This window comes from Flavobacterium davisii, assembly GCF_019565505.1.
In the GTDB taxonomy this organism is placed as follows: Bacteria; Bacteroidota; Bacteroidia; order Flavobacteriales; family Flavobacteriaceae; genus Flavobacterium; species Flavobacterium davisii.
Genome location: NZ_CP067378.1, coordinates 2,190,438 through 2,651,810, shown reverse-complemented (window position 1 = coordinate 2,651,810; position 461,373 = coordinate 2,190,438). Strand labels below are relative to the sequence as shown.

At 32.1% G+C, this 461,373-nt stretch carries 336 protein-coding genes, 15 tRNA genes, 12 rRNA genes and 77 pseudogenes (2 of these 440 running past the window's edge); 146 read left to right on the top strand and 294 right to left on the bottom strand.

Going from position 1 to position 461,373, the window contains the following annotated elements:
* On the top strand, nt 1-363 hold the end of the coding sequence (murA, locus tag JJC05_RS12600) for a UDP-N-acetylglucosamine 1-carboxyvinyltransferase (protein ID WP_105195828.1). Its footprint begins 948 nt before the window's first position; 363 of the gene's 1,311 nt are visible here — the last part of the coding sequence; the start codon falls outside the window, past its left edge; its stop codon occupies nt 361-363.
* Between the two features lie 220 nt (nt 364-583).
* A complete protein-coding gene (locus JJC05_RS12595) occupies nt 584-1,351 on the top strand; it encodes a sulfite exporter TauE/SafE family protein (RefSeq protein WP_088393443.1) in 768 nt (255 codons plus the stop codon).
* Between the two features lie 102 nt (nt 1,352-1,453).
* On the opposite strand, the gene aroQ is transcribed toward JJC05_RS12595, so the two are convergent.
* Nucleotides 1,454-1,870, bottom strand: coding sequence for a type II 3-dehydroquinate dehydratase (gene aroQ, locus JJC05_RS12590; RefSeq protein WP_105195918.1), 417 nt, complete (start codon nt 1,868-1,870; stop codon nt 1,454-1,456).
* Between the two features lie 71 nt (nt 1,871-1,941).
* Complete coding sequence (locus JJC05_RS12585; RefSeq protein WP_088392121.1) at nt 1,942-2,481, bottom strand: porin family protein; 540 nt, start codon at nt 2,479-2,481, stop codon at nt 1,942-1,944.
* Between the two features lie 196 nt (nt 2,482-2,677).
* Here JJC05_RS12585 and JJC05_RS12580 point away from each other — a divergent pair, with 196 nt between their 5' ends.
* Entirely contained in the window at nt 2,678-3,382 is a 705-nt protein-coding gene (locus JJC05_RS12580; protein WP_127823742.1) for a BT1926 family outer membrane beta-barrel protein, read from the top strand.
* 73 nt (nt 3,383-3,455) lie between these two features.
* Entirely contained in the window at nt 3,456-4,358 is a 903-nt protein-coding gene (gene xerD, locus JJC05_RS12575; RefSeq protein ID WP_127823743.1) for a site-specific tyrosine recombinase XerD, read from the top strand.
* Between the two features lie 62 nt (nt 4,359-4,420).
* Here the strand turns inward: xerD and hisS are convergent, their stop codons facing one another.
* Nucleotides 4,421-5,839, bottom strand: a complete 1,419-nt coding sequence (gene hisS / locus JJC05_RS12570; RefSeq protein WP_235877524.1) for a histidine--tRNA ligase — start codon at nt 5,837-5,839, stop codon at nt 4,421-4,423.
* A gap of 173 nt (nt 5,840-6,012) precedes the next feature.
* Here hisS and JJC05_RS12565 point away from each other — a divergent pair, with 173 nt between their 5' ends.
* Nucleotides 6,013-7,257, top strand: a complete 1,245-nt coding sequence (locus JJC05_RS12565) for an ABC transporter permease (protein WP_105195824.1) — start codon at nt 6,013-6,015, stop codon at nt 7,255-7,257.
* A 13-nt stretch (nt 7,258-7,270) separates the two neighbouring features.
* Here JJC05_RS12565 and prmC read toward each other — a convergent pair whose 3' ends face one another.
* Genes prmC through JJC05_RS18420 form a run of 3 tightly spaced genes read right to left on the bottom strand, consistent with a single transcriptional unit; the run spans nt 7,271 to nt 8,632 of the window.
* Nucleotides 7,271-8,137: a peptide chain release factor N(5)-glutamine methyltransferase gene (gene prmC / locus JJC05_RS12560; protein ID WP_235877523.1), complete on the bottom strand. Its 867-nt coding sequence runs from the start codon at nt 8,135-8,137 to the stop codon at nt 7,271-7,273.
* Between the two features lie 22 nt (nt 8,138-8,159).
* Nucleotides 8,160-8,342: a GNAT family N-acetyltransferase gene (locus JJC05_RS18425; RefSeq protein ID WP_309597331.1), complete on the bottom strand. Its 183-nt coding sequence runs from the start codon at nt 8,340-8,342 to the stop codon at nt 8,160-8,162.
* The gene (locus JJC05_RS18420; RefSeq protein ID WP_309597330.1) at nt 8,339-8,632 is read right to left on the bottom strand and encodes a GNAT family N-acetyltransferase; all 294 of its coding nucleotides are present in this window, start codon (nt 8,630-8,632) and stop codon (nt 8,339-8,341) included. Before JJC05_RS18420 ends, JJC05_RS18425 begins: the two co-directional genes overlap by 4 nt.
* An 85-nt stretch (nt 8,633-8,717) precedes the next feature.
* Here JJC05_RS18420 and ribD point away from each other — a divergent pair.
* The 3 genes and pseudogenes from ribD (at nt 8,718) to JJC05_RS12540 (ending at nt 10,986) form a co-directional block, all read left to right on the top strand.
* Nucleotides 8,718-9,727: pseudogene (gene ribD, locus JJC05_RS12550) on the top strand (bifunctional diaminohydroxyphosphoribosylaminopyrimidine deaminase/5-amino-6-(5-phosphoribosylamino)uracil reductase RibD).
* A complete protein-coding gene (locus JJC05_RS12545; protein ID WP_088392133.1) occupies nt 9,717-10,325 on the top strand; it encodes an HAD family hydrolase in 609 nt (202 codons plus the stop codon). The pseudogene ribD and the gene JJC05_RS12545 overlap by 11 nt, the downstream one beginning before the upstream one ends.
* 53 nt (nt 10,326-10,378) lie before the next feature.
* Nucleotides 10,379-10,986, top strand: a pseudogene (locus JJC05_RS12540) (IMPACT family protein).
* On the opposite strand, the gene JJC05_RS12535 reads toward JJC05_RS12540, so the two are convergent.
* Nucleotides 10,983-11,384, bottom strand: a complete 402-nt coding sequence (locus JJC05_RS12535) for an acyl-CoA thioesterase (RefSeq protein ID WP_105195820.1) — start codon at nt 11,382-11,384, stop codon at nt 10,983-10,985. The pseudogene JJC05_RS12540 and the gene JJC05_RS12535 sit on opposite strands and share 4 nt — an antisense overlap.
* Before the next feature lie 196 nt (nt 11,385-11,580).
* On the opposite strand from JJC05_RS12535, the gene dnaA reads away from it, so the two are divergent.
* The 3 genes and pseudogenes from dnaA to JJC05_RS12520 all read left to right on the top strand — a co-directional run bounded on the left by dnaA (nt 11,581) and on the right by JJC05_RS12520 (nt 14,324).
* Nucleotides 11,581-13,008 carry a chromosomal replication initiator protein DnaA gene (dnaA, locus tag JJC05_RS12530; protein ID WP_235877521.1) on the top strand — a complete coding sequence of 476 codons (1,428 nt, stop codon included), beginning with the start codon at nt 11,581-11,583 and terminating at the stop codon, nt 13,006-13,008.
* Nucleotides 13,008-13,471: pseudogene (locus JJC05_RS12525) on the top strand (low molecular weight protein-tyrosine-phosphatase). Before dnaA ends, JJC05_RS12525 begins: the two are co-directional and overlap by 1 nt.
* 129 nt (nt 13,472-13,600) lie before the next feature.
* Nucleotides 13,601-14,324 (top strand): annotated as a pseudogene (locus JJC05_RS12520) (SAM-dependent methyltransferase).
* Here the strand turns inward: JJC05_RS12520 and JJC05_RS12515 are convergent.
* From JJC05_RS12515 to dapF, 6 genes are all read right to left on the bottom strand, one after another.
* Nucleotides 14,321-14,968: a peptidoglycan-binding protein LysM gene (locus JJC05_RS12515; RefSeq protein ID WP_088392145.1), complete on the bottom strand. Its 648-nt coding sequence runs from the start codon at nt 14,966-14,968 to the stop codon at nt 14,321-14,323. The pseudogene JJC05_RS12520 and the gene JJC05_RS12515 sit on opposite strands and share 4 nt — an antisense overlap.
* Before the next feature lie 366 nt (nt 14,969-15,334).
* Nucleotides 15,335-15,754: an endolytic transglycosylase MltG gene (gene mltG / locus JJC05_RS19150; protein WP_309597329.1), complete on the bottom strand. Its 420-nt coding sequence runs from the start codon at nt 15,752-15,754 to the stop codon at nt 15,335-15,337.
* Complete coding sequence (locus JJC05_RS19145) at nt 15,729-16,097, bottom strand: endolytic transglycosylase MltG (protein WP_309597328.1); 369 nt, start codon at nt 16,095-16,097, stop codon at nt 15,729-15,731. Before JJC05_RS19145 ends, mltG begins: the two co-directional genes overlap by 26 nt.
* Nucleotides 16,076-16,354 carry a hypothetical protein gene (locus JJC05_RS18405; protein ID WP_309597327.1) on the bottom strand — a complete coding sequence of 93 codons (279 nt, stop codon included), beginning with the start codon at nt 16,352-16,354 and terminating at the stop codon, nt 16,076-16,078. The genes JJC05_RS19145 and JJC05_RS18405 overlap by 22 nt, the downstream gene beginning before the upstream one ends.
* 12 nt (nt 16,355-16,366) lie before the next feature.
* Entirely contained in the window at nt 16,367-16,900 is a 534-nt protein-coding gene (locus JJC05_RS12505) for a GNAT family N-acetyltransferase (protein ID WP_088392149.1), read from the bottom strand.
* 85 nt (nt 16,901-16,985) lie between these two features.
* A complete protein-coding gene (dapF, locus tag JJC05_RS12500; protein WP_127823747.1) occupies nt 16,986-17,777 on the bottom strand; it encodes a diaminopimelate epimerase in 792 nt (263 codons plus the stop codon).
* A gap of 211 nt (nt 17,778-17,988) precedes the next feature.
* Here dapF and JJC05_RS12495 point away from each other — a divergent pair.
* From JJC05_RS12495 to JJC05_RS12480, 4 genes and pseudogenes are all read left to right on the top strand, one after another.
* Nucleotides 17,989-19,373: pseudogene (locus tag JJC05_RS12495) on the top strand (S1C family serine protease).
* Nucleotides 19,374-19,502: 129 nt separating this feature from the next.
* A pseudogene (locus JJC05_RS12490) lies at nt 19,503-20,947 on the top strand (glyceraldehyde-3-phosphate dehydrogenase).
* A 170-nt stretch (nt 20,948-21,117) separates the two neighbouring features.
* Nucleotides 21,118-21,930: an alpha/beta hydrolase gene (locus JJC05_RS12485; protein WP_235877517.1), complete on the top strand. Its 813-nt coding sequence runs from the start codon at nt 21,118-21,120 to the stop codon at nt 21,928-21,930.
* 2 nt (nt 21,931-21,932) lie between these two features.
* Nucleotides 21,933-22,466 (top strand): GNAT family N-acetyltransferase, encoded by a 534-nt coding sequence (locus JJC05_RS12480; RefSeq protein WP_105195812.1) that lies wholly within the window; start codon nt 21,933-21,935, stop codon nt 22,464-22,466.
* Between the two features lie 271 nt (nt 22,467-22,737).
* Here JJC05_RS12480 and JJC05_RS12475 read toward each other — a convergent pair whose 3' ends face one another.
* From JJC05_RS12475 to JJC05_RS12395, 18 genes and pseudogenes are all read right to left on the bottom strand, one after another.
* Nucleotides 22,738-23,613, bottom strand: a complete 876-nt coding sequence (locus JJC05_RS12475; RefSeq protein WP_235877516.1) for a heparan-alpha-glucosaminide N-acetyltransferase domain-containing protein — start codon at nt 23,611-23,613, stop codon at nt 22,738-22,740.
* Nucleotides 23,610-24,746 carry a DUF1214 domain-containing protein gene (locus tag JJC05_RS12470; RefSeq protein ID WP_181142851.1) on the bottom strand — a complete coding sequence of 379 codons (1,137 nt, stop codon included), beginning with the start codon at nt 24,744-24,746 and terminating at the stop codon, nt 23,610-23,612. The genes JJC05_RS12475 and JJC05_RS12470 overlap by 4 nt, the downstream gene beginning before the upstream one ends.
* Nucleotides 24,747-25,004: 258 nt before the next feature.
* The gene (locus JJC05_RS12465; protein WP_235877514.1) at nt 25,005-25,436 is read right to left on the bottom strand and encodes a C40 family peptidase; all 432 of its coding nucleotides are present in this window, start codon (nt 25,434-25,436) and stop codon (nt 25,005-25,007) included.
* Nucleotides 25,437-25,507: 71 nt separating this feature from the next.
* Nucleotides 25,508-26,335: a LysM peptidoglycan-binding domain-containing protein gene (locus tag JJC05_RS12460; protein WP_235877512.1), complete on the bottom strand. Its 828-nt coding sequence runs from the start codon at nt 26,333-26,335 to the stop codon at nt 25,508-25,510.
* A gap of 481 nt (nt 26,336-26,816) precedes the next feature.
* Nucleotides 26,817-26,954 (bottom strand): hypothetical protein, encoded by a 138-nt coding sequence (locus JJC05_RS12455; RefSeq protein WP_235877300.1) that lies wholly within the window; start codon nt 26,952-26,954, stop codon nt 26,817-26,819.
* Between the two features lie 17 nt (nt 26,955-26,971).
* On the bottom strand, nt 26,972-27,697 hold the full coding sequence (locus JJC05_RS12450) for a transposase (RefSeq protein ID WP_235877510.1): 726 nt from the start codon (nt 27,695-27,697) through the stop codon (nt 26,972-26,974).
* Nucleotides 27,698-27,756: 59 nt separating this feature from the next.
* Nucleotides 27,757-28,140, bottom strand: coding sequence for an IS110 family transposase (locus JJC05_RS12445; protein ID WP_235877351.1), 384 nt, complete (start codon nt 28,138-28,140; stop codon nt 27,757-27,759).
* Nucleotides 28,141-28,921: 781 nt separating this feature from the next.
* Complete coding sequence (locus JJC05_RS12440; protein ID WP_235877508.1) at nt 28,922-29,425, bottom strand: endonuclease V; 504 nt, start codon at nt 29,423-29,425, stop codon at nt 28,922-28,924.
* Nucleotides 29,426-30,028: 603 nt separating this feature from the next.
* A pseudogene (locus tag JJC05_RS12435) lies at nt 30,029-32,800 on the bottom strand (bifunctional aconitate hydratase 2/2-methylisocitrate dehydratase).
* A 213-nt stretch (nt 32,801-33,013) separates the two neighbouring features.
* Nucleotides 33,014-33,697, bottom strand: coding sequence for a carboxylesterase family protein (locus tag JJC05_RS12430; protein ID WP_088392675.1), 684 nt, complete (start codon nt 33,695-33,697; stop codon nt 33,014-33,016).
* 1 nt (nt 33,698) lies between these two features.
* Nucleotides 33,699-34,652: an AAA family ATPase gene (locus JJC05_RS12425; protein ID WP_088392671.1), complete on the bottom strand. Its 954-nt coding sequence runs from the start codon at nt 34,650-34,652 to the stop codon at nt 33,699-33,701.
* Nucleotides 34,653-34,798: 146 nt separating this feature from the next.
* Nucleotides 34,799-36,439 (bottom strand): SWIM zinc finger family protein, encoded by a 1,641-nt coding sequence (locus JJC05_RS12420; protein WP_235877507.1) that lies wholly within the window; start codon nt 36,437-36,439, stop codon nt 34,799-34,801.
* Nucleotides 36,440-36,542: 103 nt separating this feature from the next.
* A pseudogene (locus JJC05_RS18915) lies at nt 36,543-37,894 on the bottom strand (peptidylprolyl isomerase).
* Nucleotides 37,895-37,914: 20 nt separating this feature from the next.
* Nucleotides 37,915-38,082 (bottom strand): hypothetical protein, encoded by a 168-nt coding sequence (locus JJC05_RS17505; RefSeq protein ID WP_258928901.1) that lies wholly within the window; start codon nt 38,080-38,082, stop codon nt 37,915-37,917.
* A 53-nt stretch (nt 38,083-38,135) separates the two neighbouring features.
* Complete coding sequence (locus JJC05_RS12410) at nt 38,136-39,869, bottom strand: peptidylprolyl isomerase (RefSeq protein WP_258928899.1); 1,734 nt, start codon at nt 39,867-39,869, stop codon at nt 38,136-38,138.
* 142 nt (nt 39,870-40,011) lie between these two features.
* Nucleotides 40,012-41,968 (bottom strand): annotated as a pseudogene (locus tag JJC05_RS12405) (OmpA family protein).
* A gap of 10 nt (nt 41,969-41,978) precedes the next feature.
* Nucleotides 41,979-42,894: pseudogene (locus tag JJC05_RS12400) on the bottom strand (PorP/SprF family type IX secretion system membrane protein).
* Between the two features lie 54 nt (nt 42,895-42,948).
* Nucleotides 42,949-43,827 (bottom strand): T9SS type B sorting domain-containing protein, encoded by an 879-nt coding sequence (locus JJC05_RS12395; RefSeq protein WP_235877505.1) that lies wholly within the window; start codon nt 43,825-43,827, stop codon nt 42,949-42,951.
* 149 nt (nt 43,828-43,976) lie between these two features.
* Here JJC05_RS12395 and JJC05_RS12390 point away from each other — a divergent pair, with 149 nt between their 5' ends.
* The 4 genes from JJC05_RS12390 to JJC05_RS12375 all read left to right on the top strand — a co-directional run bounded on the left by JJC05_RS12390 (nt 43,977) and on the right by JJC05_RS12375 (nt 45,186).
* Nucleotides 43,977-44,192 carry a hypothetical protein gene (locus tag JJC05_RS12390; RefSeq protein ID WP_235877503.1) on the top strand — a complete coding sequence of 72 codons (216 nt, stop codon included), beginning with the start codon at nt 43,977-43,979 and terminating at the stop codon, nt 44,190-44,192.
* A gap of 168 nt (nt 44,193-44,360) precedes the next feature.
* A complete protein-coding gene (locus tag JJC05_RS12385) occupies nt 44,361-44,570 on the top strand; it encodes a hypothetical protein (RefSeq protein WP_235877501.1) in 210 nt (69 codons plus the stop codon).
* A 99-nt stretch (nt 44,571-44,669) separates the two neighbouring features.
* Nucleotides 44,670-44,879 carry a hypothetical protein gene (locus JJC05_RS12380; protein ID WP_235877500.1) on the top strand — a complete coding sequence of 70 codons (210 nt, stop codon included), beginning with the start codon at nt 44,670-44,672 and terminating at the stop codon, nt 44,877-44,879.
* A gap of 19 nt (nt 44,880-44,898) precedes the next feature.
* The gene (locus tag JJC05_RS12375; protein ID WP_235877498.1) at nt 44,899-45,186 is read left to right on the top strand and encodes a hypothetical protein; all 288 of its coding nucleotides are present in this window, start codon (nt 44,899-44,901) and stop codon (nt 45,184-45,186) included.
* Here JJC05_RS12375 and JJC05_RS12370 read toward each other — a convergent pair.
* The 10 genes from JJC05_RS12370 to JJC05_RS12330 form a co-directional block, all read right to left on the bottom strand.
* On the bottom strand, nt 45,172-46,776 hold the full coding sequence (locus tag JJC05_RS12370) for a hypothetical protein (protein ID WP_235877496.1): 1,605 nt from the start codon (nt 46,774-46,776) through the stop codon (nt 45,172-45,174). The two genes, JJC05_RS12375 and JJC05_RS12370, sit on opposite strands and share 15 nt — an antisense overlap.
* Nucleotides 46,679-50,647 carry a beta strand repeat-containing protein gene (locus JJC05_RS12365; protein WP_235877494.1) on the bottom strand — a complete coding sequence of 1,323 codons (3,969 nt, stop codon included), beginning with the start codon at nt 50,645-50,647 and terminating at the stop codon, nt 46,679-46,681. Before JJC05_RS12365 ends, JJC05_RS12370 begins: the two co-directional genes overlap by 98 nt.
* Nucleotides 50,644-51,819, bottom strand: a complete 1,176-nt coding sequence (locus tag JJC05_RS12360; RefSeq protein WP_235877492.1) for a hypothetical protein — start codon at nt 51,817-51,819, stop codon at nt 50,644-50,646. The genes JJC05_RS12365 and JJC05_RS12360 overlap by 4 nt, the downstream gene beginning before the upstream one ends.
* On the bottom strand, nt 51,776-52,129 hold the full coding sequence (locus JJC05_RS12355) for a hypothetical protein (protein WP_235877490.1): 354 nt from the start codon (nt 52,127-52,129) through the stop codon (nt 51,776-51,778). The genes JJC05_RS12360 and JJC05_RS12355 overlap by 44 nt, the downstream gene beginning before the upstream one ends.
* On the bottom strand, nt 52,126-52,983 hold the full coding sequence (locus tag JJC05_RS12350; protein WP_235877488.1) for a hypothetical protein: 858 nt from the start codon (nt 52,981-52,983) through the stop codon (nt 52,126-52,128). The genes JJC05_RS12355 and JJC05_RS12350 overlap by 4 nt, the downstream gene beginning before the upstream one ends.
* The gene (locus JJC05_RS12345; RefSeq protein WP_235877487.1) at nt 52,958-53,908 is read right to left on the bottom strand and encodes a hypothetical protein; all 951 of its coding nucleotides are present in this window, start codon (nt 53,906-53,908) and stop codon (nt 52,958-52,960) included. Before JJC05_RS12345 ends, JJC05_RS12350 begins: the two co-directional genes overlap by 26 nt.
* A gap of 836 nt (nt 53,909-54,744) precedes the next feature.
* Nucleotides 54,745-54,867 carry a hypothetical protein gene (locus JJC05_RS19140; protein WP_508625034.1) on the bottom strand — a complete coding sequence of 41 codons (123 nt, stop codon included), beginning with the start codon at nt 54,865-54,867 and terminating at the stop codon, nt 54,745-54,747.
* 32 nt (nt 54,868-54,899) lie between these two features.
* Nucleotides 54,900-56,573, bottom strand: coding sequence for a DUF8693 domain-containing protein (locus JJC05_RS12340; protein ID WP_235877485.1), 1,674 nt, complete (start codon nt 56,571-56,573; stop codon nt 54,900-54,902).
* Nucleotides 56,574-57,065: 492 nt separating this feature from the next.
* Nucleotides 57,066-57,677: a response regulator transcription factor gene (locus JJC05_RS12335; RefSeq protein ID WP_088390963.1), complete on the bottom strand. Its 612-nt coding sequence runs from the start codon at nt 57,675-57,677 to the stop codon at nt 57,066-57,068.
* Nucleotides 57,677-59,266: a sensor histidine kinase gene (locus JJC05_RS12330; protein WP_235877483.1), complete on the bottom strand. Its 1,590-nt coding sequence runs from the start codon at nt 59,264-59,266 to the stop codon at nt 57,677-57,679. The genes JJC05_RS12335 and JJC05_RS12330 overlap by 1 nt, the downstream gene beginning before the upstream one ends.
* Nucleotides 59,267-59,495: 229 nt before the next feature.
* Between JJC05_RS12330 and JJC05_RS12325 the strand changes: the two are divergent.
* A pseudogene (locus JJC05_RS12325) lies at nt 59,496-61,084 on the top strand (peptide chain release factor 3).
* Nucleotides 61,085-61,565: 481 nt separating this feature from the next.
* On the opposite strand, the gene JJC05_RS12320 reads toward JJC05_RS12325, so the two are convergent.
* The 29 genes and pseudogenes from JJC05_RS12320 to JJC05_RS12190 all read right to left on the bottom strand — a co-directional run bounded on the left by JJC05_RS12320 (nt 61,566) and on the right by JJC05_RS12190 (nt 90,618).
* Complete coding sequence (locus JJC05_RS12320) at nt 61,566-61,880, bottom strand: DUF3467 domain-containing protein (protein ID WP_127823759.1); 315 nt, start codon at nt 61,878-61,880, stop codon at nt 61,566-61,568.
* Nucleotides 61,881-62,225: 345 nt separating this feature from the next.
* A pseudogene (gene rpoC, locus JJC05_RS18390) lies at nt 62,226-66,527 on the bottom strand (DNA-directed RNA polymerase subunit beta').
* Between the two features lie 75 nt (nt 66,528-66,602).
* A pseudogene (rpoB, locus tag JJC05_RS12310) lies at nt 66,603-70,416 on the bottom strand (DNA-directed RNA polymerase subunit beta).
* Between the two features lie 257 nt (nt 70,417-70,673).
* Nucleotides 70,674-71,042 (bottom strand): 50S ribosomal protein L7/L12, encoded by a 369-nt coding sequence (gene rplL, locus JJC05_RS12305; RefSeq protein ID WP_235877481.1) that lies wholly within the window; start codon nt 71,040-71,042, stop codon nt 70,674-70,676.
* 57 nt (nt 71,043-71,099) lie between these two features.
* Nucleotides 71,100-71,603: a 50S ribosomal protein L10 gene (gene rplJ, locus JJC05_RS12300; RefSeq protein ID WP_088390951.1), complete on the bottom strand. Its 504-nt coding sequence runs from the start codon at nt 71,601-71,603 to the stop codon at nt 71,100-71,102.
* 25 nt (nt 71,604-71,628) lie between these two features.
* Nucleotides 71,629-72,319: pseudogene (gene rplA / locus JJC05_RS12295) on the bottom strand (50S ribosomal protein L1).
* Between the two features lie 6 nt (nt 72,320-72,325).
* Nucleotides 72,326-72,766, bottom strand: coding sequence for a 50S ribosomal protein L11 (gene rplK, locus JJC05_RS12290; protein ID WP_060382897.1), 441 nt, complete (start codon nt 72,764-72,766; stop codon nt 72,326-72,328).
* Between the two features lie 62 nt (nt 72,767-72,828).
* The gene (gene nusG / locus JJC05_RS12285) at nt 72,829-73,380 is read right to left on the bottom strand and encodes a transcription termination/antitermination protein NusG (RefSeq protein ID WP_060382898.1); all 552 of its coding nucleotides are present in this window, start codon (nt 73,378-73,380) and stop codon (nt 72,829-72,831) included.
* Between the two features lie 9 nt (nt 73,381-73,389).
* Complete coding sequence (gene secE / locus JJC05_RS12280; RefSeq protein WP_060382899.1) at nt 73,390-73,587, bottom strand: preprotein translocase subunit SecE; 198 nt, start codon at nt 73,585-73,587, stop codon at nt 73,390-73,392.
* 15 nt (nt 73,588-73,602) lie between these two features.
* Nucleotides 73,603-73,674: transfer RNA gene (locus tag JJC05_RS12275), tRNA-Trp, on the bottom strand.
* A gap of 57 nt (nt 73,675-73,731) precedes the next feature.
* Nucleotides 73,732-74,917 (bottom strand): annotated as a pseudogene (tuf, locus tag JJC05_RS12270) (elongation factor Tu).
* A gap of 54 nt (nt 74,918-74,971) precedes the next feature.
* Nucleotides 74,972-75,043: transfer RNA gene (locus tag JJC05_RS12265), tRNA-Thr, on the bottom strand.
* A 78-nt stretch (nt 75,044-75,121) separates the two neighbouring features.
* A tRNA-Tyr gene (locus JJC05_RS12260) sits at nt 75,122-75,202 on the bottom strand.
* Between the two features lie 68 nt (nt 75,203-75,270).
* Nucleotides 75,271-75,344, bottom strand: a tRNA-Thr gene (locus JJC05_RS12255).
* A gap of 97 nt (nt 75,345-75,441) precedes the next feature.
* Complete coding sequence (gene hpf, locus JJC05_RS12250) at nt 75,442-75,744, bottom strand: ribosome hibernation-promoting factor, HPF/YfiA family (RefSeq protein ID WP_235877479.1); 303 nt, start codon at nt 75,742-75,744, stop codon at nt 75,442-75,444.
* A gap of 37 nt (nt 75,745-75,781) precedes the next feature.
* Nucleotides 75,782-76,675 (bottom strand): tyrosine-type recombinase/integrase, encoded by an 894-nt coding sequence (locus tag JJC05_RS12245; protein WP_105195427.1) that lies wholly within the window; start codon nt 76,673-76,675, stop codon nt 75,782-75,784.
* An 89-nt stretch (nt 76,676-76,764) separates the two neighbouring features.
* Nucleotides 76,765-76,959, bottom strand: a complete 195-nt coding sequence (gene rpsU, locus JJC05_RS12240) for a 30S ribosomal protein S21 (protein ID WP_060383871.1) — start codon at nt 76,957-76,959, stop codon at nt 76,765-76,767.
* A gap of 328 nt (nt 76,960-77,287) precedes the next feature.
* A complete protein-coding gene (locus JJC05_RS12235) occupies nt 77,288-78,625 on the bottom strand; it encodes a flavin monoamine oxidase family protein (RefSeq protein WP_235877477.1) in 1,338 nt (445 codons plus the stop codon).
* A gap of 264 nt (nt 78,626-78,889) precedes the next feature.
* Nucleotides 78,890-80,058 (bottom strand): annotated as a pseudogene (locus JJC05_RS12230) (acyl-CoA dehydrogenase family protein).
* A 25-nt stretch (nt 80,059-80,083) separates the two neighbouring features.
* The gene (locus JJC05_RS12225) at nt 80,084-80,710 is read right to left on the bottom strand and encodes a helix-hairpin-helix domain-containing protein (protein WP_309597323.1); all 627 of its coding nucleotides are present in this window, start codon (nt 80,708-80,710) and stop codon (nt 80,084-80,086) included.
* A gap of 2 nt (nt 80,711-80,712) precedes the next feature.
* Nucleotides 80,713-80,976 (bottom strand): hypothetical protein, encoded by a 264-nt coding sequence (locus JJC05_RS18385; RefSeq protein WP_309597322.1) that lies wholly within the window; start codon nt 80,974-80,976, stop codon nt 80,713-80,715.
* A gap of 2 nt (nt 80,977-80,978) precedes the next feature.
* Nucleotides 80,979-81,200: a PspC family transcriptional regulator gene (locus tag JJC05_RS12220; protein WP_088390937.1), complete on the bottom strand. Its 222-nt coding sequence runs from the start codon at nt 81,198-81,200 to the stop codon at nt 80,979-80,981.
* Between the two features lie 46 nt (nt 81,201-81,246).
* Complete coding sequence (locus JJC05_RS18380; RefSeq protein WP_309597506.1) at nt 81,247-81,429, bottom strand: hypothetical protein; 183 nt, start codon at nt 81,427-81,429, stop codon at nt 81,247-81,249.
* 24 nt (nt 81,430-81,453) lie between these two features.
* A pseudogene (locus tag JJC05_RS12215) lies at nt 81,454-82,520 on the bottom strand (DUF2851 family protein); the annotation flags it as partial.
* Nucleotides 82,521-82,717: 197 nt separating this feature from the next.
* A pseudogene (locus JJC05_RS12210) lies at nt 82,718-84,081 on the bottom strand (pyridoxal-phosphate dependent enzyme).
* Nucleotides 84,082-84,217: 136 nt separating this feature from the next.
* Entirely contained in the window at nt 84,218-86,134 is a 1,917-nt protein-coding gene (locus JJC05_RS12205; RefSeq protein ID WP_127823765.1) for a putative porin, read from the bottom strand.
* Between the two features lie 74 nt (nt 86,135-86,208).
* A complete protein-coding gene (locus JJC05_RS12200) occupies nt 86,209-87,621 on the bottom strand; it encodes a RagB/SusD family nutrient uptake outer membrane protein (protein ID WP_235877475.1) in 1,413 nt (470 codons plus the stop codon).
* A 10-nt stretch (nt 87,622-87,631) separates the two neighbouring features.
* Entirely contained in the window at nt 87,632-88,105 is a 474-nt protein-coding gene (locus tag JJC05_RS12195; protein ID WP_235877474.1) for a hypothetical protein, read from the bottom strand.
* A 143-nt stretch (nt 88,106-88,248) separates the two neighbouring features.
* A complete protein-coding gene (locus JJC05_RS12190) occupies nt 88,249-90,618 on the bottom strand; it encodes a SusC/RagA family TonB-linked outer membrane protein (RefSeq protein WP_235877472.1) in 2,370 nt (789 codons plus the stop codon).
* A gap of 203 nt (nt 90,619-90,821) precedes the next feature.
* Between JJC05_RS12190 and rnhB the strand changes: the two genes are divergently transcribed.
* Complete coding sequence (gene rnhB / locus JJC05_RS12185) at nt 90,822-91,481, top strand: ribonuclease HII (RefSeq protein WP_088393031.1); 660 nt, start codon at nt 90,822-90,824, stop codon at nt 91,479-91,481.
* Nucleotides 91,482-91,643: 162 nt separating this feature from the next.
* Here the strand turns inward: rnhB and lipB are convergent, their stop codons facing one another.
* The 3 genes from lipB to JJC05_RS12170 all read right to left on the bottom strand — a co-directional run bounded on the left by lipB (nt 91,644) and on the right by JJC05_RS12170 (nt 93,357).
* Nucleotides 91,644-92,342: a lipoyl(octanoyl) transferase LipB gene (gene lipB, locus JJC05_RS12180; RefSeq protein WP_088393033.1), complete on the bottom strand. Its 699-nt coding sequence runs from the start codon at nt 92,340-92,342 to the stop codon at nt 91,644-91,646.
* A 330-nt stretch (nt 92,343-92,672) separates the two neighbouring features.
* A complete protein-coding gene (locus tag JJC05_RS12175) occupies nt 92,673-92,834 on the bottom strand; it encodes a hypothetical protein (RefSeq protein ID WP_164849154.1) in 162 nt (53 codons plus the stop codon).
* Between the two features lie 367 nt (nt 92,835-93,201).
* Entirely contained in the window at nt 93,202-93,357 is a 156-nt protein-coding gene (locus tag JJC05_RS12170; protein WP_164849155.1) for a hypothetical protein, read from the bottom strand.
* Nucleotides 93,358-93,608: 251 nt separating this feature from the next.
* On the opposite strand from JJC05_RS12170, the gene lysS reads away from it, so the two are divergent.
* Complete coding sequence (gene lysS / locus JJC05_RS12165) at nt 93,609-95,300, top strand: lysine--tRNA ligase (protein ID WP_235877469.1); 1,692 nt, start codon at nt 93,609-93,611, stop codon at nt 95,298-95,300.
* Between the two features lie 172 nt (nt 95,301-95,472).
* Here lysS and JJC05_RS12160 read toward each other — a convergent pair whose 3' ends face one another.
* The 24 genes and pseudogenes from JJC05_RS12160 to JJC05_RS12065 form a co-directional block, all read right to left on the bottom strand.
* A complete protein-coding gene (locus JJC05_RS12160) occupies nt 95,473-96,747 on the bottom strand; it encodes a glycoside hydrolase family 19 protein (protein ID WP_235877467.1) in 1,275 nt (424 codons plus the stop codon).
* Between the two features lie 141 nt (nt 96,748-96,888).
* Nucleotides 96,889-98,460 carry a PepSY-associated transmembrane domain-containing protein gene (locus JJC05_RS12155; RefSeq protein WP_258928866.1) on the bottom strand — a complete coding sequence of 524 codons (1,572 nt, stop codon included), beginning with the start codon at nt 98,458-98,460 and terminating at the stop codon, nt 96,889-96,891.
* 94 nt (nt 98,461-98,554) lie between these two features.
* Nucleotides 98,555-100,696 carry a TonB-dependent receptor gene (locus JJC05_RS12150; RefSeq protein WP_235877465.1) on the bottom strand — a complete coding sequence of 714 codons (2,142 nt, stop codon included), beginning with the start codon at nt 100,694-100,696 and terminating at the stop codon, nt 98,555-98,557.
* 407 nt (nt 100,697-101,103) lie between these two features.
* Nucleotides 101,104-101,502 (bottom strand): hypothetical protein, encoded by a 399-nt coding sequence (locus JJC05_RS12145; protein ID WP_235877463.1) that lies wholly within the window; start codon nt 101,500-101,502, stop codon nt 101,104-101,106.
* A 37-nt stretch (nt 101,503-101,539) separates the two neighbouring features.
* Nucleotides 101,540-102,574 (bottom strand): cytochrome-c peroxidase, encoded by a 1,035-nt coding sequence (locus tag JJC05_RS12140; RefSeq protein ID WP_105196135.1) that lies wholly within the window; start codon nt 102,572-102,574, stop codon nt 101,540-101,542.
* Between the two features lie 159 nt (nt 102,575-102,733).
* Nucleotides 102,734-103,000: a hypothetical protein gene (locus JJC05_RS17485; RefSeq protein WP_258928862.1), complete on the bottom strand. Its 267-nt coding sequence runs from the start codon at nt 102,998-103,000 to the stop codon at nt 102,734-102,736.
* Nucleotides 102,997-103,617 (bottom strand): MbnP family protein, encoded by a 621-nt coding sequence (locus tag JJC05_RS12135; RefSeq protein ID WP_258928860.1) that lies wholly within the window; start codon nt 103,615-103,617, stop codon nt 102,997-102,999. The genes JJC05_RS17485 and JJC05_RS12135 overlap by 4 nt, the downstream gene beginning before the upstream one ends.
* Nucleotides 103,618-103,634: 17 nt before the next feature.
* A pseudogene (locus JJC05_RS19075) lies at nt 103,635-105,623 on the bottom strand (TonB-dependent receptor plug domain-containing protein).
* A gap of 6 nt (nt 105,624-105,629) precedes the next feature.
* Nucleotides 105,630-106,262 (bottom strand): FixH family protein, encoded by a 633-nt coding sequence (locus tag JJC05_RS12125; RefSeq protein ID WP_258928850.1) that lies wholly within the window; start codon nt 106,260-106,262, stop codon nt 105,630-105,632.
* A complete protein-coding gene (locus tag JJC05_RS17470; RefSeq protein WP_258928848.1) occupies nt 106,259-106,534 on the bottom strand; it encodes a hypothetical protein in 276 nt (91 codons plus the stop codon). The genes JJC05_RS12125 and JJC05_RS17470 overlap by 4 nt, the downstream gene beginning before the upstream one ends.
* A gap of 95 nt (nt 106,535-106,629) precedes the next feature.
* Nucleotides 106,630-106,995 (bottom strand): hypothetical protein, encoded by a 366-nt coding sequence (locus JJC05_RS12120; protein WP_240668991.1) that lies wholly within the window; start codon nt 106,993-106,995, stop codon nt 106,630-106,632.
* 208 nt (nt 106,996-107,203) lie between these two features.
* Complete coding sequence (locus tag JJC05_RS12115) at nt 107,204-107,647, bottom strand: CopD family protein (protein WP_374226303.1); 444 nt, start codon at nt 107,645-107,647, stop codon at nt 107,204-107,206.
* A gap of 29 nt (nt 107,648-107,676) precedes the next feature.
* On the bottom strand, nt 107,677-107,892 hold the full coding sequence (locus tag JJC05_RS17465) for a hypothetical protein (RefSeq protein WP_258928845.1): 216 nt from the start codon (nt 107,890-107,892) through the stop codon (nt 107,677-107,679).
* An 8-nt stretch (nt 107,893-107,900) separates the two neighbouring features.
* Nucleotides 107,901-108,443 (bottom strand): ABC transporter permease, encoded by a 543-nt coding sequence (locus JJC05_RS12110; RefSeq protein ID WP_258928843.1) that lies wholly within the window; start codon nt 108,441-108,443, stop codon nt 107,901-107,903.
* 4 nt (nt 108,444-108,447) lie between these two features.
* Nucleotides 108,448-109,179 carry an ABC transporter ATP-binding protein gene (locus JJC05_RS12105; protein WP_105196129.1) on the bottom strand — a complete coding sequence of 244 codons (732 nt, stop codon included), beginning with the start codon at nt 109,177-109,179 and terminating at the stop codon, nt 108,448-108,450.
* Nucleotides 109,176-110,417, bottom strand: a complete 1,242-nt coding sequence (locus tag JJC05_RS12100) for a nitrous oxide reductase family maturation protein NosD (protein WP_258928841.1) — start codon at nt 110,415-110,417, stop codon at nt 109,176-109,178. The genes JJC05_RS12105 and JJC05_RS12100 overlap by 4 nt, the downstream gene beginning before the upstream one ends.
* Entirely contained in the window at nt 110,387-110,704 is a 318-nt protein-coding gene (locus JJC05_RS12095) for a nitrous oxide reductase accessory protein NosL (RefSeq protein WP_235877461.1), read from the bottom strand. The genes JJC05_RS12100 and JJC05_RS12095 overlap by 31 nt, the downstream gene beginning before the upstream one ends.
* A 97-nt stretch (nt 110,705-110,801) precedes the next feature.
* Nucleotides 110,802-110,954, bottom strand: coding sequence for a hypothetical protein (locus tag JJC05_RS17460; RefSeq protein WP_258928838.1), 153 nt, complete (start codon nt 110,952-110,954; stop codon nt 110,802-110,804).
* Nucleotides 110,933-111,385, bottom strand: coding sequence for a hypothetical protein (locus tag JJC05_RS12090; protein ID WP_258928836.1), 453 nt, complete (start codon nt 111,383-111,385; stop codon nt 110,933-110,935). The genes JJC05_RS17460 and JJC05_RS12090 overlap by 22 nt, the downstream gene beginning before the upstream one ends.
* Before the next feature lie 92 nt (nt 111,386-111,477).
* A pseudogene (gene nosZ / locus JJC05_RS12085) lies at nt 111,478-113,450 on the bottom strand (Sec-dependent nitrous-oxide reductase).
* 8 nt (nt 113,451-113,458) lie between these two features.
* Nucleotides 113,459-113,941, bottom strand: a complete 483-nt coding sequence (locus JJC05_RS12080; RefSeq protein WP_105196125.1) for a c-type cytochrome — start codon at nt 113,939-113,941, stop codon at nt 113,459-113,461.
* 149 nt (nt 113,942-114,090) lie between these two features.
* Nucleotides 114,091-115,377 carry a glutamate-1-semialdehyde 2,1-aminomutase gene (gene hemL, locus JJC05_RS12075; RefSeq protein WP_105196124.1) on the bottom strand — a complete coding sequence of 429 codons (1,287 nt, stop codon included), beginning with the start codon at nt 115,375-115,377 and terminating at the stop codon, nt 114,091-114,093.
* Between the two features lie 151 nt (nt 115,378-115,528).
* Complete coding sequence (locus JJC05_RS12070) at nt 115,529-116,470, bottom strand: glucosaminidase domain-containing protein (protein WP_105196123.1); 942 nt, start codon at nt 116,468-116,470, stop codon at nt 115,529-115,531.
* 164 nt (nt 116,471-116,634) lie between these two features.
* Nucleotides 116,635-117,558, bottom strand: a complete 924-nt coding sequence (locus tag JJC05_RS12065) for a 1-aminocyclopropane-1-carboxylate deaminase/D-cysteine desulfhydrase (protein WP_105196122.1) — start codon at nt 117,556-117,558, stop codon at nt 116,635-116,637.
* A 319-nt stretch (nt 117,559-117,877) separates the two neighbouring features.
* On the opposite strand from JJC05_RS12065, the gene JJC05_RS12060 reads away from it, so the two are divergent.
* Nucleotides 117,878-122,299, top strand: coding sequence for a RemA C-terminal-like gliding motility protein (locus JJC05_RS12060; protein ID WP_235877460.1), 4,422 nt, complete (start codon nt 117,878-117,880; stop codon nt 122,297-122,299).
* Here the strand turns inward: JJC05_RS12060 and JJC05_RS12055 are convergent.
* Nucleotides 122,296-122,622 (bottom strand): hypothetical protein, encoded by a 327-nt coding sequence (locus JJC05_RS12055; protein WP_105196120.1) that lies wholly within the window; start codon nt 122,620-122,622, stop codon nt 122,296-122,298. The genes JJC05_RS12060 and JJC05_RS12055 overlap by 4 nt on opposite strands.
* A gap of 27 nt (nt 122,623-122,649) precedes the next feature.
* On the opposite strand from JJC05_RS12055, the gene JJC05_RS12050 reads away from it, so the two are divergent.
* The 6 genes and pseudogenes from JJC05_RS12050 (at nt 122,650) to JJC05_RS12025 (ending at nt 128,381) form a co-directional block, all read left to right on the top strand.
* A complete protein-coding gene (locus JJC05_RS12050) occupies nt 122,650-122,826 on the top strand; it encodes a C1orf53 family protein (protein WP_235877458.1) in 177 nt (58 codons plus the stop codon).
* A 95-nt stretch (nt 122,827-122,921) separates the two neighbouring features.
* Nucleotides 122,922-124,907, top strand: a complete 1,986-nt coding sequence (hutU, locus tag JJC05_RS12045) for a urocanate hydratase (RefSeq protein ID WP_105196119.1) — start codon at nt 122,922-122,924, stop codon at nt 124,905-124,907.
* A gap of 67 nt (nt 124,908-124,974) precedes the next feature.
* Entirely contained in the window at nt 124,975-125,502 is a 528-nt protein-coding gene (locus JJC05_RS12040; protein WP_105196118.1) for a DUF4136 domain-containing protein, read from the top strand.
* A gap of 299 nt (nt 125,503-125,801) precedes the next feature.
* Entirely contained in the window at nt 125,802-126,185 is a 384-nt protein-coding gene (locus JJC05_RS12035; protein WP_127823776.1) for a group III truncated hemoglobin, read from the top strand.
* Between the two features lie 71 nt (nt 126,186-126,256).
* Nucleotides 126,257-128,013: pseudogene (locus JJC05_RS12030) on the top strand (aromatic amino acid hydroxylase).
* Nucleotides 128,014-128,075: 62 nt separating this feature from the next.
* Nucleotides 128,076-128,381 (top strand): rhodanese-like domain-containing protein, encoded by a 306-nt coding sequence (locus JJC05_RS12025; RefSeq protein WP_164849158.1) that lies wholly within the window; start codon nt 128,076-128,078, stop codon nt 128,379-128,381.
* A 911-nt stretch (nt 128,382-129,292) separates the two neighbouring features.
* Here the strand turns inward: JJC05_RS12025 and JJC05_RS12020 are convergent.
* Nucleotides 129,293-129,699 (bottom strand): annotated as a pseudogene (locus tag JJC05_RS12020) (DUF4293 domain-containing protein).
* Between the two features lie 170 nt (nt 129,700-129,869).
* Between JJC05_RS12020 and JJC05_RS18910 the strand changes: the two are divergent.
* The 3 genes and pseudogenes from JJC05_RS18910 to rho form a co-directional block, all read left to right on the top strand.
* A complete protein-coding gene (locus JJC05_RS18910; RefSeq protein WP_374226301.1) occupies nt 129,870-129,974 on the top strand; it encodes a Rho termination factor N-terminal domain-containing protein in 105 nt (34 codons plus the stop codon).
* A 98-nt stretch (nt 129,975-130,072) separates the two neighbouring features.
* Nucleotides 130,073-130,342 carry a hypothetical protein gene (locus JJC05_RS18905; RefSeq protein WP_374226300.1) on the top strand — a complete coding sequence of 90 codons (270 nt, stop codon included), beginning with the start codon at nt 130,073-130,075 and terminating at the stop codon, nt 130,340-130,342.
* A gap of 112 nt (nt 130,343-130,454) precedes the next feature.
* A pseudogene (gene rho / locus JJC05_RS12015) lies at nt 130,455-131,651 on the top strand (transcription termination factor Rho); the annotation flags it as partial.
* Between the two features lie 259 nt (nt 131,652-131,910).
* On the opposite strand, the gene JJC05_RS12010 reads toward rho, so the two are convergent.
* From JJC05_RS12010 to JJC05_RS18375, 3 genes are read right to left on the bottom strand one after another with little or no spacing between them, the layout of a single operon-like run.
* Nucleotides 131,911-132,522 (bottom strand): DUF4230 domain-containing protein, encoded by a 612-nt coding sequence (locus tag JJC05_RS12010; RefSeq protein ID WP_127823778.1) that lies wholly within the window; start codon nt 132,520-132,522, stop codon nt 131,911-131,913.
* 2 nt (nt 132,523-132,524) lie between these two features.
* Entirely contained in the window at nt 132,525-133,250 is a 726-nt protein-coding gene (locus JJC05_RS12005) for a GSCFA domain-containing protein (RefSeq protein ID WP_374226361.1), read from the bottom strand.
* A gap of 25 nt (nt 133,251-133,275) precedes the next feature.
* Nucleotides 133,276-133,473 (bottom strand): GSCFA domain-containing protein, encoded by a 198-nt coding sequence (locus JJC05_RS18375; protein WP_309597320.1) that lies wholly within the window; start codon nt 133,471-133,473, stop codon nt 133,276-133,278.
* Between the two features lie 51 nt (nt 133,474-133,524).
* Between JJC05_RS18375 and JJC05_RS12000 the strand changes: the two genes are divergently transcribed.
* From JJC05_RS12000 to JJC05_RS11985, 5 genes are all read left to right on the top strand, one after another.
* Nucleotides 133,525-135,270, top strand: coding sequence for an ABC transporter ATP-binding protein (locus tag JJC05_RS12000; RefSeq protein WP_105196143.1), 1,746 nt, complete (start codon nt 133,525-133,527; stop codon nt 135,268-135,270).
* 177 nt (nt 135,271-135,447) lie between these two features.
* The gene (locus JJC05_RS17455; RefSeq protein ID WP_258928827.1) at nt 135,448-135,825 is read left to right on the top strand and encodes a class I SAM-dependent methyltransferase; all 378 of its coding nucleotides are present in this window, start codon (nt 135,448-135,450) and stop codon (nt 135,823-135,825) included.
* A 5-nt stretch (nt 135,826-135,830) separates the two neighbouring features.
* Nucleotides 135,831-136,010, top strand: coding sequence for an FkbM family methyltransferase (locus tag JJC05_RS17450; protein ID WP_258928825.1), 180 nt, complete (start codon nt 135,831-135,833; stop codon nt 136,008-136,010).
* Between the two features lie 357 nt (nt 136,011-136,367).
* A complete protein-coding gene (locus tag JJC05_RS11990) occupies nt 136,368-137,831 on the top strand; it encodes a lipopolysaccharide biosynthesis protein (protein WP_235877456.1) in 1,464 nt (487 codons plus the stop codon).
* Between the two features lie 183 nt (nt 137,832-138,014).
* Nucleotides 138,015-138,713, top strand: coding sequence for an RMD1 family protein (locus JJC05_RS11985; RefSeq protein WP_309597482.1), 699 nt, complete (start codon nt 138,015-138,017; stop codon nt 138,711-138,713).
* Nucleotides 138,714-138,848: 135 nt separating this feature from the next.
* On the opposite strand, the gene JJC05_RS17445 is transcribed toward JJC05_RS11985, so the two are convergent.
* Nucleotides 138,849-139,088: a group III truncated hemoglobin gene (locus tag JJC05_RS17445; RefSeq protein WP_258928822.1), complete on the bottom strand. Its 240-nt coding sequence runs from the start codon at nt 139,086-139,088 to the stop codon at nt 138,849-138,851.
* A 121-nt stretch (nt 139,089-139,209) separates the two neighbouring features.
* Between JJC05_RS17445 and era the strand changes: the two genes are divergently transcribed.
* Nucleotides 139,210-140,097: a GTPase Era gene (gene era / locus JJC05_RS11975; protein ID WP_235877454.1), complete on the top strand. Its 888-nt coding sequence runs from the start codon at nt 139,210-139,212 to the stop codon at nt 140,095-140,097.
* A 106-nt stretch (nt 140,098-140,203) separates the two neighbouring features.
* On the opposite strand, the gene JJC05_RS11970 is transcribed toward era, so the two are convergent.
* From JJC05_RS11970 to JJC05_RS11935, 8 genes are all read right to left on the bottom strand, one after another.
* Nucleotides 140,204-140,707 (bottom strand): hypothetical protein, encoded by a 504-nt coding sequence (locus JJC05_RS11970; RefSeq protein ID WP_105196106.1) that lies wholly within the window; start codon nt 140,705-140,707, stop codon nt 140,204-140,206.
* 45 nt (nt 140,708-140,752) lie between these two features.
* Nucleotides 140,753-141,286 (bottom strand): ABC transporter ATP-binding protein, encoded by a 534-nt coding sequence (locus tag JJC05_RS11965; RefSeq protein ID WP_235877453.1) that lies wholly within the window; start codon nt 141,284-141,286, stop codon nt 140,753-140,755.
* Nucleotides 141,287-141,321: 35 nt separating this feature from the next.
* The gene (locus JJC05_RS18370) at nt 141,322-141,513 is read right to left on the bottom strand and encodes an ATP-binding cassette domain-containing protein (protein WP_235877452.1); all 192 of its coding nucleotides are present in this window, start codon (nt 141,511-141,513) and stop codon (nt 141,322-141,324) included.
* A 17-nt stretch (nt 141,514-141,530) separates the two neighbouring features.
* Nucleotides 141,531-142,559 carry a FecCD family ABC transporter permease gene (locus JJC05_RS11955; protein ID WP_105196104.1) on the bottom strand — a complete coding sequence of 343 codons (1,029 nt, stop codon included), beginning with the start codon at nt 142,557-142,559 and terminating at the stop codon, nt 141,531-141,533.
* 115 nt (nt 142,560-142,674) lie between these two features.
* The gene (locus JJC05_RS11950) at nt 142,675-143,547 is read right to left on the bottom strand and encodes a heme/hemin ABC transporter substrate-binding protein (RefSeq protein WP_235877451.1); all 873 of its coding nucleotides are present in this window, start codon (nt 143,545-143,547) and stop codon (nt 142,675-142,677) included.
* Nucleotides 143,548-143,596: 49 nt separating this feature from the next.
* Nucleotides 143,597-145,174, bottom strand: coding sequence for a TonB-dependent receptor (locus tag JJC05_RS11945; protein WP_235877450.1), 1,578 nt, complete (start codon nt 145,172-145,174; stop codon nt 143,597-143,599).
* A gap of 32 nt (nt 145,175-145,206) precedes the next feature.
* Nucleotides 145,207-145,833 (bottom strand): TonB-dependent receptor plug domain-containing protein, encoded by a 627-nt coding sequence (locus JJC05_RS11940; RefSeq protein WP_235877449.1) that lies wholly within the window; start codon nt 145,831-145,833, stop codon nt 145,207-145,209.
* 141 nt (nt 145,834-145,974) lie between these two features.
* Nucleotides 145,975-146,499, bottom strand: a complete 525-nt coding sequence (locus JJC05_RS11935; protein ID WP_235877448.1) for a hypothetical protein — start codon at nt 146,497-146,499, stop codon at nt 145,975-145,977.
* Between the two features lie 119 nt (nt 146,500-146,618).
* On the opposite strand from JJC05_RS11935, the gene der reads away from it, so the two are divergent.
* The 6 genes from der to JJC05_RS11905 all read left to right on the top strand — a co-directional run bounded on the left by der (nt 146,619) and on the right by JJC05_RS11905 (nt 151,190).
* Nucleotides 146,619-147,929, top strand: a complete 1,311-nt coding sequence (gene der, locus JJC05_RS11930; protein ID WP_088389982.1) for a ribosome biogenesis GTPase Der — start codon at nt 146,619-146,621, stop codon at nt 147,927-147,929.
* A gap of 213 nt (nt 147,930-148,142) precedes the next feature.
* Entirely contained in the window at nt 148,143-148,985 is an 843-nt protein-coding gene (locus tag JJC05_RS11925; RefSeq protein WP_235877447.1) for a M43 family zinc metalloprotease, read from the top strand.
* Between the two features lie 14 nt (nt 148,986-148,999).
* Nucleotides 149,000-149,749 (top strand): hypothetical protein, encoded by a 750-nt coding sequence (locus JJC05_RS11920; protein ID WP_235877446.1) that lies wholly within the window; start codon nt 149,000-149,002, stop codon nt 149,747-149,749.
* A 469-nt stretch (nt 149,750-150,218) separates the two neighbouring features.
* Nucleotides 150,219-150,425, top strand: coding sequence for a hypothetical protein (locus JJC05_RS11915; RefSeq protein ID WP_235877445.1), 207 nt, complete (start codon nt 150,219-150,221; stop codon nt 150,423-150,425).
* The gene (locus JJC05_RS11910) at nt 150,371-150,850 is read left to right on the top strand and encodes a GEVED domain-containing protein (protein ID WP_235878878.1); all 480 of its coding nucleotides are present in this window, start codon (nt 150,371-150,373) and stop codon (nt 150,848-150,850) included. Before JJC05_RS11915 ends, JJC05_RS11910 begins: the two co-directional genes overlap by 55 nt.
* A gap of 94 nt (nt 150,851-150,944) precedes the next feature.
* Complete coding sequence (locus tag JJC05_RS11905; protein ID WP_235878877.1) at nt 150,945-151,190, top strand: T9SS type A sorting domain-containing protein; 246 nt, start codon at nt 150,945-150,947, stop codon at nt 151,188-151,190.
* A gap of 159 nt (nt 151,191-151,349) precedes the next feature.
* On the opposite strand, the gene JJC05_RS11900 is transcribed toward JJC05_RS11905, so the two are convergent.
* Nucleotides 151,350-152,894 (bottom strand): hypothetical protein, encoded by a 1,545-nt coding sequence (locus tag JJC05_RS11900; RefSeq protein WP_105196099.1) that lies wholly within the window; start codon nt 152,892-152,894, stop codon nt 151,350-151,352.
* 143 nt (nt 152,895-153,037) lie between these two features.
* Here JJC05_RS11900 and JJC05_RS11895 point away from each other — a divergent pair, with 143 nt between their 5' ends.
* From JJC05_RS11895 to leuB, 4 genes and pseudogenes are all read left to right on the top strand, one after another.
* Nucleotides 153,038-154,132: a 2-isopropylmalate synthase gene (locus JJC05_RS11895; RefSeq protein ID WP_258928812.1), complete on the top strand. Its 1,095-nt coding sequence runs from the start codon at nt 153,038-153,040 to the stop codon at nt 154,130-154,132.
* A gap of 72 nt (nt 154,133-154,204) precedes the next feature.
* A pseudogene (leuC, locus tag JJC05_RS11890) lies at nt 154,205-155,579 on the top strand (3-isopropylmalate dehydratase large subunit).
* 16 nt (nt 155,580-155,595) lie between these two features.
* Nucleotides 155,596-156,206, top strand: a pseudogene (gene leuD, locus JJC05_RS11885) (3-isopropylmalate dehydratase small subunit).
* Between the two features lie 11 nt (nt 156,207-156,217).
* Nucleotides 156,218-157,334: pseudogene (gene leuB / locus JJC05_RS11880) on the top strand (3-isopropylmalate dehydrogenase).
* A gap of 411 nt (nt 157,335-157,745) precedes the next feature.
* On the opposite strand, the pseudogene JJC05_RS11875 reads toward leuB, so the two are convergent.
* From JJC05_RS11875 to JJC05_RS11855, 5 genes and pseudogenes are all read right to left on the bottom strand, one after another.
* Nucleotides 157,746-158,542 (bottom strand): annotated as a pseudogene (locus tag JJC05_RS11875) (TPM domain-containing protein).
* A 1-nt stretch (nt 158,543) separates the two neighbouring features.
* The gene (locus JJC05_RS11870; RefSeq protein ID WP_105196094.1) at nt 158,544-158,981 is read right to left on the bottom strand and encodes a TPM domain-containing protein; all 438 of its coding nucleotides are present in this window, start codon (nt 158,979-158,981) and stop codon (nt 158,544-158,546) included.
* Entirely contained in the window at nt 158,981-159,595 is a 615-nt protein-coding gene (locus tag JJC05_RS11865) for a LemA family protein (RefSeq protein ID WP_105196093.1), read from the bottom strand. Before JJC05_RS11865 ends, JJC05_RS11870 begins: the two co-directional genes overlap by 1 nt.
* Before the next feature lie 255 nt (nt 159,596-159,850).
* Complete coding sequence (locus tag JJC05_RS11860; protein ID WP_127823786.1) at nt 159,851-160,183, bottom strand: MerR family transcriptional regulator; 333 nt, start codon at nt 160,181-160,183, stop codon at nt 159,851-159,853.
* Between the two features lie 61 nt (nt 160,184-160,244).
* The gene (locus JJC05_RS11855) at nt 160,245-161,225 is read right to left on the bottom strand and encodes a M23 family metallopeptidase (protein ID WP_235877444.1); all 981 of its coding nucleotides are present in this window, start codon (nt 161,223-161,225) and stop codon (nt 160,245-160,247) included.
* A 293-nt stretch (nt 161,226-161,518) separates the two neighbouring features.
* On the opposite strand from JJC05_RS11855, the pseudogene alaS reads away from it, so the two are divergent.
* A pseudogene (gene alaS, locus JJC05_RS11850) lies at nt 161,519-164,153 on the top strand (alanine--tRNA ligase).
* A 684-nt stretch (nt 164,154-164,837) separates the two neighbouring features.
* Here alaS and JJC05_RS11845 read toward each other — a convergent pair.
* Complete coding sequence (locus JJC05_RS11845) at nt 164,838-165,407, bottom strand: hypothetical protein (RefSeq protein WP_235877443.1); 570 nt, start codon at nt 165,405-165,407, stop codon at nt 164,838-164,840.
* Between the two features lie 161 nt (nt 165,408-165,568).
* Between JJC05_RS11845 and JJC05_RS11840 the strand changes: the two are divergent.
* From JJC05_RS11840 to JJC05_RS11830, 3 genes and pseudogenes are all read left to right on the top strand, one after another.
* A pseudogene (locus tag JJC05_RS11840) lies at nt 165,569-166,417 on the top strand (glycosyltransferase family 2 protein).
* Nucleotides 166,418-166,532: 115 nt separating this feature from the next.
* On the top strand, nt 166,533-167,282 hold the full coding sequence (locus JJC05_RS11835) for an MlaE family ABC transporter permease (RefSeq protein WP_060383002.1): 750 nt from the start codon (nt 166,533-166,535) through the stop codon (nt 167,280-167,282).
* A gap of 2 nt (nt 167,283-167,284) precedes the next feature.
* A complete protein-coding gene (locus tag JJC05_RS11830; protein WP_105196089.1) occupies nt 167,285-168,052 on the top strand; it encodes an ABC transporter ATP-binding protein in 768 nt (255 codons plus the stop codon).
* 198 nt (nt 168,053-168,250) lie between these two features.
* Here JJC05_RS11830 and JJC05_RS11825 read toward each other — a convergent pair whose 3' ends face one another.
* The 13 genes and pseudogenes from JJC05_RS11825 to porU (JJC05_RS17420) form a co-directional block, all read right to left on the bottom strand.
* Nucleotides 168,251-169,255 (bottom strand): sphingomyelin phosphodiesterase, encoded by a 1,005-nt coding sequence (locus JJC05_RS11825; RefSeq protein ID WP_235877442.1) that lies wholly within the window; start codon nt 169,253-169,255, stop codon nt 168,251-168,253.
* 426 nt (nt 169,256-169,681) lie between these two features.
* The gene (locus tag JJC05_RS11820; protein ID WP_235877441.1) at nt 169,682-170,740 is read right to left on the bottom strand and encodes a mannose-1-phosphate guanylyltransferase; all 1,059 of its coding nucleotides are present in this window, start codon (nt 170,738-170,740) and stop codon (nt 169,682-169,684) included.
* Nucleotides 170,741-170,781: 41 nt separating this feature from the next.
* On the bottom strand, nt 170,782-171,381 hold the full coding sequence (locus JJC05_RS11815) for a SprT-like domain-containing protein (protein WP_105196087.1): 600 nt from the start codon (nt 171,379-171,381) through the stop codon (nt 170,782-170,784).
* A gap of 331 nt (nt 171,382-171,712) precedes the next feature.
* Nucleotides 171,713-172,397, bottom strand: a pseudogene (locus tag JJC05_RS11810) (SDR family NAD(P)-dependent oxidoreductase).
* Nucleotides 172,387-173,328: a M20/M25/M40 family metallo-hydrolase gene (locus JJC05_RS11805; protein WP_235877440.1), complete on the bottom strand. Its 942-nt coding sequence runs from the start codon at nt 173,326-173,328 to the stop codon at nt 172,387-172,389. The pseudogene JJC05_RS11810 and the gene JJC05_RS11805 overlap by 11 nt, the downstream one beginning before the upstream one ends.
* 13 nt (nt 173,329-173,341) lie before the next feature.
* The gene (locus tag JJC05_RS11800) at nt 173,342-174,937 is read right to left on the bottom strand and encodes a S41 family peptidase (protein ID WP_105196084.1); all 1,596 of its coding nucleotides are present in this window, start codon (nt 174,935-174,937) and stop codon (nt 173,342-173,344) included.
* 150 nt (nt 174,938-175,087) lie between these two features.
* A pseudogene (locus JJC05_RS11795) lies at nt 175,088-176,718 on the bottom strand (dihydrolipoyl dehydrogenase family protein).
* Between the two features lie 6 nt (nt 176,719-176,724).
* The gene (gene pdhA, locus JJC05_RS11790; RefSeq protein WP_105196082.1) at nt 176,725-177,723 is read right to left on the bottom strand and encodes a pyruvate dehydrogenase (acetyl-transferring) E1 component subunit alpha; all 999 of its coding nucleotides are present in this window, start codon (nt 177,721-177,723) and stop codon (nt 176,725-176,727) included.
* A 153-nt stretch (nt 177,724-177,876) separates the two neighbouring features.
* Nucleotides 177,877-178,359, bottom strand: coding sequence for a cytidine deaminase (cdd, locus tag JJC05_RS11785; protein WP_127823881.1), 483 nt, complete (start codon nt 178,357-178,359; stop codon nt 177,877-177,879).
* A 74-nt stretch (nt 178,360-178,433) separates the two neighbouring features.
* Nucleotides 178,434-179,625 (bottom strand): annotated as a pseudogene (gene porV, locus JJC05_RS11780) (type IX secretion system outer membrane channel protein PorV).
* A 38-nt stretch (nt 179,626-179,663) separates the two neighbouring features.
* Nucleotides 179,664-181,914, bottom strand: a pseudogene (gene porU / locus JJC05_RS17435) (type IX secretion system sortase PorU).
* A gap of 98 nt (nt 181,915-182,012) precedes the next feature.
* On the bottom strand, nt 182,013-182,261 hold the full coding sequence (locus JJC05_RS17425) for a hypothetical protein (protein WP_258928796.1): 249 nt from the start codon (nt 182,259-182,261) through the stop codon (nt 182,013-182,015).
* 89 nt (nt 182,262-182,350) lie between these two features.
* Entirely contained in the window at nt 182,351-183,484 is a 1,134-nt protein-coding gene (porU, locus tag JJC05_RS17420) for a type IX secretion system sortase PorU, long form (RefSeq protein WP_258928794.1), read from the bottom strand.
* 198 nt (nt 183,485-183,682) lie between these two features.
* Here porU (JJC05_RS17420) and gldJ point away from each other — a divergent pair.
* From gldJ to JJC05_RS11740, 7 genes and pseudogenes are all read left to right on the top strand, one after another.
* Nucleotides 183,683-185,420, top strand: a pseudogene (gene gldJ, locus JJC05_RS11770) (gliding motility lipoprotein GldJ).
* A 65-nt stretch (nt 185,421-185,485) separates the two neighbouring features.
* A pseudogene (locus JJC05_RS11765) lies at nt 185,486-186,768 on the top strand (UDP-N-acetylmuramoyl-tripeptide--D-alanyl-D-alanine ligase).
* Nucleotides 186,769-187,096: 328 nt separating this feature from the next.
* Nucleotides 187,097-187,792, top strand: coding sequence for an outer membrane beta-barrel protein (locus JJC05_RS11760; RefSeq protein ID WP_105196077.1), 696 nt, complete (start codon nt 187,097-187,099; stop codon nt 187,790-187,792).
* A gap of 18 nt (nt 187,793-187,810) precedes the next feature.
* Nucleotides 187,811-188,536 (top strand): porin family protein, encoded by a 726-nt coding sequence (locus tag JJC05_RS11755; protein WP_105196076.1) that lies wholly within the window; start codon nt 187,811-187,813, stop codon nt 188,534-188,536.
* A 124-nt stretch (nt 188,537-188,660) separates the two neighbouring features.
* Nucleotides 188,661-189,845, top strand: coding sequence for a DUF8202 domain-containing protein (locus JJC05_RS11750; RefSeq protein WP_235877439.1), 1,185 nt, complete (start codon nt 188,661-188,663; stop codon nt 189,843-189,845).
* Nucleotides 189,823-190,572, top strand: coding sequence for a T9SS type A sorting domain-containing protein (locus JJC05_RS11745; protein ID WP_235877438.1), 750 nt, complete (start codon nt 189,823-189,825; stop codon nt 190,570-190,572). Before JJC05_RS11750 ends, JJC05_RS11745 begins: the two co-directional genes overlap by 23 nt.
* Before the next feature lie 12 nt (nt 190,573-190,584).
* Nucleotides 190,585-191,052 carry a hypothetical protein gene (locus JJC05_RS11740; RefSeq protein WP_235877437.1) on the top strand — a complete coding sequence of 156 codons (468 nt, stop codon included), beginning with the start codon at nt 190,585-190,587 and terminating at the stop codon, nt 191,050-191,052.
* Between the two features lie 747 nt (nt 191,053-191,799).
* Here JJC05_RS11740 and JJC05_RS11735 read toward each other — a convergent pair.
* Nucleotides 191,800-191,940, bottom strand: coding sequence for a hypothetical protein (locus tag JJC05_RS11735; protein ID WP_235877436.1), 141 nt, complete (start codon nt 191,938-191,940; stop codon nt 191,800-191,802).
* Between JJC05_RS11735 and JJC05_RS11730 the strand changes: the two genes are divergently transcribed.
* The 4 genes from JJC05_RS11730 to JJC05_RS11715 all read left to right on the top strand — a co-directional run bounded on the left by JJC05_RS11730 (nt 191,939) and on the right by JJC05_RS11715 (nt 200,838).
* Nucleotides 191,939-198,061: a SpvB/TcaC N-terminal domain-containing protein gene (locus JJC05_RS11730; protein WP_235877435.1), complete on the top strand. Its 6,123-nt coding sequence runs from the start codon at nt 191,939-191,941 to the stop codon at nt 198,059-198,061. The two genes, JJC05_RS11735 and JJC05_RS11730, sit on opposite strands and share 2 nt — an antisense overlap.
* Nucleotides 198,058-199,257, top strand: a complete 1,200-nt coding sequence (locus tag JJC05_RS11725; protein ID WP_235877434.1) for an RHS repeat domain-containing protein — start codon at nt 198,058-198,060, stop codon at nt 199,255-199,257. The genes JJC05_RS11730 and JJC05_RS11725 overlap by 4 nt, the downstream gene beginning before the upstream one ends.
* Before the next feature lie 110 nt (nt 199,258-199,367).
* Nucleotides 199,368-200,276 carry an RHS repeat-associated core domain-containing protein gene (locus tag JJC05_RS11720; protein WP_235877433.1) on the top strand — a complete coding sequence of 303 codons (909 nt, stop codon included), beginning with the start codon at nt 199,368-199,370 and terminating at the stop codon, nt 200,274-200,276.
* Nucleotides 200,263-200,838, top strand: coding sequence for a hypothetical protein (locus tag JJC05_RS11715; RefSeq protein ID WP_063743225.1), 576 nt, complete (start codon nt 200,263-200,265; stop codon nt 200,836-200,838). Before JJC05_RS11720 ends, JJC05_RS11715 begins: the two co-directional genes overlap by 14 nt.
* Nucleotides 200,839-200,872: 34 nt before the next feature.
* Here the strand turns inward: JJC05_RS11715 and JJC05_RS17415 are convergent, their stop codons facing one another.
* Nucleotides 200,873-201,121 (bottom strand): helix-turn-helix domain-containing protein, encoded by a 249-nt coding sequence (locus tag JJC05_RS17415; RefSeq protein WP_309597481.1) that lies wholly within the window; start codon nt 201,119-201,121, stop codon nt 200,873-200,875.
* 241 nt (nt 201,122-201,362) lie between these two features.
* Between JJC05_RS17415 and JJC05_RS11705 the strand changes: the two genes are divergently transcribed.
* From JJC05_RS11705 to JJC05_RS11675, 7 genes are all read left to right on the top strand, one after another.
* The gene (locus tag JJC05_RS11705; protein WP_235877432.1) at nt 201,363-202,919 is read left to right on the top strand and encodes a CHC2 zinc finger domain-containing protein; all 1,557 of its coding nucleotides are present in this window, start codon (nt 201,363-201,365) and stop codon (nt 202,917-202,919) included.
* 59 nt (nt 202,920-202,978) lie between these two features.
* Nucleotides 202,979-203,662, top strand: coding sequence for a helix-turn-helix domain-containing protein (locus JJC05_RS11700; protein WP_258928787.1), 684 nt, complete (start codon nt 202,979-202,981; stop codon nt 203,660-203,662).
* Between the two features lie 297 nt (nt 203,663-203,959).
* Entirely contained in the window at nt 203,960-204,190 is a 231-nt protein-coding gene (locus tag JJC05_RS11695) for a hypothetical protein (RefSeq protein WP_235877431.1), read from the top strand.
* Between the two features lie 46 nt (nt 204,191-204,236).
* A complete protein-coding gene (locus JJC05_RS11690; protein ID WP_235877430.1) occupies nt 204,237-204,878 on the top strand; it encodes a tyrosine-type recombinase/integrase in 642 nt (213 codons plus the stop codon).
* A complete protein-coding gene (locus JJC05_RS11685) occupies nt 204,875-205,765 on the top strand; it encodes a tyrosine-type recombinase/integrase (RefSeq protein ID WP_060383027.1) in 891 nt (296 codons plus the stop codon). The genes JJC05_RS11690 and JJC05_RS11685 overlap by 4 nt, the downstream gene beginning before the upstream one ends.
* A gap of 716 nt (nt 205,766-206,481) precedes the next feature.
* The gene (locus JJC05_RS11680) at nt 206,482-207,321 is read left to right on the top strand and encodes an RHS repeat-associated core domain-containing protein (protein ID WP_145915567.1); all 840 of its coding nucleotides are present in this window, start codon (nt 206,482-206,484) and stop codon (nt 207,319-207,321) included.
* Nucleotides 207,308-207,883, top strand: a complete 576-nt coding sequence (locus JJC05_RS11675) for a hypothetical protein (protein WP_063743225.1) — start codon at nt 207,308-207,310, stop codon at nt 207,881-207,883. Before JJC05_RS11680 ends, JJC05_RS11675 begins: the two co-directional genes overlap by 14 nt.
* A 34-nt stretch (nt 207,884-207,917) precedes the next feature.
* Here the strand turns inward: JJC05_RS11675 and JJC05_RS17405 are convergent, their stop codons facing one another.
* Nucleotides 207,918-208,166, bottom strand: coding sequence for a helix-turn-helix domain-containing protein (locus tag JJC05_RS17405; protein ID WP_309597481.1), 249 nt, complete (start codon nt 208,164-208,166; stop codon nt 207,918-207,920).
* Between the two features lie 241 nt (nt 208,167-208,407).
* Here JJC05_RS17405 and JJC05_RS17395 point away from each other — a divergent pair, with 241 nt between their 5' ends.
* The 5 genes from JJC05_RS17395 (at nt 208,408) to JJC05_RS11635 (ending at nt 215,948) form a co-directional block, all read left to right on the top strand.
* Nucleotides 208,408-210,708, top strand: a complete 2,301-nt coding sequence (locus JJC05_RS17395) for an MTBMA_p00010-related P-loop-containing protein (RefSeq protein ID WP_063743227.1) — start codon at nt 208,408-208,410, stop codon at nt 210,706-210,708.
* Between the two features lie 296 nt (nt 210,709-211,004).
* A complete protein-coding gene (locus JJC05_RS11650; protein WP_063743228.1) occupies nt 211,005-211,922 on the top strand; it encodes a tyrosine-type recombinase/integrase in 918 nt (305 codons plus the stop codon).
* Entirely contained in the window at nt 211,919-212,809 is an 891-nt protein-coding gene (locus JJC05_RS11645; RefSeq protein WP_060383027.1) for a tyrosine-type recombinase/integrase, read from the top strand. The genes JJC05_RS11650 and JJC05_RS11645 overlap by 4 nt, the downstream gene beginning before the upstream one ends.
* 719 nt (nt 212,810-213,528) lie before the next feature.
* Nucleotides 213,529-215,046 carry a toxin-antitoxin system YwqK family antitoxin gene (locus JJC05_RS17390; RefSeq protein WP_258928762.1) on the top strand — a complete coding sequence of 506 codons (1,518 nt, stop codon included), beginning with the start codon at nt 213,529-213,531 and terminating at the stop codon, nt 215,044-215,046.
* Between the two features lie 161 nt (nt 215,047-215,207).
* The gene (locus tag JJC05_RS11635) at nt 215,208-215,948 is read left to right on the top strand and encodes a toxin-antitoxin system YwqK family antitoxin (RefSeq protein ID WP_258928760.1); all 741 of its coding nucleotides are present in this window, start codon (nt 215,208-215,210) and stop codon (nt 215,946-215,948) included.
* Nucleotides 215,949-216,196: 248 nt separating this feature from the next.
* On the opposite strand, the gene JJC05_RS11630 is transcribed toward JJC05_RS11635, so the two are convergent.
* The 8 genes and pseudogenes from JJC05_RS11630 to JJC05_RS11595 all read right to left on the bottom strand — a co-directional run bounded on the left by JJC05_RS11630 (nt 216,197) and on the right by JJC05_RS11595 (nt 224,894).
* Nucleotides 216,197-216,484, bottom strand: a complete 288-nt coding sequence (locus JJC05_RS11630; RefSeq protein ID WP_235878874.1) for a helix-turn-helix domain-containing protein — start codon at nt 216,482-216,484, stop codon at nt 216,197-216,199.
* 36 nt (nt 216,485-216,520) lie between these two features.
* Complete coding sequence (gene ychF, locus JJC05_RS11625; RefSeq protein ID WP_105195122.1) at nt 216,521-217,615, bottom strand: redox-regulated ATPase YchF; 1,095 nt, start codon at nt 217,613-217,615, stop codon at nt 216,521-216,523.
* A 241-nt stretch (nt 217,616-217,856) separates the two neighbouring features.
* A 5S ribosomal RNA gene (gene rrf, locus JJC05_RS11620) occupies nt 217,857-217,965 on the bottom strand.
* 201 nt (nt 217,966-218,166) lie between these two features.
* A 23S ribosomal RNA gene (locus JJC05_RS11615) occupies nt 218,167-221,042 on the bottom strand.
* A gap of 207 nt (nt 221,043-221,249) precedes the next feature.
* A tRNA-Ala gene (locus tag JJC05_RS11610) sits at nt 221,250-221,323 on the bottom strand.
* 112 nt (nt 221,324-221,435) lie between these two features.
* A tRNA-Ile gene (locus JJC05_RS11605) sits at nt 221,436-221,509 on the bottom strand.
* A 96-nt stretch (nt 221,510-221,605) separates the two neighbouring features.
* Nucleotides 221,606-223,120: ribosomal RNA gene (locus JJC05_RS11600) — 16S ribosomal RNA — on the bottom strand.
* The 16S, 23S and 5S rRNA genes sit together here with 2 tRNA genes alongside, the layout of an rRNA operon.
* A 522-nt stretch (nt 223,121-223,642) precedes the next feature.
* Nucleotides 223,643-224,894: pseudogene (locus JJC05_RS11595) on the bottom strand (ABC transporter permease).
* A gap of 6 nt (nt 224,895-224,900) precedes the next feature.
* On the opposite strand from JJC05_RS11595, the pseudogene JJC05_RS11590 reads away from it, so the two are divergent.
* Nucleotides 224,901-226,149 (top strand): annotated as a pseudogene (locus JJC05_RS11590) (exo-beta-N-acetylmuramidase NamZ family protein).
* A gap of 584 nt (nt 226,150-226,733) precedes the next feature.
* Here the strand turns inward: JJC05_RS11590 and JJC05_RS18365 are convergent.
* Complete coding sequence (locus JJC05_RS18365; RefSeq protein WP_309597319.1) at nt 226,734-227,111, bottom strand: PAS domain-containing protein; 378 nt, start codon at nt 227,109-227,111, stop codon at nt 226,734-226,736.
* 245 nt (nt 227,112-227,356) lie between these two features.
* Entirely contained in the window at nt 227,357-227,851 is a 495-nt protein-coding gene (locus tag JJC05_RS11580) for a YkgJ family cysteine cluster protein (RefSeq protein WP_105197022.1), read from the bottom strand.
* Nucleotides 227,852-227,919: 68 nt separating this feature from the next.
* On the opposite strand from JJC05_RS11580, the gene JJC05_RS11575 reads away from it, so the two are divergent.
* A complete protein-coding gene (locus JJC05_RS11575) occupies nt 227,920-228,624 on the top strand; it encodes a class I SAM-dependent methyltransferase (protein WP_088394407.1) in 705 nt (234 codons plus the stop codon).
* Between the two features lie 839 nt (nt 228,625-229,463).
* Here JJC05_RS11575 and JJC05_RS11570 read toward each other — a convergent pair.
* The 11 genes from JJC05_RS11570 to JJC05_RS11530 all read right to left on the bottom strand — a co-directional run bounded on the left by JJC05_RS11570 (nt 229,464) and on the right by JJC05_RS11530 (nt 236,901).
* The gene (locus tag JJC05_RS11570) at nt 229,464-229,856 is read right to left on the bottom strand and encodes an energy transducer TonB (protein ID WP_088393857.1); all 393 of its coding nucleotides are present in this window, start codon (nt 229,854-229,856) and stop codon (nt 229,464-229,466) included.
* A 164-nt stretch (nt 229,857-230,020) separates the two neighbouring features.
* Entirely contained in the window at nt 230,021-230,653 is a 633-nt protein-coding gene (locus tag JJC05_RS11565; protein ID WP_105195804.1) for a 7-carboxy-7-deazaguanine synthase QueE, read from the bottom strand.
* Nucleotides 230,654-231,003: 350 nt separating this feature from the next.
* Nucleotides 231,004-232,698, bottom strand: a complete 1,695-nt coding sequence (locus JJC05_RS11560) for a tetratricopeptide repeat protein (RefSeq protein WP_235877429.1) — start codon at nt 232,696-232,698, stop codon at nt 231,004-231,006.
* 11 nt (nt 232,699-232,709) lie between these two features.
* Nucleotides 232,710-233,090: a PstS family phosphate ABC transporter substrate-binding protein gene (locus JJC05_RS11555; protein WP_235877428.1), complete on the bottom strand. Its 381-nt coding sequence runs from the start codon at nt 233,088-233,090 to the stop codon at nt 232,710-232,712.
* Nucleotides 233,069-233,620 (bottom strand): substrate-binding domain-containing protein, encoded by a 552-nt coding sequence (locus JJC05_RS11550; RefSeq protein ID WP_235877427.1) that lies wholly within the window; start codon nt 233,618-233,620, stop codon nt 233,069-233,071. The genes JJC05_RS11555 and JJC05_RS11550 overlap by 22 nt, the downstream gene beginning before the upstream one ends.
* 507 nt (nt 233,621-234,127) lie before the next feature.
* A complete protein-coding gene (locus JJC05_RS18360) occupies nt 234,128-234,385 on the bottom strand; it encodes an energy transducer TonB (RefSeq protein WP_309597318.1) in 258 nt (85 codons plus the stop codon).
* Complete coding sequence (locus JJC05_RS18355) at nt 234,382-234,609, bottom strand: hypothetical protein (protein ID WP_309597317.1); 228 nt, start codon at nt 234,607-234,609, stop codon at nt 234,382-234,384. Before JJC05_RS18355 ends, JJC05_RS18360 begins: the two co-directional genes overlap by 4 nt.
* Nucleotides 234,610-234,638: 29 nt before the next feature.
* The gene (locus JJC05_RS18350; protein ID WP_309597316.1) at nt 234,639-234,941 is read right to left on the bottom strand and encodes a hypothetical protein; all 303 of its coding nucleotides are present in this window, start codon (nt 234,939-234,941) and stop codon (nt 234,639-234,641) included.
* 25 nt (nt 234,942-234,966) lie between these two features.
* Nucleotides 234,967-235,515, bottom strand: a complete 549-nt coding sequence (locus JJC05_RS11540) for an ExbD/TolR family protein (RefSeq protein WP_088393869.1) — start codon at nt 235,513-235,515, stop codon at nt 234,967-234,969.
* A 19-nt stretch (nt 235,516-235,534) separates the two neighbouring features.
* Nucleotides 235,535-236,158 carry an ExbD/TolR family protein gene (locus tag JJC05_RS11535; RefSeq protein ID WP_088393871.1) on the bottom strand — a complete coding sequence of 208 codons (624 nt, stop codon included), beginning with the start codon at nt 236,156-236,158 and terminating at the stop codon, nt 235,535-235,537.
* A gap of 32 nt (nt 236,159-236,190) precedes the next feature.
* Nucleotides 236,191-236,901 (bottom strand): MotA/TolQ/ExbB proton channel family protein, encoded by a 711-nt coding sequence (locus tag JJC05_RS11530; protein WP_374226296.1) that lies wholly within the window; start codon nt 236,899-236,901, stop codon nt 236,191-236,193.
* Nucleotides 236,902-237,392: 491 nt separating this feature from the next.
* Between JJC05_RS11530 and JJC05_RS11525 the strand changes: the two genes are divergently transcribed.
* The 3 genes from JJC05_RS11525 to JJC05_RS11515 all read left to right on the top strand — a co-directional run bounded on the left by JJC05_RS11525 (nt 237,393) and on the right by JJC05_RS11515 (nt 239,752).
* Nucleotides 237,393-238,895: a helicase HerA-like domain-containing protein gene (locus JJC05_RS11525; protein ID WP_235877426.1), complete on the top strand. Its 1,503-nt coding sequence runs from the start codon at nt 237,393-237,395 to the stop codon at nt 238,893-238,895.
* A gap of 100 nt (nt 238,896-238,995) precedes the next feature.
* Entirely contained in the window at nt 238,996-239,364 is a 369-nt protein-coding gene (locus JJC05_RS11520; protein ID WP_105195799.1) for a DMT family protein, read from the top strand.
* Between the two features lie 16 nt (nt 239,365-239,380).
* The gene (locus JJC05_RS11515) at nt 239,381-239,752 is read left to right on the top strand and encodes a cupin domain-containing protein (RefSeq protein WP_127823815.1); all 372 of its coding nucleotides are present in this window, start codon (nt 239,381-239,383) and stop codon (nt 239,750-239,752) included.
* Nucleotides 239,753-240,173: 421 nt separating this feature from the next.
* Here the strand turns inward: JJC05_RS11515 and JJC05_RS11510 are convergent, their stop codons facing one another.
* The 11 genes and pseudogenes from JJC05_RS11510 to JJC05_RS11460 form a co-directional block, all read right to left on the bottom strand.
* On the bottom strand, nt 240,174-241,532 hold the full coding sequence (locus JJC05_RS11510; RefSeq protein ID WP_105195797.1) for an FAD-dependent oxidoreductase: 1,359 nt from the start codon (nt 241,530-241,532) through the stop codon (nt 240,174-240,176).
* 101 nt (nt 241,533-241,633) lie between these two features.
* A pseudogene (locus tag JJC05_RS11505) lies at nt 241,634-243,963 on the bottom strand (penicillin acylase family protein).
* Between the two features lie 343 nt (nt 243,964-244,306).
* Nucleotides 244,307-245,393: pseudogene (locus JJC05_RS11500) on the bottom strand (agmatinase family protein).
* A 96-nt stretch (nt 245,394-245,489) separates the two neighbouring features.
* Nucleotides 245,490-245,783 (bottom strand): T9SS type A sorting domain-containing protein, encoded by a 294-nt coding sequence (locus JJC05_RS11495; protein ID WP_235877425.1) that lies wholly within the window; start codon nt 245,781-245,783, stop codon nt 245,490-245,492.
* Nucleotides 245,767-247,545, bottom strand: a complete 1,779-nt coding sequence (locus JJC05_RS11490; RefSeq protein WP_235877424.1) for a M36 family metallopeptidase — start codon at nt 247,543-247,545, stop codon at nt 245,767-245,769. The genes JJC05_RS11495 and JJC05_RS11490 overlap by 17 nt, the downstream gene beginning before the upstream one ends.
* 57 nt (nt 247,546-247,602) lie before the next feature.
* The gene (gene kynU, locus JJC05_RS11485) at nt 247,603-248,874 is read right to left on the bottom strand and encodes a kynureninase (RefSeq protein WP_235877423.1); all 1,272 of its coding nucleotides are present in this window, start codon (nt 248,872-248,874) and stop codon (nt 247,603-247,605) included.
* A 97-nt stretch (nt 248,875-248,971) separates the two neighbouring features.
* Nucleotides 248,972-249,553 (bottom strand): annotated as a pseudogene (locus JJC05_RS11480) (DNA/RNA non-specific endonuclease); the annotation flags it as partial.
* A 29-nt stretch (nt 249,554-249,582) separates the two neighbouring features.
* Complete coding sequence (locus tag JJC05_RS11475) at nt 249,583-249,861, bottom strand: hypothetical protein (protein ID WP_235877422.1); 279 nt, start codon at nt 249,859-249,861, stop codon at nt 249,583-249,585.
* Nucleotides 249,862-250,594: 733 nt separating this feature from the next.
* On the bottom strand, nt 250,595-251,644 hold the full coding sequence (queA, locus tag JJC05_RS11470) for a tRNA preQ1(34) S-adenosylmethionine ribosyltransferase-isomerase QueA (RefSeq protein ID WP_235877421.1): 1,050 nt from the start codon (nt 251,642-251,644) through the stop codon (nt 250,595-250,597).
* 155 nt (nt 251,645-251,799) lie between these two features.
* Nucleotides 251,800-253,278: a LamG-like jellyroll fold domain-containing protein gene (locus tag JJC05_RS11465; protein WP_235877420.1), complete on the bottom strand. Its 1,479-nt coding sequence runs from the start codon at nt 253,276-253,278 to the stop codon at nt 251,800-251,802.
* Complete coding sequence (locus tag JJC05_RS11460; protein WP_235877419.1) at nt 253,220-253,396, bottom strand: hypothetical protein; 177 nt, start codon at nt 253,394-253,396, stop codon at nt 253,220-253,222. Before JJC05_RS11460 ends, JJC05_RS11465 begins: the two co-directional genes overlap by 59 nt.
* A 380-nt stretch (nt 253,397-253,776) precedes the next feature.
* Here JJC05_RS11460 and JJC05_RS11455 point away from each other — a divergent pair, with 380 nt between their 5' ends.
* Nucleotides 253,777-253,914, top strand: a complete 138-nt coding sequence (locus tag JJC05_RS11455; RefSeq protein WP_164849063.1) for a hypothetical protein — start codon at nt 253,777-253,779, stop codon at nt 253,912-253,914.
* 81 nt (nt 253,915-253,995) lie between these two features.
* Here JJC05_RS11455 and JJC05_RS11450 read toward each other — a convergent pair whose 3' ends face one another.
* The 5 genes from JJC05_RS11450 to JJC05_RS11430 form a co-directional block, all read right to left on the bottom strand.
* The gene (locus tag JJC05_RS11450) at nt 253,996-254,142 is read right to left on the bottom strand and encodes a T9SS type A sorting domain-containing protein (RefSeq protein WP_258928746.1); all 147 of its coding nucleotides are present in this window, start codon (nt 254,140-254,142) and stop codon (nt 253,996-253,998) included.
* Nucleotides 254,143-254,191: 49 nt separating this feature from the next.
* Nucleotides 254,192-255,421, bottom strand: a complete 1,230-nt coding sequence (locus JJC05_RS11445) for a hypothetical protein (RefSeq protein ID WP_235877418.1) — start codon at nt 255,419-255,421, stop codon at nt 254,192-254,194.
* 118 nt (nt 255,422-255,539) lie between these two features.
* Nucleotides 255,540-255,953, bottom strand: a complete 414-nt coding sequence (locus JJC05_RS11440) for a hypothetical protein (RefSeq protein ID WP_235877417.1) — start codon at nt 255,951-255,953, stop codon at nt 255,540-255,542.
* A 36-nt stretch (nt 255,954-255,989) separates the two neighbouring features.
* Nucleotides 255,990-256,421: a lipocalin family protein gene (locus tag JJC05_RS11435; protein ID WP_127823822.1), complete on the bottom strand. Its 432-nt coding sequence runs from the start codon at nt 256,419-256,421 to the stop codon at nt 255,990-255,992.
* A gap of 8 nt (nt 256,422-256,429) precedes the next feature.
* The gene (locus JJC05_RS11430; protein WP_235877416.1) at nt 256,430-257,611 is read right to left on the bottom strand and encodes a hypothetical protein; all 1,182 of its coding nucleotides are present in this window, start codon (nt 257,609-257,611) and stop codon (nt 256,430-256,432) included.
* 263 nt (nt 257,612-257,874) lie between these two features.
* Here JJC05_RS11430 and JJC05_RS11425 point away from each other — a divergent pair, with 263 nt between their 5' ends.
* The gene (locus JJC05_RS11425; RefSeq protein ID WP_235877415.1) at nt 257,875-260,628 is read left to right on the top strand and encodes a sensor histidine kinase; all 2,754 of its coding nucleotides are present in this window, start codon (nt 257,875-257,877) and stop codon (nt 260,626-260,628) included.
* 2 nt (nt 260,629-260,630) lie between these two features.
* A complete protein-coding gene (locus JJC05_RS11420; RefSeq protein ID WP_105196479.1) occupies nt 260,631-261,380 on the top strand; it encodes a LytR/AlgR family response regulator transcription factor in 750 nt (249 codons plus the stop codon).
* On the opposite strand, the pseudogene JJC05_RS11415 reads toward JJC05_RS11420, so the two are convergent.
* The 6 genes and pseudogenes from JJC05_RS11415 to JJC05_RS11390 all read right to left on the bottom strand — a co-directional run bounded on the left by JJC05_RS11415 (nt 261,370) and on the right by JJC05_RS11390 (nt 266,844).
* Nucleotides 261,370-262,598 (bottom strand): annotated as a pseudogene (locus tag JJC05_RS11415) (3-phosphoshikimate 1-carboxyvinyltransferase). The gene JJC05_RS11420 and the pseudogene JJC05_RS11415 overlap by 11 nt on opposite strands.
* A 143-nt stretch (nt 262,599-262,741) precedes the next feature.
* A complete protein-coding gene (locus JJC05_RS11410) occupies nt 262,742-263,068 on the bottom strand; it encodes a nucleotide pyrophosphohydrolase (RefSeq protein WP_105196481.1) in 327 nt (108 codons plus the stop codon).
* 145 nt (nt 263,069-263,213) lie between these two features.
* Nucleotides 263,214-263,665, bottom strand: a pseudogene (gene dtd / locus JJC05_RS11405) (D-aminoacyl-tRNA deacylase).
* A 164-nt stretch (nt 263,666-263,829) separates the two neighbouring features.
* Nucleotides 263,830-264,789 carry a ribosome small subunit-dependent GTPase A gene (rsgA, locus tag JJC05_RS11400; RefSeq protein WP_235877414.1) on the bottom strand — a complete coding sequence of 320 codons (960 nt, stop codon included), beginning with the start codon at nt 264,787-264,789 and terminating at the stop codon, nt 263,830-263,832.
* Nucleotides 264,790-264,886: 97 nt separating this feature from the next.
* Complete coding sequence (locus tag JJC05_RS11395) at nt 264,887-265,969, bottom strand: bifunctional 3-deoxy-7-phosphoheptulonate synthase/chorismate mutase type II (RefSeq protein WP_105196484.1); 1,083 nt, start codon at nt 265,967-265,969, stop codon at nt 264,887-264,889.
* Nucleotides 265,969-266,844: a prephenate dehydratase gene (locus tag JJC05_RS11390; RefSeq protein WP_105196485.1), complete on the bottom strand. Its 876-nt coding sequence runs from the start codon at nt 266,842-266,844 to the stop codon at nt 265,969-265,971. Before JJC05_RS11390 ends, JJC05_RS11395 begins: the two co-directional genes overlap by 1 nt.
* A 268-nt stretch (nt 266,845-267,112) precedes the next feature.
* Between JJC05_RS11390 and gldA the strand changes: the two genes are divergently transcribed.
* Nucleotides 267,113-268,006, top strand: a complete 894-nt coding sequence (gene gldA / locus JJC05_RS11385; protein ID WP_105196486.1) for a gliding motility-associated ABC transporter ATP-binding subunit GldA — start codon at nt 267,113-267,115, stop codon at nt 268,004-268,006.
* Nucleotides 268,007-268,187: 181 nt separating this feature from the next.
* Here gldA and rlmN read toward each other — a convergent pair whose 3' ends face one another.
* Nucleotides 268,188-269,231: a dual-specificity RNA methyltransferase RlmN gene (rlmN, locus tag JJC05_RS11380; RefSeq protein ID WP_088391371.1), complete on the bottom strand. Its 1,044-nt coding sequence runs from the start codon at nt 269,229-269,231 to the stop codon at nt 268,188-268,190.
* A 135-nt stretch (nt 269,232-269,366) separates the two neighbouring features.
* On the opposite strand from rlmN, the pseudogene JJC05_RS11375 reads away from it, so the two are divergent.
* Both JJC05_RS11375 and JJC05_RS11370 read left to right on the top strand, forming a co-directional pair.
* A pseudogene (locus tag JJC05_RS11375) lies at nt 269,367-270,252 on the top strand (NAD(P)H-dependent flavin oxidoreductase); the annotation flags it as partial.
* A 291-nt stretch (nt 270,253-270,543) separates the two neighbouring features.
* Nucleotides 270,544-271,185 carry an O-methyltransferase gene (locus JJC05_RS11370; RefSeq protein ID WP_235877413.1) on the top strand — a complete coding sequence of 214 codons (642 nt, stop codon included), beginning with the start codon at nt 270,544-270,546 and terminating at the stop codon, nt 271,183-271,185.
* Between the two features lies 1 nt (nt 271,186).
* Here JJC05_RS11370 and JJC05_RS11365 read toward each other — a convergent pair whose 3' ends face one another.
* The 5 genes and pseudogenes from JJC05_RS11365 to JJC05_RS11345 form a co-directional block, all read right to left on the bottom strand.
* Nucleotides 271,187-271,750, bottom strand: coding sequence for a phosphatase PAP2 family protein (locus JJC05_RS11365; RefSeq protein WP_105196488.1), 564 nt, complete (start codon nt 271,748-271,750; stop codon nt 271,187-271,189).
* Nucleotides 271,750-272,097 (bottom strand): twin-arginine translocase TatA/TatE family subunit, encoded by a 348-nt coding sequence (locus JJC05_RS11360; RefSeq protein WP_105196489.1) that lies wholly within the window; start codon nt 272,095-272,097, stop codon nt 271,750-271,752. Before JJC05_RS11360 ends, JJC05_RS11365 begins: the two co-directional genes overlap by 1 nt.
* Nucleotides 272,098-272,466: 369 nt before the next feature.
* A pseudogene (locus JJC05_RS11355) lies at nt 272,467-274,711 on the bottom strand (M1 family metallopeptidase).
* 155 nt (nt 274,712-274,866) lie between these two features.
* The gene (locus JJC05_RS11350; RefSeq protein WP_105196491.1) at nt 274,867-275,364 is read right to left on the bottom strand and encodes a DUF6702 family protein; all 498 of its coding nucleotides are present in this window, start codon (nt 275,362-275,364) and stop codon (nt 274,867-274,869) included.
* Between the two features lie 579 nt (nt 275,365-275,943).
* Nucleotides 275,944-276,267, bottom strand: coding sequence for a hypothetical protein (locus tag JJC05_RS11345; protein ID WP_235877412.1), 324 nt, complete (start codon nt 276,265-276,267; stop codon nt 275,944-275,946).
* Between the two features lie 249 nt (nt 276,268-276,516).
* On the opposite strand from JJC05_RS11345, the gene pepE reads away from it, so the two are divergent.
* Entirely contained in the window at nt 276,517-277,224 is a 708-nt protein-coding gene (gene pepE / locus JJC05_RS11340) for a dipeptidase PepE (RefSeq protein WP_105196494.1), read from the top strand.
* A 203-nt stretch (nt 277,225-277,427) separates the two neighbouring features.
* On the opposite strand, the gene JJC05_RS11335 is transcribed toward pepE, so the two are convergent.
* Nucleotides 277,428-277,500, bottom strand: a tRNA-Gly gene (locus JJC05_RS11335).
* Nucleotides 277,501-278,149: 649 nt separating this feature from the next.
* Between JJC05_RS11335 and JJC05_RS11330 the strand changes: the two genes are divergently transcribed.
* Complete coding sequence (locus JJC05_RS11330) at nt 278,150-279,802, top strand: L,D-transpeptidase family protein (protein WP_105196495.1); 1,653 nt, start codon at nt 278,150-278,152, stop codon at nt 279,800-279,802.
* Here the strand turns inward: JJC05_RS11330 and JJC05_RS11325 are convergent.
* A complete protein-coding gene (locus tag JJC05_RS11325) occupies nt 279,746-280,384 on the bottom strand; it encodes a murein L,D-transpeptidase catalytic domain family protein (protein ID WP_308726916.1) in 639 nt (212 codons plus the stop codon). The genes JJC05_RS11330 and JJC05_RS11325 overlap by 57 nt on opposite strands.
* Before the next feature lie 557 nt (nt 280,385-280,941).
* Here JJC05_RS11325 and gpmI point away from each other — a divergent pair.
* Nucleotides 280,942-282,459, top strand: a complete 1,518-nt coding sequence (gene gpmI, locus JJC05_RS11320) for a 2,3-bisphosphoglycerate-independent phosphoglycerate mutase (RefSeq protein WP_105196497.1) — start codon at nt 280,942-280,944, stop codon at nt 282,457-282,459.
* Between the two features lie 184 nt (nt 282,460-282,643).
* On the opposite strand, the pseudogene galE reads toward gpmI, so the two are convergent.
* Together galE and JJC05_RS11310 are read right to left on the bottom strand one after the other, a co-directional pair.
* Nucleotides 282,644-283,656, bottom strand: a pseudogene (galE, locus tag JJC05_RS11315) (UDP-glucose 4-epimerase GalE).
* Nucleotides 283,657-283,704: 48 nt separating this feature from the next.
* Nucleotides 283,705-284,834, bottom strand: a pseudogene (locus JJC05_RS11310) (DegT/DnrJ/EryC1/StrS family aminotransferase).
* A 93-nt stretch (nt 284,835-284,927) separates the two neighbouring features.
* Between JJC05_RS11310 and JJC05_RS11305 the strand changes: the two are divergent.
* Both JJC05_RS11305 and JJC05_RS11300 read left to right on the top strand, forming a co-directional pair.
* Nucleotides 284,928-286,160: a 3-deoxy-D-manno-octulosonic acid transferase gene (locus JJC05_RS11305; RefSeq protein WP_105196500.1), complete on the top strand. Its 1,233-nt coding sequence runs from the start codon at nt 284,928-284,930 to the stop codon at nt 286,158-286,160.
* Nucleotides 286,157-286,606, top strand: a complete 450-nt coding sequence (locus JJC05_RS11300; protein ID WP_105196501.1) for a GNAT family N-acetyltransferase — start codon at nt 286,157-286,159, stop codon at nt 286,604-286,606. Before JJC05_RS11305 ends, JJC05_RS11300 begins: the two co-directional genes overlap by 4 nt.
* A gap of 380 nt (nt 286,607-286,986) precedes the next feature.
* Here the strand turns inward: JJC05_RS11300 and JJC05_RS11295 are convergent, their stop codons facing one another.
* From JJC05_RS11295 to JJC05_RS17380, 3 genes are all read right to left on the bottom strand, one after another.
* Nucleotides 286,987-287,706: a LytR/AlgR family response regulator transcription factor gene (locus tag JJC05_RS11295; RefSeq protein WP_105196502.1), complete on the bottom strand. Its 720-nt coding sequence runs from the start codon at nt 287,704-287,706 to the stop codon at nt 286,987-286,989.
* Between the two features lie 117 nt (nt 287,707-287,823).
* Nucleotides 287,824-288,351 (bottom strand): sensor histidine kinase, encoded by a 528-nt coding sequence (locus tag JJC05_RS17385; protein ID WP_258928730.1) that lies wholly within the window; start codon nt 288,349-288,351, stop codon nt 287,824-287,826.
* 17 nt (nt 288,352-288,368) lie between these two features.
* A complete protein-coding gene (locus JJC05_RS17380; protein WP_258928728.1) occupies nt 288,369-288,788 on the bottom strand; it encodes a hypothetical protein in 420 nt (139 codons plus the stop codon).
* Nucleotides 288,789-289,660: 872 nt separating this feature from the next.
* On the opposite strand from JJC05_RS17380, the pseudogene JJC05_RS11285 reads away from it, so the two are divergent.
* Nucleotides 289,661-291,822: pseudogene (locus JJC05_RS11285) on the top strand (S46 family peptidase).
* A 189-nt stretch (nt 291,823-292,011) separates the two neighbouring features.
* Complete coding sequence (locus JJC05_RS11280) at nt 292,012-292,206, top strand: hypothetical protein (protein WP_235877411.1); 195 nt, start codon at nt 292,012-292,014, stop codon at nt 292,204-292,206.
* Nucleotides 292,207-292,316: 110 nt separating this feature from the next.
* Here JJC05_RS11280 and JJC05_RS11275 read toward each other — a convergent pair whose 3' ends face one another.
* From JJC05_RS11275 to JJC05_RS11265, 3 genes are all read right to left on the bottom strand, one after another.
* On the bottom strand, nt 292,317-292,610 hold the full coding sequence (locus tag JJC05_RS11275) for a DUF1508 domain-containing protein (RefSeq protein WP_309597315.1): 294 nt from the start codon (nt 292,608-292,610) through the stop codon (nt 292,317-292,319).
* A gap of 250 nt (nt 292,611-292,860) precedes the next feature.
* Nucleotides 292,861-292,931 (bottom strand) — tRNA-Gln (locus tag JJC05_RS11270).
* A gap of 422 nt (nt 292,932-293,353) precedes the next feature.
* Nucleotides 293,354-293,424, bottom strand: a tRNA-Gln gene (locus JJC05_RS11265).
* A 160-nt stretch (nt 293,425-293,584) separates the two neighbouring features.
* Between JJC05_RS11265 and JJC05_RS11260 the strand changes: the two are divergent.
* Both JJC05_RS11260 and JJC05_RS11255 read left to right on the top strand, forming a co-directional pair.
* Nucleotides 293,585-296,786: pseudogene (locus tag JJC05_RS11260) on the top strand (glycosyltransferase family 117 protein).
* 274 nt (nt 296,787-297,060) lie between these two features.
* Nucleotides 297,061-297,708, top strand: a complete 648-nt coding sequence (locus JJC05_RS11255) for a polysaccharide deacetylase family protein (protein WP_235877410.1) — start codon at nt 297,061-297,063, stop codon at nt 297,706-297,708.
* Nucleotides 297,709-297,712: 4 nt separating this feature from the next.
* Here JJC05_RS11255 and JJC05_RS11250 read toward each other — a convergent pair whose 3' ends face one another.
* The 4 genes and pseudogenes from JJC05_RS11250 to JJC05_RS11240 form a co-directional block, all read right to left on the bottom strand.
* Entirely contained in the window at nt 297,713-298,009 is a 297-nt protein-coding gene (locus tag JJC05_RS11250; protein ID WP_088392425.1) for a thioredoxin family protein, read from the bottom strand.
* Between the two features lie 52 nt (nt 298,010-298,061).
* Nucleotides 298,062-299,295: pseudogene (locus tag JJC05_RS11245) on the bottom strand (metallophosphoesterase).
* A gap of 658 nt (nt 299,296-299,953) precedes the next feature.
* Nucleotides 299,954-300,427: a hypothetical protein gene (locus JJC05_RS17375; protein ID WP_258928725.1), complete on the bottom strand. Its 474-nt coding sequence runs from the start codon at nt 300,425-300,427 to the stop codon at nt 299,954-299,956.
* Complete coding sequence (locus JJC05_RS11240; RefSeq protein WP_258928723.1) at nt 300,388-301,413, bottom strand: phage tail-like protein; 1,026 nt, start codon at nt 301,411-301,413, stop codon at nt 300,388-300,390. The genes JJC05_RS17375 and JJC05_RS11240 overlap by 40 nt, the downstream gene beginning before the upstream one ends.
* Nucleotides 301,414-301,654: 241 nt before the next feature.
* Between JJC05_RS11240 and polA the strand changes: the two are divergent.
* The 13 genes and pseudogenes from polA to JJC05_RS17370 all read left to right on the top strand — a co-directional run bounded on the left by polA (nt 301,655) and on the right by JJC05_RS17370 (nt 314,569).
* A pseudogene (gene polA, locus JJC05_RS11235) lies at nt 301,655-304,486 on the top strand (DNA polymerase I).
* Between the two features lie 630 nt (nt 304,487-305,116).
* Nucleotides 305,117-305,572 (top strand): 50S ribosomal protein L13, encoded by a 456-nt coding sequence (gene rplM / locus JJC05_RS11230; protein ID WP_088392419.1) that lies wholly within the window; start codon nt 305,117-305,119, stop codon nt 305,570-305,572.
* Entirely contained in the window at nt 305,572-305,958 is a 387-nt protein-coding gene (gene rpsI / locus JJC05_RS11225) for a 30S ribosomal protein S9 (RefSeq protein WP_088392417.1), read from the top strand. The genes rplM and rpsI overlap by 1 nt, the downstream gene beginning before the upstream one ends.
* Before the next feature lie 164 nt (nt 305,959-306,122).
* A pseudogene (gene rpsB, locus JJC05_RS11220) lies at nt 306,123-306,880 on the top strand (30S ribosomal protein S2).
* Nucleotides 306,881-307,017: 137 nt separating this feature from the next.
* Nucleotides 307,018-307,841: pseudogene (tsf, locus tag JJC05_RS11215) on the top strand (translation elongation factor Ts).
* A 338-nt stretch (nt 307,842-308,179) separates the two neighbouring features.
* The gene (locus tag JJC05_RS11210) at nt 308,180-308,554 is read left to right on the top strand and encodes a hypothetical protein (RefSeq protein ID WP_235877409.1); all 375 of its coding nucleotides are present in this window, start codon (nt 308,180-308,182) and stop codon (nt 308,552-308,554) included.
* A gap of 428 nt (nt 308,555-308,982) precedes the next feature.
* On the top strand, nt 308,983-309,387 hold the full coding sequence (locus JJC05_RS11205; protein ID WP_235877408.1) for a hypothetical protein: 405 nt from the start codon (nt 308,983-308,985) through the stop codon (nt 309,385-309,387).
* 133 nt (nt 309,388-309,520) lie between these two features.
* A pseudogene (locus JJC05_RS11200) lies at nt 309,521-309,896 on the top strand (hypothetical protein).
* A gap of 1,172 nt (nt 309,897-311,068) precedes the next feature.
* On the top strand, nt 311,069-311,443 hold the full coding sequence (locus JJC05_RS11195; RefSeq protein WP_235877407.1) for a hypothetical protein: 375 nt from the start codon (nt 311,069-311,071) through the stop codon (nt 311,441-311,443).
* Nucleotides 311,444-311,847: 404 nt separating this feature from the next.
* Nucleotides 311,848-312,489 (top strand): hypothetical protein, encoded by a 642-nt coding sequence (locus JJC05_RS11190; protein WP_088390560.1) that lies wholly within the window; start codon nt 311,848-311,850, stop codon nt 312,487-312,489.
* A gap of 124 nt (nt 312,490-312,613) precedes the next feature.
* A complete protein-coding gene (locus JJC05_RS11185) occupies nt 312,614-313,240 on the top strand; it encodes a hypothetical protein (protein WP_235877406.1) in 627 nt (208 codons plus the stop codon).
* Between the two features lie 324 nt (nt 313,241-313,564).
* Nucleotides 313,565-314,287, top strand: coding sequence for an IS1/IS1595 family N-terminal zinc-binding domain-containing protein (locus JJC05_RS11180; RefSeq protein WP_258928716.1), 723 nt, complete (start codon nt 313,565-313,567; stop codon nt 314,285-314,287).
* Nucleotides 314,288-314,362: 75 nt separating this feature from the next.
* Nucleotides 314,363-314,569, top strand: a complete 207-nt coding sequence (locus tag JJC05_RS17370; protein WP_240668935.1) for a hypothetical protein — start codon at nt 314,363-314,365, stop codon at nt 314,567-314,569.
* 265 nt (nt 314,570-314,834) lie between these two features.
* On the opposite strand, the gene JJC05_RS11175 is transcribed toward JJC05_RS17370, so the two are convergent.
* From JJC05_RS11175 to pyrH, 8 genes and pseudogenes are all read right to left on the bottom strand, one after another.
* Entirely contained in the window at nt 314,835-316,688 is a 1,854-nt protein-coding gene (locus tag JJC05_RS11175; protein WP_235877405.1) for a TonB-dependent receptor domain-containing protein, read from the bottom strand.
* A 2-nt stretch (nt 316,689-316,690) separates the two neighbouring features.
* Nucleotides 316,691-317,122, bottom strand: coding sequence for a TonB-dependent receptor (locus JJC05_RS11170; RefSeq protein ID WP_235877404.1), 432 nt, complete (start codon nt 317,120-317,122; stop codon nt 316,691-316,693).
* The gene (locus JJC05_RS11165; protein WP_235877403.1) at nt 317,088-317,270 is read right to left on the bottom strand and encodes a hypothetical protein; all 183 of its coding nucleotides are present in this window, start codon (nt 317,268-317,270) and stop codon (nt 317,088-317,090) included. The genes JJC05_RS11170 and JJC05_RS11165 overlap by 35 nt, the downstream gene beginning before the upstream one ends.
* A gap of 53 nt (nt 317,271-317,323) precedes the next feature.
* Nucleotides 317,324-317,590, bottom strand: a complete 267-nt coding sequence (locus tag JJC05_RS11160) for a hypothetical protein (RefSeq protein ID WP_235877402.1) — start codon at nt 317,588-317,590, stop codon at nt 317,324-317,326.
* Nucleotides 317,591-317,617: 27 nt separating this feature from the next.
* On the bottom strand, nt 317,618-318,607 hold the full coding sequence (locus tag JJC05_RS11155) for a hypothetical protein (protein ID WP_105196342.1): 990 nt from the start codon (nt 318,605-318,607) through the stop codon (nt 317,618-317,620).
* A 131-nt stretch (nt 318,608-318,738) separates the two neighbouring features.
* On the bottom strand, nt 318,739-319,812 hold the full coding sequence (locus JJC05_RS11150) for a Ppx/GppA phosphatase family protein (protein WP_105196343.1): 1,074 nt from the start codon (nt 319,810-319,812) through the stop codon (nt 318,739-318,741).
* Nucleotides 319,813-319,959: 147 nt separating this feature from the next.
* Nucleotides 319,960-320,523: a ribosome recycling factor gene (gene frr, locus JJC05_RS11145; RefSeq protein WP_105196344.1), complete on the bottom strand. Its 564-nt coding sequence runs from the start codon at nt 320,521-320,523 to the stop codon at nt 319,960-319,962.
* Between the two features lie 51 nt (nt 320,524-320,574).
* Nucleotides 320,575-321,281 (bottom strand): annotated as a pseudogene (gene pyrH, locus JJC05_RS11140) (UMP kinase).
* Nucleotides 321,282-321,459: 178 nt separating this feature from the next.
* Here pyrH and JJC05_RS11135 point away from each other — a divergent pair.
* Nucleotides 321,460-322,101, top strand: coding sequence for a PAS domain-containing protein (locus JJC05_RS11135; RefSeq protein ID WP_105196346.1), 642 nt, complete (start codon nt 321,460-321,462; stop codon nt 322,099-322,101).
* 6 nt (nt 322,102-322,107) lie between these two features.
* A pseudogene (locus tag JJC05_RS18900) lies at nt 322,108-323,309 on the top strand (MFS transporter).
* 122 nt (nt 323,310-323,431) lie between these two features.
* Here JJC05_RS18900 and JJC05_RS11125 read toward each other — a convergent pair.
* The 3 genes and pseudogenes from JJC05_RS11125 to JJC05_RS11115 form a co-directional block, all read right to left on the bottom strand.
* Entirely contained in the window at nt 323,432-323,800 is a 369-nt protein-coding gene (locus tag JJC05_RS11125; protein ID WP_105196348.1) for a hypothetical protein, read from the bottom strand.
* A 71-nt stretch (nt 323,801-323,871) separates the two neighbouring features.
* Nucleotides 323,872-324,523, bottom strand: a pseudogene (locus tag JJC05_RS11120) (queuosine precursor transporter).
* 110 nt (nt 324,524-324,633) lie between these two features.
* The gene (locus JJC05_RS11115; protein ID WP_258928704.1) at nt 324,634-325,647 is read right to left on the bottom strand and encodes a Ppx/GppA phosphatase family protein; all 1,014 of its coding nucleotides are present in this window, start codon (nt 325,645-325,647) and stop codon (nt 324,634-324,636) included.
* A gap of 139 nt (nt 325,648-325,786) precedes the next feature.
* Here JJC05_RS11115 and JJC05_RS11105 point away from each other — a divergent pair.
* From JJC05_RS11105 to JJC05_RS11090, 4 genes and pseudogenes are all read left to right on the top strand, one after another.
* Nucleotides 325,787-327,021, top strand: a pseudogene (locus tag JJC05_RS11105) (MFS transporter).
* A 25-nt stretch (nt 327,022-327,046) separates the two neighbouring features.
* Nucleotides 327,047-327,520 carry a GNAT family N-acetyltransferase gene (locus JJC05_RS11100; protein WP_088390584.1) on the top strand — a complete coding sequence of 158 codons (474 nt, stop codon included), beginning with the start codon at nt 327,047-327,049 and terminating at the stop codon, nt 327,518-327,520.
* A 246-nt stretch (nt 327,521-327,766) separates the two neighbouring features.
* On the top strand, nt 327,767-328,087 hold the full coding sequence (locus tag JJC05_RS11095; RefSeq protein ID WP_235877399.1) for a DUF6370 family protein: 321 nt from the start codon (nt 327,767-327,769) through the stop codon (nt 328,085-328,087).
* A 105-nt stretch (nt 328,088-328,192) separates the two neighbouring features.
* Nucleotides 328,193-330,063 (top strand): annotated as a pseudogene (locus JJC05_RS11090) (peptidase U32 family protein).
* A gap of 558 nt (nt 330,064-330,621) precedes the next feature.
* Here JJC05_RS11090 and JJC05_RS11085 read toward each other — a convergent pair.
* A complete protein-coding gene (locus tag JJC05_RS11085; RefSeq protein ID WP_105196350.1) occupies nt 330,622-332,247 on the bottom strand; it encodes a hypothetical protein in 1,626 nt (541 codons plus the stop codon).
* Nucleotides 332,248-332,382: 135 nt separating this feature from the next.
* Between JJC05_RS11085 and fabD the strand changes: the two genes are divergently transcribed.
* Nucleotides 332,383-333,252, top strand: coding sequence for an ACP S-malonyltransferase (fabD, locus tag JJC05_RS11080; protein ID WP_235877398.1), 870 nt, complete (start codon nt 332,383-332,385; stop codon nt 333,250-333,252).
* A gap of 54 nt (nt 333,253-333,306) precedes the next feature.
* On the opposite strand, the gene JJC05_RS11075 is transcribed toward fabD, so the two are convergent.
* The 11 genes from JJC05_RS11075 to JJC05_RS11025 form a co-directional block, all read right to left on the bottom strand.
* Nucleotides 333,307-334,278: a slipin family protein gene (locus JJC05_RS11075; protein ID WP_235877397.1), complete on the bottom strand. Its 972-nt coding sequence runs from the start codon at nt 334,276-334,278 to the stop codon at nt 333,307-333,309.
* 8 nt (nt 334,279-334,286) lie between these two features.
* Complete coding sequence (locus tag JJC05_RS11070; RefSeq protein WP_235877396.1) at nt 334,287-334,607, bottom strand: hypothetical protein; 321 nt, start codon at nt 334,605-334,607, stop codon at nt 334,287-334,289.
* 684 nt (nt 334,608-335,291) lie between these two features.
* On the bottom strand, nt 335,292-335,528 hold the full coding sequence (locus JJC05_RS11065) for a hypothetical protein (protein WP_235877395.1): 237 nt from the start codon (nt 335,526-335,528) through the stop codon (nt 335,292-335,294).
* Nucleotides 335,529-335,657: 129 nt separating this feature from the next.
* Nucleotides 335,658-335,966: an ExbD/TolR family protein gene (locus JJC05_RS11060; protein WP_258928698.1), complete on the bottom strand. Its 309-nt coding sequence runs from the start codon at nt 335,964-335,966 to the stop codon at nt 335,658-335,660.
* Between the two features lie 20 nt (nt 335,967-335,986).
* The gene (locus JJC05_RS11055) at nt 335,987-337,045 is read right to left on the bottom strand and encodes a nucleotidyltransferase domain-containing protein (protein WP_235877394.1); all 1,059 of its coding nucleotides are present in this window, start codon (nt 337,043-337,045) and stop codon (nt 335,987-335,989) included.
* Nucleotides 337,046-337,125: 80 nt separating this feature from the next.
* On the bottom strand, nt 337,126-337,296 hold the full coding sequence (locus JJC05_RS11050; RefSeq protein WP_164849164.1) for a hypothetical protein: 171 nt from the start codon (nt 337,294-337,296) through the stop codon (nt 337,126-337,128).
* 4 nt (nt 337,297-337,300) lie between these two features.
* Nucleotides 337,301-339,217, bottom strand: coding sequence for a UvrD-helicase domain-containing protein (locus JJC05_RS11045; protein ID WP_235877393.1), 1,917 nt, complete (start codon nt 339,215-339,217; stop codon nt 337,301-337,303).
* The gene (locus JJC05_RS11040) at nt 339,217-339,372 is read right to left on the bottom strand and encodes a hypothetical protein (protein ID WP_235877392.1); all 156 of its coding nucleotides are present in this window, start codon (nt 339,370-339,372) and stop codon (nt 339,217-339,219) included. The genes JJC05_RS11045 and JJC05_RS11040 overlap by 1 nt, the downstream gene beginning before the upstream one ends.
* Nucleotides 339,362-341,149 (bottom strand): ATP-dependent nuclease, encoded by a 1,788-nt coding sequence (locus JJC05_RS11035; RefSeq protein ID WP_127823847.1) that lies wholly within the window; start codon nt 341,147-341,149, stop codon nt 339,362-339,364. The genes JJC05_RS11040 and JJC05_RS11035 overlap by 11 nt, the downstream gene beginning before the upstream one ends.
* A 6-nt stretch (nt 341,150-341,155) precedes the next feature.
* A complete protein-coding gene (locus JJC05_RS11030) occupies nt 341,156-341,902 on the bottom strand; it encodes a nucleotidyltransferase domain-containing protein (RefSeq protein ID WP_235877391.1) in 747 nt (248 codons plus the stop codon).
* Between the two features lie 98 nt (nt 341,903-342,000).
* On the bottom strand, nt 342,001-343,425 hold the full coding sequence (locus JJC05_RS11025) for an RtcB family protein (protein ID WP_235877390.1): 1,425 nt from the start codon (nt 343,423-343,425) through the stop codon (nt 342,001-342,003).
* Nucleotides 343,426-343,526: 101 nt separating this feature from the next.
* Between JJC05_RS11025 and JJC05_RS11020 the strand changes: the two genes are divergently transcribed.
* Nucleotides 343,527-344,141 carry an HD domain-containing protein gene (locus JJC05_RS11020; protein WP_088390612.1) on the top strand — a complete coding sequence of 205 codons (615 nt, stop codon included), beginning with the start codon at nt 343,527-343,529 and terminating at the stop codon, nt 344,139-344,141.
* Nucleotides 344,142-344,258: 117 nt separating this feature from the next.
* A pseudogene (locus JJC05_RS11015) lies at nt 344,259-345,280 on the top strand (helix-turn-helix transcriptional regulator).
* A 229-nt stretch (nt 345,281-345,509) separates the two neighbouring features.
* On the opposite strand, the pseudogene JJC05_RS19070 reads toward JJC05_RS11015, so the two are convergent.
* The 4 genes and pseudogenes from JJC05_RS19070 to JJC05_RS11000 form a co-directional block, all read right to left on the bottom strand.
* Nucleotides 345,510-345,622: pseudogene (locus JJC05_RS19070) on the bottom strand (IS982 family transposase); the annotation flags it as partial.
* A gap of 354 nt (nt 345,623-345,976) precedes the next feature.
* On the bottom strand, nt 345,977-346,867 hold the full coding sequence (locus tag JJC05_RS11010; protein WP_235877389.1) for a hypothetical protein: 891 nt from the start codon (nt 346,865-346,867) through the stop codon (nt 345,977-345,979).
* A 134-nt stretch (nt 346,868-347,001) separates the two neighbouring features.
* Entirely contained in the window at nt 347,002-347,391 is a 390-nt protein-coding gene (locus JJC05_RS11005; RefSeq protein WP_235877388.1) for a hypothetical protein, read from the bottom strand.
* 2 nt (nt 347,392-347,393) lie between these two features.
* Nucleotides 347,394-347,675 (bottom strand): hypothetical protein, encoded by a 282-nt coding sequence (locus tag JJC05_RS11000; protein ID WP_235877387.1) that lies wholly within the window; start codon nt 347,673-347,675, stop codon nt 347,394-347,396.
* A gap of 281 nt (nt 347,676-347,956) precedes the next feature.
* On the opposite strand from JJC05_RS11000, the gene JJC05_RS10995 reads away from it, so the two are divergent.
* Nucleotides 347,957-348,106 carry a hypothetical protein gene (locus JJC05_RS10995; RefSeq protein WP_235877386.1) on the top strand — a complete coding sequence of 50 codons (150 nt, stop codon included), beginning with the start codon at nt 347,957-347,959 and terminating at the stop codon, nt 348,104-348,106.
* 21 nt (nt 348,107-348,127) lie between these two features.
* Here the strand turns inward: JJC05_RS10995 and JJC05_RS10990 are convergent, their stop codons facing one another.
* The 15 genes and pseudogenes from JJC05_RS10990 to JJC05_RS10930 all read right to left on the bottom strand — a co-directional run bounded on the left by JJC05_RS10990 (nt 348,128) and on the right by JJC05_RS10930 (nt 359,885).
* A complete protein-coding gene (locus tag JJC05_RS10990) occupies nt 348,128-348,520 on the bottom strand; it encodes a hypothetical protein (RefSeq protein ID WP_105196674.1) in 393 nt (130 codons plus the stop codon).
* On the bottom strand, nt 348,517-348,669 hold the full coding sequence (locus JJC05_RS10985) for a hypothetical protein (RefSeq protein WP_235877385.1): 153 nt from the start codon (nt 348,667-348,669) through the stop codon (nt 348,517-348,519). The genes JJC05_RS10990 and JJC05_RS10985 overlap by 4 nt, the downstream gene beginning before the upstream one ends.
* 110 nt (nt 348,670-348,779) lie before the next feature.
* Complete coding sequence (locus JJC05_RS17355) at nt 348,780-348,905, bottom strand: hypothetical protein (protein WP_258130442.1); 126 nt, start codon at nt 348,903-348,905, stop codon at nt 348,780-348,782.
* Between the two features lie 500 nt (nt 348,906-349,405).
* Entirely contained in the window at nt 349,406-349,642 is a 237-nt protein-coding gene (locus JJC05_RS10980) for a hypothetical protein (RefSeq protein WP_235877384.1), read from the bottom strand.
* A 98-nt stretch (nt 349,643-349,740) separates the two neighbouring features.
* Nucleotides 349,741-350,628 (bottom strand): hypothetical protein, encoded by an 888-nt coding sequence (locus JJC05_RS10975; protein WP_235877383.1) that lies wholly within the window; start codon nt 350,626-350,628, stop codon nt 349,741-349,743.
* Nucleotides 350,629-350,682: 54 nt separating this feature from the next.
* A complete protein-coding gene (locus JJC05_RS10970; RefSeq protein ID WP_235877382.1) occupies nt 350,683-350,982 on the bottom strand; it encodes a peptidase associated/transthyretin-like domain-containing protein in 300 nt (99 codons plus the stop codon).
* Complete coding sequence (locus JJC05_RS10965; RefSeq protein ID WP_235877381.1) at nt 350,979-351,203, bottom strand: hypothetical protein; 225 nt, start codon at nt 351,201-351,203, stop codon at nt 350,979-350,981. The genes JJC05_RS10970 and JJC05_RS10965 overlap by 4 nt, the downstream gene beginning before the upstream one ends.
* Before the next feature lie 137 nt (nt 351,204-351,340).
* The gene (locus tag JJC05_RS10960; protein WP_235877380.1) at nt 351,341-351,712 is read right to left on the bottom strand and encodes a hypothetical protein; all 372 of its coding nucleotides are present in this window, start codon (nt 351,710-351,712) and stop codon (nt 351,341-351,343) included.
* Nucleotides 351,713-351,722: 10 nt separating this feature from the next.
* On the bottom strand, nt 351,723-352,082 hold the full coding sequence (locus JJC05_RS17350) for a hypothetical protein (protein WP_258928685.1): 360 nt from the start codon (nt 352,080-352,082) through the stop codon (nt 351,723-351,725).
* Nucleotides 352,083-352,107: 25 nt separating this feature from the next.
* Nucleotides 352,108-353,211 (bottom strand): hypothetical protein, encoded by a 1,104-nt coding sequence (locus JJC05_RS10955; RefSeq protein ID WP_258928683.1) that lies wholly within the window; start codon nt 353,209-353,211, stop codon nt 352,108-352,110.
* A 2-nt stretch (nt 353,212-353,213) separates the two neighbouring features.
* A complete protein-coding gene (locus JJC05_RS10950; RefSeq protein ID WP_235877379.1) occupies nt 353,214-355,133 on the bottom strand; it encodes a type VI secretion system Vgr family protein in 1,920 nt (639 codons plus the stop codon).
* Between the two features lie 29 nt (nt 355,134-355,162).
* On the bottom strand, nt 355,163-355,552 hold the full coding sequence (tssD, locus tag JJC05_RS10945; RefSeq protein ID WP_088395034.1) for a type VI secretion system tube protein TssD: 390 nt from the start codon (nt 355,550-355,552) through the stop codon (nt 355,163-355,165).
* Nucleotides 355,553-355,961: 409 nt separating this feature from the next.
* Complete coding sequence (tssD, locus tag JJC05_RS10940; RefSeq protein WP_105195469.1) at nt 355,962-356,348, bottom strand: type VI secretion system tube protein TssD; 387 nt, start codon at nt 356,346-356,348, stop codon at nt 355,962-355,964.
* A gap of 1,156 nt (nt 356,349-357,504) precedes the next feature.
* A pseudogene (locus JJC05_RS10935) lies at nt 357,505-358,691 on the bottom strand (pyridoxal phosphate-dependent aminotransferase).
* A 100-nt stretch (nt 358,692-358,791) separates the two neighbouring features.
* A pseudogene (locus tag JJC05_RS10930) lies at nt 358,792-359,885 on the bottom strand (fatty acid desaturase family protein).
* A gap of 106 nt (nt 359,886-359,991) precedes the next feature.
* Here JJC05_RS10930 and rsmG point away from each other — a divergent pair.
* Together rsmG and JJC05_RS10920 are read left to right on the top strand one after the other, a co-directional pair.
* Nucleotides 359,992-360,611: pseudogene (rsmG, locus tag JJC05_RS10925) on the top strand (16S rRNA (guanine(527)-N(7))-methyltransferase RsmG).
* A gap of 559 nt (nt 360,612-361,170) precedes the next feature.
* Nucleotides 361,171-361,575 carry a hypothetical protein gene (locus JJC05_RS10920; RefSeq protein WP_123901372.1) on the top strand — a complete coding sequence of 135 codons (405 nt, stop codon included), beginning with the start codon at nt 361,171-361,173 and terminating at the stop codon, nt 361,573-361,575.
* A gap of 402 nt (nt 361,576-361,977) precedes the next feature.
* Here the strand turns inward: JJC05_RS10920 and JJC05_RS10915 are convergent, their stop codons facing one another.
* From JJC05_RS10915 to JJC05_RS10895, 5 genes and pseudogenes are all read right to left on the bottom strand, one after another.
* Nucleotides 361,978-362,859 carry a transposase gene (locus tag JJC05_RS10915; protein WP_235877378.1) on the bottom strand — a complete coding sequence of 294 codons (882 nt, stop codon included), beginning with the start codon at nt 362,857-362,859 and terminating at the stop codon, nt 361,978-361,980.
* A 59-nt stretch (nt 362,860-362,918) separates the two neighbouring features.
* Entirely contained in the window at nt 362,919-363,302 is a 384-nt protein-coding gene (locus JJC05_RS10910) for an IS110 family transposase (RefSeq protein WP_235877302.1), read from the bottom strand.
* A gap of 658 nt (nt 363,303-363,960) precedes the next feature.
* Nucleotides 363,961-365,430, bottom strand: a complete 1,470-nt coding sequence (gene rpoN, locus JJC05_RS10905; protein ID WP_105195466.1) for an RNA polymerase factor sigma-54 — start codon at nt 365,428-365,430, stop codon at nt 363,961-363,963.
* Nucleotides 365,431-365,503: 73 nt separating this feature from the next.
* Nucleotides 365,504-366,949 (bottom strand): annotated as a pseudogene (gene asnS / locus JJC05_RS10900) (asparagine--tRNA ligase).
* Between the two features lie 622 nt (nt 366,950-367,571).
* Nucleotides 367,572-369,987, bottom strand: a pseudogene (locus JJC05_RS10895) (efflux RND transporter permease subunit).
* Nucleotides 369,988-370,159: 172 nt separating this feature from the next.
* On the opposite strand from JJC05_RS10895, the gene JJC05_RS10890 reads away from it, so the two are divergent.
* Nucleotides 370,160-372,430 carry a cation:proton antiporter gene (locus JJC05_RS10890; RefSeq protein ID WP_088391437.1) on the top strand — a complete coding sequence of 757 codons (2,271 nt, stop codon included), beginning with the start codon at nt 370,160-370,162 and terminating at the stop codon, nt 372,428-372,430.
* Here JJC05_RS10890 and JJC05_RS17345 read toward each other — a convergent pair.
* Entirely contained in the window at nt 372,413-373,645 is a 1,233-nt protein-coding gene (locus JJC05_RS17345; protein ID WP_258928669.1) for a hypothetical protein, read from the bottom strand. The genes JJC05_RS10890 and JJC05_RS17345 overlap by 18 nt on opposite strands.
* A 235-nt stretch (nt 373,646-373,880) precedes the next feature.
* A complete protein-coding gene (locus JJC05_RS17340) occupies nt 373,881-374,555 on the bottom strand; it encodes a DUF5686 family protein (RefSeq protein ID WP_258928666.1) in 675 nt (224 codons plus the stop codon).
* 254 nt (nt 374,556-374,809) lie between these two features.
* Between JJC05_RS17340 and JJC05_RS10880 the strand changes: the two genes are divergently transcribed.
* From JJC05_RS10880 to JJC05_RS10865, 4 genes are read left to right on the top strand one after another with little or no spacing between them, the layout of a single operon-like run.
* The gene (locus JJC05_RS10880) at nt 374,810-375,481 is read left to right on the top strand and encodes a TetR/AcrR family transcriptional regulator (RefSeq protein WP_105195463.1); all 672 of its coding nucleotides are present in this window, start codon (nt 374,810-374,812) and stop codon (nt 375,479-375,481) included.
* Entirely contained in the window at nt 375,478-377,130 is a 1,653-nt protein-coding gene (locus JJC05_RS10875; protein ID WP_105195462.1) for a peptidase domain-containing ABC transporter, read from the top strand. Before JJC05_RS10880 ends, JJC05_RS10875 begins: the two co-directional genes overlap by 4 nt.
* A gap of 3 nt (nt 377,131-377,133) precedes the next feature.
* Nucleotides 377,134-378,486 carry an HlyD family secretion protein gene (locus JJC05_RS10870; RefSeq protein WP_105195461.1) on the top strand — a complete coding sequence of 451 codons (1,353 nt, stop codon included), beginning with the start codon at nt 377,134-377,136 and terminating at the stop codon, nt 378,484-378,486.
* A gap of 40 nt (nt 378,487-378,526) precedes the next feature.
* Nucleotides 378,527-379,861: a TolC family protein gene (locus JJC05_RS10865; protein WP_235877377.1), complete on the top strand. Its 1,335-nt coding sequence runs from the start codon at nt 378,527-378,529 to the stop codon at nt 379,859-379,861.
* Between the two features lie 135 nt (nt 379,862-379,996).
* Here the strand turns inward: JJC05_RS10865 and JJC05_RS10860 are convergent.
* The 6 genes and pseudogenes from JJC05_RS10860 to JJC05_RS10840 all read right to left on the bottom strand — a co-directional run bounded on the left by JJC05_RS10860 (nt 379,997) and on the right by JJC05_RS10840 (nt 389,356).
* Nucleotides 379,997-381,987 (bottom strand): annotated as a pseudogene (locus JJC05_RS10860) (heavy metal translocating P-type ATPase).
* 10 nt (nt 381,988-381,997) lie between these two features.
* Complete coding sequence (locus JJC05_RS10855) at nt 381,998-382,999, bottom strand: efflux RND transporter periplasmic adaptor subunit (protein WP_258929705.1); 1,002 nt, start codon at nt 382,997-382,999, stop codon at nt 381,998-382,000.
* Between the two features lie 211 nt (nt 383,000-383,210).
* Nucleotides 383,211-384,068, bottom strand: a complete 858-nt coding sequence (locus tag JJC05_RS18895) for a TolC family protein (protein WP_374226295.1) — start codon at nt 384,066-384,068, stop codon at nt 383,211-383,213.
* Nucleotides 384,065-387,523, bottom strand: a pseudogene (locus tag JJC05_RS10850) (efflux RND transporter permease subunit). The gene JJC05_RS18895 and the pseudogene JJC05_RS10850 overlap by 4 nt, the downstream one beginning before the upstream one ends.
* A gap of 101 nt (nt 387,524-387,624) precedes the next feature.
* Entirely contained in the window at nt 387,625-387,957 is a 333-nt protein-coding gene (locus JJC05_RS10845) for a DUF6660 family protein (protein WP_088391455.1), read from the bottom strand.
* Nucleotides 387,958-388,081: 124 nt separating this feature from the next.
* Nucleotides 388,082-389,356, bottom strand: coding sequence for an acetyl-CoA hydrolase/transferase family protein (locus tag JJC05_RS10840; protein WP_105195456.1), 1,275 nt, complete (start codon nt 389,354-389,356; stop codon nt 388,082-388,084).
* A 121-nt stretch (nt 389,357-389,477) separates the two neighbouring features.
* Between JJC05_RS10840 and map the strand changes: the two are divergent.
* The 8 genes and pseudogenes from map (at nt 389,478) to pruA (ending at nt 397,883) form a co-directional block, all read left to right on the top strand.
* Nucleotides 389,478-390,301 (top strand): annotated as a pseudogene (map, locus tag JJC05_RS10835) (type I methionyl aminopeptidase).
* A 297-nt stretch (nt 390,302-390,598) separates the two neighbouring features.
* Nucleotides 390,599-391,369 carry a class I SAM-dependent methyltransferase gene (locus JJC05_RS10830; RefSeq protein WP_088393391.1) on the top strand — a complete coding sequence of 257 codons (771 nt, stop codon included), beginning with the start codon at nt 390,599-390,601 and terminating at the stop codon, nt 391,367-391,369.
* Between the two features lie 100 nt (nt 391,370-391,469).
* Complete coding sequence (locus JJC05_RS10825; RefSeq protein WP_235877376.1) at nt 391,470-392,408, top strand: hypothetical protein; 939 nt, start codon at nt 391,470-391,472, stop codon at nt 392,406-392,408.
* A 219-nt stretch (nt 392,409-392,627) separates the two neighbouring features.
* Nucleotides 392,628-393,757, top strand: a pseudogene (locus JJC05_RS10820) (DEAD/DEAH box helicase); the annotation flags it as partial.
* The gene (locus tag JJC05_RS10815; RefSeq protein WP_374226360.1) at nt 393,758-394,348 is read left to right on the top strand and encodes a DEAD/DEAH box helicase; all 591 of its coding nucleotides are present in this window, start codon (nt 393,758-393,760) and stop codon (nt 394,346-394,348) included.
* An 80-nt stretch (nt 394,349-394,428) separates the two neighbouring features.
* The gene (locus JJC05_RS10810; protein WP_105195453.1) at nt 394,429-395,676 is read left to right on the top strand and encodes a type IX secretion system plug protein; all 1,248 of its coding nucleotides are present in this window, start codon (nt 394,429-394,431) and stop codon (nt 395,674-395,676) included.
* A gap of 69 nt (nt 395,677-395,745) precedes the next feature.
* Nucleotides 395,746-396,132 (top strand): Co2+/Mg2+ efflux facilitator ApaG/CorD, encoded by a 387-nt coding sequence (gene apaG / locus JJC05_RS10805; RefSeq protein ID WP_088393385.1) that lies wholly within the window; start codon nt 395,746-395,748, stop codon nt 396,130-396,132.
* A gap of 125 nt (nt 396,133-396,257) precedes the next feature.
* Nucleotides 396,258-397,883, top strand: a complete 1,626-nt coding sequence (gene pruA / locus JJC05_RS10800) for an L-glutamate gamma-semialdehyde dehydrogenase (RefSeq protein ID WP_105195452.1) — start codon at nt 396,258-396,260, stop codon at nt 397,881-397,883.
* Between the two features lie 561 nt (nt 397,884-398,444).
* Here pruA and JJC05_RS10795 read toward each other — a convergent pair.
* The 16 genes from JJC05_RS10795 to JJC05_RS10725 form a co-directional block, all read right to left on the bottom strand.
* A complete protein-coding gene (locus JJC05_RS10795) occupies nt 398,445-398,717 on the bottom strand; it encodes a hypothetical protein (protein WP_235877373.1) in 273 nt (90 codons plus the stop codon).
* A 7-nt stretch (nt 398,718-398,724) separates the two neighbouring features.
* A complete protein-coding gene (locus tag JJC05_RS10790) occupies nt 398,725-400,176 on the bottom strand; it encodes a T6SS effector amidase Tae4 family protein (protein ID WP_235877372.1) in 1,452 nt (483 codons plus the stop codon).
* A 14-nt stretch (nt 400,177-400,190) separates the two neighbouring features.
* Nucleotides 400,191-400,748: a hypothetical protein gene (locus JJC05_RS10785; protein WP_127823870.1), complete on the bottom strand. Its 558-nt coding sequence runs from the start codon at nt 400,746-400,748 to the stop codon at nt 400,191-400,193.
* Nucleotides 400,749-400,759: 11 nt separating this feature from the next.
* Nucleotides 400,760-401,104, bottom strand: a complete 345-nt coding sequence (locus tag JJC05_RS10780) for a hypothetical protein (protein ID WP_235877371.1) — start codon at nt 401,102-401,104, stop codon at nt 400,760-400,762.
* A gap of 535 nt (nt 401,105-401,639) precedes the next feature.
* On the bottom strand, nt 401,640-401,822 hold the full coding sequence (locus JJC05_RS10775) for a hypothetical protein (protein WP_235877370.1): 183 nt from the start codon (nt 401,820-401,822) through the stop codon (nt 401,640-401,642).
* Nucleotides 401,822-403,150, bottom strand: coding sequence for an RHS repeat domain-containing protein (locus JJC05_RS10770; protein WP_235877369.1), 1,329 nt, complete (start codon nt 403,148-403,150; stop codon nt 401,822-401,824). Before JJC05_RS10770 ends, JJC05_RS10775 begins: the two co-directional genes overlap by 1 nt.
* A 160-nt stretch (nt 403,151-403,310) precedes the next feature.
* Complete coding sequence (locus JJC05_RS10765) at nt 403,311-403,838, bottom strand: hypothetical protein (RefSeq protein ID WP_235877368.1); 528 nt, start codon at nt 403,836-403,838, stop codon at nt 403,311-403,313.
* 11 nt (nt 403,839-403,849) lie between these two features.
* Entirely contained in the window at nt 403,850-404,116 is a 267-nt protein-coding gene (locus JJC05_RS10760) for a hypothetical protein (RefSeq protein ID WP_235877367.1), read from the bottom strand.
* An 89-nt stretch (nt 404,117-404,205) separates the two neighbouring features.
* A complete protein-coding gene (locus tag JJC05_RS17335; protein ID WP_258928649.1) occupies nt 404,206-404,331 on the bottom strand; it encodes a hypothetical protein in 126 nt (41 codons plus the stop codon).
* Nucleotides 404,332-404,395: 64 nt separating this feature from the next.
* Nucleotides 404,396-404,884 (bottom strand): hypothetical protein, encoded by a 489-nt coding sequence (locus JJC05_RS10755; protein WP_235877366.1) that lies wholly within the window; start codon nt 404,882-404,884, stop codon nt 404,396-404,398.
* Nucleotides 404,885-404,963: 79 nt separating this feature from the next.
* Nucleotides 404,964-406,502 carry an RHS repeat domain-containing protein gene (locus tag JJC05_RS10750; protein WP_258929701.1) on the bottom strand — a complete coding sequence of 513 codons (1,539 nt, stop codon included), beginning with the start codon at nt 406,500-406,502 and terminating at the stop codon, nt 404,964-404,966.
* A gap of 17 nt (nt 406,503-406,519) precedes the next feature.
* Nucleotides 406,520-409,219: an RHS repeat domain-containing protein gene (locus JJC05_RS10745; RefSeq protein ID WP_235877364.1), complete on the bottom strand. Its 2,700-nt coding sequence runs from the start codon at nt 409,217-409,219 to the stop codon at nt 406,520-406,522.
* A 70-nt stretch (nt 409,220-409,289) separates the two neighbouring features.
* Complete coding sequence (locus tag JJC05_RS10740) at nt 409,290-410,372, bottom strand: FG-GAP repeat domain-containing protein (protein WP_235877363.1); 1,083 nt, start codon at nt 410,370-410,372, stop codon at nt 409,290-409,292.
* 29 nt (nt 410,373-410,401) lie between these two features.
* Nucleotides 410,402-411,817, bottom strand: a complete 1,416-nt coding sequence (locus tag JJC05_RS10735; protein WP_258928645.1) for a SpvB/TcaC N-terminal domain-containing protein — start codon at nt 411,815-411,817, stop codon at nt 410,402-410,404.
* A 154-nt stretch (nt 411,818-411,971) separates the two neighbouring features.
* Nucleotides 411,972-413,249, bottom strand: a complete 1,278-nt coding sequence (locus JJC05_RS17330) for a stathmin family protein (RefSeq protein WP_258928643.1) — start codon at nt 413,247-413,249, stop codon at nt 411,972-411,974.
* A 79-nt stretch (nt 413,250-413,328) separates the two neighbouring features.
* A complete protein-coding gene (locus JJC05_RS10725; protein WP_127823872.1) occupies nt 413,329-413,781 on the bottom strand; it encodes a T9SS type A sorting domain-containing protein in 453 nt (150 codons plus the stop codon).
* A 1,372-nt stretch (nt 413,782-415,153) separates the two neighbouring features.
* Between JJC05_RS10725 and JJC05_RS18340 the strand changes: the two genes are divergently transcribed.
* From JJC05_RS18340 to ilvA, 7 genes and pseudogenes are all read left to right on the top strand, one after another.
* Entirely contained in the window at nt 415,154-415,441 is a 288-nt protein-coding gene (locus JJC05_RS18340; RefSeq protein WP_309597314.1) for an aminotransferase class IV, read from the top strand.
* 184 nt (nt 415,442-415,625) lie between these two features.
* Nucleotides 415,626-416,066 (top strand): aminotransferase class IV, encoded by a 441-nt coding sequence (locus JJC05_RS18335; protein WP_309597479.1) that lies wholly within the window; start codon nt 415,626-415,628, stop codon nt 416,064-416,066.
* A gap of 6 nt (nt 416,067-416,072) precedes the next feature.
* Nucleotides 416,073-417,743, top strand: a pseudogene (ilvD, locus tag JJC05_RS10715) (dihydroxy-acid dehydratase).
* A 30-nt stretch (nt 417,744-417,773) separates the two neighbouring features.
* Nucleotides 417,774-419,521 (top strand): annotated as a pseudogene (ilvB, locus tag JJC05_RS10710) (biosynthetic-type acetolactate synthase large subunit).
* A 10-nt stretch (nt 419,522-419,531) separates the two neighbouring features.
* Nucleotides 419,532-420,113, top strand: coding sequence for an acetolactate synthase small subunit (gene ilvN / locus JJC05_RS10705; RefSeq protein WP_235877361.1), 582 nt, complete (start codon nt 419,532-419,534; stop codon nt 420,111-420,113).
* 25 nt (nt 420,114-420,138) lie between these two features.
* Nucleotides 420,139-421,659, top strand: coding sequence for a ketol-acid reductoisomerase (gene ilvC, locus JJC05_RS10700; protein ID WP_235878865.1), 1,521 nt, complete (start codon nt 420,139-420,141; stop codon nt 421,657-421,659).
* Nucleotides 421,646-422,890 (top strand): annotated as a pseudogene (gene ilvA / locus JJC05_RS10695) (threonine ammonia-lyase IlvA). The gene ilvC and the pseudogene ilvA overlap by 14 nt, the downstream one beginning before the upstream one ends.
* 57 nt (nt 422,891-422,947) lie before the next feature.
* On the opposite strand, the gene JJC05_RS10690 reads toward ilvA, so the two are convergent.
* Both JJC05_RS10690 and JJC05_RS10685 read right to left on the bottom strand, forming a co-directional pair.
* Entirely contained in the window at nt 422,948-424,225 is a 1,278-nt protein-coding gene (locus JJC05_RS10690; protein ID WP_088391650.1) for a S28 family serine protease, read from the bottom strand.
* Nucleotides 424,226-424,362: 137 nt separating this feature from the next.
* Nucleotides 424,363-425,214, bottom strand: a complete 852-nt coding sequence (locus tag JJC05_RS10685; protein WP_105195432.1) for an AraC family transcriptional regulator — start codon at nt 425,212-425,214, stop codon at nt 424,363-424,365.
* Nucleotides 425,215-425,373: 159 nt separating this feature from the next.
* Here JJC05_RS10685 and JJC05_RS10680 point away from each other — a divergent pair, with 159 nt between their 5' ends.
* The 4 genes and pseudogenes from JJC05_RS10680 to JJC05_RS10665 all read left to right on the top strand — a co-directional run bounded on the left by JJC05_RS10680 (nt 425,374) and on the right by JJC05_RS10665 (nt 430,390).
* Nucleotides 425,374-426,309 (top strand): dihydrodipicolinate synthase family protein, encoded by a 936-nt coding sequence (locus JJC05_RS10680; RefSeq protein ID WP_105195431.1) that lies wholly within the window; start codon nt 425,374-425,376, stop codon nt 426,307-426,309.
* 139 nt (nt 426,310-426,448) lie between these two features.
* Nucleotides 426,449-428,045 (top strand): annotated as a pseudogene (locus JJC05_RS10675) (aldehyde dehydrogenase (NADP(+))).
* Nucleotides 428,046-428,048: 3 nt separating this feature from the next.
* A complete protein-coding gene (locus JJC05_RS10670; RefSeq protein WP_235877360.1) occupies nt 428,049-429,059 on the top strand; it encodes a 4-hydroxyproline epimerase in 1,011 nt (336 codons plus the stop codon).
* 92 nt (nt 429,060-429,151) lie between these two features.
* Entirely contained in the window at nt 429,152-430,390 is a 1,239-nt protein-coding gene (locus JJC05_RS10665) for an NAD(P)/FAD-dependent oxidoreductase (RefSeq protein ID WP_235877359.1), read from the top strand.
* A gap of 298 nt (nt 430,391-430,688) precedes the next feature.
* On the opposite strand, the gene rrf (JJC05_RS10660) is transcribed toward JJC05_RS10665, so the two are convergent.
* From rrf (JJC05_RS10660) to JJC05_RS10590, 15 genes are all read right to left on the bottom strand, one after another.
* Nucleotides 430,689-430,797 (bottom strand): 5S ribosomal RNA (gene rrf, locus JJC05_RS10660).
* Nucleotides 430,798-430,998: 201 nt separating this feature from the next.
* Nucleotides 430,999-433,894: ribosomal RNA gene (locus tag JJC05_RS10655) — 23S ribosomal RNA — on the bottom strand.
* Nucleotides 433,895-434,101: 207 nt separating this feature from the next.
* A tRNA-Ala gene (locus JJC05_RS10650) sits at nt 434,102-434,175 on the bottom strand.
* A gap of 112 nt (nt 434,176-434,287) precedes the next feature.
* Nucleotides 434,288-434,361, bottom strand: a tRNA-Ile gene (locus JJC05_RS10645).
* A gap of 96 nt (nt 434,362-434,457) precedes the next feature.
* Nucleotides 434,458-435,972, bottom strand: a 16S ribosomal RNA gene (locus JJC05_RS10640).
* A 335-nt stretch (nt 435,973-436,307) separates the two neighbouring features.
* A 5S ribosomal RNA gene (rrf, locus tag JJC05_RS10635) occupies nt 436,308-436,416 on the bottom strand.
* A gap of 201 nt (nt 436,417-436,617) precedes the next feature.
* Nucleotides 436,618-439,493: ribosomal RNA gene (locus JJC05_RS10630) — 23S ribosomal RNA — on the bottom strand.
* 207 nt (nt 439,494-439,700) lie between these two features.
* Nucleotides 439,701-439,774: transfer RNA gene (locus JJC05_RS10625), tRNA-Ala, on the bottom strand.
* 112 nt (nt 439,775-439,886) lie between these two features.
* Nucleotides 439,887-439,960, bottom strand: a tRNA-Ile gene (locus JJC05_RS10620).
* Nucleotides 439,961-440,056: 96 nt separating this feature from the next.
* A 16S ribosomal RNA gene (locus JJC05_RS10615) occupies nt 440,057-441,571 on the bottom strand.
* A 334-nt stretch (nt 441,572-441,905) separates the two neighbouring features.
* Nucleotides 441,906-442,014, bottom strand: a 5S ribosomal RNA gene (rrf, locus tag JJC05_RS10610).
* Nucleotides 442,015-442,215: 201 nt separating this feature from the next.
* A 23S ribosomal RNA gene (locus JJC05_RS10605) occupies nt 442,216-445,110 on the bottom strand.
* Between the two features lie 207 nt (nt 445,111-445,317).
* A tRNA-Ala gene (locus JJC05_RS10600) sits at nt 445,318-445,391 on the bottom strand.
* Nucleotides 445,392-445,503: 112 nt separating this feature from the next.
* A tRNA-Ile gene (locus tag JJC05_RS10595) sits at nt 445,504-445,577 on the bottom strand.
* Between the two features lie 96 nt (nt 445,578-445,673).
* A 16S ribosomal RNA gene (locus JJC05_RS10590) occupies nt 445,674-447,187 on the bottom strand.
* A 1,173-nt stretch (nt 447,188-448,360) separates the two neighbouring features.
* On the opposite strand from JJC05_RS10590, the gene JJC05_RS10585 reads away from it, so the two are divergent.
* A complete protein-coding gene (locus JJC05_RS10585) occupies nt 448,361-448,759 on the top strand; it encodes a phosphatase PAP2 family protein (protein WP_123901257.1) in 399 nt (132 codons plus the stop codon).
* A 43-nt stretch (nt 448,760-448,802) separates the two neighbouring features.
* On the opposite strand, the gene JJC05_RS10580 is transcribed toward JJC05_RS10585, so the two are convergent.
* The 9 genes and pseudogenes from JJC05_RS10580 to JJC05_RS10540 all read right to left on the bottom strand — a co-directional run bounded on the left by JJC05_RS10580 (nt 448,803) and on the right by JJC05_RS10540 (nt 461,022).
* The gene (locus tag JJC05_RS10580; protein WP_235877358.1) at nt 448,803-449,483 is read right to left on the bottom strand and encodes an outer membrane beta-barrel protein; all 681 of its coding nucleotides are present in this window, start codon (nt 449,481-449,483) and stop codon (nt 448,803-448,805) included.
* 94 nt (nt 449,484-449,577) lie between these two features.
* Nucleotides 449,578-451,380 (bottom strand): annotated as a pseudogene (locus JJC05_RS10575) (cytochrome c oxidase subunit I).
* Between the two features lie 73 nt (nt 451,381-451,453).
* A complete protein-coding gene (locus JJC05_RS10570) occupies nt 451,454-452,590 on the bottom strand; it encodes a cytochrome c oxidase subunit II (RefSeq protein WP_235877357.1) in 1,137 nt (378 codons plus the stop codon).
* A gap of 19 nt (nt 452,591-452,609) precedes the next feature.
* The gene (locus JJC05_RS10565; RefSeq protein WP_105195313.1) at nt 452,610-454,091 is read right to left on the bottom strand and encodes a cation-translocating P-type ATPase; all 1,482 of its coding nucleotides are present in this window, start codon (nt 454,089-454,091) and stop codon (nt 452,610-452,612) included.
* Between the two features lie 19 nt (nt 454,092-454,110).
* On the bottom strand, nt 454,111-454,659 hold the full coding sequence (locus tag JJC05_RS10560; protein WP_088391662.1) for a c-type cytochrome: 549 nt from the start codon (nt 454,657-454,659) through the stop codon (nt 454,111-454,113).
* Between the two features lie 7 nt (nt 454,660-454,666).
* Nucleotides 454,667-455,190 (bottom strand): annotated as a pseudogene (locus tag JJC05_RS10555) (DUF3341 domain-containing protein).
* Between the two features lie 6 nt (nt 455,191-455,196).
* Nucleotides 455,197-456,602 (bottom strand): annotated as a pseudogene (gene nrfD / locus JJC05_RS10550) (NrfD/PsrC family molybdoenzyme membrane anchor subunit).
* Between the two features lie 26 nt (nt 456,603-456,628).
* Nucleotides 456,629-459,654 (bottom strand): annotated as a pseudogene (locus JJC05_RS10545) (TAT-variant-translocated molybdopterin oxidoreductase).
* Nucleotides 459,655-459,687: 33 nt separating this feature from the next.
* On the bottom strand, nt 459,688-461,022 hold the full coding sequence (locus JJC05_RS10540; protein ID WP_105195315.1) for a c-type cytochrome: 1,335 nt from the start codon (nt 461,020-461,022) through the stop codon (nt 459,688-459,690).
* Between the two features lie 216 nt (nt 461,023-461,238).
* Between JJC05_RS10540 and JJC05_RS10535 the strand changes: the two genes are divergently transcribed.
* Nucleotides 461,239-461,373, top strand: partial view of a sporulation protein gene (locus JJC05_RS10535; protein ID WP_105195316.1) — the 5' portion only. Its footprint extends 255 nt past the window's final position; 135 of the gene's 390 nt are visible here — the first part of the coding sequence; its start codon is at nt 461,239-461,241; its stop codon lies off the right edge, out of view.

The window sequence follows — 461,373 nt, the reverse complement described above, 5'->3', positions numbered from 1 at the left end:
GGTTTTACTCCTGACCTTCTAAGTATCATATTAGTTGTAGCCACCCAAGCAAAAGGAGATGTTTTGATTCATCAAAAAATGTTTGAAAGTCGTTTATTCTTTGTTGATAAACTTATTGATATGGGAGCTAAAATAATGCTGTGTGATCCTCATAGAGCTGTTGTTATGGGACATAATTTTCAATCGCAATTAAAAGCAACAACCATGAGTTCTCCTGATATTAGAGCTGGAATTTCTTTATTAATTGCTGCTTTAACAGCTAAAGGCACCAGTACCATTCAAAATATAGAGCAAATTGATCGAGGTTATGAACGTATCGATGAACGCTTAAGAGCTTTAGGCGCAAATATTATTAGAGCATAATTAATATTTAACAAAAAGGCTGTCCAAAAAAACGACATTTCACACCTTTTGTCTATCAAACAGTAAAATTGATTACATGATTTTTTGTTAATGTATATTTTTTACTTTTTTTATTTTCCTAGGAAAACTTTTTAAATAAATGAAAAGGAGTTAAGTGAACCCATTATATCTTTTAGGACAGCCTTATAAAACTAAAATCACAAACTAAACATCTCTTTTTTTGGAAACTTATATTATTATTATACTTTGTATTTCTTCTTTTCTTGCAGGACTTATTGATGCTATTGCAGGAGGAGGAGGACTCATACAGACTCCTATAGCACTTATACTACTTCCTAACCTCCCTATTTCTAACATAATAGGATCTCTAAAAGTACCTGCAATCACAGGAACTTCTATTGCGGCAGTGCATTATCTTAAAAATGTTAGCATGCACTGGAAGTCATTATTAATTATGGCTTTTTTTTCTTGCATTAGTGCATTTTTAGGTTCTTATCTACTTACACTCGTCAGTAATCATTTTATGAAACCATTGCTTTTTTTTATTTTATTTATCTTAGCAATTTACACTTTTATCAAAAAAGACTTTGGTACTCATCAACCTAAAAACATTTCTAAAAATCATTTTCTATACTTTGGTTGTATCATTAGTAGTATTATTGGGTTTTATGATGGCTTTATAGGTCCCGGTACAGGTAGTTTTTTGATTGTTTCTTTTATTGTCATTTTAGGGCTTGATTTTTTACACGCATCTGCACATGCCAAGTTAGTTAATATAGCTTCTAACATTGGCTCATTAAGCTTATTTATTTTAAAAGGCAAAATCATTTGGCTTATAGCAATTCCTATGGCTATTTGCAATGGTTTAGGAGGATGGCTAGGTGCTAAACTAGCTATCAACAAAGGAAATCAATTTATTAGAATTTTCTTTTTAACGGTAGTTATAGGTACTTTAATTCGACTTAGTTATGATATTTTTATAAAGTAATTTATTGTATAAATCCATTGGAAAATTTGAATTTTATTTTTTTCTAAAATTCAAATTATATCATGCCTTTTTTGGAATTCATTTAAGATTCAAACTATCCTCTTATTTAGTAAAACTTTGTAAAGCCAATTGATAACTTTGTAATCCAAAACCTAAAATTACCCCTTTTGCGTTAGGCGAAATATAGGATTGATGACGAAATTCCTCTCTTGAAAAAGTATTCGAAATATGTACTTCTATTACCGGAGTAGTAATTGCCTTTATACAATCACCTATACCTATCGAAGTATGGGTATAAGCTCCTGCATTTAAAATTATTCCATCATAAGTAAAACCAACTTGTTGCATTTTATCTATCAACTCTCCTTCTATATTACTCTGAAAATAAGATAATTCAATAAAAGGAAAAAGCTCTTTTAATTCTATAAAAAAATCTTCGAAAGTTGCACTTCCGTATATTTCTGGCTCTCTACGTCCTAACAAATTAAGATTAGGCCCGTTTATAATACATATTTTCATTTCTTTGATTTTTTGTAAAAATAAAAAAACCATCCTAATATAGAATGGCTTAACTCTTTTTTTATATTCTATCAAAATAATACACCTAAAGAAAGTTGTCCTACACTATTTTTAATATCTGCATTTTTTCCTATTTCTGTTAAACCTAAGACGTATCTTCCTTGAATAAATAAATGATCTGTAAGCTTAACACTTACCCCTGCATTTGCACTAAAATCAAGTGTTTTTACCTCTGTTTGCCAATTTACCTTCTTAGATGCAAGCCAAGAAAACTGGGGACCTAATTCCAGACTCAATGTTTTCCCTAAATCTATTTTAGCCATAAGAGGTAATGAAATATAGCCTAGCTCTGACTTTATTTCTTGCAGTGCATAGTCATAGGAAGCCCCTTGTGTAGAATACAATAATTCTGGCTGTAAGTTAAAACCTCCTAAAACTTTAATTTGAGCAATTAAACCTGCGTGGTAACTGGTTATTGCTTTTGTTTGCAACGTACTGCTTTTAAAATTAGCATAATTTGCACCTGCTTTAACACCTAATCTCATTAATTGCGCCTTTCCTGTAAAGGTCATAAAGAACAAAAGCAATACTAAAAATGATTCCTTTTTCATATATCTATATAATTTAAAATTAAAACTTTCTTTTGTTTAGTTAGGATCTACAAAATATTTAAACAAATCTTATCTAAAAAACAAATTCATATATTAAAACGAAGATTTTGCATTTTTAGTGTAAATTCTGACATTTATAATTTGCATAATGTATCTTTTTTTATCTAAATTCGCAAAAAAAATTAAATTAACTAAAATGAAAAATTTTTTATTGACTGCTGCTGCAGTTTTTACTTTCGGTTTTGCTAATGCGCAAGAATCTTTCAAACCTGTTAAAGGTACTTTAACAACAGAAGTAGGTGTTACAGGAGGTATTTTAAATACTAGATTTGACGCTATTAATGGAGCTGCTAAATTCAGATATTTCATAAAAGATGATTTAGCTGTTAGAGCTGGTTTAGGTTTAGGTAGCAACAAAAAAGAGGAAAACACTATTATAAACCAAAATTCCCCTTTAGAATACACAACAACTAAAGTGGCTAGAACTACAAACAGAGTTATCACATTAGGAGCTGAAAAGCATTTTGCTGGAACAGATCGTTTATCAACTTATGTAGGAGCTGATATCGTTTTTGGTTTTACTGGAGCAGAGGTTAAAACAACACAATCAAACAACAACAATTCTACAACAGTAGTTGGTTCCGTTAACGATCTTGGAATAAGTGGCGTTGGTTCTTCTACTTTTGGTGTTAGAGCTACAGTAGGTGCTGATTATTATTTTACTAAAAAATTATATCTTGGAGTAGAGGTTGGATTAGGTTACAATTCTGGAAAACAAGATGCTGTTGAAACTACAATCGTAAATGGAATCGATACTACAGTAACGAAGTCTGGTGAAGGAAAAGTTTCAAACACATACACTAATGCAATTGGTGGTTTAAAATTAGGTTTCCAATTCTAATTTTTAAAAAAATAAGAAAAATAAAACCTCGGATAATTCCGAGGTTTTATTTTATAAATAATAACTTAGTCTTATGAATTGGCAAACCCTTTTAAAAGATTACCAACATTATTTAAAACTAGAAAGAGCTCTTTCTAAAAATTCCATTGAAAACTACACAATGGATATAGAAAAATTAATACAATACCTCAACTCAAACAATTTAAACCACTCCCCTACAAACATCAAGGAGGAAGTTATTCAAGATTTTATATACCACATTTCTAGCAGTATAAACCCAAGAAGCCAAGCTCGTTTAATTTCTGGATTGAAAAGTTTTTTTGGATATCTTATTTTCGAAAATTACAGACAAGACAATCCCTTAGAACTAATAGAGAGTCCTAAATTAGGAAGAAAATTACCCGACATACTTAGTATTGAAAATATAGATAATTTAATTAATGCTATTGATCTGTCTACTTCTGAAGGTGAACGAAATCGAGCTATATTGGAAACACTTTATTCTTGCGGTCTTCGAGTTTCGGAACTAACTACTTTAAAAATTTCAGATTTATTTTTTGAAGAGGGTTTCATCAAAATAACAGGAAAGGGAAACAAGCAACGTTTTGTTCCAATAAGCGATCTCACTCAGAAATACATAACTATTTATAAAAACCAAATTCGCTGCCACCTCAACATCCAAAAAGGTCATGAAGACACTTTATTTCTTAACAGAAGAGGAAAACAACTAACACGAGCGATGATTTTTACAATCATCAAGGATTTAGCAAAAAAAATAAACCTAAACAAAACAATTAGTCCACACACTTTCAGGCATTCATTTGCTACTCATTTATTAGAAAATGGTGCTGATTTACGTTCTATTCAAATTATGTTAGGACATGAAAGCATCACTACTACAGAAATTTACATGCATCTTGATCGCACTCATCTTAATCTCGTTCTTCACAAATACCACCCTAGAAGTAAATCATAATTTTTTTAAACTAAAAAGAGTGTCTTGTTTACTTTCTTAAACTAAAACACTCTCTTTATTACTTATTGTAAGTCTTTAATTAACTCATCAAAAGAAACTCTTTTTTGTTCACCTGATTGCAGATTTTTTAAATTATATTCGTCTTTGTTCATTTCTTCTTCTCCTACTATAACGGCAAATGGAATACCTCTTTTATCTGCATATTGAAACTGTTTTCCTATTTTTACTGAATCGGGATACAACTCTACTTTTATACCGAGTTGACGTAATTTGGTTATTGTTTTCATTGAATATAAGGCTTCTTCTGAACCAAAATTTAAAAAAATGGCTTTAGAAGTACCTAATACGGCTTCAGGAAACAATCCCAATTCTTCTATTACTAGATAAATCCTATCCAAACCAAATGAAATTCCCACTCCACTCATGTTTTTAAGTCCAAAGATCCCCGTTAAATCATCATATCTTCCTCCTCCTCCTATAGATCCCATGCTCACGCCTTCAGGTGCTGAAACTTCAAATATAGCACCTGTATAATAATTTAACCCTCGTGCAAGAGTAACATCTAAATCTAATTTAGATTCTTGAAGACCTACAGCTAATACATTTTGACAAATAAATTGTAATTCCTCTATACCTTTCATCCCTTCATTAGAATTTTCTAGGAGTTTTGAAAGTTTTTCTATTTTTTCTGTTATTGTTCCTGTAAAATCAAACAATCCTTGTATTTTTTCAATTGCGACTTCCGAAATTCCTTTTTCAAGCATTTCTTTCTTAACTCCGTCTTCTCCTATTTTATCTAATTTATCTAAGGCTACGGTGAAATCAATTAATTTATCAGAAGCACCAATTACCTCTGCTATACCGGATAAAATTTTACGATTATTAACTTTTATAGTTACTCCTTTTAACCCTAAATCTGCAAAAACAGCATCGTACAACTGAACCAATTCTACTTCTTGCCATAAGGAAGTCGACCCAACCACATCTGCATCGCATTGATAAAATTCTCTAAAGCGTCCTTTTTGGGGTCTATCCGCCCTCCAAACAGGCTGTATTTGATAACGCTTAAATGGAAATTCAATTTCATTTTGATGCTGTACTACATAACGCGCAAATGGAACAGTTAGATCGTAACGAAGTGCTTTTTCTGAAATTCTACTAGTAAATTGATTCAATTCAATTAGCTGTTTTGTTGAAATCGTTTCAGCAGAATTTAATTGTAGTTCTTCAATACTAAAAGGTAATTCAATTTTTTTTCTATTAAAAAAATAGTTCCCTGAATTTAAAATTTTAAATATTAAACGATCTCCTTCTTCTCCATATTTCCCCATTAATGTATCTGAGTTTTCAAAAGTAGGCGTTTCTATAGGTTGAAATCCAAAACGTTCAAAATGCTTACGAATCGTCCCAAATATATAATTTCTTTTAGCTACTTCTGAAGGTGAAAAATCACGAGTCCCTTTTGGAATGGATGGTTTCATTATTTTTTATATTAAATTAAAATTATAGTTAGTTTAGCTTGCCTATACGAACAACACTTTAAAATTTTTAAAAACTAAACTATTATCTTCTGCAAATATCTTATTTTTTCAAAGAAAACTAAAATTTTGATTTTAATTGTAACATTTCAGCTCATGAGGATACTTATGTAGATATGATAGCATTAGTAAAAGAAAATATTAAAATTGCTCTAAGTTCTATCCGTACTCAAATTTTACGGACAACATTAACAGTTTTAATCATTGCTATCGGCATTATGGCTCTTGTAGGGATACTTACCGTCGTATCTGCTTTAAGTAACACTATTACTAAAGATTTTGCTTCTATGGGGGCTAATACTTTTTCTATTAGTCAATATAAAGATGATATTAAAAGACATAAAAAAGGCAAGCAGCGCGAAAAAATAAACCCTATCATCACTTATTCACAAGCACAAACATTTAAAGAAAAATATAAATTCCCCCTTACTTATACTTCTATTTCCTTTATTGCTACACCTACAGCAGAGATAAAATATGAAAATAAAAAAACAGATCCAGAAGTAAGTGTATTAGGCGTAGATGAAAACTATATTACAAATACTGGTTTCGAAATTGTAAAAGGAAGAAATTTTTCAGGATTTGATATCATCAACAATCATCCTGTATGTCTATTGGGTGCCGACTTTGAAAAAAAGCTTTTAGCCAATATGAATCCGTTAGATAAAACGATCAGTATACGAGGTGCCAAATTTAAGGTTATTGGTATTTTAAAAGAAAAAGGATCTAGTTTTGGTAATAATCAAGATTTAAGAGTACTCATTCCATTACCTGTAGCCCGATCTCTTTTTAGCTCTCCTAATATCAACTACACGACTAGTGTAATGACTACTCGAAAAGATTTTTTAGAGGTTGCCATAGAAAATGCTATCTTAAAAATGCGTATTATAAGAAAATTAAAACCGATAGAAGACGATAATTTTGGGATCACTAGAAGTGATGATTTAATTCGGAGAATTATTGAAATCACTTCTTATCTTGATATTTCAGCTTGGATTATAGGCATTATAACTTTATTCGGATCCTCTATAGCTCTTATGAATATTATGTTAGTTTCCGTAACAGAAAGAACTCGGGAAATAGGAACTCGAAAAGCTTTAGGTGCTAAAAGGAGCACTATAGCATTTCAATTTTTTATGGAAACACTCATAATTGGGCAATTAGGTGGGATTCTTGGTACACTAAGTGGCATCCTAATCGGCTACGGCTTTGCTACCTTATTAGAATTTGACTTTGTAATTCCTTGGATCGCTATTATTTCTGCATTTATTATATGCTTTATAGTGGCTATCATTTCAGGTTCTTATCCTGCTTTAAAAGCATCAAAACTAGACCCTATAGAAGCGTTACGATATGAATAAAATTCATTTTAAATTAAAAAAATGATGCTTTTTGCCCTAATAACATCCTATCATTTCCATATAAATCTTTACGTAAATTAATATTTTCAAATTGTAACTCTTCCATAAGTACCATCATATCTTTTCCTAAATATTGATTAATTTCAAAAAAAAGGCATCCTTCTTCATTTAAACTTATTAAAGCTAATTGGGCAATTTTTCTATAAAAAATTAATGCGTCTTCATCCTTTACAAATAGTGCCAAATGGGGTTCGTAATTTAATACATTTTTCTTTATTTCTACTTTTTCGGAATTTCGAACATAGGGTGGATTAGAAACTATTATATCAAATGTGCAGTCTAATTTTTCTAGAGTTAATACATCTTGATGAATAAACTCAATTGCTACATTATTTCTTCTAGCATTTCTCCTTGCTACTTCAAGTACTTTCAACGAAACATCCATTGCGTATACTTCAGCCATTGGAATATTTTTTGCTAATGAAATAGCAATACATCCTGTTCCTGTTCCTATATCTAAAATTCTGATTTTCGCATCTTTTTTAACAATTGATACCTTCTGAATGATCCAGTTAACTAATTCTTCTGTTTCAGGTCTAGGGATTAATGTATGTTCATTAACATAAAAAGACATGCCAAAAAAATCAGTTTCTCCCAAAATATATTGTATGGGTTTTTCTTGCTTTAATTGACCTAATACCGTTTCCCATTGCAATAATTGTAAGGCATCTAATTCGAGATAAGGATTCAAAGCAAAATCAATTCTTTTCATACCATGAAAAGCCTCTAACAACAGACAAAAAAAGCTTTCTATTTCTTTTTCATCATACGTTTTTAATAATTCCTCTACAAATTGTATCTTGTATTCTTTCAGCAGCATATTACCTTATCATTTTTCTTTATTATAATTCTTTTAACATCCAAATAGGACAAGCAGAATGCCCCGTACTCCCCATAGGTTTGGACAAATATTTAAATCCTGATTTCAAATATAAATTTTGAGCTTTATCCATAGTAGGTAAAGTTTCTAAATAACATTTTTGAAATCCTATTTCTCTTGCTTTATTGAGACAAACATCCATCATCTGAGCCCCCCACCCTTTTCCTCTAACAGAAGACAAAAAATACATTTTTGCAATTCACATATCTCAAAACTAGCATTTTGCAAAGGGGCTATGCCTGCACAACCTACTATTTTTCCTGAAAGTTCTAATACAAAATAGGCTGATTGTTTCTTTTGATAAGTTTCAAACATAGCATCTAATTGCGGATCTTCGTAAGCAGTGCCTTTTTTAGGCACTTGATATTCATCTAAAACAGTTCGAATTAGAGCCGCAATATCTATATTATCTTCTTTTTTTATTAATCGGATCATATCTCTTTATTTAAAACTAGTTTATGAAAATCTAAAATCCTATTTACTTTTTATATTTCAGGAATCAATTTCTTATTTTTGTGTGGTGAAGATACATCAAAAATATATATCCCGCTGTATAGAATTAGCTAAAAATGGATTAGGGACTACTTATCCTAACCCTTTAGTAGGAAGTGTAATTGTACACAATGACTTAATTATAGGTGAAGGTTGGCATCAGCAATCAGGTGAAGCTCATGCAGAAGTTAACGCTATAAATTCCGTAAGGAATAAAAACTTATTGGTCAACTCTACCATTTATGTGAGTCTTGAACCCTGTAGTCATTTTGGAAAAACCCCTCCATGTGCTGATCTAATAATTAAACATAAAATTCCCAAAGTAATTATAGGCACTCAAGATCCTTTTGCTAAAGTATGCGGAGCTGGTATAAAAAAGCTTAAAGAAGCAGGCTGTGAAGTAATCATAGGTGTACTAGAAAAAGAATGCCAAGAATTAAACAAACGTTTCTTTACTTTTCACCAAAAAAAACGTCCTTATATCATTTTAAAATGGGCAGAAACAGCAGATGGTTTAATCGCACCTCATCATAAGGATATCCAGAAGCCTGTATGGATAAGCAACTCATACAGTAGACAATTAACTCACAAATGGAGAACAGAGGAGCAAGCCATATTAATAGGAACCCAAACGGTTCTTGATGATAATCCCCACCTTACAGCTAGGGACTGGCAAGGAACGAACCCTATAAGAATAGTTTTAGATAAAAAAAGAAAATTTCAAAAGAAAACATTATATTTGATAAATCAGCTCCAACCTTCATTTTAGATGAAACTGTTTTAAATCATAGTAAAAATTCCGTCTCTTCTATAATTGAGTGGCTCTATCAAAATCAAATTCAATCCATCATAATTGAAGGAGGCAGCCGTACATTACAACATTTCATAGATCACAATTATTGGGATGAAGCCCGTGTTTTTAGAGGAACAAACACCTTTTTAAAAGGTATTATAGCTCCTTCTGTATCTAGTAAAAAAGTAAAAAGAAAAAAAATATTGAATGATGAACTTTTAATTTTTTCAAATTATGATCAATAACATTATTTTCGATTTCGGCAATGTTTTTATGAATTTGGATAAAAATGCCTCTCTAGAAGCTCTTAAACAATTAGGGCTTTCAGAATGGGATGAGCATTTTGAGCAGATTAATCAGGAATTTGAAAAGGGCAAAATATCAGAAGTTCTTTTTATGATTGAACTAAAAAAAAGAATACCTAATGCTTCTGTAGAAGATATACGCACTGCTTGGAATGCCGCTATAAAAGATTTTCCTCTTTCTCGACTTGAATTTCTGCAAAAATTATCCCATAAATACAAACTCTATCTTTTAAGTAATATAGACGAAATACACATTGCTAAATTTGAACATCATGTGGGAATGACTTTTGCCAGAGCATTTTATCAATGTTTTGAAAAAGTATATTTTTCTTCCGAAATAGGTTTTCGTAAACCCGAAATAGAAGCTTTTCAATTTATACTAAAAAAACATGAATTAGCCCCAAAAAGAACTTTATTTGTAGATGATGAAAAACAAAATACTGAAATAGCTTCTTCACTAGGTATGCACGTATGGCATTTACAAATAGAGAAAGAAGATATAACAGCCCTACTTTCAAAAAAGGAAATCCCTTTTTAATTCATTTTTATTTTAACTTCAAAAACAATAATTTTGCACTAAAATTATCACTTTTGAATACAGAAGACACTTACATAACTCTTAAAGAAGCTTCTCCTGAAGTTCTATACAAAGAAAAAAACAGTAAATTTTATGGTTATGCTTTTCCTGTTGCTAATGAAGAGGAAATCAAAACATATTTAGAACAACTAAAAAGAAGCATTATGCCGCACGACATTGGTGTTATGCTTGGCAACTAGGCACAATTCAAAAACATTACCGTGCAAACGATGATGGCGAACCCAACAACAGCGCAGGAATGCCTATATACGGTCAGATCCAATCATTTGAACTAACCAATGTACTTGTTATTGTAATTCGTTATTTTGGTGGTATCAAATTAGGTGTTGGAGGATTAGTTTCTGCCTATAGAGAAAGTGCTAAGATGGCATTAGAAGCTTCTTCCTTGGTAGAAAAAACAATTAATATTCAATATAAAATAAATTTCGACTATAAAAACATGAATAAAGTCATGAGAATTATAAAGGAAAAAGATATAAATATTATTGCTCAAAAAATGGAAGAAACTTGTGAACTAATTATTTCGATTCGACAAAAGAATGCCGAAATGATTTTCGGCATTTTTTCCGCTATTTTTGAAGTATCAATAAGTGAACTTTAAGAAAACTTCAACAACTCTTCTAAATACTCTGGAGGCGTTATAGGTTTACCTGATTTAGCATCTACAAAAACTAAGATAGTATTAGCTGTTGTTAATAACTCTTCTGATTCATTATAAATTTCATAATCAAATTCTAGTTTTACAGAAGTCTGACTTTTAAAAATGGTTCTAATAGTCAGTAAATCGTCATAACGCGCTGGTTTTTTATAATTCATACTTAATGACACTAGGGGCAGCATTACTCCTGTTTCTTCCATCCACTTATAGGAAACCCCTAGACTTCTAAGCCATTCAACTCGCCCCATTTCAAAATATTGTGCATAATTACCGTGGTAAACCACCCCCATCTGATCTGTTTCAGCATAACGAACACGCACTTGAATATCCATTTTTTTCATACTATTTATCTTACTTTTTTATGTTTTATTTAAAGTTAAAATTTAGCTCTTACAATAAAATTTCTACAAAATCAAGATCAAAAAAATTTTTTTAAAGAATTTTATCAACCATCTTTGCTATCCCGATTGACCCTAAATCTTGGCCTAAATTTTGTCAAGTAAAACCTTAAAAATTAACACAATAAGAATGCACACAATGAACAAAACTGCGGAATCAGTATGGGCTAATTGTCTTTCATTTATAAAAGATAACATCCAAGAGCAAGCTTATAAAACTTGGTTTGAGCCTATCAAAGCGGTAGAGCTTACTGATAGCGCATTGTACATTCAAGTTCCTTCCAAATTCTTTTACGAATGGCTTGAGGAACATTACGTTAAGTTACTCAAGGTAGCATTACAAAAAGAACTAGGAAAGAGTGCGAAGTTACTATATAAAATTAAAATGGAAAACCCTTATGGGAATAAACTTCCATTTACACAACAAATTCCAAGTGCTGACAAGGCTCCTGTAAAAACACAGGAAATTGACGTACCTGTACAACAAAAAAATCCAGAGTTAAAAAACCCTTTTATCATTCTCGGAATACGCAATATTAAAATTGATTCACAATTAAATTCTAATTATAGTTTTGACAACTTCCTTGAGGGAGACTCCAATCGTCTTGCCAGAAGTGCTGGCATGGCTGTAGCAAATAAACCGGGAGGCACCTCATTTAACCCTTTACTAATTTTTGGCGGTGTTGGATTAGGCAAAACTCACCTTGCACATGCTATAGGTGTAGAAATAAAGGAAAAACATCCTGAGAAAACTGTTTTATACATTTCAGCCGAAATATTTACACAACAGTATATTGACTCTGTCAAAAAAAATACCCGTAATGATTTTATCCACTTCTATCAACTAATTGATGTTTTAATTATTGATGATGTACAATTCTTATCTGGTAAAGCGGGTACACAAGACGTTTTTTTCCACATCTTCAACTACCTTCATCAGAATGGAAAGCAGGTAATTTTAACCTCTGACAAAGCTCCTGTTGATATGCAAGATATCGAACAGCGCTTATTATCCCGTTTCAAATGGGGATTATCAGCCGAGTTAAACCAACCTGATTACGAAACTCGAGTAGCGATTGTAAAAAGTATTTTATTCCGCGATGGTGTTGAAATGCCTGAGGATATAATAGAATATGTAGCTCGAAACATAAAATCAAATGTACGAGAATTAGAAGGAGCTATTATTTCTCTAATTGCACAATCTTCTTTCAACAAAAAAGAAGTAACTATTGATTTAGCAAAACTAGTAGTTGAAAAATTTGTTAAAAACGTAAAAAGGGAAATATCTATTGATTTCATTCAGAAAGTTGTATCCGATTATTTCCAGTTAGACGTTGCCACACTACAATCTACAACTCGTAAACGTCATGTAGTACAGGCTCGTCAATTAGCTATGTTTTTTGCCAAAAAATACACGAAAGCATCTTTAGCAAATATTGGTTCACAAATTGGAGATCGCGACCACGCTACTGTACTACACGCTTGTAAGACAGTTGACAACCTACTCACAACAGACAAACAATTTAAAAAGTTTGTAGATGATATCAATAAAAAACTTTCGTTATAATGTCTAAAAAAATCTTGATGGTCTGTTTGGGGAATATTTGCCGTTCCCCTTTAGCTGAAGGAATATTAAAATCCAAATTACCTAATAGCTACCTCATAGATTCTGCTGGAACTGGCGGATGGCACGCTGGAGAAAAACCTGATAGACGCTCTATACATATTGCTCAAGAAAAAGGAATTGACATCAGCCAACAAAAAGCCCGAAAATTCCAAAAGACTGATTTTGATACTTTTGATTACATTTTCACAATGGATAATCAAAACTACAAAGATATTATCAATCAAGCCACAACAGAAAACCATAGAAGTAAAGTACGCTTAATTTTGGAAGAAATATTTCCGGCGAAAAAGTAGATGTTCCTGACCCATACTACGGTGGAGAAGAAGGTTTCAAAAACGTCTTTAATATGCTAGACCTAGCTTGCAAGAGCATTGCCGACAAGCTACAAAAAAAGAGCCTCTAAAAGCCCTTAAACACCATTACAAAAACAAATAACAGGATTAAAAAACCTATCGCAATACTCCTACCTATTTCTTTTATTCTATCTTTGTCCATAATTAAAATACATTTTCAACAAAAGAATATAAAATCTATGAAACCAGCAACTTTTCTTGGGAAATTATATCTAATTCCAACAACTTTAGGAGACATAAACCCAGAAGATGTTTTACCTCATACCGTTAAGAGAAGTATTGATTTCATAAATCATTACATTGTTGAGAATGAAAAAACAGCTCGTCGCTTTATAAAAGCAATACAGCCAGAAAAAAAACAACCAGATCTTATTATAAACACTCTCAACAAACACACACAAGAATCCGATTATATAACCTTTATCCAACCCTTATTGAACGGTCAAAACATCGGATTAATGAGCGAAGCAGGATGTCTCGGTGTAGCAGATCCCGGTGCTGTCATTGTAAAACTTGCACACGAAAGAGGGATACAGGTAATTCCTTTAGTTGGCCCCAGCTCTATCCTATTGGCATTGATGGCATCAGGTATGAATGGACAAAGTTTTGCATTTAATGGCTATTTACCCATAGATAAAGGAGAGAAAAAACAAGCTTTAAAAGCATTTGAAAAACTATCTTTTGAAAAAAAACAATCGCAACTTTTTATAGAAACACCTTACAGAAATAACAAACTTTTGGAAGATTTGATTCAAATTTTACAACCTAATACAAATTTATGTATTGCTTGCGATATCACATTACCTACTGAATATATCAAAACACTCACTATAAAGGAATGGAAAAAAAAAGGTCGATTTACACAACCGACCTTCTATCTTTATTATCCACAAACATTATTAATTTAAATTATAATGTTGAGCTTTTGCATTTTTATTGGGCTCTACGCAACTGGTATCGTAGCCTGCAAATTCTTTAAGATATTCTGTTACGGAAGTTCCATAACCATCTCTAAATTTACGCCCTCCATTCGTTCGTAAAAATCTTTTTACGGAACCTACACCACCTAAATGAGCTGCTGCTAAAATTCCTGACTCGGTAATCATAATACCTTTAATTTTTGAGCCTGAATAATTAGTTATTTCTCGACGCAACTCCCACTTATTTCTAGCTAAATTAGCTAAAAAGGCTTTTTCTTGCAATTCCTTACTACTCAAAAAATAGGCTTGATCTTTTATACCTAGGGCAGCTAATGTTTCTGAACCAAATTGATATTTTCCTAGATAACCTAACGAATTTACAATATTGTATATTCCTTGTGATTCTCTTGCTCCTACACTTTGAGTAAAACCGACAAACGTTTTACCTGTAAAAGGTACATCAAAAAATCGCTGACCTACTTCTACTTCCATTGATACTGTAGATAATTCTCTTTTTTCAAAAGTATGCAACCAAGGATACATTTCTACTTTAAAGGGCCTAAAACCCGAACTTAAAAGAACGATTGAGGCAAATAATCCAAAACAGAATATTTGTTTTTTTGTCATATAAAAATTTTTCTTTTCAACTAAGCATCATAATAAAATAATATTACTATACTATCATCGCCAAAAAATTAACTTGACAAAGTTACAATTAAAAACAAAATATGCAATTTTTTATCACTAACTTTTTGAATATTAAGCTTAAAGAAAGAAAAACAAAAAATAATCATTTTTTCATTAGTCTTTATTTTTATTCTTAATAAAGGTGAAAATTTTCTTTTTTTATCTATTCCATTATAAAGAGATGTTTCATAAAAAAAGAGTCCTTCAAAAACAACAAACTAAAACCTAAATTTATGACTCTGACTCAAAGAGAATTTTTACACCCAATATTCGCAATTTCATACTTATTATAAATAGATACAGGGGTTATAAACCTAATTTATTTACCCATTCTGCATATTTTTTTGCATTTGCTTGATGCTCTTCATAAGTAACAGCAAAATCATGGTATCCTTTACGATCTACACTGGCACAAAAATATATATAATCATGGCTTTCTGGCGACAAAACAGCATCAACTGCTGAGATATCTGGCATAGCAATGGGACCCGGAGGTAATCCAATATTTTTATAGGTATTATACGGTGAATTTACAAATAACATATCTCCTTTTACTCTCTTGATTACTTGATCAAAATCGTTTGAATTTTTCTTAATAGCGAAAATAATGGTTGGATCGGCTTGTAGAGGCATTTCTAATTTCAATCTATTTAAATAAACACCTGCTACTCTTGGTCGCTCATCTTCTTTTACTGATTCTTTATGCACTATAGAGGCTAATGCCATTACTTGTTCTGGAGTAAGTCCTATTTTTTTTTGCTTTTGCTATACGTTCTGAATTCCAAAAATTATGATACTCTTCCAACATCTTGTCTCTAAATTTTTCAGCCCCAATATTCCATTTTATTTCATAGGTATTGGGAATAAAAATACCTAATACATTATCAGGTGTTAAGTTATTTTTTTTCAAAAAAATGGAATCTTGTATGGCTTTCATAAGACTTAAACTATCTGCTTCAATTTGATCTGCTACACGTGAAACTAACTTTTCAACAACTTCTTGATTATTGAAAGATAGATTTAATGGCATATTATGGCGTAAAGCTGTTACAATCTGAAAGCTTCCCATTCCTTTTTTAGTAAAAAACGACACGGAAAAACATTTTGATCATAAGAACGTTTTTCTGCTACTAATTTAAAATTTTCTATATCTTCTACTTCTTTTGCAAGAATCTTAACCACGTCTCCATACGTAGCCCCTGTTGGTATAAAAACATACTTTTCTTTTTCTGAAAACTGTGTATTGCTTGTAAAAGCTTTAATGTAAACAAAAACGGCTAACACGAGTCCTATTAGTCCTACTCCTAAAAATACTTTTTTGTTCAAAATAATTCGATTTTAATAATTTGGATTGATTAACTGAAAAAGGAGTTCGTCATGATAGCTTCCGTTTTGAAAAACCCAATCTTTTTTAACTCCTATTTTTTGGAATCCAAAATTAGTAAAAAGCTTTAAACTAGCTTCATTAGAACAACCAATATTTGCATACAATTGATGCAATTGTAAATGAAAAAATGAATATTTAATTAAGAGCTCTAGTGCTTCACTACCTACCCTTTTATTTCTATTCTCTATATTTTCTATTACTACGCCTATTCCTGCTCTATGATTTTTAGGATCGTAATCAAACAAATCTATTAAACCAACAGGTTTATATGTTCCTAACTTACATATTACCATACGTAATTGTTTTGCTTGATAAATGTCTTGATGGGCATTTTCTAGATATTGTTTAATCAAAAAACGAGAATATGGAGTTTGTGTGTTACTAACTTCCCAAATGGATTCAGTATTTTCTATTTTATAAATAAATGATAGATCTTCTGGTTCGAGTGCTCGTAAAAAAATATTTTCCCCTTTTAATGTATTCATAAACCTTTCTTTTCAATTACAAAATCCTATACAATTTAACTACTATAATAGTATTTAGCAATACAAACAAGCCAATGTATTTAAGTTACTCTTCATCAAAATCAATTTCTCCTTTAAAAACGAATTGGGCTGGACCAATCAAATGTATATTTTTATATTTATTTATATCTTTTTCAAATGTGATTTGTAATTGCCCTCCTTGAACTTCAATTCCTATTCTATTTGAAGTCGCTTTACCTAAATGAAACATTGCTAATGCTACCGCCGTTGCTCCTGTACCGCAAGACAGGGTTTCATCTTCTACTCCTCGTTCATACGTCCTAATAGCAAAATCATTTTCTCCTTTTTGAATTACAAAATTAACATTACTCCCTTCCTTTCCATACAAGTCGCTATAACGAATTTTTGCCCCTTCCTTTTTAACATCTAATTCTTTTAATTCTTGTACTTCTTGTACATGATGTGGAGAACCCGTATTTAAAAAAACATACCCAGATTGTACTTGTATTGATTGTACATCTATCATTTGAAGTGAAACAAGATTTTCATTTGTAATTTTTGCATGATGTATCCCATCTACTGCAATAAAAGTGGTGGTTTCTTGAATTATCTCCATTTTTCGAGCAAATGCAACAAGACATCTACCACCATTACCACACATTGAACTTTCATTTCCATCTGCATTATAATAAACCATTTTAAAATCTGTCGAATTGTCATTTTCTAACAACATTAATCCGTCAGCTCCTACTCCAAAACGTCTATCACAAATAAATTTAATAAGTTTGGTATTATTTTTGGGAAAAATTAAATCACGATTATCCAAGATAACGAAATCATTTCCTGTTCCTTGGTATTTATAAAATGTAAGTTTCATGTATTAATATTAATTTATAACAGACATAGATTATATAAAAATCAGCGGATTACTCTTAACATAACAAATATCAGAATCCTTTATAAAGCTACCAAAGATACAAAATATTAATAGGAAGTTAAAGATTGTTAAACAGGCGTTAAAGCTAAAAAATCAGAATAAGAAAATTATATTTTTACATTTAAATAAAAACAAGAATAAAGAAGATGTCATGAAAAAATTAAGTAGTTTATTTTTAATTTCAGTACTAAGTGGAGCAACTACATTAGGAGGCTACAAGTTGTTTTTTGAAAACAATTCTATGAGTTCTTCCTTATCTATTGCTCCTGATTATACACGTGCGGTAAGCATGGGGGCTGAAAATATAGATTTTACATCAGCCGCCGAAAGAGCTGTACATACCGTTGTACACGTAAAGAACAAAACGGTTTATAATTTACCCTCGGATCCTTTTATGGAGTTTTTTTATGGACACAAAGGTGGACAACAACAAACTCAGGTTGGCACAGGTTCTGGTGTAATCATTAGTAAAGACGGATACATTATAACAAACAACCACGTAATTCAAAATGCAACAGAACTAGAAGTGACCTTAAACAACAATAAAACATACAAAGCAAAATTAGTTGGTACCGATAGTAAAATGGATATTGCTTTGCTAAAAATCGAAGCAGAGAGCGATTTACCTGCTGCTACTTTTGGCAATTCAGAACAGATAAAAGTGGGCGAATGGGTTTTAGCTGTTGGTAATCCTTATAACCTAACGTCTACGGTTACGGCTGGTATTGTATCTGCTAAAGCCCGTGACTTAAGTAACCAAGGTATCCAATCCTTTATTCAAACCGATGCGGCTGTAAATCCCGGCAATAGTGGAGGCGCATTAGTAAATACGAGAGGCGAACTGGTTGGCATCAACACTATGATTTCATCTCCTACTGGAAGTTATACTGGATATTCTTTTGCTGTACCTTCAAACTTAGCTCGTAAAATCGTAGAGGATTTAATGGAATATGGCAATGTACAAAGAGCTGTTTTGGGTATTGAGGGAAGAGAACTTAATGCTATAGGAGCTAAAGAAATAGGGACTAAAGAAACAGCAGGGGTATATGTAGCTAAAGTTTCAAAAGGAACGGGTGCTGAAAAAGCAGGTATCAAATCAGGTGATGTAATTAAGCAGTTAGATAACAAAACTATTAACTCTTTTGCTGATTTAACAGCCTATATCAATACAAAACGTCCTAATGAAGAAGTCAAAGTAGGTTTTATAAGAGAGGGAAAACTAATGACCAGCATAGTAAAATTAATCAAAAAGGAACTCATAAATTATGACCTAAAAGGTTTAGAACTAGAAGATTTAGATGCCAACGATAAAAAACGTTTTCGCTTAAGTTATGGCGTAAAGATAAAGGAAGTTTCAAATGAAGAATTAGGGGATTATGCGGAACAGCTTAAAGGAGGAATTATATTAAAAGTAGATAACGTTAAGGCTACTGATATAGAAACCGTTACACGAGTAATCGCTAAAAAGAGTGAATCTCAAAAACTCAGATTGAAATGTTAACCAATACAGGAGAACTGTTACGTTTCCTTTTGTAAATATACTTTTCTATTAACTATTGAAAACCAGCGTTAAAACGTTGGTTTTTTTATTAAAAAATTCAAAAAAAAGTTTAGCAAAAGATTTTAAATAAATACTTTTGCATGGTCTAATTTTTATAAAAAGAAATGAGCAATACAACTTATGAAAAAGAGTTAGCATTTCAGGCTGACAGAAGAAAAGCAGCGGTTGAATTTATCAAAATCGTGAGCGATTTATGGTATGACAAATCAATCGAAATGGTTTTATTTAGAAACCAATTATTGGATCGTAATGTAAGCGAAATCATGAATTTACATGATTATGCGGGAGAGTTCGTTCAAAAACCCATTAATATTTTTGACTCAGTAGAAATCTTAAGAGCTATTCACGCATTAGATTTACCTCCTTCACGTTTGGATATTGGCAAATTAACTTACGAGTTTCACTTAGAAGACAATAAGTACAATGATGCTACAAGCTTTGTGGTAGACAAGTTAAAAGAGGCTAAAGCTTCTGACGAAATTAAACCCAAAGATGTTGTCCTTTATGGATTTGGACGTATTGGTCGTTTATTAGCACGCGAACTTTCTTCAAAAATTGGAAAAGGACAACAATTGCGTTTACGTGCCATTGTAACTCGTGACAAGAACGATGCTGTTTTACTAGAAAAACGTGCTTCTTTATTACGTTATGATTCTGTACATGGTGATTTTCAAGGTTCTGTAGAAGCAGATGCTGAAAATGGTACTCTAATCATTAATGGCGCTCCAGTACACATCATTACCGCTAATTCTCCAGAAGAAATAGATTATACAAAGTATGGTATTCAAGATGCCTTAGTAATTGATAACACAGGTGCCTTTACAACGGAGGAAGCTTTAAGTCGTCATTTAACATCAATAGGCGTTGAAAAAGTACTATTAACAGCTCCGGAAAAGGCGTTCCTAATATAGTACATGGAGTAAACCATGAAGCATACAACCCAGATGACGTTAAAATTTGGTCAGCAGCTTCTTGTACAACTAACGCTATTACGCCTGTATTAGCTGCTATTGAGGAAACATTAGGAGTTGTAAAGGGACATATAGAAACAATCCACGCTTACACTAACGACCAAAACTTAGTAGACAACATGCACAAAAAATACCGTCGTGGTCGTTCTGCTGCACTAAACATGGTAATTACAGAAACAGGCGCTGGAAGCGCTGTTGCAAAAGCATTACCTAGTTTAGCTGGAAAATTAACTTCAAACGCAATTCGTGTACCAGTTCCAAATGGATCATTGGTTGTACTAAACCTTGAAGTAGAAAAAACTACAAACCGTGAAGAGTTAAACGGTATTATGAAAAAATACGCATTAGAAGGTAAGTTAGTAGAACAAATAAAATATGAGTTAAACAATGAACTTGTTTCTTCTGATATTGTAGGTACATCTGCTCCTTCTATTTTTGATAGTAACGCTACTATTGTTTCATCTGATGGTAAAAACGTAGTAATGTATGTATGGTATGACAACGAGTATGGCTATAGTCACCAAGTAATCCGTTTAGCAAAATATATTGCTAAAGTAAGACGTTACACTTACTATTAATAGATAAACAAACAAACCAAAGTACATATAAGCCGTTTCCAAAGAAACGGCTTTTTTAATGCCATTTGGCTGATTATTATGATTTTATTTTTTTTTAAATTTGAAAATCTAATCAATCAAAAAATAGAAAATGAAAAAATTTTTTTCCTGAGCTTTTTTTCTACGCCTTAATGGCTCTAGCTCAACAAAACAATTTAACGAAAACCACTAAATCATTTAATTTAGGCATCGTTGATGAAATTACGTCTACTATTTTAAATGAAAAAAGAACGCTTAACATTTACCTACCACAAGGTTATAACGACCAAGAGCATTATCCTGTAATTTATGTTTTGGATGGGAGTGCCGAAGAAGATTTTATTCACATAACAGGTCTAGTACAATACTTTACATTTCCTTGGATTGAGAGAATTCCTAAGTCTATTGTAGTAGGGATTGCTAATAAAGATCGAAAAAGAGATTTTACATCAACTCCTAATCAACAAATCATACGAGATCGTTATCCTACTTCAGGCGGTTCTGATAAATTTATAGCTTTTATAGAAAATGAGTTACAACCTTACCTAAATAAAAACTATAAAATATCTAATGAAAAAACCATTATTGGACAATCATTGGGAGGTCTTTTAGCCACTGAAATCTTATTTAAAAAGCCTCATTTATTTGATAAATATATTATTATTAGTCCTAGTTTATGGTGGAATGATGGAGCTCTTTTAAAATTAAATCCTGATATATTAAACGAAAGTTTCCAACAAAACAAATCAATTTATATAGGAGTTGGCAAAGAGGGACTGAGTCCTATATTTGATAATCACGTAATGGAAGTAGATGCTAATTTACTTTTTGATAAAATAAAATATGGTAAATCGAAAACAGTAAAAGTTGTTTTTGATTATTTACCAGAAGAAGATCATGCAACAGTAACACACCCTGCTGTATTTAATGCTTTTAAACTTTTGCATCCTAAAAAAGACAATTAATAATGAATTTGCAACCACAATTAGAAAATGAAAATATTTTATTAGTTCCTCTAGAAGAAGAAGACCTTGGCGCATTATATCATGTAGCATCAGATCCTCTAATTTGGGAACAACACCCTAAAAAAGATCGTTACCAAATAGACGCGTTCAAAATATTTTTCGAAGAAGCTATTGATTCAAAGGGAGCTTTTAAGATTATTGATAAAAAACAAAATATAATAATAGGTAGCTCACGATATTATGATCTTGACCTAGAGGATAAAAGTATATTAATAGGCTATACTTTTTTGAGTAGAGATTATTGGGGATCTCTATATAATTCTCAAATAAAGAAATTAATGCTAGATTATGCTTTTGAATATTTAGATAAAGTGTATTTTACGGTTGGCGCACTCAACATCCGTTCTCAAAAAGCAATTGAAAAAATTGGCGGTATAAAGAACAAGGAATTTTCTGTATTTTATGACAATCAACCTGACGTTTTGAAATTTCAATATGTAATTGAAAAATCTATTTGGCTTAAAAATATTCTATAATTATTTTTTCAAATAAAATTATGGCATTTATACAACATTTTTAGAATGAAGTATAAATGCCTTTTTTGTAGGTTTTAACCTTGATTACGCATTAAAAATTTATTTTCTTTCTTTCCATTATCATAGTTATCCAATAGGAAGCAAGAAAAACTACAATCATAAGCAAAATAGACTGATATAAATTACATTCTTTTTGTCCTAAAAAGGGATTAATCCTACTATTACAATCCATTGGACAGCATAAAAATTAGTCAAATTTTTACTTAAAAAGCTATAGGTTGATATTTTTTTCAGAAACATATTGAATTAAAATATCACAAACTTTCATCCATATAAGCACAAATCCGATATATAATAGGATTCCACCTATTCTGGTATGCCAATAATCGCCTAAATGATATTTTGGGTTTATATAGCTCATTATTCCTCCCGTTATAAAAAGAACAACTCCCAAATAAAAACTTTTTATTAAAACTTCTTTATCTTCTTTGTACAAGAAATAGTGTCCCATTACATATCCTGTTAAAGGATAAACTAACCATGGAAATAGAGGGAATGATACAGCATCGCCTTTATCGCCCCAAAATAAATCGAATATTCTATCTATAAACAGGTTACCTGTCTGAATACCCCATAGATAAGTTGAACAACTTCCTATAAGCAGTATTAGAATTGCTATATATTTTACAGGCACTTTATATCTACTTAATAAAGTCATAATTAAATAGGATAATCCTGCAAATTGTAGTATATCAATAACTAAAAAGTTATTTAATATGGTTTGAACCATGTCTCCTTCTTTTGAAATCCCCTCAACCGTTTCTGTTTTTACGAATAGAGAAACAATTCCAAAAAAAATAGCTGGGATTAATAATCTAAAAAAATTAAGTTTATATCCTTTCAAAAAAATAGACCCACTTCTTTTTAATCTTGACATAAAATCAAAATTTCTCGAATAGGAAAAAGAAAGCCCCATACTAAACATAAAAACGGGAGCTGCTGGAGATTCGCCTAATAGGGTAATTATTTTTCCGAAATAGGTATCTTTTTCTATTGCTGATAAAGTATGTGTATTAAGAACATGCACACAAACCATAAATACTGCTGCTAGTGCTTTGGCTAAATCAATAAATTTTAATCTTTTCATTTGATGTCTTTTAATTTGATTAATTTAATTTCATAATCTAAACTATCTATTTTATAGTCTTTTTTGTTTTTTAAAAATCTAAAACTTAATATACCTGTATCATATTGTCCCATTTGAATAGAATTAACAATATTTAACTTTTTTCTTGTAACATAAAATTTGTAATTATTATTGGAATCTGGTAAGAGTTCTTCTTTTACTAATTGTACTTTATATAAGTTATAATCTGGAGTAGTATAAAGAGGGGAATAAAACGTCCAAGAGAAGTAATCTGCTAGGGGTTGTTTTTCAACTGTAATTTCTAGTGCTTCATCCTCCTTTAGTTTTACATAAACACCTTCATAGAAAATATCTTTTGAAGGAAATAATGCGTTAGAATTTTTAGGATTTAATCTTACTTCTTGTTTGGATTTGTTAGGAGCTATACTTAATGAATTTGTTAAATCTATTGAATTTTCAACTAAACCTGTAAAAAATTCAGCAAATGATTTATTCGTATTAATGTTCGTATTTTTATTTACTATTTCTTTAGATGAATTAGATAGCTGTCTTTCTATAACAGGGGGCATTTTTGTATCTTTCAGCCTTTTGGTATAATCAGCATAATATTCTCTTAGGATTATTATATAGTCTTCATCATTTATTTTTAGCCAATTTTTTTGCCCTTGGATATTCTCTGGGGATAGATTAATTTCGTAATCACCGTTAGCATTAATTTCCATTGCTTCTGAGGAAATACTTTCTGCTAGTAAATTATACCCTTCTTCTTTCTTGTATACTTGTACACCTATATAAATTGCTTTTCCTAAATTTCCTTTTATTACATAATTATTTTTACTTGTAATAAATGCTGAATAATAATTTGTAGAAGGATTATCACCTGCTACTTTACGATTTTCTCCTATCCAATTTGTAAATTTAGGGGTACTATTGTCGTTATTTTCTAAATAAATATCTTTGCTCAATGAAAGAGCATCTGTTAGGAAAACTAACGATTCCTTTTTAACCGATTTTACTTTGTGTTTTTTAACGAATTTTTCTAATTTGGTTAGCGTATTATCAATCTTTAAATTTTGAGCATTTAGAGCATTTAAACAATTAAGGCTTATAAAAAATAGTACAATTATTCTCATGTAGTTCATTTTATTTATTTAAAAAATTATGATTAACTAATTTAATTTTAAACTTTATAATTCCTTATCTATTTCAATAAAAAATATTAGATGGTTCTATCAATAAATTTGATTTGAATGATGAGGATTTTATAAGAAAATACGGCTCAAAAATGGTTTTATAATATAATAAGAAATACCGTGCTATCTTTATGAAAGTAGCATAATAAAATATTTTTGAAATTAATTTGTAGATTCTGAAAGTTTTATTTTTCTTTCTTATTCATCTAATAAAACGCGATTAATTTGTACAAATCTCTTAGCGTAATAAGGTTCTTTAGTAGATGATATAATAACTCCTTGACTCGTTGACGAATGAATGAATTTAATTTCATCTTCTATAACGTCTGTAACCATTCCTACATGGCCTACTCCTCTACCCCGTGTAGCAAAAAAGATTAAATCGCCTTTTTGTGCTTGATCTCTATCAATACGTACTCCTGCTCTTTGAGCCATTTCTCTTGATGAGCGAGGTAAAGTCATTTCTATATTTTTAAATGTAGCAAACATTAAACCAGAACAATCAAACCCTCCATTACCTGTAGAACCACTACGATAACGCGCCCCTATATTTTCGGATGCTTTAGTTATTAAAAACTCTGCTTTGGACATGTTTTCTTCTGATAAAGGAGCTACTACTGTAATTGGCATTTCTGGTTGTACAGCTTCTGATTCAATAATTAACTCATCTGTATTTTCTTCTTCTATTTGAGGCTTAATTTCTACAATTTTGATTTGCCCTTTTTAGGTGAAGTAGGCATTATTTTTTCTACTTGTTTGGCTACTTCTACTTCTTTTTCTCCTTTTTGAATTTCTTTTTCTTTAGTTGTTACTGCATCTTTTATTGCATTTTGAGATTTTGGTTCTACAGATATCGCAACATTTTCAGGTATTGATTTTGTTTTTATGAGCAATTTATCTCCTATTGCTAGACTATTTTTTATATGAGGATTTAAGGTTTCTAATTCGGTAATAGTCATTCCATATTTTTTTGAAATACCGTATTTTGTTTCTTTTACTTGTACTTCATGTATGACTTCTATCCTATTATTATTTAATTCAGAAGGTGCAGCCGCTTGTTCTTGCATCATCGTGGTTTCTTCCTTCTTCCTTTTTTTATTTTTTTTAGGCTTTTCTTCTGTTAAATTTGCCCAATTTTCTTTTTCTGTTGGTATTTTTATATGTTCTCCTATTTTTAAGCCTTGCGATTCTATGCTAGGATTAATTTCCTTTATTTTTTCTATAGTTGTTTTGTACTTTTTTGAAAGACTGTATAACGTTTCTTTGGTTAACACTTCATGTTCTACTATTTCAACTTGGGAGTCTTTGTCCTTAACTCTAGAAATAGGGATTTCTAAAAGCATATTTAGTTGTAATGTTTTTTTTGCTTTGGGATTTAGTTCTATAATTGCACTTTGTTTTACATTGTATTTTTGTGCAATACTATAAACTGACTCACCACTTACCACTTTGTGTTTGATTTTTTCTTGCCCGAAAACACTAACTGATAGACATAAAAAAGTATATATAATTTTTTTTTGAAAATTCATTATTTAAATTTAAATGTATAGAAGGTCTTACCCTTTTTTATTCGTTTCGCAAGTTACACAATAAAAATGGCTCTTCCTCTAAAATTTAACACTTTTTTAAAAACCAACAACACGGATTTCCTCTTTGAAAGACCTCTTCCGTTTTAACAGAATGTTGTTTAAAAAATTTATTTTATTCTTTTTACTACTTTATTTATAGAGTCTTTTGGTTTACAAATAAAAAGCATGCTTATTTTCAAAATATTAAACCCAGCGACCCTATATTTTATTTTAACCCAGATTACGCATTAGACCCGAGCGTAGCGAATAGACGAAGTAAATCTATTCCATTTTATTTTTCTTCAAATTCAAGCACGTACTCAAATTTTAATCATCAAAATAGTTCACTATTTCTTCTTCTAAAATTTTCCGTGAGCACTTGAATTTATTGAAAAATTTTGTTTCAAAACGAAGTCTAATGCGGAATTCTATCTAACTTAATTTAAGGAATTGATAAAGAAGTAGTTTCGATTCCGTATTTTTTAATCATTTTTTTAATTTGTATCGTTTTTTTATTCTTCATTTCTTGAATATATTGGTCTGTATTTATTGGTATATAATGTTGTTTTTTGACTATCATATTCCAAATTATAACTGCTATTTTTCTTGCTGTTGCTGTAATTGCAGCACCTCTTCCTTTTTAAAAGAAATCCTTTTAAAGAACATAACGAGGTAACCTTCTTTTTTTCTTTCAATTGTATTTGCCGCATTTCTTAATGTCAATGCAAATTTATTTTTCCCTTTTGGAGTTCTGCTACTCAAAACCTTACCTCCACTAATTTTATTATTTGGAGCTAACCTGAGCCAATTCACAAATTGCTTGGAGGTCTTGAATTTATATATATCGGTGCCTATTTCGGCTAAAAAACTAGTAACGGTTCCTGAGCAAACTGATTCTATAGCAAAGAGATCTACTCCAAAAAGTTTTAAACTATATTTCTGTACATCAAATTTGGGTTGGTTTTTCCCTTTATTCTGTTTCTTTACCAATTCGATATCTTCTGATAAAACAATTTCTCTGGTTTGATTTTTCAGCACTTGATCAATACGAGTATCGGTGTTTTTTATTTTATCTTGAATAAGTCTGTAAATATCATAACAATCGGAAAGCTCATGTAGGTATTCATTGTTTATTTTACCTTGCAAAGCGTCGGCTATTTCTTCTTTGCTTTTTTTAACTCGTTTGTCGCAATATTCAGCTAATTTTTCACCTGAAGTTTCACCTGATAGTATCATCTCAATTACTCTTATTCCAGAAACTCCTGTGATGTCACTTATCACAACGTCGAGTCTGAAGTTCATTAAACGTAATGCTTTTTGCATTTTGTTTACAAAGCTTGAACTTTGTTCAATCAAACTAGAACGATGTCTATGAAGTGTTCTTATCTGCAAAGTGCTTTCAGAGGGCAAAAAGAACCTCGTAATAGCCCTAAAGAATGAAGTTTCTGTATCCATTGTGCATCTTTCACATCTGTCTTTGCTTTGAGGTTTTTTGTTTGAGTCCCTTGAACCAAAAGAACTTCAAAACCATTTCCCTGCAAGATCATAAACAAAGATTGCCAATAACTCCCTGTGGACTCCAAAGCAACACTACGAATCTTGTTCTCTTGAAGATAAGCTACCAAAGCGCATAATCCTGATTGATAAACATTAAATTCTCTAATTTGATTTTCATCCTGTCCTATGGCTACAAAATGAGAACGTGACCCAACATCAATTCCTGCAGCATTGGGATTTACAATTTGCATTTTTTCGAAACTTTTCATAAAATATTTTTTTATTAAAATGCGAGGAAATGTAATATCTTTGCTTAAATTATTCTATACGAGATAACATGGTGTTTCATCATTGATTGTCTCAAAGGGCTTCCAAATGGAAGCCTTTTTAATTTCAGCCAAAATCTGGGAGGGGATAAATTCACCATTTTATACATAGGCTTCGCTCGCAAGTACAAGTTAGCTCTCATTTGTCAAAGAACAATACTTTCTTGAAATCTGGGTTTAAATCAGCTAATCATTTCTTAAGCCCCAATTATGCGGTAGAAATTTATTACAAATAAAGAAGGATTTTGAACCTAAAAAAGAGCCTTTTTTGCCCTTAATTAGATTGTCTTAGAAGTTGGCAATCTTGGTATTTATACAATAGGAGAAATAACATAAATATTAGATTTAATGAACGACGTTCATTACAATTTTCAATAATAGTACCTTCATAAATAAATCTAATTTTCACTAAAACAATAAATGAAAAAGAACTTTTAAATAGTATATTATTCCCGTTTGTCTTTTCTATTCAACATTTTCCTATAAAATTTTATTTTCTCATTATTTTACTGATCATACCTGTGCTTTATTTTTAACCTAGCTTTTGATTATATGTAGCAAATAATTATCTTAATCAAAGGGTTTTCTTCTGTATATTTAAATAGAAAATGCTGTTTGTAATAGATTGTCATACTCTTAAGAATATTTGTTAGCTATATCCATTTATTTTATTTTTTCTTATGTAAGGATGTTTTTTCTATATAAATATCAAAGATCTTTTTTTCTAATTTTGATTTTTCGTAATAGTATCTAATTCTTTCAAAATAGATGGAATACGAAAATCACCTTGCATATTTTGTAAATGAGCAACAGCTTCTGTTATTTCCATCCCAATAGCGGAAACATATAAGGGTTTTTTACTTTCTCCTCTATATAGGGGTACTACTGTAGAAGTGTTACTATGAAACGCGTTTTTAGCTACTCCTATAATGGGAATTTTCTTTTCTAACAATTCCCACACGTAACCTCCTAAGCCGTATTTTAGGGAATCATCTACATAAATATGACCGTCTATTATAATGATTTTTATTTTTTCTAATGGTATTTTTTTTAACAATGCTTCAATACATGGTAATTCTCGTTTGTAAAATTCTCTCGGCACGTACTCTGCAACGCCTTCTTTTATATCAATAATAACTTCTTGGGGGTGTATATCTTTCCAATCAAAAAGAACTCCTACACTTTTAGCTATTTCATTTATATAATATACATCTATGGCTAGTATCATATTTCTTTTTTATTAGGTTGATTGCTTATAAAATTAATTTTAATTACTAAATTTTAATTACTAAATTTTAATTACTAAATTTTAATTACTAAATTTTAATTACTAAATTTTAATTACTAAATTTTAATTACTAAATTTTAATTACTAAATTTTAATTACTAAATTTTAATTACTAAATTTTAATTACTAAATTTTAATTACTAAATTTTAATTACTAAATTCTAATAACTTTTTATTGTTATTCTTCTATTTTCAAAAATATTACAACTTTTTTTGCTTGGTTTTTCATAATTAAAACTGAATTACATTTTAAAATTTATTATAAATAAAGTGCCTTTGAATTCACCCCAAATTTCGCATTAGATTCGAGGTGAATTAGCAAAGCAAATTCATTTTATTTTTTTCCGATTCAAACGCGTATTTCAATTTTAATCATCAAAATAGTTTCCTTCTTTTTTCTTCTAAAATTTTCCGTGAGTACTTGAATTTATTTAAAAATTTTGTTTCAAAACGAAGTCTAATGTTGAATCTGGGTTTAAGAAGAAAAGAAAAGGCTGTCTAAAAAAAATTACAGACAGCCTTTTGATTAATTCTAAGAATAGATTATTTTACTAATAGTTTATGAGAAGGAGCAAAATTGGTCAAATTGATTCCTTGAACTGCTTGTTTATATTCTTCAATTGTTGGGGTTCTTCCTAAGATTGTAGATAATACCACTACTGGTGTAGAAGAAAGTAAAGATTCTCCTTTTTTGGCATCGGTATCTTCTACTACTCTTCCTTGGAATAAACGAGTAGATGTTGCCATTACGGTATCACCTTTCGATGCTTTTTCTTGATTCCCCATACATAGATTACAACTTCGGACGCTCTAAATATAACATATTTTCATATTCTGTACGCGCTACTGATTTAGGGTTGTTATCATCAAATTCAAAACCTGAGTATTTTTGTAATACCTCCCAATCGCCTTCTGCTTTTAATTCGTCTACGATATTATATGTTGGTGGTGCTACTACTAATGGTGCATTAAATTTTACTTCTCCTTTTTGTGCTTCTACATTTTTTAACATTTGAGCTAATATTTTCATATCGCCTTTATGTACCATACAAGAACCTATAAATCCTAAGTCAACTGTTTTGGTTCCGCCATAGAAAGACAAAGGACGAATAGTGTCGTGTGTATAACGTTTTGACACATCTTTATTGTTTACATCTGGATCAGCAATCATTGGTTCATTTACTACGTCTAAATCAACCTCTACTTCAGCGTAATATTTAGCATTAGCATCTGGTTTTAATGCAGGTTCTTTTCCTGAGCGAATTTCTTCAATACGTTGATTTGCTTTATCAATTAAACCTTGTAGTACTTTATTTTTGTTATCCATTCCTTTATCAATCATGATTTGGATTCTAGACTTAGCAATTTCTAATGATTCTATTAAGGTTTGATCTTCAGAGATACAGATAGATGCCTTCGCTTTCATTTCTGCTGTCCAATCTGTAAATGTAAAGGCTTGATCTGCTGTTAAAGTTCCTATATGTACTTCAATAATTCTACCTTGGAAAACATTTTCTCCTCCAAATTGGTGTAACATTTGGGCTTGTGTTGCATGAACTACATCACGAAAATCCATATAATTAGCCATATTTCCTTTAAAAGTTACTTTTACTGATTCAGGAATTGGCATAGAGGCTTCTCCTGTAGCTAAAGCTAAAGCTACTGTGCCAGAATCTGCTCCAAACGCTACCCCTTTAGACATACGTGTGTGTGAATCTCCTCCTATAATAATGGCTCTATCATCTACTGTTATATCATTTAATACCTTATGAATAACATCGGTCATTGCATGATATAGGCCTTTAGGGTCGCGTGCTGTAATTAAACCAAAGTCATTCATAAATTTCATCAATTTAGGAATGTTTGTTTGTGCTTTTTTATCCCAAACTGAAGCGGTATGACAACCTGATTGATAAGCTCCATCAACAATAGGAGAAATTACAGTTGCAGCCATTGATTCTAGTTCTTGAGCAGTCATTAAGCCTGTAGTATCTTGCGATCCTACTATATTAACTGTTACACGAACATCTGACCCTGCGTGTAATATTTTTCCCGGTGTGTTACCTACTGCATTTCTATTAAATATTTTTTCTACAGCTGTTAATCCTTGCCCTTCTATAGAAACTTCTTTTGAAGGAGCAAAAACTACGGGTGCTGTTATTCCTAATGTTTTAGCAGCAAAAGTTTGTAATTTTTTACCAAAAACGATGGCATAAGAGCCTCCTGCTTTGATAAATTCCATTTTTTGCGGAGTAAATGATTTTGATAAATCAATTAATTCTTGGTCTCCGTCGTATAATTTTTTTGTTTTTGTATTAATTGTTAAAACGGTTCCTGTTTCAACAGAATAGACTTGCTCTAATACAGGTTCTCCGTTTTCATCACGAACTAATTCACCGTTTTCATTTGTTTTTTTGATCCAATTTTTAAGATCAACACCAATACCTCCTGTTACATCAACTGTAGTTAAAAAAATAGGAGAAATTCCGTTAGTCCCACCTACGATTGGGGCAAAGTTCACAAATGGTACATAAGGGCTTGCTTGTTTACCTGTCCATAATGCTACATTGTTTACACCTGACATACGAGAAGATCCTACTCCCATAGTTCCTTTTTCTGCCACTAACATTACACTTTTATCTGGATGCTGTATTTTCAAGGCTTCTATTTCCTCTTGTGCTTTAGGAGAAATCATACATTTACCGTGTAATTCTCTATCAGAACGTGAATGCGCTTGGTTACCCGGAGAGAGTAAATCCGTTGAGATATCACCCATTCCTGCTACGAAAGTAACTACTTTTATTTCTTGGGCTACTTCTGGTAATTTTGTAAAGAATTCCGCTTTAGCATAACTTTCTAATATATCTACAGCTACTGTATTTCCTTTTTCAAAAGCTATTTTCAAACGATCCATGTCTGCATCGTATAAAAATACTTGTGTTTTTAATACTTCTGCAGCTTGTTTAGCAATTTCGGTATCATTTCCTAATGCCAAATCCAATAATACGGCTATGGAAGGACCTCCTTTCATGTGTGACAGTAATTCAAATGCAAAAGTGGGTGTTATTTCTGGTACTAATTCTTCTCCTAAAATTATTTCTTTTAAGAAATCAGCTTTTACTTTTGCAGCTGGAGTTGTTCGGGTAAAGTATTGTAGATAAAAAAACCTAGAGAATCTTCTCTATCCTGATTTTTCATATCTTTTATCTGTGCTACAATTTCGTTTAATAATTCCGCACTATCAATAGGTTTTGGATGTAATCCTTGACCTTTTCGTTCTTCAATTTCTTTAAGGTATTCTTTATACAATTCCATATCTAATACTATAAATATAAGGTTATCATTTTTGTTGTTCAAATTTACGAAATGTTCAGATTGTCTAAAAATTTTCCAAACAAATATCGCAATCGTTCATTATTTTTTACCAAAATATCAAAATCTGCACTTTATATTTAAAAATAAATAAAAAAAAACAGGTTGTATTTTAACGAAATAGAACCTGTTTTGTTTTTAAAAATATGTTTTTTATTATTTTTTAGCTTTTATATATTTAAATAACCAATCATAAAAGCTGTCTTTATGAAAATAACGTTCTACACTACCATGATTCCCATTGGGCTCTATTGTAAAAGTGGCATCTGCTTCGGGTATACATTTTTTTATAGCTTCGTATACTTTTGAAGATTCTCGTAAAGGTACTACAAAGTCTTTTGCTCCGTGAATGATCCATAAAGGAAGTTGTGCTAGATTAAAACTATCTGCTGTATTTCCTCCTCCACATATAGCAACAGCTGCTGTTAATTCATTGGGGTATTTCCCTGCAAAATGCAGAGTTCCATATCCTCCTAAACTCATTCCACAAACATAAATACGAGTTGCATCTATAGCATAATTTTCTTTTGCATATTGAATAAGTTCTAGTACTTTATCTGGATTCCAAGCTCCTTTAGCTAATTGAGGTGCCATAACTACTGCATCAATCTTACGTCCTCGTTCTATAGCACGAAGGACGCCGTAGCGTTTTACGCGATTCAAATTGGTACCAGAGAGACTTTTTCCGTGTAAGAAAAGTAATAAAGGTAATTTTTCTCCTTCTTGGGGTGCTTGTACCCAAAAAGGATAGGAGGTTTTCCCTTTAACAGCCTCAATTTTTTTAGGTTTCTCTTGAAAGGATAAGAAAAACAGCGCTATTATTATTCCAATCCATCTCATATTAGAATAATTTTTGAATAATACTTTCTTCTGTAATCCCTTCGGCATCTGCTTTATAATTTTTAACAATACGGTGACGTAAAATCCCTATCGCTACAGCTTGTACATCTTCTATATCAGGGCTAAATTTACCTTGTAAGGCCGCATGCGTCTTAGCAGCTAGTATTAAATTTTGTGAAGCACGTGGCCCAGCTCCCCAATCAATATAGTTTTTTACTAAATCGGGTGCTAAAACATTATCCGGACGAGTCTTGGAAACTAAAGTTACCGCATACTCGATCACATTATCTGTAACAGGTATTCTACGAATTAACTGTTGAAATTCAATAATTTCATTTGGTGTAAATAATGGTTTTACGTTTGCTTTAAAATCTGATGTAGTACTTTTAACCACCATTACTTCTTCTGCAAAGGTTGGATAGTTTAACTTGATAGCAAACATGAAACGATCTAATTGTGCTTCTGGTAAGGGATAAGTTCCTTCTTGTTCTATGGGGTTTTGAGTAGCTAATACAAAAAAAGGCAGCTCTAGTTTATAATGATGTCCTGCTACTGTAACTGATTTTTCTTGCATCGCTTCTAAAAGTGCTGCTTGGGTTTTTGGCGGTGTACGATTTATCTCATCTGCTAAGATGATATTAGAAAAAACAGGTCCTTTTATGAATTTAAAAGTGCGATTTTCATCTAAAATTTCGCTTCCTAAAATATCAGATGGCATTAAATCTGGAGTAAACTGAATACGTTTAAAGTCCAATCCTAAAGCTTGCGAAATAGTATTGACCATCAGGGTTTTTGCCAATCCCGGCACTCCTACTAAAAGTGCATGCCCACCAGAAAAAACGCTTAATACAATTTGATTGACTACTTCTTCTTGTCCTACAATTATTTTGGCAATTTCTGCTTTTAATTCTTTTTGTTTTTGAACTAATCGTTCTATAGCTGTTACATCTGACATTCTATGTTATTTTATATTTTTTGATTTTAAAATTGAAAAACATATAAAATCATAACTCTTTCATAAGAAAACTTTTTCTTTTAAAAAGGTTAAAACTAATGTTTTTATTTGATTTAAAAAAATTTGAAACAAAGCTAATTAGTCATCTAATAGTTTTTCCATAATACTTTTAGCACTTCATTAAAACCTCTGAATTGTTTTAGATAAAATTCCAATTGTTTTTCATCGTAATTTTTTGTTATAAATTGAACAATTTCGTTTACCTCTTTTTTCTCGTATAATGATGAATTACGGATATTGCATAATGCTTTTAAGAATTTCATTTCCGACATTTTAAAAGCATCTTCTTTGTATTGATTAAAAATGGTATAACTATTTGTTTTATTTAAAATATCAAAAAGAAAATCTTGTTTCCCTTCATCTTTTTTTAATTGATAATACAACTCAAATGCTTCTAGATTTCCAGAAACTATGGCATTAGTTGCATTTGTCAACAAAGCTTGTCTGTACTTTTTAAAATCTTCTGAAGGAGCATATTTTTTTATTAATTCATAATTATTTAGACTAAAAATATATTTCCCGTGTCGTGCTAGTAATAAGGCCAATTTATCATTTTGCTCTAGTTTGCGATATAGTTCATCTAAAATTTTTACATAAGGAATGTTAAATTCCTCATAATAATAATTATTGGCAATTTGATCTAAGGCGTATTTTTCTACTTTTTCATTTTCGCCTAGTTCTTTTAATGCTTGAATAAGTAAGAGGTTATAGTCGTTTTGAAATTTTACAGGTTTAAAGATTTTTACGTATTTAGCAAACATCCCTTGTTCAATATAAATAGGTAAAACAAATGCTTTTAAATGAAAATTTTCTAAGCTCCAATTTTCTTTTTTTTCCAAAAAGGGTTTTGTTTTTTCTTCCAATTTATTCAAGAAAAAAGCAAGTTTTAACTCGTTTGTTTTTGAAAATTTATAAATCTTATCTGTATAAAAAAAATGGGTATGTTTTTCATCTGTTATTTCAAAGGCTATCAAATCCTCTACTCTTTCACACCATAGGTCAAAATCTTTTAGTAATAAAAGATTTGTAATAAAGGTTTCTTTTATTTTATTAATAAAGGTTCCTATTCGAGTCGTATTTAAATAATAGTCATCATAAAATTGCCAAAGTTCTTTGGCTATATAATTAATATGTTTTAGATTTTCTAGGGTTTGATTTTGTAAAAGAGCATCAGTATAAGGCTTTAGACTTATTTGAAGAGTATCTATAATTTTTTTAACCTCATTAGTTTGTACTGTTTTTCTTTTTCCTATAATGGATTTTATAGATTCATTAATAACAGCTGTAAGCTTTTCTTCTGAAATTTGAATTTCTTCTTTAGAAAATTTATTTTTAAAAACAAAGGCTATTTCTTTATTGGTATTTAACAAATCCGCTATCCAAATTCGCAAATCAAGATCTGAAATAGCTTCTAATAATTGATCTGATTCGGACTGTTTTTTAAGGATTCTTTTTTTTGATGTTTCAGTTGTTTTTGTTTGATTTTTTAAAAAATCAGCTAATGCTACCATATGTATACAAATGGCTCCATCTGAGCAATCACAAGAGGTTGTTTCTATTTGCTTTTTAGAATTTAGTCTTATTTGTACATCGTAACTTTTATCTTTTTGATCTACATAAGCAACAAATAAATTAGGTTCTAATTGATCTAAATCACGAACAGTTAGTTTCTTTATTTCTTTTAATTTTGTATTATTTTCTTTTAAAAAAGCAGTAAGAGTAGACATAGATAATAGTTATAAGAAACTCTTTCTTATAACTATAAATAACAAAAAAAGAGTTAATTCTATAAGGACATAAAATTAACTCTTTTTCTATCAAAATAAAAAATTATTTCTTTAACCAGTTATTTGTAAAGGTACAATCACGGTACTCTCCATTAATTTTGATATAAGTTTCTTTAATTTTATCTGCACTCCATTTCCCAATTTCTTTTAATTGTTTTTCTTTTAGTGCTAATTCTTTTAAACGCAGATAATCTTTTGCGTAATCCGCTGTATGCTCTTCAAAACGATTAGTTACGGTCATAATTTTAAAAAACTTCGCTCCTGTTCTATCTTCGTCTGTTACAGGATACGATATTTCTCCGTCTTTTAGGTTTGCTACTACTCCGTAAATAGAAGGATCCATTTTAGTCAATTCAAAACGAGTATCTTGTGTTTTGGGGTTTATCAAAACGCCTCCATCATTTTTAGTTTCTTTTTCATCAGAAGACTGTCGAGCTGCTTGGGCGAAAGTTAACTCTTTATTTAAAATACGGGATCTAATTTTTTCTATTTTTTCTTTTGCTTCTTTTATGGCTTTATCAGATGCTTTAGGTGCAATGACGATATGGCGTAATTCTAAATCTTGTCCTTTTATTTTTTCTAATTGAATAATATGATAACCGAATTCTGTTTCAAAAGGTTCTGAAATTTCTCCTTCTTGTAAACTGAAGGCTACGTCTTTAAACTCTTTTACAAATTGGGTTTTACGATTCATCTTATAATAACCTCCATTATTTTTAGATCCCGGATCTTCGGAATATAAAACGGCTTTAGTAAAGAAACTTGCGCTATTTTCTAGCACTTCTTTTTTAACGCTTTTAATTGATCGATAATGGCTTGTTTGGATTCTTTAGTTATTTCTGGTTTTATTACAATTTGGGCTAATTCCATTTCTGCTCCAAAAACAGGTAATTCTTCTTTGGGAATTTTTTTATAGAAATCTCGTACTTCTTCGGGAGTAATTGTTACACGATCTACAATTTTCTTTTGCATTTCTGCCGTTAATTTATTTGATTTAATAATATCAAATAATTCTGTTCTCAATTCTTGTTCACTGTTTTTTCTATAGTATTCAACTACTTTTTCAATTGAGCCTAATTGTTGTTTGGCGTAATCTAATTGTTCTTCTAATTTTTGATTTACTTCTGTATCGGTTACATTAATACTATCTTGAACTGCTTGATGTGCATATAGTTTATCTTCTAATAATTTACCTAACATTTGACAACGAGAAATTTCTTTTGTATTAATTCCTTGCTGTTTTAGTTCTATATAGGTTTTATCAATATCTGAATCCAAGATTATATAATCTCCAACTACTCCAACTACACCATCAACTTTTGTTTTTTGAGCAGTAGTCGAAAAAACGGCAATGAATAAAGTTAGAAAAACACTTACTTTTTGAATTAATTTCATTTTTATGGCTTTATTACTTTTTATTTAGATGTTTTTAACTTTTCAAAAACATTATTATTTATATTAACTTTAAATTCTTTTTTGAGTTCTGAAACCCAATTATCTTCAAGATATTGCTGATAATCACTAATAACTTTGCCTTTAGTTTCTTCCAATTCTTTTTGTTTAGCTGGCAAAATTTTTAACACTTTGGTAACGTAAAAATACTCTTTTTCTTTATAAATTTTAGAAATACCTTCTTTTAAAGGGATATTAGCATTATTCCCTTCTTCAATTGTTTCTTTTTAGGTATGACATTAATTACTTCTTTTGTATTTAATTTTTCTTTTAAGAGTTCAATAGAGGCATTTTCTTTTAATAATTTTTGTGCTTTTTTAACAAATTCTTCATTAGTAGAAGATACGGTTATTACTTCTGCTCTATTCTTCCATTGATATTTTAATTTATTTTCTTGAAAATATTTTTTAAGTCCGATTGTATCTTGTTTAGCCTTATTCCAAATTTCCTTTTCCATTAAATCAAATAACAATAAACCATCTCTATACTCTTCTACAATATTAGCAAAATCAGGAAATTCCTTTTCTAAATTTTCATTATAATAAATATTCAACTGATTGTCTATAAAATTAGCATATAACTGATCTACTAGTTTACCAATTGGTTTTATTTTTGATTTTGCTTTTTGCTGTGAATTTAATTCATTTAAAAATGTGGTTCCTGCAATAGATTTATCTACTATTTTTACTAATTCGCCATCAAATTGTTTTTTATCTTCTGGCATTTTCCATTCTGTAGTATAATAGCTGTCTGTTACTGTATTTTTAATTTCTGCTAACATTTTTTCATTGTGTTTTACAGAATATTTTTGACGTAGCTTAGATGTTAATGCGGAAACAATTATTTTAGAACGATCATCTTTTCTTATTTTAGCATCCAATTCACGTTCCATTTCTTCTATTTTTTTAACAGGATGCTTTTCTATAAGTTTTACTATATGCCAACCAAACTGACTTTCAAAAGGTTCTGAATAATCTCCTGTATTTTTTAATTCAAACGCTTTGTTTTCAAAAACATCGGAACTTAATTGACCTGAACTAAACCGAGGTAAAGTACCTCCTTTAGGAGCAGAACTTTTATCTTCTGAATATTGATTAGCCAAAGTGGCAAAATTTTCTCCTTGTTTTAATTTTGCATAAATATCAAAAATTGAATTTCTCGATTTTGTAATATCTAGATCTGTATTACTTTGAGATTTTAGGATCATGATATGAGCCACTGTTACCTCTCCTCTATTTTCTCTTATATCTTGTACTTTTATCAGATGGTATCCAAATTTTGTACGCACAGGCATAGAAACTTCTCCATTTTTTGTATTATAAGCTGCGGATTCAAAAGGATAAACCATACGAAAAGCAGAAAAATATCCTAGATTCCCTTTATTTTCTTTAGCCGAAGGATCTTGAGAGTACTGAATAGCTAATGACTCAAAAGACTCTCCTTTTTGTACTCTACTTTTTATATCCTGAATTTGTTTATAGGCTTTTAAGGTATCTTCAGGAGTTGCATTTTCATCACATAAAATTAAAATATGTGCTGCTTTTATTTCTTTCTTAATTCTAGTATATGCTTCATTTATTAATGCTTTGGTAACTTTAATATCAGAAGTATAATTTTTAGCTAATTGATTTCTATAAGAACGTAATTCATTTTTGTATTGTTCTCCATTTTGCAAACTCAGTTTATTAGCTTTATTAATTTTTAATTTATAAGCTACATATAAATCTAAATAAGCATTTAAATCTTTTTGTGATTCATCCTTAACTAGATCAATATTCTTATTATAAACTCGTAAAAATTCATCAGTATAATAAGGATTTTCATCAATTGTAAACAATATGTCTTTATTTGTATTTTGTGAAAAACTTACAGTAGAAACTGTTAACAATACTGTAGTTAAAAAATTTTTCAGATTCATTATTCTATTGTTATTTATAAATAGCAAAGCAAAAATAAGAATTAGAACACATTAAACAAGTAAAGATAAATCTATTAACAAAAAATTATTAACGAAAAAAGCACCTTTTCCAAGGTGCTTTTTTAATTAAGTTCTGATTATATTACATTTTTACGATAATAAACTCACTTCTTCTGTTTGCTTGATGTTGTTCTTCTGTACAAGAAGATTGGTTCGTTGGTTCACATCCACAATCATTTACTAATTGTGATTCTCCGTAACCACGACCTGTTAATCGTTCTTTGGCTATGCCATTTTTAACCAGCCATGCTACTGTTTCTTTGGCTCTACGGTCTGATAACTTAGCATTATATGAGGCTGTTTGACGACAATCTGTATGTGATCTAACATCTACTTTCATACTAGGATATTGTTTCATCACTTCTAAAATCTTAGCTAATTCTACTGCTGCATCGGAACGTATAAATGATTTATCTAAATCAAAATAAATAATTTTTATTTCAAATATTTTTGCTAAATCAGAGCCTTCTTTTATTTCTCGTACTTTTTTAGCGGTATCAATAGGTAGATTTGTTTTGCCTGTTTTATTTGGAATATTTACTGGTTTTTCTTTGGTTTCATAATCTTCTTTTTCTGCTCTAACATAATATTTTTTACCAGCTGGAACTTTTTTGAAATCATAAAATCCTTTCTCATCTGCAATAACTTTTCCTATTTCATTAAATTTTTCATCATATAATGTTACAGTTGCTCCTCGGAATTACTTCTGAGGTTTCTGAATTAGTAACGACTCCTGATAGCTCGTGTTGAATTTCTAAATTTAATGGTGATTTTTCTATGAAGCTATAAATATCATCTAATCCTTTACCTCCTACTCGATTGGATGAAAAGAAGCCTTTGCCTTTTTCATCTATGATAAAGGCAAAATCATCCATGGGACCATTTACTGGGGATCCTATATTTATTAAATTGGACACCATTCCTTTATCGTCTAGTTGGGTAGCATAAATATCTAGTCCTCCTAATCCTTGCTGACCATCAGTGGCATAATATAACACGCCTTTATCTGTAATAAAAGGAAAGGTTTCTCTTGATTCTGTATTGATGGTATTGCCTAAGTTAACAGGTGTTCCGTAGCTGTTTTCTCCTAAAATAGCAACCTTGAACAAATCAGATTCTCCGTATGTTCCCGGCATATTGGAGGCAAAATATAATGTCTTTTCATCAGGAGATAAGGCAGGATGCGCTACACTGTATTGATCGCTATTAAAGGGTAATTCTACTACATTTACCCACTCTCCTTTTGAATTTAAACTAGCTCGATAGATTTTTAAATTGATGATTTTTTTATCATCTCTTCCTACTTTTCCTTCATTAAAATTATTGCGGGTAAAGTAAACTGTTTTTAAATCTTTTGTAAAAACAGGAGAATCTTCGTGGTACTTTGAATTGATTGCTTTAGAAAAACGAGTAGCTTTAAGAAGGTCGTCTCCTATTTCATTTTTATCGGCAACATACAGATTGGTAAATGATTTACCTGTCCATTTTGCTTTTGTTTTAAATACTCCAATAGTATCTCTTGTTGAGGCAAAAAGAACTTTATCTCCATAAAATGCTGTACCATAATCCGAAGAACTACCGTTAATACTCACTGGTTTTATCTCAAAACGACCTGAATTTTTTGCAATAGTGTTTTTATAATCTTTTTGATTATTAAATATATTCGCTCGGGTATCCTTTGATGTTAATTGATAAAACTGATTCATATACGCATCTGATTTTTTATAATCTTCTAATGATTTAAGCGTTTGTGAATAGCGATAATAGTACTCAGGATCTACCGTTTCACCTAAAGTAAACAGTTCAGTATACCACTTATTTGCATCAACGAATTTAGCATTGTAATAATACGAATCACCTAAGCGTTGAAATAACTCTTTTGATTTGTATCCTTTTTGAGCTACTTTTAAGTAGGTATCAATTGCATCGACGTATGCTAAACCATTATAGTGATTACCGGCTCTTATGATTTTTTTCGCTTGTGCATATCCTCCATGCAAAGACAATCCTAGTACAGTAAATAAAATGATTTTTTTCATAATAATAGTTTTAGAAGAAACGTGGGGCTACCACTTTTTCTACTCGTTTAAACAATTCATAACGTAAAAATACTTCGTGTGAACCAGAATTAAAATTCCCTAATCTGGTAACATCTCGATCATAGGCGTATCCTATTAGCCAAGAGTCGTTAATCTGAAATCCTGCCATGGCACTCCATGCAGCACTCCAACGATAGGCCGCTCCCAATGAAAATTTTTCATTAAACCAAAAATTACCTGATAAATCAACTTGTAATGGAGCTCCGTTTACATATTTTATCATAGTTGTTGGCTTAAACTGCACTTCACTACTTAAACGAAATACATGACCCGCTATTAAGTGTGGGTGCATACGCTCACTTGCTACGTATTGCACGTCATTATCGTAATATTTTTGCTCCAATATAAAGGGAATTGATAAGCCTACATAGGTCTTCTCTGAATACCAAAATGCTCCAGCTCCTACGTTAGGAAAAAAACGATTATCTACATTTTGTCTTATCAAACCATCCGACACATTATGAATGTTAGTTTTGTTAAAATCAACACTAAAGAAATTTGCCGTCCCTTTTATTCCAAAAGACAATTTTGATCCCTCTGAAACTGGAATATTATAACTTAAATCTACCGATATCGCATTTTCATCGGAAGGCCCTATTTTGTCATTTATTACACTTACTCCTAATCCCATTTTATTGTTAATTCCTAAAGGTGTACTTAAGGCTAACGTATTGGTCTTAGGGGCTCCTTCTAAACCTACCCATTGGGAACGGTGCATTATTAAAGCACTAAAACATCCTCTAGTTCCTGCATAACTTCGGATTTACATTAGCAGTGTTGTACATATATTGAGTATACTGTGCTTCTTGTTGAGCAAAAATAACTCCGCTCATTAAAAGTAGTAAATATATAATTTTGTTTTTCATATCATTTTCTTTTTTTAAATACCCTCCGCCTCAAGACGGAGGAATATTAATTCTCTATCTATTGATATATAAATAACCTGCTTTTTCTTTCGTTACACCACTTGTGTTTTCATATTTAAGCATATAATAATATGTCCCTTCTGGCAATTGTGTTGATTTTTCAATCGTAACTCTTCCTGATGATATGCCTCGGAATGCGCGATCGTTATTGTTATAACTTGTTGCCTCGTACACTAATACTCCCCAACGGTTGTAAACTTCTACTGAATTATTAGGAAATTTATCTATTCCGTCTATAAAGAATATTTCATTATCACCATCTCCATTAGGTGTCATGTGGTTGTAAATAACAAGTTCCTCATTGTTTGACGGATTAACCGTTACTGTTACAGTGGCAGTATCGCAAATACCAGGTTTAATTACTAAGCACGCATTATATGTGAAACTGTAAGTACCTGCTGGCGTTCCTATTGGAACTATTACCTCTCCTGTAGCTGCATTTAGATACGGCACTGGAGATTTTGATGGTACAGTAATTATTGGCTGGGCAAAAGTACTTTGGGTTAATACCACATTATTAATTGTTGCAGAACCTTTACTTGTAGCATCATTTACTAAAACATTCCCTACTACAGAACCTGAACCTCCATTTGTTGTAACAAATTTATCATCGTTTGCATCAACCTTAACTGAAACCTCTATAGTAACTGTTTGCGTAACACAATTTGGAACTAAAGCCCCATTCTCACAAACAGTATAAGTAAAAGTATACGTATTATTATCAACTGTATCATCTACTGTAATTGTTCCATTAGAATTAAGTATCATCCCCTGTGGTAATCCTGTTGTTGTGACTGTTACCTGACCTACTCCTGTTCCTATGGTAGATGATAATGGCTTTCCATTAAATGTATCATCACTATAAATAGACACTGTTCCTGTAGTACCTGATACTATTAACTCTTTATCAGGCCCTCCTAAAACTATTGGGTTTTTAACTTCTACTATAGCAATTGCGGTATCGCAGTTTGCTGGTGTGGCTCCTGTTTCACAAATTGTATAAGGAATCCTGTAAGTACCACTTGGGGTACTCCGGCTGGATAGTTACATTACCATCTACATCAATACGAATAGAACCTGTTGTAACAGGGGTTACATCTGTGTTGGCGGTGGTTACTGCAACGCCATTTAATGTATCGAATCCGTTTCCGTTATTCGCTAAAACGCTTCCTGCTGGGGTGCTCGTGGTAGCAGAAGTAGCTACAGTACCTAAGTTATCGTTTTTAGCAACTAATTGATTTTTAACTTCAACAATTACTTCAGCTGTTTTACAGTTTGCTGGTGTAGCTCCTGTTTCACAAATTGTATAAGGAATCGTGTAAGTACCACTTGGGGTACTCGGCTGGATAGTTACATTACCATCTACATCGATACGAATAGAACCTGTTGTAACAGGGGTTACATCTGTGTTGGCAGTGGTTACTGCAACGCCATTTAACGTATCGACTCCGTTTCCATTATTCGCTAAAACGCTTCCTGCTGGGGTACTCGTGGTAGCAGAAGTAGCTACAGTACCTAAGTTATCGTTTTTAGCAACTAATTCATTTTTAACTTCAACAATTACTTCAGCTGTTTTACAGTTTGCTGGTGTAGCTCCTGTTTCACAAATTGTATAAGGAATCGTGTAAGTACCACTTGGGGTACTCGGCTGGATAGTTACATTACCATCTACATCGATACGAATAGAACCTGTTGTAACAGGGGTTACATCTGTATTGGCTGTCGTTACAGCAACACCATTTAATGTATCGGCTCCGTTTCCATTATTATTCGCTAAAACGCTTCCTGCTGGGGTACTCGTGGTAGCAGAAGTAGCTACAGTACCTAAGTTATCGTTTTTAGCAACTAATTCATTTTTAACTTCAACAATTACTTCAGCTGTTTTACAGTTTGCTGGTGTGGCTCCTGTTTCACAAATTGTATAAGGAATCGTGTAAGTACCACTTGGGGTACCCTGGTTGGATAGTTACATTACCATCTACATCGATACGAATAGAACCTGTTGTAACAGGGGTTACATCTGTGTTGGCGGTGGTTACTGCAACGCCATTTAATGTATCGAATCCGCTTCCATTATTCGCTAAAACGCTTCCTGCGGCAGTAGTTGCTGTGGCTGAGGTAGCAATCGTACCTAAATTATCATCTTTAGCTATTAAATCGTTTTTAACTTCTACAGTTATATTGGCTGTTTTACAGTTTACTGGTGCAGCTCCTGTTTCACAAATTGTATAAGGAATCGTGTAAGTACCACTTGGGGTACTCCGGTTGGATAGTTACATTACCATCTACATCGATACGAATAGAACCTGTTGTAACAGGGGTTACATCTGTGTTGGCTGTCGTTACAGCAACACCATTTAATGTATCGAATCCGCTTCCATTATTCGCTAAAACGCTTCCTGCGGCAGTAGTTGCTGTGGCTGAGGTAGCAATCGTACCTAAATTATCATCTTTAGCTATTAAATCGTTTTTAACTTCTACTATAGCAATGGCTCTATCGCAGTTTGCTGGGTTAGCTCCGTTCTCACAGATTTGATACTCTACTTGGTATGTGCCACTTGGTGTGGTAGACCCTACAGTAATCGTACCATCTGTATTTAATGTTAAGCCTACTGGAATGTTTACACCTGTTAGACTTACTTGACCTACTGCTGCACCTATCGTAACGTTTGATCCGTTTAACTTATCGTTTAACGTTACATTTGGGGTATTACCTCCTGAGGCAACAGTTACTTTGGCATCGTCTACTGCATCAATAGTGTTTTTAACTTCTACAGTTATATTGGCTGTTTTACAGTTTACTGGTATGGCTCCTGTTTCACAAATTGTGTAAGGAATCGTGTAAGTACCACTTGGGGTACTCGGCTGGATAGTTACATTGCCATCTACATCGATACGAATAGAACCTGTTGTAACAGGGGTTACATCTGTGTTGGCGGTGGTTACTGCAACGCCATTTAACGTATCGACTCCGTTTCCATTATTCGCTAAAACGCTTCCTGCGGCAGTAGTTGCTGTAGTTGAGGTAGCAATCGTACCTAAATTATCATCTTTAGCTATTAAATCGTTTTTAACTTCTACTATAGCAATGGCTCTATCGCAGTTTGCTGGGTTAGCTCCGTTCTCACAGATTTGATACTCTACTTGGTATGTGCCACTTGGTGTGGTAGACCCTACAGTAATCGTACCATCTGTATTTAGTGTTAAGCCTCCCGGAACGTTTACACCTGTTAGACTTACTTGACCTACTGCTGCACCTATCGTAACGTTTGATCCGTTTAACTTATCGTTTAACGTTACATTTAGGGTATTACCTCCTGAAGCAACAGTTACTTTGGCATCGTCTACTGCATCAATAGTGTTTTTAACTTCTACAGTTATATTGGCTGTTTTACAGTTTACTGGTATGGCTCCTGTTTCACAAATTGTGTAAGGAATCGTGTAAGTACCACTTGGGGTACTCGGTTGGATAGTTACATTACCATCTACATCGATACGAATAGAACCTGTTGTAACAGGGGTTACATCTGTGTTGGCGGTGGTTACTGCAACGCCATTTAACGTATCGACTCCGTTTCCATTATTCGCTAAAACGCTTCCTGCGGCAGTAGTTGCTGTAGTTGAGGTAGCAATCGTACCTAAATTATCATCTTTAGCTATTAAATCGTTTTTAACTTCTACTATAGCAATGGCTCTATCGCAGTTTGCTGGGTTAGCTCCGTTCTCACAGATTTGATACTCTACTTGGTATGTGCCACTTGGTGTGGTAGACCCTACAGTAATCGTACCATCTGTATTTAGTGTTAAGCCTCCTCGGAACATTTACACCTGTTAGACTTACTTGACCTACTGCTGCACCTATCGTAACGTTTGATCCGTTTAACTTATCGTTTAACGTTACATTTAGGGTATTACCTCCTGAAGCAACAGTTACTTTGGCATCGTCTACTGCATCAATAGTGTTTTTAACTTCTACAGTTATATTGGCTGTTTTACAGTTTACTGGTGCAGCTCCTGTTTCACAAATTGTATAAGGAATCGTGTAAGTACCACTTGGGGTACTCGGTTGGATAGTTACATTACCATCTACATCGATACGAATAGAACCTGTTGTAACAGGGGTTACATCTGTGTTGGCTGTCGTTACAGCAACACCATTTAATGTATCGAATCCGCTTCCATTATTCGCTAAAACGCTTCCTGCGGCAGTAGTTGCTGTGGCTGAGGTAGCAATCGTACCTAAATTATCATCTTTAGCTATTAAATCGTTTTTAACTTCTACTATAGCAATGGCTCTATCGCAGTTTGCTGGGTTAGCTCCGTTCTCACAGATTTGATACTCTACTTGGTATGTGCCACTTGGTGTGGTAGACCCTACAGTAATCGTACCATCTGTATTTAATGTTAAGCCTACTGGAATGTTTACACCTGTTAGACTTACTTGACCTACTGCTGCACCTATCGTAACGTTTGATCCGTTTAACTTATCGTTTAACGTTACATTTGGGGTATTACCTCCTGAGGCAACAGTTACTTTGGCATCGTCTACTGCATCAATAGTGTTTTTAACTTCTACAGTTATATTGGCTGTTTTACAGTTTACTGGTATGGCTCCTGTTTCACAAATTGTGTAAGGAATCGTGTAAGTACCACTTGGGGTACTCGGCTGGATAGTTACATTGCCATCTACATCGATACGAATAGAACCTGTTGTAACAGGGGTTACATCTGTGTTGGCGGTGGTTACTGCAACGCCATTTAACGTATCGACTCCGTTTCCATTATTCGCTAAAACGCTTCCTGCGGCAGTAGTTGCTGTAGTTGAGGTAGCAATCGTACCTAAATTATCATCTTTAGCTATTAAATCGTTTTTAACTTCTACTATAGCAATGGCTCTATCGCAGTTTGCTGGGTTAGCTCCGTTCTCACAGATTTGATACTCTACTTGGTATGTGCCACTTGGTGTGGTAGACCCTACAGTAATCGTACCATCTGTATTTAGTGTTAAGCCTCCCGGAACGTTTACACCTGTTAGACTTACTTGACCTACTGCTGCACCTATCGTAACGTTTGATCCGTTTAACTTATCGTTTAACGTTACATTTGGTGTATTACCTCCTGAAATAACAGTTACTTTGGCATCGTCTACTGCATCAATAGTGTTTTTAACTTCTACAGTTATATTGGCTGTTTTACAGTTTACTGGTGTGGCTCCTGTTTCACAAATTGTGTAAGGAATCGTGTAAGTACCACTTGGGGTACTCGGTTGGATAGTTACATTACCATCTACATCAATACGAATAGAACCTGTTGTAACAGGGGTTACATCTGTGTTGGCGGTGGTTACTGCAACGCCATTTAATGTATCGAATCCGCTTCCATTATTCGCTAAAACGCTTCCTGCGGCAGTAGTTGCTGTAGTTGAGGTAGCAATCGTACCTAAATTATCATCTTTAGCTATTAAATCGTTTTTAACTTCTACAGTTATATTGGCTGTTTTACAGTTTACTGGTGCAGCTCCTGTTTCACAAATTGTATAAGGAATCGTGTAAGTACCACTTGGGGTACCTGGTTGGATAGTTACATTACCATCTACATCGATACGAATAGAACCTGTTGTAACAGGGGTTACATCTGTGTTGGCGGTGGTTACTGCAACGCCATTTAATGTATCGAATCCGCTTCCATTATTCGCTAAAACGTTTCCTGCGGCAGTAGTTGCTGTGGCTGAGGTAGCAATCGTACCTAAATTATCATCTTTAGCTATTAAATCGTTTTTAACTTCTACAGTTATATTGGCTGTTTTACAGTTTACTGGTGCAGCTCCTGTTTCACAAATTGTGTAAGGAATCGTGTAAGTACCACTTGGGGTACCCGGTTGGATAGTTACATTACCATCTACATCGATACGAATAGAACCTGTTGTAACAGGGGTTACATCTGTGTTGGCGGTGGTTACTGCAACGCCATTTAACGTATCGACTCCGTTTCCATTATTCGCTAAAACGCTTCCTGCGGCAGTAGTTGCTGTAGTTGAGGTAGCAATCGTACCTAAATTATCATCTTTAGCTATTAAATCGTTTTTAACTTCTACTATAGCAATGGCTCTATCGCAGTTTGCTGGGTTAGCTCCGTTCTCACAGATTTGATACTCTACTTGGTATGTGCCACTTGGTGTGGTAGACCCTACAGTAATCGTACCATCTGTATTTAGTGTTAAGCCTCCCGGAACGTTTACACCTGTTAGACTTACTTGACCTACTGCTGCACCTATCGTAACGTTTGATCCGTTTAACTTATCGTTTAACGTTACATTTAGGGTATTACCTCCTGAAGCAACAGTTACTTTGGCATCGTCTACTGCATCAATAGTGTTTTTAACTTCTACAGTTATATTGGCTGTTTTACAGTTTACTGGTGTGGCTCCTGTTTCACAAATTGTGTAAGGAATCGTGTAAGTACCACTTGGGGTACTCGGCTGGATAGTTACATTGCCATCTACATCGATACGAATAGAACCTGTTGTAACAGGGGTTACATCTGTGTTGGCGGTGGTTACTGCAACGCCATTTAATGTATCGAATCCGCTTCCATTATTCGCTAAAACGCTTCCTGCAGCAGTAGTTGCTGTGGCTGAGGTAGCAATCGTACCTAAATTATCATCTTTAGCTATTAAATCGTTTTTAACTTCTACAGTTATATTGGCTGTTTTACAGTTTACTGGTGTGGCTCCTGTTTCACAAATTGTGTAAGGAATCGTGTAAGTACCACTTGGGGTACTCGGCTGGATAGTTACATTACCATCTACATCGATACGAATAGAACCTGTTGTAACAGGGGTTACATCTGTGTTGGCGGTGGTTACTGCAACGCCATTTAATGTATCGAATCCGCTTCCATTATTCGCTAAAACGCTTCCTGCAGCAGTAGTTGCTGTGGCTGAGGTAGCAATCGTACCTAAATTATCATCTTTAGCTATTAAATCGTTTTTAACTTCTACAGTTATATTGGCTGTTTTACAGTTTACTGGTGTGGCTCCTGTTTCACAAATTGTATAAGGAATCGTGTAAGTACCACTTGGGGTACTCGGCTGGATAGTTACATTGCCATCTACATCGATACGAATAGAACCTGTTGTAACAGGGGTTACATCTGTGTTGGCGGTGGTTACTGCAACGCCATTTAATGTATCAGCTCCGTTTACATTATTCGCTAAAACGCTTCCTGCGGCAGTAGTTGCTGTGGCTGAGGTAGCAATCGTACCTAAATTATCATCTTTAGCTATTAAATCGTTTTTAACTTCTACTATAGCAATGGCTGTTGTACAATTTGAAGGGGTTATATTAGACCCCGTAACTGGATTTGCTTCACATAACTGATATGTAACATTATAAACTCCTGATGGAGTATTGGCCGCTACCGTTATATTTCCTTCTGAATCTACGCTTAATGGACCCGTTGTAACAGGCGTTACATTGGTATTAGCTGAGGTAACCGCTACTCCATTTAATGTATCATTTGTCGTAACATTCCCTGGCACTGTAACTATAGCATTTGTACTCGCAACTGTTATTTTTGGATCATTTACTGCTACAAGAGTGGTCGTAATATTTAATTTTTTTGCGTTAGAAACTTTTTCACCACAAACAAAATTAGATTCTTTTATCACTAACTTGTATTGATAGTTATTCATGCTAACTGGAGGTGCAGTAAGTGTAAGGCTAGCTGTAGTAGCACCGCTATATACCCCCCATTAGAAATATTGGTCCAATTAGTCCCGTTGTCTTGAGATTCTTGCCATTGATAGCTAGTAGTACCAGAACCTGTGGTTACTACTGCTGTAAAAGTAGCATTAGCCCCAAAAGAGATGGTTTTGTCGCTAGGTTGTGTGGTAATTGAAGCAAGAGAGCCTGCTGTGGTAACATTAGTTAAACCTGTACCATTATAGCCCGCTGCTGTAACCGTACCATCAGCATTTACTGCAGGGGTACCTGTACCATATACTCCATCATCTCCACCATCGGCGGTTGCAGTATTATAATACTCATTAGCATCAGAACAACCATCTGCATCTGAATCAAGGTCTAAATAATCTGGTTTACCATCGTTGTCTGTATCTAGGTCTTTACAAGCGAAGAAAATCATTTCAATACCGTCAAAACCAGTTCCTAAACCACCATCTTGAATAAAATTCATCTTAAATGAAGACACATTACTAGTGAGTTGTAGTGATCCCGCAGCTGTACCATCAGCATCATTTAGAGTACTTTCGCCTACCCATCCAGAAGCTGCTAAGGTACCTGAACCACCATCTTTTACCGCATCAGATGTAGCAAAGAAGTCATTGGTTCCATTAGGTAATTTTTCCCATGTAAGTCCATTTTGTAGCGTAATTAATGCACTGTTTTGTTTTTGAGGTGTATCTGCATCTCTACCTCCTAATCGATCAAAATGAATTTCTGGACGTTTTACAACAATAGCATTACCTGAAGCATCTTCAAAACTAACAGTCAGTTCTGTTCCAAAACCTATATTCCCTAATAGAGAAGGTTTTACAGAGAGTGCTCTTGACCAAAAAGATGGTGTATTAAAAGTATCGTTTGCCCAACCATTTCCCGTGCCTGAACCACTACTAACAGGTTTTGATGATTTTACTCTAACAACAACGCCATTTCCTAAATTTTGTGTTGCTTCAGTTGAACTAATGAGAGTCCAAGTACCCGTAGGTGCTGGGATACATAGACCTTCTTGTGTATCGAGAATACCGTCATTGTCATTATCTAAATCTACAGAATCATATATCCCATCATTATCAACATCATTAATAATAACTGTAGCTGTAGCTGTAGTACAATTTGCTGGCACAGCTCCTATTTGACAAACAGTATAAACTACAGAATAAGTCCCCTGGAGCAGTTTTTGGAGCAACTGTTAAATTACCTGACGCATCAACAGACAAAGGACCGTTTGTAATAGGAGTCACAATAGCTGTTGTTAAAGTAGCTGGAACACCGTTTAAAATATCATTTCCTAATACAGATCCTCCTTTATCTACAAAAACCTCATTACTTGCTACTAAAGCATTAGTGAATTTTAAAATTTTTGCGTTAGAAACTTTTTCACCACAAACAAAATTAGATTCTTTTATCACTAACTTGTATTGATAGTTATTCATGCTAACTGGAGGTGCCGTAAGTGTAAGGCTAGCTGTAGTAGCACCGCTATATACCCCCCATTAGAAACATTAGTCCAATTAGTCCCGTTGTCTTGAGATTCTTGCCATTGATATTTAACAGTAGAAACACCTGTTGCTGTTGCAGCAAAAGTAGCATTAGAACCTAAAGCTATAGTTTGATCGTTGGGTTGTGCCGTTATATTTAAGCTAGAAACCGACCCTGCTGAAACAACATTTGTATAAGATCCAGAATAAGATGCTGTAGTTATTGTTCCATTTCCATTTACAACAGGATTTCCTATTCCATACACACCATTATCTCCTCCATCTGCATTGGCTGAATCATAATATTCATTTGCATCAGAACAAGTATCATTATCTGAATCTAAATCTAAATGATTTGCTATACCATCATTATCTGAATCACAAACAAGATAATACGTTTCCACATTATCAATTACCCCATCGGTAGAAATACCAGCGGTAAAATTTTTCAACCAACTTTCATTACCTGAAAGATTCACATTATTAGTCCATGATCTTTGATAATTTGTTCCCGTAAGATTTCCACTTGAATCATAGGCTCTAGTGTTTAATGTTATTGTTAATACATTCTCGGCACTATTCAAAGAAAATGTTACTTTTTGATGATACCACTTATTATTGTTTGGTAAACTTGCAATATCAATGGTGTTATCCCCTGCTGCTACTTGTGTACCCGAAGCAACAAAAGGAGCTGCATCTACCTTGAATAAGGTATTTGCTCTATAGGTGTAAAAACCTCTTAAAGTAGTACCTGTATTTGCCCATAAATTATCTGCAACACCATTACTTATATATGCTCCTCGGTTCATTTCCGGCAGTTCCATTCGCTTGAAAAAAATCATATTCAATAACAAAAGAAGGATATATTGTAAGCTGATTTAAATTCTTTCTAAATTCAAAACTACTCACATCAACAGTTGTTGTTAAAGAAGATGGTGTTTTAGGAGTTCCCGGATCTAATGTATAAAGTCCTCCCGACTGTGTACTTGAAAAAGTAGCTGCATTAAAAACTTTATTTGCATTATTTAAACTTAACGGAAAAGGATTACTTGATCCTGAACCCGGAGCTGCAGCATAATTTCCTGAAGGTGTTACAGGTGAATATGAAGGATATGTAGAAGAATAAGCATTCGTTGTACCTGTTGAATTCATCTGTAAAATCTCACCTAAACTAGTAGAAAAATTATTAGGTTTTTTTCTACCATTTGTATAGGTTCCTGTAATTCCAACACTGCTCATTCCTGAAATAACAGTAGACAATGCACCATTCACACCTGATTCAAAATCAGAAAATATTCTTTCCATTTTAAAACTCGGTAATCCGCATGTTCTCGCTTCAACAACGTCTAATATTCCATCATTATCATCATCTAAATCAATACTATCATCGATACCATCAATATCTGAATCAAGTAATATAAAAAAAGTGCTACGAACTCTTTTCTTACTATCCACATAATACTTATCTTTATTTATCCCGTTGATAGGAAAAGAATTTAACCCTATGAATGGATTTACAAAAGTATTAGTAGGTATTAATAGAGGTTTCCTTGTTTTTAAATTAATATTTTGATTTTCAACAATTAAACTCTTCAAAAAACCCTTTTTCTGAAAACTATATCCGCGTTGCGAATATGATTTTTCAACGGGTAAAAAAAATGACATAATAAAACTCATTAGAAAAATTAAATTTCTAACTTTATGTCCAAATGTTTTTGGTATTTTTTCGACCATATATTAAATTTTTATTTTAAACTTTAGAATAAGGTTTTATAAATATGTTTTTACATATTACACTATTTAAAACTATTATCTTTTTAAAATACAAAAAATCAATTATTTTAAAATTTTAAAAAGATATCATTAAAAGCTATATTGATTTACAATAGACACTTTTACCTTCTATGTAAGGTTAAGAATAACCTACGATACCCGTAATAAACTAAAAAATTAAATTATCAAAATGTCTATCTTACATGATCGTAAGATTATGATTTCTAAATTATGACCCCATTTTTTAGTAAGATAATTCGTTTAAAGGAAGGAATTATCTAAATCATTTATTTTATTTTTCACTCATACTTTGCCATCTTAATTATTACAAACTAAAAATACTAACTAAATTAACATATTTTTTATTATTTTAATTTTATTTTTAAAAAATTAATGTTTTTTTCACCATTATTTTACATTAGAATCAATACATTTAAAACCAAAGAAACTTTTTTTATTTAAAAGAACTTATGCAATGTCAACTTATCTTTTTGACTTTTCTTTAATATGATTCTTTTTTGGAAGTTTTTGTTCTTCTTCTAAGTTTTTATTTTAAGAACTATTAAATACTAAACAAGGTTTTATTTATAAAAATGAATAAAAGCCACTACAAATTACCTCAATTTTGCAACTTCTACTAACTTATAAGTTGTACTTTTTGTACAACTCTTTTTATTTAATATTTTTTTGAAGGATTTTTTTAAGAGCTATTTTTATTTCTTCTATTAAAAAAGACAATTTCTAAAAGAAAAAATGAAGATTCAATCATTTCATTTCCTCTTCATTTTCAACCATCCTTAGTAGATAATAATTTTTTTAGATATTGTATTTTTTAATTTATCTTGTATTTTGACGATATATGTTTGATCTTGTATATAATCAACTCCTATGACATATTTAGATTTCTCATTAGTTTCCAAAGTCGAACATTTAATGTTTCTTCCTGTTAAATCTAACAGACAAATTTTTTTAAATCATGTTCTTTTTTGTTTTCTATAATAACTGATCTTAGTTCTTTATTATAATATACCACTAAATCATCAGCTAACGTAACGTCATCAAGATCTAAAACTTCCGATTCGTTAGTGAAAACGATTTCGTATGTTTCTGAATCTTCTCCTTTTTTGACAGAAAATGGAATAGGTTCTCCATTTAAGTCGTAATATAGATTCTCTTTTTTATTATGTAAATATACTTTTGAATTTGTCATTGCTTCTTCTGAGGCTTTCTGAATTCTAAAAACACAATCTTGATCTGACATACATTTTAAAGGATATTTAGTATTCATATCAAATGGTCTACAATCATGAATAAATGATTCTTGATCAATCATTAGATTTATATCTTTAGTATATCGTGAAGGAGGTCTTGAATCTCCTCTATCAACACCTGTCTGACATCCACTCATTAATACTAATGCTAATTCTTTAGTTGCTACTCCTTCACAAAAAGAAATTTTCAATTTAATATTAGGATTTACTATTTTTTCTTTTGTATAATCAACCCCTGCAATATTGGGTATCATAGGATAGAACTCACTACTATATTTAGCATTACTTTTTCTTTCAAATTGAGAAGTTGTACTTGTCACGTTTTCTTTTACAAACACCCGATGGCTATTCTTTATAGTCAGCTCACCGTTCGCTTTCCCTCGAACCATAAATCCTTGACCTACAGGAGAAAAACGTCTCTTATAATCATGCCCCGGTGCGCTATATATAGTTCCTTTATTACCGGCAGCATCATAGGTATAAAAAACAGCGGGAGTATAAACACTGGTAGTTGCATTATACACTCCGTATCCTCCTCTATATTCTCCTAAATAATGAGAGTTTACTGTTTTATCATGTTCCCAAAATAAAGCCGTACCATCGGAAAAAGGAGTATTAGCGGCATCATTAAGAAACAAATTTAAATCTATTGCACTAGGATAGGGATTACCTGTTAACGTAAGTTTCCCATTTGCTACAGGTACTTTTATATCACCAGAATTAGGTTTTCCTCTAAAGTCATAACGCTGATTACTTCCTGAATTATTTAGCGTTAAACCTGCAACAGGTATCGTGTTATCAGTTCCCATAGTTCCTTTCATCGAAAATCCTTCGCCTGCCTTTATGTCAATAGCATCTCCCTTAAAGACCCATCCACTATAGGCACTTGATTGTTGATAAGTATGTATCCATCTTTTAGAAATTGTGAGTGATCCATTTGCTGAAACCCCATCAAGTCCAGAAGTTATAACTGCATCTGATTTTCCTAATGTAGTAAGTGGTAATTTTAGCCTACTTATCCCAAATTTAGAATTACCTGCTACAGAACTAGGTTCACCTACAGGAGAACACCAGTAATTATACTGGTAGTTATTAACAGTTCCTTCTTGAAAAACTGAAAGATTTCCTAAACCTGTATTAGTCGAAGTTCCAGAAGAGGTTTGCATAAGCTGACCATCTTTTCTTAAAAAGAAGTTCCCTTCTGAACTTGCCAAATTAACATTTCCTTGAACCGTTACAAGAACTCCTTGTACAAAAAAATACTTATTGGAATCTCCTCCTACATATAACTGTGAATAATTTTCACTTACTAAAAAAAATAAAAAATAAAAAAGAAAAATAGTTTTTTTTCTCATAATACACATATTTAAGCACTATAACCCAAAGCATCTAACTAAAAATCATCCTATTTTTTTTCTATAAGAATGATAAAACCATAAAAAAAATGCCATAACAATAAGGACACTTTCACTACACCCTACACTCAAACCTACAGGCGGAGGCCCATCATCAAAAGGAACAGGAGGGCTGTTTCTTAGGTCAACAAAAAGCTTCATACGATTCTTTTTAAACAAATTATATTGTAAAAGTAATTCTTTTTTTTTTTTTCTTTTCTTTTTGGCTAGAAAATTTTCTACATAAAAAAAACCTCTAGAAGCTATCCTATTGAAAATCACATAAAACAAAGTTTTAAAGATCTTCAAAACAGCATATCTAAAGGGTTTACATCATTCGTTTTCTTTTAACTATTAAGAAAAAACAATCGATAAAAACAATTATAGATAAAAAATCTACTAGATCATTTTTTGATTATTTTTTTAAATTTAACAATTACAAGAAACAAAATTCTACAAAATATTTTCTGTAAAATAATTCAACAATTCAACATTATTGTTTAAGTCCAACTTACCTAAAATTCTTTTACGCAAAGTCGAGATAGTAGATTCTTTTATATCTAAATGATAAACCATCTCTTTATTTCCCATACCACTTAACATACATTCTAATATATCCAATTCTCTTTCCGTAAGTGTTTCTAAACGTTTTACTTTTTCCTCGTTCAATGGTGAACTTACAAATCCTCCAGCATTAAAAACGGTTTCTAATATATGTATAAAAGCTGAAGCTTCTGATTGTTTCGTTAAAATAGCGTTTACTTCTTTTTTTAAAACATTAAATTCTTTAAATGACAATCCACTTGTAAAAACAATAATCTTTGCTTGAGCTGATTTTTGTCTAATTTCAGAAATTTTTTGTGTTAAATTTCCATCCGCGTAATTTACATCTAACAATAATACATCGTATTGATTTCGTTCTATTGTATCTAAAACTTGTTGAATTGAATTAGCATAAGAAAATGTTGCTTTTTCAAATGCAGGTGTTACCAATACTTCTATCCCGCGACATACTACTGCATGGTCATCTGCAATTAAGACTTTCTTTTCTCCTTTTATGTTCATTATTTTTTTAAATTCAGATTAAACTTAATTTGACTTCCTTTATTTAATTCGCTCTCAACAGAAATTGTGCCATTACTTGCTTTTATAATATTTTTACACAAATACAATCCTAATCCTAAGCTTAAAGAGTCAACTGATTTATTATTTTTACTCTGATATTCTAAATCAAATATCTTTTCTTTATCTTCTTTTGAAATTCCTATCCCATCATCTTTTACAGTAAAAGAAAAACTCTGAGTATCTTGTTTTTTTTCTAATTTAGCTATAATTTCAATTCTTGTTTTTGCGAACTTAACAGCATTCCCAACAATATTATAAACTAACTGATAAAACTTAGCTTTATCATATTGCACAATCCAATTAGTAGGCAACTCATTTTTAAATATTAACTCAATATTTTTTGAAGAAGCAAAAATCTTTAATGAATTAACAATAGCAGTCGTTTCATCATACATATTAATGGGTTCTAGTTTTAATTCTACATCTCCTTTGTTATTTTTCACTAATTCTACTGCTTGATTGGAAATATGTGTTAATGTATTGGATGTGTAAACTACTGTATCAAAAAACTCTTTTAATTCTGTATTTTCATTTTTATTTCCCATAAATGCTCCATATAAATTAATAATACTTATGGGTGTTTTTATCTCATGAGTTAGTATTGAAATAATACGATTCTTTAAAAACAAATCTTTCGTAATTTGATCTTTAGCTTCCGACAAACTTTTTTTAACTTTAAATACATCTGTTATATACTTTAATAAGACAAATAACATAAATAAAATTAAAACCATGACCGTTATGATTAAATAGAATCGTATCTCCTTATTGATTTTAGCTTGTTCCTCTATTTTCAATGAATTATCATCTAATACTGTATCTATCATAAGTTTTAACTCATCATTTACTTCACGGTAAGTTGAAACTAGTGATTGATTTTTTTGAATTAAACTTTTTTCTCCTTTTTTAATATTAGTTAAACTTCTCCCAATAGCTCCAAATTGTTTATTATAATGTTTTTGTGACTCTAATAAAACATTTTTAAATTGCTGTTTTATATCACCAGAAACTACCTTTTTTCCAAATTTAAGACGTAATATACTATTAATCTGCTCTTTTTGTATATCATTCTGTCCCTTCAAAGCACTGCCTAATCTTGAGAACAAACCTTTTTTCTTTACACTATCTACTTTTTTATCCGTTTCAAACTCTACACTATTTAAAACATCTTCAAATTTGTAATTACTTGGCTTTAAAAATTCATCCAAATTTACCTTTTGAGAAATTGTTGATTGATCGTTTATTATAGAATCTGTTTTTTGTTTTAAATCAATTAAATTTTGATTAAGTCTTACATTTTTTTCAATCTTTCTTTTTAATCGTATACTTTGATCTTGATCTGTAATAAGATCATTCAAGTGTTTTGCCATTAAAACAAGACTCTCATTGTATTTTTTAAGGTCTGGTAATTCCCTAAAAAGAATATATTGATTAAAATAATTTTGAGTCCCTTCAATCAAATCTGAGAGTTTTTGTGCTTTATCCTTAAATTTTCTATCTACTTTATCTTCTCGGGTAATTACCAACAACTGTTTTTCACCTCTGTATTCCAAAAACACTAGATAAAAAAAGAGTATTTGCAATAAAAGTATTATAATAAGGCTTAAGTAAGATTTATTTTGAAGTTTATTCATGTTTATTTATTAATTTTGCAGGCTAAAAGGCTTTTTTAACAAAAAATTACAATTCAGTTTTTTAAAAAAAAGCAAGTTTTTTACATTTATTTAACGCAAAAATACTTAATTTTTTCTTTTAACAATGAGTTTCAACACTGAAATACAACGCCGAAGAACTTTTGGAATCATATCCCACCCTGATGCAGGTAAGACGACTTTAACTGAAAAACTGTTACTTTTTGGAGGTGCAATCCAAGAAGCGGGAGCCGTAAAAAGCAATAAAATAAAAAAAGGTGCTACTTCTGACTTCATGGAAATTGAACGCCAAAGAGGAATTTCTGTGGCTACTTCAGTTTTAGCTTTTAACTATAAAGACAAAAAAATTAACATTCTTGACACGCCCGGTCACAAAGATTTTGCTGAAGACACATTCAGAACTTTAACAGCTGTTGATAGTGTTATTGTTGTAATAGATGTTGCAAAAGGGGTTGAGGAACAAACCGAAAAACTAGTAGAGGTTTGTCGTATGCGTAATATACCGATGATTGTTTTTATTAACAAATTAGATCGTGAAGGTAAAGATGCTTTTGACTTAATGGATGAAGTAGAAAAAAAATTAGGTCTTCACGTTACCCCTCTAAGTTTCCCTATTGGTATGGGATATGATTTTCAAGGAATTTATAACATTTGGGAAAAAAACATCAATTTATTTGAAGGAGATAGCAGAAAAAACATTGAAGAAACGATTGCTTTTGAAGATGTTAATAATCCTGAATTAGAAAAAATAATAGGTGAAAAAGCAGCTCTTAAATTAAGAGAAGAATTGGAACTTATTGAAGAAGTATATCCTCCATTTGACGGTGAAGCTTATTTAAAAGGAGATTTACAACCTGTTTTTTTGGCTCTGCATTAAATAATTTTGGAGTTAGAGAACTTCTTGATTGTTTTATTGAAATTGCTCCTTCTCCTAGACCCAAACATTCAGACACTCGAGAGGTAAAACCAGACGAAAATAAATTTTCAGGATTTGTATTTAAAATACACGCTAATATGGATCCTAAACACAGAGACCGTTTAGCTTTTATCAAAATTGTTTCGGGTACTTTTGAACGTAATAAACCATATTTACATGTACGCCACGGAAAAAATCTTAAATTCTCAAGCCCTAATGCTTTCTTTGCAGAAAAAAAAGAAATTGTTGATATTTCATACCCCGGTGATATTGTAGGATTACATGATACAGGCAACTTTAAAATTGGAGACACTCTTACCGAAGGAGAACAAATGAATTTCAAAGGAATTCCGAGTTTTTCTCCTTTACATTTTCGTTATATTAACAACGCCGACCCATTAAAAGCTAAACAATTAGAAAAAGGTATTGACCAATTAATGGATGAAGGGGTAGCACAGTTATTTACATTAGAAATGAATGGAAGAAAGGTAATTGGTACCGTTGGAGCACTTCAGTACGAAGTGATACAATACAGATTGGAACATGAATATGGTGCTAAATGCAACTATGAAAATTTCCCTGCTTATAAGGCGTGCTGGGTACAACCAGAAGATCCAAAAAGTGAAGAATTTGCCGAATTCAAACGTATCAAACAGAAATTTATGGCTAAAGATAAATACGGACAATTGGTATTCTTAGCTGATTCTGATTTTTCTATTACCATGACACAACAGAAATTCCCTAATGTAAAGTTACTATTTACTTCGGAATTTGAATAAATATAGTTTCGATAAAATAAAGAACAAATATTAAAAGATAAAAAACATTTTCGATAGGTTATTTTATTTGACTAAAAAAGAGGCTGTCCAAAAAAAGTGCAAGTTTTAGGACAGCCTCTTTTGTACTTAAATCATTGCGATATATTTTATAAGTAAATAAGGACTACTGAAAAATCAACTCAACATAAATTGGTGTCTTTTTGCTCAAAATACTCAATTTTTATATTTTTTTAGAAAATTTTAATCCTTATATAACTTGTAAATGATAGCTTAAAATATAATTTCACAATGTGATCCAAAAGTCGGGAACCTTGTCTTTTCGACCAAAGGGAGGCTCGAACGAACTGAATAAATAAACAAACCACATAGTCTGAAATGACTATTGCTATCGCAGTGACAAACTAGCTGGTAATTCACTACTTTTAGGGACAATCGTCTATTGATTTCGAAGAAGTAAAATCAAAATTTCATGGTAACATAATTAAGCCTTTCCTGTTGGGCCAAAATTCAAAGGAATTTGAGGATGCTCACTTTCTTTAATAGCTCCATGCGTGTTTTCAAATCGACGAATATTTTCAATTAAAGCTTGAGTTAAACGTTTAGCGTGTTCAGGAGTTAATATAATTCTAGATTTCACCTTTGCTTTTGGCATACCCGGCATAATATTAACAAAATCAACTACAAACTCTGTATCTGAATGATTTATAATAGCTAGATTAGAATAAAAGCCTTCAGCAATTGCCTCATCTAATTCTATATTTATTTGTCCTTCTTGCTCTTGATCATGATTATTCATATTTCTTTTTTAATGTTATCTATTTTATTAGAACAATGATAGTAAAAAAACCAACTATTCACACTATTATTTTTTGTTTTTAAGAAAATATTTAAAAGACTCTATTTATAAACTTTAAAACTGGCTCATTATTCATTTTACTAAAATAGTAATAAAAAACAATTTTATCTATTAATAACATACTTTGACAGAAACAATCTTTCAAATTAAAATTTATAAGGCTATTTTTTAAAAGTATCCTAATACGAATCTGGGATTATTTTGGTTTCTTCTTTTTTATAGCTTACAAAAAAGCAAAAAGCTGTTCATAACTGAACAGCTTTTAAATTCTATAACCAAATAAATTTAGAAATTATATTCTTCTTTGGTAATCATTAATTCATCATATTCCTCTTTAGAACCTACAATTGTATTATCATAATCTCTCATACCTGTACCGGCTGGAATTCTGTGTCCTACAATTACATTTTCTTTAAGACCTTCTAAAGTATCTATTTTACCAGCTACAGCTGCTTCATTTAACACTTTTGTTGTTTCCCGGAACGAGGCTGCTGAAATAAATGACTTAGTTTGTAACGAGGCTCTTGTAATACCTTGAAGAATTGGAGTAGCGGTTGCCGTTATAACATCACGAGCTACAACTAAATCCTTATCTTCACGTTTTAACAATGAGTTTTCATCACGTAACTGTCTTGGTGTAACAATTTGTCCAGGCTTCAGATTAACAGAATCTCCTGCATCTTCCACTACTTTCATTCCGTACAATTTATCATTTTCTTCGATAAAATCTTTTGTATGAATCAATTGTTCTTCTAAGAACAATGTATCCCCCGGATCATTTACTTGTACTTTACGCATCATCTGACGAATAACCACTTCAAAGTGTTTATCGTTGATTTTTACCCCTTGTAAACGGTATACTTCTTGAATTTCGTTCACTAAGTATTGTTGTACAGCTGAAGGTCCTTTAATTCTTAAGATATCATCTGGTGTAATGGCACCATCTGATAAAGGTATACCTGCTCTTACAAAGTCATTTTCTTGTACTAAGATTTGGTTAGAAAGTTTTACCAAGTATTTCTTTATTTCACCAAATTTAGATTCGATAACAATTTCACGATTACCTCTCTTAATTTTACCAAACGACACAACACCATCTATTTCAGATACTACTGCCGGATTAGAAGGATTACGAGCTTCTAATAACTCTGTAATTCTTGGTAAACCTCCCGTAATATCACCTGCTTTAGAAGAGCGACGAGGGATTTTCACTAATACTTTACCAGATTTAATTTTCTCACCATCCTCTACCATTAAGTGTGCGCCTACTGGTAGGTTGTAAGAACGAATTAGCTCACCATCTTTACCATAAATATGTAACGTTGGTATTAATTTTTTGTTTCTAGCTTCAGAGATTACTTTTTCTTGGAAACCAGTTTGTTCATCAATTTCAACTAAGTATGATTGTCCTTGTTCTAAATCTTCGTAACCTACTTTACCAGTAAATTCTGAGATAATTACTCCATTATAAGGATCCCATTTACAAATTGTATCTCCTTTAGTTACTACTTGACCATCTGTTACGAAAATACTGGATCCGTAAGGGATATTGTGTGTACTTAATAAAATACCTGTATTTTCATCTACTAATTTTAACTCAGTAGAACGAGAAATTACGATATCTACCTCTTCTCCATCTGTATCTTCCCCTTTAACTGTTTTTAAATCTTCGATTTCTAAACGTCCAGGAATTTAGCAATGATACTAGATTCTTCTGAAATACCTCCAGCAACCCCTCCAACGTGGAAGGTACGAAGTGTTAACTGTGTACCGGTTCACCAATAGACTGTGCAGCAATTACACCTACAGCTTCTCCTTTTTGAGTCATTCTACCTGTTGCTAAGTTACGACCGTAACATTTAGCACAGATACCTTTAGTCGCTTCACATGTTAATGGAGAACGTACTTCTACGCTTTCTACTGGAGAAGCTTCAATTTCTTTAACAATAGCTTCTGTAATTTCTACACCAGCAGCAACTAATATTTCAGAAGTTAATGGGTTAACTACGTCTTGTAACGCAACACGTCCTAAAATACGCTCACCTAAACCTTCAACAATTTCTTCATTTTTCTTTAAAGCCGTAACTTCAACACCACGTAATGTACCACAGTCAACCGTATTTACGATTACATCCTGAGCTACATCATGTAAACGACGTGTTAAGTAACCCGCATCGGCCGTTTTTAACGCCGTATCCGCAAGACCCTTACGAGCACCGTGCGTAGAAATGAAGTATTCTAAGATCGATAAACCTTCTTTAAAGTTCGATAAAATCGGGTTTTCAATAATTTCACCACCACCAGCAGTTGATTTTTTAGGCTTAGCCATCAAACCACGCATACCAGTTAACTGACGAATCTGCTCTTTCGAACCACGGGCTCCAGAATCAAGCATCATGTATACTGAGTTGAAACCTTGTTGATCTTCACGAATATTTTTCATTGCCGCCTCAGTTAATTGTGCATTGGCAGATGTCCAAATATCAATTACCTGATTGTAACGCTCGTTATTCGTGATAAGACCCATGTTATAATTCATAGAAATCTCTTCCACTTTTTCTCTTGCGTCAGCAATCAAAGGTTCTTTTTGATCTGGAATTTTGATATCCCCTAAAGAGAATGATAAACCACCTCTAAATGCGAAACCATATCCCATATCTTTCATATTATCTAAGAAAGCAGCAGTTGTAGGAACATCCGTAACAGCTAAAATCTTACCAATAATATCACGTAAGGATTTTTTCGTTAATACCTCATTTATATAACCTGCTTCTTCAGGTACTACTTCATTAAATAATACGCGTCCTGCAGTTGTTTGGATAATTTGATATACTAATTCTCCATTTTCATTAAAATCTTTAGCTCTTACTTTGATTCGAGCATTTAATTCTAAACGTCCTTCATTTAAAGCAATATGTACTTCTTCAGCTGAATAGAATGTCAAACCTTCTCCTTTAATTATTAATTCAGGAGTAGACAAACGTTCTTTAGTCATATAGTACAATCCAAGAACCATGTCCTGAGATGGAACCGTAATAGGTGCACCATTTGCAGGGTTCAAAATATTGTGCGATGCTAACATTAATAGTTGTGCTTCAAGAATAGCTTCAGGTCCTAATGGTAAGTGAACTGCCATCTGGTCACCGTCAAAATCGGCATTAAATGCCGTACATGTTAACGGGTGTAACTGGATTGCTTTACCTTCAATTAGCTTAGGTTGAAACGCTTGGATACCTAATCTGTGAAGCGTAGGAGCACGGTTAAGTAATACTGGATGTCCTTTGATTACATTTTCTAAGATATCCCATACTACAGGCTCTTTTTTATCAATGATTTTCTTCGCAGACTTCACTGTTTTTACAATACCTCTCTCGATCAATTTACGGATAACGAAAGGTTTGTAAAGTTCGGCAGCCATATCTTTTGGAAGACCACACTCATACATTTTCAACTCAGGTCCAACAACAATTACCGAACGAGCAGAATAATCCACACGTTTACCTAATAAGTTTTGACGGAAACGTCCTTGCTTACCTTTTAACGAGTCAGATAATGATTTTAATGGTCTATTCGATTCTGTTTTAACTGCAGAAGCTTTTCTTGTATTGTCAAATAATGAATCTACCGCTTCTTGTAACATACGTTTTTCGTTACGTAAGATTACTTCAGGTGCTTTAATTTCCATTAATCGTTTTAAACGATTATTACGGATAATTACACGACGATATAAGTCATTTAAGTCCGATGTAGCAAAACGACCTCCATCTAGCGGTACCAATGGACGTAATTCAGGTGGAATAACTGGAATTACTTTTAATATCATCCATTCAGGTAAGTTTTCTCTGTTCAGATTTGCTTCACGGAAGGACTCTACAACTTGAAGACGTTTTAATGCTTCTGTTTTTCTTTGTTTCGATGTTTCATTATTAGCCGCATGACGTAGTTGATATGATAATGAATCCAAATCAACTCTTGCCAATAAATCCATAATACACTCAGCCCCCATTTTGGCGATGAATTTATTAGGATCGCTTTCATCTAAATATAAGTTTTCTAACGGAAGCGAATCTAAAATATTTAAATATTCTTCTTCTGTTAAGAACTCCATTGCTTGTAATGATTCACCTTCAGCGTTTTTAGCAATACCGGTTGTATTACTACATAACGTTCGTAATAGATGATCATATCTAATTTCTTAGATGGTAGTCCTAAAATATATCCTATTTTGTTAGGTAATGAACGAAAGTACCATATATGAGCAATAGGCACAACCAAATTGATGTGTCCAACACGGTCACGACGTACTTTCTTTTCTGTAACTTCAACTCCACAACGATCACATACGATACCTTTGTAACGGATTCTTTTATATTTACCACAGGCACACTCATAGTCTTTTACAGGACCAAAAATACGCTCACAAAATAAACCATCGCGCTCAGGTTTGTGTGTACGATAGTTGATAGTTTCAGGTTTTAATACTTCACCACGAGATTCTGCCAAGATAGATTCTGGCGATGCCAAACCAATAGAGATTTGATTGAATCGTTTGATGGTATTTTTATCTTTATTTCTATTTGTTGTCATAATTTTTTGTTTAAAAGTTTTAAAGTTTTAGGCTTCAAATTATATAACTTGAAACCTTTAACTTTGAACTGAATGTTATTCTTCTAAACGAATGTCTAAACCAAGACCTTTTAATTCATGCATTAATACATTGAATGATTCAGGTAATCCTGGTTCTGGCATAGTTTCACCCTTCACGATTGCTTCGTAAGTTTTAGCTCTACCTATTACGTCGTCTGACTTTACTGTTAAGATTTCACGTAAAGTACTTGATGCGCCATACGCTTCAAGTGCCCAAACCTCCATCTCTCCAAAACGCTGACCACCAAATTGTGCTTTACCACCTAATGGTTGTTGCGTGATTAATGAGTAAGGACCAATAGAACGTGCGTGCATCTTATCGTCAACCATGTGACCTAATTTCAACATATAGATAACACCTACTGTAGCACGTTGATGGAAACGCTCTCCAGTACCACCATCATATAAATACGTGTGACCAAATCTTGGAACTCCTGCTTCATCTGTTAGAGCGTTAATTTCGTCAAGAGATGCACCATCAAAAATTGGTGTTGCATACTTTCTTCCTAACTTTTTACCTGCCCAACCTAATACTGTTTCATAAATCTGACCAATGTTCATACGAGATGGTACCCCTAGTGGATTCAATACGATATCTACTGGTGTTCCATCTTCTAAGAATGGCATATCTTCTTGACGAACAATACGCGCCACAATACCTTTATTACCGTGACGACCTGCCATTTTATCACCTACTTTTAACTTACGTTTCTTGGCAATATAAACCTTAGCTAATTTTAGGATACCTGATGGTAACTCATCCCCTACAGTGATTGTAAACTTCTCACGACGTAAAGCACCTTGTAAATCGTTTAACTTAATTTTATAGTTGTGAATTAAGTCGTTAACCATTTCGTTAGTTTCATCATCCGCAACCCACTGCCCTTTTGTCAAATGAGCAAAATCTTCTACAGCTTGTAACATTTTTTTGGTGTATTTCTTACCTTTTGGTAATACTTCTTCACCTAAATCATTCATTACTCCTTGAGATGTTTTACCATCAACGATTAGGAATAACTTATCAATTAAACGGTCTTTTAATTCAACAAATTTTGTTTCATATTCCATTTCAAGAGCTGCTAGTTCGTCTTTTTCTTGAGAACGTTTACGCTTATCTTTTACAACTCTTGCAAATAATTTTTTATCTAAAACTACACCATGTAATGATGGAGAAGCTTTTAGGGAAGCATCTTTCACATCACCCGCTTTATCACCAAAGATAGCTCTTAATAACTTTTCTTCTGGTGTAGGATCTGATTCTCCTTTAGGTGTAATTTTACCAATTAGAATATCGCCTTGGTTTCACCTCGGCACCAATTCTAATCATACCATTTTCATCTAAATCTTTAGTAGCTTCTTCAGATACGTTAGGAATATCATTCGTTAATTCTTCGTTACCTAATTTCGTATCACGAACTTCTAATGAATAATCATCAATATGAATTGATGTAAAGATATCATCACGAACTACTTTTTCTGAAATTACGATTGCATCCTCGAAATTATATCCTTTCCAAGGCATGAAGGCAACTTGTAAGTTTCTACCTAAAGCTAACTCTCCATTTTGGGTCGCATATCCTTCACATAAAACCTGCCCTTTTACTACTTTATCACCTTTTCTTACGATAGGTTTTAAATTAATGGTGGTACTTTGGTTTGTTTTACGGAATTTAATTAACTGATAAGTTTTTTCATCTGGATCGAAACTTACTGCTCTTTCAGCATCTGTTCTTTCGTATTTAATTGTAATTTTATCAGCATCTACATACTCTACTTCTCCATTTCCTTCTGCATTAATTAATACTCTTGAATCAGACGCTACTTGGCGTTCTAAACCTGTTCCTACAATAGGAGATTCAGGACGCAATAATGGTACCGCCTGACGCATCATGTTTGATCCCATCAAAGCACGGTTTGCATCATCATGCTCTAAGAATGGAATTAATGAAGCGGAAATAGATGCTATTTGATTAGGGGCAACGTCTGTATAATGAACTGCATTTGGTTCTACTACAGGGAAATCCCCTTCCTCACGAACAATTACCTTATCCGTAGTTATCACTCCTGTTTCATCCATTTCGATGTTAGCTTGAGCAATTAACTTACCTTCTTCTTCTTCTGCACTTAAATAAATAGGTTCGGACACTAAATCTACTTTACCATTTTCAACTTTACGGTAAGGTGTTTCGATGAATCCCATTCCATTAACTTTTGCATAAACTCCTAATGAAGAAATCAAACCAATGTTTGGTCCTTCAGGTGTTTCAATAGGACATAAACGTCCGTAGTGTGTATAGTGAACGTCACGTACCTCGAAACCTGCACGTTCTCTAGATAAACCACCGGGTCCTAATGCAGATAAACGGCGTTTGTGTGTGATCTCTGCTAATGGATTCGTTTGATCCATGAACTGAGATAACTGATTTGTACCAAAGAAAGAATTAATTACAGAAGACAAGGTCTTTGCATTAATCAAATCGATTGGTGTAAACACCTCGTTATCACGAACGTTCATACGCTCACGAATAGTACGAGCCATACGAGCTAAACCAACACCAAACTGAGCAGATAATTGTTCACCTACTGTACGTACTCGACGGTTAGATAAGTGGTCAATATCATCAATCTCAGCTTTTGAGTTAATTAACTCAATTAAATATTTAACGATAGTAATGATATCCTCTTTAGTAAGCACTTGCTTATCCATAGGAATATCAAGACCTAATTTTTTATTCATTCTATAACGACCTACATCACCTAAGTTGTAACGTTGATCAGAGAAGAATAATTTCTCAATGATCCCACGAGCTGTTTCTTCATCAGGTGGTTCAGCGTTACGTAATTGACGGTAAATGTGCTCTACAGCTTCTTTTTCAGAGTTTGTAGGGTCTTTTTGTAATGTATTATGAATGATTGAATAATCTGCGGTATTTAAATCTTCTTTATGTAATAAGATGGATTTAACATTTGCATCAACAATTTCCTCAACATTATCTTTATCTAAAAGCGTATCACGATCTAAGATAATTTCGTTACGCTCGATAGATACTACCTCACCTGTATCCTCATCTACGAAGTCTTCATGCCATGTATTTAATACACGCGCAGCTAAACGACGACCGATATATTTCTTTAAACCTGATTTAGATACTTTAATTTCCTCCGCTAAGTCGAAAATTTCTAAGATATCTTTATCGCGCTCAAAACCAATAGCACGGAAAAGCGTAGTTACAGGTAATTTTTTCTTTCTATCGATATACGCGTACATCACGCTGTTGATATCAGTAGCAAATTCAATCCAAGATCCTTTGAAAGGGATTACTCTGGCAGAGTATAATTTTGTTCCATTAGCATGGAATGATTGTCCAAAGAATACACCCGGTGAACGGTGTAATTGTGATACAACTACGCGCTCGGCACCATTAATAACAAAAGTACCGCTAGGAGTCATATAAGGTATAGTACCTAAATACACATCCTGAACGATGGTTTCAAAATCTTCGTGTTCTGGATCAGTACAGTATAATTTCAGACGTGCTTTAAGTGGCACACTGTATGTAAGACCTCTGTCTATACATTCTTCAATTGTATAACGAGGAGGATCAACAAAATAATCTAAGAACTCTAATACGAACTGATTACGAGTATCAGTGATTGGAAAGTTTTCCATAAAGGTGTTATACAACCCCTCGTTGCCTCTTTCATCAGATTTCGTTTCTAATTGAAAGAAATCTTTGAACGACTTCACTTGAACATCCAAAAAGTCTGGATAGTTTGGAATGTTTTTTGTCGAGGCAAAATTCAATCTTTCAGTCTGATTTAATATCATCTATGGACAAAATTATGATTAAAAAAAAGTAATTTTATGTTAGTCTATTAACATTTAAAACAATCAATACTTTTTTATTTATAACTCACACCTCTTTTGAAAACAAGTGTATTGATAAACTTTAGTTTCTTTCTTCGTGTTGAGTTAAAATTCGTAAGAATCTATTTAAAAAACAAATAGTTTACTATACGAAAAAATGGTTTAGGCCATTGAGTGCTTTACTCAAGGCCTAAACCTATAATTTATACTATGTATAATTATTTAAGCTCAACTACAGCTCCTGCTTCTTCTAAAGCTTTTTTCAAGCCTTCAGCTTCATCTTTAGAAACACCTTCTTTAACATTTGTTGGAGCAGCATCAACTAAGTCTTTAGCTTCTTTTAATCCTAAACCAGTTAATTCTTTAACTGCTTTAACTACACCTAATTTAGAAGAACCAGCTTCTTTTAATACTACAGTGAATTCTGTTTGCTCTTCAGTAGCAGCATCAGCTCCACCAGCAGCAACTACTACAGCAGCAGCAGCAGGCTCGATTCCGTAATCATCTTTTAAAATTGCAGCTAATTCATTTACTTCTTTAACTGTTAAATTTACTAATTGTTCTGCGAATTGTTTCAAATCTGCCATTTTTTCTATCTTTTTTAAATGATTTGTAAAATTTATATAATTTAATTAGTGCGCTAATTATTCAGCTGTTTCTTCACCTTTTTGCTCTGCATTGTTAAGTAAAGCAGAAATGATGCGTTTAGCTGGAGATTGTAACAACATGATGATATCTCCGATAACTTCTTCTTTCGATTTAAGAGCTGCTAACGATTCTAATTCTTTATCACCAATGTATACTTCCTCATTGATATAAGCTCCTTTTAATAGAGGTTTATCACCTTTTTTACGGAACTCTTTAATTACTTTAGCTGGAGCATTAGCAACGTCAGCAATTAGGATTGAAGTATTTCCTTTTAAAGTAGTTGGTAAATCACCAAATTCTTTATCAGAAGCTTCCATTGCTTTAGCAAGTAAAGTATTTTTAACAACTTCTAATTTGATACCAGCTTTATAACAAGCTTTTCTTAAATTTGAAGTAGTTTCTGCATTTAAACCAGAAATATCTGCTAAATAAACGATATTAGTTCCAGCTAACTGTGCAGTTAAATCTTGAATCGCTAATGATTTTTCTTCTCTAGTCATGATACTAAAATTTTTTAACTACCAATTACACTGCTTTAGGATCTAAAGCAATAGCTGGACTCATAGTACTTGATAAGTGGATAGACTTAATATAAGTACCTTTTGCAGCGGTTGGTTTTAATTTAATTAATGTTTGAATAATTTCGTGAGCGTTCTCCTCGGATTTTCTCAGCATCGAAAGATACTTTTCCGATAGCCGCATGAACGATACCAGTTTTGTCAACTTTAAAGTCAATTTTACCAGATTTCACTTCTTCTACTGCTTTACCTACTTCCATAGTCACAGTACCTGTTTTAGGATTTGGCATTAAACCACGAGGTCCTAAAATACGACCTAATGGACCTAACTTACCCATAACAGCTGGCATAGTGATGATTACATCTACATCAGTCCAACCATCTTTAATTTTTTGTAAGTACTCGTCTAAACCTACGTGGTCAGCACCAGCCGCTTTTGCTTCAGCTTCTTTATCTGGAGTAACTAAAGCTAATACTCTTACATCTTTACCTGTACCGTGTGGTAATGAACACACACCTCTCACCATCTGATTCGCCTTACGAGGGTCTACACCTAACTTAACAGCGATATCAACTGATTCATCAAATTTTGCTGAAGCAACTTCTTTTATTAATGCAGAAGCATCTTTTAAAGAATAAGTTTTATTCTTCTCAATTTTAGAAGCAGCAACTTTTTGCTTTTTCGTTAATTTTGCCATTTTCTCTTAGTTTAAAGGAGAATCTCCAGTTACAGTAATACCCATAGATCTAGCTGTTCCAGCTATCATGCTCATTGCTTTTTCAATTGTGAAAGCATTTAAATCAGGCATTTTGTCTTCAGCGATCGTTTTGATTTGATCCCAAGAAACACTAGCAACTTTTTTACGATTAGGTTGCCCAGATCCAGATTTAATTTTTGCAGCTTCTAACAATTGAATAGCAGCAGGTGGAGTTTTAACAACAAAATCAAACGATTTGTCTTTGTACACAGTAATTTGAACTGGTAATACTTTGCCCGGTTTATCTTGTGTTCTAGCATTGAACTGCTTACAGAACTCCATGATGTTAACCCCAGCAGCTCCCAAAGCAGGTCCAACCGGTGGCGACGGGTTCGCAGCACCTCCCTTAACTTGTAGTTTAACTACTTTACTAACTTCTTTAGCCATTTTAAAAAAAATTAAGCACATCGATCATTGGAAGCGATTGATGTGAATTATATAAATAAATATTATACTTTTTCTACTTGAACGAAGCTTAATTCTAAAGGTGTTTTTCTTCCAAAAATTTTAACCATTACTTCCAGCTTGCGTTTTTCTTCATTTATATTTTCAATAGTACCGTTAAATCCATTGAACGGACCATCAATAACTTTAATAGTTTCTCCAACAGAGTAAGGTATAGAACCATGATCAACAGTAGTTGCTAATTCATCTACTTTACCTAACATTCTATTAACCTCTGATTGACGCAAAGGCACAGGATCTCCTCCTTTTACCTCACCCAAAAAACCAATTACACCTGTAATAGACTTTATTATATGAGGTATTTCTCCTGTTAGGTTTGCCTCGATCATAACATAACCTGGAAAATAAACACGTTCTTTACTAATTTTTTTACCATCACGAACAGTTACCACTTTTTCAGTTGGCACTAATACTTGTGATATATAATCAGCCATTCCCACACGATTAATTTCTTGCTCGATGTAGGATTTAACTTTATTTTCTTGACCACTTACAGCCCTTACAACATACCATTTCTTCACACTAGTTTCAGCCATAACTTTATTTTATCCTTTTAACAAATTAAAGAAACCCTCAATTGTTTTAGTAAAAATTTCGTCAACGCCCCAAGTGGCTAGTGCAAAAATGACAGAGAAGATGGCCACAACTACAGTTAGTTTCTGAACCTCTTCCCATCCTGGCCAAGTCACATTTGACTTAAACTCTTCAAAAGCTTCTGATATATAATTAGTCACTTTGTTCATTATATTTCTTATTTGCACGGGCGGAGGGATTCGAACCCCCATCAATGGTTTTGGAGACCACTATACTGACCCTTGTACTACGCCCGTTTGTTATAAGTCAGTGTCGTCGCTGAACGACACCGACTTCTTTTTATGTGAATTTAATTATTCAACGATTTCAGTTACCTGACCAGCACCTACTGTTCTACCACCTTCACGGATAGCGAAACGTAAACCTACTGATAAAGCGATTGGTTGAAGCAACTCAACATTGATAGTTAAGTTATCACTGGCATTACCATTTCAACACCTTCAGGTAAAGAGATAGTACCTGTTACGTCAGTTGTACGTACGTAGAATTGAGGACGGTAGTTGTTATGGAATGGCGTGTGACGTCCACCTTCTTCTTTTTTCAAGATATAAACCTCTGCTTTAAATTTAGCGTGTGGTTTTACTGAACTCGGCTTACAAATAACCATACCACGACGGATATCAGCTTTGTCAATACCACGTAATAATAAACCTACGTTATCACCAGCTTCACCTCTATCTAAGATTTTACGGAACATCTCAACTCCAGTAATAGTAGAAGTTAACTTGTCAGCACCCATACCGATGATTTCAACTGGATCTCCAGTATTAGCAACACCTGTTTCGATACGACCTGTAGCAACTGTACCACGTCCTGTAATTGTGAATACGTCTTCAACTGGCATCAAGAATGGTTTTTCGTTATCACGAACTGGCTCTTCAATCCAAGCATCAACTGCATCCATTAATTCGATGATTTTAGGAACCCAGTTTGGATCATTATTTAATCCACCTAAAGCAGAACCTTGAACAACTGGACCATTATCTCCATCATATTCATAGAAAGATAATAAATCACGGATTTCCATTTCTACTAACTCTAATAACTCAGCATCATCAACCATATCCACTTTGTTCATAAAAACAACGATACGAGGAATACCTACCTGACGACCTAATAAGATATGCTCACGAGTTTGAGGCATTGGACCATCAGTAGCAGCAACTACCAAGATAGCACCATCCATTTGAGCAGCACCAGTAACCATGTTCTTAACGTAATCCGCGTGACTGGACAGTCTACGTGAGCGTAGTGACGGTTAGCTGTTTCATATTCTACGTGAGATGTATTAATAGTAATACCTCTTTCTTTCTCTTCTGGAGCGTTATCAATTTGGTCGAATGACTTAGCTTGACAGTAACCTGCATCAGATAACACTTTAGTGATCGCAGCAGTTAAAGTAGTCTTTCCGTGGTCTACGTGTCCGATAGTACCGATATTTAAGTGCGGTTTCGAACGATTAAAACTTTCTTTTGCCATTTTACTTAATTTTTAATCTTAGTTATAATAATTAGTGTTCAAAAAAATCTTGTGAGCCAATGACGGGATTTGAACCCGTGACCTCTTCCTTACCAAGGAAGCACTCTACCCCTGAGCTACACCGGCGGTAAAGTTTTAGGTTTCTAATCAAAAGTATCCTGTTTCGAATGCAATATAAAACTTGAAACTCTTAAACTCATTTTGTGGGGAGAGCAGGATTCGAACCTGCGAAGGTTTCCCAACGGATTTACAGTCCGTCCTCGTTGGCCGCTTGAGTATCTCCCCCGCCTTATTTTTAATTTACCCTCTTCTTTCGGAGTGCAAATATAAAACATTTTTTCAATATTTCAAAGAGCCGATGGAGGGACTCGAACCCACGACCTGCTGATTACAAATCAGCTGCTCTAGCCAGCTGAGCTACACCGGCATTCAGTAAAAAAGTCCGCTATTTCTAACGGACTGCAAATGTAGAGATATATTTTAGATTTCAAAAATTTTTTTAATTTTTTTTTGATTTTTTTCAATCAAGCATGCACTCTTTGCTTTTCCTTATGCTTTACAAGCAATCTTTCTAAAGCATCAACAGACAAATCCACACCTTCCTCAAATGACTTACATGTTTTTTTAACAACAAATTCATCACTCGGAACTAAAATTTTAACTTCAACTACTTTATTTTCTTTTTCACTAGCCTGCTCCACCCTCATAAACACGTCCGCAGAAATAATTTTATCATAATATTTTCCAAGTTTATTTATTTTTTCATCTGTAAAAGAAATCAATTTTTTGTCGATGTTAAAATTAACTGCATGAACACTTACCTTCATAATTAAATCTTTTTTAAGGTTAAACAATTTTAAAAATTCATTCTTGTCCCCTAGGATGCGCTTTTTTATACACCTCTTTTATCTGCCCTAAACTAGATTGAGTATAAACTTGTGTAGACGCTAAACTAGAATGCCCCAAGAACTCTTTTATTGAATTTAAATCTGCACCTCGGTTTAACATGTGAGTCGCAAAAGTATGACGAAGCATATGAGGACTCTTTTTCAATTTTTCCGAGACAACACTAAGATAGCAATTTATTAACCTGTAAACAAAAGTTTCATTCATTTTCTTACCATTATTAAGAAGAAATAAATATTCTTCATCAATTATTAATGGCAAGGCTTTTCTTTTATCTAAATACTGCTTAATTTCTAAAAAAATCGCATCTAACATTGGTATAACACGTTCTTTATTGCGTTTTCCTAAAATCTTAAATACTTTCAGATCAAGATCTACATTAATCAACTGTAAATTAATCATTTCCGACCGCCTAATACCTGTTGTATAAAACAAACCAATAATCAATTTATCACGAAGCCCTTCAAAATCCTCACTATATTTCACCTCACTCAACACTAATTCTAACTCTTTTTCAGAAAAAGGAACTTGAATTTTCTTCTCTGCCTTTAGAGATTTATGTTGTAATAGAGGTGAAACATCTATCAACTTCACTTTCAAAAGAAATTTATAAAACGCTTTTAGAGAAGCCATTTTTCTATTAATCGTAAGATTAGCAAGACCTGACTCGACTAAACTAACAATCCAACTTCTAACAAACGAATAACTAACCTCTTCCAAACTACCTCCTCCTTCCTCAATTAAATAATTCTGAAAAGATAACAAATCCTTTACATAAGCATTAACTGTATGTTGGGAATATTTTTTTTCTTTTAACAAATAATCTTCAAAACGAATTAAATTCTCAACCATAAATACTTGATTAAACAAAAACAAAAAAAATCGCTAGTTAAAAGTACAACTTTTACACTAGCGATTTCATATATGATTATAATTTGCTATTAATTTTCTACAGCATCTCTTAATCCTTGAATATATTGTGCTTTTTGAATTTCAGCTCTTCTTGTTACAGAAGGTTTTGTAAACTGCTGACGTGATCTTAATTGACGCACAACTCCTGTTTTATCGAATTTTCTTTTATAACGTTTTAACGCTCTATCGATATTTTCTCCGTCTTTAATAGGTATAATTAACATAATTTTGACACCTCCTTTCATTTGTGGCTGCAAACGTAAGGATTTATTTTGAATTAAGAATTACAATCTATCATTTATTTTACAAGTTTTTTAAAGATTTCTAAAAGAACTCCTTTTCAAGCAAGCTATCAAAAACTGATTATCGAGTAATTTCTTAGCATTAAATCTGTAAGTTATCATTAAATTAAAATAATTTTAAAATAGAAGTTTTTAAAACTTAATTACTATTTCTATTTTTTTTTTACGTTCTGTCACCTTATTTAATAATGTCCTTTAAAAATTCCCAATGCTCTAGTATTATTAAAAGACAATTAAAACTATGGTTTTGCTATTTCAACAAGGAGATTATTTTTTCTGCTTGTTCTACACCGGTAGCTACTGCGCCATGAACTGTTTGGTGATCGCCTTTTAAATTGGTTGCTTCTCCTGCAAAAAATATTTTTCCACTTACAGATTCTGCTAAAATTTCTCGAGCATTCTCCATGCCAATAGAACTATAGGAATAAGCTCCTCTTATAAATGGGTGTTTTGTGAAATTTTGAACACTTGATTTAATAAAATTAGCACTTGCTTTATCCCCAAACATGGTATCTAATTCTGTTAATAATGCTTTTGTTATTGCCTCGTTACTATTCAGATCTGAAAGAGCTTGAGCTTGTTTACCCATTATAAATGCTAACAAAACATTATCATTAGTTTGCTTGCCTATTGTAACATCTCCATACGCGGCGCAAATGGAGCCTCCATAAATAAAATTACTTGGATAGAATTTTTTACTAAATTTCAAGAATACTTTCATCCCCGCTTCCATTCCTATTTTTTGAAAAGCGGCTATCTTTTCATTAGGCAATGAAGGTTTAAAAGTAATATCATTTGATTTTAGTATGGTGATTGGCACTGTAACAATTACTTTATCTGCAATAAAAGTCGCCCCATTTATATCTGTTACTTCGATTGAACTTCCTGAATAATCAATTTTTTTTACAATTGTATTTAATTTTATATCTTGTTTAACAAAAGGCACAATATAATCTTCAAAAACATCGAAATATGTTTTTCCGAATTTATAATTTCTTTCTTGACTATTTGTTTTTTTCGCCTCTTCATTATCCCATTTTACAGAAATATTGGTTGCACTTGCTCCTTGATCACCTGCATAGGCTTCTACAATATAATTATACGAATTATCTAAGCCTTTTTGATGTGCATGTTCCAAAAAACTGACATCTTGAAAAACTTCTGTTTGACTTCTAAATATATCTGTTTGTAGAGGTAAAGTTGAAGTAATTTGATTATTATACCAATATTGCAAATCAGCATCATCTAGAGTTATTTTGGTTTGTGTTTCTTTAATTATTTTACCAATTATACTATTTTCTAGATGTAGCCATTCTGCTCCTTGATCAATATCAAAATCTGCAAAACCTGTTTGTTTTCCTAGACGCCCACCATATTTTGAAGAAGCTTCTAAAATTTTAAAACTTACTCCTTTTTGCTTTAATGTGTATCCTGCAAACAGCCCAGCTGCTCCTCCACCTATAATTAATACTTGTACCTTTTTTGAATTATCCTCTTCTATTTCAGAAGCGCAGGAGGTTAAAATTGAAGGTATCAAAACCGAAGCACTCAACACTGTTGAATGTTTTAAAAATTTACGTCTATTCATTAAATTTTAATTTAACTTTTATTAAAAGTGTTAGAAAACAAAAAAATAACATTAGTTTTTAAAAACTTATTTTATTTAACCTAAAGTACGCATTAAAAATTAATTTTTTAAGAAAAAAATAAGAAAATACATTCGTATTTTCTTATTTTTTTCTTACTCTCCCTTCTTACCGTTTTATCTTTCATTACAAAATCTGATTTGTAATTTGAATCAATAACAAATAGTGAGAAAATCGGTTTAATTATTTTATTTAGATCTAAATGATTATTTTACTGCTGGTTGATAATCTTTATTATCAATAATCATTTTTGACAGAATTTCTTTTAGGATTTCAGATGTTCCACCACCAATAGGCCCTAATCGACTATCTCGTAATAAACGAGCTAATGGATATTCTTCCATATAACCATAACCGCCTAACATTTGCAGGCAATCATAGATTGCTAAATCAGCTACTTTTGTTGATTTTAATTTTGCCATAGTAGCTTCTTTAACCACATATTCTCTTTTATCTAAACGTGCTACGGTTGCGTAATTAAAAACTTTGCAATGTTCAACTTCTGTTGCATGTTCTACCATTGTATGACGTAAAGCTTGGAATTTATTAATAGAATTTCCGAAAGCTTCTCGTTCTGACATATATCCTAATGTGTAATCTATAGCGTACTCAGCGCGAGCATGTGCATTAATCGCCATTATTAAACGTTCTAACGCAAAATGTTGCATAATGTAAGGAAATCCTTTTCCTTCTTCTCCCATTAAGTTTTCTAAAGGAATTTCTACATTGTCAAATGCCAATTCTGCTGTATCGGAAGCTCTCCATCCTAATTTATCTAATTTAGTAGCTGATATACACGGTGTTTTAGCATCTATTAGGAAAATACTAATTCCTTTATTACCTAAAGTAGGATCTGTTTTGGCTGCTACTACATAGTAATCTGCATAAACCCCATTTGTAATAAATGTTTTAGATCCCTTAATTATGAATTTATCGCCTTTTCTTTCAGCTGTTGTTCGCATTCCTGCTACATCACTTCCTCCAAAGGGTTCTGTTATGCAAAGCGCACCTATCTTATCACCTGTAATACTTGCTGTTAAATATTCTTTTTAATTCTTTCATCTCCTTCTGCGTTTAGATGTGTCATTGCCAAATAAGCATGCGCCCACATAGCAGCGGCAAAACCTGATGATTTAACTTTTTGTAATTCTTCTAGAAATATAACCGTATAAAATAAGTCAAGATTGGAACCACCGTAAGCTTCTGGATAATTTAATCCAAAAAATCCCATATCGCCAAATTTTTTCCAAATAAAACGTTCTATGGTTCCTTCTTTTTCCCATTTTTCAATGTAGGGTACTACTTCTTTTTGTAAAAAATCACGAAAACTTTGTCGGAATAATTGATGGTCTTCTGTAAAATAAATTGAGTTCATAAAGTTATATTGTTCTTCTTATTATTTATTTAAAGTCCAAATATAAGGCAATTATTTTTACTTTATCAACTGGAAAAGTCTTAATTTTGAGTAAATCCTCTACTGAATGAATTCCGTTATTCATGCTTCTAAAACCAACTATTTCACGAACTACAGGGTATTTTAGATATGGAATTTTTAAAAGTTCTTTAGAGGATGCTTCGTTTATCTTTAATTTTACAATTTCTGGTATTTTTAATAAAATAAATTTTTTATTTAATTCAAGGATAACTTCTGGAGACAATCCCCATACGTCTTGTAGTTGTTCCATAGATACAAACCCTCCTAAAGTTTCTCTATTTTTGAGTATTCGATCTGAAATAACATCACCTATACCGTATACTTTCATAAGATCTTCTTTCGTTGCTAGATTTATATCTTTTTTTACCCAAGTGTCTCTTTTTTTATATTGTTTTGGTACAGTGAATCGGGTTGTTTCTTCTTTATTCTTATTCTTGTTTTTTAAAACCCAATCGGGAAATTTAAAATAAGATGCCATTGAAGCCAACAATGAATCGGATATTTGTGTTATTTCTTGAAATTCTTTTGAGGAGTTAACGTACTTACCTTTTTTTCTATAGGCTAACAAACGACTTATTTCTTCTATAGACATTCCTAATTTATATCCTTTGAAATCTGTAATAAAATTAGGATTAAAGGGCTGTATTTTATATTTTTCTTTTTTGCTTCTTTTTTTAATGAATCTATTACAATTTGTTTAGCAAGCCATTTTTTTTCTTCTGGTGTTAAGTAAGCTTCTTCTGAGAAATCGACAAAAGTATATATTGTTTGAAGCAATACACTTAAAATTATGATACACAACAATGCTATTTGTTGATTTTTTGTGTATTCAAAATATTTTTTAAGTGATTGACGCATCGTTATAAATCAAAAACAGAGGTTCTTTTGGCTCTCACTAGATCCTTTAATTTCATCATAAATCCAATCGTTAAATACACTCCAAACCATAATCCTATGGTAACAAATGAAATATAAATAAAAAATAAACGAACGCTATTGGCTCTCATTCCTAGACGATCAGATACTCTTGATGCGATATGAAATCCTTGACGTTCAAAAAAATATTTAAGTTTTAATACCATTAATTCTATTGTTTTTAAAATAAATAATACTTTAGTAAATTTACAATTATTTTTCAGACTTCAAAAAATCAAGACCTATACTGCATTCTAGACATCGATTTGCATCACAATATTTATTTTTCAACTGAATAAGTCCTTGTGATTCCATTGCATTTTTAGCCTTCATTCCGTAATATTCAAAATAATTTATTATTTTATTTTTTTCAGGTTTGATCATTTCTATTAACATTAAATCTAGATCGTTATCGTACTTATTATAATATTGTGTGTAGGAAAACCGAATAGGTAGAATTGCATTAATAATTAATAATTCAATAAACGATTGGGACAGTTTTTTTCTTTGTGGGTTGATGTTTTCTCAAAGTTATAATGATACTCCCAATAATCAGAAACGCCTACTGAAAAAATTTCATAAAATTCTTCTACACTGGTTGCTTGAATAATCCGTGTAAAAAGGTTTTTTTGAATATGATAAAGCATTGCTAATTGCGCTATTCGAATTGTTGGAAAATTATCGGGGCGTAATCTAAAAAATTCAAAATGTTCTACGTGGGTTGATGTTAGATTGTATTTAATTTTTATGTACTCATACAACTCGATCAAATCTTTTACGTAGTTTTCTTGGGGTTTTAGCGGAAGAAGTCCTGCTTGACCAAAAAATAAGGCTTCTAGATAACTTACATCAAAACTTTCTTTTCTTAGGACTGTAAAAGGAATGGAATCGGCTAAATTAAAGAAGGCTTCTCCATTTATGTTTAGTCCAAAATTTTTGGCTAAAATTATAAAAAAAACGTTTTCCCAATCATAATTTGTTTTTTTTAATAATATTTGAATGGGGTTATTTTTAAACTCTAATCGCTCAAAATACAGACGTTGAATCCAATTGGATTTAGTAAATTCTGGTATGTCTTTTAATTTTTCTTCACAATTTATCCATTTTTTCCTTACTTTAAGGTTTTTATATTGGGCAATTAATTCTTCTGGAACATAATTCTGAAGTGCTAAAACTGGTATTTCTGCATTGTTTTTTCTAAAAACGGGTACATCATGCTCCCATACTACGTGTAAAATACAGTTATCATATTGGCTATTGAGTTGATGGTGATGATGGTACCAATCGGAAGATTTTAGATGTATTTCTACGTTTCCAGCCCACCTCTGTCCATCAATAACAAGCTGGACATTAAAAAAATCAGGTCCTGATCTATTTAATTGAAAACCTGAATGAAGTATTTGAAGGTTTTCGCCTTGTACAGTTGTCAAGGATTGTAAAGGAATCTTTTTATTTTTCCATACATAGTATAAAAATTCTTCTTTCATAATTTTAGGCGTGTAATGTTAATAAGGCGTATAAAAATGAAATTATACCATTATCTTTTTAAATAAAATGTATAATTCAATTAGAAGTATAAATTTACAAAAAAAACCTAACAAACTCATTATTAATGAATTTCATTAGGTTTTTTTATTCTAAGATCCTACAAATTAAAATTTATAGGGTCTTTTTTATGGTTTTATTACTTTATAGAATTAATTATATCGTGTTTTGTGATGATATGATGTTTTCCTTCTCCTAAATTTATTAAAACAGCTTGATTTTCTTTCGTGATTAATTTTGATACTTCTTCTATAGAAGATCCTTTTGCTACAATTGGGAAAGGTGCTCCCATTACTTCTCTTATTGGTTTATCAGCGGTATTTTTATCTGTTATAAAGCTTTGAAAAAGATCTGATTCATCAACAGATCCAACAAATCCATTTATATCGACAACTGGTATTTGTGAAATTTTATACTTACGCATTCTCTCAATAGCATGTGCTACTAGTTCTTCTGTACGAACAATCACAAGTGGTTTTTCAATATGCTCTTTAATTAGATCTTCTGCTTTCGTTAGTTCTTCATCTAAAAATCCGCGTTCACGCATCCAATCATCATTAAACATTTTACCTACATAACGACTTCCTGAATCATGAAATAAAACAACTACGACATCATCTGGTTTAAATTCTTCTTTTAATTGTAGTAATCCTTTAATAGCAGCACCTGCTGAATTACCTACAAATATTCCTTCTTCTAGTGCTATTTTACGTGTGTATACGGCAGCATCTTTATCTGTTACTTTGGTAAAACCGTCTATGAGGGAAAAGTCAACATTTTTAGGCAAAATATCTTCTCCAATTCCTTCTGTTATGTACGAGTATATTTCATTTTCATCAAAAACACCAGTTTCATGGTATTTTTTAAATACGGAACCGTACGTATCTATTCCCCAAATTTTAATATTTGGATTTTTTTCTTTTAAATATTTAGCTACTCCTGAAATTGTTCCTCCTGTGCCTACTCCTACAACAAAATGTGTAATTTTACCTTCTGTTTGTTCCCAAATTTCGGGACCTGTTTGTTCGTAATGCGCTAATGCGTTACTAGGATTATCATATTGGTTTACGTACCAAGCGTTTGGTGTTTCTTCGGCCAAACGTTTTGAAACAGAATAATAAGAGCGAGGATCTGTAGGTTCAACATCTGTAGGGCAAACTACTACTTTTGCCCCTACTGCTCTTAGTATATCACATTTTTCTTTTGATTGCTTATCTGAAATTACACAAATTAATTTATATCCTTTAATAATGGCTCCTAAAGCTAATCCCATGCCTGTGTTCCCAGAAGTCCCTTCAATAATGGTTCCGCCTCGGCTTTAATCGTCCGTCTTTTTCAGCATCTTCAATCATTTTAATAGCCATACGGTCTTTTACTGAATTACCGAGGATTAAAGGTTTCTACTTTTGCTAAAACTAATGCGTCAATTTCAGCTGTTACCTTATTTAATTTTACTAGTGGTGTATTACCAATCGTTTCTAGTATATTTTTTGCGTATTGCATACTGTATCTTATTTTTTATTTTAAACTAATTATTTTTAAAGGATTTGCAAAGTTATAAATATTATGTATATGATTTTAAATTACCAAAGTTTTGAAAGAGGAGTAACTTTCTCATTTTTAAAACATTTTATCTTAATTACTGAAAGAAATTCCATACTAATCCAAAACGAACAAGAAAGTCTTTATAGGGTTGACTAGGTGCTACAAAAAAATCATTATTCATAAAAGTAGTATTAAAATGTTCTGCTTTAAAAAAGATTCTTGTTTGGCGTACTCTAGCATTAATAAAAAAATCTAAAATAGGGTGATTTCCTATTTGAACTTGGTTTTGTGTGTAAAAGTTTCCCATTAGAGGGTTATATCCATTAGCATAATAATTAGTAAAATATTGAACCGTAATACCTGTTTGTAAGAGTAAGGCTTTTTTAAAATATTGATCCGAAAAATACAGACTATTTCGTGTTAAAATTTTTGGCACATTTAGAATTTGTTCTGCTTGAGCTACTTGTTGATATAAAAGAGTGTTGTCTAAGGTCCATTTTCTATACTTTATCTCTTTTTGTAATTTAATTGAAAAATAATTTATAGGATTTCCATATTGTTTGGGTGTTGTCTGTAAGCTTTTTTGGGTTAAATCATTATTACTAAAATAAATATGATCATGAAGTACTGTAAATTGTGATTCAATAGTTCCCCATTGTGTTTGAGCGTTTAATAGAATCGTATTAATCTTTTCATTATTAAATGAATTTTTCCAATTATAGTTTACAAAATCACTTTGATAAAGGGAAGAAGTTAATTCAGGTAATTTACTTAAATTAAGATATTGAACTGAAAAACTATTTTTGTCATTTAATGTATATTTTACAAAAATATCAACAGTTGAATTTGTATACTTTGAGAGAGCTTTAGAGAAAAGGGCTTCTCCTCGAATTTTATCTTTTAAATAAAAATATTTCCCTCCTACATTTTGAACTGAAAAATCATTTCGAGCAGGCACTTTTATTTGCTGGTTTTCGATTACTAAACGATTGTATCCATAACGAAAACGACTATCTTCTAAAAACAGATTAAACTTACCTATAGAGGTATTAAAAAAAGTAGTTCCGATTTTATTATAAAGCACAGATGACTTTGTTAAATCTGAATAATTAGAATTTTCATAACCTAAACCGAAATAATCTGTTTTAGTCGTTTTTTCGAAGCTAAAGCTGAAAGTTTCATATTTAAACTGATGTTCTAATAAAACGTTATTTGATTTTTGATTTCGATTTAATCTAAAATATTCATCTAAAAAATAGCGTTTCCCTTCAAAAAGTGATCTCGCATCTCTTAGTTTCACATCTAATCTTGAACGTTGACTAAACTGAGAATCTCCAGAAATAAAATCAGCATCATTTAGGATTCCCCCGTTTTCTTGATTGGTAAAATCTTGGCTTGTAAAGTGTAAATTAAACCCATATCGCTTACTGAAAGTTTGATAACTTGAAGTAAATCTAAAATTACCTGTACTTGATAATGAATTTAGATATTTACCTAATGATCTTAATCCTTTATAAGCGAATGAAAAATTAAGATTTTTAGAAGTGTTCAATGTAATAAAAGCATCTATACTTTGTCCTTGCTCTAAAACAGTTTTAAAATACAATTCTGTCAAGGGAGTTGGTACATTATAATAAGATATATCTTCTGATTGGATATAATTAAATTGTTTTGCATTAAATCCTAAGCTTGGCAAAGCATTAGGTACTTTATAACCATAGTTCAAAATGGTATATATATATCCGTCATTAGCAAACGGTAATAAGCCAAAAATATCTTTTTTTAATAAATTAAATTTATAATCACTTTTTATGGTAAGTGACGTATCCACAAAAGTGGTGTCTCTTTTTAAATTATAAATTTTATACCAGTTATGAGGTGCTTTAGGATTTTCTTTCCGTGTTTGACGCAAGGACTTACGAACCGTATCATTTTTAATTTCAGACAAATCATTTTGTCCAAATGTTGGTATAGCAGCTAAAGCAATGATTAAATAAAAAACGTACTTCATAGGGTTATAATGAGGTACAAAAATAGGGAAAAGAGAAGAGATAAAAAAACCCTCGCTATTAGCGAGGGTTTTTATTAATAAGAAGGATTTTGAATTAAATTTTTATTTAAGTCTAATTCTCTTTGAGGAATTGGTAAGACCACTTTCGGCTTACCCGGTGCTGTTTCAGCTGGTGCTGGTACAGTTCCTGACGATCTTAATTGTTTTCCATTACGCAATAAATCCATTCTTCTATGACCTTCAAAACAAAACTCAAGGCGTCTTTCTTTTATAATATCATCTAATGTTATAACTGCCAAATCAGGAAGATTTGCACGTCTTCTAATTTTATTAACATCATTAACTGGAGTATCTCCTATTACTGTTCCTGCTCTTAAATTAGCCTCAGCTCTAATTAAATACATTTCAGAAATACGAATTACAGAATAATCTGACGACTGATTAAGTCCATCATTATATTTCGTTGTATAAAAAGGGATTCCAGCTTTTTCTATATCTCTCCTTTTTAATGTGTAACGTAAATCTCCTGAATTCTCAAAAGTAGCGTTCAAACTTGCTGAGAAAGGACAATCTCCTCTTCCTCCATTAGCAGACGAATTAGTTAGAGTTGAAAAACTAACTGACGGTCCATTTTCATTACTCCCCGACTGACTATCATTAGATAAATTAACTAAATTAAATATATGCTCTTTTGAATCTTTATTATCATAAAAATTATAGTCGGATGCAAATTCAAATTTTCCTGAATTAATTGTTTGATTAGCATAATCCGCAGCCTGTGCAAATTTATCTTGATATAGATAAACACGAGCCAATAAAGCCTTAGCTGCTCCTACATTAGCTCTTGTTCTATTAAAATCTTTAATTTTACTAATTGCATCCAATAAATCTGCTTCAATTTGAGCATATACTTCTCCAACAGTAGCTCTTGGAGTATTTCTAAGACCTATTTCACTTACGGAGCTAATATGTTTAGTAATTAAAGGAACAGACAAACCACCAGCTCCAACCGTTTGAATTGGTTGTGCAAATAAACAATTTAATTGAAAATAAGCTAAAGCTCTCATAAACTTAGCTTCACCTACAGCCTGATCTCTTTCGTCCATTGAAAAATCAACATCAGGAGTCAAATAAGCCTTATTAATTACTGTATTAGCTTGAGTTATTATTTCATAGTGATCTTGCCAAATTGAAGCAACGTTTCCATTTGTTGATATAGTTGTATAATCTCTTATTTCTTGTAATGTTGGAAAAGTACCTTTAAAAGCAATATTATCGGATTGCCAATCTCCTAATAGTTGTGGAACACCACCAAAAGCACCTTCTTGCTGAGCTAACCCATACAATCCTGTTACATAAGATTTCACCCCTAATTTAGTAGCTAACACCACATCACGAGAAGATTCATCTTGTGCTTTAACATCCAAATCTGTTTGACAACCAATTGCAAATGCTAGAAAAAGTGTTGATATATATATTTTTTTCATAATTAAAAACTTAGAAAGTTAGACGTGTACCAAACAAAAATGTTTTAGTTTGAGGAGCTGTAAAAAATGTTTCTCCTTGAATTCCTGCGGAAATCGAATTAGACACTTCTGGATCAATACCTTGTAATTCTTTGCTTTTCAATGTATATAAATTTTGTGCTGTAGCATAAATTCTTACTGATGAAACAAAGCTTTTACCAAACTTAGCCATTGGGAAATTATAACCAAGAGTTACATTTTTTAGTCGAGCAAATGAACCATCTTTCAATTGTCTGGTTGAAGCATTTTGAACGGTTCTAAATGTAGAAGATTTAGGATTTGGTGTAAACGCATCATCTCGAGGATTTTGCCATACATTACCTACAACCTCTCTATGATTATAAGCATATATTGAACGATCAACAAAACGTAATCCGTCTATAAATATATCATTACCATAACTAAAATTAACTAATGTTGATAAATCAAAATTTTCATATTTCAAATTATTAGACCATCCTCCTGTAAAATCAGGGTTTGCATCACCTACAATTCTTCTATTTGCCGTAGAGTAAACAGTTGTTGGATTACCATTTATATCTAACCATTCTGCATTCCCTGTTTCTTTATTAACTCCTAAATAAGGTACTAAATAAAACGTATTAGCCGAATATCCTTCAATTGCTCTTTGATAAGTGATCCTCCAATAAACTTATTCCCTTGTGCATCTACAGAAGCATCAGAATTTAGTTCTAATATTTTATTTCTATTAAAGTTAAAATTTAAATTTGTAGTCCATTTTAATTTTGAGTTTCTTAGTATATCAAAATTAAAATCCAAATCCAAACCTTTATTTTCCATTCTACCTGCATTGACTAAATAAGTTCTAACGCCATCATTATCAGCTGTAGATAATAATTTATTTAGCAATAAATCCGATGTTATTTTTCTATAAACATCAACAGCTATTTTAACTCTATCACTAAACATACCTAAGCTTAACCCTAAATCAACAGATTTCGATTTTTCCCATTTTAAATCTGGATTACTGAATCTATATAAAGCTAAACCCGAGGTTTCATTATAATTTGGATAAGTACCTCCATTAACGCGCTCTCTCCATACATAATCGCCAATTCTATCATTACCCGTAACCCCAACATTACCTTTTAATTTTAATTCAGTAATGTATTTACTATCTTTTAAGAAATTTTCATTCGCAATATTCCATGCCGCTCCAACTGCCCAGAAATTACCAAATCTATTATTAGAGCCAAATCTAGAAGACCCATCTCTTCTAAAAGAAGCCTCTAGTAAATATTTGGAATCATAATCTAAATTCAAACGTGAAAAATAACCATTTAACCTAGATTGTGCATTAGTGTTTTCTGTAGTTGATTTTATAACCGCAGAAGTTACATTTAAAAAATCATCAGAAGCAAAAACTGAACCCGCTACATTAATATCTCTTACTTCTGTATTTTCTGCAGTAAAACCTACTAATGCATTTAAATTAATTTTTTCAGCTAACTTTTTATTAAAATTTAACGTATTTGTAAAAATAGTTTTTTGTTGAACAGCCTGATAATCTGATGCAGAACCACCTGATTGATTTATATTCTTTTCACGTCGAAATTCTTCGATTGCAGATCTATCTAAACCAAATTCTACTCTATAAGTTAAAGGTTTAAATAATTTAAAATCTGCAAACACATTACCTGTTATACGATTAGTAATTAAATCATTAATATTTAAGGCTTCTATTGCCACAACATTAGCTACAAAACCTGTACGTTGAAAATTACCATTAGAATCATAAGGTGATATGTAAGGTTCTTGTAAAAAAGCAGATGTAAAAGGTGCGTTTACTGAATTTTCAGAAGCAACTCTATCCATTTTCGAAGTAGTTACACCTAGATTCATTCCAACTTTTAACCAAGAATTTGCTTCTGTATTAATATTAAGTCTCCCAGCGGATTTTTCTAATCCATTACCAATAATAAAGCCAGATTGCTTAGCATAACTACCTCCTACAAAATAAGTTGTCTTTTCAGAACCTCCTGAAACTGAAACATCTGATCCCATAGAAACACCTGTTCTAGAAACAGCATTTAACCAATCAAAATTAGTTTCACCTATATCATCAATTGCAACTCCTGAATTAATTAATGCCTGAGGGAACTTAGCATTATATTCCTTATACTGGGAGGCATTCATCATTTTCATTGCATCAGTATAATTTGTAAAAGAAGTAGTAAATCCAACAGTAACTTTAGCATCTTGATTTCTCTTACCCATTTTTGTCGTAATAAGAATAACACCATTTGCACCACGAGATCCATAAATTGAAGTTGCAGCAGCATCTTTTAAAACAGACATACTCTCAATATCCGCAGGGTTTATATCTGCAATTGGATTTAAAGCCTGTCCTCCTTGAGAAGATGTTAAATTAACATCATTTAAAGGCACTCCATCAACTACATACAATGGTCTAGCGCCTGCTGTAATTGAAGCAACCCCTCTTACTTTTACAACTGGTGCAGAACCAATTACACCCGAAGAAGAAACAACTTGAACCCCTGAAGTTTGTCCTTGAAGAACATCTTGAACAGAAGCAACAGGAACATCTTTAATTTTATCAGATCCTACAGTTGCTACGGACTGAATCATCTTTTTCTTTTCCTGCTTAGCAAAACCTACTATAACCACGTCTCCAATTTGCTTTGCATCACTCTGCATTACAGTATTCATCACATTAGAAGCTCCAACCACTTTGGACACTTCTCTCATTCCCATAAATGAAAAAACGATAGTTTCGCCTTCTTTTGCTTTAATACTATATTTACCATCAAATCCGGATGAAACTCCACGTTGTGTACCTTTTACTACAACGTTTACCCCTGGTAATGGCCCATTTGCGTCTGTAACCACCCCAGTTATCGTTTTCTCTTGAGCGAAAGAAAACTGCATCGTTAACGCTAACAGTAGCGTAAAAATCCATTTGAACTTTGATCTCATATTAATTTTATTTGAGTTAGTTATCTGGCAAACTTCTTAAATATTTCTTAATTTCCCAAATATTATCTGTAGATATTCATTTTTTATGAATGTTAAATTTTATAAAGTACCTTTGTTTTTTTTATATTTCATACAAAAGCTTATTATTTCTAAAAAAGCTACAACTAAAAATCAAACATTTTTAAACACCTATTTATAGTATTATGTTATCCTTAAAATTCAGCAATTATGCAACAGAGGTTGGATGCGATGAGGCTGGAAGAGGTTGCCTTGCTGGACCTGTTACAGCAGCTGCCGTCATCCTTCCTGAGGACTTTCAAATTGATTCTTTAAACGATTCTAAACAATTATCTGAAAAGAAAAGAGATGCTTTAAGACCTACTATAGAAATTTCAGCCTTAAGTTTTGCCGTAACTCACTTATTTAGTCCAGAAATTGATGAAATTAACATTCTTAATGCGTCTATGAAAGCTATGCAAGAAAGCATCTTAAAATTAAACATAAAACCTGATTTTATCATTATTGATGGAAATCGCCCTTTATTAAGCAAATTAGGTCTTAAAACACAAACGGGTTATAACTTAAGTAATGATGAAATAAATTTTTTAAACTCTATCCCTAATAAAAGTATTATAAAAGGTGATAGCAAATTCATGAGTATAGCTGCTGCTTCTATTTTAGCTAAAACTTATCGAGATGAATATATGAATAAAATACATGAAGAGTTTCCAATGTATAATTGGAATAAAAATAAAGGTTATCCTACGAAGGACCACAGAGCAGCTATTGCCCAATATGGCATTACAAAATATCATAGAAGATCTTTTAAACTGCTTCCTGAGCAATTTGTTTTGGACTTATAATTTACATATCTTACTTTATTCATAATCTATCATATTGTAAGTTATATAAATCAAGAAAAACTTTTTACAATTTAAATTCTGAATAGAATCTTATAACATAAATCGGTTGATTTTTTATGTTTCCATTTCAAAATTCAACCGATTTTTTTCACTATTAAAACATTATAGCGTTACTAAAGTGGCATTAAATAGATCTTTAAAATGTTTTAATATTTTTATTTTCACTTCTTCTTCATCTACCGCCCTTCCTAACTCAACATGAAGAGAGGTTACCGCCTTTCCTTTTATACCACAAGGAATAATGTTGTCAAAATATCCTAAATCTGCATTTACATTTAATGCAAAACCATGCATAGTTACCCATCGAGAGGCTCGAACTCCCATAGCACATATTTTTCGTGCAAAAGGTGTCCCAACTCCTAACCATACTCCTGTTTCTCCCTCACTACGTTCTGACTTTATGTTATATTCAGCCAAGGTTAGGATAATGGCTTCTTCAAGTAATCGTAAGTATTTGTGTATATCTGTGAAAAAATTTTCTAAATCTAAAATAGGATAACCAACGACTTGTCCAGGTCCGTGATAGGTTATGTCTCCCCCTCTATTTATCTTATAAAATGTTGCTCCTTTTTCTGCTAATTGTTTTTCAGATAATAATAGATTAGATAAATCTCCGCTTTTCCCTAATGTATATACATGGGGATGTTCTACAAATAAAAAGTAATTATCTGTTTCTTGTTCTGAATTATCTCTCTTTTTTATCTTTTGCGCTACAATTTCTGCAAATAATTCCTCCTGATAATTCCATGTCGTTTTATAATCCTTATATCCTAAATCTTGGATTTTTATTTTTCTGTTCATTATTTATTTTAATTATGACTAATTTTAAAAAGAGTTGATAACTTGTTATTACATCTTCTTTCGCGATGATACCTCCTTTTGTTCTTATTTGATTTATCTTTACATTTTAAAGAGTTATAATACGATTCTTTTTTTAGACAACTTGTTTAACATTGATACAAACTTATAATTTGAATAATTTATTTGAATTGTATTTGAAGGTTTAAAGATTCTGGCGATTTTAAAATCTTATCAATTTTAAATTCTATCGTTATATTTTTCGATCATTAGAAAATATGGCTGTTTTATTTTATATGGCCTAACAGGTTTTGAAAAATGATATTTGACTATTTATTTAGATGCTTCTAAAATCATTTTATATTGTTCTAAAAAAATCTTATTGTTTTTTTCAAGCTGTTCTTTATGAACAATAACTTTTCGAATAAATTTTTTATCATCGTAAAAATAATTCATTTCAATACCACTTCCTAATAAAAAACTAGGATCTGCCATCCATTTCACTTAATTTGAAAAGATTTTGTCTATTTCCTATAAGTTCTTTTAAATGAGCAAGTGATTTAAACCCAGATTACGCATTAGACCCGAGCGTAGCAAATAGACGAAGTAAATCTATTCCACTTTATTTTTCTTCAAATTCAAGCACGTACTCAAATTTTAATCATCAAAATAGTTCACTATTTCTTCTTCTAAAATTTTCCGTGAGCACTTGAATTTATTGAAAAATTTTGTTTCACAACAAAGTCTAATGCGGAATCTGGGTTAAAAGGAGTTTCTAACAAAAACAAATACTTTTTCCTTTCTTGATTGATATTGATTCGCATTAAAAAAAATTTTAGTTTTTTTATTTTTTCTTGCTCTTCTATACTAAGTTTTGATAGACTATCTTTTTTTGCTCTACTAAGTGTTTAAATACAAAAACAGAATCTATTTCTTTTCTAAACATTACAGTATCCTTGGGCAATATCGCTATTAAACTAAATCCATCCATTTCAAGAACGTATTTCCCTTGTTCCATCCAAATTAACCTCTATCGTTTCTTCAAAAACACAACTGGTTAACAAAAAGAGGAGCGATAATAGGGATACGACGTTTTTCATTTTATTTTTTGACAAAGATATCGATTCTATTAGTTCTAAGGAATTTGTAGTTTTTAAATAAATCACAAAAATAAACGATATAGTTATGTTATATTCTAATTTTAGACTTTTAAAACTTTTAAACTTTTAAACTTATGGTTATCTTTGCTGTCTTTAAAAAAATATTTTTATGCAACTTTCAGAACAAGAAATCATCAGAAGAGAAAAGTTGACCAAGTTACGTGAACTTGGTGTCAATCCGTATCCCGCTAATTTGTATCCAGTAGATCATACTTCGAAACAAGTGAAGGAATCTTTTGAAGAAGGTAAGAAGGTTGTGGTTGCAGGTCGATTAATGAGTAATCGTGACCAAGGAAAAGCTTGTTTCTCTGAAATTCAGGATAGCGAAGGACGTATTCAAGCTTACTTTAATCGTGATGTGATTTGTCCTAATGAAGATAAAACGCTATACAATACTATTTTTAGAAAGTTAGTCGATTTGGGTGACTTTATAGGAATAGAAGGAGAATTGTTTACTACACAGGTAGGGGCACAGTGTATTCGTGTTACAAATTTTACTTTTTTAAGTAAAACATTACGTCCTTTACCAATACCTAAAACAGATGAAACCGGTAAGGTTTTTGATGAATTCATTGATCCTGAATTACGTTATCGTATGCGTTATGTAGATTTAGTGGTAAACCCTCAGGTAAAAGATGTATTTATAAAAAGAACAAAACTTTTTACTGCTATGCGTACATTTTTTAACACTGCTGGCTATATGGAGGTAGAAACACCTGTTTTACAGTCTATTCTCGGAGGAGCCGCAGCACGTCCTTTTATTACACATCATAATAGTTTAGATATTCCGCTATATATGCGTATCGCTAATGAGTTATATTTAAAAAGATTGATTGTAGGTGGGTTTGATGGAGTGTATGAATTTTCTAAAAACTTCCGTAATGAGGGGATGGATAGAACGCATAATCCTGAATTTACAGCTATGGAAATTTATGTAGCTTACAAAGATTACAACTGGATGATGGCGTTTACTGAAAATTTGTTAGAATATTGTGCATTACAAGTAAATGGTACTACGGAGGCTACTTTTGGAGAACACAAAGTAAACTTTAAGGCTCCTTACGCCCGTGTTACCATGACTGATGCTATTAAGCAATTTACAGGTTTTGATATAACAGGCAAAACGGAAGAGGAATTACGTGAAGCTGCAAAATCTATGGGCATTGAAGTAAATGATACTATGGGTAAAGGAAAATTAATTGATGAAATATTCGGCGAAAAATGCGAGGGTAATTTCATTCAACCAACTTTTATTACTGATTATCCAAAGGAAATGTCTCCATTAACAAAAGAACATCGTGATAATCCTGAATTAACAGAACGTTTTGAATTAATGGTTTGTGGAAAAGAAATAGCTAATGCTTATTCTGAATTAAATGACCCTATTGATCAACGTGAACGTTTTATGGCACAAATGGAATTAGCTCAAAAAGGAGATGATGAAGCTAATGGAATTATTGACGAGGACTTCTTACGTGCTTTAGAATATGGAATGCCTCCTACTTCTGGATTAGGGATAGGAATGGATCGTTTAATCATGTTTTTAACCAATAATGCCTCTATTCAAGAAGTATTATTCTTCCCACAAATGCGTCCAGAAGTAAAACCATTAGCTATAAGTGATGATGCAAAAACCATTATAGAACTACTAAAAGCAGAAGATAATCAAGCTTTAGCGGCTTTAAAAGAAAAATCAGGATTGAGTGGCAAAAAATGGGATGCTTCTATGAAGGAATTAGCAAAAGCAGGTTTAACAAAAGTAGTTGTAGAAGGCGAGAGTAAAACTGTTGTCCTTATGTAATTTACCAATATTGCTTTATACAAGAGAGCTGAATATACGGAACACAATATAAACCACAAGGAGAAATCACACAAGACTGACGATGTGATTTCTCCTTATTTTAAAACAGAGATTGAATTCAAAATGATGTTATAGCATTTCTTTTTACCAATCTTATCTTTATTGTGATGATTTAATTTTTAACAATTCTAAAAATTGCAGACTCTCCTTCGCTTATAACTTTCAATAAATAAATACCTTTTTCAAATTTATTACTATCTAACTCTGCACTTGTTTTTTGAATAGGTATTTTCTGAATTTCTTTACCATCTAATCCATATATAACAATTTGATCTATATTTTTTTTGTATTGTATTGTTAAATTTTCTTGTACTGGATTTGGGCTATAAATAAAATTTTCTAAATCAAAACATTTAGTTGCTAAAACATTTGCACTTTGATAATCTTGCATGGCATTAGAAGTCTCTTGAAAACAGGTAGTAGTATACTGACCTGAGTCTTCTCCTGCTATTTGATTTGAATTTAAACCTAATATTCCTAAATAATATTTATATAAATCAGAACGTAAAGCTACTTTTACTGTAAAAACAGAACTAGATGAACTTCTACACTCTAATCCTCCGTTAATGATATTGTTAGTATGTGCAAATCCTTTTAAATACATTTTATTCATGGCATACTCTCCTATGTTTGGCACCCAAAGATCGTGCATAACTTGATGACAAGAAGGTTTAGGCCATTGTGGCATCATCCAAAACCAAATGGCAGATTTAAAAGCTAATACTCCATCTTGTTGTATTAAATCAGGATTATTTAACAAAACATTTTTGTCGTTATATAAAAACTTACTAAACTGTCCGTAATTATAATTCCATGATAATTGAATAGGTCCTCTTCCATAATATCCTTTCGTAGGATTTGCAGGATATTCTGTACTTGCTTGACTATAAGCGCCAGCAGAATTGGTTACATTATAACCTAATTCATGTACAAAATACAATCCCCATCTAGCGTAATCTCCTAAACTTCCTCCTCCTACTGGTGTTTGCCATCCTCCAGTGGTTTCTTTTGAAATGTTAGCCAAAAAAGCACCTAATTCTCTTGTATTATTTACAGAATTGGAGGTATTAATAAAGTCTGCAAAATCAACATTAATAATGGTTTCAGGCGTTGTATTGGAATACCATGAGGCCTCTACGTCTGAATAGTTATAAACTACTTTAGAAGATTTTTTGGTAATAGTAATTAGTTCTCCATTTATTCCTTGTTTTTTTCTAATTTTCACCAAATAGTCTGCCATTTCATTACGGGCTTGTGTAAAATTATTATAAGAAAAAAAATCGGTGGTATAACCTTGTGGATGACCCGGGTTTAGTCCTGCTCGATTTGGAAATAATGACTGCCATTGGTCACTTGTTAAGGGATTTTGTTTGTGTAATGTACTCAAATATTCTTGAGAATATATGGATTGGCAGCAAATAATAATGGCTATCAGAAAAGACAGATTGGATCGGTTTAACTTCATATATTGAAAGATTTGGTTAATCATATAAAACTAACCAAATCTCTATTACAATACAACGTATTCTTATTTTTTAATTATTAATTTAAATCCTAAAAAAGTTAGTATCAACAATGCGATAGCAGCAAAAGTCATAACTAAATCACGAATAGGTTTTCCTGCCCAGTCCATCCATAAAAATTTATGAAAGATGGCAAAAGAATAGCCTTCTATTTGATCTGACTTACTTACTACAGAAGCAATTCGTGAAGTTGCTGTTTCTATAAAATAGGTTATTTTTTCGGGGGTATCATAGGTTAATTTTACCACTGGTAAACGTTTGTTTACAAAACCATATTCACGACTATCAAAATCGGTTATAATTTTGGTTTCGAGTAATTCAACGTTATCTATTCGACAATTTTTCGTTTCTTCTAACGTTTGATCTTCACAGCAGGTGGTCGTTTCAAATGATGAGTTTTCAAAATAATGGGCTAAAAATTCAGCATATTCTATATCTAAATCTTTAATTATCTTGTTAGTCTCTGCATTTAAATAGAAAACATCTGGTATAGGAGCTAATTTTTTTTTCTTTTTTTCTCCTTTTGAATAATCTTGAAAGGAAGGTTTTAAGTTTGCTTTTAATTCGCAACGATAATAGATAGTGTCTTGAAATTGTATAAGACTTAAGTTTTGAAATTTTGTCTTATCTACTGCTATTTCTATTGGATTTATTTTTATTTTATTGCGATTTAAAACAGGTTCATATATCATATTCTGAATTGGTTTAGCACTCCATTTTTTTGTTAAATGAAATGCACCGCTAAAAGCAAACCCAATGGTTAGTATTGAAAACCATAAACCTAGTTTTCGGTGATGAATACGGTTTTTATTTTCGGATGTAATTTGTATTTTTTTAAATGTTTTCCAAAAAAAACCGTAAATAAAAATTCCTGATAAAGCGGATAAGATAATGGTTCCTAAAAAGATAATCATAAAGGCTATTCGTATTTCATTGGTAGTAATAGCATCTAAAAAGGACCAATTATGAAAGGTATCAAAAAACCATATAAAGATTTGTCTAGACAAGGGATTAAAGGTTGCTAATTTACTGGATGTTGTTTCTACATATACTTGCATGTTGTCATTACGATCAAAAGTAATTTTGTAAACGGGTAGATATCTATTTACATATTTGTACTGATGGTCAAATTGGGTTAAATATTCTATTTTTGATATTTTGCTTTGATTATCATCTAAGAAATATTTTGCTAAATATTGTGCGTATTTTTCATCTCCTTGTTTCATTTTTTTACCATTGAGGGTATTAAAATAGGTTAAGGAATTATTCCGCAATTTTATTTGATAGAACCAATTATTGTTCATTTCGATAAAGCGACAATTCTTGAAGGTTGTAATTTTTTCTTTTTGTAAAATTTCTTGTAAAGAAACTTTTACTTTAGCTGGATCTATCGCTTTAGGTTCTATCCATTCATTTTTTATTTGGGGTTTAAAGAAGTGTGCCATAAAAGGGTGCATAATTCCAGATAAACACCATAATATAACGGGAATAAATGTTATATAGGCTAGTAACTTATGTCCTTTGTAAATACGTTGTTTTATTTTTTTCTTTATTTTTTGAATAATTGTTTTTATCATTATTTTATAAGGTTTTATGAGTTTACACTCAAAGTATTATTAAAATAGTGCTTATTAGCTTGATATTTTTTACATTTTTATCGGGTTTATAGAATTATAGGGATAAATTATATTGTATACCAAAAACAAAGGTTCTAGGTGCTGCTACGGTATAATTTGCAGAAGATTTGGATGAATTTCCTCTAGACACATTATAAGCATATAACTTATCTGTAAGATTTATGATATTTAAATAAGCTTCTATCCCTTTTATTTTGTATCCTATTCTTCCGTTTAGTACGTTGTAACCTTGATATTTTACGGTATTAATTTGGTCTTGAAAGAAGCTTGAAACATATTGCCATTCCGTTGATATCCTAAAGTTTGGTAACCATTTTGGATAGTAACTAAGTTCTGAATTTGTTATCCAACGTGGTGCGGATGGCATTTCTTTATCATTTAAATTTCTTATACCTTCTAAAGATTTTTCTGGAAACTCAAATTCTACAAATTTATGTTCTGAATAAGCTCCCCCTATTCTTATATTAACAGATTTTGAGATTTCATAGTTTAATCCTAATTCGATTCCTTTATGTGATGTTTTTCCTGCTGAACGATAATCTGTTGAGTTATCAACTAAACGTGTGTTGATTAATTCATTTTTACCTTCTATATAGTACAAAGAATAATCTATTTTTAATGTATTCTTTATCAATGATAGCCAGCCCCCTACTTCATAATTATAAAATAAAGCAGACTTTAGGTCGTAATTAAATTCTGCTGGAATTCCTGTTTTTCCTCCTGTTCCTGCTTTAATTTCAAAAATAGTAGAAACACTGGGAGGAGAAAAACCTTGTGCATAATTGGCATAAAAACCGAGTATTTTTAATGGATTATAGTTCATTCCTGCTTTAAAAGTAAATTGATTATAATCTTTAGCTCCATTTTTTTTGCTAATATCGTTGTAATATTCTAGATTCATTTTATCATATCGCCCTCCTAATGTCAGGGTTATATTTTTTACGGGCATGGTTTTTACTTGCGCGAAGACGGCATAATTATAAATAGTTCCATTGTATACTTTCAATCTTATATCTGGTCGTTCTGTAATAAATTCATATTGTGAAACAATTGTGGTACCTGGTTTTAGTATCGGTTTTAAGTCAATTTGATAAGCCTGATAATCAATAGGAGAACGATCAAATAAAATACCTCCTACGAGGGTTGTATTAAACCAATTCATTTTTTGGGTATGTTGCCCTAAAATACCATAACTGGTAAAATTATTGGCATTAATTTCTCCTTTAGCATTTTTTTTATCTTCTGACACTCTAATAGCATAAGAGGGATTTTGTCCTAATTGGTTATCTCGCATGAAAACAGTTAAGGAGCTCATGGCATCCTTATTCCAATTTAGTTCATAGGCTAACTTTGTACGTAAAGCGTTTGATTTACGGTAAGCAAAGTTAGTTTGACTTTGATAGGTTCTTTCATAAAAGTCTTGTTCATTTACACTGCCGCTCATTTGAGTATAATATTGCCCATAAAAAACAGTGGCAATAAGCTTATGATTAGGATTAAAAGTATAATCGAAACGTCCATTTATATTATATTTATCATAGTCTGAATAGGTCATCCAACCTTTTTTTTGAATGGTTGTTATACCTGCAATATGATATCCTAATTTACCTATAGTTCCTGAACCCATTGCTTGAAAACGATTAAAATTAAATTGATCTCCTTGATAACCTAATTTTAACTCTGGTTTGTTAGATGGTCTTTTGGAAATGAGATTAATTGCTCCTCCTACAGCTTCTGGCCCATATAGAGAAGAAACAGGTCCTTTGACTACTTCTATACTTTGAAGATTAAATTGATTAATTTCTAATAGTGCATTGTGATTAAATACACCTAAAGGACGAATAGGTAATCCATCTTCTAGATATAAAAAATAAGCATTTGTTGTCATGGGTTGTCTAATAGACATACTGTGTTGTTCATTTCCTAAATTGGTCATTAAAACACCTGATGTTTTATTAACTAACTCATATATAGCTGTTGCTTTAGTTTCTGCTATTTTTTTTTCTGTTAGCTTAGAAATAGCAACTGGTGTTTCTATTTTTTTTGTTTCTATTTTATTGGAAGTTACCACTACTTCTTCTATATGATGGATCTTTGTGGTATCTTGATTTTTTTTATTTTGTGCATACGTTGTAACCACTCCTAAAAGAGCGATGAATACTTTTATTATTTTCATTGGAAGATTATTATTATAACATACTTTTCTTATAAGCAGTCTGTTTTTCAGAAATAAAAATTACGTGTTTTATCGAACGTTAATAATCGTTTTGTCTTTGACCTAAAATTGCATTAAACAACCATTTAGAACCAAATTAATGGTTTGTTCTGGTAGTAATAGTGGACTGAAGTGATTATTGTTGGATAATCCCAAATGAAGTGTTAAACCTAAACGAAGCGAAGAGGTAAAGCAATTTTATTATGAATAAAATATAACTTTGAATCTAAAAAGCACGTTGTTTTTTATCTTAAATAGAGTAGAATACATCGGTGATAAAAATTTCCTTCTATTTTTTATCTATTTATTCTGTTCATTTTCATCAAAAAGTCTAACGTATAATCTGGGATAATTACACAATATGATACTTAAAAATGGGCATTATATTGTACATCATTCTTAAACGAAGGGGGATGAAAAATAAAATTTTCTTCTAAAAAATAATATAAGTTAATATACAAGGTTGTTGTTGTTTTAAAACTAAAAGTGGGGTTTAATAACGTTAGACCATTTAAATTGGGGTAAAAAAATAGGAGTTCTTGTTCTAATTTTATCTGTTTTGTATTTTTTTGAAGAGGTTTTTCTTCCTCTGATGTTTTTGCCATTTGTTTTTTTAAATAACATTTGCCATTACATCTTAATTCTGGTTTATTCTTATTTTCACACAATACAGTACTTACGTAATCATAATTTATGATATATGAAAACACAGGTACTACAGGACGTAATAAAAATGATAAAACAAATATTAGATAGGCAAATTTCATTTAATGTTTATGAAGATTTTTTTGTACGATATTTGAACTATTTTTTAATAAATATTGGATCGCTTAATGTTTTCATGAAATAAATTAGATTTAATTTTTCTTCTTCTGTTAAGGCAATTTTATTGTTTTTATTTTTTAGAATAGGATCTAAATTATCTGCATTTAAAACCCCATTATCAAAATAATCTAACACTTCTTTTAATGAAGTAAACTGTCCGAAGCTTCCATAAGGAGCGGTGTATTCTATATTTCTTAAAGAGGGTACTCGAAAGGCGTGTATATCTTCCTTTTTTCCTGTTACTCTAGCTCTACCTACCTCATCATTGTTGGGGTTTAGAGGGAATCCTATATTTCTAAATGTTTGATCTGTAAACAATTCTGAAGCATGACAATTAGCACATTTTTGTTGAAATATTTCATATCCTTTTTCTTCATTTGGGGTAAATGTTTGTTCTTTTTTCATGACTTTATCATATTTACTATTAGAAGATATTAGGGTATATTCATATTGTGCAATACTTTTAAATATTCTTTCTTGTGTTATTTTATCATCGCCATAGGCTTTTTTAAACAGATCTTGGTATTCTTTATCCTCTTGTATTTTTGTTATTATTTCTAGGATGGAAGATCCCATTTCTTCTTTTGTTATGATGGGTACTATAGGTTGATGTTCTAATTCTAGTTCATTTCCATCCCACATATAAAAATTCATAAAGGCCAAATTTTGAATAGGGGGTGTATTGCGTAATCCTATACGTCCTAGAATTCCGATTGCTTTTGTTTTTTTGTCTGTAAATGCGTTTTCTTGAATATGACACGTTGCACATGAAACAGAATTGTTACTACTCAATCTTTTTTCATTAAATAATTTTTCACCTAACTGTACGCCATATTTTGTAGGTTTATTATGAAGAAAAAAGCTATTTAATAGGGGAAAGTTCTTAGGGATTTGTATCAAAATTTCTGGGTTATCAAATTCCGAAACAGGAATGGGTTCTATATACACTTCTTTGTCCTTAGAACAGGAGTATAAAGTAAATAAAAGGATTAGAACTAAAGTTTTTAATTTCATATCAAAATAATAAAGAGAGGCTATCCCAAAAGAACTAACTAAATCTTTCGTTTATTGGTTCTTGTTTAATCTAAAATAATATTGTTCATAATATGTCTTTTATCTTTGTGAGCCAAATAAAACGATCATAATCTTTTGGGACACTTCTCAAACTAATATTTAATTTTGAACTTTGGTAGCAGAAAACATTCCCATAACATCCGTCGTACCATTTCCTCCTATATTGTTTACAAAACGCATCATTTGTACAGCTGAATGAATATTGGGGGTTGCATTGTTATCATCCCTATCATTCGTTATTAGAGTAATCTTGTCTGTACCGCTTAATAATTTATCAAAATCAGCATTTATGGTAATTTTAGGACTCATTTTCCCCACAATTGCTTGTATTGGAAGATTTAAAATAATATCTCTATAAGCATTCACTCCTTGAACAAAATTTTTATTAGGATCTTTTTTTCAGTACTTCCTGTATGAATTGAAAGATTGTTATTTGTATCACCGTAATAACCTTCAATTTTTACAAAACGGTAACCTGCACCCCATTCCCACATCATTTGTGTTTTATTTTCTCCGGCATTAGCAAAAAAGATGGGAAATTTTGTTTGATCTACTTTATTTAAATTACTTGGTACCCCTAATCCAAATTTAATCTGCTTATAATTACCATAAGGAATAGCAGATAAAACATAATTTAATGTTTCTGGTTTTGATTGATCTATTACTGTAGCTCCTAAATCTAAATTTGACACATTATAAGGTACTTCTGTTCCGTCTTCTTTTACGAATCTTATATTACTTACTACGTACTTTATTTCTTTAAAAAGATGTTTTTGATTGTTTACTGAAATATTAGTAGTAACAGTGGCAGAAGTAGGCTCTCCTAGTACAATGGGTGTTTTTTTAAACGTATTTTCAAAAACTAATGTTACGTTATTAGAGGAAGTGCTTGAATCAAGTATTTTTTGATCGTCATCTTTAGTACAAGATAAAAACAATAATGATGAGATAGTTAATAAATAATATTTTTTTAAATTTTTCATAATAATTAAAATGTTTGTTAAAAATTGATTTTTAATGAGATAAAAATATTTCGTCCCATTCTATTAATATTTCCCCAATCAGCATACGTACTATAATTTTCATTAAGTATGTTTTCTGCTCCTGTTTGTAATGTTATTTTGTATTTATCAAAAGGTATTGTATAATCTACAGAACTATTCCACAATAAGTATCTAGGTGTCCTATCTTCTCCATATAACGAACTGTAATGCACTTGATCAAGATCGCCGTTTATAGAGGTTCTTATTCCAAAATTACAATGTTTATATTGTATAGAGCTTAAATAAGTTAAGGGTCTAATAAATGGGAGATTAATTCCATTCTTGTCGATTCCTCTTGCGTAAGCTAATACTACTTCCCATCGGATATGTTCGTCTATATTATAAAAGGTATTAATAGCTATGTTATAAAGTTTTGCATAATCTAAGGAGGTATACCCTTTAACTCCTATAGATTGATAATTCATAGGACTTCCTATATTGAGGATTTCGCCAACAATATAGTTTTTAATATAAAAATAATTAATCTTGGCTTCTAGTCCTATCGTATTATTTTTATACCCTGAAGTTGCATTTACTTCATAGGAAATTTCATTTTTCAAGTCAGGATTTCCTATATAATCGTATCGATCAAAACTATTATAAATATAGTAGCCATATCCTTCTGAAATAGAAGGGGCTCTATGACCATATCCTGTTCCTACAGAGAAATGATATGCTTTTTTCTTGTATTGATAGTTTACATTAATACTAGGCAAAATTCTGCTTTTTTGTTGGGAACTATTTGGATAAAAAATTCGATTGAATTCTACATATTTAGAAAAATTATGATTAATACCTAAAGAAGCGCCAAAAGAAATTTGATGTTGTTCTAAAAAATCCCAAGAATTTTGCATAGCTAAACTTGCAAATTTTGTGGTTACCCAAGGCCAAGTATAAGCAAACATGGTTCTTTTACTTCGATCTTGAGGGTACATTCTCATTTCTGCAATGGATAAATTATTATACGCATTGAATTGTACTTCTGAAGAAAATTGATTTTTTTTCAAATTGATTTTAGAAATCAAACCATAGGTTGTACTCCATCCGAGGCATATCCATGTGAACTAAATTTTCAGGTCGAGTCGTATCATCCATATAATGTTCAATCGCATTAAAGTATACTTTAGTATCCCATACTTTAATTAATTTTTCATCAAAAAGTTGTTTATAAGCAGCGGATGTTATAAGGGTTCTTGAAAGAGATAAATCCATAGGTAAAGCGGGAAATCCTACATTTTTTGCTATATCAAAAACGGCATCTACTTTTAAAGATGAAAGGAGTCCTGTTTTATAAGCCATACCTAATGAGGAATTAAATTTGGTATATTGGGAGTGTTTTACTTCTCTATTGTTACCATCAAAATAATTCCCTGCTTCTCTATAGGCCATACTTCCATCCAAAACAAATTTATTATTGGTAAAAGCTATATTACCTAGGTTAAAAGACTGACGATTATTGGATTCAAATCCTCCTTGATAACTCCCTATTATTTTTGTTTTTTCAGTAAAAGAGCTACTTTTTCTAATTAAATTGATATTTCCCGCAATAGTAGATCCATGCAGTCCTCCTTGCTGTCCTGATTTTATATCAATCGTAGCTAAATTATTTATTTCTAAATAGGATGTAACGGGATCCATCTTATCTGTACAAGCTCCAAAAATGTGCATCCCATCAATCGTAATTGTGGAACGCTCACTACTCATATTATTTAATAATGGTTCCCAAGCATACGCCCCTCTCTTGATAAAAGAAATAGTATGAGAAGATGCTAAAAATTCATCTATTGAAACGGCTAATTTTAGGTCTGTTTCAATTTTCTTTTTTTCTGAATTTTCTTCAAATAAATTTCTTTCATTCTTTTTACAGAATCCTTACTGACTTCTATACTTTGTGCATTTGCAAAAGAACAAAGGGTAACAATTATTGGAAATACTATTTTTTTCATAAGATATTAGAATAGAATATCCATAAAAAGATCACTCTTGAATCCTTGAACTCCGGGCGTAAAGTCTTTCGGAACATTTGATCCTTTTATCAACTTTCCTTTGGTATCTAATAAGATCAAATTAAGCGTCCAATTGCCTGTCATTGTATAATTTACAACACCATGATAAAAACCATCTTGTTCTTGTGTTAAATCTTTATTATTAGGTGAAGAATGATTTCCCATAGAGGGTTCTGGCATCCTTGGATCTAATTTTAAAGTATAATCTTTAACTTCAGTAAAAGAGTATTGATTTGGGTTTAACATTGTTGGTTGATTATATCTATAAATCCCCGCAATCAGCTCATTTTCTGATACTTTAGGTTTTTTAGGACCTATTAAAGCTATATAATATTTTTCTCCATCATTCCCTATAAAAGTGGTCATATTCAGGTTTTTATTGTCTTGAGAAAAAACCGATATAGTTTGGGTACCACTTATCAATTGGTTATTAATTGTGATCTTAATATTTATTTGCCAAGCTCCTTTATCATTTTCATCTGTAAAAACAGAATATCCTGCAAAATATCCTTCTGCTGATTTATATTCCATATTAGATTGATGAGGACAAGATGATTTTGTATCATTTGTCGATATCATAATTGGTAAAAAGATACTGAAGTAGGAACAACTGCTTTATTTGTTTTTGAATCAATAACTTTTACACGAATCTCATTATATCCTTTATAAAAAGTTCCGTTTAATGATTCAATACAAATATTATAGTGCTCTACTTTTAAAGAAGTTACTTCTCTAAAGGCGGAATATTCAGTTACAACTGTTGCTATTTCTGCTTCATAATCTGTTTTTTCCAATGTACAAGAAGTGATTGTATATAGCAATACAACACTCCAATACTTCAGAAATTTCATAGTTTTTAGATAATTAATTTAAACAAAGTACGACAAGTCAATACTAATTGTATAGCTTGTTGTTATTAATGTAAATCAACACATTTAAAAATTACCTAAAAGATGGGAGGTTTAAGGATAAAGTGTTTGGTCAGAAGTTTATATAAATTTATATAACTATTGAATTGATGGATTAGTATATAAGTAGGTTTTATAAACTCAAACTGGAAAATGGTTTGACAAAATAAAAGTTCATATTGTTCTGAAAGAACATTTTTTTTGTCAGGTGTTGGTTTTTCACTTTCAGAGGCTTTTGCTAACTCTTTCATTAAGTGACATTTTCCATTACATTTTAATACGGGTTTATCTTTATTTACACATAACACTTTAGCTATGTAATCGTAATTTACGACATAGTCAATAACTGGCATTATAGGACGCAACAGTATCGAAAAAGCTAATATGATATATAATCCTTTCATTATTAAAGTACAAATGTATACAATTTACACGGGCATTACTAAATTTTTGCTTTTTACTTATATAAAGATTTTAATTTAAAAAAATTATTTAGAAAGGGAACACAACAAATGTCATTTAATCTTCATTAAATTCTTATGATATTTATCATTTTACGAATATTCTTTTTAGATTGTGAACTTTAAGAAATTGGCTACAGAAAAATTACAATTAAAAACCGCCCCATCTTATAAAACTTCCTAAAATTAGCATGGCAATGCCTATTAGTGTTACTAATATGATATGAACTGCCATTAAAATAATTTTTTCAGGAACTAACTTCGGAATAATAAATAATCGTGCATGAATAGCTAGAATTAGAGTTAATACGAGTAATAATAATTTCATTGATATTACTTTTTCGATATTAGATTCAAAAGAAAAGCAACTTGTAAAATTCACATTATATTGATAAGCCATTAACACTCCTGTTCCTACTAGAATTAATAAAGCGGGAAGCCCTATGGGTTCATACTGTTTTTCAAAATTTTTAATAATTTCAATATTTCTATTTTTTAATGCTTTTGGTAAATATCTAATAGATAAGATTAAATGCCCTCCTACCCAAATACTAGCGGCTAACAAATGAATTATTAGTAAAAAATGATGTATCATAATTATTTAATTTAAAGTTAGAGAGATTATTATAAGTCTTTGCTTTTAAATTTTTTTAATGAAATAACAAAAGGGATCAAAGCCCAAAAACCAAGGAGTAAAAATGAAATTATTAGCCCCCATGTCGTTCCAAAAAAATCTTTAAAAATAGCTCCTGTATAGCCCATCATGGCGGAAACATCTAAATGCAATAAAATTTGAATTCGAGCTAAATCTATTGGGCTAAATGCTGTAATTCCAACCATAGCATTTTCTATTGGATATTCTGAAAATTGGAATAATAAAAAAGAACCAATCCGTCAAATAGAACTGAAAAATATAACCATATCATGATTGCTAGTCCTATCCCTTTTGTTTTATCTCGAGTAAGGATTGTACTTAAAAAAGCGAGGGAAACAAAAATTATGGTTAGTAAGGTTCCTACAACTAACATCATCATTCCTACCCTATCAAATGAATTTATTAACAAAGGGATTCCTGCTCCTATAAAAAAGGCGATGACTAATGAAAATGATATTCCTAAGTATAGATGATACCAAATTTTTTCTCGTTTAATGGGTTGACTTAATAATAGTTCTATAAATTCTGTACTATTGTATAAATATATCGTTGCAAACAAAATGGATACAAGAGGAACTGTAAATAAAATGACATTTAAAATAGTTAAAATCCCTTTTGATGAATTATCTTCTAAGAAAAAGGAACTCCAACTTAAAATAGATAGGATAAGGGTATAAATTAAGACAATTTTATTCTTGTAAATATCTTTTATGATGATTTTTAGTAGTGAATTCATCTTTCTAATGTATAACGAACTTTTTGTTGTCTTGATTTTGTTTTAGAATTTTTGCAATAGCTTTGCTCATTTTTTCTTCCTTTGTCTGATTTTTTAATTCATTCATGCTATTATGAAATTGTATTTTTCCTTCTTGCATAAAAATGATGTGTGTAATTAAATCATCTAACTCGCTTAATATATGGGAAGTTATGATAATCAATTTTCCCTTTTCTTTTTCTTTCATGATTTTTTCTTTTAGTATTTCAGATGCTAAAGGATCTAAACCTGCTGTTGGTTCGTCTAAAATTAGAATATCAGGATTAAATAAAAAGGCTAAAACAGCACTTACTTTTTGTGTAGTTCCACCTGACAATGTGTTCATTGGTTTATCAAATATTGTTTGAAGTTTAAAAGAATGAAGTAATTCTTCATCTAATTTTTCTTTTGAATTTCTTAGTTGTTTTATCATTTTTATAACTTCAGATATGGTTAATCCTTCTGGATATTTCCCTATTTGTGGCATATAACCTATCTTATTTCGATATAAAAAATCTTTTTGTATGGATTTATTATTTACAAGAATAGTTCCTGAATCAGGTATAACCATTCCTAATATTGATTTAATTAAAGTTGTTTTTCCACAACCATTAGGTCCTATGAGTGCTACACAATTTCTTCTTTCTAATGTTACAGATATGTCTTTTAATACTTCTAATTTTCCAAATTTTTTATTACAATTACGAATTACAATCATAAGGGCAAAGATTTTATTAAAGGTTTTTTATCAACGAAATTATCAGGTGTAATAGTTGGTATAACTTTTTCTGACTTATCTAAAAGAGTAATCATAAAACTTCTATACAAGAGCATTACTGATGGTGTATTTTCTGTTAAAACAGCAAATAAGCTTAATGGATGATAGGGTATGTCTCCTAAACCATCTTTATTAATATCATATCCTTCATATTGATCCCAATAATTTTTATCGAACGTGTTTAGTATTAAACTTCCATTGGTACTGACATCGAAGGTGTTTTTAATAAAATTATTATTGGTTATCATATTATCCATACAACTGGCTTGAATTTTCATTCCCCAGCCATTATCTCTAAATTGATTTTTTTCTACTAGAATTCGAGAAGTTCCTTCCATATAAATACCAGAAGTATTACTAACAAACTTATTATTATATATATAACTATCTGATATTTCTTTTAACAATAATCCGTAAGCGGAATCACCCCAATTTTCTTCAAAATAATTATTAATCATTTTGACGTTTTTAGTAAACATTACGGCTACTCCTGCTCCATTATTTTTAAAAATATTTGTTATATAAGCATCATCATTAGAAAACATAAAGTGCAATCCATAACGAATGTTGTTGTTTGAAATATTCCTCCAAATAACAGAATTTGTTACAAATTCAAAATAGATACCATCTCTATGACCTTGTATTGTATTACCTATAATTCTTAAATTTTCACTTTTCCAACAATGAATACCATTTCCTATAAGTTGTTCTTCTTTTCCGTAAGCTTTTATTTTATTATTTTTAATTTGGCAATTTTTTCCATTTTGAATATAAATACCAAAAAAATTATTATCTAAAATGTTATTTTCTATTGTAACATTTTCTTGATCATATACTCTGATTCCGCAAGGATCTTTGAGTGCTGCAAAGCCAGAATTAATGATCTTAAATCCTTTTATAACTACATTATTAGCATTAATTGAAAATATTTCAAATTTATTTTCTCCGTCAATTACAGGGAAGTCTTTCCCTATCAAAACAATTCTTTTTGTGATAAGGATATTTCCTTCTCGATATAGTTTTTTAGGAACTATAATGGTATCATTATCAATACTTTTTTCTATCGCTTTTTTAATGGAATGATTGACTATAATTGTTTTTGCTAAAGAATTTTGCAAACAAATCAGAGCTAAAACCACACATATTTTCATCTGTATAGTTGAGCTAATTCGTTCCAATTTAATATAACTGTATGGCATTTTTCTTGATATTTTTTGCTTTTCTTTAAATTTGAGAAACAGGCTATATTACCATTCATAGGGCTTTTAAAATCTTCATGTTTTATAAAAAAGGCAGTCTCGGCAGATATCATATTATTATTTGAATAATCTGACACATAGATTTTTTTTATTTTTATATCTGTTTCATTTAAATATTGAAACAAGCAAGATAGATCATCAAATTTATAGCATCTTCCTTTATTTGTAATTATTTCATTGGAAAACTGAGGACTTGAAATAATCATTTTACAAAATTCGCATGAATCTACATTTAACTTTATGGGTTTTGGTTTATCAGAACCACATGAAAGAAAGAAAACAAAATTCAAACACAATAAAATCTTATATCTTAACATGGGCATATTTTTCTTTAATAATAATCAATAACAGTAAAAATCCAATCGTTATTAACATCCAGCCTCCTGCATCTGGAATAGAATAGGCTCCAAAATTTAACAGTTGTTTATATCCTATCAATGGTGGTTGATAAACCATTCCGGTACTTTTATTGCTGCATTAGGATCTAAATTATGCCCATATTCATAATTCCAACGATAAAAATCTATTGCTGATACAATAACGAATAAAAAATAAAGGGCTAAAAAGGATTGTACGTATTTTATTTTATTTAAAAATGGTAATAGCAATGTAAAAAGTCCAAAACCTAGCATAATATAAGTAAGGATAGAAAATTCAAAAAAGTTTTCTGTATGAAGGGTTGCCATTCCTATATAGTGATTTAAACCGTTTATTATATCTACATCTCCCCCTATTTTATGAGTATATAATCTTAATACTAATCCTTCTGGATATTGAGGTGCATCCAATTGTATTTGCCATAATGGAAAGAAAACGGATAAGATAAAGAGTCCTGATACCGTTATTAGGAGTACTTTTGATACGAATGATAATTTTTGATTTTTCATTCTAAAAAATATTAAGGTAATAATACAAACTGTCTAAAGGAATAGACTTTAATTGTTAAATTCTATAAACTTAGACAGTCTTGTATGTTTTATTATTTTGTATTAGGTAAATTGGTTCCTAAACTATAAGTTACAGGTACTTTACTATTTGCAGGAGATACTCTAACATAACCTTGCATTTCTTGATGTAAAGCACTACAAAAATCAGTACAATACATTGGGTAAATTCCTACTTTTTTAGGAATCCACTTTAAAGTAGTCGTTTCACCGGGCATAATAAGTAATTCTCCATTATCAACTCCTTTTATTGCAAAACCATGTGGGACATCCCAATCTTGTTCTAAGTTTGTAACATGAAAATAAACCTCATCTCCTAGTTTTATTCCTTCAATATTATCGGGAGCAAAATGCGATCTGATAGAAGTCATATACACATGAACGACATTTCCTTTTTTTACAACTTTAGCTTCTTTTTCTCCTTTTGTAACAAAAGGATGATTATTATCTGCCATTTTATAGAACTTCAATTGTCCATTATTCCTAATTAAATCTGCTGGTGCTGCTTGGGCATAATGCGGTTCTCCTATTGTAGGAAAATCTAGAATCATTTGCATTTTATCTCCACTAATATCAAAAATTTGAGCAGATTGAGCTAATTCAGGACCTGTTGGGAGGTATCTATCTTTTGTAATTTTATTATAGGCTATTAAATATTTACCAAACGGTTTTTTACTATCTCCTCCAGGAATACACAAATGACCGACAGAGTAATAGGTAGGCACTCTATCTAATATTTTTAATGTTTTCAAGTCCCATTTTACTACTTCTGATGATACGAAAAATGTGGTATAAGCATTTTCTCTACCATCAAACTCTGTATGCAAAGGACCTAATCCTGGTTTTTGTACTTCTCCGTGTAGAGCGGCTTGGTACTTCAGTACATTTATTCCTTCAAAATTTCCTTCAAAATTTTTATTATTGATAGCATTTATTATTTTATCAAAACTAAATACAGGTACTAATGCAGCTAATTTTCCTGAACCGACAATATACTCTCCAGAAGGATCAACATCACAACCATGAGGCGATTTAGGACAAGGAATCATGTAACAAATATCTTTTAGTTCTGTTGCATCTAAAACCATAACTTCATTTTTAATCACTGAAGTAGCTGAATGTGTCTTTTCATGCCATTTATTATGAGCATATTTTACACTTTGTTTCTTGGCTTTTCCTGCCTTTAGATATTCTTCTGCTTTTTTCCAATTTACTGCCATTATGAAGTCTTTATCTTTTTGCGAAGCATTAACTTCTAATAGTGTATTAGCTTGTTCTGTATTGTAACAAGAAAAGAAAAACCAACCATGAGATTTACCTTTACCAGCATGAGATAGGTCAAAATTTACACTGGTGTTACAATTTGAAAAGCCAGATCCATTTCGCCTTCCTTACCTACTTTAACAAAACTTATATGTCCTTTAAAATTTCTCTTAAAAGTATTAATCTCAACATCACCATTTGCATAATCTGCTGGCACACTAAATCGTGTTCCTGCTACTACATATTCTGTGTTTTCGGTAATAAAGGGAGACGAGTGATTTCCTCCTGAATTTGGTAATTCAATTATTTCTGTTGTTTTAAAGGTTTTTAAATCAATACGGGCAATACGGGGTGTATTATTAGCGTTACCAAAAACCCAACGTCCATCAACTTCACCGTTTGTTTGTGATAATTCGGTATGATGCAAATCGTCCCAAGGAACGAATCCATTAGAAGTGTTTAACATCGGTTTGGTTTCTTCACTATATCCCCATCCTTTTTCAGGATCTACTGAAAATACGGGGATGACTCTAAACAATCGTCCACTTGGTAATCCATAAACGCTTAACTGTCCACTAAATCCTCCTGAAACAAAGTTGTAAAATTCATCGTATTTACCGGGTGCCACATAGGATTTTTGAGCAGCATCGCCACTTACAGCGTCAACTGAACTTTTAGGTTTACAAGAAAAAATGCTTCCTGCTACTAAAATGAATAATCCTAGTTTTGAAATATTCGCATCCATAATTCGCTTTATTTAACGCCATCATTTTTACGCATATATTCTAAAATATTTCTAGCGTCATCATCTGTCAGCCCTTGATTAGGCATTCTTACTAAACAAATTTCTAACTGTGCCTGAAGTTCAGGATCTTTATCAATCATCGGATCTGGATTGGTTATAAAATTCATGATCCATTCTGGTTTTCTCCTTTCTGTTACGCCTTTCCAACCGGGTCCTACTAATTTTTCATCTGTAATTTTATGACAAGAAATACATTTAACCGCAGAAACTTTTTCTCCTTCGGTTGCTTTTTTAAGATCCAATGCTCCTAATTCAATCTTATCAAATTTTCCTTCTCCTCTATTAGGATCGTATGATGAGGCATCTGAATCGGATCCTTCTTTAACTACTTGTTTTTCTGTTGGTTTTGAAAAATCGTCTACTTTCCCTTCTTTCTTACCACATGAAAATAGTATTGTTAAACCTAACATGATTAATGAAATTCGTTTCATAATTTTTCATTATTTATAATTATTATACAAATTTCTTACGAAGATATCTTATCTCTTATGACTCTGATCATAAAAAAGATAATTGAATCTTTGTATACTAAAAAAGCGCGATGATATCACCGCGCTTTTTTAGTATATAAAACTATTTTTTATAATTTTTTTGAAACTTTATCAATGGCTTGAATTGTAAAATCTAAATCTTGATATGTTAAAGCATCTGTTATAAACCATGTTTCATAGGCTGATGGGGCAATGTAAATGCCTTCTTGTACTAATCCATGAAAGAAATCTTTAAAATACTGATTATCTCCCTTTTTAGAGGTTTCAAAATCAACTACCTCAGCCTCATCAAAATGAACTGAAATCATAGATCCTACACGGTTAATTGTATAAGGGATATTATTTTTAGTTAACACCTCTCGAATTCCTTTTTCTAAATAAGCTGTTTTTTGATCTAAACGATTAAATATTTCAGGATCTTCATTTAATGCTTCTAACATAGCTAATCCAGCTGCCATAGCTAAAGGGTTTCCGGATAGCGTACCTGCTTGATAAACAGGACCTAGCGGTGCTAAATAATTCATAATCTCGTTTCTTGCTGCAAAAGCACCTACTGGTAGTCCACCGCCTATTACTTTACCAAAACAAACAATATCAGCTTTGATATTAAATAATTCTTGTGCTCCCCCTTTTGCTAAACGAAATCCTGTCATTACTTCATCAAAAATTAATAAAGTACCATGAAGGTCACAAGCTTCTCTTAATGCTTGTAAAAAACCTTCTTTAGGAGGAACACATCCCATATTTCCTGCAACTGGTTCTATAATAATAGCAGCTACTTGATCCTTATTGGCTTCTAATAAAGTTTTTACATTATCAATATCATTATAATTTGCTAATAAAGTATCTTTAGCTGTTCCTTGCGTTACTCCCGGGCTATTAGGTGAACCAAAAGTAATAGCTCCACTGCCTGCCTGAATTAAAAACGAATCGGAATGCCCATGATAACAACCCGCAAATTTAATTATTTTGTCACGATTTGTAAAACCTCTTGCTAAACGAATGGCACTCATACAAGCCTCTGTCCCAGAATTAACAAATCGAATTTTATCAATATTAGGTACCATAGAAACGGCTCGTTTTGCTATTTGCGTTTCTAATTCGGTAGGCATTCCAAAAGAAGTACCTTTTTGGGCTTTTTCTATTACGGCTTTTACTACGGGTTCATAAGCATGTCCCAAAATCATAGGCCCCCAAGAGTTGATATAATCGATTAAACGATTACCATCTTCGTCATATAAATAAGCCCCTTTGGCCTCTTTTACAAAAATAGGGGTTCCCCCTACATACTTAAAAGCGCGTACAGGTGAATTAACTCCTCCTGGAATAACCTCTGCCGCTTCCTGAAATAACTGACTGCTTCTTTGATAAATCATTTTGTTCCTAATGTTTATATCTAGCCCCGACGAAAAGGACGTTCTGTAATTATGTAATGATTAGATCAAGTTTAAATTAATTAATACTCATAATGTCATACACGTCATACAACGGGAAACTACGTTTAAAAAATAGTCCTAAAAAGGACTCTTAAAAGATTATTAATGTTTGTCCAACAGCAATTGCATTATCTATTAGATTGTTTTTTTGCCGAATTTGTTCTACTGTTGTACTGTATTTTCTAGAAATAGCATATAAGGTTTCTCCTTGCATTACGGTATGCGTAGTTCCTTTAATAGGCATTTCTATTATTGGATCGGATTTTGTTAAAACTTTTACTGTATCCTTTACTTCAGATATTAATTCTTTTGATGTAGGTGCTTTAACTACTGTTTTTGTTTCTTTTTCTATAATGTCTGTTTTAGGTGAAGGAATAAAAACAAAACCTAACACCTTAGAATCATATTCATGAAGTTTATAACGTTCTATAATAGATATGAGTTTTTCTGGATATTTAGGATCAGTTGCATATCCTGATTTTTTTAATCCATACGCCCATCCTTTATAATCATAGGGATCCAGCTTAAATAAAGGGGCATACCAAGAACGAGAAGTTAAGAATAATGAATGGTCACGATAGGAATGAGTTGGATCATCATATTTCCTAAAACATTCCTGCTCAGCATCATCATCATAACGTACATATTCGCCTGCCCATTCCTTATGACATTTAATTCCAAAATGATTATTAGCGGTACGACAAAGAGTACCTGTTCCTGCACCTGACTCTAAGATACCTTGTGCTAAGGTAATACTGGCTGGCACTTTATGTTGTTTCATATTATTCATAGCTACATCTTTAAATTGCATAACATAACTATTGACGATCTCAGGGGTAACTTTCACTTTTGATGTTGCTACCAATTCCTCAGATTTAGCAGAATTTTGATCTTTTACTATTTCTTTTCCTAACTGATTACCTTTATTTTGTGGAGAAGTATGTACTACTTTTTTAGTAGTTTGAATCTTCGGTTTAGAAGTTCCACAACTAACTAAAAAGACCATTAAAAGGGGATATAATATTTTTTTCATGAAGCAACTTTATTTAATACTTTTAGCTATATAATTCAAACGAACTCTTTTAAAATTTATTTTTCTTTAAAAAAAACTCATTGATACTTAAAACATATAAGCCAATACTTTTATACACTCATTTTTTAGATAATCTATTTTCCTTATAAAAGTAAAACTCAAAATTATTCATTTTTTAAACTATTTGCATAATGAATCAATGTTTTATTTTTTTTTGCTAGTAATTGATTCATTCCTTCTATACCTTGTAAGCCTCCTGTATGAATTGTCAAAATTTTTGTTCCTGACTTAAAATAACCTTTATGAATCATATCTATTATACCAAACATCATTTTTCCTGTATAAATCGGATCTAGAGGTATAGCTGTTTGAATGTAAAAATCATTGATAAAATGAATCAATTCCTCTGTCACTTTTCCATATCCTCCAAAATGATAGTCGTTTATCATATCCCATTGCTTTCTATTTTGTACCCATGACTGAACTTCCTCTTTTAAAAAACTATTTTTTAAAGCAGGAAAACCTAATATTTTCTGATGAGATAAAGCACTATTGATTATTCCAGAAATAGTACCTCCGGTTCCTACTGCTGTGCCGATATAATCATAAACTTCATCTGATTTAGTAAGAATTTCACAACATCCTTGAACTGCCAATTTATTAGTCCCTCCTTCTGGCAGCCAATAACAACTACCATATTTAGACTGTATCTTAGTTTTCAATTCTATACTTTCTTTATCTCTATATTGTTCTCTTGTAACAAACTCAAATTTCATTCCGCATTTTTGAGCAAACCGTAAGGTAGGATTATGATCTACTTCCTTCCAAAGCTCTTCTCCTCTAATTACTCCTACACAATTTATCCCTTTTTCTTGACAAGCAAAAGCAGTAGCCGCAATATGATTAGAAAAAGCACCTCCAAATGTTACTAATGTATCATAATGATTATTTTCTAAATAATGTAAATTATACTTAAGTTTTCGGTATTTATTTCCTGAGATAAAGGGATGAATTTGATCCTCACGCTTAATAAAAAGCGTGATTTTTTCGGGTAACGAAATATCTATTTTTTGAATTGAACTTTTCACTTGGTAAAGGTATATATTTTTAAAAATTAAGCAATTAGACTATTTGATTTAAAAAAAGTGTAAGAAATTTTATATAAAAAAAATGTCTTATTAAAAAAACTATCTCAAAATCAAATATTTAAACAAAGACTAGTATTCATAAAGCTTTTCAAAGGAAGAAGTAGAAAAAAAATTAAACAAAAAAGAAAATCGTTTGTAGAAAAAAATCGACAAAAGCCATTTTGTATTTAAATAAATTGGATTTTATTACAACAACCTATAATTTTACTTCCTGAACGACGTATAATATACGTAAATATCTCCAAAAAAACAAATATTTATGAAAGAATTTTACTCTGCAAAGAAAAGATATTTTTTTCTTACATTATTTTTAATTCTGTTTATAAATGGAATTAAAGCTCAGGTATCATCTTATACTTTTTCGGAAAGTAATGGAACTTATAATTCGATATCAGGTACAGTTGCAATAAATTCAGGATGGGATGAAAATGTAGCTACAAACATCCCTATAGGTTTTTCTTTTAGCTTTAATAATTTAAGCTACACTACTTGTAGTATTAGCAGTAATGGTTTTATTACTTTTGGTAAAACAAATCCTACTGAATCTTTATACAATCCTATATCATCATCAACTGCTTATAGCGGCGCTATCAGTGCGATTGGAACCGATATGGCCGATTCAGGAGCAAAAGCAATAACCTATTCTACAACAGGAACTGCTCCTAATAGAATTTTTACTATTCAATGGGATGATGCTAAAAGATATACTAAAAATGGAACTTTTGATTTTCAAATAAAATTATATGAAACCACTAACGTTGTTTCAATTATCTATGGATTTTGTTCGCCAGTTGGTCTAAGCTCAACTGACAACATAAATGTTGAAGTTGGATTAAGAGGTGCTACCAATACGGACTTTAATAATCGAAGTAAAACAACTCATTCTAATTGGGCTTTAACAACCACAAAAGGAACCGTAAACACCAACACTTGTACAACAAATAACTCAAGTACTCCATCTAATGGTTTGACTTTTACTTGGACTCCTATTTCTTTAACACCCTGTTCTACCCCTACAACACAACCTTCTAATTTAGTTCTAGCACCAGACAGCACAACAGTAATTGGAAATTTCACAGCAGCAAGTCCTTCCCCTAATAGTTATTTGGTTATACGTTCTAGCACAAACATTAAACCTGATGTAGCAAATGGAACTGTATACACAATAGGATCTACTCAATTAGGCTCAAATTATACAATAGTAAATACTAATTCTAATACCTCTTTTAACGATAGCGGATTGACACCTAATACAACCTATTATTATTATATTTATTCTTATAACAATACTAATTGTTCCGGAGGTCCTAAATACAATACGCTAAATCCTTTATCGGCAAACGTAACTACTAATTTTACATACTGTATCCCTTCTTCTAATAATAATACTCGATACATAAATAGCTTAGAATCTGTAGGTACTGTAACAACATACGCTAATAACAATACTGGTTACTCTACAAATGGTTACGGTAATTACAAACATATCAACCTATTTACACAAGTACAAGGAGGTGGTGTAAACCTATTGGCTACCCTACCAGATAAACCATATAGCCAACATATAAGAATTTGGATTGATTGGGATGTCAAAAATGGTATTTTTGATACTAATGAATTAGTTTATACTACTGGTGGTACGAAAACAGAACTAAAAAATACACTTGGTTTTAAGATCCCTAGTACGATACCAGCTGGGACTTATATTCTTAGAATTAAAACTTTTTCATCTAATTTTGTAGATCCTTGTGGAAATTATGACGATGGAGAAACAGAAGATTATACTATAACAATATTACCTTACTGTGTTGCTAAAATTAGTGCTGCTACATCAGGAAGTAATTGCGGACCAGGAACTATTACCTTACAAGCATACGGAACAAGCAATATTACTGAATTTAGATGGTATGATTCAGTAACTAATGTTCTTGCAGGAACTAGTCCTAGCATAATTGTTTCTGGACAAGCTACTACTACTTGGACAACTCCTTTTTTAAACACAAGTAAAATATATAATGTTAAGGGCTACAATGGAAGCTGCCAAAGTTTTTATAATACTTATGTAAATGCTGAAATAAAATCAACAACAGACATTAATTTAAATGCTTCAGCTCCTAGCATTTGTGGCGAAAATTCCCAAGTAAAAATTACAGCATCTGTTGGAGAAACTAAAATTAATTTATTAACCGAAACATTTTCTGAAGCTGATATTTCAGACACTAATTTTCTTGTAACGCAAACACTTAGTAAATCCTTTTCTAATGCTACTTGGAAATTATATGAAAGTCCATCAGTACCTATCAATACTACTGTCTTTAAACCTGCTATTAGTTCAGGAAATGCTGACGATAGATTTGCCTTAACCACCTCTGATTATTCTGAACTTAGAATGACTAGCAGAATGACAACCAAAAGTACTGTTTCGACGGTTGGGTGTAGTAGTGCTACCTTAACATTTAGACATTACTACTCTGATTTTGACAATACAGATACGGCAACTATTTTCTATTCGACACTTGCTTCACCTGATCCTACCAATAGTTCTCATTGGACACAATTAGTACAATATAATTCTGATCAAGGATTAGCGCATTCTTTTGCATCTGCTAGTTATCCATTACCTATTGATGTTGAAAAATTATCCATCAAATTTGAATATAAAGGTACTTGGGCTGAGGGTTGGGCTATTGATGATGTTTATATAAATGCAACAAAACCTTTTATTCCTAATTATTTATGGAGCAATACATCAGGTATAATATATATTGATACAAACAACGACAACATAGGAGACACTCTTTACACAAATCAAAATGTAAGCAGCGTTTATTTTGCTCCAAGTGGTTCTTCTATAGAATTACCTTCTTGGTCAACATCTGTACAATCATTAACGCCTAATGGATGCCTATCTACTGTTCCTATTTCTATTACAAATGGTACACGTACATGGAAAGGAACCATAAACAACCGTTGGGATATAGCAGAAAACTGGGCTCCCGCTGTTATTCCTGATTCTAATACTTGCGTAATTATTCCTAGTACAGCAAAAATTATCGGTACTGGATACACTGGATATGGAAAAAATCTAACAGTTAAATCAACAGGAAATTTAGAATTACAGGCCAATAATAATTTAATTATTACAGACTGGATGGATATAAAAAGTGGAGGTGTTTTCAATGTTCGTAACAATGCCAATTTTGTTCAAAGAAATGACACTCCTTCCTCTTCTAATACTATTTCAGGAACCTTTACTATGGACAGGACTGCAACTGGATTAAAGCTATTTGATTATATTTATTGGTCTTCTCCCGTAAATAATTTCCCTATTACAAGTGTATCTCCAAGTACTCCAACTAACAAAATTTATCATTGGGTAACAACTCACCCAAATCCTAATGGTTTTGGTTTTGGCAACTGGTTTAATACAACTGAGAATATGCAAGCAGGAAAAGGTTATATTGTTAGAGTAGCTAATAACAACCCTACATTCTCAACTACTTTTACAGGAGCACCAGCAAACGGTATCGTTACTAAAACTATTACAAGAGGTCCTTATACAGGAAGCGACTATAAAGGAGCTACTGGAAATTTCATAACCAATTTGGATGATAACCTAAATTTAATTGGAAATCCATATCCTTCTGCTATAGATGCTATTAAATTTTTGACCGAAAACCAATCATTATTAGAAGGCGGAATTCAAATTTGGACACATAGAGGAACAATATCAAAAAATAACGCTTCTCCATATTACCAAAATTTTTCCAATAACTATTCCTCTAGTGATTATTTAACCTACACCAAATTAGGATCTAGCTCAGGAAGTAGTACAGGAGCTGACACAGGTTTTAACGGAAAAATAGCTGCTGGACAAGGATTTTTAGTAAAAATGAAAGATGGTAATGCTCTAACAAATAATATCATTTTTAAAAACAATATGCGTTTTGATGATTCAAACAATGCTTATAACAACAGCCAATTCTATAGAACAACGAATAACCAAAAAGAAAGTCAACCTGATCGAATTTGGATCGATTTGGTTGACAGTGTATCAAGTAGCAGCACTTTTTTAATTGGTTATGCAGAAGGTGCCACAGCAGAACAAGATTTTCTTTTTGATGCTAAAACAGATTATGAAGCTCCTCTAAAAGCTTTTTCAATACTAAATGATGATGCCTTCATCATTCAAGGAAAAGGAATTTTTGACATAAATGATAAATTTAGTATAGGATATCAAGTACCCACAAATGGCCATTATAAATTTGCTATATCAGAAGTAGATGGCTTATTTAAATCTACCAATCAAAAAATATATCTTGAAGATTTATTAACAAATACTACGCATGATTTAACCACAAGCCCTTACGCATTCACAAGTGAAAAAGGTCTATTTAAAGGACGCTTTATAATTAAATATGCTAAAGAAACATTATCCAACCATGATGTAGAATACGACAATAGCGTAATTATTCATGGAACAGATGAATTACACATTAAATCAGAGTTATTTAATTTAAAAAATATTGAAATTTATGATCTTTTAGGGAAAACTCTATTTCAATCAAAAGACATCAATCAAAAAGATACTTTACTTAATCTAAAAAATACTCAAAATGTAGTATTAGTAAAAATAACTCTTGAAAATGGTGCAATAGTAACGAAAAAGATCATTTACTAAAGATATTTTAAAAATGCCCAAAAGGACCTCTTCTTTAAATAGTCGAGGTCTTTTTCTTTCTTATAAGCTTCTCTCTCAAACGATATATTATAGTACGCTTTATGTTGATTCCTAAATTGTAACAATCGAAACAAATATTCTAATCCATACCAAACAAAAAATAACACAATCAACATCTCTTTTTGTTGACGAATATGAATACTTTCATGGTTTATAAAATATACATCTTCTTTATTCTTTTCATCCCTTATAAAAACAAATGGAAAAAAAGTAATTCCATGAAATCCTCTAGGTGTTAAATATTTAGATACTATAAAAAACATATACACAAAATTGATAAATTTGCGCACATGAACAATGATTTAAATCCAAATAATTTAAAAGAAGGAGAAGATTTCTATTACACTTCTCAAGGATATAAATGCTTTACAGAAAAATACCATTTAAAACGAGGCTATTGTTGTAAAAGCGGATGTAGACACTGCCCTTACGGATTTGATAAAAAAACCGGAGTTATAAAAAAATGAATAATTTTTAGTACTAATGTAGTATTCTAAAAGTTTAAAAAACATATCATAAATATTGCTTATTGCTTACAGCATAAAGCTTAAAGCTTAACAAAATGACATTTCAAGAACAAATAACACAAGGTATTCCTACCGTTTTACCACAGCCAAAAACGTATGAATCACAAATTAATCACGCCCCAAAGCGTAAAGAAATATTAACAGATGAAGAGAAAAAATTAGCCTTAAAAAATGCTCTTCGTTATTTCCCTCCTAATCAGCATGCTGAACTCATTCCTGAGTTCAAAGAAGAATTAGAAAAATACGGTCGTATTTACATGTATCGCTTACGCCCTGATTATGAAATGAAAGCTAGACCCATTACGGACTACCCCGGCAAAAGCTTACAAGCTAAAGCCATTATGCTCATGATTCAAAACAATCTAGACTATGCCGTAGCACAACATCCACATGAATTAATAACATACGGAGGTAATGGAGGTGTTTTTAGTAACTGGGCACAATATAGACTCACGATGAAATATTTAACTGAAATGACTGATGAACAAACACTAGTCATGTATTCAGGTCATCCTATGGGTTTATTTCCTTCCCATAAAGAGGCCCCCAGAGTAGTCGTTACAAATGGCATGATGATCCCTAATTACTCTAAACCAGATGATTGGGAACGTTTCAATGCTTTAGGAGTAACTCAATATGGTCAAATGACCGCTGGAAGTTATATGTACATTGGACCTCAAGGAATTGTTCACGGAACAACCATTACTGTACTAAACGGATTTAGAAAAATCAAAAAAAATCCAAGTGGAGGTTTATTCGTTACTTCTGGACTAGGAGGAATGAGTGGTGCACAACCAAAAGCAGGAACTATTGCAGGATGTATAACCGTTTGTGCAGAAGTAAATCCTAAAATAACCAAAATACGTCATGAACAAGGCTGGATTCATGAAATACACGAGGATATGAGCAGTTTAATTGCTCGAGTTAAAAAAGCATTAGAAACAAAAGAAATAGTTTCTTTAGCCTATTTAGGTAATGTGGTAGACGTATGGGAACGTTTTCACCAAGAAAATCTATTTATTGATTTAGGTTCAGACCAAACATCATTACATAATCCTTGGGCAGGAGGCTATTATCCTGTCGGTATTTCATTTGAAGAAGCTAATGAAATGATGGCTAACAACCCCGAACAGTTTAAAACAGAAGTTCAAAGAACACTAAGACGCCATGCAGAAGCTATAAATAAGCACACAGAAAAAGGAACTTATTTCTTTGATTATGGAAATGCTTTTCTATTAGAAGCCTCTCGAGCAGGTGCCAATGTCATGGCCGAAAAACCAACTTTAGGTAGAGAATTTAGATACCCTTCTTATGTTCAAGACATAATGGGACCTATGTGTTTTGATTATGGTTTTGGTCCTTTCCGTTGGGTATGTACATCTGGTAAGCCAGAAGATTTACAAAAAACAGACAATATTGCTTGCCAAGTTTTAGAAGAAATGATGAAAAAATCGCCAGAAGAAATTCAGCAACAAATGGCCGATAACATTCAATGGATTAAAGGAGCGCAACAAAACAAATTAGTTGTTGGATCCCAAGCTCGTATTTTATATGCCGATGCTGAAGGTCGAACTAAAATTGCACAAGCGTTTAACAATGCTATTAATAAAGGAGAAATTGGACCGATAGTTTTGGGACGTGATCACCACGATGTTTCTGGTACCGATTCACCATATCGTGAAACTTCCAATATATACGATGGCTCTCGTTTTACCTCTGATATGGCAATTCATAACGTTATAGGAGACAGTTTTCGCGGTGCTACTTGGGTTTCTATACACAATGGTGGTGGCGTAGGCTGGGGAGAAGTAATAAATGGCGGTTTTGGTATGCTATTAGACGGTTCAGCAGACAGTGAAAGACGATTAAAATCAATGCTTTTCTGGGATGTAAACAACGGTATTTCACGAAGAAGTTGGGCACGAAATGAAGGGGCTATTTTTGCAATTAAACGAGCTATGGAACAAGAACCTTTACTAAAGGTCACGTTACCCAATTTAGTTGACGAAACATTACTCTAAAATTACCATTTGCTTTGGTCTATTTTTTTGTTATAACTTTATAGAACCCTTTTAAATTTTCAATACTATGAAAACGATAAGACTACTAACACTATTTAGCTTGCTCATGCTTACAGCATGCAGTTCAGTGTATGTAAATACTGATTATGACAAGAGAGCACGTTTTGATCAATATAAAACTTTTGCCTATCTGAAAAGCGGAATTGACAAAGCCGAAATATCTGATTTAGATAAAAAAAGAATCCTTTACGCCTTAGACGAAACTCTAACAGAAAAAGGATTTTCTAAATCCGAAAATGCAGATATACTAATCAGTTTTTTCACCAAGGAAAAAGAACGAGTAGACTATTATAACAATTGGGGATGGAACATGGGATGGAACAACCCTTGGTGGGGAGGCTTTAGCTATTCAATGCCTGTTACATCCATAGAAGGTACCTTAATAATTGACGTAATAGACGCTAAAACCAAAGAATTAATTTGGCAAGGAAAAGGTTCAGGATATTTAACAGAAGATGTTAACAAAAAAGATGCACGCATTAAAGAATTTGTTTCTAAAATACTCGAAAAATACCCTCCACAAATAAAAAATTAAACAGAGGCTCCCCGAAAAAGGCGCATCTTGTTCATTTCTACTATTGGGAGAAATCACATCATATTAAAAGGTGACTTCTCCTATCGTCGAAACAATAAACAAAGTGTTACTTTACTACTCGTCAGGTAGTCTCAATTTTACTCCATTGTCATAAAATACCTCTTATACTTTTGAGCTTTACTAAAAAAGCACAACAGATTAAATATTTTTTTTAGATAGCCTCTTATTTTCAAAAACTAACATTTATCATATTTTTATTCTTATTTACAGTATATCTTTGTCAGTCCATTCTTAAAGAAATGAAAGACATCCAAAATAGAACTGATATAGAATTACTAGTCAATAGTTTTTACGACAACGTAAAAATAGACACTCTTATTGGACCTATTTTTAATGGTGCTATAAAAGATTGGACACCTCACCTAAACAAAATGTATAATTTTTGGGAAACAGTCTTACTAGAGGTACACTCCTATTCTGGAGCTCCTTTTCCTCCTCATGCTAAAATGCCCTTAGAAAAAATACACTTTGACCGATGGATGTTCCTATTCAAAAACACCGTAGATAATTTATTTACAGGAGAAAAAGCTAACGAAGCTAAATGGAGAGCTGATAAAATGGCCGAACTATTTCAACATAAAATGGAATATTTCAAAAAAAACAATCATCAACCCCTATTATAGTACCATCATTATTTTTAATTTTAAATTCGTTATAAAAAGGCTTATTTTTGCTTAAAACAACTAATTAAGATATGGAAACTCATTTTGAAAGCAATCCCTTAATCGACCGATTACCTCAGCACTTAAAGCAATTCATAATCCCACAAAATTATGAGGATTATACGCCTATTAATCAAGCTGTTTGGCGTTATGTAATGCGTAAAAATGTAGATTATCTTTCAAAAGTTGCTCATGATTCTTATCTAGACGGTCTTCAACTAACAGGTATTGATACAGACAATATTCCTAACATGTATGGGATGAACCGTATTTTAAAAAAAATTGGATGGGCAGCAGTAGCTGTAGATGGTTTTATTCCGCCTAGTGCTTTTATGGAATTTCAAGCTTATAACGTATTAGTTATCGCATGCGATATCCGCCAATTAGAACATATAGAATACACACCAGCCCCTGATATTATACATGAAGGAGCTGGACACGCACCTATTATTGCCAACCCAGAATATGCTGAATACTTAAGACGTTTCGGAGAAATTGGCTGTAAGGCCATTTCTTCTGCAAGAGATTATGAACTATATGAAGCCATCCGCTTACTTTCCATTCTAAAAGAAGCCGAAAACACACCAGAAGAAGATATAAAAAAAGCAGAAGAACACGTTTTCTTTCTTCAAAACAACATGGGAGAACCTTCTGAAATGGCACAAATCAGAAATCTACATTGGTGGACAGTTGAATATGGCTTAATAGGAACAGTTGAAAAACCCAAAATATATGGAGCTGGATTACTTTCTTCAATAGGCGAAAGTGAATGGTGTATGACTGATAACGTAAAAAAAATCGCCTATGATTTAACCGCTGCAAACCAAAGTTTTGATATTACACAACCTCAACCTCAGCTGTATGTAACACCTGATTTCGCTCACTTAAGTTTAATCTTAGAAGAATTTGCCAACAAAATGGCATTGCGTACAGGAGGCTTATCTGGTATACAAAAATTAATAAACTCGAAAGCTTTAGGAACCATCGAGTTAAGTACTGGATTACAAATCTCAAGCATATTTACAAATGTAATAGAAAACGAAGGCAAACCTGTTTATATCCAATCAACAGGAAAAACAGCCTTATCTTATCGCGAAAAAGAATTGGTAGGACACGGAACAGAATACCACGCAGAAGGTTTTGGCTCTCCAATAGGAAAATTAAAAGGAATTAATCTTGCCATTGAAGACATGAGTCCTAGGGATCTAAATGCTTATGCCATTTATGAAGGAGAACGAGTTACCTTAGAATTTGAAGGAAATATAAAAGTTACAGGCGAAATTATTACTGGAACACGTAATATACAAGGAAAGATATTACTCATTAAATTCAAAAACTGTACTGTTACACACAATAATCAAATCTTATTTAAACCTGAATGGGGTATTTATGATATGGCAGTCGGAAAAGATATTATTTCTGCCTTTTCTGGACCCGCTGATGTAAATAGTTTTGATATGATTAATCATGTTCCTTCGACCAAAACTATCAAGCAGCAAAAATCATCCGAGCGTAAAGAACTAGAACAGTTATACCAAAATATACGAAATATAAGAGAAGAAAAGAATACCAGCACAACACTAAAAGAGACTTTTGGTATTTTAACAAGTAATCATCCTAATGATTGGCTACTAGCTGTAGAAATTATAGAAATAGCTCATAAAAAAATCATAATGATTTAGTCAACAAAGTATTAAATCATTTAGAAACCGTTAAAATCCGCAAACCTGAGGTGAAAAAATTAATACAAAATGGTTTAGATTTAATTTTTGAAAAAGTTTCTATCTAATGTAACTTTTGTCACACAAAAATAAATTAAGAGCTCATACATTTGGTAAAAAATCAAAATGTATGGGCTTTTTCAGCTTTCTAGGTTTAGATAAAAAGAATAACTTACAAGACTTTATCAACAGAGGAGCCGTTATTATAGACGTAAGAACCCCTAATGAATATTCTTCTGGACACATATCAGGATCCAAAAATATACCTCTTGACGATATCAAACAAGAAATAGAAAACATCAAAAAGTTAAATAAACCTGTAATTGCCTGCTGTCGTAGTGGTATACGTAGCAGTCAAGCAGTTTCTATACTTAAACAACACAATTTTGAGTGTATAAACGGCGGGAGTTGGGATAGTTTACAACATAAACTATAATTTTCTTCATATCAAGATATACCACATTATTAGTTTTTTTTGAAACAAAGGCTATCTAGTTTAGATAGCCTTTTTTCAACCCAGATTACAAATTAGACTTTGTGCTGAAATAGTTTTTTTTTACAGACATAGAGACTAGAAAGTAATAATCTAACGTATTGTTTATCAATTCACACAAAGAAAGAAGTCTCCTCATTAACAGTATTAATTCATTTCTTTTACTCTCTTCATCCAAAACTTCCTTTGATCAAAATAAAATTACGATTTTAGGATAATCTAATTTAAAAAAGTGTTTGAAAAGTCAAAATTAAACATCTAATCTACCACTTCTACAAGAGGAGAAGTTATATTATCAGCACCATGTGATTTCTCCCTATACAAAAAACATAGTATGACAAGATTACAGTCTTTTAGAACCCCCTCTTCAAAATCATTTTTATATATAATAAATCTCTAACGCATAATCTGAGTTAAACCCAGATTACGCATTAGACCCGAGCGTAGCGAATAGACGAAGTAAATCTATTCCACTTTATTTTTCTTCAAATTCAAGCACGTACTCAAATTTTAATCATCAAAATAGTTCACTATTTCTTCTTCTAAAATTTTCCGTGAGCACTTGAATTTATTGAAAAATTTTGTTTCTAACAACCAAGTCTAATGCGGAATCTGGATTAAAAATAAAATTTCCCAAGGATCATGAATATAATTTTAAGATACTCTAAAATGGTATTTTCTAATATCCAAATCAAACTAAACCAAATCAACAATTTAAATTTTACAAACTAAAAAATTCATGTTACTGTATTTTTTATCTTTTTCACAATTTCAAAACTTTCTCAAACAAGATCATAAAAAAATCCCAGAGTTACCTCTGGGATTAGTCGCACTAATAAACTAAGATGATAGGTTTATCGTAATCGATCCACTGATTTTACAAGATCTTCATCCTTCTTAATGGCTTTGTTAGCTAAAACTAACAACAAGATAGTAATTATAGGAAGAAACATCCCAATACCTTTCACAAGAATCTGAGTTCCTCCGGTAAGCTTAGTGCACGATACACAAATAATCCTAGTAAAATTAAGTTTAATATCATATTCAATCTGTTTAACACAAATTGAGTTTGTCTCTTTTTGAAAGATAGTAAACTCATTAAAGAAAACGATGTACTAAGACCAAAAAAAACGGTATACATAATATTCGTCATAAAATAAATTTCTTTACCTTCTTCTTTCCAAAGAGGAAATACAAAAGGAAAAACCGCCATTATAACAAAAGCCAAAACTAAATATACGCTTTGAATTCTTTGAATCATTTTTTTTTACTATATTGGTACAAAAATATATTTTCTTTTTAAAAAAGCTATTGTTTCCTAAATATTTTTTTGTATTATTGCAGGAACAATCCGTAAGCACTTCATACTTCGGAACATAAGTTTCAAAAAATCAATTTTTAAACCCCATTTTTTTAAGCTAACTATACTTTATGTTTGATATTTCTGTATTAAAAGAAATGAAGCTAAATGAATTGCAAGAAATTGCAAAAGCAGCCAAAATCAAGAATTTTAAAACTCTTAAAAAGACGATTTAGTATACCAAATACTTGATTTCCAAGCTTCAAACCCTGAAAAACTAACTCCAGAAACAAATAGTGTTTCTGAAGACACTTCAAAACCCAAACGAGCTCGTATGGTTAAAGACAAAAAAGAAGTATCTGAACTTGAAAAAGTGGATGCAACTATCGAAACCTCCCTTTTTTCCGAAGAATCAGAAGAAAAAAAAGGTTCTAAAAAAACAAACAATAAAAAAACTTCTCATCCCGATGAAGTTTCGGAACAAAAAAAAGAAGTTTTTGTAAAGAAAACCAAAACGCCTAAGTTCTCTAAAGACAAAAAGAAAACAACGGAAACTATCGAAAACATCTCAGATCCTTCCTATCCCTACAGAAGAAGTAAATGAGGCAATAGAGTTTCCCAAAAAGCAAGCAGAAGAAACAATAGAAACAATAGAAATTGCAACAGAACAAACGAACAATTCTATTACAGAAACAGAACAAGCCCCTATTGTTGAGCCAAATAAAAACAAATACAATTCCAACAATCAAAATCCCAAATACAAAAAAACAACTAATTTCAGAGAGCCTGATTATGAATTTGAAGGGATTATAGAAAGTGAAGGCGTACTAGAAATGATGCCTGATGGATACGGATTCTTACGTTCTTCCGACTACAATTATCTAGCATCTCCTGATGACATTTATTTATCAACTTCACAAATTAGACTATTCGGATTAAAAACAGGAGACACTGTAAAGGGAGTTGTTCGTCCACCAAAAGAAGGAGAAAAATATTTTCCACTGGTAAAAGTTCTAAAAATTAATGGTCATGACCCACAAGTTGTTCGAGATCGCGTTTCATTTGACCACTTAACACCTGTTTTTCCTACCGAAAAATTCAAATTAGCTGAAAAAGGCAGTTCTATTTCCACCCGTATCATAGACTTATTTTCCCCTATTGGCAAAGGACAGCGCGGCATGATAGTAGCGCAACCTAAAACTGGTAAAACCATGCTACTTAAAGATATTGCCAATGCCATTGCAGCAAATCATCCAGAAGTATACATGATTGTATTGTTAATAGATGAACGTCCAGAAGAAGTTACAGACATGCAACGTAGTGTACGCGCAGAAGTCGTTGCTTCTACATTTGACCGTGAACCACAGGAACATGTTAAAATTGCCAATATCGTACTTGAAAAAGCCAAACGTTTAGTTGAATGTGGACATGATGTTGTGATTTTATTAGATTCTATTACACGTCTAGCACGTGCTTACAACACTGTACAACCAGCTTCTGGCAAAGTCCTAAGCGGAGGAGTTGACGCTAATGCGTTACAAAAACCGAAACGTTTCTTTGGTGCTGCACGTAATGTAGAAAATGGAGGTTCATTAAGTATTATTGCTACGGCATTAACAGAAACAGGTTCTAAAATGGATGAGGTTATCTTTGAAGAATTTAAAGGAACGGGTAATATGGAACTTCAGTTAGATCGTAAAATTGCTAATCGTCGTATTTTCCCTTCTGTAGATCTAACATCATCTAGTACACGTCGTGACGATCTTTTATTAGACGAAAAAACCATTCAACGTATGTGGATTATGCGCAAATACCTAGCTGACATGAACTCAGTAGAAGCCATGGAATTCATCAATGATCGTTTTAAAAAGACCCGAAACAACGAAGAATTTTTAATATCTATGAATGATTAAACTTTACTTTTATAATAAAAAAGGCTGTCCTAACAGCCTTTTTAGTTATTAAATCATTTATATTTTTACTACTAGATTTATTATATAAATACGCTTTTCTTAAAAGAACCTCATATTAAATAAACTTTAGACTCAACAATATTAAATCCTAATTAAAATTTATTACAGATACAAAACAATCTAAAAAAGCATACTTTCAATAAAGATTTTGTTTTTATTTACTTTTTCATCTCCATCACAAAACCTCATCTAATCTGAGTTAAAGCTTAAAATCTCCTTCTTTTTTTATCTCTTCTCCATTATACTCTACTTTCCACCCCATAGAATGAGTAACTAACAATATTTTTGAAAGTTCACTTACTAAACGATTTTTAGCATTGTTTTTCAACGTTGATTTCTGCATTTTTTTAGCCAAATCTGATTTAACCTTTTTAGTAATAGCATTAAAATCAGCACCTGTAAATTCATTAAATTTACTTTGTTCTATATCATAATACTGTATATCTGGATTTATTCTTATTTCTTCTTTTGGCACAGAAATAATTCGGATAACTTTAGATTTTTCATCTATTTCATATTGCATTTGTCGCAAATCATAAGCTACCGTTACATCTGAATTTACTATGACTAATGCTTTTTTGTCAAATGAAATAAGCCCTCCCAAATAACGGTCTTGATCTTTAAACGTAAGTATTTGCGAGTAATGTCCTTCTGTTACAATTAATTTTCCAACATTTTTAATTTGTTCTTGAATTAGATTGGAATTATATTCTGTTCTTGTTTCATTCTTATCTGCAAAATATTGATATGCAACAAACACTACCACGAGAAATAACAATCCGAAAAATATTTTTTTATATAAATTCATCATAATTAAAAAGATAAATGAGGTATTTTTTTTAATAATAACATTTTTTTAGCATGTACTTTTTCTAAAAATTTTTGATGTTTTTCTGTATTAGGATTAAAAGGACGATGTGCTAAATCTTTTTGAATCGCTTTTATATCAAGCATTAAAGATCTTGTTTCTTCATCGAAATAATTTTCTAAAAAACGTTCCCAAATATAATCTACAGCAAGTTCATTAGGGTGCAACATATCCTTTTCATAAAATCTATAATCACGTAATTCATCCATTACAATTTCATAACTTGGAAAATAGGTCTCCTCTACTCCCGAAATAGAAAGCAATTTATGAAGCGCTGAAAATAAATTTCCTTTGCTTACATTATTTTCAAAGAAACCATCCTTTATATGACGAACTGGAGATATTGTAAAAATAAATTTTATATGGGGATTTAAAGATTTTACTAATGAAATGATATTTAGTAAGCTTTGTTGAATAACTTCAACAGATAACAACTCTTTGGTAAATTCTGCTTGTGGTACCTTATGACAATTCGCAACTATTGTATCTATTTTAGTAGCTCTATAAACCCAAGAGGTTCCTAATGTAATCATACAATGACTTAATTCCTTAATTTGACTATTTATAGATTTGATTAAATTATTCAATTCTTCCAAAAATGCTTCTTTGCTTGGATTTGAAAGTTCTGAATGCACTTCAAAACAATGCCATAAATCATTATGATAAAAAATATCATCTTCTGTAAAGTATTTTTTTCTACAATCCTTTTATTATTTTTTCAATAGAAATGGGATTAAAAATTATCCCAAAAGGATTTACTGTGGTCTTAAATTTAAAATAACTAAATTTGTTACCAATATTTTCTGAAAAACAAGAACCCAATAACAATAAATCGGATTGGTAATCTATTGTTTGATTGGTTTTGGCTATGGGTATTTTCAACGAAAAAATCATATTCAAAACTACAAATATTTTAGCAATCCTCTAAACATTGATTTTATAGAAATGGATATTTTATTTCAATATTTAAAAAAGCACTATAAACTTTTAACCATTGCTTTATTAATGGCAGGTATGAATATTTGTTTTAGTCTAAGTGATTCAATCATTACGGGTAAAATCATGCAAGATTGTGGCGTAGGTATACAAAAATACAAAGGAAATGATTTCGCTTTTATAAAAGCGGTTGGTTTTTGGTTAGGATTATCTGTTTTAATGGCTATGATTTCTAGGATTACTAAAAACTTCCAAGATTATTTTACTAACATTGTTATTCAACGTACTGGAGCTGAAATGTATACTGATGGTATAAAAAAATCATTGGATTTACCTTATGCTCAATTTGAAGATCAACGAAGTGGCGAAACGCTAAATAAACTGCAAAAGGTTCGGATTGATTCTGAAAAACTGATCAATCTTTCCATTTCATTGGTTTTTCAAACAATCGTTGGGTTTATTTTTGTTTTTTTATACATTGCTCGTATTGATATAAAAATTTCACTCATATTTGTTATTACAGCCCCTATCATTGGTTTTGTTAGCTCTGTTTTAGGGAAGAAAATAAAAGCTATATCTCGAAATATAGTAATTCAAACAAATGCTCTAGCAGGCTCAACCACTGAAAGTTTACGTAATATTGAATTAGTAAAAAGTCTTGGTTTAACCCAGCAAGAAGAAGCGCGTCTAAACCAAAATACGCTTAAAATTTTAGGCCTTGAACTCCAAAAAATACGTTACATCCGCAGTTTAAGTTTTATACAAGGAACAACTGTTCATTTCATGAGGACGTTAGTTGTTTTTACTCTATATTATTTTGTTTTTCAAGGCAAAATAGTCATTGGAGACTTGTTAACAATGACTTTTTTTACTTTTTTTATTTTTAATCCTCTACAAGAAATGAGTCAATTTATCATTGTAAAGAATGAAACCAAAGTTTCTTTAGATAATTTTAAAAAGTTATTAGCTCAAGAATCAGAATACAAACCAGCCTCTCCAAAAACAATTGGAACAATTGAAAAATTAAGTTTTAATCAAGTAAGTTTTCAGCATCAAACAGCCCATTTTAAGGCCGTTGAAAATATTTCTTTTGAAATAAAAAAAGGCGAAACTGTTGCTTTTGTAGGTCCTTCGGGTTCAGGAAAAACAACATTAGTCAAACTTCTTGTTGGGCTATACAAACCTAATGAAGGAAGTATTGCCTATAATGACATAAACGAAACGGAAGTAGAATTATTAGAAATTAGGAAACAATTGGGATTTGTAACGCAAGATGCCCAACTATTTTCTGGGACCATTAAGGAAAATTTACTTTTTGTTAAACCTGATGCTTCTGATGAGGATTTGTTAAATGCTTTACAACAATCTAGTTGTCAAAACTTGTTAAATCGTGCAGAAAAAGGCATAAATACTACTATAGGAGAAGGAGGAATTAAGGTCTCAGGAGGTGAAAAACAACGTTTATCTATAGCTAGAGCTATTTTACGAAATCCAAATCTTTTAATTTTTGACGAAGCCACTTCTGCTCTAGATTCTATTACAGAAGAAGCTATTAATGACACAATCAAATCTATATCTAACAACAACCGCATAACGGTTCTTATTGCTCATCGTCTTTCTACTATTATGCACGCTGATAAAATTTTTGTTCTTGAAAAAGGAAAAATTATAGAACAAGGAAAACACGAAGATTTAGTAGATAGCAAAGGGCTGTATTATGCAATGTGGCGTCAGCAGATAGGAGAAAGGAAATAGATGTTCAAAAAAGCATCTTTGTTATTTTTGGTCAAACACCTTATTTGCGCCATTCTATATAAAAGATTACTTTTGAAATGTCGTTATTAAAATGATAACAACAGTGTTTTCTAAGATAAGCAACGTTTACAACAACAGGTTTGTCTTTCTAAAGTAGTTAGTTAAACGAGAATATAAATGAAATTTTTAATCCAATTGGCCTATCATTTTTGGCCTACTTTATACAAGAAAAGATATTATAAAACCCTTGCTTCATTAGGTACAGGAGATTATAAATGTGAACCTGAATTACTACTTATTCATCAACTCTTAAAAGAAGATTCCGTTTTTTTAGATATAGGAACTAATAAAGGGATTTATTTGTATCAAGCGGAGAAGAAGATTAAATCAGGTAAAATTTTTGGTTTTGAGCCTAATGTTTCTTTGGTAAACTATATCCAACCTTTGTTTCCTAAAATTAAATTGTTTCCCTTAGCAGTTTCTTCAAGTACGGGCACCTCTGTATTACATATTCCTAAAAAGAAAATGGATTACAGGATACACGTGCTTCTTTAGAAAATATGGGAGAGGAAGTCGAAAAAATTGAAATCAAAACAATAACATTAGACGATTGGGTTTTTGAAAATAAAATTCAAAAATTAGATTTAGTAAAAATTGATGTTGAAGGACACGAATTTGACACTATAAAGGGCAGTAAAAGGTATTACAAGAGTTGCATCCCACTCTTATTATTGAAATAGAACTACGTCATGCGCATTATCCTATTCACTCGATTTTTGATTTCATAAAAGGTTTTGAATATGAGGTTTTTTATTTTGATCGAAAATCATTGAGTTTACAAAATTTTGACACTAACCTACTATCTGATTTTCAAAAAGATGACTATTTAAATGATTTTAATAAATACATCAATAATTTTATTTTTATTAAAAAATAATTTTGAAGAAAAAAGCATACTTTTTTCTTCAAAATAGCAAGACGAAGTCTGTAGTAAAGATTTTTTGTACATTTTTATCTTCTTTGTCTTTTTTATCTTCATCACAAAATCTATCGCGTAATCTGAGTTAAAATAATTAAATTCGTAATTTAAACTTATAATGAGTGTTGTAGCTAGACAAAGTATAAAATATAGTATAATAGGATATTTTAGTACCTTAATAGGCATTTTTTCTACTGTTTTTTTGTATCCGTATAATTTAGATTTTTCGGGAAAACTACAATTTATACATCAAACTGCATTATTAATTTTACCAATGATTGCATTAGGTATTATGCACGCTAATGTTCGATTTTTCCCACAAATGTCACAAAATAACACGCAACAAGATTTGTTCAAGTTTTCTATTCTATTTATTATTGGTAATTTCTTTTTAGGATTAATTTTACTAACATTTGTATCTATTATATTTCCTTCTATTAAATCAAGAAGTTTTTGGATATATGCCCCTTATATACTCTTTATTGCATTATTACTTTCATTAATACAATTAATATCTAAATATATTTCTATCAAAAAACGTATTGTTATTCCTAACATTTTTGAAAATCTATTTCCTAAATTAGGAATGATAAGTGCTTTTATTTTACTCTTTTTCAACAAATTAGAAGAAAATAAAGCGTTGTGGATATTTGTTAGTTTTTTTGTTATCGCTTTTTTAGGGATGCTCCTTTATCTTAATCATTTGGAAAAATTAACAAAAAAGATTGATTTTATTTTTTTAAGCCAAAATCAATTTAGTAAAGAGCTTTTTACTTATTCTTTTTATACTTTTTTAGGAAGTATGGGTTCTGTAATTGCATTAAATATTGACACTTATATGATTGGTGAAATATTGACTTATCAAGAGGTTTCTATTTATAATACCTCTCTAAACTTAGTTCGTATGATTACGGTTCCTGCTTTGGGAGTTTATACTATTTCAGCCCCAATTATTGCACAACAAATAGCCGAAAACAAAATGGAAGATTTAAAAACATTACACCACAAAACTTCTTTATATTTATTTGTAATTGGTATCGTTTTGTTTGGTTTGGTTGCCATTGGAATTGAAGATCTATTTGCTTTAATGAAAAACGGAGATAAATTGGCGCAAGGATTACCCGTATTATATATCATGGGATTTGCTCTCTTATTTGATTTAGCTACTGGTTTTAATGGCTATATTATTACCAATTCTAAATATTATAAATTTAATAATACAACTACAATTGCTTTAGCTCTGCTCACTATCTCTACCAACTTAATTTTTTTATTCTGGTTTAAATTAGGTATTATTGGCGTTTCTATTGCAACCGCTATTTCATTAACTTCTTATAACTTAATTAAAATTTATTTTAATTATAAAAAATTTGGAGTACATCCTTTTAGTTGGAAGTTTCTACACTTATTACTGCTATTAATTATTGTAATTAGTATAGGACATATTTTACCTGATACTGCTTCTATTTTCTTTAATTTATGCTACAAACCCTTCATCGGATTACTTGTTTTTGCTATAGCTAATTGGATTTTTAAAATTGTTCCTATAAAAGAGGTCTTACCTAAATCTTTAATGCGATAAAAAGAAAACACCAAAAAAAACAACTAATTGACTTACAATAATTTAAACAGAAATAATATTTATAAAAATAATTTTATGTGTAAATTTGTAAGAAATAAAATATTATGAAAATAAAAGTCTCCGCAATTCAATTAGCTGAAATTATCAATATTAAAAATTTCAAAAATGAATTAGAAGGAGCTAATTATAGTTTTTCTGGTTCGGAATTTTTTTAAGCAAATAGAATCTAATAAATTTATTTATTTATTAGATTATGGTGTGGTTGTTTTTGCTAATTTTAGCAGTACAGAAGAAGAAGAATGGCTATACAAAATAAAAAAGCACGAGGAATCCCCTATTAACATGCTTTTAAAAGAAGAGTATAGTATCCTGATAAAAGAAGACAATATAAATTTTGAAGTAAAAAACAATGAAGTCATATTGCCTGAATTAGACAGTTCAGCTATCCGGATAATCATGCTTAATGTAGCACAATCAGTTGCATTAGAATATTACGAAATTATTACAGGCAAACTAGTTTCTTCAACGAAAGAATTTATACTTCAATTAGAAAATACTGGAAAAATTAATGTTTCTAAAAAAAACCTCTTAAAATACATCGGTCAAGTATTAAATGTAAAAAATAGTATTGTTGACAATTTATATATATTAGATGATCCGAACTCTGTTTGGGAAAACGAAAAATTGGATGCTCTTAACAGAAAAATGAAATCGAACTTTGAAATTTTACCTCGTTTTAAAGACGTAGATTACCGATTATCTATTGTAGAAAACAATTTAAAAATTTTCACAGAAGTTCTAAACGTAAAAGAAAGCTCTCGTTTGGAATGGATTATTATTTTATTAATTACTTTTGAAATAATAATGTCTTTCATTAGATAAATAACTAAACCAACTTAATCTTTAATACTGTAGCCATATTAACTGCCATTTTTTTCATTTGTTCTGCCATTTTACCTTCAAAATGAGGATCAATACTGTCATATAAATAATCTAACCAAATATCATAATGTTCTTTTAAAAAGGCGATTTATCATGCACATCTTTATGTATCTGAAACATATTATTGGCATACCCTCCTTTTAAAAAAAGGGCTTGTTCCCAGAAGGTGCATAAAACATCTAAGTGATGATCTAGATGTTCATCTACTTGGGTTACCTTATTAAAGAAAAAATTAATTTTGTTATCAGCTAGGAGTTTACCATAAAACACCTTCATTACAAATAATATGTCTTGTCTTGTTTCTATATCTCTCATACAGCTAATGTAATTCATTTAATATAACTTCCTACTGATTTTTATCATCTTAAGAAGCTTTCTTCTCATAGAAAACAAACCTATCACATTTTATTTCCTACCTTTGCAAAAAAAGTACATTATGTCGCACAAAGCAGGATACGTCAATATTATAGGAAATCCCAACGTTGGAAAATCAACTCTAATGAATGCCTTCGTAGGAGAGCGTTTATCCATTATTACAAGCAAAGCACAAACAACTCGTCATAGAATTTTAGGTATTGTAAATGGCAATGATTTTCAAATATTATTTTCGGATACACCCGGTATTATAAAACCTGCTTATGAATTACAAAGTTCTATGATGGATTTTGTTAAGTCGGCTTTTGAAGATGCTGATGTCTTAATTTATATGGTAGAAATAGGAGAAAAGGATTTAAAGGATGAAGCTTTTTTTAATAAAATTATTCACTCTAAGATTCCCGTTCTTTTATTGTTAAATAAAATAGACAAATCCAATCAGGAACAACTAGAAGAACAAGTTGCATTATGGAAAGAAAAAGTTCCTAATGCTGAAATTTTTCCGATTTCTGCTTTAGAAAACTTTAATGTGCAAACTGTTTTTGATAGAATTATAGAGTTACTTCCAGAATCTGAACCATATTATCCTAAAGATGCTTTAACAGATAAGCCAGAACGTTTTTTTGTAAACGAAGCTATCCGTGAAAAAATATTATTAAACTATGATAAGGAAATTCCTTATGCTTGCGAAGTAGAAACGGAAGAGTTTAAAGAAGATGACAAAATTATTAGAATCCGTTCTTTAATAATGGTAGAACGCGATACTCAAAAAGGAATCATTATTGGCCATAAAGGGGCTGCAATTAAAAAGGTGGGAATTCAAGCTCGTGAAGAATTAGAAAATTTTTTTGGTAAACAGATTCATATAGAATTGTATGTGAAAGTTAATAAAGATTGGCGATCAAATGAAAGACAATTAAGACGTTTTGGCTATAATCAAAAAAATTAATATCAAAATACCATCATTTAAACGTTTTACAATATTATAATGAAACCCCGTTTTAAACAAGGATAGTAAAAAACGGGGTCATTTTTTATTTGAAGATATAATAATCTTACTGGATAATTTTTAAAAATTCTTGTTCTAATTCATTCATCTGACCGTATCCGTTTTCACGTGTTTGACGACCTAATATGTAAAGGAATATCCAGCAAAAAATCATCAATCCCATTACCATGAAATCAGATATAACACTTTTTTTTAACATATAATCTGAAATGGCAAACATCATAAAGACGATAAAGATTCCAGCTATCATAAAGTGCATAAAGATAAAAAATGTCCACATTGTCTGAGCAGGTCCAAACAATCCTCTAACATGAGTAGCTTGTCCATTACTCCCTTCTTTTTCTTCCAATTCTATCGTTAAATACGGTGACCAATAGCGTTCTTTTACTCCTCCTATGGTAAATTGTATATGATTTCTTCTTATTTTCATTATATAATCCGAAGAAATTTGACTTTTGTAATCAATAAATTTTTGTCTGACGATATCAACTTTTTCATCAATATCTTTGTAAAATCGCAGTCGTAGGTTAATCGTGTTTTCAGTTTCCATTTTTTAGTTTACTTTGATTAGAGGGTAACCAAGATAAGAAAATTATTAAAAACTTATAAAATACGTTTCTTCTTTTTCAAAAATAGTGGGTTTTATGGAGTAAATTTCTTCCACAATTTCTGGTTTAAAAATTTCGTTTTTAGTTCCTGTATACGCAAGATGCCCTCTTTGAATAACATAAATATTATCTGCAAATTTGGCTGTTAGATTTAAATCGTGCAAAACACCTATAATCAATAAGTTTCTTTGTTGACTTAATTCTTTAATTTTATACATAACATCGTATTGATAATGAATATCTAAGAAAGTCAAAGGTTCATCCATTATAAGAATCCTATCGTATGATTGTTCCCATATTTGCGCCATTACGCGGGCAAAATGAACACGCTGTTTTTCACCCCCACTTAAAGTTATAAAATTACGTTCTAGTAAATCTTGAATTTCAAAAAATTGAATTACTTCTTGCACTATTTCTCGGTCTTTTGAAGTTGGAATAGAATCAAAATGAGGATAACGTCCCATCATAATTACTTCTTCTACATTAATAGGAAAATGAACTTCTATGTTTTGAGAAAGCACAGCTCTTCTTTTAGCTAGTTCAGCGGTTGAAAGATTTACCTGCTCTGAAAAAAAAGATTTCCTTGAGAAGGTTTTATTTGCCCACTCATTATTTTTATTAAGGTTGATTTTCCTGCCCCATTAGGTCCAATAATAAGATTAATTTTACCAGACTCAAATGTGGCTGAAATATTATCTAGTATAATCTTATTTTCTATTTTATAGCTAATATTCTGAATTCGTATCATTAAGAAAAATTCTATTTTTAAAAGAAGTAATTACGTTTACGTAAAAGGAAAATAAAAATGGGAACTCCTACTATAGAGGTAATGATTCCTATGGGAAGTTCTGCGGGACTTAAAATATTTCGAGCAATAAAATCCGCAATACTCAAAATAATTCCTCCTAAAATAGCACTATATAAAACTAAATTTCGATTATCTGATCCTATAAGCATTCGCAAAATATGAGGCACAATTAAACCTATAAATCCGATAACTCCTACAAACGAAGTGGCAATTGAAATCATAATAACATTAATCGCCAATACCTTTATTTTTAATTTTTTAAGATTAACCCCTAAATAACCTGCTTCTTCTTCCCCTAATATTAATGTATTCAGTGATTTTCCTAATTTAAAGGCAAAAGAAATACCTAATATCCCCACAACACTTACTATTTGTACTGCCTTCCAATTAGCTCCTGATAATGTTCCTAAATTCCAAAAAGTAATAGAACGTGCCTGCGGATCACGAGCTATATATCCCATAAATCCTACACCACTCATAAAAAGCGCATTAACGGCAACTCCTGTAAGTAATAGCAATATAATGGATTGTTTTCCTTTTTTATTCGTATTTGATAGAACTAAGACTAAAATAGTTCCTATAACACCTCCTAAGCAAGCTAGTAAGGGCAATGACCATTCATCTACTGAAATTCCGAATGTATTTCCTAAAACAATAAAAAATGCTGCTCCAAATGCTGCTCCGCTGGATGTACCAATCATTCCGGGTTCTACAATAGGATTTCTAAATAATGATTGTAAAAGCACTCCTCCTACAGCCAATATGGCTCCTACTGCTACACTGAGAATTGTTCTAGGTAAACGGATTTCTAAAAAGATACGTTCGTTAAGTGGCAAATTTTGAGAATTATCAAGCCAATGAAAAAAAGCACTCTTTATTTCTTCTATAGAAATGGCTACTGCTCCATATCGCAAAGAGGTTAGAACAGTAACGATTAATAAAAAGAGGAATAGTACAAACAGTAATATGTTTTTATTTTGCTTCACTAAATTATTTTAGAATTGTAGAAAGCGATCTATTTGGATCATGTCTTTAAACGGAATACAACGCTTTCTTTAATTAATTATTTCACTATAGACTCTAATAAGAGTTATTATTAAATTATTTTTCTTTATGGATTAGTCCTTGAATTAATAATACATTCTTACCTGTACGCGGTCCCATGTAAACTAAATCATGTTCCTCAATACGATAAACCTGCTTATTCTTGAATGCTTTAGTACTGGATACTCTCGGTAAATCTTTGATTTTATTTAAATCGCCATCTAATTTATCATATCCAAAATCGGTCATTAAAATCACATCAGGATCAGAAGCTGCAACTAATTCTGGTGATAAATGCTTCATGCCTTTTTTATCCTGAATGGATAATCTACCTCCTGCCCATTCAATCATTTTAGCTCCTACACTTTTACTAGTCATTACTAAAAACACGTTTGATGCTTGCCCGTAATGAATTACCAATACTTTAGGTTTTTTTGTATGTTTTTTTGCTTCATTTAGTGCTTTATTCATATCTGACTTTAAATTCTGACATAGTTTTTGTGCTTCTTTTTCTTTATGAAAATACTCTCCCATTTCGGTAATTAAAGAATCCGTACCTTCTATAGACTTACTATACTCTCCGAAACGTTTCATTGGGATTTGTAATTTTTTTAACTGGTCTACTACATGTTCTGGGCCTATGTTATCATCTTCTAAAATTAATGTTGGTTTTTGAGCTAAAATGGCTTCTATACTTAGTGCGCGATGATAACCTACCGTGGGTATTTTCTTGGCTTCTTCTGGAAAAGTACTGGATAAATCAACCGCTACTATATCTTTTTGGGCACCCAGTGCAAAGGCTATTTCAGTATATTGCTTGGCAATACATACAATACGTTCTTTTCCTGTATTTTGATTTTCTTCATTATTAAAACGTTTACAATTAATAATGGAGATTAATGTTATTACAAATAGCGCTATTTTTTTCATAAAATAAATTAAAAATTTTAGAGCGGTACTAACACCGCTCTAAGTCATATTAAAAAGTATATTTTAAATTTATCCCTCCAAAGAAGGTTGCTTTCAAAGGGGCCGGAATATAAGCATCAGGCATTTGATTAACAAAAATCATTTGATAATACTGCACATTCGTTATATTATTTACACCTGAGAATATATCTAAATCTAAATGATTGATTACATTCATTTTTAATCCTAATTTAGCATGTAGCAAATTATATTTATCTGCAGTAGAGATTTGTAAATTTGAATTTGTTCTATCCACAGGAACGTATGCAAAATTAGCTGTCCCTCTATGATTAAATGTTACATTACCATAAATCCCTAATTTAGTTGCAAAATCTATTCCTGCATTAGCAACCCATTTGGGAGTTCCTAATACGCTCAATCTTGAAAAATCATAAATATTTTGAGTCGTATTAGCACCACTAGTAGTTCTACTAAATTTATAATCTTGGTATGTAAAATCAGAATATGTCCCATTTACAAATGGTGTTAATGACTTTAGAAAACCATTTGTTGTATTTATTATTTCATATTTTAAATTACCTTCGATTCCTTTATGTAACTGACTTCCACCATTAATCATATAACTGTATAGTTTAGTTATATTAGCTGGATCGGCAACTGAAACTGTTGCCATTTTATCTTTAAAATTTGTTCTAAAAGCAGCCAATTCAAATCCTAAACGTCCGTCTAAAAGTTTTCCTTTTGTACCAACTTCCCATTGTTCTCCAATTTCTGGACGTAAATTACTATTCACTTGGTTTATTTCAGGAATAAACAAATAACCACTAACAGGGGCTTTATATGCCTTATTGTAAGAGGCATAAACGGATATCATTTTATAAAAAACTTTATTTATAGCTACTTTTGGAGAATACATATCCTTGTACGATACATTAAAATTTAGTGGTTTCGTATTTTGAGTTACTTGTGGATTTCCTGAAGCATTATAAATGTAAGGGAATCTATCACTTGAATCTATTCCCATGTAATTTGAACTAATACCTGCGGTTAAAGAAAAGTCATACGGCAAATTTAAAGTCCATTCTGTAAATACGGCGTTTGTTTTGGATAAAACGTATAAATTACTTCTTAAAACGCCCACTGTATTATATCCATCTGCATTTACAGGATTTCCCATAGGATAAGCTAATATTTGCGCATTTTGCATTTGTACTTCAATACCTGTAATACCTGATAATTTAAAATCATTACCTAACTCCCATTTACTATCAAATGTAGAACGAAAACCATAATTGATCGGTAATTTATCTGTCCATCCTCCAGCAGAACTTACATTACTGCTAATTCCTGAACCAAAAACAGAAGTGGAATTACTCAGATTTTTATAAATTTGATAAAAATGATTTAATCCTGCTCGGAAACTAATTACGTTGCTATGTGCATTATTTTTAATATAAGCTGGATTACCCGAATAATCTAAATTTTGATACTGAGCTATTGTAAGTTCTCCATTTCTTTCTTCATAACTATTCGTATATCCAACATAAGCGTTTATTTTTTGCTTATTACTTAAATTAAAATCAGCCAAAATATTTACAAAATCTTTTTTAGAAGCAGTATGATTCATAAAACCATCGTACTTCTGATTTCCATAATTAATTAAAAAGATGATTTTTCACTTCCTACAGCTATTTGGGATGTTAAACGTCTTAAACCATAGCTCCCAAACATGGTATTTTGAGAAATAGAGGTTTTTCCTGCCTCTGGCTTCATTGTTTTTAAATTTACAGCCCCCGCAATGGCTAATCCGTATAACGAACCTGCTGGCCCTTTTAAAACTTCAACTTCTCCAATTGAATTAAAATCAATATCATCCATTAAAGTAATTCCTTCTGCATCTGTTAAAGGTATATTATTTAAATATACTTTTACTCCTTGTGAATCAAAATTACTATTAGTACCATTAGTCCCTCTTGCTCCATTTCCATATCCACGGATATTGAATGTTTGCCCTGCAGATACTGTACGACGTTGCATAAACATCCCCGGTATATTTGTATTTACGGCATCATCAAAAAACAATCCTGTACCACGTTGAAGTTCTTTTGATTCTAATTTAGAAATAGATGCTGCTTGTTTTAATAATGTTTTGTCCGATTGTGAGGTAGCTGTAATTTCTACTTCACTTAATTTATTAATTTCTATATTTTTCTTTTTATCTTGCGAAATAGCTTGAATTGAAGTAAGTGCTAATAATGCAACTCCTACTTTATTTATAATTTTCATGTATACTTTTACTTAATTTAAATATTTTTTTTGTATCAAAATCAGCTAATATTTTATCTTTAGCTAGTTAATACCTCAATAAAACAAATAGCTACCAAGTAAACTTAAGACTGTTCTTTACTTTAACTATTGGTTAATTTATTATATTAAAACATGTCTAGTTGTATACTCTGGAGGAGGTGATTCTACGCCTTGTTCACTTTGCAAACAAATCAAAGAATCATTTCTATTTAATTTCACTACACGCCAAATGGGCTTATTTTTTATTAGTAAAATTTGAAGATTTTCACCACAATAAAAAAATTTTACTTTTGGAATATGATTTTTATTTTTAGATCCTGCACTACTTTTTTCTTTATAATCTTTCGTTTTATTAAGGTATTTTTTTTCAATTTGATCATTAATTAATTTCAGAATAACATATTGATCAATTCTTTTTACTTCCACAATATCATGTAGTTCTTTATCTATTATCATTTCATGATCTGAAATTCTTTTTTTAAAAAATTCATTCAAAGACAATTTCATCACAAAACAATCCTTTTCTGAATACTTTTCTAACATTCCTAATTTTAGAAAATTTTGCTTAATTTCAAACAAAGGACTAATTACCCCAGCATGCATGAGTATAACGATGGCAAGCAACAATAGGATAATTTTTCTCATTTAAACTTTTTGTGGGAGAAGCAAATATATAAAAATCAGATCCATGGAAAGATAATTTTGCTAAAAAGAATGTGTAACCAGTTTGTTTTTTTTACCTTTGCGGACTGAAAAATTGAAAAATGAATAATATCGTAGCCATTGTAGGAAGACCTAATGTAGGGAAATCAACTTTTTTTAACCGATTAATTCAACGTCGTGAAGCTATTGTTGATTCTGTTGCAGGGGTAACACGTGACCGCATTTATGGCAAAAGTGAATGGAATGGAAAAGAGTTTTCTGTAATTGACACAGGTGGTTATATTAAAGGTTCTGATGATATTTTTGAAGGAGAAATCCGTAAACAGGTAGAACTAGCCATTGACGAAGCGGATGCTATTATTTTTGTTGTAGACGTAGAGGAAGGCGTAACCCCTATGGATATGGAAGTAGCTAATTTACTCCGTAAAGTAGACAAACCTGTTTTGGTAGCCGTTAATAAAGTAGATAATGCTATGCGCATGGGTGATGCTGTTGAGTTCTATTCTTTAGGTTTAGGAGAATATTATACTATTGCAGGGATGAATGGTAGCGGTACAGGAGAACTATTAGACAAATTAGTCGAAATGTTACCCGAACTACCCGAAACCACAGAAGATGAAAATCCATTACCTCGTTTTTGTGTAGTAGGTCGACCTAATGCCGGTAAATCTTCATTTATTAATGCTCTAATTGGAGAGGATCGTTTTGTAGTAACTGATATTGCGGGTACTACTCGTGACGCTATTGATACCAAGTACAATCGTTTTGGTTTTGAATTTAATTTAGTTGATACAGCTGGCATTCGTCGTAAATCAAAAGTCAAAGAAGATCTAGAGTTTTACTCTGTAATGCGTTCAGTTCGTGCCATTGAACATAGTGATGTTTGTATCTTAATGATAGATGCTACTCGTGGCTTTGAAGGACAAGATCAAAATATTTTTTGGTTAGCAGAAAAAAATCGCAAAGGAGTTGTTATTCTTGTTAACAAATGGGATCTAGTTGAAAAAGATACGATGACCACGAAACTATATGAAGCCAAAATTCGTGAAGAAATAGCTCCTTTTACAGATGTTCCTATTATTTTTGTTTCAGCATTAACTAAACAACGTTTATTAAAAGCATTAGAAACAGCCGTTCAGGTATATGAAAACAAAAAGCAACGTATTCCTACCTCTAAATTCAACGAATATATGCTCAATATAATTGAACACATGCCACCTCCCGCATTAAAAGGTAAATACATAAAAATTAAATACTGTATGCAGTTACCAACACAATCACCGCAGTTTGTGTTCTTTGCTAACTTGCCTCAATATGTAAAAGATCCATACAAACGTTTCTTAGAAAATAAAATCAGAAACAACTGGAACTTTGAAGGTGTACCAATTGATATTTACATAAGAGAAAAATAAAATAATACCGTCTTTATTTAAAAGCCATTGCTCAAATAAGCAGTGGCTTTTTTATTTAGAAACTATTTCATTCTTTCATAGCAAATAATTCCATTCTCAACAAACAAAAAACAGGATAGAATAGTATTCTTTATTATTAAAAAAATATAAAAAACATAAAAAAAACAACAATAAATTGCATTATGTATAAATAAAAAACCAAAAAACAGAATTATGAAAAAAGCATTAATCTTAATTTCCCTTCTATTAAGTCTTGAAGGAGGTTTATTCGCTCAGATTTTAGAGTGCGGAACAAAAGAACAAAACGAAATTACATTAAGAAAAAATCCTAACGCTTTAAAGAAAAGAAATGAATTTGAAATCTTTACCAAAAAGTTTGTAGAGAATTTACGTAAAAACAAAAGCACAAACAACAAAGCTTTAGCTACTAGTTATATTATTCCTGTTGTTTTTCACATTTACGGCACTACACAAAGCGGAAAAAGTGTTACTTATGAAAAAATCGTTAACGCATTAAATGCCGTTAATAATGATTTTAATGGGCTTAATGATGACTTTAACAGCGTTGAACCTTTTTTTCAATCCCGTAGAGCCACATTAAACATTCAATTTAGATTAGCAAAAATTGATCCTAACGGAGGCAACACTACAGGAGTTGTTTTTCATAGCATAAAAAATGGCTATGGAAACGGAGGAGGATATGACACTCAAATTGCAGCAGATGCTTGGGATAACAAAAAATATGTAAACGTTTATATTCAAAATGATTTATACAATCAAAACATATACAATAACTCTGGAGTTGCTTGGTATCCTGATCTAAATATGACTAATAATAATACCGCCAGAATAGTTTTTAATGGTGCTTATCTATTAGGTAACACAGATAAGGAATTTTCCTCTACTCTTACACATGAATTTGGACACTTTTTTAATCTAATTCACACATTTGAAGATGGTTGTACCGGAACAGATCAAGTAGATGATACTCCTAAAGAAGATGCTAAACATTCTTTAAACTGTACACCAGTACAAATTGTGATGGAGATAAAGTAAATATTGAAAATTATATGGGCTATAACGGCGCAAGAGGTTGTTATAAAATGTTTACTAGAGGACAAGTTGACCGAATGATTGCGGCAATGCAACATGAAGCTAGAATTAGTCTTTGGCAAAATTCAAATTTACTAGCCACAGGCGTATACGACAATCAATTAGCTTCTATTAGCGCACCGTTAAGTATTTACAAAGAAAACTTAAGCAATAATGGTTCTTTCACACAAACAAATGAGTTAAGCCTAACTGGAGGAAAAACTTTTTCTTTATCCTCTGGAAAACTTATTCAAGGAACTCATTACACATTAACTAATTTTCCACAAGGATTAAATCCCGTAATAACTCTAATCAATAATTCTAAAGCAACTCTTACATTAGAAGGCTTGGCACAAAACCATCAAATTAGTAATAATATTTTAGCTAGTATCAAATTTTTACCTGCTGCTTTTTCTGGAGGTATTAATAACTTAATATCAGACAAATTAAATATTAAATTCGATTTTATAGATCCGTATGGCATATTTCTAGCTAAAGGACAACCCAATTGGATGGCAACTCCTAGCCAAACATGGCTTTTCTTTAGCACTGAAAAAGGAGACGATACATCGTATGGATTTTGGTTGTTTGAAACCGATAAATACAAATTAGAAACTTACGGAAAACGCTTAATATGCAACGCGAACACACGAAATATTACTCGTTTAACAAAAGGAACAGAAATAAACAGTTCTTCTAACTTTACAGCTCCTCGGAGCCTACCCTAATCAATTAGACGTAATTAATCCATCATATAATGACTGGAGAGGCCAAATAGGATATATTGGTTATGAATATAAAATTGACGGTAATATCTGTTATGGATATTTTAAAGTAGAGCCTGTTAGTGGATCAGAAGGTTATAGAATTACAGAATATGCTTATAATACACAGCTCGGAGCCCCTATAAAAGCGGGTGAAAAAGATCAACAAGTTTTATTAACTTCTCCATCAAATCTTACATCTTATATAAACAACAATGCTGTAATTTTAAACTGGAATGATAAAAACACTACAGAGGATGGTTTTTATGTAGAAAAATCCATTAATGGTGGAACTTATCAAATAATTAAAACTTTAGTAGCAAACACTTCTACCTATACCGACAATTCTATTAGTAGTGGCATTAGCTATAAATACAGAGTAAGTGCTTACAAAGGATCCGAAAAATCAGGTTATTCTAATGAAACCATTATTATGGCTCCTAATGATTATATTGATTATTGCAAAGCCAATTCAACTAACACTAATGAATATATTAAAACTATTAAGTTAGGCTCTTTCAGTAATACTTCTGGAGCGGATCTTGATGGATATGGTAATTATACAGCAAAAACAATTAGCTTAAAATCTGGAGAACAAGTAAGTACACTACTTACACCGGTTTTACATCTTCTTCTCTAAATGAGTCTTGGACAATTTGGATTGATTACAATGATAACAGACAGTTTGAAAACTCCGAAATTGTATTAAAAACAGCATTAACAAACAAAGAGTACGCAGGAAGTTTTTCTATACCATCCACAACAAAAGGCACTTTTCGCATGCGTATAACAATGCGTTATAATGACACTTCTAATACTCCTTGTGGAAATATAAATAATGGAGAAATTGAGGATTATACTGTACAAATACAGGAACAAAGTACAACTTTACAAACACCTTATGCTTATTTAAACGGTGGGATTTCTAAAAATGGATTTTATGCGTTATGGGATACCGTTCCTAATGCCAATAGCTACGAAGTACAATTAAACACTTCTGGCACTTGGTACACAGTAGGGACTTCAACCAGTTATTATCTCTATATCTTAAAACCTCGGATCTAGCACACAATTTCAGTTTAGAGTAAAAGCACTTAACTCTACAGCTCAAAGTAACTGGAGTAATCCCGTAAATGTAACACTACCTCTAACGGGACCTATTAACAAAGAAGAATCTAAATTTATCATTTCACCAAACCCTGCCACAGACCAAGTAACATTTACTCTATCTGAAAACTCATCTAATGATAATTGGATAGAAATTTATAACAACTTAGGCCAATTAGTAAGAACAACACGACCAATGGAAAACTATTCAGTACAAAATTTACCTAGAGGTCTATATGAAGTAAAATTAATTTCTAAAGAAGGTATTCAAGAAAGTAAACGTATCTTTTTAAAATAATTTAAGTTTTACCCTTACCATGAAGGTGTTCTAAAAGTAAAGAATAAACAACACGTAATAGAAACTACTTTACCTGTTCAATTCTTTTGAATCTTTCTTTAATCCAAATAAGAAAATTCCTTCTTTTAGAGCACCTTCTTTGTATTAACAAATATACAACTAGCGCGTTAAAAATTTACTTTTAGACTTAATTATATCAGCTACAGGCTTATTTTCAATTTTACTCTCCAACCACGAAATAATATCTAAATAAAGAAATGCTCTTTTTTCGTAAGAATGATTTTCAAATGTTTTTAATTTCGTGTGAAGTTTTTTAAACTCATTTTTTAATTGATGAGGATAAATATCACCTAAATTTTTCAAAAACTTAATCATTTCTCTTTGAACTTCATGTAAATCATTCATTTTTATAAGAAATTTATAAGTAGCTTTTAATTGTATTTCCAGCTGATAATCCATACATGCTTCATAATGTGCTACTAAATTTAAAATTCTAGAAAAACACATCAAATCTTCTCGCATGCTTAAGTTTTTATTCTCTATAATTTTAGTCAAATATTCTATACACTTTCTATTATTATTAGTCCCAAAATACAAGCAAGCTATTTTATAATAAAAAACCATTATGTGATGATCATCAATCCTATTTTTGTACATTTTTATTAATTTTTCCACTTCTTCTATTAACAAAAGTCCTTCATCAAAAGTTCCTTCTAAAAAGTGTAAATTAAGTTTATTGTTATAAATACACAAAAAGGCAAGCGAATTTATATTATCATTTTTAGGAAAAGAATCGGATTGAATAGTATATTCAATCCGACTTAAAGTAACTTTAAAGCTTGACTTATACTTAATTAAATACAAACATTCTAATAAATAAGTTGCTCCTTTTAAAAACCATACTGGATTAATATATATTTGATGTTCGTTTTCATAAAACAACTCGATCCATTTAGTAGAATATTTATAACAACTCAAAAAATCTTGAACAAGCAAATGTTTCCATAAAAACGCTTTATAAAGCCATAATTTTTCTCTAAATCCTAATTCTTCGTATTTATATTTTGGAACATTTTTATTAAAATATTCCGTTATTTCTTTCATTTCTTCATCACTTTTAGCATAACCACTTTTGAGCATAATACTATAAAGTTGAAGGGATAAATTAGATAATTTGCTAGCCATTACATTTTGTTTACTAAGATCTTTTGCTTGAATAGCTAACTCATCTGCTCGGTTAATGATACTACGGGTAATATATTGCGATTCTATCACTTTTTCCAACTCTACAATTTCATACGCAATATTTTTTTCTTCATTTTCAATAGCCATCATTTTTGCTTTATCAAGAATTTTCAAACTTTGTTTATACAATCCTTTTTGATACAAAATAGTAGCAAAATCAAGCTGTTCTCTTATCAAAATTCGCATATTTTGATTCATCGGATTTAATCGTAAACTAACCAAAATTTGTTTATATAAATGCGCTTTTAAATTAGACAACTGAAGTTTTGTAACAATTTTACTTTTTAATATCTCCTCTTCATCATATTCTGTCATTCTATCAAGCAAATTAAAAAGTAATAAAAACTTAGCATCCGTATTAATTCCCAATCTATTGACATATAGTTTAAAATGCCTTTTTTCAGATTTTGAAAGCGAATGAATTAAAATATGAAGATTATCTTTTGTAAGGTTAGACATTGTAATTTATTTTTTATTAATCCATTATTATTAAAGCACTTATGACTATTTCATTACTCTTTAGATATTGTAAAATCAATATTTTAAAATCATTTTAATGCTTACACAAAATATAAATTCGCTATCAAAATGTAAAATATTTTATGGAAAATCAGAAAATAAAAATTTTTGACACAACTCTTCGCGATGGTGAACAAGTACACGGATGTAAACTAAACAAGGAGCAAAAATTAGTAATTGCTTCACGTTTGGATGAACTAGGCGTTGATGTAATTGAAGCAGGTTTTCCTGTTTCTAGTCCAGGAGAATTTGAATCTGTAAAGGCTATTTCTAAAATCGTTCAAAATGCAACTGTATGTGGTTTAACCCGAGCCGTAAAACAAGATATAGAAGTAGCTATAAGAGCATTAGAAAAAGCCAACAAACCTCGTATTCATACAGGTATAGGAACTTCTGATTATCATATAAAACATAAATTCAATGCAACTCGCGACGAAATTATTGAACGAGCCGTAAAAGCGGTTTCTTTTGCTAAAAAGTTTGTAGATGATATTGAATTTTATGCCGAAGATGCAGGAAGAACAGATAATAAATTCCTCGCTCTAATTTGTAGTGAGGTAATAAGTGCAGGCGCTACTGTTTTAAACATTCCTGATACCACAGGGTATTGCTTACCAGATGAATACGGAGCTAAAATAAAATATCTAAAAGATAATGTAAAAGGAATAGATCATGCTATCTTATCTTGTCATTGTCATAACGATTTAGGATTAGCCACAGCTAATGCAGTTGCTGGTATCATGAATGGTGCCAAACAAATAGAATGTACTGTAAATGGAATTGGAGAAAGAGCTGGCAATACTTCTTTAGAAGAAATTGTAATGATTTTACGTCAGCATCCTGATTTAGGATTTAGTACAAACGTAAATTCTAAATTATTATACGAAATGAGTCAATTAGTTTCCGAACAAATGGGAATGCTTATACAGCCTAATAAAGCTATAGTAGGATCTAATGCTTTTGCTCATAGTTCAGGCATCCATCAAGATGGAGTAATCAAAAACAGAGCAACTTATGAAATTATAAACCCCAGCGATGTAGGAGTTAATGAATCTTCGATTATTCTTACTGCAAGAAGTGGTCGAGCCGCATTAGCATATCGCGCAAAAAAAAATAGGCTACGAATTAACAAAACTACAATTAGATGCCGTTTATCCAGAATTTCTAAAGTTTGCTGATCGAAAAAAAGAAGTCATAGATGAAGATGTACATAAAATTATTGAATTAAGTAAAATAGAAATATTGGCGTAATGGAAAAGAAAACCTTATTTGACAAAGTTTGGGATAGCCATGTAGTAAGCACAGTGCCCAATGGTCCTCAAATTTTATATATAGACAAACATTTAATACATGAAGTAACAAGTCCTCAAGCATTTGCAGAATTAGAGGAACGTAATATTTCTATTTTTAGACCCAATCAGATTATTGCCACCGTAGATCATAATGTCCCTACTATTAATCAACACCTCCCCATTAAGGACGAATTATCAAGACAACAAGTAGAACAATTAACGAAAAATTGCAAAAAAAACAAGATCCTACTTTATGGTTTAGGCCATCAATATCAAGGAATTGTTCATGTAATAGCTCCTGAATTAGGAATGACATTACCGGGAATGACGATGGTGTGTGGTGATAGTCATACTTCTACTCATGGCGCTTTTGGAACCATCGCTTTTGGAATTGGAACCAGCCAAGTAGCACAAGTTTTTGCGAGTCAATGCTTATTATTAAATAAACCCAAGAGCTTACGTGTTAATGTAAATGGCAAACTAGCCAATAACGTAACTCCTAAAGATGTTATATTATACATAATTTCAAAAATTGGCACCAATGCAGGAACAGGTTATTTTTGTGAATATGCTGGAAATGTTTTCAGCGAAATGTCTATGGAAGGACGTATGACAATCTGTAATATGAGTATTGAAATGGGAGCCAGAGGAGGTATGATAGCACCTGATGAAATAACTTTTGAATATATAAAAGAAAAAGAATTGGCTCCAAAAGAAAAAGAATTAGAAGAAAAAATAGCCTATTGGAAAACTCTCCCAACAGATGATGGAGCTCTTTTTGATAAAGAGTATTATTTTGATGCTCAAGATATTGCCCCTATGATTACTTATGGAACGAATCACGGAATGGGAGTCAAAATAACAGAGGCTATTCCCTTTATAAATAATGACCCTTCTTTTAATAAAGCCATAGAATATATGGGATTTAGTAAAGGTGAATATTTATTAAATAAAACCATTAACTATGTTTTTATTGGCAGTTGTACTAACTCCCGAATTGAAGATTTTAGAGCTGCTGCTAATTATATAAAAGGAAAACAAAAAGCAAGCAACGTACATGCTCTAATTGTACCGGGGTCACAACTAGTAGCTAAACAAATTAAAGAAGAAGGTTTAAATCAAATTTTTGAAGAAGCTGGTTTTGAAATTAGACAACTTCGGTTGTTCTGCTTGTCTGGCTATGAATGACGATAAAATTCCAGCAGGAGAATACTGTGTTTCTACCTCTAATAGAAATTTTGAAGGACGTCAAGGACCCGGTGCCAGAACATTATTAACCAGCCCCATTTTAGCCGCTGCAATTGCTATTGAAGGCAAAATTGTAATGGTATAAGTTAAAAAAATAAAATATGGAAAAGTTTACAAAATTAATAGCCACAGCAGTACCTCTACCAGTAGAAAATATAGACACTGACCAAATTATACCTGCACGCTTTTTAAAAGTAACAAACAAAATTGGTTTTGGAAATAATCTATTTAGAGATTGGCGTTTTGACAATCAGAACAATCCAATTGATTCTTTTATATTAAATAATTCTAACTATTCAGGTACCATTTTAGTCACTGGAGATAATTTTGGTTGTGGTAGCAGTAGAGAACATGCTGCTTGGGCACTAACCGATTATGGTTTTAGAGTAATTGTTTCTAGCTATTTTGCCGATATATTTAAGGAAAATGCACTAAACAATGGCTTATTACCTGTACAAGTAAGCCCTTCTTTTTAGCCGAAACATTAGATTTACTAAATAGAAATCCCAAAGCGCCAATTGAAGTTAATTTAGAAACGCAAACTATTACAGTTACAAACTTGTCTAAAACTGAAAAATTTGAAATAGATACTTATAAAAAAATCTGTATGATAAACGGCTATGATGATATAGATTTTTTAATAAATAACACCGACAAAATTGTAGCCTTCGAAAAATCAAGAAACTTATCTTATCCCAAAACAACAATATAAGCTTAAACAACATGGAAATAAACATAGCATTATTATCAGGAGACGGCATTGGTCCAGAAGTTACAAAACAAGCTGTAAAAGCACTAAAAGCTATAGCTAAAATATACAAACATACCTTTATTTTTAAGGAAGCTATTGTAGGAGCTATTGCAATAGACACAACTGGTAATCCGCTACCCGAAGAAACTTTAAAACTATGCAAAGAAAGTCATGCTGTCCTTTTTGGAGCCATAGGCGATCCTCTATATGATCATGATCCTAAAGCAAAAGTAAGACCTGAACAAGGATTGCTAAAATTAAGAAAAGAATTAGGACTGTTTGCCAACATTCGTCCGATAAAAGCTTATGAAACATTACTTAGTAAATCGCCCTTAAAAAGAGAGATTATTCAAGGAACAGATATGATAATTTATCGAGAACTTACAGGCGGTATTTATTTTGGAGAAAAAAAAATTAAACGAGGCAGGTACCATAGCTTCTGATTTATGCGAATATTCAAAAGAAGAAATTGAAAGAATTAGTCATCTTGCTTTTAAAGCAGCTCAAACTAGGAAAAAGCATCTTACTTTAGTAGACAAAGCAAATGTATTAGAATCATCTAGACTTTGGAGAAAAGTAGTTACAGAAATAGCAAAAGATTATCCTGATGTGATATTAGATTTTTTATTTGTAGATAATGCCGCTATGCAAATAATTTTAAACCCCAGTCAATTTGACATCATCTTAACAGAAAATATGTTTGGTGATATTCTTTCAGATGAAGGGAGCGTAATAGGTGGGTCAATTGGTTTATTAGCTTCGGCTTCTGTAGGTAAAACAAATGCTTTATTTGAACCCATTCATGGTTCCTATCCCCAAGCTAAAGGAAAGGACATTGCAAATCCTATTGCCTCTATCTTAAGTGCAGCTATGCTTTTAGAACATTTTGGTTTGTATGAAGAAAGCGCCACTATTAATAAGGCTGTAAACAAAGCATTAGAATCAAAAATAGTAACTGTAGACTTAAATAAAGATTTGAATTATTCAACGGAGGTTGTTGGAGACACTATTGCTGAGTTTATTTTGAATAAGAACATTGAAATTAATAATATTGAAAATTTAAAAATAGGTAAATCAGTATTAATTTAGTTCTTACTTAAATTATATGCAACCCAGATTTCAAGAAAGTATTGTTCTTTAACAAATAAGAGTGAAGCCTATGAATAAAATGGTGAATTTATCTCCTTCCAGATTTTGGCTGAAATGAAAAAGGCTTCCAAATGGAAGCCCTTTGAGACAATCAATGATCAAACACCATATTATCTCGTATAAAATAATTTTAGCTAAGTTAGATAGAATTATGCTGTAGACTCTATTTCGTAACGAAACTTTTCAAAAAATTCAAATGCTCACTCAAAATTTTAAAAGAAAAAATAAGAAACTATTTTGATGATTAAAATGAAGCAGATTTACCTCATCAATACACTTCGTTCAAGTTTAATACGGATTTGGGGTTCAAATAAAATTACTTCAAAATATTATTAATTAATATTAAAAAAATTACCAATCACCGCCAGCACCACCACCTGAAAAGCCGCCACCACCAAAACCGCCGCCAAAACCACCGCTATCTCCCCAATTACCACCAAAAGACCCGCTACTACCGCCGCGTCCCATACGACTTAAAATGATAATATCACCTAAATCTAATCCACCCCCACCTCGATTATTTCCATTTCCTTTGTTCTTAAAAACAATAATTAGGATGATGATAATTAGGATTATAAAAAAGAGTATGTCCCCCATATCTTCTCCACTTTCTTTCTTTTTCCGTTCGCCTTTAAACTTTCCTTTTAGAGCTTGAATAATAGCATCCGTTCCTTGATCGAGACCTGCATAATAGTTTCCTTTTTTAAATTCGGGTATTATATAATCTCTAACAATTTCACCTGTTATTCCAGCTGTTAAACGATCTTCTACTCCATAACCGGTGAAATCCAAATTTTTCGTTCTTTTTTTGCCAGAAGCAAAATTACACCATTATCCTCTTTCCCTTGTCCTATACCCCATGTATGTGCCCATCTAGGGGCTAACAAACCTATATTTTCTCCTTTGAGTGTTTCAATAGAAATAAATACAATTTGGGAGGTTGTGGAGTCTGAATATTTAATTAATTTTTCTTCTAATAATTTACTTTCATTATCAGATAACACTTTAGCATAATCGTATACACTGGTTTGAAAACTAGGTTTTTTTGGAATATTAAATTGCGCCCAAGAATAATTTATAAAATAAAACAATAGAAATAGGAAGCAACCTAATTTGTTGTTTAATATATGCTGTTTAGTGTTTTTCATTTTAACCTTTAGATATAGCATCAGGCAGTTCATTTTTATCTGTTTCAGTCCAAGGAAAATGTTTTTGCAATTGTTCTCCTGCTTTTAAGATTCCTTCTATTAATCCTTGTTTAAAGTTTCTTTGTTTAAATTGTTCTAAAATAACATCACGTGTACTTTCCCAAAAATTAACGGGTACTACATCATTTATCCCTTTATCACCATAAATAGCAAATATTTTAGATTCTACAGCTATGTATACTAAGACACCATTACGCAATTGGGTCTGATTCATTTTTAAAAAATGAAACACCTCTTTAGCGCGTTCTAATGCTACTAAAGAAGTGTTTTTTTCTATATGTACACGAATTTCACCAGAGGTTAAGGATTCAGCTGTTCGAATAGCCTCTACTACCGCTTCTTCATCTGTTTTTGATAAAAAATCTTCTACCGTTGACATTACTTTTTATCGGTTTTATCATCAAAATTGAACTCTATTTTAGGAGCATTTTGTGCTTGTGGTTCTGCGTCAAAATAAGGTTTTTCTTTAAAACCAAACCAACCTGTAAAAATGCTATTTGGAAATATCTTCACGTGTTTATTATACGGCTTAATAGCTTCGTTAAAGCGTGTTCTTGCCGTTTGAATGGTATTTTCTGTACTGGTTAACTCATCTTGTAATTTCAAAAAGTTTTCATTTGCTTTAAGTTGTGGGTATTGCTCTACTGTAACTAATAAACGAGACAATGCAGAAGAAACTCCACTTTGTGCTTGATTAAACTGCGTTAATTGTTCTGGTGTTATATTACTAGGATCTACTGTGATTTGTGTTGCTTTAGAACGTGCTTCCATAACGGCTGTCAAAGTTTCTTTTTCAAAATCAGCGGCTCCTTTTACGGTACTAACTAAATTACCAATCAAATCACTACGACGTTGATAAGAAGTTTGCACATTACCCCAAGCCTCTTTTACATTTTGGTCTAACTCTACTGCTGTATTGTTAATTCCTTTAAAATATGAGTATCCTATTAAAATTAATACTCCAATAATAATCCAAGGCAAAAATTTTCTCATAATTGTCAAAATTTATTTTTTAGAATCTTTTTAATTTTTTGTGTTAAAAAGGAAAAACAAGCATCCCTGTTAAAAAACAATTTACAAATTAAACAAATAAACCTATTTTTTTAATATTAAAAATTGCATATTGTGATGAATCAAACATTATTTTTTAACTGAACTAAATAAACAGTCTTTTGTCATATTATTCATTCTTTAAAATTTAGACGGAATATGGATCCGATTGTTACAATCTCTATAGTCTAATTTTAATTACAGATTATTTTTTATAAAGAGTAACTGTTCTTTAACAGCTTCCAACTTATTAATAATTGCTAACTTATCTAAGGCTTTTTTTTGTCCTTCTTTTAGATGAATTTTAGCCCCTTCTAAAGTAAATCCTCTTTCTTTTACTAAATGATAAATGAGTTGTAAATTTTTGATATCTTCCGGAGTAAACATTCGATTTCCTTTTGCATTTTTTCTGGGTCTTAGAATATCAAACTCTTTATCCCAAAAACGAATTAGGGATTGATTTACCCCAAAAGCTGTGGCTACTTCGCCCATCGTATAATATCGTTTATTTTCTGGAAGATTTATCTGCATAAATGTTTAATAGCTTAAGTTTTCCTGTGTGGGCATTTCCCCTTTAAACATAAAACAAAATTTAGTCAAATGATTGATTTTCTTGTGTTGCCATTTTAGCAATAGCAGTATATTCCACAGCCGAAATATTTCCGTAATAAAAATTTATAGGATTTACTACACTTCCATTTTTATGTACTTCGTAATGTAAATGAGGTGCCTGACTACGTCCTGTACTTCCTACAAACCCGATGATATCTCCTCGTTTTACTCTTCTACCTAGTCTACAATTATAACGACTCAAATGCGCATATATAGTTTCATATCCAAATCCGTGATTAATTACGATATGATTACCAAAACCAGAGGCTCCTGCATCGGCTCTACGTACCACTCCATCGCCAGTTGCAAAGACAGGAGTTCCAGTTGGAGCCGTAAAATCCATTCCTTTGTGCATTTTTCTTGCTTTGGTAAACGGATCACTTCTATAACCGAAACCTGATGCCATTCTTTTTAACTGCTCATTCTTTACAGGTTGTATGGCAGGAATAGATCCTAAAAACCTATCTTTTGATTTGGCCAAAGATAAAATTTTATCTAATGATTTTGATTGACCTACCAAGCTCTTTGAAAGTCCTGAAAGTCGAGTTTCAGTACTCACTATTAGCTGCTCATTATTCATAGCAAGCAAATTCTTAAAACGTGCTTTGGATACAATTTTTTTATCCTCATTAGTTTCACCAGGACTTGCCATATTAAAATAAACTTTGTATATATTGTTATCCCTTTCTTCAATACTTGCCGGGACTTCATTAAGCTGGTCTATCTTTTTGTTTAGGATAACATAATTTAATTTTAAATTTTCTAATTCTCTCGCCTGCATCTTATCTTTAGGTGTACTAAAATAACCTAAATCAGATATTAAAAAGAAAAATAAAAAGCCAAAAAGTACAGAAGCTAATAAAAACAATATTCCAACTCCTACTTTGCGCCCTTTCTTTGGTTTTATTTTTCTGTAAGCCAGACTCTCTGTGTCATAGTAATACTTAACTTTTTTCGACATATTTTTAATTAAAAATCCTATTTTTGCACTCGTTATGACAAAGTAACAATTATTATACGAATAATCTGGAAAAAATGTTTCAAAAATTAATGATATTATGCCCATTTTGACATCCTATTATTTTAATATTTCAGATCATTCATCTCGCTGCTGTTAGTCGTTTTCTTTCGAAACCTTCACTATAACTCCATCGAGACTGTAAAGTATGATGAAAATTTTAAATATATTTTTTAGTTTATCTGAGTAAGGAAAACCTTAAGCTTTTAAGCTTTAAACTTTTAAACAAAAGATTAATGAAATCACAAGACATTCGCAAAGCGTATTTAGATTTTTTCAAAAGCAAAGATCACTTAATTGTGCCTTCTGCACCTATCGTATTAAAAGATGATCCTACCTTAATGTTTAACAATTCAGGTATGGCACAGTTTAAAGAATTTTTCTTAGGTAACGGAACACCTAAAAGTTCACGTATAGCCGATACTCAAAATGTCTTCGTGTTTCAGGAAAACACAATGATCTAGAAGATGTAGGTTTTGACACTTATCATCATACTATGTTTGAAATGTTAGGAAACTGGTCTTTTGGCGATTATTTCAAAAAAGAGGCTTTAGCTTGGGCTTGGGAGTTTTTAACAGAAGTGCTAAAATTAGACAAAGATCGTTTATACGTTTCCGTTTTTGAGGGAAATCCTTCTGAAAATGTCCCTTTTGATCAAGAAGCTTTTGATATTTGGAAACAATATGTTTCGGAAGACCGAATTATTTTAGGAAATAAAAAAGATAATTTTTGGGAAATGGGCGATCAGGGTCCTTGCGGTCCTTGTTCTGAAATTCATATCGACTTACGTTCTGACGAAGAAAGAACTAAAGTTTCGGGTAGAAGTTTAGTAAATGATGATCATCCACAAGTCGTAGAGATTTGGAACAATGTATTTATGGAGTTTAACCGCAAAGCAGATGGCTCTTTAGAAAAACTACCTGCACAGCACGTAGATACAGGTATGGGATTCGAGCGTTTGTGTATGGCCATGCAAGGAGTAACTTCTAATTATGATACCGATGTATTTACACCACTTATTGAAAAAGTAACAGAAATTACAAAATCAAAATACACCAATAATGAAATAAAAGATCTTACAGAGGAGCAAAATAGAATCAATATTGCTATTCGCGTAATTGTAGATCACGTTCGCGCTGTTGCCTTTGCTATTGCAGATGGTCAGTTACCTTCCAATACTGGGGCGGGTTATGTTATTCGTCGTATTTTACGCCGTGCTATTCGTTATGGTTTTACATTCTTAAATAAAAAGGAACCCTTTATTAATGAATTGGTAGCCGTTTTAGCAAATCAAATGGGTGAATTTTTCCCTGAAATCAAAGCGCAACAAAATCTTGTAACTCAAGTAATTCGTGAAGAAGAAGCTTCTTTTTTACGCACACTAGAACAAGGTCTACAATTATTAGAAAAAGTAGTAGCTGAAACTACTGGAACGGAAGTAAGAGGAGAAAAAGTATTTGAATTATATGATACGTTTGGATTTCCTAAAGACTTAACAGCTCTAATCCTAAAAGAAAAAGGATACTCTTATAATGAAGCTGAATTTGATGTGGAATTAGAAAAACAAAAGAAGCGTTCACGTGCTGCTTCAGAAGTATCTACAGAAGATTGGAAGATATTAATTGATGGCAATGTCGAAACTTTTGTAGGCTATGATCAGACTGAAAATGAGGTAAAAATCACACGTATTCGCAAGGTTGATTCTAAAAAAGATGGTGTTTTATATCAAATTGTTTTAAACAATACCCCTTTTTATCCAGAAGGTGGTGGACAAGTGGGAGACAAGGGATTTTTAATTTCAGCTAACGAAACAATTGAAATTATTGACACAAAAAAGAAAATAATTTAATTTTACATTTTACAAAACGCTTACCTGAAAATATAAATGCTACGTTTCAAGCAAAAGTAAACACAGAATTGCGTAATTTATGCGCTAGTAATCATTCCGCAACACACCTATTACACCGGGCATTACGTAGTATCTTAGGCACACACGTAGAGCAAAAAGGTTCATTAGTAGCTCCTAGTTACTTACGTTTTGACTTTTCTCATTTTTCTAAAGTAACAGACGAAGAACTAAAACAAGTAGAAGATTTTGTAAACACCCGTATTCAAGAACAATTACCTTTAATAGAAAGAAGAAATATTCCTTTTGCTCAGGCTCTTGAAGAAGGTGCTATGGCCTTGTTTGGTGAAAAATATGGCGATAATGTACGTGCTATTAAATTTGGCAATAGCATGGAGTTATGTGGTGGTATTCACGTAAAAAACACAGCTGAAATTTGGCATTTCAAAATTGTTTCAGAAGGAGCCGTTGCAGCAGGTATACGTCGTATTGAAGCAATTACCAACAATGCTGTAAAAGATTTCTTTACTAAACAAGAAAATCTTATTGTAGAAGTAAAAGAAGTTTTAAAAAACCCACAGGACATCATAAAATCAGTGGTTTCTTTACAAGATGAAAACGCTAAGCTGAAAAAACAAATTGAGCAATTATTAAAAGAAAAAACAAAGAATCTAAAAGAGGAATTAACTTCTCAATTGCAGTCTATTAACGAAATTGATTTTTTGGCTACACAAGTAGATCTAGATGCTAATGGGGCTAAAGATTTAGCGTATGAGCTAGGACAAAATAAAAACAATTTATTTCTAGTTTTAGCGACTATAAACGAAGAAAAACCAATGTTAACTTGTTATATTTCGAAAGATTTAGCAGAAACTAAAGGTTTAAATGCAGGCAACGTTGTTCGAGAATTAGGTAAATACATCCAAGGTGGTGGTGGTGGACAAGCTTTCTTTGCTACTGCAGGGGGCAAAAATCCAGCAGGAATAAAAGAGGCTTTAGAAAAAGCACTTGATTTTTTAAAATAATCAGCAAACGGCATCCATTTTAAACGTTCTGATTTAACATTGGGTTTGTTGTTGTTCCGATAACAATGGAGTAAATCACATTACCATATTATGTGATTTACTCTATTTATTTTTAAAGGATTTGAATCACACTCTTCAAGCATTTCATTATCTCTTACAAATTCAACAAAATCCCTTCAAGATCTTGAACAACGTGTTCTTTTTGTATCGAATGACTATTTTTTCTAATTCATGGTAAGCTAAATGCAACTTATCCAATGTTAGATTTTGCAGCAATTCTAGCAGTTCTGATTCACTTTTGTAAAGCAAATTTATCCAATCCATTTTAGGATAACTTTCTGGAAATACGCCTATTTTTCCATTATAAATACAATCCGCTTCAGCCCCGCTTACTTTGGTTTCTCCGTATATTTCATCAACCCAATAAAAAGAGGTCGCTTCCTTAATAGGACAAAGTAATAAATGTGCTTTTGAAATAACTTGGCTATACTCTTCCCAAGGAATAAATTGATGATAATGTGTTATTGAAATATTGTCATCGGAATTCTTTTTAAAGACTCTAATTGTTTTAAAACCATTTTATTTTCAGGTTTTCCTAAAAAAATAAAATGTAGCTTGGTTTGGGGTTTTAGTTTTTGAATTACGCTAAAAACCATATCCACATCTTTACGTTTATTAGACACATTACACGGGCATGACAATTTGAATGACATCCTCTTTTGGAATTTCAAATTGATTGCAATAATTCATCTGAATTAGTTCTATTTTATCTAAAAATACGCTTTGTTTTTCTATGTTTTTTAAGACTGAACTAGCAATCACGCCTAGTTTACTCGCTTTAACAATTACTTTTCTTTTAGATGCCACTTTTTCTTTACAATACAATTTTAAAAAGTAAGCTCCTTTTTCCTTCTCTTTAAAGATATTTAGCCAGGATATTTTCTTAAAAAAAAGACTAAAATTAAGGTTATGGATTAGACATAAAACGGATTTTTTTTCAAAAAGTGTTTTGTAGTCATCATAATTTCGATGTATGGTATTAACCACGACGCCGTCATAATTAGAAAAATCTGTTTTAGAAACAGAATTAATAATCGTTAAATATTGCCTTGGAATAGCACTTAGTTTATCAAAAACTTTTTGACTGACAAAAAAATGAAAATTTACACGGGGCATTTCTGCAACTAATAAATACCACTGCTCTAGCAATGCTGAGTGGGTTTCCATTTCTATAAAGGCTATTTTCTTTTTCAAATTTACAATACTGTTTGATACAAAGTTTATCACAAAATTACACAAAGTAAAAATTACTTAACATACTTTGTTTTCATATAAAAAACATTATAACTAAAAGTCCCAAAAAGTTGTTCATATTTAGCGCAAAAATAAAGATATTTGCATACTATTTATAAAAAATGGAATATTACATTGTCATACCTGCTCATAACGAGGAAAAGTTCATAGGTTTAACCTTAGAATCACTTGTTAATCAAACCGTACTACCTAAGAAAGCGGTAATTGTTAACGATAATTCTACCGATAGAACAGCTGAAATTGTTTCATCTTACATTCAAAAACATCCTTGGATTTCTTTAATTGAGAAGAAATCAGATGCTATTCACTTGCCGTGAAGTAAAGTAATTCAGGCTTTCCAAGCGGGCTTAAATACACTTGACGACGAATATGACATCATGGTTAAGGGGGATTCTGATTTGATTTTCCCTTCTAATTATTTTGAAGCAATTCTTAACCATTTTAAAGAAGATCCTAAAGTAGGTATGGCAGGTGGTTTTGCTTATATCGAAAAAAATGGTAATTGGGTTTTAGAAAATCTGACAGATAAGGATCATATTCGCGGTGCTTTTAAAGCTTATAGAAAAGAAACTTTTAAACAAATAGGGGGATTAAGACCTGCTATGGGTTGGGATACTGTAGATGAATTACTCTGCCAATTTTATAATTGGAAAGTCATAACCAATTCTTCTTTGCATGTTAAGCATTTAAAACCTACAGGAGCTAATTATAACCAAGCATCACGTTACAAACAGGGAGAAGCTTTTTACTCATTGGGTTATGGTTTTTTAATAACAGCTATCGCTTCTTTTAAATTAGCTATACGCAAAGGCAAACCATTATTATTCATTGATTATATTAAAGGTTTTTGGAAGGCCAAAATAGAAAGAAAGGAAATGCTCGTAACACCTGAACAAGCTGACTTTGTAAGAGCTTATAGATGGAAAAAAATGAAAGAAAAACTTTTTTAATCATTAAGTAAATAGTAATTACGTATCGTTCTCTAAAAGAATGATTAAAAAATAGTATTTTTACCCTTTCGTTTACTTAACTAAATTCTAAAAACTGTAAACTGAATACTACTTTATGATGTTAGTAAGATATTTATCTCAAATAGGAAGATACTTCTTAATGCTACGAGAAATCTTCAAGAAACCTACCAAATGGTCGGTTATGGAAAATTTAATTTTTAAAGAAATAGATGATTTAATATTTGATTCTTTAGGAATTGTGTCCTTTATTTCTTTTTTCGTAGGAGGAGTAGTTTCTATTCAAACAGCTTTAAACCTTACCAATCCATTAATCCCTAAATATTTAATTGGTTTTGCTACTAGACAATCTGTAATTCTTGAATTTGCCCCTACTTTTATTTCCATTATTATGGCAGGGAAAATGGGTTCTTTCATTACTTCTAGTATTGGAACTATGCGCGTTACAGAACAAATTGATGCGTTAGAAGTAATGGGTGTTAACTCTTTAAATTATTTAGTTTTCCCCAAATTAATAGCATTACTACTATATCCTTTTGTTATTGGATTGAGTATGTTTTTAGGAATATTTGGAGGATGGCTTGCCGCAGTATATGGAGGATTTGCCACAGCAGACGAATTTATGTCAGGATTGCAAGCTGAATTTATATCTTTTCATGTCGTATATGCTTTTATAAAAACATTTGTTTTTGCTTTTTTACTTGCTACTATTCCTTCTTTTCATGGTTATTATATGAAAGGCGGAGCTCTTGAAGTTGGTAAAGCCAGTACCGTTTCATTTGTTTGGACTTCTGTAGTCATCATCTTATGTAATTATATTTTAACTCAACTTCTTTTAACGAACTAATCATGATAGAAGTCCACAATATTAAAAAATCATTTGGTGATCAAATGGTCTTAAAAGGAATCAGTACCACTCTAGAGGCTGGTAAAACAAACTTAATCATCGGTCAATCTGGATCTGGAAAAACCGTATTTCTTAAATCCCTTTTAGGAATTCATAAAGTAGATAGTGGGACTATTTCTTTTGACGGTCGTATCTATGAAGAAATGAGCGATAATGATCGACGTGATTTACGTACTGAAATAGGAATGGTTTTCCAAGGAAGTGCTTTATTTGATTCGATGACTGTAGAAGAAAATATAGGTTTTCCTCTTAAAATGTTTTCTAATAAAACAAAAAAAGAAATCAAGGAACGTGTCGATTTTGTAATAGATCGGGTAAAGCTTATCAATGCGCATCATAAAAAACCGAGTGAAATATCAGGAGGTATGCAAAAACGTGTAGCAATTGCTCGTGCTATTGTAAATAATCCTAAATATCTTTTTTGTGATGAACCTAACTCAGGTCTTGATCCTAAAACTGCTATTGTTATAGATAATCTTATTCAGGAAATTACTAAAGAATATAATATTACGACTGTTATCAACACCCACGATATGAACTCCGTAATGGAAATAGGCGATAAAATTGTTTTTCTTAAAAATGGTTTGAAGGCTTGGGAAGGAGATAAATCTCAGATTTTTAAAACGGATAACGAAGCTGTCACTGATTTTGTTTATTCTTCTGAATTATTTAAAAAGGTTAGAGAAGCTGTATTAAAAGAAGAAATGTAAAAAATACAAGAAGGTATCCAAAAGTAAGGAATCAACATTTAATCTGTAATTATAGAACCAAAAACAATCGGAATCATATTTATGTAATTTCATTTGCTTGTTTCTAATTAGATTCTTTCTTTGATTATTGAAAGAGACAAAATAAAAGATTGCTGATTTTTAGGATACCTTCTTTCTTTAAACACACATCATAAATAATTAATACGTAAACACAAATTTTGCATATACGGGGTCATGATCTGAAATATCACCACCAAAATATTGAGCCATCAAACGATTTGTTGGTGTTATATATTCGGGTAGTTTATGATTTTTATCGAGTAATATATAGTCCAATGTATTATTATAATCTTTAAATCCCCGGTATTTTACTATTGTATTTTGATTAGAATAAGTCCCTCTATCTATAAGTGGATTAAAAAGGTAATTATTTACCCCATTTAAGATGGTTTTCATCTTTTGATATTCATCCGTTAGAGTATATTCTACATTCATATCTCCTGCATAAATAACAGGTTCTGTACGAGGAATCGAAAACGTTTCTTTAAAGGTTTTCATTTCGTTAAATTGTTTTTCACGAGTTAATCTACCAGGAAAACCAGGTTGTTCAGAAGCTGTATGAGTTCCCATTACATGATATTTTTTTCCATTCTTTTGAATAACAACATAAGCAACTCCTCTATTCGTTAAGCCTTCTGGCGAATTAATTCTATTTTTGAATATCATTTGATATTTTTTCAAAATAGGATATTTACTCAAAATAATAATTCCTCCATTAATATGAAATAAAGTATTCCCACAATCACCATAATACCCATCCCAATCATTAGGATATAAGGATGTTCCTTTTCCGCTTGTGCAATAAAGTCCTAACAAAGAACTCATATAAGGATAAATAGTTTTTACTTTAGCTAGAAATTCATCACCAAAACGCGCATTAAATCCTTCTTCTATAACTAACACATCAGGTGTTTCTGTTCCTAAATTTGAAATATATTTTTGTAATTCAATAGCTCTTTCTTTACTCTTGTATTGTGTCATAACATTGGGTAATTGGTAAACATTATAACTCATGACTGAAAAGGTTTCAGAAGAGTCCGTTAGTCTTTTTGTCGAATTTTTGTTATTTTCTAATAACAAAACATTTTCATCTGAGCAAGATCCGATAAGCAGTAAGCCTAATAGAAGTAATAGTTTTTTCATCTTTTAATTTTTGAACAAAACTATAGGCAATAGATTAGGAAACTCTTAATTTAAAATTATCTATTATTATCTAAATTTTTAAATAATTTACTTCAATATTAACTCAATAACAACATTTTAAGAGAATGTAAATTATTTTTCAGGAAAAAATGGAGTTTATTATTTCAATGAAATAATAGTAGTGGTTTAAGGAATTACTTTATCTCTAAATCCAACAAATAATGGCAATTAAGTTGGAGGAAATAGCACCCAATCTGGGTTTATCGAATAAAGCATTTAAAAGTAGCTGTCTAAAAAAATAATACTATTCCTATTTTTATTTAATCCTTTTACTTTTTTTAAAAAGGAAAGAAAAGTATTTTCAGAATAAATAGATGACAAATTGTATACTTTTTCAGACAGTTTTTATATTTGATATACTTAGGGTTATGATGATAAATTGGCTACTACCGTTTTTATATCTTGTTCCTTATTTTTAGGATATATTAATAGCACGTCTTCTTTATCTACTACGATATAATCTTTTAATCCATCTATTACAACTAATTTTTTTCCTTCTGTTCGGATAATATTATTATTTGCGTTTTCTAAATATACCGTAGCGTTTACTACTGCATTATCTTGTTCATCTTTAGGTAATTTATCATATAATGATCCCCGGGTTCCTAAATCATTCCAATCAAAAGTAGCGGGCAATACAAATACGTTTTGCGCTTTTTCTAAAATAGCATAGTCTACAGAAATATTTTGAGCTAATGGATAATTATCTAAAATAAAAGCGGCTTCTTTTTCGGTATTATACATTTCATACCCTTTTATAAAATGCTCATACATTGCGGGTTGAAATTCTTGAAAAGCTTTTAAAACACTTTTTACACTCCAAACAAAAATTCCTGCATTCCATAAAAAGTTTCTACTTTGTATAAACTTACGAGCTGTTGCATAATCAGGTTTTTCTCTAAATTGTTTTACTTTTTTTATGGGTCTTGAATCTAACTTATCATACTCAATATAGCCATAACCTGTATTAGGAAATGTAGGTAAGATACCTAAAGTCATTAAATTTTCATCACGTTCACAAAAATCAAAAGCATGTTGTAGGTTAGCACAAAACTGTACTTCATCCTCAATCCAATGATCAGATGGTGCCACCACAACTACTGCATTGGGATTTGCTTTTTTTATTTTAAGAGTAGCGTATAAAATACAAGGTGCCGTATTGCGCATTGCTGGTTCTAACACAACTTGTTCCTGTTTAACTCCCGGTAATTGTTCTAAAACTATCTCATTGTAACTTTCATTTGTTAATATTAAAATATTTTCTTTTGGTATGAGTTGTGAAAGTCTTGAAAATGTTTTTTGAATAAGCGTTTCTCCAGTACCCAACATATCATGAAATTGTTTAGGAAACTGTACGGTAGACACAGGCCAAAAACGAGAGCCAACTCCACCAGCCATTATAATTGCGTAATAATTTTTGTTCATAGGTTTAAAAGTAACAAAGTGCAAAGTTACAAAGATTAAAATTAATTTGGTAACAACTCTATTTCTGCATTGGGATTAAACAAATAGGTTTTTCCTGTACTTAATTCTAAACATTCAAAACGTTTTGTACGAAGGGCTATTTTTTTAAAAATCCTTCCGTTATGAATTCTAAAAACACTTCCAAAAGGAATTTCAAAAATATAATGTTTATCATTTTCTGGATCAAATTGTTTTAGTGCTAAAGCTAAGGTTGCATCGGTATCGCTACTTGCTTTTGGATTACGAAAATGTCGAGCTACTAGCGATAATAATGTAGATGGAAATATTTCAGGACGAATAAATGGGATCATCAATCTTTGAAAAGTATGTTTCCATTCTTCGCCATGTGGTTTTATATTTCGTCCATATTTTTCAAATGCTACTAAGTGTGCGATTTCATGAATGAGTGTAATTAAAAAACGGTATTCATTTTGTGAATAATTAACGGTTATGACATGTCTTCCGTTTCCTTCTCTTCGATAATCGCCATGACGAGTTACACGTTCATTTACAATTTTTAAATGTACGCGATTTGTCTTGATTAACTCAAAACACATAGAAACGGCTTTTTCTGGAAGGTATTTTAAGAGAATATCTTGCATTTTATCACCCTTTGTTTTCTAAATTTAAAGCGTTTTTATATTAAAATAGAAATCTTTTATATTCTTTCTTTGATTTCTTAATGCTTTCCTTATCCAATTAATACTGTTCTTATCTTTTATACAAGTTTCGAAATTTATTAATCAGATCGGTACTTTTTAATCTATCGTCAAAATTTGTCTTTTCATTTTATTCGTTTTTTTAAGCATCTCTCATTTTCATTTTATCCTTTTTATTGTAAAGAGGATTAAAAGAATCTGTTATCTTATTCAAATAATAGAAACCCTTTTACGTCTATTTTAATGGAATTATTTTCATACTACAATTTATTTTTTAAGGTGTTGTTGAAGAAACTTGTAATACTTTCCCGTTGTAATATTTATTGCCTGTTAGTGCAAAATCAAAAATATAATTTGCCATTTCTGATGCTGTTATGGGTGCCTGATAACCTCGGAAATGCTTCTTGTAGCATTTCGGTTTGTACTGCTCCTAGGGCAAGGACATTAAAAGCAATACCTTTTTCTTTATATTCTTCTGCCAGTAGTTCTGATAATGTGATGACAGCTCCTTTACTCGAGCTATAAGCTGATAGACCTGCGAATTTCATACTTCCTTGTATACCTCCCATTGAACTTATGGTTACCACATGACTTCCTTTTTGCAAATATGGAATACAAATACGGGTTAATGCTGCTATACCAAAAACATTTACTTTGTAAATATTTTCAAATTCAGCAGACGTAATTTCCTCAAAAGGTTTATGCAAAAAGCTTCCTGCATTATGAATTATAACATCTACTTGTTTCCATGATGATTCTAAAAATTCCCCTACTTGTTTCAAATCATTCTCGACAGCTAGATCTATAGCTAAACAGGTTATGTTTTGATTTTGAAGTAAAGCTTGTGGTCTTTTGCGAGAAATAGCTAATACTTGATGGCCTGCATTGGCAAATTCCAATGCTAATTCATAACCTATTCCTCTAGAAGTTCCTGTAATTATAATATTTTTATTTTTCATCTAACTTAATTTCTTTTGTTGTTGCATTTATCATTTTTTCAAGTACAACTTTACTCTTTCCTATTACTTTTTGAAGATGTTGCATGTCTATTTTTTCAAATTCATCTTTTACATGATGATAAAAATTATAGTTTTCAAAATCAAAAGTAGAGATTGTATGAGCAGGAATGTGATATTCTTCATAAAAAGGATAATTATCTGAAGCTTTAAAAAGTTGATACCTGCTTTCAACGGGGAGATAACCTACCCATTTTTCTCCTGCATACTCATTCATTTTTTTAGCCATGTTTGATTTTGTTATACCGGTCATATAAACCAACATATCTTTTTGATTCATCGGAACCCCTATCATTTCAAAATTAAACATAAAATAAATATCTACCCCTGCATTTTTCATTTTCTTAGCTAAGTGACGTGATCCTAACAATCCTTTTTCTTCGGCTGTAAACAAAGCAAAAATAATAGAGCGTTTATTCGTTTTTTTTTCTGAAAAATATTTCATTAGCTCTAATACGGCTACGGTTCCTACAGCATTATCATTAGCTCCATTAGCTATACTATCTTCTTCTACTTTTGTTGCATTACCTATATGGTCGTAATGGGCACCGATAACTATATATTCTTCTTTTAAAATAGGATCTTTACCTTCAATAATACCTACTATGTTATAAGCTGGCTTATAATAATCTGATAATTTATCTCGATATGTTTTATAAAAGGGCTTTATATCATTTTCTTTGAATTGATTTTCTAAAAAAACCATAACCTTTTCCATTTCTGGAGTTCCCGGTTCACGTCCTTTATTTTCATCTGAGGTTAAAAACTGTAATACTTTCTCAATTCTTTCATTTTTTTGTTGTTTTGTTTCTTGAGCATTCAGTTTTATTAAAAAACCAATTAAAAATATCCCTACTAGTTTATATATATTCATAGTATCTGTTATTTTAATTTTTCCCTTCTTTTTCTATAATCCATTGTAATTCAGAATCTATTTTTTTTTCATAATCTTCTTTTTTTGAAGTTATCGTAATTTCAGGCATTACCCCTCTTCCTTTTATAGCTGATTTTTTTACCACACCTATTTCCATCATTCCTACTCTAAATTTTAGTTTAGAATGAGGTAAAGTTAATACAGGTAATGTACCTGCTACTGTACTATTAAAAGCGCCTCCTGTTTCTTCTCCTACAAAAATGCCTCTATTTATATTTTGTAAATTAGCAGCTAGAACACTTGACGCAGAGAAACTTCCTCCATTTATTAACACATATAATTTTCCTTGGTAATTCGAATCTCTCGGTTGTAATCTATTTGTTAATTTTGATTTTTGATAAAAAAAACCTGTGGGTGATTTTTTTATCGAAAATAAATTTTTGATTGTATAGGGAATGATTATGGGGGCTAAGGAAATGAGAATTCCTTTTGGAACATTACGAAACATATTAGTTACTAAACTGGTTCTATTCGTTACTTTTAATGTATCAACAAAATTGACAAAGTCGGGACTAATATACGTAAATAAATTTTTAATTTCTTCAATACTCCCTCCTCCATTGTTTCGTAAATCGAGTACTAGAGTTGTTACCTTTTTATTATCAATTTCTTTAAAAAGAAGAGAATATGCTTTAGCTTGTTTTCCTCCCACAAATTTTTTTATGCGTAATACTGCCAATGATGAATCTTTTATAGGATAAAGCAATTGTCTTGTAAATTCCTTTTTGATTTCATCATATCCAAAAATATTTTTTTTGTTTTTTAATTCTTTTTCTTTTAATAACTGATTTTTATTTTTTGTTTTACAAATCTTTTTATCTGAATCTTTAGTTTTCTTTACCGTTTCTTTTTTAAAACCTTTTGTTAAAGCTATTCGTGTTAAAACTTTTGTATAAAGACTGTCTTTATACAAGAAATTTACTTGTATACTATCTTTTAATGTTTTTTCTAATTTAAAATAATGAACTATTTTATTTGCAAAAGCGCTATTATAATAAGTTTGATTATACCCATCCGATGCATCTGTTCCTTTATATTTAGCAAATAAAAACGAAGGTGTTATTCCTTGAATATCTTTTACAACGGTACCGACTTTTATACTTGTGTCTTTTGAATGATTTTGGGCAATAATTAATTCATTATCTATATAACTAAAAGTAAATAAAGACAATGGATAAGTACCTTTCTTTTTTAATTCTTTTAACTCATTATGTGTAAATTGTTTTTGTAAAGGCTGTATAGTTGTATGGCCTTGTCTAACACTTGCCACCACTTTACTAATTCCAAAATAAAATTCATTTGGTTTTAAGGGGGTTTTAATAGATTTTTTTAAACTATCGAATTTGAACTTTAAATATTTTTCTGTAATATACAGATCCAAAGAAGGATGTAGTTTAAACAATTTTCTTTGTACAAAATCTATGTCTTCGTGTAATTTTTTTACAGATATAGGCGTTTCTATATGTTGATTTGATTTATATACAGATTGACAATTTTGAAATAGTATCAAAATAGAACTTAATACTAGAATTTTTGTTTTTTCTATCATTTATACAGAGTATTTCTTTATAACATGTAATGAGGTTATATGAGACAATCACTAATTCCTCTACATTTTTTGGCATTATTTGACGTTACAAAATAAAAAAATCCCGAATGTTTTTCAACTTTCGGGACTTAATTATTGTCATTTTATTTTTTATGCTAACATGGTTACTGGATTTTCCATATAGGCTTTGAAAGTTTGTAGAAACTGAGCACCTGTAGCTCCATCTACTGTTCTATGGTCGCATGCCAAAGTAACTGTCATTGTATTACCTACTACAATTTGCCCGTTCTTAACAACTGGCTTTTGAACGATAGCGCCAACAGATAAAATAGCGGAATTAGGCTGATTAATTATTGATGTAAAAGACTGAATACCAAACATTCCTAGGTTTGAAATTGTAAAGGTACTTCCTTCCATTTCGTTTGGTTGTATTTTTTTATTTTAGCTCTTCCTGCCATATCTTTTACTGATGTACCTATCTGTGATAGAGTCATTTGATCAGCAAATTTTAATACAGGAACTACTAATCCATCCTCTACCGCAACTGCAACACCAATATTTACATGGTGATTTAAAATCATCGCCTCTTCTTTCCATTGTGAATTTACTTGAGGGTGTTTCTTTAATGCCATTGCAGAGGCTTTTATTACCATATCATTAAAAGAAACTTTTGTGTTAGGTAAATTATTAATCATAGATCTAGAAGTCATTGCATTATCCATATCTAACTCAATGGTTAGATAATAATGGGGTGCAGTAAATTTAGATTCTGCTAAACGTTTTGCAATAACTTTACGCATTTGCGAGTTTTTCACTTCTTCTTGATAGACTTCACCTGCTGGTATGAAAGGTTGTACAGCAGCTACGGTTGTTGTTGCTTCAACTACTGGATCAGAAATAATACTTGTTATACTTGTATTTACTACAGCTGGATTATATCCTTCTACGTCTGCTTTAGTAATGCGTCCATTTTCACCTGTTCCTCTTACAGCAGCCAGATTGATTCCTTTTTCTTGTGCCATTTTTTTAGCTAAAGGAGAAGCAAAAATTCTGCCTGTATTAGTTAACACTTCTGTTTGAGGATTTGAAGCAGTTTCTACTTTTGATTCTGTAATTTTTTCTAGTTTAGGTTCTTCTGTAGTACCTCCTCCAGTTGAAAAATTAGCTAAAATACCTGAAATATCGGTACCTGCTGGACCTAAGATTGCTAGAATACTATCTACGGGAGCTGAACCACCTGTTTGAACTCCTATATATAATAAAGTACCAGAATTAAATGATTCAAATTCCATAGTAGCTTTATCTGTCTCAATTTCAGCTAAAATGTCACCTTCTTTGATTGTATCTCCAATATTTTTTAACCAAGCAGCCACAGTACCTGTTGTCATAGTATCACTCAAACGAGGCATCGTAACTACTTTTACTCCTGCTGGCATTTCAGAAGACGCTGTAGAATTGACTACAGGCATTTCTACTTGATTTTCTTTAACTGGTTCTTCTTTTTTTGGAGTACTTCCATTTAATAAAGTGGAAATATCTTCACCTTCTTGACCAATAATTGCTAATAATGAATCTACAGGAGCTGTTTGGCCTACTTCAATTCCTATATGCAACAATACCCCTGAATTAAAAGACTCAAATTCCATTGTGGCTTTATCGGTTTCAATTTCAGCTAATATATCTCCTTCTTTTATTTTATCTCCCACTTTTTTAAGCCATGTTGCTACAGTTCCTTCGGTCATGGTATCGCTCAAACGAGGCATGGTAACTACTATTGCCATAATCTTTTATAATTTATGAGGTAAAAATGGATAATTTTCTTGTTCGTACACTACATCATATAATTGTTCAACTGTAGGAAATGGTGAATCTTCTGCAAATTTTTCACACTCCGCTACCAAGTCTACTACACGTTGATCTATCATTTCTATTTCTGCATCTGTAGCGTATCCTTCTGCTTTAATTATATCTAAAACTTGAATAATTGGATCTATTTTTTTGTATTCTTCTACTTCTTCTTTTGTTCTGTATAATTGAGCATCTGACATAGAGTGTCCTCTATAACGGTATGTTTTCATTTCTAAGAAAGTAGGTCCATCTCCACGACGTGCTCTATCGATAGCTTCGTGCATAGCTTCTGCTACTTTTACAGGATTCATACCATCCACAGGTCCACAAGGCATTTCATATCCTAAACCTAATTTCCATATATCGGTATGATTAGCGGTTCTTTCTACAGAGGTTCCCATAGCATATCCATTGTTTTCGACAATAAATACTACTGGCAATTTCCAATTCATTGCCATATTGAAGGCTTCGTGTAAAGATCCCTGACGTGCTGCACCATCGCCAAAATAAGTCAATGTAACCCCATCACGACCAAAATATTTATCCGCAAAAGCAATACCAGCACCTACTGGAATTTGAGCTCCTACAATACCATGTCCTCCATAAAAACCATGTTCTTTATCAAAGATATGCATTGACCCCCCCATTCCTTTAGATGTTCCTGTTACTTTTCCTAATAACTCAGCCATCACTCTACGAGGATCGGTTCCCATACCTATCGGCTGTACGTGATTACGATATGCTGTAATCATTTTATCTTTAGACAAGTCCATAGCATGCAAAGCACCAGCTAATACTGCTTCTTGTCCGTTATATAAATGCAAAAATCCTCTAACTTTTTGTTGAATATACAAGGCTGCAAGTTTATCTTCAAACTTTCTCCAGAACTGCATGTCTTCGTACCACTTAAGGTAGACTTCTTTTGTGATTGGTTTCATATCTAGCTTCTATTTACTTTATTTATTATACCTATATAAATAAAGTCTATTTTTTTTCTAATTAATATACAAAAATGAGTTAAACTCAAATTAATGCACTGCAAAAGTATAACTTTCCTAGTAAGTAGTAAAATTTAATGAATAATTTTTAAATCATAAGAATTTTTTATCAAATGTAAGAGGTAAGAGATTTTCTATAGAATCTGATTTATACACCTCTCCAGTTTCACCCATAAAATAAATTTCTATAAATTCATCTTGTTTGTATTCATATTCAAAAATAGATTGCCTACAAGCTCCGCAAGGAGGGATCGGTTTATCTGTAACTGACATAGTAGACCCCGCAGTAATTGCTATCTTTAATATTTTGGCTTTTGGATATTGAGCTCCTGCGTAAAAAATAGCGACTCTCTCTGCACACAATCCTGAAGGGTACGCTGCATTTTCTTGATTAGAACCTGTTACAATCTGCCCATTATCTAACAAAAGAGCTGCTCCAACATTAAATTTAGAATAAGGAGCATACGCCTGTATTCGAGCTTCAATGGCTTTTTGCATTAATGTTTTCACTTCCTCCGATAACTCAGCTACTGAATCATAAATACTCAGTTTTGTATCAATTTTAATTTCTCTCATCATAAATGTTAAGGGGAAAAAAATCCAAATCTCATTTTACTGAAATTTGGATTCATAATTAATAATTTATTTTTTTAATATTGATCGTAATTATCACCAAAATTAATGGTTAATGAAAAACGTAACGTATTTTCTAGTGGATTTTTAACTTTAGACATTGAAAATAGATATGAAACATCTACCTTTAAAGAAGAATATTTAAATCCAGCTCCTATGGTTGCAAACTTCCTTGCTCCTTTTACAGCACTTTCGTTAAAATAACCTCCTCTGAATGCAAACGAATCTTGATACCAATATTCTAATCCTGCTGCCCAAGTAGTTTCTTTTAATTCCTCACTAAAACCTCCTCGGAGCATCACCAAAAGATTTAAACATACCAGCAACCCAACCTGTATTATTATATTGTGTAATAGCATCTCTATAATCTTTTTGTTCTGAAGGATCTAAAATTCCGTTACCATTGCTATCAATAGCTGTTTTAGGCGTAGGTACTAATAACTTATTAAATTCTAAAGTAGTAGTTAACTTATTATAATCATCAAAAATAAAATCAAATCCTCCTCCTAAACGTAAATTAGCTGGCAAAAAGTTAGAACTACGTTCTACATCAGAATCATACGAAATTTTAGGTCCCATATTTTGAAGATTAAAACCGCCTCTCCATCTACCATTAAAATTACTGTATGCTATTTCAGATGATTCATAATAACCTGCTACATCTACTGCAAAAGTTTGAGCCGATTTAGCATCATTTGTACTTGTAGGAATTCTTAAATTAGAACGAATATATCGACCAGCAACACCCATTGAAAAACGATCACTCAATTGTAAAGAGTAAGATCCGTCTAATGCTAATTCATTTGGGTTAACACTCCCTGTTTGAACTCCTGTTTCATTTCTTAGTTCAATTTGACCTAAACCAAAATATCGAAATCCAACTCCAAAAGCACTTCTTTCATTAAATCTATTAAAATAAGTAAGCTGTCCTAAGGACATATCATTTACTAATTCGGTTAAATAAGGTGTATAACTTACAGAGACTCCTTGCTTTTTTAACGAAAAAGCATACTTAGCAGGATTATATTGCTGTGAAAAAGCATCAGGCGAAGTTGCTACCCCCATATCTCCCATAGATGCGGCTCTTGCATCCGCAGCTATTTGTAAAAATGGCACTGCTGTTGTTATAACTCTATTATCGTTCTGAAACTGAGCAAAGGCACTTACTCCTGTAAAAATCCCGATTATTATTAAACTAAATTTCTTCATTGGATTAAATAAAATGTTTACAAATATAATTTCTTTTCTCAAAGAATCACTAATTTTTCTATTTTTTCCGCTTTTTTATTTGACAAAATTGACTTAACACTCAATCTGTACAGATAAACTCCTTTCCCTATTTTATCGCCAAAATCATCTCTCCCATCCCAAACCAAATCTCTTGATAAAAATCCCGTTGTAGAAACTGTTTGATTTTTAGTCCAAACAATCCTACCTGTTATAGTCATTACCTGAATCTGAATTTCTAAAGGCTCAAAAGGGCGGTTATGAGTAAACCAGAACTCTGTGTAATTAACAAATGGATTAGGATAATTCAAAACATTGGTCAGAACTAGTTCAGAGTCATCTATCACGACAAATTTCAAATCAGAACTTACCATATTATTATAAACATCCCAAGCCTTAACTGTCAGGGTATGTATACCTGAAGATAACTTTGAAAACTGATAATTTACTATTCCTTTTGTATAATCATCTTTTGCTGAATTATAAAAATCATTTAATATGATTGGTTTAGTTTCATCCCCGTCTAAATAAGCTACTATATCGTGACCTATACCTCCTGCTGTATTAATTCCATTTTCATCTTGTAATTCTACAATTAATATTGGTTTTTGATTTACAACACTTCCTGCAACAAACGTTTTATCATTAATGTATAACTGCATTTTAGGAGGGGTTTTATCTTCTGGTGCGTTTTGGTTTACGCCTCCAATTTTCAAGTTCAAATCATAACCTCCTTTATCTTGGTTCTTTGTATCTTCTGCAACATAAAAACTCATTTTTCCATTTCCAATTGGAATTGCAATATCTTTAGGAACCACAAAAGTAAATTGAAATTTACCTTCTTTAACATTAGCATTTCCTCTAAAAATAGTTTCTCCTAAGGCTTTAAAAGACATTTTAGGTAAAACTCCATCATTTGCTAAAGTTGTTTTATCTATAAATTTATCAAAAATACTTACAAACAATTCACCGTTAAAATCATTTTTTAACTGTCCTTTATCATCTTGTATTTCTCCTGAAATTTTTATTTTTGAGAGGGCAGATAAACTTCCTGTGTAATCAGCAATTGGTTGATCATTTATATGTGTCATAACCACCTTAGGTTCAGGTATAGCTAACTTCATTGCTGGATCTCCAATAAATGAAATAACATGATTACCTATATTTAATGATTCTTGTTTTGCCAAACGTACAGCCTCTGCAATCGATACTTTTCCTTTATCTGAATACCCAAATAAATACGGTGCAATTAGTAAATTATATTGTTCTCCTATAAATTGATAAATCAATCTCGATGTAGAAATTAAAGCTACTGGTCCTCCGTATGGATTCTGAAAAGCAAGCTCTCCTCCTGTATCTCTTAAAGGGTTATCATATCGAGTAAACTCACAAGTTACCGTCATAAATAAAGGGAATTTATAAGGATTTGTTAAATTTTTTATATCTGCCAATTCAAATAAACGCTCACTTGCCAAACCACTTTCACCACCATGCCCTATATACACCATAGCTAATGCTCCTTGTGAAAAAGAATTTAAAAACGCCTCTTTTGCCTTAGGATATTTTTGTCCTCCAGAAGTAATAATTTGCTCATAAGCGTCTGTAGAAAATTTTTTTTGCATTAAAAGAAGGACGATTATACAATATTGTATCCGCCATATTATTTAAATTAACCTGCAAAGTCGCATCAGAATCCTTATCTACATCATCTGATAAAAAAACTAAATTATTTCGCCATTTACCTAGTGATTTTTTATCATGATATTGAATTATTTTATCAACCATTTGCTGAGCTTGTAATATATCTTTTGCTAGAATTCTCCCTACAGCAATATCACATCCCTCTACTCCTGTCATACGTCCTTCAGCGGGATCCAACATACCAAAAAACTCATCTGACACAAAGGAATCTGCTAAAGTAAAACTTCCTAACGATTGTAAATTAGGCACCAAGTTTGTATTATTTTTTATTCTATCCTTATAATCAAAGGAAGCATCTCCAAAAAGACATAAATAACTTATTTTTTTTCCGTTTGGTGCCGTTTCATATAAGTACCTCACCAAATTACGAATAGCTCCTATATCTTGTTTTCCTGTTGAAAATTCATTATAAATAGCATCCAAGGTTACAACCTTTACATTTAATTTTGAATAATTCCTATGAAAATCAGCTAAACGATCAGCCTGAGACTTTAAAATCTTAGGAGTTACAATCAGATAATCAAGAGGTTTAACTTGATTATTTTCATCTAAAAAAAGAGTTCCTTTCAAATCTTGATTAAAGACATTAACGCTTTCATCTACTTTAGGATCATAATAATCATTAGGATCTACTAACCAATATTCGTGTACTTTACTATCTATAGGACTCAAAAAGAAAAATCATTTTCAGGACCTTTATTAATTTTGGAAACAGAATTAACCGTGGTCACATCCCAAATTTCAGTAACTGTTCCTATATTTTTAAGATTGTATTGACCTATTAATGGATTGTTTTCAATTCTATTAACCCTAAAGCCAAATTGTTTACCATAACCTATTAGATTAGATTTAGCTCTAACAGTTAAAAAATCTAAATAAGATTTTGCAGAAGGCACACCATTATTGTTATAAGACAAAGTAACGGATATAGTATTAGAAGCATTTTCTTTGTAATTAGATTCAAACGTTCCCTCTTGTCCTTTTACTGTATTTAAATCTGAAATCCCTAAAAATTAACAGCCCTTTGATTAATTCCATTTACCGTTACATTTATAGTAGAAGGCTTAGAACTTATTGCTACTGAACTAAATTCAACAATAACATTATCTCCCAAAACAATATTCGGAACTCTAAAATCAAAAGTATAACTCGGTTTTAAATGTAGTTCTTCGCCAAACCAACGTCTTCCAAACTCCCCCACATTATATTTATCAACTTCATGATAAGTATAAAAATCATATTTATCAAAAATTAAATGAGGAGAACCAGTAGGCTGAATCTTTGTTTCAATTCTTTTCCCTCTATCCCCTCCAGTCGTAATATAATAGTAAGCCTTGTCTGCATATAAATTATTATGCGTCATATTTTCCTCACTCCATTTATCCATCCCTATAGCATAAAACAAAATGTAATCAGAATCATCAAAAACACCATCTTCTTCACCTATTATTTGAATTGCATTTTCTTGTAAATCCAAATTAGAGTTTTCAGAATTTAACAAAGGAATCATGGCACCTCCATTACCATAAATTTTCAGATTACGAGGATCTCCCTTAACATCAACACCTAATCGAGATAAAAAAGACTTTGTTATTTTATATACTCCTGATTTTTCAATATAAAATTTTTTCCAAAGGCCGCTTTGTAAAACGGAATTTTGTAAATTCACAAGACTCGATCTAGAAAGCAATTTTCTAGTTATACCTTCCTTAAAGGTATAGGCAAAAGATATAACTTTTTTATAAACATTCCCTTCTTTATAAATAGGATTAAAACTTAAGACGACCGAAGATTCGTCTCTAAAAACAACATTTCTTATTTTAAAATTTACATTTTCATTAATTTTATTTCGATCCAAAACACCTAACATCGATTCTTCTACTTCTTCTGTTATTAAATCATAACAAATTAAGGATTCTTCTTCTGAAAAAGTATTTTCAGCAATTTTTTTAGAAAACAACAAACTATTCTCTTCAAAATTAAAAACCAGTCCCTCTCGTTGAAAATTAGGAATTGCAACTATTCTTGTTTCATCATACCTTAAAGGCTTTGCAGTCCAACTCAATTCAATATTTCCTGATGACTGAGCATTTAAAAAAAAACAAAATAAAAAACTAAAAAAAACAAAATACCACTTCATACAACTGTAAAACGAAAATTACTTTACCATATTATCGGTAAAAATAAACTTTAATGAACAATAAACTACATTTTAATTCGTTAAACATATATTATTTATCAAATAATTTTGTACCAAAAAAATATTTTAACAACTCTTATTGCTAATTACCCGTTAATTATTATATTGCATCACTTTAAATAATTACCTACTGAAAGTATGAAAGTAAACAAAACGATGACAGTAAGAGCACTTTTATCTGCTATGGTGCTTTTAAGTTTTACTACCAGTTGTAGTAAAAAGTCTAGTACTAAAGACACTTCAGCTGCAACAGGCTGGAAAATTAATGATCCTAATGGAGGTTTCCAGTACAACTCGAATTTCACAAAACAAGAAACAGGTCCTCGGTCTGGTTTTAGTTGAAGGAGGAACGTTTACGATGGGAAAAATTCAAGATGATGTTATGCATGATTGGAATAATACGCCTTCCCAGCAACACGTCCAGTCTTTTTATATGGATGAAACCGAAGTAACGAACATAATGTACATGGAGTACCTAGACTGGATTAAAAGAGTCTTCCCTCCAACAGAAGAAAATTATAAGCACATATATAATGGTGCATTACCTGACACTTTAGTATGGAGAAATCGTTTAGGCTATAACGAAACAATGACCAATAACTATTTGCGTCATCCTGCTTATTCTCAGTACCCTGTGGTTGGTGTTAACTGGTTACAAGCTACTGATTTCGCAAAATGGAGAACCAACCGTGTAAACGAAGCTCTTTTGGAGAGAGAAGGATACATGAAAAAAGGGGCTAAACTGGTAGACACTGATGCTAACAACAGCTTTGACACAGAGGCTTATCTAGTATCACCTTCTACTTCCTTTGGAGGAAATGAAGAAATTATCCTTCAAAAGCAACGTGGTAGATCGAGTTCCAAATCAGCTAAAAAAGCGAAAAAAGATGCAGCTGCTACTAGCGACGCAACTGCTAGTACAGATGGTCCTAAAAATGTATATGCTCAAAAAACTTCTGGTTTATTATTACCCGAATACAGACTTCCTACAGAATCTGAATGGGAATATGCAGCAGCCTCAGATGTAGGTACTCGTGAATACAACACTTATAGAGGACAAAAAAAATACCCTTGGAAAGGTCAGTACACCCGTTCTGGTAACCGCGTGACACGTGGAGATCAATTAGCTAATTTCAAACAAGGAAAAGGAGATTATGGAGGAATTGCAGGCTGGTCAGATGACAATGCAGATATTACAGCCCCTGTAAAATCCTACAAACCTAATGATTTCGGTCTTTATGACATGGCAGGTAACGTAGCTGAGTGGGTACAAGACGTTTACCGTCCTATAGTAGATGACGAAGCAAATGATTTCAACTATTTCCGTGGAAACGTTTATACAAAAAACCAAATAGACAAAGATGGAAAAATTGTTTTCATAACTTCTGAAACGATAAAATATGACACATTAAGTAATGGTAAAGTAATCGCTAGAAGTAGACCAGGAGAAATTGCTCAAGTTCCAGTAGATGAAAACGAAACATACTTAAGACAAAACTTCTCAAGAAGTAACAATATAGGTTTTAAAGATGGTGACAAACAATCATCTCGTTTTTTCAACTTAAATGATGATTCAGGAGAAGACCTAAAGGATAAAAAAAGAATGTACAACTCTCCTATCCACAAAGTATCGCCTGACAGTACAGGTAAAATTGGTCGCAAATTTGATAAATCCGACAAAAGAACTACATTAGTAGGAGACAATGTAAGAGTTTACAAAGGAGGTTCTTGGAAAGATAGAGCTTATTGGTTAGATCCAGCCTCAAGAAGATATTTAAATCAAGATTTAGCTACAGATTTCATTGGCTTTAGATGCGCAATGTCTCGTGTAGGCCCTAAATCAGATTTCAAAAAAACACCAAGAAATAGAAAATAACATACTTTCGTTCAAAATAAAATCCCGCTTTTGCGGGATTTTATTTTTTTAGGTACTTTAGCCTTATGAAAATAGAAGAATTATATCAATGCTTTTTACAATGTGATTCCATTACTACGGACACAAGAAAAATAACACCAAACAGTCTGTTTTTTGCTTTAAAAGGAGACCTTTTCAACGCTAACGAATTTGCACAAGAAGCACTAAACAAAGGAGCCCTTTTTGCTGTTGTAGACGAAAAAAATACTACACAGATGAAAATAAAATGTTTCTCGTAAACGACTCTCTTAAAAGCTTACAAGAACTAGCCCATTATCATCGAACTCAACTAGGTTTACCTGTTATTTCACTTACAGGAAGCAACGGAAAAACCACAACTAAAGAACTTATAAACTGTGTTTTGTCAAAAAAATACAACACCGTTGCTACACAAGGAAACCTTAATAATCACATAGGAGTCCCTTTAACCCTGCTTTCGATAAAAGAAGACACCGATATAGCAATAGTAGAAATGGGAGCCAATCACCAAAAAGAAATCGAATTATTATGCAATATCACCTCTCCTGACTTTGGCTATATAACTAATTTTGGAAAAGCCCATTTAGAAGGCTTTGGAGGCATAGAAGGCGTGATAAAAGGCAAAAGCGAAATGTATACTTACATAGAAAATCATCACAAAACTGTTTTTATCAACCTAGATGATCCTATTCAAGAAGAAAAAACACAAAAAATCAATCGCTATACATTTTCAACAAATAACAATAAAAAAGCAAATATTACAATTCAAAAAATCGAAGCAAATCCATTCGTAAAAATAGAATATAACGGAATTCAAATACAATCCAACCTAATCGGAATATATAATTCTAATAATATTAATGCGGCTATTACCATCGGGAAATATTTCAACATTACGGACAACGAAATTAAAGACGCTATCGAAAATTACATTCCAAATAACAACCGTTCCCAACTAATAGAAAAAGGAAACAACAAAATAATTTTAGATGCTTACAATGCTAATCCAAGCAGTATGGCTGCCGCTCTGAGCCATTTCCAACAGCTAGACGGTTCCAAAATTGCCTTTTTAGGTGATATGTTTGAACTTGGCAACGAAAGTCTAGAAGAACACAAAAAAATAATAGAAAGTATCATTAATACAACAAATATTCAGTTTTATTTCATAGGCAAAGATTTTTACTCTTCAAAAATTGAAAAAGAACATATTTTTTATTACGCCTCATTTGAAGATTTTATTAAAAATAAACCTAACGAAATAAATAACACCACCATCTTAATAAAAGGCTCTAGAGGAATGGCTCTTGAACGAATTTTGGAAATTATTTAATTCCAAATTAACATATCAGCCATTGCTTATACAAAAATAATTACTCCTTTTCCTAAAACAAGACCTTTTAGCAACTTAACAAACTGTATAAATCTCTTTAAATTTATACAGTTTATACTTAATTTTTAATAAATTTACAAACTTTTAACAAATCCTTTTGTTTCAACCGTCAACCTGAACAAGTAAACTTTTTTAGAACAAAATACACAATAATCACATAAAAACACTTTCAACACCTTATCTTTTAAAAAAACATCAAAACAATCATTTAATAAAAAAACAGATAAAACTATATTTTTATAGAATTTTCTTATTTTTGAAAAAAACAATGAAAAAAATTATATTTCTTACAATCTTTCTTTCTTTTAATAAATTTTACTCACAACACACAGAGTCTTTTACATACGGTTTAAAAATAGGCGCAGTACATTCGTCATTTAGTAATCTTCCCGAAATGATTGTAGGCAGAGACAATTCTTTAACTCATTTTAGTCTAGATTCTAAAGGAAGTTACGGAGTGGAAGGCGGTTTCTTTGTAAATGCTAAATTACCCAATACAAGAGTAGCCTTACAAGGTGAAATTCTTTACAGAAATTCAGGAGATAAATTAATATTCAATAATACTTTAGATAAAAGTTACACTTTAAGTTTTGATTATTCTTTTATTACCATTGGAGCCATTTATAAAATATACCCTTATAAAGGCTTTAATGTAGGAACAGGCGTATTTTATTCTAAAAACATAAACCCTAGCAATATAAATTACACTTCTAATGAGTACGATGGAAGATATGATACTACGAAACGACAATTTTATAGAGACGCATTAGTAGGTAGTGATGACTTTAGCTTATCTTTTTCATTAGGATATGAATTACCCTATGATTTACATATTGAAGGCCGATATTATTTAGGGCTAGGTGATATTATAAAAAACAAAACGGCGTCATTTCAATTTATAGAAAATTACAACAGAAGCTCTATCATAGGCCTTTCTATAGGGTATAGTTTACATAATTGGTAACATTAAAAAATCAACAACATGAAAAAAATTATATTTCTTTTATTTTTTACAATAGTTACTCATAGTCAAATTGGGAAAGAAATTAGTTACGGTCTTTACGCAGGTGCTGTATACTCCAAAATGAATAATATACAAAACACAATAATTCCTCCTAACATTTACACTAATTTTTCCACAACCGAAAAAGACAAATTCGGGGCTCTAGTTGGTGTTTTCTTAAATTGGAAATACCCTCGAGCCAACATAAGTTTTCAACCTGAAATATTTTACAGTCGCCAAGCTACTGATTTTAATTACAACGACAGTAAAGGACTTAATTATCAAATAAAGTTTGACTATCAGAATTTAAATTTAGGCTTTTTATTCAAATATTATATACATGAAGGTTTGTACTTAGGCATAGGCCCTAATGTTGCTCTAAATCTTAACAGGAATAATATTCGTTATACTTCTAATGGAGCTGAAATGGAACAAAAGTACGGAGTCTCATTTACTCCTGATCCCATTGTACAAAAAACATTAAAAGAATCTCTTGAAGGAGCCGACTATTTTCAAGGTATTTTTGGAATTGGTTATGAATTTGAAAACAAATTAGTTCTTGGTTTTCGATATCATTTAGGTTTAACGGATGCTCTAGAAACTAAAGAAAATGGACACCGATTTATAGATAATAATAATAAAACCAACGCCTTTTCATTGCACATAGGATACAAATTTGATTTTGATGATTCAAATAATTTCTAGCTGTATTTTGTTTTTTTGTGATATTATTAAAATCATTACTAATAGTATAAAAAATAGGCAATACAATACAGCATTGAGGTAAAGGTATTTATTCTGTATTATAAATAACAAATAAACGACACGCATGAAACTATATATCCCCTTTTTTATCCTTATACTATCGATAAAAAGCTTTGCTCAAAAATGTCCAGCACAAGTCAAAAATCCCTACATTTGGATAACAGCAGATAAGAATGAAAATCAGTTTATTTTAAGAAATCAATTACATTCTAATTCTATATTATTAAAAAAGAAGGAAGGTGTTTTGACAAATAATCATCCCAGTATATTTTTTGATGCAAGCCAAGATACTCTAACATTTGATATAGCAAAAATAGATTATCAAACTATTTTTCTCGTTTATAAAGTAAAGGACAGTTTAACAGAACAAGTATTATGGAATATAGCGGATCAATCAAAAAACATTACTCTAACAACCACCGAAAGATTAGCGAACCTTTCTAATTTTAAATACAATTCATTAAAAAACAAGTCCGAATATTCCTCTGCTATCCATTTTTATCAACATACGAAATCGAATTTAGGTAATAATAATAAATACCAAATCTCGATAGGTAAAATAAAACACAACCTAGCAATACCCGCTCATTCTTTAAAAGGATACATTAGTGAAATTATCATGTATGATAGATTTCTTAATAGTAAAGAAATTAATAAAATAGCAAGTTATTTAGCTATAAAATATGGTATTTCTTTATCTCAAAATGAACTCCAGAATTACACAAATAGCAAAGGAAAAATCATTTGGAATGCTCTTGAAAACAAACACTATTTAAATCATGTAACCGCTATAGGTAAAGATGAAACATCACAACTCTACCAAAGTAAAAGTCGTAATATTGAAGATGATTTAACAACTATTGATTTAAGTTCTATTCAGGAAAGTGTTCCTGATAATAGCTTTTTATTTTGGAGTGACAATGCTAAACCATTAAAATTTAAACAAGAAGAAGGATTACCTAAATTACTAGAAAGAAAATGGCTTATGTGCATCGATTCGACTATCGATAGTCATAAAATAAAATGGCAATTTAATTTAAAAAAAATAACAAACTTAAAAGAACCCGATACAAAACCCCGGCTAGTGATAGATCCTACAGGTAAAGCAAAATGGGATTCTGACGAAATAATATATAAAAAATTAGAAGAAACCTCAAATGGAACTACAACCCTAAGCAATTACAATTGGGATGGTAAAAAAAAAAAAAATCGTTTATACTTTTCAAATGGCACCAGATATGTTTGCTAGAGTAAAAATTACTCAGCCTAAATGCGGAATATCTGATGGTTTTTTAAAATATACAATTATTGGAGGCAAAGCTCCTTATACTATAACATTAATAAACTACGACACTAAAAATGTTGTTAAAAAGTGGGTTCATGATGGTAACGCCTCAAACATAGCTGTACATTCGGGAAAATATAATTATATAGTCGTTGATGCCAGTGGAACCATTTATGAACAAAAAATATTTATTTCAGATCAAGATATAACAAGTCCTAAACTACAAGAAATATTTACCCTAAATGATACTCCAATAGTCATAAATGCAAACGATTATCTACCAGAAGGAAACTATCAATTTCAATGGTTTTTAAACAAAGAATTGATTACCAATGGCAACTCCATAATGTTAACGAATCCAGGCGATTATCAATTAATTACAAAACATGCCAATGACTGTGAAACGGTTACAAACTTTCGAGTAGAGGAGAAAAATAATAGTAAAAACAATCAAATAATAGCATTACCCAATCCTAGTGAAGATGGCCATTTTAAAATTTTTGGAAACTTCAGCACGATTACAAATGCAACACTCTATATATACAACTCAGCTGGAGCCCTAATAACAACTGAAAAATGGTCTGGAAAAACCCAATATATATATAACGGTCATATTCCTACAAGTGGCGTTTATATAGCAAAAATAAGTACAGCAGAAGAAGAAAAATCAATAAAAATAATAATAAAATAAACTATTACTAGAATGAGCAAGAAAATATACTTATTTTTTCTATTAATTGCCGGCATCGTTTTCGCTGCAAATTTTAAGTCAATAAAGAAAACGATAATAAATAGACCTACAAAAGTTAACTTAATAGCAAATAAAAAAATTTTTTCAAATGCCATCTCATCTAAAGTTGCAATACATAAGGCAGATATAAAAGAAGGAGTTATAGGCCTTAATTCAAGCCAAATAATAGATGATGCCTTTGATAATTTATTTCATATCCAAATAAACCAATTACCTACTAATGATGAAACAGTATTCTTAGAATACGACTTATATGGTTATAAAAATGGAACATCTATTATTAAGAGCATTAATAACACCCCAAGTACAGGAGGAAACTTTATTGTAAAAGGGAATCAATGGTTACATCAAAAAGAACAAATAAGCAATAGTGTAATAAAAAAGGAAATAATGTACTTTTTTTTAATGCTCCAGAAATAAAAAACAACCAATATAAAATAAAAAACATTACACTAAACTTCTACAAAAAGAAAATACCCTTCAAAAATTTGAATTATTTCGTTTTGGAAATAAACTTTACATTACTGGATTTCAACCCGGAAAAAATACAGCATTATATATAAATGACAAAAAAATTAATACCATTAATCAGCGTTTTGAAACTGAAATAGACTATACGAATCAAAAAGAAATAACCTGTATAAAAAAGAAAACAACACAAGCACTATAATTCCTATATCTATAAATAACTTTATACCTGTAGATTATTACATTCCTTTATATAATAAAAACATAAAAAAGAGCATACAATAGGTATTAATGGCGGGAGTATAAACCATTCAAACGCTCATTTTTATTTAGAAAAAGATATCATCAAAAAAAACATATTATTTTCCATTGAAACCCTCCATTCAAGAGATATTGCACCGTTAAACCCTTCAATGGTTAATGTAACTCAAAATTCATTTGCTTACAGATTATTACCCCACGGAATACAATTCAAAAAACCGGCAAACTCACCTTACCTTACGACAAAAAATTAATTCCAGAAGGATACACAGAAAAAGATATAAATCTTTTCTTTTTTGATGAAAAGAAAAGACTATGGAAAGAGATACCTAAAGACACACTATTAGCCCATGAATCTAAAATAACAGGAAAAACCACCCATTTTACCGATTTTATAGCAGGTATTATAAAACTACCTGAATCACCCGAAACCTCTGGCTATACCCCTACAAGCATCAAAGATTTAAAAGCAGCCTCTCCAGCCGTAGGCATAACCCCTATTACCCCTCCTGCTGCAAATCCGAACGGCAGTACTAGTACTAATTTCCCTATCGAAATTCCAAAAGGCAGAATGGGCATGCAACCCTCATTAGCCTTACAATACAGTAGCGAATCTGACCATAGCTGGACTGGGCTAGGATGGGCAATAAGTCTACCGAGTGTAACTATAGAAACCCGCTGGGGAGCACCAAGATACGATGGTAGCAAAGAAACCGAAAGTTATACCCTAGCAGGTGAGCCCCTCTTACCTAACGCTCATAGAGAAACTTGGACGGATAGACAAACCGATAAACAATTTTATCCTAGAAAAGAAGGTGCTTTTCAAAAAATAATCCGTAAAGGAAATAACCCTACCAACTATTATTGGGTAGTAACAGACAAAAGCGGTACAACAACCTACTATGGTGGTACTCCATCAGGTATAAATAACACGGCTATTTTACAAGATGCCAATGGCAATATAGGCCATTGGGCAATTACTTTACAAATTGACTTAAAAGGCAATACCGTAGCATACGAATACGAAAAATCCGAAGGCGAATTATATATCAAAAAGATATATTATACTGGCAAAAATGACCAAAAAGGAGCATACAGCATACACTTTATTAAAGATACCGATTTAGGAGAACCTACTAGAGAAGATGTACAAATAGCCGCACGATTAGGCTTTCAGCAAACCTCTAATAAACTATTACGAAAAATAGAAGTCAAATTTAAAGACCAAATGGTTCGTAGCTATGAACTTACCTATAAACAAGGTGCTTTTAAAAAAACATTACTAAAAGATATAGGAGTATATGACACAAAAGGGAATCTTTTTTATAAAAACGCCCTCGATTATTACGACGATGTACGCGATGCTAATGGCAACTATATTCCTTTTGGAGAAGAACAAAACTGGAGCGTGCCTAATGACGGTATTACACCTGCTTTTGCTGCTTTTAAAGAATTTAAAGGCACACACACTCTTACAGGAAGTTCCCGCTCTATTTCAGGAGGTTTTAATTACAGAGTCGGAGTCGGAGTTACAGGAGTAGGCTTCTTAAATGAAAATACTTTAGGTGGACAAGGAGGAAACAACTGGAGCAATACCTCTACCTATGTTGCCTTAGAAGATTTAGACGGAGACAACCTACCTGATAAAATTTTCACCAAAGGAGATAAAGTTTACTTTAGAAAAAACCTTGGTGCAACAGGTATAAACCAATTTTCAGACACATACCATGTCCTTAATATTGGCAATGTTGGATTTTCTAGAAGTTATTCCTATAACTACGGTGTCGATCTAATTTTAGGCTTTGGGCAATTGGGTGGTAATTTAGGATATGATCGACAAATATCAAAAAGCACTACCACTAGTTATTTCATGGATTTTAATGGTGACGGACTTACTGATTTTGCTGATGGCGGAACCGTTTATTACAATCGTTTGATTAATGGCATTCCTACTTTTGCACCTAACAGTACAGGAACCCCTTCTCCCATAGTGAATGAAGGCGAGTTATTACTAACAAGCAATACACAAAACTCCGAAGCCGAAATAGTAAATAAAAACCCATTACACGACATCGTGCGTGTATGGCAAGCCCCAACATCTGGAGTTATACAAATCACTCATGTATATCAATTACTAGAAGACACTTCCACTGACAGACAAAATTATAAAAACAATAACGGTTCAGATAAAGCGGATGGCGTAAAATTATATTTTCAACAAGATAATAATTTAATTTGGTCCGAAACTATTGGAGCAACAGATTATGCAGCAAAACAAAAACAAGACAATCTTTTTGTTACCAAAGGGCAACATCTTTATTTTAGAGTAAGTTCTATAAAAGACGGTAATTTTGATAACATTATTTGGGAACCTACCATTAACTATCAAGATATAAACCCTAGCCATACGGATCCTAATGGTCTTAGTTTAAAAAGTTACAATCCTAAAAAAGATTTTTTAGTAAGTTCACAAGCGCTTATTATGACCCCAAAAGATTCTCCAATACGTTTTGATGGAATTTTTTCTAAAAAAACAACTTCCGATCACATCATTTTAAAAGTTATTTCTAACCGATTCAATGTAGGAGAAACAGTTATATTTTCTAAACAATTTTTAGCATCAGAAAACATTACATTCAATTTTAATACAATTCCTCTTACAAATGCCCTAAAAGGCGACGGCTTCAGCGTAATCATAGAATCTGAAACAAATATAGATTGGAAAAATTTGATATGTAACCCTACCATTATATACAAAGACCACTCTGATAATGAAGAAACAAAACCCCTAGAAGTTACACATACAATTTACAAACGAATAGATAACCAATATCTACTCAACCACATTATACCTACTACAAAAGGAAAAGCAACCTTTCATAATTACAGCGGAGTAATTTATATTAATAAAGTTAAACCTGATCAAAGTTTTAACAGCGACATACTAATAACCGCTAAACAAGAAGAAAAACTAGTAGCTAGAATTAGATATAAATTAATAGATGGATACCTAGCTTATACACCAAAAGCAATTGATTTATCGTATCCTTACGACAGTATTGTAGCTAATAAACCTATAAAAATAGAATACTATCTTAATAACAAAAATACATCCAACCTATTTCAACAAAATCGTTCTAGCGCATCTCTCATAATAAGAGATTCTGTCATAATAAAAAACAAAAAAACATTAGTAGAACACAATTATTTCAGTTCAGAAAACAGCTACTATGACAATTTTGATGATCTAGAAAAAAAATTAAAAATTAGACATAGAAATTGGGGCGTATTTCTAATTAACGGAAATCTAGCAGGCAACACCATTGACAAAAACCTTATAATATCAGATAAAAAACCGTATAATATTGATCCGAACAATATGCCAGACATCAGCGGAAACACATCTGTTACTCCAGGAACTCATGGACAATTTGAAGCCTCCAAAGAATACTTTATACAAGCCAGAGGAAATTACGCATTAAACAAATGGTTAGGAGCAGAAGACGCCATTTTTATTAAAGAAGAATATATTAGCTCTGCACGTCTAGGCGAAGATGATTTACAAAAATTCCTAGACACTTCGTTACCTACTGTTCAAGGAGGCGGCAGTCGAGCCTTATTTACCATCTCAGAATCCGCAAGTAATGCCTATGCTGCTGGCTTATCAGCAGGCCCTTTAGGTGCAGGTGCCAACTTTTCAGAAGGTAAATCAACAGTAATTGAAACCATGACCGATTTTAATGGAGATCGTTTTCCCGATTTTGTACGCAGCGGCAATGTACAATTTACCACACCTAGAGGAGGTTTGTCTAACCTACAAAATAATATTGGCGATTTTAGCGTATCCATTATAGGAAGTAAAGGCGGAAGTGTCAATGGTAAATATAGCCACGGAAGTCCCAATTCATCCAGTACAGAAACAAGTGCTAGAATTACAGTACAACAAAGCTCTAATAATAGTAAATCCAATTCCGATGCCCAAAAAGCAGGAAAATACCCTAGTATAAGCGGAAGTATAGGTACAGGAAATGATTACTCCCAAAAAATACACACCGACATCAATGGTGATGGCCTAACAGACCAAATTAATGATAACGGAGTGGTTCTATTCAATACAGGATACCGCTTTCTTCCTGATTACAATTGGAAAAACCTAGACAAAGGAATAAACGAAGGAGCTTCATCCGATTTCGGAGCAGGATTAGGCTTTAGTTTTGCCTCAGGCTCTATATCTGGAGGATTTTCTTATAACGGCTCTTCTAATGAACAATCTAAATCCTTTCTCGATATCAATACCGATGGATTACCCGATAAAATAATTTATACACAAAACAACATCCTCATTTTCCTAAACTTAGGAAACAGCTTTGACTCTACCCCATTACAATACCCAAAATATGCTAGTATGAGTAAAAACAAATCAACTAGTTATGGTATGAATGCTAGTTATACTTTCGGTCTTAATTTCCCTCCTATCCCTATCCGTTTAGCTTTTCAGATAGGAGCAAGTACCGGCAATTCCGTAAGCAAAATTGAATCTACTTTCAACGATATTAATGGCGATGGTAATTTAGACTACATAAAATCCGAAAACGAAGACAATCTTACCGTACGTCTTTCTAACATAAAACGTACCAACAAACTAAAAAGTGTAACTAACGCTATGGGCAATAGCTTTACCGTTGATTACGAATTCAAACCAAGCTCTTACGAAGCTAACGGAGCCAAATGGGTACTCAAAGAAGTAAACCTTTTTGACGGACACGCAGGCGATGGTGTAGATAACCTCATTAGCCGTTTTAGTTATGACAACCCTTATTACGACCGCCGTGAACGTGACTTTTATGGCTATGCCAAAATTACTACACAACAAATAAATGCTACCAACAATACCGTATATAACACCCAAATACAAGAGTTTTACAACACCGATTTTTATCGTAAAAACCTATTAAAAAACACTTTGTTGTTAGATAAAGACAATAAAAAATTACAAGAAACCAGCACTACTTATAGTATTACCAACGCACAAACCCAAGCCTCTATTGCTGAAGGTTTATTAAGCAACCCTGCCGCCGATTTATTATCCGTGTTTATTGCCCCTATACACACACAAGAAAAACACTACGAAGCAGGTACTACCTTTTTAGACAAAAACACCTATAACAAATATGATGCACAAGGTAATATTATAGAATACATAAATTTAGGAAATGGAACCCCACAAGATAAAGTAACCGCAAAAATAAGCTACCACAACAGCCTATCCCCTTATTACGATGGCATTCCTAAACAAATAGAAGTATTTACTATTGATGGCCTAAAACGCAAACGAGCTACCCAAATAAACCCCGCAACTGCCGAGGTTACTCAATTTAAAATGTATGCTAGCAACGACAAGGCAGCCATAACCGACATTGAATATGACGCTTATGGTAACATTGCCAAAATTACAGGTGCCGCCAATTACAAAAACCAACGGGCTCAAATTACTTATACCTACGACGATCAAGTGTATAGCCACATTACCCAAATACAAGACCATTTTGGGTATGTAAATAAAATGGAATACGACTACCGTTTTAATACCCCTATAAAAACCACCGATCGTAACGAACAAAGCACCCTATACACCCTTGATGACAAAGGACGTACCAGCTCCATACAAGCCCCTTATGAAATAGCCAGTGGCAAACCCTACACCATTGCCTACGAATATTACCCTACCGCACCCGTACCCTATGCCAAAACCCGAAATTACGATCCCGAACTAAACAAAGACATCGAAACCTACACCTATATAGATGGACTAGGACGTGCCCTACAGGTTAAAAAAACAGCCTCACTTTTTGGCGGTATAGATGCCCCAGACCAAGAGGGGCATATTATATCCGGCAAAGTCGTGTACGATGCTTTTGGTAGAGCCATAGAAAGCTTTTACCCTACCTTTACCACAACACTAAACAATAACTTTAGCACCGTAGCAAGCACCGTAAACCCTACTAAAACAGAGTACGATGCCCTAGGTAGAGCCATAAAAACAACCCTGCCTGATGGTAGCACCACCACCACCACGTTTGCCCTAGAAAATTTTAAAGGCATAAACACCTTACAAACCACACAAACGGATCCACAAGGTAAAATGACAAAAACCTATACCGATGCTACTGGCAAAAACATAGCCACTATACAATACGATACTAACAACGAGCTACTTACCCAATTTAGCTACAACGCCCTTGGCGAAACGGCCGCTGTTATAAACACTATGGGACAAACAACCCTAAGCTCCTACGACTGGCTAGGCCGACGCACCCAATACATACACCCCGATGCAGGTACCACTTCTATTACCTACGACCTCGCAGGGAATATGACCAAAAAAGTAACCAGTCAAATACAACAAACCATGCCCGATGGCAATATAATATATGAATATGATTACAACCGATTAGAACATATAAAATACCCTCGATACCCACAAAACAATATAAGCTATTACTATGGTAGTGCTACCGAAAATGCCGCACGCCGTGGACGTATCTGGCTCGTAACCGATGCTAGTGGAGGTACCGAGTATTTTTATGGCAAACTAGGCGAAGTAGAAAAAGAAATAAAAACCCTACGCATAACCCCTACCGATAACCAAACCTATATTACCCAATACGAGTACGACACCGGAACCGTTTACAAAAAATGATATATCCAGATGGCGAAGTACTTACCTACACCTATAACCGTGCAGGAAATTTACAAAAAATGCAAGGCACTAAAGAAAACCAAGCCTATGACTATATTAAACAACTAGCCTATGATGAGTTTGAGCAACGCAAATACTTAAAATACGGCAACGATACCCAAACCCATTACACCTACGACACCACCTTACGTCGTTTGCAACAACTCAACGTAAACAGTGGCAACCGTGCCATTATAAACAACACCTACACCTACGACCTTGTAGGCAATGTACTAGGTATAAAAAACACCGTCCCTATAATAGCCAATAGTTTAGGAGGCAGTAGCCAACAAACCTACCAGTACGACGATTTATACCGACTAAAAACCGCCACAGGTAGTTACAACGGCGAGAACAATCAGGCAGCCTACACCCTCGCCATGCGCTACAATAACATGCACAATATAGTAAGCAAAGAACTACAACACGAGGTAAATGGCACCCCTAAAGGCTACAAACTAGCTTACGAATACAACAACACCCAACACCCAAATGCCCCAAGCGGCATAACCGAAGACGGCAAACCCGAACCTCGCATTTACGAATACGACGGCAACGGCAACCCTACCCAATACCTAGAATTTAACAATTTTAGAAAAATGACTCGGGACGAAGAAAACCGCCTAATGGGCATAAACGACAACGGGCGTATGCACCTATACACCTACGACCACACAGGCGAACGCGTACTAAAAAGCAGTGGCGACACCCAAAACGTTAGTATAAACGGTGCACAAGCTGCCAGCATAAACCATTTTGATAATTACACAGGCTACGTAAGCCCCTATTTTGTAATAAGCAAAGGCAAATTTACCAAACATTATTTTGAAGGCGCAGGGCGTATCACCTCCAAAATAGGACAAGGTACCTTTGCACAACCCACCAAAATTACCGCAGGTGGGCTAAACTATGCCCAATTAAGTACCGAACAACAACAATGGTTAGACGATTATGTACGCAACCTAGGACTCCCTCCTGGTCCCCCTACACAGCAGGGGCTATACGCCAGTCCAGCCGCTACAGGACAGCCTTACCCAAGCCCGCCCAAACAAAACACCAACCAAAACCAAGAAACACCCGAAGGCTGGCCCAGACAACCTGTGTTTAATGCCCCGAGCAATGTACCGGGCCCCCTATACAGTTTGGCGATCCTATAAAACCACAAACCGTAAACGCAGGCGATGGTTTTGTAGGCAATGGCCTATTTGAGAAAGATATTTTTTATTATCATAGCGATCATTTAGGAAGTACTTCGTATATTAGCACTATGAATGGGCAGCTATCACAGCATGTAGAATATATCCCTTTTGGAGAAGTCCTTTTTGAAGAACACGCCTCCTCTATTTCTATGCCTTATTTATTTAATGGCAAAGAATTAGATCGGGAGACTAATCTTACTTATTATGGAGCAAGATACTTGGATATGAAAACTTCTTTATGGCTCAATGTTGACCCATTAGCGGAGAAATATCCTAATGTATCTCCTTACGTTTATTGCTTTAATGATCCAATTAATGTCATCGACCCAGATGGTAGAGACGGTATCAGAGTTATAGATGATAAAAATAAAACGATAACTATAAAAGCTGTTTATTATGTGCAAACAGAAAAAAGTACATATTATACAACTGGAGGTAAAATGAAAACTTTAGATGGTTATTCTGCTAAAGAAGTTGCTTCTATGCAAAAGGATTACAATAAATACCTTAACGATTTAGGAATGAGTGTTTCTGATGGAGAGTATAAAGGTTATTCTATCAAATATGATTTACAATTTAAAGAAGGTGGTACTATAGAAGCTAGCGAAGCTAGTGCAAGTAAAGAAATGCAAGATGGATACTCCATAGGTAATTCTTTTTCAAGAGGAAATGAAAACACCTATTCGAGATTTAAAACAAAAGAGACAGATAACGGTGATGGTACTACCAGCACTTCTACTGTTGGGGGTGTTACAGCTGACAATCAAAACATTTTAATGAATACAAGTGAAGATACTAAAATGAATAGAATTCACGAAATATTTCACACTTTTGGTTTTGGACATCCTAAAGGAACTGGAGGAAACAACGGTATTATGAAGTATCCGCCTGAAAAACCAAATCAAACAGATGCCAATAATATAGGTAATGGTTCTTTCCTTCCTAAAGTAATAGTAAAACAAGATGGTCAGAATTAATCTCATATTAGTAGTCTTTTTTGTTGTATTTAAGATAGATGCACAAGAAAATAATTGTAATAAAGTCAGTGATAGCTTATACTTTATAGAAATAGATATAAGGAGAAATGATAATTACCCAATTATAATGTCAGGTGTTTGTAAAGAAATTAATCTTGATTTATTAACAAAAGAAAATGAAGAGTTATTTGTTAGGAGTTTTTATAAATTATGTTTTTATACGCCAGATATACAAGGAAATAATAAAAAGATAATATCAAATTGTTTAGAGATTACAGAGGCTGAAAGCTATTTGTTAGATTATAAAAATGAGGTTCTGAAAATATCAAGTAAAATAAATAAAAACAGTCTTGAAAAAACAATGAAATTAAAGAATAATTGTACTGTATTTTTAAGGATATGTAAAATTAAAGGATTGTTTGTAGTTACAGATAAAGCGAATAAAGATATATCTAAGAACTCAAATGAGTTAGAAATTGACGACATATCCGAAATAGACAAAATGTATATTCCTTTAAAAATATCTTGTTATAAAAAGCCAAAGAGCAAAGAAGTTTTTTAATCATAACAAAGCCCTCAAATGAGGGCTTTGCTATTTACATAATACTTTGTATTTTTCTTTTAGCAATAAAAGCATCAATGACCGAAAAAATATGGTTACGGTCAGCTTCTTCAAATTTAGAAACTTCTAGAATACGGCTACTAGTATCTTTATCAATTTGTACATCGTCTTTTCCAGTAAGGTAATCTAAAGACACATCAAGAATATCAGCAATTTTACGAGCTAAATCAATAGAGGGATAAACTTCGTTTCTCTCATATCTTCCTAATACATTTTTATGAATACCTAATTGACTAGCTAAGTCGGTTTGGGATATTCCTTTTGTTTTCTAAGTTCAGAAACTACACTTCCAAAATCCATAATAAGAAACTTTATAGGGTTAAAAAACCTTGTTTACTATTGAATTGCAAAGATATGAAAACTAAATCAGTTCTTCAAAACTCAAAAAGTTTGCAAAATAAAACTAAAATGGTATCTTTGCACCTAATTAGTTGTCAAGAATAATTTTAAATATTTTTTAGTCAATGGAAATCCAAGACATCAAAGAGCAATTAACCATCGCCAACGTATTACACTACTACGGCTTAAAAACCGACAAACAAAGTCGTTTAAATTGTCCGTTTCACGAGGATAAAACTCCGAGTTTTCAAGTGTATTACAAAACACAATCGGCATATTGTTTTAGTAGCAGTTGTAAAACGCACGGTAAAAGTATGGATGTGATAGATTTTATATTGCACAAAGAAAATTGCACTAAAGCAGAAGCGATAAACAAAGCCAAAGAAATACTAAACCACAAAGAACCTAATAAAAACGAAAGGTATCAGCAAGATTTATCACGAGAGCAATTTTTGGGTAATATGTATCAGTATTTTAAAAATGCCATCAGCAACAGTAAACCAGCCAAAGACTATTTACAAAGCAGAAGTTTAGACTTTAAAAAAATAGAAGTCGGTTACAATGGTGGGCAGTTCCATCACGGAGCAAGAAAAGACGAAACTTTGATTAATCAATGTTTAGAATATGGATTACTAATTGATAAAAACAATTTAGGTAGAACTGGAGAAAAGGCTTATTCTGTTTTTGGTAAATGGAGTATTTGTTTTGCTTTAAAAAACAGAAATGATCAAGTAGTGAGTTTATACTTTAGAAGCACATTAAACGAGAAAGAAAGTAAACATTTTTATTTAAAAAACAGACAAGGTTTATATCCAAATTATCCCAATGTAAATACTAAAAAACTAATCTTAACCGAAAGTATTATTGATGGTGCAAGTTTGTTGCCAACGCTTGAAAAAGCCCCCTTTGGGGGTTGGGGGCTTATAGCTTGCTTTGGAACTAACGGATTGAATGATGAAATTTTAAAAGCAATAAAAGAACTCAAACAATTAGAAGAAATCATCTTTGCTTTTGACAATGATACCGCAGGTCGCACGGCGACAGCGAATTATTCTAAAGTAATATTAGAACTTATACCAGGAATAAAAATAAGCGTGTTAGAACCCATAAACAAAGACATCAATGAAACACTACAACTACACAACGAAGATATTTTTATTGAACTTTTAGACAAAAGAACACAGTTAAATCCTTCTTTTTCAATTGAAGATAAAACAACAGAACAGCCAAAAACTGAAAGCCAAAAACCATCAAACGCAATCGACTTCTTAAAACGAAAACATTTACTAAAAAACTTAAATATAGAAATCGGCAAAGCAGGAATAGTTGGAGAAGAAAACAGCAGAATGTTATTATTTTTAATCATCATTAGTTATTTAAATAAAAGTCCATTACACGCACTCGTACAAGGCTCAAGCGGAAGCGGAAAAACCCATATTATAAGCAGAATTGCAGACCTTATGCCTCAAGAAGACGTTTTAAGATTTACACGAATTACAGAAAGTTCTTTATACAATTGGGGTGAGTTTGATTTATTCCAAAAGGTGGTGATTATTGAAGATTTAGACGGTTTAAAAGAAGATGCACTATATGCTTTAAGGGAATTTATAAGTAATCAAGTATTAAGAAGTTCTGTAACTATCAAAGACAAAAAGGAAATAACAAATCTTCTCATAAAATAGTAAAAGGTCAGTTCTCCAGTTTATCAGCCACCACCAAAGGCGAAACCTACGAAGATAATATGAGCCGTTCATTCCTTATTGCAGTTGACGAAAGTAAAGAACAAACCGCAAGAATTATCGACTACCAAAACAAACGCAATGCAGGAGAAATAGATCCACAAGAAAGCCAAAAAGCAATCAACTTTATACAACAAATCATTAGAAATTTAAAAGAGTACGAAGTCATTAATCCGTATGCAACACAATTACATCTACCAGAGAAAGTGCATAAAATTAGACGATTAAACGAAATGTATCAAGCCGTAATCAAACAAGTAACGTTCCTGAACCAATATCAACGTCAAATAGTTAAAAGCCCCTCCTTCGGAGGGGTTGGGGAGGCTTTAATAACCGAAATCGAAGACATAGAACAAGCCACCGAAGTACTTTTTGAAAGTATCATTTTAAAAGTTGATGAACTTGATGGAAGTTTAAGACAATTTTTTGAACGATTAAAAAAACACGTTAAAAACGAAAATCAAGAGTTTATTTTAAGAGATATAAGACAAGATTTAGGAATAAGTAAAACACAGATATTTAGATATATACAAACGCTTTTAGAGTTAGAGTACATCAAACAGGTTGGCGGTTTTGCAAACAAAGGCATAAAATATAAAATCTCCTATTGGGATAATTACCAAAAATTAAGAGCTGAAATAAAAGATTACTTAATGAACCAAATCGAAAGCCTTAAAAATAAGTAATCTTTTATTCATGAACTCCTTTAAAAAAACAATAAAAAAAGAAGTGAATAAATAAAAGACTTTTTAATGTTACAGATTGAACAGCTACGACAAGAGCAAAAGTAAGTTGGAACACTAAAAGAACGCAAAAGGAACACTAGAAAACCTTGTAAAGTATTGTAAAATATAAGAAAACAATAAAAAAATAGTCTAGCGTTCCTAAATTCAAAATATTGAGTAAGCAAAAGCATCATAAACCTTAAAAACGTCATACCAAACCATTTAAAATTTAAAATTCAACATTTAAAATAATAAAAGATGGGCGCACCAAGTAAACACAAAATCTATACAGAATTTTACCAAGAACAGGCAAGAAACTACAAAAAACATTTAGACATTTTAGGATTAAACCCCGAAACCACACAAGCGAGATATTTATATCTGAAGGAGTTTTTTAGTTGGCTGGAAAAGTATCAAATATTTGAAATAAAAAAAGTTACACCAAAAGAAATAGCCGAATACAACAACTATCTAAAAGAAAAAAATTAGTCAAAGAACTAAACAAAAACTAAAGCAGAAATCTATTTATGATAATATGCGAAATCTTCAACAATATTTAGGGTATTTATTAGAATTAGGAGTTATAAAAAGCAGTCCGGCATCACATTTAAAATTTACTCCAATCAATGAAAAAGTAGAACGATTTATTTTTACTCAAAATCAAATACAAGAACTCTATAAAATAGCGAATTTACAAGAAAAAACGATTTTAAATATGGGGTATGGTTGTGGGTTAAGAGTTCAAGAAATCAGCGATTTAAATAAAGAAGATATTAGAATAATTGAAAATTTAGTAATAGTACAAAAAGGTAAAAACAGCAAAAGAAGATTAATCCCAATTAGTGAAAAATTAGCCCAAGAATTACAAGAATATTTAGAAAGTTTAAAGCATAAAACTAATGAGTTTTTAATAAATAATAAAGCAAGAAGAATGAGTGATGATACTATAAATAAACACTTTAAGAAACTAATTTTAAAAACAGAATTTGGTAAAAAATTAAAGATTGAAGAATTAAATAAAATCGGAATTCACTCATTAAGGCACTCAATCGCAACACACTTACTACAAAACGGAATGAAGCTCGAACAGGTTCAAAAATTTTTAGGACATAGCCACATCGAGAGTACAGAAATATATACACATATAACTCAAAATCAAATTAATAATATGAAATGACACTACGTAATTATTTGGAAAAGAAATACAGCAAAAGCACATTAAACAGCAACTTATTTTTAATAAAACGATTTACAGATTACTACGGAAATAAAGCCAAATTAGCCACTTTTAAAGATATTTTAAACTACATAGAACACTTACGAAAGAATTACGATTTAAGTCCAAAAACATTACGACACTCGTTGTATGGAGTTAAAATTTACTTCAATTATTTATTAGAAATCGGAAAAAGAAAGGATCATCCTTGCAGTGAATTGTTTTTAAAAGATAAAATAGATAGACAAATACAAGTTGATACACTTTACAGCCCAGAAACATTAGAAAAATTCTTTGAAACCTATCAAATCAGAAAGAAAAAATATTTAGAAAACAGAAACAAAGTAATTATAAGTTTACTCATTTATCAAGCCTTAACCGTCAAAGAAATAGCAGAATTAGAAGTTGAAAACATCAATTTAGAAAAGTGTGAAATTTACATCAAAGGAAGTCTAGAAATCACTTCAAAAAGTCCACAATCAAGAACTTTACCATTACAAGCCAAACAAATATTATTAGTTTATAAATACTTAAATGACGATAGAATTAAACTACTGAAATACAACAATAAACAAGAAAATAAAACTTTTATACTTGGACAATACGGCGAAAAAATAAATGCACACGGAATCAGTAAAATGATAAACGAACAAAAACCAAAAAGCGAACAAATACAACCAATGAAAATCCGACAATCTGTAATTGCTAATCTATTAAAAAAAGAAAACGATACTAGAATAGTACAAGTTTTTAGCGGACATCGCAGGGCAAGTACAACAATCCAATACAAACAAACTGAACTGGAGCAATTACAACAAGCAGTAAACCAATACCATCCAATCAAATAAAAAAGCGGTGTGCTTCGCACGAAGTATTTGCACCCACCCAGCCAACGCACCCCAACGCTCCAGTGGTTCTCCCAACGCTATCGGCACTTGTTTTTCCCCACAGTAAGCCAATAAAAAAAGGGTTTTTGTTTTCCAAAGCCCATCGCACACAAAAAACCTTTTTTATCCGCTTACTTCCCACGCTCAAAAAACAAGAGCCGAAACCCAACCCTCAACCACTCCCAAAGCTATGTTACATAATAAGCCATTATGAGTCAAGCCCTAAAGGGTTCGCTTCGCCTTGCACCATAAGCTTATTATGTAAAATAGCCCCACTCCATCGCTCCCACCCACTGCCGACCCTACTGCCAACGCACTACGAAAGCTTTATTATTTGTAAATTCTTTGTTCAAAAAACTTCGCAAAATTACGCCTACTTCGTGAAAACTTGTAGCCTTAAATCTTTGCTTGTTTTTTATCACAAAAATTTTAAAAAACAGTACGATGACTAACGCCCTACGGTTGTTGGCTCATTTTTTTAGAAGATTGCCAAGAAGCCTTTTTTTCAATTGAAAAATAAAAAGTGGCAATCTTCCAAAAAAATCGAGCGAAAGAACAAAACCAACCCCAAACCACAGGCAAAATGGAAAGTTGGTTTTGTACTTGCTTTTACTTTTTCAATAAAAAACAACTTCTTTTTTTTTTCAACTGAAAAACAATTGAAAAAATAAGTACTTTTGATTTTACAAATGGGATGCTACAAACTCACATATAATCCATTACAAATTGTTCGTAGGCACGAACCCAAGCCCTCGCGCGAGGCGAAAGTTGTGCAGTGTTGGATGTCTGTTGACCCATTAGCGGAGAAATATCCTAATGTATCTCCTTACGTTTATTGCTTTAATGATCCAATTAATGTCATCGACCCAGATGGTAGAGACGGTATCAGAGTTATAGATGATAAAAATAAAACGATAACTATAAAAGCTGTTTATTATGTGCAAACAGAAAAAAGTACATATTATACAACTGGAGGTAAAATGAAAACTTTAGATGGTTATTCTGCTAAAGAAGTTGCTTCTATGCAAAAGGATTACAATAAATACCTTAACGATTTAGGAATGAGTGTTTCTGATGGAGAGTATAAAGGTTATTCTATCAAATATGATTTACAATTTAAAGAAGGTGGTACTATAGAAGCTAGCGAAGCTAGTGCAAGTAAAGAAATGCAAGATGGATACTCCATAGGTAATTCTTTTTCAAGAGGAAATGAAAACACCTATTCGAGATTTAAAACAAAAGAGACAGATAACGGTGATGGTACTACCAGCACTTCTACTGTTGGGGGTGTTACAGCTGACAATCAAAACATTTTAATGAATACAAGTGAAGATACTAAAATGAATAGAATTCACGAAATATTTCACACTTTTGGTTTTGGACATCCTAAAGGAACTGGAGGAAACAACGGTATTATGAAGTATCCGCCTGAAAAACCAAATCAAACAGATGCCAATAATATAGGTAATGGTTCTTTCCTTCCTAAAGTAATAGTAAAACAAGATGGTCAGAATTAATCTCATATTAGTAGTCTTTTTTGTTGTATTTAAGATAGATGCACAAGAAAATAATTGTAATAAAGTCAGTGATAGCTTATACTTTATAGAAATAGATATAAGGAGAAATGATAATTACCCAATTATAATGTCAGGTGTTTGTAAAGAAATTAATCTTGATTTATTAACAAAAGAAAATGAAGAGTTATTTGTTAGGAGTTTTTATAAATTATGTTTTTATACGCCAGATATACAAGGAAATAATAAAAAGATAATATCAAATTGTTTAGAGATTACAGAGGCTGAAAGCTATTTGTTAGATTATAAAAATGAGGTTCTGAAAATATCAAGTAAAATAAATAAAAACAGTCTTGAAAAAACAATGAAATTAAAGAATAATTGTACTGTATTTTTAAGGATATGTAAAATTAAAGGATTGTTTGTAGTTACAGATAAAGCGAATAAAGATATATCTAAGAACTCAAATGAGTTAGAAATTGACGACATATCCGAAATAGACAAAATGTATATTCCTTTAAAAATATCTTGTTATAAAAAGCCAAAGAGCAAAGAAGTTTTTTAATCATAACAAAGCCCTCAAATGAGGGCTTTGCTATTTACATAATACTTTGTATTTTTCTTTTAGCAATAAAAGCATCAATGACCGAAAAAATATGGTTACGGTCAGCTTCTTCAAATTTAGAAACTTCTAGAATACGGCTACTAGTATCTTTATCAATTTGTACATCGTCTTTTCCAGTAAGGTAATCTAAAGACACATCAAGAATATCAGCAATTTTACGAGCTAAATCAATAGAGGGATAAACTTCGTTTCTCTCATATCTTCCTAATACATTTTTATGAATACCTAATTGACTAGCTAAGTCGGTTTGGGATATTCCTTTTGTTTTCTAAGTTCAGAAACTACACTTCCAAAATCCATAATAAGAAACTTTATAGGGTTAAAAAACCTTGTTTACTATTGAATTGCAAAGATATGAAAACTAAATCAGTTCTTCAAAACTCAAAAAGTTTGCAAAATAAAACTAAAATGGTATCTTTGCACCTAATTAGTTGTCAAGAATAATTTTAAATATTTTTTAGTCAATGGAAATCCAAGACATCAAAGAGCAATTAACCATCGCCAACGTATTACACTACTACGGCTTAAAAACCGACAAACAAAGTCGTTTAAATTGTCCGTTTCACGAGGATAAAACTCCGAGTTTTCAAGTGTATTACAAAACACAATCGGCATATTGTTTTAGTAGCAGTTGTAAAACGCACGGTAAAAGTATGGATGTGATAGATTTTATATTGCACAAAGAAAATTGCACTAAAGCAGAAGCGATAAACAAAGCCAAAGAAATACTAAACCACAAAGAACCTAATAAAAACGAAAGGTATCAGCAAGATTTATCACGAGAGCAATTTTTGGGTAATATGTATCAGTATTTTAAAAATGCCATCAGCAACAGTAAACCAGCCAAAGACTATTTACAAAGCAGAAGTTTAGACTTTAAAAAAATAGAAGTCGGTTACAATGGTGGGCAGTTCCATCACGGAGCAAGAAAAGACGAAACTTTGATTAATCAATGTTTAGAATATGGATTACTAATTGATAAAAACAATTTAGGTAGAACTGGAGAAAAGGCTTATTCTGTTTTTGGTAAATGGAGTATTTGTTTTGCTTTAAAAAACAGAAATGATCAAGTAGTGAGTTTATACTTTAGAAGCACATTAAACGAGAAAGAAAGTAAACATTTTTATTTAAAAAACAGACAAGGTTTATATCCAAATTATCCCAATGTAAATACTAAAAAACTAATCTTAACCGAAAGTATTATTGATGGTGCAAGTTTGTTGCCAACGCTTGAAAAAGCCCCCTTTGGGGGTTGGGGGCTTATAGCTTGCTTTGGAACTAACGGATTGAATGATGAAATTTTAAAAGCAATAAAAGAACTCAAACAATTAGAAGAAATCATCTTTGCTTTTGACAATGATACCGCAGGTCGCACGGCGACAGCGAATTATTCTAAAGTAATATTAGAACTTATACCGGGAATAAAAATAAGCGTGTTAGAACCCATAAACAAAGACATCAATGAAACACTACAACTACACAACGAAGATATTTTTATTGAACTTTTAGACAAAAGAACACAGTTAAATCCTTCTTTTTCAATTGAAGATAAAACAACAGAACAGCCAAAAACTGAAAGCCAAAAACCATCAAACGCAATCGACTTCTTAAAACGAAAACATTTACTAAAAAACTTAAATATAGAAATCGGCAAAGCAGGAATAGTTGGAGAAGAAAACAGCAGAATGTTATTATTTTTAATCATCATTAGTTATTTAAATAAAAGTCCATTACACGCACTCGTACAAGGCTCAAGCGGAAGCGGAAAAACCCATATTATAAGCAGAATTGCAGACCTTATGCCTCAAGAAGACGTTTTAAGATTTACACGAATTACAGAAAGTTCTTTATACAATTGGGGTGAGTTTGATTTATTCCAAAAGGTGGTGATTATTGAAGATTTAGACGGTTTAAAAGAAGATGCACTATATGCTTTAAGGGAATTTATAAGTAATCAAGTATTAAGAAGTTCTGTAACTATCAAAGACAAAAAAGGAAATAACAAATCTTCTCATAAAATAGTAAAAGGTCAGTTCTCCAGTTTATCAGCCACCACCAAAGGCGAAACCTACGAAGATAATATGAGCCGTTCATTCCTTATTGCAGTTGACGAAAGTAAAGAACAAACCGCAAGAATTATCGACTACCAAAACAAACGCAATGCAGGAGAAATAGATCCACAAGAAAGCCAAAAAGCAATCAACTTTATACAACAAATCATTAGAAATTTAAAAGAGTACGAAGTCATTAATCCGTATGCAACACAATTACATCTACCAGAGAAAGTGCATAAAATTAGACGATTAAACGAAATGTATCAAGCCGTAATCAAACAAGTAACGTTCCTGAACCAATATCAACGTCAAATAGTTAAAAGCCCCTCCTTCGGAGGGGTTGGGGAGGCTTTAATAACCGAAATCGAAGACATAGAACAAGCCACCGAAGTACTTTTTGAAAGTATCATTTTAAAAGTTGATGAACTTGATGGAAGTTTAAGACAATTTTTTGAACGATTAAAAAAACACGTTAAAAACGAAAATCAAGAGTTTATTTTAAGAGATATAAGACAAGATTTAGGAATAAGTAAAACACAGATATTTAGATATATACAAACGCTTTTAGAGTTAGAGTACATCAAACAGGTTGGCGGTTTTGCAAACAAAGGCATAAAATATAAAATCTCCTATTGGGATAATTACCAAAAATTAAGAGCTGAAATAAAAGATTACTTAATGAACCAAATCGAAAGCCTTAAAAATAAGTAATCTTTTATTCATGAACTCCTTTAAAAAAACAATAAAAAAGAAGTGAATAAATAAAAGACTTTTTAATGTTACAGATTGAACAGCTACGACAAGAGCAAAAGTAAGTTGGAACACTAAAAGAACGCAAAAGGAACACTAGAAAACCTTGTAAAGTATTGTAAAATATAAGAAAACAATAAAAAAATAGTCTAGCGTTCCTAAATTCAAAATATTGAGTAAGCAAAAGCATCATAAACCTTAAAAACGTCATACCAAACCATTTAAAATTTAAAATTCAACATTTAAAATAATAAAAGATGGGCGCACCAAGTAAACACAAAATCTATACAGAATTTTACCAAGAACAGGCAAGAAACTACAAAAAACATTTAGACATTTTAGGATTAAACCCCGAAACCACACAAGCGAGATATTTATATCTGAAGGAGTTTTTTAGTTGGCTGGAAAAGTATCAAATATTTGAAATAAAAAAAGTTACACCAAAAGAAATAGCCGAATACAACAACTATCTAAAAGAAAAAATTAGTCAAAGAACTAAACAAAAACTAAAGCAGAAATCTATTTATGATAATATGCGAAATCTTCAACAATATTTAGGGTATTTATTAGAATTAGGAGTTATAAAAAGCAGTCCGGCATCACATTTAAAATTTACTCCAATCAATGAAAAAGTAGAACGATTTATTTTTACTCAAAATCAAATACAAGAACTCTATAAAATAGCGAATTTACAAGAAAAAACGATTTTAAATATGGGGTATGGTTGTGGGTTAAGAGTTCAAGAAATCAGCGATTTAAATAAAGAAGATATTAGAATAATTGAAAATTTAGTAATAGTACAAAAAGGTAAAAACAGCAAAAGAAGATTAATCCCAATTAGTGAAAAATTAGCCCAAGAATTACAAGAATATTTAGAAAGTTTAAAGCATAAAACTAATGAGTTTTTAATAAATAATAAAGCAAGAAGAATGAGTGATGATACTATAAATAAACACTTTAAGAAACTAATTTTAAAAACAGAATTTGGTAAAAAATTAAAGATTGAAGAATTAAATAAAATCGGAATTCACTCATTAAGGCACTCAATCGCAACACACTTACTACAAAACGGAATGAAGCTCGAACAGGTTCAAAAATTTTTAGGACATAGCCACATCGAGAGTACAGAAATATATACACATATAACTCAAAATCAAATTAATAATATGAAATGACACTACGTAATTATTTGGAAAAGAAATACAGCAAAAGCACATTAAACAGCAACTTATTTTTAATAAAACGATTTACAGATTACTACGGAAATAAAGCCAAATTAGCCACTTTTAAAGATATTTTAAACTACATAGAACACTTACGAAAGAATTACGATTTAAGTCCAAAAACATTACGACACTCGTTGTATGGAGTTAAAATTTACTTCAATTATTTATTAGAAATCGGAAAAAGAAAGGATCATCCTTGCAGTGAATTGTTTTTAAAAGATAAAATAGATAGACAAATACAAGTTGATACACTTTACAGCCCAGAAACATTAGAAAAATTCTTTGAAACCTATCAAATCAGAAAGAAAAAATATTTAGAAAACAGAAACAAAGTAATTATAAGTTTACTCATTTATCAAGCCTTAACCGTCAAAGAAATAGCAGAATTAGAAGTTGAAAACATCAATTTAGAAAAGTGTGAAATTTACATCAAAGGAAGTCTAGAAATCACTTCAAAAAGTCCACAATCAAGAACTTTACCATTACAAGCCAAACAAATATTATTAGTTTATAAATACTTAAATGACGATAGAATTAAACTACTGAAATACAACAATAAACAAGAAAATAAAACTTTTATACTTGGACAATACGGCGAAAAAATAAATGCACACGGAATCAGTAAAATGATAAACGAACAAAAACCAAAAAGCGAACAAATACAACCAATGAAAATCCGACAATCTGTAATTGCTAATCTATTAAAAAAAGAAAACGATACTAGAATAGTACAAGTTTTTAGCGGACATCGCAGGGCAAGTACAACAATCCAATACAAACAAACTGAACTGGAGCAATTACAACAAGCAGTAAACCAATACCATCCAATCAAATAAAAAAGCGGTGTGCTTCGCACGAAGTATTTGCACCCACCCAGCCAACGCACCCCAACGCTCCAGTGGTTCTCCCAACGCTATCGGCACTTGTTTTTCCCCACAGTAAGCCAATAAAAAAAGGGTTTTTGTTTTCCAAAGCCCATCGCACACAAAAAAACCTTTTTTTATCCGCTTACTTCCCACGCTCAAAAAACAAGAGCCGAAACCCAACCCTCAACCACTCCCAAAGCTATGTTACATAATAAGCCATTATGAGTCAAGCCCTAAAGGGTTCGCTTCGCCTTGCACCATAAGCTTATTATGTAAAATAGCCCCACTCCATCGCTCCCACCCACTGCCGACCCTACTGCCAACGCACTACGAAAGCTTTATTATTTGTAAATTCTTTGTTCAAAAAACTTCGCAAAATTACGCCTACTTCGTGAAAACTTGTAGCCTTAAATCTTTGCTTGTTTTTTATCACAAAAATTTTAAAAAACAGTACGATGACTAACGCCCTACGGTTGTTGGCTCATTTTTTTAGAAGATTGCCAAGAAGCCTTTTTTTCAATTGAAAAATAAAAAGTGGCAATCTTCCAAAAAAATCGAGCGAAAGAACAAAACCAACCCCAAACCACAGGCAAAATGGAAAGTTGGTTTTGTACTTGCTTTTACTTTTTCAATAAAAAACAACTTCTTTTTTTTTTTCAACTGAAAAACAATTGAAAAAATAAGTACTTTTGATTTTACAAATGGGATGCTACAAACTCACATATAATCCATTACAAATTGTTCGTAGGCACGAACCCAAGCCCTCGCGCGAGGCGAAAGTTGTGCAGTGTTGGATGTCTATTGACCCACTAGCGGAGAAGTTTCCTAATGCTTCACCTTATAATTATTGTCTTAATAATCCATTGATTTTTGTTGATCCTGATGGGAAAGCTCCAAATCCTCCAAAATGGTTGAAAAACTTTTGGAGAGAAGTAAAACAAACTTTAAAAGATGATTTTTCAAGTTACAAGGTTAACAAATTTAATAAAGATGTCATTGAACCCATTAAAAGTATAGCTGAAAAATTAGATAATTTAATACTATCTATCCCTCAAGAAAAAAATGACAAATTACAAGATAATTCTAAAGGACATTTTAAAAGAGGAATTAATTTTATCAATAAAGAAAAAAATGATCCTGCGGTAAAACGTGGTCTGGAAACAGCTAATTACGCTGAAAAAGTTGAAGATATGGATATTGACATTTTTGGATTATCAACAAATGGATTACAATCAATTGGAGATGGATTATTAGGTCATCCTAACAGAATTATAGACGCTATTGATAATATAGGTAGTTCTATTGATGCAGGATACTCCACTAAAGGAGCTTATAGTGATTTGAAAGAAGCTAATAAAAAGAAATTAAACTTAACACTCAAAAAGACAACGACTATAATATCTCTTACGATAAAAAAACAAGGAATTATACTTTTACTAGAAAAGACGATGAGTTTAAAAAAACCAACTAAAAGAAATAAACTTTTATTACTAGCAGTAATTCTCCTTATATTAGTAATAACAAATATTTATTTTTACAATAAAGAGGACAAAATATACATATTAAAAGAGTATTCAGTAAAAGGCAAATTAATAGGTACTAATGAATATATAATTAGAAACGGTGATACCATTTTTCAAGGAAAGTTTATAAATTATAATGAAAGGGGAATAAAAATATCTGAAGGTCAATTTATAAACAATGAACCCTATGGAATTTGCAAATATTATTATGATAATGGGAAAATTGAATCTGTATATTTTAGAGAAAATAGCAAAATAAATTTAGAAAGTTTTACTTATTATCCTGATGGCAAAATTAAACAGTATCGTATGTATTCTGATTTTGGAGCACCACTTCATACAACAAATTTCGATAAAGATGGGGTTACTGGCAGTTATAATGGAAGGCCTCATTTTGAAATACACCTTCACAAAATAGCGAATCATCAATACAAACAAATAAAAAATTCGTTTACATTAGGCGAAACCTTAAAATATAGCTATATCATTGCTAATATTCCAAAGACAAAACGTAGTATAAAAATAGAAAATATAAGCGTTGATAATTCAAAAGTCAAACGAACTTTAAAACATATAGAACCATGCCAATGGGATGTAGAAGAAGTTCTTACTAAAAAGGCAAAAATACAATACAAAGTATCGTTAAATACGAATTTAAAGATAAAGTTACCCCTGTTTTTATAGATACCCTTTCTTTTGATATAGAAGTACATTAAAAAATAAAACCCTCAAATGAGGGTTTTAATCTTTTTACAAGCTATTCAATTTAGTAGCTTTAATAAATATCTACGGTAATAAAACTTGGGGAAGAAAAGATATTTATAATAAACAAGAAAAACAGAATAATGATAAACAATAAAAAAATATTAATTTTATTAACTATTTTAGTTTTAGTTACAATATTATTTTATTCTTCTCTTAAGAATGAGAAAATTTATATTTTAAAAGAATATAACCCATCAGGCAATTTAATAGGCACAAATGAATATATTCTTAAAAATGGGGACACAATTATACATGGTAAGTTTGTAAACTATAACGATAAAGGCATTAAAATATCAGAAGGTCAATTTATCAATGGACATATAAATGGAAAATGTTTTTATTATTATGATAATGGAAAAATTGAATCAATACAATTTAAAAAGGCTAAAATTACAGAAGAAACCACTTTTTTTTCCCCTGAAGAACTAACTGAAAAATACGTTATGTATGATGATTTAGGAAAATCAACCTTTATTATTAACTTCGATAAAAAAGGTGTAACTAAATATTACGGTTATCCACAATTAGAAGTTTATCAATACAGATTTTCACATCCCGAGCAGTTTAAAATTAAAGAACAGCAATATTTAAAAGTTGGCGATAAATTAAAGTACAGCTATTTAATAGCCAATATCCCCAACGCCAAACGTAGTTTTAAAATAGAAAATATGAGCGTTGATAATTCAAAAGTCAAACGAACTTTAAAACATATAGAACCTTGCCAATGGAATGTAGAAGAAGTTCTTACTAAAAAGGCAAAAATACAATACAAAGTATCGTTAAATACGAGTTTAAAGATAAAGTTACCCCTGTTTTTATAGATACCCTTTCTTTTGATATAGAAGTACATTAAAAAATAAAACCCTCAAATGAGGGTTTTAATCTTTTACAAGCTATTCAATTTAGTAGCTTTAATAAAATTATCTACGGTAAGTAGTAAACATTGTTTGTCTTTACTCTCAAAGTCTGACAATAATTTTTTTAAGACGAACATGCTCCGCAAACGTTTCGAGCTTTGTGGAAATATAAATAAGACAAAAGCACTCTACAAAAGGGTGCTTTTGATATTTTATAAAGAGACTACATTTTTATTAAAGAAATCCTTAAACTTCTTTTTAGTAAGCATAGTGTCTACTATTTTAAAAATAGTCGTCTTATCTTCCTCATCTAATTGATTAATCAAATGAAGTTTTTCAAAGTCTGGTTTATCCGTTATAGTCACTTCTTCAGGAATAATATTTTCGTAATTTAAAATCTGATCCGCTGTAAGATTAAAAAGCTTTGCTAATTTTTGTAACTCTTCAATAGATAAATCTCTGTGACCATTTTCCAATTTATTATAATTACTGTTCCCAATATCAACGACCCCTATTTTTATATCGTTAATAACACGTTATACATTAAATCTAAAGTGCATTACATCACCATCCTTCACAATATACTCCTTACCTTCCACACGCAACTTACCAGCCTCCTTAACCTTAGCCTCAGAACCAAAAGCCACATAATCTTCATAAGCAATAACCTCCGCACGGATAAACCCTTTCTCAAAATCCGTATGAATTACACCAGCCGCTTTCGGAGCCGTATCACCAATTTTGATAGTCCAAGCACGAACCTCCTTCACACCCGCAGTAAAATACGTTTGCAAATTCAACAACTTATAAGCCGAACGAATTAATTTAGAAACACCGGGTTCTTCCAAGCCCATATCTCCCAAAAACATCTGACGTTCCTCATACGTTTCCAATTCCGTGATATCTGCCTCCGTAGCAACAGCCAATACAATTACCTGAGCATTCTCATCCTTCACCAACTCCTTCACCTGTTCCACATACACATTACCCGTTGCCGCAGACGATTCATCCACGTTACAAACATACAATACAGGCTTAGACGTAATCAACTGAATCCCATTCAAACAATCTTCCTCATCCTGATTCTTAGGCTCAATCACACGAGCTGATTTACCTTCTAACAAAACAGCCTTAATACGCTCTAATAAATCCGCCTCAACAATAGCTTCCTTATTACCCGATTTAGCCGTCTTTTTAGCCTTATCCAAACGCTTTTCAACCGTTTCTAAATCTTTCAATTGCAACTCAATATCAATCGTCTCCTTATCACGAATCGGATTCACATTACCATCCACATGCACAATATTATCATTGTCAAAACAACGCAACACATGAATAATCGCATTACACTCGCGAATATTACCTAAAAATTGATTTCCTAAACCTTCACCTTTACTAGCTCCCTTCACCAATCCAGCAATATCCACAATCTCAACAGTAGCAGGCAACACACGCTCTGGATTAACCAATTCTTCTAATTTTTCCAAACGAGGATCTGGCACATTCACCACCCCAATATTCGGTTCAATCGTACAAAACGGAAAATTAGCACTCTGTGCCTTCGCATTCGACAAACAATTGAATAAAGTCGATTTTCCTACATTCGGTAAGCCTACAATACCTGCTTTCATGGTTAATTATTTTTAAAAAGTCTGCAAATATAGCCATTTTATACTTCAAAAGCTATTTTTTTGGCGTGCCCCGCCTCAATCAACATTCACTATAGCCCTTGGCGCAAACCAACCTAAAGGCGGGTCGCGTGCTTCGCGCTACACGGTAGCTTGCTACGCCCGCTCACGCGGTGATTGCGGTATTCCATTAGCAATTTCTATAAAAGAAAAACCCCTCATCGTATAGATGAAGGGTTTTAAAGAAAGGCAGCGATCTACTCTCCCACAATATGCAGTACCATCGACGCTGGCGGGCTTAACTTCTCTGTTCGAAATGGGAAGAGGTGAGCCCCGCCGCAATAACCACCTTAAGGTTTTAAAGGCATTAGCTAATAGCCATAAGCCACTAGTTTGTGCTTTTCCATTAAACTCTTGGCTTATGCCTTTTGCCTAATGGCTAATATTTTAACATATTGAGATAAATATTCAAATTTGTTTATAATCCTTTTTAGGTAAAGAAAGAATTTTACGCCCCACCCTGACTCCTCCCCTTTGGGGAGGTTGGGTGGGGCTACAATAAGCTTACGGGTTATTAGTACTACTTGACTCTGACATTACTGCCTTTACATCTATAGCCTATCAACGTGGTCATCTTCCACGACCCTTAAAAGAAATCTCATCTTGTGGTGGGTTTCGCGCTTATATGCTTTCAGCGCTTATCCCTTCCCAACGTAGCTACTCTGCGGTGCTCCCGGCGGAACAACAGATACACCAGCGGTTGGTCCAACTCGGTCCTCTCGTACTAGAGTCAGATCCACTCAAATTTCTAACGCCCACAGTAGATAGAGACCGAACTGTCTCACGACGTTCTGAACCCAGCTCGCGTGCCACTTTAATGGGCGAACAGCCCAACCCTTGGGACCTTCTCCAGCCCCCAGGATGTGACGAGCCGACATCGAGGTGCCAAACCCCCCGTCGATGTGAGCTCTTGGGGGAGATCAGCCTGTTATCCCCGGCGTACCTTTTATCCTTTGAGCGATGGCCCTTCCATGCGGAACCACCGGATCACTATGCTCTACTTTCGTACCTGATCGACCTGTATGTCTCTCAGTCAAGCTCCCTTTTGCCATTGCACTCTACGCACGGTTACCAAGCGTGCTGAGGGAACCTTTAGAAGCCTCCGTTACTCTTTTGGAGGCGACCACCCCAGTCAAACTACCCACCAAGCAATGTCCTCCTTTTTTAGGAGTTAGACCTCAGATAAGCAAAGGGTGGTATTTCAACAATGACTCCACAACGCCTAGCGACGCCATTTCACAGTCTCCCACCTATCCTACACATCACTTATCCAAGACCAATACTAAGCTATAGTAAAGGTGCACAGGGTCTTTTCGTCCCACTGCGGGTAATCGGCATCTTCACCGATACTACAATTTCACCGAGCTCATGGCTGAGACAGTGTCCAGATCGTTACACCATTCGTGCAGGTCGGAACTTACCCGACAAGGAATTTCGCTACCTTAGGACCGTTATAGTTACGGCCGCCGTTTACTGGGGCTTCAATTCAATGCTTCTCCGAAGATAACATCTCCTCTTAACCTTCCAGCACCGGGCAGGTGTCAGGCCCTATACGTCATCTTACGATTTTGCAGAGCCCTGTGTTTTTGATAAACAGTCGCCCGGACCTTTTCACTGCGGCCAGCTTGCGCTGGCGACCTTTCTCCCGAAGTTACAGGTCTATTTTGCCTAATTCCTTAGCCATGAATCTCTCGAGCGCCTTAGGATACTCTCCTCAACTACCTGTGTCGGTTTACGGTACGGGTACTTATAATCTATGTTTAGAAGGTTTTCTTGGCAGCCTTTAGGTACACTATCCCTTCATCCGAAGAATCCGAGTACTATCGCATTTCACCAGTCCCAGCGGATTTGCCTACCGGGCCTTTAGCTAAGTGCTTTAACGAACTATTCCGTCAGTTCGCGGTACTTTCACCACTGCGTCACTCCATCACAATTATAACTAGTACGGGAATATTAACCCGTTGGCCATCGACTACTCCTTTCGGATTTGCCTTAGGACCCGACTAACCCGCAGCTGATTAGCATAGCTGCGGAAACCTTAGTTTTTCGGCGGGGGTGTTTCTCGCACCCCTTATCGTTACTTATGCCTACATTTTCTTTTCTAACCTCTCCAGCACCTCTCACAAGATACCTTCGGCGATGTTAGAATGCTCCCCTACCACTTGTATCTATATACAAATCCATAGCTTCGGTAGTATACTTATGCCCGATTATTATCCATGCTCGATCGCTCGACTAGTGAGCTGTTACGCACTCTTTAAATGAATGGCTGCTTCCAAGCCAACATCCTAGCTGTCGATGCAATCAAACCGCGTTTGTTCAACTTAGCATACATTTGGGGACCTTAGCTGATGGTCTGGGTTCTTTCCCTCTCGGACTTGGACCTTAGCACCCAAGCCCTCACTGCTCAATATATTATATAGCATTCGGAGTTTGTCAGGAATTGGTAGGCGGTGAAGCCCCCGCATCCAATCAGTAGCTCTACCTCTATATAACTTAACTTGAGCGCTGCACCTAAATGCATTTCGGGGAGTACGAGCTATTTCCGAGTTTGATTGGCCTTTCACCCCTACCCACAGATCATCCCAAGACTTTTCAACGTCAACGGGTTCGGACCTCCACTTTGGGTTAACAAAGCTTCATCCTGTCCATGGGTAGATCACACGGTTTCGCGTCTACCACTACTGACTTAAGCGCCCTATTCAGACTCGCTTTCGCTACGGATCCGTGACTTAATCACTTAACCTTGCCAGCAACGGTAACTCGTAGGCTCATTATGCAAAAGGCACGCCGTCACAGATTATGCTGCTCCGACCGCTTGTAGGCGTATGGTTTCAGGTTCTATTTCACTCCGTTATTCACGGTTCTTTTCACCTTTCCCTCACGGTACTGGTTCACTATCGGTCTCTCAGGAGTATTTAGCCTTAGCGGATGGTCCCGCCAGATTCAGACAGGGTTTCACGTGCCCCGCCCTACTCAGGATAACACTATTCTTTATATTCTTTACTTATACGGGACTATCACCCTCTTGGGTTAACCTTTCCGAGTTATTCTAATTCAGTTTACAAGAAATATTGTGGTCCTACAACCCCGTTATTGCCGTAACAACAACGGTTTGGGCTAATGCGCTTTCGCTCGCCACTACTTACGCAATCACTTTTGTTTTCTTCTCCTCCGCCTACTTAGATGTTTCAGTTCAGCGGGTTCGCCTCCTATCGGATACTATGTCTTCAACATAGTGGGTTGCCCCATTGGGATATCTGCGGATCAATTCGTATGTGCCGATCCCCGCAGCTTTTCGCAGCTTATCACGTCCTTCTTCGCCTCTGAGAGCCTAGGCATTCCCCATACGCCCTTATTTTGCTTATTGTTTTCTTTATTCTTTTAGCCATTAGTCAATAGCCATAAGCCACTAGTGCCTATTGCTTTTTTACTAATCACTAAAGATGTTCTTTCTACTTGTTTGTATGTTTATCTCAATATGTCAATGAACTTTGAGCCCCCTCCAGCTCCCCCGAAGGGGGAGAGCCGATTGCTCTGTGTCCCTCCCCTTTGGGAAGGTTAGGAGGGGCTGTTGTGGAGAATATCGGAGTCGAACCGATGACCTCCTGCGTGCAAGGCAGGCGCTCTAGCCAGCTGAGCTAATCCCCCATTGTCTATTTTGAATGTTGAATTATTTTTTTGAATTATTTTTCAAATTCATCATTTAAAATTTATAATTCAAAATTCGCTTCTAGAATTTCCTTTTTATAACTTTAAATAGTAGTCCCGGGCAGACTCGAACTGCCGACCCCTACATTATCAGTGTAGTACTCTAACCAGCTGAGCTACGAGACTCTGTATTTTAAGCCTTTTCTTTTTTTTGAATTAACAGCGAGAGTAAGATTTTAATTTAAATTTAATTTTAAATCACATCCTTTTTTTTGTCTCTAGAAAGGAGGTGTTCCAGCCGCACCTTCCGGTACGGCTACCTTGTTACGACTTAGCCCTAGTTACCAGTTTTACCCTAGGCAGCTCCTTGCGGTCACCGACTTCAGGTACCCCCAGCTTCCATGGCTTGACGGGCGGTGTGTACAAGGCCCGGGAACGTATTCACCGCAGCATGGCTGATCTGCGATTACTAGCGAATCCAGCTTCACGGAGTCGAGTTGCAGACTCCGATCCGAACTGAGAACGGTTTTTTAGATTCGCGCCTACTTGCGTAGTGGCTGCTCTCTGTACCGTCCATTGTAGCACGTGTGTAGCCCAAGGCGTAAGGGCCGTGATGATTTGACGTCATCCCCACCTTCCTCACGGTTTGCACCGGCAGTCTTGTTAGAGTTCCCGACCTTACTCGATGGCAACTAACAACAGGGGTTGCGCTCGTTATAGGACTTAACCTGACACCTCACGGCACGAGCTGACGACAACCATGCAGCACCTTGAAAAACGTCCGAAGAAAGATCTGTTTCCAAATCTGTCGTTTCCCATTTAAGCCTTGGTAAGGTTCCTCGCGTATCATCGAATTAAACCACATGCTCCTCCGCTTGTGCGGGCCCCCGTCAATTCCTTTGAGTTTCACTCTTGCGAGCGTACTCCCGGGTGGGATACTTATCACTTTCGCTTAGCCACTCAGATTGCTCCAAACAGCTAGTATCCATCGTTTACGGCGTGGACTACCGGGTATCTAATCCTGTTCGCTCCCCACGCTTTCGTCCATCAGCGTCAATATACTCGTAGTAACCTGCCTTCGCAATTGGTATTCCATGTAATCTCTAAGCATTTCACCGCTACACTACATATTCTAGTTACTTCCAAGTAATTCAAGTCTTACAGTATCAATGGCCGTTTGATCGTTGAGCGACCAGATTTCACCACTGACTTATAAAACCGCCTACGGACCCTTTAAACCCAATGATTCCGGATAACGCTTGGATCCTCCGTATTACCGCGGCTGCTGGCACGGAGTTAGCCGATCCTTATTCTTACAGTACCGTCAAGCTCCCTCGCAAGGGAGTGTTTCTTCCTGTACAAAAGCAGTTTACACACCATAGATGCGTCATCCTGCACGCGGCATGGCTGGGTCAGTCTTGCGACCATTGCCCAATATTCCTCACTGCTGCCTCCCGTAGGAGTCTGGTCCAGTGTCTCAGTACCAGTGTGGGGGATCTCCCTCTCAGGACCCCTACCCATCGTGGCCATGGTAAGCCGTTACCTTACCATCTAGCTAATGGGACGCATGCTCATCTTGTACCGTTGGAACTTTAATCACAATGTGAGGCCACATCATAATACTATGGGGTATTAATCCAAATTTCTCTGGGCTATCCCCCTGTACAAGGTAGATTACATACGCGTTACGCACCCGTGCGCCGGTCTCAAAGGAGCAAGCTCCTTCTACCCCTCGACTTGCATGTGTTAAGCCTGCCGCTAGCGTTCATCCTGAGCCAGGATCAAACTCTTCATCGTATATCTTTTGTAACCCTAAGGTTAAATATTGTGGACAAAGAATGCTAGTTTTCTTACTCTCTTAAAATTTTATTGTTTTAATATCTCTATTAAAACGTGCTGTCAATCCAATATGTCTATGAACTTTTTATTCTTATTTTTCGCTTTTGACTTTTCGTCTTAGCGGGTGCAAAGGTAAAAATTCTTTTTAAATTCGCAAGACTTTTTTTGAAAACTTTTTTTGAAGTAAGCTTCTAAAAATGTCTTAACAATAACTTAATGAACTTCGCTGTTGCGGGTGCAAAGATACGCTCGTTTTTTTCTTTTTCCTAGTGTTTTGTCTTATTTTTTTTAGTTTTTTATTTTAATTGCTGTTTATCAAATAGTTATCCACTACTCCCTTTCTATTATTTTATAGTCCTTTAATTTGTTTGGTTGTTTTTCGAGTCTTGTTATTTTTTTTAATAGGTAGAAAATATTGTGAAATCCTTATTATTTATTAAAAATATACTCTGCTTAACTTTAAAGTACTCTCTGTTTTTTTTACATAAATTTTATTGCTTTCACAGGTGAAATTTTAGTAACTACATAGGAAGGAATGAGCATTACTAAAAGACAAATTAAAACCGTCCCTACATTTAAGAAGGTTATAGCAACCCAATTAATATCTACGGGTGCTGTGGTAACATAGTAATTTTCTGGATTAAGTTTTACTATTTTAAATTTTTGTTGAATAAACAAGAGTCCTATTCCTATAATATTACCCCATAATAATCCTTTAACAATTAAATGAATTGCATTATATAAAAATATTTTTCTAATGGTCCAATTATTTGCCCCAATTGATTTTAAGATACCGATCATTTGGGTTCGTTCTAAAATTAAAACTAGTAAAGCTACAATCATATTAATGGTAGCTACAACAATCATAATAATTAGAATAACTGCGATATTGAAGTCAAATAATTTGAGCCATTCAAAAATATAGTAATATTTTTGAGCAATAGTTTGGGTATCTAGGGCTTTAGTAGGATCTTCTTTATTTATTGTATTATTATAAACTTCGACTCCTTTTGTTTCTATTTGATCAAAATCTTTAAGAAAAACTTCAAAAGCTCCTACTTCTGTGTGTTTTCCATTTATTCATTCGCTGGATATGACGAATATCCCCCAAAACATATACTTCATCAAATTCTTGAAAACCGGAATTATAAATTCCAACAATTTGAAACGAACGAAGATTAGGCATTTTACCTTCTTCTTTCATAAAGAAAGTATTACATCTATCTCCTATATCTAAGAATAAGCGATTGGCTAAATACTCAGAAATAATAATTTGATTATTAAGTTTATTTTTTACGTCTGGTAGTTTTCCTTTTATCAGATATTCTTTAACATTATTCCAATCATATTCTTTACCTACTCCTTTAAAAACAATTCCTTCAAAAGTTTTTTCTGTTCGGATAATACCTGCTTTGCTAGCTACAGCCTGTATATGTTTAATTCCTTCAACTGAATTAAAGTTAGGATAAAAATCTTGATTAGTAGATACTGGATTAAGGCTTACTTGCGATTGGTTATCATCAAAATTGGATATTATTATATGACCATTAAAGGCGGATACTTTTTGACGTATTTTATTTTGTAATCCAACGCCTGTTGCTACTGAAATAATCATCATTATCAAACCAATAGCAATAGCTGCTATTGCTATTTTTATTATTGGGGCAGAAATATTACTTTTACGTTCTTTTGTGCGTATTAATCGATCGGCGATAAAAAATTCTAAATTCAATTGATAATGATTTACAAATTGGTTTTCAAAAATACATTTTTATTATGGCTTTTCACTATAGTTGCTTGTGGAAATTGCAAAAAGAGAATAGCGGATGAAAAAACAGACAAGCCCCCTATTAAAGAAATAAATAAGTTACTGAATGCTGAAACTAAAAATAGAAGTATTTTAACTGGTGCTGATAATTTTTCTATTTACTTACCTTTATTGAAAGACAAAAAGGTTGGTATTGTAACTAATCAAACGGGAATTTTATCTAGCAAGGTTCATTTGGTTGATTTTTTAACAGAAAATAAGATTAATTTACAGAAGATATATGCTCCTGAACATGGGTTTAGGGGTACAGCTGACGCTGGAGAACTAATAAAGGATGGCAAAGATGCTAAAACTGGATTACCTATTATCTCTCTTTATGGTAGTAACAAAAAACCGAAGCCTGAACAATTAACGAATATTGACATCATGATTTTTGATTTACAAGATGTAGGTGCTCGTTTTTATACTTATATTTCTTCTTTGCATTATGTTATGGAAGCTTGTGCTGAAAATAATATTTTTCTTCTGGTTTTAGACAGGCCTAATCCTAATGGCAATATTGTTGATGGCCCTGTTTTAGAGACTGAATTTAAAAGTTTTGTGGGAATGCACCCTATACCTGTGCTACACGGGATGACAATAGGTGAATATGCTAGAATGATTAATGGTGAGAGGTGGCTTAAAAATGGTATTGAATGTAGGTTAAAAATCATCCCTTGTAAGAACTATAAGCGTGAAATGTTTTATGATTTACCAATAAATCCTTCACCGAATCTACCTAATTATCAAGCTATTAATTTATATGCTTCTTTATGTCTTTTTGAAGGCACAAACGTGAGTGTAGGACGTGGTACTAACAAACAATTTCAGATTTACGGATCACCATATTTGATCGGAAATAATTTTACTTTTACTCCTTTACCTAATTTAGGTGCTAAAGATCCCGTTTGGAATGGCAAACTTTGTTATGGGGAAGATTTAACAAAAATAGAAAAAAATCAAACAACTTGAAATCAAGTGGTTAATAAAGGCTTATAAGGAGAATAATCAGACTATGAATCCTTTTTTTAATGATTTTTTCACAAAGTTGGCTGGTACTAAAAAACTTCAACAACAGATAGAAGCAGGTACTTCTGAGGCTGAAATTCGCAAATCTTGGGAAAAAGATTTATTGGTGTTTAAAAAAATAAGAGGGAAATATCTAAATATTGAATATTAGGTTAGTTTTTTTAAATATTTTTTTCAAATGAAAATTACGTATTAAAAATCTACAATAGATAAAACGATTTTAATTAAAAAGTATTTTTTCTTTTGTATGAAATACTATGTTTAACCCAAATTCCGCATTAGAAATCTATTTCACTTTATTTTCTACCATTCAAGCACGTACTCTCCCCTTAATCATCGAAATAGTTAACTATTTCGTCTTCTAAAATTTTTCGTGAGCACTTGAATTTATTGAAAATTTTTGTTTCAAAACGAAGTCTAATGCGCAATCTGGGTTTAAAGCAAATTTTTATATTTTTTATATATTTGTAGATCTATTTATTATAATATCCTTCGTGTATTTTGTTTTGTTATTTTTAAATCTATTCTATCCAAATAATCTTCTTAAAAAACTTCTGCTTTCTTCCTCTGTCATTACTTTCTCCTCAAAGTTAGAGTTGGTATATTTATCTATTATATGTCTAATATACTCTACATAGGTCTTTCCTTCTTTTTCTAGGAATCCTTTTAAGTAGTTTTCACCTCCATCTGCTCCATAAAATTCTTCTAACTTTCTGATTCTATGATATAAGGGTTCTATTTCTTTTTGACCAAATCTTCAGGAACTGCCACTCTTCTTGCTTGATATCCTTTATTACCATCAACTATATCAAAATCTGTCAAAACCCAGTAATATTCACCTGATTTTGCCATATTCTTTACAATTCCATAAAAGTTTTCTCCTTTTTTCAGATTATCCCATAAGATTTTAAAAATAGCTTTAGGCATATCAGGATGTCTAATTACATTATGGGATTGTTTTAACAATTCTTTTTCGGCATATCCCGAAACATCTAAAAAAACATCGTTTACAGAAATTATAGTTCCATATTGATCTGTTTTACTGATAATTGTTCTTGATTTATTCCAGTTAACTTCTCTATCAACAGGAATAGGTTTTACATTGTTTAACATTAACACTTTTTTAAAAACGGGCAAATGTTTCAAAAAATAAGATAAAAAAAATATGATAAATATCATATTTGCAAAAAAAGCAACCAATAAAAACAGATTTCATAATTAAAACACTTATTCAATCATTATTTAAATTTTTAACATTCTTTATATATCGTAAATATTGCTATTTAAAATTACTTTGATGAGTTGAATCAGCATCTGTAATAAATTTCCAAAACGTAATTTGGGTTTAATTTATATTTTTATAATGGTAATTTCTTTTTCATTTCTTCTACTATGTTATAGGCTGCTGGACATATAGCGACATTTTTTATAGTTAGATTGGCAATTTGTTGAAATTTTTTTCGATCTGTATGTGGAAACTCTCGACATGCTTTTGGACGTACATCATATATCATACAATAATTTTGTGCATCTAAAAAAACACATGGCAGACTTTTTAGCACGTAATCATTATCTTCATCTATTTTAAGGTATTGTTGTATAAATTGCTGTGGCTTTAATCTAAAATATTTTGCAATTCGTTCTATATCGGCAGTAGTAAATAATGGTCCTGTAGTTTTACAACAATTGGCACATTCTAAACAATCCATTTTTTTAAACTCTGCATTATGCAATTCTTGCATAACATAGTCTAAGTTCTTAGGTGTTTTCTTTTTTAGTTTATCGAAATACTTTTTATTTTCATTATGCTTATCTTTGGCAAGCTTACTGAGTTGGTTTAATTCTGGTTTCAAATTTCGAGTTTCAAATTAAGCTACAAAGTTAGAGAACTTAAAACGTTAAACCTCAAATTTTATACAAAATGCTTGACTTATTTGGAAAAGCTTTATTAGATTATCAAACAAATAATACTCCTGAACCGATTATTACTGAGACTAACATTTCTGAAGAGGATGAAATGGATGTAGGATATCTTTTCCGATCATTTAAAGAAATGCCTAAATTAGAACAAAGGGCTCTGAATTTAAGTAAAGGAAATGTGCTAGATGTTGGTTGTGGAGCAGGTAGTCATAGTTTATATTTACAAGAAAAAGGCTTAAAAGTAACATCTTTGGATGTATCAAAAAATGCAATTGAAACTTGTAAATTAAGGGGGATTAAAAACCCCATTTCTAAAAATTTAATTGATTTTGATACGGATGAACGTTTTGATACGATTTTACTTTTAATGAATGGCACTGGGATTTTTGGATCGCTTAAGGATACTTCTAAATATCTTCAAAAACTAAAAAATTTATTAAGTAATAATGGTCAAATTATTATTGACTCTTCAGATATAATCTACATGTTTGATCAAGATGAAGATGGTGCTTATGAAATTCCTGCTAATGGTTATTATGGTGAATTAGTCTTTACTATACATTACAAAGGAGAGACTGAAGAATCATTCCCTTGGCTCTATATGGATTATAACACATTACAAAATGCCTGTCATGCCAATGGATTATTTTGCGAATTAATAGAAGAAGGAAAACATTTTGATTATTTAGCTAGAATTAGAAAATAACAAGATGGTATCCGTTTTTAGATTTGTGTTTTTAAAATAAAAAAGTTTTACAAGATCTTTTTTTAAGATTTTTGATAAAAAATACTTAAAAATAAAATGAAGGTTCAAGTTCTTCTGATTTATGAATTCAACCTCTTTTTTTTAAACCTTTTCTTTTAAAAAAGGGGTTTATTATTTTTTAATACATTTTATGAAAATATTTCGAGATGTGAGAAATCTAAAAAAAGCCTAAACCTTTACTTGTTCTTCTCATATTAAACCTAGATTACGCATTAGAAATCTATTCAATTTTATTTTTCTTCAAATTTAAGCACGTACTCAAATTTTATTCATCAAAATAGTTGACTGTTTCATCTTCTAAAATTTTCCGTGATCTTGAATTTATTGATTTTTTTATTTTATAACAAAATCTAATGTAACATCTGAATTTAACGAATTATGTTGGAAGTTATTTTTTATTAAAGCAAGAATAGTTAAGGATTTACTTTTGAATTTGCTTTTATATTTTATAAATGTTTATTTCTCAATATACTTTTGCTCCTATTTTATTTAAAAAAATGTTTTAATCGAAGCAAATAAATGAGGTGAATTTACCACGAATAAAATGATTTTTATTCTAAAAAAGGTATTTTTATTTTTATAGAATAATTCCAGTTTTTTTTTCTTTGTAGAGTACAAAAAGGGACACTTAAAAAAGTCGCAATCTTGCCATTGCGACCAAAGGGAGTCTTGAACTAAGTAAACAAACGAAGATCAAATCGCATAGCACGAAAATGCTATTTTTCCTTTTGGTCGAGGTAACAAACTAGATGTTAAATTATTACTTTAAAATATTTATTTTAAACCCTAATGGTCACGGATAAAGTAAATAGGACTCGAACAGCTTTTCCATCTTGATCTCCCGGAGTCCATTTAGGACATGTTTGAAGAACTCTTACTATTTCTTGCCCTGTACCGTAGCCTAGATCATTAATTACTTTAATATCTGAAATAGTCCCATTTGTTTCAATTATAAAAGTTACTTGAAGAACACCTCCTGCAAAATTCTCGTCACTTGGTGGCGAAAAATTCTTGCTAATAAACTTCATTAATTCATTATTACCTCCCGGAAAAACAGGCTGATTTTCAACATTATCAAATGGTATAGGGGTTGTTTTAATGCCATTCGGAGAAGATTGAGCCATTCCTATTTGACAAAACCATAAAACAATAAATAAAATTAATTTTTTCATAGTAACCGTTTTTGGGATTAATATTTTACTAGACTTCTCTCAAGCTTTTTGTTGTAGTTTAAAATATTTTAAACTACAACAAAAAGAAAGTAAAATTTTTCTTAGACAAAAGTATGATTGTTTTCTTAAAATCCCAAATACTAATTAAACTTATAACAAAATAATTATGGAATATTTAAATATTTATGTGTTTGTAATGATATTTTCCATTTTGGATTTTCCATCACATAATTTATTATAAGATCTAATACTTCTTCTTTTTTACTCCATTCTGGCTGTAAATATAGTTTGGCGTTAGAATTGGTTTTTAATGCTTGTTCTTCTGCAAATAAAAAATCATGTTTGTTATAAATTATAATTTTAAGTTCATGTGCTTTCTCATAGGCTTCTTGAACGGGTAATTTTGTTTTTTTAGGTGATAAACAAAACCAGTCCCATTCACCTGTAACGGGATAAGCTCCAGATGTTTCAATATGCACACGAAGTCCTGCTTCTTTTAATTTTGTAGTCAAAGGGGTCATATTCCATGTTAATGGTTCTCCCCCTGTAACAACAACGGTATTAGCCTTTTTTTTTGCATTTTCGACTATTACTGAAGTTTTTGTTGGGGGATGTAATTCTGCATTCCAGCTTTCTTTTACATCGCACCAATGACAGCCTACATCACAACCGCCAATTCTAACAAAATAAGCAGCAGTTCCTGTATAAGCGCCTTCTCCTTGTATTGTATAAAATTCTTCCATTAAAGGAAGCATATCTCCTTTATTTACAGCTAACTGTATTTCTTTACTCAACATAATTATTTTCTAAAAAGGGGTTGCAAATATACAAAATTAATAGGTTATCTATAGTAAAGACGAATCAAGCTTTAGAAGTTTATTATAGATAAAAATGACTTGGGAGTTAAAAGTATATTTTTTTTGTATTTAACCCAAAATCGGCATTAGAATTGAACAAAGTAAACCTAATTTATTTTTCTTCCATTCAAGCACGTATTCTAATTTTAATTATTAAAATAGTTTCTTGTTTTTTCTAAAGTTTTGCGTGTTTTTATCTTTTTCCTATCAAATCTTATCATCTCATAATCTGATTAAATAAAAAAACCGACATTTATAAGTTGTCGGTTTTCATTTTATAGGAATAATAGTTATTTAGCAATACTATTTTTAATATTAATAGCATCTGTACCTCCCGGATTTAATGCTAAAGATTTTGCAACATATTCGTTTGCTTTTAATTTATCTGTCTTAGCGTAAAAATGTGCTATTGCATTATAGGCTTCTATTAACTTTTCTTTGTTCTTTTCTACCAGATCACCTCCTTTGTTTAATAGTACTTTGGCAAACTCATCATAGCTAGTAATCATTTGACTTTTAGCATTTGGATCTACTAATAACGCATTTACACGTGCTCTATATATATGTGCATCTTGTGTTGTAGGTGATTTAGCAATTACTGTTGCAAAAGCTTTATCTGCCTTTTGTAATTGAAGCATATCGTAAGCTTTTGGACCTTCTGCTACATTATGAAAATATAATGTGTATCCTAGAAAGAAATTATAGTATGAATATTTTTCAGATGTTGTATTATTAATAGCTACTTCATATATACCTGATGCGTGTTTATATAATTTTCTGTAGAAATAACTTTTTCCAATTTCATCTAATCTTTCTGACATCGATTTATCTAATTCTACTGCTTTATTTAAATTAAGCAATGCTTGCGCATATAAAGCTTCATCTATAACAGGTTTTACTCCTTCATCTGCTACAGGTATTGCTTTTTTTAGTTGAGCCATTCCTAAATATAGATAATCAATAGCTATTAATCTACTAGACGGGTTTGTAGTGAATTTAGTTAAAGCATCAACGGCTGAATCTATATTTCCATTTTCATAGGCTGAATAACCTAAGTAACGAAAAATTTTAGGATTAACTTTGTCCATTTTCACCATTTCATTTGCTTCTTTTTCTAAAGCTTTATAATCTTTAGCTACTACAAGAAAATCTGCATGACGCATACGAGACGCTAGCGAATAATCTGTTAGGCTCATATATTTTTCGTAGTATTCTAATGATTTATCTGTATATTCTTTAAATTTAGTCTTATCATTTTGCTGTAATGCCCATCCAAAGTAGATTTCTGCTAATTCTCTGTATGCTGGTCCATAGGATGCATTTATGGTCAATACTTCATCTATAGCTGCTTTTGCTTCGTTAAATGCTTTTGCTCCTTTTAACAAAACACCTAATTGCATTTTGGCTCTCAATAAACTGTTGTCTGCATCATAGGCTCCGCGATATGCTGCATAGGCTTCATTTTGACTTCTTAATCCGTAATACGCATCGCCTAAAGCTAACAAAGTCTGTGCATCATTCATGTTAATAGCTTTTGCTTTATTTAACACTTCTACAGCTTTGGTATAATTAGGATTTATAGAGTTAGTATATGCTTTACCAATGAAAACAAATTGCTCTAAATCTTTTTTCTTCATGTTGGCTGTAGCTTGATCAAAATTAAATTGAGCTGCTTGAGCATTAGCATTATCTAGGTCTATTTGACCTAGACCTATATAATTGAATACGCCTCCTTCTTTTTTCGTCAAAGCGGATTGAAAAATGGTCTTAGCAGAGTCTTGATATGTTTGACGTAAATAAACATTTCCTAATAAGAAGGCTGCTTTACCATTTTCTGGATTTGATTTAATAACTGCTTTTAATATTGTTTTCGCCTTTTCATATTGTTCTGCATCAATTGCTTTTTTAGCACTTTCTATATCTTGAGCAAAAACACCTGCATTGATTACAAAAAGAGCGGTACTGAAAAACTTGATTTTATTCATTTTATTTTCAATTAATTATTTTTTTTCTCTTCTACTTCCTTACGGATTATTATATTTCTACTAGGCATTCTAACGGGGACTAATCCAGATTTCAACACTATTCGTTGTCCTAGTTCACCTGCTAAAAATGAAGCAAATCCCATGCCTAAACCAGCAGTTCCTTGATAATTTAATATTTTTATTTTTCTACTATAAGGGTAACTACCTGAAGCTAATAAATCTTGGCTTGGGGTAACAAATGTACTATTCTTAGTTTTTAATTCCAATACTTTAATATTTTCTACTGTTTTTTGAAAATCAGGCATTGGCTGTGTTATCCAATTTATACCAATAACTCCTATTGCATCGGAGTTTTTAGATACGAATGAGATTACTTCATTATTGGTTGACAAAGAAAAAAGATTCTTTTTGGCAAACTTTTTACTTTTGCAAGATCCATTAGGTATCTAACTGTGCTTGAATTGGCATTATCAAAAACTAAATTTTTTATTTTTGATGTTTTTCCATTTAGAAAATTAATTAATTCTATCTCTTCCATTTTAAAATTGGAATTAGAAGGATGTCCTATAAATGCTATTCCATCTATAGCAAAATCGGTTACTTTTCCTTTGATATTGTTTCTAGAAAAATTTTTTATTTCTCCCGGAATTAATTCACGTGTTAGAATTGCTAAATTATTTTTGCCTTCTGACAAAAGTTTTACGATTTCTCTTTCCGGTTTTGCTACCAGCTTTATTTTGGCTTGATATTGATTTTCAAATATCATTTGATGATCTTCAACTAAGGGATAAACTGTTTCATCTACTAATATAGTAGCGGTACCTGTTAATATCGTTTGCTTTTCATCTTTGGTTCCAAAATGGCAACTTACAAAAAAAGCAGCGATAAGCAAAAAGCTTGCAACTAAATATTTTAATTTCATAGGTGTAGATTTTATTTATTATAATTTTAATATTCTATCATCTTCTTAATTATTTCATATCAATCAAAGAAGTATTTGGAAATGTAATTATCATTTTTGGGCTTTAAGGAACTATTCGTTTGTTTATAGGAAACGAATTAATTCTTTATCGAGTATCTGGCTAGACAAAAACAATATTTTTCAAATAGTGATAGATAATGATTTTAAACGACAGAACATTTTTATTTCTAATTTTTCAAAAAAAACATGATATATGATTAAAATATCTTGTTTTTCTAATCATTTTTTAAAATAACGTATAAATCTAAAAAAGCCATAGATAATGATAGCAACTCCTAGAGTTATACGATAACTATTTGATAAGGGAAGTTGTTCTATTAAGCGATCCCAAAATAACACCATCAATCCCATACATAAATACATACAAAAGAAGAAAACACCTAAAACAAGAAGAAACCGCTCTTGGAGCGATTTCTTCTCTTGCTTATTTGAATATTTCATATTCATCTATTCAGCTCTAATATCTAGTAAGATTGGCAAACTATATCTTACACGGATTTTTTTACCATTTTGTTCACTCGGTCTCCATTTAGGGGCACTTTTCAGCATACGAATAGCTTCAGCTCCTGTTCCATATCCCAAATCTCTTACAACTTTAATATCGGTTAGGTTTCCGTCTTTTTCTACTACGAATTCAACAAAAACTCTTCCTTTTAAATCGGTATCTACTTCTGGAGTACGATAATTACGTTGTACGTATTTCATGAAGCCTTCATTACCTCCGGAAATTCAGGTTGCACTTCGATACCAGCAGAACTGTAAACTTGGTTATCTTCTTCTACTACCTTAACAACTTCTTCATTATTACCTGTTGGAGCATCGATTTGAACTTGTGCGTCTTTGTCACCTTTTTGGTCTTTTTCAGCAATGTTCTTATCTTTTAATTCTTCAATGGTTTTAATTTCTTCTGTTACCTTTTTTGCCTCCACAACTTTAGGTTCAACGAATTTTACTTCGTCTACCTTTGGTTTTGGTGGTTCTGGTTTTTTTCAGGTGGTGGTGGTGGTGGTGTATTTTCTTTTGGTTTTGTCATATCCACCAATACTACTTTTTCATCTAAAGTGGTATCATCCCCACCTTTTGGGATCATACTTATAAGCAAAGGAGAAGCTACTGCTAATGCGAAGAAAGACCCTCCAATGATTAATGCTCTCAATGATGTTTTAGGATTTTCTTTACGTAACTCATAAGCACCATACTTTTTGTTACGCCCTTCAAAAACTAACTCTAACCATTGTGATTTATACAAATCTAATTTCATACTTCAATTATTAGAATTTAGTTAATTACTTTTTTAATATATCCTTCTCTTGCTTCGTAATATCTACTACGGCATAAGTTGGCACTTTACAAATTGCCATTTCATCTAGGATGTCTACCATATTTCTATAGTTCGCTTTTTTATCCATTTTGATGATCACAATCAAACCTTTTGCTGGATCGTTATATTTAGCTGGTACTGATTGTACTTTTTTAGCAATTTCTTGACGAATACCTGCTTTTCCATAGGTAGTTTCTTTAGGTCCTTCAAAAGGAGCGTCTACCCTACCGTAATACCATTTAATTTTATTATTTTCTCCTAATAAAACGGTCATAGTACGGTCATCAGCTACTTCAATATTATCCTTTTTTTCTTCAGGCTTATCATTTTTATCCGGCATCCCCAAGTTCATAGACTGGGGTTTAGACAATGACGTAGTCAACATGAAGAAAGTAATCAGTAAGAAAGCTAGATCCACCATGGCTGTTAAATCCACTTTTGCATTGGATTTTTTACTTCTTACCTTACCACCGTCTTTTTTGCCACCTCCACCGGAGTCGTTTAATTCTGCCATTTCTTTTTCTTATATTATATTAGAAATCACTACTACGTAAACCAGTTACAAGATTGAAACTATTTACATCTTGTTTCTGTAATACATCCATTACTCTTTTGATAGCTGGGTACTCTAATTTAGCATCTCCTTTGATTGCGAATTTTAGATCCTCATTTCTCAACTCAGCACTAGCTGAACGAGCATTAAATATCCATCTAGCCAACTCATCTTTCTTTTCATCAATAGAATCCATTGGCACACCCGGTTGTAATCCTTCTTTGTTTCTGTCAGAACTAGACATAGCAATAATTTGTTTTACATTCCCCATTGGTACTCCGAAACCATCAATTAAAGAAAAACGTTGTTTTTCTGCATCAGTAAAGCTAATTCCGTATTCTTGTCCCATTAATTCTAATGTTCTTAAGCGGATTTCACGGTCTTTCATACCGATAAAGACTTTACCTTTACCTACTGTCAAGGTTACTAAACCAGTTTCAGGCAATTTAGTTTGCACCGTTGAATTAGGTGTATCTACCTGTAAGGGTTCTGGTTGTTTAGCTGTAGCAGTAAGTATAAAGAACGTAAGCAATAGGAAGGCTACGTCACACATTGCTGTCATGTCGATTGCTCCTGCTGATTTACGTGATTTTCCTTTTGCCATAATTATCTTTTATATTTAATTATGTCCTTAAATTATTTTAAAGAACCTTTAAATCTTCTGTAAGTGTTAACGATAGTGTTAGCTGCTTCATCAATTGAATAGGTTAATGTATCAATTTTAGAAGTAAAATAGTTATATGTTACGATTGCTAAAGCAGAAGTAGAGATACCAGTAGCTGTATTAATAAGAGCTTCGGAGATACCCACCGCTAAAGCAGCTTGGTCAGGAGTACCAGAAGTAGCTAAAGCACTGAACGCTTTGATCATACCAGATACAGTTCCTAATAATCCTCCTAAAGTACCTAAAGCAACCATTGTAGAAATAATTGTCATGTTTTTTTCTAACATTGGCATTTCTAAAGCTGTAACTTCTTCTATTTCTTTATGAATAGTTTCAGTCGCCTCTTCTGAAGTAAAGCCTTCCGCTTTTACTTGATTGTATTTTACTAAACCTGCTTTGATTGCATTAGCAACAGATCCTTGTTGTTTATCACAAGCTTCGATAGCACCATCAATGTTTCCTTGATTAACACTAGCTTGTACATTTTTCATGAAAATATCTAAATTTCCTTTACCAGCAGCTTTAGAAATTACCATTAAGCGTTCAAAAGAGAAAACAACTACCATCAATAACATACCTAATAATACAGGCACGATAAATCCTCCTTTATAAACGGTTCCTAAAAAGTTATGAGGGTGTCCTGTTTCTGAGTTACCTCCTTCAAAGTTCCCTGAAGCTCCCATTATGAATTTCCATACAAAAACACCTACTGCAATACATGCAAGAATAATAATTCCTGAGAATGAAGCACCACCTTTAGATTTCTCTTCTTTTTTACATTAACGTTGTTTGCCATTTTTTTAAAATTTAAATTTTCTAATTGATTAATTAAATCTCGTATTATTTTTTGAGTAATAATGCTGGCAAATTTAATTTTTTAGCTGATATAAAAAAACTTTTTTTACTTTTCTTGAAAGATTAAAACTTACATTCTATCAACCAAAATGATTAAAAAATAAGAATTATTCATCAAATAAGCCATTATAAACTGTTTTTTAAAAATAATTAGACATATTATCTGTTTTTCTAAGATTTTTCAAAAATTAAACTTTACACCAAAAAAAAAAAACGCATATTTATCACCAAATAAAGCTAAAAAGGAGTTGAATATCATGATCGTCTTCGCATTTTGTATACAAAAAAGAATAACTTGCATTCTATTAAGAACTAAATTATGAGTATTTTAGAAAATTTTAAAGTCGATATTACAAATGGTTATTTTTGTAAAGGAAATTATATTACTCTTGGAGGTGCTATTTTTGAAAAAGAAGCATATTCTATTCCTGTAAATATACCTTTAAAAACACTTAATAGACATGGTTTAATAGCAGGGGCAACAGGTACTGGAAAAACAAAAACGATACAGCTATTATCGGAACAATTATCTTCCAATGGAATTCCTGTTTTAATGATGGACATAAAAGGGGATTTTTCTGGCATTGCAAAAGAAGGGAAAATAATGGATTTTATTAAGGAAAGGCATGATAAAATTAATATTCCTTATGAAGCAAAGGGATTTCCTGTAGAATTATTAACCTTATCGAATCAAGAAGGTGTTCGACTACGGGCTACCGTTTCTGAATTTGGACCTGTCTTGTTTTCACGAATTTTAGATTTAAACGAAACACAGGCAAGTGTAATTGCTGTCATTTTTAAATACTGTGATGATAAAAAAATGGCTTTATTAGACTTAAAAGACATAAAAAAGGTCTTAAATTTCATCACTGAAGAGGGCAAAGAGGAAATCACAAAAGAGTATGGAAAAATATCTACAACAACTACAGGCACTATTCTCCGTAAAATTATAGAATTAGAACAACAAGGGGCTGCTATTTTCTTTGGGGAAAAATCTTTTGAAATTGATGATTTAATGCGTGTTAACGAAAAGGGATTGGGCTATATTAACATCGTTCGCTTGGATGATATTCAGGATAAGCCTAAACTTTTTTCTACCTTTATGATGAATCTTTTGGCTGAAATTTACAACAGTATGCCTGAAAAAGGAGATATTGAACAGCCCGAATTGGTCGTTTTTATCGATGAGGCGCATCTTATTTTTAATGAAGCCAGTAAAACTTTATTGGATCAAATAGAAACGATTATTAAATTAATTCGCTCAAAAGGTATTGGTGTTTATTTCATTACACAAAACCCTACGGATATTCCAAAAGGAGTTTTAGCTCAATTAGGATTAAAAATTCAACATGCTTTACGTGCCTTTACTGCTAGTGATCGTCAAGCAATCAAACAAACTGCTGAAAACTACCCTATATCGGAATATTATCAAACGGATAAAATTATTACATCATTAGGAATAGGTGAAGCTTTTATAACAGCCTTAAATGAAAAAGGCATTCCAACACCTTTAGTTGCCTGTATGTTACGTGCTCCTGAAAGCAGAATGGACATATTAACTCCCAAGGAAATTGAAGAAATTAATTCTAAATCAAGTTTAGTTAAAAAGTATTCCGAAGAAATTGATAGAGAGAGTGCTTATGAAATTTTAACGCAAAAATTAGAATCGATTACAGAAGACGTTACTCAAAAAGAAAAAGGAGTTACTACTAAAGATTCCAACATGGGAGAAGTCCTCGCCAAATCGGTATTAAAAGTAGTAACAAGCGCTACTTTTATAAGAGGTGCTTTTAATGTATTAATGAAAGTATTGAAAAAATAATTAGTTTTGGCTAAAAGCTATTATATTAGTTTTATTAGTAGAATTTATGGGATCGTAGTAAATTTTATATTTTCCAATTAAAACTTGAGAATAAACTCTTATGAAGGGATATATTACAATAGGTTTACTTGTACTTTCGAATATATTTATGACGTTAGCGTGGTACGGACATTTAAAGTTCAAGGAATTAAAATGGTTTGAAAATACAGGTTTGATTAGCATTATATTAATCAGTTGGGGAATGGCTTTGTTTGAATATTTTTTTCAAGTTCCAGCTAACCGAATTGGATTTCAAGGCAACGGAGGTCCTTTTAGTTTGCTTCAACTAAAGGTTATTCAAGAAGTGATTACGTTAATTATCTTTGTTCTATTTTCACTCTTATTTTTTAAAAATGAAAGCCTCAGATGGAATCATTTAATAGGTATGTGTTTTTTAATACTTGCCGTTTATTTTATTTTTAAGAAGTAAAAAACACATTCGAATTATGAAGAAGAAGCATTATTTTATACAAAAAAATCCGTTTGTAGTACCTACCACAGATGGCAAAATAATTCAGGAGCATCATGGCTTAATAAGCACAAACAATACGCAAATTTCAATTGCACACATGATAGCTCCTGCTGGCTGGAGCGAACCTTTTCAAACACCTGAATTTGAAGAATACACCTATATCATTTCAGGTAAAAAACAATTTATTATTGGGGATGAAACTATTGTTTTAGAAACTGGACAGTCTATTAAAATTGAAAAAAACATACGGGTTCAATATTCTAATCCTTTTGAGGAACCTTGTGAATATATTGCTATTTGCAAACCTGCTTTTTCCATAGAAAAAGTGCATCGAGAAGAATCGTAAATTTTTAAAAAATATAAAATATTCTCTTAGGATCTTAATTTCATTGATTCCGAAGTAAAAAATAAGGAATCTTCCATTTCGATAAAAGCTAAGGATCGCATAGAGTGTATAAGTGTACATTTATCAAAAATAATTCATTATAATTTGGTTTAGATGACGGGACTCCTCCTCATGTTGGAGTGACAAACTAAACAATGATTTTTTAAAAGTTAAATACAGTACTTTTTATGTTTTTTTTGTAGAAAATCTTTATTCTTATATAACGTGTAAAATGGTACTTTAAAAATACCCATTTCGGAAAATAGAATACCTAAATGCAAGGTTTTTGAATGTTATAGTTTAAAAACCTTGCACTTAATAATAAAATTTGGTTATTGAGTTTTATGATTTTTTGAGTTTTTCAGCAGATCTTATGTTAGACCTATTCCTTAGTCTCTTTTTCATTAAGTAGGAAAATCATCTTTTTCTCAACTTCCTCACTATCCCATTTATTTTCAATATCTGCTATAGACATTATTTCTTCCATTATTTTATTTTGAAAATCACCCAATGCTAGTGCTTCAGAATACGGGTGTGTACTAAAAGTTACCCTACTATATAAGGGCAACCATTTATCTGGATGTTTATCTGAAAACCATTTTTCTATTTTTTTTTGTAATAAGAACTTTTCATCGGCGGTTTTTGTACTCATTTCTACAAAATTTCGACGAGATAATTCAGCTATGGCATCTGCATTTGGTTTTCTTTCTTTTTGATATTCTTCGAATATTGTTTTCCAATCATCTCCATATTGGGCTATCATTTCTGCTAAAATGGTTATATCTTCAAACCCGGCATTCATTCCTTGACCATAAAAAGGTACAATAGCGTGAGCCGAATCACCTATTAAGGCTACTTTGTCTTCATAAGTCCAAGGAAAACATTTCATCATAACAAGGTAACTTGTGGGGTTTTTAAAAAAGTCTTCTACTAAATCTGGAATTACTTCTTTTGTATCGGGAAAATACTTTGCAAAAAAATCAACTAATTTTTTTTCTTCTTTTAAAGACTGAAAGGAATTTTCTCCTTCAAAAGGCATAAATAAAGTACAAGTAAAACTTCCATCTAAATTGGCTAATGCCATTAACATAAATTGACCACGGGGCCATATATGTAAGGAATTTTTATCAATTTTATGTGTTCCATCTGGATTTGCAGGAATATGGAGTTCTTTGTATCCTAATTTCATAAATTCTTGGGTATAGTCAAACATGCTTTGACGTTGCATACGGTGACGAATACGAGAAAATGCACCATCTGCACCAAAGACTTTATCATATTTTAATTCTTGCCAATCTCCTTGTTCTGTTTCTCCTACATATAGGGTTGCATCAACTAGAGATACATCCCAAATTTTATGTTGAAATTTAAATTCAACACCTACTTGTTCGGCTAAATCAATCATTTTCCTATTTAATACGCCTCTAGAGAGGGAAAAAATAGCTTCTCCATCTTTTCCATAATACTGATAGTTAAGCTTTCCATCTTGTAAATGGATAGCGCGCTTATCAACTGGAATTCCTATTTTTTGTATTTCTTGCTCAATACCAATATTTTCTAAAGCTTTCCAGCCACGATTTGACATTACTAAATTAATTGAACGTCCTGAAAACTCAACTGTTCTAATGTCTGGACTACGATCTAATACGTGAACGGTATGTCCCTTTTTTTTAAGATAGATTGCCAATAATGTTCCTACTAAGCCAGAACCTACTATAGCAATTTTTTGAGGTGTTTGCATTTATATTTTTATAAGCCGTTATGCCAATTTATGTTTTATTTTCAATTTTTATTTTGTTTTATCATTCTAGACAAAGATAGGATGATAAAGGGGTTTGTGAGTTATTGTGTTTTAAATAATAATTTGGTTGATGTAGCTTGAATTTCTTCCTTATTCATTTTCATTTTTCGAAATTGTCCTTTTATATACATTTGAGCTTGATCGTTATAATGTTTACTCATTGGATTTCCAGATTGTCCTGTTGGTAAAATACTCACAGAATTTTCTATGTCACTAAAATCTATCACTCTTCTTGTGGATGGTCCTGCAGAAATTTCATAATGATGGGCATCTGTATAGTAAAACATAACATTATTGATTACTTCATTACTTCCAGGTGCTTCAAATATTCCAACATTAAGGAATGGGCGAAATATAGCTACTGATCCTATCGGGTGTTTATATTCTACTTGATGAACTTTTCCCCATTGCCATTGCCATATATCATCTCCTAATTGATTACTTAAATTTGCTATTGTTTCTTTAAAAGATTGTGTTAAAATAGTGGTTCTACTTTCCTTTCTATTTTTTGTTTTTATGTTGTCCCACCAAACGGAATGAACTAATTGACTTTGGTTATCTATGCTTTGTTTCATTATATGGGTCTTCAAGAATTGCTTAAAACCTAACTCTCCCATTTCATCTAAAAAGGTTGCCTTTAAATAAAAATATATCCATTTGTTATAAATAGTAGGGGCTATTTCTGAAGTTGTGTTAGTTCCTTTCCATTTTTGCATAATAGATAGTGCTTTTTTTTCATTCTCTTTCAAATGGGTTTTATCTAACCATTTACAAAAATTATGGGCTACTTTTTCGCTCACTATCGAGGTATCGTCATAAATCATTTTTTTAAAATCATCTTTAGACCATTTATTTTTCGATTCTAATAAAGAAACAATTCGTTTTGCTCTATCTTCTGGTAAATAATACCCGGATATTGATATCCTTCAATTTCATGGGGCATATTATTAGCTGAATACACGTAATTCCAAGAGGGATTAATTGCTCTTGGATTTTTATCAAACCCTAAATATTCATGTTTATCATCTACTCCGTTAGCTCCATTTAAAATATAGTTTGGATTTAGATCTTTGTTCATTTTGTATAATTTCCCTGATGTTTGCCAAGCAAAATTATTTTGCGCATCTGCATACATCACATTTAGTCCTGGCGCTATGATATAGGAAATTCCTTTACGAAATTGATTTAAATTTTTAGAATGACTTAACGTATAAATAGCGTCTAAAATTTTATTTTCTTCATGGGTATATATCCAATAGAAGGATACAGGTTCTTTAGGATTAAAATCTTTTAATATTCCGTTCATGATAGGACCATGTTTACTTTCTTTTATATTTAAAGAAATTGTAGTACTATCTTTTATTTTTATAGTTTTCCTACGTGTAGTAAATTCTTCATAGTGCTGTCCCGTTTTATATTGATTACTGTTATTGGGATTCTTTTTTTCTTGATAAAAATCTGCATCATCATTTTCAAACATAGTTAATCCATAAGCATACTGATGATTATGCCCTAATAAAGGGAATGGTACTCCTGCTAAATAATAGCCATAAATTTCTTGTTCTGGAGAATTGATATGTGCTTCGTACCGGGTTCCCGGTTGTGAGTAAGAAATATGAGGATCGTTTGCAAATAATATTTTTCCGGAAGTCGTTTTTTGTCCTCCTACAATCCAAGCATTACTCCCTATAAATGGAGGAAAAGGTGAGCTATCCAATATATCAGCTACTGCTTTTGATGCTGCTAGATAAGTTTCTGTTTTTGCATTGTTATTTGTGTTTATTTTGGTCATATTATAGGACAGATCAATCCCTAATTCTTTCATATAGTTATCGCCTAATTTATTTCTCAAATCAGTCATCAAAGGATCGGTGCGCTGAGCACATGCAAAACTGAACGCCATATATCCCATTGTATTATACACATCTTTCAGCGTAAAAGGTTTTTTCTCAATACCGAGTAAAATAAACTCAATTGGTGTTTTTCCGTTTTCTAGATATTGGTTTATACCGTCTAAATAAGCCATTGCTAATTTATATGATTTTCCATTTTTATCTAGCTTGGCAATAGCTTTTTCTGAATTTTCATCTATTCCTAATGCTAAAAACATTTTATCGTTATCTAATGCTTTGGATCCAAAAATTTCGGATAATTTCCCCGGTGCAATACGACGTAATAATTCCATTTGCCATAAACGTTCTTGTGCGTGTACATATCCTAAAACGGTTAAAGCATCTTTTTCATTGCAGGCATAAATATGTGGTATTCCAAATTCATCAAAGAAAACGTTTGTCTCCTTACTAATATTTTTAATAGTTAATTCACCTTCATATTGTGGTTTTGTAGAATATAAATAGATATAAAGTGACATTCCCAAAATCAAGATTAGTCCTAACAGGGCTATCAGTATTTTTTTGACTAATTTCATCTGTGTAATTTTTATTTTTAAGGCTCTTTTGTATATTTATTTTAAACTCTAATTAAAGGGGGATAATTTCATTACAACTACAAATGAATTTGAATTTAAAAATGTAATTCTTTTTGTCATTTTTACGCTTCTATATTGATCACAAATCTAACGGGCAATTTGGGTTTAATTTATTGTTATTTTTTATACAACCCGATTTTTAGGTTTATCTTATTTTTCATGATTTTATCAAAGATAAAAAAAGACGAGCAAAGTTGCTCGTCTTGGCTTCAAAATTCACTTTTATTTATTTTCTAGGAAAAATAATACGTTTTCCTGTTTTCATTCCATTGTTTTTAGCTAGTACGCCACACATGTGAAATAACATCCTTGCTCCTACGTTTCCATCCCAATCATCTTCTCCTCCGGGCTACCTCTACCAAATCAAAACCAATAATTTCTTTACCGCTTTCTGCTAATTTATTAAATAAATAAGTGGCTTGCTCAAAGGAGAAACCTCCAGGAACGGGGGTACCTGTATTAGGACAATACCACGGATACATACCATCTATATCAAATGAAATACATACTTTTTGAGGTAATGAAGCAATGATGGCATCACATTGCTGCGCCCATGTCATACCTTCAAAAGTTTCTGCTTTTAAATCTGCATCTGTGTGAACTAACACTCTTCCATTAGCATTTTGTACGACTTCTACTTCTTGTTCACAAAAATCACGGATTCCTACTTGTACGATTTTAGTAACTTGAGGAATTTGAAGGGTATTATACATAATGGACGCATGTGAATACTTGAATCCTTCATAAGCTATCCGTAAATCCATGTGCGCATCTAAGTGCAAGATACCGTAATCTTGATATTTAGAAGCCAATGCTTCATAATAGCCTAATGGTGTAGAGTGATCTCCTCCTAAGAGAACTACTTTTTTCCCTTTGTTCATCCAAGATAGTACTTTATCTTTTACTTCGGTATGTAATTCACGACAAGCTTTATTAATTTTATCTAAATCTGATTGTAGAACTGGAAAAGTAGCTACGTCTTCGCCACTTTCTAAAGCCTCAATGATAGGTTGGGCTAATGCTTTATATTTATCTGAATTTAATTTCCAATGTTTAGGAGCATCATCCATATAAATTCCTAATTTCCATAATTCAGGAAAATCTTGATGATTTAAATCTACTTGAAAAGAGGCATCCATAATAGCTTCAGGTCCTTCTGAAGCACCTGCTCCATAACTTACAGTTACTTCCCAAGGAACAGGTATTACAATAATTTCGGCATCGTCAGCAGAAAAAGGTAATCCAAAAATTGTTGCGTCTGCTAATCCCGGTTGTGATGGATCAAAATTGTCTATAATTTGTTGCTTTGTCATATTTTTTAATAAAAACTTAAAAATTGAATTTTACAGAAGGCTAAAATAATTGATACCTTAGCATTGTTTTGCTATTTTTCTTTCTTTTTGATTAAATTATTTTTTTACGAATTTTTTAGCTCCGTTTACTCCTTGAAACTTTACAAAATAAACACCTTTATTCAATGATGATATGTCGACTGGGTTTTCATTGGATAACATTTCTTTACTTATTATTTTCTGTCCTAAAATGTTAAATATTTCCATTTTTTTATTAATTAATTCTTCCCCACTAAGTGTAATGGTGTTATTTGCTGGATTAGGAGAAATACTAAAATCAAGTTTAATAAATTGATCATTAGACAAACTACTTTCAACGGTTAATTTAAATGTTTTATTTATTGCTACCATTCCATTTGAAGGGGAAACTGCTGTAATAGTAATGATGTGATCTCCTCGGATCTAAATTGGTATTTGGCAGAGGATTTTGGGTTAAAACAGCATCACAAGTTGTAACTATTGCGTTACACTGTAATCTATAATCGGGTAAAACAAACACATTTCCTCCTCCTGTTTGCTCTATTTTATTAGCTGGAACATTTAATATAAGTGGAACATTTTCCAAACCATACCCTGTTTCGTTAAATATTCTTGTCATCGTATTAATATCTGAACAGGGGTAATTCATATTGATTGCGGCTTGACGAAACGCTCTAGCGGCTTGTACCTGACCTGATGTAGAATTTGTTAAAGCTAATCCTTCTAAAAAAGCAGTGTCTGTTTTTTTTCTTCCAATTATATCATAAATTTTCATCAACGCCGTAGCCCAAATTTGACCGTCTGTATGAATAGCACCTTTTAATCCTTGAGGATATTTTTCAGGATAATTTGTTGTTCTTCCTTCCCAGTATTCGTTATGTCCGTCCCAATTAAACAAATAATGATATTCTTGATCTGTTGGCAACCATTGACTTAAGCTTCTACTGTATGATTGTGCCCAATAATCACCACATCCTTCTCCAAGACCTTCAACGAATGAACTACGCCCCCCTGTAATCCAATCATGTATACCGTGTCCTAACTCATGTAAAATAATGTCTGCATCTTCTCCTCCATCTATTTCGTTTATCCCCAGAGCTATCTTCTCAGAAGATTCTAAATAATGGGAAGTATCTCCATGAGGATCAAAAATAACCAATCCTTTGTTTTTTTTGGGAAGGCAGTTAATTCCTAAAGTCTTGCGTATATATCTTAAGCTTTTATCTATATGATAGAAGGCATTAACAGCTTCAAACCCTTCATTATCACGTGTAAAATTAAAAAAATCGGATCTTTGTTCAAAAAATCCATTTTTGGGTTCTTCAAAATCTCCAATATCACAATACGAGCTTTTTAATCTATAAAGTCGTGTTCCTAAATCAAACGTTATTTCTGGTAAAACAACATTTACTCTTGCATTATCTAAACTTTCATTGGTATTATCCCCATTATCTATATAATCGCCTACTCCATAAGTATTTTTACCGATTGAGAGTGGGTCTGGATTAAATACCATCGCTGTTCCGCTTCTAAAAGCGTATGGTATTTTGGCTTCATAGCTTTTTTTGTTATATGACGTATTTTTTTTATGATGATAGACTGCTACATCTTTTAAACTTATAATGTCTCCTGTTTGAGCATCAACAAATATTTCCCAATCTCCCGGTTTATCATCATATTGTAAGTTAATTTTATAAGCCAATCTAGTGGGTTTTGTAAGATTATAAACAAAAAGTTTAGATTCTTCAAAATGTAAATTTCCTTTAGCACCTAAACTTTCTTTTGCCTTTTTTAAGGCTGTTTCTGTATTTAAAGCTGGGATTACATTAATATTTTCAATAGTGGGATCAAAACTATTAGTTGAGAAAGCAATTTTTTCGTCATCATTAAAATTTACAATATATTCGGCTCCAAATACTGGAACTCCTTTTAATTCTTGTTGAAATCGTAATGTTTCTCCTGATTTTCCTTTTCTTACATTATTTAATCTTAGTTCATTTTGTATTCTACGTTCATTTCTGTTGACTTTACCACGGATAAAATCTAATGCTATTTTTTCTTTGTTAGTCGTTTGTCCATTTAAAAATACACTACTAAACATACATAATACAACATAATACAATTCTTTCTTCATATATAATCAATTTTACTTGAAATGCTCCCTCTCTAAGGAGGGTTCATAAACAAATTATTATTTTAAAAATCGAATTAAAATTTCACCAAATCTATACATATCTTCGTATGAACAATAGAAAGGTGCTGGAGCTAATCGGATTACATTAGGTTCGCGCCAATCGGCAATTACGCCATTAGCCATTAAATAATCAAAAAGATTTCGACCTTGTCCATGTAAATATATCGACAACTGACAAGCTCTTTCTTCTTGATTGGTGGGTGTAATGATTTCGAATCTAGTTCCTGTGATTTCTTGATCAATTTCTCGGAGAATAAACTCTAAGTAGGCTGTTAATTGATCTCGTTTTTTAATTAATTTTTCCATTCCAACTTCCGCAAACATTTCTACTGAAGCTAAATAAGGGGCTAAGGATAAGACGGGTAAATTGCTGACTTGCCAACCATCTGCTCCTTGAATAGGATCAAAATGGGGTTCCATCTTGAAACGACGTTCTTTATTGTGTCCCCACCAACCTGCAAAACGAGGTAAATCGGCAAGGTGATGTTTTTCGTGTACAAAACATCCAGAAGCATTTCTCGGACCTGAATTCATATATTTATAGGAACACCAAGCAGCAAAATCAACATTCCATTCATTTAATTTTAATTTAATATTTCCAGCTGCATGCGCTAAGTCAAAACCTACTTTGGCTCCTACCTTATGTCCTTCTTCGGTTATGGTTTTCATATCAAAAACTTGTCCCGTATAATAATTGACTCCTCCCCACAAAATTAAGGCTAGTTCTTCTCCTACTTCATTTATCTTTTCTAAAATATCTTCTAATCTAATTGTCTGTTCTCCTTTGCGTGGTTGAACTTCTACTATAGCTTCTTTAGGATCAAAACCATGAAATTTCACTTGACTTTGAAACATATACTGGTCTGAAGGGAATGCTTTTTCTTCGCAAATAATTTTATAACGTTTTTGAGTAGGTTGGTAAAAGGACACCATTAACAAGTGTAAATTGACTGTTAATGTATTCATAACCGTTACTTCATTGGGTTTTGCTCCCACTATTTTACTTAAAGGTTCTGCAAAACGTTCTTGATAATCCCACCAAGGTTTTTCTGCATAAAAATGACCTTCTACTGCCAAATTAGCCCAATCATTCATTATATCGTCTACATATTTTTTGGCTCTTTTAGGCTGTAAGCCTAGTGAGTTTCCTGTAAAATAAACAACATTCTTTCCGTTATGCTGGGGAAATAAAAACTCGGAACGATAATTTTTTAAAGGATCCTGTTCGTCTAGTTGTTTTGCAAAAGCGAGTGTATTTTGAAAAGTCATTTCGGTGAGTTTCAGCTGGTAAATATACGAAAAGTAAGATAAACAAAAAAAGCCACTTATTTAAACAAGTGGCTTTTTAACATTTTTTGTGATATTATTATTTTCCTGAATATGTCTTCGCTTTTAATTTTTTAGCAAGAGTGGATGTCATACTTGAAAAGAAAGAAAACCCTGTTTTTTGCTCAATATCAGATACTTTTACAATATATTTTTTCCAATCTCTATCTATATTTTGATTATTTGGAACATCAATTGCAATGATTGTAGTATTTTCATCAATACGTGTTAAATCATCATTTCCTTCATCTAAAATTACTGCTATTTTCCAAGTACTAGAAGGAACACAAATTTTACCATTCGCTAAGAACTTAGTTACACCTCCATTTTTACCTGTACCGCCTTGTCCATAAGGACCTGCAATAATATAAACTTCTTTATCATCATTTCTAACAAATTGTCTTAAACGTTCCTCTAAACCTTCCCAAGTTTGTTGGTTATTTTTAGGTGATTGAGGTACCATATTGGTCATCAAGAATGTTTCTGAATTTGCTTGAAAAGTGTTTGTTCTATCTGCTGAAGGACACATGTGACCACGATCAAAACCACTATCCTTATAATGAGTTGGAGAAACTAAAAAGAAAGAACCATTTAATCCTGTATCTGCTCTAAAATCATTAGCTCTACTAGTAGAACCTAAGTTTCTATAATCTAAATGCCAACTTGTCCAGTTAGGCGTTCCTTTTTATTATTATAAGAAAGTGTATAATTTTCTTTCCCTAATAGATAGTTATTATAATCTTCTTGATTAGCTTTAGATGGATTTCCTAGCATCATATCACCATTATCAACAGATGATGCTTTTACAATTTTTCTTTGATTTTCTGCTTTAACTTCAACACTTGAACTATCTGTTTCATTGTCACGAGAACAGAATACTAATGTTTGGCATGCTAAAATAAGACAGGTTAGTCTTTTAATTTTTTTCATTTTTTATTAGGTTTTTTTAAAATTCCGGCAAAGGTACTTCTTATATTCTATTTTAATGTTAAGCTAACGTTATGAAACAAAACAAAATACACTTTTAACGGACGCTTTTTAAAATATTTTTAGCTTCATTCAAAAACAACATTTATCAATAAAATCAAAGTTAAATAACTCTTTATATCTGATTTTTTTACTTGTCAGAGCAAAAATATTAAAATGAAAGGGCTATTTTAAACACATTTTTTAAAGCCTATTTCAAGAAGTATAAATCCAAAAAAGATATTGTTACTCTATTTTTCTTTGAGTATTTAAAATTTATTTGGAAATCATTTTTTATTAAAGTGTAGAGTACTTAAGTCCCAATTCTGACATCAGACTTGAACGGAGTGAATTGTGAAAATCAATCTAGTTCTCTTTATTTTCTTCCAATTCAAGTATGTCCGCTAATTTTAACCCAGATTACCTCAATAGTTCTTTATTTCTTCTTCTAAAACTTTCAGATAAGTACTTAAATTTATTGAAAATTTTCATTTCATAACGCAATCTAATGTGGGATCTGGGGTAAAATGATGCAAAGGGTTGCTTAAAAACATATCTTACTTTTTTATTTTATATCGTTTTACTTTTATTGAAAGATGAACCAACACGAAGATGATATCTTATCTGAATTAAAACAATAAGTAATTAAGTAGTTTTATATTTTAAACAACCCTTTGTGTATTTATGAAAGTAATTTTTATAAAATTAACATTGCATCACCGTATGAATAAAAACGGTATTTTTGTTCTACTGCCTCTTTATAAGCTTTCATCATAAGATCATGTCCACAAAAAGCGGAAATCATCATTAATAAAGTTGATTTAGGTGTATGAAAATTGGTAACCATACAATCTGCAACCGAGAAATCATAAGGAGGAAAAATAAATTTATTAGTCCATCCCCGGTAAGAGTTTAGTGTTTTATTGGATGAAACAGAACTTTCCATAGCGCGCATGGTAGTAGTTCCTATAGCACATACTCGTTTTTTATTTAATTTAGCTTTATTAACAGTTTCACAAGCTTCATCTGAGATTAAAACTTCTTCTGAATCCATTTTATGTTTTGATAAATCTTCTACTTCTACTGGGTTAAAAGTTCCTAAACCTACGTGTAGGGTTACCTCAGCAAAATTAATTCCTTTTATCTCTAAACGTTTCATTAAATGTTTAGAAAAGTGTAAACCAGCGGTTGGTGCTGCAACCGCCCCTTCTTCTTTAGCATAAATAGTTTGATAACGTTCTGCATCTTCTTCTGTTACTTCTCTATTAATATACTTTGGAATAGGTGTTTCTCCTAAATCTACCAATTTTTGTCGGAATTCTTCATAAGAACCATCATATAAGAAGCGTAATGTTCTCCCTCGAGAAGTTGTATTATCAATTACTTCTGCTACTAAAGAATCGTCATCACCAAAATACAATTTGTTTCCAATACGAATTTTACGAGCTGGATCTACTAATACATCCCACAAACGTTGTTCTGCATTTAATTCTCTTAATAGGAATACCTCAATACGAGCACCCGTTTTTTCTTTATTTCCATAAAGACGAGCAGGGAATACTTTAGTATTATTTACTACCATTACATCCCCTTCATCAAAATATTCAATTATATCCTTGAATAATTTGTGTTCTATTTCTCCTGTTTTACGGTGCACTACCATTAAACGAGATTCATCACGATTTTCCGCAGGGTATTCAGCTAATAGTTCAGCTGGTAAATTAAAATTGAAATTGGATAACTTCATACTTTATTTTAAATTTTAGAAATTAAATTCCAGAAGTCTTCTGAAAATCAAGGGGCAAATATACAATTGCAAAGAGGGGTTGTCAAGTAAATTAGGATTTATTTTTTTATCCTTTTTTACTTTACTCCCTCTTGAATGGATTTATATAAAAATGATTACCTTTTTATAATATGTTTCGTTATGATTTTGTCATTTGTATCTTCTATTTTTAATAAATATATTCCTTCTTTAAAATCGGTCATATCTATTTGTCTGTTTTTAAATTGTACTATTTTTTGTCCTTGTAGGTTGTATATTTCGATTGATTTTATTTCATTTTCAACATCAATATTTAGAAATTGATTAACAGGATTTGGATAGAGTGTAATTTTTAGCGTTTTTGGATTAAATTCGGACGAAGATAAGGAAGTGTAGTTTAATGCGTTTTGATGCTGGTCTTTAATTAAATTGATTTCATATTCTTTTAAAACTCTATTATAAATAAAAAATTTATCAATAGAAAGATTTGCATTCTTAACGTTCATAAAGTTTCCAGCTGCATCTGTTCCACTTCCTATAGTAAATTTATCATTAAATTTATACAGGTTTGCTGCTTGAGTTATATTTGTTGACATTTTAAAAATTCCATCTTCGTAAACAGCTATATTAGTACTGGATCCTAATTTTGAAAAAGTAATTGCGTAGTGTTTCCATAACCCTAAAAAAGTAGTGTTTCGCAATTGAATTTCTGGCAAACTATTAGTGGCATCATATGCCGCTGAAATCCTTAAGCTCCCTTGTCTTTCTCTAAAATATTGGGATCCAAAAATTTCATAGCTTGTACTGTATAAAGTTGTTGCTGGTCTTGGTCTGTATTCCCAAAAACAGATTGTGTAATTTTGTTGGCTTAATGCGGTATTTAAACTTGTGTTATATATCAACCCTGTTTCGCTAAAAGAAACTGCTTTTCCTCCATCTATACTTGCGGCATATCCAATTGTTCCATTAGGTTGAAAATTATGTAATCCGTTGTGACTATTTAAATTATTTTCAAAATCATAAAATGCTACTAATCCATTATTTAAATCCGAATGGTATACGTATTCTTTGCTAATTTGATTTATTGTTAGGCAGGTGTCAAATATTTTTAAATCATCTATTCTAAATCCAACGGAGTTGTAAGTACTAACATCTTGTAAAAATTGACCGATTTTAAAAAGGGTTCCATTTGTATTCAAATTTATAGAGTAGCTAAATAATTGTTTTGAATTCCTATAAACTTTGATGTTTGTTCCATCATACGTCACGGTTAGTAAATAAAATTGATTGACATCCATTTCATCTGGCGTAATGGTTCTCTGATTTCCACTCCCACCACAAAAACTGGTTATATTTCCTGAATTAACCTCATCATGTTTTAACCCAAAAGATTCTAGAGAAGCTATGGAACCGTAATGAAAAAGCGGATTTTCTACTCCATTTATAGGAAATGAACGAACACGTATCATAACCGTTCTAGGATTGTTTCCTTGTGGTAGATTAGGAAGATTAGCCTGAACATTAAAAGTGCCGTTCACTTGTAAACCTATTGATCCATTATAACCACTTAGATAGGTAGGATTTGCTGTACTTACAACTCCTCGGATTAGGTACAAAACGAACAGTGTTGTTTATGTCTGATAATGTATTATCAAAATTAAAATGATAAATGGGGGTTTGCGCATTAACTAAAAGAGTAGTCCCTAAAACTAAAATTTGTAAAATTTTTTTCATGATAATTAAACTTTTAGTCAAAAATAGATCGATACAAAAAAAAATAAGGATTGAGTTTACCAAACCTTATTTTCAGTTAACATAATAATGTACTCAAAGTCTTGTTTTTTTAGAATAATAAGAAATATGTTTTGCTATATTATTTAACCCAGATTTCAAGAAAGTATTATTCTTTGACAAATGAGAGCTAACTTGCACTTGCGAGCAAAGCCTATGTAAAAAATGATGAATTTATCCCCTCCAAATTTTGGCTGAAATGTAAAAAGGCTTCCAAATGGAAGCCCTTTGAGACAATCAATGATCAAACACCATGTTATCTCGTATAGAATAATTTTAGCTAAGATATTACATTTCCTCGCATTTTAATAAAAAGAAAATTTATGAAAAGTTTCGAAAAAATGCGAATTGTAAATCCCAATGTGGCAGCAATTAATGTCGGATCACGTTCTCATTTTGTAGCCATAGGACAAGATAAAATCAAATTAGAGATTTTAATTTTTATCAATTACTTAAAATAAGTTAGATAGAATTCCGTATTAAAAATCTATTCAACTTTATTTTTCACAACGAAGTCTAATGTGGAATCTGTGTTAAAACTATTATTTTTTCAGAAACTTAGTTGTTCTAATTTCACCTTGTTCATCTTCTATTTTTATCGTATAAACGCCATTATTTAAACAACTGATATTTTCTTTTTTCTGGGTACCCAAAAAGACTTGCTGTCCTTGTTCATTGTATATTACCATCTGTTTTATATCACTTTCTATCTCTATATTTAAATCATCACTGGCTGGGTTAGGGAAAAGCAGTAGTTTGTCTTCTCTTTTTTTTTTGAGTAGGAGCTTCTTTCATTGTTCTATAACTTTTATACTCATAAGCTCCTCTATCAATTATCTGATTAACGATGCGTTGATTACCTGCTTTATCTCTAGTAGGCAGGGTTATACACGGAACTGAGTTGGTTCCTGTATCATAAACGGAAAAAGATGTTTTAGTTAGTGTAAAATCACCATTTAGCGGATCTTTAAATGGCTGATAATTGCCAACATAATTGTTATTATAGTACGCATTGAGTCTATAATTTTGTAAAATAGAATAATGTACATCAGGATATATAAAAACGGTTCCAACTGGATAGTTATAATCATCTACAAAAATGTCATGTCCTAATGTTTCCCATCGGGCATTATTTTGATGAAATATGGTATTATAAATACTGGCTAAAGATTCTCTAGCACAAATTCCACCGCCACCATTTTGAGCATAATTGCCAGAAAATACGCAATTTGTAATTTTGGGTTGGGATGATAACGCAAAAATAGCACCTCCTTTTCCTGTTGTAGAGTTATTCCAAAAAACGGTGTTAATTAATGTTAAATTAGTTCTAATATCGGGACTTCTTCCTAGGTACATTCCGCCTCCTTCTGCTTCTGCCCAATTATTTCGGATTGTAACATTAGAGATCGTATTTTTTGATTCAATAGTATATATTCCTCCTCCTCTTCTTCCGTCTATATCATGTCTATCTACCGTAATACAGTTTCCATAACATGATGCAACACCGTTTGCTATCGTAAGTCCATCAAGAGTTGCATAACCCGAAAGAATAACAACATGGTAAGCGTTGTCTCTAGACATTTGTTCAATACCTAAATCTCCGCTTAGTATACTTTCATTAGAAGCTAGGGATAAGTTTCTTTCGTTTAGACTTACTTCAGTTCCTGCAAAGCCTCCATAAATACTAATTACACCTGATATTACGAAAGCATTATGCTGATTATTGGGGGTAATTGTATTTAAATCGTCTGCTTTTCTGTTAGGTTTGTATGTTCCTCCTGCAACCCAAATTTGAGAATAACGTCTAGTATTTATTAGGGCTTGAAGATCTCCTGATGCGTCTGACCACGAGGTTCCGTTCCCTGTAGCTCCCGCTTTTATATAGCCAATTGTACCATAAGTTTGTGCGGTAGTTATGCCATAAAACAATAATGTTATTATGATTAGTATTGATTTGTTTATTTTCATCTATTTAAATATTTTATTATCTTTTATTCATTTTTTGATTTATTATAAACGCTCATAATTTCTTGTTGTAGGTTAGTACAATCTATATATTCTGGCGGGGTAACACCATTAAAAACAATTATTTCCCATAGTAGTCCCTTGGTAGAAATGGGGAATTGAATCCCCTTTTCGTAATAAAATTTAATGGTTTTCCAGATTCTATTTCCTGTACTATTGAATGAATGTTTTCGCAATATTCTTTAGCTTCATTAATATAAAAAATATTGTCATCTATAAAAGATAGGTATTCATCTTCACTCATGTTAAGTTGTAAACTATCTAATTGTTTTTGTGTAGGAATTATTATTACTACATCATAAGGGTTTATTTTATTTTTTTTAGAGTTTACTCGTTTTTCTTTTTTTATTCTTTTTGATCTCTGCCTGAATTTATTTTCTTTTACATGATTACAGGAATAAAAAATTCCGATAAAAATCATAGTATAAAAAAAGACTAAAAAAATTTCTAATTTATTTTTACTGATTATTTTCATTTTAATAAAAAGTTTTAACTGGCTCAGAAAACATTTTTATTTTTTTATTAATAGGTAAGTATCTATTCCTGCTCTTGACTTTGAATTATTTAGGTATTGCACTTTTAATTCATTGGCAGTTAGAGAGATTATTTTTAATTTATAAGAAAAATCTACTAATTTTAATTCGTTGTTTTCATAAACATAAGTTGTTTTATTAATTTCTGCCTGACAGTTTGAAGGTGTGATTGCTTCTGTATAAGATTTATTTAATTCTATTAATAGATAATCTTTTGATGTCCCACATTTATTAACATAGTCTCTAAATTGTTCTTGTCCTAATTCGTTATAATCTATTTTTTTAGAAAATTCCCATTTTCCTACTATTGTCGGCATAGGTATTTCATTCTTTTTTTCTTCTTCTTTAGAACAGGCGTTTGAAATAATGGTTACGACAAGTAGAAAAGCTATTTTTAATACATTTTTCATTTTTATATTTATTTAAATTTATACATATTGGCTTTATCACAAGAAATTGGATCCATCCCTGAATTAGCGTAATCAGTTGGAGGAGTTAAATAATTTTCTTTTAAGTCACCCGCTCTTAAATAGGCGTTTTGTTGTTCTATTTGCATATTCATAAATCCACAAGTCCCATCTATTTTTTTAAATACTGCTACGATAGGCATGATTCTAGAGGTTAATGTTTTTAGATATTCTCCATTTCCATTGTGCAAATTTTTATACTGAGGTTCCCATTCTCCTATTGAATATCCATAAATAGGTGTTTCTTTCCAATTGTAATCGGTTGTTCGTTTTTTTATAGCTTCTAATATCTCTTTTTGAGTGGGTACTTGCGCAGGTGTTGCCTTTTTAGGTAAAGAATTTCCAGCGGTATATGCTTCTTCTTTTTTCTTTTCTATATCTTGAAAAATCTGAGCGATTTTTGTTGCTGGATAGTTTTTAATTTTATCTTCCATACCTATTTTATAAAAGAATAAATATTGTTGTCCTTCAAATAGATTGTGCCCATAAGGATTTCCTCCAGAAGCTGCATAAGGCTCATCTGAAGCATAAAACAATCCCGGTTCTAGTTGCAACAATCCTCTAATTTCTCCTTTCTTCACACCCTCTACAGGGTTTTTACTTTGGTATTGAACATACGCAATATCTGGCATATAACATTCTCTGTAGTGTACTATTCCTTTAGACCGCATTTGTTGTAAAAGCATTGCTTTAGCTTTTCCGCTAATACCAGAACTAATCCAACTTGTATATTGTGTATCTATAATAGGATTCCCATTTTTCTTTTTAAAATGGTATCGGGTATACATATTAGCTTTACAATTTGAGTCATCAAATTCTAAATAAATTTTTTTAATGGCTAATATTTTATCATCTACTAAGCTTTTTATTCCTAATGGTATAGAAGCATAATAAATTCCGCTTGGTCCTTCTTTTTTAAAATTCTGACTTTCTAAAAAAGGATCCCCTGCATCTTCCTCTAGTGCTTTTAAATCTTTTTTATCAGGTATAATTGCTTTTTTTACATCACTTTCTGGTGATCCTAAAGCTTTTTCAGCCACTTTGTTTAACAATTTACCAAACTGAGCATGACTCATGGGCATGTTCGTTATTAATAACAATAAGAATATCGCTTTGATTAATTTTGTATTCATAGGATTTTTGATTTTTATGATACAAAAGTATGACGAGTAGTGCTTGTACTTTTGGGCAGTTTATAAAACCTGTTTTTCAGTTAACCAATAAATTTCGTTAACTCTAAGTCTCTTTTGGTTAACTGATAAAGTATTGTTGTAGTAAAAAATTTATTTTTGTTGTTATGCTTTATATAAGATTATTAACAATTATTATCTTTCTTTACTCTGTATCTTGCAAGGGACAAAATCCGTTTTATTATAAAATTGATCAATCAAAAGGATTGCCTTCTAATAGTGTGTATGACATTTTTCAAGATCATAAAGGCTTTATGTGGTTTGCTACAAATAAGGGACTTTGCAAGTACGATGGTAAATATTTTTTGACTTATACCAATGATAATCAAACATCTATTTCTGGATCTTCTATACAAGAGGACGCTTATGGTCGTATATGGTACAGTAACTTTGATGGTTATTTGTACTACGTTGAAAATAATCAACTAAAAAGTCTTCATAATACGAGTACAATTGGTTTTGTAAAATTTGGAATTACGGCAAAGCATCTTATTGTTTTACAAAAAAATTATATTGTTTTTTATGATTTAAAGAACTTAAATATTTATAAAAAAGTGGCCTTTAATACCCAAAAGTTATTTGCCACTCATTTTTCAAATTCTACATTTTATCTTTTAGGAGATTCTTTTACGGTAGTAGAGCCTAATCTATCTATTCAAATTTTTCCTATTCCTAAAGAGGTTTATAAAAATTATCCTGCTCCTATTTTACAAGAAAGCATGAACGGTTTATTACTTGTTTCTAAATATGCTGATTATTTTTTTGAAATTAAGAAGAATAAATTTTATAAACGAAAAATAACTGGAAATTTCACATTTATTCAAAATTTAGCTTTTGATAAGACTTTTAATTGGATTTGTACAACACAAGGTGCTATTAAGTCCCTTAACGGGAGCATTAATACACGAAATACTTATTTAAAAGATTTCAATATCTCGTATGTTTTTAAAGATAAAGAAGAAAATTATTGGTTTTCTACTCTTGACAAAGGTCTTTTATTAGTTCCTAATCTACATAATAACTTTGTCTCTTTTGACAAAAAACCACTAACCATCTCAACAAATGATGAATCTATTTTTATTGGATCTGCTGATGACAAACTATATAAAGGTGATCTTTGTTTAAAGAATTTCGAAAGAATATTTGATGGGAGAAGTAATCATGAAATATATTTTTTATCATCTGACTTACAGCATCTTTTTTTTACTTCTAATACTTTTAAAAAGATTAATTTAAAAAATCAACTAAAGGAAGAAAATATAATTGCTTTAAAAGATGCTCAAAAGCTAAATGAAAAATATTATGTATTTGCTGCAAGTGGCGTTTGTGGTTTGTTAAAAAATGCAACTAGTAAAAATGAATGGGATTTCTGGACTAAAAATGATACTCAAACTATTATTCCTATTATAAATGGGGTTCAAGGTAAATCAGCTACTTATAATCCTTTTAATAACACTATTTATTATGCCACCAACAATGGGTTGTTTGCTGTTGTTAAAGACAAAATATTTGAAATAAAGTTAAAAAAGGAAAAATTATTTTTTTCCAAAATAAAGAACATAGGAGATAAAATTTATGCTATAACCAGTACTGAAAAATTATACATCATAACTTCTGACAATCATATAACGCAAGTTTCTATACAACAATACATAAATAATGAATCTATTAATAAGATTAAATTTTTAAATTCAACATTATATATCATTACTTCTTTCAGTCTTTACTCATTTAATTTAAGGACTCATCATATTGAAAAAATAATTTCTATAAGTCCAGAGCATGAAATTTCAGATCTAATTGAATTAAATAACAATATAATAGGGGTAACTTCAAAAGGGTTTCTTTCTATTCCTAAGAAAAATAAAAGAAAAAATTTTCCTGCTAAATTAATTCTCAATTCAGCACTAGTAAATGGTAAACTAATCGATCTTGATAATTTGGGGCATTTACATTATACTGAAAACACCATTAACTTAAATTATTCTATATTATCTTATATTCCTAATCAGAAAAATAAATTATACTATTCAATAGATGATTCTTCTTGGATTTTGACAGATGAGGATGCTCGTAATTTATTATTAAACTCTTTATCTTCTGGTAAACATTCTTTAAAATTTCAAACGGTAGCCAATGGTAAAAAATCGGTTATAACAAAACTCACTTTAAATATTAGTAAACCTTTTTGGTTATCGTATTCTTTCATTTGTTTAGTGATTTTATTTTTTATAGGATTAATCTATTCCTTTTTAAAATGGCAATTAGCTAAAATAAAAAAAAGAAATCAGTTGCTTTTAGATAAGATCCATTTAGAAAAAAATGTAAACCAATCTAATTTGAGAGCATTAAAATCTCAAATGAATCCTCATTTTTTCTTTAACGCATTGAATACCTTACAGTCTTATATTATAGCTAATGAAAAAAATGAAGCAATTGAGTATTTGTCAAAATTTTCAAATCTAACACGTATTATTTTAGAGATGACAGATAAAGATTGGATAAATATTTCGGATGAAATTAAAACATTGAGATTGTATTTAGAAATTGAAAAAGCTCGTTTTGAAGACGATTTCTTATTTTCAATTAAAACGCAATCAGATCTTGATATAGATACAATAAAGATTCCTTCTATGCTACTCCAACCTTATGTTGAAAATGCACTCAAACATGGCTTATTACATAAAATTGGGACAAAGGAACTACATCTAAATTTTACTATACAAAATAAAGTTTTAAACATTTCAATTGAAGATAACGGAATTGGTAGAAAAAAGAGTCAAGAACTGAACGAGATTAAAAACAAAAAACATCAATCATTTGCTACTAATGCCTTACAAAATCGAATAGATTTATTAAATGAATATAATCAAAAGAATATTTCAATCGAAATTATTGACAAGTTAACGGAAAATCAATTGCCAAATGGCACTCTAGTAATCATTCAAATTCCTTTATAAATATGATAAATGCCATTATTATAGATGATGAAAAAAGAGCTCGATTAAATCTAGCTCTTTTAATAAAAGAATATTGTTCTCAAATAAACATAATAGCAGAATGTGAAAACTTACCTGAAGGTGTAAAATCTATTCGAAAAAACAAACCTGATTTAATTTTTTTAGACATTGAAATGCCCGGACATAGTGGTCTGGAATTATTGGATTTTTTTGATGAGAATGAAATAAATTTTAAAATTATTTTTACTACAGCCTATCAAGAATATGCTATACAAGCATTTAAATTTTCGGCCATAGATTATCTTCTTAAACCTATAAATCCTAAAGAATTAATAGATGCTACGACTCGTTTTACGAAAGAAAAAGACAAAATGGAAAGATATCAAATTTTAAAAGAAAATATAAAAGAAGATACTTTTAAAAAAATAGCGGTTCCATCAGGTAACAGTTTAGTTTTCATTGAAGTTCATAATATTTTACTTATAAAAGGAGAAGGTGCTTATTCCGAGATTCATTTTACCAATAATGAAAAATTACTTGTAAGTAGAAATCTTAAAAACTTTGAAGATATTATTTGTGAGCAAAAAAATTTTATTCGTATTCATAAATCTTTTATTCTTAACACAAATTATATAAAATCATATAATAAATCAGATGGTGGAAGTATTGAAACACAAAATGGTCTACATTTACCCATTGCAACAGATAAAATACAAACCATTTTAAAAGCTATAGAAATTATTAAACGCTAGTGTAACAAAAACCAACTGTTGCTAAATCATTCCAAAAATCGGGATATGACTTACTCACTACCTCGGCCTCTTCTATTATGATTGGTACTTGAAGAGCAAGTGGGGCAAAGGCCATTGCCATCCTATGATCTTGATAGGTTTTGATAATAACATTTTCATTAATAATTGTAGGAGGTTTTAAATGTAATGATTCATCCGTAATTATAATATCAGCTCCTAATTTAGTTAGTTCTATTTTTAAAGCTTCTAAACGATCTGTTTCTTTTATTTTTAAGGTATGCAAACCATACAAATCACATCTTACTCTAAGACCTAAACAAGTTACTGTAATTGTCTGAGCAATATCAGGACAATTGTTTAAGTCAAGGGATATAAACGCTGCGTGAGGTGTTTTTTTTGTTAATATTATGGAATTATCATTAAAAAGGGTTTCTACACCAAAATATTGATAGATTTTTACTAGTGCTGCATCGCCTTGTAAACTATTTTTTTGTAACTAGAAAGGGTTAATTGGGTTCCTAACTCCGAAAGTGCTATAATAGAGTACCAATAAGATGCTGAACTCCAGTCAGACTCTACTATGAAGTTTGAAGTTTGAAGTTTGAAGTTTGAATTAACTTTAATAATATTTTCTTCAAAAGAGGTCTGAATTCCCATTTCATTTAACAATGACAAAGTCATTTTAATATACGGAATAGAGGTAATCTGTCCTTCTAAATGTAATACTAAGCCTTCTTCCAATTTTGGTGCAATTAAAAGCAAAGCTGAAATATACTGGCTGCTTACATTGGCTGGTAACGCAACTTGATTTTTTTTTATTTTTCTTCCTTTTATTTTTATAGGAGGGAAACCTTCTTTTTCTAAATATGAAATTTCAACTCCTAATTGTTGTAAGGCTTCTACCAAAATTTTAATAGGTCGCTCTTTCATACGAGAAGATCCTGTTAGTATCATTTCTTTTCCTTCTTGAATTGCAAAAAAGGCTGTCAAGAAACGCATAGCAGTTCCTGCATGATGCACATCAACTGACTTTTCAGTTAACTCATTTAAAGCCTTTTGCATCACATCTGAATCATCTGAATTGGAAGTATTTTCTACAATAATACTAGGATATAGTGCTTGTAATAATAACAATCTATTGGTTTCTGATTTACTCCCTGTTATTTTAATCGTTTTTTGTTGGTTATTAACAACTGATTTTCGAAGTTTTATTTCCACTATTTAAATCTATTCAGATGATAAAAAATTTATTTACACAAATTCCTCTATACTTTGTTTTATTAAAATTGCCCTTCTTTAAAATATTGATTTTCAAATATTTTTATAAATGCAGCCTATAAAAACAATTGGAAAACTTAATACTATTTTAACTTTTCATTGTTATGATGACGATCATGATCTCGTTTTGTTTTTAAATCCATTTTTTTATCAAAGGCGGCTTGTAAATCAACACCTGTTTGATTAGCTAAACATAAAACGACAAAAACTACATCGGCTAATTCTTCTCCTAAGTCTTTATTTTTGTCACTTTCTTTTTCTGACTGTTCTCCATATCTTCGAGCTATAATTCTGGCTACTTCTCCTACTTCTTCTGTAAGTTGAGCCATGTTGGTTAATTCATTAAAATAACGTACACCGTGGTTTTTTATCCAATTATCTACTTCTTGTTGCGCGTTTTTTATATTCATAATTACCTTTTTTAAGTATTAAACAAAATTATCAAGATTCTAAAATAAAGTTCGAATACGTCATTTATTTCAAATTATAAATTCTATGAAACCTTTATCTTTTTATTTAAAGTTGTATAAATGATTCTTGTTATAAGTTTCTTTCCTATTCTTTATTTTTTGTATCAATTATTATGGTTACGGGACCATCATTTACTAAAGCAACTTTCATATCTGCTCCAAATTGTCCTGTTTGAACTGGTTTTTCAAGATCAATTTCTATTTGCTTAACGAATGATTCATATAGAGGAATGGCTATATCAGGCTTTGAGGCTTTTATATAGCTAGGGCGATTTCCTTTTTGGTTTGAGCATGTAATGTAAATTGACTTACTATTATAATATCTCCCTCTATATCCTTGATAGAACGATTCATAATTCCCTCTTCATCATCAAAAATACGAAGGTTTACAATCTTTGAACTTAACCAAACAGCATCTTCTTGATTATCTAAATCTTCCATTCCAACTAAGATCAAAAGTCCTTGTTTTATTTTTGCAACAACTTCTTTTTCTATAGTTACGGAAGCTTCTGAAACACGTTGAATTACAACTTTCATATCTATTAATATTTTGCGTTTGAATAAATTTTAGTTGATTTTATATGTTTGTATTTTACAATCTTTTTTAAACTTTTTCCTTTTATTTGTTTAAAAAGGAAGATAAAGAAACTATTTAGTACATTATAAATTTTTCAACTTAGTTTTATACCTCATCATTATTTTTATACCTCATCATTATTTTTATATATATCATTTCTGTAGGTTTCATCATCACCTTCTAAAATTTGCAGATATGAATTATATCTTGACCAAGCTATTTCATCAGCATCTAAAGCTTCTTTTACAGCGCAATGAGGTTCTTCTTTATGCAAACAATTATTAAATTTACACTGCTCTTTTAAAGCGAAAAATTCAGGGAAATAATCTCCTATTTCTTGCTTTTCCATATCTACTACTCCAAAACCACGAATACCGTGTGTATCTATAATTCTAGCTCCAAATCCCAGATCAAACATTTCGGCAAAGGTTGTAGTATGCTGACCTTGCTGATGTTGCTCAGAGATTTCTTTAGTTTTTAAATTCAATGTAGGTTCTAAGGCATTGACTAACGTTGACTTTCCTACGCCTGAATGTCCTGAAAACATAGAAGTTCTGTCTTTCATTAATGATTTTAAATCATCAATTCCTTTGCCATTTTTAGCCGAAACTCTTAAACATTGATATCCAATATTGGCATATACATACTGAAGATATAATTGATCATCAAGTGTTTTATCATCATAGGTATCTATTTTATTGAATACTAAAACAGCTTCTATACCGTAAGCTTCTGCTGTTACTAAAAAGCGATCAATAAAGCTGGTTGTTGTTACGGGATTATTAATGGTAACTAACAAAAATACGACATCTATATTAGATGCGATAATGTGTGTTTGTTTAGAAAGGTTTACGGACTTACGAACAATATAATTTTTTCTATCGTGAATCTTAGTTATAACTCCAACCGTTTGATCAGCAGAAGTTTCTAATTCATAATCTACACTATCTCCTACTGCTATAGGATTGGTACTTTTAATTCCTTTTATACGAAATTTCCCTTTTATACGGCATTCTAAAAATTGATTTTTTTCGGTTTTTACTGTATACCAACTCCCAGTAGATTTATAAACAATTCCTGTCATTTAAATTAACGATTGAGGATTAATGATTTTTAATTAAAAACAATTACAAATGTAGTTAAATCAAAAATCAAAAATCACGAATCCTCATTCTAATATATTAAGATTTATATACTTTCTCTTGATGAGCAATACTTTCTTGGTGAATCGATTTGAATATTTTTAATACAAATTCTTCACTTAGTCCTTTTTCTTCTCCATCTGCAATTATTTTTTCAAGAATTTCATTCCAACGATTATTTTGTAAGATAGCTACGTTTTTTTCTTTTTTAAGCAATCCTATTTGATCTACTATTTTCATACGTTTGCTCAAAATTTCTAATAATTTTTCATCTAAACCATCAATTTGTGCTCTAAATTTAGAAATACGTTGGTGATAATCATCTGAAGGTTCATCTATCTTACGGACTCTTAAATCTACAAACATTTGTTTTAAGTTTGGAGGGGTTACTTGTTGTGGTGCATCACTCCATGCTTGATCAGGATTACAGTGTGATTCGATCATTAATCCATCAAAATTCATATCAAGTGCTTGTTGAGAAACTTCTTCTATCATCTCTCTTTTTCCTGTAATATGAGATGGATCACAAATTATAATTAGTTCTGGAAATTTATTTTGTAAATCAATAGCTATTTGCCATTCAGGATTATTACGATATTTTGTTTTTTCATAAGTAGAAAATCCTCTATGAATAACGCCTATTTTTTTTATTCCTGCTTGGTATAATCTTTCCAGTCCTCCTATCCAAAGTGATAAATCAGGATTTACGGGATTTTTAAGCAATACAATTTTATCTGTATTTTGTAAGGCATCTGCTATTTCCTGAACAGCAAAAGGGTTAACTGTTGTTCGAGCACCTATCCAAAGTAAATCTACATCGTATTCTAATGCTAACTTTACATGTTGAGCGGTTGCTACCTCTGTTGCAATCATCAAACCTGTTTCTTCTTTCGCTTTTTTTAGCCATTTTAACCCTATTTCTCCTACTCCTTCAAAACCTCCCGGTCTTGTACGAGGTTTCCAAATACCTGCCCTAAAAATACTTACATCACTGTTTTTTAATTCATGTGCTACCGCTAGAACTTGTTCTTCTGTTTCGGCACTACAAGGCCCCGCAATTACAAGAGGATGATTTAATTTTAGATCATCAAACCATTTTCTATTTTCTTTCTTTATTTCCATTATACGTTCATTAAAATTAAATCATGATTATATATATTTTCATTCAAAGGCATATCTCCTGATTGATATTCACCTAAAAGTTTAAAATGAGTTGTCATTAATTCCAAAATATTTTTAGCTTTTTCAAAATAATAGTATTTTTCAAAAACTACATCCACAAAGAAAGAATATTGAAAAGGTTTCTCTATAATTGGGATTGATTGGATTTTTGTCAAATTTAATTTACAATTATTCATCACATTCAAAACAGTTGCTAAACCTCCCGGTGTATTATCTAATTCAAATTTAACAGAAGCTTTATTTACCTTATCTTTTTTTATATCGTTTTTAATTTTTCCTAAAATCATAAAACGAGTAATACTACTTTCCACGGATTGTATTTCTTTAGCTAAAATTTCTAATCCATATACTTCAGAGGCTATTGGTCCCGCTAAAGCAGCTATTCCTTTTCGCTTTTCTTCACTTATTCTTTTTGCTGTAATAGCGGTATCCGAACTTTCAATTACTTTAATATGCTTATTCTTTTCTAAAAATTTAGCACATTGTAGCAAAGCAATAGGATGTGAATGTACCTCTTTTATATCTTCTATTTTTTGACCAGAAAGAGCCATTAGATTAAGACTTATTTTTAAAAAGTATTCCCCTAACACGTTTAGTTGATTTTCATCTATCAAAGCATAATTAGGAATTAAACTCCCTGCTATAGAATTTTCTATAGCCATCACGCCATAATCTACTGCTCCTTTTTTTAATTGTTTGGCTACTTCCTTAAAAGTCTTACATTCAACTATTTCAATATTTTCGCCAAAATAATTTTGAGCAACTTGCTGATGAAACGATCCTCTTATACCTTGAATAGCTACTGTAACTTTCATACGCCTTTGATAAAAAATTAATAAAAAAAATCCCGAAGCTTTTTACTTCGGGATTGTATAGTATTGTAAATCTAAACTTATTCAGTTAACACCATAACAATCCCTCTCCTTTCCAAAAGAAGTAATAAAAAAAGTTGCTATACAATGTTACTAAACAGTTCATACGTTTTTTTTGCGTTTGGCTAAATTAGTATTTTTTTCAAAAAAGAAAACTATTTAAATCTTTTTGAGTGTTTTTCTTATTTTTGTCTTAAATAGTTAATAATTTATGTCTATAGAGGTTCAAAATATTTCTAAAAGTTATGGTTCTCAAAAAGCTTTAGACAATATTTCGTTTAAGGTAAACAAAGGTGAAATTGTTGGTTTCTTAGGTCCAAATGGGGCAGGAAAATCGACCTTAATGAAAATCTTAACAACTTATATCAATTCAGATGGAGGGCTTGCAAAAGTAAATGGATTTGATGTAAACACTCAAACAATTGATGTTCAAAAATCAGTAGGATATCTACCAGAACACAATCCTTTATATTTAGATCTTTATGTTCGTGAATATTTAAACTTTAATGCCGATGTATATAAGGTAAACCGGTCTCGCATAGAAGACGTAATTTCCCTTACGGGTTTAACACGTGAAAGTCATAAAAAAATCGGACAGCTTTCTAAAGGATATAGACAACGTGTAGGTTTGGCAACCGCATTATTACATAATCCAGCAGTTCTTATTTTAGATGAACCTACAACAGGATTAGACCCTAATCAGATCATTGAAATTCGCGATTTAATTAAAAATATTGGAAAAGATAAAACCGTTTTTCTTTCTACTCATATTATGCAAGAAGTAGAGGCTATTTGCGATCGTGTGATTATTATTAATCAAGGCAAAATTGTGGCCGATAATCAAATTGAACACTTAATTACTGAAGCTAATGAGCAAATAATAGAGGTTGAATTTGACCAAAAATTTGAAGAGTCATTGATTCATCAAATACCTAACATTATTTCTTATACTAAAAACGAAAATTACTGGGAATTAACCTTTAATTCGGAAAAAGATATGCGTTCTGACCTATTTGATTTTGCACAACTTAATGGATTAAAAATGTTACAACTTTCTCAGAAAAATAAAAACTTAGAAAGTATTTTTAGAGAAAAAACTAAATAACTTTAAAAAGAGGCTTTACAAAAAATCAAAATTCAAGGTGTAGCATCATATTACTTTAACCATAGAAAAAGTCACACTATCAGCATTATGTGATGTGATTTGCTTCGCCTATTCGAGCAAAGCCATCAGGTCTCCCTTTATCAAAATGATAAGATTATGACCTTTTAGAAAGCCTCTTTTCTTAAATTTCTTTATTTGCTAATTGTCCACAAGCAGCATCTATATCTTTCCCTCTACTTCTGCGCACTTTTACCACCACATCAACCGCTTCTAAAGCTTTTATATATTGATTTATTACTTGCTCAGATGCCTGCTGAAAAGCACCTTGATCTATTGGGTTATATTCTATTAAATTAACTTTACAAGGAACGTACTTACTAAATTTCACTAAAGCATCTATTGATTTTTTATCATCATTAATTCCTTTCCATACAACATATTCATAAGTTACTTTGCTCTTTGTTTTTTTATACCAATATTCTAAAGCCTCTCGCAAATCTGTTAATGGAAAATTTTTAGTAAAGGGCATAATTTGATTTCTAATTTCTTCAATGGCTGAATGTAAAGAAACTGCCAATTTAAATTTCACATCGTCATCTGCCATTTTTTTTATCATTTTAGAAATTCCTGATGTAGAAACTGTAATTCGTTTAGGCGACATTCCTAATCCTTCTGATGATGTTATTTTGTCAATAGCTTTCATTACGTTAGGATAGTTCATTAAAGGCTCTCCCATTCCCATAAAAACAATATTGGACAATGGACGATTATAATACAAACGACTTTCCGAATCTATAGCGGCTACTTGATCATAAATTTCACCCGGCTCTAAATTACGCATTCTCTTTAATTGAGCTGTTGCACAAAAATTACAATCTAAACTACATCCAACTTGGCTGGACACACATGCTGTTGTTCGGGTTTCTGTAGGAATTAATACGGATTCAACTACTAATCCATCATGCAAACGCACTGCATTTTTTACAGTTCCATCTTCGCTCCTTTGCATTTGATCTACCTCTATGTGTTGAATTACAAAATTTTGTTCTAACATTTCCCTAGTAGCTTTAGAAAGACTTGTCATATCTTCAAATTTATGCGCTTTTTTTTGCCACAACCATTCATAAACTTGATTTCCCCTAAAAGCTTTATCTCCTTTGGATACAAAAAATGTTCGTAATTCTTCCTTACTTAATGCGCGTATGTCTCTTTTTTCTATCTGCATGGAGCAAAGATAAGAATTCTTAATTTTTCAAATATCAAATCTTATATACTATTAACAAAGATTATTTTCTAAAAAGCTTCTTTTTTTATATGCAAGCATAATATTTTTTTCTTATATTTGGTCAAATTTACAATTATGGCAAAGACTACATTAACCGAATTATTAGATATAAAATACCCTATCATAATGGCACCTATGTTCTTAGTTTCTAATACAACTATGGTAATAGAAGGAATGAAAGCAGGAGTTGCGGGCTGTATACCAGCCTTAAACTACCGCACACTTGAAGAGCTAAAGAAAGCTATACAGGAACTAAAAGCAGCTAAAGTAAAAGGGGGCAGTTTTGGTTTTAACTTAATCGTAAACAAATCAAATATTAAGTACAAAGAACAATTAAGAGTTCTTTGTGAAGAAAAAAGTGGATTTTATCATTACTTCTTTGGGGAGTCCTGAGGAAACTATACAGGAAGCCCATAAAGCAGGTGTTAAAGTTTTTTGTGATGTCACGGATCTTAAATTTGCTAAAAAAGTAGAAAGTTTAAAAGCAGATGCTATTATAGCCGTGAACAATCAGGCTGGTGGACACAGAGGCGACGTAGATCCTGAAAAATTAATTAAATTATTAGATGAAAATACTTCTTTACCTGTAATTTCTGCTGGTGGAGTTGGATGCAAAGAAAATTTAGACAAAATGCTTGGTTATGGTGCCATTGGCGTTTCAATAGGAAGTCTTTTTATTCCTTCTATCGAAGCGGGAGTATCTCAAGAGTACAAGCAAGCTTGTGTAGATTATGGAGCAAAAGATATTGTAATGACTGAAAAAATTTCAGGAACACCTTGTACTGTCATCAACACCCCTTATGTTCAAAAAATAGGTACAAAGTTAAATTGGTTAGAACGTTTTTTAAACACAAACAAACGTTTAAAAAAATGGGCAAAATTAATTCGATTTATGATTGGTAATAACGCCGTAACAAAAGCAGCTACCCAAGCAACTTATAAAACAGTATGGGTTGCCGGACCAACGATAGAATATTCTAAATCAATTGAACCTGTACAAAAAATCATAGAAAGTCTAATTAAATAGAACTTCTAAAATAGGGGCTTGAAAAGTAAAACAAACACCTAGCCCATCAATTAGACAACAGGAAACTCGAGAGCTTTGTTCAAACAGGTGGGACAAGTCACATTATTAGCATTATGTGATTTTCCCCTTTGATTGAAAATGACAAGATCGCGACTTTTTAGGACAGCCTCTTTTTTTTATATAATACTTTGTATTTTTGCTCACTGTATTTGACAATTAAAAATTATGCATTTCATTTCAGAAGAATTAGAAAATTACGTAGCGCATCACAGCGAAAATGAACCTGAATTATTAGCTCGTTTAAACAAAGAAACTCATCAAAAAATACTACAACCACGCATGATAAGTGGTCATTTTCAGGGACGTGTTTTAAGCATGTTATCTAAATTAATTAGACCTAATGCTATTCTTGAAATAGGAACTTATACAGGGTATGCTGCTTTATGCTTGGCTGAAGGGCTTACTAAAAATGGTACACTTGACACTATAGATAATAATGAAGAGCTTTTCGATTTTCAAAAAAAATATTTTGATCAATCATCTTGGGCGGCTCAAATACAACAGCATTTAGGAAACGCATTGGACGTTATTCCTTCTTTGAATAAATCTTTTGACTTGGTTTTTATAGATGCCGACAAGGAAAATTACATTAATTATTTTAATCTCATTATTCCTATGATGCGTTCTGGTGGTATTATTTTATCAGATAACGTCTTATGGAGTGGCAAAGTACTAGAAGAAGTAAAGACTAATGATAAAAGCACCCGCGTTTTATTAGAATACAACCAGCTTTTGAAAGAGGATCCTAGAGTAGAAACTGTTTTACTCCCTATAAGAGATGGATTAACTGTGAGCAGAGTTTTATAAACTACTGCTCATTTTTTGTTACCCATTTACGATATAATATATTAAAGGACAGCCCTAAAATGCCCCCTACTACATAACCTGTTAAAATATCAATTGGATAGTGTAATCCTAGATAAATACGACTGTAGGCAAAAATTAAAGGAAAAAAGAAAAGTAGATACGCGTATTTATATTTTTTTTTAAGAATTAAGTATACAAAAACGGTAGTTGCCATAGAATTGGCGGCATGTCCTGAAAAAAAACTAAATGTATCACTACTTTTTACTATTCGTATCATTCCTTTTAATTCAGGAGTACTACAAGGACGTAGACGCTGAACTACTTCTTTTACAAGATTCGTAAACTGATCCGTTACAGCAACTAGTAAAGCAATAGTAACTATAACTATTAAAAAAGGCTTCCATCCACCTACTTTTTTATAGACTAAATATAACATAGCTATAAAAAAAGGGGTCCAATGAAATTGCTTCGTCACAAATAACCAAAAACCATCAAATGGTTCCGACCCTAAATTGTTTAAAAAAATAAAAAGTTGTTTATCTAATTCTATTATATGCTTTAACATTACATCTGGCGTTTTATAGGACCGGTTAAATCTTCAAAATTCTCTTTTACCTCATTTATTTCTTCTGTAATATCTAAAGGATTTTGAACCGGAACATCTTTCATGATACGATCTTGCACATTTTGTTTTATACTTTCCACTTCTTTAGAAAAATCAGTTGTCATCTGACTAATTTCTTTTCCAGTAGTACTGTTTTGAATTTCTGATTTAATATCATTGGTCGCATTTTTCAACTGCGCCATTCCTTTACCTAAAGTACGTGCTATATCAGGTATTTTATCTGCGCCAAATAACATGAGTGCTATGAAGATAATAAATATTAACTCACCTCCGCCAATTCCGAACATACTCTTTTTTTTTGCTTTTTACAAAGGTAAATAGAAATTTAATGAATACACGTTAAAAGAAATAAAAAACTTATCATTCTATATTTATCTGTTACAAAATGCCTAAACTTCTTTGAGTATAACTAAAAAAATAGATTGCTAAAAAGGGAGATCCTTTTTTGAAGTAATACAACTCATCCATAAAATTTCTGTAATCTTTTACATTAAGTCCATTTAGAAAACAAAGTAACTTCTAATTATTATACCGTTCAAAACAATGTTATATTAATTTGGCGTGATGAAATGTATTAATAAAGAGCGATTTTTCACAGTCTGATATCATTCGCAAGAAAACAAGTATAAAGAGAGTCAATACAACTCTCTTTATTTTTAATCAAATTTAGATTTCATTTCTTCTTTAGGCCAAGTATTATTATAAATATTTATGTCTGCTGTTTCTTCTTTAGGATCTACTTTTATTTTTTTGATAATTTTTTGAGTTGGGAAGACACGTGAGACTTCTTTATCATTTTTCAACCAAATTTGAGCTGGAAATTTATAATTTTCTATTGTTCCGTCTTCATAAGTGATTTCAACCAATAAAGGCATAACTAAACCTCCCGGTTTATCAAAAGTTACTTGATAAAAATATTTAGGGGCTATTAATTTAGCTTTTTCTTCTGTTGTGAAATTTTTATTTACAAACTCTTCTAATGTTTTAATTTCTTTCGCATCAAACGATTTATCCATTTCTGGTTTAAAATCAACGCTTGTTTTATCTATCATATAGACTTTAGGTCCTGATGCTTTAAAACGATTTTTTCGTGTTATTTCTTGTGCTTTAAGACCTACTGGCTCATCATTTGTTACAAAGAATTGTTTAACTTCTTTAACTCCTATATCATTATAATCTGTTGTATAAAACCACCCACGCCAAAACCAATCTAAATCAACTCCTGAAGCGTCTTCCATTGTTCTAAAAAAGTCTTCTGGAGTAGGGTGTTTAAATTTCCAACGATTGGCATAAGTTTTGAATGCGTAATCAAAAAGTTCGTGTCCCATGATCGTTTCTCTCAAAATATTCAAACCTGTTGCTGGTTTACCATACGCGTTATTTCCAAATTGCTTAATAACTTCTGAATTGGACATAATAGGTTCTATACCGTTTTGATCTCCGCTCATATAAGGAATAATCATTTTGGCTGGTCCTCGATCTGTTGGAAAATTAGGATCCCACTCTATTTCTGCTAAATATTCTAAAAAAGTATTGAGTCCTTCATCCATCCAAGTCCATTGACGTTCATCTGAATTTACGATCATAGGAAAGAAATTATGTCCTACTTCATGAATTATAACGCCCATCATACCGTATTTTAAATGATCTGAATAATTTCCTTTCTCATCAGGTCTTCCAAAATTCCAACAAATCATTGGATATTCCATCCCTTGATCTTGGGCGTTAACTGAAACCGCTTTGGGATAAGGATAATCAAATGTTTTTGCAGAATAACTCTTAAGTGTATGTGCTACTATTTTAGTAGAATATTGCTCCCATAATGGATTCCCTTCTTTTGGATAGATAGAGGTAGCCATTACCTTTTTTTCTCCTAACTGAACGGCCATGGCATCTAAAATAAATTTTCGAGAAGTAGATATTCCAAAATCACGTACATTCTCAGCTTTAAAACGCCATACTTTCTTTTTATCTGACCATGTTTTTTCTCTTTCTATTGCTTCTTCTTGCGTAGCAATAATCACAGGTTTATCAAACGTTTTTTCTGCTTGTAAATAACGTTGTAACTGAATAGATGTTAACACTTCTACTTTATTTTGCAAAGTCCCTGTAGCTTCCATAATATGATCCGCTGGTACGGTTATATTTACTTCATAATTTCCGAAAGGCAAAGCAAATTCTCCTTGTCCCCAAAATTGCATATTTTGCCAACCTTCTACATCATTATAGACTGCCATACGGGGAAAAAATTGTGCTAATACATACAATCGGTTTCCATCAGGAAATTGCTCATAACCACTACGACCACCATCAACCATATAGTTTCCTACATTGTACCACCATTTTATAGTAAAGATAAATTTTTGTCCTTTTGCCAAAGGTGTTTTTAAGTTAATACGCATCATGGTTTCGTTTATAGTGTACGGAACCGCTTGCCCTGCAACATCTTTTATATATTCTATTTTGAAACCGCCATCAAATTTTTCTTCCATATACGATCTAGAAAAGGCTCTAGCACTTATAGCAGGATCTATTTTTTTCGCTTTTTACCAGAGGTGTTTTAGATGTTTTAGAAAAAAGATTTTGATCTAATTGTACCCATAAATAATCTAATGATTCTTTTGCATTATTAGTATAGGTAATAGTTTCTATTCCATACAAACGCGCTTTTTTATCATCTAACTCAATATCCATTTTATAGTCTGCTCGTTGTTGGTAATATTCAGGACCCGGAGCTCCTGAAGCAGTACGATACATATTGGGAGTAGCCATCAGATCATACATTTGACGAAACTTACTTTGATCTGTATGAGTTTCTGATTTGGACTTACTTTGTAATTCTTGAGCCACTCCTAAAAAAGTAGAGAATAACGCAACTACTAGAGACGTTAATTTTTTCATTTTTTAATTAAAATTGGTTGGTACTTTAATTTTCTAATTTTAACTCAAATTCGGCATTGGAAATCTATTCCTCTTTATTTTCAACGAAGTCTAATGCGAAATCTGGGTTTAAAAGGCTAAAAATAAATTCTTTTTTTAATTTTCTTAAACATTTATCAATACTTTAACACTCCATTTATATTATTACCTGAAAACAAAAAACTATTTTTAATTCCTTTATTGTTTATATGAATAATATTTTGTTGTTCATCATTCAATTCTAAGAGAGCATTATTTTCTATTTCAAGAACTTTTAGTTTTGATATGTTTTCAATTTTATAATATCCTACTAAGACATTTGCTTCTATTTCTTTTTGTACAAAATACAAGGTTTCTGATTTTCCATTTATTTTTATCTTAAATGTTTCTTGTATATATTTTTTCATAAACACTACATCTTTTTCTGTCTCTTCTTTTTCTCCTAAAGCAGTTTTTACGTGGTATTTAGATAACAAGGCTTGATTAAAATCATCTATAAAAATTCGGGTTATTATCTGAAGTCTTTTTTTTTCAGGCACATAACTAATCTGATATATAGACACATAAAACTTATGTATCATAAAGGAGCTTAAGAACAAAAGGGTTATTAAAAATAACGTAATTTTTTTTATCATTTTATAAAAGTATTATTTTGAAGGGCAATTATTTCTTTGTATTTAAAGGGTAAATTAATTAAATCTGAACGCAAAGATCCATATTTTTTTGAATTATTTTTTTTTGAATTACAGCAGGATTTTCGGAAGAACAAACTACTTAAATAATTGTTAGTTATTTTTAAGACATTTGTAAAAAAAGCATCTTTTAAAACTAATTTTAGATGGGCATAGTTCATTTCGTTTTTGCTCTATTTTTAATTCTTTTTAACATGGCTATTCTACCCGAAATTTGATTAATCAAACCTTTTATCCCCACACCTCCTAAAGGAATTAGTAACAAACTGTGCCGCTTAACCTCAAATTCCGCATTAGACCCGAGCGTAGCGAATAGACGAAGTAAATCTATTCCTCTTTATTTTTCTTCCAATTTAAGCATGTACTCCATTTTTATTCATCGAAATAGCGGACTATTTCATCTTCTAAAATTTTCCGTGAGCATTTGAATTTATTGCCAAATTTTGTTTCAAAACGAAGTCTAATACGCAATCTAAAGTTTATTTAAAAGTCTGACTGTATTGGATTCATATTTTTCATTTTCTAGTACTTTTCAACCATTTTCGTTTTTCCTGAAAACGTATTTAGAATTCCTTCTAAAGGCCATTTTGAATTTAAATCATAAAAATTCTCTTTACTTTCTTTTACTTTATATTCTAATGCTGTATTTTTATTCACTCTTCCTCGTGATAGGACTGTAAATCGTTTGATATATACCTCTCTAATTCTTTTATTTTTAAAAAAACGAAGCAAAAGTACATCTGTCTTGAAAGAACTTACATTTAACTGTATCTGAAGTGGCTCTATATTTGGAGAAGCTATTACCAAAATATCTTCTAGACAAGATACTATTTCGAACTCTCTCATTGGATTTGTACAAACCCAATACCTTGTCGTTCGATTAATAACCATTAAACTATCTTTTTTGTTAAACTTACTTCTATTCCTCCTTTAATATTTTATTTACTGAGCAAAGACAGATTCTATACAAAAGAACAAAAGTATCTTTTTTTAGCCCTATTTTTTTTGTAAAAATAGTAGGCCTTTTAGTCAATAAAGCACTAATAGGATAGTAAAATTTTGTTAATTCTGTATATTTGATTCAAATTTATAAAAATGAAAAAAGTTATTTTAGCAAGCACATCCACTTTATACAGCGGTGGTTATTTAGAATATTTACTACCTACTTTAAGCAAGCATTTTGACGGAGTAAAGACTTTACTTTTTATACCGTATGCGCAACCAAACGGAATAAGTTATGACGAATACACTTCAAAAGTAAGGGAAGCTTTTTTAAAAATTGATATCACGGTAAAAGGAATACATGAATTTGAAAATACTATAGAAGCAGTACAAAATGCTGAAGCCATCTTTACAGGTGGTGGTAATACTTTTTTATTGGTAACCAAACTTTATGAAAAAGACTTAATCTCTATTTTAAAAGAGGTAATTGAAAATGGAACACCTTATCTTGGAACAAGCGCGGGAAGCAATATTGGCGGTAAAACAATGAACACAACCAATGATATGCCTATCATTTTACCCCCTAGTTTTAACACATTGGGCTTAATTCCTTTTAATTTAAACCCTCATTATTTAGATCCAATTGAAGGGGCTACCCACATGGGCGAAACCCGAGAAATCCGTATTAACGAATTTCATAAACTAAATACGATTCCTGTTTTAGGATTACGAGAAGGAAGTTGGCTAGAAGTTTATAATAATAATATTTTTTTAAGAGGTGAACTTACTGCCAGACTTTTTAGATCGGGAGAGTTTCCTGTAGAAATGGCTCCTGAAGAAAATTTAAACTTTTTAACATAACAAGCAGGTATTGGAATCAAACGGATCTAGTTTTAAATAATTAAAAATTAGATCCGTTTTTTAATTATAGAAGCAACATCTTATTTATCACTTTAGTAAACTCAGATTGTCAAACTTTTTTCCTAATCCACAGGTTTGGACTTGATTTGTTTTGATTAGCAATATAAAACTAATAAAAAAGCCCAAGAAATTCTTGGGCTTAGAGCGGAAGACGAGGCTCGAACTCGCGACAACCAGCTTGGAAGGCTGGAGCTCTACCAACTGAGCTACTTCCGCATTGCGAGTGCAAATATAAGCATGTTTTTTGTTTCTCCAAATTTTTTGAAGCATTTTTTTTTAAAAAATCGATCAATAACTTATTTACTCGATAAAATCTTATTTTAAAATGAATCTCTTCATTTATAAAATCTTATTTTTGTATATTATGATTATTTAAACAAGGAACTAAAAAGAGATATTTAATTCACTAAAAAGAAATATTTATGAAGGTATATAAAAAGTCACAATTAAACATTTAATCTATCACTTCAACGACAGGAGAAATCACTTTATTATCAGTATTATCTGATTTCTCTCTATAGCTAAGACAAGATTGTGACCTTTTAGAACATCTTCATTTTTTTAAAGTGATCCATCAGATTTTTGATCAAATATTAATCTGTTTGATAAAATATATTATTCAATGCTAGTTATCAGTTCCAAATAAAAATAAGACTGTTTCATATAAAGATCAAACAAGAAAGCATGGGAATTATTATTAAATCATTTGGAACAGTTTTTGAAAATAAAATCCACATGATTAGTTTGGTTGAATACCAAAATAACCCCTGTAGATTTCTATGTTAAAATTAAAGGATCAAATACAAACGATTTTTGACATAATCAACATCAGTTTACACTATGTTATGCACAAAGAAATTAATATATGAAAAAGTTTTACTCAATACTACTATCTGTTTTAATATATGTAAGTTGTGCTAACAACACAAATCCTAGATTTTTTTCAACTGAAGAAAGTATAGAAAAAGCTTTGAAGAACGAAACTTTATTGGATAATTGGGATTTAGATGAAAACAGAATGGATTTATTAGAAGCTATCAGAAAATCGACAGAGGAGGGATTGAATCCAGAGGACTATCACTATTCTGAATTATTAAAATATGAAGATTCTATAGTCCTAACCTCTGACCAAAAAGAAAGTTACCACCAATTACTCACGATTGCTCTAATTAAATATAGTTCTCACTTAAGAAATGGAAAACTTAATGCTAATGAAATTTATTCTGACTGGGAAATAACACCAAAACCAATAGTAACGGATTCTATTTTATCTATTATTTTAGCAAAAAAACAAGTAGACAGTTTAATTAAGCAAAGTAAACCTCATCACTTTATTTATAATCAGTTGAAAAAGGCTTTGTTAAAGATTAACACTATGCCTGATGAAGTTTTTGATACTATTAAACCTAAATTAAACGAAAAACTATACTTTGGACTCAAAAACAGCGGTACAATTTCCAAAATTAAAAAGAGACTTCGACTATGGGGTGACTTAAAATCTAGTGACACGCTTGTCAATAAAACGTTTGATGAAAATTTAAAAAAAGCAATTATCTCATTTCAAAAGCGTCATGGTTTACAATCAGATGGCCTAATAGGTTTAGGTACTCTAAAAGCATTGAATTACAGCAAGGAATACCGCAAACGACAAATAATGGTAAATCTTGAAAGATGGCGATGGTTTCCTGCTGATTTAGGAAATAATTTTTTGGCTGTTAATCTTACTGATTTTGAACTACAGGTTGTAGAAAATAATGATACTACAAAAACTTATCGAGTAGTAATTGGTCAACCTAAACGCAAAACACCTATTTTATCTTCAAAAGTTGACAATATTATTTTCAATCCTACTTGGACGGTTCCCCCTACTATAATAAAAGAAGATCTAGTACCTGCTGCTACAAAAAGTAGAAATTATTTTTACAAAAGTAAAATCAAAATTTTTAATACTAAAAATAAAGAAATATCACCCTATTCTTGGAAACCTGAGGATGCTTTAACGTACAAATACGTTCAAAGTCCCGGTTATAACAATTCTTTAGGTTTAGTTAAAATAAATTTCAACAATAATCATTTGGTTTATATGCACGACACAAACCATCGGGAACTTTTTACAAATCAATATCGCGCTTTAAGTTCTGGCTGTGTTAGAATAGAAAAGCCCCTTCCTCTAGCGGAATATTTATTAAGAGACAAACTTAAAAAGGAGTATATAAAAGAAGAAGTTATTCAAAAAAACAAAACAAAAAACAGCGTTCCTACATACAAAAAGAAACTGATAGAAATACCTGTTTATTCATTAGCAGAAATTGACACTATTATTCAGAAGAAGGAAACAAAAGCTGTAAGAGTAAGTCAGAATTTCGGGATTCATTTTCTATACTTTACAGCTTGGTATGATAAGGGTTTGATACAATTTCGAAACGATATTTATCAATATGATTCTGAATTATATTTACGATTAAGTGATCAACTTACTAACAATATCATAAGCTCTAGTAGGGTGATAAATAAATAAACATGTTTTGTCTTTTACAGCATTTATCACATCATATTTAATTGCCTCAGGTATAGCTGGACACCCTTGACTCCTCCCTAAATAGCCTTGTATTTTTATAACAGCAGGATTAGCGTATTCGGCTCCGTGCATTACAACGGAACGATTTCTAGCATTGTCATTAATACCTCTTTCTTGTCCATCTAATTTAAGAGATAAACCATGCTTACCTATGTAGGTTTCTCCTGTTATATAAAAACCTAGGCTACTTTTACTAGAATTCAATTCATTTGAAAAACTACTAGCAAACTCACCTCCTGATTTCATTCCATGTGTAACCAAATTATTAAATAAAATTCTATTCGAAATTAAATCAATAACCCACATTCTTTTTTTAGTTGATGATAAACTAAAATCAATTACTGTTAATACTTCTTTTTCTATTAAACCTTTTTCTTTTAATGAATAATATCCTAACATTGCTTTCTTAAAACATTCCATAGGCGGTAGTACCAAATGGTTTGCGTCTAAAGAGAAATAGATCATCTCAATTTTGGCTAACGCAGCATAATCGCTTTTACTCGTTACCAAGTCAGAATTCACGTTATTAGCAGTCTTTGGGGAAAAAGACATTAAGAATAACAAAACAAGGGGTAAAAATCTGTAAACCATTGACAATCTTTTATTTATATTGTTATTACTACAATACAAATATCTAAAAAAAAATCCAGACGGCAAATTATTTCTGCATTTTGTCGGTTTTTTTTGCATTTTATCGATTTGTTGTTATATACGTTATATGGATTACATCTTTTTACCTCTTTTAAACTAGCAACTTCAATTATTTACTTTCTGTTAATAATTATCTCGTTTTTTAGTCTACTCCATATCAATGCAGCCAGAATAATAACTATAGTAACTTATTTTATATCCTATTAATCTCAAATTTTTCACTTAGACTCGAACGAAGTGAATTGACCAGTTCTTCTTCCTTTTTATTTTTCTTTCACAACAAAATCTAGTGCGAAATCTGGAATAATTTCATCTCTAATTCACAAAAAAAATGACGTTTGATAAACTCGCTCTATAATATGTTCCAATTAAAGATTCTATTTAATTTCAAATTCCTAATTTTGAGGTTTCAAATAACACTTCTAAAGATGAGTAAAAAAGTAATTTTAATGATTCTTGATGGTTGGGGAAAATCACCTGACCCTAAAGTATCTGCTATAGATCAAGCCAATACTCCGTTCATAGACAATCTCTATACACAATTTCCGAATGCTACATTACGAACTGATGGACTTAATGTAGGATTACCTGACGGACAAATGGGAAATAGCGAAGTAGGTCACATGAACTTGGGTGCTGGAAGGATAGTGTATCAGGATTTAGCTAAAATTAATCTAGCAGTTCAAAACAAAACTTTAAATAATGAAAAGGTACTAATAAAGGCCTATGAATACGCTAAAAAAAATGACAAACCCGTACATTTTTTAGGATTAGTTTCAGATGGTGGTGTTCACTCGCATACGGATCATTTAAAGGGACTATTAGATTCTGCACAAGATTATGGCTTAGAAAAAGTTTTTATTCATGCTTTTACAGATGGTCGTGATGTAGATCCTAAATCTGGGGAAAGACATATAAATGATTTAGCTGAATATTGTACGCATTCAGCGGCTAAAATTGCCACTATAACGGGGCGTTATTTTGCCATGGATCGTGACAAACGCTGGGAACGTATAAAAAAAGCGTATGATGTTATGGTACTAGGTATAGGTAAAAAGGCCAATGATCCTGTAACAGCTATACGAGAAAGTTATTTTAATAATATAACAGATGAATTTATAGAACCAATTGTATTAGTAAATGATAATCAAGAGCCTTTAGCTAAAATACAAAATGGGGATGTCGTTGTTTTCTTTAATTTCAGAACAGATAGAGGTCGTGAACTAACAGAAGTTCTTTCCCAAAAAGATCTTCAAGAGCAAAACATGAATCATTTAGACTTGTATTATGTAACGATGACCAACTATGATGACACTTATAAAAATGTACATGTTATTTATGATAAAGATAACATAACGGAAACATTAGGCGAAGTAGTAGCAAAAGCGGGTAAAAAACAAATTAGAATAGCTGAAACTGAAAAATATCCGCATGTTACCTTTTTCTTTTCTGGAGGTAGAGAAGAACCATTTGAAGGAGAAACCCGAATTTTGTGTCCATCGCCTAAAGTTGCTACCTACGATTTACAACCTGAGATGAGTGCTTTTGCCCTAAAAACTGCTTTAGTTTCAGAATTAAAAAATGGAAGTGTCGATTTTGTGTGTCTTAACTTTGCAAATGGTGACATGGTAGGACATACAGGCAATATGCAAGCAGCAATTAAAGCATGTGAAGCCGTAGATCAGTGTGTTCAAGAAGTTATAACAACCGCTTTAGAAAATTATTATACAACAATACTTATTGCTGATCATGGTAATTGTGATACCATGATTAACCCTGACGGAAGTCCTAATACGGCTCATACAACAAATCCTGTTCCTATTATTTTAATAGATCCTGAATTAAAAAATATTAATAGTGGTGTTTTAGGAGATATAGCGCCTACTATTTTGGAATTAATGGGGATTTGTAAACCAGAAGTTATGAGTGGAAAATCTCTTATATAAATCTTCCTTTGCAAGAAGTATTTAAGAAAGGTTAACCATCTAAAATGTTATTTAACTTTGCTCGCTTATTTTATTTGAATCTTTAATTTGTAAAATAGAGCGAGCAAAGTAAGTTAAATAAGACTAAGCATTTAGTATACTAAAAAATATTTTCACTAAGTTATTTCTTTTCGGTCTTTTTTCCTTATTTTCTGATTTTTTGTTCCCATTCCCAAGCACTCGTTAAAGCTTCTTCTAATGTAGATTCAGACTTCCATCCTAGAACTTCATTAGCTTTTGCTGTATGCGCATACGCTTCAGTAATATCACCTTCTCTTCTTCCTACAATTTTATAAGGTAATTTTTGACCTGATACTTTCTCAAAAGTTGAAATCACTTCTAATACCGAACTTCCCGTTCCTGTTCCTACATTAAAAACCTCTACTTTTTCTACATTTTTTTAGCTAAAAGACGTTCTAATGCTACTACGTGGGCTTTTGCTAAATCTACCACATGAATATAATCACGGATAGCTGTTCCATCTTCTGTAGGATAATCATCTCCAAAAACTGACAATTCTTGTCTTAATCCTATAGCTGTTTGTGTAATAAAAGGTATCAAATTCTGAGGAACACCTAATGGCAATTCTCCTATTTCAGTTGATGGATGTGCTCCAATTGGATTAAAATAACGCAATAAAACAGCATTTATGTTAGTTACTTTAGCTACATCTGTTATTATTTCTTCCCCTATTTGTTTTGTATTACCATAAGGTGATAGTGCAGATTGTACAGGAGCATCTTCTGTTATAGGCATTTTTTCTGCTTGCCCATAAACTGTACATGAAGAACTAAAAATAAAATGCGCTTCTGTTTTTTGTTCTAATTCTTGTAAAAGATAGACTAAAGCATTTATATTATTTTCATAATATAGTAATGGATTTTCTACACTTTCACCAACTGCTTTACTAGCTGCAAAATGAATTACTCCTTTTACATCTTGGTATTTTTGAAAAAAATCTTGAACTGACTTTTTATCACGCAAATCTATTTTTTCAAAAATAGGTTTCTTTCCTGTAATATTTTCAATTCGTTGCAAAACTTCTATCGACGAATTTGACAAATTATCTATTATAATTACCTCGAAACCTTTATTTTGTAATTCTACTACAGTATGAGACCCTATAAACCCCAAGCCTCCTGTTACTAATATTCTCATAAAATTTAATTAATTTGTTTATTATTATTTGTTATTGATTATTACTATCTATCCTATAAATTCTAACACTATTTCTGTGATAAATTTTATCTGTTCTTCATCTAATTCCGTATGCATCGGCAATGCAATTACTTCTTTAACTAACTGATTAGTAACTACAAAATCAGCGTCATTATAACGCACATCCGAATAGGCTTTTTGACTATGTAAAGGAATTGGATAATAAATTGCAGACGGTATTCCTTTTGATTGCAAATGTTCTAATAAGGCATCACGTTTGCCATTCGTAACTCGAAATACATATTGATGAAATACATGATCATCATGGTTAATATCAAATTGAGGTATAACAATATTAACATTTGAAGCTAAAGCGGCATTGTATTTGTGAGCGGCTTCTCTACGTGCTTTATTATAGGTATCTAAATGTGGGAGTTTTGTTTTTAATACACCTGCCTGAATACTATCCAAACGAGAATTTACCCCTACTACATCATGATGATAACGTATATACATCCCATGATTTACAATTCCTCTTATAACATGAGCTAATTGATCATCATTAGTAAAAATAGCTCCACCATCACCATAACAGCCTAAATTTTTAGATGGAAAAAAAGAAGTCGCTGCAACATGTCCTATGGCACCTACTTTTGCTTTTGAACCATCCTTAAAAGTATAATTAGCACCAATAGCTTGTGCATTATCTTCAATGACATATAAATTATTTTCACGCGCTATTTCCATTATTGCATCCATATTAGCTGCACGACCAAATAAATGCACTGGTACAATCGCTTTTGTTTTAGGTGTAATGGCTTTCTGAATTGCTTCAATAGAAATATTCATTGTATCAATGTCTACATCTACTAAAACAGGGGTTAACTGTAATAATGCAATTACTTCTACAGTAGCTGCAAAAGTAAAATCAGCTGTTATTACCTCATCTCCGGTTTTAAACCTAATCCCATCATGGCAATTTGTAAAGCGTCTGTACCATTTGCACATGGAATTACATGTTTAACACCTAAATATTGTTCTAAATCAGATTGAAACTGCTGAACTAAAGGACCATTAATATAAGTTGTCGTATCTAAAACTTCCTGAATAGAAGCATTAACTTCTTCTTTAATTTTATCATATTGGCTTTTTAAATCAACCATTTGTATCTTTCTCATCGAGTAAATTTTAGATTACAAAGCTACTAATTTAATAGCTTTTCTACTAAATTTTAGAAAACTAATGTATTTTAGCATCATCAAATTTAATCTATGATTTTTCTATACAATATAATTATTCATTTTACGCAATTTTTTTTAAATATTGTGGCTCTTTTTAACCCTAAAATTAATTTATTTACTAAAGGTCGAAAAAATGTTTTTAAAACGTTAATTTCAAAAATTGATCCTACGGACAAAACCATTTGGTTTCATGCGGCTTCTTTAGGAGAATATGAACAGGGCTTACCTGTTATGGAAAAGATAAAAGAAACATTTCCTACTCATAAAATAATATTAACTTTTTTTTCTCCTTCAGGTTATGAAGTCAAAAAGGATAATACAATTGCGGATATTACGGTATACTTACCATTAGATACTAGGGCTAATGCTAAACGTTTTTTAAAAGTAATACATCCTGAAAAAGTTTTTTTCATTAAATACGAATATTGGCCTAATTATCTAAATGAGTTAGGAAAAAGAAAAATTGACACTTATCTTATTTCTGGTATATTTAGAACAAAACAATTGTTTTTTAAATGGTATGGAGGATTTTATCGAAATGCTCTAAAAAATTTTAATCATTTCTTTGTTCAAAACAGTTCTTCTAAGGATTTATTACAGACTATAGGTTTTTATAATTCCACGGTTTCTGGCGACACTCGTTTTGATCGAGTTGTAACTATTTTGGAAAGAAATAATTCTCTTCGTTTTATTGAAGAATTTAAAAACAATCAATTAACAGTTGTCATAGGTAGTTCTTGGCCTAAAGATGAGGAATTGTTAGTTCAATATATCAATCAATCCTCAGATGATGTAAAATTTATTATTGCACCACACAATATTAAAGGACCTCAGATATTAAATTTAACATCTAAAATCAGTAAATCTGTAGTATTATACTCTGAAATGAACAATCAATATCTAGCTGATTTTAATGTATTTGTTATAGATACTATTGGCATCTTAACTAAAATTTATTCTTATGCTGACATTGCGTATGTAGGGGGAGGCTTTGGGAATCCAGGAGTACATAATATTTTAGAACCAGCTACTTTTGGGGTACCTATAATAATTGGATCTAACTATTCACATTTTGCAGAAGCTACTGCTTTAGTACATCAAAAGGGTTGTATTTCTGTTTCAGATCAAACAGAATTAAATCAAGCTTTTGATTTACTCATTCAAAACAAAGATGAGAGACACGAAAAGGGACATATTTGCCAAACATTTGTCCAAATGAATGCTGGCGCAACCGAAACTATTATACATACTATTTCCAAATGATACATTTCAAACCAATAGAAAAAGATCAAATTAGCCTAGCCGTTCAAATGATGCAGGATTTTTATGCTATTGATAATTATCCTATAAATCCGTCTATTTCTTCAGCCTTATTTAATCAATTCATTTCTAATAACAATTTAGGTAAGTGCTGGTTTATATACCAGGAAAATAAAATTGTAGGATATATTATTCTTACTTTTATTTTTAGCTTTGAATACCAAGGCACTTTAGCTTTTATAGATGAATTATATCTTACTGAAAGTTCTAGAGGAAAAGGTATTGGAAAAAAAGCGTTGGATTTTATTAAAGAGCAATCATTAAAACTAAATATAAAAATGATTTATTTAGAGGTTGAGGAACATAATAATAATGCTCAAAAATTATACACTTCAAATGACTTTATTATCCATAAAAGAAAAATAATGAAATATAAAATAACAAAATAACTTAACCCAAAATTCTACATTAGACTCGAACGAATTGAATTGGCAAAACCAATATCTTTTATTTTTCTTCCAATTCAAGCACGCACTCCAATTTTATTCATCGAAATAGTTGACCATTTCCTCTTCTGGAATTTTCCGTGAGTACTTGAATTTATTAGAAAATTTTGTTACAAGAAAGAAGTCTAATACGGAATCTGGGGAAACAATTAAGAATCAACACGTAGTGGATTCTCTAAATTACAGAAATCACCCTCATTAAAAGTATACAATATACTTCATTCTTTTTCTTTAGTCAAGTCGACCTTGATTCGACAAAAGGGAAAGTATTTACTAACCAAATATAAATATTACGTCCTTTATTATAGGATAACCTTTATTATTTATAAACTCATTTTTTCCTTAAATAGGCTAGCTTGTCTTCTTGATATTTCTATTTTTTGCTCATCATGTAAATGCACTAATAAATTTCCACTAAACCATAAGTCTATATTTTTAATATAATTGGTATTTATTATTTGGTTGCGATTAGCTCTAAAAAAATCTTCTGGAAGCTTTTTTTCAATTTGATTCAGCGATTTATTTAATATTGCTTTTTGGTCATTAAAAAAAACTTTGGTATAGTTTCCATCTACTTCAAAAAGATAGATATCTGCCACTTTTAACAACCAACATTTTTCACCATCTTTAATAAAAATCTGGTTAGACACTTCAACTTTTTGTTGAGCTTTTACTCTTTTATTTTCTAACTTTTGTTTAACTTTATCTATCGCTTTTGAAAATCTATTAGGACTTACAGGTTTCATTAAATAATCTAGAGCATTATATTCAAATGACTTTAAAGCGTATTCATCAAATGCTGTTGTAAAAATTGTAATAGGAACATTGTGTAACATCTCTAACAATTCAAAACCATCTTTTTCAGGCATATTGATATCTAAAAAAAGTAGATCTGGATTCATTGAATTAATCAATTCATAAGCTGTATCTACATTTTCAGCTTCTCCTAATACTTCTATTTCAGGAAAACTCTTGATAAGTTCTTTCAGTTCATTTCGTGCCAATCGAGAATCTTCTACTATAACTGCTTTAATTTTTATCATCTTGTTTAAATAAAGGAATTACAACTTTAGCTCTTACCATCTTATTTTCTTCTATGATTTCAAAAGTAGCTCTATTTGCATACAAAAGGAAAAGTCTTTCTTTTATATTTTTCAAACCTATTTGAGTAGAAGTACTCTTTTTTTCAAGAAACCAGTATTTTCAACAATTAAATAAAGTTCATTCTTATTAATTTTTGAAATTAACTTAACAACTCCTCCTTCTTTTATATTAGACACACCATGTTTCACTGCATTTTCAACTAACATTTGAACAATCATAGGTGGAATAAAAAGTTTTAAAGTATTACGATCTATTTCTGTACGATATTCTAACCTATCTTCTAATTGTATTTTAGAAAGGGCAATATAATTCCCTACCATTTCTATTTCTTCTTCTAAAACAATTTTATTTGTATCACTCTTAGTTAAGGAATAACGTAGCATTTCGGACAATCTAGTTAACATTTCTCTTGATTTTGAAGGATTTTCAAGAATTAACCCCCGAATATTATTCAAACTGTTAAACATAAAATGGGGGTTTATTTGACCTTTTAGAGTGTTTAATGTAATTTCTCTTAAATTAGTTTCTAATTCTAATTGTTTGATCCTAATCCCTTTTAAATATTTAAAAATTTTATATGACATTACAATAAAAAACCACACTAAAAAGACACTGCAAACACAGGAATATTGGCCAATTTCATAAGAAAAGTCAACGTATTTTCTCTATCTAAAAAGTATCTTAATGGTATATTTAAAACAGGCCATAATAGGAGGTGATATAATAATTGAGAAAAAATAAAAACAAAGACAATACCTAAAAAAGAATTCTTTGAAATTTTTTCAATTTGAATTTTATAATCTATGTAAACGAGAATAATGTTAGATAACAAAAAACCTAACAAACCACATAATACCCCTTCTGATATAAAATAATATAATTTATTCCATTCTAAATTATCCCATTTTTCAACTTGAGAAAGTCTATACGATAGTTTATCAAAGGTTAAAATAGATAACAAATAAATTTGCCATCCAATAAAGTTCAAAACGTGATATCGCCAGTTTTTTATTAACTTCATTTAAAATAAAATTGCAATAATCAAATCTACTAACTTTGTTATTAAATGTAATATAAATTGTATCATACTATTATAATTTATCTTTAGTATAAAAACGAAGGCTAGGTTAACTAATCATTATGTTTACAAGTTTAAAATTTGCGATAATACAAAACTTGTATTTAATCCAAAAATATTTTATTAGCCGTTTAGCCCTCAATTCTATAAAAAAATTAAAATCCATTGATTAAAAAACACCTTTCTTAACCTTTAAAGTCATCCTATTTACTTAAAAATAGTCTAAAAAAACATTTTTATAGAACCTCTTTTGATTCGTTTTCTACGTTTACCTTATTAAGAAAACACTTAAAAGAGCTTTTTTTTAAAAATTTTTAATTAATCCTCTCATTTTTTACCTTTTTTTTAAAATAATAACTTCTATTCATTTTTTGATTGATGATTCCTATTCGTTTTTTGATTGATTTTTTATTTTTTTTATAACGTATCAGATAAACAATAGACTAAAAAATAAGCCTACAAAAAATCTGTTTTTTTAATTTACAATTTAACCTAAATTACGCTTTAGAAACTTGTCACAGAGAAAATGACTTGGAATATAAAAAAGCAACTCTTTTTGTCTAAACATAGCAAAACTACATCTATAGTAAAATTTTTCGTATATTTTTATTCTTCTCTACTCTTTTCATCTTCATTACAAAGTCTATTAAAAATTTAATTTTAACGGATTAAAGATAATACCAGAAGATCTTAATTCTTACTCAAAAATGATAAACGGTAAAATGAAATGACAAATGGTATTTCTTAATCAAAACTTAAAAAAAACTTCATAATTCTCCAAAAATTGTAACTTGCGTGCGCTATAAATACATATTATGAAATTTTTACGACTACTTCTTATTTTTGTGGTTTCTCCTTTTTTTGCTCAACAAGGCGGAATGTGGATTCCTTCTTTGTTAAAAGGAATGAATGAAACCGAAATGAAAAATCTTGGCATTAAAATATCAGCAGAAGATATTTATTCAGCCAACAAATCTAGTTTAAAAGACGCAGTTCCACACTTTGATGGAGGTTGCACTGCGGAAGTAATTTCTTCCAAAGGATTAATATTAACCAACCATCACTGCGGATATGACAATGTCCAAAGCCACTCAACAGTTGAACATGATTATTTAACTAACGGTTTTTGGGCTTACAAAATGGAGGAAGAACTTCCTAATAAAGATCTATTTGTAACTTTCATAGTTCGCATTGAAGATGTAACTTCTAAAGTTTTAGAAAACATCTCATCCATTTCATCTGAATTAGAAAAACAAAAGAAAATTCAGGAAAACATTATTCTTTTATCAAAAACATTACCTAAAGAGTCTTGGCAAGAAAATCAAATTAAAACTTTTTATGATGGCAATCAATATCTATTATTTGTAACAGAAACGTTTCGTGATGTTCGTTTAGTAGGTGCTCCTCCTAGTGCTATTGGTAAATTTGGTTCTGATACGGATAACTGGGTATGGCCCCGTCATGCAGGTGATTTTTCGTTATTCCGTATTTATGCCGATAAAAACAATCATCCAGCGGAATATTCAAAAGAGAATATACCTTACAAACCAAAGCACTTCTTCCCTATATCTATAAAAGGAGTGGAAGAAAATGATTTTACTATGGTTATGGGATATCCTGGTCGCACACAAGAATATCTACCTAGCTATGCTATTGAACAAATTATAAATGATTTAAATCCAGCACGCATTGAGCTTCGTGATGCCACTCTAAAAACACAGAACTCTTTTATGCGCAAAGACCCTGCAATTAAAATACAATACGCAGCAAAAAATGCTTCAATAGCCAATGCTTGGAAAAAATGGATGGGCGAAATAAAAGGATTAAAAAAAAGCAAATGCCATCGAAGCTAAACGAAAATTTGAAGCAGAATTAACTGAAAAGATCAATAAAGCAGGCAAACAAGCAGAATATGGCAACTTATTAAATGAATTTAAAACAAATTACAACAATATCCGTGATTATGCCATTGCTCGTGATTATTTTACTGAAGTAGTAACGCGAAATTGTGAAATTTTAAATTTTGGCCATCGCCTGTATCAATTAGAACAGATTCTAAACACAAAAGGAGAACAAGTTTTTGATGATAAAAAAAACAGTTTGATTAAAAACCTTGAAAATTCATACAAAGATTTTAATCCAAATGTAGATGAAAAAGTTTTTGAACAATTGATCAACATCTATGCAACCAAATCACCTAAACAATTCTTACCTAAATCACTAAATAATATTAATGCGTCACAATTAGCATCTGATATTTTTCAAAATTCAAAACTAACAACTTATACGGGATTAAAAGATTTATTAAACGGTGATAGCAAAACTGTTATAGAAAAAAATCAACCAAGACAAAGGTTATCTTTTAGCAAAATCAATGACGGAAGCTTATGATAAAAACGTAGCTCCTAGATACAATGAAATAAATTTGAAAAATATAGCATTACAACGCGCTTATATGAAAGCCATATTAGAATTAAGTCCTAAATCCGCTCGTATATTCCCCGACGCTAATAATACACTCCGTGTTACCTATGGAAAAGTAAAAGGATACAAACCTTCCGATGCTCTTATTTATTCTCCTTTTACCACTTTGGATGGCGTTATAGAAAAATACATCCCCGGTGATTATGAATTTGACGTACCCAAAAAACTGATTGATTTGTACAACTCTAAAAACTTTGGTCAATACGCAAATAAAGAAGGCAAAATGCCTGTTGCTTTTATTGCTACTAATCATACTACGGGCGGCAATTCTGGTTCTCCAGCATTAGACGCGAATGGCAATTTAATTGGTTGCAATTTTGATCGTGTATGGGAAGGCACTATGAGTGATCTTTTTTATAGTCCTGAAATTTGTAGAAACATCATGGTAGATGCTCGTTATATTTTATTTATAATAGACAAATTTGCAGGGGCTCAAAACTTGATTGAAGAAATAAAAATCATCAAACCAACAGGAACTTCTAAAAACAGATAAACAGTCTATTTATAGGGCTTTTTTATATATGAGGAAGCCCTATAAATACTGGCACAAATATTGTAATACATGACATTGTTGAGAAAGATTATTTTTTTTTAAAAAAAAGTTTAGAAAAAATTTTTACATAATAAAAAATTTATATCTTTGCGACACGAATTAATAATTAACCTTTTATAATTAAGTAAGATGAAAAAAGTTGTTTTAACTATGGCTTTAGTTGCTATGATGAGTGTTTCTTGTAAAGATCAAGCTGCTGCTACTGAAGAAGCTGTTGATACTGCTGCTGTTGAAGCTGTTGATTCTGCTGCTGCTGCTGTTGACACTGCTGCTGCTGCTGTTGATACTGCTGCTGCTGCTGTTAAAGAAGAAGTAAAAAAATAATTAGATAAAATCTAATATTTTTCAAAAAGAGCTCCGTTTATCGGGGCTTTTTCATTTTCAAAACCTTCCCCACCACACCTTACGCTTTTTTCCTACATTGTTCACCTTTTTTAAACCTCAAAACCAAAAACCTCCAACTCCGGAAACACAAATTCATTAGCCGCAAAATCCAACACCTCTGCCATAACTGCAGATCGCATCACCTCATCTACCCCCCTTTGCATCAACAATTGCGTAGTATACTTACGACTCGTTGCCACTTCTCTTTTTTCCACTATTAAGCGAAAATAAAACTTACCACTAGAAGTCTTAAAACGCATTATTGTTGCACACTCCAAACCCAACTTCAGTCTCTCTATATCCTCTTCACACTCAAAACGTAACTCATAACTATCACTAGTCATAATCGTCCTACCTTTCCTCGAAACGAATTCAAACTTATAATAACCATCCAAACGCTTACTAATCACAAAAGTCGCCATACAATAAAAAACAAATCAAACAAAAAAAAAAAAAAAAAAGAAGCCGAAATTTTCAAACAAAAACACTTCTTCGAAACAAAAGACCCTAAAAAGTAAAAAATAAAAAACCCAAAACCTATTTATTTCAAATACCCATAAAATAAAAAAGCCCTGATTCCTCAGAGCTTTTTCGTTGGTCTACAAGGATTCGAACCTTGAATGACTGAACCAAAATCAGTAGTGTTACCGTTACACCATAGACCATCAAACCTGCAATACTTCCGTTTTGCGAGTGCAAATATACAACCCTTTTTTTATTATTTCCAACTTTTTTAATCAAAAAAAACAATAAAAAAACAATTATATACACAAACAACTCAATAACAGACAATTAAAATAAAACCCAAAAAACACATCCCTCTTTCTCTTTACTTTCTTTATATAAAATAAAAAAAGATCAAAAAACAAGCCCTTGTTTTTATCGTTTTTCCAAACCAAACAACAAACACACCTATTAGACAATCAACAAACACACCACCTCTCACCAAAACAAACTTACACACCGCAATAAAAAACAAAAAAGCACTTCATCCCCAGAACACCTCACAAACTCCACTTTAAAACCCACCCTCTTTTATGCACTAGAAATAAAAACAAAAAAGCCCTGATTTCTCAGGGCTTTTTTGTTGGTCTACAAGGATTCGAACCTTGAATGACTGAACCAAAATCAGTAGTGTTACCGTTACACCATAGACCAGTAAAATTGCTTAACTTTCGTTTTGCGAGTGCAAATATAAAAGCTTTTTTTAGTTTCGCAAAATTTTTAATTAAAAAAATTAAAAAAATCATTTTTAACCTTTTCTTTAAACAAAAAACAGTTTCTTTGTGTAAGAATTCAAAAACACTTAACTATTAATATGTCATTCAACTTCAAAAAATGGAACACCCTACTAGGTTGGGTTACTTTTTTTATTGCACTGGTTGTTTATTCACTAACTGTTGAACCTACCATGAGTTTTTGGGATTGTGGCGAATATATTTCCACATCTGCTAAACTAGAAGTAGGCCATCCTCCAGGTGCACCTTTGTATCAAATGATCGGAGCTTTCTTTTCTATGTTTGCTATTAACAAAGAAAACATTGCTTTAATGGTAAACATGATGTCAGTTGTATCAAGTGCCTTTACAATTTTGTTTTTATTTTGGTCCGCCACTATACTTTTAAGAAAGCTCATTGGATCTGAAAAAGAGTTAAACAAAACTAACAGCATTGCTATTCTAGGGAGTTCTTTTATAGGTGCATTAGCTTTTACTTTTTCTGACAGCTTCTGGTTTAATGCTGTAGAAGCGGAGGTATATGCGATGGCAACTTTCTTAATCGCCATTTTGTTTTGGCTCGGACTTCGCTGGGAGGGAGACATGAACAAACCTAAAGGAAATCGCTGGCTACTCCTAATTGCCTTAGTGGTAGGTCTCTCCTTTGGCGTTCATTTTATGGCGTTATTAACAATTCCTTCTATTGGTTTTTTATACTACTTTAAACATTATGAAAAAGTAACTCTAAAAAGTTTTATCATAGCTAATATGGTTGTCATCTCCGTATTACTATTCATATTCAAGCTTCTTTTGCCTTGGACTATGACTTTTTTTGGAGCTACTGAGGTTTTTATTGTAAATAATATAGGATTACCTTTTAACTCTGGTACTATATTAGCCACTATACTTTTAATTGCTTTTTTTTATTTTGGATTAAAATATACACAACAAAAAGGAAATGTATTTTTAAATACTATCTTACTAACAATTTTGTTCATTTTTATAGGTTTTTCAACTTGGTTAATGCTTCCTATCCGTGCTAATGCCGACACTCCTATTAATGAAAACAAACCATCCGATGCGCGCGAGCTTTTGGCTTATTATAATCGCGAACAGTATGGTGAACAAAAACTTTTTTATGGCCCTCAATTTTCAGACACCTATGCAGGATTAGATGAAAAGAATCCATATCTAGACGAAAAACCAAATTACGAGCGTAATTACAAAACAGGTAAATATGTAATCGTAAACGATTACAAAAACGCTATACAAAATACAGACGATAATCATAAAGCTATACTGCCTCGTTTGTGGAGTAGCGAACACAATGTGAATTATATGAAATTCACATCGCCATTAGAATTTTCTGTAAAAGAAGAATACAATCAAGAACAAGAATTATTGCAAGTTGTATCTGAGTTTAGAAATGCTTTCAAATCAGGGAAATTAGATTTAGAAGATTATGACAAATTCTTAAAATCCTATGGAGAATATCTAAATATAGAAAAACCAAGTACGTTAGACAATCTTAGATTCATGGTAGAATATCAGTTTGGTTATATGTACTGGAGGTATTTAATGTGGAATTTTGCTGGACGTCAAAATGACGAACAAGGTAACTATGATCTTAAAGATGGAAATTGGCTAAGTGGTTTATCCTTTTTAGACAGTGCGCGTCTTACAAAACAAGAAAATCTTCCTGCTGACTGGAAAAATAATAAAGGACGTAACGTATATTATTTTATCCCTTTTATTTTAGGTTTAATGGGATTTTATTTTCATGCAAAAAAAGATTTAAAATCTTTTTATGTACTACTTTCTCTATTCTTATTTACAGGTTTAGCTCTTAAAATATACTTAAACGAGCGTCCTTTTGAAGTACGCGAACGAGATTACGCGTTGGTAGGCTCTTTTTATGTATTTGCTATTTGGATCGGATTAGGCGTATACGCTCTTTATGAATCTATCTATCAGTATATCCAACCTAAAATAGCATTACCGCTTACTTTGACTCTCTCTTTATTAGGTGCCCCCATTTTAATGGCTTCTGAAAACTGGGATGATCATGATCGTTCAAACAAATATACCGCGGTAACAGACGCTAAAGCTTACTTGGATTCTTGTGATAAAAATGCAATATTATTTACTATTGGTGATAATGACACTTTTCCATTGTGGTATGTACAAGAAATTGAAGGTTATAGAACTGACGTAAGAATTGTAAACACTAGTTTACTAATGACAGACTGGTATATTGATTCTATGCGTAAAAAAGCTTACGAATCAGATCCTATCCCTCTATCTTTTGAACATAAGGATTATGTAGATGGTAAACGTGACTATCTAATTTATGAAGAAAGGACAAAAGATCGTATCAGTATTAATGAGTTTATGGAGTTTGCACACAGTGACGACCCTAGAACATTAATTGAACTGAGAAACGGTCAGAAAGTACAATTCTATCCTACAAATAAAATCAGAATTCCTGTTGATAAAAATGCTGTAATATCTAATAAAGTTGTTAATCCAAAACAAAATGATTCTATTGTTCCTTATATTGATATAGATATTAAGGGAAGTGCTTTGTATAAAAATCGTCTAATGATGTTAGATATTGTTAGAAAAAACAACTGGAAACGCCCAATTTATTTCTCTACAGGAGCTTTTGGCGATGATGATTTCATCTGGATGAAAGAATATTTACAATTAGATGGTATGATTTATAAATTAGTTCCTATCAAAACACCTCTTCCAAAAGGAGCTTATAATTTTGACATGGGACAAATAGATACCGATAAAATGTACTCTATTTTTACTAAATTACAGTGGGGTAATGGCGATAGTCCTTCTATCTATCACGATCCTCAAACTCGTAAAAATTGTATATCTTATCGCACTCACATGTCACGTCTTATGACAAATCTAATAAACGAAGGAAAAACAGCTAAAGCAGAAAGGATAATTGACCTTGCTCTATCTAAGACTCCTATAGAATATTACGGTTTTTATAGTCTTATTGATCCTTTTGCAGAAGGCTATTATAAATTAGGCAAAAAGAAAAAGCACGTGAAATAATAAAAAAATAGCGTTAAAATATCAAGATGAATTGCGTTATTATAGCGAATTACCTCAGAATGACCAACGTCAATTCTTTGCTAGTGATATTTACACTGATTTAATGCGTTATAAAGGCTTATTAGAAATAACAAAAATTCACAAAGATCAAGAGTTCCATAATCAAGAAAAGGAGGCTTTTAACAATCTCAACAAACGTTTTCCTTTTTTTGAAGTAGAAATGGAATAATATTTATAGTTTCAAAGAAAAATCATAAGGTTGTCCGAAAAGATTAAATCTTATTTCATTTCGATCAAAGGAGAAAATAGCATAATCATTAATAATGAAGACCTCTTTTCCTAACATCGAAGTAGCAAAAGTAAACTAACACTGAGTTACTATTTTTCTGATACTCTATTTTAAGCAAAAAGAGCGGTCTCATTTTAAGAGATCGCTTTTCTTTTGTAATAAGAATACTTTTTATATTTATAAAAGATTAAACTATTTTTATAAAAAAACAGATATGTTTTATTGGGTCAAAACACAAAATTTTATTAGATGCTTATTTTTCAATTATATTTGGTTCATTCCTAATAAATCAAAAACAATTTATCTTACTTTTGATGACGGTCCAACTCCCGAAGTTACAGAATGGGTTTTAGATCTTTTAAAAGAACACAATATCAAAGCAACTTTCTTTTGTATTGGAAAGAACATCAAAGAATACCCTAAAATTTTTAAAAGAATTTTATCAGAAGGACATAGCATAGGAAATCATACATACAACCATATAAATGGATGGAAAAACTCAACACATGAATACCTAAATGATATCATATCTTGCGAAAAAACAATAGCAGAAAATTCGGAAATAGACCAATCCAATTTTAAAATTTTCAGACCTCCTTATGGAAAAATAAGACCTAATCAGTCCAAAGAATTAAAAAAAAGGGGATATAAAATTATAATGTGGGATATATTAACAGCTGATTTTGATTTATCAATAAGCAATGAAGAGTGTATAAAAAATGCTACCCAAAAAATTGAATCAGGTAGCATTATTGTTTTTCATGATAGTAAGAAGGCGTATTATCATTTAAAAAACTGTCTTCCTAAAGCGATCACTTTTTATAAAGAACAAGGTTTTAGTTTTGATATTATACGAAATTAAGACTTTAAAATTGTTCTTTAACAAGGTTAATAATAGTATTAGCATCTAATTCACCTGACTGACGCCATTTCATTTGTCCATCCTTATAAATCATCAAGGTTGGCAATCCTTTTATACGAAGTGCTTCTGCTAATTCTTGGTTTTTATCAACGTCAATTTTTATTACTTTGGCTCTATCACCTAATGCTGCTGCTACATCTTTTATAACAGGATGCATTGACTGAGAAGCTTCGTTCCAATCAGTATAAAAATCAATTAAAACAGGAACATGAGCACCTATTAACTCACCAAATTTTGACATATACGTACTTTTTAAATACAGTTTGCATTACAAATATACTGTTTTTAGCGATTTATGCTAATTTTTGAGCTTTTTTTAACTGAATTACTGTTATTTCTGGCATAATACCAACTCTTCCCGGATATGCGTGAAATCCAAACCCTCTATTTACATAAATATAACGTCCTAAATACTCATAACAACCTGCCCATTGTTTATACATATATTGTGCTAAACTCCATTTAAAGTAACCAGGGATTTCTATTCCAAATTGCATACCATGAGTATGCCCACTTAAAGTTAAATGAAATTTTTATCATGATGCTTTATTACCTCCTCCCAATGGCTTGGATCATGGCTCATTAAAATTTTAAACTCTTCCTTTGTCAGTCCTTCTGAAGCCTTATCTATATCTCCTATCATACCAAAATGCTTACCCCAATTTTCGACTCCAACTAAAGCCAATGTAGCTCCATCTTTATGAATTTTAGTATATTGATTCAATAACAACTTAAAATTTATCTTTTGATGTATTCCTTTTATGTTTTCAAAATTTTGATTTTTTGCTTTTTCTGATTCCCATTCTATATAAGCTCCATAATCATGATTCCCTAAAACAGAAAATTTACCAAAACGGTGTTCTTTAATACTTTTAAAAACGGAAATCCACGGATCCATTTCTTCTGCCTTTGCATTTACTATATCGCCTGTAAACAACAAAATATCTGAATCTTGTTGGTTAATTAAATCAATAGCATATTGTATCTTTTCTGGATCATCAAAACTTCCTGAATGAATATCGGAAATATGAGTAATTTTAAATCCATCAAAAGCATCTGGTAAATCATCAAAAAATAAATCTTGTTTAAAAACCTTAAAATTATATTTTCCTTTTGTTACTCCATAAATCAACGACAAAAAGGAATAGTAGCCAAACCAAGAGCTACTTGACTAATAAATTTTCTTCTTTCAGGTAAAAAAGTGTTTCGATTATCATACTCTATAAAATAATTTGTTACTCCTGAAAGAAAACGAAAAACATCTTCTCCAAACATGAAAAGAGTTAAAATAATTTTAGGTAAATAAACGGTAAGTAACAATCCTAACGCAAACAAACTTTGTTTAGTCTGTCCTACTTTACGATCAAAATTGAAAACAGTATAAAATATAAATATATAAATCAATATACTTATACCTACTACTGTCCAAAATATCCATTTTGAACGTATTAAGGTTCGAAAGGCTTGTAATGAATAAATTTCTATCAGTAATAGTAAAATGGCAACTATTATAAAACGGAACAACATCTTCTTTTTTCAAGCAAAGTAACAAAATCGTGTTCAAGTTCACGCTACCTTTTAACAGAACTTTTATATTTTAAATCCTTTTTTATCTATTCTACCCCTAACTGAATTTCTTTTGTTATTATTTTTAGATGCGGAATTTAAAAACTTTTTTACTAGTGGAGTGCTTTAACTCAAATTACGCATTAGAAATCTGGATTTAAACTTTTCTATTGTTTGTAAAATGGTGTTTCTGTCCTATATTTCCCTATTTTCACTCCGTATCATAATCCCTTGCAAAAACTAAACTCTAGAACAAAAATCCTTATTTTCGCTTTAACCAAAAAAGTTTAAACCGCTTTATCCTTTTTAATTCAAATTATGTAGTAGAAATCTATTTATGAACAAAATACGTTTGAGCCTAAAAAATCAGGTTCTTTTTTTCGATATAACAAAACTAAGTTTACAAAAAAATCTCTTTTTTTATCTTCATTACAAAATCTATCACACAATTTAGTTTTAAACTAAACGACAAGAGATTATTTACCTCTATCTTCTTTTAGCAAGTCCCCTAAATCATCTTCTTTTATATAAATTAATTGGACTTGTAATTGTAAGTAAAGAACGTTACTCAAAAAAATATTTTATATCCAATTTCAACTAACATATAGCAAATAACTTTTTATTTAATTATTAGAGTCATATTGGGTGTTATAATAGCATCAGTCGTTCCTCCTGTGTAACGCTGTGCATAAACCTCTACATAATCATTTATAGACAACTCTACAGAAGCATTTAAAGGTAGAACCAATATATCATTTGTTGTCAATCCTCTACCATATATTTTGTATTGTGATATGACTGTCCCATTTTTAGCAATATAAATTATATAAGTTCCAACAGCTGGCACTTGAAAAGAAATAGAACCTGTGACTTGAAATATTCTTTTCTTTTTTCCTACATATTTTAATCTGTTATTTACGCCTCCATCGGTAGAAAATCGAAATAAATTGGTAGAAGTAGATACCCCTTGAACTTTTACTATATTACTTGGATTAGAGGTATTAAACGATGTTGAAGCACCACTTCCCACTGGGTAATCAATCGCAAAATCAGCTACGGCCGAAGCATCGGTTTCAGTTGGGATACCGGACAACGAACATTCCAATTATTATTAAAATTATATCCTGCATAACCTCCTACTGTATACGGATTCACGTATTTTCCTGTAGTAAGAGTCCCTGTAAAAACAGTAGATTCTAATGTAGCATCACCTGTAATTACAGGATTTGAAGATACATCAAAGCCTATATTTGCTCCAGTAACTTCACTAAAACCTCCTTGTTTGGCTGCTAATGTAAAGGTTCCTATCAATTTTTCATATACTCCTGTATTATTACTAAACCACCCTGTATTACTCAATAATAATCTTGCTATATTTTCATACACTACACCATTTGCATTTGCATAATACTGAACAATACTGAGAAAAACTAACGCAAAATTTCTAAAAGAACCAACAGACGCGGAACTTGCTACTATGCAATCTCTAAAAATAAGACTTGCGGTTCCTCCTCCATCTATATTAAATACATTTCCTGAAAGGGCTGACAAAGTCAGAATGCGGATACTTCCTCCTGTAGTCCCTGTAAAAAGATCTCCTGAAGTTCTTACTAACTTATCTTCACCTGAATCTTGTCCACTCACATAGGCATTATTTAATTCTATAGGATAATTCAAAACAATTGTCCCATTTATTTCATACAACGTTCCTGAATCCAAAAGATATTTAGATCCTCCACCAGCAGCAAGCTCATCTGCTAACACGGTAGCTAGTACATCTGATGATCTTATTAATTTATACTTTAAACGACCATCTGAATTTATATTAATTCGGATCCAACTAGTAGCTGTTGTATCATAAAAATAAAACGACTTCAAATCTGTATCATATACTATTAATCCGTTTGCTGGATTGGTAATTGCCAACTTTTGAGCTGTTGTCATTCTAGGAGTTAACATTCCTTTATCGTTAGATACTATATCTAAAATAGAACTCGTATCAGGCGTTACGGTACCTATTCCTACTTGGGCTAACAAAGCTGTTGTCATGAATAAAAAAAACAATAAGTAGGCAAGCAATGGTTTTTTTAGGGTTTTGTTTTTTTCATTATTACATAAATTAACATTAAACACTAGAATTCACTTATAAAATTAACCTTTTTTTTCAATATAATAAAATAATAAGCCACCAAAACACAAAACTTAACATAAGGTTTTCACCTCCCTCTTGATTAAATCATATATATTATAGAAATCTTATTTTTAACAAGTCCTTTATCTAACAAGTTTTGTACTTTTGAATGCTTACAAAATAATAATCATGTCAACACAAAAACGTTTATTTCTACTCGACGCTTATGCGCTTATTTTTAGAGGTTATTATGCTTTTATTAAAAACCCTAGAATTAACTCTAAAGGATTAGACACTTCGGCTATTATTGGCTTTATGAATTCCTTAATGGATGTAATCAAACGTGAAAAACCGGATCATTTAGCGGTAGCATTTGACAAAGGAGGAAGCGATTATCGTTTAGAAATGTTTGCTGAGTATAAGGCTAATCGAGACGAAACACCTGAGGCTATTAAAATTGCCGTACCTTATATTCAAGAAATTTTAAATGCTATGCACATTCCGATCATAGAAGTCTCTGGCTATGAAGCGGATGATTTAATAGGTACATTGGCTAAAAAAGCGGAAAAACAAGGATATCAAGTTTTTATGGTTACACCAGATAAAGACTTTGGTCAGTTAGTATCTGAAAACATCTTTATGTACCGTCCTTCACGTGCTGGAAATGACATTGAAATCTGGGGTGTAGAAGAAGTAAAGGCGAAATTTGAAATAGAAAACCCTTTACAAGTAATCGACTTTTTAGGAATGATGGGAGATGCCGTAGATAATATTCCAGGCTTACCGGGTGTAGGCGAGAAAACAGCCAAAAAACTGTTAGCCGAATACGGTTCTATGGAAAATCTTTTAGCAAACACAGACAAGCTAAAAGGAAAAATGAAAGAAAACATTGAAAATAGCAAAGAAAAAGGAATTCTCTCCAAAAAACTAGCCACTATCCTATTGGATTGCCCTGTAGAGTTTGACGAAGAAAGTTTCGAACTCTCTAAACCTGATATTGAAAAAACCGATACTTTATTTCAAGAACTAGAATTCCGTCAAATGAAGGCTCAATTTGACAAATTATTTGGAGGAGGAAAAGAATATGACGAAATAGATACCACCGAATCTAGCTCTAAAAAAACACAAAAAAACGCCTGAAAACCAAATGGATTTATTTGGTTTTTCTGATCAGGAGGAAAACAAATCTATCGCTGGTTTTCAATACGCAAACCTTGATAACACAACACATTTTTACCAATTAGTTAACAATAACTTAGCTATTAACCTATTACTACAAAACTTACTAAAACAAACAGCTGTCTGTTTTGACACTGAAACCACAGGTATAGACACTACTAGTGCTGAATTAGTAGGCCTCGCTTTTTCTTGGGAAAAAGGCAAAGGATTTTACATCCCTTTTCCCGAAGACCAAGAAGAAACAAAAGAGTTAATACACAAGTTCAAACCATTTTTTGAAAATGAATCTATCACGAAAATAGGACAAAATATTAAATACGACTTAAAAATTTTAGCCAATTACGAAGTTGAAATAAAAGGCACTGTATTTGACACTATGATAGCCCATTATTTAATTAATCCTGATATGCGCCATAATATGGATGTATTATCAGAAACCTATTTACAATATAGTCCTAAATCGATCGAAACTTTAATAGGAAAAAAAGGAAAAACCAATTATCAATGCGCCAAGTAGCATTGGAAGAAATTAAAGAATATGCTGTAGAGGATGCTGATATAACTTATCAACTAAAAGAACATTTCGAACCCATTTTAGAACGCGTAGGTACCCAAAAACTGTTTAATGAAATAGAAATTCCATTAGTTCAAGTTTTAGCGGATATGGAACGAGAAGGAATCAATCTTGATCAAAATTTCTTAAAATCTATGTCAATAGACATGCAAAAAGAAATTGATACTATAGAAAAAGACATCTATGAACAAGCTGGGGAAAAATTCAACTTAGCTTCTCCTAAACAATTAGGTGATATTTTATTTGAGAAGCTTCAAATTGGAGGGCCAAAACAAAAAAAAACCAAAACAGGACAATACGCAACAGGTGAAGAAATTTTAAGTTATCTTGCCAACGACCACAAAATAGTGCAGAACATTTTAGAATGGCGTCAACTTGTAAAATTAAAAAACACTTATGTAGATGCTCTTCCTTTACAGATTAACAATAAAACAACTCGCGTACATACAGATTACATGCAAACAGTCGCGGCCACGGGAAGATTAAGCTCTAACAATCCTAACTTACAAAATATCCCTATTAGAACTGAAAGAGGCCGCCAAATCCGCAAAGCATTTATTGCTCGTGATGAAAATCACACATTACTCTCTGCGGATTACTCACAAATTGAATTACGTATTATAGCAGCACTTTCTGGAGAAGACACTATGATTACTGCTTTTCAAAATAACGAAGACATACACAAAAGCACTGCTGCAAAAGTCTTCAACATTCCTTTAGAAGAAGTAAACAAAGAACAACGTAGCAATGCTAAAACCGTTAATTTCGGAATTATTTATGGTGTATCGGCATTTGGCTTGAGCAATCAAACCTCATTATCAAGAAAAGAAAGCGCGGAACTAATTGAGGCTTATTACAATACTTATCCTAAACTAAAATCCTATATTACAAATCAAATTGATTTTGCTCGTGAAAATGGCTATGTAGAAACCATATCAGGACGTAGACGTTATTTAAAAGATATTAATTCAGCTAATGCTGTAGTTCGAAGTGCAGCAGAGCGTAATGCTGTAAATGCCCCTATCCAAGGCAGTGCTGCTGATATCATTAAAATTGCTATGATTAACATCCATAAACGCTTAAAAGAGGACCACTACCAATCTAAAATGTTGCTACAAGTTCATGACGAATTGGTATTTGATGTCCATAATTCCGAGCTAGAAAAAATCAAACCTATGATAAAAGAAGAAATGGAAAATGCTTTTAAAATGACAGTCCCTTTAGAAGTAGAAATCGGCGTAGGTAATGACTGGTTAGAAGCCCATTAAACATCCTTCTAAAAACAACTTTCATTTCGTTTAAAAAGAGATCTACACAAATTCTTGCTTGAATTGAAATGAAAGTTGTTTTTTTTCTAAAATCGACCTCCTTCCCATCCCAACGATTCAACATCTGATTTGCTTGTGTAATAAAACCTCTCAAAAAATCAAGTACTCATAAAAAATTCTAGAAGAAGAAATAGACAACTATTTTGATGATTAACATTTGAACATATACTTAAATTGAAAGAAAATAAAGTAAAATAGATTAAGCTTAGCCGATTCACTGGGTCCGAGTCTAATTCGAAATTTGAATCTAACAAAGAGATTAAATCATTTATCCTTCAACCATATAATTCACAAATTACCTTTATTCATTAACTATCAAACATATATACAGGTATTACACCTTACTTAGAAGCAAAAGGCAACCTATTTACAAAGTGACCAAAATACATATAAACAATCCAATCAAGTCCTTCATACAGTATCACCAACAAACTAAAAGAGCATATAAAAGTTAACTTATTGAATGGCAATAAAAAGAAAAACATTAAAGCTATTTGGTTTATTAATAAATAATTGTACTTTTGCACTCCCTTAATTGGGAATGGAATGTTTAATTAAAAAGTAATTATTGTGAACACATTAAGCTACAAGACAGTATCGGCAAACAAAGCTACTGCAGACAAACAGTGGATTGTTGTAGACGCTGAAGGTCATAACTTAGGTCGTCTTGCTTCAAAAGTTGCTATGCTTTTAAGAGGTAAGTACAAACCAAGTTATACGCCACACGTGGACTGTGGGGATAATGTAATTATTATCAACGCGGAAAAAATCAACCTTACAGGGAATAAGTTAGAGGACAAAACTTATGTTCGCTATACAGGTTACCCAGGAGGTCAAAGAACATTAACAGCTAAAGTAATGCAACAAAAGAACCCTGCATTATTAGTAGAAAAAGCTGTAAAAGGAATGTTACCTAAAAACAAATTAGGTGCTCAATTATTCCGTAATTTGAGTGTAAATGTAGGTTCAGAGCACAAACATGCGGCTCAAACACCTAAAACCGTTAATCTAAACGATCTTAAGTAATGGGAGTTATTCACAAAATCGGTAGAAGAAAATGTGCTGTGGCACGTGTTTATGTATCAGAAGGTACAGGAAACATCACTGTAAACAAAAAAGCATTTGAAACTTACTTCCCTACTGCAACTTTACAGTATAAAGTTATGCAACCATTAGCAATGACTGACAACGCTTCAAACTTTGATGTAAAAATCAACGTTTATGGTGGTGGTACAACTGGTCAAGCAGAAGCTGTACGTATGGCTATTGCTCGCGCTATGTGTGAAGTAGGAGAAGGAAATAGAGCAATCTTAAAACCTGAAGGATTACTAACTCGTGACCCTCGTATGGTAGAGCGTAAAAAATTCGGTCAGAAGAAAGCTCGTAAGAGATTCCAATTCTCTAAACGTTAATATTTATTATTATTTATTAAAAAAAACTAAGTTATGTTGCTTTTCCGTGCTGAGGCCGGAGATTAGTTTAGCATCTAAATGGGTTGAGATTATAAAAATTACATTTGTTAATTTAAATTTTAAAAACGCATTGCTAATTCAACAGAACGTAAACTATTTCTAAAATGGCAAATAAAGTAGAAGTTAAAGAATTACTAGAAGCAGGTGTTCACTTTGGACACATGACTAGAAAGTGGGATCCAAACATGGCTCCTTACATCTACATGGAGCGTAATGGTATCCACATTATCAACCTATACAAAACTGCAGCTAAAATTGAAGAAGCAAATGAAGCTTTAAAAAAAATCGCTGCATCTGGTAGAAAAATTTTATTCGTAGCTACCAAAAAACAAGCTAAAGATATCGTAGCTGAAAAAGCTAAAGCAGCTAACATGCCTTACATCACTGAAAGATGGCCAGGTGGTATGTTAACCAACTTCGTTACAATTCGTAAAGCTGTTAAAAAAATGGCTTCTATCGACAGAATGAAAAAAGACGGTACATTTGACACTTTATCTAAAAAGAAAAGTTACAAATCGAGCGTTTACGTGCTAAGTTAGAAAAAAACTTAGGCTCTATCGCTGATATGTCAAGATTACCAGCTGCATTATTTGTAGTTGATATCAAAGCTGAACACATCGCAGTAAAAGAAGCTCAAAAATTAAACATTCCTGTATTTGCAATGGTTGATACAAACTCTGACCCACGTCAAGTTGACTATGTAATCCCTGCAAATGATGACGCTTCAAAATCTATTGATAAAGTATTATCATTAGTAACTGCTGCTATTACTGAAGGCTTATCAAACAGAACTTCAGAAAAAGAAGTAGAAGCAACTGAAGAAGCAAAAGCAGCTACAGCAGCTACAGCTTCTGAAGAATAATATTTTAAATTCCAGTCGCAAGTTCCAAATTCCATAAAATTATCAGTTTTGATAATTTGTTAAAATTGGAATTTAGAATTAGCTGATTGGAATTTTTTACTTTTAAAAATTATTAAATTTATTAAAATAAAAATAGTATGTCAACAATCACTGCTGCAGACGTAAATAAATTAAGACAAATTACAGGTGCCGGAATGATGGACTGTAAAAAAGCTTTGACTGAAGCTAATGGAGATTTCGATTTAGCTATCGAAAACTTACGCAAAAAGGTCAAAAAGTAGCAGCTAACCGCTCTGATAGAGAATCTACCGAAGGAGCTGCTATTGCTGCTGTAAATACAGATAAAACAGTTGGTGTAGTTATTACATTAAACTGCGAAACTGATTTCGTAGGTAAAAACGAAGGTTTCGTAAAATTAGCTACTGATTTAGCAAACCAAGCTTTAGTTTACGCGACTAAAGAAGAATTATTAGCTTCTGACTTCGGAGGCATTACTGTAGCCGACAAGTTAATCGAACAAACAGGTGTAATTGGAGAAAAAATCGAAATCGGTTCTTTCGAAAGATTAGAAGGTGCTTTTATCGGTTCTTACATACATGCTGGAAACAAAATCGCTACTTTAACTGCATTATCTGCAAACGTAGAAGGTGCTGAAGAAGCAGCAAAAAGTGTTTCTATGCAAGCTGCCGCTATGAACCCAATTGCCCTAAACGAAGAAGGAGTTGATGCTGCTTTAATTGAAAAAGAAATTGAAATAGCAAAAGATCAATTAAGAGCTGAAGGCAAACCAGAAGCTATGTTAGACAATATTGCAAAAGGTAAATTAAACCGTTTCTTCAAAGATAACACTTTAATAAACCAAGATTTTATTAAAGACAGCTCTATGAGCGTTGCTCAGTATGTTAAAACAGTTGACGCTAACTTAACTGTTACTGGATTTAAAAGAGTTGCTTTAGGATAAAACCCTGAATATTTCAAAACAAAATAAAAGGTGTACTATAATTTTTTTATAGGCGCCTTTTTTATTTTTTTAAAGGTTTTTAAACACCTTCTTAAACCCTGATTACACATTATACTCGAACGAAGTAAATGAACAAAACAAATCCACTCTAACTGATTTTTATTCCAATTCAAGCACGCACGCCATATCTGCAAGAATTATTTTCTTTACCTTTTCATCTTCACTACAAAACCGAACACATATACATTAAACAAAAAATGATTTTTGTTTATTTACCTCTTTGATTCTATGCTTTTTTTTCATAACTTTAACATATTATCAACCCAAAACACAAGCCTATGTCAGATTTTTTACAACAATTCGGAGAGGATCTAAAAAACAATGTTCTCGGTTTTATTGCAGTAGCAATAGCTGAAATTAAAAGTGGAATATCGTATTACACTTTATCAATGAACCCCAATTTTGACCCAGAATTAGCTTCCGCTTTCAATCTTGAAGTAGTAAAGGCTAAATTAAATGCAATTAATGCACTTGGACTCGATGAATATATAGAAGACATTATGATCAATCTTAAGAGTCAAATACACATTATTGACATTTCAGAAAACAACGAATATTTTATATACCTAGCCGTTGATTCAAAAAAAGCTAATTTAGGCATGACGAAAGCACTATTAAACAAGTACAAAAAAGACATTACGAAAAAAATGTAATTCCTTTTCAAATAAGATTGTCTGAAAATAGACCTTCAACTTAGCAAACAGGAAAAACACCTTAAAAGAAGATAACATCCTGTCTTGCCTGAAATAATACAATTTTCAGACAATCTCTTAAAATATCTAAAAAACCCACGAAATCTTCCTTTATTTTATTCTAAAAACAAATAAAACTGCAAATAATACAACTTTATCAAGTACATTATTCCTAAAATCCAATCACATATTCGTCGAAAAAATCAAATACAAAGTACTATTATAGTAGATCTTTACAAGATACTTAACAACCTCATTACAAAATATTTATCTTTATTTAGAAACAATAAAAATTAAATACAAGTAGAACATTTTCTACAAAAATGAAAATAAAAATTTCATCATTACAATAAATTTGTATTGAAATTTAACCCTAAATACTTATTTATATGTCAGATTTTTTAAAACAATTTGGAGACGATTTAAAAAGCAATATCCCCGGTTTTTTAGCAGTTGCCGTTGCGGAAATTAAAAGCGGAATTTCTTATTACACATTGTCTTCAGACCCAAATTTTGATCCTGAACTAGCTTCTGCTTTTAACCTAGAAGTAGTAAAAGCTAAATTAAATGCCATTAGTGCATTAGGCCTTAATGAAACCATTGAAGATATCATGATTAATTTAAAATCTCAAATACACATCATTGATATTTCTGAAAACAATGAATATTTCATTTATCTAGCTGTTGACTCAAATAGAGCCAATTTAGGTATGACAAAAGCCCTGTTAAATAAATACAAAAAGATATTACAAAAAAAATGTAATACCTCTCCAAACCTAAATCAACTCCCATAAACCATCTCCTACAGATGGTTTTTTATTTTGAAAATCATCAACTTTATAGAAAGCTTTCTACAATTAAAATTTTTAAATCAATTTATATTCTATTATATTTGTTGAGTAAATTCTTACCCTAAAACACTCATTTATGTCAGATTTTTTAAAACAATTTGGAGAGGATCTTAAAAGCAATGTTCCTCGGGTTTATAGCCGTTGCCATTTCTGAAATTAAAAGTGGAATCTCTTATTATACATTATCAGCAAATCCTAATTTTGATCCTGAGTTGGCTTCTGCTTTCAACTTAGAGGTTGTAAAGGCTCAATTAAATGCAATCAACGCATTAAGTCTTAACGAAACTATTGAGGATATAATGATTAATCTAAAATCTCAGATTCATATTATTGATATTTCAGAAAACAACGAATACTTTATTTATTTAGCCGTTGATTCTAGCAGAGCTAATTTAGGAATGACTAAGGCTTTATTAAACAAATACAAGAAAGACATTACTAAAAAAATGTAATCTTTTTAGTAAAAAGATGTCCTCAAAAGTGATACAATATAACGAAAGGAGTCTTATAATCAATAAGTACAACTTATTTAATCCTGACTTTTCCGTTTACCACCTTTAAAATTTTAAAATATCAACTACTCAGGACATCTTTTTTATTTTGACCATATTCCCTAAATACCGTTATCAAGTCTAAAGATTACTCCACCCCCACTATCAATTTACCCATACCTCACTCAGGAGGTTTTAATTTAAAAAAACAGTCTCTTTCATACATATTCAAAAAAAAAAGACTCCTTAAAAGAAATAGATCGTATAAATAATATTATTTTTCCTTCTTAATTGATTCTAAATAAAACTCAACTTACAACAAAACGTTAAGCATATTATAAATTAAAAAAGGAAAAGCTATTTAAGGGTCATTTTCATTGTTTTTTCTTTCCAAATTTAGCAAACCACATTTTCCCAAATAATTTACTTACAAACAATAAAACAAATAATCAATCTCGTTCTAAACAAAATATAGTCTAATTTTTAACCCAAATTATGCGGTAAAATTTATTACAAATAAAGAAGAATTTTAAATCTAAAAAGTGTCTTTTTGATTGAATTCGAACTGTTCTTAAAAATTCATAATCTTGTCATTTATAGAACAGGAGCGAAATCACATACTCTAAACAATGTAACTTCTCCCTTGGATCGAAGCGACAAACTACGACTAGATTACGACTTTTGCTCCTTATCTACCAGAATTTTTTTGTTCATTTTTTATCTTTTCATCTCGAGCATGAAATATAATCCAGAATCTGGGTTTAATATAATTTAAGACAACTGACACCTTTTACTCAAAACCTATAAAACCTTATTATTAGACATCCTTTTTAGGCGAAGTATCTAAAAAGTTAAACGCAACATCTAGTCTATCACGCCGACTAAAGGAAAAAGTCCCATTGTTTAGAGTATGCAATTTCTCCTTTTGATCAGATGATAAGATTACAAACTCTTAACACAGCTTCATAAGAACACAATTAAAACAAATATTTAAAAAAATATATTGGAAACATTATTATTTAGAGCTAATAAAAATTAACAAAAGCAATATAATTTACAATTAAATAATTAAAAAATAACATTATTGTTTTTTAACTTTACGTGATAAACTTAACCCCTTTATATTATTTAAAATGTCAGACTTTTTAAAACAATTTGGAGAAGATCTCAAAAGTAATGTACTCGGATTCGTTGCTGTAGCTGTAGCAGAAGTAAAAAGTGGAATATCTTATTATTCTTTAACTGTAGAATCAAATTTTGACCCTGAACTAGCTTCTGCCTATAATCTAGAAGTCGTGAAAGCTAAATTAAATGCTATTCAAGCTTTAGGCTTAAATGAGACAATAGAAGATATCATGATTAATTTAAAATCACAAATTCATATTATTGATATTTCTGACAATAGCGAATATTTTATCTATTTAGCTGTTGATTCTACAAAAGCGAATTTAGGAATGACTAAAGCTTTATTAAACAAATACAAAAAAGATATTACAAAGAAGATGTAATTAAATTTATTTTCTTAGTTTAGATCTATATGACTGCCATTTGTTTTGGCAGTCATATCATTCTTAAAACAATAACGAAAAATAAACAAATCAATTACTCGATTAAAAGTAATAGAAAGCTTACAGAAATATAATTTTAAAAATCACTTTAAAATCTTTTTGTTATTTTTTTTTGCAATAAGTAATAATTTATTCGAAAATTGTTTTTTTACCTATCAATCGTTTCCACCACAAATACATTCAAAATAAAAAGTTAAAATCCCTCTCATTTAGTGGATTTTCCCGTAAATTTGTAATATTATTTCTACATAATACAACCCTCCCAATCTATCTTTAACAAAACGATCTTTAAGTAATGTTTGAATTATTTAACAAGAAAAAGCTTAATAAAATCAAACAGGCGTATGAAAAAAATTATTTTATTTCTATCGGTATTACTAATTATTGGATGCAATGCAGATTATAAATTAGATAAAAAACCTAAAGAATTTAATAAATTATTAAATTCAAAAGAGATATCTTCAATGAATGATTCTAATGAAGAAGATGTAAATGTTGTTTATTCGATTCCTTCAGAAAAGAGCAAATTTCCTATTATAATTGATCAAGAAGTTTATAATGAATTAGGAGATAGCCTATACACTCCTATAAAAGACATTAATACTATTAATAGTTTATTGATTCCAAAATATAAACAGGAAATCATATCTATAAACGACAACACACATCTATTCAGTAATTATAGTTTTGTAAAAATTGCCGAAAGAAAGATAAAAAATTTTAAGATCACTTTTTTTTCATCTCGTTACCATGGAAATAAATCTTTCACCACTACTTTTGTTAATGTAACAAAAGAAAATTCTAGTAAAATTATAGATTCAAAAAAAGTGGGTTATTATTATTCTTATCCGGGAGAAAGTAAGTTAGTGACTTTGGTAATGGATAAAAATGGAAAAATAGAAATTACCACCATGATTGATAGAGATAAACCGACTAGGGAAAATTTAAAGATCAATATGGATGGGAAAATTGTGGCTTCAAGGTAATCTCTTACAAAAATTTATAGTAAATACTGGTTTTGGAAAAAATTTAAAACTAGTAAATTGATTCAAATAAAATTGCAGAAATAAAACAAATTCAATTAAATACATGAAAAAAAATATTTTACTTTTGTCATCACTACTTATCATTGGCTGTAAATTTGACCCGCATTCTAAGGAAAAAAGCAAAAATAAAGAAGTTGCTTTAACAGAAGATACGCTTGTACAGAGCAATCAATCCAAAGAGAAAGAAGAAGATACTTCTTATATGATTCCTTCAGAAAAGGAAGCATTCCCGTTTATAATTGATCAAAAAGTTTATACTAAATTAAGTGATTTAGATAGTCAATATATCCTTATAAAAGACATTAATACTATTAATAAATTATTGATTCCAAAATACAAAAAGGAACTTATATCTATAAATAATAATTCTAACCTATTAAGTGATTATAGTTTTGTAAAAATAGCTGAAAGAAAAGTTAGAGATTTTAAAGTAACTTTCTTTTCGGCTCTCTACCATGGAGATGGGGATTTCATCACGACTTTTATTAATGTAACGAAAGAAAATTCTAGTAAAATTATAGATTCTAAAAAAGTTTGCGATTATTATTCTTACATGGGAGGAACAAAATTAGCTACTTTAATAATGGATAAAACAGGGAAATTAGAAATTACTACAACAATTGAAAAAAAGAAACCTAATATGGAAAATCTAAAAATTGATATGGATGGAAGAATTATTTCTTCGAAATAATTTATTTTCAAAATTTATATCAAATTCATCAATTTTCAGAATCTCTTATTATAAAGTAGTATATTCAACACGTAGATATCCTTAAAATCGTTTTTATACCTTATTTAAGCTTTATTTATTCTATTTTATAATATAGACAAGATCATCTTAGTTTCTCTAAAATAATTATAGGAGCACTTTTTAGCGACAATAAAACTTTTTAAGCAAAGTATTTTTAATGGACTCAATATTAAAACTTCTTTTTTAAAAATCAGGTTTAATAGTCAAAAATAGTTGGTAAAATAGCTGTTAGCTATTGTAAAATATGATATTTCGAAGAGTTTATTGAAATTCGTTTCAATAAACTTTTTTATTTATGAAAAACTCAAAAAAAAGCGATGTCCAACTTGTAAAAGTCTAGAAACTATAAAATGGGGAATTCAACAAAACAAACAACGATTTAAGTGTAAAAATTGTGGACAATTATTTACTAATATTAATAAATCAGTTTCAGATTCTAATAAAGAAATATGGTTCAAAAATTGGGTAATTGGCAAAGACACTTTTAATAAAATTTCACAAGAATCAGGATATGGAATAAGCACTTTACAACGTTATTTCTATAAGATGCTAAACAAATCTCCTGTCTTAGAGTTTAGTTCAACTGATGAGATATATTTAGTTCTTGATGGAACTTATTTTCCAAATGATATCTGTTTAGTTGTATATAGAAACTTTCATTTAAAGCTAACACAACTTTACAGAATAAGCAATGGAGAACATTTTGAGGAAATAGCCGAAGACTTAGAAAATCTATTAAAGCTTGGGATAACAATAAAAAGCATTACTTCTGATGGAGATAAATCTTCTATAAAAGCCATTAAAAAAGTTTGTCCAAAAGTACCCTTTCAAAGATGTTTAGTTCATATATCACGAATGTGTAGAATATGGCTTACAGCAAATCCAAAACATAAATCTGGTTTTGAACTGAAACAAATAGCTGTTAAAATTCATTATATAAACACCGAGTACAAAAAGCAATTATGGCTTATGGAACTCATAAAATAGGAAGAAACATATAGAGATTTCATTAATCAAAAATCATATAATCCCGAAACAGGAAGATATTGGTATACGCATAAAATGGTTAGAAGATCGTTTACGGTAATCAAAAAAGCATTGCCTAATATATTTTTGTATCTAAAAGATGAAAAAATACCCAATTCAACAAACTCATTGGAATCATTTTTCGGACACTTAAAAGGCAACTTGAATATTCATAGAGGATTAAGTTTAGCCAACAGAAAGAACTTTTTGAAATGGTATTTGTATTATAAAAACCAAATGTAAAAAGGTTTTATTTAGCCATGTTAAATTACCGATAATTAAAGAGGATAGACTGAAAATCTATCCTCTCAAACTATCGTATAATTATCAAACTTATTGCTAGTTGGTTGCTCCTCAGCAGAGCCAACGTCCTCTTCAATTTGATAGGGGTAATATAAGCATTAAATACTAAAAAATCACCAACTATTTTTGACCACATTACCAAAAATCACCATTTATTTTAGAAATAAAAAGGGTATCACACTATGGATACCCTTTTTTATTTTTATTAATTTTTAGAATCTATATTGAACTGCAAAGTTCCAAGTTCTTCCTGATCCAAAAAAGGCTGTATTAGCGCCATTGATTCCTTTAAAATTTGCTGGAAAAACACTTCCATAAGTTGAATTAGTACTGGTACATTTTGGTTATTTAAATAACTTCTTGTTGACTCTGTTATATAAAGTGTATCAAAAATGTTATTCATAGATAAACCAACGTTTACTAAATCTTCGTTATTAAGCTTGATCTTGTACTTTAAACTCGTATCAAATAACAAGAAAGAAGGTAATTTCAAGTCATTTACTGCATACGATTTTGGATACCAAACTGGATCATATTGTTCAGCTGGAGTATTACTATAAAAATTATCATGATATTTCCCTGTAAGGGTAAAAGATAATCTTCTAACAGGTTCTATCAACAATGAAAGACTACTCATCCACTCAGGTACACTTCCTATTCTGGTATCTTTTATATACAAATTTGTTGTTTGATTATTATCATATTCTGTATATTTTGCATCTTTTGTATACACTCCTTCTCCAAATGAATGACTACTATAAATTGTAAATCTATTAAAAGGTTTATATGTAAAATCTAGTTCAACTCCTGAATTTCTTTTGCTTAGATCATGTGTAAAACCAGTAACTCCATAACCTGTTTCAAATAATTGTTCTGTAGAATTGTCTAAATAATTCATATAGGCTATTAAGTTTAAATTGAAGTTTTTACTTAAAAAAGTATACCCTGCTTCAACTGACTCAAAGTTTTCATTCTTAAAACCATCTTTGATTTTGTTAGTTCCAAAATCAAAAACATAGTTTAGGATAGGTACTCTGGATACTAAACCAGCGTTAAACCAAATATTATTTTTACTATTTACATTCCAGTTAGCACCAAATTTTACATTGTAAGAATCTAAATTTACATGATTAGAAGATTCTGATAAATTAGTATTAAATATATCGTACGTTACTTTACTAAAATCATTTTCACTATATCCTCCTTGAAGTAGGAAGTTAAAATTCTTAAGATTTAACTGCAACTGTGAATAAGCGCCATAATACCATGTAATGTTTTCTTTATAATAATCTACTTTTATCGTTTTGATTGTTTTAAAAGGATTCCATAAATCATCTTTTAAAGAAAAAGTTTCTGTGGTATAGATTGATTTATTTTGTAATTGATCAACTAAATAACCATCTGCTCCAAATAAATCATTTAAATATTTAGTATGTCTAGAAACTGTTTTTCTTAAGTCGAGACCAACGTCTAACTTTAACTTAGATGTTAAGTTTGTTGAATAGTTAACTAAGCTTCCATATACTTGAGTTTTAGAAAAGTTTTCTGTTTGAGAAACGCCTGAATTTTTTGTATTAAATTCACTAGAGTTTAAGAATAACTTCTTTCCATTTATAACATAGGGCTCACGAAAATAGGTTACTGGCTGGTCATTCTTAATCAACACATTAGGCTTCAAACCTCTATTGTATGCTGCAATATAATTATAATCAATGGTATTATTAGAATCTAACAAATCACTAGATTCACCAAAAACGTCAGTTCCTGTATAATCTTTAAAAGAAGTATTTCCATAAACACCGTAGCCTTTTAAAGCCAATATATTATTGCTGTTTATTTTATATTGCCATTCCAAACTCAAAGTTGGTGTATGGCTAGCTTGATTATTTAAAGCTATATTTTTACCATTATAATTATTATAAGTAGTGTTATAGCTTGTATTTAGGCCTGAATTAGTGGCAATATCACTTATAGTAGATATTTTATTTCTAAAATCAACCCAACTTGGCGCTCCTAATAATTTAAGTGTAAATTTGTGCTTATCTGTTTTATATCCCATTCCTAAATAATAACCTGTGGCATTAAAGGCTGTACCGGAAAATACCCCGCACTAGAAGTATTTGATAATGATAAATTAAGACCAAATCCTTTGTCTACATTCCCTGTATTCAAATTCAAACTATATTTTCTGTAATCATTGTTTCCTGATTCAACTGATATATAGTTGTCGTATTTTGTAAAAGGGTCTCGCAATAAGAAGTTAACTGTACCTGCAACGGATGCGTTTACAAGTTTAGAAGAACCTAATCCTCTTTGAATTTGAATAGCATCTAAGGCATCACTTGCTGGAGCTATAAGCAACCAATTAACCTCACCACTTTCGAAGTCTCTTAAAGAGATACCATCTAATAAAGGTGTTATATTATTTTGATTATAGCCTCTAAGACGAAGTCTTGTTTTAGAGTAACTTCCTCCTAAACCAGTAGTGTACACTCCCCGGTAATAAAGAAGCTCTTTCTATGAAATCTTTATTACTATTATGATTAAATTCGGTACTTTCAAAGATTGTATTGGTGGCTGTTGGTGATTTTCTTAAAAACGCTAAGTCGACTAAAGCCGATTCTGTTTCTAGATTTTTCAATAAATCTTCTTCTAAATAAATAGTACCTACATCTAATTTATTTTGAGTAAACTCTATAAATTTATACGTGGTCTTATATCCGGTAGCTTTAATATTAGCTTTCCTGTCTTTTCTTTTGAGTTTAAGATAAAATTACCTGATTTATCTGTATGAACTTGATGAATATATTTCTTTTCGTCTGCACTGGCTAAAATCACTTTTACAGAAAAAAGATTGTCATCATTACCGTTTCTAATGTTACCAAAAACTTTAAATTGAGCAAAATTGGCTTGATTAAATACCATACTCAAGAAGAGTAGCAATTGCAGTTTTTTATTCATAGGTTTTTTTTTATAAGTGATAAGGGTTTAGTTAACAAGTTTGTGAGTTAAATAATTAACCAACTTTGCTTTGTTGGTATTTTTACAGTATAAAAATTTCTTTTTTGAGTTGGCTTCCAAATTTTTCAAAATAAAGGTTAAAAATTTATTTCCAATTGATAGTTCATATTTAGAATAATAAGATAATACTTTATCCGCTTCTATATTAGCTGATGCTAGTACTTGGTAGCGATCAAATTTTTTATCTAAACTGATTTGGTGATTTTCTAAATCTTCAATCTTAACAGGATTAAATTCTAATTCAATGGTACCGCCATTAAACAAAGCATAGGATGCCCAAGCTGATTGTCCTGTGAGATAAACATTTTTTTTATCTCTCATTTCATCGTTATAATAATACAACTGTTTAATATTTTCATTTAGTTTTAGAATTTCTAATTTTTTAGAATCATCATTTAGATATTCCAATTTTTGAAAATCACTATTGGGTATAACAGTTACCTTGAAACCATCTTTTTTTGTATAACTACAAAAAGTGGTTTGCGCTTCATTAATATTAATCAATGCTGCTTCGTCTTTGTCTTCTTTTTTTAGCAGCCCTTCAAAAATATATTCACAGCTCTTTTGATTAGTAAGAAAATCGATTTTTGAAATATTATTTATCAAAAGTTCTTTTTGAATATTGATCATTTCCACTTCAGAAAACAATTCTAAATCACTAATCAAAAATATTTTATCGGCCCCTACATTTTGTTCTAATTTTATTTTTTGAATGTTGGTATTTACTCCTGCTATTATTTTTTTTATCAGGCTCAAACGATCCCCATTAGGATCTGCCACAATTGGATCTGACCAAAAACTCTTAAGTTTAAACTCAGCGGCATCATCAGGCTTAGACTCTACAACAAGTACTTTTATTTCCTTATTATTAAATTCTAATCCGGCTATTTTTTTTTGAGCAAATCCGAAAAATGCTACTAAAAAAACAATAATTAAAAAAAAGTTTTTTTTGATCATAATAAAGACAAAAGGCTATCTAAAAATATTCAAAATCCGTTTTCATATTCAGTATAGTTAGTTTGTTTATATCTTGCTACTAAACGCAGATTTGAAAAAATGATTAATTAGATAATTCTTTTATTTGTTAATTACCATATTTTTTTTATCTTGTTAGATCTGTCCACTATGTAGGAAACTAACCATGCTGTTTGCCCTTGTTTAGCAAAGAATAATTTCTTTTCATTAATACTCGGAATATCCTCTAAGCAAACTAAAAGAAGAGCTGAACCTGCTATTAAATGTTTCTGAGAATACGTTTTTAAAACACGTTCTACTTCTTTATTTTTTTTAGCTAGTTCTTCAAATTTTTGAAAATTGTTCTTTACTATAGCATCATAATTTATTACATCTTCTAAAGTAAAGCTATTAAAATTATCTTTTGCTTCATTACCGTTATAAAGTGTATAAAAAGCCCATACAGCACCACCTGACATGTACACATTTTGTTTTTCCAAAGCTTGGGGTTTAGAATTGTACATGGCTTTTATTTGTTCTCTTAACATAGGAGTTAGTCCAAACAATTTTTCATTATATTCCCCTATACTTTCATTTTTGGCTTTCTTTTTAACAGTTTCTGTTAATGTGATACTTCCATAATCAAATGAAAGAGGAAAGAAAACAAAATTATCATTATTAAAGGTGTCTACATATCCTCCTTTTGTATTTCCTCCTCCAATATCTAAAACGGTTGAGTTTAAATAATTAATGGGAGGAATACATCCTTTTAGGAGCATTTTCCCTTCCGCTTGAGCATCTATAAAGTCAAGTTCTTTATTTGTTAATTTTTTAACTGCATCAACTAATTCTTTCGTATTAGATGCCATTGCTACACCAGAAGATCCTACTATAAAAATATTCTGTTCTGTAACTTTAAATTCATTTTTAACTCTTAAATAACTTCTATAAACTACTTCTGAAGCTATTTTAATATCTTCAGCTGCCAATTTACCATCAATCGCTATCCCTCGTGCAATACCTACATTTTCGGTCCAAAAGGATTTGATTTCATAACTTCCCTTTTTGATATTATCGACATCAAGGACTGAAATTTTAATTCCTTTACTTCCTATTTCAATTCCTCCAAAAAGGCTATCATCAAGAGATGCTGATGCAAATTGTGCAAAAACAAGTGATAGCAGTAAAAATATTTTTTTAACTTTCATAGTAAAAACATTATGCTGTTGTGTGTATTAAAAACAGTACGCAATTTACGCGTCTTTATTCAAAAAATCATGTAGAAAAAAACTACAAGATGTACAGTATGAGAAAGCAATAATTTTTAAAACGAAATTATTACTTTAACTATTTAATTAAACTTTCATTATTTCTGCTTCTTTAACAGCATAAAGTTCATCTACTTTTTTGATATAAGCATCTGTTAATTTTTGAACATTATCTTCTGCTGTTTTACAAGCATCTTCTGAGGTTCCTTCTTTTTCTAACTTTTTAATATCACTATTCGCTTCTTTACGAGCGTTTCGAACGCCAATTTTAGCATCTTCTGCTTCTGACTTTGCTTGTTTTGCTAATTCACGACGACGTTCTTCTGTTAAAGGAGGAACTGATATAATGATATTATCGCCATTATTCATAGGATTAAATCCAATATTTGCAATCATAATGGCTCTTTCTATAGGCTGAAGCATATTTTTTTCCCAAGGCGTTACGGTTATAGTACGCGCATCAGGAATATTAATATTTGCAACCTGAGAAAGAGGTGTTTGAGAACCATAATAATCTACGAAAACCCCTCCTAACATTTGCGGAGAAGCTTTTCCTGCTCTAATATTTAAAAACTCTTTTTCTAAGTGTGTCAAAGAACCTTCCATGGATTCTTTTGTACTATCTAATATAAAATTAATTTCTTCGGTCATACCTTTAATGAGTTTAGAGTTCAAATTTATTCAAAAAATGAATCAAAAATACTAAATATTAACAACGGTTCCTACATTTTCTCCTTCGCATATTTTTAACAAATTACCTTCTTTATTCATATCAAATACAATTATCGGCAATTTATTTTCTTGACTTAAAGTAAATGCTGTGGTATCCATTACATTTAATCCTTTGGCTAACACATCATTAAAGGAAATGTAATCAAATTTTACTGCATCAGGATTTTTTTCTGGATCTGCATTGTATACACCATCTACTCTAGTTCCTTTTAATATAACATCTGCATCTACTTCTATCCCTCTCAAAACAGCGGCTGTATCGGTTGTAAAATAGGGATTTCCTGTACCTGCACCAAAGATTACAATTCGTCCTTTTTCAAGATGTCTTACCGCTCTTCTTTTGATATAAGGTTCTGCTATTGCTTCTATCTTTAAGGCTGTTTGCAAACGGGTTAACATCCCCTTTTCTTCCAAAGCGCTTTGTAATGCCATACCGTTTATAACAGTAGCTAACATTCCCATATAATCTCCTTGTACTCTATCCATACCATTACTAGCACCAGCAACACCTCTGAAGATGTTTCCTCCTCCTATAACGATAGCAATTTCTACACCTAGGTCATGTATTTTTTTATTTCCTCAGCGTATTCCGCTAATCTTTTTGGTTCTATTCCATATTGGCGTTCACCCATCAAGGCTTCTCCACTTAATTTTAAGAGTATTCTTTTATATTTCATTACGCGTTAATTTGCTATGCAAATATAAAAATTAAATCTTTATTTCGTAATTTCGTAAGTAAAGCAATTTTATTTCAGAAACCAGAAAGAGTTTTTTTATTTTTTTATGACAAAAATCAGTTTTTGTATTTTTTTCGCCGTAACTTTACTGGTGTAAATAAGCAAATTTGGATTAAATATGGATTTAGAAATTAAAAAGCCATTACCTCTAAATGAGGAGGTCATTTGGGACACTACTAAAACTATTATGAGTAAAACAGACATCTATGGAACTATCGAATACGTTAATGAGGTATTTGTTGAGGTTTCTGGTTATCAAGAGTACGAATTAGTAGGACAGCCTCACAATATTCTTAGACACCCCGACATGCCTCAAATCATTTTTAAAGTTCTGTGGGAAAACATAAAAAAGGGGCAAAAATTTCACGGAATTATCAAAAATCTTTCAAAGTCAGGTCGTTATTATTGGGTGATAACAGATTTTGATTATGTGGTAGATGAAAACGCGAACATCACTAAATATATTGCCAGAAGAAAAGCTGTACCTAATGAAGTAATCAAAAAAGTAGAGGATTTATACACAAAGCTACTACAAATTGAAAAAGTACGAGGAATTGACGGAAGTGAAAAATTTTTAACAGGATACTTGGAAGAATTGGGTATGAGCTATGTTCAGCTAATAACTAAATTTATGGTAGACGAAACGAATGAAGAAGAAGAAAAGAAAGAATTAGAAGTAGCAAAAACAAATGATGATTTAGAGCATGTTCGTAGTGGATTTTTCTCTAAATTTTTTGCAACGAAACTTAACCTATTCTAATTTTTTATGGAATTTTTAAAAAGAAATCGAATACATTTTAACTTAGAAATAAAGATAATTGCCTTAATCACATTAATTAACCGAATGGGAGCCGTAGTGGTTCCCTTTTTATCAAAATATCTTAACGAAACACTTGGATTTACCTATTCTCAAATAGGTTGGATAATGGTTTGTTTTGGCATTGGCTCTTTAGTTGGAACATTTACTAGTGGTCGTTTATCAGACATCGTAGGATCCTACAAAGTAATGATTTTTAGCCTTTTTACAAGTGGTCTCATTTTTTTCCTTCTTAAATATGTAAAAACCTTTGAAACCATTTGCATTACCGTCTTTTTACTAACCACAATTGCGGACATGTATCGTCCAGCAATGATGTTAACCGTTAACAGCTATGTAAGTAAAGACATAAAATTACAATCGCTCTCTTTAATTCGATCTGCTTCAAATTTAGGTTTAGTTTTTGGCCCTGTAATTGGCGGATTAATTATATCTTACTGGAATTATAATGTCCTTTTTGGGTAGATGGAATAACGTGTCTTTTGGCTATTTCTATTTTTTTCTTACTCGTAAAAGAACGCAAAGTTCCGTTTGATCTAAATCTAGCTAAAACTAATTTAGACAGATTAGCTCCAATTAAAGATATTCCTTTTGTATTAAACTGGATTATTGCCATGATTACAGGTTATTTATTTTTTCAAATTTTTACCATTTTACCTTTATTTCAGAAAAATTCTTTCCATTTAAAAGATGTTACAACGGGAATGCTTTTTGGATTTAGCGGTGTAGTTTTTATACTATTTGAAGTACGTTTAATCAATAAAATGCAGATAAAAAAAATAAATGAAACTTTGGCAATTGCAATTGGATTAGCACTCTTTTCCTTAGGCTACTTTTTCTTATACTCTATACATAACAGTTGGGTTTTATGGATTTTTATGGCACTTATGACTTTTGGAAATATGCTTACTTTTTCCTACGCAAGCGGTCTTGTATTAAAAAGGAGTCATAAAAATCATGAAGGAATATTTATGTCTGTATTTCAAATGAGTTATGGATTTGCCCATGTATTAAGTTCTAAAACAGGCTTATCTATTGTTCAATATCTTAGCTATGAAGCTAATTGGTTAATAAATTCTATAATAGCTATTATAGGAATTGGATTAACCTATCTTCTCTATTTAACTTTAAAAAGGAACAGGTTTCTTTAAAAGAAAAAAATAGCCAAACAATTGTTTAGCTAAATTATATACCATGTGATTGTAGAAGTCCTAAAAAGAAATTCATTATAAAAACATTTTAATGACTCATTCTGTTTTAGGACTTCTTTTCTTTATAAACTAATACTTTTCTTGTATTTATTTAGCAATGCCTTCGTCATAGTTAAATTAGCTTCTGAAGCATCTACTACAAGATAAATCAAAAACTCATGATTATTTGAAACATCAATAACGTGATATTGAGAAGTTAACGAAATCGTTATATCTTGAATTTGTTGATTTTGTTTTAGTGCATGAATACCGTTTAGTTTAGCACGAACCATTTCTAAAATATAATTAGAATCAAGATCTATATTATAATCCTTTAAAACGGATTTTGAATGATAAATAATACCTTTGTAAATATCAAGAATACTAACAGCTATAAAGCCCGGCAAGTTTTTAGCAATAGATTCACCAAATTCTGTAAGTAGATCAGCCATTTTAAATTATTTTTTTGGGTAGCAAATGTAAGGAATATGATTTTTTTGGAGACTAAGTTTTGATTCATTTTTCAGGAATCTTCTCCAAGATATTTTTTTATGAGATAATGACTAAGATATATTAAGGGTGTCAATAAAACAGCTACACTTAATTTAAAGGTATATCCTGTTAAAGCGGAAGATATGAAAGTTTGAAAATTTATTTTTCCCCGGTAACCAAAATGCGATTCCTAAAACAACAAAAGAATCTACTAATTGAGATATCACCGTAGAACCTGTGGCTCGCAACCAAATTTTAGTATCCCCTGTTTTTTGTTTTACAAAATGAAAAATACTTACATCTATTAATTGGGAAAAAATAAAAGCTATAACACTTCCTATAATAATCCACATACTTTGTCCAAATACTGCAATAAATTGAGCATCATCAACAGGGCTAATTCCTTTGGCAGAAGGTATAGATATAGCTAAAAAAAGCAGTAAAAATGCGTAAACAATAAGTCCCGCAGTTATATAAGAAAGCTTACGAACTCCTTTTTCTCCAAAATACTCATTAATCAAATCTGTTGTTAAAAAAACAATAGGCCAAGGAAGTATCCCAATACTCATTACAAATGGGCCTATCTGAATTAGCTTTCCTCCTATTAATTCTGCCACTATAGCATTTGTAATAAATATACCTGCTAAAACAGTAAACAGTACTTGTTTTCGATTTTTAAACATATAATCTTAAATCTATTCTTTTTAGGTCAAACAAAAAATTTGGCAGTTTTAAAACTACCAAATTTTTTTTACTTTTTTTGAGTATTCTGCCACGTAAGAAACCAACCAAGCTATATGTCCTTGTTTTGCAAAGTATAGTTTTTTTCATCAATATTAGGTATTGCTTCAAGAGCTACAATTAAAATATTACTCCCTGATATTAAGTGTTTTTGCGAATATGTTTTTAAAACGCGATCTATTTCTGGATCTTTTTTTGCTAAATCTTCAAATTTTTTAAAGTTATTCTTTAAAATTGCATCGTAATTAATTACGTCTTCTAATTTAAATTCATTAAAATTTTCTTTTGCTATACCATTATAAAGCGTATAAAAGGCCCACACAGAACCTCCTGAAAGATAGATATTAGGCTTATCCAAGGCATTTTTACCTGAATTATACATAGCTCTTACCTGATCTCTTAATTCAGGCAAGTAACCGAATGCTTTTTCGGTAAAATCAGAAAGTGAATTTGATTTTGTTCTTTTATTTACAGCCTCTGTAAGAGTTATAGTTCCATAATTGAGATTAATAGGAAAAAACACAAAATTTTCATTATTAAGAACATCTATATATCCTCCTTTTGTATTACCTCCTCCAATATCTAAAACCATAGATGTCGCATAGTTTTCCGCCGGAATTAACCCTCTCATCAACATTTTACCTTCATTATTGGCCGTAATAAACTCTAAGTCCTTGTTGATAGCATTCTTTATTTTTTCTGTCAATTCATTCGTGTTCTTTGCTTGAGCAACTCCAGAAGATCCTACTACAAAAATATTTTCTACAGGTACATGAAATTCATTTTTTATTTTTAAAAAATCTGCTACTACAACTTCTACAGCTTTCAAAATATCCTCATTAAGCAAATTTCCGTCTATAGAAATACCTTTTGCTACACCTATATTATCAGTCCAAAAGGATTTTATTTCATAATCTCCTTTTTTAATGTTATCAACATATATAACCGATACCTTTACTCCTTTACCTCCAATTTCAATTCCTCCATAAAGATTTTTACTTTGTGCTGTAGACAAAGTAATACTGGCAAACAAAAGAAAATGTGTAATTAACTTTTTAATTTTCATACTGTCAAATTTCATCCTCAATTTTAAGCAAATTTAAATACAAAAGCAAAAATAAAAGTAGAAATATTTCTATAGTTTTTATAGGATTTTACACCATTTCCTTTTTAAATTTGTCTAATATTTAAAACTTAACTTGTATATGAATTCAATTTTAAAAGACTTCAAAACTTTACCAAGAGAAGTTTGGTTTTTTTTCTTCATGATATTAATTAACAGAATGGGGGCTATGGTTGTTCCTTTCATGTCTAAATATCTATATGATGATCTAAAATTTGGCTACGCAGAAATAGGAACCATCATGATGTGCTTTGGTGCTGGTTCTATAGTTGGTACTTTTCTAGTAGGGAAAATCTCTAAAAACATTAGTAGTTATAAGCTAATGACTTACAGCATGTTTTTTAATGGCGTAATTTTATTTAGCTTACAATTTGTAAAAGGCTTCTATCCTTTATGCTTCACCGTTTTTATATTAAATGTTGTAGCTGATATGTTTAGACCTTCGATGATGGCTACTCTAAAAGACTTTGTTAAAAAGAAGATAGAATTAAAGCCTTTTCTTTAATGAGAACCGCCTCTAATTTTGGCTTTATAATATCTCCTATCATTGCAGGTATATCAATTGCTACTGTTGGCTACTATTTACTTTTTTATATTGATGGTATATCATCTATCGTAGCAGTGGTGTTCTTTATAACTTTTGTAAAAGAAAAGAAATTGCTACACCAATTGACTTTCTCTAATTTGAATGAAGAAAAATTTGTTTTTCTAAAAGACAAATTACTATTAATACACTGTTTGATCACCATTATTACAGGTATCATATTTTTTCAAATATTTTCTGTATTACCATTGTATTATAGTGATGTCTTAAAATTATCTACAACATTCAACACTTACACATTGGTTTTTTATGGATTAGTTTTATTTTTCTTAGAAGTTGCCGTTGTATCATACATTAAAAAGAAAGAAATAAAAACCTTAAATGCCATTTTATACGGTTTACTTTCGATGTGTTTAGGGTATTTTATTTTAGTTGCTTTACAACAAACAATAGGAGTATTTCTTGCATTATCCTTCATAAGCTTTGGTGTTATGCTTACTTTTCCTTTTGCTGCTGATTTTGTACTTGAACGTTCTTATAAAAAAATGGAAGCTAAATTCCTTTCTTATTTTCAAATGTGTTACGGAATAGCACAATTTTTAAGTGCCAAATTAAGTCTATTCATAATTCACCGACTAGGATATAACATTAATTTTATTTTAAATATTTTTTTAGGCATAACAGGAGTATTACTTTCTTATATATTGATTAATCTAGTAACAAAAGAAATAAAAGATAAAAAAGCAGCTATTCTAAACTCCTTTTTTAAGTAATTAAAAGCTTTAAACGAGAACCATTATGCTTGGAAAAGTTCATGAAATAGGAATTCAAGAATTTGACAAGGTCGAAAGTATTATTTTAAGATCAGGGCTTGTTTTAGACGAATTTCTAGGAGGAAGTAATGGTTCTTTGCCTTTACTCCAATATAAATTAGAACGAAATCAGTGTAAAATTTATACTTACGAAGTAAATAGGCAAGTTTATGGGTTTATACTATTACTAAACAAAAGAAGTATTATTTCAAAATTGGCATACGATTGGCATATTGCTTATTTGTATGTTGATGAAAACATGAGAAGAATAAAAATAGGCGAATCATTATTAGATCGTGCTATACAGTTTGCGTCATCAACTAAAGCTAATGAATTATCATTATACACAACTAAAGATAACCTTTCTGCTATAAAATTATATAAGAAAAAAGGGTTTTTAGAAAGTAACTTTTTAGCCAATTACCTTACTTTTAAACTATTTTTAAACGATCACAGGTAAGAATTTTATATTTTAGGTTTATGTTTATTCAAAAGCTAATCAGATTCTAAAAACTTTTTAAAGTCACCTAAAAAGGTGACTTTTTTATATAAATATTTTCTATATTTGATTTAAACGGTAACCTTCTTTTCATGAAACACTTTATCTTCTTTATATTACTTGTAATTACAGCTTCTTCTTGTGGCCCTAAGAGGCTCAAATGTGGACCAAAGCGTTGTGAAACGAACTACTTTAATAACAATTTGAATGAAAAAAATACAATTACTACTTATAACACTCCTCACATTTAACTTATCTGCTCAAGAAAAGAAACGGGATATAAAAGATGTAGAAGTAGAAACTTCATGTGGACTATGTCAATTTGGAACGAAAGATAAAAATTGTACCTTATCTATACGTTATCAAAATAAGGTATACAATGTTATTGGCACCACTATAGATGACCATGGAGATGCACATGCAAACGACGGATTTTGTAATACTATAAGAAAAGCTAAAGTTTCAGGAACATTAAAAGAAGGTATTTTTTTAGTACAAAAATTTAATTTAGTTCCTACAAATCAATAAATCATTTTTTTAAAAACTAAAAGTACAATCTATATTTAAATATTACTTTTTTTCAGAACTTTGCAAACCTTTTGGATAATTCCCAAAAAAGATATGTTTTTAGTGATGAAAAAGAAGATTGAAATTTTAGCTCCTGCAAAAGATTTAACTACAGGTATTGCTGCCATAAATGCTGGTGCTGATGCAGTATATGTAGGCGCGCCACAGTTTGGAGCTCGTTCTAGCGCACACAATTCTATTGAAGATGTAGCTGCCCCGGGTTCAGTATGCACACCTTTATAATGTTCAAGTTTTTGTAGTAATCAATACTATTATTTATGACGGTGAATTAGAAACCTGTCGCCAATTAATTTGGAAATTATACGAAATAGGGGTCGACGCTCTTATTGTTCAAGACATGGGAGTATTAGAACTAGACTTACCTCCTATCCCTCTACATGCGAGTACACAAGCTAATAATCGCGATCCTAAAAAAATTAAATTCTTAGCAGACGCAGGTATTCAACGAGTAGTATTAGCTCGCGAATTAAATTTACACCAGATTAAAGAAATAAGCCAAGCAACTGATGTTGAATTAGAATTTTTGTAACGGGTGCTTTATGTGTTTCGTTTAGTGGAAATTGTTACATGAGTGTAGCAAATGGCGAACGTTCAGCCAATAGAGGATCTTGCGCGCAAAACTGCCGACTACCTTATAACCTAATTGATGGACATGGCGAAACATTAATCCGTAATAGCCATTTATTATCCATAAAAGATTTTGATGTAACGGACCAAATACCCCATTTAATAGAAGCTGGAATTTGCTCTTTTAAAATTGAGGGTCGATTAAAAGATGTTGTATATGTTAAAAATAATGTATCTTTTTTACGAAAAAAATTAGACACATTTTTAGCTCAAAATAACGACAAATACACAAAAGCTTCTTCTGGAAGTTGCACTTATACTTTTGATTCCGAACTGACCCGCACCTTCAACCGCGGTTATACAGATTATTTTGTAAACGAAAGACATCAATCTATTGGTTCTTGGGACAGCCCTAAATCAAAAGGGCAGTATATCGGCAAATTAATCAAAACTGTTGGTAATTCTTATGTCATTGAAAATGGAGAATTACTAAACAATGGGGATGGACTCTGCTATATTAATGAAGATAAAATAGCTGAAGGTATTTATGTAAACAAAGCCGAAAATGGTTTTGTATACCCTAACGTATTAAAGGAAATAATGCCCGGTACTGAAATTTATCGTAATAATGACGCTGCTTTTATTAAATTAGTGGAAAGAGAAGACAGTGCGATAAGAAAAATAAGCACCTCATTATTATTGAAAGAAAACGAACATGGTTTTGAATTAATTGCTACGGATGAAGATGGTAATACAAGTACAGTACAATTAATACACCCTAAGGAAAAAACTAAAAATGGCGAATCTATAGCCGAAAACTTTAAAGTAAATTTAGCTAAAACAGGATTTACTCCTTATACCGCTGATGAAATAACCATTTCTTTTTCAGACAACTGGTTTCTCCCTATTTCTAAAATTAATGAAATGCGTAGAAATGTATATGAACAATTATCCGAAATTCGTTTACAAAACTACAATAGAAAAGAGTTTCAATTAGAAAAAACCTCGCATCCTTATCCTGAAACTAAACTGGATTTTACTTACAACGTAGCCAATAAAACCGCTCGTAAATTTTACGAACGTCATGGGGTTACCGAAATAGAAAAAGCATTTGAATTACAATGGGATCCGGAAAATCACGTGTAATGACTACTAAATATTGTATTAAGTACGAATTGGAACGCTGTCCAAAATACCATCGCGAAAATATGGATCAAAAACTAAAAGAACCTTTAGTATTAAAGCAAGGTGAATTAGAGTATAAGTTAAAATTTAACTGCAAACCTTGTGAAATGGAAATTTGGGAAAAAGATGCCGAATTTGAAATTGAAGAAGATCATTTTCATTAATACATAAAAAATCCAAAAGGTCTTAATCTAATCATTTTTAAAAAAAGAAATTAGATTATGCGCCCTCTCCTTTCGTGGGAGTGACAAACAAAACGTTGATCGTTTAGGAATAAATTATTCGGCGCTCTTGTCATCCCACGCCCAATGTCATTAAGTTAAGGAATTTTAGTTCAAAATTCACTTTGTTATATCGATGATTTTAAAAAGATTATGTCATTTCTTCTTACATCGAAATGAAAAACCAGACGATTAACTTAATGACATTGATCATGGTTCTAGGAAGGATCACATACAGTGAGTAACATTATACTTTAACCCTGATTACGTCTTAGAAATTTTCAAAAACATATTTTATTGATTGTTAGTACTATATAAATTACGAACTAGAATTACCAAATAAATAAATCATTTTATTTCAATAAATTATAAAATTTATTTTTTCTAATGCGTAATCTGGGTTTAAAGGTTTTATCCCTTCACTCCGCTCGAGTTATCCCTTTGTCAACTCGAGCCAAGTAATGAAACAGGTGTAAAAAAATCTTTTTTTTTGCTTTTTATCTATTTGCCTAACGAAAAATTTTTAAAACTAGACACATCTATTATATCTTCTGTATCTGCATCATAAGTAATTTCTACTTGATCACCTACCCGTGTAATAGGTAATTGGTTAGATAGTTGTGAAGAACCTATAAATATTTTGTTTTCACCTTGTATCGTAAAATAGTAAAAACTATTCCCATTTTTCACATCATTTTGTATACGCGTTATTTCTGCTTTTATTCTTTTTTTATTTGTACCTGCTTCTAGTTTTATACTATCACCAGACATATTATACGCATTTTTATAAGCCATTAGAGTTTCCCGCATAGTATTTCCTACCCCAACAATTGTATAATCATGTATAGAAACCATAGCAAACATTTTTACCAAGCCACCTCTATCTTTTAACGTCATAACATAAGTTGGTATATTGTTAATATTATATGGAATAGGCAATGAAGCATTATATCCTTTTTCTTGTACTTTTCCTTGAGCTGAATTTTGTGCAGCAAATTCAGTTGCTCCACTTTGCTTATAAAACGTAGCTTGTTTAGTACGCGTATCGACTAATACAAATCCTACAGATGATTCGTCCTTTCCTACTGAGGTTAAACCTGTATACCAATAGGATTTATTATCTTTTCCATACACTAAACTCATATCTTCTGTTATTTTTAGTTTATCTGCATTAGAAAAATTCCAATACCCATGCACTAAATCTCCCCAATCATTTAATTGATCTTCAATAAAATTGATAGGTTGAATACGATCTACCCATTGGGGTGTTGTTGCTATAGTATATTCTTTTATAGTTCCTGTTTGTGCATCTACTACTAATACACCTGTAGCATCATTTCCTTTAAACCCTATTTTCTTATCGTATTTAGTAACTACCCAAAATGGTCTTCCTGTATCATCTACTTCAAATGTAAAATCTGTTAATCCAATAGTGTTGTATCCATTAAAATAAATATGTCTACGAATTTCATCCCCTAAATAAGCACTTGGTTGATATTTTATCTTTATGGTGTTTCCTTTATTAGTTTGCACTAATTTTACATCGCGTTCATTTGTTGCAGAAACCATTACATAACCCGCTGTCCCTTCTCTATTATTTAACCATTTAAAAAAACCAGAATGTAGCAAAGGGGCTACCCAATACAATTTATTATTAACTTTTTGAATGTAAAACTCACCTAAATGCACTTGACTACCTAAAGCAGGTTGGGAGCCTAATATTTTTTCACCTAATAGATAGGCTAGATCTTCATCTACTACCCGTACTTCATTTAACGAAATAGGTGCTATATGCTTAGAAATTTGATCTCCATTAGCTACTTTACCTATCAATTCTTGATATTTTTTAGTTTGTATCAAACGAGAACTAAAAATAGGCAGCACTAGTATATATACTAATAATATCCCTATGGCATATAATCCCACTTTTGAAGGTAGACTTACTATTTTTACTTGTTTTCCATCACGAGAAATTTGGAATTTGATAGAAAGAATACCCCATGCAAAAACTAAAAGTAAAAGTAAAAGCGGTAGTTCTACAAAGCCATAATTGAGTACAGGTAAATTCAAATAAGTCAGAAAAAAACCTAATACAACTAGGATACATCCTTTAAATATATAATTCATAATATAAATGTTTGATGAGTGGTTAGACGCTATTCATTGATAAAAGTTACAAAAGTCGTTTCCCAAATAATTTTATGTATTTTTGTCCAAAATTCTGTTCAACAATTCTACTTTTAACTATAAAAAATATTTTTAATGAAAGCATATATTTTTCCAGGTCAAGGAGCACAATTTACCGGAATGGGTAAGGATTTATACGAATCATCAGAATTAGCTAAAACATTATTTGAACAAGCAAATACTATTCTAGGTTTTCGTATTACAGACATCATGTTTGAAGGCACTGCCGAAGAATTAAAAGAAACAAAAGTAACACAGCCTGCTGTTTTTTTACATTCTGTTATTTCTGCCAAGGTTTTAGAGATAGAACCGGACATGGTCGCAGGACATTCTTTAGGTGAATTTTCGGCTTTAGTTGCAAATGGTGCTTTATCATTTGAGGATGGTTTAAAGTTAGTTTCACAACGTGCTTTGGCTATGCAAGAGGCTTGTGAAATGGTTCCTTCTACAATGGCTGCAGTTTTAAACCTAGACGATGCAGTAGTAGAAGCCATTTGTGCTTCTATAGATGGCGTAGTAGTAGCAGCTAATTACAACTGTCCAGGACAGTTGGTTATTTCAGGCGAGTTAAAAGCTGTAGAAATAGCTTGTGAAAAAATGAAAGAAGCAGGTGCTAAAAGAGCCTTAATTTTACCTGTTGGAGGTGCTTTTCACTCTCCTATGATGGAACCTGCAAGAGAAAAATTAGCCGCTGCTATTGAAAGTACTTCTTTTAACATACCTTCATGTCCCGTATATCAAAATGTAACGGCTAATGCCGTAAGCGATCCTGCTGAAATTAAAAATAATTTAATTGCGCAATTAACGGGGGCTGTAAAATGGACTCAATCTGTCAACCAAATGATTACAGATGGTGCAACTAGTTTTACCGAAGTTGGCCCCGGTAAAGTGCTTGTTGGTTTAGTAAACAAAATTAATAAAGAGGTAGCTACTATTTCTGCTTAATCTTATAGAACTATCACGCTAAAGGTAAAAATTTAGCGTGATAGTAATGTTTCATTATTTTACAAAAATTTCTTTCAATTGTCCGATGATGTTTCCGCTTCCTGAAATGGTGATTTCTCCAATTTTATCGGCAATTTTTTCTACGTATTCCATCTCTTTCAATTTCCAAAGCATTTCGTTTTCTTCCATCAATTTGGCGGTATTCAACATACTTCTCATAGAAGCAGTTTCCTCACGTCTCATAATGGTGTTGGCTTGTGCTTTTTTTTCGGCAACCAAAACTTGGTTCATGATTTCTTTCATATCGCCCGGCAAAATCACGTCACGAATACCTGCATCAAAAACTGCTACGCCCAATGCCGTAACCTTGGTTTGTGTTTCTGCTAATATGGCTTGACCGATTTCATCTTTTTTAGTCAATAATTCATCCAAGGTATAACCGCCCACATAAGCACGCAATGCCAATTGCAACAAGATGTACAACTGTTTTTCATAGTCTTTATTTTCGGTCAACGCTTTTTGAATATCGGTAACTTGATATTTTGCAAAAAAGTTGATTCTCAAATTGGCTTTATCTTTCGTCAACAGTTCTTGGCCTGAAATTTCCATTTGTTGTTGACGCAAATCTGCGGTTTTTACTTCCAAAGTAGTCCCGTTATTCCAAAAATTATAGGTGCCTGCCTCCAAAACTTGAGTCAATTTACCATTAACAAACAACAAACCTTTTTCATAATTCAAAACATCAAATTTTTGAACAAAAGCTTTCATTTTTGGATGTTCCAATAGTTTTTTGTCTCTATTTTCAATGATTTCGGTTTGATTCAAATCAATCGTTTTAAAATCATATTGTGTAAATCCTTTCCAAAAAGCGTATTTTCCAGCAGTTAAGACTTCTTTGAAATTATCATTTACATATTGCAAAACAATTTCGTTGTCTTTAACCGTAATCACATCCAATAAAGTGGCCAACTCTTCATTTTTCAATAAAATGTCCAAATGTGTTGGAGCTACAAATTCAAGCGTCATATTGTAGGTTATAAATTGGTACTGGTAAACGCCTTTCCAAAAGGCATATTTTCCTTTTTTAATACCGTTTTGAAATTCTTATTTACAAATTGCAATACCACATGGTAATCAGCAACCTCAACTACTTCCAACATTTGAGCTAAGGTTTCATTTTTCAACAAAACATCCAATTCCAAATCGGTTTCAAAGGGTGTACGCATATCAAAATAACGTACTTCTAATTGTGTTCCAATCAAGAAGTGCTTACCTTCTGTCAAGACTTTTGTCAATTTCTTATTCTTAAAAACCAAACCAACTTGAAAGGTTTCTATGGTAATTCTTTGTATCATATTTTTCAATTTTTAGTGTATCTTTTTAAAAAATGTTCGAACGAAATCGCTTTATCCAAAGCGGAAATGAGTTGTTTTACTTTACAGATTGAAAAGGTTTCAAATTCTGTTTAGCGTTCATTTTTATTTAAAATTGAAGCTATCAAATCCAAAAGCAAAGCAATCTTCTAGTAAAAGCGAACCTAAATCAGGCTTTCTCAAAAGTGCTTGCTGATTCATTACACTGACGTATCAACTAAATAAGTCGCAAGCTTGTTCCGTTCTGAACATTTTTTTGTACTGGTGAATCTTTTTTAAGAGAGATTCCACTCTTTCAAAAAAACTACAGTGAAAGTGTAGCGCTCTAACCAACTGAGCTAACGCAACGTATTGCGTATCGGACTCGAACCGATGCGTTTGATTACAGAATCCCTAATTCTGTGCGTTTACCAATTTCGCCATTCTTCAACTCAATGAGGAAGTAGGATTCGAACCTACAAAATCAGTATTTTAAGGTAAATACTAAACCCATCAAATCAAGTTGCATAGTAAGTTGTAACACGCCTCACGCGTAACCCTTACCACATTAGTGTTATACAGAAACACCCAACTGGACTTGTTTGATATTTTTATAAATTAATGAACTTGTTTTCGTTGTACAAAGATTCAAAACTAACTACGCAATTAATTTACGTAGTTAATAAATTAAACTTTAAACGTCATAAATTCTTCTTTAATAACACTGATTATCAAAACATTTAAACGCTTGTTGATTGCTTTTTGACTTTCTTTGTCTAAAGATTCCAAAACAGTTTCATGCTCTTTTTTAAAATCGATCATGATGTCTTGGCTCATCCAACCCGTAAGTTTACCTATGCGTTTGGGGTGAAATTCACCTTCTTTGCTCAACACATTGTACAAACGGTTTTCAGTAGTAAACAATTTGATTAAACCCAGATTACGCGTTAGAGATTTTCAAAAAACATATTTTATTGATTGTTAGTACTATATAAAATTACGAACTAGAATTACCAAATAAATAAATCCTTTTATTTCAATAAATTATAAAATTTATTTTTCTAATGCGTAATCTGGGTTTAATAATATTGTACATTTTCTATCATGGGCAACTACATAGCAACCATCATAACATCCTCTTTCTCCAGACATTCCTAAATCCATTTCATTTGGGCGTGATAAAAAAGAGGTCAACATAAAGAAGACTATCAATAAGAAAGAAATGCTAACCATAGCGGTTAGGTCAACTCTTGGTTTTAAGTTTTTTGATTTACGTGTAAGGGGTTTTCTTCCGAAGGTATGTCTGGTTTCGCTCATGGTGCTAATTGTTGGTTTATAAAATACACCAAGAATTAGCACCATTTTTTAAAGAAAACCAAAAATTAGGCATACAATTCTTTTCTCATGGCTATAAGTGTCTTTTCAACAGTAAGATAATGAGGTGTTTCCATAAGTGTGGCTTGGTTGTAAGTTTTTTCAATAATTTCCAAAAGATGTTCGGCTTTATCCATCAAAACCGCATAATCCAAATCGCCTGTTTTGATTTTTAAGAGTTCGTCACGGTTGGTCACACGGATATTTAATGTGCCTGTTTGCGCAATTTGCAATGCCGACTGTAATAGACGAACCGTGTGCATCATATTTTTACTGTCGTAATTTTTACCGTGCAACTGATTCAATTTATAACGCTCCTCATTTCGTTTTGCAATCCAATCCCAATAGTCTTTATAATCTTTGCAATACTGAGAATAGGCATCCTGATTGCAATATAAATAACCTACTTCTTTTTCCCCTTTGGGAATAGAAGACAAAGACGCTTCGTTGGACTTTTCATTTTTGATAATTCCTTTATAGCCTAGTGTAAATTTGCTATCATAAAATAGGGCGTACATCCCCCGAGAATGTGGCAGGTTAATCAAACCGCATTGTTCTTGTGTGTAAGCATTTTGATGCAACCATTGTGGTAGCGTAATCGTTTTATAGCCTTGCAACACATAACAAAAATCCAAAAGTGATTTTCGTTCTTTCTCCATCGGATTCACAATTTTCTTATTGAGTCCCCTTGCTTTTTTGATTTGCGTCATGGCATAGCCCGCAAAAGTATCTTTACACAATTTGGATAAGAAATCTTCTAATCGCAACTGTTCCATAATAGGATGCTTGTATAAAATACAATCTGCTGGCGTGGCTAGGATTTCTAGAATGTTGGGATTGTTTTTAAGCAATAGCTCCACAAAACGCCCTAATTCGTAGTAGACTATATCGTTGGTTTCGTTACTAATTTGCGGAATATACTCCAACCCATAAAACTGCTCTTTGGGTAAATAATACACGCCTTTTATATCCGTATCGGATGTTGGGGTGTCCAGCCCAAAGGACTTGCTACCCGAGATTACTTCAAAAAGGATTAGGTTATTAGATTTAAGGTCTTGGATGGTCATTAATTTTTTAAGTATTATTCAGATAGTTTTTTTACTTCTTAAATTATTTCAATCAATCAATCAATCAATCAATCTTTAGATTAAATATTACTCCAATTTTTAGAATTATTATCAAAAACTACATCAACCTTACCATCAATTGATAATGATATGATTGTTTTTATTCCAATGTTTACAAAATCCTTATTATTATTTATAAGTTTTTGTTTATAATCAAATCCTAAATTTTCTATTTGCTCCTTTGTTATCATAATTTTACTTTTTTACTAAATCATCAATAATTACCCAATCTGCATTTTTATATTTTTCTAAATCATCTTTAACATTTTCTTCTAATACTGCAAAACATAATAAGTGTGTTGGACGAGAAAAACCAACATACATCATTTTCAATGCTTCAATTCCTGTTGGAGTTTCACAACTTTGCTTTTGTTTAAATAGTGGGATAGTTTTTTTCTCTTGTTTTTTTATTGATTTATTTTTGCTCGCTTCCTTTAACTTTAAAGTTTCATAAACAGGTGTTTTATAGGTAGTTTCAACATACATTGTTGCACAATTGGTTTGACCTTTTACAGAATGAACAGTAGTTACTTCAATACCTAAATCATCTTCAACAATCTTTTTATTCTTAATTTTCATTTCATCAACATATTCAAAAATAAAAAACTGTGTTTTAGGATTAAGTTCTAAATCGAACCAATCTTTAAATTCGTTCTCAATGAAATCTTTTACAGAGTTAAATATTTTTCTATAATTTTTCTTTGAAACTAAATCAAAACACCAACCAAATAATTTATCTTTAAACGTATCATAAACTTCATTATCTGAATGATTTTTAATGTATTCTATTAAATCGCTTTTAGTAAAAAATCGTTCTACACTTTTACCTCTAATCTTCTTTGGTATTTTCTTGTCTTCAAATCTTAATATTGCAATAAAAGCATTCAGTATTGATTTTCTAACTGCTTCTAAAGTTTCTTTTTCCTGATTAAAAAGTTGAAGATATTTACTCAATGAATCGAAATCTTCTTTTTTTGCTTTACTTAATTTATTGTATCCAAAAATTGTATGAAGAGATAAATTGCCATCTCCTTCATTTGTTCTTTCCCCTGTCCAACCTATAATTTTAAAACCTTTTTTCCTTTCTTCGATATTATGAAGATTATGATTTTTTATTATCTCTTCAAATTTAATTTTTAATTGTTCTTTGGTTTCTTTGGTAAATAAAACTAAATGAGGATGAATTTCTTTTTCATTATTTGATAGTTTTCTTTCACCAATAACTATAAATTTTTTATCTTCATTTCTGTGAGTAAAGTGATTCACTAAATCTGCATTTTTGGCACTTAAGCGGTTTGAACCATTTAAGTAAATACTATTTCTTGGTTTCCAATCACATTCGTCTTTAACTTTGTTATAGATAGATTGATTTGGGTCGCCTATCCTTTGCATTATTGTTTTTGAGTTTCCTTTATTAAATACATCATCAATAATCTCAATTTGATATTCTTCTAAATCTTGCATCTCATCAATAAAAACATATTTAAAACGATGCTGAAGTTGCTCTTTTACTTTTGAAAAATTAAACAAATACCATTTTGCCAATGTAAAAGAATCTTTATATGAGAGAATACCATTGCTAAACAAATTTTCTTTCCAATTCTCAATTTCTAAATAATGGTCTTTTGCTGTCCCATCAAACTTAAATAATGTTGTGTTCTTCTCTCCGTATAATATTTTTCTATTTATTAAATCGAATTTTAAATAAAAAATAAAATCAATTGTATTTTCATTTTTCTCTTTTGTAGTAATGTTTGTCCTATTATGATTTGCTTTGCCATATAAAAGATTCTTAAGTTTTTGAGAAACATCTTCTTCTTTTTTCCATTGAAGTTTATTATAAAAAAAATCAGCTACTTCTTTCTTATATATTTCATCATCATTTTTAGCTATGTAGGAATTATATTTTATAAAATTTGCAGGATTAGCTAAAAACTTATTTACAAAGCTTTGTATTGTTCCTATAAAGTTTGGATATTCAAATAAATTAGGGCAATGTTTTTTTAATTCATTTTCAATTTCATCAACTGTTGAATTAGTATGAGCTAATACTAAAATTCCTGAACCATCTTTAAATGGGAGTTGTTTAGATAAACAATAAAGTTTTGCCATTAAAGCAGTTGTTTTTCCACTACCGGAACAGCTAACAAATCGCAAGTTTCAAGATTTTTAATAAATGGAATTCGTTGTAATTTATCAAATTCATTTCCTTTTATAAAAATTTGTTCCGCTTCTTTTATATGTTTATCCTCGATTTCAATTTTCATTACAAGCGTGTTTTATTGCATCTACTAAATATTTTAAATATTTGTCTTTTTCAATTCCTTCTTTAGTAATTAAAGTATCTTCTTCAATCTTTTTTGCGAGTATAGATGCCACTGCAACCTTATCAATTGAACTATGTCCTTTATCTTTTCTTAATTTTGAAATAAATTTTCCTTCTTCAAATTTTCCTTCTTTAAATTCATCTGTTAAACAATGTACATTAGTTACAGATTCTTTAAATAACTTATTTAAGATATTGGATTTATACAAACACCATTCTAAAGTCCAGTCAGTAGTATAACTCAATAATACATTTGTGTCTTTAAAATCTTCTTCATATTTTTTCAGTGTAGTTTCCTTTTTTTCTTTCTTCACTTCACAAAATGAATCATCTTTTTTTTCAGGTCTATTATCTAAATCAGTTATTATTGCTATAGGAATATCTAAAATTTCTTCTTGATTTTGTCTTAAAAATATTTTAGCAAATCTTAAATAAGCAGTAGAACCAACATTGACAATAGAAATTTCTTTTTCAGTTAAATCATAACCCAATCTTTTTGCTAAAATCGGTAATAATATTTCTTCTGACCAACCTTCAACTAAAATGATACCTTTTGCAAAGAATAAATTAGCTTTAGTTACATCGAGAAAACGTTCTAAAAATGTATAATCATCTTTTGATAGTTTAGTGTATTTATCAATTTTTGATTTTTCATTTTCTTGATTAGGTTCTTCACCTAATGGAAATGCTTTATTGCTATTACAAAGTATTAAATTGTGGAGTTTTACTTTTGATGCTAAATTCGGACTATGCGTAGATAATATAAATTGAACTTCCGTTTCTTTTTGAAGCGCTTCAATAATTTTCATCTGAGCTTGTGGATGTAAATGTGCTTCTAATTCCTCAATCATGCACAGTTTTAAACCATTCCAATTTTCTTTCTTTAAGTGTAATAATTCGGCTGCCATGTACAAACGATTCATTGTGCCTAAACCTAGATTCTGTTGATTTAAAACACCAAGAGAAATTTTTTCTAAAATACTTTTAATATCGCTCTCTCCAAGAGATATATTTGAAGTTTTGCTTTTATCTGTAAATGAAACTAAAAAGTCATCAATAATTTTTTTTAACTTTTCATTTCCATCTGTTTTAAACCATGTCTCAATCTTTTTATTTAATTTTTTAAATTCTAACTCAAATTGATGTTCCTCTATTTTTGTTTTCTTTTTAAAAAATTCGTGTTCTTTGAGTATTTGAGATAACCTTGAATTCTTTTTTGCAGTTAAATCATTATCTGCATCTCTCAATGCTTTTAAATATGTAGTTTTTAAATACTCTCTTGCTTCAGCATTTAGAGGATAACCCGTTTCATCCATACCGGCTTTTACATCAGTTACTTGAATTCTGTCCTGCTTTATTTCAACTTGATATATCAATCTTAAAATAGGTTTAGCTTCTTCTCCAATTCCCTCCCAGCCAAGCCATTCAATAAAATTTTTAGCTTCATTTGGTTTTATATCTTTAAACTCAATTTCAATCCTTAATTTATCAGAATCTTGATAAAAATCAGACTCCTCAACTTTAATCCATTCATAAGCATGAGTTTTCAGAACTAATTTAATTGCATCTATAATTGCAGTTTTACCAGAATCATTTTCTCCAATTAAAACGTTTAATCCTTTATTAAAAGGAACTATTAAATCTGGTTTATCCAAATTGAAAGAACCATCCGAACCATATTTTCTAAAATTCCAAAGTTTTAATTCTGATAAATACATAAATTATTATTTTATTAAACTCCTAAAAATCCCATCCAACTCCACACTCATCTTCTTTCCTGCACTTAACTTACTAGCATTTTCCATATTAAAGTGTACCGTTTCCATCAAAAAATCAGTAATCAAAACCTCCTTAGGATGCAAATAGCCTTCGGCTTGGTTGGCTTTTATGTCGAGTAACTCCCTAATTTTGTCTTGTATAACAGGTGGTACCATAGGTAGTAAGTCGGTAAACAGTACGGGCGGAAAGCTATTGTTTTCCACTATCCATTTACCAGCTAGTGCCGTGCGCAAGGCATAAAAATAGCTTTTCAGTTTTACGTGGTCTTGGTTACAGGCATCCATGAAATTACGGGTGGTGCTCAAATAATGATGCAGGGTGGCAATGGGCGAAAAACAGTCGGTTGCCAATGCTCTTAAAGGGGCAATGGCTTGGGTGTTTTCATAATATACCACAGGGCTATACAACCATTCGAGCAAAGCTACATTGCTTTTGGCTAATAGCTTTAGGGTTTTACGTAAGTCCCAACCGCTACCGTCAAGGTTTTCGGTGGTCATAAATTCGATGGTGTCGGGTTGTTCCCAAAGCGAAAGATAATAATTCAGCTCGTGTTTGTAAATAAAACGGATGTCGTAATCGCTATCGGGTGAGGCAAATCCCCACGCGCGACTGCCTGATTCTACGGCATAGAGGATTTCTACCCCTTTTTCCAGTTCTATTGCTTTTAGTTTGTTTAGTATGTTGGTTTGCATGTTTCTCAAATTTACTAAATTAATACTATAAACCCACGTAAAATTACGTGAGTTATTAACAATTAATATTTTGCGTATCATTCTTATTTAAAACAAGATCAATCCTCTCTACTCCCATCATCCGCCATTCGAACCATTTTTGGAGTAAATTTTGCAACGACATCAACTAATTCTTTTTGTGATTCCATAACTAAATTGATATCCTTATAAGCCATTGGAGCTTCATCCAAACCTGCGCCAATAAGCGTCACTCCGTGATCTTGTAAAATGGATACCATATCATTCTTAGTAATATTCTTTATTGCTTGTGTTCTGCTCATTTGACGACCAGCGCCGTGTGAAGCTGAATTTATAGCTACTTCTTCTCCTTTTCCTCTCACTAAAAAACCCGGTGCGGTCATACTTCTCGGTATAATCCCCATCACACCTTTTCCTGCTGGGGTTGCTCCTTTTCGGTGTACAATAACCTCTTCTCCCTTATACGATTCTTTCCAAGCAAAATTATGATGATTTTCAACTTTTGCTAATATAGTTGCTCCCAAAGCTTTTTGAATTTTGTTATGAATAATTTCATGACAAGCCGAAGCGTAATCGCCAGCTAAATTCATTGCTATCCAATATTCTTGACCTAAATCCGAGTTTAAATCTAAGTATGCTAAATTTTGAGCTTCATGAGGCAACTTACATACTTGTTTTGCTAATTTAGTGTAATGCCCGGCTATTGTTGCACCAAAACCTCTAGAACCTGAGTGCGTTAATAAGGCAACATATTTCCCTTTTGGGATATTTAAAAAGATGTCCTCTTTTTCAAACTCCATTATCCCAAACTCAACAAAATGGTTTCCGCCTCCAGAAGTTCCTAATTGTGACCATGCTTTATCTTTAAGGTTGCTTAGAAATAGATTTTCATTAAAAGCTTTGTTCTGTAAAACGAAATGATCACTTTTATACTGACCGTGATAACCGTGTCCAGCTCCAAATTTTGAATTGGAAATCAATTCTTTCTTAAATCTTGCCTCATTTTCATAATAATAGAACTCCGAAATATCATAAACAGATAACGCCATTCTACAACCTATATCCACACCAACTCCATAAGGGATTATGGCATTTTTTGTTGCCAAAACACCACCAATAGGCAAGCCATATCCTTGATGAGCGTCTGGCATTAATGCACCCGCAACTGTAACAGGAAGTTTCATCGCAATTTCCATCTGTTTTTTCGCTCCTTCTTCTATATGATTTTCACCAAAAAGTACAAATGAATTTGGATCCTGAATAAGGTTAATGAAATCTTCGGGTTTCGTATTAGTCTGCTCTATTAATGCCGATGCCAACTTGCTGAAATTGTTATCGTCTAAAAAGTCTTCAGGGTTTCCTAAAACTTTTTTATAATGCTCCATCATCTGTTCACGAGTAAATCCCAAACGTTTTTTATTTATTTTCAAAGCTAAACCTAAAACAGGTCCCGATTGGTATCCCATCGCAATTAAATCATTTCCATTTATCTGTCTATTTTCCATAATCAAATCTCTTTCATATTGATGAACAAAGATTTAAAACAAACTACGCAATTATTTTACGTAGAAAAATATTCTTTTTATTTTTGAGCAAAACTATTCTGATGAATATCCAGAACCTATTTCTAGAAACCCTTTCTAAACTTGGCATCAGTCAAGCAGAAATTAATATAAAATGGGAATTATTACATAAAAATTATGCTAAAAAAAATCGCTACTATCATAATTGGATACATATTGAAGCCATGATTAAAAGTTGGTCAACACACAAAAAACAATTAGAAAATCCAGTTGAAGTGCTATTAGCGATATATTATCACGATGTTATTTATGTGAGCACCAAAAAGGACAATGAGTTAAAAAGTGCAGGATTAGCTTGCAAAGAATTAAAAGATGTTGAAGGCATTGATTTAAACATCATATACAATCTTATTTTATGTACGCAGACACACAAAGCTACGACCAACGATGCAAAGTGGCTCGTTGATTTTGATTTGCAAATATTAGGGAAAGATTGGGGAATTTATGAGAAGTATTGTAAACAAATTAGAAAAGAATACCGAATCTATCCCAACTTTATGTATAATCCAGGACGAAAAAAGGCATTAGAACATTTCTTAAAAAACGAATACATCTTTCAAACAAAAATTTTCAGAGATACATACGAATCCATAGCTAGAGAAAATATTAAAAAGGAAATTGAATGTCTTCTTAGATGATTAAAAGAATTAGAAAAAATCAAGAGCCATTGGGCAAAAGGCAATAGACATTATTAAAACTTGAATTTATTATTCTCATAAATTTTTGAAATCCTAAACTATTAAACTAAATAAATAATGGCTCAAAATAAAAATGCTTTAATCCGATATAAAACCATAGATAAATGTTTACAAAACAAATACCGTACATGGACATTAGAGGATTTGATAGAAGCGTGTTCAGTTGCTTTATATGAATATGAAGGCAAAGAGAATCCTGTCAGTAAACGTACCATTCAATTAGACATTCAAATGATGCGTAGCGAAAAACTAGGCTATAATGCGCCTATTGAGGTCTATGAAAAAAATATTACCGCTATGCGGATGAGGACTTCACAATTACGGATATTCCGCTTACAGAAACGGATATTAATGTATTAACGGAAACGGTTTCTATGTTGAAACAATTTAAAGATTTTTCTTTGTTTAATGATGTTTCCGATATTTTACATCGATTGGAAGATAAAATCTATGCGGAAAAAACACATACACAACCCATCATTCATTTAGATAAAAATGAGAATTTGAAAGGGTTGCATTTTTTAGATGAGATCTATCAAGCTATAATTAAAAAAGTAGTACTTGTAATTACTTATAAATCATTCAAATCTAGAGAAGAGCAAACATTTAATTTTCATCCTTTTATTTTAAAGGAATTTAATAACAGATGGTTTGTTGTGGGAAAGAAAAAAGAGACGCAACCTATAAGTAATCTTGCATTAGACCGAATCATAAAAATTGATTATGATTTCAATACCCCAGTACTAGAACATAATTTCAATGCCGAAAAATATTACAAAAATGTGGTGGGGGTAACTACTAATGAGCGAGTACAACCTAAGGTAATCCAACTAAAAATAGATGCCTATAATGCACCTTATATTATTACCAAACCGATTCATAACACCCAACGTATAATACAACAGAATGACGATGGGAGTATTATTGTTAATTTATTTTTAATTGAAAATTTTGAATTAGAACGGATCATTTTGGGTTTTGGAGCCAGTATTGAGGTTTTAAAACCAGAACGTTTACGACACCGAATGCAGTTTGTTCTTGAAAAAGCGCTTAGAAATTATTCGTCTATCTTGGAATAATTTTTTTATTAGTAGGTAGTCTGTTTTTACGCATTGTTTTCTTTTTTGATAAGAGAACATGAGTATGGTCTTTTACCTTCAATACTTTAAACCCAGATTCCGCATTAGAAAAAATAAATTTTATAACTTACTGAAGAAGGGTTTATTTTTTTGATAATTCTAGTTCGTAATTTTATATAGTACTAAAAATCAATAAAATATGTTTTTTTTTTTAAAATCTCTAACGCGTAATCAGGGTTAAAATAATTTCACTATCACTAACACGTCTTCTTTATGGTCAATTCTTTGTAAAATATCATCTATTAAACAAAAAATTAATATAATTATGTCTTTACTAAGCATCGGTTTTGTTTATTGGTTCGCAAAACAAATTTACTTAACCTTTGCTTTTCTTTTTTTCCCTTTTAAACTAGCAACTTGAATTAATTATATTAAATATCAGTATTACAAACAATATACTTTTTCTCATCTTACTGTACATTTGATTTTACAATTTTCCAGTGCCAGTGCCAAGTAGTTACTTTTGTATTAGCAGGAAATCCTGCCGAAGTACTTGCGTAGGACATAATATTTGTCGTTTTGAATTTAGTATAAACAAATTTCTGATTTTTATTGGTTATGGTTCCATCTTTATGAGTATGAAATAATCCTAACCCGTGAAGGCCTTCGTGATTTAGTGTATAATCATTTCTAATTTTAAATAAACATACATTTTTTTTTGCCTATATCTTGCACCTGACCCAATGTTCCTGAATAACCACCGCCCGGGAATACGACCATATCATAAGGCAATTCTGCAAAGCAAAAAACAATAAAATGATTTGCATATCTGCTATTACCTGTTAGGGCAAGAAATTTAGTTTTTAAATAAGTAAACATTTCTTTGCCTGTATAATCCTCATTTAACCCTCCATCAGTGGTATTTGTGTGTAATCCTGCTGCTGCTCTTACTGGATCATTAACGGCTTTTTCATAAATAAATCTACCATAAGTTTTAGCTCCTGTAGTTGGGTTTGTGGTAATGGTAAATTTGGAATCAGTAGTTAAATCAAATTCGTTAATTCCAATAGAGTTTGAATAGTCCTCAAATTTACCAAAGATTAAAAATTGATATAATGCATTTTGCAAATTAATATTTTCATTCGGATTAAATCGACCAGTAACTGCAATACCATTAATATTTGTTCTTACTTGCACAAAAACAAACTTTTGTTCTTTAATATTTTTCACTGCATTTTGTCCAGTTGTATTCTTATTAGGCAATACAATAATCTTGCCAGCAAGTTTACGAGCAAAAAGTTGTTCGGCTGTGGGTCTAGCTAGTGTACCTTTAGGGTAAACAAAAACTTTTATTTCTTGTTTTGTTGTAAATCCTTCAATGCATTTTATTTTTATAGTGTCAGCAGTGGCTTCACGTTTTGCTCCCAAAGCTTTGTCACTTATTAGTACAGGGTTTGCATCACTTCCGTCTAGCCCATTTATTTCAAAATAGCGTTTGTCAAAAACTATTCTTATTTGGTCTGGTGCATCTGTACCGCCTACTTCTACTAGTGTGCGGAGTTCTGCTTCAAAAGGAGGTTTTGGCATCCCAACAGGGACAGTTGTTGCGTCACTATAAGGTTTTGGGAATAAGTTTAAATAAGGAACAAAATAATCTTTTGTAAACGGCGCAGTTGCTGGTTTAGGAATAATATCGATAGGTATTTTATTGTATTCTTTCTCTAAGGACTTAAATGCTTCGTCTTTAGATTCATATTCAGTATTTGTGTCTCTGTGTGGAGCTTTGCCGTTGGGGCTTCATAACCATTTTCTAGACAATCGTAATATTTAGCTTCTGTTGTTAAACCATTATCATCTACACGCAACCAGTCAAAACCAAATTGTCCTGTATAACTACCATCTTGCTTTGTTCTAAATTCAACAATACATTCAGTAGTTATTTTGCTAATTGTAGGAGCGGTTCTTGGATTCCTGTATGTAATTCCTTTTCCTGCAGTTATATTAACACTTCCTTCTAAAGAAGTTAAAGTAATAGATCCTTTAGAATGAATATTGTATTCACCACCAACAATTTCTGTAATTTTTCCTCCAACAATTCTAGTTCTACTCATTATTAATGTTGTTTAGATTTTTCAGTTGAATTTATTTGAACTTCTTGGTCAGAATGTTTATTTAAATTTTTTGTACTTATTAAATCCATTCCTTTACCTGAGCTAACAGAGGTTTTACCGCTTTTAGTTTCACTATGCACATCTCCTTCAATAATTTCCGTTAACTTTCCTGTTACCATGGTCATCATATCCATTGCAACGGTAGTGTTTTTCATGGTACCAATGGTTTCCGTTTGATTCGCACCTACAGAGTTGGTTTTGTTCATTCCTACTGAGGTTGTCATTATTACTACTAATATTGATGATTTATTAGATATCTTTAAATAAACTTATTATTAAAATTATGATAAACCCTGATTACGCGTTAGAGATTTTTAAAAAACATATTTTATTGATTGTTAGTACTATATAAAATTACGAACTAGAATTATCAAATAAATAAACCATTCTATTTCAGTAAGTTATAAAATTTATTTTTTCTAATGCGTAATCTGGGATAAAAATAAAATATGCAAATGATAGAAAAATATACTTTCTGTTTTCTTTGTTTTTACTTAGAAAGGTTATGATTAAATCTATAATTAAAATAAAAAGTCCTAATGGAATTGCTATGAAAATAGTTGGTAAAATTTTAGGTGAGCCTAAACAAGATCTACTGTTTTCTATGAAAAAAATTCCATATAGTAAAAATGAAAATATAATTACACTAATATAGGCTATTCGTTTTAGAAAAAAATTATTCATCTTCATTTGTTTTTTCTAAATAAATATTACCTATATCAATTGTGTCATTAGTTTTAGCTTCATTTTTTACGAATTTTTTTGAATCTATTGTTGTTTTTTTATACCCCTTTTTTGTGATATAAATTAAAGAAGATAGTTTACTAATTCTTCTTTTAGCTTGTAAATCATTTTTTAGTATAATTTTAGGTAAAATAAATAGTCCTTTTTTATCTGTTTTAATATTAGTTGGACTCAAAATGTCTAATGAATCATATTTTATTGAAACATCATTTACAGGTAAGTTTTTTTCTGAATACACATAACCTTTTACTGGTTTTCTATAAACTATTAAGTTTTTTTGTGAACAGGAAAATAGTATTATAACCAAGAATATTGAATATTTCATTTTATTTTAATTTTTGATAACCAAATTAAGCTTAACAGATCTTCTTTTGCTACTATAGTTCTTGAAATATCATAATATTGGCTATAATACTTCATAAGATCGATTTCTCCTGTTGCAGGCAAAACTAAACCCAAATCACTTTGTGTCACAATTGTCGAACTACCTTTGTGGCTTTTTGAATATTTATATCCTCCATAAGTCAAAATAATTTCATGACCTATTTCATGTGCTGCTGTTTCTTTAAATTCAATATCTTCATTTAAATCATCTCTGTATCTCCATTTTTTTCTTTAAATGGTTCAAATTCGTACCAATCAAAATAATACATATAACCAACATTATAGCAAATTGCTTGTCTTGAAATAAGATTTCTTACTGCCGTCATAGGGTCTTTTTTGAAGCCTAAGAAAAGTCTATTTACCTTTGGTTTGGTTTTTAAAAAATCTTTCCCGATCTAAATATAGTGTATCGCTGAAACCTTCCCTAAAAAGAATATATAAGCTTTCTTTAAACCACCTCCGCTTAAAAGATTGATTGTGTCTATTTCTGAGTTTTTTTGTATGATTATTATTTCATCTGGACTTTCTTTTAGTTTCTTCAAAACAAAATATCCTTTTGAATCAGTATAACTAAAATGAGCTCGATTGCCTACATCAACTATCTTAGCATTTCTTATAGGTTCTTTTTATTGTAAATATAACCAGAGTACTCTTTTTTTTCAGCTTGGCTACAACTTAATAAAGCCAATAGAAAAGGAATAATATATACTACTTTTTTCATTGTATCTTAATTTTTGTTAACCACAATAGCCCCAAAACATCTTTTTCTTCTGCTACAATTCTTTAGAAATCGTAATCTAAAAAATTTCCATTGGTATTTCATATTTCACTGACCAATAAATACTGTATCGATTTCTTTTTCTAAAAAAATATATTTTAATTTTTGTAGACCTCCACTATACATAAGTTTAATTGTGTCTTTTTTTTGTTTATTTACTAAATCATATATGACAATTAAATCATTAATTTGGTTCATTTGTACTCTTTCTAACTCAAAATATCCATCGTTATTTGTATATCCAAAATTATTTGTTGAAGCTTCTGTAATTTTTGCATTTACCAATGGTTTGTTTTTATGAAGATAAATAAAACCCCTGTATTTTTTATTGTAATTTGTACATGAAATCAATAAAAATATCGAACAAAAAATTAATTTACCTTTCATTTTATTTTAAATTTTGTTAACCATATTAGCCCTAAAACATCCTTTTCCTCTGCAACAATTCTTTCAAAATCATAATCAAGAAAGTAAATATAGGATGACTTATTATTAATTTTTACTTTATTGTTATAATATTTCATCAAATCAATTTCTCCGGATAATGGATAAACAAATCCTCCCTCAGAGACAGGCTTGGTATCAGAATACCCTGAACTTCCTTTGTGTTGGTAAGAATGGTCTGCACTGGCTCCACTACCTTCAGCATAGGCTCTTATAATAGTATGACCAATTTCATGTGCAGATGTGTATGAATAATCTAAATCTACCTTAGATTTTCCATTTTTATATAATAGTTTATCACTCACATAAGTCCAAGCTTCTTTTTGTAAAACATCCGATTCGAAAGTATATACATTATTTAAATGACCAACATTGTAGTATATAGATTCACTTAATGGTACAAAAGGAATGTATTGGGCAGCATTTGCAAAGAAAGACTTAACACCTGTAACTTTACCAGGATTATTAGAACGTAACCAATTATAGTTAGTATTATAAACCAAATTCACATCATCCATTGCTCGACTTTCAGTATTTCTAGTATGTACATAAACTTCAAATGATTCTCCATTTATCTTCACATCTTTTGCTACAGTATGATTTTTATTTCTTTCCCAGTGATAATTTAAACCATCCAATGCTAATTTCTCTAAATCTACAAAACTTCTTGTTCTTTGTTTAATAATAGGTTTGGTTGGTTGAATTACATTTGCAGGTATATTGTCCCAAGGACATTTTGTCACAGTATGTGTATTATCACGCATTCCTTTTAGTACTTGTTTACAATCAAGTCCATTAGCTCCTCCATCTTTCAAATCTACACGCAATGTAACATCTATACGTTTTGTTTTTTTAAATTTAGAATTTCTTGCGATGATAAATTATTTATTGATACGTTTCATATAGAATACTTTTCCATTGAAACAATATGGATCTGGTTTACATCCATAATCCTTTAAAGTATCCGATTTAAACCCTTTTTTTTGAATTAAAACATTACCACATTCTGTAAAAGAAAACTTTCCATTTTTATCTGTATAAGTTCTATTTGAATTATTATTCAAGTCAATTACTAAAACTCCTTCAAGAGGTTTTTCTTCTTTTTCATCAAATATATAGGCGTAATTTTTACAACCTATAAATAATATACCAATAAATAATATAACAAATAATTTTTTCATCCTTTTATAATAATTTTAGTTAACCAAATTAAGCTCAAAGAATCTCTTTCCGAGGCAACAATCAAATTATAATCATAATGTGATTGACTAGGATCATCTTTAAAATAATACATTAAATTAATTTCTGAATTATTTCTTTGTTTTATATAACTCTGATTGCCTGTTGGATTTTGTAATATGGTTGAAGAGTTCATCGTGAGTGAAAGAATAAATTTTACCACCGTATTTTCTCAAAATTGTATGTCCTAATTTATGAGCTGATGTGTATTTAAAATCATTGTCAACTTTATCGGCTATAATATCAAAGTATCTCCATTTTGAACTTATGTTATACCAATTTGAAACATCACAAAAAGAACTAATTTCTTGGTTTTTTGGATAAGAAAATTGTATCATAAACCTTTAATTCATTAATAAAACTAGCTCTGGTTTTTTCCTGCAAAGAATCAGTTAAATAATTTCTATGTTTTAATATAATATCATAAAATTTAGGATCATTTCCACTTTCAAAATCTAACAAATGGGAATTTTTAATAGCTTTTAAATAAAACATTCCTAAAGTATCTGTAATTGATTCAGTAATTATTTGCCCATCGTTATAAGTAATAATTTTTACATTACTAATTGGTTTCTTTGTAATTTTATCATAAACAAATCCTTTTATTTCAGGGCGTTCTAATTTAACAGAGCATCCCACAATAAAAAACATACACAATATTAATATTCTCATATTCTTCATATTATTTTATTTTAATTTTCGAAAGCCATAATAAGCATAAAACATCTTTCTCTTCGGCTACCACTCTTTTAAAATCTTTCCAATAAGGTTCATTATTGAAATATTTCATAAGATCTATTTCTCCACTTGAAGGATAATTAACTCCTCCTTCTGAAATAGGCTTAGTTTCGGATAAAGTGGAGCTCCCTTTATGCTTGTATGAATAAAAACTATCACTTGCGTATGACTTTAAAATTTCATGTCCAATCTCATGTGCTGATGTATAAGAAAAATCATCATCAATATCATTAAAGTTCCCCATCCAATACCATCGTTGACTACCCTCCATATATCCGACATTATATACTATCCTTTCAAACATTACCTGTCCAAAAAATGATTTTACACTAGTTGCAGAGCCTCGGATTCATAGAACGCACCCATTCATTGTTTGTATTATAAACCAAATTCACATCATCCATTGCCTTATCAGTTGTATTGATTGTATTTATATAAACCTCAAAAGACTCTCCATTTATCTTTACATCTTTTGCCACAGCGTGGTTTTTATTTCTTCCCCAATGGTAATTTAAACCATCTATTGCTAATTTTTCTAAATCTGCAAAACTTCTTGTTCTTTGTTTAATAATAGGTTTGGTTGGTTGAATTACATTTGCAGGTATATTGTCCCAAGGACATTTTGTCACAATATGTGTATTATCACGCATTCCTTTTAGTACTTGTTTACAATCTAATCCGTTTGCGCCTCCATCTTTCAAATCTACACGCAAAGTAACATCGATGCGTTTTGTTTTTTTATCTATTTTAACATCTACCCAATCAACTTCTTTGCGGGTAGTTTCAAACTCAACTTCTTGTACTTTTGTCGTGCCTCCTTTTTTAGCAGTAATTTTGGCTTTTAATTTTTTGCCATCAAACCAAGTACTGTCGTATATTTCATCATTGTTAAAACCATCCCAAAAAATACAATAATTACCTATGTGTGTTAAATCAGGATATAAGTAATCATCCATTAATTTTTGAATATCAAATGTTTTAATGGGTTTTATTGAGTCTAATGAAGGGGTTTTTGCTTTTAATTTTGAAAAAAGTTTTGGCGTTTTTTGAGCAGTTATAACAATAGGAGCTAAGTTAGTGACTTGATAAATTTGTTCTCCATTTTCGTTGAATATTTGAAAGTTTAGAGAATCTAAATTGGTCATTTTTAAGGAATAATCAAAAATAAAAAAACGATTCTCATAATTGTTTTCAAAGTCAAGTATGCCTAGTGGTACAAAAGTGTTTTGTTTTTTATTTAAAGATAATGAAACATCAAAATTTTCGCTGTCATTTTTAAAAACTTCCGGTTGTTCATAACTAATACCTGTTTCATCACCTTTTAGATTGATGGTTTTGTTAGAATTAATTATGATATTCCCTTTAGCATAGTGATTTATGCCTTCTTTTGCTGTAACAATGAGTTTGCCTCCTATAATTGATTTGTAAGTCATGATTAGTGTTGTTTAGATTTTTCAGCACTATTTAATTTTACCCCTTTTTTAGAATGTTTGTTAACTTCTCCTTCTGATGAGTAAGTGATACTGTTTTGACTATTTACGTCATATTTTTTATCGATCTGTATTTCTTTATCTCCTTCAATTACTTCCGTCAACTTTCCTGTTACCATGGTCATCATATCCATTGCAACGGTAGTGTTTTTCATGGCACCAATGGTTTCATTTTTATTCATTCCTGCACTTTCAGATATATTCATTCCAACGGAGGTTGTCATGTTTTTACCCACGTTAATAATCATATCTTCGCCTGCGGTAAAGATCATGTTTTTTGGCGCATTTACATTAATATTCCCATGTCCGTCCATCGTCCAAGTGTTGCCGCTAGGATCCTCTATAAAAACAGAGCCTTGGGCATCGTTTAGAATAATTTTAGTTCCACTACGGGTATGAATGGCTTTTACATCATTCCCGCTAGTATGATACCCACTGGTTGCGGCACCGTTATAATGAGTACCTAATACAAAAGGTTTTTCGGCGTTGCCACTTTCAAAACCAACCAGTACTTCCTCGCCTATTTCGGGGATAAAATGAAAGCCTTTGCCTGCTCCTGAGTGGGGTTGTATTAACCTAATCCAAGGGGTTTTTTGGTTTTTTCTTTCTTGCCATGGAAATTGTACCCGTACACGTCCCATGCCCATAGGGTCGTTGTTGTCTACTACTCGTGCGGTTTGTTCTTCACAATTAGGATAAGCACTGTCGTCAAAATAAGGAGGTGTCCACAAATCGGGTATGGCTACAAATTCGTTGTAGTACTGGTTACCATCATGAAAGTGTTTGATTTCTATGATCCGATAGGTTTCCATCGGTTTGTCGTTAATATCAATTAGCTTGGTTAGATCGCCTTGTTTGAGTTGGGGATCTTTACTTTTGCCTTTTACCATCATAAGGCTTTCGCGTAGCTCTTTTTGTTTTCTTACGGCATCTTGTAGTTCTTGGTCTGTTTTGCTACTAATTCCGGTTTGATTGTAAAGTTTGTTGGGTTTTTTATGAAATACGTCTTTTGAAGCTTTAAGGGCTGCGAGTTGGTAGGGGTTAAATTTGCTTTGTAATTGAGCAAAGGCGCTATCTTGTTGTAGGTTGTCTCCTGATTCTGTATAGTAGGTGGTGTAGGTAAATTGTTGTGGTTTTACCGATAGTTCAAAAGATACATGTATTAGGTCTATGTTTTCTTCTAATACAATTATTTTAGGGCCTACTTTATTGCCTAATACCAAGCTTTGTCCGTCATAATACAGGTACTCGCCATAGCGTATGGCCAATTGTTTTAGGAACTGGTAATCGGTTTGGTTGTATTGTACGGTGTAAGGGATTACATGTTGGGTGTTGCCGTTTTTGGTAATTAGGTTGAAGTTGTCTTTTGGATATTCGGCGGTTATTTCTTGTATGATTTGTTCTAGGGTTTTGTTTTCAAAACTTTGGCATTCTAAGCCTTGTTCTAGCATAATGGTCGGTGCGTGTCCTGTAATGTATAACTGACTGTATCCATTTTTTTTTAAAAGGTTCAGATGGGTTATAATGCCTGTAAAGGTTTGTTTTATTTCACCAAATCGATGTAGGTGGATGTGTATGGTTTTGCCTAGATAACTTTTGGAGTTTTCCATGATGTATGCTTCTTGGTTGTCTAGGGAATCGGCACGGGTTGCAATAGTAAAGGTGTCGTGTTCGTTGGTTTTTTGGTCAAGTGTTAGATCAAAATGGGATTTTTCTAAAAAGGATTTGCCTTCTACTGTTAGGGTACAGTAAACTAAGGGGCTTGATTTATCGGCTAAAAAGTCTTTAAAAGTGCCAACGGAGGCGTATTTAGCTAGATCATCAGGATGATTGAGTCTGCCATAATCGCTGTTATAGGTTTCCATGGTCTGTGTTTTTTAGTTGTTTGGTTTTGTTAGTCTTTCCATTTTTTTTCATGGGTGGTATCGTTTAGTGTAAAACGTTTGGCTATGAGTCGCATGGCTATTTGTAAGGGTTGGTTGTTTTGGGAATCAAAGAACTCGGAAAAGGATACACAAAAGGCTTTTTCAAATTTTAGTTCTTGTAATTTGCTCATAGCGTCTCTACGAAAGAAAATAATGGTACCGTTTTTGGTTTGACTATGGTCTAGCATCCACTGTAGTAGGTTGGTTTTGCCGTTGCTTTCTATACGGATGTTGATTTCACCTCCTTGGGGCATGCCTTGTGGTTTTCCTGTTGCATCTATTTCTTGTGTGAAATTATAATCGCAGTTTAAGATATTATAGGTGTTACCGTCTAATTCTAATTTGGCTAAAAATGACATGTCTTAAATTTTTATAGTGTTTTTAAAAGAAGGAATTAAACCCAGATTACGCATTAGACCCGAGCGTAGCGAATAGACGAAGTAAATCTATTCCACTTTATTTTTCTTCCAATTCAAGCACGTACTCAAATTTTAATCATCAAAATAGTTGACTATTTCTTCTTCTAAAATTTTCCGTGAGCACTTGAATTTATTGAAAAATTTTGTTTCACAACGAAGTCTAATCCGGAATCTGGGTTAAAAAAGAGGCTGTCTGAAAAGTGAAAAATCAATCTTTAGTTGTCACTTCGACCATAGGAGAAGTCACAGTAATATGTGATTTGCTTCTCCTATTTGGGCAAAACTCTTGGTTTTTCCTTTAATTGAAATGATAAGATTGTGACCTTTTAGGACAGCCTCTTAGGTGTTGTTATACCCATTCGTTTTGGTAAGCGCCTGATCCTAATTCAATTTTTTTAGCTGAAATAGTAAAGGTTTCGGTTAATGGGTTTACGCCAGTTGAGTCGAAGTTTTCTCTGAATTTTACAACATAAGCTTCTGAGAATTTTAATTCTTTTAAAACAGCATCGCTATCTCTTTTAAAGAATTTTACACTACCGTCTTTTCTTTCAAAAGAGTTGGTCATCCACTCAAAGAACGAAGTGTCTGCTGTTCCTTCAATAGTTAACTCAATTTTACCTCCTCTTGTTACGGTAGAAGGTCTACCTGTTGCGTCTGTTTCTTGAAATAACCCGTAATTTACGTTTAATACGGTGTACTCTTTTCCTGCTACTACTAGTTTAGATTTAAATGACATATTTATAAAGATTTAAAAAAAATAAAAAATACAAGGGATGTAGATACCTAAAAATAATATAAGGAATGATTGGGAGTTGTTGTTTTTTTGTAAGTATGTAGGTAAATTGTTTTGTTTGTGTGGTATCATAGTATATTTGTTTTTTAATAATAATAACCATTTATGGAAATATAACTAAGTCAAATATATTGTATTTTTAAAGAAAAAACAAATGTTTTGTTAAAAAAATAACTTCACTTTGTTTTTTGAATAAAAAAAAGAAAAATGTATTGGTAAATAATAAAAAGGAGTTGTGGTTACTAGTGTTTTTTAACTAGAATTTGGTATTAGACTTCATACGTGAGATGGATAGACAAAAAGGAACAAAAAAATCTTGTAGATAGGGAGCAAAAGCCGTAATCCGGTTGTAGTTTGTTACTTCGAATCAAGGGAGAAATTACATTGTTTAAGGTATGTGATTTTGCTTCTATTTTATAAATGACAAGATTACGAATCATTTTTATAGTAAATAAATCACTGTTTTGTTTGTCACTCTGGGAAGGAGGAGTTGTATAATTCTATCTAACTTAGCTAAAATTATTCTATACGAGATAAGATGGTGTTTGATTATTGATTGTCTCAAAGGGCTTCTAAATGGAAGCTTTTTTATATTTCAGCCAAAATTTGGGTTTAAACTAAAAACTTAAAGGGGGCTATTTTTTTAAGATGTTTTATAGATATTATTTTAAAAGTGAAAATATATAAAGGGGGGATAATTTTACTTTTAATATTTGAAAACTAGAGAGAATGTTTCAAAAAGGAATTTGTATACGAACAAGGTTAATATAGTGAACCTTCTTTTTATTTTTTTTAAATGACAGAAGGAAAGATAATACCTTCTTTATCAAAGAGTCTATCTTTTAATCTGGGTTTATTTTGGTATATATAGGACAGACTGCATTCCTAGTTGGATAAATATTACAATGGCTCTCCAAAAAAATAGTATTACATTATCTAACTTTACTTACTTGTTTTGCTTTAACTAGGATCAAATAACGTAAACAATTAAGGTAAGTTGCATGATCAAAATCATGGTAACTTTTACTTCGTTAAAATGACGAACTAGATGGCTCTATAGCAATACTATTTTTTAGGATGGCCTTATTTTTTATTTGAATTAAGCTAAAGCTTCTCTTATTCTTTTAATAGCTTCTCTTAATAATTCTTCGCTGGTAGCATAAGATAAGCGAATACAATTTGGGTTTCCAAAAGCATCTCCTGTTACGGTTGCCACATTTGCTTCTGCTAATAAATACATAGCGAAATCATTTGCATCTTTTATTTCTTTTCCTCTTAAGGTTTTGCCAAAATATTCGGAAACATCTGGAAAGAAATAAAAAGCACCTTCTGGCATTGTAAGTTTAAACCCGGAATTTCGGATAATAATTGGTATACTATTCCTCTTCTTTTTTCAAATGAATCTACCATATATTTAATGGCTTCTGGATTAGCTTCTACTGCTGCTTTTGTTGCGCGTTGTGCAATAGTATTTGCTCCACTGGTAACTTGACCTTGCATTTTTGTACAGGCTTTCGCAATAAATTCAGGTGCTCCAATGTACCCCATTCGCCATCCTGTCATGGCAAATGCTTTTGCTACTCCATTAACTGTAATAACATTGTTTTCCATTCCCGGAATAGCACCTATACTGTAATAGTTTCCTGTATAATTGATATGTTCATAAATTTCGTCTGAAACAACATAGATATTAGGATGTTTTTTTAACACTTCTGCTAATCCTTCTAATTCTTCTTTACTATAAACAGAACCAGAAGGGTTACAAGGAGAACTAAACCACATCATCTTCGTTTTAGGAGTAATGGCTGCTTCTAACTGGTCTGGTGTCATTTTAAAATTAGATGCTACTGATGTCGGCACTTCTACAGGTACTCCTCCTGAAAGTTTTATAATTTCAAAATAAGATACCCAATAAGGTGCTGGTAGGATTACCTCATCTCCATTGTTTAACATTACTTGCGCAATGTTATATAACGATTGTTTAGCTCCTGTGGAAACAACAATTTGAGTGGGTGTATAGTGCAAATTATTATCTCTTTTAAACTTGGCACATATTGCTTCTTTTAGATCCAAATATCCTTCTACTGGCGGATAGGCGGAATAATTATCATCAATTGCTTTTTTAGCGGCTTCTTTTATAAAATCGGGTGTATTAAAATCGGGCTCACCTAAACTTAAGCTGATAATGTCTTTTCCTTGTGCTTTTAATTCTCTTGCTAAAGCAGCCATTGCTAACGTTTGAGAGACCGCTAAATTGTTAATTCTTTCTGATAAAATAGTATTCATTGTGTTGAAAATATTATTAATTGGTTGGTTGTCTTTATTTTTGAATCTGTAAAGATTTTATACCCCCTAACTATTTTTATGTTTTTTGTTTATAGACTCTTTAAGCTATTTGTGGTTTTTGCCCTAATTCTTTTAAATGTTTAAAGTGAGAAATAATGGCAGCTCTAGTTGTTTTATATTCGTAATATGGCAAATTACATTCTCTAGCTGTCTGTTTTACTATTTCAGCAATTTTACCATAATGAATATGACTGATATTCGGAAAAATGTGATGTTCAATTTGATGATTTAATCCTCCTGTATACCAATTAATTAACCAGTTTTTAGGCGCAAAATTTACAGTTGTAAATAATTGATGAATAGCCCAAGTGTTTTCCATTTCGCCTTCTACATTAGGTACTGGTGTTTCTGTATCTTCTATTACGTGAGCTAATTGAAAGATAACGCTTAATATTAATCCCGCGGTATAGTGCATAACAACAAAACCTAATACTACTTTCCACCAAGTAATTCCTAAAACTATAGGGATTACTAACCAGATAGAAAAATAAATAATTTTAGTAACAATTAGCGTTGTCCAACGAATCGCTGGATTTATAAATTCACCATACGATAATTTGCGTTTTAGATAACGCTTCATTTGAAGAAAATCGGTTGTAATAGCCCAATTAAAGGTTAATAATCCATAAAGAAAGATAGAATAATAATGTTGAAATTTATGAAAACGATGCCACTTTGCTTGCTTACTAAAACGTAAAATACGCCCTGCTTCTAGGTCTTCATCATGCCCCGGAATATTTGTATAAGTATGGTGTAATACGTTGTGCTGAACTTGCCAGTTATATACATTTCCTGCTAATATGTAAATACTTCCCCCATTATCTTATTTAACCATTGTTTAGAGGAATAAGATCCGTGATTTCCATCGTGCATTACATTCATTCCTACTCCAGCCATTCCTACTCCAATAACTACATTGAGTAATAGATAGGCCCAAAAAGGCATTTGCATACTGATCAGAAAAAAGTAAGGGGTTAAAAAAATAGTAAACATTACTATTGTCTTTAAATAAAGTTTCCAGTTACCAGTTTTTTGTATATTATTTTCCTTAAAGTAGTTATTTACTCTTGTGTTTAAGGTTCTAAAGAACTTCATCGAATCAGTTCTAGAGAAAATAGGTTCTTTTGTCTGCATAATTATTAAAAATGTTTTCAAATTTAATTATTAATAAATTGAATTGATAACGAAAAGAAAGAATTTTTAAACAGTAAATTGTTTAATTTTGTCAAAAAAAATAAAAATGGAGCAAATCCTTACCTATTTTCCTAACTTATCAGAACTACAAATCAACCAATTTCAAGCATTAAAAGCTTTGTATGAAGATTGGAATTCCAAAATCAATGTCATTTCTAGAAAAGATATTGATGAATTATATGAAAAACATATTTTACATTCCATGGCAATAGCTAAAATTCAAGAGTTCAAACCCGGCAGCACTGTTATGGATGTAGGAACAGGGGGTGGTTTTCCAGGAATACCTTTAGCTATTTTGTTTCCTGAAACCAATTTTTATTTAATTGATGTAATTGCTAAAAAAATAAAGGTCGTAAATGCGATTGCAGAGGATATTGGGCTAAAAAATTTAAAAGCAGAACAAAAAAGAGCCCATACTGTTAATGATAAATTTGATTTTATTGTAAGTCGTGCTGTGACAAATATGCCCGATTTTGTAGAATGGGTAAAAGGAAAAACCAAAAAAAACAACCGTCATCCCGAAAGAGCTAATGGTATCTTATATTTGAAAGGAGGCGATTTGAGTGAAGAACTACAAGATTTTCCAGAATCGATTCAATATAACATAGCGGATTTTTTTCGGAAGATTTTTTTGAAACAAAAAAAGTGGTGTATTTACCAATGTAGTTTTTTAGATACAAAATGTTAGGAGACTGCTCTAAAAGATCGTAATCTTATCATTGCCTAAAAAAGTTCAAACTATCGTTAAAATAACAAACTAAACGTTTGGTTTGTCTGACTCTGTATCTATTTTTAGAGAGTTCAATCATTACAATTCTTTCTATTTGTCATAAGCCTTTACCTTAATTTAAAAGTCTAGTCTATTTTTTTTCTGGGCTTTTAAATTTTATTAGAGGCAAAAATCAAAGACTCGTTTATCCGAAGATTCTATCGGTAATCCCTTTCATTTTTTGATTATGTAATCCTATGATTGTAATGAAAATAGACCTAAGATAATCTTCTGTATTTTATACCAGACTATGCGTTGGCAATTTATTATAAATTCTTTTAGGTAATATATAAACAAAATCAATGTATTGATTAAAAAAAATAATAACGGAACAGCATCTAAAATGAAAAAAAAGCATATATTGTGACATAAATAAATTTAAACTAAAAAACATTATTTTAATTAGTAATAACCTTAGAGTCCTAGTTGAAGGGAAGCTGCTAAAAAATCTATGTGATGAAGAAAATATTGTTTTTATTGATGGCGTTATTGAGTACGAGTATTGGTCTTGCTCAACTAGATACTAAAATAGATCATAGATTTGTTGGTTGTTGGGAAGGAACAGAAGTCGAACAGTTGGAAAAAGGGATTAGTAAACAGTGGCGAACATGTCGTTTTGCTAATGGCAGTTGTGTGTTTTCTTTCGTTTTTATAGATGAAAAGGACAATGTTAATGAAACTAATAAAACAGGAACTTGGTGGGTAGAAAATGGTAGATTTTATGAAATTCTAAATACAGAAGGAAATGTAGATGAATATGAATATGAATTTGTGGGTGATAGCATAAGGTTTACAGGCACTAAGCTTACAGGATACAAGAATACTTATTATACTTTTATGGATCATAAAATAGAGAATTAACATAATCCTTTTTATTTCATTAGCTATAAGAGGTTATCATGAGGATTTGAAAACATTAAGAATAAAATCAAAACTCAAAAATTACTTGATTCTAACTTTAAACCCCGTTTTGAGGACAAAATCCTTAAAAACGGGGTTTATATTTAATGTAAATTATGCTTTAGAAATTTATTACAAATAAAGAAGAAATTTAAACCCAGATTCCGCATTAGACTTCGTTGTGAAACAAAATTTTTTAATAAATTCAAGTGCTCACGGAAAATTTTAGAAGAAGAAATAGTGAACTATTTTGATGATTAAAATTTGAGTACGTGCTTGAATTGGAAGAAAAATAAAGTGCAATAGATTTACTTCGTCTATTCGCTACGCTCGGGTCTAATGCGTAATTCTATCTAACTTAATTTAAGGAATTGATAAAGAAGTAGTTTCGATTCCGTATTTTTTAATCATTTTTTTAATTTGTATCGTTTTTTTATTCTTCATTTCTTGAATATATTCGTCTGTATTTATTGGTATATAATGTTGTTTTTTGACTATCATATTCCAAATTATAACTGCTATTTTTCTTGCTGTTGCTGTAATTGCAGCACCTCTTCCTTTTTTAAAAGAAATCCTTTTAAAGAACATAACGAGGTAACCTTCTTTTTTTCTTTCAATTGTATTTGCCGCATTTCTTAATGTCAATGCAAATTTATTTTTCCCTTTTGGAGTTCTGCTACTCAAAACCTTACCTCCACTAATTTTATTATTTGGAGCTAACCTGAGCCAATTCACAAATTGCTTGGAGGTCTTGAATTTATATATATCGGTGCCTATTTCGGCTAAAAAACTAGTAACGGTTCCTGAGCAAACTGATTCTATAGCAAAGAGATCTACTCCAAAAAGTTTTAAACTATATTTCTGTACATCAAATTTGGGTTGGTTTTTCCCTTTATTCTGTTTCTTTACCAATTCGATATCTTCTGATAAAACAATTTCTCTGGTTTGATTTTTCAGCACTTGATCAATACGAGTATCGGTATTTTTTATTTTATCTTGAATAAGTCTGTAAATATCATAACAATCGGAAAGCTCATGTAGGTATTCATTGTTTATTTTACCTTGTAAAGCGTCGGCTATTTCTTCTTTGCTTTTTTTAACTCGTTTGTCGCAATATTCAGCTAATTTTTCACCTGAAGTTTCACCTGATAGTATCATCTCAATTACTCTTATTCCAGAAACTCCTGTGATGTCACTTATCACAACGTCGAGTCTGAAGTTCATTAAACGTAATGCTTTTTGCATTTTGTTTACAAAGCCTGAACTTTGTTCAATCAAACTAGAACGATGTCTATGAAGTGTTCTTATCTGCAAAGTGGTTTCAGAGGGCAAAAAGAACCTCGTAATAGCCCTAAAGAATGAAGTTTCTGTATCCATTGTGCATCTTTCACATCTGTCTTTGCTTTGAGGTTTTTTGTTTGAGTCCCTTGAACCAAAAGAACTTCAAAACCATTTCCCTGCAAGATCATAAACAATGATTGCCAATAACTCCCTGTGGACTCCAAAGCAACACTACGAATCTTGTTCTCTTGAAGATAAGCTACCAAAGCGCATAATCCTGATTGATAAACATTAAATTCTCTGATTTGATTTTCATCCTGTCCTATGGCTACAAAATGAGAACGTGACCCAACATCAATTCCTGCAGCATTGGGATTTACAATTTGCATTTTTTCGAAACTTTTCATAAAATATCTTTTTATTAAAATGCGAGGAAATGTAATATCTTTGCTTAAATTATTCTATACGAGATAACATGGTGTTTCATCATTGATTGTCTCAAAGGGCTTCCAAATGGAAGCCTTTTTACATTTCAGCCAAAATCTGGGAGGGGATAAATTCACCATTTTATACATAGGCTTCGCTCGCAAGTGCAAGTTAGCTCTCATTTGTCAAAGAACAATACTTTCTTGAAATCTGGGTTAAATCTAAAAAGCGTACTTTTTTATTGCATTAGGGCTGTCTTAAAGGTTCATATTTTTATCGTTTATAAAATAGGAGCAAAATCACATACATTAAATAATGTAATTTCTCCCTTGGGTTCAAGTGACAAACTACGACTAGATTACGGCTTTTCTTCCCTATCTATAAAAAATGTTCATTTTTTGTTTTCCATCTCGCCCATGAAGTCTAATGCGGCATTCTATCTAACTTAGCTAAAATTATTCTATACGAGATAACATGGTGTTTGATCATTGATTGTCTCAAAGGGCTTTCAAATGGAAGCCTTTTTAGATTTCAGCCAAAATTTGGGAGGGATAAATTCACCATTTTTTGCATAGGCTTCGCTCGCAAGTGCAAGTTAGCTCTCATTTGTAAAAGAACAATACTTTCTTGAAATTGGGGTTAAATTTTTTTACGCATTCTTGCAACGGGTATATCTAACTGTTCTCGATATTTGGCTACTGTTCTTCTTGCAATAGGATATCCTCTTTCCTTTAAAATAACAGCTAATTGATCATCAGGAAGAGGTTTGTTTTTGTTTTCTTCTTTAATAACTTGTTGCAAAATTTTTTTGATTTCAATAGTCGATACTTCTTCTCCTTGATCATTCATCATGGCTTCACTAAAGAAATCTTTAAGTAATTTAGTTCCGTAAGGTGTATCTACATATTTACTATTAGCCACACGGGAAACGGTAGAAATATCTAAGCCAATCATATCCGCAATGTCTTTTAGGATCATGGGCTTTAATTTTGTTTCATCTCCTTCTAAAAAATATTCTTTTTGGAAGTGCATAATGGCATTCATGGTGACATATAAGGTTTCTTGACGTTGTTTGATAGCATCAATAAACCATTTAGCTGAATCTAATTTTTGTTTAATGAATTGAACAGCGTCACGTTGTGCATTTGATTTTTCTTTAGAGTCTTTATATGTCTTCATCATTTCTTGATAATCTTTAGAAACGTGAAGTTCTGGAGCATTTCTACCATTTATAGTTAACTCTAATTCATCATCGTTGATCCGAATCGTAAAATCAGGAACTATATGTTCTGTTATTTTAGTATTCCCCGTAAAAGCACCTCCCGGTTTTGGATTAAGTTTTTCAATTTCATCAATTGCTTTTTTTAAATGTTCTTTGGAGACGTTGTGTTTTTGGAGTAATTTTTCGTAGTGTTTTTTTGTAAACGAATCAAATTGCTCCTCAATTATTTTAATGGCTAATTCAACTGATTCTGTTGGGGTCTTATGTTTCAATTGGAGCAACAAGCATTCTTGTAAATCGCGAGCTCCTACACCTGAAGGCTCTAATTCATGAATAATAGAACAAAGGATTTTGTTAACACGTGTCTCATCCGTATAAATAGCTTGAGTAAATGCCATATCGTCTACGATATCAATGATACTTCTACGTAAGTACCCATCATCATCCATACTACCAATTAAAAATTCGGCTATATCATTTTCTTCGTCTGTTAAAACAAATGTATTGAGCTGATTAATTAAATCTTGATGAAAGCTAACGGGGGCAACAAAAGGGGCTTCATATTCCTCCTCATCATCACTATAGTTATTACTTTGTGTTTTATAGTCTGGTGTTTCGTCGTTGCTTAAATATTCATCTATATTGATATCATTGGCATCAATGCTTTCTGAATCATCAAAATCATCATATTCATCGGTATCAAATTCGTCTTTTTCAAACTTTTCTTCATCTTCTACGATTCCTCCTTCTAAAGCTGGATTTTCGTTCATTTCTTCCATCAAACGTTGTTCAAAAGCCTGAGTAGGCAATTGAATTAATTTCATCAACTGGATTTGTTGAGGAGAAAGTTTTTGAGATAATTTTAAGTTTAAATTTTGTTTTAACATTTTTAGTATTCGATTATTTGTTGATTTGGTTATTATATTAAGTTAATAACCAAATCAACGAATCTATTATTTATTAGAATTCAGCATTTTGTGGGGTTCTTGGAAAAGGAATCACGTCACGAATATTAGTCATACCTGTTACGAATAGCACTAAACGTTCAAAACCTAATCCAAAACCTGAGTGAACGGCAGAACCAAAACGGCGCGTATCTAAATACCACCATAGTTCTTCTTCATGGATACCTAATGTTTTCATTTTTTCAATTAAAACATCTAAACGTTCTTCTCTTTGTGAACCTCCTACGATTTCTCCTATTCACGGGAATAAGATATCCATTGCCCGTACTGTTTCTTTTCCGGGCTCTGTATTTTCGTTTAAGCGCATATAGAATGCTTTTATTTTTGCTGGATAATCAAAAAGTATTACAGGACATTTAAAATGTTTTTCAACTAAAAAACGTTCGTGTTCACTTTGTAAGTCGGCCCCCCATTCTTCTATTAAATATTGGAATTTTTTCTTTTTATTAGGGGTTGAATCTTTTAGGATATCAATTGCTTCTGTATATGAAACACGTTTGAAATTATTGTCCAAAACAAAACTTAATTTTTCCAATAAAGCCATTTCACTACGTTCCGCTAGAGGTTTTTGTTTTTCTTCGTCTAGCAAACGAGTTTCTAAGAATTTTAGGTCATCTGAACAATTCTCAACAGCATATTTAATCACATATTTGATAAAATCTTCTGCTAAATCCATGTTATCAGCTAGGTCATTGAAAGCTACTTCTGGTTCTATCATCCAAAATTCAGCTAAATGACGAGAAGTATTTGAGTTTTCTGCACGGAATGTAGGTCCAAAGGTGTAAATTTGACCTAATGCCATTGCGTATGCCTCTCCTTCTAACTGACCTGATACTGTTAAGTTTGTTTCTCTACCAAAGAAATCTTCTTTAAAGTTGATTGTTCCATCTTCATTTTTAGGCGTGTTTTCAAAAGGCAAAGCTGTTACACGGAACATTTCTCCTGCCCCTTCTGCATCAGAACCTGTAATGATAGGTGTATTTACGTAGTAAAATCCTTTTTGTTGAAAATATTGATGAACGGCAAATGATAAAGCTGATCGAACGCGCATAATAGCTCCAAAAGTATTCGTACGAATGCGTAAATGTGCATTTTCTCGTAAGAATTCTAATGAGTGTTTTTTGGGCTGCATTGGGAATTTTTCTGGATCACTATCGCCTAAAATTTCCAATTTAGTAACTTGAATTTCGTATTTTTGACCTGAACCACGGCTTTCTACCAATTCTCCAGTAACAGCTACTGATGTTCCAGTAGTAATTCTTTTTAAAGTTGCTTCAGCTGTATTTTCAAAATCAACGACACATTGGATATTATGAATAGTTGAACCATCATTTAAAGCAATGAACTGGTTGTTTCTAAAAGTTCTTACCCATCCTTTAGCAGTCACTTCATGTAATGTCTTCGTGCTGTTTAGTAAATCTTTAATTAAGGTGTGTTTCATTTTAAATATCTGATATTAAGTTTTAGAATTTATTAAAAAATTCTAATAACGCTTTTAACTATAATGTGCAAATATAGTGGATTTGAGTTAAAAGCGAAAGTTTGCTGTTATATGGAATACATTATATTTAGTAAAAAAACGCCTAAATGTGTTTTGTCTGTTTTTTATTATTTTTTTGGGTTGGTTTTCTGTAAATCAACGTCGTTTTGACTCAGATTATGTGATAGATTTTATGATGAAACAAATAGAGTAAAAAACACCGCAATTTTTTCTCGTAGATATGAATATTTTAAAAGTAGTCACTTAACGCATGTCCTAAAAGCTTGCAATCTTATCATTTCGACCATAAAAAGACCCAAAAGCTTTACTCGAATAGACGAAGCAAGTCACATGGCTCGAATAACATGTTTATTTTTTTAATCAAAGTCCTCTTTTTTATCTGTAATAAATTTCTAACGTGTAATCGGGTTTAATCCTTTTAAACAAAACCATATTGATCATAATCTAATTCTTTTATAATTTTTAGGTCGTTATGTATTGTGTTTAGAATAGACCATTTATTTTCCGTTGTTTATTACAATTATTCATTTTTAAGGTTGCAATTAATACTGTTTTAGAATGATTAACTATTTTTTTCTGCGGCATCTACTTCCTCATCACTAATTTCTAATATGTCGATGATAGGTTTTGGCAATTCTTGTTTGTTAGCTAATGTTTTGTTTAATGAAAGGACTAATGAAGGGAGTAAAACTAAATTAGATAGCATACCAAAACTTAAAGTCAAAGCTACGAGTCCTCCAAGAGCTACAGTTCCTCCAAAGCTAGACAGCATGAATACGGAAAATCCAAAGAAAAGTACTATAGAAGTATAAAACATACTAATTCCTGCATCGTCAAATGTAGCAAATACTGATTTTTTAATTTTCCAATCGTTACGAGAAAGTTCTAAACGGTACTGTGCTAAAAAACGTAGTGTATCGTCAACTGACATTCCGAAGGCAATTCCAAAAACTAAAATGGTAGAGGGCTTTAATGGAATCCCTAAAAACCCCATTAATCCTGCGGTCATTAGTAATGGTAGTAAATTAGGAATAATAGATACTAATACCATTTTAAATGAACGAAACATTAGGGCTACTAATGCAGCTGTCAGGGCAAATGCCATTAATAAAGAAGAAAGTAGGTTGTCTAATAAATATTGAGTTCCTTTTTGAAATACAGATGGTTTGCCTGTAATGATAACTTCATAACGAGGAGATGGAAATAATTTATCAATTTTGGCACGTAATTGGGTTTCAATTGCTTGCATTTTTTCTCCATTTTCATCTTTTATGAAAGTAGTTATACGGGCGTATTGTCCTGTTGAATCTACATAACTTTTCATTATATTTTCTTTCGCATTTTTAGTTGCATTTTTGCATAAGAAAGGATAAAGGCTTGCTCTTGAGTTGTTGGTAATTCGTAAAAATTAGGATTTCCGTTATAGTAAGCTTGTTTCGAATATTTTATTAAATTAACAATAGAAAGAGGTTTTGATAATTCAGGAATTTCAAGAATTGTTTCTTCAAGTTCTTCCATACGTTTAAGCATGGAAAGTTTCATAATGCCTTTTTTACGCTTAGTATCTATCATAATTTCTAAAGGCATCACCCCATCAAATTCTTTTTCAAAGAAGCGAATATCATCAAAAAAAGCAGTTTTTTTAGGCATGTCTTCTATTATGGAGCCTGATATTTTGATTTTATGAATTCCAATCATCCCAATGATTAACAAGCAAAGCGAAACGGTGTATACTCCTACTTTATTATGTTTTACGGTATTAATAATCCATTTAAAGAAGGAGGTTAAGTACTCTCTTTCCGGTGTCCTAAATGTCTTGAAATGGGAGCAGGAATATAGCTAAAAAATACGGGTATAATAAGTATACATAGTATGTAAATAGCCAATATATTAATAGAAGTAATAACGCCAAATTCTACCAATAATGAATTGTTTGTCGCAATAAAGGTGGCAAAACCAAAGGCGGTTGTTAAATTTGTCATCAAGGTTGCAGTACCTGTTTTTGTTATGACGCGTTGTAATGCTTTTGTTTTGTTTTTGTGTTTGTAATATTCTTGATGGTATTTATTTATTAAAAAAATACAATTGGGTATACCAATAACAATTACAAGTGTGGGAACTAGAGCTGTTAAAACGGTTATTTCGTAGTTTAGTAAACCTAATAATCCAAAGGACCACATAACGCCAATTATCACTATTAAAAGTGAAATGGCAGTAGCGCGAAAAGAACGAAAAAAGAAAAAGAAGATAAGTCCTGTAACTAATAAGGCAGCTCCTATAAAAAGACCAATTTCATCAATAATGGTTTTAGCGTTTAGTGTACGTATGTAAGGCATACCTGATTTATGAAGTGTAATGCCTGTTGTTTTTTCGAATTTTTCTAGTTCAGGGATGAGCTTTTGAAGAACGTAGTCTTTTCGTTTTTTGGTGTTAACAATTTTCTTATCTATATAAATAGCAGAACGAATAGCTCCTGATTTTTTGTTGTATAACAAACCCTCATAGAAAGGAAGGCTATCGAATAATTGTTTTTTAATATTTGTTAAATAACTCTGCTTATTGGTTTGACTGGGATCAATAAGATTTTTTAATTTAAAAGTATGCTTTGCATCATCTTTTATAAGTGTTTTTAGATTGTCTGGAGAAATAATTAAATCTACCTCTGAATGTTTTTGAATGTTATTGATCATATTACTCCAAGCTTTAAAGATCTTGGGAGTAAATAGTTTAGTATCTTTTGTAGCAATAACTATAAGATTACCTTCTTCTCCAAACGTCTTTAAAAAATGTGTATAATCAATATTTATCTTATCATTTTGTGGTATTAAATTAGCTTCTGTTTGAGTAAAGCGTATGTATTTCCACTGAAAAGCTAATCCTATTGTTAATGCAATAACAATCGAAAGAACGATCATTTTGTTACGTAAAATAAGTCGGGCAATTAATTCCCAAAAACCGAGGCTTAATAATTTTTTCATATTCTATAAAAGCGATTACAAATTTAGAAAAACCAATTCTATTTTTTTAGTCAATTTGTCTAACTTTTATGGATCAAATTTTGTAGCATTATTTTTTAATTAAATATTATAATTATTATTTTATTTGAATACATATTTTAGCATATTTGTAAGGATTATGTATTTATAAAAAATGAAAAAACTTAAAAACGCTATTTTTTATTTTACCGTTACGGGAGTGTTTACTGCTTTGATGTATTGGATTGTACAACAAGGGAAAAATTTGGAAATAGGACGGAAAGTTATAGCTCCTAATTCGGGTCATACACTATGGGGGCAATTTTTAGAATCACTTATTCATAATGTAAAACATCCTTTAGCTATTTTATTGGCACAAATTATAACAATAGTTATCGTAGCTCGTTTTTTTGGTTGGATTTTTAGAAAAATAGGCCAACCATCTGTAATAGGTGAAATTATTGCAGGGATATTTTTAGGTCCTTCTGTCGTAGGAATGTATTTTCCAGAATTTACAGCCCTAATTTTTCCTGCGGAATCTTTAGGAAACCTACAATTTTTAAGTCAAATAGGTTTAATCCTTTTTATGTTTGTGATAGGGATGGAATTAGACTTGAAGGTTTTAAAAAACAAAGCTAATGATGCTGTAGTAATAAGTCATGCCAGTATCATTATTCCTTTTGCATTAGGAATGGTATTAGCCTATTTCGTTTATCACAAATTTGCACCACAAGGAGTAGAGTTTTTGTCTTTTGCTTTGTTTTTAGGTATTGCTATGAGTATTACGGCATTTCCTGTTTTGGCACGTATAGTACAAGAAAGAGGCTTGCATAAGACAAAATTAGGTACAATTGTAATTACTTGTGCAGCAGCTGATGATATAACAGCTTGGTGTTTATTAGCTGCGGTTATTGCTATCGTAAAAGCGGGTACTTTTGCTAGTTCATTGTACATAATTGCATTAGCTGCTGTTTATGTTTTGATTATGTTATTTCTAGTTAAACCATTTTTAAAGCGAGTGGGAGATTTATATTCAAAAAGCGAAAGTTTGAGTAAACCTGTAGTAGCCATTTTCTTTTTAACCTTAATTATCTCTTCATATTGTACTGAAATAATAGGAATTCATGCTTTATTTGGCGCTTTTATGACAGGTGCTATTATGCCAGATATTGCTAAGTTTAGGCATATTTTTATTGATAAGGTTGAAGATGTATCTTTAATATTATTACTTCCTTTATTTTTTGTATTTACAGGATTAAGAACACAAATAGGTCTTATTAATGAACCCTATTTATGGAAAATAACGGGTTTTATTATTTTGGTTGCTGTAACCGGTAAATTTATTGGAGGTGCCCTAACTTCTAAATTTGTCGGACAAACATGGAAAGATAGTTTGGTAATAGGTGCTCTTATGAATACGCGCGGTCTAATGGAATTAGTCGTACTAAATATAGGATATGATTTAGGAGTACTTACTTCCGAAATTTTTACGATGATGGTTATTATGGCTTTAGTAACCACCTTCATGACAGGACCTGCTTTAGATTTAATTAATTTTATTTTTAGAACAAAAGATAAAATTCTTCCGGAAATAATAGAAGGAGGATATAAATTCAAAATATTAATTTCTTTTGGAAATCATGAAAAAGGAAAATCATTATTAAAAGTAGCAAATGCTTTAACTAAAAAACAAAAGGAAAGTTCTGTTATTACTGCTATGCACCTTTCTGTAAGTGATGAAATGCACGGATATAATACGGAAGAATATGAAAAAGAATCGTTTGTTCCTATTTTAGAAGAATCTAAAAATTTAAGCCAAGAAATATCTACTATTTTTAAGGCAACTGTGGATATAGAAACGGATATTGCTGAAGTAGCAGGAAAAGGAGATTATGATTTATTGCTAGTTGGTCTAGGAAAATCGATTTTTGAAGGTTCTCTTTTAGGAAAAGTAATAGGCTTTACCACTCGATTAATCAATCCAGATCGTTTATTAGACAAGTTAACCGGTAAAGAAGGTTTGTTTGCTAATTCTATATTTGATGAAAGGACAGAACAAATAATTTCTAAGAATAAAACACCTCTGGGAATATTAGCTGATAATGAATTACAATCTTTAGATAAAATTTTTGTTCCTTTCTTTTGTTCAGAAGATGCTTTTTTGGTAGACTATATCCAAAAGTTTGTTTATAATAATAACTCTAAGGTAAATGTAGTAGATGTAAAATATCAACTAGAAAATAATTATTTAATAAAAAACGCAATTGAGTCATTAGACAGAGAATTTCCAGATAATATTTCAATAGTTAAAGAGGATCAAGTTCAAAAAGCCTTTTTAGTGAAACAAGATTTGATGTTAATCAGTCTTGAAAGTTGGAAAAAATTAGTTGCATCTAACAATTTATGGTTAAGCAATTTACCATCGGTATTAATTATCAAACCCTAAATCAATTAGCAAACTTAGTTTTATAGCTAAATTATCTTTAAAAGTAGGTAACTGATTAGGCCCAAATCTGTAAAAGCTGGATATTCCTAAACCATTATAGATTTGGGTTATTTCTATACCTGATTCCCAATACCCTTTTTCGAGTGTTTTGAATACAATTTCTTTATGATTATTCTTTGAATTAAGATTTCCTATTCCATATCTTAAAACAGTATTAAAAACAGGTTTTATTTGCCTGCTGATTTCCCATTTTGGAAACTCATATTGAATATGACTATAAAACTGTTTATTTGAAAAAAATTCGTTAAAAAACATTGTTTCAAAACTATCGCTACCGGCAAAATTAATTCGCTCTATTATTTTTTCTTTTTGCAAATTGTTAGGAGAATGATTATATAAATGCGTGATAGGAACTCTACCGTTTATATAACCCATTTCTAATTGAAAATCAATTTTATGATTATTGAACACTCTCTTTTGATATTCAAATCGAAAATCATATCGCGTATATCGAAATAATTCATTCATTGAATTAGGGAGTGTTTTGGAAAATTGAAAGGTAAACGTAGGATATTCCTTTTTATACTCAATTCTACCACTAGGAGTTTGCATGTATTGACTAAAAGGATTCCATTGCAAGGAAAAGGTAAACGCATCCAAATAAAATTCTTTATAAGCCTTACCATCTAGCTCGTAATGATACTTAAATAAAGGGATAATATTACTTTTTGTTATTTGAAGAATAGATTCTGTTTTAGGAATTATTTTATTTTCTATAAAAGCTCTAAAAGTACGATGATTGTAAAAGGTAGTTAGGTTAAAAGGACGTGAATCGTAAATTTTAAATATTTTTTTGTCTATTTCAAGATACTCATTAGCTATTTCTGCTACATCATCTTGGTAACCCAAACCAATCCATGATTCAGAAGTACGACCTAGTAAGAAAGCTACTGAAGCCCCTTTCTTAAAATCATAATCTTTAGTTCCGTAGCCAAAATAAGCCTCTGTTTTAAGAAATTTAGAAAAATGATCGTTGGTAATGCCTCCTGCTCCTAAACGTATTCCTTCGTGATTATTATATTTAAAAAGATATCGTAAATCCAGATCAAAGAAACCTATAGGATAGTATCCTTTAATAATTTTACGCCCAATTTTGAGTTTATGCTCATATTTTCGAGTTTCTATTAAGCTATCTAAAGAAAGATAGGTAGGCAAACTTCGTTTATCAATAGAGTCTTTAAATGATTCAAACCAAATAGCTTCTTTTCGTTTGCTGGCGTTATCTGATAATGCTATAGGAAAATATTTTTTATCAATTAGAAAATCCCCTAAAGTTAATTCTGAATATTGAGTCGTAACGATTATTTCGATAAAATCGGTCGCGTATTTTTTTCTTGTGGGATTGTATTTTTTTCTGAGTTTTCAAAAGTAATATACTCACCCAGAATTTTTACAGGATGCTTACTGTTTCCTTTTTTAAAATTAATTGAGTATGCAAAGGAAACCAATTCTTTGCTATTTTGTTGTAGGTATAATGATGAATAGAATGACATTCAATTTTTCCTAATGTATAATAGTCCGCTTTAGCAATATTAAAATTTTCAGAATCTATATAAAGTTTACCCTGTATTAAGTTTAAATCGTTTTGTTTTTTTGGACTAAATGTTATTTCAATCAGTTTGCGATTTTGTTCGGAGGTATAACGAGTGATAGTATAAACATATTTTTTTAAACCCTTTTCTGAAATAGGATTTATATACTCTTTTTCGGCAATTTCTAATTTGGAATGATGTAAATTAAAGGGCTGTAATTGTAGTGTAAAATATTCAGCTATTGGTTCTTTAAAACCAGCCATGCGCGTCGCAATTATTTCTTCCTTTATGTTGTGATCTTTTTTTGTGATTACTGAAATTTTTTCGGCTTGATACAAATGTTGCTTGGAAATTATTTTTTTGAATCGGTAATCTGATGAATCAATTTCTTTAATGATTTTATTCCCTCTTTTAAATTTATAAAGAGTATCTATATAACCATAAGAACTTTTAGGATTAGCTGTAATGATTAGGTTGTTATAACTTGTTAATTTGTAATTAGATGCTTGGTTTATCTCTTTATAAAGTAACACTTTTTTGATATAAAAATCAGCCGTTTCCTGACTATATAAATAGATAGGAAATAAAAAAATACAAATTATCAAGTAGTTGTATTTAAACATTGGGGCTTTTTACTCAAAATTACAAAAAAGGTATTTAATTTTATAAAAAGGTATTAACAAGATTCATTGTATTGCTACAAGAAAACACCAAAATAAAAGTTAAACTTTTATTTTTAATAGTAATGCTATTAATTTTATTTCTATATTTGTTATAAACATGAAATATGAAAGATATTTTTTCTAATTTAAAAATAGCGGTTAACAACAAATTATACGTTAAGGATCCTGAGACTTCAGAATTAGGAAGAAAAATTATCAAACATAGTATTCTTCTTATTGATGAGATAGGTTTTGAACTATTTACATTTAAAAAGCTGGGTGAACGTATTCAATCTAATGAGAGCTCTATTTATCGTTATTTCGAAAACAAACATAAGTTAATGTTATATTTATCTTCTTGGTATTGGAGTTGGATGGAATATCATATTGTTTTTAGTACAGCCAATATTGTAGATGCAATAGAAAAGTTAGAAAAAGCAATTCAAATAGTTTCTCAAGATACAAAGGATGACACTAATACACCGCACATAAATGAAGCTATCTTAAATAGAATTATAGTTTCTGAGTTTACTAAAACCTTTTTAACAAAAGAAGTGGATGAAGAAAATAGATCAGGTTATTTTTTAGTGTATAAGAGAGTAATCAATAGGATTGTTGCTATTATTAATGAAATAAATCCATCTTATAAATACGCAAAAAGTTTATCTTCTACTATAGTAGAAGGAGCATTACATCAACAATTTATAAAGCAACATTTTAAAACTATTACTAACTTTAATGAAAAAGACGAAGTCTCTGATTTTTTTATTGATTTAGCAAAAAAAACTATATTATGACGCCATTTGAACGATTTAAAAAACTTATTTCTTTAGATAAAAGGGATATTTCTCAAATTTTTTTATACGCTATTTTTGCAGGAATAATAAGTCTTTCATTGCCCTTAGGTATACAATCTATTATTAACTTTATACAAGCAGGACAAGTAAGTACTTCTTGGATTGTTTTAGTTTTTATAGTTATAGTAGGAGTTGCTTTAGGAGGTACTATGAAAATAATGCAATTTCGAATAACCGAAAATTTACAACAAAAAATATTTGTTCGTGCTTCTTTTGAATTTGCTTACCGATTTCCAAGAATAAAAACAAGCGAATTTCGTGATGAATATCCTCCTGAATTAGCCAATCGTTTCTTTGATACCTTAAGTATTCAAAAAGGCGTTTCAAAATTATTATTAGATATTTCAACGGCATTATTACAAATTTTATTTGGCATTGTTTTGTTATCCTTATATCATTCTTTTTTTATTTTTTTCGGAATCCTATTAACCGTTTTGTTGTATTTAATTTATCAAATGAATTTCAAAGCGGGATTAGCAACCAGTTTAAAAGAATCTAAATACAAATATAAAGTAGCGCATTGGTTACAAGAAATAGCTCGTAATCATATTAGTTTTAAAAATCAAAATTTATTTTTATTCTCTTTAGAAAAAAATGATAAATTGGTAAATGAATATCTAGAACAAAGGGAAAGTCATTTTAAAATACTCCGTAAACAATTTATCCAATTAGTAGCATTTAAAATTTTATTAACAGCTGGTTTATTAATAATTGGAGGTCTTTTAGTCCTAAATCAACAAATGAATATAGGACAGTTCGTAGCAGCTGAAATTGTTATTTTAAGTATTGTAACTGCCGTTGAAAAATTATTCTCAGGTTTAGAATTATTTTATGATGTACTTACTTCATTAGAAAAACTAGGAACAGTTGTAGATAAAGAAGTTGAAACACTCGTAATAGAAAAAGGACTGTATAAATTGGAAAGAAAAAGTCCTATAAGCATCGAAACAAAAGATTTAGCTTTAACCTATAAAGGATCCGACACTTCTGCTTTATCTCATATAAATATAAAAATAGAATCAAAAGATAGAATCTTAATTAAAGGAGATAATGGAGCAGGAAAGTCAACCCTTATCCGTTTACTAGCACGGTTAATAGAACCTACTTCAGGAACCATTTATCTTAATAACGTCAATTACAAGAAATATTCATTAGAAGAGTTTAGAGCTATCATAGGGGTCATCACCCTTAATGAAACGCCATTTGAAGGAACTATTCTTGAAAACATTACGGGTAATAATCCTACAATTACTATGGAACAAATAGCAAATGTTTTAGAAAGAGTAAAATTAACAGAAGTAATTAAAAATCTTCCCAACGGATTAGACACACAACTTTTTCCAGAAGGTAAGCAGATTAATTCATCAGTGACTCAAAAAATTGTTTTAGCACGCTGTATTATCCAACAACCTAAAATTTTATTTCTTGAAGAACCCGTAGACAAAACAGATGATAAATCCGCTAAAGAAATAATTGATTATCTAACTAGTAATGAACATGATTGGACACTAATTGTAATCAGTAAAGACCTATATTGGGAACAAAAATGCAATAAAACATTTACTATAGATAACGGTCATTTAGTCTAAATTATGCTTAATATAACACACAATAGAATAGAAAAATCAGTTGATTTAAACAAATATAAATCAACCAAAGTATTTGCTCAAAACGAACAATACAAAATCATAAAACGAATTTTTATAGGAACCGGATTTTTATTAATCCTATTCCTTTTTCTTCCTTGGACACAAAATATAAAAGGAGGAGGCTACGTAACAACCCTTAAGCCCAATCAACGGCCACAAGAAATTCAAACAACTATTGCAGGACGTATAGAAAAATGGTTCGTACAAGAAGGCGATTTTGTTAAAAAAGGCGATACAATTGTCTATATTTCAGAAATTAAAGAAGATTATTTTGATCCTAATTTAGTTCAAAATACGGGCAATCAGGTTAAAGCTAAAGAAAATGCCGCGGTATCTTATAGCCAAAAAGTAAAGGCTCTAGATGGACAGATGAATGCCATAGAAGCAGAAAAAAAATTAAAATACAAACAAGCCCAAAATAAACTAAAACAATCGTACTTAAAAGTTAAAAGTGACAGTATAGACCTAGAAGCTGTAAAAACCCAACTAAAAATCGCTCGTACCCAGTTTAACCGTTCAGTAAACTTAAATAAAGAAGGATTAAAACCTTTAACAGATGTAGAAGAAAAAAGAATAAAACTTCAAGATGTAGAAGCCAAAATAATAACGCAAGAAAATAAATACATTGCTGCTAAAAATGATGTATTAAATGCTCAAATGGAACTCAATCGTATTCAAGCAGAATATGCTGAAAAAACAGCTAAAGCAAGTAGTGACAGACAAACCGCCTTGAGTTCGAAGTATGATACAGAAGCACAGGTAAATAAATTAAAAAATCAATATGCAAATTATACCATTCGAAACGGACTATATTACATTACAGCACCACAAGATGGTTATGTAAATAGAGCTTTACAATCAGGTGTGGGAGAAACAATAAAAGAAGGAACCTCTATTGTCAGTATAATGCCTGCCAATTTTGAAATTGCAGTAGAAACCTACATAGACCCGATTGATTTTCCTTTAGTAAATAAAGGAGAAAAAGTTCGCGTATGGTTTGATGGATGGCCTACTATTGTGTTTAGCGGATGGCCTAATGCCTCTTATGGTACTTTTGGAGGTGTTATTGTAGCTAAAGAAAATTTTATTAGTGATAATGGCAAATATAGGGTTCTCATAGCACCTGATCCAAAAGATAAAGAATGGCCTACTTTATTGAGCATAGGAGCGGGAGTTAAAACATTAGCTTTGCTAAATGATGTCCCTATTTGGTTTGAAATTTGGAGAACTTTAAACGGTTTCCCTCCTAATTTTTATAAAGTAGAAAAGAAAAACAAAGAAGAAAAGAAAAAATAATGAAACAACTATTTTTAATACTTTTTTAATTCCGATACTAATGAATGCACAAAACAAAGAACTCACCTATACGGAGTTTTTAGGTTATGTAAAAAAATACCATCCATTAGTTAAACAAGCCAATTTAAACATATCCGAATCAGAAGCCTTATTAATGCAAGCACGTGGTGCTTTTGATCCAAAAATAGAAGTTGATTTTGATCAAAAGAATTTTAAAAACAAAAATTATTATGCCCTTCTTAGTAGCAGTTTTAAAATTCCAACTTGGTACGGAATAGAGCTAAAAGCAGCGTTTAATAATAGTGAAGGTCTTTTTGTAAATCCAGAAATGACAACACCTAATAAAGGCTTAACTTCTCTTGGTATTAATGTGCCCATTGGACAAGGTTTATTTATAAACCAACGAATGGTTGATATTCGTAAAGCCAAAATAGCCCTTACACTTAATACCGCTGAACGTGATTTACAAGCTTTAGAAATATTATATGAAGCATCCGTAAGTTATTTTAATTGGAAACGTATTTATAACGAAGTACAACTATATGAATCTTATCTAAAAAATGCTTCCATCCGTTTTAAAGGAGTTGAAAAACTCATAGAACAAGGCGATAAACCCGCTATAGACAGTATAGAAGCAGGAATAACAGTAAGAAACCGACAACTAAATCTAGAAGAGGCTAAATTAAAATTAACAAAAGCTAAACTAGAAGTCTCGAATTATATTTGGATGGAAGACAATATTCCATTAGAAATAGAAGATACTCTTTATCCTGAAATTGAATTAGAAAAAACAATACGGAATACTTTGTCAAAAATTCAATGGAATAATTGGACTATTGAAAACCATCCAAAAATAAAAGCATTAAATGCTAAAATAGATATGTTAATCATAGAACAACGTTTAAAAGCCAATGCTCTTTTACCTAAGTTAGATGTTAGTTACCATTATCTTTCAGAACCAGATTATTTTACAAAGTATCGCTTTCAAGATTATAAATTAGGCGTAAATCTTACAATGCCTTTATTTCTAAGAAAAGAAAGAGGAAGTTTAAAATTAGCTAAATTAAAAGTACAAGACATACAATTTAGTTTACAGTTTGAAAAACAACAAATAAAAAACAAAATAGAAGCATTAAATCAAGAGCGAATATCATTAGAAAAACAACTTCAAATTAACAAAAAATTGGTGTCTGATTTTGAAAAAATGCTATCAGCAGAAGAGCGTTTGTTTACCATAGGAGAAAGTTCTTTATTTCTTATTAATACCCGAGAAAACGCTTTAGTAAGTTCTAAACTTTCTGATATTGCCTTAGAAAATAGATTTTATAATCTATTGATTAGTGTTTATAAATCATGGGGTAACTATGTTTTATAAAAAAGTTGTGAACTAGGTTCTACACTTCAATTTTTGCTTTGTTTTATTAAAAAAACACAACCCCAAAATAAAGAGTGTTAAGGGTTCGGGGTACATTTAATTGAAAAGAACCTAGTCCAACTTATAATTTCTAATTTAAGCTGTAAATTTCATTTGTTGAATCCTAATAGCATTTAAAATAGCTAATAAAGCAACTCCAACATCTGCAAAAACAGCTTCCCACATGGTAGCCAAACCACCTGCTCCAAGTATTAAGACAACACTTTTTACAAAGAAAGCTAAACTAATATTTTGCCAAACAACTTTTTTAGTTTGTTTTCCAATTTCTATTGCCATAGGAATTTTACTAGGCATATCATCCTGAATAACAATATCAGCTGTTTCTATAGCAGCATCGCTTCCTAGACCTCCCATAGCAATTCCAATATTACTTATAGCAATTACTGGTGCATCATTTACACCATCACCTACAAAAGCCACGGTTTCATTTTGATCTATAATTTCTTTTACTTTATTTACCTTATCCTCAGGCAATAAATCACCAAATGATTTAGTAATTCCTAATTTAGAAGCTACAAATTTTACCACCGTATTCTTATCGCCACTTAACATAGTCGTTTTTACACCTAAAAATTTGAGTTTGTCAATTGTAATTTGTGCATCTTTTTTGATACTATCCGCTATTGTAAGATACCCTACAAAATGTTGATCATAAGCCACTGCAATCAAGGTATAAATAATATAATCAGGGTTTATATTATATGAAATATTAAATTTATCCATTAATTTAAAATTACCTACTAATAATTCTTTTCCATTTACAGATGCTTTTAATCCATGACCTGCTATTTCTTCTACATTTTGCAATACAATAGAAGGATTTATTTTACCAACATATTGCTGAATAGCGGAAGCCACAGGATGTGTACTTTGACTCTCAAGAGCGTTTACCATTTCTAAAATTTCATTTTTGTTGAAATTAGAATTAAAAGAAACTTCTTGAACCTTAAAAACACCTTCAGTCATAGTTCCTGTTTTATCCATTACTACATTTTGAATATTAGCAATACTGTCTAAAAAATTACTCCCTTTAAATAATATCCCATTTTTAGAAGCAGCTCCAATGCCTCCAAAATATCCTAGAGGAATGCTTATAACCAATGCACATGGACACGAAATCACTAAAAATACTAGGGCTCTGTACAACCAATCACTCAATACATAATTAGGAACAAAGCAAATCGGGATAATACAAATTAAAACAGCTAACAAAACCACAATAGGAGTATACAGTTTTGCAAATTTTCTGATAAACAACTCGGTTGGAGCCTTTTGTTGAGTCGCATTTTGCACTAATTCAAGTATTTTAGACAATTTACTATTTTTGTAATCAGTCGTTACTTTAACTTGTACAACTCTGTTTAGGTTTATCATACCTGCTAAAACTATTTCTCCTTTTGATTTTGTATCAGGTTTACTTTCTCCAGTTAGTGCAGCTGTATCAAAAGCTGCTTTTTCAGAAAGGAGCTCACCATCTAAACCTAATTTTTCTCCTGGTTTTAATTGCACTATATCCCCTATTTTGGCTTGAGAAGCTTTTATAATTCTTGAAATATTATTTTCAACAATGGTTACCTCATCGGGTCTCTGATCTAATAATAATTTAATATTAGTTTTAGCTCTGGTAACAGCTAAAGTTTGAAATACTTCTCCAACGGAATAAAAAAGCATAACGGCTACACCTTCTGGAAATTCATTTATGGCAAATGCACCTATAGTAGCAATAGACATTAATAAAAATTCGGAAAAAAATCACCTTTCCTACTGCTTATAAAAGCTTCTTTTAAAACGGGAAACCCAACAGGAAAATAGGCTATTACATACCAACTTATTTTTATCCAACCTGTAAACCATGATTGAGTAATATAATTTTCTAGGCAAATAGCACCTAATAATAAGATAAAGGATATTATAGGGGGAAAAAACATTTTAAAAGAACTAACGTTCGTATCATGATGATGACCATCGTGATCTGAATGTATTTCTTTCGTAGTACAACATTCCGCTTTTTTATCGGAATGTTGTGCTGCTTGTTCGTTTGTATTGTGACTATTTTGATATTTCATTTCAATAAATTTAATGTTCGTGTTGGCCTCCTCCTTTAGATTGTGATAATAAATAAAAAGCCCCTTTTGTGACAATTTTAGTATTGGAAGGAATAGACTCTATTAATTTTATTTCCGTATATCCTAAATCAGTTGTACCGGGAACAACTTCGAGTGCTTTAAAATGAATTTCATTTTCTTCTTCTTTTTCATTTTCATGTGCTTCTTTTGGATCTTCTTTATGAGAATCTTCTTGGATATAGATATAATATTTTTCTCCATTTCGAACTACAGCATCTTTAGGTAAAGCTAAAACGGTTTGATTGGTAACATTAATGTTAGCCGTAACATACATCCCTGTAATTAAGTCTTTGCTATAACTAGGGTTTATTTTAGCATGAACAGCTACCGTTTTACTTTCATTAGAAAAGGATTTGTTAATCCCAAAAATTTTCCCTTTGATCATTCGATTGGATTGATTTGTTAGGATAAAATCTACTTCTTGCCCTACTGCAATTTTATCTAAATCTTTTTCGTACACGTTAAGATCTAGGTGCATTTCACTATTATTTACTACCTCAAATAAAGCCAATCCTGTATCTGTAAATGCGCCTTTTGTAATATTTATTTTTCCTATATAACCACTAATAGGAGCTAAAATAGGAATTAATGAAGTACTCCCCTTTAAGCTTATATTTAAAGCTTGTAGTTTGTTTTTTGCAGCTTGTGCTTTGGCTTTTTCAATAGTTAATTTGGATTTTACTTCTTGAAAAGTTTTTTTAGGGTTTACGTCTTCATCACTTAAGGTTTTTTGACGATTATATTCTAATTGTAAATAATCAATATTAGCTACAGCCGTTTGATAATCCTCTTGAATTTTAGTTACTTCTAAGTTTTGAATGGTAGCTAAAACTTTTCCTTTTTCTACATACGTTCCTTCTAAAACATAAATGTCTTTTACTATACCATTTATCAGTGTGGAAACATTGGCTTTGTTTTGAGGTGGTACAGTTGTGTAACCACTTGCTTTTATGGCACTGTTTAAATTTTTGCTTTCTATTTTTCCTGTTTCAATACCAATAGTTTTGTATTGTGCTTTCGTTAAGGCTACCTCATTTTCGGATTTTTTTCATGAGAATCTTCCTTTTTGTTTTCTTTACAAGAAGAAAAAAGAACTAAAACAAAAATATTAAGCAGTAAGAAAAATTTTAATTGTGATTTTATATGATTCATTTTAATATCAATTAGTTGTTAGGTATGGATGGATATTGTAGAGCAATAGCACTTTGATTATAAGCATTTGTTACTTCTACGTTTTGCTTTTTAATGTCGATAGCTTGATTTAAAAAATTAATATACGACCAGTAACTTAAGTCTCCACTTGCATAACTTTTTTGAGCCATTATAATAATTTGTTCTGCGTATTGCAAACCTTCGTTTTGATAATATTCTAAATTCTTTTTATACTTTTCATAAGACTCCATTAATTCTTGATTTTGTAACTGAAGAACTAATTTGTTTTTGTATAGTAATAATTCCGATTGTACAGCATTAATTTCAGAAGCCTTAATTTTTGAGTTATTTACATTTCCAAATAGTGGAATTTGTAAACCTACTGTAAAACCTTGAAAAGGGGATTGTAATTGAATTGTTTGAAAAAAATATCCAATTCCCAATTTAGGTATTCTTAACGCTTTGTATATAGAAGTTTCCTTTTGATTTACCGAAATTTGTTGTTTATAATAATCCGTAACTAAATTTTCTACTTTGGTCTTATCCGTTGCCGTTAATTTATACTCTAAAGGAGTTAAAATGTCAGGTATAATAGTTTCTTCTGTTTGTAAAAAAAATTGTAGTTGTTTTTGATAAATAGACAAATCATGAATAATTTGTTTTTTTTGTGTTTCAATTTCTTTTATTTTAGCTTTAGCACTAATTACTTCTATATTACCCGTTTCTCCTGTTTTGTGTCTGAGCTCTGCATTTTTTAAGAAATTAGTATAAATGTCATTTAAATCAGTATTTAATTTTTGAGTAGCAATTCCATACAAATATTGATAAAAAGCAAGTGTTACAGCTTTTTCTAACTCATATTCTGTCATGGCTCTTCTTTTTCGGCTAATTTAGCTAACTCATCTTGTAATTGTTTATTTGCTTTGGTAATACCTCCAATAGGAAAATACTGCTGAATTGTGATATTATGATCAAATTCCTTTGCATTAAATTGCCCTCCTTGATACTGAACTTGTAAGGGATCGGGTTGAAAAGCTGCTTTTTTTAAAACCTTTTGTTTTTCAATTTCTTTATCTGCAATCTTTAATTCGTGGTTATTTTTTTTAGCCAATTCAATAGCTGCTGATAACGCAATAGTTTTTGTATTTTGTCCAAAACAGAAAGAACTAAAAAACAATAATAAAATAGGGAAAAAAGAAAAATTGTTTTTTTTGTTATGTGTCATTTTTTCTTCAAATATTAAATACAAAATAGGTAAAACTATTAAGGTTAATAAAGTGGCTGAAATTAATCCTCCAATAACAACGGTTGCTAAAGGTTTTTGTACTTCAGCACCTCCGCTAGTAGAAAGCGCCATTGGCATAAAACCTAATGATGCTACTGCTGCAGTCATTAAAACAGGTCGTAATCTTGTTCGAGTACCTAAAAACACACGTTTAATAGGGTCGCTAATTCCTTCTGCTTTAAGTTGATTAAAATAAGAAATAAGTACAATTCCGTTCAAAACAGCTATTCCAAATAAAGCAATAAAACCAATTCCTGCAGAAATACTAAAAGGCATTCCTCGTAACCAAAGTGCAAAAACACCTCCTATAGCAGAAAGAGGAATAGCCGTAAAAATTAGTAAAGATTGCTTGATACTATTAAACGTAAAGTACAATAAAACCATGATTAAAGCAAGAGCAATAGGTAATGCAACGGATAATCGCTTATTAGCCTCCACTAGATTTTCAAATTGTCCGCCATACGTTATAAAGTAACCGGGAGGTAGTTTAAAGTTCTTATTTAATTTTAATTGAATTTCTTCTACCACACTTTTAATATCACGACCTCTAACATTTAATCCAACAGTAATTCTTCTCTTTCCGTTTTCTCGTGAAACTTGTACAGGTCCTTGTTCGTATGTAATTGATGCAACTTGCGATAAGGGTACCTGCTGACCACTATTTAGAGGTATAAATAAATTATTAACATCTGTTATATCTGTTCTAAAGTTTTTATCAAGCCTTACTACAATATCAAAACGTGTACTATTTTCGTAAATTTTACCCGCACTTTCACCCGCAAAAGAAGAACGTATGATTTTGTTAATATCTGTTATATTCAAACCATACAAAGCTATTTTGTTATAATCATATTTAATAGTTATTTGAGGTAATCCCGTAACCTTTTCAGCTTTTAAATCGCCAATACCTTCAATATTGTTAATTTTAGAGATCAATTCTTTTGCTTTTATATCTAATACTTCTAAATCATCACCAAAAATTTTAATGGCTATATCACTACGACTACCCGTCATTAATTCATTAAATCGCATTTGAATAGGTTGAGATATTTCAATATTTGCACCTGGAATAGCTTCCATTTCTTCTTTCATTAAATTAGCTAAATCTACCCAATTATCAGAAGTTACCCATTCACTTTTGTCTTTTAATACAATGATTAAATCGCCACTTTCTATAGGCATAGGGTCTGTTGGAATTTCACCACTTCCGATTTTTGTTACAATGGTTTTAATCTCAGGAAATTTGGCTTTTAGTATTTGCTCATATTTTGTAGTAGTTTCTACCATTTGAGACAAAGAACTTCCTGTCATGATAGTTGCATTTATGGCTAAATCGCCTTCTTCAATAGTCGGAATAAATTCGCCTCCCATATTTTGAAAAGTTAATAACGCTAAACTAAAAAGTCCGATAGCAATTCCTAATATTGTTTTTTTAAATGTTAATGCTTTTTCAAGTAAGGGAATGTATTTACTTTCTAACCAAGCCATCATTCGATCACTCAAGTTTTCTTTATGTTCCGTATTTTTAGATAAAAATAAAGCCGACATCATGGGTACATACGTAAGAGATAAAGTAAATGCTCCAATGACTGCAAACCCAACGGTCATGGCCATTGGTCTAAACATTTTTCCTTCTGTTCCTACTAAAGCAAGAATGGGTAAATACACAATTAAAATAATCATTTCTCCAAAAGCTGCACTACTTCTGATTTTAGAGGCAGATTGATAAACTTCTTCATCCATTTCTGCTTGTGTAAGAGGTTCTTTTCGTTTAATAAAAAATAAATGGTGCATGGTGGCCTCTACAATAATTACGGCACCATCTACAATAATCCCAAAATCAATGGCACCTAAGCTCATTAAGTTACCACTTATTCCAAAATAATTCATAAGAATTACAGCAAATAACATAGATAAAGGAATTACAGATGCCACAATAAGCCCTGCGCGGAAATTGCCTAAAAATAAGATTAATACAAAAATAACAATAAGTGCGCCCTCTACTAAATTTTTAGTAATTGTTCCTACGGCATTATCTACTAACTTACCTCGGTCAATAAAGGCTTCGGCTACTACACCTTCAGGAAGTGTTTTGTTAATCTGTTCCATTTTTTTCTTTAACACGATTAACTACAGCACTTGAGTTTTCTCCTTTTAGCATTAAGGCCAATCCGCTAACAATTTCACCCTTTCCATCTTTGGTAGAAGCACCGTATCGTAGTGCAATCCCTTCCCGAACAGTTGCTACATCACGAATTAAAACAGGAGCCCCATTACGATTCTTAACCACTACATTTTGTAAATCTTGAACTCCTGTAGCCATACCTACCCCACGAATAAAATACGCATATTGATCTTTTTCAATATAGGCACCTCCTGTGTTTTGATTGTTTTTTTCAAGAGCTTGAAAAATTTCTGAAATAGTGACACCTAAGCTATTCAGTGTATTCGGATTAACTGCTATTTCATATTGTTTTAATTTTCCTCCCCATGTACTAACTTCTGCAACCCCTTCTACGCCTTGTAGTTGAGGTACAATAATCCAATCTTGAATCGTTCGTAATTTTGTAGCATCGTATTGCTTCTCATATCCTTTTTAGCATATACATCATATTGATAAATTTCGCCAAGCCCAGTTGAAATGGGGGCTAATCCAGGGGAACCGGCATAATCTGGTATATTTTCTTGTGCTTCTTTTAAACGTTGAAAGATTTGTTCACGAGCCCAATAAATATCAACATCGTCTTTAAAAACAACAGTAACAACCGATAATCCAAATCGTGAAATACTGCGTAATTCTACAATTTTTGGAATTGTTTTTACAGATCGTTCTAGTGGATAGGTAATTAATTGTTCTACTTCCTGACTCGCAAGTGTAGGAGCTGTAGTGATGATTTGTACCTGATTGTTTGTTACATCTGGTAAGGCATCAAGAGGTAATTGTTTTACCGAGTAGCTTCCCCAAGCTAATAATACAACGGTAAAAAGCAGTATAATAAACTTATTTTTTATACTGAATTGTATGATTTTATCTAACATTGAAATAATATAATAAATTAAAAATAAGCAAACTATGTATTTGCTATCATATAAAGAGTACAGCTTAGCAGCTTATAACTCTATGAATACTATAAAATTTATTACGCTATTTTAGGGGGTTGCCAAATGCTATTATAGAAATTAGTGTAAAAAATAGATTTGTAAAGAGATTCTTTGTTTTCAGTATTTATAGCAGAAAACACTTCAAAATCATAAGAAATAATAGATTGGTATACCAATACTTGAATACCACAGCAATTACATACACAAAAAGGAGAACACAAATCATCATCATCGCTGTGAGAGTGCTTTTTGTTTTGTAAATCAGATTGAGCAGATTTAGCTATAGCTATATCATGTTCTATCATATCCAAGCACGGTAGCCCTGATAATATGAGGAAGTAAACAGATAATATGATATATAAAAATCGCATCGGTACAAAATAATAAAAAAAAAAGATAGAAACAAAGAAGATTTTTTGTTTTATAAGGACTAAACCTAAAAAGAACAGAGAATAGTAGAGCCACATGATTAATGACTCTACTTTAATGATTGCATTATATTGTTTTAAGATAGGTAATATATTCTTTTTCAATACGTTCTTGATGTGTAGGGTGTGCAATTTTCACCATTTCTGCAACACGTTGTTTGAGTGTTTTTCCGTACAAATCAGCTATCCCGTTTTCTGTAATGATATATTGTACGTGAGAACGGGTAGTTACAACACCCGCTCCTTGTTTTAAGAATGGGACAATTCTACTTTCTCCTCTTTTAGTAATAGAAGGCAAAGCAATAATAGCTTTTCCTCCTTCGCTTAATGACGCACCACGAATAAAATCCATTTGTCCCCCTACTCCAGAATACATCTTCATACCTATAGAATCTGCACAAACTTGACCTGTTAAATCTACTTCGATGGCAGAATTAATAGCAACCATTCGTTTGTTTTTTCGTATTCTAGCTGTATCATTTACAAATGAAGATTCTTTCATTTCAATAAAAGGATTGTCATTTACAAAATCATATAATCGTTGAGATCCTATTAAAAAAGTAGCTAATGCTCTGCCTTCCAATATTCCTTTATAATTACAAGTAATAACATTTTTTTCAATTAAATCAATTACGCCATCACTAAACATTTCTGTATGAAGGCCTAAATCTTTATGACTTGTAAGTTTTGATAATACGGCATTAGGAATAGAACCAATCCCCATTTGTAAAGTACTTTTATTATCTATTAAACTAGCTACATAACTGCCTATTTTTTCTTCCTCAGCAGAAATAGAAGCTATTTCATGACCAAAAATAGGATGATTTACCTCTACCATATAGTTTATCTCCGTTTCATGCAAAATTCCATCTCCAAAAGTTCTAGGCATTTGGGGATTAACTTGAGCAATCACTATTTTTGCATTTTTTATAGCAGCCAAAGTAGCCTCTATAGAAGTACCTAGCGAACAATAACCGTGTCTGTCAGGCGGTGATACATGAATAAAAACAACATCTAATAGAACTACTTTTTTTCGAAATAGATTAGGCAATTCACTTAAAAAAACGGGTGTATAAGAACCATTTCCTTCCCTTAATGTATGCCGTACATTAGCTCCTATAAAAAAGGAATTAACATGAAAACTAGCCGATAAAGAAGGATTTGCATAAGGCGCATCTCCTTCAGTGTGTAAATGACATATTTCCACATTTTTTAATTCAGAAGCTCTTTCTGTTAAAGCTTTTATTAATACACTGGGTGCTGCTGCTGCTGCTTGTATGTAAATTCGATCACCAGATTTAACTACTTTTACAGCTTCCGCTGCGGATACATATTGACTCATAACCTAAAATTTTACTTCAAATGTAAATGTTTAGCCTGTATTGTAATATGATAAATCTCATGCTTAAAATTAGAGCGTTTATAAAAGTATTATTGTATTTTTGCACACTTACTTTTAAGAAATGAGTAAAATAATATTAAAAACACGAGAGGAAATAGAATTAATGCGCGAAAGTGCTTTAGTTGTTTCCAAAACTTTAGGGATGTTAGCTTCAGAAATCAAACCAGGAGTAAGTACCCTCTATTTAGATAAATTAGCAGAAACCTTTATTCGTGATCACGGAGCAGTACCTGCTTTCTTAGGAATGTATGGCTTTCCTAACTCTCTTTGTATGAGTCCTAACGCACAAGTCGTACACGGAATACCAACCGACAAACCTCTAGAAGAAGGAGATATCATTTCAGTTGATTGTGGAGCCTTAAAAAATGGCTTCTACGGAGATCACGCTTACACTTTTGAAGTAGGAGAAGTTGCTCTAGCTACTAAAATGCTTTTAAAAACTACAAAAGAATCCTTATATGTTGGTATTCGCGAATTAAAAGCAGGAAATAGAACAGAAGACGTAGGGCATGCCATTCAAAAATATTGTGAAAGTCATGGTTATGGAGTAGTACGTGAACTAGTCGGTCATGGTATAGGACAAACTATGCACGAAGCACCTGAAATGCCAAATTATGGTAAAAAGGACGTGGTAAATTATTGGAAGAAGGTATAGTGGTTGCAATAGAACCCATGATTAACATGGGGACGAAAAATATTAAACAACATAAGGACGGGTGGACTATTACGACTGCTGATGGTAAACCTTCCGCTCACTTTGAACATGATGTAGCCATAATTGACGGAAAACCTGAACTTCTTTCAACCTTTGCATATATTTATCAAGCATTAGGTATACAAAGTAATGAAGAGGATGAATTTAGAACTAATAAATTAGTTATTTAATTTCGGATAATTAACAGAGTAAATGAAGAGTTCTAAAATAAAAATGAAGCTATTAAGCCTTCTCAAGAAAAGAATGGAAATTTTTTAAAATCAACTGGTTGAAATAATCAAGAGGTTATCTAGAAAATTTGAAATGTTCAAAATTTTTATACAATATTTGTTATAAACGAATATCAACCTATTCAGATTAAAAACCTTCTTTTAAATGTGGGTGAATTTGAAATCTAAAAGAAATAAAAAATTTACACATAAAAAACTGTAAAATGGTGCAGTTTTTATGAAATGCTGTGAAAAGAAATGAAAAAAATATTTAAATTCTTTTTAAATGTGATCCCAAGACCAATTCTTATTAGAATTAGTTTTATAGTACGCCCTATTCTAGCCTTTTTATTAAAAGGGAGTCGATTTATAGATCCAATTGATGGAAAAAGCTTTCGCATGTTTTTGCCTTATGGATACGGAAATCAGCGTAACAATGTACTTTCGCCAAGTACACTTTCATTAGAAAGACACCGTTTGTTATGGTTGTATCTTCAAAATGAAACCGATTTTTTTACAGCTAAGGATATAAAAAAAGTACTGCATTTTGCTCCAGAACAAGAGTTCTATAAACGGTTCAAAAAACAGAAAAATATAACATACGTTACTACCGATTTATTTTCGCCATTAGCTGATGTAAAAGCAGATATATGTAATCTTCCATTTCAAGATAATTCGTATGACATTATTTTTTGTAATCATGTTTTAGAACATATTCCAGATGACACAAAAGCCATGCAAGAATTATATCGCGTACTAAAACCGGGAGGAATGGGTATTTTTCAGATTCCACAAGACTATTCTCGTCAAACTACTTTTACAGATGATACTATAACCGATCCAAAAGAACGAGCAAAAATTTTTGGACAATACGATCATGTACGTGTATATGGATTAGATTATTTTGACAAATTAAGAAGCATCGGTTTTACAGTAAAAGAAATAGATTATACTAAAACATTAGGAAATTCACTAATAGAAAAATATTGCTTAGCAAAAGGAGAAATTATTCCAGTTTGTCTTAAATAAAAAGAAACAATAAAATAGCTAAAGGAGGAATCTTATTAAAAATGATGAGGTTCCTCCTTTTTAAATAGTAGCATAAAATAACATCATAAATAAGAAAAGAATGTCTTTTTCGTTAGCACTCGATTTATCATGGAATGAAACAGAAGAACGTTGGATACCGTTTTTGTATTTAGTTAATACCAACCAACTACCCTTATATGTTTTTAAAATAGCCAATAAAGAAACTTTAAAAAGTATTTCAAAAGAATTAAATTCAGAAGAAAAAAAATTAGAGCTTCTCATAACAGATTTAAAAACAGAAAATATTCTGAAAAAATTGACAAAAAATAAAAAAGTTACTTCACTAAACTTACTCAAAGAAGATAAGACCGTCAAAAAAATTTTAGAAGAATACCTAAACAGAAAAATAGGAGCGATTCTAAACATCATTCAAGATTTAAAAATTCCCTTTAGTATAAACCTAAATTCAAAAAAAGAATTTTATTTAAACCAGGTACATTATACAAACAAGTCAATGTCAGCGCACTTGCATTTTGCTAAAAATGAAGAAGGAATCATTTATACACTCACTCTAGCTGATAACGAAAAAACAATATATCCTAATCAACACCCTATAAACATACTAACGCTATTCCCTTGTCAGATTATTTTTGATAAACAAGTCATTTTAATTCCTGATATAGACGGATTAAAGCTAAAACCATTTCTAAAAAACCAATCGGTACATATCCCAAAACGAATGGAAACTGAATATTTTAAAAAATTCATTCCTGATATTATAAAAAAAGTACCCATTAAAACAGAGGGGTTTCAAATACAGTCCTTTAATGAAATCATTTCCTACAACATAAAAGGAATCCATGATTTTTTGAGTCAACAATTTTTCATTCAAATACTTTTTAACTACAAAGGATATACTTTTTCATCCAATATGGATAAAAAACAACACGCTACTATAGCCTTTGAAGAAGATGATACCGTAAAAGTTATCCAATACAAAAGAGATCTAGAAAAAGAATTAACCATAGAAAAAAATTAATTAATTTTGGATTTAAAAAAAAACAGAGATGGAAACTTTTCTATAACTCATTCATCAAATGAATTAGCTAGTATAGAATTTGTTTTACAACATATAGAGGATTTACAAACAGCAGGTTTTCTTTTAGATGAATTTTTAATTGATCATAAAAAAATAAAAACCAACAAAACAACACTTTCTTTACAAAGTACTGAGCAAACAGATTGGTTTGATTTAAAAATGACCATTTCCTGCGGAAATTATAATTTCCCTTTTTCAGATATAGTGCCTAATATTAAAAATGAAAATCAATGGTTCTTACTTCCAGATGACACCTACTTTATTATTCCCAATGAGTGGATGAAACGCTATGCTAATTTAGCTAAGTTTGGAACAAAACAAACAGACGGAAGAATTAGTTTACCTAAAAGTCATTTTCAAAATCTAAATTTAGAAGAAGTTATTTTAGAAACAGAAAATATTTCCAAAAAAAACTTGATTTATACCCCCTCCATTTTGCTAAAGGCTACTTTGCGACCTTATCAAAGCCAAGGTGTACAATGGCTTTTAAATCATTATGCAAATGGCGTAGGAGCTTGTCTGGCGGACGATATGGGATTAGGAAAAACCTTGCAAACTTTAGCATTACTTATTGCAGTTCAAGAAAATGAACCAACACAAGTACCGAAAAGCAAAGAATTAGAACTTTTCACTGATTCAGAAACACAAGAAATTCCTCCCTTAAAAGCATTAGTTGTCGTTCCCTCTTCACTTGTCTTTAATTGGTATGATGAAACAAAAAAATTTGCACCTCACTTTAAATGTATAAAATATGTAGGAGCAGATCGAAAACTATTGACCAAAAAATTAAGCTATTATGATCTTGTTTTTACCAGTTTTTCTGTTTTAAGTAGAGACAGCTCGTTATTAGAAAAAATACCTTTTCATTATCTGATAGTAGATGAAAGCCAACAAATAAAAAATCGAAACTCTAAAATATTTAAAACTTTAACCCAAATACAAGCAACACATAAAATTTCGTTAAGTGGTACGCCTATTGAAAATTCATTAGCTGATTTATGGTCACAAATGCAATTTATTAATCCCTCTATATTAGGAGAATTTGCCTTTTTGATCAATATTTCAAAAAACCCATTGAAAAATACAAAGACGAAAGTAAAATAGAAGAACTCAAAAATATAATCAATCCTTATATATTGAGAAGAACCAAAACAGAAGTCTTAAAAGACCTTCCCGATTTAATTGAGCAAGTAATGTATTGTCAGATGGATGAAGAACAAGAAAAACAATACGAAGAAGAAAAATCAAAAGCCCGTAACTACCTTCTTAAATTAGAAGATGCTCCTTCTATGCTACACATACTGAATGTTTTAATGAAGTTACGCCAGTGGAGTAATCATCCTAAATTAGTTGATCCTAGTTTTAAAATGGCGTCAGGAAAATTTTATGATGTAACAGGGTATTTAGAAACGTTAGCAAAAGCAAAAAGTAAAACTTTAATTTTCAGCTCGTTTGTCAGTCATTTGGCCATTTACGAAGATTGGTCTCTTCAAAATAACATCCGTTTTTGTTCCCTAACCGGAAATACCCCAGCAGAAGAAAGAGAAAGCTATGTAAAACAATTTCAAACAGATGAAGAAACTTTATTCTTTTTCATATCCTTAAAAGCAGGCGGCGTAGGTCTTAATTTAACAAAAGCTTCTTATATTATCTTACTCGATCCTTGGTGGAATCCTTTTGCAGAAAAACAAGCCATAGCAAGAGCGCATAGAATTGGACAAGAAAATAAAGTAAACGTGATTCGTTTTATCACTCAAAACACCATCGAAGAAAAAATCTTACAACTTCAACAAAACAAAAAAGAGTTGTCAGATCGTATTATTGATGAAAGTACAATTCCTGAATCAGTAACCGAAAATTTAGCCTATCTATTACAATAAATTCGTTAATAATCGGTTTAAAATAGTAATTTAGTTTTTTAATTAGCAAGTAAGAATAGTTTTAATCAAACCGTTAAGTCATGAAATCAAATTACATCTTCATACTATTGCTTTTTAGTTTTGTTACACAATCTCAATTAGTAGAAAATGTAGCTCCATTCAATATCAAAAACATTGCATTCAAACAAGCTACTAATGTTGTATTTCCTTTTTTTCAAATAAGGGAAAGTTTTGAATTTAGTTTTGATGATCTATATGGAACCGAAGAAGATTATTACTTCACATTAACCCATTGTAATTATGATTGGACTGTATCTGACTTAACTAGAAATGAATATTTAAACGGAAATGACAACCAACGAATTCAAGATTATCAAAACTCGTTCAATACCCTGCAAGGATACTCGCATTATCGGTTGAGTTTTCCTAATAGTTTTTGTCAAATAATCAAGAGTGGAAATTACATATTAACTATTTTAAACAAAAATAAAGAAATCGTATTTTCAAGAAAATTCATAATTTATGAAAATGGCATTGAAGTTCCCATTCAAATCAAACGTTCCAGAAATCTGGTTGATATTACAGAAAAACATAACATCGAGTTTACCGTAAAATCTAAAAATATCCTTTTTCAAAATCCACTACAAAATATAAAAATTGCTCTTTTTCAAAACGGCAGATGGAATACCGCCAAATATAATATTAAACCTCAATATACTATTGGCAATGATCTGATTTATCGTTACAACACAGAAACACAATTTTGGGCTGGAAACGAATATTACTACTACGATAATAAAGATATAAAAACGCCTACCAATAACATTGCAAAAGTTGAATCTAATTCAGGATTATATAAGACTTTATTATACACCAATGAGGTTAGAAAAGACAAAGGATATACCTTTTTTCCTGATATTAATGGACTATTTCAAAATAGAAATATTTTTGCACGAGATAACAATGATGTAGAAACAGATTATACTTGGGTTTATTTTTCCTTATTTGCCCCTAATTACCCAAAAGATCAAGCTATTTATGTAACAGGTTTGTTTAATAATTATCAAATGACAGATGAAAATAAAATGGATTATAATACGAGCAAAGGAATTTATGAAAAGGCCATTATGATTAAACAAGGCTTTATAAATTATAACTATACCTTAGTAAATTCAAAAAATCAAATAGATTACCAAAATGCAATTGATGGAAATTATTATCAAACAGAAAATAAATACCACGTTTTTGTATACTATAGAGCTAATGGTGAACGTTTTGATCGTATAATAGGAATAGGAGAAGCTAACTCACAAAATATAACAAATTAAATTTAATAAATATTAAAAACAAAAATAGTTTTATTTTTCGCTAAATTTGTACTTTCAATAAAAGGTAAAATGGTTACGCAAGTTACAAAAGGAATCAAAATTTCGGTAGAAACAGTTTTTGAGGGAACCTACTTCAAGAATCAATCGGTACATTTTGCATTTTCATATCATATTACCATTGAAAATCACAGTAAAGATCAGGTACAGCTTTTGTCACGTCATTGGGATATATATGATGCTCTTAATGATCAAGAAACAGTAGAAGGAGAAGGAGTCGTAGGAGAAAAACCAATCTTAAAGTCCGGAGAAAAGTATCGGTATAATTCTGGTTGTTTACTTTCTTCGCCACATGGTAGTATGACAGGATATTTTACAATGATTAACTTTGCTACTACAAAAAAATTTAACGTTGCCATCCCTATTTTTTATTTAAATGCCCCTTTTGCATTAAGTTAACCGGGTAGCCATTATTAATTTCACAAAATCTAAAAAAGATGTTAGAGGATGCCTTTTTTAAAAGGCATTTTGTACTTTTGTTAAAGTTAATAAAAAAATGAACGTATAATTTAAATAAAAATACAATGCTTAAAGGATTTTTTAACGTACCAAAAGCGGTTAATGAGCCCGTAAAATCGTACGCTCCAAATTCTCCAGAAAAAGCGGCTGTATTAGCTGCTTATCAAGAAATGTGGAATTCAAAAGTAGAGGTTCCTCTATATATCGGTAGTGAAGAAATTCGTACAGGTAATACACGTAATATGACCCCACCACATGATCATCAACATGTAGTAGGAACCTATCATTTAGCAACAAAAGAGCACGTACAAAAAGCTATTGACAATGCTTTAGAAAGCCGTACAAAATGGGCTAATATGGCATGGGAACAAAGAGCAGCGATCTTTTTAAAAGCAGCTGAATTAATTGCAGGTCCTTACCGTGCAAAAATTAATGCAGCCACTATGATTGCGCAATCAAAAACAATTCATCAAGCTGAAATAGATGCCGCTTGTGAATTAATAGACTTTTTACGTTATAACGTAGAGTTTATGACACAGATTTATAAAGACCAACCTGCTTCTGATTCATCTGTATGGAACCGAGTAGAATACCGCCCATTAGAAGGATTTGTATATGCTGTTACTCCTTTTAATTTTACAGCCATTGCAGCTAATTTACCTGCAAGTGCCGCTCTAATGGGGAACGTTGTTGTTTGGAAACCATCAGATAGCCAAGTATTTTCTGCAAAAGTAATCATTGATGTATTTAAAGAAGCTGGAGTCCCAGATGGTGTTATCAATGTAATTTTTGGTGACCCTGTAATGGTAACTGATACAATATTAGCTTCTCCTCATTTTGCTGGTATTCATTACACAGGTTCTACTTTTATCTTCAAAGAATTATGGAAAAAAATTGGAGAAAATATTCACTCCTACAAAACGTATCCAAGAATTGTAGGAGAAACAGGCGGTAAAGATTTTGTCCTAGCGCATCCTTCAGCCAATGTAAAACAAGTAGTAGCCAATACAATTCGTGGTGCATTTGAATTCCAAGGACAAAAATGTTCAGCAGCATCAAGAGCCTATTTTCCTTCTTCATTATGGCCTGCTATTAAAGAAGAAATGGGAAAAGAATTAGCTACTTTTAAACAAGGTTCGCCAGAAGATTTCTCCAACTTTGTAACAGCTGTTATCCACGAAGGATCATTTGATAAATTAGCTCAATATATTGATCAAGCTAAAGCTGATGCTGATGCTGAAATTATTTTTGGCGGGGGATATGACAAATCAAAAGGATACTTTGTAGAACCAACAGTCATTCTAACAACAAATCCTAAATATGCCACTATGGAAACCGAATTATTCGGACCAGTATTAACTATTTATGTATACGAAGACTCTACTTGGGCTGAAACGTTACAATTAATAGATGGCACTTCCGAATATGCCCTAACAGGAGCGGTATTTAGCGGTTGTCGTTATGCTATTGAAGAAGCTACCATAGCATTACAAAACTGTGCTGGTAACTTTTATATTAATGATAAACCAACAGGTGCAGTAGTAGGAATGCAGCCATTTGGAGGAGCTAGAGCTTCTGGAACCAATGATAAAGCAGGTTCTGCTCAAAACTTATTACGTTGGGTTTCTCCTAGAACTATCAAGGAAACCTTTGTAACACCAGTAGATTATAGATATCCGTTCTTAGGATAATTCAATATAAAAGAAACAGCTATCCGAAAAGTAGCAGCAACTCAATGATTAGTTTAGTACTTCAGTACTAGAACAAATCAGATCATTAAAACTAGAGACTATCTCACAAGGTGAGTAAGTTAAAAAGTTAAGGCTTGGATTTTATAATCTGAGCCTTTTTCAAATATAAGAACAAATTGATTTAAAACGATTTAATAATCAAAAAAGCTATTAACACCATTTAAGGTTCCAATTTACTGTAATAATCTCGTATAATCTCTTTTGATTTGTGTATTTTGTAGTGAGTTTTGGTTTAGGTAATTTCAAAACTAAAATGGTATCAGAGGAAGAAAAACAAACCTTGTTTAATATACTTGATGCTTTCGCTACTAAGAAAAAACACAAAGACACCCTTTCGGGTTTACTGCAAGATGTAAAGTAAGAAAGAGGTTGTCCTTACTTTTGGACAGCCTCTTTAATTTATCTACTGTCTGTATTCATTTTTTCTTATAGAATCAATAAACTTCTCTAATTCTTTACTATTATAAAAATCCAAACATTTCATCATATACAAATTATTATTTAAATCATATGATTTATAATCTTTTTAAGCCAATCGCTTATCATTTTTCTATAATTTTCATTTCCAAAAATATACTCTTCTTTTAAGTTTATTATTTGAACATAACTAGAACCATCTTTATATTTAATAGATTCATTTTTTGTTGCTTCGTAATAACAATCACAAAACGCTTGGTTTTTAACTTTAAGAAGTTCATTTTCTAATTTGTTATTTTTTGTTTGAGATGAACATTTTGTCAAACAAATTACTAGAATTATATGTATAGCCTTCATATCTAATTTATTTTGATGAGTAAAATGTAGTTGTGCATTCTTGATAAAAATGAGATCCTGCTCTACCACCGTATAGAACATCTACGTGTCCTGTAGCATCACTCCAACCACAATTCTTCTGTATAATTATTGAATTTTGAATTTGCATTCCCAAACTTGCTTGTGAGAAATTATATATTTTTGAAAGATATACTTGAATTTTATCAACCTTATAAAAATAATTCAATTTATTAGCTCCACTAAAAGTACCGTTAGTTTTAGGAATAGTATAACCTGACTTATTTAAAGCGGTACTTAATCTTAAAGCGCAGGTGTTTGCATAAGCTGGATTTGGATTGCCATTACTATCATAACCATGAAGTAGGTAATCGTTATAAATATCTCCTCCAATATTTTTGTAAACATCATCTCTATGGACAAAATTAGGATCAGATGTGTCACCCGATGGGTAAGCGTCATATATTTTTTTAATATCTGCTTCTGTTAAAGTTGTTTTGGGTTTTATCATTGCGTGAGCAGCGTGATTGAGTCCAGCAACCATACCTCCAATGACAACCCCTTGCCAGAAATTACCTCCACTAAGTTCGGCGCCTACACCACCGCTAATCGCTCCAAAGGTAATAGTTCCTACGGTGCTTTTAGCAAAATCACCTCCAATAGCTCCAAAAGCACTAGCGCCTAAACTTCCAAAAGCACCACTCAAGGCTGCACTCCAAAAATTACCACCTTGAACACTTGATAAAACACCTTGAACAATTCCATGTGCAGCTGCTTGCGCAGCAACTGACCAAACTTCACCAATTGTATTTACTATTGTACCTCCTGCACTAAATAATGTACCAACACCATAAGTAGCTGCTGCACTAACTGCACCCCAAAACATTGCTTCATGTGCTTCATAAATGTTCCAATATTTAAGATTTCCATACTTAAAGTAAACATTTGCAGTATAAGTTAATGCTGCTACTATAACACCTATAGTAATAGTAATAGCAATTCCATATTCTCCACTAGGATCATTAAACATAAGCGGGTTATTCATTACATAACCATACTTATTATAACATTGGGTATTGGTAGGATCTTGTATGTTCTCGTCGGCATTTAAAAAACGGCGCAACATCGGGTCATACAACCTCCCGTTCATGTGTATCAGCCCTACATCTTGCAAATGTTCATGGCTAGTATACCCTCTATCCAATACCTGCATACTGCCATGCGTCAAATTCCCCCAAGCATCAAAATAGCGTTCTTCTACTAATTTCCCTTTTTCATCCGTTATCGCTAGTATAGTACCTAGGTAATCCTTATGCAAAAATAAAGGTTTTGCATCGATTTCTGCATAATTTTTTACATATACTATGTTCGATTCGTACGGCTTAAAACCAAAAGCTACAACTTTACGGGTTGTAGCTTTTATGTTTAGTTGTTCAATTTTGTGGGTAGGAGCTTGAAGCACGCACTAGCCCAAGATTATCTAATGCTTGGACTACCTAGGGGCTGTGACAGTGCATCCATTGCAAAAACATAGATCTTAATCACTGCAAGATTTTCATTTTGCATAAAATGCTCAACCCTCATCGTATTATCCAAATCTACTTTGGCCATTTTAGGTGCTAATACATACGAATTAAACTTTGAGATATCAACCCTTAACTTCTCAGCTTCTAAAGGGTAACTGGAAAAGTTATTATTTAGCAAATCTTTAAATTTATTGAGCAACTGACAGCAATATAAAACCTCCACATCGGATATATAATGTTTCTTTATAATTAAGCTTAGAAAAAAATCTTTCACCCTTTTCAATAACGAAGGCTCTTCAACAAAAAAGGAGATCGTAGGTATATCTAGTTTTAATTTTGAAATTTTTAGAAGTTGGTCTACAACCTCTGAAATATTTATTTGTGTTTTATAATATTCCTTTAAATTACTCCATGAGTCCCATCGACTTCTATCAAGTGATAGATCAATTTGACGCAAATAGGCGTATAAAAAAACTAAGAATTTATAATTTATATCGATTTTTTGCATAAGTTTAAGTTTTAAAATGGCCACCAATTCCAACGAACAAAACTTGGATTGGCATTTTGAATATTTAAAGGTGTCCCTTCAGTCACTATCCGCCCTGCATTTCCAACTCCACCCATATAAACTGGAGGAGGAGTTATCATTTGACTTCGTGAGATAGAAAACTCAATAAAAGAGCCTCTACCTGCTTGTCCTAAATTAACATTGGTTGGCTTTAAAAATGGAGCGAATTCAACATCTACTCCATAAGGCATAGTTCTAGATGCATTAATAAAACCGCTATTTTTTATCCCTTTAAGTCCCATAGAAGAAGTATGATGACGTACCCTTACAAAATCATTAACAGGAGTCTCTGACATTTCCACCCTTGGAATCCTCATAGAACGAAGACCTTTACCCTCGTCAAACGGATTTATCGTTGATTTTTGAGTTATAACTCAAGGAGCAAAGAAAAACAAAACACGGATATCACATATAATTAAAACTTTTCTCTATGATAAACCAACCCAATACTCTAACAAATTTATCAAATACATTCCATGAAATCATTTAGACTTCAACTCCTCTATGATTTTTGTTTGAGACAGAATTCTTCTAGCATATGTAATCATCATTTTCTTATTACTGTCATCTCGAACACCTAAACCAACATAATTAGCATATTTAAAAACTATTAATTTCGATGATAATCTTGCTAAAATTTCCGTAAACTTGAAACATTAGTAAATTTAAAAGATTTAAATTTTATCTTAAATTTTGAATTTAAATTCTCTTCAATATAATCAAAATTATCTATTGGATCAAAATCAAATAATATCTCATTATCCACAATATTTATGAAAACATCACTTGGTGAAAAATTACCAAAACTTTCATCAATATCAAAAGAGACACTTATAATATCTGCAAAAACAAAAATAATGTTTCATATCTAAAATCTTCATTAAGATTACAACAATTAATTTTTAATTTAATTGTATTAAATTCTTTGTTATCTTCTATAGATTTAATAAAAGTCACCTCATTAACCCAAGAGTCTGATAATTGGCCATATAGTTTTATAAATTCTGAAATCATTAAAAATATTTTTTAGGTATTAAAATAAATGGAATATGATTTTCTGGCAAATGACCTGAACTTATCGAACCCGGGACACTCAAATAATGCCCATGAACTCCTCCCATATTATGAGGTTTATAATTTATTTCAAACTGCATTTTACCACTATCATTATAAAAATATTTAGAAATGGGTTTACCATTTGGACTTAAATATTCATATGCTGAATTAGGCATACCTTCGCCTCCAGTTACCTTTACAGCACCTGAAAATTCACGAATTGAAGTGGACGAAACATTATCCACTCTTTCTAAAACTTCACTCGTTTGTTCTACAACTTTATGAACAGGAGCCTTTGGCACTTCCACCCTTGGAATCCTCATAGAACGAAGACCTTTACCCTCGTCAAACGGATTTATCGTTGATTTTTGAGTGAGAACTCGAGGAGCAGAGTTATAAGTATGTTTAGCCAACGAATTAGAACCCTGACCATTTGAAACTGCTGCAGGCTTAGGTATTTCTATATCGGTTGCCTCTAACGTAGCACCTTGTAACGGTTGTAAGCCTTGAGGTTGTAAACTACTACTTAACACTTCTACAGGAGGCATTTTTCCTGTCCAAAAATTACCTCCTTTTAAAGAACTACTAATTCCTTGAGAAACACCACCAATAAGACCTCCAGCCACAAAACCAAATGCTGCAGAACGTAATCCATCTACTATTGGATTACCTCCCCCAAATACTAACGACCCCAAACTTCCTGACACAAAACCACCTGCCAAACCTCCTAAACCAGCACTTAAAGCTCCTCCAAAAAAACCTCCTGCACTTGGTGCTATTACCCCTGATAGATAGGGACCAGCCCATCCACCAACAACACTGCTAATAGCTCCAATAGCCCCACCAAAAACCATCGATTCCCAAGTGGCACTACTACTCCAATTCCATTTAAATGGATTATAAGTTCCATTTGCCTGTGCAGCGGCAAAATAAGCTCCAACAACAGCCCCAACCACTACAATAGCAATAGCAATTTCCCCATCAGGATCGTTAAACATAAGCGGGTTGTTCATTACATACCCATACTTATTATAACATTGGGTATTGGTAGGATCTTGTATATGCTCGTCGGCATTTAAAAAACGACGCAACATCGGGTCATACAACCTTCCGTTCATGTGTATCAGTCCCACATCTTGCAAGTGTTCATGGCTAGTATACCCTCTATCCAGTATCTGCATACTGCCGTGAGTCAAATTCCCCCAAGCATCAAAATGGCGTTCTTCTACTAGCTTCCCTTTATCATCCGTTATCGCTAATATAGTTCCTAGGTAATCCTTATGCAAAAATAAAGGTTTTACATCGGTTTCGGTATAATTTTTCTAAATTTGAAGAACAAGACCGCAATCATATTTTCTCCGTTATCGATGCTTTTATCGCTAAAAGAAAAATTCAAAGTATTTTATAAAACAAAACCCAGCCACACGGCTGGGTTTGTAGTTGATTTTACTTTTTAACAACCTGTTTTTTATTAAGTAAATGAATGATTAGTAAAACTATAGTTATAGCAATTGTAAACATAATAACTAATTTTAAAATTTCAAGTAACTGCACAAAAGATGAATTATCAACTTTATACCATTTCAATCCTTTATTTATTTCAGATTTTTGAACAAAAGTATAATAAATTCTAGTACCGGGTTTTCTTTTATTGTCATACTGAACTTTTACAAAAATAACTTTATTTCGGTTATCTAAAATTTCACAAAAAATACCAGCAGAATTATAAGTGTATTCTAAAATTTTAGAAACCTCAACACTGTTGTTTATTCTTGTACCACTACCAATAATTTGAATAAATCCTTCTTCTTCAATTTTAAACCCTTCTAAAGAATCGAAGTCAGTATTATAGCTGTAGGTTATTTTGTTATTAAAAAAATTAAACCCCTTGCCATAAAAGCTTAAAGCATTATCTATGGTTAAAAATAAAATAATCAGTATTATTATAGAAATGGTAAATTTTATTGATTTCATATGAGATTGTATTAATACCCCGGATTTGGATAAGTTATTTTAAACGTTGATGGAACATACATATAAGGCGTACAGCCAAATCGTTCAAGATTCGGACCTAATCCATCTGCTTTAAAAGAAGGAATTCCCATTCTTCCTAAAAAATTCTCGTCTATAAAATCTACATCATAAAAACCATCATTTACGAATTCTGTAAAAGTTGTTGTGCAATTTCCTCCTGCATAAGTTGTTGAATAATCTACATTTGTACGACCAACGTGAAAAACTTTTGATGTCATATCAACATCAAAACTTCCATTTAAGTTATTAGCATCTCCGCCTACTAAACGTCTTACGACTCTTAAATATTCTTTTGAATTACGTAGTTCTAATTGAGTCCCCTTGTCAAGTGCCCCGGACTTCCATCTCCATTTAAATAATGGTCTGTAGCTTGTTTAGTATTTTTTAATACTTTAGGCTTTTTTCCTCCCGGCGGGTCGATTTTATGCATCATGTGATTCAACCCACTAACCATACCTCCGATGACAACCCCTTGCCAGAAATTACCGCCACTAAGTTCAATCCCTATACATCTGGATAATTTTGTATACAATAAAAAACGCAAATAAAACAATTAACAACAAATAAATAACTTTTAAAATAATCAAATTATAATTCTCAAACTTAACATATTTTAAATTCATGTAAGTTTGATCACCGTAATTCAAATTAATTATTTCCTCTGAAAGACCTGATAATTCTTTAATCGAAATAGATGGCTCTAATTTATCATTAATTAATTCTCTAAAAAGTATGAATCTAGTGACTTTATTGTTGTCAATGATTTGACATAAAACAAATTCATCATTATACCAATATGAAACAAATTTTTCAACTAATATATTTTTATAACCTATTTCATTTTTTGAATTATCAGCTAATAATTGACCTTGACAAGTATTATCTAATAATTCAAACCCTCCATTCATCGCTGGATTTAAAGAAATTGAAAATCTTTTTGGCAAACTTCTAGCTACAAATCCTATTCCTAAACCATTATAATACATATTAGTATCAACGTAAAGAAAAAAAACTGAAAAAAATAAGAAAATGATAATCTCTTTCAATGATAAAAAACAAGCTAGTTTAATATCCTCGGATTTTTATAAGTAATCGAAAATTCATAAGGTAAAAAATTATATGGTTTTGGAGATATAAAAACAGGAGTATTAAACCCTCTACCGGAATAGAAGGTGGACTCGGCAAAGTCAATGGGATTTCTAATCCGATATCTAGAGGATCCCAAAAACCATCACCTTCAAAGGCTTTAAAATATGTAGTACATTGAGCAGAATTACATTTTGTGTCATAAAATAAAGTAGTACGTCCCACGAAAAAAGCACCATCAAATGTCAAATCAACACTAGCTTTAAATGTCAACTTATTCGCCACTCCAGTAACTAATCGATTAACAATTCGTGTATAATCACCACTTTTCAACAAAGCATTTTTTACATCAACCCCTAAATTAACTGCCTTAGAATCTCCATAGTAATACTGATTTACTGAATCTAAATCTCCATTAATTGTCTTTGCAAAATTATATTTATTCCTGAGCTCTTTAAAAAAATATTTATATTTAGTTTTAGGTTTTGGGTCTAATCCTTTATGAAGCGTATGATTCAACCCAGCAACTATCCCTCCAATGACAACCCCTTGCCAGAAATTACCTCCACTAAGTTCGGCGCCTACACCACCGCTAATCGCTCCAAAGGTAATAGTTCCTACGGTACTTTTAGCAAAATCACCTCCAATAGCTCCAAAAGCACTAGCGCCTAAACTTCCAAAAGTACCACTCAAGGCTGCACTCCAAAAATTACCACCTTGAACACTTGATAAAACACCTTGAACAATTCCATGTGCAGCTGCTTGCGCAGCAACTGACCAAACTTCACCAATTGTATTTACTATTGTACCTCCTGCACTAAATAATGTACCAACACCATAAGTAGCTGCTGCACTAACTGCACCCCAAAACATTGCTTCATGTGCTTCATAAATGTTCCAATATTTAAGATTTCCATACTTAAAGTAAACATTTGCAGTATAAGTTAATGCTGCTACTATAACACCTATAGTAATAGCAATTCCAATTCCAATTCCATATTCTCCACTAGGATCATTAAACATAAGCGGGTTGTTCATTACATACCCATACTTATTATAACATTGGGTGTTGGTAGGATCTTGTATGTTCTCGTCGGCATTCAAAAAACGACGCAACATCGGGTCATACAACCTTCCGTTCATGTGTATCAGCCCTACATCTTGTAAATGTTCATGGCTAGTATACCCTCTATCCAATACCTGCATACTGCCATGCGTCAAATTCCCCCAAGCATCAAAATGGCGTTCTTCTACTAGTTTCCCTTTTTCATCCGTTATCGCTAGTATAGTCCCTAGGTAATCCTTATGCAAAAATAAAGGTTTTGCATCGATTTCTGCATAATTTTTTACATATACTATGTTCGATTCGTAAGGCGTACCTCCTATATACAACAAATGTTTTTCTTGTCCTGTGGTATTATCTCGTACCACTTCAAAACTACCATCTTCCGAATAGTATTTCGTAAACTTAGCGGTAGTAGCCGCCTGATCTAAACTAAAATTTCCACCATAATGCATCACTTGTCTAGACTCGGTCAAACCGTAACCAAATGCATAATCCCCTTTTTACCATCTATATAGAGAGGGTCATTATTTTCATTATAGCTTATAAGCTGCAAGGCCGTATCCGCATCAGGATAGATTTCTAAGCCTGTAGCATTCAAATCTATCGATGTATTTTGATATACTTGATCGGGATTCTTGAAATTAACCTTACCCAATTGATCATTTTCTGTAATACGCCCTTTTTCATCATAGGTATTATAGGACATACTACCTGTTTTCAAATTCGTCCAGTTGATCAAACGGTTGTTATCGTCATAAACAAAATTCTCTTTAAGTGTACCAAAACTTCCATTACGGCTACGGTTTTTCAACTCATTTTTAATCGCATCAAAACTATAACCCAACTCCAATACTGAAACTGGAGATTGACCTTGTACATAAAGATTGTGTTTTGCTGAACTCAAAAAGTCGTTACTATCATAAGTGTTACTTATAGCTATAGCTCCTAAAGTAGCACCCAGTACCTGTCCTTTAGCATTCACATCGCCAAGTCGCCATAAAGTTTTTTGAGTTGCCTTATCTTTTATAGCTACTAAAGCACCGTTCCAGCCGTACTCATGTTCTAAAACCGCTTTAGTATAGGTACCTCCAGAATACAGCCCTTTTTCATAACTTAGTATACGTCCTGCATCGTCATACTTAATATTTTTTTGCATAAAATAACGATCGTTCGCGCTTTCACCCGATTCTATCAATCGTCCTTGTGCATCAAAAACAAAACGTTTGCCATACGGCATACCATTACACACCCCATTTACCTGAGTCAGCCTACCATAAGTATCATAACTAAACTGTATGTCCTTTTTGGTACTTACACCATCTTTTGAATTTTCTTTCTGACGGATCAATTGCCCTACAGTATTATATTCATAGGTTTTATTTCCTTTCGGGCTAATCTCTTTGGTCATTTGCCCTAACCCATTGTACTCATAAGTATATTCACCATTGGCAGGATCATGAAAACTTGCTTTACGCCCCCAATTATCGTAGGTGGTTCTTACCGCGTTTTTACCATAATTAGCACTAACAACCTGTCCTACAGCATTGTAATTATAAGTAATAGTACCTCCTTTATCGGTACTACTTACCAGATTACCTAAAGCATCTTGCACTTTCTGAGTCACACGCTGATACCCATTTACCTCGGTAACTTCGGTGGTCATTCCTTCAACTTTGGTAGTCACAACCTTACCATTCGCGCTACTAACCGTAACTTTAGCGGGGAATACGCTATCGTCATAACTAATCCGATTCCATTTAGGCGTATCTTCATCTAACACAAAAGGATTCGTTTCAGCCACTTTTCGTCCTAATACATCATATTCTGTTTTCTTAACGATAAACGATGCTATTTTTAGGCCTTTAGAACGCTCTTCAAAGACTTCTCCTTTAGCATTCATAAAACTAAACTGTTGTTGACCATCGGGCAAATATTTTGCCACCACAGCATCTCCATCTTGACGCTTATAGGTATAATTTGTATACCCCTGTAAAGGATGATACGATTTTAAAATTTTCCCCCAAGTATCATATACAAAAGATTCAGTAATCCCTAACGGATTTTTCTGGGACAGTACTTGTCCCCAATCATTATAGGTAAATTCCGATTCTAACCCTAAAGCATCCTTTTTCTTTAATACAAAACGCCCCTTATCGTCATAAGTAGCACTTTCCGTACGCGTTTGCGAATCAGCACTATTACTAATAGTTTTAGAGGTTACATTTCCAAAACCATCGTATGTATATGTATCTAGTATATATTGACTCTCATCCTGATTATACGTTTTTTGAGTGGTTAGCAAATTATTAGCATACCCAAATTCGGTTTTACTTTTCTTTGTATCGCCATAAGCCGTTACCTCTTCTTGCTTACTCAGCAATCGGCCTACATAATAATCTTTACCTAATCCCGTATCATTATGCTCATAAACAAATTCTGTCTTTTTGGAAGACAGTCCTGTTATGGATTGGTTGTGCTCTTTAGGTAAATAATAACTATCGTATTTGGTAGTTGTAGTCGCAGTAGTAGCTTTAATAAAATCTTTTTCAAGAATTTTTGTCGGTACTAATGCTTCAACCCCATAGACTAATTTGGCAGAAGTATACTCCGTATTTTTAAACGATAATAAGCCCGTAGTGTTTTCATTAATATCATTCTGATAAAATAAGGAAGCATCACGCGTAGTCCATTCCATAATAGGAATACCGTTACGTAAAGGATCGGTTTGGATAACACTCCAAATTTTAGTATTTTCAAGACCTTGTGCATACCAAGAAGAACGTGCAATTTTCTTAAAACCTAATATCCCTCTACCTTGCAGATGGCTTACCAAACCTGCGTAAACAAAATCCTGAGTTCTTCCTGCTTGTTTGAGTTGACTAACAGCAAGTTGATTTTTTAAGTTTTCAAATTCCACATACGGATAAGCCTCCCCTTTCATTTTCGAATAAAACGAATTTGTAGGTGATGTTTCTAAACCCTTATAAATCACATCGGTAACTATGCCATTTTGATTAATCTGATTAATCTTGGTAGCCTTACTCACATCAATATAAGACATCCTTATAGCCTTATCCCCCTTATGATTTCTTTCGGTACCTAATAATAACAATTTATTCATAGTATTATTAAAACCAAAATCTCCTGTTAATACAGAAAAATCATACATCTGTTCATCATATCGGTATGACCTATCATCTTGCAAAAAGAACTCATACGTAGTCCCGTTAAATTTAGGCTTAAATACGGATATTTGGACATGCGTATAGTCCCCTCGGATGCTTTAAAACCCACTCTACATAATTATTAACCACTACAAATTCTGACTTTCCATCTTTGTCCATATCAGTAACTTGGTAGCTAATACGTCTAGATAAATATTTCCCCCGACAACCACCATTACTAGGACATTCTTCAAAAGGTCTATAATAATATAAACCAGCTATCAAATGTTTCTTAAACCCCCTGTCCGTTGCAACATATAACCACCAATCTGAGTTCATTTTCGCATAGGGAACCATAAAATCTGTCCTCCCATCACCATTAAAATCCCCCAAACTAACGTCATCTTGATCTAAATTAACATAAATATTTTCAGACTTAATAAAATAAGGCCTACGCTTCAATTCGAATTTTCCGGTAGCTAAATTTTTATTTAATTGTGATATATAAGTATTCCCTGAAATAGTAAATAGAATTTCAATTCGCCCATCGCCATCAAAATCACCAATTTTTTCTTTGTTAAATAAATTGATTAACTCTATATTTCTATACTTTTCAATTTCTGGTGTAAGGTCTGGGTAATCAGATAAATCCCTTCCTAATCTTCCATCACTTTCGTTTATTTCAAATAATGTTTCTGATTTAGAAGTATTATTATTTAACTCAAATATTAAAGCATATTTTTTTGAAGTTTCATTAGTGAAAGGTAAACGGGTAGGGTTGCTCGGATTATATCCTCTTGGAATTGGTACTTCAAGGCATCCTAATACACCTGAATCCCATCTATTAATATAACTAATCTTATTTTTTTCTTCAATTAAAAAAGCGTATTCATTCTTTCCATCGCTATCAAAATCTACTTGCTTTACACTTGTAATATTAGAACTATATAAAACGGATCTAGCACCTTCTGCGCCTTTTTTATCATAGCAAATTTTTGTAGTTTCTTGAGGTAAATAGGCAGATAAAGGCACTTGTTTAGAATATTGCAATACTAATCTATCTTCCTCTATGGCATAAATTTCCAGTACTAAATCCTTACGTATAGAACCACTTACTGGAATTTCTTTACGAATAAGCAAGCCTTGCTTTTGGCTCAATATCCCGTCTTTTTTTTCAAATGAAATGGCTATACCTTTTTAAACTCCTCCAAAGTAAAAGGCAATCCATAACTCACTTGAATATTTTTAGCACCGCTCCCAAGATAGGAACTATACCAGGTCAAAGTTGCAGGTATAGTAGAACTACTTACACATATCTGATGGTGTCCAATTCCTACATCATTACCATCTTGATCAGTAATTGGATATTCTTCATAATCATATTTTATACACTCAGTATAAGGCGCTCTATACTTAAGGTAATCTAACACCCCGTCTCCATCAAAATCACCTACTACTTTATCATCACCACTATATGGATAATCGGTACTTTCTACGGTAAGATTCGTCTTTTCGTAGTTAAATTCAACTGGGTTCGCAGCTTCGTTTTTTGAATTAAATTCAGTAATCTTAGCTACAACCTCATATAATGTAGAAGCTATACTTTTATATTCTAAAACATATTTTTTAAACAAGCTACCATTACTTTCTACAGTAACACATTTTAACAGATCTTGTCTTATAAACTCTTGTCCACTCAAATAACCCTGTTCTAAACCTGAACGTGTTTGATATGTAAATGTTAATTTATTAAAATGCGTCTTACCTAAAGTTTCATTACCTCCCCATTCGATGGCACTAATACTCGCAACATTTGTTTTTTTAGTATAACTATAAGTGATATAATTTCCTTTTGCATCTTTCCATTTTGAGATATTATATTCGGTTAGTGTAGTCGCATCTCCTTTACCATACCATGCCTGTGAACCATCTTCAAAAGTAACCTCCCAATATTCAGGTCCTATGCCACCACTGTCACCAACAGACTTAATCCTCATATTCGAGTATTTCTCGGTCATATATTCTGCTCCATCTTTACCATAAGTGCCCGATTTCAACAATAAGCGTTGCCCATTAAAGCTATAGTAATCACTATAGTCTAACTGTACCCCTTTTATAGCTCCATCTTTTTCAATTGTATTACTACAACGACGTATACCTGTCAATCCAGACAAATTCCAACCATAACCTGCAATTCCGTTTCCACTACCACTATTATAAACCAAATTCATCTGTGGCGCTACACTCTTCACCCCCGGAGGTAGTGCTATAGGCAAGGTGTAAGTAAGCTGTCCTCCAGCATCTACATCTATAGTTCCTTTTGTATCATGAAAATTAGTACTCTCAAAAGTCATCCCAGACGGATTGCCTGCACCTGCTTCAGAGCTCGTCGTACCGCTATATACAGCACCTCCACTTGTTGCAGTACCAATTTTTGCCACAAAAGGATCTACTACATTTGAATTTGCATAAAAACCAGGAGCCAATATTACTATGTTTGGATCTTCGACCGTCCGTTTACTTCCCTCTGTTTTGTTTAATATTGTTTGACTATAGCTCAATATTCCCCAAATTAAAGCTAATAGTATCGTTATTTTTTTCATTTATTTTGAAATTATCATTTTATTTGTCCGCTCAAATATAATGAGCTATCATTTTTAAAAATTGGAACTATAATATGGCATATATATAATATAAAATTTATTGATAAAACTTAAATAAATAAAGTTTCTTCTTTAGGATTTTTTAAAAAACTTATTACTTCCTATTTTTCTTTTCTAATTCTTGTATACGCTTATTTTGTATTTCCAATTGTTTTTGTTGTTCAATCACATAAAGCGTTAATTCTTCAATTTTTTGTAATAACTTAATTTGAAATTCTCCTACATTAACGCCCTCTTGTTCCATAACTTTTGCTGATGCTATTTCGGGTAAATGTCTTTTTTCTTTTAGATGTTTCTCAACCTCCGATAACTTAGGTAACTTATAATCTTCTGCAAATACAAAATCAGCCGTTGGGGTAGTTGTAACTTTGATTTCTTTAGCTTCTAACTTTCCTTGAACAGCAGTATTCCCATCTGCTTTAACTATTAAAGCTTTACCCCATTCCCAATTGTTATTAACCCTTGGCGCAATATGCAAAGTATTTCTTCCATCATCTGGCGTATGAAAAATCCAAGAGTTGGAACCACCTGATACTATATCACTTGCATATAAATCTTTGCTTAACGTAATATTCCCATTTACATTCATATCGCCATTATCATGTAAAATTAAACGTTGATATCCATGTAAAAAATTACTAGGATAATTCCAAAACTGTAAACTATTTCCATAAGGGCCTGTCATATTGTATATTCTCCATACTGCTCCTGCTTCCGTTTTATCAGGATTATATAAAGACAAGGCAGGCCCTTCTTGTCCCGAGTTTGTAATTCTGAGATATCCGCCATTGATCTCCATTTTCTCAGCAGGATTATCTGTACCTACACCTACATTTCCATTATCTAAGAAAGTAACCAATTTCATATTATCATTCCTTCTCCTAATATAAAACTTCCATCCTGTACCATCTCCAAAATCAATAGATCCCGCATTTGGGCTCTCAAAAGCTGCTCTGAAAATAGGCGAAGCTCCATGTTGAAAGTTTAGAGATATATCCCCATGAACATCTAGTTTTGTAATAGGTAATATGGTTCCTATTCCTACATTCCCATTAGGCAAAAAAGTCATATAAGTTTTATCCCAATCTTTACCAATAAACCCATATTTTAAAGTTGGAGCACCATTTATGAAAGTAGATCCCATACCTCCAAACATAATTAAATTAAGATTGTTTGGATCCGAATTTTCACCTATTTGAAAACCTCTAGCCCATCCGCCATTCCAACCCGTTAAACTGCTAATATTCTGTCTAACACCATAATGAGGTCCATTCAAACCAATACCTACATTATCTATCACTTGTTGTCCATAACCAACCGAAGCAATCAAACCTAACAAAACACTCTCTAAAAACTTAATACTTATTCTCATATTTTTTATTATCTATTTAACTCCTAATCTAACTTTATCTCGAAATTTAAAACCTTATAAACTCATAAACTTCAAAAATCTACTCCTTAACTACCTTCACACTCTTTTCACTTCCATTACTATACCTTACCATTATCACATACATCCCACTAGGCATAGTACTAAAATCAATGAGCAAATCATTTTTTTGATTCAAACTCCAAAATTCCCGTAAAATCTGCCCAGAAATCGATACCACACGCATCGAAACTATAACACTTTCACCAGCATTCTGCCATTTAAAATACAACTGCTCATGAACAGGATTAGGATAATATGTCAACTGCTCAATTTCAGGCACCTCCTGCAAATCAGTAGCTTTAACCTGTTCAACTGGCTTCACCGCCTCTCTAGCCGAAGTAACACAATTAACACAGATATAACGCTTTATCTGATTCCCTGCTGCATCATACTCAAATAGTAATTTAGTTACTTGCTGCCCATAGCCATTAACAACAAACAACAATAAAATAATCCCAAAAAAACCACGCATAAACCTATATTTTTTAAAAACGAGTGCAAAAGTACAACGAATAATTCAAACAAATAACAACACTACGCCTACCAGAAAATAAAAACACTGCAAATCAAACATTTAATAAAAATAAATCTATTAAACACCTATTTTATCGATAAAAAACACCTTCATTCACAAAGCAACTTCTACTAAAACAAAAAACAAGAGTGGTTAACCATAAAAAGGAAACTTTTAACTTAGAAACTCTCAAACTTTTACCCAAATTCCGCATTAGACTTCATGCGCGAGATGAAAAAGACAAAAAAGGAACAAAAAAATTTCTTGTAGATAGGGAGCAAAAGCCATCATCCAGTCGTAATTTGTCATTTCGACGAAAGGAGGAGTCGCATAATCTACTTTCATTTTTGATAGTGCTGTGTTACTTACTGTATGTGATCCCTCCTTGTGTCAAGATTACGAATAATTTTTATAGTAAATAAATCACTGTTCTGTTTCTCATTCCGACGGAAAGGGGAATTGCATAATTCTATATGAGATAACATGGTGTTTGATCATTGATCGTCTCAAAGGGCTTCCAAATGGAAGCCTTTTTACATTTCAGCCAAAATTTGGGAGAGAATAAATTCACCATTTTATACATAAGCTTCGCCCGCAAGTACAAGTCAGCTCTCATTTGTCAAAGAACAATACTTTTTTGAAATCGGGGTTAAAAATTAAAAATCAATAGTTTTTAATCATATTTTCAATTAAAAAATTGTGTGGTATTTATTTTTTTATAAATTTGTATCTACAAAGAAAAAAATGAAAAATTTTAACAACATTATTACTGTCTTTATTATCGCTATTATTTATATAATAGAGACAGGGGGTGTTATGTATATATAATAATAATAATTTTAAGAAAAAGCCTCCTTCTATAGGAGGCTTTTTTTGTTTATAAATTTTTAAAAGTAAAAAAATGAAAACAAATTTTACGAAGCACAAGATGCGAAAAAAGGATTTATTTTTTAATCCTATAACAAACCATTTTTTCTCTATTCCTTCTTCTATTCTATTCTCAATAGTCTACATTTATATTATTAACTAATATCTTCAGTTAATCATTTTTTTATCAAACATCTATATGTCTAATAGAATTTTCTATTGGAACAGCTATTTATTTGCCCAAAAATAATAAAAACAACTTTTTTAAATAAAAATTAAAGCGTTTAACATCATAAAAACGAATGACTAAAATCCTTTGTTTACAATAGATAAAACTGTATGATCTCTATTTAAAACGTTGTAAAATAATATTTTTAGAATCATTTGAAAAAACACCCAATTATAACTTTGTTATTGCAATTATCACATTGCAGTATGATTTTAATAAAAAAATTTTGATATTATGAAAAAAATAACACCAACAAATAATCTATACTATAACGAAAACCATACTTTATATTTAAATGGTGAATTTTTAAAGTCAGAAAAAACATATTCCGATTTATATGGACAAACTTTACACTATGGATATGGTGTTTTTGAAGGAATTAGAGCCTATAATACGACCAATGGAACAAAAATTTTTAAATCCAATGAGCACTACGAACGTCTTAAAAAATCATGTGAACTAATCAATATCCCTTTTGAATTTGATATTACAGAATTAACCCAAAAACCTATGAATTATTAGAACAAAATAATTTTAGAGATGCTTACATACGCCCTTTGGTTTTTTGTAGTCCCAATATGGGATTAAGTACACCTAATCATGTATCCTTAATGATATGTGCTTGGGAATGGGGCGCTTATTTAGGTGAAAAAGATTAAATCTAGGAGTTTCTTCATTTTGTAGACCACATCCACGATCAACACAAATAGAAGCAAAAGTTTGTGGACATTATGTAAACTCAATATTAGCTTCCTCAGAGGCTAAAGCAAAAGGATTTGATGAAGCCTTATTACTTGATAGCGATGGGTTTTTAGCAGAAGGACCAGGAGCTAATTTGTTTTTTGAAAAAAACAATAAACTATACACCCCTCAATTAGGAAACATTTTACCAGGAATTACAAGAGCTACCGTAATAGCGTTGTGTAAAGAATTGGATATAGAGGTCATAGAAGGTCTTTATTTACAAGAAGAATTAGAAAAAGCAGATAGTGCCTTTTTATGCGGAACCGCTGCCGAAATAATAGGAATTGATTCCTTAAATCATAAGCGTTTTCCCCTTGAATGGGAAAAAACGTTAGGAAGAAAAATTCAAAAAGCCTATAAAGATCTAGTTACAGAAAAAAACTATTCATTAGAAGTAAAATAAAAAACCATGGAATTAAATAAATATAGTAAAATAATTACTCAAGATCCTACACAACCTGCAGCACAAGCCATGTTATACGGAATTGGTTTAAAAGAAGAACAACTAAAGCAACCTTTTGTAGGTATAGCTTCAATGGGCTATGATGGCAATACTTGTAATATGCACTTAAATCATCTCTCAAGTTATGTAAAAACCTCTGTTAATAAGCAAAAAATGGTCGGATTAATCTTTAACACCATAGGAATTAGTGATGGAATAACCAATGGAACAGATGGTATGCGTTACTCACTTGTAAGCCGCGAAATTATAGCAGATAGTATAGAAAGTGTGGTAGCAGGACATTATTATGATGCTCTAATAGCCGTTCCCGGTTGTGATAAAAATATGCCCGGGCAATCATTGCAATGGGTAGGCTAAATAGACCTTCTATCATGATTTATGGAGGAACCATAGCACTCGGAAAATACCAAGGAAAAGATTTAAACATTGTATCCGCTTTTGAAGCACTTGGCGAAAAAATTGCAGGAACAATTTCAGAAGAAGACTTTAAAGGAATCATAAAAAATTCTTGTCCAGTGCAGGTGCCTGTGGCGGTATGTATACCGCTAATACTATGGCAATAGCAATAGAAGCCTTAGGAATGAGTTTACCTTATTCAAGTTCAAATCCTGCTATTAGTTCAAATAAAGTAAAAGAGTGTGAAAGCGCAGCTGATTATATTAAAGTATTATTAGAAAGAAATATTTGCCCTAAAGACATCATGACTTTTAAAGCTTTTGAAAACGCCATCACTACATTAATAGCTTTAGGAGGTAGTACCAATGCCGTTTTACACATTATAGCTATGGCAAAAAGTGTAGGTATTAGCATTACACAAAATGATTTCCAGAGAATCAGCAATACTACACCATTGATTGCTGATTTTAAACCAGTGGGAATTATTTAATGCAAAATTTACATGAAATAGGAGGTATTCCCAGCGTTCTAAAATATCTTTTAGAAAAAGGAAAATTACACGGAGATTGCATAACAGTAACAGGCAAAACAGTAGCTGAAAACTTAAAAAACATCGTATCCATTAATTTTCAAGATCAAAATATCATAAAACCCCTTGAAAAACCTTTAAAAAAAACAGGGCACCTACAAACTTTATATGGAAACCTTGCTGAAAAAGGAGCCATAGCAAAAATAACAGGAAAAGAAGGTGAACGCTTTTTAGGACCAGCTAAAGTATTTAATAGCGAAAAAGAATTAATGAAAGGAATCCAAAATAAAAAAATACAAGCAGGAGATGTCGTTGTTATTCGATATGTAGGACCTAAAGGAGGGCCTGGAATGCCTGAAATGTTAAAGCCAACATCTGCTATTATAGGAGCAGGATTAGGAAAAAGTGTTGCCCTTATTACAGATGGTCGATTTAGTGGAGGAACACATGGCTTTGTTGTTGGGCATATAACCCCAGAAGCTTTTGATGGAGGAACAATAGCATTAGTTCAAGAAGGAGATTTAATAGAAATTGATGCACAACAAAACAGACTCCATTTATCGATATCCAAACAAGAAATTGATAAACGGAAATTAGAATGGAAACAACCCGATTTAAAAGTCAATCAAGGAGTCTTATACAAATATGCAAAACTAGTTACCGATGCTTCTCAAGGTTGTGTTACAGATTGAAAAAACATAAACCATAACATTTTAAAAAATATGGAAATAAAAACAAAAGAACCCGTTACACAAGCTATAAACAAAACAAGACAAATATCAGGAAGCATAGCCGTATTAGACGCCTTACTTTCTGAAGGAATTAAAACCATTTTTGGGTATCCGGGAGGTGCTATTATGCCTATATACGATGCCTTATTTGATTATAGTCACCAAATACACCATATTTTAGTTAGGCACGAACAAGGAGCTATTCATGCAGCACAAGGATTTTCAAGAGCCAGTGGCAAAACAGGAGTGGTTTTAGCAACTAGTGGACCAGGAGCCACAAATTTAGTAACAGGACTAGCCGATGCTATGATAGACTCCACACCACTAGTATGTATTACAGGACAAGTATTTGCTCATTTATTAGGAACAGACGCTTTTCAAGAAACAGATATCATTAATATTTCAGCACCAGTAACTAAATGGAATTATCAAATTACAGATGCCAATGAAATCCCTATCATATTAGCTAAAGCTTTTTATTTAGCTGGCAGTGGTAGACCAGGACCTGTATTGATCGATATAGCAAAAAATGCACAGCTTCAACTATTTGAATATAAAGGATATAAACCATGTGATTATATAAGAAGCTACCGAGAAAAACCCATTATAAGACAAGAATATATAGAAAAAGCAGCCCAATTAATTAATAATGCTAAAAAGCCCTTAGTAGTTTTTGGACAAGGCGTAATCTTAGGAAATGCGGAAAAAGAATTCAAAAATTTATTGAAAAAGAGGGGACTCCCTACCGCTTGGACAATAATGGGAATGAGTGCCATACCCACTCATCATCCACTTGGTGTAGGAATGGTAGGCATGCACGGAAATTATGCACCTAATTATCTAACTAATGAATGTGATGTTCTAATAGCAATAGGAATGCGTTTTGATGATAGAGTAACAGGAAGACTCGATTTATATGCAAAACAAGCAAAAGTCATTCATTTTGATATAGACCCTGCTGAGGTGGATAAAAATGTTAAAACATGGGTTCCTGTTTGGGGAGATTGTAAGGAAACCTTACCTAAAGTAACCCAGTTACTAAAAACCAACAGCCATCCTGAATGGATGAAAGAATTTAGAATAAAAAAGAAAAAGAAAACTCTCTTTTAATTCACAAAGAACTCTTTCCAACCGAAGGAGAACTTACAATGGGAGAAGTAATTCAAACCCTTAATGAACTTACTAAAGGAGACGCAATTATTGTAACAGATGTTGGTCAACATCAAATGATAGCTTGTCGTTATGCTTTACAAAACAAAACAAGAAGTAATATAACCAGTGGTGGTTTAGGAACCATGGGGTTTGCTTTACCAGCCGCAATTGGAGCTAAATTTGGAGCCCCTGAAAGACAAGTTGTTGCTATTATGGGAGATGGTGGAGCGCAAATGAATATTCAAGAATTAGGAACCATTATGCAATTTCAACCCAATGTAAAAATTCTAATTCTAAATAATAGTTTTTTAGGAATGGTTCGCCAATGGCAAGAACTATTTCATGAAAAAAGATACTCATTTACAGATATTCAAAGTCCTGATTTTGTTCAAGTAGCAAAAGGATATGGTATAAAAGGCGCACAAATAGCGGAAAGAAACCTTTTAAAACAAACCTTACAAGAATTTTTAGAATATAAAAAAGCCTATCTATTAGAAATAAAAGTGGCTAAAGAAGACAATGTATTTCCTATGGTGCCACAAGGAAGAGGAGTTGCGCAAATTGTTTTATCTAAAGAAGAAATATAAAATTTAGATTATGAAAAATGAATACACATTAACAATCTACACAGAAAACCATATAGGATTAATAACTAAAATTTCGATCCTTTTTTCAAGAAGAAAGATAAATATCGAAAGCCTCAATACATCACCTAGTGAAATTGAAAATATCTATAGATTTACATTAGTCATCAATGAAACAGAAGAAAAAATTAAAAATTTGGCACGACAATTAGAAAAATTAATAGATGTATTAAAAGTTTTTTACAATACAAATGATGAAATTATTTGGCAACAAATGGCTTTATATAAGGTTCCTACCTCAGTTGCCATGAAAGAAGTACAAGTAGAAAGATTATTACGTGAATATGGAGCTAGAGCTGTGGTTATTAGAGAAGATTATACTGTTTTTGAAACAACTGGACAACAAGAAGAAATAGAAAAACTTTTAAAAAAATTAGGAGAATATCAACTTATCGAATTTGTCAGAAGTTCCCGTATAGCCATTATCAAAGACAATAAAGGAATACATCAAAAAATAAACAAATTGGAAAGAAATAATTCAACTGCAATTTCAAAAAGAACAAATGAAATACTTACAACCTGTTTTGAATTATAAACCATACAACAAAAAAATAAATATTATGGAAAATTATTTTAATACTTTACCTCATAGACTTAAAGTACAAGAATTAGCTAAATGCGAATTCATGGATAAAAATGAATTTACAAATGGAGTAGATAAACTTTTAAACAAAAAAATCATCATTATTGGTTGTGGAGCACAAGGGTTAGCACAAGGACAAAATTTAAGAGATAGTGGATTAAATGTAGCATACGCACTCCGTAAAGAAGCTATCGAAAACAAAAGAGAATCCTTTTTGAAAGCTTCTTCTAATGGATTTAAAGTAGGAACTTTAGAAGAATTAATACCAACAGCTGATTTAGTTTCTAATTTAACACCAGACAAGCAACATACAAAAGTAATAACTAAGATAGTACCCTTAATGAAAAAAGGAGCCTGTCTTTCTTATTCTCATGGTTTTAATATTGTAGAAGAAGGTATTAAAATTAGAGAAGACATAACAGTTATTATGATTGCACCCAAATCACCGGGATCTGAATTACGCAATGAATATTTAAGAGGTTTTGGAGTTCCTACATTAATTGCAGTACATACAGAAAATAATCCTAATAAAGACGGACTAGAAATTGCAAAAGCATATTGTGTGGGTATAGGAGGACATCATGCAGGAGTCTTAAAATCTTCATTTGTAGCGGAAGTAAAATCCGATTTAATGGGAGAACAAACCATACTTTGCGGATTACTTCAAACAGGATCTATCTTATGCTTTGATAAAATGATTGAAAAAGGAATAGAACCGAGTTATGCTTCTAAATTAATACAATATGGTTGGGAAGTAATAACAGAAGCCTTAAAAATTGGAGGAATTACCAATATGATGGATCGACTTTCCAATGCAGCAAAAATAGAAGCTTTTAAACTATCCGAAGAATTAAAGGAAATAATGACACCGTTATTTGATAAACACATGGATGCTATTTTATCCGGTACGTTTTCTAAAACTATGATGGAAGATTGGGCAGAAGACGATAAAAAATTACTCTCATGGAGAGCCGCTACAGCAGAAACAGCCTTTGAAAAAACACCCACTACCACACTAGAAATTACCGAACAAGAATATTTTGATAATGCTACTCTTATGGTTGCTTTTGTAAAATCAGGTGTAGAGTTAGCTTATGAAACAATGATTGCAGCAGGAATAAAAGAAGAATCTGCTTATTATGAATCGTTACACGAAACACCGTTAATAGCCAATACAATTGCTCGTAAAAAATTATTTGAAATGAATCGTGTAATTTCAGATACAGCAGAATATGGTTGCTATTTGTTTGATCATGCGTGTAAACCATTACTTGCTAATTTTATGAAAAAAGTAAACCTTAACTTAATAGGTCAAAATTATAATAATAAAACCAATAAAGAAGTAGATAATTTTGAATTAGTAACTGTTAATAAAGCTATTAGAAGTCATTCTATTGAGATTTGTGGTGCCCAATTACGTTCTGCCATGACCGAAATGAAAACCATCATAAAGGATACTTCTAATTCAAAAAAAACACATCAATATGAACTTGTATGAAGAAATAGTTTTAGCTAATAATCAATTAAGTGGAGTCGTAAATACGACTCCACTACTTCTAAATGTAAATATATCAGCAGAATATAAAGCTCAGGTTTTTTTAAAAGAGAAGATTTACAAATCGTTCGCTCTTTTAAAATAAGAGGAGCATATAATAAAATAAAATCATTAAATGAGAAAGAACGCCAAAAAGGAATTATTTGTGCAAGCGCTGGTAATCACGCACAAGGAGTCGCTTTTTCTTGTAACCATTTGAAGATTTTTGGAAAAATATATATGCCTAAAACTACTCCAAAACAAAAAAATAAAACAAGTTCAATTATTTGGTCGATCATATATAGAAATTATACTGACTGGTGATACTTTTGATGACGCGTACCAAAAAGCAATAGAAGACTGTAGTAAAAGTGATAAAACCTTTGTTCATCCATTTGATGACCAAAAAGTAATAGCAGGTCAAGGAACCGTTGCCTTAGAAATTTTAGAACAATCAACAACACCAATAGATTATATTTTTGTTCCTATAGGAGGAGGAGGATTTGCTTCCGGTATTGCAACGGTTTTAAAAAAACGGAGTCCTCAAACAAAAATAATAGGGGTTGAACCTCTAGGAGCTCCTTCTATGAAAACAGCCATCAATAAAGGAAGTAATATAGCTTTAACTTCAATAGATAAATTTGTTGATGGTGCCGCCGTTAAACAAGTTGGGAATCTTACCTATGAAGTTTGTAAAAATACATTAGATGACATTATACTTGTTCCAGAAGGAAAAGTCTGTACTACTATATTAAGATTATATAACGAAGAAGCATTGGTAGTAGAACCAGCTGGTGCATTATCTATTGCAGCCTTAGACTTATATAGCGAAAAAATAAAAAATAAAAACGTAATTTGTATTATAAGTGGTAGTAATAATGATATAGAACGTACAGAAGAAATAAAAGAACGTTCATTATTATATGAAGGATTGAAACATTATTTTATGATCCAATTTCCGCAACGACCGGGAGCTTTAAAAGAATTTGTAAATAAAATATTGGGATGTGAAGATGACATAACCTACTTTCAATTTACTAAAAAAAACAACCGAGAAACAGGTCCTGTAATTGTAGGTTTAGAATTAAAAAATCCTTTGGATATAGAAATTATTAAATATAAAATGAAAACGAATCATTTTCAATATAGATATCTAAATGAAAATAAAGACCTTTTTACTCAACTTGTAGGATAAAAAAGCATATAAAAAGCAAGGGGTTAGAAAACGCAACTAACCCCTTACTTTTCTAGCCTACTGTAACCATTTTTTTAATGTAGTCATCATTTTTTCCTGATCTTCTTTAGAAAAGTGTTTTATTCTCGTAGCATGTGTTCCTTGAGGAAGTACCATTTTTAAAGCATCTAATTTTTCATTAGGAGTAGGAGCACAAGCATACCAAGGATCCAATCCACCGTAAATATATAAAATTTTAGAACCTTTTTTTTCAGCGTAATCTCGCACTAACTTAATATAAGACTTATCGTACTTCAAATCAACATTTCGAGGAGCAAACCTACTATTACTAGGAGATTTAACAATTCTAAGCAAATCTTTTACAGGAGTTAAATCAAAACTATAATAACCCAGCTCTGAAAAATGTTGATAAAAAGAAGGCAAAAGTCTATGAACCCCCTTATCCGAATAAACATCAAAACCTACCACATGATTTAAATAATCAAATAATTCTTTTGGAGAAGAATTAATTGGAGGAATTTTATCACAATTTCCATTCCATTGCCAGAAAGAAAAAGGAAACTCCAAAACTGCATATTCAAAAGCCTCAGAAATAGGCACTTCATTAAAAGTTAAATTATTTTTCTTTGCATAAGAGGCAACTTCTAGCTCAATAGCTGTTCTATTAAGCATTAATTGTCTTTGCATTTGCATGATTAAATTTCGACATTCAGAAGTGCCAACTAGTCTAGTATAATGTTTTATAGTTCGTTCATCTTCTGTACCATTTATCATAGGCGCTACATAAGGTATTGCTACATCTATATCTTCAGGATATTTCGATTTGTAAATAAGCGTTGTTTCACCACCTTTACTAATCCCTGTAGAAATCCATTTTCCAGAATATATTTTTTTTAATTTTTCAACTATTTGATGATAATCCTCTATTGCTTGATCATTAGTTAAATACTGCCAAGGAATAATGCTAGGTCTAGAGTCACCATAAAAACGGTATTCTATTATTAGTTGATTAGCATCTAATAAAGATGATACTTCGTTTTTTTCATAACGAGCATTATAACCTTCTGTTTCAATGACCATAGGCTTAGAAAAATCCCTATGAGAAAGATATATACAATGTTTAAAAGTTCCTTTTGATAAATCATGATGATCTATTGGCTCATCTAATATAATTTTATAAGACTCCGTATAATCTTTAAGATTATTTACCTTTTCAATACTGGCCTTATTAAAAACTTCTTGAAGTTTTAAAAGTAAATTTGATTTTTCTTGAGAATTAGAACTAATAGTAAAAAGAATAAATAAGATATTAGAAAATAAATAAGACTTTTTCATTTTATTTTTTTTTAATCAAAAATCATAGAAATAGACATCTCAAAAGAATAGTATATTAACCCAATATAATTCAATATTAGCTATTTAAGTGACATCATAGTAAAAAAATAGTTATAACCCTCAATTCAAAAGAAAAATTAGTTTTTAAATCTTTTTCTATAATTCATGGGCGATGCTTTTTTAATTTCTTTAAACTTTCTATTAAAATTAGAAATATTATTAAATCCAGTAAGTTCAGCAATTTCCACAACACTCATTTCGTCATCAGATGTTAATAAGCGAGAAGCTTTTTCGATACGTAATTCAATTAAAAATTGAAAAAAAGTTTTGTTTGTTCTTACTTTAAAATATCGACAAAAAGCATTTTTAGTCATATTAGCGATATCAGCAATTTCCTCTAAAGATATTTTTTTATCAAAATTAGTCATTACAAATTCATATACAACTTGCATTCGCTTTCCTTCAGAATCCGTAATATCTTTATCATATCTAAAAGAAGAAAGTGATTTTTTATTAGATAAAGTTAGCTTATTTAATAACTGCAAAAATTTAATAAACTTAGTCGTATCCTTAGCTGTAGACAATTCAAGAATAAGTGAATAAATTTTTTCCTTTTTAGATAACACCTTATATCCATTGCGAGTATCACTAAAAAAGTTTAATATTTTAGTTGATTCAGGAAGTATTTGTAAACTTTCTTGTATTACTGTAGCATCAAAAAAGACAGAATGAACCAAACTTATCTCTTCATCTTTATTTACCTCACTTCTAAAAACATGAGGTAAATTACTTCCAAAAACAATAATATCTCCAGAATTATATTCAGATATTGTATCTCCTACTATTATAGTTCCCTCTCCCTTTTCTATATAACTAATTTGAATTTCTTCGTGTTGATGAAGTTTATCATATAATATCAGTTCTTTATCAAATTGATAAATAATAGCTTCTTCTTTAGCCTTTGGTATTTTAAAGGGAAATACTTTCATAAGTAGGTACTTGAGTTACTCAAAGTTATAACTTCAATGTATTATTATCATATTTTTAATCTATTATTTTTAGTAATGGATAATATAATATCATTTTAGGCTAAAAACTGATTATTAGCTTCATGATATTCAAAATAATTTTGTCAAAAAACAGCAATTATGAGTTTTCAATGGAAAGGCGTAATGCCAGCAGTTACTACAAAATTTACAGCAGATGATAAGCTTGATTTTAACATGTTCGAAGTTAACATTAAAGCGCAGCTTGATGCAGGAGCAGAAGGAATTATTTTAGGAGGAACCCTAGGAGAAGCAAGTACTTTGTTTGAAGAGGAAAAAAGAGAGCTTATTCGTGAAACAGTTCGTATTGTAAAAGGACAAATTCCTGTTATAATGAATGTAGCAGAACAAACAACCAAAGGAGCTATAGAAGCAGCCAATAAGGCCGAACAAGATGGAGCTAGAGGATTAATGATGTTACCCCCAATGCGATATAAAGCAACAGATTATGAAACTGTTATGTTTTTTTCAGAAGTAGCTAAAAGCACTTCATTGCCTATTATGGTCTATAATAACCCAGTAGATTACAAAATTGAAGTAACCTTAGACATGTTTGAAGAATTGCTAAAATTTGATAATATACAAGCAGTAAAAGAATCAACAAGAGATATTTCTAATGTTACCCGAATTAAAAATAGATTTGGAGATAGATTAAAAATTTTATCAGGAGTAGACACCTTAGCTTTAGAAAGTTTATTAATGGGAGCCGACGGATGGGTAGCAGGATTAGTAGATGCTTTCCCTGCAGAAACCGTAGCTATATATAAATTAGCAAAAGCAGGTAGAATAGAAGAAGCTATAGCAATTTATAGATGGTTTTTACCATTGTTAGAATTAGATATTAGCCCTCAATTAGTGCAAAATATCAAATTAGCAGAAGTAGCAACAGGTATAGGAACCGAATACGTTAGAGCACCTCGTTTACCTTTAGCTGGAACTGAAAAACAAAAAGTTTTAACAATTATAGAAGAAGGATTAAAAACAAGACCTATTTTACCAGATTACAAAAACCTATCCGTAGCAGCAGAAATAGCATAAACAAACGTAAAAAATACTGTTTTAATAAAGTTCATTCGATAAGCTTCTTTTCATAAGGTTGATAATGTTTTTTCAGAAGCTATCTTAACCTACAGGAAAAATCTTGTAGGTTACTTTATTAAATAAAAAAAGACAAAATATGATTACTGGAAAAAATTATATAGGAAACCATTTGGTTGCAAGCGGTTCTAAAATTTTAAAAACTTTTAATCCGGAACTAAACCAAGAAAATGATTGGAATTTTATAGAAGCTACAACGGAAGAGATAGAAAAAGCCGTTCAGTTAGCACATAAAGCCTATCAAGAATACAAAAATTTTTCAGGAAAGAAAAAAGCTTTATTTCTAAATGCAATTGCAGATGAAATATTAGCACTAGGAGATACCGTTTTAGAAATTTATGTTAAAGAATCAGGACTACCAAAAGGAAGAGCTGAAGGAGAAAGAGGAAGAACAATAGGACAACTCCGCGCTTTTGCTCAAATGCTCGAAGAAGGAAGCTGGGTAGAAGCTACGATTGATACAGCGGTTCCCGATAGACAACCTTTACCTAAAGTAGATTTAAGAAAAATGCTTTATCCCTTAGGCCCCGTAGCCGTTTTTGGATCGAGTAATTTCCCTTTCGCTTTTTCTACAGCAGGAGGAGATACCGCTTCAGCATTAGCAGCAGGATGTCCTGTAATTGTAAAAAGTCATTCTATGCACATAGGAACAGGTGAATTAATAGCCTCTGCTGTAATAAAAGCTGCTCAAAAAACAGGTATGCCTGAAGGTGTTTTTTCTAACCTAATAGGAAGTGGAATAAACTTAGGAACAACATTAGTAAAACACCCATTAATTAAAGCTGTTGGATTTACAGGAAGTATCATCGGAGGTAGAACCCTTTTTAATTTAGCAGCGGAACGCCCTGAACCAATTCCTGTATTTGCAGAAATGGGAAGTATCAATCCCGTTGTACTACTCCCTAGCGAATTAAAAAAGAACACCTCCTTTTGGGCTAAACAATTTGCAAGTTCTATCACTTTAGGAGCGGGACAGTTTTGTACGAATCCTCGGTTTAATCATTGGATTAGAAAGCCCAGAATTAAACTCTTTTGCATCAGAATTAACATCCGAAGTTTTACAAATAGCACCTTCTTGTATGTTACATTATTCTATTAAAAAAAATTATGACGAAGGACAACAAGAATTAAGCTTACAAAAAGAAGTAGAAATTATAGCTATTTATGATGGGAAAATACAGCCTAATTATGCCCCTCAAACAGTATTACGAGTTAATGCAACAGAATTTTTAAAAAATAAAACATTAAGTCACGAAGTATTTGGACCATTTTCAATATTAGTAATCTGCAAATCAAAAGAAGAAATGACTACTCTTATAAATAGTTTAGAGGGGCAATTAACGGGTACAATTATTGCAGATTCTGAGGAATTAAATTCATATAGAGAAGTAGTAGAAGCATTAAAAGGACGAGTAGGACGTTTAATTTTTAATGGAGTCCCAACAGGAGTTGAGGTTTGTGCATCTATGTTGCATGGTGGCCCTTATCCTGCTTCATCCGATTCAAGATTTACTGCTGTAGGTATTCATGCCGTAAAACGTTGGGTAAGACCTATAAGTTATCAAAATTGGCCTAATGAATTATTACCAGAAGAATTAAAAGATGAAAACCCTTTAGGCATTTCAAGAACCGTAAATGATAAGTTAGAATTAGCAACAGCTTTTATTACAGTATAACAAATGGGAAGAAAAACTTTTTTTTGTATAGATGCTCATACTTGTGGGAATCCCGTAAGAGTTGTAGCAGGTGGCGGCCCTGATTTAAAAGGAGCTAACATGAGCCAAAAAAGACAACATTTTTTGAAAGAATACGATTGGATTCGTAAAGGCTTAATGTTTGAACCTAGAGGACCTGATATGATGAGTGGTAGCATTTTATATCCACCTGTTAATCAAGAAAATGATTTTGGTATTTTGTTTATAGAAACATCTGGTTGTCTCCCTATGTGTGGTCATGGAACCATTGGTACGATTACTATAGCCATTGAAGAAGGACTAGTTACGCCAAAAAAACCAGGCAAAATTAAAATGGAAGCACCAGCAGGTCTTGTACAAATAGAATATAAACAAGTCGGTAAAAAAGTAGAATGGGTACGTCTTACTAATGTTAAATCTTACTTAGCTGCACAAGATTTAACTATAGAATGTCCCGAATTAGGTGAAATAACATTTGACGTAGCTTATGGAGGAAACTATTATGCAATAGTTGACCCACAGAAAAATTTTAGCGGCATACAAAATTTTACTGCAAATAAAATAATACAATACAGTCAAATAGTTCGTGCACGTATAAACGAAAAATATCCAAATCAATTTATACACCCAGAAAATGACACTATTAAAGATGTAAGTCATTTGTTATGGACAGGAACTCCAATTGATCCAAATTCTTCTGGAAGAAATGCCGTTTTTTATGGAGACAAAGCTATAGATCGTTCTCCTTGTGGTACAGGAACTTCTGCAAGAATGGCTCAATTACACGCAAAAGGAATGTTAAAAAAAGAGCAAGAATTCATACACGAAAGTTTTATTGGAAGTAAATTTATAGGACAAATAGTAGAAGAAACCAATATCGGTTCAATCCCCGCAATAGTACCCAGTATTCAAGGATGGGCCAAAGTATATGGCTATAACAATATTATCATTGATGATGATGATGATCCGTATGCTTATGGATTTCAAGTTATATAAAGTTATACGTAAATAAATAAAAGGTACTTTAAAAAACAAAGTTTTATACGGAAAGATTTTTAAATATTTCAAACCAATAAAATATTAAAAAAATGAAAAAAATAAGTATAATAGGAGGAGGCATCATAGGTTTATGTACCGCTTATTATTTAGCAATAGAAGGATATGAGGTAGAAATATTTGACAGTTCAGACCTAACAGATGGTTGTTCTTATGGAAATGCGGGAATGATAGTACCTTCTCATGTCATTCCCTTAGCACAACCAGGCATGATTGCACAAGGAATTAAATGGATGTTTGACAGTAAAAGTCCATTTTATATTCAACCCCGTTTTGATATTCAATTGTTAAAATGGGGATGGGAATTTTACAAAAATGCCACAAAGCAGCATGTTGAAAATGCAAAACCTGCTCTTAGAAATTTATCTTTATTAAGTAAAGAACTTTATCGTGATTTAGCTCACAAAAGCCAATCTTTTTACTACGAAGAAAAAGGACTTTTGATGCTGTTTAAAACAGATAAAACAGGAGAAGAAATTATACACGAAGGAGAAGAAGCTAAAAAACTAGGGTTAGAAGTTGATTTTTTGTCAAAGACAGAAGTAGAAAAATTAGAAAAAGGAACAAAAACAGCTATAATAGGAGGAGTTCATTATAAATGTGATTCACATTTATATCCTCAAAAATTCATGGCGTTTATAAAAGAAGAATTAATTAAAAAACAAGTAACAATTCACCGTAATTGTACTGTAACAGATTTTATCTTAAAAGATGAAAAAGTAAACCAATTAGTTACTTCTAAAGGTAATTTTAATACAGACGAAGTTGTAATAGCCACAGGAGCATGGAGCCCTAATTTAGCAAAAAAAATAGGAGCAGGTATTTCTCTTTTACCGGGTAAGGGTTATAGTTTTACTTTACTAGACAAAGAGGAAAAACCAATGATTCCTTCTATTTTGTGTGAAGGTAAAGTAGCTGTTACCCCTATGAATCATGATATCCGTTTTGGTGGTACGATGGAAATTACACATACAAAAGATACAAAAATAAACCGAAATAGATTGCAAGGTATAGTTAATACAGTAAATGCTTTTTACCCTGAAATGAAAGTAGCAATGCCTAACGATCAAGATGTTTGGTATGGTTTTCGCCCTTGTACACCATCGGGAATGCCAATAATTACTAGAAATAAAAAAATCAAAAACGTAATTTTAGCAACAGGGCACGCCATGATGGGATTAAGTTTAGCACCTGCTACAGGTAAATTAGTTTCTGAAATTATAGCTGATAAATTACTTTCTGTATCAATCAATCAATTTCAATTAAGTTGATTGATCTAATAATAAAAACAAACTGATTAAGAGGAAAATTTGTTTTAAGTTGGGTTAAAAGGAAGGGGTTCACTTTTTAAAAGTCGAACCCTTTCAAATTTTAAAAGATCAGAGCTTAAAAAAACAGTCTCTTTCAATTGATAAACCATCCATAAAGTGTGTGAATTAAAAAGTGCTTTACATACTTTTTAAATACAGTATTGCAACTTGCTACGCCCGCTCACGCGGTAATTGCGGTATTCCATTAGCAACTTCTATAAAACAAAAACCCCTCATCGTATAGATGAAGGGTTTTAAAGAAAGGCAGCGATCTACTCTCCCACAATATGCAGTACCATCGACGCTGGCGGGCTTAACTTCTCTGTTCGAAATGGGAAGAGGTGAGCCCCGCCGCAATAACCACCTTAAGGTTTTAAAGGCATTAGCTAATAGCCATAAGCCACTAGTTTGTGCTTTTCCATTAAACTCTTGGCTTATGCCTTTTGCCTAATGGCTAATATTTTAACATATTGAGATAAATATTCAAATTTGTTTATAATCCTTTTTAGGTAAAGAAAGAATTTTACGCCCCACCCTGACTCCTCCCCTTTGGGGAGGTTGGGTGGGGCTACAATAAGCTTACGGGTTATTAGTACTACTTGACTCTGACATTACTGCCTTTACATCTATAGCCTATCAACGTGGTCATCTTCCACGACCCTTAAAAGAAATCTCATCTTGTGGTGGGTTTCGCGCTTATATGCTTTCAGCGCTTATCCCTTCCCAACGTAGCTACTCTGCGGTGCTCCCGGCGGAACAACAGATACACCAGCGGTTGGTCCAACTCGGTCCTCTCGTACTAGAGTCAGATCCACTCAAATTTCTAACGCCCACAGTAGATAGAGACCGAACTGTCTCTCGACGTTCTGAACCCAGCTCGCGTGCCACTTTAATGGGCGAACAGCCCAACCCTTGGGACCTTCTCCAGCCCCAGGATGTGACGAGCCGACATCGAGGTGCCAAACCCCCCCGTCGATGTGAGCTCTTGGGGAGATCAGCCTGTTATCCCCGGCGTACCTTTTATCCTTTGAGCGATGGCCCTTCCATGCGGAACCACCGGATCACTATGCTCTACTTTCGTACCTGATCGACCTGTATGTCTCTCAGTCAAGCTCCCTTTTGCCATTGCACTCTACGCACGGTTACCAAGCGTGCTGAGGGAACCTTTAGAAGCCTCCGTTACTCTTTTGGAGGCGACCACCCCAGTCAAACTACCCACCAAGCAATGTCCTCCTTTTTTAGGAGTTAGACCTCAGATAAGCAAAGGGTGGTATTTCAACAATGACTCCACAACGCCTAGCGACGCCATTTCACAGTCTCCCACCTATCCTACACATCACTTATCCAAGACCAATACTAAGCTATAGTAAAGGTGCACAGGGTCTTTTCGTCCCACTGCGGGTAATCGGCATCTTCACCGATACTACAATTTCACCGAGCTCATGGCTGAGACAGTGTCCAGATCGTTACACCATTCGTGCAGGTCGGAACTTACCCGACAAGGAATTTCGCTACCTTAGGACCGTTATAGTTACGGCCGCCGTTTACTGGGGCTTCAATTCAATGCTTCTCCGAAGATAACATCTCCTCTTAACCTTCCAGCACCGGGCAGGTGTCAGGCCCTATACGTCATCTTACGATTTTGCAGAGCCCTGTGTTTTTGATAAACAGTCGCCTCGGACCTTTTCACTGCGGCCAGCTTGCGCTGGCGACCTTTCTCCCGAAGTTACAGGTCTATTTTGCCTAATTCCTTAGCCATGAATCTCTCGAGCGCCTTAGGATACTCTCCTCAACTACCTGTGTCGGTTTACGGTACGGGTACTTATAATCTATGTTTAGAAGGTTTTCTTGGCAGCCTTTAGGTACACTATCCCTTCATCCGAAGAATCCGAGTACTATCGCATTTCACCAGTCCCAGCGGATTTGCCTACCGGGCCTTTAGCTAAGTGCTTTAACGAACTATTCCGTCAGTTCGCGGTACTTTCACCACTGCGTCACTCCATCACAATTATAACTAGTACGGGAATATTAACCCGTTGGCCATCGACTACTCCTTTCGGATTTGCCTTAGGACCCGACTAACCCGCAGCTGATTAGCATAGCTGCGGAAACCTTAGTTTTTCGGCGGGGGTGTTTCTCGCACCCCTTATCGTTACTTATGCCTACATTTTCTTTTCTAACCTCTCCAGCACCTCTCACAAGATACCTTCGGCGATGTTAGAATGCTCCCCTACCACTTGTATCTATATACAAATCCATAGCTTCGGTAGTATACTTATGCCCGATTATTATCCATGCTCGATCGCTCGACTAGTGAGCTGTTACGCACTCTTTAAATGAATGGCTGCTTCCAAGCCAACATCCTAGCTGTCGATGCAATCAAACCGCGTTTGTTCAACTTAGCATACATTTGGGGACCTTAGCTGATGGTCTGGGTTCTTTCCCTCTCGGACTTGGACCTTAGCACCCAAGCCCTCACTGCTCAATATATTATATAGCATTCGGAGTTTGTCAGGAATTGGTAGGCGGTGAAGCCCCCGCATCCAATCAGTAGCTCTACCTCTATATAACTTAACTTGAGCGCTGCACCTAAATGCATTTCGGGGAGTACGAGCTATTTCCGAGTTTGATTGGCCTTTCACCCCTACCCACAGATCATCCCAAGACTTTTCAACGTCAACGGGTTCGGACCTCCACTTTGGGTTAACAAAGCTTCATCCTGTCCATGGGTAGATCACACGGTTTCGCGTCTACCACTACTGACTTAATTCAATCCCTTAGATTGAACGCGCCCTATTCAGACTCGCTTTCGCTACGGATCCGTGACTTAATCACTTAACCTTGCCAGCAACGGTAACTCGTAGGCTCATTATGCAAAAGGCACGCCGTCACAACTTATGTTGCTCCGACCGCTTGTAGGCGTATGGTTTCAGGTTCTATTTCACTCCGTTATTCACGGTTCTTTTCACCTTTCCCTCACGGTACTGGTTCACTATCGGTCTCTCAGGAGTATTTAGCCTTAGCGGATGGTCCCGCCAGATTCAGACAGGGTTTCACGTGCCCCGCCCTACTCAGGATACCACTATTCTTTATATTCTTTACTTATACGGGACTATCACCCTCTTGGGTTAACCTTTCCAGGTTATTCTAATTCAGTTTACAAGAAATATTGTGGTCCTACAACCCCGTTATTGCCGTAACAATAACGGTTTGGGCTAATGCGCTTTCGCTCGCCACTACTTACGCAATCACTTTTGTTTTCTTCTCCTCCGCCTACTTAGATGTTTCAGTTCAGCGGGTTCGCCTCCTATCGGATACTATGTCTTCAACATAGTGGGTTGCCCCATTGGGATATCTGCGGATCAATTCGTATGTGCCGATCCCCGCAGCTTTTCGCAGCTTATCACGTCCTTCTTCGCCTCTGAGAGCCTAGGCATTCCCCATACGCCCTTATTTTGCTTATTGTTTTCTTTATTCTTTTAGCCATTAGTCAATAGCCATAAGCCACTAGTGCCTATTGCTTTTTTACTAATCACTAAAGATGTTCTTTCTACTTGTTTGTATGTTTATCTCAATATGTCAATGAACTTTGAGCCCCCTCCAGCTCCCCCGAAGGGGGAGAGCCGATTGCTCTGTGTTCCTCCCCTTTGGGAAGGTTAGGAGGGGCTGTTGTGGAGAATATCGGAGTCGAACCGATGACCTCCTGCGTGCAAGGCAGGCGCTCTAGCCAGCTGAGCTAATCCCCCATTGTCTATTTTGAATGTTGAATTATTTTTTTGAATTATTTTTCAAATTCATCATTTAAAATTTATAATTCAAAATTCGCTTCTAGAATTTCCTTTTTATAACTTTAAATAGTAGTCCCGGGCAGACTCGAACTGCCGACCCCTACATTATCAGTGTAGTACTCTAACCAGCTGAGCTACGAGACTCTGTATTTTAAGCCTTTTCTTTTTTTTGAATTAACAGCGAGAGTAAGATTTTAATTTAAATTTAATTTTAAATCACATCCTTTTTTTTGTCTCTAGAAAGGAGGTGTTCCAGCCGCACCTTCCGGTACGGCTACCTTGTTACGACTTAGCCCTAGTTACCAGTTTTACCCTAGGCAGCTCCTTGCGGTCACCGACTTCAGGTACCCCCAGCTTCCATGGCTTGACGGGCGGTGTGTACAAGGCCCGGGAACGTATTCACCGCAGCATGGCTGATCTGCGATTACTAGCGAATCCAGCTTCACGGAGTCGAGTTGCAGACTCCGATCCGAACTGAGAACGGTTTTTTAGATTCGCGCCTACTTGCGTAGTGGCTGCTCTCTGTACCGTCCATTGTAGCACGTGTGTAGCCCAAGGCGTAAGGGCCGTGATGATTTGACGTCATCCCCACCTTCCTCACGGTTTGCACCGGCAGTCTTGTTAGAGTTCCCGACCTTACTCGATGGCAACTAACAACAGGGGTTGCGCTCGTTATAGGACTTAACCTGACACCTCACGGCACGAGCTGACGACAACCATGCAGCACCTTGAAAAACGTCCGAAGAAAGATCTGTTTCCAAATCTGTCGTTTCCCATTTAAGCCTTGGTAAGGTTCCTCGCGTATCATCGAATTAAACCACATGCTCCTCCGCTTGTGCGGGCCCCCGTCAATTCCTTTGAGTTTCACTCTTGCGAGCGTACTCCCGGGTGGGATACTTATCACTTTCGCTTAGCCACTCAGGTTGCCCCAAACAGCTAGTATCCATCGTTTACGGCGTGGACTACCAGGGTATCTAATCCTGTTCGCTCCCCACGCTTTCGTCCATCAGCGTCAATATACTCGTAGTAACCTGCCTTCGCAATTGGTATTCCATGTAATCTCTAAGCATTTCACCGCTACACTACATATTCTAGTTACTTCCAAGTAATTCAAGTCTTACAGTATCAATGGCCGTTTGATCGTTGAGCGACCAGATTTCACCACTGACTTATAAAACCGCCTACGGACCCTTTAAACCCAATGATTCCGGATAACGCTTGGATCCTCCGTATTACCGCGGCTGCTGGCACGGAGTTAGCCGATCCTTATTCTTACAGTACCGTCAAGCTCCCTCGCAAGGGAGTGTTTCTTCCTGTACAAAAGCAGTTTACACACCATAGATGCGTCATCCTGCACGCGGCATGGCTGGGTCAGTCTTGCGACCATTGCCCAATATTCCTCACTGCTGCCTCCCGTAGGAGTCTGGTCCGTGTCTCAGTACCAGTGTGGGGGATCTCCCTCTCAGGACCCCTACCCATCGTGGCCATGGTAAGCCGTTACCTTACCATCTAGCTAATGGGACGCATGCTCATCTTGTACCGTTGGAACTTTAATCATAATGTGAGGCCACATCATAATACTATGGGGTATTAATCCAAATTTCTCTGGGCTATCCCCCTGTACAAGGTAGATTACATACGCGTTACGCACCCGTGCGCCGGTCTCAAAGGAGCAAGCTCCTTCTACCCCTCGACTTGCATGTGTTAAGCCTGCCGCTAGCGTTCATCCTGAGCCAGGATCAAACTCTTCATCGTATATCTTTTGTAACCCTAAGGTTAAATATTGTGGACAAAGAATGCTAGTTTTCTTACTCTCTTAAATTTTATTGTTTTAATATCTCTATTAAAACGTGCTGTCAATCCAATATGTCTATGAACTTTTTATTCTTATTTTTCGCTTTTGACTTTTCGTCTTAGCGGGTGCAAAGATAGTGTTTCTTTTAGTATTTCCAAGGGTTTTCTTATTTTTTTTCAAAAATTTTAAAATTCTTGGTTTTCAATCTATTTAGGAACTTTTGTACTTTGCGAGGATAAAAAATCCCCTGATCTACAGAGGAATTTTATGTCGATTCCAACTATTTTGGAATAAAGAAAGGCAGCGATCTACTCTCCCACAATATGCAGTACCATCGACGCTGGCGGGCTTAACTTCTCTGTTCGAAATGGGAAGAGGTGAGCCCCGCCGCAATAACCACCTTAAGGTTTTAAAGGCATTAGCTAATAGCCATAAGCCACTAGTTTGTGCTTTTCCATTAAACTCTTGGCTTATGCCTTTTGCCTAATGGCTAATATTTTAACATATTGAGATAAATATTCAAATTTGTTTATAATCCTTTTTAGGTAAAGAAAGAATTTTACGCCCCACCCTGACTCCTCCCCTTTGGGGAGGTTGGGTGGGGCTACAATAAGCTTACGGGTTATTAGTACTACTTGACTCTGACATTACTGCCTTTACATCTATAGCCTATCAACGTGGTCATCTTCCACGACCCTTAAAAGAAATCTCATCTTGTGGTGGGTTTCGCGCTTATATGCTTTCAGCGCTTATCCCTTCCCAACGTAGCTACTCTGCGGTGCTCCCGGCGGAACAACAGATACACCAGCGGTTGGTCCAACTCGGTCCTCTCGTACTAGAGTCAGATCCACTCAAATTTCTAACGCCCACAGTAGATAGAGACCGAACTGTCTCACGACGTTCTGAACCCAGCTCGCGTGCCACTTTAATGGGCGAACAGCCCAACCCTTGGGACCTTCTCCAGCCCCAGGATGTGACGAGCCGACATCGAGGTGCCAAACCCCCCGTCGATGTGAGCTCTTGGGGAGATCAGCCTGTTATCCCCGGCGTACCTTTTATCCTTTGAGCGATGGCCCTTCCATGCGGAACCACCGGATCACTATGCTCTACTTTCGTACCTGATCGACCTGTATGTCTCTCAGTCAAGCTCCCTTTTGCCATTGCACTCTACGCACGGTTACCAAGCGTGCTGAGGGAACCTTTAGAAGCCTCCGTTACTCTTTTGGAGGCGACCACCCCAGTCAAACTACCCACCAAGCAATGTCCTCCTTTTTTAGGAGTTAGACCTCAGATAAGCAAAGGGTGGTATTTCAACAATGACTCCACAACGCCTAGCGACGCCATTTCACAGTCTCCCACCTATCCTACACATCACTTATCCAAGACCAATACTAAGCTATAGTAAAGGTGCACAGGGTCTTTTCGTCCCACTGCGGGTAATCGGCATCTTCACCGATACTACAATTTCACCGAGCTCATGGCTGAGACAGTGTCCAGATCGTTACACCATTCGTGCAGGTCGGAACTTACCCGACAAGGAATTTCGCTACCTTAGGACCGTTATAGTTACGGCCGCCGTTTACTGGGGCTTCAATTCAATGCTTCTCCGAAGATAACATCTCCTCTTAACCTTCCAGCACCGGGCAGGTGTCAGGCCCTATACGTCATCTTACGATTTTGCAGAGCCCTGTGTTTTTGATAAACAGTCGCACTTGGACCTTTTCACTGCGGCCAGCTTGCGCTGGCGACCTTTCTCCCGAAGTTACAGGTCTATTTTGCCTAATTCCTTAGCCATGAATCTCTCGAGCGCCTTAGGATACTCTCCTCAACTACCTGTGTCGGTTTACGGTACGGGTACTTATAATCTATGTTTAGAAGGTTTTCTTGGCAGCCTTTAGGTACACTATCCCTTCATCCGAAGAATCCGAGTACTATCGCATTTCACCAGTCCCAGCGGATTTGCCTACCGGGCCTTTAGCTAAGTGCTTTAACGAACTATTCCGTCAGTTCGCGGTACTTTCACCACTGCGTCACTCCATCACAATTATAACTAGTACGGGAATATTAACCCGTTGGCCATCGACTACTCCTTTCGGATTTGCCTTAGGACCCGACTAACCCGCAGCTGATTAGCATAGCTGCGGAAACCTTAGTTTTTCGGCGGGGGTGTTTCTCGCACCCCTTATCGTTACTTATGCCTACATTTTCTTTTCTAACCTCTCCAGCACCTCTCACAAGATACCTTCGGCGATGTTAGAATGCTCCCCTACCACTTGTATCTATATACAAATCCATAGCTTCGGTAGTATACTTATGCCCGATTATTATCCATGCTCGATCGCTCGACTAGTGAGCTGTTACGCACTCTTTAAATGAATGGCTGCTTCCAAGCCAACATCCTAGCTGTCGATGCAATCAAACCGCGTTTGTTCAACTTAGCATACATTTGGGGACCTTAGCTGATGGTCTGGGTTCTTTCCCTCTCGGACTTGGACCTTAGCACCCAAGCCCTCACTGCTCAATATATTATATAGCATTCGGAGTTTGTCAGGAATTGGTAGGCGGTGAAGCCCCCGCATCCAATCAGTAGCTCTACCTCTATATAACTTAACTTGAGCGCTGCACCTAAATGCATTTCGGGGAGTACGAGCTATTTCCGAGTTTGATTGGCCTTTCACCCCTACCCACAGATCATCCCAAGACTTTTCAACGTCAACGGGTTCGGACCTCCACTTTGGGTTAACAAAGCTTCATCCTGTCCATGGGTAGATCACACGGTTTCGCGTCTACCACTACTGACTTAAGCGCCCTATTCAGACTCGCTTTCGCTACGGATCCGTGACTTAATCACTTAACCTTGCCAGCAACGGTAACTCGTAGGCTCATTATGCAAAAGGCACGCCGTCACAGATTATGCTGCTCCGACCGCTTGTAGGCGTATGGTTTCAGGTTCTATTTCACTCCGTTATTCACGGTTCTTTTCACCTTTCCCTCACGGTACTGGTTCACTATCGGTCTCTCAGGAGTATTTAGCCTTAGCGGATGGTCCCGCCAGATTCAGACAGGGTTTCACGTGCCCCGCCCTACTCAGGATAACACTATTCTTTATATTCTTTACTTATACGGGACTATCACCCTCTTGGGTTAACCTTTCCAGGTTATTCTAATTCAGTTTACAAGAAATATTGTGGTCCTACAACCCCGTTATTGCCGTAACAATAACGGTTTGGGCTAATGCGCTTTCGCTCGCCACTACTTACGCAATCACTTTTGTTTTCTTCTCCTCCGCCTACTTAGATGTTTCAGTTCAGCGGGTTCGCCTCCTATCGGATACTATGTCTTCAACATAGTGGGTTGCCCCATTGGGATATCTGCGGATCAATTCGTATGTGCCGATCCCCGCAGCTTTTCGCAGCTTATCACGTCCTTCTTCGCCTCTGAGAGCCTAGGCATTCCCCATACGCCCTTATTTTGCTTATTGTTTTCTTTATTCTTTTAGCCATTAGTCAATAGCCATAAGCCACTAGTGCCTATTGCTTTTTTACTAATCACTAAAGATGTTCTTTCTACTTGTTTGTATGTTTATCTCAATATGTCAATGAACTTTGAGCCCCCTCCAGCTCCCCCGAAGGGGGAGAGCCGATTGCTCTGTGTTCCTCCCCTTTGGGAAGGTTAGGAGGGGCTGTTGTGGAGAATATCGGAGTCGAACCGATGACCTCCTGCGTGCAAGGCAGGCGCTCTAGCCAGCTGAGCTAATCCCCCATTGTCTATTTTGAATGTTGAATTATTTTTTTGAATTATTTTTCAAATTCATCATTTAAAATTTATAATTCAAAATTCGCTTCTAGAATTTCCTTTTTATAACTTTAAATAGTAGTCCCGGGCAGACTCGAACTGCCGACCCCTACATTATCAGTGTAGTACTCTAACCAGCTGAGCTACGAGACTCTGTATTTTAAGCCTTTTCTTTTTTTTGAATTAACAGCGAGAGTAAGATTTTAATTTAAATTTAATTTTAAATCACATCCTTTTTTTTGTCTCTAGAAAGGAGGTGTTCCAGCCGCACCTTCCGGTACGGCTACCTTGTTACGACTTAGCCCTAGTTACCAGTTTTACCCTAGGCAGCTCCTTGCGGTCACCGACTTCAGGTACCCCCAGCTTCCATGGCTTGACGGGCGGTGTGTACAAGGCCCGGGAACGTATTCACCGCAGCATGGCTGATCTGCGATTACTAGCGAATCCAGCTTCACGGAGTCGAGTTGCAGACTCCGATCCGAACTGAGAACGGTTTTTTAGATTCGCGCCTACTTGCGTAGTGGCTGCTCTCTGTACCGTCCATTGTAGCACGTGTGTAGCCCAAGGCGTAAGGGCCGTGATGATTTGACGTCATCCCCACCTTCCTCACGGTTTGCACCGGCAGTCTTGTTAGAGTTCCCGACATTACTCGATGGCAACTAACAACAGGGGTTGCGCTCGTTATAGGACTTAACCTGACACCTCACGGCACGAGCTGACGACAACCATGCAGCACCTTGAAAAACGTCCGAAGAAAGATCTGTTTCCAAATCTGTCGTTTCCCATTTAAGCCTTGGTAAGGTTCCTCGCGTATCATCGAATTAAACCACATGCTCCTCCGCTTGTGCGGGCCCCCGTCAATTCCTTTGAGTTTCACTCTTGCGAGCGTACTCCCGGGTGGGATACTTATCACTTTCGCTTAGCCACTCAGGTTGCCCCAAACAGCTAGTATCCATCGTTTACGGCGTGGACTACCAGGGTATCTAATCCTGTTCGCTCCCCACGCTTTCGTCCATCAGCGTCAATATACTCGTAGTAACCTGCCTTCGCAATTGGTATTCCATGTAATCTCTAAGCATTTCACCGCTACACTACATATTCTAGTTACTTCCAAGTAATTCAAGTCTTACAGTATCAATGGCCGTTTGATCGTTGAGCGACCAGATTTCACCACTGACTTATAAAACCGCCTACGGACCCTTTAAACCCAATGATTCCGGATAACGCTTGGATCCTCCGTATTACCGCGGCTGCTGGCACGGAGTTAGCCGATCCTTATTCTTACAGTACCGTCAAGCTCCCTCGCAAGGGAGTGTTTCTTCCTGTACAAAAGCAGTTTACACACCATAGATGCGTCATCCTGCACGCGGCATGGCTGGGTCAGTCTTGCGACCATTGCCCAATATTCCTCACTGCTGCCTCCCGTAGGAGTCTGGTCCGTGTCTCAGTACCAGTGTGGGGGATCTCCCTCTCAGGACCCCTACCCATCGTGGCCATGGTAAGCCGTTACCTTACCATCTAGCTAATGGGACGCATGCTCATCTTGCACCGTTGGAACTTTAATCATAATGTGAGGCCACATCATAATACTATGGGGTATTAATCCAAATTTCTCTGGGCTATCCCCCTGTACAAGGTAGATTACATACGCGTTACGCACCCGTGCGCCGGTCTCAAAGGAGCAAGCTCCTTCTACCCCTCGACTTGCATGTGTTAAGCCTGCCGCTAGCGTTCATCCTGAGCCGGGATCAAACTCTTCATCGTATATCTTTTGTAACCCTAAGGTTAAATATTGTGGACAAAGAATGCTAGTTTTCTTACTCTCTTAAATTTTATTGTTTTAATATCTCTATTAAAACGTGCTGTCAATCCAATATGTCTATGAACTTTTTATTCTTATTTTCGCTTTTGACTTAGCATCTTAGCGGGTGCAAAGATAGTGTTTCTTTTAGTATTTCCAAGGGTTTTCTTATTTTTTTTTAAAAATTTTAAAATTCTTGGTTTTCAATCTATTTAGGAACTTTTGTACTTTGCGAGGATAAAAAATCCCCTGATCTACAGGGGAATTTTATGTCGATTCCAACTATTTTGGAATAAAGAAAGGCAGCGATCTACTCTCCCACAATATGCAGTACCATCGACGCTGGCGGGCTTAACTTCTCTGTTCGAAATGGGAAGAGGTGAGCCCCGCCGCAATAACCACCTTAAGGTTTTAAAGGCATTAGCTAATAGCCATAAGCCACTAGTTTGTGCTTTTCCATTAAACTCTTGGCTTATGCCTTTTGCCTAATGGCTAATATTTTAACATATTGAGATAAATATTCAAATTTGTTTATAATCCTTTTTAGGTAAAGAAAGAATTTTACGCCCCACCCTGACTCCTCCCCTTTGGGGAGGTTGGGTGGGGCTACAATAAGCTTACGGGTTATTAGTACTACTTGACTCTGACATTACTGCCTTTACATCTATAGCCTATCAACGTGGTCATCTTCCACGACCCTTAAAAGAAATCTCATCTTGTGGTGGGTTTCGCGCTTATATGCTTTCAGCGCTTATCCCTTCCCAACGTAGCTACTCTGCGGTGCTCCCGGCGGAACAACAGATACACCAGCGGTTGGTCCAACTCGGTCCTCTCGTACTAGAGTCAGATCCACTCAAATTTCTAACGCCCACAGTAGATAGAGACCGAACTGTCTCTCGACGTTCTGAACCCAGCTCGCGTGCCACTTTAATGGGCGAACAGCCCAACCCTTGGGACCTTCTCCAGCCCCAGGATGTGACGAGCCGACATCGAGGTGCCAAACCCCCCGTCGATGTGAGCTCTTGGGGGAGATCAGCCTGTTATCCCCGGCGTACCTTTTATCCTTTGAGCGATGGCCCTTCCATGCGGAACCACCGGATCACTATGCTCTACTTTCGTACCTGATCGACCTGTATGTCTCTCAGTCAAGCTCCCTTTTGCCATTGCACTCTACGCACGGTTACCAAGCGTGCTGAGGGAACCTTTAGAAGCCTCCGTTACTCTTTTGGAGGCGACCACCCCAGTCAAACTACCCACCAAGCAATGTCCTCCTTTTTTAGGAGTTAGACCTCAGATAAGCAAAGGGTGGTATTTCAACAATGACTCCACAACGCCTAGCGACGCCATTTCACAGTCTCCCACCTATCCTACACATCACTTATCCAAGACCAATACTAAGCTATAGTAAAGGTGCACAGGGTCTTTTCGTCCCACTGCGGGTAATCGGCATCTTCACCGATACTACAATTTCACCGAGCTCATGGCTGAGACAGTGTCCAGATCGTTACACCATTCGTGCAGGTCGGAACTTACCCGACAAGGAATTTCGCTACCTTAGGACCGTTATAGTTACGGCCGCCGTTTACTGGGGCTTCAATTCAATGCTTCTCCGAAGATAACATCTCCTCTTAACCTTCCAGCACCGGGCAGGTGTCAGGCCCTATACGTCATCTTACGATTTTGCAGAGCCCTGTGTTTTTGATAAACAGTCGCTACGGACCTTTTCACTGCGGCCAGCTTGCGCTGGCGACCTTTCTCCCGAAGTTACAGGTCTATTTTGCCTAATTCCTTAGCCATGAATCTCTCGAGCGCCTTAGGATACTCTCCTCAACTACCTGTGTCGGTTTACGGTACGGGTACTTATAATCTATGTTTAGAAGGTTTTCTTGGCAGCCTTTAGGTACACTATCCCTTCATCCGAAGAATCCGAGTACTATCGCATTTCACCAGTCCCAGCGGATTTGCCTACCGGGCCTTTAGCTAAGTGCTTTAACGAACTATTCCGTCAGTTCGCGGTACTTTCACCACTGCGTCACTCCATCACAATTATAACTAGTACGGGAATATTAACCCGTTGGCCATCGACTACTCCTTTCGGATTTGCCTTAGGACCCGACTAACCCGCAGCTGATTAGCATAGCTGCGGAAACCTTAGTTTTTCGGCGGGGGTGTTTCTCGCACCCCTTATCGTTACTTATGCCTACATTTTCTTTTCTAACCTCTCCAGCACCTCTCACAAGATACCTTCGGTGATGTTAGAATGCTCCCCTACCACTTGTACTTAGTACAAATCCATAGCTTCGGTAGTATACTTATGCCCGATTATTATCCATGCTCGATCGCTCGACTAGTGAGCTGTTACGCACTCTTTAAATGAATGGCTGCTTCCAAGCCAACATCCTAGCTGTCGATGCAATCAAACCGCGTTTGTTCAACTTAGCATACATTTGGGGACCTTAGCTGATGGTCTGGGTTCTTTCCCTCTCGGACTTGGACCTTAGCACCCAAGCCCTCACTGCTCAATATATTATATAGCATTCGGAGTTTGTCAGGAATTGGTAGGCGGTGAAGCCCCCGCATCCAATCAGTAGCTCTACCTCTATATAACTTAACTTGAGCGCTGCACCTAAATGCATTTCGGGGAGTACGAGCTATTTCCGAGTTTGATTGGCCTTTCACCCCTACCCACAGATCATCCCAAGACTTTTCAACGTCAACGGGTTCGGACCTCCACTTTGGGTTAACAAAGCTTCATCCTGTCCATGGGTAGATCACACGGTTTCGCGTCTACCACTACTGACTTAATTCAATCCCTTAGATTGAACGCGCCCTATTCAGACTCGCTTTCGCTACGGATCCGTGACTTAATCACTTAACCTTGCCAGCAACGGTAACTCGTAGGCTCATTATGCAAAAGGCACGCCGTCACAACTTATGTTGCTCCGACCGCTTGTAGGCGTATGGTTTCAGGTTCTATTTCACTCCGTTATTCACGGTTCTTTTCACCTTTCCCTCACGGTACTGGTTCACTATCGGTCTCTCAGGAGTATTTAGCCTTAGCGGATGGTCCCGCCAGATTCAGACAGGGTTTCACGTGCCCCGCCCTACTCAGGATACCACTATTCTTTATATTCTTTACTTATACGGGACTATCACCCTCTTGGGTTAACCTTTCCAGGTTATTCTAATTCAGTTTACAAGAAATATTGTGGTCCTACAACCCCGTTATTGCCGTAACAATAACGGTTTGGGCTAATGCGCTTTCGCTCGCCACTACTTACGCAATCACTTTTGTTTTCTTCTCCTCCGCCTACTTAGATGTTTCAGTTCAGCGGGTTCGCCTCCTATCGGATACTATGTCTTCAACATAGTGGGTTGCCCCATTGGGATATCTGCGGATCAATTCGTATGTGCCGATCCCCGCAGCTTTTCGCAGCTTATCACGTCCTTCTTCGCCTCTGAGAGCCTAGGCATTCCCCATACGCCCTTATTTTGCTTATTGTTTTCTTTATTCTTTTAGCCATTAGTCAATAGCCATAAGCCACTAGTGCCTATTGCTTTTTTACTAATCACTAAAGATGTTCTTTCTACTTGTTTGTATGTTTATCTCAATATGTCAATGAACTTTGAGCCCCCTCCAGCTCCCCCGAAGGGGGAGAGCCGATTGCTCTGTGTTCCTCCCCTTTGGGAAGGTTAGGAGGGGCTGTTGTGGAGAATATCGGAGTCGAACCGATGACCTCCTGCGTGCAAGGCAGGCGCTCTAGCCAGCTGAGCTAATCCCCCATTGTCTATTTTGAATGTTGAATTATTTTTTTGAATTATTTTTCAAATTCATCATTTAAAATTTATAATTCAAAATTCGCTTCTAGAATTTCCTTTTTATAACTTTAAATAGTAGTCCCGGGCAGACTCGAACTGCCGACCCCTACATTATCAGTGTAGTACTCTAACCAGCTGAGCTACGAGACTCTGTATTTTAAGCCTTTTCTTTTTTTTGAATTAACAGCGAGAGTAAGATTTTAATTTAAATTTAATTTTAAATCACATCCTTTTTTTTGTCTCTAGAAAGGAGGTGTTCCAGCCGCACCTTCCGGTACGGCTACCTTGTTACGACTTAGCCCTAGTTACCAGTTTTACCCTAGGCAGCTCCTTGCGGTCACCGACTTCAGGTACCCCCAGCTTCCATGGCTTGACGGGCGGTGTGTACAAGGCCCGGGAACGTATTCACCGCAGCATGGCTGATCTGCGATTACTAGCGAATCCAGCTTCACGGAGTCGAGTTGCAGACTCCGATCCGAACTGAGAACGGTTTTTTAGATTCGCGCCTACTTGCGTAGTGGCTGCTCTCTGTACCGTCCATTGTAGCACGTGTGTAGCCCAAGGCGTAAGGGCCGTGATGATTTGACGTCATCCCCACCTTCCTCACGGTTTGCACCGGCAGTCTTGTTAGAGTTCCCGACATTACTCGATGGCAACTAACAACAGGGGTTGCGCTCGTTATAGGACTTAACCTGACACCTCACGGCACGAGCTGACGACAACCATGCAGCACCTTGAAAAACGTCCGAAGAAAGATCTGTTTCCAAATCTGTCGTTTCCCATTTAAGCCTTGGTAAGGTTCCTCGCGTATCATCGAATTAAACCACATGCTCCTCCGCTTGTGCGGGCCCCCGTCAATTCCTTTGAGTTTCACTCTTGCGAGCGTACTCCCGGGTGGGATACTTATCACTTTCGCTTAGCCACTCAGGTTGCCCCAAACAGCTAGTATCCATCGTTTACGGCGTGGACTACCGGGTATCTAATCCTGTTCGCTCCCCACGCTTTCGTCCATCAGCGTCAATATACTCGTAGTAACCTGCCTTCGCAATTGGTATTCCATGTAATCTCTAAGCATTTCACCGCTACACTACATATTCTAGTTACTTCCAAGTAATTCAAGTCTTACAGTATCAATGGCCGTTTGATCGTTGAGCGACCAGATTTCACCACTGACTTATAAAACCGCCTACGGACCCTTTAAACCCAATGATTCCGGATAACGCTTGGATCCTCCGTATTACCGCGGCTGCTGGCACGGAGTTAGCCGATCCTTATTCTTACAGTACCGTCAAGCTCCCTCGCAAGGGAGTGTTTCTTCCTGTACAAAAGCAGTTTACACACCATAGATGCGTCATCCTGCACGCGGCATGGCTGGGTCAGTCTTGCGACCATTGCCCAATATTCCTCACTGCTGCCTCCCGTAGGAGTCTGGTCCGTGTCTCAGTACCAGTGTGGGGGATCTCCCTCTCAGGACCCCTACCCATCGTGGCCATGGTAAGCCGTTACCTTACCATCTAGCTAATGGGACGCATGCTCATCTTGTACCGTTGGAACTTTAATCATAATGTGAGGCCACATCATAATACTATGGGGTATTAATCCAAATTTCTCTGGGCTATCCCCCTGTACAAGGTAGATTACATACGCGTTACGCACCCGTGCGCCGGTCTCAAAGGAGCAAGCTCCTTCTACCCCTCGACTTGCATGTGTTAAGCCTGCCGCTAGCGTTCATCCTGAGCCGGGATCAAACTCTTCATCGTATATCTTTTGTAACCCTAAGGTTAAATATTGTGGACAAAGAATGCTAGTTTTCTTACTCTCTTAAATTTTATTGTTTTAATATCTCTATTAAAACGTGCTGTCAATCCAATATGTCTATGAACTTTTTATTCTTATTTTTCGCTTTTGACTTAGCGTCTTAGCGGGTGCAAAGGTAAAAATTCTTTTTAAATTCGCAAGACTTTTTTTTGAAAACTTTTTTTGAAGTAAGCTTCTAAAAATGTCTTAACAATAACTTAATGAACTTCGCTGTTGCGGGTGCAAAGATACGCTCGTTTTTTTCTTTTTTCCTAGTGTTTTGTCTTATTTTTTTAGTTTTTTATTTTAATTGCTGTTTATCAAATAGTTAAAACCTTTTTTCAGCTTACGGAGGTAGATAGTTGAATGTAGATAATAAAAATACTTTTATATTGGGGCGATTCTAAAATTATACTTATTGTCTAAACTTGCATTCTTTTTAACAAAACAATACTATAATAAATGTTGTACTATTAAGTTATTTTTTTAATTTAAAAAGAACTTTTCAAAATTGACAAAATTTCTAAATTGTTTCTAATATATCCGTATTGCCAACATTTATAAGTTAAATTAAAATCATGTCTTCGAATTTTATTAGATAATTAGAATTGTTTATTGTCTCTTTTTAGATTGGATCTAATAATGGAATTGTCTATCTTTAATTATGGAATTATATACGATTTTAATCTTTTATTAATTTTCTAACCGAATAAGTTTTCGATTTTATGATAATAAACTTTATTGTATAGTGATTAAAAGATTTTTTTAATAAAAAAGACTTCAATAAATGTGTTTGTTTTAAATTTTATATTAAGTTTATTTTGTATTGGGAATAATGCTTGTATAACGAGGGTAATTAATACAGAATTATCAAATCTGGTAGTTTATATTTTGAATCCGAATATTTAACCTATTATTTAATAAATAAAATGAAACTATTCTTCTCTATTTTTTCTTATATCTTTCATCCTTTATTTATTTCTTTTTATACTATCGTATTTTATAAATTTTCTAATACTGAGTTTTTTCTTTGTCGGTATTGTATAGATTATATATATAAAGCTTTTATTATCACTATTCTTATTCCTATCGCTATTTTTTATTTTTTAATACGATTCAAAAAAATAGAGGATGCTATGATTGGTAATATAAATGAGCGAAAAATACCGTTAGTACTTCAATTAATATTATATGGTATTATAATGTATTTTTTAGTTAATACAGATGAAGCACCCGAATTATTGGATTATTTTTTAGCTAATAGTATGAGTACGTTTATTGCTTTTTGTTTTATTTTTTTAAATAAAAAAATAAGTTTACACATGCTTAGTATAGTAAGCACAAGTTTATGGATAAGTTTTTATTGTAGTAAATTAAATTTTATATCTTTTTTTATTTTGATTCATGTACTTTTTATTTTGACTGTTTCTGTTGGTATATCGAGGTTGATTATGAAAGCTCATACTCCAATAGAATTAATTCAAGGATCTATAATTGGTGCTATTCCACAATTATTTTTAATTTTATATAGATAGGATTTTCTTATACTTCTAGGGCATAATATCTTATAAAATAAAATTATAAGATGTAAAATATTAGACCTAAATTTAGGGAACGAATTTTTTCTGAACTTTCATTAAAAAATGCTTTTCTAAAAAAATCATTTAATCCATAGGAGAGGTAAATGTTTCCACTATTATATCCTGCTGTAAGATATACTGAATAGAGAAAACGATTAAAATCTGGATTATTTACCACTTTATATTCATATTTAGAACTAACAAATTGAGATTGGTTATACAATACATAACTTGCTTTTATTCCCCCATATACTCTCCAAAAGCGATGACTTTGAGGAGTAGAGTTTCGCCAACGAAATTCTAATGGAACGTCAATTGTGACAAATGAAAAACGATTTTTATCATATATTTCCCCTTTTGGAATAATTGAGTATTGAATAAGATCTTCATTTTTTTTTATGAGTAAATTTTGTTTAAAATTAGAATATGAAAAGCCTAAACACGGTGCAACTGCAAAGGTTCTTAGTTTGTTAATGGGCATATCTCTTAAAAAACCTAAGAAGATACTTCCTGAAGTTGAATTTTGAGAGACACTCTGAGGTTTATTGTTAATTACGTTATAAGTAATTCCAAAATAAAATTGATCTTCTCTGTATAAAGAATCTAATACTTTTATTTCTGGTTGATTTTGCGTAAAACCAAAAAATGGGATAAAAATAAATAAATAAAAGGCTTTCATAAATATTAAAAAGAATCTTAAATCAGTAATAAAGAAAGTATAAAATTAAAAAAATGCCTCTCAAAGGAGAGGCATTTGAAAAAAGTTTTTATAATTAAGCGTGATGTAATTCTTGTTCGCCTTCTTTCATTGGAACTGTTTGAGGAACAAAATCACCTTCATGTCCGGCTTAGAATAATCGTAAGCCCAACGATGTACAGTAGGTAATTCTCCCGGCCAGTTACCATGAACATGCTCTACAGGAGCAGTCCATTCTAATGTATTAGATTTCCAAGGATTTTGTTCTGCTTTTTTTCCATAGAAAATACTATAGAAGAAATTCCACATAAATATTAATTGGAAAGCAGCACCTATTAATGCAAAAGCCGTAATTAAAACGTTAACATCTGCTAGGTCATCAAATAAAGGAAAATTAGAATTTGTGTAGTAACGACGTGGTAAACCAGCCATACCAATAAAGTGCATTGGATAGAACACCCCATAAGCACAAACTGCTGTAATCCAGAAATGGATATAACCTAAGGTTTTATTCATCATTCTTCCAAACATTCTAGGGAACCAATGATAAACGCCTGCAAAGAAACCATATAGAGCTGAAATACCCATTACTAAGTGGAAGTGAGCGATTACGAAATATGTATCGTGTACATTAATATCTAACGTAGAGTCACCTAATATAATACCTGTTAAACCTCCTGAGATAAAAGTAGAAACTAAACCTATAGAGAATAACATTGCTGGATTCATTTGTAAATTACCTTTCCATAAAGTTGTAATATAGTTAAAGGCTTTAACAGCAGAAGGGATTGCAATCAATAATGTTGTGAAGGTAAATACAGATCCTAAGAAAGGGTTCATACCTGACAAGAACATGTGATGTCCCCAAACGATTGTTGATAAAAATGCAATAGCTAACATTGAAGCGATCATTGCACGGTAACCAAAAATAGGTTTACGAGCATTTGTAGCAATAATTTCGGATGTGATTCCTAAAGCAGGTAATAATACGATATATACTTCTGGGTGACCTAGGAACCAAAATAAGTGTTCAAATAGTACTGGAGAACCTCCTTGATAATGTAATACTTCTCCTGAAATAAAAATATCAGATAAGAAGAATGATGTTCCTAAACTTCTGTCCATTATTAACATTAAAGCTGCTGATAATAATACAGGGAAAGAAACAATACCAATAATTGCTGTGATAAAGAAAGCCCAAACAGTTAATGGTAAACGTGTCATAGACATCCCTTTAGTTCTTAAATTAATAACTGTAACTACGTAATTTAAAGATCCCATTAAGGAAGAGGCAATAAAGATAGCCATAGAAACTAACCATAAAGTCATACCTGTACCAGAACACGGAATTGCTTGTGGTAATGCAGATAATGGAGGATATATGGTCCATCCTGCTGATGCTGGTCCTGATTCAACAAATAAAGATGAAATCATAATTACTGCTGAGAGGAAAAACAACCAATAAGAAACCATATTCATAAATCCAGATGCCATATCTCTAGCACCAATTTGTAATGGAATAAGTAAGTTACTGAAAGTACCGCTTAAACCAGCAGTTAATACGAAGAATACCATGATAGTACCATGAATCGTTACTAACGCTAGGTAAATATCATTACGCATTACTCCTCCCCGGAGCCATTTTTTCGCCTAAAAACATTTTGAAAACACCAAAAGATTCTTCAGGCCATGCAATTTGCATACGGAATAATAAAGACATTACTACCCCAATGATTCCCATAATAATACCCGTAATTAGGTATTGTTTAGCAATCATCTTATGGTCAATACTAAAAATATATTTAGTAATGAAAGTATCTTTATGGTGGTGTGCGTGATCGTGATCGTGTGCGTGATCGTGCTCATGTGCTGCTGCCATATTTTTCTATTTTAATTTCTTAATAAGTTATATTATTTTTTAACAGCTGTTGAGTCAGCTACTTCAGCTACCACTACAGTATCTGCTTTTTTAGGAGCTTCCATTTCTTTTTTGCTCCTGCTGCTTCAGCTGCTTTTGCAGCTTGTTCTTCTTTTACTGCTTTAACAATAGTTCCTTTGTCTTTTAACCATGCTTGGAATTGATCTGGTGTATCTACAATAATTTTCATTTGCATATTGTAGTGAGATGCTCCACAAATTTTATTGCATAAAACTAAATAATCAAATGTATAAGGATCTAATGCTGTTTTACCTTCTGCTACTAACTCAGCACTTTTTTTAGCTCTTATTTTATTGATTGCAGCTACTTTTTCTACGATTGCAGGGTCTTGACGCATTTCATCTGTTGTTACAGTAGGAGTAAAAGCAAACTCCGTAACCATACCTGGCACACAGTTCATCTGCGCTCTAAAGTGAGGCATATAGGCTGAGTGAATAATGTCTTGTGAACGCAATTTAAATAACACTTTTTTCCCTTTAGGTATGTGTAATTCTTGAACTGCAATATCATCTTGCGCATTTGGATCATTTAGATCAACACCTAGCGTATTAACTCCTTCAATTAATCTTACATTAGCTTTACCTAATACGTTATCTTTACCTGCATAACGTGCCTCCCAACTAAATTGTTTTGCGTATAATTCAACAACTATTACATCTTCATCCTTATCAACAAACATAATATTTGTCCAAGTATAAAGTCCGTAAAGAATTAAACCCGCTAGAGTTATCACAGGTATAATAGTCCAAATAAATTCTAATTTGTCATTATCCGCGTAATATAAAGCTTTTTTACCTTCTTCACCTCGATATTTGAACGCAAAGTAATGTAATAGCACTTGTGTAATTGCTTGTACTAAAAATATAATTCCTAATGAAATTCCCATTAAGCGATCATAATCAGGTCCATGTTCAGATGCTGGTGTACCTAAAGCTAAATGTCCCCATTTTAACAATCCATAGATCATAAAAATGTAAAGGAATCCAAGAAAACCAATCATTAAATATCCATGAACTTTATTATCATTATCGGTAGCAATTTGTGAATCATCACTGTTTCTACCTACTTGAGTCAAGTCGAAAATTTTAGTCATTTGCCATATAGCAACCGATAATAAGACTAAAACTGTTAGAACCAACAAAGTTGTCATCTGTTTTCTTGTTTAATTATTAATAATGAAAATGTTTACTTTCTTCGATATAAGGGTTTCCTTTTGCTAATAAAGGTGCTTTAGATAAAGTGCTAAATACAACGTAAATAAATAACCCTGCAAAGAAAATTACTGATCCAATTTCTGCTGCACCAATAAACCATTGATCTCCTACTGTGGCAGGAAAAATCATATTATGAAAATCTAAATAGTGACCACATAAGATAACCACACCAGCCATCGTAATAATCCAAGGCACTCGTTTGAAATCAGAATTGATTAAAATTAACAATGGGAAGATGAAATTCATTGCAACCATACCAAAAAATGGTAGATTATAATTTTCAATTCTAAATTTAAAATAAGTAACTTCTTCTGGAATGTTTGAGTACCACATTAACATGAATTGGGAGAACCATAAATAAGTCCAAAATACAGAAACACCAAACATAAACTTAGCTAAATCATGGAAATGACTATTATTGATGAACTCTAAATATCCATTTGTCTTCAGGTATAAAGTAATTAAAGCAATTACTGTAATACCACTCACAAAGAAAGAAGCAAATACATACCATCCAAATAATGTAGAGAACCAGTGTGGATCTACTGACATGATCCAATCCCATGACATCATTGATTCTGATACTAGAAAGAATGCTAAAAATGCTGCAGATGCTTTAAAATTCTTTTTGTAATATAATAAATCTTTTGTTTCGTCTAAAGCTAATGAATTTTTACGAGTATAATAACGGTAAAAAATCCAACCTCCCAAGAAGATAGCAGCTCTAACTAGAAAGAAAGGTACGTTTAGGTAGCCTGATTTTCCTTTAATTAAATGATCATGGGCAACTACTTCAGGATCCATCCAAATAAACAAATGATTGATATGTATTCCTGCTAGTACTAAAATTACAAATACTACTATACCACCGGGTACTATATAGGATGTGATTGCTTCCATTACTCTAAATAATACTGGAGACCAACCTACTTGAGCAGCCCATTGAATGGCATAAAATGCTAATACTCCTAATGAAATTAGGAATACAAATAATGCTCCTACATATAATGCGGCCCATGGCTTATTTTGCAATTGATGAAAAACATGCTCAATATGTTCTTTATGATCATCATGTGAAGCTATTTCATGTTTTCCTTCAATAGGTTCAGCTACTTTTTCTTCATGAGAAGCTATTTCTGTGTGTACAGCCTCTACTTTTTCAGATAAGGTATCTTGTTTGTTTGTAGAAGTTGCGTCAGAATCATTTGTTGTCATTTTATCAGCATGAGTTTCTTCTTTATGCTCGGAAGTCATTTCATGCTTAATTTCAGCGTTAGCTGGTGCAGCATGGTGTTCTCCATGTGCATCAGCTGCTAATATTTTTTCTACGTCCTCAGTAGTCTTAGGTGCATTGAAAAAACCATACCCTATTCCTAAAAGACCAAGTGCCATTAGGACAAATGATAAGGTTCTTAATTTGCTTGAAAATGTATACATAACTCAATCGCGTATTTTATTATTTTAATTCAGACTTAAGTTTCATTACGTACTCAGCCACTTGCCATCTTTCTTTTTTATTCAATTGATTAGCATGTGAACCCATTGCATTTAAACCATAGGTTTCTACGTGAAAAACGCTACCTACTGTAATAGCACGGTCTTTATAACTAGGTACCCCTAAGAACTTTTCTCTTTGAACTAATTTACCTTTACCATCTCCTTTTTCACCATGACAGGAGATACAGTAAATATCAAATAATTCTTTACCTTTTTCGATATTGACAGCAGAAGAATCCAAAGGTGACTTCATTGCTTTAGATGCTTCATACCCAGCTGGAGTATTTGGCAACTCATAAGGAACAAAGCCTCTCTTGATTGTACCTTGAGCTGGCAACTGTCCTTCTTTACCATTTTTAAAAGCATTTGATTCTGAATAAGTCTCGTAAGCTACAGACTCATACATGTTTGGAAAAAACTGATAGTTTGGCTTATCATCACTTTTACATGAAAACAGTAATGAAGATAACCCCATTATTGCTGTTAAGGAATATACTACTCTTCTCATAATTTTATTAATGCTTTTCTACCACTTTTACTTCCACAGCACCTGTGCTTTGTAAGAAAGAAGTTAATTCGTCTTCATTATTATTAACAGCAACCTCCATTAGAAAGTGGTCATCTGTTGTACGTACATCTGGATTTTCAGCTTCTTTAAATGGCCATAATTTACTTCTCATATAAAAAGTAATTACCATTAAATGGGCTGCAAAAATACAGTTTCTTCAAACATTACCGGCACAAAAGCTGGCATATTTTGATAAAATGCAAAACTTGGTTTACCTCCAATATCTTGAGGCCAATCATTAATCATAATATTATTTAATAACCAAGTGGCAAATGATAAACCAGTACATCCATATAAGAATGCTGCAATAGCAATTCTTGTAGGTGCTAACCCCATTGCTTTATCTAAACCGTGAACCGGGAATGGAGTATAGACTTCTTCGATATGGTGGTGTGCTTTACGGGTAGCTTTTACAGCATCCATTAAGACATCATCATCATTATATAGTGCATGTATAACTTTATGACTCATGACTTATTAGTGATTATCGTGATTATGACCCTTTTTTTCTCTATCAGCTTTGTAGTTATCACCTGAAGTTTTCAAGATAGTTTTAACCTCTGCTTGAGCTACTACAGGGAATGTTCTTGAATACAATAAGAACAATACAAAGAAGAAACCAATTGTACCTACGAAGATACCTATATCTACAAATGTTGGTGAGAACATTGTCCATGAAGATGGTAAATAATCACGGTGTAATGATGTTACGATGATTACGAAACGTTCAAACCACATACCTATGTTTACAACTATAGAGATGATGAATGAGAACATGATACTCGTTCTTAATTTCTTGAACCACATGAACTGTGGAGAAAACACGTTACAAGTCATCATCGCCCAATATGACCACCAGTAAGGACCTGTAGCACGGTTTAAGAATGCGTATTGTTCGTATTCAACTCCTGAATACCAAGCAACGAATAACTCCGTGATATAGGCACAACCTACGATTGAACCTGTAATCATGATAACGATATTCATTAACTCGATGTGTTGGATAGTAATATAATCTTCTAAGTTCGATACTTTTCTCATGATGATAAGTAACGTATTTACCATGGCGAATCCAGAGAAAATCGCACCCGCAACGAAGTACGGAGGTAAGATAGTTGTATGCCATCCCGGAATAACCGAAGTAGCGAAGTCGAATGATACGATAGTGTGTACCGAAAGTACTAATGGAGTAGCTAAACCAGCTAATACAAGAGAAACCTCTTCAAAACGTTGCCAGTCTTTTGCTCTACCCGACCATCCGAAAGATAATATAGAGTAAATGTGTTTTGTAAATGGCGTTACTGCACGGTCACGTAACATAGCAAAGTCAGGTAATAAACCAGTCCACCAGAAAACTAATGACACTGATAAATACGTTGAAATTGCGAATACGTCCCATAATAAAGGCGAGTTGAAATTAACCCACAACGAACCAAATTGGTTCGGAATAGGCAACACCCAATAACCTAACCATGGACGTCCCATGTGAATAATAGGAAATAGACCTGCTTGAACTACTGAGAAAATAGTCATTGCTTCAGCAGAACGGTTAATAGCCATTCTCCATTTTTGACGGAATAATAACAATACAGCTGAAATTAGTGTACCTGCGTGACCGATACCTACCCACCATACAAAGTTGGTAATATCCCATGCCCAACCTACTGTTTTATTTAAACCCCGGTACCAATACCTTCGGTTATAGTGTATAGCATACAGCTAGCTCCCCAAAGGAACATAGCTAATGCGATATAAAATACTGTCCACCATTGTTTATTCGCTTTTCCTTCTACAGGACGAGCTACGTCTACCGTTACATCATGGTAGCTTTTGCTACCAAGTACTAAAGGCTTTCTGATAGGTGCTTCGTAATGAGACGACATAATCCTTTATCTTATTTCAATTAATATTAATTTCTAACTTTAACTTGGTAAACCACATTTGGCTGTGTTCCAATATGTTCTAATAAATGGTAAGAACGTTCTCCTGCTGCTAATTTAGCAACTTGAGAATTTTTATCATTTACATCACCAAATACCATAGCACCAGATGTACATGCATTTGAGCATGCTACTTGGAATTCACCATCTTGAATTACACGTCCTTCATTTTTGGCTTTTAAGATAGTAGCTTGAGTCATTTGGATACACATTGAACATTTTTCCATAACTCCACGAGAACGTAGGTTTACATCTGGATTTAATGCCATACGACCTAAATCATCATTCATGTGGTAGTTAAACTCTTCATTTTTATTGTATAAGAACCAGTTGAAACGACGCACTTTATAAGGGCAGTTGTTTGCACAGTAACGAGTACCCACACAACGGTTATATGCCATGTGATTTTGACCTTGACGACCATGAGAAGTAGCCGCAACTGGACATACAGTTTCACATGGAGCGTGGTTACAGTGCTGACACATTACTGGTTGGAACACTACTTGAGGATTTTCTGAAGCAGATTCTAACTCGATGTATTTGTTTCTTGAATCTAATAATCCAGAAGCTGAATGTTTTTTCTCATTATCGCCTTCAAAAGTAGTTTCAGAAGAATAGTATCTGTCGATACGTAACCAGTGCATATCACGGCTTCTTCTTACTTCTGATTTACCTACTACTGGAACGTTGTTTTCTGCATGACATGCAATAACACATGCTCCACAACCTGTACAAGAACTTAAATCGATAGATAAATTAAAATGATGACCAATTGTTCTATCAAAAGACTCCCATAAATCTACCGAAGTAGAAGGAACTTCTTTATGATCTAAAGATACTACAGGCATTACATTCCATTCAGCAGCATCTTTTGTATTAAAAATTTCTAAAGTAGTTTCTTTAATAATGTCATTACGACCCATTAAAGTTTTTTGTAACTGTACGCAAGCAAATTCATGTTCATCATTTCCTTTTTCAACAGAAACATTTTGTACTGTATTAAAATTCATGTAAGTAGGATAAGCATTAACTCCTACTTGCATTTCTTCTTTAAAGAAGCTTTTCGTCCATAACCTAAAGCTAAACCGATAGTTCCTTTAGCTTGGCCTGGCTGGATCATTACTGGCACATTTTCTAACTTCACACCTCCTACAGTAAGAGTAGCTGTATGTCCATTTAGACCTCCGTTTGCAACATTCCAGTTTTCAATACCTAATTTTTCAGCATCAGCCTTAGACATAGTTACATAGTTATCCCAAGAAGCACGTGTAATTGGATCTGGAAACTCTTGTAACCAAGGGTTGTTAGCTTGTTGTCCATCACCCATACCCGTTTTAGTGTATAAAACTAATTCCATACCAGCTGATTTAGCATTAGCTAAAACTACTGCAGCTGCATTGAAATCAGCACTTGTACCTGAAGCAGATGGCAGAGCTGTAAATTCAACTCCATCATGAACTAATTGGTTCCAAGTTTTAGCACCAGCATAAGCGCCACGGATATAATCGTAGTATGATTGACCATTTCCTATCCAAGATAATAAAGCATCTTGAAATTGAACTGTATCAAACAATGGACGGATAGTAGGCTGTGTGATAGCGTAGCTCCCTTTCACAATGCTTACATCACCCCAAGATTCTAAATAATGAGGTATAGCTACAGCAATAGTAGAAGCTAAAGCTGTTTCATCTTCTTTCATTGTGAAACTAACAGCTAACTTTACTTTTTTTAATGCTTCTGTAAATTCTTTAGTATTTGGTAAAGTATAAACAGGATTAACGTTATTCATGATTAAAGTATGAATAACTCCTGCATTCATATCAGCAATTAATTGCTTAACATCGGCATTATTTCCTTTACGGATCTGACGTGTATTTCCTGTAATGAAAGCTTCACTTGATAGAGCACGGTTAATCGCTAATACTAATAATTGGGCATTTTTATCATCAATTCCACAAACTAAAACACCTTTAGTACCAGCCGCTTTTAATTGTTGCGCTGCTTTTGCTACTTCAGGATTACTTGCAACACTTACGGTAGCACCAGTAACGATGTTATAAATTTGTACTAAAGCTTGCTTTTGTTGCGCCACAGTCATAGGAACACGCTTATCAGCAGCAGCACCAGACAATGTCATATTAGCTTCAAACTGGTAATGTTTCGACATTTTACCATTTTGAGGGATACGACCTTGAGCATAACCAGCATCAAAACCACCACCTTGCCAATCACCTAAGAAATCAGCACCTACGGAAACAATTACATTAGCTTTTGAAAAATCATAATCTGCTAAAGCTCTTTCGCCGTAAATCATCTGAAAGGCATCTAAAGCTTCTGATGAAGAGACTGCATCATATACTACGTGCTTCGCATTTGTATTAGCTGCTAAGAATTGACTAATTAAACGATCTGTAGATGAAGAAGCAGAAGTATTCGTTAATAAAACAACTTTACCTCCTTTCGTTTTTGCTTCAGCAATACTCGCTTTAATCATAGCATTTGCTTCAGCCCAAGAAGAGTCTTTCCCTGCTATTTTCGAATTTTTGAGACGTAGGCTATCGTACAAAGATAACACAGACGCATGAACACGAGCATTAGCATGGAAGTTTGCTCCTTCCATTTTGTTATTTTCAATCTTAATAGGACGACCTTCACGAGTCTTAACTAAGATATTAGCGAAATCAAAACCATCCGAGAATGAAGTTGCATAATAATCTGCAATTCCGGGAATGATTTCCTCAGGTTGAACTACATAAGGAATTGACTTATGTACCGGACCTTCACAAGCAGCTAGTGTTGCAGCAGCTGTACTGAATCCCACATACTTAAGAAAATCACGACGTGTTGTATTAGAAGATGCTAACGAAGCAGCATCACCTAAAAACTCATCTGTTGGAATCTCTTCAACAAACTCGTTATTTCTAAGCGTCTCAACAATAGAGCTATTTTCGTTTAGCTCTTCAACACTTTTCCAGTATTTTTTGTTTGATGACATATTATATATAAAAATTAGCTTCTTAATAAATTATTAGTAGTGACATTTACCACATTCTAAACCTCCCATTTGTGCAGCTGTCAATTTGTCTACACCATATTTTTTAGAAAGTTCTGCATGGATTTTCTCATAGTAGGCATTTCCTTCTACTTTAACAGCTGTTTCACGGTGACAATTTACACACCATCCCATAGTTAATGGAGAATATTGCTTCATTATTTCGAAAGTCTCAACAGGACCATGACATTTTTGACACTCGATACCAGCAACAGAAACGTGTTGAGAGTGATTAAAGTATACGAAATCTTGTAAGTTATGAATTCTAACCCATTTAACAGGTTTTTGTTTACCTGTATATTTTTGAGCCGTTTTATCCCATCCTACTGCATCGTATAATTTCTGAATTTCTGCAGTATAGAACTCCTTAGTATATTCTACATAGGTAGAATCTTTATCCCCTTGGAATTCAGAGATGTTTTTATGACAATTCATACAAACGTTTAATGACGGAATACCAGCATTTTTACTCGTACGAGCCGCAGAGTGACAGTACTTACAGTCGATACCATTATCACCTGCGTGAATTTTGTGTGAGTAATGAATAGGTTGAATTGGAGCATAATCCTGATCTACACCTACTTGCATTAAATAACCATAAGCAAAATAAGCACTTACCAAAATCAATAAGATAGTAGACACCAACACTAAGAATTGATTTCTAGCAAACGATTTCCATAAAGGCAACAAACTTAACTTACGATCTTTAACTTCTACTCCATTAGCAGCAGAAATTTTACGTAAAGTATTGTAAACCATGTACAACATACCTACTAAAACCGCTAACACAACAGCTAACAACCCTAACACAACATTGTTAGAAACACCGGAAGAATCAGCACTTTGACCATTAGCAACTGAACCAGCTACTGATGCTTTCACTTCTTCTTTAGGCTCTGAAGTATAGGCTATAATGTTATCGATATCAGCATCTGATAACTGAGGAAAGGCTGTCATAGGAACCTTATTAAACTCCTCAAAAACTTTCACAGCATCAGCATCTCCTGATGCAATTAAACCTTTTGAATTTCTAATCCACTGTCCTAACCAAGCTCTATCACGACGTTCCGCAACACCACGAAGCGCCGGACCTGTCATTTTAGCATCTAACTTGTGACAAGCTGCACAATTTGCGTTAAACAAAGCCTTCCCCGCAGCAGCATCTCCGGCAGCAGCTGGAGCCGCAGCAGCATCAGCTGGAGCTGAAGCAGCAGGTTCTTGAGCAAAAGAACTTAAAGAAACAGATAATAGAAACGCTAGATTTAACGCTACTACTCTTAAAAACGATTTATGGTTTCCCACCTTTTTCATAAATTAAATGGTTATCATCTAAATTTGGTATATTCTCTACAGTACAAATTGCACTGAATACAATACACCATTTAAAAAACTCCGACAAAAATACGACTTATGAAGTATTCTCAAAACCTTAAATATATCTTAAATATTAATTTATAATTGTTCTAAATAATTTAAAAGGCTTTATTTTTGAATTATACCTTACATTTGCTTAAAAAATCATTTATTATGAATATTTTAACATTTTGTAAATCTGCGTTTTACATTTACATTTCTTCTTTTTTCAGCATCAATATAAGCGCGCAAAATGCGCAAAAAAACATTCAGCAAGATCCCAGATTTGAACAACTTTTAAATGAAAAA

Bases quoted from the DNA above. Each gene is read 5' to 3' on its own strand.
- aroQ (WP_105195918.1), bottom strand. From the start codon at position 1,870: ATGAAAATATGTATTATAAACGGGCCTAATCTTAATTTGTTAGGACGT.
- JJC05_RS12585 (WP_088392121.1), bottom strand. From the start codon at position 2,481: ATGAAAAAGGAATCATTTTTAGTATTGCTTTTGTTCTTTATGACCTTT.
- JJC05_RS12580 (WP_127823742.1), top strand. From the start codon at position 2,678: ATGAAAAATTTTTTATTGACTGCTGCTGCAGTTTTTACTTTCGGTTTT.
- xerD (WP_127823743.1), top strand. From the start codon at position 3,456: ATGAATTGGCAAACCCTTTTAAAAGATTACCAACATTATTTAAAACTA.
- hisS (WP_235877524.1), bottom strand. From the start codon at position 5,839: ATGAAACCATCCATTCCAAAAGGGACTCGTGATTTTTCACCTTCAGAA.
- JJC05_RS12565 (WP_105195824.1), top strand. From the start codon at position 6,013: ATGATAGCATTAGTAAAAGAAAATATTAAAATTGCTCTAAGTTCTATC.
- prmC (WP_235877523.1), bottom strand. From the start codon at position 8,137: ATGCTGCTGAAAGAATACAAGATACAATTTGTAGAGGAATTATTAAAA.
- JJC05_RS18425 (WP_309597331.1), bottom strand. From the start codon at position 8,342: ATGATGGATGTTTGTCTCAATAAAGCAAGAGAAATAGGATTTCAAAAA.
- JJC05_RS18420 (WP_309597330.1), bottom strand. From the start codon at position 8,632: ATGATCCGATTAATAAAAAAAGAAGATAATATAGATATTGCGGCTCTA.
- JJC05_RS12545 (WP_088392133.1), top strand. From the start codon at position 9,717: ATGATCAATAACATTATTTTCGATTTCGGCAATGTTTTTATGAATTTG.
- JJC05_RS12535 (WP_105195820.1), bottom strand. From the start codon at position 11,384: ATGAAAAAAATGGATATTCAAGTGCGTGTTCGTTATGCTGAAACAGAT.
- dnaA (WP_235877521.1), top strand. From the start codon at position 11,581: ATGAACAAAACTGCGGAATCAGTATGGGCTAATTGTCTTTCATTTATA.
- JJC05_RS12515 (WP_088392145.1), bottom strand. From the start codon at position 14,968: ATGACAAAAAAACAAATATTCTGTTTTGGATTATTTGCCTCAATCGTT.
- mltG (WP_309597329.1), bottom strand. From the start codon at position 15,754: ATGGCATTAGCCTCTATAGTGCATAAAGAATCAGTAAAAGAAGATGAG.
- JJC05_RS19145 (WP_309597328.1), bottom strand. From the start codon at position 16,097: ATGGGAAGCTTTCAGATTGTAACAGCTTTACGCCATAATATGCCATTA.
- JJC05_RS12505 (WP_088392149.1), bottom strand. From the start codon at position 16,900: ATGAATACATTAAAAGGGGAAAATATTTTTTTACGAGCACTCGAACCA.
- dapF (WP_127823747.1), bottom strand. From the start codon at position 17,777: ATGAAACTTACATTTTATAAATACCAAGGAACAGGAAATGATTTCGTT.
- JJC05_RS12485 (WP_235877517.1), top strand. From the start codon at position 21,118: ATGGCTCTAGCTCAACAAAACAATTTAACGAAAACCACTAAATCATTT.
- JJC05_RS12480 (WP_105195812.1), top strand. From the start codon at position 21,933: ATGAATTTGCAACCACAATTAGAAAATGAAAATATTTTATTAGTTCCT.
- JJC05_RS12475 (WP_235877516.1), bottom strand. From the start codon at position 23,613: ATGAAAAGATTAAAATTTATTGATTTAGCCAAAGCACTAGCAGCAGTA.
- JJC05_RS12470 (WP_181142851.1), bottom strand. From the start codon at position 24,746: ATGAGAATAATTGTACTATTTTTTATAAGCCTTAATTGTTTAAATGCT.
- JJC05_RS12465 (WP_235877514.1), bottom strand. From the start codon at position 25,436: ATGCCAATTACAGTAGTAGCTCCTTTATCAGAAGAAAACATGTCCAAA.
- JJC05_RS12460 (WP_235877512.1), bottom strand. From the start codon at position 26,335: ATGAATTTTCAAAAAAAAATTATATATACTTTTTTATGTCTATCAGTT.
- JJC05_RS12455 (WP_235877300.1), bottom strand. From the start codon at position 26,954: ATGATAGTCAAAAAACAACATTATATACCAATAAATACAGACCAATAT.
- JJC05_RS12450 (WP_235877510.1), bottom strand. From the start codon at position 27,697: ATGCAAAAAGCATTACGTTTAATGAACTTCAGACTCGACGTTGTGATA.
- JJC05_RS12445 (WP_235877351.1), bottom strand. From the start codon at position 28,140: ATGAAAAGTTTCGAAAAAATGCAAATTGTAAATCCCAATGCTGCAGGA.
- JJC05_RS12440 (WP_235877508.1), bottom strand. From the start codon at position 29,425: ATGATACTAGCCATAGATGTATATTATATAAATGAAATAGCTAAAAGT.
- JJC05_RS12430 (WP_088392675.1), bottom strand. From the start codon at position 33,697: ATGAGATGGATTGGAATAATAATAGCGCTGTTTTTCTTATCCTTTCAA.
- JJC05_RS12425 (WP_088392671.1), bottom strand. From the start codon at position 34,652: ATGTCAGATGTAACAGCTATAGAACGATTAGTTCAAAAACAAAAAGAA.
- JJC05_RS12420 (WP_235877507.1), bottom strand. From the start codon at position 36,439: ATGTCTACTCTTACTGCTTTTTTAAAAGAAAATAATACAAAATTAAAA.
- JJC05_RS12410 (WP_258928899.1), bottom strand. From the start codon at position 39,869: ATGAATCTGAAAAATTTTTTAACTACAGTATTGTTAACAGTTTCTACT.
- JJC05_RS12370 (WP_235877496.1), bottom strand. From the start codon at position 46,776: ATGTTCCGAGGAGGCTTAACACTAAATACAGATGGTACGATTACTGTA.
- JJC05_RS12365 (WP_235877494.1), bottom strand. From the start codon at position 50,647: ATGAATAACTATCAATACAAGTTAGTGATAAAAGAATCTAATTTTGTT.
- JJC05_RS12355 (WP_235877490.1), bottom strand. From the start codon at position 52,129: ATGAATAACTATCAATACAAGTTAGTGATAAAAGAATCTAATTTTGTT.
- JJC05_RS12350 (WP_235877488.1), bottom strand. From the start codon at position 52,983: ATGAACCGAGGAGCATATATAAGTAATGGTGTTGCAGATAATTTATGG.
- JJC05_RS12345 (WP_235877487.1), bottom strand. From the start codon at position 53,908: ATGGTCGAAAAAATACCAAAAACATTTGGACATAAAGTTAGAAATTTA.
- JJC05_RS12340 (WP_235877485.1), bottom strand. From the start codon at position 56,573: ATGAGAAAAAAAACTATTTTTCTTTTTTATTTTTTATTTTTTTTAGTA.
- JJC05_RS12335 (WP_088390963.1), bottom strand. From the start codon at position 57,677: ATGAACATAAAAGGAGAAAAGAAAGTCTTAATTGCAGATGACCATGCA.
- JJC05_RS12320 (WP_127823759.1), bottom strand. From the start codon at position 61,880: ATGAATAATCATGATCAAGAGCAAGAAGGACAAATAAATATAGAATTA.
- rplL (WP_235877481.1), bottom strand. From the start codon at position 71,042: ATGGCAGATTTGAAACAATTCGCAGAACAATTAGTAAATTTAACAGTT.
- rplJ (WP_088390951.1), bottom strand. From the start codon at position 71,603: ATGACTAGAGAAGAAAAATCATTAGCGATTCAAGATTTAACTGCACAG.
- rplK (WP_060382897.1), bottom strand. From the start codon at position 72,766: ATGGCTAAAGAAGTTAGTAAAGTAGTTAAACTACAAGTTAAGGGAGGT.
- nusG (WP_060382898.1), bottom strand. From the start codon at position 73,380: ATGGCTGAAACTAGTGTGAAGAAATGGTATGTTGTAAGGGCTGTAAGT.
- secE (WP_060382899.1), bottom strand. From the start codon at position 73,587: ATGAACAAAGTGACTAATTATATATCAGAAGCTTTTGAAGAGTTTAAG.
- hpf (WP_235877479.1), bottom strand. From the start codon at position 75,744: ATGAAGGTAAGTGTTCATGCAGTTAATTTTAACATCGACAAAAAATTG.
- JJC05_RS12245 (WP_105195427.1), bottom strand. From the start codon at position 76,675: ATGGTTGAGAATTTAATTCGTTTTGAAGATTATTTGTTAAAAGAAAAA.
- rpsU (WP_060383871.1), bottom strand. From the start codon at position 76,959: ATGTTAATTATACCTATTAAAGACGGAGAAAATATCGATAGAGCGTTA.
- JJC05_RS12235 (WP_235877477.1), bottom strand. From the start codon at position 78,625: ATGAATAGACGTAAATTTTTAAAACATTCAACAGTGTTGAGTGCTTCG.
- JJC05_RS12225 (WP_309597323.1), bottom strand. From the start codon at position 80,710: ATGTCTATAGAAGAAATAAGTCGTTTGTTAGCCTATAGAAAAAAAGGT.
- JJC05_RS18385 (WP_309597322.1), bottom strand. From the start codon at position 80,976: ATGCGTCAATCACTTAAAAAATATTTTGAATACACAAAAAATCAACAA.
- JJC05_RS12220 (WP_088390937.1), bottom strand. From the start codon at position 81,200: ATGGTATTAAAACTTAAATATTTTTTTGAACGTCAAGGATTTCATATC.
- JJC05_RS18380 (WP_309597506.1), bottom strand. From the start codon at position 81,429: ATGTTAATAGAAATGATCAAACCTGAAAAAAATAAAATAATAAATTAT.
- JJC05_RS12205 (WP_127823765.1), bottom strand. From the start codon at position 86,134: ATGAAGTACGTTTTTTATTTAATCATTGCTTTAGCTGCTATACCAACA.
- JJC05_RS12200 (WP_235877475.1), bottom strand. From the start codon at position 87,621: ATGAAAAAAATATATATATCAACACTTTTTCTAGCATTTGCAATTGGT.
- JJC05_RS12190 (WP_235877472.1), bottom strand. From the start codon at position 90,618: ATGAGATCAAAGTTCAAATGGATTTTTACGCTACTGTTAGCGTTAACG.
- rnhB (WP_088393031.1), top strand. From the start codon at position 90,822: ATGTTATCCTTAAAATTCAGCAATTATGCAACAGAGGTTGGATGCGAT.
- lipB (WP_088393033.1), bottom strand. From the start codon at position 92,342: ATGAACAGAAAAATAAAAATCCAAGATTTAGGATATAAGGATTATAAA.
- JJC05_RS12175 (WP_164849154.1), bottom strand. From the start codon at position 92,834: ATGGCAGATCCTAGTTTTTTATTAGGAAGTGGTATTGAAATGAATTAT.
- JJC05_RS12170 (WP_164849155.1), bottom strand. From the start codon at position 93,357: ATGGAACAAGGGAAATACGTTCTTGAAATGGATGGATTTAGTTTAATA.
- lysS (WP_235877469.1), top strand. From the start codon at position 93,609: ATGCAACTTTCAGAACAAGAAATCATCAGAAGAGAAAAGTTGACCAAG.
- JJC05_RS12155 (WP_258928866.1), bottom strand. From the start codon at position 98,460: ATGATAAAAACAATTATTCAAAAAATAAAGAAAAAAATAAAACAACGT.
- JJC05_RS12150 (WP_235877465.1), bottom strand. From the start codon at position 100,696: ATGAAAATAATAAAAGTATTCATCGCTCTTTTAGGAGTGGTTACAACG.
- JJC05_RS12145 (WP_235877463.1), bottom strand. From the start codon at position 101,502: ATGAAATTTGCCTATCTAATATTTGTTTTATCATTTTTATTACGTCCT.
- JJC05_RS12140 (WP_105196135.1), bottom strand. From the start codon at position 102,574: ATGAAATTAAAAACTTTAGTTCTAATCCTTTTATTTACTTTATACTCC.
- JJC05_RS12135 (WP_258928860.1), bottom strand. From the start codon at position 103,617: ATGAAAAATTTAAAAAAATATTATTTATTAACTATCTCATCATTATTG.
- JJC05_RS12125 (WP_258928850.1), bottom strand. From the start codon at position 106,262: ATGATATCGACAAATGATACAAAATCATCTTGTCCTCATCAATCTAAT.
- JJC05_RS17470 (WP_258928848.1), bottom strand. From the start codon at position 106,534: ATGAAATTTCTGAAGTATTGGAGTGTTGTATTGCTATATACAATCACT.
- JJC05_RS12120 (WP_240668991.1), bottom strand. From the start codon at position 106,995: ATGAAAGGATTATATATCATATTAGCTTTTTCGATACTGTTGCGTCCT.
- JJC05_RS12115 (WP_374226303.1), bottom strand. From the start codon at position 107,647: ATGATACATCATTTTTTACTAATAATTCATTTGTTAGCCGCTAGTATT.
- JJC05_RS17465 (WP_258928845.1), bottom strand. From the start codon at position 107,892: ATGGTTGGAATTACAGCATTTAGCCCAATAGATTTAGCTCGAATTCAA.
- JJC05_RS12110 (WP_258928843.1), bottom strand. From the start codon at position 108,443: ATGAATTCACTACTAAAAATCATCATAAAAGATATTTACAAGAATAAA.
- JJC05_RS12105 (WP_105196129.1), bottom strand. From the start codon at position 109,179: ATGATTGTAATTCGTAATTGTAATAAAAAATTTGGAAAATTAGAAGTA.
- JJC05_RS12095 (WP_235877461.1), bottom strand. From the start codon at position 110,704: ATGATTATTTCAAGTCCTCAGTTTTCCAATGAAATAATTACAAATAAA.
- JJC05_RS17460 (WP_258928838.1), bottom strand. From the start codon at position 110,954: ATGGTTTATCAACCACCATTGATAGGATATAAACAACTGTTAAATTTT.
- JJC05_RS12090 (WP_258928836.1), bottom strand. From the start codon at position 111,385: ATGAAAAATCAAAAATTATCATTCGTATCAAAAGTACTCCTAATAACG.
- JJC05_RS12080 (WP_105196125.1), bottom strand. From the start codon at position 113,941: ATGAAACGAATTTCATTAATCATGTTAGGTTTAACAATACTATTTTCA.
- hemL (WP_105196124.1), bottom strand. From the start codon at position 115,377: ATGATTTATCAAAGAAGCAGTCAGTTATTTCAGGAAGCGGCAGAGGTT.
- JJC05_RS12070 (WP_105196123.1), bottom strand. From the start codon at position 116,470: ATGAAAAAAATATTATATCCCCTTTTAATGGTCTTTTTAGTTAGTTGT.
- JJC05_RS12060 (WP_235877460.1), top strand. From the start codon at position 117,878: ATGAAAGAATTTTACTCTGCAAAGAAAAGATATTTTTTTCTTACATTA.
- JJC05_RS12055 (WP_105196120.1), bottom strand. From the start codon at position 122,622: ATGTTTTTTATAGTATCTAAATATTTAACACCTAGAGGATTTCATGGA.
- JJC05_RS12050 (WP_235877458.1), top strand. From the start codon at position 122,650: ATGAACAATGATTTAAATCCAAATAATTTAAAAGAAGGAGAAGATTTC.
- hutU (WP_105196119.1), top strand. From the start codon at position 122,922: ATGACATTTCAAGAACAAATAACACAAGGTATTCCTACCGTTTTACCA.
- JJC05_RS12040 (WP_105196118.1), top strand. From the start codon at position 124,975: ATGAAAACGATAAGACTACTAACACTATTTAGCTTGCTCATGCTTACA.
- JJC05_RS12035 (WP_127823776.1), top strand. From the start codon at position 125,802: ATGAAAGACATCCAAAATAGAACTGATATAGAATTACTAGTCAATAGT.
- JJC05_RS12025 (WP_164849158.1), top strand. From the start codon at position 128,076: ATGGGCTTTTTCAGCTTTCTAGGTTTAGATAAAAAGAATAACTTACAA.
- JJC05_RS18910 (WP_374226301.1), top strand. From the start codon at position 129,870: ATGTTTGATATTTCTGTATTAAAAGAAATGAAGCTAAATGAATTGCAA.
- JJC05_RS18905 (WP_374226300.1), top strand. From the start codon at position 130,073: ATGGTTAAAGACAAAAAAGAAGTATCTGAACTTGAAAAAGTGGATGCA.
- JJC05_RS12010 (WP_127823778.1), bottom strand. From the start codon at position 132,522: ATGATGAATTTATATAAAAAAATATTTTTCGGATTGTTATTTCTCGTG.
- JJC05_RS18375 (WP_309597320.1), bottom strand. From the start codon at position 133,473: ATGATTTTTTCGTTGAAAATACCCATAGCCAAAACCAATCAAACAATA.
- JJC05_RS12000 (WP_105196143.1), top strand. From the start codon at position 133,525: ATGGATATTTTATTTCAATATTTAAAAAAGCACTATAAACTTTTAACC.
- JJC05_RS17455 (WP_258928827.1), top strand. From the start codon at position 135,448: ATGAAATTTTTAATCCAATTGGCCTATCATTTTTGGCCTACTTTATAC.
- JJC05_RS17450 (WP_258928825.1), top strand. From the start codon at position 135,831: ATGGGAGAGGAAGTCGAAAAAATTGAAATCAAAACAATAACATTAGAC.
- JJC05_RS11990 (WP_235877456.1), top strand. From the start codon at position 136,368: ATGAGTGTTGTAGCTAGACAAAGTATAAAATATAGTATAATAGGATAT.
- JJC05_RS17445 (WP_258928822.1), bottom strand. From the start codon at position 139,088: ATGAGAGATATAGAAACAAGACAAGACATATTATTTGTAATGAAGGTG.
- era (WP_235877454.1), top strand. From the start codon at position 139,210: ATGTCGCACAAAGCAGGATACGTCAATATTATAGGAAATCCCAACGTT.
- JJC05_RS11970 (WP_105196106.1), bottom strand. From the start codon at position 140,707: ATGGAAACTGAAAACACGATTAACCTACGACTGCGATTTTACAAAGAT.
- JJC05_RS18370 (WP_235877452.1), bottom strand. From the start codon at position 141,513: ATGATACGAATTCAGAATATTAGCTATAAAATAGAAAATAAGATTATA.
- JJC05_RS11950 (WP_235877451.1), bottom strand. From the start codon at position 143,547: ATGAAAAAAATAGCGCTATTTGTAATAACATTAATCTCCATTATTAAT.
- JJC05_RS11945 (WP_235877450.1), bottom strand. From the start codon at position 145,174: ATGAATCATACTGCTTCTAAAAAAGATTTTGTAAATATTTTGGCTGAT.
- JJC05_RS11940 (WP_235877449.1), bottom strand. From the start codon at position 145,833: ATGAAAATTATAAATAAAGTAGGAGTTGCATTATTAGCACTTACTTCA.
- JJC05_RS11935 (WP_235877448.1), bottom strand. From the start codon at position 146,499: ATGAGAAAAATTATCCTATTGTTGCTTGCCATCGTTATACTCATGCAT.
- der (WP_088389982.1), top strand. From the start codon at position 146,619: ATGAATAATATCGTAGCCATTGTAGGAAGACCTAATGTAGGGAAATCA.
- JJC05_RS11925 (WP_235877447.1), top strand. From the start codon at position 148,143: ATGAAAAAAGCATTAATCTTAATTTCCCTTCTATTAAGTCTTGAAGGA.
- JJC05_RS11920 (WP_235877446.1), top strand. From the start codon at position 149,000: ATGGGCTATAACGGCGCAAGAGGTTGTTATAAAATGTTTACTAGAGGA.
- JJC05_RS11915 (WP_235877445.1), top strand. From the start codon at position 150,219: ATGGCTCCTAATGATTATATTGATTATTGCAAAGCCAATTCAACTAAC.
- JJC05_RS11900 (WP_105196099.1), bottom strand. From the start codon at position 152,894: ATGTCTAACCTTACAAAAGATAATCTTCATATTTTAATTCATTCGCTT.
- JJC05_RS11895 (WP_258928812.1), top strand. From the start codon at position 153,038: ATGGAAAATCAGAAAATAAAAATTTTTGACACAACTCTTCGCGATGGT.
- JJC05_RS11870 (WP_105196094.1), bottom strand. From the start codon at position 158,981: ATGTCAACGGTAGAAGATTTTTTATCAAAAACAGATGAAGAAGCGGTA.
- JJC05_RS11865 (WP_105196093.1), bottom strand. From the start codon at position 159,595: ATGAGAAAATTTTTGCCTTGGATTATTATTGGAGTATTAATTTTAATA.
- JJC05_RS11860 (WP_127823786.1), bottom strand. From the start codon at position 160,183: ATGCAGATAAATCTTCCAGAAAATAAACGATATTATACGATGGGCGAA.
- JJC05_RS11855 (WP_235877444.1), bottom strand. From the start codon at position 161,225: ATGTCGAAAAAAGTTAAGTATTACTATGACACAGAGAGTCTGGCTTAC.
- JJC05_RS11835 (WP_060383002.1), top strand. From the start codon at position 166,533: ATGATGTTAGTAAGATATTTATCTCAAATAGGAAGATACTTCTTAATG.
- JJC05_RS11830 (WP_105196089.1), top strand. From the start codon at position 167,285: ATGATAGAAGTCCACAATATTAAAAAATCATTTGGTGATCAAATGGTC.
- JJC05_RS11825 (WP_235877442.1), bottom strand. From the start codon at position 169,255: ATGAAAAAACTATTACTTCTATTAGGCTTACTGCTTATCGGATCTTGC.
- JJC05_RS11820 (WP_235877441.1), bottom strand. From the start codon at position 170,740: ATGAACAAAAATTATTACGCAATTATAATGGCTGGTGGAGTTGGCTCT.
- JJC05_RS11815 (WP_105196087.1), bottom strand. From the start codon at position 171,381: ATGCAAGATATTCTCTTAAAATACCTTCCAGAAAAAGCCGTTTCTATG.
- JJC05_RS11805 (WP_235877440.1), bottom strand. From the start codon at position 173,328: ATGAATATATATAAACTAGTAGGGATATTTTTAATTGGTTTTTTAATA.
- JJC05_RS11800 (WP_105196084.1), bottom strand. From the start codon at position 174,937: ATGATAGAAAAAACAAAAATTCTAGTATTAAGTTCTATTTTGATACTA.
- pdhA (WP_105196082.1), bottom strand. From the start codon at position 177,723: ATGAAACCAATCACAAAAGAAGTCTACCTTAAGTGGTACGAAGACATG.
- cdd (WP_127823881.1), bottom strand. From the start codon at position 178,359: ATGAGAGAAATTAAAATTGATACAAAACTGAGTATTTATGATTCAGTA.
- porU (WP_258928794.1), bottom strand. From the start codon at position 183,484: ATGAAGTGGTATTTTGTTTTTTTTAGTTTTTTATTTTGTTTTTTTTTA.
- JJC05_RS11760 (WP_105196077.1), top strand. From the start codon at position 187,097: ATGAAAAAAATTATATTTCTTACAATCTTTCTTTCTTTTAATAAATTT.
- JJC05_RS11755 (WP_105196076.1), top strand. From the start codon at position 187,811: ATGAAAAAAATTATATTTCTTTTATTTTTTACAATAGTTACTCATAGT.
- JJC05_RS11750 (WP_235877439.1), top strand. From the start codon at position 188,661: ATGAAACTATATATCCCCTTTTTTATCCTTATACTATCGATAAAAAGC.
- JJC05_RS11745 (WP_235877438.1), top strand. From the start codon at position 189,823: ATGGCACCAGATATGTTTGCTAGAGTAAAAATTACTCAGCCTAAATGC.
- JJC05_RS11740 (WP_235877437.1), top strand. From the start codon at position 190,585: ATGAGCAAGAAAATATACTTATTTTTTCTATTAATTGCCGGCATCGTT.
- JJC05_RS11730 (WP_235877435.1), top strand. From the start codon at position 191,939: ATGCAACCCTCATTAGCCTTACAATACAGTAGCGAATCTGACCATAGC.
- JJC05_RS11735 (WP_235877436.1), bottom strand. From the start codon at position 191,940: ATGCCCATTCTGCCTTTTGGAATTTCGATAGGGAAATTAGTACTAGTA.
- JJC05_RS11725 (WP_235877434.1), top strand. From the start codon at position 198,058: ATGATATATCCAGATGGCGAAGTACTTACCTACACCTATAACCGTGCA.
- JJC05_RS11720 (WP_235877433.1), top strand. From the start codon at position 199,368: ATGAATGGGCAGCTATCACAGCATGTAGAATATATCCCTTTTGGAGAA.
- JJC05_RS11715 (WP_063743225.1), top strand. From the start codon at position 200,263: ATGGTCAGAATTAATCTCATATTAGTAGTCTTTTTTGTTGTATTTAAG.
- JJC05_RS11705 (WP_235877432.1), top strand. From the start codon at position 201,363: ATGGAAATCCAAGACATCAAAGAGCAATTAACCATCGCCAACGTATTA.
- JJC05_RS11700 (WP_258928787.1), top strand. From the start codon at position 202,979: ATGAGCCGTTCATTCCTTATTGCAGTTGACGAAAGTAAAGAACAAACC.
- JJC05_RS11695 (WP_235877431.1), top strand. From the start codon at position 203,960: ATGGGCGCACCAAGTAAACACAAAATCTATACAGAATTTTACCAAGAA.
- JJC05_RS11690 (WP_235877430.1), top strand. From the start codon at position 204,237: ATGCGAAATCTTCAACAATATTTAGGGTATTTATTAGAATTAGGAGTT.
- JJC05_RS11685 (WP_060383027.1), top strand. From the start codon at position 204,875: ATGACACTACGTAATTATTTGGAAAAGAAATACAGCAAAAGCACATTA.
- JJC05_RS11675 (WP_063743225.1), top strand. From the start codon at position 207,308: ATGGTCAGAATTAATCTCATATTAGTAGTCTTTTTTGTTGTATTTAAG.
- JJC05_RS17395 (WP_063743227.1), top strand. From the start codon at position 208,408: ATGGAAATCCAAGACATCAAAGAGCAATTAACCATCGCCAACGTATTA.
- JJC05_RS11650 (WP_063743228.1), top strand. From the start codon at position 211,005: ATGGGCGCACCAAGTAAACACAAAATCTATACAGAATTTTACCAAGAA.
- JJC05_RS11645 (WP_060383027.1), top strand. From the start codon at position 211,919: ATGACACTACGTAATTATTTGGAAAAGAAATACAGCAAAAGCACATTA.
- JJC05_RS11635 (WP_258928760.1), top strand. From the start codon at position 215,208: ATGATAAACAATAAAAAAATATTAATTTTATTAACTATTTTAGTTTTA.
- ychF (WP_105195122.1), bottom strand. From the start codon at position 217,615: ATGAAAGCAGGTATTGTAGGCTTACCGAATGTAGGAAAATCGACTTTA.
- JJC05_RS18365 (WP_309597319.1), bottom strand. From the start codon at position 227,111: ATGTTAAACAATGTAAAACCTATTCCTGTTGATAGAGAAGTTAACTGG.
- JJC05_RS11575 (WP_088394407.1), top strand. From the start codon at position 227,920: ATGCTTGACTTATTTGGAAAAGCTTTATTAGATTATCAAACAAATAAT.
- JJC05_RS11570 (WP_088393857.1), bottom strand. From the start codon at position 229,856: ATGAAAAAATTAATTTTATTTATTGTTTTATGGTTTTGTCAAATAGGA.
- JJC05_RS11565 (WP_105195804.1), bottom strand. From the start codon at position 230,653: ATGTTGAGTAAAGAAATACAGTTAGCTGTAAATAAAGGAGATATGCTT.
- JJC05_RS11560 (WP_235877429.1), bottom strand. From the start codon at position 232,698: ATGAATAAAATCAAGTTTTTCAGTACCGCTCTTTTTGTAATCAATGCA.
- JJC05_RS11550 (WP_235877427.1), bottom strand. From the start codon at position 233,620: ATGAAATTAAAATATTTAGTTGCAAGCTTTTTGCTTATCGCTGCTTTT.
- JJC05_RS18360 (WP_309597318.1), bottom strand. From the start codon at position 234,385: ATGAAATACGTACAACGTAATTATCGTACTCCAGAAGTAGATACCGAT.
- JJC05_RS18350 (WP_309597316.1), bottom strand. From the start codon at position 234,941: ATGAAATTAGATTTGTATAAATCACAATGGTTAGAGTTAGTTTTTGAA.
- JJC05_RS11540 (WP_088393869.1), bottom strand. From the start codon at position 235,515: ATGGCAGAATTAAACGACTCCGGTGGAGGTGGCAAAAAAGACGGTGGT.
- JJC05_RS11535 (WP_088393871.1), bottom strand. From the start codon at position 236,158: ATGGCAAAAGGAAAATCACGTAAATCAGCAGGAGCAATCGACATGACA.
- JJC05_RS11530 (WP_374226296.1), bottom strand. From the start codon at position 236,901: ATGGGAGCTTCAGGGAACTTTGAAGGAGGTAACTCAGAAACAGGACAC.
- JJC05_RS11525 (WP_235877426.1), top strand. From the start codon at position 237,393: ATGAGTATTTTAGAAAATTTTAAAGTCGATATTACAAATGGTTATTTT.
- JJC05_RS11520 (WP_105195799.1), top strand. From the start codon at position 238,996: ATGAAGGGATATATTACAATAGGTTTACTTGTACTTTCGAATATATTT.
- JJC05_RS11515 (WP_127823815.1), top strand. From the start codon at position 239,381: ATGAAGAAGAAGCATTATTTTATACAAAAAAATCCGTTTGTAGTACCT.
- JJC05_RS11510 (WP_105195797.1), bottom strand. From the start codon at position 241,532: ATGCAAACACCTCAAAAAATTGCTATAGTAGGTTCTGGCTTAGTAGGA.
- JJC05_RS11495 (WP_235877425.1), bottom strand. From the start codon at position 245,783: ATGGTAGCAATAAATAAAACATTTAAATTAACCGTTGAAAGTAGTTTG.
- JJC05_RS11490 (WP_235877424.1), bottom strand. From the start codon at position 247,545: ATGAAGAAAGAATTGTATTATGTTGTATTATGTATGTTTAGTAGTGTA.
- kynU (WP_235877423.1), bottom strand. From the start codon at position 248,874: ATGACTTTTCAAAATACACTCGCTTTTGCAAAACAACTAGACGAACAG.
- JJC05_RS11475 (WP_235877422.1), bottom strand. From the start codon at position 249,861: ATGAAAAAAATTAAAAGACTAACCTGTCTTATTTTAGCATGCCAAACA.
- queA (WP_235877421.1), bottom strand. From the start codon at position 251,644: ATGAAGTTATCCAATTTCAATTTTAATTTACCAGCTGAACTATTAGCT.
- JJC05_RS11460 (WP_235877419.1), bottom strand. From the start codon at position 253,396: ATGAAAAAAATTTTACAAATTTTAGTTTTAGGGACTACTCTTTTAGTT.
- JJC05_RS11455 (WP_164849063.1), top strand. From the start codon at position 253,777: ATGAAAAGTTTCGAAAAAATGCGAATTGTAAATCCCAATGTGGCAGCA.
- JJC05_RS11450 (WP_258928746.1), bottom strand. From the start codon at position 254,142: ATGGTAATATACAATGAACAAGGACAGCAAGTCTTTTTGGGTACCCAG.
- JJC05_RS11445 (WP_235877418.1), bottom strand. From the start codon at position 255,421: ATGAAAATAAACAAATCAATACTAATCATAATAACATTATTGTTTTAT.
- JJC05_RS11440 (WP_235877417.1), bottom strand. From the start codon at position 255,953: ATGAAAATAATCAGTAAAAATAAATTAGAAATTTTTTTAGTCTTTTTT.
- JJC05_RS11435 (WP_127823822.1), bottom strand. From the start codon at position 256,421: ATGAAAAATGTATTAAAAATAGCTTTTCTACTTGTCGTAACCATTATT.
- JJC05_RS11430 (WP_235877416.1), bottom strand. From the start codon at position 257,611: ATGAATACAAAATTAATCAAAGCGATATTCTTATTGTTATTAATAACG.
- JJC05_RS11420 (WP_105196479.1), top strand. From the start codon at position 260,631: ATGATAAATGCCATTATTATAGATGATGAAAAAAGAGCTCGATTAAAT.
- JJC05_RS11410 (WP_105196481.1), bottom strand. From the start codon at position 263,068: ATGAATATAAAAAACGCGCAACAAGAAGTAGATAATTGGATAAAAAAC.
- rsgA (WP_235877414.1), bottom strand. From the start codon at position 264,789: ATGACAGGAATTGTTTATAAATCTACTGGGAGTTGGTATACAGTAAAA.
- JJC05_RS11395 (WP_105196484.1), bottom strand. From the start codon at position 265,969: ATGGAAATAAAGAAAGAAAATAGAAAATGGTTTGATGATCTAAAATTA.
- JJC05_RS11390 (WP_105196485.1), bottom strand. From the start codon at position 266,844: ATGAAAGTTACAGTAGCTATTCAAGGTATAAGAGGATCGTTTCATCAG.
- gldA (WP_105196486.1), top strand. From the start codon at position 267,113: ATGTCTATAGAGGTTCAAAATATTTCTAAAAGTTATGGTTCTCAAAAA.
- rlmN (WP_088391371.1), bottom strand. From the start codon at position 269,231: ATGCAGATAGAAAAAAGAGACATACGCGCATTAAGTAAGGAAGAATTA.
- JJC05_RS11370 (WP_235877413.1), top strand. From the start codon at position 270,544: ATGCATTTCATTTCAGAAGAATTAGAAAATTACGTAGCGCATCACAGC.
- JJC05_RS11365 (WP_105196488.1), bottom strand. From the start codon at position 271,750: ATGTTAAAGCATATAATAGAATTAGATAAACAACTTTTTATTTTTTTA.
- JJC05_RS11360 (WP_105196489.1), bottom strand. From the start codon at position 272,097: ATGTTCGGAATTGGCGGAGGTGAGTTAATATTTATTATCTTCATAGCA.
- JJC05_RS11350 (WP_105196491.1), bottom strand. From the start codon at position 275,364: ATGATAAAAAAAATTACGTTATTTTTAATAACCCTTTTGTTCTTAAGC.
- JJC05_RS11345 (WP_235877412.1), bottom strand. From the start codon at position 276,267: ATGAGAGAGTTCGAAATAGTATCTTGTCTAGAAGATATTTTGGTAATA.
- pepE (WP_105196494.1), top strand. From the start codon at position 276,517: ATGAAAAAAGTTATTTTAGCAAGCACATCCACTTTATACAGCGGTGGT.
- JJC05_RS11330 (WP_105196495.1), top strand. From the start codon at position 278,150: ATGAAAAAGTTTTACTCAATACTACTATCTGTTTTAATATATGTAAGT.
- gpmI (WP_105196497.1), top strand. From the start codon at position 280,942: ATGAGTAAAAAAGTAATTTTAATGATTCTTGATGGTTGGGGAAAATCA.
- JJC05_RS11305 (WP_105196500.1), top strand. From the start codon at position 284,928: ATGATTTTTCTATACAATATAATTATTCATTTTACGCAATTTTTTTTA.
- JJC05_RS11300 (WP_105196501.1), top strand. From the start codon at position 286,157: ATGATACATTTCAAACCAATAGAAAAAGATCAAATTAGCCTAGCCGTT.
- JJC05_RS11295 (WP_105196502.1), bottom strand. From the start codon at position 287,706: ATGATAAAAATTAAAGCAGTTATAGTAGAAGATTCTCGATTGGCACGA.
- JJC05_RS17385 (WP_258928730.1), bottom strand. From the start codon at position 288,351: ATGTCATATAAAATTTTTAAATATTTAAAAGGGATTAGGATCAAACAA.
- JJC05_RS17380 (WP_258928728.1), bottom strand. From the start codon at position 288,788: ATGAAGTTAATAAAAAACTGGCGATATCACGTTTTGAACTTTATTGGA.
- JJC05_RS11280 (WP_235877411.1), top strand. From the start codon at position 292,012: ATGAAAAAAGTTGTTTTAACTATGGCTTTAGTTGCTATGATGAGTGTT.
- JJC05_RS11275 (WP_309597315.1), bottom strand. From the start codon at position 292,610: ATGACTAGTGATAGTTATGAGTTACGTTTTGAGTGTGAAGAGGATATA.
- JJC05_RS11255 (WP_235877410.1), top strand. From the start codon at position 297,061: ATGTTTTATTGGGTCAAAACACAAAATTTTATTAGATGCTTATTTTTC.
- JJC05_RS11250 (WP_088392425.1), bottom strand. From the start codon at position 298,009: ATGTCAAAATTTGGTGAGTTAATAGGTGCTCATGTTCCTGTTTTAATT.
- rpsI (WP_088392417.1), top strand. From the start codon at position 305,572: ATGGGAGTTATTCACAAAATCGGTAGAAGAAAATGTGCTGTGGCACGT.
- JJC05_RS11210 (WP_235877409.1), top strand. From the start codon at position 308,180: ATGTCAGATTTTTTACAACAATTCGGAGAGGATCTAAAAAACAATGTT.
- JJC05_RS11205 (WP_235877408.1), top strand. From the start codon at position 308,983: ATGTCAGATTTTTTAAAACAATTTGGAGACGATTTAAAAAGCAATATC.
- JJC05_RS11195 (WP_235877407.1), top strand. From the start codon at position 311,069: ATGTCAGACTTTTTAAAACAATTTGGAGAAGATCTCAAAAGTAATGTA.
- JJC05_RS11190 (WP_088390560.1), top strand. From the start codon at position 311,848: ATGAAAAAAATTATTTTATTTCTATCGGTATTACTAATTATTGGATGC.
- JJC05_RS17370 (WP_240668935.1), top strand. From the start codon at position 314,363: ATGGTTAGAAGATCGTTTACGGTAATCAAAAAAGCATTGCCTAATATA.
- JJC05_RS11175 (WP_235877405.1), bottom strand. From the start codon at position 316,688: ATGGGATATAAAACAGATAAGCACAAATTTACACTTAAATTATTAGGA.
- JJC05_RS11160 (WP_235877402.1), bottom strand. From the start codon at position 317,590: ATGAATAAAAAACTGCAATTGCTACTCTTCTTGAGTATGGTATTTAAT.
- JJC05_RS11155 (WP_105196342.1), bottom strand. From the start codon at position 318,607: ATGATCAAAAAAAACTTTTTTTTAATTATTGTTTTTTTAGTAGCATTT.
- JJC05_RS11150 (WP_105196343.1), bottom strand. From the start codon at position 319,812: ATGAAAGTTAAAAAAATATTTTTACTGCTATCACTTGTTTTTGCACAA.
- frr (WP_105196344.1), bottom strand. From the start codon at position 320,523: ATGACCGAAGAAATTAATTTTATATTAGATAGTACAAAAGAATCCATG.
- JJC05_RS11135 (WP_105196346.1), top strand. From the start codon at position 321,460: ATGGATTTAGAAATTAAAAAGCCATTACCTCTAAATGAGGAGGTCATT.
- JJC05_RS11125 (WP_105196348.1), bottom strand. From the start codon at position 323,800: ATGGCTGATCTACTTACAGAATTTGGTGAATCTATTGCTAAAAACTTG.
- JJC05_RS11115 (WP_258928704.1), bottom strand. From the start codon at position 325,647: ATGAAAATTAAAAAGTTAATTACACATTTTCTTTTGTTTGCCAGTATT.
- JJC05_RS11100 (WP_088390584.1), top strand. From the start codon at position 327,047: ATGCTTGGAAAAGTTCATGAAATAGGAATTCAAGAATTTGACAAGGTC.
- JJC05_RS11095 (WP_235877399.1), top strand. From the start codon at position 327,767: ATGAAAAAAATACAATTACTACTTATAACACTCCTCACATTTAACTTA.
- JJC05_RS11085 (WP_105196350.1), bottom strand. From the start codon at position 332,247: ATGAATTATATATTTAAAGGATGTATCCTAGTTGTATTAGGTTTTTTT.
- fabD (WP_235877398.1), top strand. From the start codon at position 332,383: ATGAAAGCATATATTTTTCCAGGTCAAGGAGCACAATTTACCGGAATG.
- JJC05_RS11075 (WP_235877397.1), bottom strand. From the start codon at position 334,278: ATGACGCTTGAATTTGTAGCTCCAACACATTTGGACATTTTATTGAAA.
- JJC05_RS11070 (WP_235877396.1), bottom strand. From the start codon at position 334,607: ATGATACAAAGAATTACCATAGAAACCTTTCAAGTTGGTTTGGTTTTT.
- JJC05_RS11060 (WP_258928698.1), bottom strand. From the start codon at position 335,966: ATGGTGCTAATTCTTGGTGTATTTTATAAACCAACAATTAGCACCATG.
- JJC05_RS11055 (WP_235877394.1), bottom strand. From the start codon at position 337,045: ATGACCATCCAAGACCTTAAATCTAATAACCTAATCCTTTTTGAAGTA.
- JJC05_RS11050 (WP_164849164.1), bottom strand. From the start codon at position 337,296: ATGATAACAAAGGAGCAAATAGAAAATTTAGGATTTGATTATAAACAA.
- JJC05_RS11045 (WP_235877393.1), bottom strand. From the start codon at position 339,217: ATGGCAAAACTTTATTGTTTATCTAAACAACTCCCATTTAAAGATGGT.
- JJC05_RS11040 (WP_235877392.1), bottom strand. From the start codon at position 339,372: ATGAAAATTGAAATCGAGGATAAACATATAAAAGAAGCGGAACAAATT.
- JJC05_RS11035 (WP_127823847.1), bottom strand. From the start codon at position 341,149: ATGTATTTATCAGAATTAAAACTTTGGAATTTTAGAAAATATGGTTCG.
- JJC05_RS11030 (WP_235877391.1), bottom strand. From the start codon at position 341,902: ATGCAAACCAACATACTAAACAAACTAAAAGCAATAGAACTGGAAAAA.
- JJC05_RS11025 (WP_235877390.1), bottom strand. From the start codon at position 343,425: ATGGAAAATAGACAGATAAATGGAAATGATTTAATTGCGATGGGATAC.
- JJC05_RS11020 (WP_088390612.1), top strand. From the start codon at position 343,527: ATGAATATCCAGAACCTATTTCTAGAAACCCTTTCTAAACTTGGCATC.
- JJC05_RS11010 (WP_235877389.1), bottom strand. From the start codon at position 346,867: ATGCCAAAACCTCCTTTTGAAGCAGAACTCCGCACACTAGTAGAAGTA.
- JJC05_RS11005 (WP_235877388.1), bottom strand. From the start codon at position 347,391: ATGAGTAGAACTAGAATTGTTGGAGGAAAAATTACAGAAATTGTTGGT.
- JJC05_RS11000 (WP_235877387.1), bottom strand. From the start codon at position 347,675: ATGACAACCTCAGTAGGAATGAACAAAACCAACTCTGTAGGTGCGAAT.
- JJC05_RS10995 (WP_235877386.1), top strand. From the start codon at position 347,957: ATGATTAAATCTATAATTAAAATAAAAAGTCCTAATGGAATTGCTATG.
- JJC05_RS10990 (WP_105196674.1), bottom strand. From the start codon at position 348,520: ATGAAATATTCAATATTCTTGGTTATAATACTATTTTCCTGTTCACAA.
- JJC05_RS17355 (WP_258130442.1), bottom strand. From the start codon at position 348,905: ATGACGGCAGTAAGAAATCTTATTTCAAGACAAGCAATTTGCTATAAT.
- JJC05_RS10970 (WP_235877382.1), bottom strand. From the start codon at position 350,982: ATGAAAAAATTATTTGTTATATTATTTATTGGTATATTATTTATAGGT.
- JJC05_RS10960 (WP_235877380.1), bottom strand. From the start codon at position 351,712: ATGAGAATATTAATATTGTGTATGTTTTTTATTGTGGGATGCTCTGTT.
- JJC05_RS17350 (WP_258928685.1), bottom strand. From the start codon at position 352,082: ATGTTTGAAAGGATAGTATATAATGTCGGATATATGGAGGGTAGTCAA.
- JJC05_RS10955 (WP_258928683.1), bottom strand. From the start codon at position 353,211: ATGACTTACAAATCAATTATAGGAGGCAAACTCATTGTTACAGCAAAA.
- JJC05_RS10950 (WP_235877379.1), bottom strand. From the start codon at position 355,133: ATGGAAACCTATAACAGCGATTATGGCAGACTCAATCATCCTGATGAT.
- tssD (WP_088395034.1), bottom strand. From the start codon at position 355,552: ATGTCATTTTTAGCCAAATTAGAATTAGACGGTAACACCTATAATATC.
- tssD (WP_105195469.1), bottom strand. From the start codon at position 356,348: ATGTCATTTAAATCTAAACTAGTAGTAGCAGGAAAAGAGTACACCGTA.
- JJC05_RS10920 (WP_123901372.1), top strand. From the start codon at position 361,171: ATGAAGAAAATATTGTTTTTATTGATGGCGTTATTGAGTACGAGTATT.
- JJC05_RS10915 (WP_235877378.1), bottom strand. From the start codon at position 362,859: ATGCAAAAAGCATTACGTTTAATGAACTTCAGACTCGACGTTGTGATA.
- JJC05_RS10910 (WP_235877302.1), bottom strand. From the start codon at position 363,302: ATGAAAAGTTTCGAAAAAATGCAAATTGTAAATCCCAATGCTGCAGGA.
- rpoN (WP_105195466.1), bottom strand. From the start codon at position 365,430: ATGTTAAAACAAAATTTAAACTTAAAATTATCTCAAAAACTTTCTCCT.
- JJC05_RS10890 (WP_088391437.1), top strand. From the start codon at position 370,160: ATGAAAAAACTTAAAAACGCTATTTTTTATTTTACCGTTACGGGAGTG.
- JJC05_RS10880 (WP_105195463.1), top strand. From the start codon at position 374,810: ATGAAAGATATTTTTTCTAATTTAAAAATAGCGGTTAACAACAAATTA.
- JJC05_RS10875 (WP_105195462.1), top strand. From the start codon at position 375,478: ATGACGCCATTTGAACGATTTAAAAAACTTATTTCTTTAGATAAAAGG.
- JJC05_RS10870 (WP_105195461.1), top strand. From the start codon at position 377,134: ATGCTTAATATAACACACAATAGAATAGAAAAATCAGTTGATTTAAAC.
- JJC05_RS10865 (WP_235877377.1), top strand. From the start codon at position 378,527: ATGAATGCACAAAACAAAGAACTCACCTATACGGAGTTTTTAGGTTAT.
- JJC05_RS18895 (WP_374226295.1), bottom strand. From the start codon at position 384,068: ATGACAGAATATGAGTTAGAAAAAGCTGTAACACTTGCTTTTTATCAA.
- JJC05_RS10845 (WP_088391455.1), bottom strand. From the start codon at position 387,957: ATGCGATTTTTATATATCATATTATCTGTTTACTTCCTCATATTATCA.
- JJC05_RS10840 (WP_105195456.1), bottom strand. From the start codon at position 389,356: ATGAGTCAATATGTATCCGCAGCGGAAGCTGTAAAAGTAGTTAAATCT.
- JJC05_RS10830 (WP_088393391.1), top strand. From the start codon at position 390,599: ATGAAAAAAATATTTAAATTCTTTTTAAATGTGATCCCAAGACCAATT.
- JJC05_RS10825 (WP_235877376.1), top strand. From the start codon at position 391,470: ATGTCTTTTTCGTTAGCACTCGATTTATCATGGAATGAAACAGAAGAA.
- JJC05_RS10815 (WP_374226360.1), top strand. From the start codon at position 393,758: ATGCTACACATACTGAATGTTTTAATGAAGTTACGCCAGTGGAGTAAT.
- JJC05_RS10810 (WP_105195453.1), top strand. From the start codon at position 394,429: ATGAAATCAAATTACATCTTCATACTATTGCTTTTTAGTTTTGTTACA.
- apaG (WP_088393385.1), top strand. From the start codon at position 395,746: ATGGTTACGCAAGTTACAAAAGGAATCAAAATTTCGGTAGAAACAGTT.
- pruA (WP_105195452.1), top strand. From the start codon at position 396,258: ATGCTTAAAGGATTTTTTAACGTACCAAAAGCGGTTAATGAGCCCGTA.
- JJC05_RS10795 (WP_235877373.1), bottom strand. From the start codon at position 398,717: ATGAAGGCTATACATATAATTCTAGTAATTTGTTTGACAAAATGTTCA.
- JJC05_RS10785 (WP_127823870.1), bottom strand. From the start codon at position 400,748: ATGCAAAAAATCGATATAAATTATAAATTCTTAGTTTTTTTATACGCC.
- JJC05_RS10780 (WP_235877371.1), bottom strand. From the start codon at position 401,104: ATGTCAGAGACTCCTGTTAATGATTTTGTAAGGGTACGTCATCATACT.
- JJC05_RS10775 (WP_235877370.1), bottom strand. From the start codon at position 401,822: ATGATTTCAGAATTTATAAAACTATATGGCCAATTATCAGACTCTTGG.
- JJC05_RS10765 (WP_235877368.1), bottom strand. From the start codon at position 403,838: ATGAAATCAATAAAATTTACCATTTCTATAATAATACTGATTATTTTA.
- JJC05_RS10760 (WP_235877367.1), bottom strand. From the start codon at position 404,116: ATGACATCAAAAGTTTTTCACGTTGGTCGTACAAATGTAGATTATTCA.
- JJC05_RS17335 (WP_258928649.1), bottom strand. From the start codon at position 404,331: ATGATGCATAAAATCGACCCGCCGGGAGGAAAAAAGCCTAAAGTATTA.
- JJC05_RS10755 (WP_235877366.1), bottom strand. From the start codon at position 404,884: ATGTATTATAATGGTTTAGGAATAGGATTTGTAGCTAGAAGTTTGCCA.
- JJC05_RS10750 (WP_258929701.1), bottom strand. From the start codon at position 406,502: ATGCATTATGGTGGAAATTTTAGTTTAGATCAGGCGGCTACTACCGCT.
- JJC05_RS10745 (WP_235877364.1), bottom strand. From the start codon at position 409,219: ATGTATGATTTTTCTGTATTAACAGGAGATTTTGGTTTTAATAATACT.
- JJC05_RS10735 (WP_258928645.1), bottom strand. From the start codon at position 411,817: ATGAAAAAAATAACGATACTATTAGCTTTAATTTGGGGAATATTGAGC.
- JJC05_RS17330 (WP_258928643.1), bottom strand. From the start codon at position 413,249: ATGAGAATAAGTATTAAGTTTTTAGAGAGTGTTTTGTTAGGTTTGATT.
- JJC05_RS10725 (WP_127823872.1), bottom strand. From the start codon at position 413,781: ATGCGTGGTTTTTTTGGGATTATTTTATTGTTGTTTGTTGTTAATGGC.
- JJC05_RS18340 (WP_309597314.1), top strand. From the start codon at position 415,154: ATGAAAAAAATAACACCAACAAATAATCTATACTATAACGAAAACCAT.
- ilvN (WP_235877361.1), top strand. From the start codon at position 419,532: ATGAAAAATGAATACACATTAACAATCTACACAGAAAACCATATAGGA.
- ilvC (WP_235878865.1), top strand. From the start codon at position 420,139: ATGGAAAATTATTTTAATACTTTACCTCATAGACTTAAAGTACAAGAA.
- JJC05_RS10690 (WP_088391650.1), bottom strand. From the start codon at position 424,225: ATGAAAAAGTCTTATTTATTTTCTAATATCTTATTTATTCTTTTTACT.
- JJC05_RS10685 (WP_105195432.1), bottom strand. From the start codon at position 425,214: ATGAAAGTATTTCCCTTTAAAATACCAAAGGCTAAAGAAGAAGCTATT.
- JJC05_RS10680 (WP_105195431.1), top strand. From the start codon at position 425,374: ATGAGTTTTCAATGGAAAGGCGTAATGCCAGCAGTTACTACAAAATTT.
- JJC05_RS10670 (WP_235877360.1), top strand. From the start codon at position 428,049: ATGGGAAGAAAAACTTTTTTTTGTATAGATGCTCATACTTGTGGGAAT.
- JJC05_RS10665 (WP_235877359.1), top strand. From the start codon at position 429,152: ATGAAAAAAATAAGTATAATAGGAGGAGGCATCATAGGTTTATGTACC.
- JJC05_RS10585 (WP_123901257.1), top strand. From the start codon at position 448,361: ATGATTGGTAATATAAATGAGCGAAAAATACCGTTAGTACTTCAATTA.
- JJC05_RS10580 (WP_235877358.1), bottom strand. From the start codon at position 449,483: ATGAAAGCCTTTTATTTATTTATTTTTATCCCATTTTTTGGTTTTACG.
- JJC05_RS10570 (WP_235877357.1), bottom strand. From the start codon at position 452,590: ATGACAACTTTGTTGGTTCTAACAGTTTTAGTCTTATTATCGGTTGCT.
- JJC05_RS10565 (WP_105195313.1), bottom strand. From the start codon at position 454,091: ATGTATACATTTTCAAGCAAATTAAGAACCTTATCATTTGTCCTAATG.
- JJC05_RS10560 (WP_088391662.1), bottom strand. From the start codon at position 454,659: ATGAGAAGAGTAGTATATTCCTTAACAGCAATAATGGGGTTATCTTCA.
- JJC05_RS10540 (WP_105195315.1), bottom strand. From the start codon at position 461,022: ATGAAAAAGGTGGGAAACCATAAATCGTTTTTAAGAGTAGTAGCGTTA.